At 46.0% G+C, this 461,373-nt stretch carries 398 protein-coding genes, 1 tRNA gene, 2 other RNA genes and 1 pseudogene (2 of these 402 only partly in view); 174 read left to right on the top strand and 228 right to left on the bottom strand.

The annotated features are described in order from the left end of the window. The 3 genes from AC27G9_RS08710 to sigZ form a co-directional block, all read left to right on the top strand. Window positions 1-80, top strand: partial view of a hypothetical protein gene (locus AC27G9_RS08710; RefSeq protein WP_487073126.1) — the 3' portion only. It extends 352 nt beyond the left edge of the window; 80 of the gene's 432 nt are visible here — the last part of the coding sequence; its start codon lies beyond the left edge, outside the window; the stop codon is at window positions 78-80. An 88-nt stretch (window positions 81-168) separates the two neighbouring features. Beyond that, the gene (gene arsH, locus AC27G9_RS08705; protein ID WP_487073124.1) at window positions 169-915 is read left to right on the top strand and encodes an arsenical resistance protein ArsH; all 747 of its coding nucleotides are present in this window, start codon (window positions 169-171) and stop codon (window positions 913-915) included. Window positions 916-972: 57 nt separating this feature from the next. After that, window positions 973-1,521, top strand: a complete 549-nt coding sequence (sigZ, locus tag AC27G9_RS08700; protein WP_487073122.1) for an RNA polymerase sigma factor SigZ — start codon at window positions 973-975, stop codon at window positions 1,519-1,521. Here the strand turns inward: sigZ and AC27G9_RS08695 are convergent. From AC27G9_RS08695 to AC27G9_RS08670, 6 genes are all read right to left on the bottom strand, one after another. Then, window positions 1,518-2,792, bottom strand: a complete 1,275-nt coding sequence (locus AC27G9_RS08695) for a M24 family metallopeptidase (protein ID WP_487073120.1) — start codon at window positions 2,790-2,792, stop codon at window positions 1,518-1,520. The two genes, sigZ and AC27G9_RS08695, sit on opposite strands and share 4 nt — an antisense overlap. A 146-nt stretch (window positions 2,793-2,938) precedes the next feature. Then, window positions 2,939-4,030, bottom strand: coding sequence for an alkene reductase (locus AC27G9_RS08690; protein ID WP_487073118.1), 1,092 nt, complete (start codon window positions 4,028-4,030; stop codon window positions 2,939-2,941). A 194-nt stretch (window positions 4,031-4,224) separates the two neighbouring features. Further along, window positions 4,225-5,400, bottom strand: coding sequence for an FAD-dependent monooxygenase (locus AC27G9_RS08685; protein ID WP_487073665.1), 1,176 nt, complete (start codon window positions 5,398-5,400; stop codon window positions 4,225-4,227). A 17-nt stretch (window positions 5,401-5,417) separates the two neighbouring features. Then, window positions 5,418-6,602, bottom strand: coding sequence for a 2-octaprenyl-6-methoxyphenyl hydroxylase (gene ubiH / locus AC27G9_RS08680; protein WP_487073116.1), 1,185 nt, complete (start codon window positions 6,600-6,602; stop codon window positions 5,418-5,420). Further along, a complete protein-coding gene (gene pepP / locus AC27G9_RS08675) occupies window positions 6,599-7,918 on the bottom strand; it encodes a Xaa-Pro aminopeptidase (RefSeq protein WP_487073114.1) in 1,320 nt (439 codons plus the stop codon). Before pepP ends, ubiH begins: the two co-directional genes overlap by 4 nt. Before the next feature lie 11 nt (window positions 7,919-7,929). Beyond that, a complete protein-coding gene (locus AC27G9_RS08670) occupies window positions 7,930-8,484 on the bottom strand; it encodes a UPF0149 family protein (protein WP_487073112.1) in 555 nt (184 codons plus the stop codon). A 391-nt stretch (window positions 8,485-8,875) separates the two neighbouring features. Here AC27G9_RS08670 and ssrS point away from each other — a divergent pair. The 7 genes from ssrS (at window position 8,876) to serA (ending at window position 15,358) form a co-directional block, all read left to right on the top strand. Next, window positions 8,876-9,058, top strand: a non-coding RNA gene (gene ssrS, locus AC27G9_RS08665) — 6S RNA. Between the two features lie 22 nt (window positions 9,059-9,080). After that, window positions 9,081-9,971 (top strand): ribokinase, encoded by an 891-nt coding sequence (locus AC27G9_RS08660; RefSeq protein ID WP_487073110.1) that lies wholly within the window; start codon window positions 9,081-9,083, stop codon window positions 9,969-9,971. Window positions 9,972-9,995: 24 nt separating this feature from the next. Further along, window positions 9,996-10,937 (top strand): nucleoside hydrolase, encoded by a 942-nt coding sequence (locus tag AC27G9_RS08655; RefSeq protein ID WP_487073108.1) that lies wholly within the window; start codon window positions 9,996-9,998, stop codon window positions 10,935-10,937. Between the two features lie 64 nt (window positions 10,938-11,001). Further along, window positions 11,002-12,624, top strand: a complete 1,623-nt coding sequence (locus AC27G9_RS08650) for a GAF domain-containing hybrid sensor histidine kinase/response regulator (RefSeq protein ID WP_487073106.1) — start codon at window positions 11,002-11,004, stop codon at window positions 12,622-12,624. Window positions 12,625-12,635: 11 nt separating this feature from the next. Beyond that, on the top strand, window positions 12,636-13,244 hold the full coding sequence (locus AC27G9_RS08645; RefSeq protein ID WP_487073104.1) for a 5-formyltetrahydrofolate cyclo-ligase: 609 nt from the start codon (window positions 12,636-12,638) through the stop codon (window positions 13,242-13,244). A 101-nt stretch (window positions 13,245-13,345) separates the two neighbouring features. Further along, on the top strand, window positions 13,346-14,002 hold the full coding sequence (gene rpiA / locus AC27G9_RS08640) for a ribose-5-phosphate isomerase RpiA (protein ID WP_487073102.1): 657 nt from the start codon (window positions 13,346-13,348) through the stop codon (window positions 14,000-14,002). Between the two features lie 126 nt (window positions 14,003-14,128). Then, window positions 14,129-15,358: a phosphoglycerate dehydrogenase gene (serA, locus tag AC27G9_RS08635; protein ID WP_487073100.1), complete on the top strand. Its 1,230-nt coding sequence runs from the start codon at window positions 14,129-14,131 to the stop codon at window positions 15,356-15,358. 103 nt (window positions 15,359-15,461) lie between these two features. On the opposite strand, the gene AC27G9_RS08630 is transcribed toward serA, so the two are convergent. From AC27G9_RS08630 to lacZ, 3 genes are all read right to left on the bottom strand, one after another. Further along, on the bottom strand, window positions 15,462-16,247 hold the full coding sequence (locus AC27G9_RS08630) for a hypothetical protein (RefSeq protein ID WP_487073098.1): 786 nt from the start codon (window positions 16,245-16,247) through the stop codon (window positions 15,462-15,464). 85 nt (window positions 16,248-16,332) lie between these two features. Next, on the bottom strand, window positions 16,333-18,300 hold the full coding sequence (locus AC27G9_RS08625) for a methyl-accepting chemotaxis protein (protein WP_487073096.1): 1,968 nt from the start codon (window positions 18,298-18,300) through the stop codon (window positions 16,333-16,335). Window positions 18,301-18,496: 196 nt separating this feature from the next. Further along, window positions 18,497-21,613: a beta-galactosidase, LacZ type gene (gene lacZ / locus AC27G9_RS08620; protein ID WP_487073094.1), complete on the bottom strand. Its 3,117-nt coding sequence runs from the start codon at window positions 21,611-21,613 to the stop codon at window positions 18,497-18,499. 294 nt (window positions 21,614-21,907) lie between these two features. On the opposite strand from lacZ, the gene AC27G9_RS08615 reads away from it, so the two are divergent. The 3 genes from AC27G9_RS08615 to galE all read left to right on the top strand — a co-directional run bounded on the left by AC27G9_RS08615 (window position 21,908) and on the right by galE (window position 24,867). After that, window positions 21,908-23,446, top strand: coding sequence for a peptide MFS transporter (locus AC27G9_RS08615; RefSeq protein ID WP_487073663.1), 1,539 nt, complete (start codon window positions 21,908-21,910; stop codon window positions 23,444-23,446). A gap of 102 nt (window positions 23,447-23,548) precedes the next feature. Further along, on the top strand, window positions 23,549-23,845 hold the full coding sequence (locus AC27G9_RS08610; protein WP_487073092.1) for a DUF6170 family protein: 297 nt from the start codon (window positions 23,549-23,551) through the stop codon (window positions 23,843-23,845). Window positions 23,846-23,847: 2 nt separating this feature from the next. Next, window positions 23,848-24,867, top strand: a complete 1,020-nt coding sequence (gene galE, locus AC27G9_RS08605) for a UDP-glucose 4-epimerase GalE (RefSeq protein WP_487073090.1) — start codon at window positions 23,848-23,850, stop codon at window positions 24,865-24,867. A 56-nt stretch (window positions 24,868-24,923) separates the two neighbouring features. Here galE and AC27G9_RS08600 read toward each other — a convergent pair whose 3' ends face one another. Genes AC27G9_RS08600 through ccmA form a run of 10 tightly spaced genes read right to left on the bottom strand, consistent with a single transcriptional unit; the run spans window position 24,924 to window position 32,820 of the window. After that, a complete protein-coding gene (locus AC27G9_RS08600) occupies window positions 24,924-25,754 on the bottom strand; it encodes an MlaA family lipoprotein (protein ID WP_487073088.1) in 831 nt (276 codons plus the stop codon). Continuing rightward, the gene (gene ccmI, locus AC27G9_RS08595) at window positions 25,754-27,013 is read right to left on the bottom strand and encodes a c-type cytochrome biogenesis protein CcmI (protein WP_487073086.1); all 1,260 of its coding nucleotides are present in this window, start codon (window positions 27,011-27,013) and stop codon (window positions 25,754-25,756) included. Before ccmI ends, AC27G9_RS08600 begins: the two co-directional genes overlap by 1 nt. Continuing rightward, window positions 27,010-27,465, bottom strand: coding sequence for a cytochrome c-type biogenesis protein (locus tag AC27G9_RS08590; RefSeq protein WP_487073084.1), 456 nt, complete (start codon window positions 27,463-27,465; stop codon window positions 27,010-27,012). Before AC27G9_RS08590 ends, ccmI begins: the two co-directional genes overlap by 4 nt. Beyond that, window positions 27,462-28,058: a redoxin family protein gene (locus AC27G9_RS08585; RefSeq protein ID WP_487073082.1), complete on the bottom strand. Its 597-nt coding sequence runs from the start codon at window positions 28,056-28,058 to the stop codon at window positions 27,462-27,464. Before AC27G9_RS08585 ends, AC27G9_RS08590 begins: the two co-directional genes overlap by 4 nt. Continuing rightward, window positions 28,055-30,055: a heme lyase CcmF/NrfE family subunit gene (locus AC27G9_RS08580; RefSeq protein ID WP_487073080.1), complete on the bottom strand. Its 2,001-nt coding sequence runs from the start codon at window positions 30,053-30,055 to the stop codon at window positions 28,055-28,057. The genes AC27G9_RS08585 and AC27G9_RS08580 overlap by 4 nt, the downstream gene beginning before the upstream one ends. Further along, on the bottom strand, window positions 30,055-30,519 hold the full coding sequence (ccmE, locus tag AC27G9_RS08575) for a cytochrome c maturation protein CcmE (RefSeq protein WP_487073078.1): 465 nt from the start codon (window positions 30,517-30,519) through the stop codon (window positions 30,055-30,057). The genes AC27G9_RS08580 and ccmE overlap by 1 nt, the downstream gene beginning before the upstream one ends. 7 nt (window positions 30,520-30,526) lie before the next feature. Continuing rightward, complete coding sequence (gene ccmD, locus AC27G9_RS08570) at window positions 30,527-30,772, bottom strand: heme exporter protein CcmD (protein WP_487073076.1); 246 nt, start codon at window positions 30,770-30,772, stop codon at window positions 30,527-30,529. After that, complete coding sequence (locus AC27G9_RS08565; protein WP_487073074.1) at window positions 30,762-31,520, bottom strand: heme ABC transporter permease; 759 nt, start codon at window positions 31,518-31,520, stop codon at window positions 30,762-30,764. The genes ccmD and AC27G9_RS08565 overlap by 11 nt, the downstream gene beginning before the upstream one ends. Then, entirely contained in the window at window positions 31,520-32,185 is a 666-nt protein-coding gene (gene ccmB / locus AC27G9_RS08560; protein WP_487073072.1) for a heme exporter protein CcmB, read from the bottom strand. Before ccmB ends, AC27G9_RS08565 begins: the two co-directional genes overlap by 1 nt. After that, complete coding sequence (gene ccmA, locus AC27G9_RS08555) at window positions 32,185-32,820, bottom strand: cytochrome c biogenesis heme-transporting ATPase CcmA (RefSeq protein WP_487073070.1); 636 nt, start codon at window positions 32,818-32,820, stop codon at window positions 32,185-32,187. The genes ccmB and ccmA overlap by 1 nt, the downstream gene beginning before the upstream one ends. A 236-nt stretch (window positions 32,821-33,056) precedes the next feature. Here ccmA and fliK point away from each other — a divergent pair, with 236 nt between their 5' ends. From fliK to AC27G9_RS08540, 3 genes are all read left to right on the top strand, one after another. Continuing rightward, the gene (gene fliK / locus AC27G9_RS08550; protein WP_487073068.1) at window positions 33,057-35,384 is read left to right on the top strand and encodes a flagellar hook-length control protein FliK; all 2,328 of its coding nucleotides are present in this window, start codon (window positions 33,057-33,059) and stop codon (window positions 35,382-35,384) included. Further along, window positions 35,381-35,689, top strand: a complete 309-nt coding sequence (locus tag AC27G9_RS08545; RefSeq protein WP_487073066.1) for an EscU/YscU/HrcU family type III secretion system export apparatus switch protein — start codon at window positions 35,381-35,383, stop codon at window positions 35,687-35,689. The genes fliK and AC27G9_RS08545 overlap by 4 nt, the downstream gene beginning before the upstream one ends. Before the next feature lie 105 nt (window positions 35,690-35,794). After that, window positions 35,795-36,160 carry a VOC family protein gene (locus tag AC27G9_RS08540; protein ID WP_487073064.1) on the top strand — a complete coding sequence of 122 codons (366 nt, stop codon included), beginning with the start codon at window positions 35,795-35,797 and terminating at the stop codon, window positions 36,158-36,160. Window positions 36,161-36,198: 38 nt separating this feature from the next. Here the strand turns inward: AC27G9_RS08540 and AC27G9_RS08535 are convergent, their stop codons facing one another. Beyond that, window positions 36,199-37,185 (bottom strand): zinc-dependent alcohol dehydrogenase family protein, encoded by a 987-nt coding sequence (locus AC27G9_RS08535; protein WP_487073661.1) that lies wholly within the window; start codon window positions 37,183-37,185, stop codon window positions 36,199-36,201. A 99-nt stretch (window positions 37,186-37,284) separates the two neighbouring features. Between AC27G9_RS08535 and AC27G9_RS08530 the strand changes: the two genes are divergently transcribed. Both AC27G9_RS08530 and AC27G9_RS08525 read left to right on the top strand, forming a co-directional pair. After that, the gene (locus tag AC27G9_RS08530) at window positions 37,285-38,202 is read left to right on the top strand and encodes a LysR family transcriptional regulator (RefSeq protein ID WP_487073062.1); all 918 of its coding nucleotides are present in this window, start codon (window positions 37,285-37,287) and stop codon (window positions 38,200-38,202) included. A gap of 74 nt (window positions 38,203-38,276) precedes the next feature. Then, window positions 38,277-38,750: a hypothetical protein gene (locus tag AC27G9_RS08525; protein WP_487073060.1), complete on the top strand. Its 474-nt coding sequence runs from the start codon at window positions 38,277-38,279 to the stop codon at window positions 38,748-38,750. Between the two features lie 104 nt (window positions 38,751-38,854). Here the strand turns inward: AC27G9_RS08525 and AC27G9_RS08520 are convergent, their stop codons facing one another. Further along, window positions 38,855-39,094, bottom strand: a complete 240-nt coding sequence (locus tag AC27G9_RS08520) for an HP1242/YdcH family protein (RefSeq protein WP_487073058.1) — start codon at window positions 39,092-39,094, stop codon at window positions 38,855-38,857. A gap of 244 nt (window positions 39,095-39,338) precedes the next feature. Between AC27G9_RS08520 and AC27G9_RS08515 the strand changes: the two genes are divergently transcribed. Beyond that, window positions 39,339-40,148 carry an SDR family NAD(P)-dependent oxidoreductase gene (locus tag AC27G9_RS08515; RefSeq protein WP_487073056.1) on the top strand — a complete coding sequence of 270 codons (810 nt, stop codon included), beginning with the start codon at window positions 39,339-39,341 and terminating at the stop codon, window positions 40,146-40,148. Window positions 40,149-40,224: 76 nt separating this feature from the next. Here the strand turns inward: AC27G9_RS08515 and recA are convergent, their stop codons facing one another. The 3 genes from recA to AC27G9_RS08500 form a co-directional block, all read right to left on the bottom strand. Then, entirely contained in the window at window positions 40,225-41,259 is a 1,035-nt protein-coding gene (gene recA / locus AC27G9_RS08510) for a recombinase RecA (RefSeq protein WP_487073054.1), read from the bottom strand. A 148-nt stretch (window positions 41,260-41,407) separates the two neighbouring features. Continuing rightward, a complete protein-coding gene (locus tag AC27G9_RS08505; RefSeq protein WP_487073052.1) occupies window positions 41,408-41,902 on the bottom strand; it encodes a CinA family protein in 495 nt (164 codons plus the stop codon). Window positions 41,903-42,033: 131 nt separating this feature from the next. Then, entirely contained in the window at window positions 42,034-43,857 is a 1,824-nt protein-coding gene (locus tag AC27G9_RS08500; RefSeq protein ID WP_487073050.1) for a DUF885 domain-containing protein, read from the bottom strand. A gap of 309 nt (window positions 43,858-44,166) precedes the next feature. Here AC27G9_RS08500 and mutS point away from each other — a divergent pair, with 309 nt between their 5' ends. The 10 genes from mutS to AC27G9_RS08450 all read left to right on the top strand — a co-directional run bounded on the left by mutS (window position 44,167) and on the right by AC27G9_RS08450 (window position 57,731). Continuing rightward, window positions 44,167-46,707: a DNA mismatch repair protein MutS gene (gene mutS / locus AC27G9_RS08495; RefSeq protein WP_487073659.1), complete on the top strand. Its 2,541-nt coding sequence runs from the start codon at window positions 44,167-44,169 to the stop codon at window positions 46,705-46,707. 136 nt (window positions 46,708-46,843) lie between these two features. Then, the gene (pyrG, locus tag AC27G9_RS08490; protein WP_487073048.1) at window positions 46,844-48,475 is read left to right on the top strand and encodes a CTP synthase; all 1,632 of its coding nucleotides are present in this window, start codon (window positions 46,844-46,846) and stop codon (window positions 48,473-48,475) included. Window positions 48,476-48,532: 57 nt separating this feature from the next. Further along, window positions 48,533-49,825: a phosphopyruvate hydratase gene (eno, locus tag AC27G9_RS08485; RefSeq protein WP_487073046.1), complete on the top strand. Its 1,293-nt coding sequence runs from the start codon at window positions 48,533-48,535 to the stop codon at window positions 49,823-49,825. A gap of 111 nt (window positions 49,826-49,936) precedes the next feature. After that, on the top strand, window positions 49,937-50,449 hold the full coding sequence (locus AC27G9_RS08480) for a hypothetical protein (protein ID WP_487073044.1): 513 nt from the start codon (window positions 49,937-49,939) through the stop codon (window positions 50,447-50,449). An 80-nt stretch (window positions 50,450-50,529) separates the two neighbouring features. Further along, a complete protein-coding gene (locus AC27G9_RS08475) occupies window positions 50,530-51,219 on the top strand; it encodes a hypothetical protein (protein ID WP_487073042.1) in 690 nt (229 codons plus the stop codon). Between the two features lie 293 nt (window positions 51,220-51,512). Beyond that, window positions 51,513-53,072, top strand: coding sequence for a 2-isopropylmalate synthase (gene leuA, locus AC27G9_RS08470; RefSeq protein ID WP_487073040.1), 1,560 nt, complete (start codon window positions 51,513-51,515; stop codon window positions 53,070-53,072). Next, the gene (leuB, locus tag AC27G9_RS08465; protein WP_487073038.1) at window positions 53,073-54,164 is read left to right on the top strand and encodes a 3-isopropylmalate dehydrogenase; all 1,092 of its coding nucleotides are present in this window, start codon (window positions 53,073-53,075) and stop codon (window positions 54,162-54,164) included. Window positions 54,165-54,178: 14 nt separating this feature from the next. Beyond that, window positions 54,179-55,579, top strand: a complete 1,401-nt coding sequence (leuC, locus tag AC27G9_RS08460) for a 3-isopropylmalate dehydratase large subunit (protein ID WP_487073036.1) — start codon at window positions 54,179-54,181, stop codon at window positions 55,577-55,579. A 3-nt stretch (window positions 55,580-55,582) separates the two neighbouring features. Continuing rightward, the gene (gene leuD, locus AC27G9_RS08455; protein ID WP_487073034.1) at window positions 55,583-56,194 is read left to right on the top strand and encodes a 3-isopropylmalate dehydratase small subunit; all 612 of its coding nucleotides are present in this window, start codon (window positions 55,583-55,585) and stop codon (window positions 56,192-56,194) included. Window positions 56,195-56,513: 319 nt separating this feature from the next. Then, entirely contained in the window at window positions 56,514-57,731 is a 1,218-nt protein-coding gene (locus AC27G9_RS08450; RefSeq protein WP_487073032.1) for a cyclic di-GMP phosphodiesterase, read from the top strand. 14 nt (window positions 57,732-57,745) lie between these two features. Here AC27G9_RS08450 and AC27G9_RS08445 read toward each other — a convergent pair whose 3' ends face one another. Both AC27G9_RS08445 and AC27G9_RS08440 read right to left on the bottom strand, forming a co-directional pair. Further along, window positions 57,746-58,975 carry a general secretion pathway protein GspB gene (locus AC27G9_RS08445; RefSeq protein WP_487073030.1) on the bottom strand — a complete coding sequence of 410 codons (1,230 nt, stop codon included), beginning with the start codon at window positions 58,973-58,975 and terminating at the stop codon, window positions 57,746-57,748. Then, window positions 58,968-59,879, bottom strand: coding sequence for an ExeA family protein (locus tag AC27G9_RS08440; RefSeq protein WP_487073028.1), 912 nt, complete (start codon window positions 59,877-59,879; stop codon window positions 58,968-58,970). Before AC27G9_RS08440 ends, AC27G9_RS08445 begins: the two co-directional genes overlap by 8 nt. A 180-nt stretch (window positions 59,880-60,059) precedes the next feature. On the opposite strand from AC27G9_RS08440, the gene AC27G9_RS08435 reads away from it, so the two are divergent. From AC27G9_RS08435 to AC27G9_RS08415, 5 genes are all read left to right on the top strand, one after another. Then, a complete protein-coding gene (locus tag AC27G9_RS08435) occupies window positions 60,060-61,184 on the top strand; it encodes a tRNA nucleotidyltransferase/poly(A) polymerase-related protein (RefSeq protein WP_487073026.1) in 1,125 nt (374 codons plus the stop codon). A gap of 57 nt (window positions 61,185-61,241) precedes the next feature. Next, on the top strand, window positions 61,242-62,456 hold the full coding sequence (srmB, locus tag AC27G9_RS08430; RefSeq protein ID WP_487073024.1) for an ATP-dependent RNA helicase SrmB: 1,215 nt from the start codon (window positions 61,242-61,244) through the stop codon (window positions 62,454-62,456). 29 nt (window positions 62,457-62,485) lie between these two features. After that, on the top strand, window positions 62,486-63,088 hold the full coding sequence (locus tag AC27G9_RS08425) for an XTP/dITP diphosphatase (RefSeq protein ID WP_487073022.1): 603 nt from the start codon (window positions 62,486-62,488) through the stop codon (window positions 63,086-63,088). Beyond that, window positions 63,081-64,220, top strand: coding sequence for a radical SAM family heme chaperone HemW (gene hemW, locus AC27G9_RS08420; RefSeq protein ID WP_487073020.1), 1,140 nt, complete (start codon window positions 63,081-63,083; stop codon window positions 64,218-64,220). Before AC27G9_RS08425 ends, hemW begins: the two co-directional genes overlap by 8 nt. A 118-nt stretch (window positions 64,221-64,338) precedes the next feature. Beyond that, window positions 64,339-66,261, top strand: coding sequence for an alpha/beta hydrolase family protein (locus tag AC27G9_RS08415; protein ID WP_487073018.1), 1,923 nt, complete (start codon window positions 64,339-64,341; stop codon window positions 66,259-66,261). Between the two features lie 51 nt (window positions 66,262-66,312). Here AC27G9_RS08415 and AC27G9_RS08410 read toward each other — a convergent pair whose 3' ends face one another. From AC27G9_RS08410 to AC27G9_RS08365, 10 genes are all read right to left on the bottom strand, one after another. Then, window positions 66,313-66,453, bottom strand: coding sequence for a hypothetical protein (locus tag AC27G9_RS08410; protein WP_487073016.1), 141 nt, complete (start codon window positions 66,451-66,453; stop codon window positions 66,313-66,315). 31 nt (window positions 66,454-66,484) lie between these two features. Beyond that, window positions 66,485-67,273, bottom strand: coding sequence for a YggN family protein (locus AC27G9_RS08405; RefSeq protein ID WP_487073014.1), 789 nt, complete (start codon window positions 67,271-67,273; stop codon window positions 66,485-66,487). Between the two features lie 233 nt (window positions 67,274-67,506). Continuing rightward, a complete protein-coding gene (locus tag AC27G9_RS08400; protein WP_487073012.1) occupies window positions 67,507-68,022 on the bottom strand; it encodes an Lcl C-terminal domain-containing protein in 516 nt (171 codons plus the stop codon). 1 nt (window position 68,023) lies between these two features. Then, window positions 68,024-69,694: an Lcl C-terminal domain-containing protein gene (locus AC27G9_RS08395; protein ID WP_487073010.1), complete on the bottom strand. Its 1,671-nt coding sequence runs from the start codon at window positions 69,692-69,694 to the stop codon at window positions 68,024-68,026. Window positions 69,695-69,902: 208 nt separating this feature from the next. Next, window positions 69,903-70,400, bottom strand: a complete 498-nt coding sequence (locus AC27G9_RS08390) for a PAS domain-containing protein (protein ID WP_487073008.1) — start codon at window positions 70,398-70,400, stop codon at window positions 69,903-69,905. Beyond that, window positions 70,400-71,395: a response regulator gene (locus AC27G9_RS08385; RefSeq protein WP_487073006.1), complete on the bottom strand. Its 996-nt coding sequence runs from the start codon at window positions 71,393-71,395 to the stop codon at window positions 70,400-70,402. The genes AC27G9_RS08390 and AC27G9_RS08385 overlap by 1 nt, the downstream gene beginning before the upstream one ends. Window positions 71,396-71,577: 182 nt before the next feature. Continuing rightward, complete coding sequence (locus AC27G9_RS08380; RefSeq protein WP_487073004.1) at window positions 71,578-72,318, bottom strand: LrgB family protein; 741 nt, start codon at window positions 72,316-72,318, stop codon at window positions 71,578-71,580. Beyond that, window positions 72,315-72,671, bottom strand: a complete 357-nt coding sequence (locus tag AC27G9_RS08375) for a CidA/LrgA family protein (RefSeq protein ID WP_487073002.1) — start codon at window positions 72,669-72,671, stop codon at window positions 72,315-72,317. Before AC27G9_RS08375 ends, AC27G9_RS08380 begins: the two co-directional genes overlap by 4 nt. An 89-nt stretch (window positions 72,672-72,760) precedes the next feature. Further along, window positions 72,761-73,669 (bottom strand): LytR/AlgR family response regulator transcription factor, encoded by a 909-nt coding sequence (locus AC27G9_RS08370; protein ID WP_487073000.1) that lies wholly within the window; start codon window positions 73,667-73,669, stop codon window positions 72,761-72,763. Window positions 73,670-73,682: 13 nt separating this feature from the next. Beyond that, complete coding sequence (locus AC27G9_RS08365) at window positions 73,683-74,018, bottom strand: DUF3718 domain-containing protein (RefSeq protein ID WP_487072998.1); 336 nt, start codon at window positions 74,016-74,018, stop codon at window positions 73,683-73,685. Window positions 74,019-74,342: 324 nt separating this feature from the next. On the opposite strand from AC27G9_RS08365, the gene AC27G9_RS08360 reads away from it, so the two are divergent. Next, entirely contained in the window at window positions 74,343-75,002 is a 660-nt protein-coding gene (locus AC27G9_RS08360; RefSeq protein WP_487072996.1) for a hypothetical protein, read from the top strand. Between the two features lie 22 nt (window positions 75,003-75,024). Here the strand turns inward: AC27G9_RS08360 and AC27G9_RS08355 are convergent, their stop codons facing one another. The 3 genes from AC27G9_RS08355 to AC27G9_RS08345 form a co-directional block, all read right to left on the bottom strand. Continuing rightward, a complete protein-coding gene (locus AC27G9_RS08355) occupies window positions 75,025-75,354 on the bottom strand; it encodes a hypothetical protein (protein WP_487072994.1) in 330 nt (109 codons plus the stop codon). Window positions 75,355-75,436: 82 nt separating this feature from the next. Beyond that, the gene (locus tag AC27G9_RS08350) at window positions 75,437-76,540 is read right to left on the bottom strand and encodes an MbnH family di-heme enzyme (protein WP_487072992.1); all 1,104 of its coding nucleotides are present in this window, start codon (window positions 76,538-76,540) and stop codon (window positions 75,437-75,439) included. Next, window positions 76,540-77,331: an MbnP family copper-binding protein gene (locus tag AC27G9_RS08345; RefSeq protein ID WP_487072990.1), complete on the bottom strand. Its 792-nt coding sequence runs from the start codon at window positions 77,329-77,331 to the stop codon at window positions 76,540-76,542. The genes AC27G9_RS08350 and AC27G9_RS08345 overlap by 1 nt, the downstream gene beginning before the upstream one ends. Before the next feature lie 101 nt (window positions 77,332-77,432). Here AC27G9_RS08345 and AC27G9_RS08340 point away from each other — a divergent pair, with 101 nt between their 5' ends. Together AC27G9_RS08340 and AC27G9_RS08335 are read left to right on the top strand one after the other, a co-directional pair. Next, window positions 77,433-80,207, top strand: coding sequence for a choice-of-anchor B family protein (locus AC27G9_RS08340; RefSeq protein ID WP_487072988.1), 2,775 nt, complete (start codon window positions 77,433-77,435; stop codon window positions 80,205-80,207). Between the two features lie 119 nt (window positions 80,208-80,326). Next, a tRNA-Ile gene (locus tag AC27G9_RS08335) sits at window positions 80,327-80,403 on the top strand. Window positions 80,404-80,755: 352 nt separating this feature from the next. Here the strand turns inward: AC27G9_RS08335 and AC27G9_RS08330 are convergent. The 4 genes from AC27G9_RS08330 to AC27G9_RS08315 form a co-directional block, all read right to left on the bottom strand. After that, window positions 80,756-83,905, bottom strand: a complete 3,150-nt coding sequence (locus AC27G9_RS08330) for an efflux RND transporter permease subunit (RefSeq protein WP_487072986.1) — start codon at window positions 83,903-83,905, stop codon at window positions 80,756-80,758. 11 nt (window positions 83,906-83,916) lie between these two features. Beyond that, complete coding sequence (locus tag AC27G9_RS08325) at window positions 83,917-85,110, bottom strand: efflux RND transporter periplasmic adaptor subunit (RefSeq protein ID WP_487072984.1); 1,194 nt, start codon at window positions 85,108-85,110, stop codon at window positions 83,917-83,919. Between the two features lie 487 nt (window positions 85,111-85,597). Then, entirely contained in the window at window positions 85,598-86,485 is an 888-nt protein-coding gene (locus AC27G9_RS08320; RefSeq protein ID WP_487073657.1) for a cation diffusion facilitator family transporter, read from the bottom strand. Next, complete coding sequence (locus AC27G9_RS08315) at window positions 86,466-87,206, bottom strand: transglutaminase-like domain-containing protein (protein ID WP_487072982.1); 741 nt, start codon at window positions 87,204-87,206, stop codon at window positions 86,466-86,468. The genes AC27G9_RS08320 and AC27G9_RS08315 overlap by 20 nt, the downstream gene beginning before the upstream one ends. Before the next feature lie 88 nt (window positions 87,207-87,294). Between AC27G9_RS08315 and AC27G9_RS08310 the strand changes: the two genes are divergently transcribed. The 6 genes from AC27G9_RS08310 to AC27G9_RS08285 all read left to right on the top strand — a co-directional run bounded on the left by AC27G9_RS08310 (window position 87,295) and on the right by AC27G9_RS08285 (window position 91,678). Continuing rightward, window positions 87,295-87,684, top strand: a complete 390-nt coding sequence (locus tag AC27G9_RS08310) for a Cd(II)/Pb(II)-responsive transcriptional regulator (RefSeq protein WP_487072980.1) — start codon at window positions 87,295-87,297, stop codon at window positions 87,682-87,684. Between the two features lie 606 nt (window positions 87,685-88,290). After that, on the top strand, window positions 88,291-88,767 hold the full coding sequence (locus AC27G9_RS08305; protein ID WP_487072978.1) for a hypothetical protein: 477 nt from the start codon (window positions 88,291-88,293) through the stop codon (window positions 88,765-88,767). Window positions 88,768-89,184: 417 nt separating this feature from the next. Next, the gene (locus AC27G9_RS08300; RefSeq protein WP_487072976.1) at window positions 89,185-89,424 is read left to right on the top strand and encodes a hypothetical protein; all 240 of its coding nucleotides are present in this window, start codon (window positions 89,185-89,187) and stop codon (window positions 89,422-89,424) included. A gap of 211 nt (window positions 89,425-89,635) precedes the next feature. Further along, entirely contained in the window at window positions 89,636-90,097 is a 462-nt protein-coding gene (locus AC27G9_RS08295) for a hypothetical protein (protein ID WP_487072974.1), read from the top strand. A gap of 569 nt (window positions 90,098-90,666) precedes the next feature. Continuing rightward, window positions 90,667-91,353: a leucine-rich repeat domain-containing protein gene (locus tag AC27G9_RS08290; protein WP_487072972.1), complete on the top strand. Its 687-nt coding sequence runs from the start codon at window positions 90,667-90,669 to the stop codon at window positions 91,351-91,353. 49 nt (window positions 91,354-91,402) lie between these two features. Then, on the top strand, window positions 91,403-91,678 hold the full coding sequence (locus AC27G9_RS08285; RefSeq protein WP_487072970.1) for a hypothetical protein: 276 nt from the start codon (window positions 91,403-91,405) through the stop codon (window positions 91,676-91,678). Window positions 91,679-91,751: 73 nt separating this feature from the next. On the opposite strand, the gene AC27G9_RS08280 is transcribed toward AC27G9_RS08285, so the two are convergent. Beyond that, window positions 91,752-92,483 carry an SDR family oxidoreductase gene (locus AC27G9_RS08280; protein WP_487073655.1) on the bottom strand — a complete coding sequence of 244 codons (732 nt, stop codon included), beginning with the start codon at window positions 92,481-92,483 and terminating at the stop codon, window positions 91,752-91,754. A 391-nt stretch (window positions 92,484-92,874) separates the two neighbouring features. On the opposite strand from AC27G9_RS08280, the gene AC27G9_RS08275 reads away from it, so the two are divergent. After that, window positions 92,875-93,312 (top strand): helix-turn-helix domain-containing protein, encoded by a 438-nt coding sequence (locus tag AC27G9_RS08275; RefSeq protein ID WP_487072968.1) that lies wholly within the window; start codon window positions 92,875-92,877, stop codon window positions 93,310-93,312. 209 nt (window positions 93,313-93,521) lie between these two features. After that, complete coding sequence (locus AC27G9_RS08270; RefSeq protein ID WP_487072966.1) at window positions 93,522-94,817, top strand: DsbA family protein; 1,296 nt, start codon at window positions 93,522-93,524, stop codon at window positions 94,815-94,817. A 23-nt stretch (window positions 94,818-94,840) separates the two neighbouring features. Here AC27G9_RS08270 and AC27G9_RS08265 read toward each other — a convergent pair whose 3' ends face one another. The 3 genes from AC27G9_RS08265 to AC27G9_RS08255 are packed head-to-tail and all read right to left on the bottom strand — an operon-like array spanning window position 94,841 to window position 98,312. After that, window positions 94,841-96,052, bottom strand: a complete 1,212-nt coding sequence (locus tag AC27G9_RS08265) for an AGE family epimerase/isomerase (protein ID WP_487072964.1) — start codon at window positions 96,050-96,052, stop codon at window positions 94,841-94,843. Window position 96,053: 1 nt separating this feature from the next. After that, on the bottom strand, window positions 96,054-97,019 hold the full coding sequence (locus AC27G9_RS08260) for a carbohydrate kinase family protein (protein WP_487072962.1): 966 nt from the start codon (window positions 97,017-97,019) through the stop codon (window positions 96,054-96,056). A 9-nt stretch (window positions 97,020-97,028) separates the two neighbouring features. Further along, the gene (locus AC27G9_RS08255) at window positions 97,029-98,312 is read right to left on the bottom strand and encodes an MGH1-like glycoside hydrolase domain-containing protein (RefSeq protein WP_487072960.1); all 1,284 of its coding nucleotides are present in this window, start codon (window positions 98,310-98,312) and stop codon (window positions 97,029-97,031) included. Window positions 98,313-98,512: 200 nt separating this feature from the next. Between AC27G9_RS08255 and AC27G9_RS08250 the strand changes: the two genes are divergently transcribed. The 4 genes from AC27G9_RS08250 to AC27G9_RS08235 all read left to right on the top strand — a co-directional run bounded on the left by AC27G9_RS08250 (window position 98,513) and on the right by AC27G9_RS08235 (window position 105,148). Beyond that, the gene (locus AC27G9_RS08250; protein WP_487072958.1) at window positions 98,513-100,978 is read left to right on the top strand and encodes a TonB-dependent receptor domain-containing protein; all 2,466 of its coding nucleotides are present in this window, start codon (window positions 98,513-98,515) and stop codon (window positions 100,976-100,978) included. Between the two features lie 120 nt (window positions 100,979-101,098). After that, window positions 101,099-102,670 (top strand): sodium:solute symporter family protein, encoded by a 1,572-nt coding sequence (locus tag AC27G9_RS08245; protein ID WP_487072956.1) that lies wholly within the window; start codon window positions 101,099-101,101, stop codon window positions 102,668-102,670. Between the two features lie 11 nt (window positions 102,671-102,681). Next, window positions 102,682-103,905 (top strand): glycerate kinase type-2 family protein, encoded by a 1,224-nt coding sequence (locus tag AC27G9_RS08240; protein ID WP_487072954.1) that lies wholly within the window; start codon window positions 102,682-102,684, stop codon window positions 103,903-103,905. Window positions 103,906-103,987: 82 nt separating this feature from the next. Then, window positions 103,988-105,148, top strand: a complete 1,161-nt coding sequence (locus tag AC27G9_RS08235; protein ID WP_487072952.1) for an ROK family transcriptional regulator — start codon at window positions 103,988-103,990, stop codon at window positions 105,146-105,148. A gap of 3 nt (window positions 105,149-105,151) precedes the next feature. Here the strand turns inward: AC27G9_RS08235 and AC27G9_RS08230 are convergent, their stop codons facing one another. Both AC27G9_RS08230 and AC27G9_RS08225 read right to left on the bottom strand, forming a co-directional pair. Further along, window positions 105,152-105,934: a penicillin-binding transpeptidase domain-containing protein gene (locus AC27G9_RS08230; protein ID WP_487072950.1), complete on the bottom strand. Its 783-nt coding sequence runs from the start codon at window positions 105,932-105,934 to the stop codon at window positions 105,152-105,154. A 30-nt stretch (window positions 105,935-105,964) separates the two neighbouring features. After that, entirely contained in the window at window positions 105,965-106,312 is a 348-nt protein-coding gene (locus AC27G9_RS08225; RefSeq protein WP_487072948.1) for a DUF4870 family protein, read from the bottom strand. A gap of 234 nt (window positions 106,313-106,546) precedes the next feature. Here AC27G9_RS08225 and AC27G9_RS08220 point away from each other — a divergent pair, with 234 nt between their 5' ends. The 17 genes from AC27G9_RS08220 (at window position 106,547) to AC27G9_RS08140 (ending at window position 126,688) form a co-directional block, all read left to right on the top strand. After that, entirely contained in the window at window positions 106,547-108,409 is a 1,863-nt protein-coding gene (locus AC27G9_RS08220; protein WP_487072946.1) for an HDOD domain-containing protein, read from the top strand. 98 nt (window positions 108,410-108,507) lie between these two features. After that, on the top strand, window positions 108,508-109,275 hold the full coding sequence (locus AC27G9_RS08215) for a hypothetical protein (protein WP_487072944.1): 768 nt from the start codon (window positions 108,508-108,510) through the stop codon (window positions 109,273-109,275). 194 nt (window positions 109,276-109,469) lie between these two features. Then, window positions 109,470-110,786 (top strand): nucleotide sugar dehydrogenase, encoded by a 1,317-nt coding sequence (locus AC27G9_RS08210; RefSeq protein ID WP_487072942.1) that lies wholly within the window; start codon window positions 109,470-109,472, stop codon window positions 110,784-110,786. Window positions 110,787-110,793: 7 nt separating this feature from the next. Continuing rightward, entirely contained in the window at window positions 110,794-112,266 is a 1,473-nt protein-coding gene (locus AC27G9_RS08205) for a glycosyltransferase family 2 protein (RefSeq protein ID WP_487072940.1), read from the top strand. Between the two features lie 22 nt (window positions 112,267-112,288). Then, a complete protein-coding gene (locus AC27G9_RS08200) occupies window positions 112,289-113,437 on the top strand; it encodes a PilZ domain-containing protein (protein ID WP_487072938.1) in 1,149 nt (382 codons plus the stop codon). A 14-nt stretch (window positions 113,438-113,451) separates the two neighbouring features. Further along, the gene (locus tag AC27G9_RS08195; RefSeq protein WP_487072936.1) at window positions 113,452-114,801 is read left to right on the top strand and encodes an alginate export family protein; all 1,350 of its coding nucleotides are present in this window, start codon (window positions 113,452-113,454) and stop codon (window positions 114,799-114,801) included. A gap of 8 nt (window positions 114,802-114,809) precedes the next feature. Further along, the gene (locus AC27G9_RS08190) at window positions 114,810-116,297 is read left to right on the top strand and encodes a right-handed parallel beta-helix repeat-containing protein (RefSeq protein ID WP_487072934.1); all 1,488 of its coding nucleotides are present in this window, start codon (window positions 114,810-114,812) and stop codon (window positions 116,295-116,297) included. Next, window positions 116,294-117,670, top strand: a complete 1,377-nt coding sequence (locus AC27G9_RS08185) for an SEL1-like repeat protein (RefSeq protein WP_487072932.1) — start codon at window positions 116,294-116,296, stop codon at window positions 117,668-117,670. Before AC27G9_RS08190 ends, AC27G9_RS08185 begins: the two co-directional genes overlap by 4 nt. Window positions 117,671-117,697: 27 nt before the next feature. Further along, window positions 117,698-119,116, top strand: coding sequence for an MBOAT family O-acyltransferase (locus tag AC27G9_RS08180; protein WP_487072930.1), 1,419 nt, complete (start codon window positions 117,698-117,700; stop codon window positions 119,114-119,116). A 10-nt stretch (window positions 119,117-119,126) separates the two neighbouring features. Beyond that, on the top strand, window positions 119,127-120,212 hold the full coding sequence (locus AC27G9_RS08175; protein ID WP_487072928.1) for an alginate O-acetyltransferase AlgX-related protein: 1,086 nt from the start codon (window positions 119,127-119,129) through the stop codon (window positions 120,210-120,212). After that, window positions 120,209-120,826, top strand: coding sequence for an alginate O-acetyltransferase AlgF (locus tag AC27G9_RS08170; protein WP_487072926.1), 618 nt, complete (start codon window positions 120,209-120,211; stop codon window positions 120,824-120,826). The genes AC27G9_RS08175 and AC27G9_RS08170 overlap by 4 nt, the downstream gene beginning before the upstream one ends. Beyond that, window positions 120,823-122,223 carry an alginate O-acetyltransferase AlgX-related protein gene (locus AC27G9_RS08165; protein ID WP_487072924.1) on the top strand — a complete coding sequence of 467 codons (1,401 nt, stop codon included), beginning with the start codon at window positions 120,823-120,825 and terminating at the stop codon, window positions 122,221-122,223. The genes AC27G9_RS08170 and AC27G9_RS08165 overlap by 4 nt, the downstream gene beginning before the upstream one ends. Before the next feature lie 4 nt (window positions 122,224-122,227). Then, the gene (locus tag AC27G9_RS08160; RefSeq protein WP_487072922.1) at window positions 122,228-123,334 is read left to right on the top strand and encodes an alginate lyase family protein; all 1,107 of its coding nucleotides are present in this window, start codon (window positions 122,228-122,230) and stop codon (window positions 123,332-123,334) included. Window positions 123,335-123,475: 141 nt separating this feature from the next. Next, window positions 123,476-123,931, top strand: coding sequence for a DUF4920 domain-containing protein (locus AC27G9_RS08155; RefSeq protein ID WP_487072920.1), 456 nt, complete (start codon window positions 123,476-123,478; stop codon window positions 123,929-123,931). Between the two features lie 4 nt (window positions 123,932-123,935). Further along, complete coding sequence (locus AC27G9_RS08150; RefSeq protein ID WP_487072918.1) at window positions 123,936-124,493, top strand: PepSY-associated TM helix domain-containing protein; 558 nt, start codon at window positions 123,936-123,938, stop codon at window positions 124,491-124,493. 230 nt (window positions 124,494-124,723) lie between these two features. Beyond that, window positions 124,724-124,984 carry a hypothetical protein gene (locus AC27G9_RS08145; RefSeq protein ID WP_487072916.1) on the top strand — a complete coding sequence of 87 codons (261 nt, stop codon included), beginning with the start codon at window positions 124,724-124,726 and terminating at the stop codon, window positions 124,982-124,984. Between the two features lie 270 nt (window positions 124,985-125,254). Then, on the top strand, window positions 125,255-126,688 hold the full coding sequence (locus AC27G9_RS08140; protein ID WP_487072914.1) for a YdgA family protein: 1,434 nt from the start codon (window positions 125,255-125,257) through the stop codon (window positions 126,686-126,688). 53 nt (window positions 126,689-126,741) lie between these two features. Here the strand turns inward: AC27G9_RS08140 and AC27G9_RS08135 are convergent, their stop codons facing one another. Both AC27G9_RS08135 and AC27G9_RS08130 read right to left on the bottom strand, forming a co-directional pair. After that, window positions 126,742-127,785 carry an acyltransferase family protein gene (locus tag AC27G9_RS08135; protein ID WP_487072912.1) on the bottom strand — a complete coding sequence of 348 codons (1,044 nt, stop codon included), beginning with the start codon at window positions 127,783-127,785 and terminating at the stop codon, window positions 126,742-126,744. 122 nt (window positions 127,786-127,907) lie between these two features. After that, window positions 127,908-128,408, bottom strand: a complete 501-nt coding sequence (locus AC27G9_RS08130) for a TlpA family protein disulfide reductase (RefSeq protein WP_487072910.1) — start codon at window positions 128,406-128,408, stop codon at window positions 127,908-127,910. Between the two features lie 232 nt (window positions 128,409-128,640). Between AC27G9_RS08130 and AC27G9_RS08125 the strand changes: the two genes are divergently transcribed. Continuing rightward, entirely contained in the window at window positions 128,641-129,306 is a 666-nt protein-coding gene (locus AC27G9_RS08125) for a hypothetical protein (RefSeq protein ID WP_487072908.1), read from the top strand. Here AC27G9_RS08125 and AC27G9_RS08120 read toward each other — a convergent pair. From AC27G9_RS08120 to AC27G9_RS08105, 4 genes are all read right to left on the bottom strand, one after another. Then, window positions 129,303-130,928 (bottom strand): BamA/TamA family outer membrane protein, encoded by a 1,626-nt coding sequence (locus AC27G9_RS08120; protein WP_487072906.1) that lies wholly within the window; start codon window positions 130,926-130,928, stop codon window positions 129,303-129,305. The genes AC27G9_RS08125 and AC27G9_RS08120 overlap by 4 nt on opposite strands. A 35-nt stretch (window positions 130,929-130,963) precedes the next feature. After that, the gene (locus tag AC27G9_RS08115) at window positions 130,964-131,674 is read right to left on the bottom strand and encodes a response regulator (protein WP_487072904.1); all 711 of its coding nucleotides are present in this window, start codon (window positions 131,672-131,674) and stop codon (window positions 130,964-130,966) included. A gap of 7 nt (window positions 131,675-131,681) precedes the next feature. Then, complete coding sequence (locus tag AC27G9_RS08110; protein WP_487073653.1) at window positions 131,682-132,194, bottom strand: pentapeptide repeat-containing protein; 513 nt, start codon at window positions 132,192-132,194, stop codon at window positions 131,682-131,684. A 598-nt stretch (window positions 132,195-132,792) separates the two neighbouring features. Beyond that, the gene (locus AC27G9_RS08105) at window positions 132,793-134,346 is read right to left on the bottom strand and encodes an ATP-binding protein (RefSeq protein WP_487072902.1); all 1,554 of its coding nucleotides are present in this window, start codon (window positions 134,344-134,346) and stop codon (window positions 132,793-132,795) included. 195 nt (window positions 134,347-134,541) lie between these two features. Here AC27G9_RS08105 and AC27G9_RS08100 point away from each other — a divergent pair, with 195 nt between their 5' ends. Genes AC27G9_RS08100 through AC27G9_RS08090 form a run of 3 tightly spaced genes read left to right on the top strand, consistent with a single transcriptional unit; the run spans window position 134,542 to window position 139,500 of the window. After that, complete coding sequence (locus AC27G9_RS08100) at window positions 134,542-136,998, top strand: sugar-transfer associated ATP-grasp domain-containing protein (RefSeq protein WP_487072900.1); 2,457 nt, start codon at window positions 134,542-134,544, stop codon at window positions 136,996-136,998. A 14-nt stretch (window positions 136,999-137,012) separates the two neighbouring features. Further along, complete coding sequence (locus tag AC27G9_RS08095) at window positions 137,013-138,362, top strand: hypothetical protein (protein ID WP_487072898.1); 1,350 nt, start codon at window positions 137,013-137,015, stop codon at window positions 138,360-138,362. A gap of 13 nt (window positions 138,363-138,375) precedes the next feature. Further along, a complete protein-coding gene (locus AC27G9_RS08090) occupies window positions 138,376-139,500 on the top strand; it encodes a hypothetical protein (protein ID WP_487072896.1) in 1,125 nt (374 codons plus the stop codon). Here the strand turns inward: AC27G9_RS08090 and AC27G9_RS08085 are convergent. Together AC27G9_RS08085 and AC27G9_RS08080 are read right to left on the bottom strand one after the other, a co-directional pair. Beyond that, window positions 139,497-140,111: a GDSL-type esterase/lipase family protein gene (locus AC27G9_RS08085; protein WP_487072894.1), complete on the bottom strand. Its 615-nt coding sequence runs from the start codon at window positions 140,109-140,111 to the stop codon at window positions 139,497-139,499. The two genes, AC27G9_RS08090 and AC27G9_RS08085, sit on opposite strands and share 4 nt — an antisense overlap. Next, complete coding sequence (locus AC27G9_RS08080) at window positions 140,108-140,614, bottom strand: hypothetical protein (RefSeq protein WP_487072892.1); 507 nt, start codon at window positions 140,612-140,614, stop codon at window positions 140,108-140,110. Before AC27G9_RS08080 ends, AC27G9_RS08085 begins: the two co-directional genes overlap by 4 nt. A gap of 102 nt (window positions 140,615-140,716) precedes the next feature. On the opposite strand from AC27G9_RS08080, the gene AC27G9_RS08075 reads away from it, so the two are divergent. The 3 genes from AC27G9_RS08075 to AC27G9_RS08065 all read left to right on the top strand — a co-directional run bounded on the left by AC27G9_RS08075 (window position 140,717) and on the right by AC27G9_RS08065 (window position 142,548). Then, complete coding sequence (locus AC27G9_RS08075) at window positions 140,717-141,280, top strand: hypothetical protein (protein ID WP_487072890.1); 564 nt, start codon at window positions 140,717-140,719, stop codon at window positions 141,278-141,280. Window positions 141,281-141,362: 82 nt separating this feature from the next. Further along, window positions 141,363-142,139, top strand: a complete 777-nt coding sequence (locus AC27G9_RS08070; protein WP_487072888.1) for an esterase/lipase family protein — start codon at window positions 141,363-141,365, stop codon at window positions 142,137-142,139. Next, window positions 142,105-142,548: a GNAT family N-acetyltransferase gene (locus tag AC27G9_RS08065; RefSeq protein ID WP_487072886.1), complete on the top strand. Its 444-nt coding sequence runs from the start codon at window positions 142,105-142,107 to the stop codon at window positions 142,546-142,548. The genes AC27G9_RS08070 and AC27G9_RS08065 overlap by 35 nt, the downstream gene beginning before the upstream one ends. Window positions 142,549-142,740: 192 nt before the next feature. Here the strand turns inward: AC27G9_RS08065 and AC27G9_RS08060 are convergent, their stop codons facing one another. The 20 genes from AC27G9_RS08060 to AC27G9_RS07965 form a co-directional block, all read right to left on the bottom strand. Further along, window positions 142,741-143,367 carry a DUF7674 family protein gene (locus tag AC27G9_RS08060; RefSeq protein ID WP_487072884.1) on the bottom strand — a complete coding sequence of 209 codons (627 nt, stop codon included), beginning with the start codon at window positions 143,365-143,367 and terminating at the stop codon, window positions 142,741-142,743. 321 nt (window positions 143,368-143,688) lie between these two features. Then, window positions 143,689-144,189, bottom strand: a complete 501-nt coding sequence (locus AC27G9_RS08055) for an RDD family protein (protein ID WP_487072882.1) — start codon at window positions 144,187-144,189, stop codon at window positions 143,689-143,691. A 50-nt stretch (window positions 144,190-144,239) separates the two neighbouring features. Next, window positions 144,240-144,635, bottom strand: a complete 396-nt coding sequence (locus AC27G9_RS08050; RefSeq protein ID WP_487072880.1) for a hypothetical protein — start codon at window positions 144,633-144,635, stop codon at window positions 144,240-144,242. A 2-nt stretch (window positions 144,636-144,637) separates the two neighbouring features. After that, entirely contained in the window at window positions 144,638-145,123 is a 486-nt protein-coding gene (locus AC27G9_RS08045; protein WP_487072878.1) for a hypothetical protein, read from the bottom strand. Window positions 145,124-145,199: 76 nt separating this feature from the next. Further along, the gene (locus AC27G9_RS08040) at window positions 145,200-149,738 is read right to left on the bottom strand and encodes a PAS domain S-box protein (protein ID WP_487072876.1); all 4,539 of its coding nucleotides are present in this window, start codon (window positions 149,736-149,738) and stop codon (window positions 145,200-145,202) included. A gap of 506 nt (window positions 149,739-150,244) precedes the next feature. Continuing rightward, entirely contained in the window at window positions 150,245-151,246 is a 1,002-nt protein-coding gene (locus AC27G9_RS08035) for an AgmX/PglI C-terminal domain-containing protein (RefSeq protein ID WP_487072874.1), read from the bottom strand. Beyond that, the gene (locus AC27G9_RS08030) at window positions 151,243-151,773 is read right to left on the bottom strand and encodes an ExbD/TolR family protein (protein ID WP_487072872.1); all 531 of its coding nucleotides are present in this window, start codon (window positions 151,771-151,773) and stop codon (window positions 151,243-151,245) included. Before AC27G9_RS08030 ends, AC27G9_RS08035 begins: the two co-directional genes overlap by 4 nt. Further along, complete coding sequence (locus tag AC27G9_RS08025; RefSeq protein ID WP_487072870.1) at window positions 151,770-152,345, bottom strand: ExbD/TolR family protein; 576 nt, start codon at window positions 152,343-152,345, stop codon at window positions 151,770-151,772. Before AC27G9_RS08025 ends, AC27G9_RS08030 begins: the two co-directional genes overlap by 4 nt. 6 nt (window positions 152,346-152,351) lie before the next feature. After that, the gene (locus AC27G9_RS08020; protein WP_487072868.1) at window positions 152,352-153,017 is read right to left on the bottom strand and encodes a MotA/TolQ/ExbB proton channel family protein; all 666 of its coding nucleotides are present in this window, start codon (window positions 153,015-153,017) and stop codon (window positions 152,352-152,354) included. Window positions 153,018-153,214: 197 nt separating this feature from the next. Next, on the bottom strand, window positions 153,215-153,544 hold the full coding sequence (locus AC27G9_RS08015) for a hypothetical protein (protein WP_487072866.1): 330 nt from the start codon (window positions 153,542-153,544) through the stop codon (window positions 153,215-153,217). Then, entirely contained in the window at window positions 153,537-154,268 is a 732-nt protein-coding gene (locus AC27G9_RS08010; RefSeq protein WP_487072864.1) for a tetratricopeptide repeat protein, read from the bottom strand. The genes AC27G9_RS08015 and AC27G9_RS08010 overlap by 8 nt, the downstream gene beginning before the upstream one ends. Beyond that, complete coding sequence (locus tag AC27G9_RS08005) at window positions 154,255-157,191, bottom strand: tetratricopeptide repeat protein (protein ID WP_487072862.1); 2,937 nt, start codon at window positions 157,189-157,191, stop codon at window positions 154,255-154,257. Before AC27G9_RS08005 ends, AC27G9_RS08010 begins: the two co-directional genes overlap by 14 nt. After that, on the bottom strand, window positions 157,184-159,226 hold the full coding sequence (locus tag AC27G9_RS08000) for a hypothetical protein (RefSeq protein WP_487072860.1): 2,043 nt from the start codon (window positions 159,224-159,226) through the stop codon (window positions 157,184-157,186). The genes AC27G9_RS08005 and AC27G9_RS08000 overlap by 8 nt, the downstream gene beginning before the upstream one ends. A gap of 13 nt (window positions 159,227-159,239) precedes the next feature. Then, window positions 159,240-159,827, bottom strand: a complete 588-nt coding sequence (locus tag AC27G9_RS07995; protein ID WP_487072858.1) for a hypothetical protein — start codon at window positions 159,825-159,827, stop codon at window positions 159,240-159,242. Window positions 159,828-159,837: 10 nt separating this feature from the next. Next, window positions 159,838-160,974, bottom strand: coding sequence for a DUF3570 domain-containing protein (locus tag AC27G9_RS07990; protein WP_487072856.1), 1,137 nt, complete (start codon window positions 160,972-160,974; stop codon window positions 159,838-159,840). Further along, the gene (locus AC27G9_RS07985; RefSeq protein ID WP_487072854.1) at window positions 160,961-161,206 is read right to left on the bottom strand and encodes a DUF4266 domain-containing protein; all 246 of its coding nucleotides are present in this window, start codon (window positions 161,204-161,206) and stop codon (window positions 160,961-160,963) included. The genes AC27G9_RS07990 and AC27G9_RS07985 overlap by 14 nt, the downstream gene beginning before the upstream one ends. Before the next feature lie 2 nt (window positions 161,207-161,208). Then, complete coding sequence (locus AC27G9_RS07980) at window positions 161,209-161,736, bottom strand: TlpA disulfide reductase family protein (RefSeq protein WP_487072852.1); 528 nt, start codon at window positions 161,734-161,736, stop codon at window positions 161,209-161,211. An 8-nt stretch (window positions 161,737-161,744) separates the two neighbouring features. Continuing rightward, window positions 161,745-162,380 carry an outer membrane beta-barrel domain-containing protein gene (locus tag AC27G9_RS07975; protein ID WP_487072850.1) on the bottom strand — a complete coding sequence of 212 codons (636 nt, stop codon included), beginning with the start codon at window positions 162,378-162,380 and terminating at the stop codon, window positions 161,745-161,747. Then, window positions 162,350-163,090 (bottom strand): SH3 domain-containing protein, encoded by a 741-nt coding sequence (locus AC27G9_RS07970; RefSeq protein WP_487072848.1) that lies wholly within the window; start codon window positions 163,088-163,090, stop codon window positions 162,350-162,352. The genes AC27G9_RS07975 and AC27G9_RS07970 overlap by 31 nt, the downstream gene beginning before the upstream one ends. A 4-nt stretch (window positions 163,091-163,094) precedes the next feature. Continuing rightward, on the bottom strand, window positions 163,095-165,785 hold the full coding sequence (locus AC27G9_RS07965) for an HzsA-related protein (protein ID WP_487072846.1): 2,691 nt from the start codon (window positions 165,783-165,785) through the stop codon (window positions 163,095-163,097). Window positions 165,786-166,567: 782 nt separating this feature from the next. On the opposite strand from AC27G9_RS07965, the gene AC27G9_RS07960 reads away from it, so the two are divergent. Genes AC27G9_RS07960 through AC27G9_RS07950 form a run of 3 tightly spaced genes read left to right on the top strand, consistent with a single transcriptional unit; the run spans window position 166,568 to window position 171,934 of the window. Beyond that, complete coding sequence (locus AC27G9_RS07960) at window positions 166,568-167,821, top strand: hypothetical protein (protein WP_487073651.1); 1,254 nt, start codon at window positions 166,568-166,570, stop codon at window positions 167,819-167,821. Between the two features lie 2 nt (window positions 167,822-167,823). Further along, window positions 167,824-170,304, top strand: coding sequence for a LamG domain-containing protein (locus tag AC27G9_RS07955; protein WP_487072844.1), 2,481 nt, complete (start codon window positions 167,824-167,826; stop codon window positions 170,302-170,304). A gap of 10 nt (window positions 170,305-170,314) precedes the next feature. Further along, a complete protein-coding gene (locus AC27G9_RS07950) occupies window positions 170,315-171,934 on the top strand; it encodes a hypothetical protein (RefSeq protein WP_487072842.1) in 1,620 nt (539 codons plus the stop codon). Between the two features lie 61 nt (window positions 171,935-171,995). On the opposite strand, the gene AC27G9_RS07945 is transcribed toward AC27G9_RS07950, so the two are convergent. Both AC27G9_RS07945 and AC27G9_RS07940 read right to left on the bottom strand, forming a co-directional pair. Then, on the bottom strand, window positions 171,996-172,970 hold the full coding sequence (locus tag AC27G9_RS07945; protein WP_487072840.1) for an FAD:protein FMN transferase: 975 nt from the start codon (window positions 172,968-172,970) through the stop codon (window positions 171,996-171,998). Window positions 172,971-173,036: 66 nt separating this feature from the next. After that, window positions 173,037-173,633 carry an IMPACT family protein gene (locus AC27G9_RS07940; RefSeq protein ID WP_487072838.1) on the bottom strand — a complete coding sequence of 199 codons (597 nt, stop codon included), beginning with the start codon at window positions 173,631-173,633 and terminating at the stop codon, window positions 173,037-173,039. 99 nt (window positions 173,634-173,732) lie between these two features. Here AC27G9_RS07940 and AC27G9_RS07935 point away from each other — a divergent pair, with 99 nt between their 5' ends. From AC27G9_RS07935 to arsB, 3 genes are read left to right on the top strand one after another with little or no spacing between them, the layout of a single operon-like run. Continuing rightward, window positions 173,733-174,059, top strand: a complete 327-nt coding sequence (locus tag AC27G9_RS07935) for a metalloregulator ArsR/SmtB family transcription factor (RefSeq protein WP_487072836.1) — start codon at window positions 173,733-173,735, stop codon at window positions 174,057-174,059. 18 nt (window positions 174,060-174,077) lie between these two features. After that, window positions 174,078-174,548 (top strand): arsenate reductase ArsC, encoded by a 471-nt coding sequence (locus AC27G9_RS07930; RefSeq protein WP_487072834.1) that lies wholly within the window; start codon window positions 174,078-174,080, stop codon window positions 174,546-174,548. After that, window positions 174,548-175,558 (top strand): ACR3 family arsenite efflux transporter, encoded by a 1,011-nt coding sequence (gene arsB / locus AC27G9_RS07925; RefSeq protein ID WP_487072832.1) that lies wholly within the window; start codon window positions 174,548-174,550, stop codon window positions 175,556-175,558. The genes AC27G9_RS07930 and arsB overlap by 1 nt, the downstream gene beginning before the upstream one ends. Window positions 175,559-175,615: 57 nt before the next feature. On the opposite strand, the gene AC27G9_RS07920 is transcribed toward arsB, so the two are convergent. Beyond that, on the bottom strand, window positions 175,616-176,044 hold the full coding sequence (locus AC27G9_RS07920; RefSeq protein WP_487072830.1) for an organic hydroperoxide resistance protein: 429 nt from the start codon (window positions 176,042-176,044) through the stop codon (window positions 175,616-175,618). Window positions 176,045-176,153: 109 nt separating this feature from the next. Between AC27G9_RS07920 and AC27G9_RS07915 the strand changes: the two genes are divergently transcribed. The 7 genes from AC27G9_RS07915 (at window position 176,154) to AC27G9_RS07885 (ending at window position 183,838) form a co-directional block, all read left to right on the top strand. Beyond that, the gene (locus AC27G9_RS07915; protein ID WP_487072828.1) at window positions 176,154-176,603 is read left to right on the top strand and encodes a MarR family winged helix-turn-helix transcriptional regulator; all 450 of its coding nucleotides are present in this window, start codon (window positions 176,154-176,156) and stop codon (window positions 176,601-176,603) included. 104 nt (window positions 176,604-176,707) lie between these two features. Further along, window positions 176,708-177,883, top strand: a complete 1,176-nt coding sequence (locus tag AC27G9_RS07910) for an ABC transporter substrate-binding protein (RefSeq protein WP_487072826.1) — start codon at window positions 176,708-176,710, stop codon at window positions 177,881-177,883. After that, window positions 177,876-180,746: an ATP-binding protein gene (locus AC27G9_RS07905; RefSeq protein WP_487072824.1), complete on the top strand. Its 2,871-nt coding sequence runs from the start codon at window positions 177,876-177,878 to the stop codon at window positions 180,744-180,746. The genes AC27G9_RS07910 and AC27G9_RS07905 overlap by 8 nt, the downstream gene beginning before the upstream one ends. Window positions 180,747-180,842: 96 nt before the next feature. Further along, window positions 180,843-181,478, top strand: a complete 636-nt coding sequence (gene trhA, locus AC27G9_RS07900; RefSeq protein ID WP_487072822.1) for a PAQR family membrane homeostasis protein TrhA — start codon at window positions 180,843-180,845, stop codon at window positions 181,476-181,478. Between the two features lie 246 nt (window positions 181,479-181,724). Continuing rightward, a complete protein-coding gene (locus AC27G9_RS07895; RefSeq protein WP_487072820.1) occupies window positions 181,725-182,135 on the top strand; it encodes a 3-phosphoshikimate 1-carboxyvinyltransferase in 411 nt (136 codons plus the stop codon). A 130-nt stretch (window positions 182,136-182,265) separates the two neighbouring features. After that, the gene (locus AC27G9_RS07890; protein WP_487072818.1) at window positions 182,266-183,414 is read left to right on the top strand and encodes an outer membrane beta-barrel protein; all 1,149 of its coding nucleotides are present in this window, start codon (window positions 182,266-182,268) and stop codon (window positions 183,412-183,414) included. 43 nt (window positions 183,415-183,457) lie between these two features. After that, window positions 183,458-183,838: a VOC family protein gene (locus AC27G9_RS07885; protein WP_487072816.1), complete on the top strand. Its 381-nt coding sequence runs from the start codon at window positions 183,458-183,460 to the stop codon at window positions 183,836-183,838. Window positions 183,839-183,862: 24 nt separating this feature from the next. Here the strand turns inward: AC27G9_RS07885 and AC27G9_RS07880 are convergent, their stop codons facing one another. Further along, window positions 183,863-184,582, bottom strand: a complete 720-nt coding sequence (locus AC27G9_RS07880; RefSeq protein ID WP_487072814.1) for a hypothetical protein — start codon at window positions 184,580-184,582, stop codon at window positions 183,863-183,865. Between the two features lie 135 nt (window positions 184,583-184,717). Here AC27G9_RS07880 and AC27G9_RS07875 point away from each other — a divergent pair, with 135 nt between their 5' ends. Then, window positions 184,718-185,809 carry a helix-turn-helix transcriptional regulator gene (locus tag AC27G9_RS07875; protein ID WP_487072812.1) on the top strand — a complete coding sequence of 364 codons (1,092 nt, stop codon included), beginning with the start codon at window positions 184,718-184,720 and terminating at the stop codon, window positions 185,807-185,809. On the opposite strand, the gene AC27G9_RS07870 is transcribed toward AC27G9_RS07875, so the two are convergent. From AC27G9_RS07870 to AC27G9_RS07805, 14 genes are all read right to left on the bottom strand, one after another. Continuing rightward, a complete protein-coding gene (locus AC27G9_RS07870; protein WP_487072810.1) occupies window positions 185,804-186,550 on the bottom strand; it encodes an alpha/beta hydrolase in 747 nt (248 codons plus the stop codon). The two genes, AC27G9_RS07875 and AC27G9_RS07870, sit on opposite strands and share 6 nt — an antisense overlap. A gap of 76 nt (window positions 186,551-186,626) precedes the next feature. Then, entirely contained in the window at window positions 186,627-187,070 is a 444-nt protein-coding gene (locus AC27G9_RS07865; RefSeq protein WP_487072808.1) for a hypothetical protein, read from the bottom strand. A gap of 378 nt (window positions 187,071-187,448) precedes the next feature. Continuing rightward, the gene (locus tag AC27G9_RS07860; protein ID WP_487072806.1) at window positions 187,449-188,810 is read right to left on the bottom strand and encodes a tetratricopeptide repeat protein; all 1,362 of its coding nucleotides are present in this window, start codon (window positions 188,808-188,810) and stop codon (window positions 187,449-187,451) included. A 280-nt stretch (window positions 188,811-189,090) separates the two neighbouring features. Beyond that, a complete protein-coding gene (locus AC27G9_RS07855; protein ID WP_487072804.1) occupies window positions 189,091-189,405 on the bottom strand; it encodes a hypothetical protein in 315 nt (104 codons plus the stop codon). A 149-nt stretch (window positions 189,406-189,554) separates the two neighbouring features. Further along, window positions 189,555-189,887, bottom strand: coding sequence for a hypothetical protein (locus tag AC27G9_RS07850; RefSeq protein WP_487072802.1), 333 nt, complete (start codon window positions 189,885-189,887; stop codon window positions 189,555-189,557). Window positions 189,888-189,931: 44 nt separating this feature from the next. After that, window positions 189,932-190,321 carry a contact-dependent growth inhibition system immunity protein gene (locus tag AC27G9_RS07845; RefSeq protein WP_487072800.1) on the bottom strand — a complete coding sequence of 130 codons (390 nt, stop codon included), beginning with the start codon at window positions 190,319-190,321 and terminating at the stop codon, window positions 189,932-189,934. A 116-nt stretch (window positions 190,322-190,437) separates the two neighbouring features. Continuing rightward, on the bottom strand, window positions 190,438-190,689 hold the full coding sequence (locus tag AC27G9_RS07840; RefSeq protein WP_487072798.1) for a hypothetical protein: 252 nt from the start codon (window positions 190,687-190,689) through the stop codon (window positions 190,438-190,440). Window positions 190,690-190,803: 114 nt separating this feature from the next. After that, complete coding sequence (locus AC27G9_RS07835) at window positions 190,804-191,325, bottom strand: hypothetical protein (protein WP_487072796.1); 522 nt, start codon at window positions 191,323-191,325, stop codon at window positions 190,804-190,806. Window positions 191,326-191,716: 391 nt separating this feature from the next. Beyond that, window positions 191,717-191,968: a hypothetical protein gene (locus AC27G9_RS07830; RefSeq protein ID WP_487072794.1), complete on the bottom strand. Its 252-nt coding sequence runs from the start codon at window positions 191,966-191,968 to the stop codon at window positions 191,717-191,719. 143 nt (window positions 191,969-192,111) lie between these two features. Then, window positions 192,112-192,450 carry a PDZ domain-containing protein gene (locus AC27G9_RS07825; protein ID WP_487072792.1) on the bottom strand — a complete coding sequence of 113 codons (339 nt, stop codon included), beginning with the start codon at window positions 192,448-192,450 and terminating at the stop codon, window positions 192,112-192,114. Between the two features lie 271 nt (window positions 192,451-192,721). Next, window positions 192,722-193,624 carry a hypothetical protein gene (locus AC27G9_RS07820; protein WP_487072790.1) on the bottom strand — a complete coding sequence of 301 codons (903 nt, stop codon included), beginning with the start codon at window positions 193,622-193,624 and terminating at the stop codon, window positions 192,722-192,724. A gap of 13 nt (window positions 193,625-193,637) precedes the next feature. Beyond that, window positions 193,638-194,318 carry a hypothetical protein gene (locus AC27G9_RS07815; protein ID WP_487072788.1) on the bottom strand — a complete coding sequence of 227 codons (681 nt, stop codon included), beginning with the start codon at window positions 194,316-194,318 and terminating at the stop codon, window positions 193,638-193,640. Continuing rightward, the gene (locus AC27G9_RS07810; protein ID WP_487072786.1) at window positions 194,305-194,853 is read right to left on the bottom strand and encodes an RNA polymerase sigma factor; all 549 of its coding nucleotides are present in this window, start codon (window positions 194,851-194,853) and stop codon (window positions 194,305-194,307) included. The genes AC27G9_RS07815 and AC27G9_RS07810 overlap by 14 nt, the downstream gene beginning before the upstream one ends. Window positions 194,854-195,022: 169 nt before the next feature. After that, a complete protein-coding gene (locus AC27G9_RS07805) occupies window positions 195,023-195,931 on the bottom strand; it encodes a LysR substrate-binding domain-containing protein (RefSeq protein ID WP_487072784.1) in 909 nt (302 codons plus the stop codon). 143 nt (window positions 195,932-196,074) lie between these two features. Here AC27G9_RS07805 and AC27G9_RS07800 point away from each other — a divergent pair, with 143 nt between their 5' ends. Further along, window positions 196,075-197,046, top strand: a complete 972-nt coding sequence (locus AC27G9_RS07800; RefSeq protein ID WP_487072782.1) for a universal stress protein — start codon at window positions 196,075-196,077, stop codon at window positions 197,044-197,046. A gap of 6 nt (window positions 197,047-197,052) precedes the next feature. Here AC27G9_RS07800 and AC27G9_RS07795 read toward each other — a convergent pair whose 3' ends face one another. From AC27G9_RS07795 to AC27G9_RS07770, 6 genes are all read right to left on the bottom strand, one after another. After that, window positions 197,053-198,567 (bottom strand): FecR domain-containing protein, encoded by a 1,515-nt coding sequence (locus tag AC27G9_RS07795; protein WP_487072780.1) that lies wholly within the window; start codon window positions 198,565-198,567, stop codon window positions 197,053-197,055. Between the two features lie 130 nt (window positions 198,568-198,697). Then, window positions 198,698-199,966: an inorganic phosphate transporter gene (locus AC27G9_RS07790; protein ID WP_487072778.1), complete on the bottom strand. Its 1,269-nt coding sequence runs from the start codon at window positions 199,964-199,966 to the stop codon at window positions 198,698-198,700. A 279-nt stretch (window positions 199,967-200,245) separates the two neighbouring features. Beyond that, window positions 200,246-200,959: a phosphate signaling complex protein PhoU gene (gene phoU / locus AC27G9_RS07785; protein ID WP_487072776.1), complete on the bottom strand. Its 714-nt coding sequence runs from the start codon at window positions 200,957-200,959 to the stop codon at window positions 200,246-200,248. 21 nt (window positions 200,960-200,980) lie between these two features. After that, window positions 200,981-201,787 carry a phosphate ABC transporter ATP-binding protein PstB gene (gene pstB, locus AC27G9_RS07780; RefSeq protein ID WP_487072774.1) on the bottom strand — a complete coding sequence of 269 codons (807 nt, stop codon included), beginning with the start codon at window positions 201,785-201,787 and terminating at the stop codon, window positions 200,981-200,983. Window positions 201,788-201,803: 16 nt separating this feature from the next. Further along, complete coding sequence (pstA, locus tag AC27G9_RS07775; RefSeq protein WP_487072772.1) at window positions 201,804-203,375, bottom strand: phosphate ABC transporter permease PstA; 1,572 nt, start codon at window positions 203,373-203,375, stop codon at window positions 201,804-201,806. Beyond that, the gene (locus tag AC27G9_RS07770) at window positions 203,368-205,533 is read right to left on the bottom strand and encodes an ABC transporter permease subunit (RefSeq protein ID WP_487072770.1); all 2,166 of its coding nucleotides are present in this window, start codon (window positions 205,531-205,533) and stop codon (window positions 203,368-203,370) included. The genes pstA and AC27G9_RS07770 overlap by 8 nt, the downstream gene beginning before the upstream one ends. 351 nt (window positions 205,534-205,884) lie before the next feature. Between AC27G9_RS07770 and AC27G9_RS07765 the strand changes: the two genes are divergently transcribed. From AC27G9_RS07765 to ppx, 3 genes are all read left to right on the top strand, one after another. Further along, on the top strand, window positions 205,885-206,391 hold the full coding sequence (locus AC27G9_RS07765; RefSeq protein ID WP_487072768.1) for a glycine cleavage system transcriptional repressor: 507 nt from the start codon (window positions 205,885-205,887) through the stop codon (window positions 206,389-206,391). A 91-nt stretch (window positions 206,392-206,482) separates the two neighbouring features. Continuing rightward, window positions 206,483-208,564: a polyphosphate kinase 1 gene (gene ppk1 / locus AC27G9_RS07760; protein ID WP_487072766.1), complete on the top strand. Its 2,082-nt coding sequence runs from the start codon at window positions 206,483-206,485 to the stop codon at window positions 208,562-208,564. Beyond that, window positions 208,561-210,093, top strand: a complete 1,533-nt coding sequence (gene ppx / locus AC27G9_RS07755) for an exopolyphosphatase (RefSeq protein ID WP_487072764.1) — start codon at window positions 208,561-208,563, stop codon at window positions 210,091-210,093. The genes ppk1 and ppx overlap by 4 nt, the downstream gene beginning before the upstream one ends. A gap of 8 nt (window positions 210,094-210,101) precedes the next feature. Here ppx and AC27G9_RS07750 read toward each other — a convergent pair whose 3' ends face one another. The 7 genes from AC27G9_RS07750 to tkt form a co-directional block, all read right to left on the bottom strand. Next, window positions 210,102-211,268 carry a GGDEF domain-containing protein gene (locus tag AC27G9_RS07750; protein ID WP_487072762.1) on the bottom strand — a complete coding sequence of 389 codons (1,167 nt, stop codon included), beginning with the start codon at window positions 211,266-211,268 and terminating at the stop codon, window positions 210,102-210,104. A 362-nt stretch (window positions 211,269-211,630) separates the two neighbouring features. Then, entirely contained in the window at window positions 211,631-212,062 is a 432-nt protein-coding gene (locus tag AC27G9_RS07745; RefSeq protein WP_487072760.1) for an aldehyde-activating protein, read from the bottom strand. Window positions 212,063-212,121: 59 nt separating this feature from the next. Continuing rightward, window positions 212,122-212,523: a glycosyl-4,4'-diaponeurosporenoate acyltransferase CrtO family protein gene (locus AC27G9_RS07740; RefSeq protein WP_487072758.1), complete on the bottom strand. Its 402-nt coding sequence runs from the start codon at window positions 212,521-212,523 to the stop codon at window positions 212,122-212,124. 204 nt (window positions 212,524-212,727) lie between these two features. Then, complete coding sequence (locus tag AC27G9_RS07735; RefSeq protein ID WP_487072756.1) at window positions 212,728-213,627, bottom strand: fructose bisphosphate aldolase; 900 nt, start codon at window positions 213,625-213,627, stop codon at window positions 212,728-212,730. Between the two features lie 169 nt (window positions 213,628-213,796). After that, entirely contained in the window at window positions 213,797-214,975 is a 1,179-nt protein-coding gene (locus AC27G9_RS07730) for a phosphoglycerate kinase (RefSeq protein ID WP_487072754.1), read from the bottom strand. 34 nt (window positions 214,976-215,009) lie between these two features. Next, window positions 215,010-216,020, bottom strand: coding sequence for an erythrose-4-phosphate dehydrogenase (epd, locus tag AC27G9_RS07725; protein ID WP_487072752.1), 1,011 nt, complete (start codon window positions 216,018-216,020; stop codon window positions 215,010-215,012). A gap of 20 nt (window positions 216,021-216,040) precedes the next feature. Further along, complete coding sequence (gene tkt, locus AC27G9_RS07720) at window positions 216,041-218,032, bottom strand: transketolase (protein ID WP_487072750.1); 1,992 nt, start codon at window positions 218,030-218,032, stop codon at window positions 216,041-216,043. 439 nt (window positions 218,033-218,471) lie between these two features. On the opposite strand from tkt, the gene metK reads away from it, so the two are divergent. Both metK and AC27G9_RS07710 read left to right on the top strand, forming a co-directional pair. Further along, complete coding sequence (gene metK, locus AC27G9_RS07715) at window positions 218,472-219,617, top strand: methionine adenosyltransferase (protein WP_487072748.1); 1,146 nt, start codon at window positions 218,472-218,474, stop codon at window positions 219,615-219,617. 277 nt (window positions 219,618-219,894) lie between these two features. Beyond that, a complete protein-coding gene (locus AC27G9_RS07710; protein WP_487072746.1) occupies window positions 219,895-220,398 on the top strand; it encodes a hypothetical protein in 504 nt (167 codons plus the stop codon). On the opposite strand, the gene AC27G9_RS07705 is transcribed toward AC27G9_RS07710, so the two are convergent. Next, window positions 220,395-221,102 (bottom strand): aspartate/glutamate racemase family protein, encoded by a 708-nt coding sequence (locus AC27G9_RS07705; protein ID WP_487072744.1) that lies wholly within the window; start codon window positions 221,100-221,102, stop codon window positions 220,395-220,397. The two genes, AC27G9_RS07710 and AC27G9_RS07705, sit on opposite strands and share 4 nt — an antisense overlap. 2 nt (window positions 221,103-221,104) lie before the next feature. Continuing rightward, window positions 221,105-221,836, bottom strand: coding sequence for a hypothetical protein (locus tag AC27G9_RS07700; protein ID WP_487072742.1), 732 nt, complete (start codon window positions 221,834-221,836; stop codon window positions 221,105-221,107). A gap of 159 nt (window positions 221,837-221,995) precedes the next feature. On the opposite strand from AC27G9_RS07700, the gene AC27G9_RS07695 reads away from it, so the two are divergent. Next, window positions 221,996-223,147, top strand: coding sequence for a sensor histidine kinase (locus tag AC27G9_RS07695; protein ID WP_487072740.1), 1,152 nt, complete (start codon window positions 221,996-221,998; stop codon window positions 223,145-223,147). Beyond that, window positions 223,140-223,781, top strand: a complete 642-nt coding sequence (locus AC27G9_RS07690) for a response regulator (RefSeq protein WP_487072738.1) — start codon at window positions 223,140-223,142, stop codon at window positions 223,779-223,781. Before AC27G9_RS07695 ends, AC27G9_RS07690 begins: the two co-directional genes overlap by 8 nt. A gap of 82 nt (window positions 223,782-223,863) precedes the next feature. Here AC27G9_RS07690 and AC27G9_RS07685 read toward each other — a convergent pair whose 3' ends face one another. The 3 genes from AC27G9_RS07685 to AC27G9_RS07675 all read right to left on the bottom strand — a co-directional run bounded on the left by AC27G9_RS07685 (window position 223,864) and on the right by AC27G9_RS07675 (window position 228,480). After that, the gene (locus AC27G9_RS07685; protein WP_487072736.1) at window positions 223,864-224,379 is read right to left on the bottom strand and encodes a 3'-5' exonuclease family protein; all 516 of its coding nucleotides are present in this window, start codon (window positions 224,377-224,379) and stop codon (window positions 223,864-223,866) included. Window positions 224,380-224,579: 200 nt separating this feature from the next. Continuing rightward, a complete protein-coding gene (locus tag AC27G9_RS07680) occupies window positions 224,580-226,988 on the bottom strand; it encodes a TonB-dependent receptor (protein WP_487072734.1) in 2,409 nt (802 codons plus the stop codon). Between the two features lie 346 nt (window positions 226,989-227,334). Continuing rightward, window positions 227,335-228,480, bottom strand: a complete 1,146-nt coding sequence (locus tag AC27G9_RS07675) for an iron-containing alcohol dehydrogenase (protein WP_487072732.1) — start codon at window positions 228,478-228,480, stop codon at window positions 227,335-227,337. A gap of 168 nt (window positions 228,481-228,648) precedes the next feature. On the opposite strand from AC27G9_RS07675, the gene AC27G9_RS07670 reads away from it, so the two are divergent. Next, complete coding sequence (locus AC27G9_RS07670) at window positions 228,649-229,533, top strand: AraC family transcriptional regulator (protein WP_487072730.1); 885 nt, start codon at window positions 228,649-228,651, stop codon at window positions 229,531-229,533. A gap of 22 nt (window positions 229,534-229,555) precedes the next feature. Here the strand turns inward: AC27G9_RS07670 and AC27G9_RS07665 are convergent, their stop codons facing one another. Then, window positions 229,556-229,999 carry a hypothetical protein gene (locus AC27G9_RS07665; protein WP_487072728.1) on the bottom strand — a complete coding sequence of 148 codons (444 nt, stop codon included), beginning with the start codon at window positions 229,997-229,999 and terminating at the stop codon, window positions 229,556-229,558. Window positions 230,000-230,273: 274 nt separating this feature from the next. Between AC27G9_RS07665 and AC27G9_RS07660 the strand changes: the two genes are divergently transcribed. Then, window positions 230,274-231,047, top strand: a complete 774-nt coding sequence (locus AC27G9_RS07660; protein ID WP_487072726.1) for a substrate-binding periplasmic protein — start codon at window positions 230,274-230,276, stop codon at window positions 231,045-231,047. Between the two features lie 69 nt (window positions 231,048-231,116). Here the strand turns inward: AC27G9_RS07660 and glpD are convergent, their stop codons facing one another. Together glpD and AC27G9_RS07650 are read right to left on the bottom strand one after the other, a co-directional pair. Continuing rightward, complete coding sequence (gene glpD / locus AC27G9_RS07655; protein ID WP_487072724.1) at window positions 231,117-232,619, bottom strand: glycerol-3-phosphate dehydrogenase; 1,503 nt, start codon at window positions 232,617-232,619, stop codon at window positions 231,117-231,119. A 191-nt stretch (window positions 232,620-232,810) separates the two neighbouring features. Then, entirely contained in the window at window positions 232,811-233,569 is a 759-nt protein-coding gene (locus AC27G9_RS07650) for a DeoR/GlpR family transcriptional regulator (RefSeq protein ID WP_487072722.1), read from the bottom strand. Window positions 233,570-233,713: 144 nt separating this feature from the next. On the opposite strand from AC27G9_RS07650, the gene glpK reads away from it, so the two are divergent. The 6 genes from glpK (at window position 233,714) to AC27G9_RS07620 (ending at window position 245,038) form a co-directional block, all read left to right on the top strand. After that, entirely contained in the window at window positions 233,714-235,198 is a 1,485-nt protein-coding gene (glpK, locus tag AC27G9_RS07645; protein WP_487072720.1) for a glycerol kinase GlpK, read from the top strand. A gap of 743 nt (window positions 235,199-235,941) precedes the next feature. Beyond that, window positions 235,942-238,746 (top strand): TonB-dependent receptor, encoded by a 2,805-nt coding sequence (locus tag AC27G9_RS07640; RefSeq protein ID WP_487072718.1) that lies wholly within the window; start codon window positions 235,942-235,944, stop codon window positions 238,744-238,746. Between the two features lie 111 nt (window positions 238,747-238,857). Then, complete coding sequence (locus AC27G9_RS07635; protein WP_487072716.1) at window positions 238,858-240,387, top strand: tryptophan halogenase family protein; 1,530 nt, start codon at window positions 238,858-238,860, stop codon at window positions 240,385-240,387. Beyond that, window positions 240,387-241,148, top strand: coding sequence for a SapC family protein (locus AC27G9_RS07630; RefSeq protein ID WP_487072714.1), 762 nt, complete (start codon window positions 240,387-240,389; stop codon window positions 241,146-241,148). Before AC27G9_RS07635 ends, AC27G9_RS07630 begins: the two co-directional genes overlap by 1 nt. A 22-nt stretch (window positions 241,149-241,170) precedes the next feature. Then, window positions 241,171-242,622 (top strand): SLC5 family protein, encoded by a 1,452-nt coding sequence (locus AC27G9_RS07625; protein WP_487072712.1) that lies wholly within the window; start codon window positions 241,171-241,173, stop codon window positions 242,620-242,622. Window positions 242,623-242,908: 286 nt separating this feature from the next. Continuing rightward, a complete protein-coding gene (locus AC27G9_RS07620) occupies window positions 242,909-245,038 on the top strand; it encodes an alpha-galactosidase (RefSeq protein WP_487072710.1) in 2,130 nt (709 codons plus the stop codon). A gap of 62 nt (window positions 245,039-245,100) precedes the next feature. Here AC27G9_RS07620 and AC27G9_RS07615 read toward each other — a convergent pair whose 3' ends face one another. Further along, window positions 245,101-246,603: an MFS transporter gene (locus AC27G9_RS07615; RefSeq protein ID WP_487072708.1), complete on the bottom strand. Its 1,503-nt coding sequence runs from the start codon at window positions 246,601-246,603 to the stop codon at window positions 245,101-245,103. A gap of 224 nt (window positions 246,604-246,827) precedes the next feature. On the opposite strand from AC27G9_RS07615, the gene AC27G9_RS07610 reads away from it, so the two are divergent. Continuing rightward, window positions 246,828-248,039 carry a hypothetical protein gene (locus AC27G9_RS07610; RefSeq protein ID WP_487072706.1) on the top strand — a complete coding sequence of 404 codons (1,212 nt, stop codon included), beginning with the start codon at window positions 246,828-246,830 and terminating at the stop codon, window positions 248,037-248,039. 131 nt (window positions 248,040-248,170) lie between these two features. Continuing rightward, entirely contained in the window at window positions 248,171-249,403 is a 1,233-nt protein-coding gene (locus AC27G9_RS07605) for a sterol desaturase family protein (protein WP_487072704.1), read from the top strand. On the opposite strand, the gene AC27G9_RS07600 is transcribed toward AC27G9_RS07605, so the two are convergent. The 8 genes from AC27G9_RS07600 to AC27G9_RS07565 all read right to left on the bottom strand — a co-directional run bounded on the left by AC27G9_RS07600 (window position 249,352) and on the right by AC27G9_RS07565 (window position 257,902). Then, entirely contained in the window at window positions 249,352-250,407 is a 1,056-nt protein-coding gene (locus AC27G9_RS07600; RefSeq protein WP_487072702.1) for an AraC family transcriptional regulator, read from the bottom strand. The two genes, AC27G9_RS07605 and AC27G9_RS07600, sit on opposite strands and share 52 nt — an antisense overlap. Window positions 250,408-250,487: 80 nt before the next feature. Then, complete coding sequence (locus AC27G9_RS07595) at window positions 250,488-251,489, bottom strand: hypothetical protein (RefSeq protein WP_487072700.1); 1,002 nt, start codon at window positions 251,487-251,489, stop codon at window positions 250,488-250,490. 72 nt (window positions 251,490-251,561) lie between these two features. Continuing rightward, window positions 251,562-251,924 carry a hypothetical protein gene (locus AC27G9_RS07590; protein WP_487072698.1) on the bottom strand — a complete coding sequence of 121 codons (363 nt, stop codon included), beginning with the start codon at window positions 251,922-251,924 and terminating at the stop codon, window positions 251,562-251,564. Window positions 251,925-252,073: 149 nt separating this feature from the next. Continuing rightward, window positions 252,074-253,396, bottom strand: coding sequence for an alpha/beta hydrolase family protein (locus AC27G9_RS07585; RefSeq protein ID WP_487072696.1), 1,323 nt, complete (start codon window positions 253,394-253,396; stop codon window positions 252,074-252,076). Between the two features lie 133 nt (window positions 253,397-253,529). Then, window positions 253,530-254,222, bottom strand: a complete 693-nt coding sequence (locus AC27G9_RS07580; protein ID WP_487072694.1) for a FadR/GntR family transcriptional regulator — start codon at window positions 254,220-254,222, stop codon at window positions 253,530-253,532. 308 nt (window positions 254,223-254,530) lie between these two features. Beyond that, a complete protein-coding gene (galK, locus tag AC27G9_RS07575) occupies window positions 254,531-255,673 on the bottom strand; it encodes a galactokinase (RefSeq protein WP_487072692.1) in 1,143 nt (380 codons plus the stop codon). After that, window positions 255,663-256,718 (bottom strand): UDP-glucose--hexose-1-phosphate uridylyltransferase, encoded by a 1,056-nt coding sequence (locus AC27G9_RS07570; RefSeq protein WP_487072690.1) that lies wholly within the window; start codon window positions 256,716-256,718, stop codon window positions 255,663-255,665. The genes galK and AC27G9_RS07570 overlap by 11 nt, the downstream gene beginning before the upstream one ends. Window positions 256,719-256,831: 113 nt before the next feature. Further along, on the bottom strand, window positions 256,832-257,902 hold the full coding sequence (locus tag AC27G9_RS07565; protein WP_487072688.1) for an aldose epimerase family protein: 1,071 nt from the start codon (window positions 257,900-257,902) through the stop codon (window positions 256,832-256,834). A 257-nt stretch (window positions 257,903-258,159) separates the two neighbouring features. Between AC27G9_RS07565 and AC27G9_RS07560 the strand changes: the two genes are divergently transcribed. The 3 genes from AC27G9_RS07560 (at window position 258,160) to AC27G9_RS07550 (ending at window position 260,932) form a co-directional block, all read left to right on the top strand. Continuing rightward, window positions 258,160-259,161: a substrate-binding domain-containing protein gene (locus AC27G9_RS07560; RefSeq protein WP_487072686.1), complete on the top strand. Its 1,002-nt coding sequence runs from the start codon at window positions 258,160-258,162 to the stop codon at window positions 259,159-259,161. A gap of 171 nt (window positions 259,162-259,332) precedes the next feature. Continuing rightward, window positions 259,333-259,722, top strand: coding sequence for a BlaI/MecI/CopY family transcriptional regulator (locus AC27G9_RS07555; protein ID WP_487072684.1), 390 nt, complete (start codon window positions 259,333-259,335; stop codon window positions 259,720-259,722). Further along, a complete protein-coding gene (locus AC27G9_RS07550; RefSeq protein WP_487072682.1) occupies window positions 259,715-260,932 on the top strand; it encodes a M56 family metallopeptidase in 1,218 nt (405 codons plus the stop codon). The genes AC27G9_RS07555 and AC27G9_RS07550 overlap by 8 nt, the downstream gene beginning before the upstream one ends. Before the next feature lie 29 nt (window positions 260,933-260,961). Here AC27G9_RS07550 and AC27G9_RS07545 read toward each other — a convergent pair whose 3' ends face one another. Together AC27G9_RS07545 and AC27G9_RS07540 are read right to left on the bottom strand one after the other, a co-directional pair. Continuing rightward, window positions 260,962-261,534: a paraquat-inducible protein A gene (locus AC27G9_RS07545; RefSeq protein WP_487072680.1), complete on the bottom strand. Its 573-nt coding sequence runs from the start codon at window positions 261,532-261,534 to the stop codon at window positions 260,962-260,964. Between the two features lie 108 nt (window positions 261,535-261,642). Further along, window positions 261,643-263,784, bottom strand: coding sequence for a winged helix-turn-helix domain-containing protein (locus AC27G9_RS07540; protein ID WP_487072678.1), 2,142 nt, complete (start codon window positions 263,782-263,784; stop codon window positions 261,643-261,645). Between the two features lie 202 nt (window positions 263,785-263,986). On the opposite strand from AC27G9_RS07540, the gene AC27G9_RS07535 reads away from it, so the two are divergent. Then, window positions 263,987-264,847: an alpha/beta hydrolase gene (locus tag AC27G9_RS07535; protein ID WP_487072676.1), complete on the top strand. Its 861-nt coding sequence runs from the start codon at window positions 263,987-263,989 to the stop codon at window positions 264,845-264,847. Window positions 264,848-264,903: 56 nt separating this feature from the next. Here AC27G9_RS07535 and AC27G9_RS07530 read toward each other — a convergent pair whose 3' ends face one another. After that, on the bottom strand, window positions 264,904-266,013 hold the full coding sequence (locus AC27G9_RS07530) for an MBL fold metallo-hydrolase (RefSeq protein ID WP_487072674.1): 1,110 nt from the start codon (window positions 266,011-266,013) through the stop codon (window positions 264,904-264,906). Window positions 266,014-266,337: 324 nt separating this feature from the next. Between AC27G9_RS07530 and AC27G9_RS07525 the strand changes: the two genes are divergently transcribed. Genes AC27G9_RS07525 through betI form a run of 3 tightly spaced genes read left to right on the top strand, consistent with a single transcriptional unit; the run spans window position 266,338 to window position 270,436 of the window. Further along, window positions 266,338-268,758, top strand: a complete 2,421-nt coding sequence (locus tag AC27G9_RS07525; protein ID WP_487072672.1) for a TonB-dependent receptor domain-containing protein — start codon at window positions 266,338-266,340, stop codon at window positions 268,756-268,758. Window positions 268,759-268,807: 49 nt separating this feature from the next. Beyond that, on the top strand, window positions 268,808-269,863 hold the full coding sequence (locus AC27G9_RS07520; protein WP_487073649.1) for an alkaline phosphatase D family protein: 1,056 nt from the start codon (window positions 268,808-268,810) through the stop codon (window positions 269,861-269,863). A gap of 6 nt (window positions 269,864-269,869) precedes the next feature. Next, window positions 269,870-270,436 carry a transcriptional regulator BetI gene (gene betI, locus AC27G9_RS07515; protein WP_487072670.1) on the top strand — a complete coding sequence of 189 codons (567 nt, stop codon included), beginning with the start codon at window positions 269,870-269,872 and terminating at the stop codon, window positions 270,434-270,436. A gap of 27 nt (window positions 270,437-270,463) precedes the next feature. On the opposite strand, the gene AC27G9_RS07510 is transcribed toward betI, so the two are convergent. From AC27G9_RS07510 to AC27G9_RS07485, 6 genes are all read right to left on the bottom strand, one after another. Further along, window positions 270,464-275,038: a molybdopterin cofactor-binding domain-containing protein gene (locus AC27G9_RS07510; protein WP_487072668.1), complete on the bottom strand. Its 4,575-nt coding sequence runs from the start codon at window positions 275,036-275,038 to the stop codon at window positions 270,464-270,466. 124 nt (window positions 275,039-275,162) lie between these two features. Beyond that, window positions 275,163-275,555, bottom strand: a complete 393-nt coding sequence (locus AC27G9_RS07505; protein ID WP_487072666.1) for a VOC family protein — start codon at window positions 275,553-275,555, stop codon at window positions 275,163-275,165. Window positions 275,556-275,560: 5 nt separating this feature from the next. Beyond that, complete coding sequence (locus tag AC27G9_RS07500) at window positions 275,561-276,169, bottom strand: response regulator transcription factor (RefSeq protein ID WP_487072664.1); 609 nt, start codon at window positions 276,167-276,169, stop codon at window positions 275,561-275,563. Continuing rightward, window positions 276,166-277,260, bottom strand: a complete 1,095-nt coding sequence (locus AC27G9_RS07495; protein ID WP_487072662.1) for a sensor histidine kinase — start codon at window positions 277,258-277,260, stop codon at window positions 276,166-276,168. The genes AC27G9_RS07500 and AC27G9_RS07495 overlap by 4 nt, the downstream gene beginning before the upstream one ends. 7 nt (window positions 277,261-277,267) lie before the next feature. After that, complete coding sequence (locus AC27G9_RS07490; RefSeq protein WP_487072660.1) at window positions 277,268-278,032, bottom strand: ABC transporter permease; 765 nt, start codon at window positions 278,030-278,032, stop codon at window positions 277,268-277,270. Beyond that, window positions 278,029-278,949 (bottom strand): ABC transporter ATP-binding protein, encoded by a 921-nt coding sequence (locus AC27G9_RS07485; RefSeq protein WP_487072658.1) that lies wholly within the window; start codon window positions 278,947-278,949, stop codon window positions 278,029-278,031. Before AC27G9_RS07485 ends, AC27G9_RS07490 begins: the two co-directional genes overlap by 4 nt. A gap of 255 nt (window positions 278,950-279,204) precedes the next feature. Here AC27G9_RS07485 and AC27G9_RS07480 point away from each other — a divergent pair, with 255 nt between their 5' ends. The 5 genes from AC27G9_RS07480 (at window position 279,205) to AC27G9_RS07460 (ending at window position 285,733) form a co-directional block, all read left to right on the top strand. Continuing rightward, window positions 279,205-280,401, top strand: a complete 1,197-nt coding sequence (locus tag AC27G9_RS07480; protein ID WP_487072656.1) for a GAK system CofD-like protein — start codon at window positions 279,205-279,207, stop codon at window positions 280,399-280,401. A 279-nt stretch (window positions 280,402-280,680) separates the two neighbouring features. Then, complete coding sequence (gene putP / locus AC27G9_RS07475; protein ID WP_487072654.1) at window positions 280,681-282,168, top strand: sodium/proline symporter PutP; 1,488 nt, start codon at window positions 280,681-280,683, stop codon at window positions 282,166-282,168. A 9-nt stretch (window positions 282,169-282,177) separates the two neighbouring features. Beyond that, a complete protein-coding gene (proB, locus tag AC27G9_RS07470) occupies window positions 282,178-283,275 on the top strand; it encodes a glutamate 5-kinase (protein ID WP_487072652.1) in 1,098 nt (365 codons plus the stop codon). Window positions 283,276-283,278: 3 nt separating this feature from the next. Then, window positions 283,279-284,526, top strand: coding sequence for a glutamate-5-semialdehyde dehydrogenase (locus tag AC27G9_RS07465; protein WP_487072650.1), 1,248 nt, complete (start codon window positions 283,279-283,281; stop codon window positions 284,524-284,526). Window positions 284,527-284,542: 16 nt separating this feature from the next. Then, on the top strand, window positions 284,543-285,733 hold the full coding sequence (locus AC27G9_RS07460) for an MFS transporter (RefSeq protein WP_487072648.1): 1,191 nt from the start codon (window positions 284,543-284,545) through the stop codon (window positions 285,731-285,733). A gap of 5 nt (window positions 285,734-285,738) precedes the next feature. Here AC27G9_RS07460 and AC27G9_RS07455 read toward each other — a convergent pair whose 3' ends face one another. From AC27G9_RS07455 to AC27G9_RS07445, 3 genes are all read right to left on the bottom strand, one after another. Next, a complete protein-coding gene (locus tag AC27G9_RS07455) occupies window positions 285,739-287,841 on the bottom strand; it encodes an ATP-binding protein (RefSeq protein WP_487072646.1) in 2,103 nt (700 codons plus the stop codon). Next, entirely contained in the window at window positions 287,835-288,761 is a 927-nt protein-coding gene (locus AC27G9_RS07450) for an ABC transporter substrate-binding protein (protein WP_487072644.1), read from the bottom strand. Before AC27G9_RS07450 ends, AC27G9_RS07455 begins: the two co-directional genes overlap by 7 nt. A 129-nt stretch (window positions 288,762-288,890) precedes the next feature. Then, entirely contained in the window at window positions 288,891-289,280 is a 390-nt protein-coding gene (locus tag AC27G9_RS07445; protein WP_487072642.1) for a hypothetical protein, read from the bottom strand. A 196-nt stretch (window positions 289,281-289,476) separates the two neighbouring features. Between AC27G9_RS07445 and AC27G9_RS07440 the strand changes: the two genes are divergently transcribed. Continuing rightward, a complete protein-coding gene (locus AC27G9_RS07440; RefSeq protein WP_487072640.1) occupies window positions 289,477-290,694 on the top strand; it encodes a diguanylate cyclase in 1,218 nt (405 codons plus the stop codon). Window positions 290,695-290,722: 28 nt separating this feature from the next. Here AC27G9_RS07440 and AC27G9_RS07435 read toward each other — a convergent pair whose 3' ends face one another. Genes AC27G9_RS07435 through AC27G9_RS07420 form a run of 4 tightly spaced genes read right to left on the bottom strand, consistent with a single transcriptional unit; the run spans window position 290,723 to window position 294,361 of the window. Then, complete coding sequence (locus tag AC27G9_RS07435) at window positions 290,723-291,787, bottom strand: phosphotransferase family protein (protein ID WP_487072638.1); 1,065 nt, start codon at window positions 291,785-291,787, stop codon at window positions 290,723-290,725. A 10-nt stretch (window positions 291,788-291,797) separates the two neighbouring features. Continuing rightward, window positions 291,798-292,634: an SDR family oxidoreductase gene (locus tag AC27G9_RS07430; protein ID WP_487073647.1), complete on the bottom strand. Its 837-nt coding sequence runs from the start codon at window positions 292,632-292,634 to the stop codon at window positions 291,798-291,800. Window positions 292,635-292,658: 24 nt separating this feature from the next. After that, entirely contained in the window at window positions 292,659-293,525 is an 867-nt protein-coding gene (locus AC27G9_RS07425; RefSeq protein WP_487072636.1) for a bile acid:sodium symporter family protein, read from the bottom strand. Window positions 293,526-293,557: 32 nt separating this feature from the next. After that, window positions 293,558-294,361 carry a class II aldolase/adducin family protein gene (locus AC27G9_RS07420; RefSeq protein ID WP_487072634.1) on the bottom strand — a complete coding sequence of 268 codons (804 nt, stop codon included), beginning with the start codon at window positions 294,359-294,361 and terminating at the stop codon, window positions 293,558-293,560. Window positions 294,362-294,445: 84 nt separating this feature from the next. On the opposite strand from AC27G9_RS07420, the gene AC27G9_RS07415 reads away from it, so the two are divergent. Then, the gene (locus AC27G9_RS07415; RefSeq protein WP_487072632.1) at window positions 294,446-295,351 is read left to right on the top strand and encodes a LysR family transcriptional regulator; all 906 of its coding nucleotides are present in this window, start codon (window positions 294,446-294,448) and stop codon (window positions 295,349-295,351) included. Here AC27G9_RS07415 and AC27G9_RS07410 read toward each other — a convergent pair. The 4 genes from AC27G9_RS07410 to AC27G9_RS07395 all read right to left on the bottom strand — a co-directional run bounded on the left by AC27G9_RS07410 (window position 295,348) and on the right by AC27G9_RS07395 (window position 301,185). Continuing rightward, the gene (locus tag AC27G9_RS07410; RefSeq protein ID WP_487072630.1) at window positions 295,348-295,716 is read right to left on the bottom strand and encodes a phosphomannose isomerase type II C-terminal cupin domain; all 369 of its coding nucleotides are present in this window, start codon (window positions 295,714-295,716) and stop codon (window positions 295,348-295,350) included. The two genes, AC27G9_RS07415 and AC27G9_RS07410, sit on opposite strands and share 4 nt — an antisense overlap. Before the next feature lie 10 nt (window positions 295,717-295,726). Beyond that, on the bottom strand, window positions 295,727-297,010 hold the full coding sequence (locus AC27G9_RS07405; RefSeq protein ID WP_487072628.1) for an MGH1-like glycoside hydrolase domain-containing protein: 1,284 nt from the start codon (window positions 297,008-297,010) through the stop codon (window positions 295,727-295,729). 44 nt (window positions 297,011-297,054) lie between these two features. Continuing rightward, window positions 297,055-298,626, bottom strand: a complete 1,572-nt coding sequence (locus AC27G9_RS07400) for a sodium:solute symporter family protein (RefSeq protein ID WP_487072626.1) — start codon at window positions 298,624-298,626, stop codon at window positions 297,055-297,057. Window positions 298,627-298,725: 99 nt separating this feature from the next. Beyond that, the gene (locus AC27G9_RS07395; protein ID WP_487072624.1) at window positions 298,726-301,185 is read right to left on the bottom strand and encodes a TonB-dependent receptor; all 2,460 of its coding nucleotides are present in this window, start codon (window positions 301,183-301,185) and stop codon (window positions 298,726-298,728) included. Between the two features lie 204 nt (window positions 301,186-301,389). Here AC27G9_RS07395 and AC27G9_RS07390 point away from each other — a divergent pair, with 204 nt between their 5' ends. Both AC27G9_RS07390 and AC27G9_RS07385 read left to right on the top strand, forming a co-directional pair. Next, window positions 301,390-302,349: a kinase gene (locus AC27G9_RS07390; protein WP_487072622.1), complete on the top strand. Its 960-nt coding sequence runs from the start codon at window positions 301,390-301,392 to the stop codon at window positions 302,347-302,349. 38 nt (window positions 302,350-302,387) lie between these two features. After that, window positions 302,388-304,130, top strand: coding sequence for a sugar phosphorylase (locus tag AC27G9_RS07385; RefSeq protein WP_487072620.1), 1,743 nt, complete (start codon window positions 302,388-302,390; stop codon window positions 304,128-304,130). A gap of 10 nt (window positions 304,131-304,140) precedes the next feature. On the opposite strand, the gene AC27G9_RS07380 is transcribed toward AC27G9_RS07385, so the two are convergent. Continuing rightward, window positions 304,141-305,271, bottom strand: a complete 1,131-nt coding sequence (locus AC27G9_RS07380; RefSeq protein ID WP_487072618.1) for an ROK family transcriptional regulator — start codon at window positions 305,269-305,271, stop codon at window positions 304,141-304,143. A 167-nt stretch (window positions 305,272-305,438) separates the two neighbouring features. After that, window positions 305,439-306,083 (bottom strand): TetR/AcrR family transcriptional regulator, encoded by a 645-nt coding sequence (locus AC27G9_RS07375; protein ID WP_487072616.1) that lies wholly within the window; start codon window positions 306,081-306,083, stop codon window positions 305,439-305,441. Between the two features lie 82 nt (window positions 306,084-306,165). Between AC27G9_RS07375 and AC27G9_RS07370 the strand changes: the two genes are divergently transcribed. The 3 genes from AC27G9_RS07370 to AC27G9_RS07360 are packed head-to-tail and all read left to right on the top strand — an operon-like array spanning window position 306,166 to window position 309,384. Next, on the top strand, window positions 306,166-307,662 hold the full coding sequence (locus AC27G9_RS07370) for a flavin-containing monooxygenase (RefSeq protein ID WP_487072614.1): 1,497 nt from the start codon (window positions 306,166-306,168) through the stop codon (window positions 307,660-307,662). Continuing rightward, the gene (locus AC27G9_RS07365) at window positions 307,656-308,564 is read left to right on the top strand and encodes an alpha/beta fold hydrolase (RefSeq protein WP_487072612.1); all 909 of its coding nucleotides are present in this window, start codon (window positions 307,656-307,658) and stop codon (window positions 308,562-308,564) included. Before AC27G9_RS07370 ends, AC27G9_RS07365 begins: the two co-directional genes overlap by 7 nt. Window position 308,565: 1 nt before the next feature. Next, a complete protein-coding gene (locus AC27G9_RS07360) occupies window positions 308,566-309,384 on the top strand; it encodes an SDR family NAD(P)-dependent oxidoreductase (protein WP_487072610.1) in 819 nt (272 codons plus the stop codon). A gap of 2 nt (window positions 309,385-309,386) precedes the next feature. Here the strand turns inward: AC27G9_RS07360 and AC27G9_RS07355 are convergent, their stop codons facing one another. The 9 genes from AC27G9_RS07355 to AC27G9_RS07315 form a co-directional block, all read right to left on the bottom strand. Further along, window positions 309,387-311,603, bottom strand: a complete 2,217-nt coding sequence (locus AC27G9_RS07355; RefSeq protein WP_487072608.1) for a tetratricopeptide repeat protein — start codon at window positions 311,601-311,603, stop codon at window positions 309,387-309,389. A 7-nt stretch (window positions 311,604-311,610) separates the two neighbouring features. Next, window positions 311,611-313,482 carry a CRTAC1 family protein gene (locus tag AC27G9_RS07350; RefSeq protein ID WP_487072606.1) on the bottom strand — a complete coding sequence of 624 codons (1,872 nt, stop codon included), beginning with the start codon at window positions 313,480-313,482 and terminating at the stop codon, window positions 311,611-311,613. Further along, the gene (locus tag AC27G9_RS07345; protein ID WP_487072604.1) at window positions 313,479-314,855 is read right to left on the bottom strand and encodes a family 16 glycosylhydrolase; all 1,377 of its coding nucleotides are present in this window, start codon (window positions 314,853-314,855) and stop codon (window positions 313,479-313,481) included. Before AC27G9_RS07345 ends, AC27G9_RS07350 begins: the two co-directional genes overlap by 4 nt. A gap of 87 nt (window positions 314,856-314,942) precedes the next feature. Beyond that, a complete protein-coding gene (locus tag AC27G9_RS07340; protein ID WP_487072602.1) occupies window positions 314,943-316,370 on the bottom strand; it encodes an aldehyde dehydrogenase family protein in 1,428 nt (475 codons plus the stop codon). Continuing rightward, a complete protein-coding gene (locus AC27G9_RS07335; protein ID WP_487072600.1) occupies window positions 316,367-317,518 on the bottom strand; it encodes a mandelate racemase/muconate lactonizing enzyme family protein in 1,152 nt (383 codons plus the stop codon). Before AC27G9_RS07335 ends, AC27G9_RS07340 begins: the two co-directional genes overlap by 4 nt. Window positions 317,519-317,689: 171 nt before the next feature. Then, window positions 317,690-319,132 carry a sulfatase-like hydrolase/transferase gene (locus AC27G9_RS07330; RefSeq protein ID WP_487072598.1) on the bottom strand — a complete coding sequence of 481 codons (1,443 nt, stop codon included), beginning with the start codon at window positions 319,130-319,132 and terminating at the stop codon, window positions 317,690-317,692. Next, on the bottom strand, window positions 319,122-320,642 hold the full coding sequence (locus AC27G9_RS07325; protein ID WP_487072596.1) for a sulfatase-like hydrolase/transferase: 1,521 nt from the start codon (window positions 320,640-320,642) through the stop codon (window positions 319,122-319,124). Before AC27G9_RS07325 ends, AC27G9_RS07330 begins: the two co-directional genes overlap by 11 nt. A 39-nt stretch (window positions 320,643-320,681) precedes the next feature. Then, complete coding sequence (locus AC27G9_RS07320) at window positions 320,682-322,151, bottom strand: family 16 glycosylhydrolase (protein ID WP_487072594.1); 1,470 nt, start codon at window positions 322,149-322,151, stop codon at window positions 320,682-320,684. 204 nt (window positions 322,152-322,355) lie between these two features. After that, entirely contained in the window at window positions 322,356-323,105 is a 750-nt protein-coding gene (locus AC27G9_RS07315; protein ID WP_487072592.1) for a FadR/GntR family transcriptional regulator, read from the bottom strand. 336 nt (window positions 323,106-323,441) lie between these two features. On the opposite strand from AC27G9_RS07315, the gene AC27G9_RS07310 reads away from it, so the two are divergent. Then, the gene (locus AC27G9_RS07310; protein WP_487072590.1) at window positions 323,442-324,890 is read left to right on the top strand and encodes a sulfatase-like hydrolase/transferase; all 1,449 of its coding nucleotides are present in this window, start codon (window positions 323,442-323,444) and stop codon (window positions 324,888-324,890) included. A gap of 56 nt (window positions 324,891-324,946) precedes the next feature. Here the strand turns inward: AC27G9_RS07310 and AC27G9_RS07305 are convergent, their stop codons facing one another. The 3 genes from AC27G9_RS07305 to AC27G9_RS07295 are packed head-to-tail and all read right to left on the bottom strand — an operon-like array spanning window position 324,947 to window position 328,114. Then, window positions 324,947-325,618 (bottom strand): 2-dehydro-3-deoxy-6-phosphogalactonate aldolase, encoded by a 672-nt coding sequence (locus AC27G9_RS07305; protein ID WP_487072588.1) that lies wholly within the window; start codon window positions 325,616-325,618, stop codon window positions 324,947-324,949. Next, the gene (locus tag AC27G9_RS07300) at window positions 325,590-326,519 is read right to left on the bottom strand and encodes a 2-dehydro-3-deoxygalactonokinase (RefSeq protein WP_487072586.1); all 930 of its coding nucleotides are present in this window, start codon (window positions 326,517-326,519) and stop codon (window positions 325,590-325,592) included. Before AC27G9_RS07300 ends, AC27G9_RS07305 begins: the two co-directional genes overlap by 29 nt. Continuing rightward, window positions 326,516-328,114, bottom strand: a complete 1,599-nt coding sequence (locus AC27G9_RS07295) for an MFS transporter (RefSeq protein ID WP_487072584.1) — start codon at window positions 328,112-328,114, stop codon at window positions 326,516-326,518. Before AC27G9_RS07295 ends, AC27G9_RS07300 begins: the two co-directional genes overlap by 4 nt. A gap of 316 nt (window positions 328,115-328,430) precedes the next feature. Here AC27G9_RS07295 and AC27G9_RS07290 point away from each other — a divergent pair, with 316 nt between their 5' ends. Both AC27G9_RS07290 and AC27G9_RS07285 read left to right on the top strand, forming a co-directional pair. Further along, entirely contained in the window at window positions 328,431-330,416 is a 1,986-nt protein-coding gene (locus tag AC27G9_RS07290) for a glycoside hydrolase family 127 protein (protein WP_487072582.1), read from the top strand. Between the two features lie 58 nt (window positions 330,417-330,474). Continuing rightward, window positions 330,475-331,443: a LacI family DNA-binding transcriptional regulator gene (locus AC27G9_RS07285; RefSeq protein ID WP_487072580.1), complete on the top strand. Its 969-nt coding sequence runs from the start codon at window positions 330,475-330,477 to the stop codon at window positions 331,441-331,443. A 133-nt stretch (window positions 331,444-331,576) separates the two neighbouring features. Here the strand turns inward: AC27G9_RS07285 and AC27G9_RS07280 are convergent, their stop codons facing one another. The 3 genes from AC27G9_RS07280 to AC27G9_RS07270 form a co-directional block, all read right to left on the bottom strand. Then, a complete protein-coding gene (locus tag AC27G9_RS07280) occupies window positions 331,577-334,108 on the bottom strand; it encodes a TonB-dependent receptor (protein ID WP_487072578.1) in 2,532 nt (843 codons plus the stop codon). 400 nt (window positions 334,109-334,508) lie between these two features. Then, a complete protein-coding gene (locus AC27G9_RS07275; protein WP_487072576.1) occupies window positions 334,509-335,249 on the bottom strand; it encodes a HupE/UreJ family protein in 741 nt (246 codons plus the stop codon). A 52-nt stretch (window positions 335,250-335,301) separates the two neighbouring features. Further along, window positions 335,302-337,518 (bottom strand): M3 family metallopeptidase, encoded by a 2,217-nt coding sequence (locus AC27G9_RS07270; RefSeq protein ID WP_487072574.1) that lies wholly within the window; start codon window positions 337,516-337,518, stop codon window positions 335,302-335,304. Between the two features lie 313 nt (window positions 337,519-337,831). On the opposite strand from AC27G9_RS07270, the gene AC27G9_RS07265 reads away from it, so the two are divergent. After that, entirely contained in the window at window positions 337,832-338,668 is an 837-nt protein-coding gene (locus AC27G9_RS07265; RefSeq protein WP_487072572.1) for a hypothetical protein, read from the top strand. 221 nt (window positions 338,669-338,889) lie between these two features. Continuing rightward, complete coding sequence (gene ggt, locus AC27G9_RS07260; protein WP_487072570.1) at window positions 338,890-340,656, top strand: gamma-glutamyltransferase; 1,767 nt, start codon at window positions 338,890-338,892, stop codon at window positions 340,654-340,656. Window positions 340,657-340,708: 52 nt separating this feature from the next. On the opposite strand, the gene rnpB is transcribed toward ggt, so the two are convergent. From rnpB to zapE, 3 genes are all read right to left on the bottom strand, one after another. After that, an RNA gene (rnpB, locus tag AC27G9_RS07255) (RNase P RNA component class A) lies at window positions 340,709-341,057 on the bottom strand. A 104-nt stretch (window positions 341,058-341,161) separates the two neighbouring features. Next, window positions 341,162-341,884: a YebC/PmpR family DNA-binding transcriptional regulator gene (locus AC27G9_RS07250; RefSeq protein WP_487072568.1), complete on the bottom strand. Its 723-nt coding sequence runs from the start codon at window positions 341,882-341,884 to the stop codon at window positions 341,162-341,164. A gap of 147 nt (window positions 341,885-342,031) precedes the next feature. Then, window positions 342,032-343,129, bottom strand: coding sequence for a cell division protein ZapE (zapE, locus tag AC27G9_RS07245; protein ID WP_487072566.1), 1,098 nt, complete (start codon window positions 343,127-343,129; stop codon window positions 342,032-342,034). Window positions 343,130-343,400: 271 nt separating this feature from the next. Between zapE and AC27G9_RS07240 the strand changes: the two genes are divergently transcribed. The 3 genes from AC27G9_RS07240 to AC27G9_RS07230 all read left to right on the top strand — a co-directional run bounded on the left by AC27G9_RS07240 (window position 343,401) and on the right by AC27G9_RS07230 (window position 346,481). After that, window positions 343,401-343,844 carry a ZapG family protein gene (locus AC27G9_RS07240; RefSeq protein ID WP_487072564.1) on the top strand — a complete coding sequence of 148 codons (444 nt, stop codon included), beginning with the start codon at window positions 343,401-343,403 and terminating at the stop codon, window positions 343,842-343,844. A 69-nt stretch (window positions 343,845-343,913) separates the two neighbouring features. After that, window positions 343,914-345,278 (top strand): DegQ family serine endoprotease, encoded by a 1,365-nt coding sequence (locus AC27G9_RS07235; protein ID WP_487072562.1) that lies wholly within the window; start codon window positions 343,914-343,916, stop codon window positions 345,276-345,278. A gap of 129 nt (window positions 345,279-345,407) precedes the next feature. Beyond that, window positions 345,408-346,481 (top strand): trypsin-like peptidase domain-containing protein, encoded by a 1,074-nt coding sequence (locus tag AC27G9_RS07230; RefSeq protein ID WP_487072560.1) that lies wholly within the window; start codon window positions 345,408-345,410, stop codon window positions 346,479-346,481. A 71-nt stretch (window positions 346,482-346,552) separates the two neighbouring features. On the opposite strand, the gene murA is transcribed toward AC27G9_RS07230, so the two are convergent. From murA to mlaF, 7 genes are read right to left on the bottom strand one after another with little or no spacing between them, the layout of a single operon-like run. After that, on the bottom strand, window positions 346,553-347,815 hold the full coding sequence (murA, locus tag AC27G9_RS07225; protein ID WP_487072558.1) for a UDP-N-acetylglucosamine 1-carboxyvinyltransferase: 1,263 nt from the start codon (window positions 347,813-347,815) through the stop codon (window positions 346,553-346,555). 15 nt (window positions 347,816-347,830) lie between these two features. Continuing rightward, the gene (locus tag AC27G9_RS07220; protein ID WP_487072556.1) at window positions 347,831-348,088 is read right to left on the bottom strand and encodes a BolA family protein; all 258 of its coding nucleotides are present in this window, start codon (window positions 348,086-348,088) and stop codon (window positions 347,831-347,833) included. Window positions 348,089-348,120: 32 nt separating this feature from the next. Next, entirely contained in the window at window positions 348,121-348,429 is a 309-nt protein-coding gene (locus AC27G9_RS07215) for an STAS domain-containing protein (RefSeq protein WP_487072554.1), read from the bottom strand. After that, entirely contained in the window at window positions 348,426-349,076 is a 651-nt protein-coding gene (locus AC27G9_RS07210; RefSeq protein ID WP_487072552.1) for an ABC transporter substrate-binding protein, read from the bottom strand. Before AC27G9_RS07210 ends, AC27G9_RS07215 begins: the two co-directional genes overlap by 4 nt. Before the next feature lie 48 nt (window positions 349,077-349,124). Next, the gene (mlaD, locus tag AC27G9_RS07205; protein ID WP_487072550.1) at window positions 349,125-349,592 is read right to left on the bottom strand and encodes an outer membrane lipid asymmetry maintenance protein MlaD; all 468 of its coding nucleotides are present in this window, start codon (window positions 349,590-349,592) and stop codon (window positions 349,125-349,127) included. A 9-nt stretch (window positions 349,593-349,601) separates the two neighbouring features. Next, window positions 349,602-350,378 (bottom strand): lipid asymmetry maintenance ABC transporter permease subunit MlaE, encoded by a 777-nt coding sequence (mlaE, locus tag AC27G9_RS07200; RefSeq protein ID WP_487072548.1) that lies wholly within the window; start codon window positions 350,376-350,378, stop codon window positions 349,602-349,604. Beyond that, window positions 350,375-351,175 carry a phospholipid ABC transporter ATP-binding protein MlaF gene (gene mlaF / locus AC27G9_RS07195; protein WP_487072546.1) on the bottom strand — a complete coding sequence of 267 codons (801 nt, stop codon included), beginning with the start codon at window positions 351,173-351,175 and terminating at the stop codon, window positions 350,375-350,377. The genes mlaE and mlaF overlap by 4 nt, the downstream gene beginning before the upstream one ends. Before the next feature lie 545 nt (window positions 351,176-351,720). On the opposite strand from mlaF, the gene AC27G9_RS07190 reads away from it, so the two are divergent. From AC27G9_RS07190 to AC27G9_RS07130, 13 genes are all read left to right on the top strand, one after another. Beyond that, window positions 351,721-352,677, top strand: coding sequence for a calcium/sodium antiporter (locus tag AC27G9_RS07190; protein ID WP_487072544.1), 957 nt, complete (start codon window positions 351,721-351,723; stop codon window positions 352,675-352,677). Beyond that, window positions 352,677-353,648: a KpsF/GutQ family sugar-phosphate isomerase gene (locus AC27G9_RS07185; protein WP_487072542.1), complete on the top strand. Its 972-nt coding sequence runs from the start codon at window positions 352,677-352,679 to the stop codon at window positions 353,646-353,648. The genes AC27G9_RS07190 and AC27G9_RS07185 overlap by 1 nt, the downstream gene beginning before the upstream one ends. 5 nt (window positions 353,649-353,653) lie before the next feature. Then, complete coding sequence (kdsC, locus tag AC27G9_RS07180) at window positions 353,654-354,202, top strand: 3-deoxy-manno-octulosonate-8-phosphatase KdsC (RefSeq protein WP_487073645.1); 549 nt, start codon at window positions 353,654-353,656, stop codon at window positions 354,200-354,202. Continuing rightward, a complete protein-coding gene (lptC, locus tag AC27G9_RS07175) occupies window positions 354,199-354,762 on the top strand; it encodes an LPS export ABC transporter periplasmic protein LptC (RefSeq protein ID WP_487072540.1) in 564 nt (187 codons plus the stop codon). Before kdsC ends, lptC begins: the two co-directional genes overlap by 4 nt. Beyond that, window positions 354,731-355,294: a lipopolysaccharide transport periplasmic protein LptA gene (lptA, locus tag AC27G9_RS07170; RefSeq protein WP_487072538.1), complete on the top strand. Its 564-nt coding sequence runs from the start codon at window positions 354,731-354,733 to the stop codon at window positions 355,292-355,294. The genes lptC and lptA overlap by 32 nt, the downstream gene beginning before the upstream one ends. After that, on the top strand, window positions 355,294-356,019 hold the full coding sequence (gene lptB, locus AC27G9_RS07165; protein WP_487072536.1) for an LPS export ABC transporter ATP-binding protein: 726 nt from the start codon (window positions 355,294-355,296) through the stop codon (window positions 356,017-356,019). The genes lptA and lptB overlap by 1 nt, the downstream gene beginning before the upstream one ends. A 106-nt stretch (window positions 356,020-356,125) precedes the next feature. Beyond that, entirely contained in the window at window positions 356,126-357,610 is a 1,485-nt protein-coding gene (locus tag AC27G9_RS07160; protein WP_487072534.1) for an RNA polymerase factor sigma-54, read from the top strand. A gap of 25 nt (window positions 357,611-357,635) precedes the next feature. Continuing rightward, a complete protein-coding gene (gene hpf / locus AC27G9_RS07155) occupies window positions 357,636-357,923 on the top strand; it encodes a ribosome hibernation promoting factor (protein WP_487072532.1) in 288 nt (95 codons plus the stop codon). 9 nt (window positions 357,924-357,932) lie between these two features. After that, the gene (gene ptsN, locus AC27G9_RS07150) at window positions 357,933-358,376 is read left to right on the top strand and encodes a PTS IIA-like nitrogen regulatory protein PtsN (RefSeq protein ID WP_487072530.1); all 444 of its coding nucleotides are present in this window, start codon (window positions 357,933-357,935) and stop codon (window positions 358,374-358,376) included. 24 nt (window positions 358,377-358,400) lie between these two features. Then, on the top strand, window positions 358,401-359,246 hold the full coding sequence (gene rapZ, locus AC27G9_RS07145) for an RNase adapter RapZ (RefSeq protein WP_487072528.1): 846 nt from the start codon (window positions 358,401-358,403) through the stop codon (window positions 359,244-359,246). After that, on the top strand, window positions 359,243-359,518 hold the full coding sequence (locus tag AC27G9_RS07140) for an HPr family phosphocarrier protein (RefSeq protein ID WP_487072526.1): 276 nt from the start codon (window positions 359,243-359,245) through the stop codon (window positions 359,516-359,518). Before rapZ ends, AC27G9_RS07140 begins: the two co-directional genes overlap by 4 nt. Before the next feature lie 76 nt (window positions 359,519-359,594). Next, window positions 359,595-360,446: a DUF417 family protein gene (locus tag AC27G9_RS07135; RefSeq protein WP_487072524.1), complete on the top strand. Its 852-nt coding sequence runs from the start codon at window positions 359,595-359,597 to the stop codon at window positions 360,444-360,446. 89 nt (window positions 360,447-360,535) lie between these two features. Next, window positions 360,536-361,732, top strand: a complete 1,197-nt coding sequence (locus AC27G9_RS07130) for a serine hydrolase domain-containing protein (protein ID WP_487072522.1) — start codon at window positions 360,536-360,538, stop codon at window positions 361,730-361,732. Window positions 361,733-361,803: 71 nt separating this feature from the next. Here AC27G9_RS07130 and yiaA read toward each other — a convergent pair whose 3' ends face one another. From yiaA to AC27G9_RS07115, 3 genes are read right to left on the bottom strand one after another with little or no spacing between them, the layout of a single operon-like run. Continuing rightward, complete coding sequence (gene yiaA / locus AC27G9_RS07125) at window positions 361,804-362,277, bottom strand: inner membrane protein YiaA (protein ID WP_487072520.1); 474 nt, start codon at window positions 362,275-362,277, stop codon at window positions 361,804-361,806. A gap of 9 nt (window positions 362,278-362,286) precedes the next feature. Further along, a complete protein-coding gene (locus tag AC27G9_RS07120; protein ID WP_487072518.1) occupies window positions 362,287-363,078 on the bottom strand; it encodes a DUF2145 domain-containing protein in 792 nt (263 codons plus the stop codon). Between the two features lie 9 nt (window positions 363,079-363,087). Continuing rightward, the gene (locus AC27G9_RS07115) at window positions 363,088-363,435 is read right to left on the bottom strand and encodes a hypothetical protein (RefSeq protein ID WP_487072516.1); all 348 of its coding nucleotides are present in this window, start codon (window positions 363,433-363,435) and stop codon (window positions 363,088-363,090) included. Window positions 363,436-363,554: 119 nt separating this feature from the next. Here AC27G9_RS07115 and AC27G9_RS07110 point away from each other — a divergent pair, with 119 nt between their 5' ends. Further along, entirely contained in the window at window positions 363,555-364,304 is a 750-nt protein-coding gene (locus tag AC27G9_RS07110; protein ID WP_487072514.1) for a helix-turn-helix domain-containing protein, read from the top strand. Here the strand turns inward: AC27G9_RS07110 and AC27G9_RS07105 are convergent. Beyond that, entirely contained in the window at window positions 364,301-364,957 is a 657-nt protein-coding gene (locus tag AC27G9_RS07105) for a Crp/Fnr family transcriptional regulator (protein WP_487072512.1), read from the bottom strand. The genes AC27G9_RS07110 and AC27G9_RS07105 overlap by 4 nt on opposite strands. A gap of 90 nt (window positions 364,958-365,047) precedes the next feature. Here AC27G9_RS07105 and AC27G9_RS07100 point away from each other — a divergent pair, with 90 nt between their 5' ends. Beyond that, window positions 365,048-365,989, top strand: coding sequence for a nucleoside hydrolase (locus AC27G9_RS07100; RefSeq protein WP_487072510.1), 942 nt, complete (start codon window positions 365,048-365,050; stop codon window positions 365,987-365,989). A gap of 16 nt (window positions 365,990-366,005) precedes the next feature. Here the strand turns inward: AC27G9_RS07100 and AC27G9_RS07095 are convergent, their stop codons facing one another. From AC27G9_RS07095 to AC27G9_RS07080, 4 genes are all read right to left on the bottom strand, one after another. After that, window positions 366,006-366,548 (bottom strand): DUF5655 domain-containing protein, encoded by a 543-nt coding sequence (locus AC27G9_RS07095; RefSeq protein WP_487072508.1) that lies wholly within the window; start codon window positions 366,546-366,548, stop codon window positions 366,006-366,008. A gap of 59 nt (window positions 366,549-366,607) precedes the next feature. After that, the gene (locus AC27G9_RS07090; protein WP_487072506.1) at window positions 366,608-367,156 is read right to left on the bottom strand and encodes a hypothetical protein; all 549 of its coding nucleotides are present in this window, start codon (window positions 367,154-367,156) and stop codon (window positions 366,608-366,610) included. A 76-nt stretch (window positions 367,157-367,232) separates the two neighbouring features. Then, entirely contained in the window at window positions 367,233-369,200 is a 1,968-nt protein-coding gene (locus tag AC27G9_RS07085) for a sulfotransferase (RefSeq protein ID WP_487072504.1), read from the bottom strand. 70 nt (window positions 369,201-369,270) lie between these two features. Next, window positions 369,271-371,934 (bottom strand): TonB-dependent receptor, encoded by a 2,664-nt coding sequence (locus AC27G9_RS07080; RefSeq protein ID WP_487072502.1) that lies wholly within the window; start codon window positions 371,932-371,934, stop codon window positions 369,271-369,273. A 271-nt stretch (window positions 371,935-372,205) separates the two neighbouring features. Here AC27G9_RS07080 and AC27G9_RS07075 point away from each other — a divergent pair, with 271 nt between their 5' ends. From AC27G9_RS07075 to mgtE, 3 genes are all read left to right on the top strand, one after another. Next, window positions 372,206-374,164, top strand: coding sequence for a BCCT family transporter (locus AC27G9_RS07075; RefSeq protein ID WP_487072500.1), 1,959 nt, complete (start codon window positions 372,206-372,208; stop codon window positions 374,162-374,164). A gap of 33 nt (window positions 374,165-374,197) precedes the next feature. Beyond that, window positions 374,198-374,674 (top strand): MarR family winged helix-turn-helix transcriptional regulator, encoded by a 477-nt coding sequence (locus AC27G9_RS07070; RefSeq protein ID WP_487072498.1) that lies wholly within the window; start codon window positions 374,198-374,200, stop codon window positions 374,672-374,674. Window positions 374,675-374,801: 127 nt separating this feature from the next. Then, on the top strand, window positions 374,802-376,160 hold the full coding sequence (gene mgtE, locus AC27G9_RS07065) for a magnesium transporter (protein ID WP_487072496.1): 1,359 nt from the start codon (window positions 374,802-374,804) through the stop codon (window positions 376,158-376,160). Here mgtE and AC27G9_RS07060 read toward each other — a convergent pair. The 3 genes from AC27G9_RS07060 to AC27G9_RS07050 all read right to left on the bottom strand — a co-directional run bounded on the left by AC27G9_RS07060 (window position 376,157) and on the right by AC27G9_RS07050 (window position 379,183). Further along, window positions 376,157-377,644, bottom strand: a complete 1,488-nt coding sequence (locus tag AC27G9_RS07060) for a sensor histidine kinase (RefSeq protein WP_487072494.1) — start codon at window positions 377,642-377,644, stop codon at window positions 376,157-376,159. The genes mgtE and AC27G9_RS07060 overlap by 4 nt on opposite strands. Then, window positions 377,631-378,353 (bottom strand): winged helix-turn-helix domain-containing protein, encoded by a 723-nt coding sequence (locus AC27G9_RS07055; RefSeq protein ID WP_487072492.1) that lies wholly within the window; start codon window positions 378,351-378,353, stop codon window positions 377,631-377,633. Before AC27G9_RS07055 ends, AC27G9_RS07060 begins: the two co-directional genes overlap by 14 nt. A gap of 398 nt (window positions 378,354-378,751) precedes the next feature. Then, complete coding sequence (locus AC27G9_RS07050) at window positions 378,752-379,183, bottom strand: TraR/DksA C4-type zinc finger protein (protein WP_487072490.1); 432 nt, start codon at window positions 379,181-379,183, stop codon at window positions 378,752-378,754. A 152-nt stretch (window positions 379,184-379,335) separates the two neighbouring features. Between AC27G9_RS07050 and AC27G9_RS07045 the strand changes: the two genes are divergently transcribed. Further along, on the top strand, window positions 379,336-380,367 hold the full coding sequence (locus AC27G9_RS07045) for an alpha/beta hydrolase family protein (RefSeq protein ID WP_487072488.1): 1,032 nt from the start codon (window positions 379,336-379,338) through the stop codon (window positions 380,365-380,367). Window positions 380,368-380,389: 22 nt separating this feature from the next. On the opposite strand, the gene AC27G9_RS07040 is transcribed toward AC27G9_RS07045, so the two are convergent. From AC27G9_RS07040 to dsbC, 16 genes are all read right to left on the bottom strand, one after another. Further along, a complete protein-coding gene (locus tag AC27G9_RS07040; protein WP_487072486.1) occupies window positions 380,390-380,818 on the bottom strand; it encodes a ClpXP protease specificity-enhancing factor in 429 nt (142 codons plus the stop codon). After that, complete coding sequence (sspA, locus tag AC27G9_RS07035; protein WP_487072484.1) at window positions 380,815-381,447, bottom strand: stringent starvation protein SspA; 633 nt, start codon at window positions 381,445-381,447, stop codon at window positions 380,815-380,817. Before sspA ends, AC27G9_RS07040 begins: the two co-directional genes overlap by 4 nt. Before the next feature lie 124 nt (window positions 381,448-381,571). Then, entirely contained in the window at window positions 381,572-382,306 is a 735-nt protein-coding gene (locus tag AC27G9_RS07030; protein WP_487072482.1) for a cytochrome c1, read from the bottom strand. Beyond that, entirely contained in the window at window positions 382,303-383,568 is a 1,266-nt protein-coding gene (locus tag AC27G9_RS07025) for a cytochrome b (protein ID WP_487072480.1), read from the bottom strand. The genes AC27G9_RS07030 and AC27G9_RS07025 overlap by 4 nt, the downstream gene beginning before the upstream one ends. Before the next feature lies 1 nt (window position 383,569). Further along, a complete protein-coding gene (gene petA / locus AC27G9_RS07020; RefSeq protein ID WP_487072478.1) occupies window positions 383,570-384,202 on the bottom strand; it encodes a ubiquinol-cytochrome c reductase iron-sulfur subunit in 633 nt (210 codons plus the stop codon). Window positions 384,203-384,499: 297 nt separating this feature from the next. Continuing rightward, complete coding sequence (gene rpsI, locus AC27G9_RS07015; RefSeq protein WP_487072476.1) at window positions 384,500-384,892, bottom strand: 30S ribosomal protein S9; 393 nt, start codon at window positions 384,890-384,892, stop codon at window positions 384,500-384,502. A 12-nt stretch (window positions 384,893-384,904) separates the two neighbouring features. Beyond that, window positions 384,905-385,333, bottom strand: coding sequence for a 50S ribosomal protein L13 (rplM, locus tag AC27G9_RS07010; protein ID WP_487072474.1), 429 nt, complete (start codon window positions 385,331-385,333; stop codon window positions 384,905-384,907). A gap of 196 nt (window positions 385,334-385,529) precedes the next feature. Further along, window positions 385,530-386,342 carry a nucleoside triphosphate pyrophosphohydrolase gene (gene mazG, locus AC27G9_RS07005; protein WP_487072472.1) on the bottom strand — a complete coding sequence of 271 codons (813 nt, stop codon included), beginning with the start codon at window positions 386,340-386,342 and terminating at the stop codon, window positions 385,530-385,532. Further along, a complete protein-coding gene (gene relA, locus AC27G9_RS07000; RefSeq protein ID WP_487072470.1) occupies window positions 386,320-388,497 on the bottom strand; it encodes a GTP diphosphokinase in 2,178 nt (725 codons plus the stop codon). Before relA ends, mazG begins: the two co-directional genes overlap by 23 nt. Before the next feature lie 11 nt (window positions 388,498-388,508). Continuing rightward, window positions 388,509-389,879, bottom strand: a complete 1,371-nt coding sequence (gene rlmD / locus AC27G9_RS06995) for a 23S rRNA (uracil(1939)-C(5))-methyltransferase RlmD (protein WP_487072468.1) — start codon at window positions 389,877-389,879, stop codon at window positions 388,509-388,511. A 16-nt stretch (window positions 389,880-389,895) separates the two neighbouring features. Continuing rightward, on the bottom strand, window positions 389,896-390,273 hold the full coding sequence (gene acpS / locus AC27G9_RS06990) for a holo-ACP synthase (protein WP_487072466.1): 378 nt from the start codon (window positions 390,271-390,273) through the stop codon (window positions 389,896-389,898). Window positions 390,274-390,278: 5 nt separating this feature from the next. Then, window positions 390,279-391,013, bottom strand: a complete 735-nt coding sequence (pdxJ, locus tag AC27G9_RS06985; RefSeq protein WP_487072464.1) for a pyridoxine 5'-phosphate synthase — start codon at window positions 391,011-391,013, stop codon at window positions 390,279-390,281. Between the two features lie 136 nt (window positions 391,014-391,149). Beyond that, window positions 391,150-391,851 (bottom strand): DNA repair protein RecO, encoded by a 702-nt coding sequence (recO, locus tag AC27G9_RS06980; protein ID WP_487072462.1) that lies wholly within the window; start codon window positions 391,849-391,851, stop codon window positions 391,150-391,152. A 2-nt stretch (window positions 391,852-391,853) separates the two neighbouring features. Continuing rightward, window positions 391,854-392,129, bottom strand: coding sequence for a hypothetical protein (locus tag AC27G9_RS06975; RefSeq protein WP_487072460.1), 276 nt, complete (start codon window positions 392,127-392,129; stop codon window positions 391,854-391,856). Continuing rightward, on the bottom strand, window positions 392,122-393,843 hold the full coding sequence (gene recJ, locus AC27G9_RS06970) for a single-stranded-DNA-specific exonuclease RecJ (RefSeq protein ID WP_487072458.1): 1,722 nt from the start codon (window positions 393,841-393,843) through the stop codon (window positions 392,122-392,124). Before recJ ends, AC27G9_RS06975 begins: the two co-directional genes overlap by 8 nt. A gap of 108 nt (window positions 393,844-393,951) precedes the next feature. Further along, window positions 393,952-394,671, bottom strand: a complete 720-nt coding sequence (gene dsbC / locus AC27G9_RS06965) for a bifunctional protein-disulfide isomerase/oxidoreductase DsbC (protein WP_487073643.1) — start codon at window positions 394,669-394,671, stop codon at window positions 393,952-393,954. 323 nt (window positions 394,672-394,994) lie between these two features. Between dsbC and AC27G9_RS06960 the strand changes: the two genes are divergently transcribed. Beyond that, a complete protein-coding gene (locus AC27G9_RS06960; RefSeq protein WP_487072456.1) occupies window positions 394,995-395,927 on the top strand; it encodes a DUF4350 domain-containing protein in 933 nt (310 codons plus the stop codon). Between the two features lie 10 nt (window positions 395,928-395,937). Here AC27G9_RS06960 and xerD read toward each other — a convergent pair whose 3' ends face one another. Then, window positions 395,938-396,861 carry a site-specific tyrosine recombinase XerD gene (gene xerD, locus AC27G9_RS06955; RefSeq protein WP_487072454.1) on the bottom strand — a complete coding sequence of 308 codons (924 nt, stop codon included), beginning with the start codon at window positions 396,859-396,861 and terminating at the stop codon, window positions 395,938-395,940. Beyond that, complete coding sequence (djlA, locus tag AC27G9_RS06950) at window positions 396,851-397,690, bottom strand: co-chaperone DjlA (RefSeq protein WP_487072452.1); 840 nt, start codon at window positions 397,688-397,690, stop codon at window positions 396,851-396,853. The genes xerD and djlA overlap by 11 nt, the downstream gene beginning before the upstream one ends. Window positions 397,691-398,097: 407 nt before the next feature. Between djlA and AC27G9_RS06945 the strand changes: the two genes are divergently transcribed. The 9 genes and pseudogenes from AC27G9_RS06945 to AC27G9_RS06905 all read left to right on the top strand — a co-directional run bounded on the left by AC27G9_RS06945 (window position 398,098) and on the right by AC27G9_RS06905 (window position 410,448). Then, entirely contained in the window at window positions 398,098-400,335 is a 2,238-nt protein-coding gene (locus AC27G9_RS06945; RefSeq protein WP_487072450.1) for an LPS-assembly protein LptD, read from the top strand. 27 nt (window positions 400,336-400,362) lie between these two features. After that, window positions 400,363-401,676 (top strand): annotated as a pseudogene (surA, locus tag AC27G9_RS06940) (peptidylprolyl isomerase SurA); the annotation flags it as partial. Between the two features lie 7 nt (window positions 401,677-401,683). Then, entirely contained in the window at window positions 401,684-402,667 is a 984-nt protein-coding gene (gene pdxA / locus AC27G9_RS06935) for a 4-hydroxythreonine-4-phosphate dehydrogenase PdxA (protein ID WP_487072448.1), read from the top strand. Beyond that, on the top strand, window positions 402,664-403,476 hold the full coding sequence (rsmA, locus tag AC27G9_RS06930; RefSeq protein WP_487072446.1) for a 16S rRNA (adenine(1518)-N(6)/adenine(1519)-N(6))-dimethyltransferase RsmA: 813 nt from the start codon (window positions 402,664-402,666) through the stop codon (window positions 403,474-403,476). Before pdxA ends, rsmA begins: the two co-directional genes overlap by 4 nt. Before the next feature lie 9 nt (window positions 403,477-403,485). Then, window positions 403,486-403,860 (top strand): Co2+/Mg2+ efflux protein ApaG, encoded by a 375-nt coding sequence (gene apaG, locus AC27G9_RS06925; protein ID WP_487072444.1) that lies wholly within the window; start codon window positions 403,486-403,488, stop codon window positions 403,858-403,860. A gap of 6 nt (window positions 403,861-403,866) precedes the next feature. Then, a complete protein-coding gene (locus AC27G9_RS06920) occupies window positions 403,867-404,703 on the top strand; it encodes a symmetrical bis(5'-nucleosyl)-tetraphosphatase (RefSeq protein WP_487072442.1) in 837 nt (278 codons plus the stop codon). Between the two features lie 321 nt (window positions 404,704-405,024). Next, window positions 405,025-407,049 carry a HAMP domain-containing methyl-accepting chemotaxis protein gene (locus AC27G9_RS06915; protein WP_487072440.1) on the top strand — a complete coding sequence of 675 codons (2,025 nt, stop codon included), beginning with the start codon at window positions 405,025-405,027 and terminating at the stop codon, window positions 407,047-407,049. A gap of 190 nt (window positions 407,050-407,239) precedes the next feature. Then, window positions 407,240-408,754, top strand: a complete 1,515-nt coding sequence (locus AC27G9_RS06910; protein WP_487072438.1) for a bifunctional metallophosphatase/5'-nucleotidase — start codon at window positions 407,240-407,242, stop codon at window positions 408,752-408,754. Next, complete coding sequence (locus AC27G9_RS06905) at window positions 408,751-410,448, top strand: diguanylate cyclase (protein WP_487072436.1); 1,698 nt, start codon at window positions 408,751-408,753, stop codon at window positions 410,446-410,448. The genes AC27G9_RS06910 and AC27G9_RS06905 overlap by 4 nt, the downstream gene beginning before the upstream one ends. A gap of 57 nt (window positions 410,449-410,505) precedes the next feature. On the opposite strand, the gene lysC is transcribed toward AC27G9_RS06905, so the two are convergent. The 3 genes from lysC to acnB all read right to left on the bottom strand — a co-directional run bounded on the left by lysC (window position 410,506) and on the right by acnB (window position 415,160). Beyond that, window positions 410,506-411,855 (bottom strand): lysine-sensitive aspartokinase 3, encoded by a 1,350-nt coding sequence (gene lysC / locus AC27G9_RS06900; RefSeq protein ID WP_487072434.1) that lies wholly within the window; start codon window positions 411,853-411,855, stop codon window positions 410,506-410,508. Between the two features lie 58 nt (window positions 411,856-411,913). Next, window positions 411,914-412,315, bottom strand: coding sequence for a DUF192 domain-containing protein (locus AC27G9_RS06895; protein WP_487073641.1), 402 nt, complete (start codon window positions 412,313-412,315; stop codon window positions 411,914-411,916). Window positions 412,316-412,547: 232 nt separating this feature from the next. Next, the gene (gene acnB / locus AC27G9_RS06890) at window positions 412,548-415,160 is read right to left on the bottom strand and encodes a bifunctional aconitate hydratase 2/2-methylisocitrate dehydratase (RefSeq protein ID WP_487073639.1); all 2,613 of its coding nucleotides are present in this window, start codon (window positions 415,158-415,160) and stop codon (window positions 412,548-412,550) included. 485 nt (window positions 415,161-415,645) lie between these two features. Between acnB and AC27G9_RS06885 the strand changes: the two genes are divergently transcribed. Together AC27G9_RS06885 and AC27G9_RS06880 are read left to right on the top strand one after the other, a co-directional pair. Next, entirely contained in the window at window positions 415,646-417,220 is a 1,575-nt protein-coding gene (locus tag AC27G9_RS06885) for an AMP-binding protein (protein ID WP_487072432.1), read from the top strand. Between the two features lie 124 nt (window positions 417,221-417,344). Then, window positions 417,345-417,872 carry an acyloxyacyl hydrolase gene (locus AC27G9_RS06880; protein ID WP_487072430.1) on the top strand — a complete coding sequence of 176 codons (528 nt, stop codon included), beginning with the start codon at window positions 417,345-417,347 and terminating at the stop codon, window positions 417,870-417,872. A gap of 354 nt (window positions 417,873-418,226) precedes the next feature. Here the strand turns inward: AC27G9_RS06880 and AC27G9_RS06875 are convergent, their stop codons facing one another. The 11 genes from AC27G9_RS06875 to phoB form a co-directional block, all read right to left on the bottom strand. Continuing rightward, complete coding sequence (locus AC27G9_RS06875) at window positions 418,227-419,549, bottom strand: tetratricopeptide repeat protein (RefSeq protein WP_487072428.1); 1,323 nt, start codon at window positions 419,547-419,549, stop codon at window positions 418,227-418,229. Window positions 419,550-419,553: 4 nt separating this feature from the next. Continuing rightward, entirely contained in the window at window positions 419,554-420,162 is a 609-nt protein-coding gene (locus AC27G9_RS06870; protein ID WP_487072426.1) for an energy transducer TonB, read from the bottom strand. Between the two features lie 2 nt (window positions 420,163-420,164). Continuing rightward, the gene (locus tag AC27G9_RS06865; protein WP_487072424.1) at window positions 420,165-420,572 is read right to left on the bottom strand and encodes an ExbD/TolR family protein; all 408 of its coding nucleotides are present in this window, start codon (window positions 420,570-420,572) and stop codon (window positions 420,165-420,167) included. Window positions 420,573-420,604: 32 nt separating this feature from the next. Continuing rightward, window positions 420,605-421,123: a MotA/TolQ/ExbB proton channel family protein gene (locus AC27G9_RS06860; RefSeq protein ID WP_487072422.1), complete on the bottom strand. Its 519-nt coding sequence runs from the start codon at window positions 421,121-421,123 to the stop codon at window positions 420,605-420,607. 5 nt (window positions 421,124-421,128) lie between these two features. Next, entirely contained in the window at window positions 421,129-422,493 is a 1,365-nt protein-coding gene (locus tag AC27G9_RS06855; RefSeq protein ID WP_487072420.1) for a MotA/TolQ/ExbB proton channel family protein, read from the bottom strand. A 13-nt stretch (window positions 422,494-422,506) separates the two neighbouring features. Next, window positions 422,507-423,265, bottom strand: a complete 759-nt coding sequence (locus AC27G9_RS06850) for a DUF3450 domain-containing protein (RefSeq protein WP_487072418.1) — start codon at window positions 423,263-423,265, stop codon at window positions 422,507-422,509. A gap of 386 nt (window positions 423,266-423,651) precedes the next feature. Beyond that, on the bottom strand, window positions 423,652-426,366 hold the full coding sequence (locus AC27G9_RS06845) for a TonB-dependent receptor domain-containing protein (protein ID WP_487072416.1): 2,715 nt from the start codon (window positions 426,364-426,366) through the stop codon (window positions 423,652-423,654). 103 nt (window positions 426,367-426,469) lie between these two features. Continuing rightward, window positions 426,470-430,723 (bottom strand): hypothetical protein, encoded by a 4,254-nt coding sequence (locus tag AC27G9_RS06840; protein ID WP_487072414.1) that lies wholly within the window; start codon window positions 430,721-430,723, stop codon window positions 426,470-426,472. Between the two features lie 311 nt (window positions 430,724-431,034). Continuing rightward, window positions 431,035-431,982, bottom strand: a complete 948-nt coding sequence (locus AC27G9_RS06835; RefSeq protein WP_487072412.1) for a PstS family phosphate ABC transporter substrate-binding protein — start codon at window positions 431,980-431,982, stop codon at window positions 431,035-431,037. Window positions 431,983-431,984: 2 nt separating this feature from the next. Then, window positions 431,985-433,280, bottom strand: a complete 1,296-nt coding sequence (gene phoR, locus AC27G9_RS06830; protein ID WP_487073637.1) for a phosphate regulon sensor histidine kinase PhoR — start codon at window positions 433,278-433,280, stop codon at window positions 431,985-431,987. Between the two features lie 73 nt (window positions 433,281-433,353). Further along, window positions 433,354-434,043, bottom strand: coding sequence for a phosphate regulon transcriptional regulator PhoB (phoB, locus tag AC27G9_RS06825; RefSeq protein WP_487072410.1), 690 nt, complete (start codon window positions 434,041-434,043; stop codon window positions 433,354-433,356). A 346-nt stretch (window positions 434,044-434,389) separates the two neighbouring features. Between phoB and AC27G9_RS06820 the strand changes: the two genes are divergently transcribed. Then, the gene (locus AC27G9_RS06820; protein ID WP_487072408.1) at window positions 434,390-436,138 is read left to right on the top strand and encodes a sensor histidine kinase; all 1,749 of its coding nucleotides are present in this window, start codon (window positions 434,390-434,392) and stop codon (window positions 436,136-436,138) included. A 118-nt stretch (window positions 436,139-436,256) separates the two neighbouring features. Next, a complete protein-coding gene (rdgC, locus tag AC27G9_RS06815) occupies window positions 436,257-437,162 on the top strand; it encodes a recombination-associated protein RdgC (RefSeq protein WP_487072406.1) in 906 nt (301 codons plus the stop codon). A gap of 88 nt (window positions 437,163-437,250) precedes the next feature. Here the strand turns inward: rdgC and AC27G9_RS06810 are convergent, their stop codons facing one another. Further along, window positions 437,251-437,784 carry a helix-turn-helix domain-containing protein gene (locus tag AC27G9_RS06810; RefSeq protein ID WP_487072404.1) on the bottom strand — a complete coding sequence of 178 codons (534 nt, stop codon included), beginning with the start codon at window positions 437,782-437,784 and terminating at the stop codon, window positions 437,251-437,253. 112 nt (window positions 437,785-437,896) lie between these two features. Between AC27G9_RS06810 and AC27G9_RS06805 the strand changes: the two genes are divergently transcribed. Beyond that, a complete protein-coding gene (locus tag AC27G9_RS06805) occupies window positions 437,897-439,048 on the top strand; it encodes a benzoate/H(+) symporter BenE family transporter (protein WP_487072402.1) in 1,152 nt (383 codons plus the stop codon). Between the two features lie 103 nt (window positions 439,049-439,151). Here the strand turns inward: AC27G9_RS06805 and AC27G9_RS06800 are convergent, their stop codons facing one another. The 5 genes from AC27G9_RS06800 to folB form a co-directional block, all read right to left on the bottom strand. Next, the gene (locus AC27G9_RS06800) at window positions 439,152-439,988 is read right to left on the bottom strand and encodes an HDOD domain-containing protein (RefSeq protein ID WP_487072400.1); all 837 of its coding nucleotides are present in this window, start codon (window positions 439,986-439,988) and stop codon (window positions 439,152-439,154) included. 245 nt (window positions 439,989-440,233) lie between these two features. Further along, entirely contained in the window at window positions 440,234-440,602 is a 369-nt protein-coding gene (locus AC27G9_RS06795) for a histidine triad nucleotide-binding protein (RefSeq protein WP_487072398.1), read from the bottom strand. A 45-nt stretch (window positions 440,603-440,647) separates the two neighbouring features. Continuing rightward, window positions 440,648-441,448, bottom strand: coding sequence for an undecaprenyl-diphosphate phosphatase (locus AC27G9_RS06790; RefSeq protein ID WP_487072396.1), 801 nt, complete (start codon window positions 441,446-441,448; stop codon window positions 440,648-440,650). After that, window positions 441,445-441,948, bottom strand: coding sequence for a 2-amino-4-hydroxy-6-hydroxymethyldihydropteridine diphosphokinase (gene folK / locus AC27G9_RS06785; RefSeq protein ID WP_487072394.1), 504 nt, complete (start codon window positions 441,946-441,948; stop codon window positions 441,445-441,447). Before folK ends, AC27G9_RS06790 begins: the two co-directional genes overlap by 4 nt. Window positions 441,949-441,953: 5 nt before the next feature. Then, window positions 441,954-442,304 (bottom strand): dihydroneopterin aldolase, encoded by a 351-nt coding sequence (gene folB / locus AC27G9_RS06780; RefSeq protein ID WP_487072392.1) that lies wholly within the window; start codon window positions 442,302-442,304, stop codon window positions 441,954-441,956. Between the two features lie 130 nt (window positions 442,305-442,434). Between folB and plsY the strand changes: the two genes are divergently transcribed. Then, complete coding sequence (plsY, locus tag AC27G9_RS06775; protein WP_487072390.1) at window positions 442,435-443,037, top strand: glycerol-3-phosphate 1-O-acyltransferase PlsY; 603 nt, start codon at window positions 442,435-442,437, stop codon at window positions 443,035-443,037. A gap of 25 nt (window positions 443,038-443,062) precedes the next feature. Here the strand turns inward: plsY and AC27G9_RS06770 are convergent, their stop codons facing one another. Further along, window positions 443,063-444,268: an alkaline phosphatase family protein gene (locus AC27G9_RS06770; protein WP_487072388.1), complete on the bottom strand. Its 1,206-nt coding sequence runs from the start codon at window positions 444,266-444,268 to the stop codon at window positions 443,063-443,065. A 23-nt stretch (window positions 444,269-444,291) separates the two neighbouring features. Further along, window positions 444,292-445,305 (bottom strand): tRNA (adenosine(37)-N6)-threonylcarbamoyltransferase complex transferase subunit TsaD, encoded by a 1,014-nt coding sequence (tsaD, locus tag AC27G9_RS06765; protein WP_487072386.1) that lies wholly within the window; start codon window positions 445,303-445,305, stop codon window positions 444,292-444,294. A 293-nt stretch (window positions 445,306-445,598) separates the two neighbouring features. On the opposite strand from tsaD, the gene rpsU reads away from it, so the two are divergent. From rpsU to AC27G9_RS06740, 5 genes are all read left to right on the top strand, one after another. Further along, window positions 445,599-445,814, top strand: a complete 216-nt coding sequence (gene rpsU / locus AC27G9_RS06760) for a 30S ribosomal protein S21 (RefSeq protein ID WP_012517258.1) — start codon at window positions 445,599-445,601, stop codon at window positions 445,812-445,814. An 84-nt stretch (window positions 445,815-445,898) separates the two neighbouring features. Next, entirely contained in the window at window positions 445,899-446,342 is a 444-nt protein-coding gene (locus AC27G9_RS06755; protein ID WP_487072380.1) for a GatB/YqeY domain-containing protein, read from the top strand. Between the two features lie 80 nt (window positions 446,343-446,422). After that, window positions 446,423-448,198 carry a DNA primase gene (gene dnaG, locus AC27G9_RS06750; protein WP_487072378.1) on the top strand — a complete coding sequence of 592 codons (1,776 nt, stop codon included), beginning with the start codon at window positions 446,423-446,425 and terminating at the stop codon, window positions 448,196-448,198. Window positions 448,199-448,452: 254 nt separating this feature from the next. Continuing rightward, window positions 448,453-450,285, top strand: coding sequence for an RNA polymerase sigma factor RpoD (gene rpoD / locus AC27G9_RS06745; RefSeq protein ID WP_487072376.1), 1,833 nt, complete (start codon window positions 448,453-448,455; stop codon window positions 450,283-450,285). Window positions 450,286-450,470: 185 nt separating this feature from the next. After that, complete coding sequence (locus tag AC27G9_RS06740; protein WP_487072374.1) at window positions 450,471-450,917, top strand: YHS domain-containing (seleno)protein; 447 nt, start codon at window positions 450,471-450,473, stop codon at window positions 450,915-450,917. A 38-nt stretch (window positions 450,918-450,955) separates the two neighbouring features. Here AC27G9_RS06740 and AC27G9_RS06735 read toward each other — a convergent pair whose 3' ends face one another. From AC27G9_RS06735 to AC27G9_RS06725, 3 genes are all read right to left on the bottom strand, one after another. After that, complete coding sequence (locus tag AC27G9_RS06735) at window positions 450,956-452,824, bottom strand: family 16 glycosylhydrolase (RefSeq protein ID WP_487072372.1); 1,869 nt, start codon at window positions 452,822-452,824, stop codon at window positions 450,956-450,958. Between the two features lie 218 nt (window positions 452,825-453,042). Continuing rightward, window positions 453,043-456,153: an efflux RND transporter permease subunit gene (locus tag AC27G9_RS06730; protein WP_487072370.1), complete on the bottom strand. Its 3,111-nt coding sequence runs from the start codon at window positions 456,151-456,153 to the stop codon at window positions 453,043-453,045. Between the two features lie 3 nt (window positions 456,154-456,156). Next, complete coding sequence (locus AC27G9_RS06725; RefSeq protein WP_487072368.1) at window positions 456,157-457,218, bottom strand: efflux RND transporter periplasmic adaptor subunit; 1,062 nt, start codon at window positions 457,216-457,218, stop codon at window positions 456,157-456,159. 196 nt (window positions 457,219-457,414) lie between these two features. Between AC27G9_RS06725 and AC27G9_RS06720 the strand changes: the two genes are divergently transcribed. Beyond that, window positions 457,415-457,843, top strand: coding sequence for a hypothetical protein (locus AC27G9_RS06720; RefSeq protein ID WP_487072366.1), 429 nt, complete (start codon window positions 457,415-457,417; stop codon window positions 457,841-457,843). A gap of 136 nt (window positions 457,844-457,979) precedes the next feature. Next, complete coding sequence (locus tag AC27G9_RS06715) at window positions 457,980-459,740, top strand: acyl-CoA dehydrogenase family protein (protein WP_487072364.1); 1,761 nt, start codon at window positions 457,980-457,982, stop codon at window positions 459,738-459,740. A gap of 78 nt (window positions 459,741-459,818) precedes the next feature. On the opposite strand, the gene AC27G9_RS06710 is transcribed toward AC27G9_RS06715, so the two are convergent. Then, window positions 459,819-460,340: a hypothetical protein gene (locus AC27G9_RS06710; protein WP_487072362.1), complete on the bottom strand. Its 522-nt coding sequence runs from the start codon at window positions 460,338-460,340 to the stop codon at window positions 459,819-459,821. A 12-nt stretch (window positions 460,341-460,352) separates the two neighbouring features. Continuing rightward, window positions 460,353-461,373, bottom strand: partial view of an ExeM/NucH family extracellular endonuclease gene (locus AC27G9_RS06705; protein ID WP_487072360.1) — the final stretch only. Its footprint extends 2,981 nt past the window's final position; the window shows 1,021 of its 4,002 coding nt (coding positions 2,982-4,002); its start codon lies beyond the right edge, outside the window; it ends in the stop codon at window positions 460,353-460,355.

The raw sequence follows: 461,373 nt of genomic DNA, 5'->3' as shown, positions 1-461,373 counted from the left end.
TGTCGGTACTCATTGCCTTCATATCACTCGGGTTAATTTCAGGCTACCTTTGGTCGCAACTTCATTACGGCAATGAGTAGATAAAACCAATATTTCGAAAATAATTGTCGTCTTTTTCAATACCTCTTCGTCTTACTGAGTAAAGACAGTATTCGAAGAGGTATTAGTATGTCGTATTTACATCAACACACTTTCAATTTTGACTTAAACACTGCAACACCAAGCCAACACAAGCCCAGAGTTTTGATGCTCTATGGCTCATTAAGACCAGAGTCATACAGCCGCAAAGCCGCTCAAGAAGCCGGTAAGATTCTTGAGCACATGGGCACAGAGGTGCGTTTTTTTGATCCGGCGGGATTGCCATTGTTTGATAATGGCGAGTCATCCGAACATCCCAAAGTACAGGCGCTTCGCGAATTGGTGGCATGGTCTGAAGCGCAAGTGTGGTCGTCTCCTGAACTCCACGGCAATATGTCTGGGGTGATGAAAAACCAAATTGATTGGATCCCTCTGAGCTTAGGTGCAGTGCGCCCTACTCAAGGTAAAGTCCTAGCAGTAATGCAGGTTTCAGGCGGTTCGCAAAGCTTCAATGCGGTTAACAATATGCGGATACTAGGGCGTTGGATGCGTATGTTGACGATTCCTAATCAATCGTCGGTCGCCAAGGCATACAATGAGTTCGATGAAGACGGCACCATGTTACCGTCTAGCTATCGCGACAGAATCGTTGATGTCATGGAAGAGCTGATGCGCTTTACTCTGCTCACTCGTGATATCAAAGATCAATTGGTGGACCGTTACAGCGAGCGCAGCAAAGCGCTGCCGAGTAGCCCTGCGCTCAATCGCATTATCGAAGATACGCCAAGCCAAGTGGCCAGTGATGAAAGCCAAGCAAAACAGAGTGCTTGTTGCTAATATTTACGCCGTGCCACGCAGCCGATTGCGTGGCACCTTATCTACATACATTGGGTTATGAACATAGAACACATTTGGAACGACTACCGCCATCACCTTCGCAGTTTCTTCCTAGCAAGGGTTAACGAACCCCAAGATGCTGACGATTTACTGCAAGATGTGCTGATTAAAACCCATCGTCAGATGGACTCGATTCAAGATATTCAAAACTTGCGTTCTTGGCTGTTTAAAATTGCCAACAACACCTTGATCGACTTTTATCGCGCAAGAGCCATGAGCCAGAACATTGACGACAAAGTGAAATGGTACGAGTCTCATTCTTACACCGTTGGCCAAGAACTGACCGTGTGTATCACACCGTTTTTGGCAGCGCTAAGTGAAGAGGATGCCGAGATTATTCGCCGCGTGGATTTACAACAAGAATCGCAAAAGGCCGTTGCAGAGGAAATGGGCATTCACTATTCAACGTTTAAATCTAGGCTTTCCGGTGCCCGTAAAGCATTAAGAGTGCAGTTTAATCTTTGCTGTGCATTTGAGACCGACAAGAATGGCAACCTGATTGACTACCATCCTCATCGCAAGGGCTACCCTTGTGAGCCTCATTAAGGTTTGAGTGCCACCAGTTTGCCTAGCGGCTCATCGATACTGTCTGGCGGGCTAGTAAACCAACGCGGCCCTGTGTCTGTCATGTACAAGCAATCTTCAAGGCGAACGCCAAACTCCCCGGGTAAGTAAATCCCAGGTTCGTTAGACAGGCACATTCCTTTATTCAGTGGCGTGGTTTCACCACGAACGAAATTCACACTTTCATGGCCTTCCATACCAATGCCATGGCCCGTGCGGTGTGACAATCCCGGCAATGCGTAGTCAGGGCCGTACCCTGCACGTAAATATAATTCTCTTACGGCATCATCAACCTTACCCGCGGGTACACCAATTTGTGCTGTTTCAAGGGCGATTTGCTGCCCTTTTCTTACTGTATCCCATACTTGTCGCTGTTTTTTATTGGCCTCACCAAACACTAAAGTACGGCTGATATCCGATTGATAGCCATGTACATTACAGCCACTGTCTAACAATACGACTGATCCAGGTTTGATGGTTTGTGGTTGCTTTGTTCCGTGTGGATAAGCACTGGCTTCGTTGAACAAGGCTAAGCACCATGGGCGACCGCCCCCAAGCTGAGCTTGTGTTTGATTCATCAACGCTTTGACATCCTGCTGGCTCATACCCAGTTCTAGCTGACTAAATACATACTCGTAAGCGCGCAGTGTAATCTCATTGGCCTTGTGCATTAATGCCAATTCACTTGCGGTTTTGTACATGCGGCAACCGCGAGTAATCGGTTCAGCGCTGCCATGAGTCATCCCACTCGCTAGGCTCATTATGCCATCGAGCACGAAGTATCGAACACTGGATTCAAAGCCAACTTTACCTGTTGTAATCCCTCGGTCTTTGAGGATTTGCACAACAGTGGCAAACGGGCTTTCGTGTTCTTGCCATACTCTTACATCGTCTCCCACTTTCAACGATTCACGAATGCTGGGCTCTTCAAAAAATGGACAAACAACCGCTATCTCACCTTCTCTTGGGATTACCACGCCTGTTAGCCGCTCGCTGCGCCACCACTGAATACCAGTAAAATAATCCATTGCCGCGCCGGGCTCTAACACAATGGCAGCGATATCGTGTTGTTTCATCAAATCTTGCGCTCTTTTGATGCGCACCATGCGCTCGGCAATCGTGATAGGCGCCACATCCATTGCGACGTTGGGCATCGCCGTTTTACTGGAAGGAGTCGCTGCCAACACAGAAGTCGGTAGCGCGACGGAAGCGGCGGAAAGCGACGCAAGTCGAAGAAAAGTACGTTTATCCATAAGAGTCTGTCGATGTTGTTATTGTGGTTATAGCCTAAGAACAAATCATCCCAGATACAAGTGAACTGATCTCACTTAGCCGTCAGCCAGCGCAAACAAAAAAGCCCCTGAGCGGGGCTTTGGGTCATCTGCGCGACTAAGAGCGATTAAGCGCCTGAGTAGGCTGCAAAATCGGTATAGCCCTCTGCACCGCCGCCATACCAAGTCGACGGGTCATCAAACGCGGTTAGTGGCCAATCGTTCTGGAAACGCGCAGGTAAGTCAGGGTTGGTGATAAAGGGACGACCGTAAGCAACCAAGTCAGCATTGCCGTTTGCAACAGCCTCTGCACCTTGCTGTGCGGTGTAACCACAGTTACCCATCAGCAAGCCAGTATAGATAGCGCGGAAGTCGGCTAAAGTCATGGCTTCACCGCGTTCGTGGAATCCAAACGCCAAGCCGTCCATTACATGAACATAGCCAAGGCTACGCGCTTGGAATTGCTCAGCAGCATAGGTAAAGGTTTCTCTGAAATCGTCTGCACCCATATCGTTAAAAATACCGTTGGGGGAAACACGCACACCGACAGCTTCTGCCGGCCATACGTCGAGGACCGCATCCAATACCTCAGCAAAGAAACGGAAGCGATTTTCAACACTGCCACCGTATTCATCGTCCCTTTGATTACTGCGGCTATCTAAGAATTGGTTGATCAAGTAGCCGTTTGCGCCATGAACTTCAACGCCATCAAAGCCCGCGTCTTTCGCACGCTGTGCAGCCGCTTTGTAATCAGCGACAACCTGTTTGATTTCATCGATTTCAAGGGCACGAGGAGTTTCGTAGTCTTTTTTCCCTTTTGGCGTGTGAATCTCGTCGCCATTGAGTTTTACTGCTGAGGCAGAAACTGGCAATTCGCCGTTGTGAAAATCACTGTGAGAAGCACGCCCAGTGTGCCAAAGCTGCAATACTATCTTGCTGCCCTCTTCGTGTACCGCTGTGGTCACCTTCTTCCAACCTTGAGCCATTTCATCGGTATAAATTCCCGGTGAACCCACCCAGCCATTACCTTGCGCTGATACCACAGTGGCTTCAGTGATTAACAAGCCAGCGCCAGCTCGTTGACGATAATAATCTGCCATTAAATCATTAGGAATACGGCTATCACCTGCGCGGCCGCGAGTCAGTGGAGCCAGTACTATTCTGTTTTTGAGCGCGTCGCCAGCGAAATTGACTGGCGTGAAAAGTGCGTCGTTACTCATTGCTATCTCCGTGTCGTTAATGCAAAACCTATCAATGTGAAAAGAATGCGCATTGATATTGCCCGTTTGGGCTCATCAATACAGGTTGAGGTGACGACGGCTTTTACCAACCCCAAAACTTAGGTTTCGTTGTACTGGATAAGAATAAATTAGTCGTTTTTTTGCTAAAGAAAAAGCCAGGGAAGCAACAGGGTTTATAACCCCATTGCTTGTGCAACGAATTGGTGTTTAATTCCAGGCAGTTTGTTGGCAGCAGTAAGGCCTACCCCACGGATCAATTTTTTCAAAGGATCATCACCGGCAAACAGTTGTTTAAAGCCTTCCATTGCGGCGATCATTTTCATCGCTTCTGTTTTACGGGCACGCTCAAATGGCCTGAGATTGCGCAGTTCATTGATGGCTGCGTTCGCGCGTTCTAAATCACTCAGTGTCTCAGCTAATGCCAAGGCATCTTGAATCCCTAAATTAGCCCCTTGCCCCGCCAATGGATGAATTGTGTGAGCGGCATCACCGATGATAACCACACCGTTTTTCGCCCACTCACGAGCATACCGCATCGTCAGAGGAAAGTGAGCTCTTGGTGTTTCTAAGGTCACCAATCCCAAGGTGTTGTTTGACGCTGCAATCAGAGCTTTGCAGAAATCGTTATCGTCTTTTGCCAAAAGCGTATTGGCGTATTCGGTGTCTTGAGACCAAACAATTGAACACAAATATGGGTCTGCCAGCGGAAGCAATGCTAACGGCCCTTGAGGTGTAAAAGCTTGGCGCGCGACACCGTCATGTGGCAGTTCACTGCGCACTGTCGCCACAATTGCAGTGTGTTCATAGTCTTTAAACGTCAATGGGAAATTTGCTTGTTGACGCACAAAGGAATTGGCTCCATCTGCCCCAACCACCAGCTTAGCCGATACCACAGTGTCGTTGTCTAGCATCAGCACAGTGCTGTCCTCGCCCCACAAGCATTTACTGATTGATACGCCATCCAGTAAGCTCACGTTGGCTTGATCACATAGTGATTTATGTAACCCATTTACCAACATTTGATTTTCGACGATATGACCCAGTTCTGGTGAGGGAATATCGGCAGCATTGAATTCAATCTCGCCAAAGCTGTCTTTGTCCCACACGTGCATTTGGGTGTAAGGCCCCAAACGCGCAGCTTCTAGATTGTCCCACACGCCCATATCTGCAAAAGCAGATTGGTTTTTTAAATTAATTGCCGACACCCGAGCTTCAGGTTGCTCTGATAAGGGCCTAGCAATGGGCGCCGGATTTATGACAGCGATACGCAACTGAGTATGGCGCAGTGCTCTTGCCAGCGTTAAGCCAACCATACCGCCGCCAACAATGGCGACATCGACATTTTGCATCATGTTGCTGTCCTTATTTAAAAGCCCATAGATTGTTTAACAAACTGGCGCTTGAGACTGGATAAATGGGCCATTGCTGTCAGTCCGATATTTCTGCCAACCAATAGCGGCAGAGATTCATTGGAAAACAAGCGTACTAAACCGTCTGTTAACGTAATCGTTCGGTTGCGATCATCATGGCGTTGTTCGGCATAGGTTCGAATTACGTCATTCTCGCCTGGATCTGACGATGTCGATAACACGTTTGCCAATGCCGCAACATCTCTGAGACCAAGGTTAAACCCCTGCCCTGCAATGGGGTGCAGCGTTTGCGCAGCATTGCCTACAACAACACTGCGGTGTGTGTACAACTGTTTCTTTGTCGCCAGTGCGAGTGGGTAATGTACGCGCTCACCCAGCTTAGTGATCATGCCTTGGCGGTAACCAAAGGCTTGCTGCAATTCAGCTAAAAAAACGGCCTCACTGGCACTGACCAACGCTTCAGCCTTTTCATGGGCCAGAGTCCAGACTACAGAATAACCATGAGTATCGCCTCCCGGTTCGCCACTGTTAAACGGCAAAAAGGCTAAAGGCCCATTCGGGGTAAAGCGCTCATATGCCCAATTATTATGGGGCTGAGAAGTTTCGACATTGCAGATAATCGCAGTTTGCCCGTAATCCGAGACGGCTTGTTCAAACCCCAAAATCTCTGCCCATGGTGAACGACCACCATCGGCTAACACGACCAACTTAGTCTTGAGTTGGTGACCTTCTCGAGTAACGATATCAACGTTATCGCGCTGACGCTGAACCGTCTCGATATTGGCGGGTGCCAACCAAGTGAGCCGTTCGTGACGCAGTGCAGATTGCAAGGCTGCGCCAAGCTCATTCAGTGCCACAACCTGTCCAAAGCCTTCGATGTTGTAATCATTTGCATGCAACTCGCAAAGCCCAAGGTGGCCTTGTTCGCTGACTTGAATGTGATGTATCGGCACACCCTTTGCCGTTTGCATACTAATACCGGCTTTTGCCAATACGTCCACCGTATTTTTTGCCAATGCAATAACGCGGGCATCAAATCCAGGGTGTTGTTTGTCTGCAGAAAAAGGGGCGTTATCGATAACGGCAACGGAAAGCGAGGTGTTTTGCATCAACAAGGTGGCAAGTACTGAGCCTACGACACCGCCGCCAACAATTGCAATGTCGACTGTTATTGCACTCACGCGTTGCCTTTCCTCATCAGAGCTTCAATACCCTCTATGGTTTTCGGCACGTCATCGGTCAAGATATCGATGCCTGTTGCGGTTATCACCACATTATCTTCAATGCGTATACCGATACCTTGATATGCATCAGGAATGTCGCTTTCGCACGGAATGTATACGCCTGGCTCAACAGTGATGACCATACCCGGTTTCAGGACGCGAGCCTCACTCCCCTCTTTGTAACTGCCAGCGTCATGCACGTCTAAGCCAAGGTAGTGACCAATGCCATGCATAAAAAAGCGTTGCCAGCGGTTGTTTTCCAAATTGTCCGCCAATGAACCCGATAGGATCCCGAGTTCGACAAGCCCCGTGCAAATGATCTCAGACGCCACTTCCATGGCTTGTGGTAAGGTCACGCCAGGTGCCAGCATGTCTAACACCTTTTGTTGGGCATCCAACACTAAGTTGTACAGTGCGCTCTGGGCTTCAGAGAAACGGCCATTGGCTGGAAAGGTGCGGGTAATGTCGGCGGCGTAGCCCAAGTACTCGGCACCAGCGTCTATCAAGATAAGATCACCATCGGCAATCTCGTCACTGTTTTGCGTGTAGTGCAAGATACACGCATTTTCACCACTACCGATAATAGTGCCGTATGCCGGAGAACGAGCTCCCGACATGGCAAACTCATGATGCAGTTCGGCTTCAAGTTGATATTCAAATTTACCCGGTTCAACAAACGTCATTGCGCGGCAATGGGCCCGAGAGGAAATTTGTGCCGCGGCTCGCATCGCAGCGATTTCGGTTGTCGATTTAAACAAGCGCATTTCGTGGAGTAATGGACGAATATCATGCATCACCGTTGGCGTGTGATACTGCTTAGGTTGAGACCTAAGACGCGCCAATGTGCTTTGTACTTTTTCATCCGCGCTAGCTTTGTGCCCTTGCGCAAAATACACATGGTCATGGCCTTCCAGCCACTCCAATAACACCATGTCTAAATCGGTGAGTTCGTATGCTTCATCAAGATCAAATCGGCCAATAGCGGCTTCGGCACCAAGGCGCCTGCCGGTCCAAATTTCCGCGGTTGGGTCTTTGTCTTGCACTACCATTGCGGTGAAGCGGCCATGGTGTCTCTCGTGGTTAGACAATAACAACCACGCGTCGGGCTCATCAAACCCGGTTAAATACCAAAAATCACTATCTTGGCGAAACACATATTCGGTGTCATTGCTTCGCGTCACCAATGACGCGGCTGGGATCACGCAGACACTGTTGGCTTCGCATTGCGCCAGAACGCGGTCTTGCCGACAGACAAATTCCTGTAGTGCAAACATAAGTAACCTAGTTAGTGGATAGAAGGTTTATCTTTTTGATCTTCAATTAAAGACTGGCCCAACTCATTGAAGCACAGCATGGCGGAAACGCGAACGTACTCAATGACTTCAAACAGTGCCCTTTCTGACTCTTCATCTTCATCCATGGGCTCTTCCATACGCGCGATATCAGCAAAGTCTTCCAATGCTTCTTTCACGTCGTCAGAACACTTGGTCAAATCCTGTTGGTGGAAACCAAAACCTGTCATAAAGCCTTGCACCCAACCAATCAAGGCTAGCCCACGATCATTAATCGGTGCTTGGTCGTCTGGCAGCAACATCTCTAGCGCAAACTCGGAATCAACCAGCTGCTGACAGACTTGATTGAAGACGTCTTCTATCGCATCAGCGAGCTCTGGCCCAAAACCATCGCCTTGATTTGCCACGTCACTGATGGCCTCTTTCCAACTCTGATCACTCAATGCCATACCGCCGGCCAACATGCCGCAAATTAGGCCGTGAATCTCTGCGCCATCAACAAGTACGTTTTGCGCGCTAAGGAGTTTATTTAACTGTTCGTAGTTCACCCGAAGTGGTCTCTCTGGATTAGTGCTAATTACCTTTACATAGTACCAAACCACCGAAATAAAACCCAGTCATCGCAAAAATGCCCCGTTGAGAAAAAGCGCAAATAGGCAAATCTTAATCAAGTTGCATAGAAAAAAATCAAACAAACCAAAAATAGCCACTAAACTTAACCAAGCGCTGGCTTAGCCTCAGGCTTTAAAGTACACTCGCCGGCGTGAAGCGGAAGCGATTGCCAATCCGAGTGTGATGGAAATTTCAGCATTAATTAATGCCTTAAAAAACTAACCATTTGGTCAGCTTTTTTACAAAAAAACGCCAAAACACAAGGATTCCGCTTCACCTCGACGTATGTTTGATATACTCTTCTGCATACGTATTTAAGTAAAAGTATGTCTCCTGAGATGTTTGCCAGTTCATTCATGTCCCTGGCCGATGCTTTAATCTTAGGAAATTGATTCCATTGCTATTGCGCAAGCTCGGCTCGTATCGAGAAGCCTACGGTGATGATGATATTTCCGCCCTGAACTTTTCGGTTCACGGGCGAACGATGAACAGCGGCATCTTGGGAGGCGCCCCTTTTCAACGAGAACATACAATGGCAATTATCAATTTCGGGTCTATTAATATTGACCATGTCTACCACGTAGAACATTTCGTCACACCCGGTGAAACCATCGCGTCTTCACAATATCAACAGCTGCTTGGTGGAAAAGGGGCGAATCAGTCTATCGCTATCGCTCAAGCTGGCGCAGATGTTGAGCACGTTGGCCGCATTTGTGAAACCGATGCCGCGTTTAAACAAGCCCTGATCAAAAAAGGCGTAAACTGTAAGCACGTACAATGCTCTACTACCGCTTCGGGCCACGCCATTATTCAGGTTACACCCAGTGGTGAAAACGCAATCGTGTTGTTTGGTGGCGCCAATCAAGAGCTGTCAGCAGATACCGTTTCTTCGGCATTAGACAATGCTCAATCTGGAGATTGGGTGCTAACCCAAAATGAGACTAGCGCGCTAGAAGATGTACTTCGCCAATCAAAAGCCAAAGGCTTGAAAGTCGCGTTTAACCCAGCGCCTATGAGCGAATCAGTGAAATCCCTTCCTTACGATTGTGTTGATTTACTGATTGTCAACGAAACCGAAGCCGAAGCGATTTCTGGCCAAACAGACCTTGACGCCATTATTGGTTACTTTGAATCACAATGGCAACACGCAGAAGTGATTGTCACTTTGGGTAAAGCAGGAGCGCTCATGTTACAGGGCGGCAAGCAAACCAAGGTTGACGCCTTTGTCGTTGATGCAGTGGATACCACCGCAGCCGGCGACACTTTCATTGGATACTTTTTGTCAGCATATGACGCTCATGGTGATGCCACCCAAGCGTTGACTCGTGGGTGCGCGGCATCCGCAATCTCGGTTACACGAGAAGGTGCAGCACAATCGATCCCGAGTGCAGAAGAAGTCGACGCATTTTTAGCGTCAGCTTAAAGAACAGAATTAATAGGCAGTCCTATGACACATAAAATTATTATTGATACGGATCCGGGCATCGATGATGCAATGGCGATCTTCTTTGCGTTTCAGTCACCAGAATTTGAAGTGCTTGGCCTCACCACCACCTTTGGTAATGTGCCGGTAAGCATGTCTGCGCAGAACGCCCTAACCCTTTGTGAATTGGCAGATAGAGATATTCCTGTGACTAAAGGCGTGGGTATGCCATGGGTTGGTCCTGAATCCACTTACGCTCACTTTGTTCACGGTGACGACGGTTTCGGTAATATCGATTTCCCTGCGTCAAAACGCGAACTCGACCCACGTAGTTCAGCGCAGTTTTTGATCGATACCGTGCGTGCCAACCCAGGTGAAGTGACAATTGTTGCTATTGGCCCACTGGGTAACCTAGCGCTGGCACTAAGACTTGATCCTGAAATTGCGACGTTAGTGAAGGGCGTTCACATCATGGGCGGTGCTGCGTTTGTACCAGGTAACGTTACACCAACTGCAGAAGCGAATATTTGGAATGACCCTTTTGCTGCTGAAATTGTATTTGCAGCCGATTGGGATATCACTATGTTTGGCTTAGACGTGACATACGATCTGCCATTTATGCCAAGCTTCATGGATGCGCTGGAAGACAAAAACGCTAAACTTGGTGGCTTCGTCAAAAAGTCGTCTGAATTCTACGCCGATTTTTACTCACAAGGCAGAGAAGACCGCGTTTGCTATTTCCACGATGCCTTCCCTCTTGCTCACTTACTACAGCCAGAGCTTTTCGAATTAACCGAAGGCCACATCCGTGTTGCCACTGATCCGCTAAACAAAGGCCAGACTACTGTTGCACCTCTGGGTTCAACTGCTAGCCCTTTATGGCTCGATGCTAAAGTGATCAAGGTCGCGACTAAAGTTGACCACCCTAAACTTGAACAATTATTCATCGACACGTACGCTTTATAGTAACCATGACGCAGGTCGCCTTTCCCGTGGCCTGCGTATTTCTCTATAAAGGACACCTTGTCGAATGATTCCAGCGCCTCCGACGCCAGATGAAGAAGAAAGACTAGCCCAGCTGTTTGGCTACGATGTTCTCGATACTGAGGCCGAGGCAGAATTCGACGATCTCACACAACTTGCCTCGCAAATTTGCGGCACGCCAATAGCACTTATCAGTTTGGTCGACCCCGATCGCCAATGGTTTAAATCCAAAGTGGGTTTAGACGCAGAGCAAACCGAACGGGATATCGCATTTTGCTCTCACGCAATTCACCAAGAAGACATTTTTGAAATTGAAGATGCAACTAAGGATCCGAGGTTTCACGACAACCCTTTGGTCACAGGTGACTTGAGCATTCGCTTTTATGCTGGCGCGCCACTAATAACGCCTACGGGCCAGGCGATTGGGACATTGTGTGTGATAAACAATCAGCCGCAAAAGCTAACAGAAGCGCAGCGAGTCGCCGTGAAAACGTTGAGCAACAATGTGATTTCCCTGCTTGAACTTCGCCGCAAGAATAAAGCGTTGGAGAAAGCCAATCAGTTCAAGTCCGACTTTTTAGCCTACGTTAGCCATGAATTGCGTACACCGTTAAACGCGATTAACACGTTTAGTCGATTGTTGTTAGAAGAATCACAAGAAAAGCAGTACCCCCAAGCCCATACCCAAACACTGAAACACATTCGCGCCAGTGGTGATCGTCTGCTAGAAGTCGTTAATGCGGTTCTCGATTACAAAAAAATTGAAGCTGGCAAGATGACATTGTCACTGCGCCCTATCGCCACTTACGACTTCTTCGAACACCTGTATTCAAGTATTGCCGTTAAGGCCAGAGACCAAGGCAACCCTTTTACCTTTCACATTGACGACAGTGTGCCAGAGGGTTTGATTGGCGATGACACCAAATTGAGTCAGATTATGCTGAATTTGTTGTCAAATGCGGTTAAATACACACCGCCTGGAAACCCGGTCTCTTCAAGTGTGTATTACCGAAATGGCAAACTCTCCTTTGTAGTCGAAGACAAAGGGATTGGTATCAGTGAAGAAGATCAAACTCGATTGTTCAAAGCTTATCAACGAGTGGAAACCCGCTATCGTCACGAAGGCACTGGATTGGGACTAGTGATCACTCAGGGGTTGCTGAGCTTGATGAAGGGCAAATTGAATTTTGTCAGTAAACTCGGTGTTGGCACGACAGTAAAAATTACTATTCCCATGGAAACGGCATCGGTAGAGGCCTTTAATGCTGATCTACCCACCACACTCACCTTGTCTTCGGCAATTTCAAAAACCGCCAAGATTTTGGTTGTCGAAGACCATGAAATCAACCGAATTGTGGCTCAATCGGTGTTCGCATCACTCAATTTATCCATTGATTTGGCGCACGACGGCGAAGCGTCACTCGAAGCTGTCAGTAAACAACAATACGACATTGTCTTTATGGACCTCGAGTTACCTGGGATCAGTGGCAACGAAGCCGCTGCCGAAATTCACAAAACCCACCCAGACCTGCCTATTGTTGCATTAACTGCTGATGTGATTGCGTCGGAAACGTCTTTGGCGCCATACGGGATTAGCGGTATCGTGACTAAGCCCATTGACCAAACCGAGTTAGTGAGTATGCTGAACGACAAATTAGTGAATCAATAATTTGCCGTTTTATGTTTTCCAGTCAGCATTTATCTCGTAAAGCGCTTCGCAGCGAACTTCGCACAGCGAGACGAGGGTTAACCGACGCCGAGCAGTGCGACGCCGCTCAACGCATTGTTCAACGCCTAACGTCTCTACCGCAAATACAAAACGCTCAAAACCTCGCAAGCTATTTGTCCAATGATGGTGAGTTAGACTTATCACATGTTCACGATTGGTGCTGGCAACAAAACAAGACTGTGCATTTACCTGTGCTACATCCGTTTGCCAAGCAACATTTATTGATGTTGGCATACTCGCCAGCCACGCCTATGACATTGAATCATTTTGGCATCAGTGAGCCAGCGTTGAACAGCACTCTCGTATGCCCCTTATCCAAACTGGATGTGATCTTGTTACCCTTGGTTGGATTTGATGCACAGGCCAATCGATTGGGAATGGGAGGCGGCTTCTACGACCGTTCACTTGCCCCTTATCGCGATAGTGATACTCGCCCTATACTCATTGGCATTGCCCATGACTGCCAGCAAGTCGATGCACTGCCGACAGAAAGCTGGGATATTCCCCTAGATGGCATAGTCACGCCATCACAAATCATTATGTTGAGCATAGAGAGCTAACCAAAACCCGCGGCTTACTGGTATACTGCGCAAAAAATAACAACTGAACAATACGTTCGGTGTAATGCCTACCTACAAACCAATGAATGCAAGGACTCCAGATGGATCAGAATGCCAAAAAGAAAGCGGTAGCTGAAGCGGCTATCAAGTATGTCGAACCCGATACGATTGTGGGTGTGGGCACTGGCTCTACCGTCAACTTTTTCATCGATGCCCTCGCTGAAATGAAAGATGACATCGCGGGTGCCGTTTCCAGTTCTGTTGCCTCGACAGAGCGAATGAAGCAATTAGGCATAGAGGTGTTTGATTTAAATAGTGTCGATAAACTCTCTGTGTACATTGACGGTGCCGATGAAGTAACTGAACACAAGCACATGATAAAAGGCGGCGGTGCCGCATTGACGCAAGAGAAAATTGTCGCAGCCGTTGCTGACACCTTTGTGTGTATCGTCGATGACAGCAAACACGTACCCGTATTAGGTCAATTCCCACTTCCTGTGGAAGTCATTCCGATGGCTCGTTCTTATGTTGCTCGTGAGCTTGTTAAACTCGGTGGCGATCCGGTCTATCGCGAGGGCGTCATCACGGATAACGGCAATGTCATCTTAGACGTACACAACTTGCAAATACTCAATCCCAGAGAGCTTGAGCAGAGCATAAATAATATTGCAGGTGTAGTAACAAACGGCATCTTTGCGATGCGCGGCGCAGACGTTGTACTGACCGCAACTAACGATGGCGTATTGACTTCGAAGTAACTTACAACATGGCCAGTTAAGTAGAGAATTAGCGCTTTTATCTCTGCTTAACTTCTGTTAGTTTACCCATTTAGACGTCCAGATGTCTTAATTAAAACCCAGTCTGTCAGTTTGAGAAACCTAACAATGAGCAAAATTTCACTTCCAAAAGATAAAATTCGAATTCTTTTACTGGAAGGTGTGCATCAGAGCGCCCTCGATACGTTTAAGCAAAACGGCTATACCAATATCGAGTACCTAAAGTCCTCGTTACCTGAAGAGGAACTCATTGAAAAGGTAAAAGACGTACACTTTATCGGTATTCGTTCACGCACGCAGATCACACAAAACGTCGTCGACGCCGCTTCAAAGCTGGTTGCGGTTGGTTGTTTCTGCATTGGTACCAACCAAGTCAACCTCGCAGCGACGCAACTTCGTGGTATTCCTGTGTTTAATGCGCCGTTCTCAAACACCCGCTCTGTCGCAGAGCTCGTGCTTGGTCAAATCATCTTGTTGCTTCGTGGTGTTCCTTCAAAGAATGCCAAAGCACATCGAGGTGAGTGGGAGAAAAGCGCGGTTGGCTCTTATGAAGCCCGAGGAAAAACACTGGGTATCATTGGTTATGGCCACATAGGTACACAGTTGAGCATCCTGGCTGAACACCTGGGTATGCGTGTTCAATTCTTTGATATCGAAGATAAACTGGTATTGGGTAACTCTGCACAAGTGAAATCACTTGAAAAGTTGTTAGCCACATCTGACGTAGTGTCGCTGCACGTACCAGAAACGCCGCAAACAAAAGACATGATAGGTGCAAAAGAGCTTGGTTGGATGAAGCCTGGTAGCATTTTGATCAATGCATCACGCGGAACCGTCATCGAAATCGACGCCTTGTGCAAAGCGCTAGAAAGCGGCCACCTCAATGGTGCCGCCATTGACGTGTTCCCTGTTGAGCCTAAGTCAAATAACGAAGAGTTCATCTCTGACCTTCGCCAGTTTGATAATGTCATCTTGACGCCGCACGTGGGTGGTAGTACCCAAGAAGCGCAAGAAAACATTGGTATCGAAGTAGCCGGTAAGCTAGCAAAATACAGCGATAATGGCTCTACCTTGTCAGCTGTTAACTTCCCTGAAGTATCACTTCCAGAGCACACTGGTCGTTCGCGCTTATTGCACATTCACCAAAACCAACCTGGGGTGCTCACGCAAATCAACCACGCGTTTGCAGACAAGGGCATCAACATTGAGGCCCAGTACCTGCAAACCAATGCCGACATCGGTTATGTTGTTATCGATGTAGAGGCTGACCGTGCCGATGATGCACTTGCTGAACTAAGCCAGATTGGCGGTACCATCAAAACCCGTATATTGCACTAAGCCCTGTATTGGTTGGCAATGCTTGCCTAACAAGCGATACATTCTCAATTAAAAAAACCGGCTGAAGCCGGTTTTTTTATTGCAGTTAATTGCAATAAAAAGCTCAATGATTCAGACGATACTTTTCAATTTCTTGCGCGATGCGTACCACTTCCGCCTCAGGGTAAAAGTCACCATGTGCATCAATAAAATCACGAGTTTTGTAAAGCGCCAGTAACTGTTGATTGATGCGCTCAACAAAAGCAATACCGGCAGGGGTTTTGTTACACGCAATATGAGATGTCATCAATGCGGGCGCGCCGCTAAACGCATAACTATTGTAGTTATCACTGCTATCACCGTCGGAAGCCTCATCGATTTCATCAGGAAACAACACACTAAAATCGGTTCGTTTATTAATGAATAATCTGGCATTTAAGTACGGTACGGAGTTAGTGTTAATTTCAATCCGTTGATGCTCATCCAGTAGCGACAATTGTTCATCGAGGTAAGGGCCATATGAGCGCCCTTTTACTATGGTGAGCACTTTTTTCGGGTAGTGTGCCATGACTTTAGAAAGCGACTGAACGTGCCCTTCTTCGTCAAGCAATTCGACAGGCAAGCTTGGCAAATCATTTTGAATAAACAATCGTTGCGTGGGGCCAAATGCAGTGGGTAATGAATAAACAAACTGTTGTTCCCGACTGGGTGTTTTGATGCGGAAAAGCGCACAAACTGCGTCATTGTAACCAATCAACGACTCGTGCAACTCATGCTCTAAGCGCTGCAATGGCAAATAGTACGTAGGCGTATCTCCCAACAACATTAACGCAACGCTATGATTGATATTGGTTGGTTCATCGCCGACAACCATGCCGTTGAAAGAACTGTCACCATGGACGATACGCACGTTATCAGATGCCGACGCGTCAAAAATGCAGACGGCAGCGAATACTAGCCCTAAATACCCACAAAAACGTTTACCACTATAAGACTTAATGGGTTTGATATGAGTCCACCTTAGTTTGCATATCCATGGCAATTTCGGCTAACCGCGAGGCGGCCTCACCAACCTGCTTGGCGCCCTCTACATTCTCTGCAGCTTGGTTGTCAATTTCTGTAATACGGCGAGTCACTTCACCAATCGCTTCTAATTGCTCAGACGCCGAAGTAAACACTTGCGACGTAATACCGTCTACCTCTTCCATACGGTGCACTATGCTGTCTAGCACATTGCGGATCTCATTCGAGTCGTTCACCGCTTTACCCGCTTTATCACGGCTGGTCGCGATAACGGTAGTAGCATTGCTCGTGCCAATCTGTAACTGCTCAACGATAGCAGAGATTTCTTCTGTCGCTTGTTTCGTGCGGCTAGCTAAAGCCCGAACCTCATCGGCAACAACGGCAAATCCACGGCCTTGCTCACCAGCACGAGCCGCTTCAATCGCCGCATTCAATGCCAACAAATTAGTTTGTTCAGCCACGGATTGAATCATATCGACCATAGCCGCTATGTTATCGGTGCCCTGATTGAGCTCATCAATGGTACCACCAAGGGCTTCGACTTCGTGAGCTAGAGATTCGATACCTTCCACAGACGTGATTATACGGTCGTTTCCAGCGTGAAGTTCTTTTGATACCTGGCTCACACTCTCAGAACTGGATTGCATCGCGTCCGTGACTTCTTTCACATTGGCGTTCATTTGTTCGGTCGCTTGCGCTATCGTTTCGACGTCTCGTTGCTGATTTTCTAAATTGGTTTCACTTTGACTAATGGAAACTGCCGTTTCATGGGTCGCAGAAGCAATCTGATGACTAAAATCTTGGAAGGTAACTAGGTCTTTTTGGAACGTACCTATAATTTGATTGATTCGATTCGCCGCTTTACCCAATTGGTCTTGGCTGACCTGATTCACACGAACGCGCAGGTCATGCTCATCGATAATATGCGCTGTTGCATCACCTATTTCATCGGATTGCGCTCTTGTGAGGCGTGTTGTGCGATACAACATAACCGTAAGGCCAATTGAAATCGCCAACATGGCCGCATACAACAGCAAGAATGCATAAGACTTGCTGACCGCGGCCATACTGTCTTCGAGTACGCTATTGAGCAAGGTATCTTGCGTCCGTTTTAGAATGTTAATTCTCGCGGTACTGGCAGCAAACCAATCTTCTGGGTTAACTGCAAAACCCTCACGCTGACCATCCAGCTTGGCCCGATAGCCCAGTACAGCTTTGTGCTCTGGCGAATTCAGAAAGCGTTCAATGGTCGCTCTTCCATCACTATCACTGAGGATTTCAGCTTCGTGAATGTAAGACTGTTGTTTGGTCGTTAGTGTGATAAAACGGCGGAACAAGTTATCGTCAAAGTTGTCCCGTCCAAAACCGTTGCTCAATACCGCGCGTTCGATACCAGCTTGTTCCTTACCAAAGGCAAAATTGAAGACCACGATGAGGTTTTGTTTTATTTGGCTATCACTTGCATAGTCCGCCAACAATCCATTTAGCTCCAGAATTGAAGTATTGTGGCCCGTGTAAAAGCGCAGCGCATCACCCAATGACATCGACAACGAGCTAATTTCCCCGCGGACTTCCGTGAGTCGGTCGAGTTCACGAATGAGGGTATTGATTTCAGATGTGACTTGCTCGCTGTAGGTGTCGCTGTCAAACACCGTTTTCAGCTCGCTTAACGCATTGTCCGTTAGGCGCCTTTGGTCTGGTAGTGCGCTGGCGAAACTCGCGCCTTTAGAGCCGATAAAACCCGCTGACATGCCACGTTCTTTTTGCAGTTCGTGTACAAGTTGGTTGGTAACTAACGCCAAATTAACATGGCGTTGTAGCGATTTTGCATTGGATATATTGTTTACGGCGATACCACTTTCCGCTGCCAGCACAACCACTAATAACACCGCAGGGACAATGATCAACAAACTCAAATATTTCGATATAAAGCGCGTCATGGTACTTCTCTCTTAGAAAGAGTCTTATCGGTTTTTACTTGCAGATTTATTTGTTACGGAAATCGGCGAGTAAAGATTACATTAGCGTAGAATTTTACCCTTGCATAGTGACAACTGTATTTCGAAGTCATTAAATCGACTAATTAATTGATAAAAAGAAAAAAAGCAGGCGTTTTAAGCCTGCTTTCTGCATCGTTTAAATCAATGGTGTAATGACATACTGGTAACGGTAGTCACGCCAATTCACGCGATACTTGTGTAATGGCGAATACCCCCAAGAATCGGTACCACCAATACCCCTTTGTAAAAAATCGACGTTGAGATACGTATGCGGCTGTTTGGTTAGCTCATGAGGATGCAGACCCGCTTTATCAAACGTATCGTATTCATACATGTCAAAATGCTGCGCACCGAATCCAACGAGAGGCTGCCCGGTAATTTTGAGCCCTTGATTATCAGCATTGGTTAACGCCAGCCATCTGACTTCAGTGTGATAACCGTTTTCTTGAGGCCTCACGTATGGAAAGTACATATCATCGACACTCGATTGATACTGACCGACATGGGCAGACGCCTTGCGATCAGCGTAGTTTTCATGTGGGCCACGACCATACCAATTCACCAAATTGTAGCCTGATGGCAAAGTGAATTGCTGCCCTAGCCTGGGTAACTCGGGGAAGAAATGATGGGGAGCGGCATAAAAATAGATTTGTACCGCCGTATTTCCTGTACTGTCTAGGGTGTATTCTGATAGATAACGGCTCTGTACTGGAGGCAAATAATGCTCGGTTTTCACCGTGATACAACCATTTTCGTCAACACATTCAAACGAGGTTAATTCTGCCTTTTCCCAAACTTTGTGCCAGCATGCCGCTTTTTCTGGGAAATGCTCACCAAAGTCGTTATCCGTTGGTGCACGCCAAAACTCAGGAACCATAGGCTGGTTCAAGAGTGACGCCGCGCCCATCTGGTATTGTTCTAACCAGCCAGTTTGCTTGTTAAACGTCAGCGCCAATTCGGCAACTCGCAGGGTTAAATGGGTCTCAGACTGTTGTTGCACCACCATGCCGCTGTATGGTCCTTTAGGTGCACTTGTCAGCAACGGGCGTTTTGCCAATGGCAACTGACTGAATGCCACTACATGACCTTCTGCGACCAAGTTCTCCTCGTGCTTTTGTACAAAACTCACATTGATAAAGTATTCACTGTCAGTATCAAAATCATACTCAATAGGTAATGTCACTGTTACCTGTTGTTGTGGTGCACAACCAATATCATCGACACTACCACGCGCCACTTGCTGGCCGTTTTCAAGCAGCTCCCAGACCAAATTCACATCATGTAAATCGCTAAAATAACGCTTATTGTAAACACTCAGTTGAGTTTGACTGCCGCTGACAAGTGTCGCTTCAATATGTTGATAAACCTGCTTGAGTTCATGAGCGTGAGGGTTTAACGAACGGTCAGCCGCTACGACACCGTTCGCACTAAAGTTACCATCGTGATACTGATGAGGTAACTCTAAGTCACCACCGTACCCCCAATAGGGTGTGCCTTCTTCGCTGTGAACCAAAAACGTTTGGTCAACCCAATCCCAGATAAAACCGCCTTGAAGCAAATCGTAGTGTTCAATGGTTCGCCAATAGTCGGCTAGGTTGCCCATAGAGTTACCCATGGCATGTTCGTATTCACACAGAATTAATGGCCGAGTTTCACCACTCATTTCTCCCACTTCAGCGTAGTGAATGAGCGTATCGATTGGTGCATACATTTGGGCATACATGTCGGTGTGGCGCTTAGTTTGCGCTTGCTCACACATAATGGGCATGCTGGTTTTCGTTTTAAACCAGTCATACATGGCTTCGATATTTTTACCATCGCCAGTTTCATTGCCAATCGACCAAATCACGATTGAGGGGTAGTTTTTGTCGCGCTCATACATGTTTTCACATCGCGCGATATAGGCGTCATGCCATTCTGGTCGGTCAACGATATGGTTCTCGGGCTTATAAAATTGTTCCTGATTCGCAGCGCCCAGGCCATGGCTCTCAATATTCGCCTCGTCTACGACGTACAACCCATACTCGTCACACAGTTCATACCAATAGGGATCGTTCGGATAATGACTGGTGCGCACCGCGTTAACATTCAACGCCTTCATCAAGCGCACATCTTCAATCATAGATTCTCGGCTGATCACGTGACCTGTTTCACCGTCGTGCTCGTGGCGGTTAACACCTTTGAACAACACTGGCTGACCATTGATCAAAACATTGCCGTTTTTCACCTCACTGGTTCTAAACCCAATCCGATTGTAAGCCACCTGTACCAGCTCGCCATTGCTGTCGCGTAACGCCAGTTTCAATAAATAAAGGTTTGGTGTTTCTGCCGTCCAAGGCAAAATATCGGCGAATAATTGGCTATCCAACGCCGTTTGCACACCACTCGCAGGGATATCATCTAAAGCAATTGCGTGTTGGTGAATTATGTCGCCAGAGGGTGAAGCCAGTGACACATCTACGCTGAAACCACTTTGCAGTTGATTCAAATGGTTCGCGCATTCCAACGAAAACTGCCACACCCCGTGCTTATAACTGGTATCCAAAGTTGCCTTGGCGTGAAAATCACGAATGCGGACTTTGGGTGTGGCGTACAAATAGACATCCCTTTCGATGCCGCACAAACGCCACATGTCTTGATTTTCAAGGTAGGTCGCATCACTCCAACGATACACTTGCAACGCAATATCGTTTTCACCACTAACAAGATAGGGAGAAATATCAAACTCTGCTGGCGTTTTCGAATCTTGAGAATAACCAACTAGCGTGCCATTTACCCACAAATATACCGCAGACTTAACCGCGCCAATGTGAAGAAACACTTGTTTTTGTTGCCATGAACTGGGCAATAAAAACGTACGCTTGTAAGAGCCCACAGGGTTGTACTTAACCGGCACTTCACCAGCTTTTGGCCCTATCGCAAAGTCTGTGGGATGGTTGACATAATTGGGCTGTTCGTAGCCGTGCATTTGCCAATTGCCGGGCACGGGAATGTCATCCCAGCTACTGGTATCGAAACTGGGCGACATGAATTCCGTTGGCCGCTTGGCTGGGCATGCGCTCCAGTTAAATTTCCATGTGCCGTTGAGTAGCATGAAATTCTCGTCATCAAACGGTAACGACACAAACTGACCGGGATCGGTTTCAAACCCAAAAAAGCTCGTATGAGGCTTTTGTTTATTCCAACCAAAAACCTGAGGGTCTCTCCAGCCATGGTTAATTAAATAGTCAGTGGTCATGTCTTGTGCGTTCACTATTGCTACTCCAACTTCTCATCGCCATGGATGAAGCGCCATAAAAATACCGAATGTTATAAGCGCGGTATCTTCCTACTTTTATTCCAACAACGCAATTAATCATATAAATAAGACTTAAAAAAGGAAATGAGCCAAAGCCTGTACACCCTTTGGTGAGTAAAAATGCCAATTTTCTTGTCTCACAGGGCAAGCTTTAGTATAACCAAGCAACTTTAGAATAGTGATGTTGTAGCATGTACTTTGTACTGCATGTCACTATTACCGCCCAACTATAATAATTAACGGGATTCAATCGTGAATACTAATACATCTAACGATTCCAGTTTTTTCGGCCATCCAGGGGGCCTTCGAACTTTATTCTTCACTGAAATGTGGGAGCGCATGAGTTATTACGGCATGCGTGCTCTACTTGTACTTTTCATGACGGCGAGCCTTCAAAAAGAAGGACTTGGCTTTACGGTCGCTACAGCTGGTGCAATCTACGGTTTGTATACTGGCGCAGTGTATTTCTTGGGATTACCTGGCGGTTGGCTAGCCGATAGACTTATTGGTGGGAAAAAGGCTGTCTGGTATGGCGGCTTGATAATTTTCGCAGGTCATATTGTTCTCGCTATCGACCTTCAAAATTTATTCTTCGTTGGATTGATATTAGTTGCCACTGGTACTGGATTGCTCAAACCTAACATCTCAGCAATGGTTGGACAGCAATATGGTGACGAAGATGGCCGCCGAGACAGTGGTTATGCGCTCTACTATATGGGCATCAACATTGGTTCTTTAATCGCATATCTCGTTACCGGTTATTTAGAAGAAAATTGGGGCTGGCACTATGCATTTGGCGCAGCTGCAATTGGTATGGCTGTAGGTCTAATCCAGTATTACTTCACAAACAAATCACTTTCTCAAGACTCTGTTCTGCCTGCAAACGCCTATCAAGGTGCTGCACGTAAAAAAGCATGGTTTGGAGTCATAGCAGTCGTGTTAGCCGCAGTGGTTGTTATCGTTTTAGCCCACACTGGCACTATCGTCATTGAACCAGTCGTACTTGCTCAGCAAGTGGCCGTTGCCTTCACCCTCATATTCTTTGCTTATTTTGGCTTTATTTATTTCAAAGGCTCATTAACTGACAATGAAAAACGCAGAATGTGGGCACTGTTTTTGGTTTGCGTCGCTTCAGCTTGCTTCTGGTCTGGTTTCGAGCAAGCGGGCTCCTCATTGAATCTATTCGCTCAAGACTACACCGACAGACTACTCTCAGAAGGCTCAGTCCTTACATCTTGGTTTGGGATGTCGTCTATTCCAACTGTTTGGTTCCAACTGTCAAACTCATTATTCATTATCATTTTATCTCCCTTTTTCGCAGCCCTTTGGATTAACCTAGCCAAGCGCATGATAGACCCGTCTTACACGCTAAAATGCGCGGTAGGTATTGTTATTATGGCGAGCGGTTTCTTAGTGATGTTCATGGCTTCACAATACGCAGCTGAAGGCTTGAAAGTCGCCCCAACATGGTTAGTTGCGACTTACTTCCTACACACTGTGGGTGAATTGTGTTTGAGCCCAGTTGCACTCAGTGCCGTAAGTAAATTGTCACCAAAGCGTTTTGCTGGCCAAATGATGGGCGTATTCGTTCTGACGTATTCTATCGGTAACATTATCGCTGGGTTGCTATCTGGAAATTTCGATCCAGAAAATGTAAAAGAGATGCCAAACCTCTATCTACAAATTGCACTGTTTAGCATCTCGATTGGTATTGTTATTGCGTTACTTAGCTTGAAATCTAGATTCTGGGAAAAAGCTTCGGACGAAGACGCGAGCCAATCAGCATAAATAAGCTGGCCTGATCAGTGTCACGTTTATTTGTCTGACAAATTAAATTAGAATAAACGCCGTGTTCGATTGAATGCGGCGTTTTCATATTTTAGGCATGTTATGAAATTGTACTTTTCAACAAAACAAATACCCCAACTCAAGTCATTGTCGCTGCCAGAGCGCATTGCGGCGATGGATAAAGCTGCTGCGAAGATGACGGTTCCCGAGAAGACACTTCTCAATATTTTAAAGTTATTGGTATTTGTGCCTGCTTTTGCATTTATTTTACGTACCGCCGCAGACTGGACGTCATTATTGTGGGCACTAGGTGTGTTTATCTTATACCCAATTTTTGTCAAACCTATGCAATACTCTATCTGTGCAAAGCATTTGCCAGATAACATCACCAAGGAGTGAAAATGAAAACCATTTTGGTCACCGGCGGCGCAGGCTATATTGGCAGCCATACGGTTCTACAATTGTTAGAACAAGACTACGGCGTTGTGGTATTGGACAACCTGAGTAATGCGTCTCCTGAGTCTCTCAGACGCGTAAGTGAGATAACGGGCAAATCGGTTGAGTTTGTCGAAGGTGACATTCGCGATGAAGCGAAACTAGACGACGTTTTCAAACAGTTCGACATCAGCGCGGTTATTCACTTCGCAGGGCTTAAGGCTGTTGGCGAATCGGTTGAAAAACCGTTGGACTACTACGAAAACAACGTGTACGGCACCTTGACGCTTTGCCAAGCGATGCGCCGTGCCAACGTCAAGAACATCGTGTTTAGCTCATCCGCTACTGTATATGGCGATCCAGTGGTATTGCCGCTACGTGAAGATTTGCCTACAGGCACACCGACTAACCCCTATGGTATGTCTAAGCTCATGGTTGAACACGTTCTTACTGATTTGTACAAATCAGATGACGCTTGGAACATCGTACTACTCAGATACTTCAACCCAGTTGGTGCGCATCCATCGGGTAAAATCGGTGAAGATCCAAATGGTATCCCAAACAACTTAATGCCCTATATCTCTCAAGTTGCCACAGGCAAATTGGAACAACTAGGCGTGTTCGGTGACGACTATGATACGCCTGACGGCACAGGTGTTCGCGATTATATCCACGTGGAAGATTTGGCTAATGGACACTTAAAAGCCTTAGACCGTTTAGCGCTCAATATGGGCTTGGATACCTACAACTTAGGAACCGGCCAAGGTTATAGTGTTCTTGAGATGGTGAAAGCGTTTGAAAAGGCTGCTGAAAAGCCGATTTCATACGTGATTAAACCCCGTCGTAGCGGCGATGTTGCATCTTGTTACGCAGACCCGACGCTTGCCGCGAAAGAGCTCAATTGGCACGCAGAAAAGACCTTAGAGGATATGTGCCAAGACGCATGGCATTGGCAATCAAACAACCCCATGGGTTATCCGAAGTAATATTCAGCCACAAAAAAAGCGTGCTTAGCACGCTTTTTTTATCTTAAATGTTTTTGCTATTTCTGCTTTGGCGGATCATCGTCAAGATTTTCAAAATCGTCAAAAGAGTCCTCAAAGTCTTCGAAATCTTCGAACTCCGATTCATCTATTTCGTCAGCACTTTTTCCATCCGTAACTCTGAACTCTAGGTTCTGGAAGTACGCATTTTTAATGAAAGCATAATCATCCACGGATTGTTCAATTTGGGCTTCTTGCCCCATTAGCGCCGCACGTGTTTCAAGCGTTGTAACAATCAAAGCTGGAATACCAGCACCACTGCCCAACGACAATGGATAATACACAGCTTCAACGACATTACCGGTTAAGCTACGTGCATCAGAGGGACCAGCACCTGGCAACATAATAAATGGGCCAGTACCAACACCATAGGTTCCTAATGTCTCTCCCAGGCTTTCTCGTTGACGAGGCAGCCCTATATTTTCGGCGACATCGATAGTGCCTAACAAGCCTACGGTTGAGTTAATCACGAAGCGGGCTACGCTATCTAACGAACCGCCAACTTTACCTTGCAGCAAGTTGTTAATCGCATTCGTCGGCTCTTCCAAGTTTCGAGCCGCATTGAGCAACCCCGTACGAGCGAAGCCAGGCATCACAGTGGTGTAGCCCACAGTCACAGGGCGCACTATGTAGGCATCAAGAATATCCCAGTTAAAATCCCATACCAGACGGTTTACCGGCTCTAATGGGTCATTAGGGTCGCCTGGGTATGCTTGTTGTTCATTGGTTTGGGCCGCTTGTTCCTCGGCGTTATTAGCAGCACAGCCACTCAGTACGGCAGAGGAAACGATTAACCCTAATACAATTGCTTTTTTAAGTGACGATATCACTATAATTCCTTATCTATCAAAATGTGCTGACTGACAACATTGTCAGGTGATACAGGAGAAACGATTGCTCCTTGTAACTCACCTTGAGACGTCGCAACATTGTCATCAACGGAAATCCGGGCTACTAATCTCGCGTTTTTCAACTGCGCCAAAGTATAGTTTGGCAACATGGCATTTGTGTTATCCAACACAATTTCCACAGGAAAAGACGATAGCGGTTGTTTCACCACCGCAGCAGGCATTCGATTGTTGCTGTCAGCGTCTTGCGCGAATACAAAGAGATAACCGCCTTTTGGCAACTTTTCTTTCAACGCATCACTGACATCAACGCTAATAGTAAACGTTGGAGACGGCGCAGAACCATCAGTTTTTTGTAAACTTTTGTCATCGAGCGGTTGTGCTATCCCTTGGAGCTCTCCAATTCTGGTTCGCAGCTGCGCTAGCATGGGGTTATCAGCGGGTAATTTACTTTCGATTTTTTCGAAGTATCGCGTCGCATTGGCCAAATCGCCAACTTGCGCAGACACAACCGCCATTAGCAACGATAGGTTGTCGTTGTCTGGCGCTTGTGACAAGACCTCGCTCAACAATGCTTGAGCGCGTTTGAGTAAGGTTTCTTGATTGGTCATCATTAGCACTTGCGCATAGTTGACCTTCAAGGTTAGGTCTTGTGGCGACAGGCTAACGGCCTTTTCAAATGCTTCGATCGACTGCTCAATTTGCCCGACTGATGTCCACAAGCGACCAAGAAACATCCACCCTTGTGTGTCATCTGGTTGCTCACGCAAACGAGTACGAATGGCCAAGGCCAGTTGGCTGATGTCCTGCGGCGTAATATCTGCTGCATCCCCAGTTGCCAATTTTTGACTGAGTTCAGGCAGCCTATCAATGGCCTCTTGCGCTTGTTTTACACTGCCAATTTGATTGACTTGGTAGTACACGATGCCACTGGTTACCACAGCCAACAGTGCGCCTGCTACTAATGGTAAACCTATCTTACTCTTGCTCGCTTCACGTTCATTCGCCTCATCCACTAGGGCTAACTTCAACTCATCAGCTGCTTGGCGTTTATCATGCTCAGAGATCAGCCCTTCTTCCACTTCCCGGTCCAGTTCAGCTAAGCGCTGACGTACCACTTCAACATTGGTCAGGGTGACCGATTGTAAGGCGTGTTGTTTGCGAAAAATGGGTAACGCCACTAGTGCTATTACAAGAGTAATTAGGCCCGCAACGACTAAATAAAATACCGACCATGTCATTCTTTATCACGCTCCAACATTGCTTCCGCTTGACTGAGTTTTGCTGCCATATCTTCTGGTGGTGGTTGTTTGCGTTTCAAGACCACGAACAACAAAGCGCCAATTGCAAACATCACAGGAAATGCCCATAGCCACATAGTGACGGGTGTCACTGGCGGTTGATAATGGACAAAATCGCCATAGCGCGCTTTCATGTAATCGACCACTTCTTGTTCTGACTTACCTTGACGGATTAACTGATACGTTTTACGGCGCATATCATGAGCAATCATGGCGTCGGAATCCGCAATATTCTGGTTTTGGCACATCGGGCAACGCAGTTCAGCAGTCAGTCGCAAAAATTGCTGCCGTTGTGCTTCTGATTCAAAATCGTAACTGTCTTGTGCACTGAAAACAGACGCTGACAGCACAAAAAGTAAGGCAGTTAGGCCTGTTCTCATTAGTAAGCTCATAACGCACCTGCGCTTTCGGCTTCGGCCACTAATTGATTGTACAAAGGACCCACTTTGTTGTTCCACACTCTATCGTTAATGTCACCGATATGGTGCATGCGAATCACCCCGTTGTGATCAACCAAAAAGTGCTCTGGGGCTCCGGTAACGCCTAAGTCTAAAGAGGTGTCGCGGAATACATCAAAAATATGGAACGCGTAAGGATCGCCGTAACGCCCCAACATTTGACGCACTTCTTGCTGCACGCGATTGAGTGTCTTGGTACCAAAATCTGGGTCGAGATCTTGGTCGAAATACAAACCGACGATATTGACGTCTTGGTTTTGTTTCAGTTGGGTGAGATAAGGCAATTCCACAGCACAGGTCACACACCATACTCCCCAAACGTTAACTAACGTCACCTGACCTTTAAACACATCAGGGTTGTAGCGAACATTGGGTGCCATCAAATCGGGTAAATCAAACGCGGGAAACGGTTTATCTTTGACTTGAGAGTCCAATTCACGGGGATTGGAGAACAAGCCTTGATACAAAAATGCCACCCCAATAATAAATACAATCAATGGCACGATAACTAGTGGGGCCTTTTTCATGCTTGCGCTCCCTGCTCTTGACCAGTGGCTTTCGCCAGCACTTTCTTCACTTTTGCGACTTTCGCCATGCGATAACGTCTATCCGATATTGAGAATACTCCGCCCAACGCCATAATCGCCGCACCGCCCCATATCCAAATTACAAACGGTTTAATGTAGACCCGCACTGCCCAGGCGCCATCATCTAGCGGTTCACCCATTGCAATAAACAAATCTTGGGTAAAGGTGGTGTGTATACCCGCTTCGGTCATTGGCATACGCTGTACTAAATACAGGCGTTTCTCTGGTTCGAGATGCACGACTTTCTCGCCATCTTGATAGACATCGAATATACCAACACTGGCGTTATAATTGGGGCCATTGCGCTCTTCAACGCGATTAAATTTAAAATCATAACCGCCCAGTGTGACTGTCTCGCCTGGCACCATGCGCACATCGCGCTCGGTTTCGTAATTACTCACCAAGGTAATACCAATTAACGTTACCGCAAAGCCCAGATGCCCAAGTACCATGCCCCAGTGGCTGGGAGTGAGTTTTGTCAATTTGGTAAGCAAAGAGGCGTCTTTCAAACCGTCAATTCGCTGCATAACTTCAAGCACACTGGTCACCACTATCCACGCACTTAGCACTAGGCCAAGTGTCGCCATATAAGTCGGCTCGTCGTAAGAAAAATTAATCAATATGCCAGCGCTCAGGCTCAGGCCAACGGCGATCGCTAGTTGTTTTTGTACCGACGGTAAGTCTTGTTGCTTCCAGCGCGTTAGTGGCCCGAGGCCCAAAAACAAAACAAATGGCACAATCAATAGCGTGAACATTTGGTTAAAAAATGGTGCACCGACGGAAATAGACCCCAAACCCAGTTCTTTGTGTACAAGGGGCAATAACGTCCCAAGCAACACTACCAAGGTCGCGGCGCACAAGAATACATTGTTCCCCATCAAGAGTACTTCTCGGGAAAACATTTGATAGCGTCCAGGGCTTTTTAGTTGCTGCGCGCGCAACGCGTAGAGCAAGAGGCCGACACCACTTAGCACGACCAAAATACCCAAGATGAACAAACCTCGTGCCGGATCGCTCGCAAAAGAGTGGACTGAAACAATCACACCGGAGCGCACTAAGAAGGTCCCAAGCAAGCTCAACGAGAAGGCCGCGATGGCCAACAGTACCGTCCAAGACTTGAACACCTTGCGTTTTTCGGTCACGGCTAGCGAGTGCATTAATGCGGTTCCCACGAGCCATGGCATAAAGGACGCGTTCTCAACTGGGTCCCAGAACCACCAGCCCCCCCAACCGAGTTCGTAGTATGCCCACCAACTTCCCAGTGCGATACCCACGGTGAGAAATGCCCAAGCAGAGATAACCCAAGGCCGTGACCAACGAGCCCAAGTAGAGTCCAACTGCCCAGAAATAAGGGCAGAGATAGCAAACGCAAATGCCACCGAGAAACCCACATACCCCATGTACAGCATGGGTGGATGAATGATCATGCCAAAGTCTTGTAGCAGTGGGTTTAGGTCTCGGCCGTCGACGGGAAAAAATGGCAACAAACTGTTAAACGGGTTAGACGTCAGCAGCATAAACAAATAAAAACCGATACCCACAACCCCTAACACCGCCAACACGCGAGCGACCATGACTTGCGGAATGCCACGACTAAACAGTGCCACCGCAACGGTCCAGGTTGATAACATCAATACCCAAAGCAAGAACGACCCTTCGTGGCCACCCCATACTGCGGTGAATTTGTAGTAAATCGGTAACTGGGTATTAGAGTGCTGCGCGACATAGGCAACACTGAAATCATCTGTAACAAAGGCGTAGGTTAAACATGCATAAGCCAATACGGTAAAACCAAACAATCCAATCGCCAACGGTTTGGCCGTGGCCATCAAACCTTCGTGTTGTTTGTATGCTCCCCACATGGGGTAAACCGCAAGTAATATGGCGCTGAGCAGCGCCAATGTGAGTGCGATGTTTCCTAATTCTGAAACTAGCATTAGTATTCAACCTGCTCAGGTTTAACGTGCTTGATGCCTTTCATTTGCTCTGCCAGTTCAGGCGGCATATATTCTTCATCGTGTTTCGCAAGTACTTCTTCCGCTTGAATTAAGGTTTCTGAAGTCAGCACACCTGTCGCCACTATGCCCTGCCCTTCCCTGAATAGGTCTGGCAATATCCCCTTGTAACTGACCGTTACCGCTGGGCCAGTATCAACTAAGTCAAAGGTCACAGCTAAGGTTTGGCTATCGCGCTTCACCGACCCAGGTACAACCATGCCACCGATTCTCAAACGTTGGCCGATTTGAGGTTTGACACCATCTTTGCCTTGCGTAATTTCTGTCGGCACATAAAACAAATCGATACTGTCATTCAGTGCCACCAGCATTAGGGAAACGGCGCCAATAATCAGCACACCAATGCCACCAACGGCGGCTAATCTTTGCTTTCTTCTAGGATTCATGAAGTCACTACTCTTTCACAGACGGGGTACTCAGAGGCGGGGCCACCGGCGATTTTCTTTGCCCTGAGCGCGCAGATTTAATACGGGCTTGACGCTCTTTTTCGATCAAGACCTGCTTCAATAGTTGTTTATGACGAATTCGGCTCAGCACAGCAATTGCTAACAAACTCAGGAAGCACAACCCAAATGACAGCCACACATAAAAGCCGTAGCCACCCATGGCGAAAAAGGATTCGACACTATCAAATTGCATCAGTGCCTCCCAATTCTTCCTCAGCTAATGCCTGTACCCACGGGCGCTGCTGTTCGCGCAGAATAATTTCGTTACGCAACCTGACAACTGTCACGGCAGCGATAAAAAACGCAAAGCCCAATAGGTTGATGAGCAAAGGCCAGAGCATTTCTGGCGCTATCGATGGGTTGTCAAATTTACTGATAGTGGCACCTTGATGCAGCGTATTCCACCATTCCACAGAGTAGTGAATAATGGGAATATTGATGACGCCAACCAATGCCATCACACCGGCGGCTTTACCAGCTTGCTGTTTATCTTCGAAGGCACCGTAAAGTGCAATGACACCCAAATACAAAAACAAGAGTATGAGTTCAGATGTCAATCTCGCATCCCACACCCACCATGCACCCCACATGGGTTTGCCCCACGCAGCACCGGTAAACAGAGCAATAAAGGTCATGACCGCACCGATTGGCGCCATGGCAATCATGCTCATGTAAGCCGTTTTCCACTGCCAAACGATGCCCACAAGCGCAGCGATTGCCATCGCGACATAGGTGCTCATCGACAAAATGGCACTAGGAACATGGATATAAATAATTCGAAACGAATCACCTTGTTGGTAATCTTGAGGCGCAAACAATAGGCCCCAAATCGTACCAACAACTAAACAGATGATAGCCCCTACCCAAAAGTAAGGTTGTAATGTCGTACACAACTGATAAGCACGTTCAGTTTTCGCGTACGGATGAAGCCATTTCCACATTAATTCTGACTCACTCTAATCGCATATGCTATAGCAAACGGTGCCAGCGCCATTGCCAGCAGTAACATAGCGCCCATAATAGCAAGTTGCGCGCTATAAGGTAATTGTAAGGCTGCTGAATCTACCGCAGAAGTGGCAAAAATCAGCAAAGGTATGAATACAGGTAACAGTAGTAAGGCCAGTAACAAGCCGCCTTTTTGTAACCCTACCGTTAACCCAACGGCTATCGCTCCTATTAACGACAGCAACGGGGTACCCAACAACAATGTCAGTACTAATGCCCAGTACATGTCGACGGTAAGATTCAAAAACATGGCCAATAGTGGCGATAGCAGTAACAATGGGACGAAACTGACCAACCAATGGCACAACACTTTCATCGATACTACAGCCCAAAGCGGCATACCACTCAACACCAACTGTTCTAACGAACCATCGGCGAAATCATCGCGAAACAACCGTTCCATGCCCATTAATGAGGACAATATCGCAGCAATCCAAATTACCCCAGGGCCAATGCGCTGAAGGGTCTCAGGACCGGGACCAACCCCCAAGGGGAACAACGTGATAACAATTAACAAAAACATCATAGGCTGGGCTAATTCACCCAACTGACGAAACGCAATCGCTAAGTCGCGTTTGAATACACCGTGAATCAATCGCATTACGCCCGGTACTCCAAGTCAAACTCTCTGATGTCACCTGCTAATGCTGATAATGGCTGATGAGAAGTTGTTAATACGGCTCCACCCTTGCTGACGTGTTGAGCAAAGGCCGTTTCCAATAAGGCAACGCCGTCAACATCTAGTGCCGTAAATGGCTCGTCCAATATCCATATGGAAGCAGGCTTAAGCCACAGTCTTGCAAGGGCAACTCGACGCTGTTGTCCTGCGGACAGAAAACGCACGGGTACGTCTTCAAGCCCAACGAGCCCCAAACTGTCGAGGATAGCAAAAATGTGTTGATTGTCGGTTTTTACACCGTGCTGAGCACACCAAAAATGGAGGTTTTCGAGTGCAGAAAATGCGCCACTCAAGCCAGCCTTGTGACCAATATAAATCAAAGATTCTTGGTAAGAGACTGGATCATGGGCAATATCGACGCCCTTATACATCACAGCGCCCGAATCTGGCTTAGACAGCCCAGTCAAAATACGCAACAAACTCGTTTTCCCCGCACCATTAGGGCCGCGAAGATAAACCAGCTCATTGTGATTAATTGAAAATTGTAAATTGTCGAACAATACCCGATCACGCTTGGTACACGTGAGTTCGAGGCCTACGAGACCTGACAATTCCATTCCTTAATATTGGTGTATACCCGTTTTACCGCCAAACACTTGCTTTGGCTCAACCTCGTTGAGGTGAATACAAAATTAGGTAACGTCTTCATAAACTTGGGCGTATTCTATCATAACCAAATGCATTCGCACCTAATCCCACGCATCTATACGACTCAGATCAAAAGTACAATTCAGTTTTTGGTGTTTTTTGTCGATAATATAAGGGTGATGTATCCGATAAACCCGAGAATGTTGTGAACCTGCCACCGACGACAGTGCCCGATGATATTGCCCAATCCCAACACTCAGGAAGTGTAGCGAGTGCGAGTATCAGCGCTAACCAAATTACCAGCGCACTCTTGTCTAATATCGGCCTGTTAGCAAAAGTGGTGGTCTTGCGGCTACCTGAACAAATCATTAGCGCAACGACTCGCCAAGGGCAGCCCTCAACGCCAGGGTCAATCCAAACAATCAACTTGGCTACCACCCAAAACCAACCACCCCAAGCCAATGCCGATTTGCGCTTGGTGCAAACTCAAACCACTCAGGGATCAGCGGCTTTGCTAGTACAATTGGCAACTAGCCAACAGTCTTTTAGTTTGCCTCCAAGTGCCGCAAACAACCTAGTCCAACAGCTGAGCCCGAGTATTATCAGCAATATCAGTAACCATACCCAGATACAGCTGCGTTTGCCAACTGCTCCCGCCAACACAAATATCACAGCGACCTTGACCATAGTTCCGGATAACAGCGGGCGAGCAGCCATACCTGCCCCAATCACCACTGAAGTAACACTGCCGCAGGATACGGTGACAGCGATTACCCAAAGTCGCCTTCAACCCGCTCAGGCCGCTAGCCGCCAATTACCACTGAATTATATCGTGACTATCCAAGCACCGGCATCGAATGCCCCCAAAGTCACGCTAACACCAGTGGCTACGCCAACGGCTGATAGTAACGCAACGGCGACTTCGCAAAGCGTACCCGATGGAAATGAGCAAAATCCGCTGCAAGCACCAATACAAAAAGCGAAAACCGCTCTCCCTCAAGGGGTTAATTTGGCGAACAATAGTGTGCCGATTACGCAGAAAATTGTCGAGGCTGTGTTGGCTAAGGGAGTGTCAATTGACCAGTTGCCAAAAAAAGTGGCCGCGCCGTTACAATCAGTTCCAACCGCACCACAAGTTACGTCAGAAAAAGTCTTTCCCACGCAACTCACATTGCAAGGCAACAAGGCACAAGTACAACAAACCAGTGTCAATGTGATTGGTGTCAATCCGCGTCCAAGCGCTACACCATTATTGACATCTTTGCCGTCCCTAGCGCCGCCGCTGAAACTCGCGCTAGCGGATGTGATTGAAACTACCATTGCCCGCACACAAAACGTTGCATTGGATACAAGCACACAAAAATCGAATCCAGCAGCTAACCTTGGAGCAAGCACTGTTGTCGCCACGAGTACTCAGGCAGTAGTGAAGACGCCTGATCAATCCTCACGCGCAACAGCACCTAACAACCTTGCCTCCCCCACAAACACCGTTACTGGTGAGGCAACAGCATCCGTTGTCAGTGAAAATAGTAACCCAGATAAACTACCTGAAACCTTGTTGTTACAAGTTCGCCAATACGCCAAACAAATGTTGGTTCAGTCAGGTTCAACTACCCAAGCGCTGCAAACCATCTTGGCCGGCTTAGGTGAAGCGAAACAGCTACCAGAGAAGAGCACACAGCAATTAGCTCGCAGTATAATTGAAGCTATCAAGCCACAATCAGATATAACTGAATCTTTGCCAGACACAACAGTCAATAGCGATAATGAAGGAACGTCAAGCGTGCCTAAAGACACGCAAACGGCCGCCGCCAACACTGCATTGATACGAGCGCTTATTACTTCTCCACCGTTAACAACCATTGGGGCGATCACAAACTCAACGCCATCCAATTTCATTAATGGCCTTGTGACTGTACTACAGCTTTCTTTGGCTACTCGAGCGATACGTCAACAAGGACAACTCGCTGATACAGTCTCGACACTAAGTCGCGTGCTGCCAAAGTCAATTAACGGCCAAACCATTCAGGCAAAGACGCTAAATGACTGGTCCAACATAGAGAGTAAGTACCAACTTGAGAAATCCACCAAAACGCTGTTATCCAATATTCAAAACAGTAAATTGCAACATACCGAATCCCGAAGTATCGGCCAAGAAAATCTCCATTTGGTATTGCCAATCAGTCAACACGACAACAAAGCGCCTGAACTGCTGATTCAAAGAGAAGAAGAGAAATCAGGTGATCGTGATAACAAACCGGCGCACGGGAGACAATGGAACCTCACCATGAAATTAGACGTAGGCGATTTGGGCGAAATGTTAGTGAAAACCGCGGTACGCGCTGAGGATATCGACATCGATATATACACTTCTTCTGACGCTTTGATGAGCAAAGTGTACGACACATTACCCTTTTTGAAACGTCGGCTCGCAGCACTTGGTGTTGGCGTCAATAGCAGTAGCTGTCAGCGCGGCAAGATCCCCGCCACCTTAAGTGATCGTCCTTATCAGATATTCGAGACACAGGTATGAGTGATAAAGCCAAAAGAGCGATTGGTTTAAAATACGACACCAAGAATGGTCGCAAAGCACCAGAAGTAGTAGCTAAAGGATATGGCGATCTCGCCGAAGCGATAATTGCAATGGCACAAGAATCTGGCGTGCTCATTCACGAAGACCCTTACTTGAGTGAAGTCTTAGGGCAACTCGAGTTAGGCCAAGATATCCCTGAGTCTTTGTATTTTGTTATTGCCGAACTTATCGCTTATTCCTACTTTTTACAGGGTAAAATGCCACCTGGTTGGGACGGCGTTGCGGTATCCTTAACCAAAAAATAGGATTAATCATAAAAAAGACCTATCCAAATCACTAAAATCGAGATGTTAGACAGCTACAACTCACTTAACCAATGTAATTTTGAATCGGGAACTCGGTATTAAGACATGACTTCCAATACTCTCAGTGTTACTGAAATCCGCACCTTTATCCCTTGTCGAGATTTCGACACGTCCATCGCATTTTATCGCGAGCTGGGGTTCGAACACCATCCGGTCAATGACGAACTGGCTTTAATGCAAAATGGTCCGTGCTTTGTCTTTTTGCAACGGTTTTACCAAAAAGCATTGGCCGAGAACTTTATGCTGCAAGTCTGTGTTGAGGATATTCGAGTTGCTCACAATGCGGCTCAGCAAGTGAGCCAAACTCACCACACTAAAGTCACCGATATCACTCACGAGCATTGGGGAGACGTGTTTTATTTGTGGGGGCCAAGCGGCGAATTGCTGCATATGACACAGCTTATCACATAGGATTGTGGCCCCAGCTTTCTGGGGCCTAGTGTTAAAACTTAAGCTGTTACCACGACTTTCCCCATTGCTTTACCGCTTGCTAGCCTCGCATGGGCCTCGCCTACCTGCGCTAAACCAAAGGTTTTCTCATCTAAGACTGGGCGAAGTTTACCCTCATCAACCATAGTAGCTAGGGTCGCCAAAATATCTCCATGAGCTTGGCGGTCGACATTGTGTAGCATCGGAATCAGCATAAATACCACGTGTAAGGATAACCCTTTGAAGTGCGCGGTGGATAAATCCAGCTCTACCAATGATACCGTTGTTGCAACGTGGCCATTGAGCTTGGCAGCGTCAAAGGAATTTACCAGATTGGCGCCACCAACAGAATCAAATACCACATCAAAACCCGTGCCCTGGGTATGTGACTCGACATAATCTGAAACAGACTCGGTAGTGTAATTGATTGGCTTTGCACCGAATGACTCTATCAGAGACAACTGCGCTTGAGCACTTCCCGTGGACGATACCTCGCCTCCTAAGGCCTTGGCTATCTGAACGGCAATATGACCAACGCCTCCCGCGCCACCGTGTACGAGTACTTTCTGGCCTTGGCTAACGCCTGCACGAATCAAGCCTTCATAAGCCGTAATACCGACTAAAGGAATGGCTGCCGCTTGTGCCATCGTCAAGGATTTAGGCTTATGAGCAATGAGTTGTGCATCCGCTAACATGTATTCGGCGAGAGAACCCTGCAAGTCGGCTAAGCCACCTGCACAACCATACACTTCGTCACCGACTTGAAACGCTGTCACTCCCTCGCCAACTGATTCAACTGTACCAGCGAAATCCATACCCAAAATCGCTGGTAAATCTGGCGATAGCGGAAGGTCTTTACCCATAGCACGTATCATAGTATCGACTGTGTTGACACTCGATGCCGCGACTTTTACCACGACATGGCCGCTAGTTGCTTCAGGTTTTGCAACTTCGGTGGCTTCAAACACGTCAGTATCGCCATAAGCGTTGATAACCATTGCTTTCATCATGTATTCCTCTATTGATTTGATGAAAACAGTATATTTGCTCGAGTAATTATTGATAATATCAGCACACTTAGAATGAGTTTTAAGATTTAATTGATAATGAATGCCGATCACCTGAACCTCTTCGTACGCATCGCAGCTCTGCACAATATCAGCCTCGCTGGTAAAGAATTGGGCTTATCGCCTGCGGTTTCCAGTGCCCATATCAATAAGTTGGAGGACACGCTTGGTGTTAGGCTCATTCATCGAACCACGCGCAAGGTATCGCTAACAGAAGAAGGCCAAGCATTTCTTCCCCACGCCAGAGAGGTACTTGAAAGTATCGAAACGGCAAGGGCAGCAGTAGGTGCAGGGAGTCGCTCTCCTCATGGCAAGCTAAGGGTGGCAGCACCCGCATCATTTGGCAGAATGCATTTGGTACCTGCTCTGGAGCAGTACCTGGCCGCATACCCAGACGTCAAACTGGATTTGCAGTTAAGCGACAAGATTATCGATATGGTCGAAGGGGGTTATGACGTGGCGATCCGTGATGCAACACTCAACGACTCTACACTGATTGCCAAAAAATTAGCCAAAGATAAACGCATTATCTGTGCATCCCCCGCTTATCTCGAAAAATACGGTACGCCGCAAACACCTCAAGATTTACTCGAACACCAGTGTGTCAACCTCAACGGCCTGACAACGTGGCACTTCCAATCTGAACAGGGCACCATCAGCATCAAAACGAAAAACCGTATGCTCACTGACAACGGCGAAGCGGCGAGAGACGCCTGTGTTGAAGGGATAGGCATCACAATCTGTTCGTTATGGTGTTGCTATAAACACGTAAAGAGTGAACAGCTCGTGCCGATTCTTGAAAACTACCCACTGGCCACTGAGCCGGATATCTGGGCGGTTTACCCCAGTTCACGGCTTCTTGCCCCTAAGGTAAGGAGTTTTATCGACTTTTTTGCAGAGTGTTTTTCTGGCACACCTTATTGGGAGCAAGCACTAGCAGAAGAGGCTGAAAAGTAAGTACGTCGACAAACAGCGACACATGGAGACGGGAAAACGCTCGTTCGCAATAACCTAGGAATAAAATAAAGGTAATGGACAGTAGTAAAATGGAACCAGATTATTCAACTTATACCGTTGAAGAGCTCGACGAAACCTTGCAACATATCGATCACTCAGCATTTCCAGATCGCGTCCAACTTATCCAAAATGAGTTGGAAGAACGACAAAAAGCATCAAAACAGTCTGATGATTTGTACTATGAAATTGTCGAAGAGTCAGGCCGATTTAATGCGTGCCCATCATGCTTAAAGCCCATAGGCTTTTTCAAAACCTTTCGCCAACGAAATGGACAACTAAAACATTGTCATCATTGTACTGAACCCTACGTTCTGAAAACGGATTACCGTTTTGCATTGATTTTGGGGATACCCTTGGCGCTGTTGACGGCTTTTTTCGTCAAACCAGCACTACGTGCAATGGAAATCGACCCATTTTTTGTCACACCGCTTGTAACAGTCTCAGTACTTTTGGCATCGTTTAGACTCAAGAAAGTACGCTTTGTCTAAACAACAAGTAAGGTATTGACCACATTTGTACACATGGGTCAGAACAGTAATCAAAAAGTGAATCCCCCAAACTGCTGCTTATCAGGGTTTAGGGCATGCAACAATTAATTTGCCGTTATTGTGCGATACAGTTGGTCTTTAAGTTCAGCTCTGTCATGTTTTAGTTGATGCATAGCGCCATCGGCAATCGGGGCATTCGCAAGCTCTAGCTCTCGGATTTCTTTATCTATCGCGTCGTACTTCGCCACTTTTTCAGCAAACGAAGGGTCCCGTGCTACCAACTGTTCTATTTTGCTGATCTGCGTTGGAAATTCGTGTCTTAAAGAATGATCTTCGCCTAACATAACTCTCTCCAGTATTCGTTGTAACGTCTTAGATTATAACGAGCGATAACACTGCTCTGTATTTACGCCAACAAGGCTAACCTGTTCTTGTTGGAACTTTTATCAATAAATTCTAAAAACTGAATACTCATTCGGCAGAATTATCAAAACTTTCCTGTAAGGTTAAACTGCATATCAATTCATTGGCATTGGGCTAGTTTCACAACGCGACAGCGTGAGCACATTTCATTTTATTGAGGCAAGTATGACTAAATTGTTTTTAATTACAGGTTCTACCGATGGTATTGGCAATAAAACAGCGCAAACACTTTTGTCTCAAGGACATGACGTAATTTTGCACGGCAGAAACCCACAGAAGCTTAAAGACGTGCAGCAACAACTTGCAGCAGCATATCCGAACGCCAACACGTACGCATATGCCGCAGATTTATCAGATCTTGCCCAAGTTGCCGAATTAGCAAAGGCGATTAAACAGAACCACGCCACACTGGACGTCTTGGTTAATAACGCAGGGGTGTTTAAAGTCAACGACACCAAAGCGCCAGGCAACCTTGATATCAGATTTGTCGTCAATACCATTGCGCCCTACTTGCTCACTCAGTTATTGCGCCCAATCATGACGAAAAATAGCCGCGTGATTAACTTGTCATCGGCGGCACAGGCCAGTTTGTTTCCTCGCGAAATTGGAGAACTCAGCCCCTTGTCCGACAGTGCGGTGTACGCTAAAAGTAAACTGGCTATCCTGATGTGGAGCAAACATATCGCCAAAGTTTGGGAGAAGGAAGGCCCCGTCGTTATCGCGGTAAACCCAGCCTCATTTCTCGGCAGCAAAATGGTCAAAGAAGCCTACGGTGTCGCAGGTGGTGATTTACAACGAGGAGCTGATGCCATTATTTTAACTGCGGTATCGAACAATTTTGCCAATGCCACTGGTGCTTACTTTGATAACGATGTTGGCCGAATCAGCCAGCCGCACCCTGATGCTCTCGATGATAGCAATAACCAGGCAATTGCAGACGCCGTAAATCAGATTGTGGCATCTTACCTCGATTAATGCGCTATGGGCATCGCCCGCTATTTAATACAAAAAAGCCCGCTCAATCGCGGGCTTTTCTCTGTTTACTTATTGCTTAAGCGAGTACTTCTTCAGACTCACCGTCTTCAGCTTGTACTGTTTTAGACAACAACAATTTTTCACGAATTCGTTGCTCGATTTCGGTAGCCATCGCCGTGTTCTCTTTCAAATACTTAACAACGTTTGCTTTACCTTGGCCGATTCTGTCGCCATTGTAGCTGTACCATGCACCCGCCTTATCAACGAATTTATGTTGTACACCCAAGTCAATGAGCTCAGCTTCTTTACTGATTCCCGCGCCATACATGATTTGGAATTCAGCTTGCTTGAACGGTGGCGCCACTTTGTTTTTCACAACTTTAACGCGAGTCTCGTTACCCACGACTTCGTCACCGTCTTTGATAGCACCGATACGGCGAATATCCAAACGCACAGAAGAGTAGAACTTAAGCGCGTTACCACCAGTTGTGGTTTCAGGAGAACCAAACATCACACCAATCTTCATACGAATTTGGTTGATGAAAATACAGAGTGTGTTTGAACGCTTGATGTTAGCCGTTAGTTTACGCAGTGCTTGAGACATCAAACGCGCTTGAAGACCGACGTGAGAGTCACCCATATCGCCTTCGATTTCAGCTTTAGGTGTCAATGCAGCAACCGAGTCAACAATCACAACATCAACCGCACCAGAGCGTACTAGCATGTCGCAAATTTCTAGCGCTTGTTCACCAGTATCAGGCTGAGATACCAACAAATCATCAATGTTTACGCCAAGCTTTTCGGCGTACACCGGATCCAATGCGTGCTCGGCATCGACGAACGCACAGGTTTTACCTTCTTTTTGCGCTTCAGCGATAACCTGTAATGTCAGTGTCGTTTTACCAGACGATTCCGGACCGTAGATCTCAACAATACGCCCACAAGGTAAACCGCCTATACCCAATGCGATATCGATACTCAAAGAGCCCGTTGAAATAGCTTCAATATCCATGGCTTGGTTGTCGCCCAAACGCATGATTGCGCCTTTACCGAATTGCTTTTCAATTTGCCCAACGGCTGCCGATAACGCTTTAGATTTATTGTCGTCCACTCTGGAATCCTCAGATAATTTCACATTGGCGTATTGGGAATCGCCACTGTGTTAAATAGTCACTCAATTGGGATGAATAATATACTGTATAGTTATACAGTTGCAAGTACTGTATAGCAATAAATTGATTAGGCCTGTGTTTTTATACTCAAACAACTAGGCATTGGTGCAGATGTTCAATCGCAAATTCAATCGCTTGCTGCCTGACTTGATCACGATCGCCATCCCACTGCTTTTTGATGCAAGTGATATTACCATTTATCGCAAAACCAAACCAAACAGTTCCTACCGGTTTTTCCACTGAACCACCGCCAGGGCCCGCTATGCCACTAACAGATATGCCGTAGTCGGCGCTCGAATTTGCTACTACACCACTTACCATTTCAGCTACGGTTTGTTCAGATACCGCACCATATTTTTCAAGGGTGGTGGCTTGCACACCGAGCAAGTCGTGTTTTGCCTCGTTGGAATACGTCACCCATGACTGATTAAACCAATTTGAGCTGCCCGACACCGAAGTCAATGCAAAGGCGATACCACCACCTGTGCATGACTCAGCGCAAGACACTGTTTGTTGATTTGCTGCGAGGTGCTCGCCGATGGCTAAAATCGTCTCTTTTAGCGCTGATGTAGATTGGCTCATTGTTCAGTCTTTTGCATTGTCTAATTGGTATTCGCGAAACAGTGTAATGGACTTTATCAAGGGTTGGTAGGTCAACCCGCCACAACTAACAGAGGGCACAATTCTGCCCTCTGTTTATTGACTACCAGCGCCTAACTCTGGTTTTTGTCAGCAATATATTGCTTCACAATTTTTTCTAAGATATCCAAAGGCACCGAACCATTTTTTAGCACTACGTCATGGAATTCGCGGATATCAAACTTATCTCCTAACTCGTCCATTGCCATTTGGCGCAAAGCGAGAATTTTGATCATGCCCACTTTGTAAGCTGTCGCTTGGCCCGGCATCACGATATAACGCTCGATTTCCGCAATCACGTCGCGCTCTGCCATCCCAGTATTTGCAGACATATACTCAATGGCTTCTTCACGGGTCCACTTCTTGTAGTGAATACCGGTGTCCACTACCAATCGAACCGCTCTGAATAGCTCAGCAGCTAAACGGCCTATATTGTCCTCTGGATTCGATTGAAAACCTTGTTCATAGGCAACGCGTTCCGCATAGAGTGCCCAACCCTCAGCATATGCCGTAAATGGTGCGAATCGGCGCAACAAGGGCACGCCCTCTAGCTCCATTGCAATTGCGATTTGAAAGTGATGTCCAGGAATACCTTCGTGATATGCCAAGGTTCTCATACCAAATTTTGGGGTGGCTTTAACATCGTACAAATTGGCGAAGAAGCGACCGGGACGAGAGCCATCCAGTGATGGCGGCTGATAGTATGCCCCAGGGGCCGTTTTTTCTTTAAACTCAGGAATGCGAACCACTTCCATTCCCGCTTTAGGACGTATATTGAATGCCCCGTCCAAACCTTGGTCAATTTCGTCCAAAATCGTTTGGTAGTCTGCGAGAATTTGCGCGCGCCCTTCATCATCATCGGTGTAATAGAAGTCGGGATTATCCGAAAACGCCGCCATGGCCGCCGTATAACCGGCTTCAACATCGACACCTAACTGAGCAAAAATGGCTAGCATCTCTGCCTGTATACGCGCCACATCTTTCAGCCCGAGTTGATGTAACTCTTCCGGCGTATAATCCGTTGTCGTAAACAGTTTCAATGCAAACTTATACGCTTCATCCCCCTGCGGTAAATGCCAATAGCCATGGTCATTACCCGCTTTGGCTGACAGCGCCACGAAATAATCGATAAAACTTTCATAGGCCGGGTAAACCGATGCCACAATTGCAGCCTCAGCGTCGGCTAACACTTGCTCGCGCTGCTCGTCGGTCAACGCTTCGGCGTCTTCGAGTTTGGTTTTTAAAGACGTATAAAGAATGTTTTCTTTGGGCTCGGTCGCGACAAAGTTATTCATTTCATCCAGGACCCTTTGAATTACAAACTGGGGTGGGATAATGCCTTTGTCTTCGCGAATCGCTAGGTCGAGTAGGTACTGATCAAACTTGCGAGGCAATTGATTGAGACGGGATACGTAATTTTCACCGTCTTCAAAGGTGTTCACTTGATGTTGCGCTTCCATGAAACTGGGGAAACCGTTTTGAATGCCAAACATCTGGTTAGCGGGATAATAGTGATAGCGAAATTTCTCTGCTTCTTCAAAGGTGCTGAGTAAGTACTCGACTATCTCGAACGTTGTCTGCTGACCAGCATCCATACTGGCTTTATCGTATTGATACAGCCCAGCTTTGAAAGCTTTTAGCGCCTCGAACATCTCGTCGCTGCGGTCGGGGTGTACATCATCTAAGTCAGCGTTGTGCCCTTTGATTCCCATCGACTCCAAAAAGCCTAACGACGTCAGCGTTTCAGGGTTTTGGAAGGCCATTTTCACCATGGCTCTATCCAGGTATGCTCTGAAAAACACAGGCTTATCAGCATACCACTCGTGAGCGGCGAAGCTCGCTGCAATCACTATCAGCCCCAGTAGCCCAAGGCCCAAGCGCTTAAAAAATTTTTTCATAATAAGGTTATTCCCTTCGGGCACTCTACATGCCTCTTTATTGTTACGTTATCACGCAAATCGTGTATTTTCGCTGCAAATTCGAAGCAAAAACTCAATATCAATCAAGATACTATCGACCAAATGTTCTGCGATCAACACGCAATATTGACGACTGACGTTGCGTTATTTCGTCGATTCAATAGATAATGTCACGCTAACGTAGTTTTCGGTGTGTTAAAGCCAGCACTTGTGCACACTTATCATCAAATTCGAAGCCTAAAAAGGCCAAAGTAACTCATGACAAAAGCGACCCAAGAACACACGCCAATGATGCGCCAATACCTCGCAATCAAGGCGCAACACCCCAACGTATTATTGTTTTATCGCATGGGTGATTTCTATGAACTCTTTTATGATGATGCCAAGCGCGCTGCTGAGTTACTTGATATTTCCCTGACGGCCCGAGGTAAATCAGGCGGTTCTCCGATCCCTATGGCGGGTGTCCCCTATCACGCGGTTGAAGCCTATTTGGCGCGTTTAGTTAAAATGGGCGAGTCAGTCGCGATATGTGAACAGGTTGGCGACCCAGCAACCAGTAAAGGCCCAGTAGAGCGAGCGGTTCAGCGCATTGTCACGCCGGGAACTGTAACAGATGAAGCCTTACTCGATGAGCGCCAAGACAATTTGCTGGCTGCCGTCTGCAGTCACAAGGGAGCGTTTGGAATCGCGTCCCTCGACGTGTCTAGCGGTCGCTTCGTCATAAACGAATTAGCCAATGACGAAGACGTGTTAGCTGAACTCCAGAGATTGAACCCTGCCGAATTGCTTTACCCCGAAGGCTTTGACGACTTTGCGGTTATTGGCCAACGTCGAGGCCTGCGACGACGCCCTGAATGGGAATTTGATATTGAGTCGGCAACGTCACAACTGAACGAGCAGTTTGGCACGCGTTCTCTGTCGGGATTTGGTGTTCAAAACATGTCGTTGGGATTGGGGGCAGCGGGTTGTGTACTGCAGTATGTCAAAGACACCCAGCGCACTGCTCTTCCTCATATTCGTCAAATACGCCACGAGCAATCTAACACTCAAGTCCAATTAGACGCCGCGACGAGACGTAACCTAGAACTAACTCAAAATTTAAGTGGTGGCATAGACAATACCCTATTTTCGGTAATGGACACCACAGCGACCGCAATGGGTAGCCGCCTGTTACAACGCTTTATTCACTCCCCAATCACCGATACTAACGAACTTGTCCAGCGCCAAGATGGTATTCAGGCATTGATGGATTGTGGTGTGGGTGAATTGACTGACGCACTCAAACACATCGGCGACATCGAACGAATTATGGCGCGTTTGGCACTTCGCTCGGCACGGCCACGAGATTTCTCGCGCTTGCGCAATGCGCTGAATGCCCTGCCAGAGCTTCAGGCCTACCTTGGTGATTTTTCGGTCCAAATACTGCAAACCCTCGCTAGTCAAATAGGTCAATATCCCGAGCTGCAAGCACTATTAAATGAGGCCATTATCGATAACCCGCCTGTGGTGATTCGCGATGGTGGTGTAATTGCACCTGGGTTTAACGCTGAGCTGGATGAACTGAGGGCCTTGTCTCAAGGAGCAACAGATTACCTTGAGCAAATGGAACAGCGAGAGCGTGAACGCACGGGCATTTCAACCTTGAAAGTGGGCTACAACAAAGTGCACGGTTTCTATATCGAAATCAGCCGTGCAAACAGCGATGCCGCGCCACCGGAATACATTCGCAGACAAACCCTTAAGAATGCAGAGCGCTTTATTACACCTGAATTAAAGGAGCATGAAGATAAGGTTCTGACCAGTCAAGGGCGAGCACTTGCCCTAGAAAAACAACTGTATGAGAGTTTGTTTGACCACATTCACCCGCAGCTCAATGAGCTTATCGACTCGGCTTCGGCGCTCGCTAAACTCGACGTCTTATGTTGCTTGGCGGAACGCGCAGAAGCACTAGAATTGCATCGCCCCAATTTGGTCAATCAAGCGGGTATTCGATATGAGCAAGGCCGCCATTTAGTGGTTGAGCATGTCATGGACGACCCGTTTATTGCCAACCCACTCACCCTCGATGATAACTCGAGAATGCTGATCATTACGGGCCCCAACATGGGCGGTAAATCAACTTACATGCGTCAAACCGCTTTGATTGTGTTGCTGGCCTACATCGGTAGCTTCGTACCAGCAAACCAAGCCGAGATTGGCCCTGTCGATCGTATTTTCACTCGTATTGGCGCCGCCGATGACCTAGCCTCTGGGCGCTCAACGTTCATGGTGGAAATGACCGAAACTGCCAATATTTTGCACAATGCAACAGCGCACTCATTGGTTTTGATGGACGAAATTGGTCGCGGCACCAGTACTTATGATGGCCTATCGCTGGCGTGGTCTTGTGCAACCCATTTAGCCCAAACGATTAAAGCGTATACCTTGTTTGCTACCCACTACTTTGAATTAACGCAGCTACCAGAAACCACTCCGGGTGTGGTTAATGTTCACCTTGACGCTATTGAGCACAAAGACGATATCCGTTTTATGCATACGGTCGAAACGGGTGCCGCGAGTAAAAGTTATGGTTTACAGGTTGCTCAACTTGCCGGTGTGCCCAAGCCCGTGATTCGCGCGGCTAAACACAAGCTAGCGAGTTTGGAAGCCAATGCGCCAGCGGAACAAAGTAGCAAACCAAATGTGCCAACAACCGATCATCACACACAAATGAGCCTGTTAGACGAGCCCCATCCCCTAGCACTCGCGATGGATGAGATTAACCCTGACGAGCTGAGCCCAAAAGCTGCCCTCGATTTGATCTATCAGCTCAAAAGCCTTGCCAAATAAGACTTCGCGAAATTGATTGGCATTACCCGCGCAAACTCATTGTTTGTGCGGGGCAATTTGCGTATACTATCACGCCGTCCAGTGTTGTATTACCAAGCAGCACATTACCAAAATAATCCAACGTCTTAGGTTTCACATGACAAATTATATTTTCGTCACTGGTGGTGTTGTTTCATCACTAGGTAAGGGTATTGCCGCTGCCTCTTTGGCCGCCATTCTTGAAGCGCGTGGTCTCACGGTTACCATGCTTAAACTCGACCCTTACATCAATGTTGACCCGGGCACAATGAGCCCTATTCAACACGGTGAAGTCTTCGTAACAGATGATGGCGCTGAAACCGACCTCGACCTCGGTCACTATGAGCGTTTCATTCGCACTCGCATGACAAAACGCAACAACTTCACCACTGGACGGGTGTATGAAGAAGTGTTGCGTCGTGAGCGCCGCGGCGATTACTTAGGCGCGACCATTCAGGTCATTCCTCACATTACAAATGAAATAAAGCGTCGCGTAATCGACGGTGCGGAAGGCCATGATGTCGCTATCGTAGAAATCGGTGGCACCGTAGGTGATATTGAATCACAACCTTTCTTAGAAGCGATTCGTCAGTTAGGTACAGAGCTTGGCCGTGAGCGCGCAATGTATATGCACCTTACTCTAGTGCCTTACATGGCGGCCTCAGGCGAAGTCAAAACGAAACCAACACAGCACTCAGTTAAAGAGTTGCGTTCTATTGGTATTCAACCTGATATTTTGGTGTGCCGTTCTGAGGGTGCACTGCCGACGTCAGAACGCTCAAAGATAGCCCTATTTACCAATGTTGCGGATAAAGCGGTTATTTCGCTACGCGATGTCGATAGCATTTATCGCATCCCAGCAGCATTGAAAGCGCAGGGGATGGACCAACTCGTAGTAGAACGTTTTGGTCTAGAATGTCCTGAAGCGGACTTGACCGAATGGGAGCAAGTCCTTTACGCTGAATCTAACCCTACAAGCGAAGTGACAATCGGTATGATTGGTAAGTATGTGGAATTGCCTGACGCGTATAAGTCAGTCAATGAAGCATTGAAGCACGCCGGCCTGAAAAACCGTGTCACCGTTAATATTCAATACGTCGACTCACAAGACGTAGAAACTAAAGGTCCACAGATCCTTGAGCATTTGGACGCGATACTCGTGCCAGGTGGCTTTGGTGAGCGTGGAACCGAAGGTAAAATTGCAGCTGCAAAATACGCCAGAGAAAACAAAGTGCCTTATTTAGGTATCTGTTTGGGTATGCAAGTTGCCTTGATCGAGTTTGCTCGTAATGTCGCTGGCATGGAAAACGCCAACTCTACAGAGTTTGATTCAGATACACCGTTCCCGGTGGTGGGATTGATCACTGAGTGGTTGGACGCAGATGGTTCAACTGAAACCCGCGACGAACAATCTGATCTTGGCGGCACTATGCGCCTAGGTAGCCAGCTTTGTCACTTGATCCCTGGAACAAAAGCGCATGAGATGTATGGCAACGAAGAAATTTACGAACGCCACCGTCACCGTTATGAAGTGAATAACAACTTGCGTGAGCAAATTGAACAAGCCGGATTAAAGGTCAGTGGTTTATCCACTGATAAAAAGCTTGTAGAAGTGATCGAAATCCCTGACCATCCTTGGTTCATTGCAGGTCAATTCCACCCGGAATTCACCTCAACGCCTCGTGATGGACACCCATTGTTCACAGGCTTTGTTGGCGCTGCAGCTAAATTTCAGAAAGAAAATCATTAACGCTTTTTAGCGTGGCTCGTCGTAGCGGGCCACACAAACACTTGTTGAGGAAAAAACATGGCGAATATTACTCGCATCATTGGACGCGAAATTCTTGATTCTCGCGGTAACCCTACTGTAGAAGCAGACGTATATTTGGATTCTGGCGTGATGGGTCGCGCAACTGCACCGTCTGGCGCATCTACTGGTTCTCGTGAAGCACTGGAACTACGTGACGGTGATAAGAGCCGCTACATGGGTAAAGGTGTGGTTAAAGCGGTTGCAGCGGTAAATGACGTAATCGCACCAGCGCTAGTGGGTAAAGATCCACTAGAACAAGAAGCGCTTGATAACTTGATGATCGAGCTAGACGGCACAGAAAACAAAGAAACGCTAGGTGCCAATGCTATCCTTGCGGTCTCTCTTGCCATTGCAAAAGCGGCAGCGACTGAGAAAGGTGTGGCACTATACGAACACATCGCTGACCTAAACGGTACGTCTGGTGAGTACTCAATGCCAGTACCTATGATGAATATCATCAATGGTGGTGAACACGCTGACAACAACGTTGATATCCAAGAATTCATGGTTCAGCCTGTTGGCGCGAAAAGCTTCAAAGAAGCATTGCGCATGGGTGCTGAAATCTTCCACAACCTAAAGAAAGTGTTGTCTGCCAAAGGTCTTAACACTGCGGTAGGTGATGAAGGTGGTTTCGCACCTAACCTTAGCTCAAACGCAGAAGCATTGGCTGTTATCGTAGAAGCCGTTGAAAAAGCTGGCTACAAGATGAATGAAGACATCACGCTAGCACTAGACTGTGCCGCGTCTGAGTTCTACAAAGAAGGCAATTACGTACTTTCTGGCGAAGACAAGAGCTTTGATTCTGAAGGTTTCGGCGACTACCTTGCTGACTTGACTGAACAGTATCCTATCGTATCTATCGAAGATGGTTTAGACGAGAGCGATTGGGACGGTTGGGCAAGCCTAACTAAGAAGATTGGTGACAAAGTACAGCTAGTGGGTGACGACTTGTTCGTAACTAACACCAAAATCCTAACTCGTGGTATCGAGAATGGCATCGGTAACTCTATCCTAATCAAGTTCAACCAAATCGGTTCACTTACTGAAACGTTGAACGCGATCAAAATGGCGAAAGACGCAGGTTTCACAGCGGTTATCTCTCACCGTAGTGGCGAAACTGAAGATGCGACTATCGCTGACCTAGCCGTCGGTACTGCAGCTGGCCAAATCAAAACAGGTTCACTTTGCCGTTCTGACCGTGTCGCTAAGTACAACCAACTTCTTCGCATCGAAGAAGCTTTGGGTGAAAGTGCGGTTTACAAAGGTCGCAGTGAAATCAAAGGTCAGTAATCTGACAACACGTTTAAAAGGCACCTTAGGGTGCCTTTTTTGTATTTGCAGTGGCGTTATTGCAAACAAGATCGTAGTCTACGGATGGCGAAATTTGAAAAGGAATCCATCATGAAAGTCGTTTGGTACAAGCAGCCAGAAATGATAGTCGCACTGTCGGCACTCATTATCAGCTTAGTCACCACGGTCGTTAGCATTTTTTCGGCCTACACCGACCGACAATACGCCAAAGCATCGGTTTGGCCTCAAATCGAAATGTTTCACAATAATGGTAGCGACATTTTCCAATTCACGGTAACGAATCGTGGCAATGGGCCGGCATTGATTAAATACGCCAGAGTTGAATACCAAGGCAAATTTTTGAAGTCATGGCGTGACTTTGACAACATTCCCAGCATTTCTACCTCTGCAATCAGCAAACGTACTATCTCGCCGGGGCAGACTATTACTACCCTATCCTATCACGGCGAAGAGGTTGCTCCCTTCATGGAAATTGCCAAAGCATTAGACTTCAGCCTGTGTTATTGCTCAATTTACGACGAATGTTGGACGTCGAAATACAGTGGCCCCACGCGCCCTGTTGAACACTGCGAGCTAGCTGATGAAGAACGATTTAGGCACTAACCCAGTCGAATTACTGTACAAATGACTATGTAGCGCAAACGTTGCGCCTATGGCAGACTGCGTCTAGGTTTTAAACAATAGTGCTATCGATTTACGCAGCCGTGATACCACCATCAGACAGTGCACAAACAGATTTTCTTAGCGGGTTTGATACCTCGCCTGCTTCTGATCAACGCTTCAGCGAGGTGTGCAACGCCCTGTACGAGCGCGAATTGATGTATTTGTCGCAACATGGCCCCAAGCAAGTCTCGTTATTCCAACGACGCCTTGCAGGGTTAAGTCATCATATCAAACGGGCTGCCCGCCACCTTACAGACAATACGGCCCCCATCGACGTTGATTTTCACAATGGCAGTTGGCAAGCCAAACAAGCGGCGAAAAGCCCTGCCAATCGGCAACAAATCGAAAGCACCGCGGCTTGGTATAGTGTTAATGCTAAACCGGGGTTAGTCGTGCCGGTCAGGATTACTGAGCTCGACCACGACTACATTGAATTGGATTCAATCGATCGAATACAGCCAGACACCGAAACGCTGCATCTAAACAAAAATGGGTGGTTTAACTATGCGGGTCAGCCAGAGATTCCCAGTGAGGAAAATACCGCGTCTGCGCAGTTGCTCAAACCGACCAAACCCATTATGGCCGCAGCATGCTGTGGGCATACTTGGAACCACAAAGGCAAGGTCGCACCTCGTGCGCTTACATTGAGAGAATTGTTGCTGTCGACCAACATCGATTGGAAAAAATTCATCCTATTACCATCAAATTAATCGGTGCCCATCCACAAAAACCGTATTCTTAGGATATCTATCATAATTATGGTGATTATTTAGTATCAAAACGAAAAAACGGTTGACCTGAACGCCTCTGATCGTTACATTGATTGCCATTACTTGGTCAGCACAGAAAACAGCAAATGTTTAACAAAAAACTGCTACTTTCTCTTCTACTCCTTACGGCAGCGAGACTGCACGGGTAGATTGCGACCAGCCAATCGAACACACAAAAACCCGTGCCAAGCACGGGTTTTTTTTTAACTTTGAAAAACAGTAAAGTGAGCGTCATGACTAATCAGGTAAAGATTTTCGATACAACTTTGCGCGATGGCGAACAAGCCTTGCCAGCCAGTTTAACTGCTAGAGAAAAGTTGCAAATCGCCCTGGCGCTCGAACGTTTGGGCGTTGATATCATCGAAGCAGGCTTCCCGGTATCGTCTCCTGGTGATTTTGAATCGGTACAGATGATTGCGCGAGAAGTAAAAAACGCGACTATCTGTGGCCTATCCCGTGCCCTAGAAAAAGACATCGACGCCTGTGGCCAGGCGTTGAGCGTCGCGGAACAATTTAGAATTCACACCTTTATCGCTACCTCTGAGATTCACGTCGGCGCTAAGCTGCGAAAGTCACAAGACGAGATTGTCGAAATGGCGGTAAAAGCTGTCAAGCACGCCCGCCGTTACACAGATGACGTGGAGTTTTCTTGTGAAGACGCTGGCCGGACTCATATTGATTACTTGTGTCGGATGGTTGAGGCTGCCATCGACGCAGGCGCAACTACAGTGAATATCCCTGACACCGTTGGCTACACCACGCCTACCGAGTTTGGTGGCATTATCGGTCAACTGTTTAACCGTGTGCCGAATATCGATAAAGCAACGATTTCGGTTCACTGCCACAACGATTTGGGCTTAGCAGTGGCCAACTCCCTTGCAGCGGTGGAACAAGGTGCACGCCAAGTAGAATGTACCATCAATGGTATCGGTGAACGCGCGGGTAACTGCTCACTAGAAGAAATTGCCATGATTTTCCAGACACGCCAGGCGATGCTGGGGGTGCAAACCAATATCAACAGCGAAGAGATTTCTCGCACCTCTAAGTTAGTTAGCCAATTGTGCAACATGCCAGTGCAAGCAAATAAAGCCATCGTTGGCGCCAACGCTTTTAGTCACTCATCAGGTATTCACCAAGACGGAGTGTTAAAAGCGCAAAACACCTACGAGATCATGACACCAGAAAGTGTGGGAATTAACAAAAACAATTTGAACCTAACGTCCCGCTCTGGCCGTCACGTTATCAAACACCGATTACACGAGCTAGGCTATCAAGAGAGCGACTACGATTTAGAAGCGGTTTACACAGCGTTCTTGAAATTGGCGGATAAAAAAGGCCAAGTCTTCGATTATGACTTGGAAGCCTTGTTGTTCTTCGATAAACAAAAACAAGACTACGCTCACTACCAATTGGAATATTTACAGGCCAATGCGGGCCGCAATATTATCCCCAGTGCCACCGTAACACTGCGCATTGGCGAAGAATCGGTTACCCGCTCAGCGACAGGTAACGGACCAGTTGACGCCGCGTTTAACGCTATTATTGAGATGTTAGGTCATCAAGAATTAGAAATCGTAGACTTTAAACTAGACTCGAAAGGCGAAGGGGCTGACGCATTGGCGCAAGTGTCTGTAATTGCCACGTATAAAGGCCGTCGTTTCCATGGTATCGGACTCGCAACCGATATCGTTGAGTCAGGCGTAAAAGCCCTGACCTTTGTTTTGAATAACACCCATTTAGCAGACCAAATTGATCAACAAAAGCATCAACAAGAACGCGTAGCAGGAGTATAAATGACCACGTTTAATATCGCCGTTTTGGCGGGGGACGGCATCGGCCCTGAAGTAATGGAACAAGCAAATAAGGTTTTAGACGCCATTCAAACCAAGTATGACGTTGAGTTTAACCGCACGGCCTACCCAGTCGGTGGTTACGCCATTGATACCGAAGGCCATGCGTTACCTGCAAAGACACTAGAAGGCTGCGAGGCAGCAGATGCCATTTTGTTCGGTTCTATTGGTGGTCCTAAGTGGGATAACTTGCCCCTAGACCAGCGACCTGAGCGCGCTGCACTACTGACTTTACGCAGCCATTTTGATTTATTTAGCAATCTGCGCCCGGCCAAAATTTATCCCGGGCTTGAAGCCTTGTCACCGCTACGTGCAGACATCGCAGCAAGTGGTGTTGATGTATTGGTTGTTCGCGAGTTGACCAGTGGCATTTATTTTGGTCAACCTAAGGGCCGCGAAGGCGAGGGTGAAGAAGAATTTGCTTACGATACGATGCGCTATTCAAAGCGCGAAGTGCGTCGTATTGCGATTGCCGCATTCGAAGCTGCACAAAAACGTCGCGGTAAAGTTACGTCTGTAGACAAAGCCAATGTACTGGTGACCAGCCGTTTATGGCGTGAAGTCACAGAAGAAGTTGCAAAAGACTATCCAGACGTTGAACTAGAGCATATCTACATTGATAACGCGACGATGCAAATAATGAAAGATCCTGCCCAGTTCGACGTCATGCTTTGTTCCAACTTATTTGGAGACATTGTATCTGACGAATGCGCGATGATGACGGGCTCAATGGGCTTGTTGGCGTCTGCGAGCATGAACGAAGACGGCTTCGGTTTGTACGAACCGGCGGGAGGTTCTGCGCCAGATATTGCAGGTCAAGGAATTGCTAACCCAATTGCACAGGTGTTGTCCGCTGCCATGATGTTACGCTTCAGCTTAAACCTTGGTGAAGCTGCTGATGCTATCGAACAAGCGGTAGTCAAAACTTTAGAGGCTGGCGTGTTAACAGGTGAATTACTGCCAGCAGACCAAAGAGATAAGGCCGCAACGACGGCACAAGTTGGCGACGAAATCGTACGCCACATTTTGAACTAGGAGAAGCCGAGACCATGGCCAAGACCTTATACGATAAAGTATGGCAAGCGCATATCGTCGACCAAATGGGCGAAGATAGCTTGATTTACATTGACCGTCATTTGATTCACGAAGTGACATCTCCTCAGGCCTTCGCAGGTCTGAACGAAAAGGGCCGTAAAGTTCGCCGTCCTGATCGCACTGTCGCTACGATGGACCACAGTATTTCTACTCGTTCATTAGCCCTCGATGCCTGTGGGCCTCAAAACCAGCTACAACTTCAAACCTTGATGCAAAATTGCGAAGACCACGGTATTGAGCTGTACCCTGTGGGGCACCAAAAACAAGGTATCGTGCACGTAATGGGGCCTGAATTGGGCGTGATACAGCCAGGCATGACAGTTGTGTGTGGTGATTCCCATACCGCGACTCACGGTGCATTTGGTGCATTAGCGTTTGGTATTGGTACGTCACAGGTTGAGCACGTACTAGCAACCCAAACGCTGAAACAATCAAAAGCCAAAAGTATGCTAATCAAGGTCAATGGCACATTGGCAACCGGTATCACGGCAAAAGACATTATTCTGGCAATCATCGGCAGAATAGGCCATGCGGGTGCCACAGGTCATGTTATCGAATACGCTGGTGAGGCCATCGAAGCCTTATCGATGGAAGAGCGAATGACCATCTGTAACATGAGTATAGAAGCGGGTGCAAAAGCGGGCATGATTGCCCCTGACCAAACGACTTTTGATTATTTGCAAGGCCGAGAGAAAGCACCTCAAGGTAGCGATTGGGATGAAGCCGTCGCCTATTGGCAAACGCTTTTCTCTGATGATGGTGCAGCTCACGACACAGTGGTAGAGCTAGAGGCCAAAGACATTGCACCACAAGTGACTTGGGGTACCAACCCCGGTCAGGTCATTGGTGTTGAAGTGCCAGTACCTGCACCGAGTGATTTTGACGACCCTATAGAACAAGAATCTGCTCGTAAAGCACTGGATTACATGGGTCTAGCACCCGGCGACAAACTGGCTGACGTGCCAGTTAACCACGTGTTTATTGGCTCATGTACGAACAGTCGTATTGAAGATTTACGCGCCGCCGCGACGATTGCCAAACAAGGTAAGGTTAGCGATAGCGTTACGGCAATTGTGGTGCCAGGCAGTGCCGCAGTGAAGCGCCAAGCGGAAGCTGAAGGCCTCGACCAAATATTCTTGGATGCGGGTTTTGAATGGCGATTACCTGGCTGCTCTATGTGCTTGGGTATGAATGATGACATTCTGCAAGCCGGTGACCGCTGTGCATCCACCAGCAACCGTAACTTTGAAGGTCGCCAAGGCCGTGGTGCACGGACCCACTTGGTCAGCCCAGCCATGGCCGCGGCAGCCGCGCTAAAAGGCTTTTTTGCCGACGTCAGAGATTATCAGGAGTAAGTCATGACAGTATCAAACCAAGGCTTTACTGTTCACGCAGGTCGGGCTTGCCCACTGGATCAGGCAAACGTCGACACAGACCAAATTATACCGAAGCAATTTCTTACCGGCGTGACACGTGTTGGCTATGGCAAGCACCTGTTCCACGACTGGCGCTATTTGGATCTACACGAACAAGAGCTCAATCCTGAGTTTACCTTGAACATGCCCCAGTACGCTGGCGCGTCTATTTTGCTATCCCGTGAAAACTTTGGCTGCGGCTCAAGTCGCGAACACGCGCCTTGGGCGCTAGCTGACTTTGGCTTCCAAGTTGTTGTCGCTACCAGTTTTGCCGATATTTTCTATGGCAACTGTATCAACAACCAATTGTTGCCAGTGGCGTTAGAGAGCGAACAAATGGATGCATTGTTTGACGCCGTCAATGCAGATCCGAGTCAAACCTTCAATATTGATTTACCCAATCAAACCATTTCAGTGGGGAATGTGAGTTTTAAATTCGATATTGCCGAACATCACAAAACCAACTTGATAAAAGGCTTAGATGCCATTGGTCAAACTCTCGAGTTGACCCCTACTATCGAGCAATATGAGAAAAACCAACCCAGTTGGGCGTAAACAAAAGGAGGCTTATGCCTCCTTTTTTCATTTATGGGAATTGAAATCGGCGTAATAGCGGTCTAAATTCAGGCATAGCCCAACACAAAAATTGACCCAGCATGAGAGGCGCGCCTGCTATCTTAATGCAGAATTGTATACAGACTCACCGACAAGCGATCGTCAAATGGTTTAATCGTATTGTCGATGAGATAAACGCCGTTTTCTTGTTGCTGATTTGTGTCAAAATAAATCGATTCAGTTAGGGTACAATTTGCCTATTTGATAAGCCAAAGTCATGGCTTTGGTTGGCTTTATTATCTGTTAGTTAGGAGTTTCAATGTTAAAGCAGATTTCCATTGATGAGCTAGTACCTGGAATGTATGTCAATCAGGTACTGGAGCAATCTGGAAAACTCAAAATGCGTTCGAAAGGGATTGTGAAAACCCAGAGCATTGTTGAGGCGTTAAAAGGTAAAGGGATTTTGGTGCTTGAAATTGATTTGTCTAAAAGCAAGTTACCTAAATCGGTTGAACCCACCGAGCCCGTGCCTACCTCTGAGCCAGAGCCTCAAGTGCAGCCTCAAGAGTCCAAGCAGCCAAAAGCCAAACTCAGTGAGGCTGATGCGCTAAATGCTGCCAATGACCTTTATATGCAAGCGGTACTCATACAGGGCGAGTTTATCGAATCCTTACAGCAAGGTGCGGCTAACGACTTGTCCAGCGCAACGGATTTGTCTCAAAATATCATTGATAGTGTCTTCGATAGCCCAGATGCCTTGTCTTGTCTTACCATGATCAAAGATGCAGACAAGTATCTACTTGAGCACTCGATTAACTGTTCGATTTTAATGGCGATATTCTGTCAGCATTTAGGCTACAGCAGAGAGCAAACAGACGATGCGTGTTTAGGTGCACTCTTGATGGACGTGGGTATGTCAACGATTCCGGAAGAGCTATACCATCAGACCCATTCACTGAGTGAAGCGGATTGGTCGGTGATACACGGTCATGTAGACGCCGGTGTAGCCATGGTAGAGCCATTGGAAGATATTACCGATTTGACACTGGCGATTATCCAACAACATCACGAGCGAGAGGATGGCAGCGGATACCCAAGTGGTTTAGCGTCGGGAGAGATCAACGAATTTGCTAAGATGGCAGCCATTGTCGACTGCTATGATGCAATGATATCTGAACGCCCTTACCACGAACCGATGAGCCCTTCCATTGCGCTTAAACGCCTTACCAAAGAGCCAGGGTTAGATAAAACGTTGCTGAAGCAGTTTATCGCCTGTATCGGTATTCACCCGGTCGGCTCATTAGTTAAACTGAGAAGCGGTAAGCTTGGCATAGTCAGTTCACAGAACAAAGATGACATGCTCAGCCCTGCGGTGATGACCTTCTACAGCGTCAATGGCAATCACTTTAATGAAATCAAACGCATTGACTTGAGCAAAGTCGATGATGAAATTGTGTCGGGTATCAAACCTGACGAATTTGGAATCAATCTTCCCCGATTCTTCAAAGATGTCTTTTTAAATCAGATGCCGCAATAACGATGGGTTTGCACTCACCAATCGGTGAGTGCAGACATAGTGAAGAGTTCACCTTGGAATGAAAGCACAACCCGTTGAGGCTCTATCGCCACGAGTTGAACCTCATCGGCAATCCAATCGCCCTCGCCAAGCTCTTGGCCATTTACTCTGACCCAGCGATCCGACTTATTCGACGCATACATATGTGTGCTGAAGATCATACTCGGTAAACGCGTCAGCAACCTTGCAGGCAGCTGGTCTACACGCTGAATATCATTGTGTACATTGACCTTGGTTTCGGGTTCAAAATCCTCAGGGTCGCGATTGTCCAACTCTTCTATGGCAGCATTAAATCGCGCCAGTAGGTCTGGTGAAATTTGCGAAGTATTGCTCGCTTGATCCTGTGTTTGCAATGGCTGTAAAGCGGACTGCTGCGCAGGTTGTTGAGTGTACTGCTGCTGAGGATATTGTTGTTGCGGGTATTGCTGCTGAGCATATTGTTGTTGTGGATATTGTTGTTGTGGATACTGCTGTTGCGGGTATTGCTGCTGAGCATATTGCTGTTGTGGATACTGCTGCTGGGGCGCGAGTTGCTGTGCTACAGGCTGCTGTACGGCAAACTGATCAGGCGATACATTATTCACCCCAACAGGTTGGTTTTGAACCGTATTGTTGTTAGCCAATTGTGGCGCATTGCCATTGGCATTTGGTGCTATCGCGTTATTGGCTGGAGAAGGCTGCGGGTTAGCCTGCGCGACCTCATCTTGCCCTGTTTCAGTGTTAGTTGGCTCTGTTACCGGGCTAGTATTCACCACTTCCACTGGCCCTTTTGACGACAATGCTGCAAACCAAGTATCAAAGGTCGCTGCGGTAAAACCAATACCAAAACCGCCGATGAGCAACACACTAACCAGTGCAGCTTGTTTTCCGTAAACCTTCCACATTGATGGAAGTCCTTGTACCGTCGGTAAAAACAAGCTGCGATTAAACTGCTCTGATAGGGCATGATCAAAGTTAGCGCCCTTGTCGTACTGACCACGTAACAAGGCTTGGGTTTGCGTTCGCTTTTGTGGCTCTGGGGCAATCTCTACCGTCTGTTCAGGGTCAATTTCGACTTCCAAGACCCCCATTTCAGCCAAGCCCTGCACCATTGCGCTACTAGTCACTAAGCCTGACTTACGAATTTTTACCGGACCGTTTTGCTCGGTGACCTGCAGAATCACCATTCCTGGTGATAGATTATCGATTGAAATACGTTCAGCCATAGAAGCGCCCCACTGTAAAACCGACGGCAATAGCACACACAAACATCAGGCTATACCACCATTTGGCTTTATCCTGCACGCGCTGAGATACCACGTCAGCACCCAAAATTTGCTCGGCTGCTGCCATAAAAATTGGCTTTTGAACGACGGCGTGTTGCTTGGTAAATGACAAGGTCAATGAGCGATCACAAAGTAAGTTGATAACGCGGGGAATACCGCCGGTAATTTGATGAATCGCCTTCAACGTTGCACGACTAAAAATGCTGATATCACCATTTGCCACACCCAGACGGTGTGCGATGTAACTACTGACCTCGGGGGCCGTCAATGGCAAAAGGTGATAGCGCGCAGTGATACGTTGCGCTAACTGCCTCAATTCGTTGCGCTTCAACAGTTGCTGTAGTTCCGGTTGCCCGATAAGTACAACCTTAAGCAACTTTTCTCTGTTGGTTTCTAGGTTCGTCAACAATCGGAGTTGTTCTAGTACTTCTGGCAACAAATGCTGAGCTTCATCAACCAATAGTACGGTGTTAATCCCTGACTGATGGTTTTCTGCTAATTTCGCCAAAATGCGGTCAGTAAAGTATTTAAGACTCGCCTTCTCACCATCATATTCGATGCCCAGCTCATCACAAACCGTGGCGAGAAGTTCAATGGCAGATAGCGTAGGGTTTAAAATCATCGCCACCTGAGTGTTATCGGGTAGCTGTTGGAGTAACTTCCTTGAGACCGTGGTTTTCCCTGTTCCCACTTCTCCTGTCAGCATCACGAAACCGCCACTCTCGCGTAACCCGAACGTCAAATGAGCCAGTGCTTCTTTATGCCTTGGGCTCATATACAAGTAATCAGGGTTAGGCGCGATAGAAAACGGGTTGTCGTTCAGCCCAAAATAATTCAAATACATGGTCTATCGAGTCATTAGATAATTGTCGCGAGTTAAACTAACTAGGTCTGATAAAGAAGTCAAAGTATTCAAGGTTAAATTCCCTCCTCACGCGTCGTATAGTGTTTTTGCAACAAAGGGAAAACTGGTAAACTGCTTTGCTGAATTAGTGGTGTCAAATAACGAATAGGGTAAGTAAAAATGCAAGTCTACTTGGTGGGAGGTGCGGTAAGAGATGAACTCCTAGACCGAAACGTAACAGAGAGAGATTGGGTCGTTGTGGGCACGACGGCACAAACCATGCTTAACCTCGGTTACAGTCAAGTGGGCAAGGATTTTCCGGTATTTCTTCACCCCCAAACCAAAGACGAATATGCGCTCGCCCGCACCGAGCGAAAATCGGGGACCGGTTATACGGGTTTTGTATGTGATGCCGACCCTTCAGTGACATTAGAGGATGATTTACTGCGCAGGGATCTCACGATAAACGCCATGGCGAAATCGGCCGATGGCGAGATCATTGACCCGTATGGCGGCTTAACCGACCTAAAAAACAAGTGTTTGCGCCATGTTTCAGATGCCTTTGTAGAAGACCCTTTACGCGTATTAAGAGTCGCGCGATTTGCAGCCCGTTACGCTTATATGGGCTTTGAAATAGCGCCAGACACCGTGGCACTGATGCAACGTATTGCCCACAGTGGCGAGTTGGAAAATCTCAGTGCTCAGCGCGTTTGGCAAGAAACCCGGCGTGCACTGGCCGAATCGTCGCCGAGTGTTTACTTTACGGTGTTACAACAATCCGATGCCATGGGGCATTGGTTTAAGCCACTTAATAACGATGCAGCATTCTCACGCGTACTCCATCGGTTAGATAACCACTGCCCCACGTTGCCCGACGCGGCGTCGCGACTGGCCTATCTCGCTCAGGGCTTATCGGCAGAAGCGGCAGAGAGTATGTGCAAGACACTGACGGTGCCTAATCAGGTTGCCCACTTGGTGACTCTCGTTTGCCGATATCGAGACCTATTGTCGCTTTCGGTAAACTTGAGTGCAGACAGCCTGCTAACGCTTTTCAACGGTATCGATGTTTGGAGAAAACCGGCGTTTTTACCCGAATTGCTCAAGGTATTCGACGCCATTTGGCAAGATGAAGTTGACGAAATGGTTGCACAGCAACGCCAACAGACTATACTGCGCGCCGCAGATGCCGCCGCGAAGGTTGATGTGCAAGAAATCATTGCGAACGGCTTCAAAGGCCCGCAAATTCGAGAGCAATTGTTGACTATTCGACACCAGCGTCTTGAGCAGGTCATTGCAAATCCGTAGGTGTATCAGCGCGCAACTGCTACAATCCTCATTAGCTAACAAATAACAGAATTGACTATGAATTTTTCAGACTTAGAACTCGACGACGACTTGTGTCGTGGCCTTGCAGAAATGGGTTTCAGCGGCCCAACTAGCATCCAGAGCGAAGTAATTCCCGTTGCGATGGAAGGCCGTGACATCATGGCGAGTGCCCCCACGGGTACGGGTAAAACCGCGGCGTTTCTTTTGCCTGCATGTCAATTTTTGATGGACTTTCCTCGTCAGCAGCCGGGTGCAACGCGAATTCTTATTCTCACGCCTACGCGGGAGCTCGCACTGCAAGTGTTTGAGCAAGCTCAAGCTATCACTCAGTTTACCAATTTGGTATGTGGTGTAATTACCGGCGGTATCAACTACGGTACAGACAAAGAAACCCTGAGCAAAAACTTGGATATTCTCATCGCGACACCTGGGCGCTTACTCGAACACATCGAGCAAGAAGCTGCGGATTGTCGTGATATTGAATGTCTTATCCTTGACGAAGCCGACCGTATGTTGGATATGGGTTTCTCAAGTATCGTAAATCAGATTGCCGCTGAAGCGCGCTGGCGCAAACAAAACATGTTGTTCTCTGCCACCTTAAACAGTGCAGGTGTAAGACAGTTTGCCCGAGACATACTCACCAATCCAGAAGAGGTCTCTGCCACACCGTCTCGCAAGGAAAAAAACAAGATCCACCAGTGGTATCACCTCGCGGACAACTATGAACACAAACTGGCGTTACTGACACATATTTTGAAAAACGACATCACCAGTGCGGTGGTATTTGTGAAAACCCGTGAGCGTTTGCAAGTACTTAAAGACCAACTGGCTTCTGCGTCTATTCCCGTTTGTTGGCTACAAGGCGAAATGCCTCAAGACAAGCGTATTGCGGCGCTAGAACGTTTTAAATCTGGTGATGTGCCAATCCTATTGGCCACTGACGTTGCGGCGAGAGGCATCGACGTCCCCAACGTGAGTCATGTCATCAATTTCGACATGCCAAGAAAAGCTGACGTGCATTTACACCGTATAGGCCGTACTGGCCGAGCGGGAGCAAAAGGCACGGCAATAAGCCTCATCGAAGCCCACGATATTGAGATGGTTGGCAAGGTAGCGCGATACATGGGCGAGCCCCTGAAGCCTCGAGTTATAGATGGTTTACGGCCGAAACACAAAGCCCCTAAAGTGCCTGCGAAGAAAACCAAAACCAAAGGCAAAAAGAAAGCGGCCAAAAAGGCAAAGAAAAAGTAATTGTACGACGCGACAGGAACGAGCACCCCATGAACAAAGAAATAGTCTTGGCCACTGGCAATAAAGGTAAGGTCGCTGAACTCTCATCCATGCTATCGCCACTAGGCGTTTCAATCCGTCCACAGTCCGACTTCAATGTGCCTAGCGTGCCCGAAACAGGCACAACATTTGTTGAGAATGCGATTATCAAAGCGAGGCATGCTGCAAAGGTTACTGGGTTACCAGCGATTGCCGATGACTCGGGTTTAGCCGTTACCGCACTCGGCGGTGCACCGGGTATCTATTCAGCGCGGTATGCTGGCCCCAATGCGACAGATGCCGACAATATCGATAAATTACTTGAGGCGATGGAGTCTATTCCTGAACCTCAGCGCCATGCTCGATTTCTCTGTGTATTGGTTTACATGCGTCATGCCGATGACCCCACGCCATTGATTTGCCAAGGCGAATGGCACGGTAGTATTGCCGTGGAAAAGCACGGTGATGGCGGCTTTGGATACGACCCCGTGTTTTATGTGCCTGCCCTCGATATTTGCGCGGCGCAAATGAGTAAACAAGACAAAAATGCGGTCAGTCACAGAGGCCATGCTTTGCAACTATTACTCCAGCAAATGGAAGCGCACCTTGATTAATCCGCCTTTGGCTTTGTACATTCACATCCCTTGGTGTGTACAAAAATGTCCTTACTGTGATTTCAACTCACACGGACTAAAAAGCGAGTTACCCGAAGCGGCATATGTTGCTCATTTGCTTGATGATTTGGCGGCGGAAGTTGCCCATATTGGCGATAGAGAAATCACCAGCATCTTTATTGGTGGCGGCACCCCAAGTTTGTTCAGTGCTCAGAGTATTGCCACATTGATTAATGGCGTGAAAGACCGAGCCAATCTCAGCCGCAACGCAGAAATTACCTTAGAAGCCAACCCGGGCACTGTAGAATCTGGCCGGTTTGCAGGGTACGTCGAAGCGGGCATTAACCGTATCTCGATAGGTATTCAGAGTTTCGAGCCCAAACATTTAAAAGTACTGGGCCGAATTCACGACAGTGAACAAGCAAACCGCGCTATCGTTCAAGCTCACGAAGCGGGGTTAAACAGTTTCAACATCGATTTAATGCATGGTTTACCAGAGCAGTCTGTAGACAATGCATTAGCCGATTTAAAAACCGCAATCGCGCAAAATCCCAAGCACTTATCATGGTATCAACTGACAATAGAGCCTAACACGCCGTTTTATTCCAAGCCTCCTACCCTGCCAGACGACGACATTTTGTGGGAGATTCAAGAGCAAGGACACGACATCCTCACGGCTGCAGGCTATCAACAGTATGAAATTTCCGGCTACAGTAAAACCGGATTTCAGTGCCAACACAACCTCAATTACTGGCGTTTTGGTGATTACTTGGGAATTGGTTGTGGTGCTCACGGCAAAGTTACTCATGCTGAAATGGGTCGCATTGAGCGTAGAGTCAAAGTCAAGCACCCACGGGGATACATGGATTTCACTCGAGACTACACAGATACCGTTTCAGAAGTCGAAAAAGATGATATACCCTTTGAGTTTTTCATGAATCGGTTGCGATTGGTGGAACCCTGCCCTATCGAGGATTACGAAGCTTACACGGGCCAAATTCTCAATCAAGATGTACTCAACGCAATCGAGAAGTCGGTAGATCAAGGCTTATTAACCCAAAGCCATCAATTTTGGCAAGTGACCCATAAAGGCCGCCGCTACCTCAATTCACTGCTCTCTCAGTTCGTTTAGCTCGCCGAAAACGCAACGTTTTCTCACAACAGTAAGTCGGAGTGCGACTTTTGGTGAGTTTGCACTGAATCAAAGATCCGGTATGATTCCGCCCCAAATTATTATTCATGGACGAACAATGAAACCCATTTTTCTATGCCTATCCGTTTTTGTTTTGTTGCTGACCTTAGCGACAAAATCGAGCCTAGCCCAGGACGCGGTTATTCCCCTAGAAGTCTTTGGCGAACTTCCCAATACTAGCATGATGACCGTGTCACCCAGTGGCCAGCGTTTAGGTTATCGTGTCACCCGAGATGGCAAAGACATGTTTGTCATTTACGATCGAGAAAAGAAATCGCTGGTTGGTGGCCTAAGTATTAGTGAGATTCGTCCAGACTACGCCTATTTTACAAGTGATGACTACGTCATCCTTGTCGCCTCTGACAATAAAAAACTATGGGGTTTTAAGGGGCGTCATGATGTTAGTGCCGCTTTTTCTTACAGCATAGCAGACAACAAAGTCCGTCAGTTATTGATAGCGGGTGAAGGCATTTATGAGGGACAAACCGCACTAGGGCGAGTCGTAGGCCGCTCGAACGATGGTAACTTTTTGTATATGCCAGCTTGGTACGATACCGGTAGTTTTGCCCTCATGAAAAAACGGCTGGACGCCAAGCGTATTCCACGTAAAATTGGCCGCGGCGCAGCAGATGCCACCGACTACTTTGTATTTAACGACCAACCCATCGCCAGAGAACGTTTCAACAACGAAGACGATTTGCATCGTATTGACGCGCGAGTGGACGATGAATGGGTTACCGTTTTCGAGGAGAAAACAAACATACCTAAACGCAATTTCGTCGGCGTAACGCAAACGGGTAAAGAGTTAGTTTTTCTTGCTTATAACAATGATCGAGTCGGTTACTACACGATGTCTTTGCAAGACGGCAGCGTGACTGGCCCCTTGTTCGCCCAGCCAGACAAAAGTGTCGAATATGTCATTAAAGACATCAATCGCATCGTTTATGGCGTCAGATATAGCGGGTTCAGGCCCAGTTACGATTTTTTCGATAAGTCTGTCGCTACTGTCATCTCTGGCATAATTGAACAGTTACCGGATTATTCCGTTACTATCGAAGATTTCTCGTCCGACTGGAAACACATTCTGTTGTCTCTTGATGGTATAGACAGCCCCAAGGATTACTACCTCTACACTGACGGTGGGCTAAAATTTATCACCTCGAGTCGCAGTAATATGCCGACCGACCGAATCGCTCAAGTACTGAATATTGAAATCAAAGCAAGAGATGGCTTGAAGATTCCAACGCTTCTTACCGTTCCCCTTGTAGAAGAAGTCAAAAATCTCCCTGCGATTATGCTGCCACATGGTGGGCCTGAATCTTATGACAAGATTCGCTTTGATTGGTTGGCGCAGTATTTTGCTAGCCGCGGCTATTTGGTTATTCAACCGCAGTTTCGTGGTTCAGATGGTTTTGGCTGGGAGTTCAAATCTAAAGGCCGTGGTGAATGGGGCCGCAAAATGCAAGATGACCTGACTGATGCCCTCAAAACCTTGGTGAAATCCGGTTATGTCGACGAAAATAAGGTCTGTATCGTTGGCGCAAGTTACGGTGGATATGCTGCTCTCGCTGGCGCGACTTTTACACCGGATTTATACCAGTGCGCCGTCTCAATCAATGGTGTCGCGGATGTCGAAAGAATGATGAAAGACGAAAAACGCGAGAGAAGTGCTAGACACTGGGTTTATGAATACTGGCAAAAAGTGATTGCGGATGGCACGTTTGACAACAATCACTTAGCGGCGATTTCACCAATCACTCATGTAGATAAAGTGCAGGTGCCAATTCTTTTGATTCATGGGGAACGGGATGAAGTCGTACCGGAGCACCAATCAGAATACATGTATGACGCACTAAAAGACGCGGATAAAGACGCCGAGTTTATTACTCTAGACGAGGGTGACCATTACATGAGTTCGGGTAAAAACCGATTACAAGCGCTCAAAGCCATTGATGCCTTCATCACAAAACACCTAAAGTAACAATGAAAAAGGGCTGGTATCACACCAGCCCTTCTCGTATCTGTTGCCTGATTAATCCCTTACCATCGCTTGGTAAATGATACCAGCATGGATAGTAACACCACCTTGTGGCCGCCAACCATCAGCGATAAAGACACTCACGTTTTCCTCTAACGCTTCTACGGTTTCACCATAGATAATTTTATAGCCCATAACCCTTCCTTAGCTGTGGAAACAACACCCATTAATCGACGGTAATAATATTGTACGGCTCCAGTTCAGGAACCGACTTACGCAGCGCTTCTTCCGTTTTGTTTAACTTCTCAAGCTTGCGGCAAAACCACTCTGCCTTTTTGCGCAGCGTATTGGCACGTGGCGCCACGTCTCGTTCGAGCTGCTCGCCCATGGCCTCAAGTTGCCTGGTAATCTCAGCAACTTTGTCGTCGTTATCACCGCGATTCGTATCAACGCCGCCTACAGCAGATAAAATGCCACCGACCGACGTTGTGATCGCTTCTTCTAACTGTGCTTCGATTTCGCTGTCGACAAACTCATCGACGCTTTCTAGCGACCCCGGACCAATGAAGTAATGGCCAGATGCGTAACGATACTTTTCTTTCACTCGCATTTTTACGCGTTTCATTGCACCGTGCAGCTTTTTGTAGCTATCGTGATCGCTACCTACCAAACCCAAATAAACGTGTTCGATCGTCTCAGCCGCCAAGTCTACGCCTTCTGTTGCAATCACAATCATCTTGGGAACAACGTAGTGCAAACCGCTGGCGTACTCGATTAACATTTTCTGTTCTTTGGCATCAAGCTCGACGAGCTTTCCGCTGACAAAGAGTTGGTTTTTGTGATTGATTTGCACCAAGGTTCGGGATTCGTTCATTACCCGAAGCTGCTTCTTGTTGACGACAATGCCGTATGCCAAATCGACATCGCAAGTGAATTCACCATAGGCTTTTGGCGCTGCCAAAAACAACGTCGAGCACAAGGCAAAAAATGTAGGAATTGCTAATCTCATCTTCATACTGGTTATTCTGAATGACAACCTTGTCCTTCGCACCTGTGATGGGATTAATTGGCTAAAAATCAGGGTGAATATGCGGATAACTACCGCATTACCAGTGAATCGCATTTAGTCACGCCCTACACACAGGTAAAATCTCATTCTCGCTGATGATAATGATTAGCATCAGCACCTCAATGTTATTATTCAACCTGTTGTCGAGCGTCTTGTAAATACCTCTTTCGATTAAGGCGCTACCCTTCAGTGTACGTTCTGACCAATCGCACAAAAACGAACCTGTCTTTGTCTTTAATAGAGTGGCTGCTGTTGAAAAATGCCACGACCCAAGCGCGCTCAGGATCAGTTGTAGATGGCGTCGACGTCCAAAAATCGTCAGACGGCGTTTCTGGGAACGCAGTTGTATTAATGGCAGGCCTTACACATTGACGCTCAGTGAGCGTTGCCAGTTCCTTAATATTGGGGACGCGCCAGCCACGTGCATCTGCGTCATTAACTTGTTGAGCAGCGACCAAGGCTTCTTGCCATGAATAACGATTGGGCTCGCCCGAGCAAGTGCCGCCACTGAAGGTCTGGCCCAGAGCACAGCGCTGCCATACCAGATTACTCGTGCTATCTAGCACTTCACCACTGGCAATCTGCACAAAATTCGCTTCCGGTGATGTTTCCGGAGCGCCAGTCAAACAGGTTTGCGCTAACAATGACGAGGAAAATAGGCCAGCCATCACACCCAGTACAATATGCTTTTTCATTTTATCTCCCCGCTCTCACTAATCGAATGCGCGCCGCTGACGACTTGTTTAAGAAATTGTCTACGCCAGAGGCAAAATCGATGGCCCATGCATTTTGAGCTGCATCACCTTGTACGCCATCAGCACCCGGCTGCAAGGTCCAATACCACAATGGCGCATTGAGCAAATCGCCCGTTTCTGGAAAATATTCAATATCGATTCTAGCCGTTGATGTGACACCAAAATGGACAAGAGAAAGCAGCTCTTCATGAGTGGGTAAGCGCCAATCGAAAAAGCCACATAGTCCTTGCGTGTTCACCTCATTGATGAAGGCTTCGGTATTGCAGCTGGTCAATGCGCACGTGGTATCAACACCATTGAGGTTGCCTTCAAAACCACCATTATTTTCAGACAAATACCATGAGAAAAGCGCATTGCCATCGTGTAAATGTCCATCGTTGGTTTTCACTTCCCACACGAGGCCTGTCACATTGTCTCTTACGCATGAGCCCGTTACAGACGCATCGTCAACTTCATCGCCGTTGCTGTTTAGGAAGGTAAAGTCAAAACCAGCGTCGCCACGCCCTGCTTTTTCTAACTCGCCCTGGGCGTCAATCCTGTCTTGCCCCAACTGACCATCCTGTCCGGGATACGCGTTTTGTTGCGACGATTCGATGCTGTTTTCGGTACCTTGCACTAACACACCGGTATCGTTGAGCAATGGAATCGGCTTAGCAAACACTTGCACTGAGATGCTGTCTTGAACTGTATTGTTATTGGCATCGGTTGCTTGCAGCGTGAACGTGACAGTGGTATCGGTATCCACAGAAGGCGCAACAGCAAATGTTGCAACGCTATCTGCATCGTCTATCACCACACTATTCAGCCCACTGCTAGACCATTCTAGGGTCAGAGGGTTTGCCGATGCGACGGTCGATGACGCCGCGCCTTCAAGCACAATTATCTCACCGCCAAACACACCTTGGTTTGTACCGGCATTCACTGTTGGCAAAGTCTCAGAAGTGCTCAAGATGGTAAGGCTCGCTTCAGACGATGCCGTTGCGCCTTCGCCATCTGTTACCGTTAACGATAGCGTTAAGGTGTTTCTTTGCTCGCCTGAGGGCGTTGTAATCGTCAGTGTCGGCTGGTCAGTTGTTGCCCCAATCAATACATCCGCTCCGGCAACTTGTTGCCATTGCCAAGCAGTGATGGGTTGGTTGCTATCCTGGGCGTCGGCGTCAGAACTACTCGAGCCATCGAGGGTGATTTCTGCGCCAGCAGGAAAGGTATTGGCGTCGAGATCTGGCCAACTAGGTACAGTGATCACCGCCACTGGTAATGCATTGTCTGCAACGACCGTGATATCAACGCTGTCTGAAGCGCTATTGCCATTACCATCATTCGCGGTCAGTGTTAGGGTATACACAGTATCACTTGTCACTGCGGGGGCGGTAAACGATGCTGTCGATACCGAGGTGTCTTCATGGGTAATCGTTAACACGGGAGTGGACGACCAACGGTATGTAAGCGCCTCGGCGCTATTGGTTTGCCCGCTTACAGTGACTGAAGTTTGTTCTGTGACCGTTCTATCAGCCCCTGCATTTACCAAAAGGTTAGCACTTGAGCCGTCATCACCACCTGAGCCACCGCCACAACCGACGAGTGTGGAAACAACCAAGATCACGCTCATCATCAACCACTTGCGAACGTAACAACTATGCTTTGTGAGGGTCACTGCATTCATAAACACCCAATTTGCGAAACGAAAATGTTATAGATACTAAATAGCTAAGCAAGCAGCTTGCCACACTGAATGCATGGTAAAGAGGAATCGTGATATATAGGAGGTAGGTGCGCCTTTGACTTGCGGTGCACCACAATCGCTTGTTGAAAGACCACTGTTACTGAGCGCGTTTAGCGTAGCGTTCTTGTTCTTCACTGCGCAGAACTTGAAGCGCTTCTAGTTGCTTTTTACCCAATGCAATGTCTGTCACGTCATAAATCATCATGCTGATGTTATCCACCGTGCCAGTGGCCGAAACCAGTGGCGAAAGCGTGATGTTTTGGTACATGTATTGTTCGCTGCCCGTTATCGGACGATAGTTTGGAAACTGCAATAAGTAGGGGCGCTGTTCCCAGGTCATAAACGCTCGCGTTTTCAATTCAAAAACAGGGTGAGCCTTTTGCTCAAACCACTTGCGTTCAATACTCGGGAACAGATCGAAAATAGATTTGTCGCGCACATCACTGGGCAACAAACCACTGTGACTTTCCATGAAACCATTCCACACTTTAACGGTAAAATCACGGCTCAACACGACAATGCCAACATCAACAGTTTGAAGCATGTCCATCATCCAATGGAATTCTTGTAACTCTTGCAAACTATCGTCTGTCATTATTCGTCCTCCAATAGATGAGCCAACTTCTTGTTCATGGTATCCATGGAATCTTCGGTAAACAGCAAAATCAGGTCACAATGCACATTGTAACCTTCAAGGCCATAACTCAATTCAATCGCCAATGTGCGTCGCCATTTTATCTTGTTCATTTCAATGATTTCATTGATATTGCGGTGTTGTCCCAAGACAATCGGGTGCCCTTGGCTGAACTTCAGATCCATTTGATTCGCCAAGCCACTCAGGCACGTACCAATCAAAATGCTCGCCGCGTCCATCAATACTTCAAGTTGAATTTGGTCGTCGACTTCACCTTTAATATCGAGGATTTTAGCCACGTCCTGAAAACTAGAGTCACTCAATATACACAAGGCCTCACCACGCACACCGGGCCCCAGAAAACCTTGGCAGACAGCGGTAACTCTCTCGTGGGTTTCAATGTCTGACAGCATCATGTGCAGTTCAGACACTTCAATCAAATTGACATTCGGAATGGGCAGTTCCACGAAGACATTGAGGATTCGCGCTAAGTGATCGCCCGCTTGCCCCATCGCAATGTTTGTAATTTCTTGATAGCAATCTCTCACATCCGGATCGAGGGCTTCTAGCTCTTCTTTAATCTCTTCTTCCTCGGCCATCACATTGTGCTTCACCAAGGTTTGATGCAAGGTCTCGGGATTTACCGGTTTGCGGATGAAATCCAGTGCGCCGAGCTTGGTCACTCTCTCATGTGCAGCCGGTTGAATGTCGCCAGAGATGACAATGACTTTCGTGTTGAGGCCCTGCTGCTGAATGGCTTCCAGCGTTTGATAGCCATCCATGACAGGCATATTGAGGTCGAGTAGCAGTAATTGCCCCTTCCCTTCTTTGAGCAACGCTACCGCTTCTTCACCGTGTTTCGCGAAATGCACTGATACAGGCCAATCTTGTGGCAAACATTTTGCCACTTGCTTACGGGCGACGAGAGAGTCGTCACAGACTAAGACTGAAAACATGAAAGGTAATTACCGTCCGTTTATAAATCGCACTTGTCACTAACCTTTGAAGCCCATCCCTGACAACGGCTAAATACAAGCAACAAAAAGTGTTATGTCTAAGAGATAGCATCTCTGTGTTAAATGTCCACTAATACTGCCCGGAAAACACAGAATTGCATTTTAAATGCACAATATTTTCCTCACCCAAAGGTTATCGGCAGAATAATCGCAGTCATGATACCGTTAATGCATAAACCGACTGTTGCCATGGCCGCTGTCGTTTCATTCATTTGAATGGCTTTCGCGGTACCAACGGCATGAGCGACGGTGCCCAATGCCAAACCTTGTGCCTCGGCATCACTGACATTCAACAACCGAAATACGATGTCACACGCGACCGCCCCGACTATGCCTGTTGTTATCACAAATACGGCGACAAGCGCGGGCACACCTTCAATTTGCGCTACCGTTTCCATCGCAAAAGGTGTTGTTATCGACTTGGCAAGCATGGTCATGGTTAAACTCGTTGGTGGGTCAAAGGCGGCAATAGACAACCACGCGAGCAACGGGGCGACAACACCCCCTACCCCCACGGCAACAAGCAAACGCCAGCCCTGTTGCTTGACGTGTTGCCAGTTGTTGTACAAGGGCAAAGCTAGCGCGACTGTTGCTGGGCCTAATAGCCAATGCAGCGCCCTCGCGTCGAGTTGATATTGCTCAACACCATTTCCGGTGGCCACAATGACTAGCCCTACGCCAGCGGTAGTCAATATGAGTGGATGCAATAGCGGTGTACCACCTGCCCGTTGATAGAGTAGTAATGCGAGCTGGTAAATCACTAACGTCCCCGCTATCCATATAAAAGTACCAAGGGACATAAATGAGGTCACTGCCCAAACCGCGTCTTGCATTACTAACTGTATTGCCTCCATTGGGTTCATGACGCTTTCCTCTTGCGCAATACCAGGCTATTCACCTTAGCGACAATGGCCAGGCTCAATAAAGTGGAGCCAACTATTGCCAATAGTAGTGGCAACCAATTGTCACGGATTAATGGCCAATAGAGAATTACGCCTAAGGTTGCAGGTACAAATAACACAGACATGTGTTTAAGCAGGGGTTGGGCACTTTTGGCCAACGCGGTAGGCGGCCTTTGACGAAGCAGAAGTAAGCTCAAAAGAAGAACGAGCCCAACCAATACGCCGGGAATAGGAAGAGAAAATACCAGTGTTAATACGTTGCCGACGAAATAACATACCAACAACAGTAACCAACCGACTAAATAGGATTTCATAGCTAGAGGTCATTGTTAAAAAACAACATGTTACCTAAGCCTATGGTTAGCTACCAGTTTTGTAAGACTAAAAGTGTAGTACCACCGTTTCACGCCGAACGAGAATAGCCTCGCCAATAAGCGGCGTAATATCGACGACTAATTTTGAGGCGCGTGCCATCATCCACCACGGCAAAATGCCGAACGCCGCCTTCATCCTCACAATGAGTAATACGGTCCATGTTCACCACGACACTGCGGTTAACACGATTAAACTGGCCGAATTCTAAGCGTTTGAGTAAGTCAGTTAAGGTTGACCTAACCACCAGCGTCTCATCATTGGTATTGACGCACATGTAATCGCCTGCAGCCTCAATCCATTTGATTTCACTTTGCCGAAGGTAACACCACTCTTTGCCAGTATGAAGGCTAATCGCATCGTGCTCTGGCGATTCTTGCTGAGCGGATATTTTCGCTTCAAGTGTGCTTTCACATACACCAAGTTGCTCGGTTAATCCCGCTTTTAGACGTTTTGCCTGTGCGCGTTCCATCTCAATTTGGGTTTCTTGGTATAAGCGGCGCATACATCTTGAAAGCTGTTCAGCCTCGAGGGGTATAGTGAGAAAGCCATTCGCGTTTAACTGAAATGCATGAAGGGCTTCTTGATTCGACGTGCCTGTCACCACAAATTTGGTTTGCGCTAAGGTCTGGTCAGCGAGTTGATTTACCCAATAATAATCCAACAACAATACCGCGTTTGGATAAATAGACACTGCCGCATACAAATCGGTTTTATCTCGGCACTTGTAGACGTAACGACACGCCTCAGTTTGCAATAGGGTTTGCTCTATTTCTGATTCCAACCATTGAGAGCGGTGGAGCACAAGCGCAACCAAATCGGGGCTATCCTGAGTGTCATTTTGGCTTGGCTCGCCACCAACTATCGAACGGGTAGAAAAAGCGGCTGCCTTTTTGCCAGGCAGCCTAAAGCCCAGGAGGGATTCTTGCCTTTTCATCATGTTGATCATTCTCTTAACGCTTAGCAGTTAATGTGCTTTCGCTCACGCCTGTGCGGCGCGCAATATACTGCCCCACGACTTGTGAATTGTGCTTGGCTGCAAACGTCATCATGTCGTCGCCGTTGCATACTAAGCCTTTTTCTAGGTCGCGATAGCTAACGTGAATGTTGCGAACGGCTTTGCGCAATGCACCGCGGTCGTCATCGCGAATCGCCTCACAAATTTTCACCAGTTTGCGCTCCAGAATGGGGTCAAACTTTTGCTCGGCTTGAGACGATACAGAAAACAATGTAGCGGCTGCTACGGCGGTAACAACGAGTGTTTTGCTTACTGATTTAACTAAATTCATTTTTACTGTCCTCAATGTTCTTCAATGCTGTGGTACCTGCCAAGCTGAACATCATCATCAAGCCCGCTGGTTGACTTTAAGTTAGCTTCACTGGGCAAGAATTAAAGCGCATCTCGGTAAATGGCATTGATTTGAGATGTTGCGATAAAAGCGCTATAAATGCCGACAAGCGAACGGATAATGTCGCCATTTATCGCGAGGTGAATACACTTTGTAACATTCACCAAATCGGCGGTTAGAAAGGTACCTGCCTTTTAAACATAAAATACGCCTCAGATTCGACTTTTGAGGCGCGTAAGCAGGTGGCGACAGGGACAGACAAAGATGCATACCTACGAAAAGTACGAACACATTCACGACCAAGTACAACCGGGCGATATTTTTGCATTCGGTGGAACCAGCCCCTTTTCAAAATGGACCAAGTTGACCACGCAATCTGCGGTAACTCATGTCGCTATGGTGCTGCACGTAGATGTTCATCGCACGGGATCAGCGGGCCCATTCCATTTGCTGATTGAAGCCACGCACTATAAAGAACGAAAAGGCGTGATGACGAATTCCGCAATAGAACGTATTACTTCATACGACGGTGATGTCTGGTGGTTGCCACTGCACAGTGACGCAAGGCAACAACTCGAAGAGAACCGACAGCGTTTTATTAAGTTCATGTTCGATCAAAAAGGTAAGAAATACGACATCGCTCAGTTGTTTGGTGCTGCGGTCGACTTTTCAGACGATTGGCCGTGGTTGGGCGGTTTGTCGTACAACGAACAGTGTGAAAAACGGTGGTTTTGTTCAGAACTTATCGCACAAGGCCTGGAAGTCGCTGGCGTCGTAGGTAAAGTAAACGCCGCAGAAGTGACTCCACGTGATATATGCCAGTTTTCTATCTTTGATAAACGTTATGTGCAGGTTAAGGGAGATGAAACCCCAATCGATGGATTTAATTCGCTGAATCCTGACAACTGGGGCTTTATTAAATAGTTTGCTACCAAGGGGACAACAATTAAAAAATGCTGTCTTGGTGAATTTTGATGAACATAGCTGTACCGATTTTGCTGTAATCGATTTTATATTCTTTACCATTTAAGGTTTGAATAAACAGCAAGGTCTTCTCATCACTGAAGACTTCACTTGAGGTTACGTCGACAAGCTCAAGCTCCATCATTTTCGCCTCACGTTTGTTCTCGGGGATTTTCCCTTCGTAACTTTTTATGCCTTTATACGTAACTAGGATCGGCGGGTTTTCGTCACCATTAACGACGAGCAGATCGTACTTACGCACTTTATGAATTATGGTATTTCGGCCGCTTACCAAAAACGGTTTTTCCGTCATCTTCTCTCCACACATACTCAAAAGATGGTCAATCGTTCAGAAGATAGCAGAGAAATCCACGAGTTGCACGCAGATATAACGGCTATTTGCTGGTTTCTTGGCCTGTTGAATTTGTGATCAACACTTTGTTAGTCGACGACTTTTCGAACGCTTCACCCGTTAAACTTTGCAAAAAGGCGACAAGCGCCTGCTTTTCTTCTTCCGTGATGTTAAACCCTGGTACAAATGGGCTTTTTCGCGGATGGTTTGCTGCCTGTGCCCGCCCGCCAGCGGCGTAAAAATCAATGACATCTGCCAAAGTATTGATACTGCCATCGTGCATGTATGGCGCAGTTAGCGCAATATTGCGTAGCGTAGGTGCTCTGAAATGCCCCTTGTCTTCTTGTTTTAACGTGAACTCATACAGGCCTAAATCACCAGCGTCATCATCCACTAATCCTGTGTGGTGAAACGGGGTGAGCGTGATTTGCTGGTTTTCGTGTTTACTCGATTGGGTAAAGTTAAGTCCGCCGTGACAATGAAAGCACTCCATGCGCTCAGAAAAGAACAGGTTGAGACCGTCGATAGCCTGCTCTGATAAGGCATTGTCTTCACCCTGATACGCATAGCGGTCGAACGGAGAGTCGAAGGACACAAGGCTTCGCACATAGGAAGATAGCGCCTTTACAACTCGGTCCCAGGTAGGTGTAGCATCACCAAATGCCGCTTTGAATTGTGCGCGATAGGCTTTGGTATTCAATCGATTTGATAATTCAATGTCATCGAGCCTCGCGCCCATTTCAATTGGTGCTTCTCCAAACAATGGGATCAGCAATTGTTGCTCTATACTCGTCAACCCGCTGTGTGCCCATGTAAAGCTAGTATTATAGGCTACATTCACGAGCGCCATACTATGACGTTTAGTCAGCTCTCCTGTAGAACCTACAGAAAACGACCTAGGATCGCTGAATGCGCGAGACGGATCATGACACGAGGCACATGATTGCGTGCCATTGCCGCTGAGCTGCGCATCGAAAAAGAGTGTTTCGCCTAGAGCCACGCCCTCAACCGTCATGGGATTATCAGCAGGTACGATCGGCTCTGGGATCCCCTTGGGCAGCGCCCACTGATAAGGTGTTGGCGCCTTAGAACACGCTCCCAGCATACAGATTGCCAAACCGGCGACTAATAGATGTCGTAAAGGCATTAATAAGCCCAAGTGCCAGTTGCCATATTTGCCGTTAACTTATTACAACTCGGTAGTGTTGGGGCTTGAAAATCACACCCTGGTTCAGCGTCAATATCAATCCCTTCAATAAGTGCTGTTAAGTCTAATACGATACCTTCGTTTTGGAGCTGCGCTTTTTCCACTTTGACTTGATAATGATTCGGATAGGTACAGGCTTCGGTTGGGCTTCGCACCTCCGATGCAGATGTACACCCTACACTGCCCAGGTGAATCCACCACTGTTTGTCAGAATCAGCACGATGCATGTCAATGCGAATAAACTTGTGCCCAACCTGCCAAGACCACAACATCGAAGCGTCGTTCAGTGGTGAAGCCAAGGTGAGGGGGTTTGCATGATTTTGTTCAAAAGGAACAGCAACCGTGGCACTAAACCCAGTAATATCTGCCGCGGATTCTTGCGTGTTCAGAATCAAGTTTGCATTACCAGCACCGTCGCAGCCACCGTTAAAACGCACAAGCGCAGTTTGTTCAGTTTGCCATGCAGACGCGACAAACTCAGTACTTTGCCACTGCCCTGCGATTTTAATCTTGGGTTCTGACAGATAAAAACTGGCAGCGTCGAAAGTCCAAAGGTTGTCTTGCTCTAGTAGTATTGGACAATTGTCCTGCAGCGCGCCTTTTAGGCTAACTGGGATGGTGTAGCCCTTATTTTCTGTCGCTTCCTGAGCATATTGCGAGCAGCTCTGTACGCTAAATAGTACAAAAAACAACACACCGAAACGCTTAAATTTTGTGTTTGATGTCGTCATCACACCTTCCTTCTGATATTTTGTCCGTCTTTGCATGAACATTTGTCGTCAATTTTTATAGACAAAACAATGACAGAAACCCAATCCATGGGAGGATAACAATGAGAAAGCTTGGTGTACAACTCTTGCTGACTATTGGGGCTCTTACTAGCGCCAATGTATTTGCACATAGTGAACACGACAAAGCGAGATTTGTCGCAACGGATGGCGTGGATTCGGGCAAATGTGAAAACCGTTTTCGCCCGTGTAAAACCCTAGCGTATGCAGCAAGGCAGGCGAACAAAGGCGACAAAGTCTTGCTAGCCGAGGGCCAATATGCATTGGCCAACGAAGAAGACTTGTTTTACTTGATTGGCGATTTAGTGCCAGTTAAAGGCGGATATTCTCGCGTAGACCACTACCAAGAGCAGAACCCCAACAAACACAGAACCTTAGTCTTGGGTGTACCCAAAGAATACGTCGACTCGGTTGCGAAAAGTGGCTTCGACGTCATTCGCGATGGCAAAGCGGGCCAACTGTCTGAAGTCGTCGCCAAGCGACTCGAAGACGTAGCCGCCATCAATCAAGCCCAACCGGCGACAGAATGCGTTGACGGTATGGCGGATAGCTTCTCGTGCAGCGGTGTTTCGTTACTCAGCCACGTTCCTCTTTCTCAACTACCGGGTAACCCAAATGCGGCAAACGATATTTGGGGCCACATCGACCTTAATACGCAAAAAGAGTACGCCATTATTGGTATGAACAACGGCGTTGCCGTGATCGATGTTAGCGACCCTGAAAATCCAGCGAATGTAGGCTCAGTCTCAGGCCAAAATACAACTTGGCGAGATATCAAGGTTTACCAATACTTTGACAGCGTTTTTGGCACGTGGCGGGCGTATGCCTATGTCACTGCTGACAGTGCATCAGACAGACTCACCGTTATCGACTTAAATGACTTGGAAAACGGCATCAGTATTTTGGGCCGTCAAACCGATGATGTTCGCGCGCACAACATCTACATTTCAAATGTTGACTACGGTCTCAATATTGACGCGCACCCCACAATAGACGCACAGATCCACATCATGGGCTCCAACAATTTTGGCGGTGCGATTCGCAGCTATTCACTCGCAAACCCAAGCACGCCACAACCAAGCTATGTGCCTCGCAATTTAGCCGGAGCAGATTACAGCCATGACGCCTCGTCAGTTATGATCGACGACGCCCGCGTGGCCAGTGATTGCGCTTTCGAAAATCAGGGCACCTGTACGGTTATGTTGGACTTCAATGAAGGCACGTTGCGTTTGTGGGATCACACAATGCCAACGGAAGTGACTGAGCTATCAGAAACGTCTTATGCTAACGCTGAGTACACTCACAGCGGTTGGTGGAGCGAAGATAAACAGTACGTCATACTGCACGATGAATTGGATGAATCTCGCCTTGGGTTGAATACTCGGGTGTTGGTGTTTGATATTTCTGACCTAACCGCGCCAGAGCTTGTTGCCACATGGAATGGGCCAACCAAAGCGATTGACCACAATGGTTTTGCTCGTGGCGACCGCTACTATATGTCTAACTACACCCGTGGTTTGACGATCCTCGATATTAGTGACCCAACCAACCCAACAGAAGCCGGATTCTTTGATACTTACCCGTTCTCTGATACCGCAGGGTTCAACGGTGCATGGGGCGTTTACCCTTTCCTACCCAGCGGCAATATTCTAGTTAGCGACATCCAAGGTGGACTGTTCGTTTTACAAGACAACACTAAGACTGCAGAAGCCAACACCGTTGGTATTGTCTCTGCTGACCAGACGCTAGACGAAGGGCAGCAGGCAACCTTTGAATTCTCTCGCACGGGTACCGATGCGTTTACTGTGGACTATCAGATTGTGTACGGCAACACGTCCCAAAATGATAGCGGCGCACAAAGCGGCACCTTGAGCTGGGCGCAAAACGAAACGGCAAACAAAACCGTTACGTTTACGATTACTGATGACGGCGTAGAAGAGCCAACAGAGCAGCTGTTTGTAACCTTGGTAAACCCCAACGGAGCATCATTACAAAATGGCCAAACCTTTGCTTCAGTCACTATACCTGGCAACTTGATCAACGCAGGCACTGTGGGCTTTACAACCACAGACGTGACGGTAAAAGAAACCGACGGCACGGTAATGTTAGAAGCCATTCGCTCAGGCGGCAGACAATCAGCGCTGACAATCAATTACCAGTTGGTTTCTGATACTGCAGAAGCTGGTGTTGACGTTACCGCGGCTAGTGGCCAGATCACGTGGGCTGACGGTGAAGGAGGTACGAAAGCGATTGAACTAGCGATAACAGATGACAGTGAAACAGAATCACTTGAGAGCCTATCTGTGATGCTATCTGCAGATGACGCCAATCTGATTGGTGAGCAAAGTACGCTAGCTATTTCAATTCGCGACGACGAGTCGAATGAAGCACCTGTAGCTAATGCGGGTAACGATACTGAGGTTAATACTCGCGCGAGTGTGACCCTAACGGGCAGCGCATCCGATCCTGAATCTCAACCTATTTCGACAAGTTGGGAACAAACCGAAGGGCCTACGGTTGTGCTGAGTGACGCTAGTGGTTTAACCCCGTCTTTTACAGCCCCCGATGAGGCCGCTACGCTGACATTTACGTTGACCGCTACCGACGATTTCGGTGTGGATACCTCTGACAGTGTCACTGTGACAGTAATAGCAGATCCTGCACCTGCGCCAACACCAACACCGGCTCCCACTCCAACACCAGAGCCAACACCACCTGCAACAAGTGGTTCTGGCGGTGGTGGTAGTACAACCCCACTTGGATTGTTGTTGATGGCTGCCATGGTAGGTGTTCGCCGATTCAACAAAAAACTGAAATAGGCGAAGAAATCGCCAATCAGTTCAAACAGATGTACTTAGAGGGGTGACAATAGCAGTAAAACTGCTTATACTTCGCCCCGCTTTGTCGCATCAAGCTATGCAGCAAGGTACTTCAAAATGGCCCGATAGCTCAGTTGGTTAGAGCATCCGACTCATAATCGGCAGGTCCCCTGTTCAAGTCAGGGTCGGGCCACCATTTTCCTCTTTTTATATGTTCAAATGTTGTCGAAAGCAAAGTTTCGCCACTTCGGACAAACTATCATTTATTCAAAACATACATTGGCCAAAAAAGCTCCCGAGGATTGGCAACCTCTAATATGAAACTTTTGATATTGAATTTCGCTCGAATCTAACAGGCAGCAAAACGTATACGGAAGTCCTTAAGTAGCGCAAATGAAAGGCGTAAACAGACTAGAAACGGTCGTTCAAGCTTTTGTTCTACTACTTCCGGTTTGTGCCATTAAGAGACCTTCATCTGAGTTTTGAATTTGCTAACTAGAAACATGAACAGCCCCAAAACAAAAATTGTATGGGGCTAAATGGACGTGTTATGACGCTAACTCTCTTATTTTTTCTTTAGAAAAGAGCTTGTATAAGCTTGGAACTACAAACAACGTAAGTAACGTTGCTGTAATTAAGCCACCGACAATTACGCTAGCAAGTGGTCTTTGAATTTCAGAGCCGACTCCATTTGACATTAACATCGGTATTAGACCTAACGCTGAAGTAATAGCAGTCATCAGAACCGGACGTAGTCTTGATGTAGCACCATCAAATATTGCCTCAGCGGTTGCAATCCCACCTTTGACTCGTTGATTAATGCTTTCTACCATTACTACACCATTAAGCACAGCCACGCCAAATAAGGTAATAAAGCCAACAGAGCTTGGAACTGATAGATATTGACCTGAAAGGTATAGCGAAAATACACCGCCAATAACAGCTAATGGAACATTAAGTAAGATCAGCACAGCTTGTCCTACTGAACCAAATGCAAAATAAAGGAGCAAAGCTATCAAAGCCAATGACAACGGTACGACAATAGAAAGACGCTGTTGCGCTCGTTGCTGACTTTCGAATTGCCCACCAATTGATACCGAATAACCTGCTGGCAATTGTACCTTAGAGGCTATCTCTGCTCGAATATCTTTAACCACACTGCCCATATCTCGGCCTTGGACGTTGGCTTGAATCACCACTCTACGCTGTACGTCATCTCGCCTAACCTGTGGAGGACCAGATTCAAAAGATACAGAAGCTACATCGCCAATGCGTACCCAAGCCCCAGTAGGAGATTGCAATCTAATATCGGCTATTGCTTCACTATTGGCTCTAAACTCCTCATCTAGGCGCACATATATATCATAGCGTTCGTTACCATTGATAATTTGTCCAGCCTCAACGCCACCGATCCCGTCTTGAACCACTTCCATGACATCACCAACAGATAACCCATATCGAGAAAGCTCAAGCCTATTAGGAGCAATAACAAGTTGTGCTTCACCTGCAATCTGCTCAAGTGCAACGTCCTTTGCACCATCAATTGACTTAATCGCAGTTTCAATTTCTCGCCCTTTATTGGCTAGCACCTGTAAGTCAGCGCCAAATAATTTAATAGCAAGTTGTGCTTTAACTCCTGATAACAATTCATCTACACGAGTAGCTATAGGCTGAGAGAAATTTAATAACAGCCCCGGAAATTCTTCCAATGAGCGTTCCATTTTATCTTGCAACTCATAACGATTTGAGGCGCTTGTCCATTCTGAAACAGGCTTAAGACCGATGTAGATTTCAATGTTGTTCACTGGCTCTGGATCGCCGCCAATTTCTGCTCGACCAATTCGGCTTAATGCGTAAGTCACTTCAGGAAATGCCATTAGCTTTTCTTCTAATATAGGGGCAACAGATAGCGCTGTTTCCAAACTAGAGGAAGGGGCTAGTGTCACTCTTAGGTTGATCGTTCCTTCTTCTAATTCTGGCACGAACTCTGTTCCAATTTGTGGAATGATTGCTGCTGCCGAAGCGACTAGAGCTATTGACACAAAAACAACAAGCTTGGTTTGCTTTAATGCGATTCTCAACAACTTTCGATATAAAATGTCGATAGGTTTTAAAATTAAACTATCCCTTTCTTTCACCCCGCTCTTAAAAATAAAAGTGGCGAGTGCTGGAACAATAAACAAAGCAACTACAATAGCTGATACCACAGCTAACATAATGCTGATAGCCATTGGCTGAAATAGCTTTGCTTCAACACCTTCGAAACTAAACAGTGGCGTAAAAACAACGAGAATAATTGAAGCTGCAAAAAAAATAGGGCGAGCAACTTCTTTACCTGCCAATTTTAACTTTTGTTTAGCTTCAATACTTGCATCAGCGCTGTCGCCTTCTAGTTGTCTGTTTAGGTGTTTAAACATGTTTTCAACCATAACAACTGAACCATCGACTAACATGCCAATAGCCACTGCGATACCGCCGAGCGACATCAAGTTGGCTGAAATACCTAACCAAGCCATCACCATTAATGCAATACCAATGGAAATTGGGATTGATATAAGCACTAGAAATGTTGCTCTTAAATTCATTAAAAATAGAGCAAGTACAATAGTGATAAAAATAAAAGCCAAAGTAAGAGCTTCAACAACGGTTGCTACGGCTTTTTCAATTAAGTCAGCTTGATCATAAAAAGGCTCAAATCGTACACCTTTTGGTAGTGCCTGATTGATAAGCTTTGTTCTAGCATTTATACCATCTATCGTCGCTTTGGTATTCGCCCCCATGCGTTTTAATACAATGCCAGAGACCACTTCACCTAAATTCTCAACAGTGCCATTATCCGTTTTGCGGGTCATAGTGACAGCGCCTTGTCTGATCTCAGCACCAAGCTCTACGTTGGCAACATCAGAAACAGTAACAACTACACCGTTAAGTGTTTTGACAGGCACCTGCTGAATATTTTCAATACCTTTTTCGCCACTTTCGAACCAACCAGTACCACGAATAACAAGCTGTTCTTGGCCGCGATTCATGTACCAGCCACCGACATTGGCGTTGTTATTTTCAAGCGAGGATACCACGTCCTCTTGGGTTAACTCGTAGGACAATAATTTAGAAGGATCGACATTAACTTGATATTGGCGAACGTTACCACCGAATGACAGTACATCCGTTACGCCGTCTACAGGCATTATTAATAGCTTGATGATCCAGTCATTCAGACTTCTAAGCGCCATTGAGTCATACTTACTTGCCTCATCTGATATCAGCAAATATTGAAACACCTGTCCCAAGCCGGAAGTGTTTGGCCCCATGTCTGGTGTCCCAACCCCAGCAGGTATCAGTTCCTTTGCAGCCTGTAGGCGCTCAAATACCAATTGTCTTGCAAAATATATATCCGTGCCTTCTTTAAAGACTACAGTGACACCCGACAAACCTGTTTTTGAAATAGAGCGCACTTGTTCTACATCTGGCAATGCGTACATCACAGCTTCAATGGGGTATGTGATAAGTTGCTCAACTTCTTCGGCTGCTAAACCCGGCGCTTCAGTATTAACAGCAACTTGTACGTTTGTAACGTCTGGAAACGCATCTAAATTCAACTTGGGTATGGTGATAACAGCACTTGCGATTAATGCAAATAGTGCGATTAGCACGAGCAATCTGTTGTTAATAGACCAATCAATAATTCGATTAAACATAACTGGCCTCCCTAATGATTGTGCGGGTCAAAGCCGCCCTTAGCTATCTCAGAGGCGACAAAAAAAGCACCACGGGTAACGACTTTTGTTCCAGATTCAATACCGAAAACTTCTCGATATTCGCCAAAGGATAGACCTCTTGTCACTTCTACCGCTTTAAACTCATTAGGATGGTCTTCAATAAACACTATCCAGTCACCATCACTGCTTCTAATCAACGCTTCTTCTGGTACGGCGATGACTTCGCTGTTCGATTCGAACTGAATATAGACTTTCACAAACATACCTGAATGAAGCTTATGTCCAGTATTCACAACCGACAGTCTTACTGTTCGGGTTCGTGTAATTGGATCAATAGTGTGAGCTTCTTGAATGACATTGGCTTGGTATTTAATACCATTCAAATCAATTAAGGCAGAACTACCAACGGCTAGATTTAACTCTTTATTTGGGGGAACATTTGCTTCTACCCAAAGGTCGGTTTCATCGGCGAGTAACATGATGGTTTCACCCGCTTCAATGCGCTGACCTTGCATGAAGTCATCTTGTAGTACAACGCCATCCCGCTCAGCTATAAGCACGTATTGCCCAAACTTAGCGCTATCTTGTTGGGCTATATTGTCAATCGCCTGCTTTGTTAAACCGAAAGCTACTAATTTGCCATAGACACCTTTATAGATGTTTTCTGCTTCAACAAGCGTACGTTCACTTATGTTATTGCTTCCTAGCGTTTTCGCTCGCTTCCAATTAGAAGAGGCAATTAAAAAGTCAGCTTGAGTTTGAGCCATTGTTTCGCTGAATAAAGTAACCAGCTTTTGTCCAGATTTTACGTGGTCTCCTAAACTCGCATGGCGATTAATTACCACAGAATCTGTGCGAGGCGAAACAAGATAGCTCTTATAGCCGTTTGCTTTCACTTCTCCAGGAGCATAAACCGTGTTCAAGTATTTCTTTGAAAAAACAGCATCTACTTCAATGCCTGCTACTTTAATTTTTTCCGTACTTAAAGAAACCCCTTCTTCATGGTCCTCTTCTTTAGCTAGACTCTCGGTTTTATGCTCTTCAACCTCTGCATGGTCATGTTCATGCGAATGTTCATCGAGTTGTGTGTTATTTTGACTTTCATTAGCCTGTGCTGTGTTTATTGAAAACAGAGCAAGAATGACTACTAACGCTACGCCAGTAGTTCGAAAAATATTGTTCATAATGACTCTTAACTTTTATTAAACCAAATTGTGTTTGCGTAAAAACGCACTGTATGGAGCAGAAAGTTAAGCGATAGGTGGTCGATAGAGCCTAGTTGAGATACCCAAAGGCAATAAAGTTATTGTGTTGAAGTTATGTGAATAATTTAAAGGCAGGTTTGGTGTAAACGCTGTTATCAAAATCCAACTAGTATGATTACCACTACAGTGTCCGCAATGGTGGCAGTCCTCAATATCGTGTTCGTTATCTTTATCTAACTGAGGAGAATGATCTGTCTCGTGGTCATGAATAGTTTGTAGATGTTCAATGTCTAACTGGTGAGTTTCCATGCTTGCAGATACAGCAATAAACGATTGCAAAACAATCGATATAATCAGCAGTATTTTTGAAGCAATGTTGATGTTCAATATTCTATTCTATTCGTTAAACGTTGGTAATATAACAAATTTCTGAGTACAAATCTAAGCCAGTAATTAAGTGTAAATGTTAATCATCTCTGCAAACTTCATCGGGAAATTCAAACTCAATGGTGGTATGCGACAATTCAAAAGCGCTTAAGTCTTCAGAAATTACTTGCTTGAGTGATTGCAACTCAGTTACATCGTACGGAGCATTCAAAACAAGGTGCGCCGTTAGCACATGACTTTCGCCATCTAAAGACCAATAGTGCAAGTGATGCACTTCTCTCACTTCAGGTCTAGAAAGCAAGGCTTCAGTTATCTTGGCTTGTGTTTCTTTATCAGGTGACGCTTGTAAAAATAATGCTAACGTGGATCTTAAGTTTTTTAGGACGTTAAACAGAATAAACAGCGTAAAAGCGATAGATAACAATGGATCTAAAATAGGCCAGGCCACAAACATCAAGATAATTGATACAATAAGGACAGCAACCCAGCCAAGGACATCTTCTAGTAGATGCCATGTTAAAACCTTTTCGTTTAATGTGGTTCCCGCCTTAATTTTATATACGGCATAACCATTTACTGTAACCCCAAGTAGCGCCAACCCTAGCATTCCCTCTACCATTGGCATTTCTGGATTAGATAATCGAGGGATTGCCTCAACCAAAATAAAGATAGAGCCAGCAATTAAAACAACGCTATTGATTAAGGCACCAAACAGTGACAAGCGCTTATAACCGTAACTGTATGTTGAAGATGCTTGTTTGTCTGAAAAGTGACTCAACAGCCAAGCGAAACCGATAGATATGCTGTCACCTAAATCATGAACTGCGTCAGCCATGATTGCCGTACTATTGGTTAGCCAACCGCCTATGAATTCAATGATGGTAAAAGTAACATTTAGAAAGAATGTCCAACCAATGCGCTCATTTTTATCGTGTGAGTGGTGGTGACTATGATTGTGGCTGTGCATTTTCACCTCTACTTTGGTTGCTAGCATTTCTCAAGCGATTAACATTCATATTGATAAGATGACGAATCACCGACTGATATAACCAGCGCTTTACGCCTGACAGGTTGGTGCCTTTCTCGCTGTAAAATTCATCTGGCGAGTTGTATAAACCAAAGTCATCATGAATGCCTTCCTTTTGAATGTATGTGTTTTTTCCTGTCCACTCTGTCTGAGGGTTCTCCAAACAGTTTGTAGCGATACCATATCCACAGAAACCACCTTTATCTTGACTGAACTTAGATTGAACGGATCTTAGATAATCATTGTCGAGGATAAAACCTTCTAAGTTGATCCACTCACCATCAAAGAAAACTTCAACCCAACTATGGATGATATATTTAGGTGCAAGCCAAAATACGTAAGTGGGAATAGCTCCTTTTTGGAGTTGTTGATCAATCGTGAAACCATGAAATCGACACTGAATACCGAGCGCCCGTAGTAGAGCCATTAACAAGTTTCCCTTGGTATTACACTGACCATAGCCATCAGCTAAAACTTCACTTGCTGTAATATCATCGCTGCGGTTATAGCCGAACTGAATTTCGTCTTTAACAAAAGAGTAAGCAGCACCTATCTTGTTGTAATCATCTAAAGCTTGCCAATTTCGCTCTAAAATCAATCGCTGAATAGTCTCATGATTGAAGTCTAGTATTGTTGTTTCAGACAAATAGCTCTCGTTCATATTGTCATACACTCACGCAGTTTCACTTTGAATAACACAACTATAGAATCTATAGTTACTATAGAGTCAAGTCGGGGTAGAAATTAATATGAAGATAGGCCAATTAGCTAAGGTATCGGGCTGTTCAATACAAACAATTAGGTATTACGAAAAAGAAGGATTACTGAATCCGCCTAGTCGTAGCGAAGGTAATTTTCGGCTATATGATGCAAAAGCTCTGAAAGAATTAGAGTTTGTTAAACACTGTCGAAGTCTTGATATTCCTTTGTCAGAAATCAAGACTTTACTTGAGCTTAAAAACAGACCTGAAGAAAGTTGTTCATCAATAAATGACTTAATTGCAAACCAACTTGATTTAGTAAACAAGCGGATTCGAGAGTTGAGAGCATTAAAATCCGAGCTTCAGATAATGAAGAAAGCCTGCTCCTCAGACAATACAGTAGAAAGGTGTGGGATTATGAGAACGCTAGAGGTGTAATTATTAGCTTCTTTGTTCGCTCAATACGAGAGTTTCTCGTATATTAAATTGATTAGAAAATTATCCCTAACACTCTATATTCTATAAAATAAAAATTACTTAATTATTGGTGGTTTAGAGTCCATACCACATTTCGGTTCAAGTCAGGGTCGGGCCACCATTTTCCCCTCTTTGTATCTCCATATATAGCCAAAAACACAGGTTCGCTATTTTGCGATAACATAGCGTTAATGATCGTCAAACCGACAAGAATTGAATTTTAGATGCTAGCCTGAGAACAAATACTCAATCACGGCATTTATTTTTGAAACTCCTCTGTTGTAGCTTGGCATGACATTAAGGTATCCCTTACCAAATCACTTTAACGAGCAACTAATCTTTACGATCCTCGACGTATTCTGAATACGCGAAATACCCCAAAACTACCTGCAGTCGTTTTGGTGTTTTTAGTAATTTAGCAAATTGCACCCAGTAGATACTTTATTTGCTATTGCAGTTACTTATGCTTTAGCCTTACAAAAAACAAATGGACAAATACCCCGTTTCAGTTCGTGAAACCAAACCGCTTTAGGGTTCATTAAATTGTTATATTTTTGGAGGATGTAAGTGAACTCTCTCGTTCAAAAGTTTCGTGGTCATAAAACCAAATTCTCTTTTGAAGAGCATTATCTCTCTTATGAGTACGGAGATTCTGAGGAATCTGTGGCCTTTGAAGTCAGGTACACAGAAATAGATCTATACAATGCTATATACGCTACATCAAAAAACCCAATACTTAAGTTCGCTTCTTTTCCCTTCGTCTTATTGGCTATTTTTGCCATTGGTAAAGCCTCATTGGTTGCCGATAGTATAGAAAAATTGATTGCAGGTTTTTTAGTAGCTTTAGTATGGGTATTGGTTGCCGGTGTATTTTGGCTCATGTACAAGCGTTCAGAAATATCATTCACTATGTTTGATAGCTTTAGAGGGCGCATAGTCATAATCCATGATGGGCAAGAATCTAAAATAATAAATACACTCGAAAAACTAGTTAATTCATTCAGAGATGAGTATGAACAAACTCATGAAGTTGTTATTCAGTAATAGCTATAACAAACAACTGTTGTGGTGTAAGGTGCCGTTTAACATATGTCGAGGTTTCTAAAGTTTGTTTTATTAGCAATTCCTATTTTTTGTATAGGTATCGTTAGCAGCTACATTAGTCATAGCGCTCCTGTGCAGTTTGCTGTCTCAGGTAAAGTAGAACTGATAGAGTGGCAGTCAAAAAATCACGGAATGCCGAGAATAGAAATTCGTTTGAAGAATGGCGAACTAAAGCGGTTTAGTAGTGCACGTATCATTCTAAAGCCGGAGGATTTAAAGGTAGGAGACTCATTTAAGAAAGAGTCAAACTCAAAGTTCTGCCAAATAAATAACAAGGAAGTAAGGTGCATCGATTAGTATCCAATAAGCCAATAGACATGCCAGCTGGAGCCGTTTTTCACGTGCAAGGTAGTAAATATGAAAAGTGAGAAATCAAAATTTTTTGCAGTCTGGAAAATCGTATTTAAAATTCTTTTTTATGTCTCTTTTTTTGTTGCAACCTTTAAAGTTTTTTTATTTTGGCTACATAACGGGAAAGACGATTTAAAATTAGTTAATGTTGTGATGACGTATGCAGTTTATATTGCTGGCGCTGCTTTACTGGCAAGTATCATTTCAGTTTGGGGTGTAGTTAAGGATCGGGGCTATCAACAGTAGAACTAACTTATGCAAGTGTCGTTTTTACAATGAAATGGTAGAGCCAAAGCCGAATCAAATACACACCTTGTCGATATTTTAATCATTTCAGAAAACATCAAATAGTGACTTTACTTGCTATAGCCGTAACTTATGCTTTAGATTTACAAACAAAGACGGATGAAAAAAACGTTTTGGCTGGCGAAACCAAACCGTTTTGAGGTTGATTAAATTGTTTGAAGCCTTAAGAGATCGCAGTGTATTCAAAATTAGCCTTTCCAATTTAATCATTGGATTTACGTGTATAGCATTTGGCTATTTGTTTAAAGTTTTGGTGGTATACATTGCAGTAACAGGACAAGGGCATTGTCTTCACAGTTTCTGGCTTGGTAGCGACACATACTTCAACCCATACGTGATTACTGTCGTTTGCGTTTCGGCTTTTATGGTGTATGGACTTTTAAAGACATGGCTGACAATAAAAACGCCCAAAGAGTCTAGGCGCAATTTAGTGTTCTATTTGGGTCTGTGTATTGTAATGGCTGTTTGGTTGTATATTTTAAATGGGATGTGGCTAGCTTTTGAATACGAAAAGGGAAATATAGCTGCTGAACAATATTATTCAGATAATCTCAAACAGTTTATCTATATTTGGGAAATGGAGACGTTGCATGTATGTAAAGGCGGCAACTAACAACTAAATCACGCGTAGCCCCGGCTGAGCTAATTCCGCGTAACGGGCTTGGCAATTTTCGCGTAACATGAATGTTTACTTTTATTAGACAAAACCTGCGCTATGAATATATTTGAGAAATCTATTAATATTTTCTGCTTACTATGGAGTGCAGCTTTTCTCGTTGTGACGAAAAGAGACCTTAATGCAATCAGTGACGGAGCCGCCGTTTGGCTTTCACAAGAGCAATATGAACAATTCTGGTTTGTCAGTTTAATTGTCATCATTATCGGAGTAGTTACATGCTTCCGAGATTCTTATCTTCGCTTTGAAGATAAAAATTTAAGGCATAAATGGTACGTATTACTTGTACTTTTTGCCACTTTCACCTATCCATATTACTTCTTTAAATATGGGTTAAAGCCAAGACAAAATGGCGTTTAAGAACAAACTTCAAACCGGAACTTAGTTAAGTAAAGTCTGGTCGATTCAGTTCTCTGAATAGCAACCAGATACTTCTCTTCATGTCATTTACATTCCATCTAAAATCAAGCAGGCTGTATGTATTAAATTCAACCCAACAGACAAGAATGCGACTTTATCGTGTATTGAATGCTGTTTACCGAGCGTGCTTGCCATCAAAATTTCAACGAGATTTTGAGGTAGCAGACGATGAAAATGGAATCGGAAAAGTACTCATTCTTAAGGGCGATTGGTCACAGCGAATTCATACCTACATGCTGAACAACGAGATTTTCGCTTTGAGGTTAACTGACGCTTTCGGCTTCAAAGGGAGTGACTTATCGTTTCTCTCTAATCTCTCTTTCCTACGCAGCCTTGAAATCTATTGTTGGGATGCAAAAGGCGTTGAGGTAATCGAGTCGCTTCCTCAACTCGAGGTGTTAGGGCTACAGTTTAAATCGACTAAAACAATCGATTTTTCAGCCTTTTTAAAACTCAGGGTCGCTTTACTCACCTGGTCTAAGGGATTAGGGTCAATACTCGAGCTCTCGTCGCTAGAGAAATTGAATATCCAGAACTATCCGCATCGAGATTTAGCTCCTATCACGTCGATGGTTGAGCTTAAACAGCTTTATCTGACGTCGAGAAAACTTGAGTCCTTAAACGGTATCCAAAAACTAGTGAAGCTTGAGCTGTTAGATCTTTACAACTGTCCATTTTTAAAGAACATCTCAAATGCAGAACAACATATAAACTTAAAAGCCATCGAAATTGAAGCATGCAATCGCGTTCAGGCGCGACAAGTCAAAGTGTAACCGGTAGTTATTTGGATATGATGCTGTTTTTAACTAGGTTGGAGAATTTATGATAACAACAGTCTACATCATAGCAAGCATTACGTGCTTACACTTGGCGCTTGCAGCTATCAATGCCGTTGGAATCAAGGGCGCCTTTTTTGTCAAAACAAGTACAAAACCACTTTGTTTGGCCTTCAATTGGTTAATCCCCTTGGTTGGCCCAATAGCAACGTACGTTATTGTTCGAGATTCGTTTTCTGACAAGTCCACAGGTTCGCCAGTGAAAGACAAAACTGGAAACGTTAGTTTGTACTTAAGGACCGAAGAGCAAGGCGAACCGTAAGCTCAAAATCCGACTGTTTCGATTCGATTATATGCTTACAACAGCGACTTTTTTTGACTTCGCGATTGATTTGCTACTTTCCTCCGGCAATGTCGATAAACGCCCCAGTGACATAAGATGCTTCGTCAGACAAAAGCCATGCGATGGCGTTTGCCACTTCTTGTGGTGTTCCCCCCCGCGCCAGAGGAATTTGAGACGAAAAGCGCTCCACTCGATTGGGCTCTCCACCGTCGGCATGCATTTGTGTATGGATAAACCCAGGGCGTACTCCATTCACGCGTATCCCTCGAGCAGCTAACTCACTAGATAAGCCCTTTGTTAACGTGTCCATTGCGCCTTTTGAGGCGGCATAATCAATGTATTCAAATGGCGCCCCACTTTTAGACGCTGCCGAAGAGACATTAACAATAGCACCTGCCTGAATGGGTTGAGCGATGAAAGCTTTTGAGCACAAGAAACAACTACCGACATTATTCGATATCACCTGATTAAACCGCTCATAGCTGATATCGGATAAGCGGCTTTGGGTAAACAACACCCCCGCGTTATTGACTAAATGCGTCGCTAATCCAAACTTTTCATGAACCGCCAAAAACATTGCATTCACTTCACTTTCTACAGACACATCCGCTTTGAAGCTCATCGCCATGCCACCAGCTTTATTGATGTCATCTACAACCGCATCGGCGTATTCGGTTCGAGAGCGATAATTAACGCAAACGGCATAACCTTTTGAGGCAAGTAATGTTGACGTGGCAGCGCCAATCCCTCTACTCCCTCCCGTTACAATAACCACTTTGTCCAACTCAGCCTCCTTGGTGTCTGTAGTACGATGCTTCCTCATGATGGCATAATCCCCTCTTTGTTAAAATGCACGGCTTGCCTGATAAAATTCACCAAACGATACTATTCCTTGCATCAAGGTGGAGGCTGCTCCATCAATAATGATATTTTCTGGGTTCATTCTTGAAATTTGCGAAGCAAAATGCCCTTTGATACGACAAACTCTATAATGAGTAAGTTTATTTAGCAGTAAACGACCAAAACACCACTTTGGTTAATCGATGTACAGAAAAACGGTAGAAAACGAATTTTTGCTTATATTTCAAGCGCTGTCGTAACCGTGACGTAGCCTTGACGTTACCGACAGTGGTAAAAAGCCGTTAACTTTTGCTCCCAACAGAGGCGGAGAATTTATGATTGTTAAAAAGCTACGAGAAAAAAACCACTGGTCACAAGAGCAATTGGCCACGATGGCTGGTTTGAGTTTACGCACAATTCAGCGTGTCGAAGCTGGTAATACAGCAAGTAATGAAACACTAAAATCACTTGCCTCTGTTTTTGAAATAGACATTTCGCAATTAACGGAGAGAGTAAAAGTGATTGATAAAAAGTCAGAAGATTGGCAAAACGTTCCCGCTTGGGTGTCGATTGGCCTACTCGGTTTTAAAGAGAGAAAGCAAGCCATGTTGAGCATCGCCATGTTGGTACTGTGTGGTATTGTCTTTTACGTCAGCAATGGCTGGGGCGCACCAAACAGTATTGGTGCATTTTCGTGGTTTGGTCTTTACCTTATTGCTATTGGCTGGTTTGCATTAGCCGTTAGATGGGTAGATAAACAAAAAATGTGGTAGCTGGCATAAAGTACGTGCCCTGCTACATCGTATGTTCTCGTATTCGTTGTGCACTTCCCTTTGCAAAATTCGAATATGAGAACCTCTTAATGCTCTACTCTCCATCATTCCCCTTCATCCTCAACACGTTAAATAATGATTGCTAGCGAGTTGGAGATTGTTATTCTGCTATTAGGTGACATAAGAACAATAAGAGATGTGTGCCAACCATGAGCAAACTTAAGCCCTATATTATTAACGGAATCCTGAGCTTTACACTGCGAGACATTAAACGCGCTCTACAGGAAATGAAACGCAAATTGATGCATCGTCCTCACACGTTAACCGTATTTGTTGCCATTGATGACCCAAACAGTTACCTACTGCTTCAAGTACTACCGGAATTGCAGGCCAGGTTCCCCATCGCCATTGAATTAAAAACGGTATTGCACAAACGTGATGACATGTTTCCCGAAATCAACTTATGGGATGCAAATGTGCTCAGCGATGCCCAGCATTTGGCCGAACTTTACGCTCTCACACCGCCTATGTCTGCGCAGTTAACGTCCGAAACTAAACATGAACTGTCTTTGGTTCTGGTGAGCTGCGAAGGTTCTGACCAAGCCATCAATCAAATGCGAAAAATTTTTGATAGCGTATGGCAAAACGGGAAACCCGAGTCGCTTAGTGAGTCAGACATAAATCGTGTTGCAGCCAGTGAGCAAGCCCTCCTTGGAGAAAGACTTCGCCAAAATGAAGCAAGGTTAGCCCATCACGGGCACTATTTACCCGGCGTAATTCATTATGCAGGCGAGTGGTACTGGGGACTTGAGCGAATTCTGTATTTAGAAAAGCGACTCAACGTGTTGTGTAGGCCGGATACGATTAACGTAAAATATGACAAGTTACACAGTAAACGGGCAGTCGACTCAAAATGCCTAATCTCCCCAAATTCTCCATTAACAGTGTATTTTTCGATTCGCAGCCCGTATTCCTATATCGGCTTACTACGTGCGGCTGAACTCGCAAAGCAATATTCGATACCTCTAATCCTCAAACCCGTTTTACCCATGGTAATGCGTGGTCTTCCCGTTCCCAAACAGAAACGAATGTATATTGCACTGGATGCCAAACGCGAAGCTACCACACATAATATTCCATTCGGTTTGATTGCCGACCCTCTCGGCATTGCAGTAGAGCGTTGCTATGCGCTTTTTGAATATGCCGCATCGGAAAACAAACAGCTGCAATTTATGACTACCTTCGCCAAATCCGTGTGGAGCCAAGGAATCGACGCCGCCACCGACGAGGGGCTAAAAGCGATCGTTGAAGCATCCGCTCTGAGCTGGGAGAAGGCACAGCCCTTGTTAAGTAACAAAGCGTGGCACGTGTGGGCGCAACAACACCTCGAAGAAATGTATGGGAAGGGAATGTGGGGCGTGCCGTGCTTTGAATATCAGGACGACATCGTATTTGGACAAGATAAACTAGCGCTTATTGAACAACGTATTATTCAAAAGCGCTAGTGTTACAAGGCGGGCTACTTTTACTACTGCCCAGCATTGTTTGCCGCGAGGGCATCGATCACATCGAAACACGCCCCCATAGTGTGGTAGTCGGTTTTACCGACTGGGCTTTTTGTGGTTTCTAGTTTCTGATTGTCTTCAGACAATATGCGATACCATGCGCCAAACTCGTGGTCGACAAAGTGCTCCCATGAATAGGACCAAATTTTGTCGTACCACTGCCAATAACTGTCATCACCCGTTGCCAATGCCAATCGCGCCGCACAAGCAAACGTTTCGGCTTGCACCCAAAAATACTTTTCGCCATCACAGATAGCACCGTCTGGAGCAAAACCGTAATAAAGGCCGCCGTTTACCTCATCCCATGACAGGTTGATCACGCTGTCAAATAGGGATTTAGCGCGCGTCACCAACCACGGCGAGTCACTGTATTGGCTGAGCATTAACAGTAACTTCGCCCACTCCGTATGATGGCCGGGTTGAAATCCCCACGGACGAAACAAATTTTTAGGGTCGTCTTTGTTAAACTCCCAATCGGGATCCCAATTCACATCATAGTGTTCCCAAATCCAGCCGTTACACTTAGCCGCTTGTGTGTTAGTGATGTTGTCGGCAAGGCGCAACGCGCGCTCTAGAAACATTGAATCTTGTGTGGCTTCGTATGCCGCAATCATCGCTTCACACGCATGCATATTGGCATTCTGGCCGCGATAACTTGATATTGAAGAGAAATCGGCGTTTGCCTCATCTTTATACAAGCCAAATGCCTTGTCCCAAAAATGAGACTCTAAGGTATCCCACGTGTCATAAAGATAGGTCTTCGCTTCTTTAACACCTGCTCTCAATGCCCAACTGTAAGCGAGAACCACAAATGCCAAGCCATAACAATGATTCGTAGTGTCTGTTACCGTTACGTTGCCGTCGTCGACATTGAGGGTCCAGAAATAACCGCCAGTTTCGGGATTCAAATGATGCTGGCGAATAAAGTCGATGCCTCGTTTCACTCGCAACAAATCATCTTGGTTTCCGTAGGCCAACCAGGCTCTAGCATAGTTAAAAACGAACCGTGTAGAGCTAACTAAGTGACGAGTATTGGCGTCGAACACTTCACCATTGTCACTGAAATTTTGGAAAAAGCCGCCGCTAGGATCGTCGACATTGGGCGCGTAAAACGCCAAGGTATCTTGAATATGCTCGTGCAAAAAGGCAGTGGTAGAAAAATCGGGATGGCTCATATTAATGTCCTTGCAAGATCTTAAGATCGGCTTGAGTCGGTAAAGAGGGAAACGCGCCTTTGCGCGAGGCTGCAAATGCACCACACGCAGAAGCGAAACTTAGGCACGCTTCAAGTTTTTTCGGGTCGCTCACGGTATCGCCTAAAGGTTCAGTCGCGCGGCTCAATTCAAACAGAAGTCCCCCAACAAAGGCATCGCCTGCTGCCGTAGCATCAACCATGTCAATCGCCGGTGGGTACATCACGCCTTGATTATCTTTTGAATACCATTTCAGCGGGTTACCACCGTCCGTAACTATTACCAATGATGGCCGATGGCTTAGCACATCGCGCAAATACTGACCAGCACCTACCTCTTCGCATAGGAAGTCGAGCTCTTCAGACGACATTTTGATGACGTCAGCATGTTGAATAAGTTCATCAACACGAGGTTTACACTGAGTGAGGTCACGCCACAAATTTAAGCGCAAATTAACGTCAAAACTGATAGTCCATTGGGCCTGCTCGGCTAACGCTACGCCGGCTTTTGTCGCATGGAAAATAGCGTCGTCTGTCAAGCTGTTAGAGCAAATATGGAATATACCCGGCTCCTGAAACCATGACTCTCGAAAATGCTGAGCGTTAAACAACATATCGGCGCCGGGGTCTCGGTAAAAATCGAAACTCCTTTCCCCCGTGTTGTCGAGGGAAACAAACGCCAAAGCTGTTTTTGCTTCGGACGTAAAGCGCACGTAATCGGTGTTGACGTCGTGCTTCGATAACTCAGTTTTTAAAAAGTGACCGAAACTATCGTTGCCGAGCATGCCGCAAAAATAACTATTGCTGCCGAGCTTTGCTGCCGCAACCGCCACATTAGCGGGAGCACCACCGGCGTATTTAGTAAAAGTTTCGGTCGATTCGCCTTCGCTATTTAAACGATTAGACAATAAGTCGACCAGCGCTTCGCCAAAGCAAATGAGCTTTTTCATTGTTGTTCCCTATAAAAGCCAGTAGAGCGCCATCGCCGCAGTCCAAGAAAAGTCACCACCGCCACTTTTCTCACCGCTCAACGCATGAAAAGACTCATTGTACCCGCTCTGGTTGACCAGTTCACGACTTGATGCACGAATTTTTTCTGCAAGAGAATCAGCCCCTTGCTCTCTTAACCCTTCAGCAATCATCCAGTTAATATGAATCCATACCGGTCCACGCCAGTATCGTTGAGGTTCGAAATTGCCGTCTTTGGGATGGGTCGAGGCCAAGGCATACGGTGCTGCATTAATCCAATCCGTAATGACTACCTCCATGTCATCCAATTGTGAATCGCTGTTGAGGCCTGCAAATATTGGCAGTAATCCTCCGGTCACCCGCGCTGCCGACATCTCCCCGGTCAACCTATTGAGGCTGTGAAACATCTTGGTATTGTCATTCCACAATGTGCCAATGGCTTTGTTGGTCATTGTCATTCGATTTTCCAGCTCCTGTGAAGCGTCGAAAACGTAACCTGTGGCTTCACACAACCAAAGTAAGTCTGCGGTGGCGCGGTGTAAGATAGATACAATGCCGACATCAATCATTTGATAGGGGCATTGCTGATAGATTTTTTCGTCATCAAACCCGAGTGTTTTGAACGTATCAACAAGATACAAAAAGCGATCGTACTCACGTTTATGTGGCCGCTGGGAAGAATCGATATGATTGGTATCTCGTCTGGTGTAGTCCCATTCTACTTCAGGTACAGCTGCAAGGGCGTTATCCCACGACGGACTATTGTCCATGCCAGATTCCCAAGGGTGATAACTGACCACCAAGCCAGTGTTTTGAGGATCGCGGCAGCGATACCACCACAAATGGTATCGCACAAGTGCGGGGACAACTTTCTGAGCCATACGCATCGCTAATGACTTGTCTTTGCCCTCTTCGAACAGTTTGCGTACAACAGTAGCCAACACCGGCGGCTGGGATATCGACGTACTTGCAATGTCATTCTGCGAGCCCCACACGTCCGGCCCGGGAAAGTACGTTTGTGACGCTTTATGAAAAACAATATGCGGCACCATTCCATTTTCCCACTGTGCAGATAGCAACGACGTTACCTCTTCCCACGCGCGCGTTTCGTCAAAGGTTAACCATCCCAATGCCACTATGGCTGAGTCCCAATTCCATTGAAACGGATATAGACCATGAGTCGGGACTGTATAGCCACCGAGGTCGTTTTTAATCAGTGTTGATTTTGCAAATCCGGTCATCGCAATGCTCTTTTCAGCAGGAGAATAATTCATACAAACTACCATTTTGGGTTAATTAATATGATTTATAGCAAACTTTTTTACATTTATAAACTCAAAATGAGTTGTTAGAGTGTATTTTTTGTGTTTAACTTGTTAATGAAAATTTAACAACAACACACAAAGTGACCTTAAAGAACGGTTCGAGAATTACGTTTTTTGCACTAATAACCATAGATTTGGGAGAAACAATCGTGAGAAAAACAGCACTCGCTTCAGCAATGATGTTGATGTATTCGGCTTCATCATTTGCCCAGCAAGCCAACAATGAAGACCAAAACAGTGGCAACAATGCAGAACAAGAGGCAGAGATTATATTGGTGACTGGCTCTAGTCTGGCGCGTTCAGAAGCCGACACACCAGCTAAAACCACCCTGATTGATAACGATCAGATGTCAAAACGTGGCTTCTCGAGCCAAGCCAATATCCTACTCACTGTGCCAGGTATCAAAGTAGAAGGCGGCGGTGGTGAAGTGGCAACCAATGCGTTTGTTCGCGGCCTCCCCTCTGGCGGTCAATTCCAGTTCACTCCCCTTAACTACGATGGCATGCCTGCCTTCCAATCCGGTATGACATCCTCAGCACAAGACGTATATTTTCGCCCGGATATGGGAATAGAGCGTGTTGAATTTGTCGGTGGTGGTGCATCAAACTTGTTTGGCCCTGGTTCAGTGGCAGGCATCATCAACTACATTTCTAAAACAGGTAGTGCTGACCCTGAATCTTCAGTTCAACTGGAGATCGCAGAAGATGGCAGAGTGCGCACCGACTTCTTTACTAGTGGCCCACTCTCGAGCGATGACGATTTGTACTATGCAATGTCGGGCTACTATCGACATGATGATGGCCCGCTAGATACAGGGCTTCCCACTCGTGGTTACCAACTTAGAGGGAACATCAAGAAAGAATTCGACGATGGGCACATCACGTTTTACGGTCAAATCATTGACGACAAAGTCCAATTTTTCCTCCCGCTACCACTTGATGGCAACAGCCGCGACCGCTTGCCCGGTAACGATGGCCAAACGGTTTATGTGGCACAAACGGTAGCGGCTTCTGGTTTGCGTTACCAAACGGCAGATGGTGAGTATGAAACCACAATAGACAATGGCGTCTCCGTAGAAGGCGGGTCGTTTGCAGTCGAGTTCAGTAAAGAATTGTCCGATATCTGGACAATCAGTGGTAAGGCGAAAGCTGCCGATTATGAGCACCAATTCAATTTGTTTCTCGATGGCGACGGTATCTCTAACTCACCAGAACCTTTACTGGGGTATGTGAACAACCCATCAAAGAACGTCAATGGCCAATCGCTTACCGAGCTATACGGTACTCCAAGCTTCACGTGGACAGAGACTGGCGCAGCGGTACCAGATGACTATTTGCTGTTTGGCAACCGTCTACTAGACCGCGTTCGCGATGGCGATTTTTTTAGTACTGAGTTCAATGTAACCGGCGCTTTTGACGATGTTGGCGGGTTCGATCATACCTTCAATATTGGTACTTTCTTTATCAGTGCTAAACAAAAAGATTTCAATATTATCACGTCGTACCTAGCAGATTTCCGCAATGGCGGTAGTGCACAATTAGTGGATATTGCGTTCACGGATGCGGATGGCAATGTCACTCAGTACACCCAAAACGGTATTGTCGGCCCAGGCATCTCTTACACAAATCGCGACCTAAGCAGTAAGCGCATGGCCTTATACATCACCGACCAAATGGAAAATGATACTTGGGCATTTGATATCGGTACGCGTATTGAGAGAGCGGAAGGCACATCAAATTCAGAGGGCAATGAACTTGTCACTATCAATGACGATCCATCGCTAACGCCGAACTTACAAGTCAACCGCACAGGTAATGGCCGTTTTATATATGGTGAAGTGGATACCACTGAAGTGGCCTTCTCCGCTGCGGCAATATACAAGATGGATGACTCAATCAACTTGTATGCTAACGCCTCAAAAGGTTATTTCTTTCCGCAGATTCGCAGTATTCGGTTTGATGCCAACGGCGACCCTCAGAGCTATGAGGGAGAAGACATTACTCTAGCCGCTATCGGTGTTAAATACTTCCCGAAAGGCCTGTATGTGGATGCCTCTTTGTTCTTAGCTGAACTAGAAAACAGACGCTCTGTCGACTTTATTAACGATGGTAACGGCGGCATTTCTGAATCAGTCGTTACCCAGTCTACGTCGACGTTTGGCGCTGAGGTTATCGCGCGTTGGAATGTTACACAAAACATCATTGTCGACGGTAACCTAACATGGCAAGACGCTGAATTCACAGAAGGAGCACTGGATGGCATGGAGCCAAGACGCCAACCATCATTAACCGGTAACCTCGGTGTAAGTTATGACGATGGTTACGTGGATGCGCGAATTGCGGTTAGCTACTTTGGTGATGCGTATGCCAATGACAGCAATACTGTAGAACTTGATTCTCACAACATCACAACGCTAGACGCTGGTTACACTTGGGAGTTTAACAATGACCAAGCACTAAGGCTCGGTATTGGCGTGTGGAACTTGTTTGATAGCGACGGCGTGACAGAGGGTTCACCTCGCCAAGGTAACAGTCAGGTGTCAGGCGGCCAATTCTTTGTCGGCCGTCCTATCTTGCCTCGCCGGGTAAGCATCACGGCACGATACGACTTTTAACCCGTCCGCGGGGAGCTAGGCACTATGCTTACCTCCCTGCAACCCTGTTTCATCCTCGAGTGGAAAACTGATCGTCCCGTGGTTTTCCACTCCTTTTTTACTTCATCAGACTTTTTAATCATGAACATTTTAGATTACGCCGTCGTTTTTATTTATCTCGCTATTCTGCTGTACATGGGGTTTCGCTTACGCAACCAAGAAACCAAAGATGATTATTTCTTAGGTGGCCGTACCCTTGGTTGGAAACCTCTCACCTTATCAGTTATGGCAACACAGCTGTCTGCCATTAGTTTTGTCTCTGCGCCAGCTTTTGTTGGTCTGCGCGAAGGCGGCGGGATGCAATGGCTTTCTTATGAGCTTGGCGTTCCCTTAGCCATGATTCTACTGATGGGCACGATATTACCGACGCTGTATAAATCGGGCGTCGTGAGCATTTACGATTTTCTAGAAACCCGATTTGGCCGTTCAACTCGCGTACTTCTGAGTGTCGTTTTTCAGTTCAGTAGAGCCTTTGCCACCGGCATCATGATTTATGCTGTTTCACTCATTCTACAAGGCACGATGGGGATATCTGCATGGCAAGCGATTCTTCTCACTGGCGTTATTACTGTGCTCTACTCACTGCAAGGTGGTATGAAAGCGGTCGTGTATGGCGATGCTATTCAAATGATTATTATAGTGCTAGGCACCATCGCCTGCATCGGGTTTGGCTTGCACTATTTAGGTGGCTTAGACGTGTTTTTAGCAAATGCGCCAACTTCGCGTTTAACCGCGGTTGATTTTGGCTCGTTCGGTTTTAACAACGACAGCTTCGGCTTTTTACCCATGGTGTTTGGCGGAATCGTTTTATACGCGTCCTACTATGGCTGTGACCAAACACAAGCACAACGGGCACTTGCCGCACGTAACGAAAACGATTTGCGCAAAATGATTCTGGCCAATGGCGTTGTGCGCTTCCCTGTTACCATTTTGTATTGTTTTTCAGGGCTTATCATTGGCACATTGGCACTACAAGATACCCAATTCATGGCCAAAGTGCAGTCTCAAAGCCCAGACTGGTTAGTGCCTATTTTTATTCTCGACTACCTACCCCACGGATTGATTGGGTTGCTTGTTGTGGCCATTTTAGCCGCGGCTATGTCTTCATTGAGTTCTGCCATTAATTCCCTCGCCGCGGTATCGGTCGAAGACTACTACCGCATCGTTAACAAAGAACCCGACCAACAAACCTACATGCAACAAGCAAAATATGTGGGGTTGATTTGGGGTGCAGTAACCCTATTACTCTCTTTGTTTGCGGGGAATATTGCACCGACCATTATCGAGGCCATCAACAAAGTTGGCTCCATGTTCTACGGCTCAATACTAGCGGTTTTCATCATCGCATTGTTTGACCGTAAATTATCAGCTTTACACATCAACACTGGCATCGTATTTGGCGTGGCGACAAACTTCGTGCTATGGATCGGGTTTGAAGAGATTTTCTGGTTCTGGTGGAACGCTATTGGTTTGATAGTGACAACCGTCGCTGCCTACTTAGTTTGGGTCTTGTTACCTAAAAACAGTGAGCAGAATCATCAATCAATCGCACTTGTCAGGCACTCTATTTTAACCAAACGAGATACCGTCATTCTGCTGGCATTTTTTGTCGCAATGATCGCGTTTTGTATTTCAATCCCGAGCTGGTTTTAAGGGGAAATAACATGGATTTACTGTTTGAACTCTATCAGCTAGCGGTGTCATCCTGCCAACCTCAACAGTGTATGCCCGCCTTCCTTGAACGCTTTGATAAAAACAAGCCCGTTTACGTATTGGGCGCAGGTAAGGCGGCAGCGGAAATGGCCGCGCAAACCTATGCTTACTTCGGGGATAATTGCGAGGGTGCCGTGGTAACTCGCTACGGTTATGAAACCACACTTCCAACAGGCAAGATTGAAGTATTCACCTCGTCTCACCCCTTACCAGATGCAAATAGTGTTGCGGCAGGCGAGCACTTACTTACTCTTGCAAATCGAATCCCAAAGAACACGCCAGTATTGTTCCTCATTTCCGGTGGGGGCTCTGCTCTCGCCAGTGTGCCAGCGGGAGATATATCCGTAGAGGAAAAATTGCAAGTTCACCAATTTTTGCTGCGTAGCGGAGCGGCTATTGAAGAAATGAATACCGTCAGAAAACACTTGTCGAAAATCAAAGGCGGTAGGTTGGCTGCATTATGCGATGGCCCCAAGCATTCATTGGTGATCTCTGATGTGGTCGGCGACGACCCCGCATATATTGCGTCTGGTATGACGGTTCAAGACAACACAACTTCCCGTCAGGCACTCGATATTCTCAATCAATATGGCTGGCACCCCATCCGCAGTGTTGAGTCTCACCTGTTACAACAAGGTGCCAGTCCAAAAGTAGAGGGGCAATACAACATCATCGCAAGTGGGAAAACCGCTATCGATGCCGCCGCATCATATGCCAATGCTATGGGTTGGCATACCCGAGTGCTGAGTTACACCGAATCTGGGGAAGCCCAAGAGGTCGCTCGCGCTCACGCAAAAATTGCCCGCGAAATGAAAGCGAAAGGTGAGAGAATACTGCTGTTTTCAGGGGGGGAATTAACGGTGACCTTAGGCGACAGCACAGGCCACGGCGGGCCAAACCAAGAGTATATGTTAGCACTTGCCATAGCATTACAAGGAGAAAATGGCATCTATGGTTTTTCCGCCGACACTGATGGCGTAGACGGTAGCAAAGACGTAGCCGGCGCATTCATACACCCCGAAACACTGGTTCGAGCACAAGCGGTTAACCAAGACCCCGTTCAATGCCTAAACAACCATGACAGCTTCGCGTTTTTCGAGGCGCTTGGCCAACACGTTTGTGTTCCTCCTACCGGAACGAATGTGAATGATTTTCGGGTTATTGCAATTGCCTAAATTTCCCGCAATACCGCGGTAAACTTGCCTCATGAAAAGGATTTTATTAGTCTCGGCGTATTAGTACGCCGAGTGTATAGTCATGCTAGCAGCCAAAAATAATAATCAGCGGTTAAGAGATAGCTTTGTTTTGGGAAAAGGAGAAAAGCTTTTCCAAGACAACGAAAGAGCGATCCTCAAACAAATATTTTGGAATCATGACACGACACAAAGCCGCCTTGCTGATGTCACCAAAACCCCGCAGCAAACCATGTCACGTTTGGTTAAGTCGCTCATGGAAAAAGGCGCCGTGCAGCAAACTGAAGATTTGATTCAAAGCGTAAGAGGCAAACCCGGCTATCGGTTAAAGCTTCAAGGCAACTTTGCCTACACATTTGGCCTCTCCGTTCTACTCAACGCTATCGCCGTTGCTGTCATGGACTTTGAAGGCAATGTTGTCGACAGCGAACTACAACTCATGGATGACATGTCCATCGATAACGTTTTACAGCAGGCACAACAGGCCTTTTTACGCCTTAGTTCCCAACACGCCATTGATCACGACAGGGTACTAGGTTTGGGCATTGGCATTTCCGGTTTCTTCAGCTCCATGGATGGAAAAATGAACACTCACCATGCCATTGAGGAATGGGCGCAAATTGATATCGCGGTATTGGCTTCTGACTTTTTTGACCTTCCTACTTGGGTTGTGAACGACGGAACAGGGGCGGCAGCGGGTGAAGGAATTGTTGGCCATGGGCGCAAGTACAAGAACTTTGTTTACTTATTCGTTTCGGCAGCATTCGGTGGCGGCTTGGTCAATGACGGTGAAGTGATAAGAGGGACTTACGGCAATGCCGGCGAATTAGGCGATATGCTGCCGTCAAAATTATACAGCCATCCGAATCTAGAGTTGTTCAGGCGTATTATTGCCAAACACGGTGTAGATATTCCCTCGGTGTACACGCTAAGCGATACCTATGATCCCAGTTGGCCTGGTATCGACGAATGGGTCTATAAAGTCCAAGACTCTTTCGATTTAGTGGCAACGTGTAGCTCAGCACTGCTCGATGCTCAAGCCATTGTCATTGGCGGGCACATACCAACCGCGTTGGCAGAAAAAGTGATATCTAGAATCGACGTTTATGCCCAATTTCGTCGCGGCGCTAAACGCCCCTTACCTGAGATAGTTGCCGCGCAAGTCACTCATAACCCGGTGGCAGTGGGAGCGGCGACGCTGCCGTTGCGAGAACTCTGCATCTAGCTGTTATTGAAGTGGCCATATTCCATAGTAATGCAGCACCTTTTTCGTTATGGCGACTCGCATTTTTAGGTCACCAGGCGATTTAATTTCAATATTAGTGGCAAAAAACCAGACGTCGTCAGGTGTTTCGACGTAACCGACAAACCACCCCACTTGTGGAGACACTCGTTCGGCCCACCCTGTTTTTCCCCACAACTTAAAACCGTCTCGTGCTTCTATGAACATGATTTCGCTCAATACATCAAAGGCCTTATCATCGATGGCAAACTTACGCTGATACAGTGCTTTTAGAAAAGTAATTTGTTGCTCAGCACTGATTTTGAGTTCGCCATTGAGCCAGAACTCAGTTTGTTGAAAAGGCTCTGTAAGTATGCCGAACTGAAACTGCTCTATATAGGTTGTGTACGCAATGCTGCTGACTTGGCTAGCAATCTGCTGGTAACACCAAACACAAGAAAGTGAAAATGCACTCTTTAACGTTTGATCTTGATTCCAAGGCCCATAATCGCGTTCTACTTTGTCCCAAATAAACGTTGAACTCGCGTTATCGACAAGCCCTTCTTGTATCGCAATGAGTGTATTAGGAATTTTAAAGGTAGATGCACTCGCAAATGGCACACTTGCTCGCGCTCTATTTATTCGATGCGTTTGTTGACTGCGCAACGAACTGACTATTGTGGTTCCCACTACATTGCTGTCATCGAATATCAAATCCGGTGTTTTAGCATAGACATCGTGAACAATGAGTAATGGAAGCAAAGTGCCCCACGTCAAAATTTTACGCATACTATTAAAGGACATAGGGCACTGTTCAAACTAACGGTCGTAATACGGGCGGTCTGATGTAATACGGGCAAGCCCTTTGACCACTTTGTATACTGACCACAACCAAACAGCGATAAGCACAAAATAACCAACCACTATGAACAGCAAAATAAAGCCAACAATGTTTAAGATGATGCCAATCCAAAAAGTTCGTATCAATTGTTCATAATGGTCTAGATAGATAGTGCCTTTGGCATCGTCTTTCTTAATGATTGCCCATATACCGCCGATCAGCCAAAACAAGCCTGTAAACAGCCCGATGGCCATCAAACCATAGGCAATCAACGCCCCGGTTTTCGCATTTTCATTAATGTGATTGTGTTGTATTGATTCTGACATTAGTCCTCCTTGTTTTTGTCAGTTGTATTGTAGTGTTGTCGCATTTTACGACAAGATGACTATATGAGATAGGCGTGTTAAATATCAAATACTTATTAAGGACATCTAGATTTCAAGGCAGGTCGCGCCCACTATTGAGTGACAGGGCTATCTTATCGATTAACATCACAACAACATATGTTAGTATTTGAACAATATTTAGCGTGTTTTCAATATTATAAGTGAGTTAACGCCTTGTCCCAGCCAGTCAGTCTACCCAGCGTTCTTGCCATATCTTTAGCGAAGCAGCTCAAAGACATGGTGACCAGTTCTGCTTCTTTGCACTTGATTGACGCCTTTCTCAATACAGTGCCGAAAGACCTCCCATCTTCTCCCATTGATATTGACGACTTTAAACGATTTTTAGATGCGCTAGTGGCATCAGACTTGACCAGGCATCAGCTTTTGGAACTCGGTAGCGGCATTCAGATCAATCATTTGGGTTCCTTTGGTCTTGCCCTTTGCTCAAGTCCAACATGGGAAACTTGGTGTCAAACTCTCTCAAAGTATGCCTTTTTAACTGGCCTAAACAATACGCAACTCCAATTTAAACGGGATGACAATGCCCTACTTGTTATCTTGTCTAGCGACAGCAACGGTATTCAACCAATAGACCTATTCAACGTCGGTATCTTACAGAAATTACTCTCGGTTTCTAAGCAAGTTACATCGTCATCCGTGAGCGAACTTGCGACTCCTCTTGCTGCCTATTTAGAGGCCGAGGGAAGCAATGCGCAAGGCGAACAGACCTTGCTTGTCATACGCTTAAATACTGCCGAAAACTCAGACAAACCGCGGCTTGCGAATAGCAAGGTGAATCAGGTATTTCGAAAAGATTTGCTCAATCAGGGGCTAGAGGACGAAAAGCAATCTATTGCCTTAGTCGTCGAGCAACTGATTGAGTCTCAGAGTGACTTAAACCATGTCAATCAAACTTGGGTTGCTAGCCAACTGCATACCAGCGAACGCAACCTGCTCAGAAAAATCAAAGTTGCAGACACGTCCTTCAGAAAACTGTTTAACCGAGTCCGCAGCAAACGTTCTCTGGAATTATTATTAACTGGCATGTCAATTTCGCAAATTGGTCGTCTGTTAGGTTATTCGGAACGAGCAACCTTCGAACGTGCTTTTAAAGCTTGGCAAGGTGTTACACCCGTTGCAATGCAATCTCGCTTTGCTTGTTTAACAACGGAGAAAAGACTCGACAGTGTGATCACTGCGGAGTCGGTACCAACGCCTCCTGTGCTATTAGTTAAGTTGGTAAAGCTCATCAGTAATGATGACTTTCACATGGATGAATTGGTCGAACTTGTTGAATCAGATCCCGTACTGACCTCTAAAGTCTTGTCTATCGCAAACAGTGTTATCTACGGTTATTCCGGTATTACGTCGGTCAAACAAGCGATTTTAAAGGTGCTCGGAGTACAAAAACTCCAAGCCTTGGTCATCACTATCTTGAGCGCTGAGAGTTTACCGGTAGAGGAGGATGATTTTTCTTACAACGTGTTTTGGCAACATTCCATTTTGGCGGCGCAGCTATCCACCGTGATTTGTGAGGCTTGTGACGTGAAAAAGTCTGAACAATTCCCAATCTATATTGCAGCAATGCTTCACAATATTGGTCATCTAGGTCTTGCTCACTGCTTGGCTGAAGGGTATCGCGAACTAGAACAAGAAGACCTATCCTCTCTCGACTGGGCACAACAGCTGCATTTGCAAAAGCTAAGGTTGGGAATTCACAGTATCCAAGTAACTGAAATCTTGTTAAACCTTTGGAGCTTTCCCGAAGAGGTCATTGGCATACTCAGAAACAGTAATGCCTGCCAAGATTTTTTCGAACCCAACAGAAATAATGTATCGACACCACTGGCACACACACTTCACCTACTGTCATTAATTAAGCTGGCACAAGCTTTGCAAAAAGATATCTTGCCGGTTTTGGCGCCATTTTTTGCTACAGTAAAAGATCAATTTGCCGATAACCAACTAGTAAGATTGGAACAAGGCGTTGCCAAAGTAGTCGAAGGAATAAGTAACCAACCGAAAACCAGTGTATGATTAAACATACGTAAAAAAGTGAAGTTGTCGGAAATTGCCATATTAGTCAGAAGATGTTCAGCGTATCCTAAATGTGTTGTAGTTGTAATGGATGAAGTATGATGAAAAAGATTATTTTGTTTGTCTGTTTGTTTGCATGCCAGTCCGCTTTTGCGGGCTTGATGCTTGTTTCACCAACAGGGAAAACGTTAAGTGACACCGATATTCCAGAATTTGGTGGCGCTGTCATTGATATCGTTGGCGAGAATAACAATCGCGTCCTTAGCTATATTGCAGAGTTTGAACTGGCTCACATTGGTTTAATAACCGATACGAACGGTTTGGCGTCAACGTCAATCGGTTCATTGTTGTTTGACCAAAATACGCTAGATGTATTGGGTGGCCAAATCGCTCAAATCGCTATCAGGCTAACAATGTGGGACGGTGACAATACGTTGCTAAATGGCACAGAGAACGGCTTTCACGCCAACAAAAATTTCTTGTACGTAAACGGTTTCGAATTCGGTAACTTTTCTAACGTTGAAACCCAGTCTTACACGCGTTTCGGTGGCACAGCTGTCGATACTCCGGGAATCACCGGATTCCTAACTGACCATTCAGCTGTTGGCTGGTTCAGTACCACAGATAGAAGCTTGTTGGATGATATTTCAGCGTCTTTGTTCAACGATGGCGCTCTTGACTTAGATTTTAAAATCAAAGATGCGGCAGCGAATCACGCTAACTTCATCTCATTTTCGGATAAGTACGAGAAGCTAGATAGACAAAAGCGCTCGTTCACGACCACTTCGGTCAGTGCACCAGCAGCTTTACTATTGTTTTTACTGTCTATCGTTTCAATCTGGTTTATAAGAGGCAAGAGGCACTAGGCCGAAGCCCCTCATATCATACACATTACAACCCATCGAAAGCCCCGCATAAAACCGCGGGGCTTTTTGTTTTTAATGCTCGCGAATTTTATCCTTATCCGACCACCGTATCATTTAAACCGCTGCACCCTTTACAGTTGTTGATTTTCAATGAATAATTGTATTAAAGAATAAGAACAGAGACTTACATAACCATGATGAAAATTAGCGTCGTTGGTATGGGTTACGTTGGGGTAGTTTGCGCTGCGTGTCAAGCAATGGATGGGCATACCGTCATTGGTGTAGACACCGATGAACACAAGCTCGATCTTATCCGCCAAGGTCAATCCCCCATTGTAGAAAAAGGCCTAGACGACTTAATTCACACTGTCGTTAATGATACTCAAAAGCTTACCGTCACCAGCGATTTAACTAACGCGATAACAAATACTGATGTTTCCTTTATCTGTGTAGGCACCCCCTCTGATAAACAAGGTGGGCTCGAGCTCAAATATATCGAACAAGTGTGTCAATCCATTGGTGCTTTACTGGCCGATAAAACCTCTTTCCACACTGTCGTTATCAGAAGTACTGTTCTTCCCGGCACATTAATCAACGTCGTTAAGCCAATTATCGAAGAATCGTCAGGTAAAAAAGCTGGTGTTGATTTTGGACTTGCCACCAACCCAGAGTTTCTTCGCGAAGGTTCTGCTATTGAAGATTACCGAAAACCACCTATGACTGTGATCGGTGCGATCGATGACAAATCGGCAGGCGTATTATCTGATTTATACGGTGGCCTAGACTCTGAACTCGTGCGCCTGCCAATTGAGTCAGCAGAGCTTGTTAAGTACAGCTGTAATGCTTGGCATGCTACAAAAGTGGCATTTGCCAACGAAATAGGCAGTCTAGCCAAAGAGTTTGGCGTAGATGGTCGAGAAGTAATGGCAACAGTATGTAAAGACCACACGCTCAATATTTCAAGCTGCTACATGAAGCCAGGGTTTGCATTTGGCGGGTCTTGTTTACCGAAAGATCTCAGAGCCCTAGATCACGAAGCGCGAAGCCGTCACGTCCAGCTACCTCTCGTTCATGCCGTGTTAGAAAGTAACCGCAAGCACATTTACAAAGCATTCAGTCAAATTCAAAGGCTAGGCTTAACCAGAGTAGGTTTACTTGGTTTGAGTTTCAAAGCGGGGACGGATGACTTGAGAGAAAGTCCGTTGGTAGAGCTAGCAAGTATACTCACGGGTAAAGGTTATGATTTACAAATTTATGATCCAAACCTTGCGGCAAGCACAGAAGCAAACAAACGGGACTTATCAAATAGCATTCCTTTCCCGTATCTATTGAGACTGTTAAGCCCCAACATACAGGAAGTACTCGACTTTGCCGATTTAATTATTGTGGGCAATCCTGAACCTGAATTTAGGGCTATTTTGCAAAACCTGCCGAGTGATAAACATGTACTCGATTTGGCGGGCATTATGGAAACCAAGAGTAACGATAATCAACACGGAATATGTTGGTAACTGATTAATGAAACTTTACGGAACGACGCTGATAGGCTGGATGCTCTGGATTACGTTCGTAGGCTTCTTAGCCTTGATCGTACCCACTGGCACGTTTGACTCCGAACATCCAAATTTCATCTTTATCATAGGTGCCTTGGGTATTTGGCGTTACAGTGTTGGGATCATGCACTATATTCGTGGCATGATTTTTATGCACCTAGTGTTTCCGGGCCAAAGAAAAAGAGCCTTGAAGGCTATCGAAGCCGTTCCGCCCTCTCATATCTATTTGATGGTGACCAGTTTCAGAATTGACTCATTAACGACAGCAAAAGTCTACTCTTCGATTATTAAAGAAGCGATATCCTGTGGCTATCCTACTACTGTCGTCGCTTCGATTGTCGAAATGTCTGATGAACTGCTTCTGAAAAGCTTGTGGGATAACTTTGCTCCCCCACCCCATGTGGCGTTAAAAATTGTCAGAATCCCCGGTACAGGAAAACGGGACGGACTTGCGAATGGCTTTCGCTGTATCGCGAAAGACCTGCCAGACGAGACGGCTTTGGTTGCAGTGGTCGATGGCGACACCGAATTACAGCCCGGTGTAATTGCGAAAAGCGCACCGTATTTTTCACTTTATCCGAAAGTGGGCGCGCTAACGACGAATGAAACCTGCCAAGTTTTGGGCTCTTACGTAATGAGCCAGTGGCACAAGCTCAGGTTTGCACAGCGTCATGTCAATATGTGCAGTATGGGGCTGTCAAAACGAGTATTGACGCTCACTGGGCGTATGTCGATGTTTAGAGCCGCAGTCGTCACGCAAACCGACTTCATCTACGACGTAGAAAACGACCACCTTACCCATTGGCGTCTTGGCACCTTTAAGTTCCTCACTGGTGATGATAAGTCCAGTTGGTTTTCTCTAATGCGCAGAGGATGGGACACCTATTATGTGCCCGATGCTTCAATACATACCTGGGAGCATCCGCCCGATAAGAATTTTTTCAAAGCCGCAAAAACCTTGATGACGAGATGGAGTGGTAACTCCCTCAGACAGAATTACCGCGCTACGAGGTTGGGAATTCGCCGCCTTGGTGTGCTTACCTATTATGTATTGTGGGATCAGCGAATTTCGATGTGGACTAGCTTAGTCGGACTGAGTGCGGCGATAGTCGGTGGCTTAAAGTACCACTACTCTATCTTAGTTATGTATTTGCTATGGATTTCGCTAACGCGAACCTTTGTATCTTTGCTGCTGGTATTCTCTGGCCACAAGGTAGGCCCTATGTACCCAGCGCTATTGTATTTTAATCAGATATTTGGTGCCTTGATTAAGGTTTACGTCACCTTTCGTCTCGACCGCCAGAAATGGACGCGTCAAAAAACAGCAAGTAAGAAAAGTGATGACCCTTTCCAAAGGCGCTTTAACCATTATTCAACACGACTTATGACGTTTGGCGCATTTTGCTTGTTCCTAGCATTTATTTTGCGTCTCGTTTAATGCATTTATTGAAGGTAGAACTATGAGTACTCAAACGGATTCGAACGCGATGGTCCACGAAAATGAAACCCAGCGTCGTCACTCAAGAGTCAAAATCCCCAGCAAGCTGAGAGTGTCGAGGGAAGATGGTAGTACTGATAGATTCGAATTACTCGATATCAGTGCAAGTGGCTTTGCTGTTTCTGCTGAATCATTTGGTTTTGAAGCCGGCGATTTTTCAGAAGGTACCTTGTCATTTAAATTCGACAGTTTAGAAATCGCATTAGACGTTAAGTTTCAAGTGGTGGCAAAACACGGCCAAGACACCCCCCGCTACGGCTGCGAATTCCACGAATTGGGTCGTGAAGAAATTTCGACAATTCGAACCATCATTACAAAATTTTTGAGTGGAGAAGTCACTAACGTCAATGATGTGCTGACGACCTTGTCTAGAGACAATTTCGCCAAGGAACGTCCGGATATGAGCCAAGCCCTATCTGGCGGTGATAAGGTCAAAGCACTCGTTTTTACAACAATGTTTGTCTTCATCAGTTTGCTTGCCTTCGCTTATGTTTTGTTCAATGTTCATCAAGCATTTTTCGTCATCAAAGCTGACACCGCAGTAGTCTCAGCCAGAACCAATGTTATTTCAGCGCCGAGAAGCGGACTACTCAATCTCCAAATTGACGCGGGTCAAAAAGTCGTGAACAAACAACCATTGGCAGTCATTGAAAGCCCGTTGTTAGTTGATACGTCTAACGTCGCAAGTGCTGCAGGTATGACGGAGAATGAGTTATCGACGTTGCTAGACAGAACTATTTCTAGTGTTGTAGAAAGCCGCTGTGACTGTGAAATTGTTGAGTTACTTGTTAGAGACGGCGAGTATGTATCACAAGGCCAAGCGATAGCCACACTCGGTGATGGCAGTGTATCGGCTTCGGTGCTAGCTCGATTTAAACACGCTGAACTAGCCAATATCGAAGTAGGCACCAAGGTTTATGTCTATCTAAGTTCTGATACGCCTCCTGTAACGGGCCAAATTACCAAGCTCGAGATTCCCGAGAACATCCGAGAAGAAGAGCACAAAGTACACAGTGTACTAGCCACAATCGAAACAGACGAAAAAATCCCGCTTGAATACCTCAAGCGCCCTGTAACAGTGAAAGTTGGCGAACTTGATGTGTTGCTGTAATGGGGCTTTTTCGAATGAAAATACCAGTAGCGTTACCTTGTGTAATCGCGGCTAGTTTGAGTTTACTCGCCGGTTCGGCTTATGCTGAACCCGAGTGGGACCCGTGGGTAAAAGCGGTGTTATCGTCTCAAGATGTGGCCCATCGCCCAGGCGGCAATAACCTAGAACAAGACAGCTGGCTGATCGAATCGCGGATTGGCGTGAGCGATAAAATCCGTACCAATTTCACGTGGTTTGTTGACGCTAGAGCGGTAGTATCGAGTGACAACACGACACTTATCGACCCCAACACCGAATTCGCTCAAGAAGATGGTGACGGTGAGAATTACTTTCTTCAATTGCGAGAAGCTTACGTGCGTTATCACGGCTTTACCCGACTGCCAGACGAGCATCTCACTCTTGGCTTGCAGCGAATAGATGACGTCGATGGCTTTTGGCTTGACGCTGATGTGGAATCTTTAGTCTGGCGTGGTGAAACGACGCAATTAGATTGGCAAATCGGTGTGGGTAAAGAGTTTGACACTTACCGAACTGACGCAGATCTCCTCGCGATAAATGATGATGTAACCCGGTTGTTTGCCAACCTAGATTGGGATTGGATTGCTTACCACAGTATTGGTATTGCTTATCTTTCCCAAACACAAAGCACCGACTTGTCAACAAACACCTTTGCGCAGACCTCCCTAGGCTATAATGCAGAATCCACTTGGCTTGGATTACGTCTCATGTCGAATTGGGATGAAAAGCGAAGCCCTCAAATGATCGCGTACAAGGCAGAGTGGATTCAACAAAGTGGCGACACATCTGTCGTCGAGCTCGATGGAAGTTTGTCACCAAAAGACATCAATGCCGATGCACTGGATCTGGGTGTTAGGCTGGATACTGGGGCTTGGTCATTTGGTGTAACCCATACTCGAGGTTCTGGTGGCGCAACCGAGCAAGAGACACAGAACTTTAGTCAAAGCGGTTTGCATTCCAACCGTGGTCACTATTTTGGCGTACGGCAACGCCTGTACCGATTTAATGAAGCCTTGCGTGCGGATGTGACAAACTTAAGGCACACGGGATTGTTTGTGTCTTACCAACCCAATGAATTTTGGGAAGCTGTGCTGCTCGTTGGTGATTACAAAAAGGATAATAGCTCACAAGACGTCTATTCATTTGGTCGAGAGATTGAAACCATTGCTGGCAATGATGATGTGGGAAACAGTATTGACCTCAATATCACTCATTACGCTCGTGATACCAACCCTTTTAACCTCAATTTAGTGCGCTTGCGAGCGGGCACGTTTTCACCTGGCGACACATTTGTCGACCAAAGTCGAGACTACCGTGTCACGCTAGAAGCGCAATTTAGGTTTTAGGAGGCGTAATGAGAATTGCACTATTAATTGTCGCCCTTGCTTCGTTTGCCAGTTACGCCACTACGCCTTCTGTACAAGTTCTTGATGTTACTGGTCAGTACGAGACAAAACCCCGTATTCCTGCCGAACTTATTGAAAGATCTGACTCGCTGTTTGCCGATATTGCCTCGAGAGAGACAAGAGGCCGAGTCAGTAAAATACGTCTTGGCGAGTCAAAAGACCTTCTAAAAACCATCTATTCAAGTAGTTTTAGTCGTTTTGCTCAATTACAACAGCAAATTCCACAAGGTATTTTCGTCACCAACGGTACCGTTACCCTCGCTCAAATAGCTAAGAAGTTTCCTGATAGTATAGAAAAGCAAGGCACAAAAGACTTTATTGCCCACCTGCCTATCATTGTCGATATCGGCGGTGCCTTGAGAATTGAAGGAGGCCAAACACTTAAGCTTTCGGCGAATACTGGCAGTTTTCTTCACAACAGTGGCGAGCTCTATCTCAACAATGCGACATTGTTGGGATGGGATCTGTCAACTAAGTCAGCAAGTGTTGCTAGTGCAGCCAATAACCGCTTTCGCCCTTTTGTTATTGCTTTTGGTGGCAGTAAAACCCTTGTGAAGAGTTCAACGATTGCGTCTCTTGGTTTCGAACAGTCATCATCCTATGGATTCACGGCACGTACGGCGACTTTAGCCGCGCTAAATATGCTCTCCCCGACAGAAAGACGTGTGGCGGAACAGCCTCCTGCCATCAAAGTTGCCGATTCATCTTTTGCTGATATGTTTGTGGGCGTTTACCTTGACGGTGCAAGTAACAGTCAAATCATCAATACTAAGATTACCAATAGTCGCGACACCGGAGTCCTGATTACCAATGATGCCAACGGCATTTATATGGCTGACAACACCGTCGCCCAAACGAAAACTAAACACGGAATCGCCATTTCTACCGGCGCATCTGATGTATTTGTCTTTAACAATAATCTTCATTCTAATACGCGTAACGGCCTTTTAATCGATAGAGTGACGAGCCCAGTCATAGTCGCGTTCAATTCTATTCACGCCAATTACAAAGATGGCATTGGCGTCTATGAATCTAGCGGTAGTCAAATTTATGGCAATAAGATTTACAAAAACCAGATTAATGGAATTCGCGTCAGAAGCTCCACTGCCACGCAGCTGTTGCACAACATTGCTCTGAGCAACCGAGGCGCCGCCGTTTACATTCAGCAACGTATTGGCGCTGACGGCACACCAAGGTTCCCGCTGGCCTCGTCAACCGTGTTTGGAGGCTTGATGGTTGAAAACAGAGGTGGTGCTATTTTTGCCTCTGGTTTTGAAGATTTAGTTTTGGGCAACCTTCGCGTGGAAAACAATGGCAGCCGCCCTTATCGCGGAGAACTAGAATCGGTCACGGCAGATATCATATTGAATACGTGGAAGGACAATACCGCGGCTCTCGTTTCACTCTCTGAGCAGGAACAGGGGAGTCAGCTATGAAAACATTATTACGGCTCTTCACAAAATCACGACGTACAAAACAGCGTGTTGCTATTGCCGTTTTGGCGTTTAATCTGATTGGCTGCGCAAACCTAGCTGATACCCGCTTGGCGAGACAGGATTTGCTTGATTCCCCTGAGGGCAATCAAGCACTTGCATTAAAAGATCTGCACTTTTTAGCAAACAAAGGGTACGCAGACGCAAAAATTGTACTAGCCGAATATTTCGCTAGAATCGGGCAACCCAAGCACATCGAAGAAACTGATGCGTTATTCCAACGTATGATTCACGTTTCTTACCTCTACAACAAACGCTACAGCAATTGGTTGTTTAATGTTGCTAAAGTGACGCCCTCATACCGAGAGAAAGCGCTCAACAATTTATGGCAACGGATGAAAACTCAGGGTGATGTTGGTCCTCAAATCGCTCGTCTAGAGCAAATTTATGAAGACGATGTCACCCCAATCGTCGATGAACTATTTACCTACATTGATGCGCAAGAAGGCCTGTACGACACAGATAAGGTGAAGATTATTGCGGAGTTAGACGACCTTTCACCTTGGATGGCGCAAGTCAACGAGATTTGTTCATCGAGCACTGCCGTGGAGTTTTACTGCCTCAAAAGCAAAGTGCGCTACGCCAAACAGAATGACACCCAGCAATTGAGCGCGCTGGCCCAACAAGCTGACAATGCTTTCATACAGGGATTGATGAGCAAAACTGAAGTCATCAACCTCATGAAATTGTTTGCAACACAGAACGACAAAGTCGGCTTTGGAAGCCGTGAATTAGCGTATGAATCAGCGGAAACGGCGATCCAACAAGACCCAGAAGTGTTTCTTGAGTATGCCAACTACGAAATCGGCCAAGCCGCAGTGTTTGCCAATGCTGACTACATCAATAAGTTAATGGCATTAGAGGATGATTACCCTATCGCGGGAGTGCTACTTGGTCGCATCTACATGGAAGGCCGTAGAAGCGTTGAATACCCTCAACAAGCAAAGGGGCACCTCGAGGCAGCACTACCGACACCAGAAGCCGCTTACTACTTAGGGAAACTGCTTATCTCTGGAAAACTGGGTAAGGCAGACTTACAAGCCGGGGTTAGTTATCTGGTAGATGCAGCTCGGACAGGACAGTACCGAGCTTATCGTGAGCTTCTTCAGTTGTTTTCTTACGGCAATGGCATCAAGCCAAATGCTTTGTATGCCAATGTATTTGCTGCGGTTTATCAAGAACTTGGGTTCGAGTTAACAGACTCAGACCGCCAGCTCCTTGAAGGTCATCAATTGGCAGAAGAGCAGCAACAACAACTATCACTAATGATTGAAGAGGAATTGAACGCCATTGTACCAGTTTCTGAAACATATTAAGTCAATGTGAATAGCGAGCGATAAAGCATGGTTTTTTCGTCAAGCATCTTTTTGTTTTTCTTTTTACCGCTGTTTTTAGCGTGCTACTACGTCACGCCATTTCGTTTTCGCTCTTTGGTGATACTGTTTGGTAGCTATGCGTTTTACGCGTGGTGGCGACTCGACTTCTTATTGCTCTTTGTACTGGTCACGCTTTGGAATTACTTTATTGGCCGCGCAATATTTGCCCACTTAAAAGACGATGCTAGTAAGGCTAAAACTTGGCTTACGATCGGTATTGTTGGTGACTTAGGTACACTTGGCTATTTTAAATACGCTAATTTCGGCGTTTCAAACTTTAATGAAATTTTGCTCTCGTTGGGCAGTGAACCACTATCGATGGCAAACGTGATTTTACCGATTGGTATCTCATTTTACATTTTCCAAGCCATCAGCTATTTAATTGACGTCTATCGAGAGGACACACCACCCAGTAGGCGATTTATCGATTTCGCCGCCTTTATTGCGCTCTTTCCACAACTGATCGCAGGTCCTGTTTTAAGGTACAAGGACTTGGCCTCTCAGTTTGAACATCGCCAACATACTTGGGCGCTCTTTTGTTCTGGTTGGTTTTTGTTTATGCAGGGTTTTGTCAAAAAAGTCCTCATTGCCGACAATGTTGCACCACTCGCCGACGCCGCGTTTTCTGGGCAAGCAGTCACTATGGCAGACAGTTGGATTGGCATAGGCGCTTACACCATTCAGCTGTATTTCGATTTTTCTGGTTACAGTGATATGGCGATCGGATTAGGGTTAATGATGGGCTTTAAGTTCATCAATAACTTCGACCAACCCTATATTAGCCAGAGTATCACTGAATTTTGGCGCAGATGGCACATCAGTTTATCAACCTGGCTAAGGGACTACCTATACATATCTCTCGGCGGCAACCGAAATGGCAGTGTCAAAACCTATCGCAACTTGTTTCTTACTATGTTGCTTGGCGGTTTGTGGCATGGTTCGAATTGGACTTTTATTGTTTGGGGAGCTTGGCATGGCGGCATTCTGGCAATAGAACGCTATACGGGTTTGGCGAAATACTCGGGGTTTTCTATCGTGCGTTGGCTAGTGACATTAATTCTTGTGATGATCGGTTGGGTGTTTTTTAGAGCCGATTCCCTCACGGATGCACTGACTATGATTAGCGCCATGTTTATCCCAGATACAAAGGGCATTAGTCCGGGCTTTGCCGTTGATGTAACGAATTGGTCGCTATGTGTCATGTTTATTGGCGCACTGATTGCGTTGATTCAAGGATTGCGGCAACATCTCAATCGCCTCGAGGGTGCATTGAGCCAAGGCTTGCTGCCGAGTATTGGCAATGTCCTTAGATTGCCCATTTTTCTGCTTGCACTGAGTAGCTTGATTGCATCGAACTACTCGCCTTTCTTGTACTTTCAATTTTAGGTGGAGCATTATGTTTAAATCACTGATTACGCTATGCTCGGCCACGATAATTGTTTTGATGGGTTTGACATCGTTTATCAATAGTTCAATTTCCGTCGACTTGGATAGCGCATCAGCGCTCAATGGTAAAGCGACACTGCAAGTAGAATCGCAGCTGAAAGAGGCCATTGGCTTACGCGAAGAAATCACTCAGTGGTGGGCGAAATTAGTTTTCACCCTGTTCAATGAAGGCAAAAAGGGTGTCATTATCGGTGAAGGTGGCTGGTTATTCAGTCGCGAAGAATACGAATGGCCTAAATCCGCACGCGCTAATATCGACAAGAATGTCAATACCATAGTCGAATTCAACCAAAAGCTCGCAGCAAAAGATATTCAACTTGTGCTTATCTTGGTGCCCGAAAAGGTATCCATTTACACCGAGTTCACGGACAAAGAAAGTGCACATCTGGCCTATTCCCTGTATGAGGAAGTTGCACGCCAATTGCAAGGTCAACATGTGAACCTAGTGTTACCTGATAGGCAGCTCATCGCCAACAAAGCAGCCTACCCTCAATTTTTGCGAACGGATACACACTGGACGCCACAAGGCGCAAATACGGTAGCTCAAGCCACTGCTGATCATTTAGCAAAATGGGTAGGCTCAGTGGCGTTTGAAACCGAACTTGCGCCTTCAAGCCCTCATCATGGCGATTTGTATAACTTTATTCCAATTGAGACGGCATGGCTTTACAACCATATACCACCCGATAACTTGGCGCTTCCAAGTACTTTTGTTGTGACAAGCGAGGATGACCCCTTCTCAGGCGATTTATTTGGCGATGCCCCCGAGCTTACCACGGCATTGGTTGGCACCAGCTATAGTGCTAATCCAGCTTGGAACTTCCACGGTTATTTACAACAGGCCATGGCCTTAGAGATACTCGATTATTCAAAAAATGGTCAGGGCCCACTTAACCCAATGGAAGCTTTTTTATCCAGTTCTGAAATAGAAGACGGAGACATCACACTGGTATTATGGGAATTTCCAGTGCGATATTTTGTCCAAGACTTATCTGTAATGTTTAGCCATTCTCAATCAGTAGAGGGTATAGAATGAAAAGGTTAGTATTATGCATTGGCATACTGTTTTCACTATTTGCCGTTGCCGGCGACGAAGCCCTTTACGGTAAACCACCGCCGCCTGATGCGGTATTTTTCAGGGTGCTGAATATCTCAGGGGAAGCTTTGTCAGTCACCCTTGATGATAAGCTCTTAATTGAGCTGGACCATCAGCAAATCTCACCATATGGCTTTGGATCAGCGGGCAAGGTCAATTTGAAATTAAATGGCCAGGCTATTGCTGTGGATGGCGGTGCCAAATCTCAATACACCTTCGTTTACTGGGGTACTGATACAGCCCCTCTTGCGCTAAAAGAGCAGCTCTTCGACAATAAGAGGCAAGCTCGACTAGCGATGTATAACTTATCAAGCGTGCCACTGGTTACGCTCAAAAGCTTTGATGGCAAACACAAAATTATTGAAAACGTCGGGACCAACGACTATTCAACGAGAGACGTAAGAGCGATTAAGCTTGCAACCGCTGTTTATGCAGGAGAAACCAAGCTTGCCGTCTCTGAGCCTCTGGTGTTAATGAGAGATAAAGTCACCAGTATTTTTGTATTTGGTGACGCAGAAACCAGTTCGTTGCTAATTACACAGGCAGACCAATGAAATTAAGCAGACTTTTGAGCGTATTTGTGCTGTTTCATTTTGCAGCATGGGGAGAAACACCACAGTACAAGGTTGAGTCCTACCCCTCTATTTGTGACGACATCAATAATATAGAAAAATACGACACTACGTTTCTGCAAAAACACTGGAAAATTATTGTTGGCGAAGAAGATTGGCTAGCTAACTCCAGTATGGATTTTCCCGATTACGGCCAAGCAACCTCAGATTTTTCCTTGCAAGAACTGCGCAGGTTAAAGGGGTTACTCGCCGAGTATGGTACGGAATTAATGATCGTCTACCTGCCGTCCAGAGGACTCAGCTATCCGGATGAGCTATCGGCTAGTGCAGCAGGCTATGATGTCAAATCTCAGCGCAAACAGTATTTACACACCCTTAGCGCTATCCGCGAGCAGGGTATCACCGTTCCACAAATGACCACGCTATTTGATAACAACAGCCAAGAGCCAATTTTTTATGAGAAAGATATTCACTGGTCCATAAAAGGCGCTCAAGAAGCAGCGAAACTGGTTGCGGCAAATATCGATAAGCTTGGCTTTGCCGATACCGATTATCCGCAAAAATATGAAACCGTGTATAACGGCGTCATGCAAGATGTGGCAAATGTCGAACAGGCTATTGCACAAATTTGTGGCTTTAGCTTTGCTCCGACTTACTCACCAACATACGTTACTGCAGAATTAGATACCGCTGAAAACACAGATAGCTTTTCTTTATTTGACGAAGTCACCGACGATATCGTGCTGTTGGGTACCAGCTTTTCCGCTCTGCCAAAGTTCAACTTTAATGGTTACATGCAAGAATACGCCAACGTGCCTGTTGCCAATTACGCGCTGAGTGGTGGCGGTCTCATCGGCTCTTGGGTTAATTATCTGAAATCAGGAGACTTCTTTGCTGCTCCACCGAGACTTATCATTTGGGAAGTACCAGGCTGGCGGGAGTTCGAGCCACGCTTTTTTCATGCATTTACGCCTTTATTCTTCGATGCATGTGGTCAATCTAACGCGATAATGCATGCTTCCCACCCCAGCGTTTCTACGCGAAAAGTGCCCAATGCATTATTTAATGCCGCTGGCAGCAAGCTCGAAGCAAAAAACTTGATGATTGAACTCAATTTCTCTTCGCCACACGTAGATGCCGTTCAAGTTCGAGTGTGGTTTGAAAACGGAGCGAGTCGAACCTATAACATGCGCCACCAATACCGTACTGCCAATGATGGCCGCTTTCTTACTACCTTGGGCAATGACCACAATTACCCGAACGAGAAAGTCGTTGGCGTCGATATTGAAAGCATAAAGTATTTTGCTTCAGGTGGTGAATCACCGACGTCGAGTGTGTCGCTGAGCCTATGTCCAAATCCAATGCCTTACCAAGGCTAGATTGGTGAGATTAATACCTTGGCGAGTGAGCTTGCCGATAGTCACCATTTTTGCGTTGCTATCTGCATGTTCACCCGAGAAAAAGGCGTCTATTCCTCCTGAGGTATTAATCGCGCCTCAAGGCTTTGATAAAACCGCGACGCTGACCAAGTCAAATACCGAATTTCCCTGCTATGATTTAGACCCCTTTACTCAACGGCTAACATTCCCTAGTCGTTACGAGGGCAGCGGTGCTGCTAGAGATGTGGTCAACCCGAGAGCCGAGGCTGAATACCAAAACATGACTCGCCAAATTAATCGTTTTGGTCAACAACTTACCCAGTTAGCAAACCGTTTATATCGGGGTGATGGCAATCGACAAACTTTGCAGTGTTTCACCGATCAACTTTTTAATTGGGCCAGCGCCAATGCTATGTTAAACGTTGCTAATCAAACGGGGGTCGCGGTCAGAAAGTGGAATCTAGCGACTTACGCAAGCAACTTGTTAAAGGTAAAGAACACACTCATAGCGCAACAAGATAACCATGTAAATGCACAGCTTGAAACCATCGAAAAGTGGCTTGTTGCCTTGGCTTGGCAAGTCAAAGCCGATTACAGCGACAGAGAAGAAAAAAAGGTGAATAACCACGACTATTGGGCTGCATGGTCTGTTATGACTGTTGCGATCTTGGTCAACGATCACACTTTGTTCGATTGGGCAGAATCTGTTTTTCTCAAAGGGATAAACCGGATTTCTGAGCAAGGATTTATTGTCAGTGAACTCAAGCGCGAGAGCCTTGCCGCTCAGTACCAAAATTTCGCTATCGCGCCACTTGTCGCCACGGCGGCATTTCTGAATGCAAATCAGCGCTTATCGCCATTGGCTTTAGACAAGCTCACACTTGCTGCAAATCAAGCTCTACGCACGCTTCATACTACTGAAGCGTTTGAGCAGCAAACTGGGGTTGCGCAAAAAGATCCCGAAATCGCTACCCGCGGTAGGATGGCTTGGTTACCTATATGGGTAACACTGGCTTCAAGCACCGAGACCCAAACCATACTCAACGAGTACGATATAGAGGGTACTAGCCGGCTTGGTGGTGACACGCGGGCCTTATACAGCCTAGAGTGAATCCAGCGACGTTAAGCGTTCTTGATTCTCTGACTCACTTGGCGCACTTGCCAACAGCCAGATCCTTTTGTAACGTTGTCACTTCAAAAGGTATGACTATCTTTCCTAACGGGCCTTTACAGACAGCACGGAGAGTAAAATATGAAACGACTGATATTGATGTTTACCCTGTTCATTGGAGCCGTTGGAGCGGAAGAATTGCAATTTGGCGAAACAGTAGACAAAAGCCAAGTTACGCCTATTTCAACCGTGATGTCCTCACCTGCCGATTTTGTCAATCAGACGGTAACCGTATCTGGCACCATTGTTGGCGTTTGCGCCAAAAGAGGCTGTTGGGTAGATTTAGCATCAGATGCCCGATTCCAAAAGCTGCGTTTAAAAGTGCAAGACGGCGAGATGGTTTTTCCGATGCACACGAAGGGGCGTCAAGCTATTGCTTCAGGCCCCTTGAGAGCCATTACGCTCGATATTGAAGAGACCCGTCAGCATCTGGCGGCTCTGGCCAAAAGGACCGGGCAAACATTTGATCCGGCGTCAGTCACCGAACCGATGGCCATTTACCAAATTGAGCCAGTTGGTGTCACGATTTTGGAATAAATGCTTGTCTATCAACTGGCTTAGATTCACCCGTAGCCTTCATCGGGATATTGGTTATCTCATCATAGGCTGTACATTCGTATTTGCGATTTCCGGCATTGCGCTCAATCACATACGCGATTTCAATATCAATTATGAGGTTGAGACACACGTTCGAAAGATTCCACTTGATATCAAATTGAGCGATAGCGAGATTAGTGCAACATTGCTTGGTGAGTACGCGAGCAAACTGACGGTAAAGGCCAGTTATTGGGAATCTCCATCACATTACAAGTTATTTTTGGACGGCGGGCACACCCTATCCTATGACGCTCAAACTGGTATGGCGACGATGGAAACCTTGGCTGCCAGACCGGTACTGCCTCACCTCAACCGGCTGCATTTAAATGAAGGCAATCCCTATTGGGTGATTTTTTCCGACCTATACGCGATGTGCTTACTTGTTTTGGCCAGCACAGCCTTATTTATGGTGAAAGGCGCCAACGCTGCTTTCAGCAAACGTAAAATTGGACTCGTACTCGCCGGTATTGCAATCCCATTATGGTTTATCTTTTTGACATAGCCATTGTGTCGCAAAAAAAAGACAGTTATCTACAGTTTTCGTAAAACATCTCCCTATTCCGCTTTTCTAATTTCGCTCAAAATGATTTTATTCATCTTCCCCAAAATTTAAATTTACCCATTAATTCAGAAGGTTAAAAAATTAAATTTCATATTTTTTCGTGTTTTTTAAAAGTTGGCATCGAACCTGTAATAGCTAATGTGACTTAACACTTCAATCAGGAGATTATTATGAAAAAGTCATTCATCACAGCAACCTTGTTACTCGCTTTCACCACTATCGCTAATGCAGAGCCACCAGCAAAAGAAACCAAAGGCACCGTAAAAGCTGAAGCAGTCAAAGTCGAAAACGCCGCTAAGAAAGATGCCAAAGCACTAGAGAAACAAGCAAAAAAAGAAGTTAAGTTGCTTGAGAAAGAAGCAAAGCAGATGGAAAAGACAGCTAAAAAAGAACTGAAAAAAGCGGAAAAAGCGGCTGAGCAAGATTCATAATTATTGCTCAAAATAGGGCCTGTTGATCTTTACTGAGCAAAACTAGTTCAGCCAAGATCAACACGTCCCAGTTCTCCCTCAAATATCACTATCAATACCGAGCCTAGCGCTCGGTATTGCATTTAGTCACATTAACTATCAACAGCTCGCGCGATAAATGGCTGAATTAATCAATCAGTCGTGTATCATAACTGCTCAGATCAGCTTGGCACCGAATCCGGTCGCTCTTTAGCTAAACAACACGGACTATCAAAAACAAAGGAAGCATACATGAATAAGCCTCTCATCATTGGCGGCGGTTTAACGCTAGTTGCACTCGGTGTCGCCCCTTACTTTGTCGGAACCCATGCGCAAACTGAAATTGAATCGGCATTAGCGAAGCTCAATGAAAACCCAGTTTATAGTGCCAAAGTCATTTCCTATGAAAAGGGTTGGTTTCACAGTAACGCAAAAATTGAATTTGGCTTTGACGTCGAATCCTTTTACGCGATGCAAGACATTCCTACCGAAGAGCTAGAACAATTAGAACAAGCGAAGTTCTCTGCCACACTGGATGTTGCTCATGGGCCACTTTATGTTGGCGACACCGTAGGGTTAGGTCTTGCGCAATTTAATCTACAAGTCGCTGCTGAAGAAGCCAGGGAGTATATCGAGTGGGAAGCAGATACCCCGCTTTATCACATTATCGGCGACCTAGGCTTATTCGGCGGTGTTAACTATACCGATGAAATCGCTTCGTTTACTGCTGCCGATGAAGAAGAAGGCGTAGAAGTTAAGTTTTCAGGTTATCAAGGCGAAGGTGTGACGAAAGGTGATGTTTTACATTACGAATCAACTGCTTCGAGCTTTGAAATCATTGACGAAGAGCTGTCGATTAGCATGGCGGACATGAAAATCTCTATGGACTGGGCAGCCGATATTGTCGCCGCATTCAACGGTGAAATGTTTGATTCAACTGTCGTCATGGACATAGCAAACGTGACGGTAAATGGCACTACGGTTGGTGACAGTGACATTGTGTTAGCGGGCATTAAACTCGACACCACTACGGCAATCGACAAAGAGGCAAATCAAGCCAGTACGTCGTTTGAGTATGCAATGCAGTCTGTTACAGCTCCAGATTTCGAGGCAAGTGACTTGGTCATCGCTATTGCCGCAAACCACCTCGATATGGACTTTATCAATGCCTACCAAAAGTTCACTCAAGATTCAGTCAGTATGGCACCTGACGAGATTGCACAGCGTGTTGAAACACTGGTTGATACGCATTTGTTACCAATGTTGAAAGCGTCACCTGAGTTAAACATTACAAAACTGGGTGGTACCTTACCAGAGGGCTCATTTGAAGGTTTCATGAATACTAAACTAGTCGATGTTGAAGCATTACCTGTTGTCCTCGAGGACCCTGCTTTCTGGCTTACACATATACTGGCTGACGCGACTGTCACCGCAGATGAAGCACTGGTACAAATGGCTGCGACTAGTTACATGAAGAGCCAATTGGCTCAAAACCCGCAAACTGCAAGTATGACAGAAGAAGAAATCGCTGAGCTTGCTGCGCAACAAGTACCTATGGTGATTTCGATGTTCTCACAGCAAGGTTTTATCAAGCAAGAGGGCGAAAAATACGTAACACAGTTCGCCCTGAAAGAGGGTAAAGCGCAAGTTAATGGTACTGAAATTCCACTACCAATAGGCGGTTAATCGGTCTTTGGACTCGAGTTGGCTTTAACTAACTCGAGTCTATTTACCCCGTGTTATGCTCCAATCAATTTTCTTGCATGCTTACCCAGTAATTTCTTCAAACACCAAGCGATAGAAAACGCCCCCACAACGCCAAACATTAAGTTACTTGCCCCTACAATACCTATCACAATAGGGTCTCTATTTTGGGCAAGCCATTCACTCAAATTAATCAGGATCAACGCAATAAAAAACACATGTAGAAAATAAATTGCGAATGAAAATTCACCGAGTTTCAGTAACCACGTTGGTGTTTTACATTTGGCAAGCCACGGCAGAATGAGCGCGATGATGCTCAGTTTTTGCAGGTATACAAAGGTTTGACGCAATGAAAATGTGCCTTGCTGAGGCATATCCAAATAGTAGGTAAACCACAGCCCCACACTGGCAGTAATGGCCAATAACCACAACAATTTTCTGTGCGCTGATAACTGGGTTTGCCACGTTTGATAATAGTGCCCCCAAAGCATACCCAAGGCGTAAGCACCTGTAAAATACACAAATGACTGTGGCTTCAGGAAATCGGGAAACGGGCTGCGAGAGATACACAAGGGTAATAAAGCCAAGAAAATTAACACCCATCGCGTCTCTGCACGTTTTAAACAAGCAGAGAGTATTGGTGTAATGGCAAACAGGAAAAACAGCATCAGGATATACCAAAAGTGAATCATGGCATTGCCCGTCAGAAGGTTGCTGATCATTACCTTCAGATAAGACTGTTCAGGTGCTACCTCAGCTCCCCAAGGCCAAAAATACGTTGTTGCAAACACAGATACCGCAACATACGGCAAAGCCACATTTAACAGTTTGCCGGAAAAAAAGTCGGGCCAAGTTTTGTGATGTAATACAAGAGAAAAAAGTAGCCCAGATAGGACAGCAAAGTAGAGGGTGGAGCCATGAAACAGGACTTCCGTTGCCCAGAAGAGTTCAGCGAGCCCTTCACCATTCAAACCGCCAGTCCAAAACAGTGAGAATGACCAAGAATGCGCCGCGACTATGGTAATGATGGCGAGCCCGCGAAAGGCCGCGAGATGCGAATAAAACACCGACTGGCTCATAAAGACATCCTTGTTGCTGAAATGTTAATCGCTACTATTTAACATTCAGCAACAAGCTACAACCGCAGGCCTAATGAATACGTATGCGTATACGTCGAGTGCCTTAATACTGCGTTAAGTGGCTATTTATCTGTCAGCCCGACTAAATATTTAGCTACGGTTTCCCACTGGGGATCGTTAGGATCAGACTGCATAGTAGAGCCCAATACTTTGCCATCTGGACCGATAAAAAACGTTGTAGGCGTACCCGCTACACTAAATACATCAGCGGCTAATTCATCACCTTCAACAACGGTTTTCAGAGCAAATCCACGTTCATCTAGCACGTCCTGAGGCTTAGCCCCTTCGTCCTCGCGAATACTTACGGCAAGCACTTGCAACCCTTGATCGCCGTATTCTTTTTGCAAGCGGTCTAAGGTCGGCTGTAACTTTTTACAATAAGGGCACCACGTCGCCCAAAAATGCAAAATGAGTGGTTTTCCCTGAAAATTCTTCGAGTTTACTTCCATACCATCTTGGGTTTTTAACACCCATTCTGGCATTTGTGTCAGTTTTACGTTTTCTTGGCTGTTTGCTACGGGCATGACAAGCACGAGTAACAGAGCCAATATCAAATGCTTCATTTAAGACTCCAATCTGGTTTCCCTACAAGACAGAGAATTAGCAAAGAAGATTTCATCTAGACTCATGGATTTATGTAATTCGTCGCACTAATCCGTTATGTCGCACTTTTACCAACCGATGAAAGGTACTCAAATCGAAAACCGCTAGGAGGTTTTCCACATAGATGATCTAAACACTAGGTGCTGAACTTATATACTATAATCATGGTTCGTTGTGCTTAATTGGTGTGAGATGCGTACTTTCTTTTTTCTTTGCTGTTGTATTGGAGCAGCATGGCGTGTTAACGCGGTACAAAGAGTTGATGTTATTGCGTTGGAATACCCTCCCTTCACCACCGCATTTGATAGCACAAATGGTACTGCATTCACGTTGCTCAACACACATGCTAGCCAGCACTTTTCCTTTGCAGTAAAACCCCTCATTCTGCCTCCTGCACGCGCCCAACAGCGTATTCTCTCTGGTGATTGGTGTTTAAGTTTTTACCCGCCTGCTAACCGCGAAAACTATCCCTTTATTGCCTTGTCAGAACAGCAAGTGAAATTGGGTTTATTCAGGAAAAAGCAGGCTTCGGTGTTTCAATGGCAGTCGCTTGATGAACTGTCAGGTAAACGCCTTGGGATCTTTAGGGCCCTGCAAAATCAAGGCATCCATTCGATGTTTGAGCATCTCGATCTCGTATATATCGAAACACTGCAACAAGGATTTTCATTACTATTGGCAGATAGAGTTGACTATGTATTCGGCGACAATGCGGCGATCGGCAGTTCGCCTATCTACGCTGACTTTGTTGAGCAACTGCAATTTTCCGATACGGTATTGATGCAAGTACCCGTCGGTGTATTTGTGAATCCAGAGTGCAAAGCCGTCGCAGGGCTAACGGAACCGCTTAAAGATTAGAAGGTATCGCTTGCGGTGATCCTAAATTCCACATTGCTAACCTCAGGGTGAGATTGCAAAGGGAACGCAATGTCAAAATGTACGACATGGGTTTCGGCAGATTTTTGGGCATACAGCCTTGCACCGATACCAATAGAACTTAGCCAGCCTTCGGTTTGATTGGGGAAAACATCACTTTTGAAAGTTCGCCCTGCATCAATAAACGCCACGCCACCAACTTGCAATAACTGAGCGATGCTCACGTTTGGATACCATCGGGCCTCTGCACTCAGTGCTAGCTTGTGATTGCCACGCTGAAACTCCAAGGGGTAACCTCTAACCCCACTGGTTCCGCCCACTGTTATCGGCTGATCAAAAAACGGATTTTCACTGAATGCCGCCTCGTGTTTAAAATAGAAACCAATCTTGTCGGTATACCGCTGAATTAACTCATTGGTTGTACGAAAAACAACTCGCGGTGTGTCTGTGTCTACCGCATCAATCTGAACGCTAAACCGATTGAGGGACAGCAATGAATCGCCCCAGCCATAGCCTTTACTAGCCGTCGCGTTAACGCGTACTAACGCTTCATCGTAAGCCTGCTCGTTGACGTTTACACCGATGCGAAAGAAACCATGCCAGCCCAAATTCACGTCCTCAGGCTGGTTGATTAAGCGTACATTTTTGAGTTCGCGAAACGCTTTTTGTTGGTATTCAAGTTCGTAAAATGGGGTAATGTAATGGCGGTCACGTATATCATCTCGTGGAGCAAAATCGCCATCGGCCGAAAACTGCTTTCGAATTGAATCAATGCCAATTCGTGAACGGGTTACACTGTTTAACCCGTTGTTGTGTAACCATCCCCATTGAAACTGAAACTGTTCAGTGTCGATAAACAAATCGTAAAAATCGTCGCCATTGAGAAAGAAAGTTTGCGACAGCCTGCCATCTTCGGCATAGGCCAAAAATGCCGTTGGTGTTGAAAAGCTGACAAATGGACGAACCAAACTAGCAGCCACAATGTTACCGTCATTCGCGTCGACCCAGCGTAGACCCGCTTTGATATTTTTATTGAGAAATAAAGGAAACTCGGTATTAAAACGAAAGCCATCCCGTTGTTCGTCAGAGAATGTTTCTAGTTGGGCAAATACGCCATACCCCAACAAGTTTCTATCGCGCATTCCCAGCGCGATATCGTTCTGACCGCCTTCCCGGCTAATATTAATGGTTGGCAGCAGTGTCCAAGTATCCCACACTTCAACCTTTACTTTGTTGTGTGCGGTTTGCTCAACGTTGGCGTCTTGAATGTAGCTAAGCGATCTCAGACTGCGTTCAATTTCATATAAGTCTTCGTCATCGAGGTGGCATTTGTTAAACGCAAAAGCCAATTCATTTTCGATAGTAATTGATTTGGTTGGTATTTTCAGGTCATTGGCCCAATGATGAAAAAACCACACATCATCGGCTTTGAGGTCAAAAATGTCGTGAGTAACAAACTCAAACTCTTGTCTCTGGTTTTCTGAATCACACGGAATCTCAGCAGACGTCTCTGCCACGACCGCTGGGCTCGTTAATGCCAGTACAAAAGCGATATGGTACTTAAGAAACAAAACGTTCTCTGGTTTGCTTGAACACGACTGCATTCACCTCCTATGTGTCCGTGAATGGAGTAACACGTTTACTCCACTACAAATAAGTATCCTTTACCTCGCACAGTTTGCAAATAATTGTCCGCTTGATCACCTAACTTTTTGCGAATTTGTGAAATAGTAATATCGACGAAACGATTCTGGCCGTCGTAATCAAGGTTCTTTAATGCTTTAAACAGTGTTTGACGGTCTATGATTTGACCTGCTTTTTGAGCCAAATACCAAAGCATGTCAAATTCAGGTGTATTTAAATCGATAACATTGTTATCTAACGTCACTTTTCTTGCACTGTGATTGATAACAAGCTGTTTAAACACTAACATTTTTGCACTCGGGGCTGCAGAAGGCGCGATAATGGGGTTGCTCTGAGTCAGGTCAGGAGCGCGCCTAAAAAGCGCATTGATTCTTGCCAATAGCACTCTTGGTTCAATTGGTTTTTGCACAAAATCATCAACACCAATTTCTAGGGCTACAACCTGATCAAAGTCATCAGTCGACGCCGTTAGCATCATAATAAAACCGTTGTAATATTGCCGGGCTACTTTACAAATACTGATACCATCTTGGTTGGGTAACATTAAGTCAACTATCGCCAAATCGGGTTGCATGGCAATCATTTTTTCTGCGGCTGGCCCACCGTCATTTTCTACCGCCACTTCAAATCCTTTGTTGGTGAGATACGTGGCAATTAACTCAGATAATTCAACGTCGTCTTCGACGATCAAGATTGTCCTATTCATGTCTTTATCAGTTGATTTGAGGCTCAATAACCATACATGACAATCGTTTAAGGTTCATCTTCTTCCTCGGATTCCTCTTCCTCAGGCTCGTCTTCTTCGGGTTCGTCCTCCTCAGGTTCGTCTTCTTCGGGCTCGTCTTCCTCAGGTTCGTCCTCCTCGGGTTCGTCTTCTTCGGGCTCGTCCTCCTCAGGTTCGTCTTCCTCAGGTTCGTCTTCCTCAGGTTCGTCCTCCTCAGGTTCGTCTTCTTCGGGCTCGTCTTCCTCAGGTTCGTCCTCCTCGGGTTCGTCTTCCTCGGGTTCGTCTTCTTCGGGCTCGTCTTCCTCGGGTTCGTCTTCCTCAGGTTCGTCTTCCTCAGGTTCGTCCTCCTCAGGTTCGTCTTCTTCGGGCTCGTCTTCCTCAGGCTCGTCTTCCTCAGGTTCGTCTTCTTCGGGCTCGTCTTCCTCAGGTTCGTCTTCTTCGGGCTCGTCTTCCTCAGGTTCGTCTTCTTCGGGCTCGTCTTCCTCAGGTTCGTCTTCCTCAGGTTCGTCTTCTTCGGGCTCGTCTTCCTCAGGCTCGTCTTCCTCAGGTTCGTCTTCGAATTCTTCCTCTAACTCGTCCTCGAGTTCTTCCTCTCTGAGTAAAAGCTGGTCTTCCTGTTCAAACTCTTCTGGTGGACTCGGCTCATCAGGAGAATAATCTTGAGTTTCGGCAATGTCAGGCTCAGTAGCGACATCAACTTCCAGTTCAACGATATTCTCTATCTCTTCAAAGCCCGTAGCGATTTGCTCAAGGCCGATATCTGGCTCAACGACTGTGCTAGCTGGATCATTTGAAAAATGGTGGCTTTGAGGTGTAATAAGCCACCCTTTCAATTCGGCATTTTGGTCCTGTGTGAGAAGTAACCTATCTATTAGGTCGACTTCTTGAGATGGCTGTCGCTCAACCGGCATCACCTCAGGCAAAACCTGATTCGTTGACAAGGCAACCAGTTGCTCCATTGCTTGATATTCATCCCAATACGCTAAAGTTTGCCTTGCAGCAACGCTACTGGGATACAAAACTAGGCCAACACTTAGCGTCATAGTGCAAGCGATTCGGCAATTGTTGGTGTTTTGTTGTTTTTTGTTGGTGGACATCAATTACACCAATTTATGCTGCAAATCTGGCAATTCCACACTGAATCGTGCTCCGCCAAGTTCGCTATCAGACAGGGTTATCTTCCCTTCATGTAATGTGATGATTCGATTTACAATCGATAACCCGAGCCCGTATCCTTTTTGCTGTTGATTAATTTGACTATCGGCGCGATAGAACGCGTCGAATATATGTAGTTTGTCTTTCTCATCTACTCCTGGGCCATCATCTTCAACATGAATTCTGCAGCCTTTAGGAGAGTTGGTTAGCTGAACACGAATAGCGCTTTTTGCGTGTTTAAGCGCATTTGAGCATAAGTTTTGTAGCATTCTCTCGATAGATACTGCATCACCGATGACAACACCATCGCTAATGGCGTTAAATTCAAAATCGACCTTGGGATAAACGGGGGACAAATTTGATCGTATATTGATAAGCACATCATTTAAATCAATTGGTTCTGATACTAGCACTGGTGTTTGTGTAAGCTTGTGGTAAGCCAAAATTTCATCTATCAACTGCTCGACTTGAACAATATCACGCCGAATTGGATCCGTTTGTTGCGTTGCTTGTCCCTCAAATTCATCATCGATAAACGCTAACTTAAACCGCATCCTCGCAAGCGGCGTTCGCAACTCATGCGACACGGCTTGCATAATCCCCCTTTGGGTGTCGAGCAAGCCATTAATACGAGTTGCCATGGCGTTAATACGCTCACTCAATTTCGCAAAATGGTCATTGCCACTCACATCGACTCGGGCATTCAGCTCGCCCTCACCAAACGCCTCAACCATTGAATTGATGGGTTTTATCCGCGAAGCCAATACAAAGATAATCCAATAAGCCACACAGACAAAAACAACCGCGATCACCAAGACCATCAAAACAGCATCCTGTGCGGGTAAAACTTCAAACGTCGAAATTGGACCAACAATAAAGACCCTTTCCTGGTCATATGGGGCGTAAATGTAGAATTGATTTTCATCGGTATTGTGACTCACTACCACCCGCTTACTCAGAAGATCTTGTCTTTGTTGTGGGTCAAGTGAGGTATCAACCAAGCTGTCTAACTTCAAGAAATAGGGCGAATACCGCCTCAGAGCATTGATGTCAGGACCATTGTTCATACTGCGAAGTTTACTGAGAACCAGTAAGGCATGAGCTCGAAACTGCTGTTCGGAAATACCGGGAAAGCGAATGTATTCAGTGATGCCGTCTTGCCCGCGAAATGCAAACACGATGTTGTCTGACTCGCCCACCAACATCATGGGCCCGTCGCTGACACTAGGGTGAAGTCGAAGCGTGGGAATCTCACCGGCGAGATCCCGTTCCTCCAATCGAGATGCACCAAGTAATCGATAGGCAATCTCCAGATAATTTTCACGCGCTTGTGTCGATAGCGTGCCAACACTGTCTTGTATTATCGCCAGAGAGCCAGTCAGTACATCGTTTTGATAGGACTGTAGTCGCTGTGCGTAAGTATAGGAAAAATAACCATAGCAACCTGCCGTTGCTGCCATCACAGCCAAAAGAATGGAAAGGTAAAACTTAGTAAACACAAATAGCCTGCTTGTTTAGCGCGATTGAATATAAAGTGACACAGAAAAGCTCCCCCGACAAATTGTTACCCACTGGTTTGTCACCATTTCTTTCCTTTCGTCAAATGTCGCTACAAAACTCAAACAAAACCAATACATACTTTGTTTACCTTGGTTTCTACACTGAGCACATCGTTATTTTTTGGCCAATGCAACATGCTCAATCCAATGCCTTTACCAACAAAGCACTATCTGGCTTCACTGTTTTTACCACTACTCCTTATCGCTTTAGCGGTCGGGGTAATCCTCGTTCGTAACGACTCAAACCCAGTTTTATTTGAACATTGGGTGCAGCCCAAATCCGTCTTCAAAATCGATACGCGCATCGCATTTACGCCGGGGGAAAGAGAAGCCTCAATCGCGACATATCTGCCTGAAACCAGCCACAGTCAGTCGATTATAGACAGCGGCAGCCATGCTCCACACATGCAGCAGAGTATGTCTAGCAGCGCCAACGGCTTGTTGAGTCACTGGCAAGGAACTGCACCAGCGAGTTTTATCGAGTTGTCTCATACACTCGCCATATCTGGGCTCAGCTATGATATTCCGTCGACACTTTCCATTGATCGGTCTTCATTAAATGAATGGCAACACTACCTCAGAGAAACTGACGTCATTCCAGTTAACCACCCAGAAATAGAACAAGCATGGCAACAAATTAAACCTCAAGACGATAAGGTCTTAGATACGCTACGCGCGATTTACCAATTCACTAGTGCACTACCTACTCTCCCTTTTAAAGGTACGACGGATTCTCTCACAGCATTGAGACTGGGGGCGGCCAGTTGTAATGGAAAGAGTCGACTATTCGTCTCCTTGGCGCGACGTGCTGGCATTCCCAGTCGATTGGTAGGAGGCATAGTACTGACCTCAGGAAGTAAAAAAACATCCCATCAATGGGTTGAGGTAAATGTTCAAGACCAGTGGATACCTTTTGATCCCACAAACAACCATTTCGCAGCGTTGCCCTCACATTACCTTGGGCTGTATTGGGGAGATAAAGCGCTTTTTACCCGCAGTGCGAATATTGCGTTTGACTATCAATTTGATATTAAGAACCTGACGATAGCCCCGTCATTGCAGCCTCATTACAACCCAGAATACCGCGAAGACTTGAGGTTTTCTCTGGCAAGTATTCTGACAGGATTAGGGATAGCGCCACAAACCAGTGCTATTTTTCTCCTGCTGCCGCTGTGTACACTGCTGATCGCTACCCTACGAAACATTATCGGTTTGAATAGTTTCGGGACTTTTATGCCGATGTTGATTGCGTCTGCCTGTATGGTGATGGGGCTTGTTGTCGGGCTTATGGGTTTTGTTTTCATTTTGAGTATTGCGACATTAAGTAGCCTACTACTCAACCGTTTAAAACTGCTTAAAATTCCACGTCTCGCGATTTTAGTCACCGGCGTGAACCTCGCGAGTATTGCACTTCTTTATCAGTTAAAACAATTCACACCACTGGAAATTGGTATGATGTCGTTGTTTCCAGTGATCATTATCAGCTTTATTGCCGATAGCTTAAATGACCTCATTGAGGAGCGGCAATGGGCCACGTTGGCAAAAGAGTCTGCAGGCACATTAATCAGTATCTGGGTTTGTTTTTTAGCAATGCAATCTCCGTTGCTACGGGGCATATTCGCAGTGTATCCAGAAGTTTACTTGGTTGTATTGGCGGGCCTAATTCATATCGGCGGCTGGACGGGACTTAAACTATCTGAATTATTTAGGTTTCATCATGTCCTTGAACAACACGGTAATGTGCTAGGCATCAATGCAAGAAATACATTGTGGGTTGCTCAGCACAATACTCCCGACGCCTTAAAAAATGCGACGGATAAGTTGGCCACCAAACACCAGTTAAAAGCCAATGGCATCCCTACCCCAGAAACGCTCGCTATATTCGACCGCTTACCCTCTCGCTCAGATGTACAAAAAGCACTAGGAGGCCTGACTAGTTTCGTACTCAAGCCCAATCGGGGTAGCCAAGGAAAAGGCATAGTGGTCATCAAAGAACGTCAGGATGACAGTTATATTTCTATGGGCGGGAAAACCTGGTCTGTACCGACTTTACAACAACAGATAGGTGATATTATTTGCGGTCGCTTTTCTCAAGACAAAGCAGATATTGCCTATCTTGAGCCACGTGTTACCCAACATCCAAGCCTACAAACATTAGCGCCCCATGGATTGGCTGACATCCGTGTCATCGTGCTCGAAAAGCGAATTTTATGTGCAATGTTGCGCCTTCCGACGCTGCAATCAGATGGCAAAGCGAACTTGCACCAAGGTGCCATTGGCGCGTCAGTACATTTAGAGAATGGCACTATCACCCGAGCAAAACTTAAACGACATATCGCCACTCATCACCCCGATACTGGTTTTGAACTTGAGGGATTTGTCGTACCTCATTGGGAGCAAGTCATTGCGATTGCACAGCGTTGCGCTGACACCAACGAACTTGGCTACATGGGGATTGATATCTGTATCGACGCGCATCTAGGGCCTCTCGTCCTTGAAGTGAATGGCCGTCCCGGCCTAGAAGTGCAAAACGTACAAAATACGAGCCTTAATAATTTGGCAAACCCCAATTTACATCTAAAAACGGTATGAAAAAGAGTAAAATCATGAATGTTAGCACCTACCTTTTTAGCGCCATTTTCGCGTTATTTATTGCCCTGATCAGCAATGAAGACCATTTATTTGATACCCGAAAAAGTATTCAACGCCATATTAGTTTAACTGTCTCTCAAGAGGTGGCTGAAACCGATGAAAAGGGCCATACCGTCAACCTCGACAGCCAGATTAACGATCTGGTGAACTTGAGTTTACAGCACCTTAAGTCTCACTCTCCAGCTGAATTCTGGTCAATAATAGAAAGCCAAACAGGCGAAATTCAAGACGGTGTGTTAAACCAAGTTGTATCTCAATTGATGGCTGAAAACCACTATGCTTCGTTGCGTGAAGTGTTTGAACACGTTGATGAATCAACACGCATCAAACGCCAGATTCAATTTCATTACGCTAGAACACTCAACAAAATAGGCGCCAAACAAGACGCCATTACCGCTTATCTCGCCTTGTTGGAAGCCATCCCTTCACATCAGTCGGCTGCTATTAATTTAGGTATTTTGCTCAACCGGGAAAAGCAGTACCAACGCACTATAGATATCTTGACACCAACATTGTCGTTGAGTGCAGGTAAGAAAAAGGCCAAAATACTGGCCTTAATTGGCACAAGCCACAAAGCACTGCGTCAATGGAAAATGGCAGAAAAACGCCTAATCGCATCGATTAATTACCGCCCAAGTCACAGCGCTACTTGGCTCAATCTAGCTCAAGTTCAGCAAGCGCGCGGGATGCCTTATACTGAAGTCAAACAAACCTATCAACGAGCAGTTGCTCTCGCACCAGACGATTTCACGCCACAATTTGAATTGGGTAATTTCGCTCTGGAGTTTGCAGACTACGGCAGTGCGATTAAACACCTAAAACAGGCAAGTAACCTCAATCCTAAACACATGAAGTCAAGGCAAGCATTCGCATGGGCTTTGTTTGAGGCCAATCAGTGGGAAGCGAGTCTGACGCACTGGCGTTGGTTAGAAAAACACGGCACGAGAAAGTCCTACCGCCTGACGGCTAAATACATGAAAACCATTATCAATGGAGAAGAAAACCAGTTGAGGCCTATGTATCGCTCGCAACGAGAAAAGCGTTACGTAGAAGCCCTATCCCTTGCCCAACAACAACATTGGAAAGAGGGTATTACTACGCTAGACGGCATTAGTCCAGATAACCCTTTTTACCTCAGAAGTCTGTTGAGGAAAGCCACCTTGTATCGTCAGCTCGGTGAAGACGATAAAGCAGATGAAATCAACGAGTTGATAAAACCCATTCAGTTGACCTACGATGACAGTGCGGCGTTACCATCTCGCCCTACGTGTCCTCGGGCTGAACTTTGTATCGCATTTAATTAATCGGAGCAGAAACGTGAAACCTACCTATTTAGCCCTGTGCGTCACTGGCGCAGTGGCATGCAGTTCAGTAGACGCCAGCCCATTGACCCTCGAGCTTGAAAGCGGCTTTGGTTTTGATGACAATCCATTCAGGCTCAATAACAGCTTTAATCCTCAGGAGGATACATTTTGGCTTAATGATATTGAGGCCAAATTGGACGCTACACAGCACCTCAGCATTAGCTTAGGGTTGAGAGACCAGCGTTATCAAGACAACGATGATGCCGATTCGCAACGAATTAAAGGTAGTATTCGTTATCAGCGCGAATACAAAGATTGCAATTGCAAAATAGATGCGTCTGTAAACTATCGAAATATCGACCGAACTTACATCAGCCGATTCACAGGCGTACGCTTCGCATTTGGAGGTCAAGATGCCAGTGACCGCTATGACTTTTCAGAAGTGCGCCCGGATTTCACTTTCACCTATCAATTCAACAAGCAGCACAGTGTGTCAACAAACCTGCGAATGGTCGATCGGGAATATGAAAACTACACGAGTATTGGTTTACCCAATTTAGACTTTAGAGAATTTAGAAATCGAACCCAATGGGAATACAAACCCACTAAGTCGAGCCGTTATCAGATCTTCGCAGAATACCGATACAGGGAATACGACGACCGATTAGCTGTTGACGCCAATGGTGACGATATTCTGGATGTCATTTCCGAATACGACCATTGGAAATTGGGCTTGCGAACGCGTTTTAAACTGGCCAAGGGGCAATGGTTTTACGCCAACGTCGATTACCAAGATAGAACAGATAATGGTGAGGGCTTTTTCGACACTGAAACGACCCAGTTGTACCTGCGTTATTACGCTCGTATGGGCAAGACCACTAAGCTAGATATAAGCGCAAGATACACCGATTTGAATTACCCCAGAGGACAACAGGCACAAGACGTTGAGAACCAAGACGAAACACCGAGTTCCCAAGGATGGTACTATCGGGCCCATATCGAAACTCAGCTTTACACATTCGCCGACACGCCACTTATTGGCTATGTAACTGCAAATTATTCAGATGTATCCGCTGACTTGAACGCCTATGAATTCGACCGAGCTCGATTAACGGCTGGCATTAAAATACAGTTTTAATCGACAGTGATCAGTGAGGCAATATGGTTAGCCAAGACCGTATAGCCTCTGCTGTTCAAATGTACCGCGTCAGACTTCATTTCAGGTTGAGAAAGTAATTCACTCAATACTGACTCGACCAGTACTACGCCATGGGAGTCGGCAATTTCACGGTATAAAGGGTCTGGAGATAAAAACAAACGGGGTTCTGGTACTGCAACCACAATGACATAAGCACCAGAATCTGACGCCAATGCTACCATTTCTGATACATGACGTTGCATTTCGAGTTTGGAGAGCTTGCGCAACATATCATTACCTCCGTGGCAGATTACCACCACACTCGGCGAATACTTGTTTAACAAGGGTTTCAAGCGAGCAAGACCATCTGATGAGACCTCACCAGAAACGCCCGCATTTACTACTTTCACCCCTAACTCTTGCTCAAGTACAGCGGGATAGCTAGCCCACTCTTTAGCTCCAACCCCCAGAGTTAGGCTGTCTCCAAACGCAAGGATTACGCTATCAGTATTCAATTTAATAGGTGGGGTTTGAGGTGAACAGCCAATGATCAATGCCAGAGAAAAAAGGGCACAACACATTGTCCTGAATGCGTAAAGTGGACTACTCATTGTTTAGACCTGTATGCGAGATATCCGGTAACGCCATAAAAAACAATAGCGCCCAGCATGCCAGTGTATAAACAAAATTTGTGCAAATGTTCAACCGACATCCATTCCAAAAAAGGGTTGTTTAACACAAACGGGTAAAAAGGTTGGACGTCACTGTGCATAATACCATCGAGGATTACATGGCTAACCCCACCGAAAAAGGCACTTAATACAGCGACGGGCCAGCTTATGATCACATGGGAAATCGGCCGAGAAAACCGTATTAGCCGCAACCCAAATTCACCGAGGTATTTACCAGATACCGCAGAAAATATAGCAATCAGTGAGCAACCAACAAAGGTGTGCGAAAATCCATGTAGATGACCGTGCCCCACCAATAAAACCCATAAGGGTTGCAAATCCATGATGATTTGCGACCAGCCAAACACCATTAAACTAAAACTGCCCTGCAGTAGCCCTTTAACCAAGATACCTGGGCCCATGTGAAATGGCGTAAATGGCATCCGCTGCCTCCTCAGAAAATAGAGAGCCTGTGATTTTTTAAATTAAATCACAACTTTTTCTGATCTTCATGCGACTTATTAAATATCTAACGAGAGGATTTGATGATGAATGTTAAAACACTGGCGGTCGCAGCCATCGCATTAGGTATTTCTGCTACTAGCGTTGCACTGCAAACAAGCAATGATGATTCGGATTTTCAAATAGTGGCAACAAAGAACTGCCAAACGGTATATGTTGACCAGCCTAACCAATCGGTACTGGAGGCCTATCGTGCATTGAAAGACGATGAGGCCTCAATGCGCGTACTGGAAGCCCCCATTCGAGATTTAGAAGACCAAATCCGAGAATTTACCGATCAAATCGAAAGCCTTACCGAAGAAGCAGTGATTGAAGATGACGACAGAGTCATCATCAACAAACACAAGCTTGAAGAACAAAAAGCAATCAGCGAAGCGCTAGAAACCTTCATGCAAAGTCACCAACACAGCTTCGATGCGCTATCTGATATGGGAGACACATTATCGGAGAAAGCCGATGATTTTGAACGGGCGATTGAAGATCAACTAGACGGTGTTGATTACGACCAGCTACACCTCTATGAACCCGGTGAAACTCGCTATAACCATCGCTGCGTATCTGGCAGTCAGGCCATCAGTTTGATGTAAACTAAATCAACGGTGGTGGCGTAAACAGACAGTATTGCCATAATGAATAATGTCTGTTCTACACAAAAGTGAGCGAAGTATTATGCTGACAAACCTTGCCCCACCACCTCTAGCACTGACCTTCAGAGAAGTTTCTGCGCCAATTGAATGGGCTCAAACTTGGTTTTCACGCGCCAAATTCGGCGCTCTGCCTAAAGGTAACAAGGAACCTATCATTCTGGCACCAGGCTATATGGCGGATAAATGGTCTATGCGCCCGCTTAAGCGCTTTCTTCACTCTCTCAACTATCAAGCAAAAGACTGGAATTTAGGACGCAATTTAGGGCAAGTCGATGAAGATATTGTTCGTCTTGGCCGCCAAACACTCGAACTCGCGGGAAAAACAAAGAAACCTGTCACTCTGATTGGCTGGAGCTTAGGTGGGGTTATCTGTAGGGAAGTTGCTCGGTTGTTTCCCGAAGCCGTTAAAGAAGTGATTACGCTAGGTTCTCCAGTCACCGGTGGTCCCAAATATACTGCGGTGGCCAAGCGTTACGCCAATCGTAATAACGTTGATGTCGACGCCTTGGAAAAAGAAGTATTAGCGCGTAATGCAATTGGGTTTAACCAACCCATAACCGTAATATTCAGCAAAACTGATGGCATTGTGGGCTGGCAAGCAGCCCTTGATGTATATAATGCTCAGGCCAAGCATATTGAAGTAGAAAGCACCCACCTCGGCATTGGGGTGCACACAGACAGTTGGTTAGCCATCGCGAAGACACTTGCAGGTCGGTTCAACGAGATTCAATATAGTACCCTAGCCGATTTAATTGGGGACGACCATGAATTACACGTTGCGCCCAGCAACCGAGAGTGACATCGACTTTTTGTTGGATTTGCGCCGACGAACAATGAACCACTATTTAACGCAAAATGGCGTAGATGCTAGCGATACTCAACACCTGCATCGTATTCAGTACCAATTTGAAGATGCACAAATCATCGTCTGTGATGGCCAGGATATCGGCTTATTCAAAGCCAGTTACCTTGAAGATAGGCAATTGTGGTACGTCTACCAACTTCAAGTCGTGCCAGCGTACCAAGGAAAAGGAATCGGTAGGAGACTACTTGTCACCCTATGCGACCGGGCAAATGCTTCAGGGCTGGGTGTAGGGTTAAGTGTGTTGAAGGGCAATCCAGCTAAAAAGCTGTATGACCGCCTGATGTTCGAAGTGGTAGAAGAAACCGCTTCTGAGTATGAAATGCGTTATAGTTTCAATACGTAGCAAGTCGTATGTTGATTCCGATTGGATCAACAAAAGCGATATCCCTAGCATTCGTATCTATATGTATAACCCGTTAATTTCACAGCTTGTCCCTAAGGCAACAGTCGCCGCTTATAGCCAAAGCTTGCAAGGGCAAAGATGGCTGTGTGCGAGCAGGTTGCCAGATATGCCGAATATTCATCATGCTTTTCGTTATCTAACACTCTTAAGTAGTTTGTACACGAGACCAATTTCGAAAACTACACAACCTATTGCAAATGGCAGCAGCAGGAGTATTTCAGCCCCATGCCCTAGCGTCATATTTTGAAAAGCGCGGACCAGAGCGCCCAGTGAGTAAAAGATAACCCACCCACTGACAATACTCAGAGGGAAACAAAGTAGGGCGCGAAGCCACAGTCTCTTTCGATGTAATTTGTTGTTGTTAACAAAAAAGCCATGCATTTCATACCAGAACGCTTTACTTTTCTTACCTAAATAGTTGTCAAATGCTTCCAAAGCAATACCTTCGTGATTTCTAGCAATCAGAATACCTTCAACGAACCCGACCATTGCACAATTCGATATGCACTCATTAGGGTGTGACCCCATTTCCTCGATAAACTTGAACGCTTCTTTCAAAAGCGTAAAGTTGCCAGCTTCATATTGCTCAATAACGTATGGAGAAAAGGAAAATGCTACATCATAAAGATTAAGCTCAAGCGCTTCGCCGAGCTCTTCAGCTAACTGTATTTCTTGTTCGACATACTTATTCCAGTATTGCTCGAAGGTAGTGAGTTTGCAGAGAAGCTGTGCTAGCACGTCCTTTTCCTCAGCTGTCATATGTTAGCTTCTCCCTCAATCTAGCCCGTCAGATAGGGCTCTTTATAAGTATTGACTTCAAATGTTTGGATATTTATTTTTTACCATTAGTTGCTTTTGCGTCGCGTCCAATAAAAAAACCCAACAACGCCATTTCAGGAGCCAACAAGATGACCAAGAGTTCGCCCCCGCGATTAGTAGCGTCAAAGTCAGCTAAATACATTAAGCCCCTCCAAAAAAGAATGGAGCGTCATAGTGATGTTTATTACACTGTTAAACCAGCTTTAGGTTTCACCACCAATAAGAACAAGCCTTAAATCAAGCGGCTGTACTTAACTTATTTTACGACGACTGGTTGTCAGTGAACGTAAGCCCATCCGCCTCGTTCGGCGTGGCATTGATCACTAGCGTACCTGCCATTTTGTCGTGCCATCCTTGCTTTTTCGGGTCCCATGCAATCCACAGAAACCCCAATCCTAAAAACAAGCTGGAAATATAATAGCCAATGTAACGAATAATTGATTGCGAACGCCCAATTGGCTGGCCAGTTTTAGCATCAACAATTTGCGCTTGTAACACCATTTTTCCCGGCGTTGCCGCTTTGTACATCCAGAACAAAATTGTCGCAACCAGCGGGAATAGGTAGGTAATGACAAAATCTGCTCCGCCTGCGATTGCATCACCCGATTCCCAATACTCTTCGCCATAAATGGCGAAGAGTAGAGGCAGTGTGATCAACAGCAAAAGTAGTGTATCAATCAAGGATGCGCCCAGCCTTGCCCAAAATCCTACATACTCATGCTCGACGCTCATGCCAGTCTCTTCAATGGGTTGTTGTTCCATGTTGCTCTCCATTTTATTGTTGTTTACTTCTCTGTGTGTAAATCGCTGCGTTAGAGTGATGTATCCGCACTCTCCCAAACCACATTAGTGTTTTTGATACCAAGGCCTTTTTTAAACGTAATAGGGAAACTCAAGTTGGGCTCATTTACCCACCCTCGTTCAACAAAAAGGTCGTAGCCATCAAGTTGTTTTTCATACCGAACTGAATTTAACCAAATTGCGTCCCATGCTCCCAGAAATTCCAAATCATCTAAACTGTCCGGATAGACACCATTTCTAACCTTGTGCAGTTCGATCAAAGACACGGCAGATACAAAGTTTTGCGTTCCAAATGTTTTATCTGCATGGGGCACCGGAAACTCACAGGCTGAAAGTAGCCATAGTGCGCTAAAAATTATCAATATACGCTTGGCAACGCTGAATCTATGTAAGTGATATCTGTTCATTTTCAAGCCTCTGTGCCCTTTATCTCATTTGCCACGGCGTCTACCTTGCGAGCCATAGACGCTGAAACATAGCGCCTACCAATCAACATGCTGATACCACAAAGTAACCACACTACTCCCGCGATAATCTCCGCTTGAGTCAGCCTATCTGGAATCCGCCACGCCAGTTGCAGTGGCAATATGCCGCGTATCACACTCACCAGGCCTATCACTAAAGTGGCGAGCTTTTGCATGGGCAGAGGGCGTATCCAGTTTGCCGCGGCTAATGCATACGCGGCGCAAAGTAAGAAGATAAATGAAACAATAATAGTGCCGACAACTGACAACCAGGTGCCGTTTGTGGCTGACTCAATGATAATGTTCGGGGCCATTTGGCTTCGGAAGCACTGTGGGCCAAGATACAGACAAGACATATGGGCAATAGCCGTTGAGACTGATACTAGCGCCACCAACGCTAACAGCCCCCTCGACAAGATAGGTGTATTCATCGCAAGTCCTTTTACTACAGAAGGACCCAGAGTATCAAACTTCACCTATCGAATCGAGAGCGATACCCCAAGAGTGCTAGCCGTGTAAATGCGAATAAATGACCCGTTGGGTTTTCATTAAGTTCTGCTTAGCGATAGGCCAAAAAATAGCGATATTGTCATATTGCCCATTTTCTGAGTCTGCCTCTAACTGGTTTGCCATGTCCTCAAGGGGCGGAGATTCAATCGAACGAATCAAGTGGATAAGCTTTTTCGTTGCACTCATCAGCCTGCGGTTGTCTCCCGTTTCTGTCGCCTCATCGGCGTCAGTAATGGCTTTATCCAACTTTTGGTTCAGTTCAGTCAACGAAGGAACGAGTGACGTTACCTGCTGACTGTGTTGCAAATAAGGTAGCAAATCAAACCAAATACTGGGGTTTTCTGGCATATCAAACGATGCATACTCAGGCTGATTTTGACTATCAGGCGTGATTTCTACCACATTCTCAGACTGTTCAACGGCAAGTTGTTTGGCCGCCCGCGCTTTGGCCTCGGCTTCTTGTTTGGCTTGCTCTCTCGCTTGCGCCAATTCCACTTTCTGCGCCTCAACCAAGGCCGCTTCTTGTTGTGCCAGTTTCGCAGCGCTGTTCGCCAGGGCTTCTTGTGCTTCGGCTAACGCTTTCTCTCGCAAGGACAATTGATTTTTATTCTCAACCAACTCTGCCTCTAGTGTAGACAACTGAGCAGTAAGTGAGTGCTGACTTTTATCCTGATTTTCCAATGATATCTGCGTGCTCTGATACTGAGCTTGTACTTCGGTCAACTGTGCTTGCAGACGTTTGCTAGCAGATTTCAAAGAAGCAACATTCGACTCACTTTGCTGTAGCGCCGATTGTTGATCTGATACTTGTTGCTGTAACTTCGCCTCCCTTTGGGCTTGTTCATCCAGTTTTTTCTGAAGCTGCTCAGCAGCATCTCGGGCGAGGCTCAATTCATCATTCAATCGACGCTCCTCTTGCTGAGCAGTTTTCGCCTTTTGTTCCGCATCTTCTAGTGCCGATAAACGGTCATCCAAGGATGAGCTCAACGCAGTATTTTGACGCTCAGCCTCTTGTAGTGACAACTGCAGTTTTTGACGCTGATTTTCGATTTCCTCGTGATGCTGACGCCACTGCTCATCGCTACCTTCAAGCATTTCTTTTTGTTTGGCGGCGCGGGCTTCTACATCGTGGAGTTCGCGCTCCAGCTCTTCAAGTCGATGGGCCTGCTCTTCCCTAGCAAGTCGTTCTTGAGCGACTTGCTCAACGTGGGAATCGAGCTTGGACTGGGTTGAATGAAGCTCTGCTTGTTTTTGCTTAAGCGCTTGAGCCAGCTGTTGTTGCTCTTGCTCTCTAGCGTTAGCCTGTTGGTCTGCCCTCGAAGCCGTTTCCGCGGCTTTTGCTTCCATTGCTGTCAATTCTTGTTTGAGCTGCATAACGCGTTGCTGCTGCGCTTGTACTTCGTCTTCGCTTTGTTGATTTGCTTCTGACAATGCTTGTTCAGTCTGCTGTAACTGTTGCTGCTTATCCATCAGCGCTTGCTCTAGACGCGCTTGCTGCTCTAACCACTGGGATGCCGCTTCAATGGCATCACTTTGCTGACGCTCAACATCTAGCTCCATCTGAGTGAGTTCGGCTTGGATTTGGTCTAACAGATTCTTGCGATTCTCGCTTTCCTGTTTCTGTGCTTCAGCGAGCGCTTTACTCTGAGTGAGTTTAGAGCGCGTATCATTGAGCTCCGATTGCTTAGATGCCAGTTCTTGGGCAAGCTTTTCAGCATGAGCCTGCATATCGCCCTTCTCTTGCTGCGCTAGCTCTTCAAGTTTTTGCATCTCGTCTTGCAAGTGGTCGATTCGACGGGAGCGGCTTGCGAGCTCAGATTGAGCACGCTGGCACGCGTCGTGTAATTGTCGGCGCTGAAGCTCGGCTTGCTCGCTGGCTTTTTTCTGGTTCAGCAATTGTTGGCGCAACTGATCGCTAGTTTCACCGGCGCTAATCAACTGTGATTGTAGGCTGTTGATCCGACCGCCAACTTCCGCCAATTGCTTGTCTTTGTTTGCCAACGACCCTTTCAAATTAAGAATTTCACTTTGCAGAGCTTCGGATTTACTCGCTTGCTCATTTTGTGCGATCAATAAACGTTGACGCTGCTGTTCGCTCTCCACCAATTCAGATTGGGCTTTTTTATACTGCCTCTCACTGTATTGCAGTGCATCGGCAATCTGATTGCGTTGTTTTTGCAAACGCCCGACTTTGTCACCAGCCTCGCTTAACTGCCCTTCAAGCGCTTGATTTACTTGCTCACTCTCACTGAGCAATCGTTTATTCTCACTGTACTCATTTTGTAGAGAAGACAAATGCTCACTAATGTCTTGGTGGGCTTGTTGTAGCTCAGACAATTCGGCAACCTTTTCAGTCAGCTCTTGCTCGGCGAGATTCAATTTACTTTGTGTTTGTTCAAGCGATTTAGCCTTAGTTGCAAGCTGGTCTTGGCTGCTTGCCAACAGTGCTTGCTTCTCTTGTACTTCTCGCTCTGCCGCTTGGCGTAAATTTACCGCTTCAAGGCGAGCAGCATTAGCCTCTTCCAATTTACGCAGGTCAACCCACAAACAAAGTACCGTTACCTTTTGACCATAAGCAACGGGTGCGAGTGTAATTTCACATGGCAGCAAGTTACCGCCCACTTGATGTTGCCAGTTGAATGTTTGCGTTGTCATTGTCGAGCGCGCTACGTCAATAAAGTTAGCAAGCTCGGCGGCCGAATCGATGTTGGTATTGAAGAACTCATCATTAGGGAATGCCCCTAACAAATCGTCTGGATGTTTGGCGCCTAAAAAGGCACAAGCCGCGGCATTGGTATAACTGAAACCGTGCTGTTCCAATACCGCAACAGGCATACCGCTTGATGCCATAAGCTGTTCAAAACAGCGACGTTGAAAGACTTCATCTGCCGCATCTTGTACCCATACTAGGTGCGCCTCATCACCTTCGGTGTGAAACGGCACTACAGATAACTTACATGGTTTCCTATGGCCCTGCGCCCCTTTCAAGACAGTGTCGAAATGAAGCAATGCCCCATGTTGATGAAGCATTTTTGCCGCTTTACCTGAGGCTTCGGGATCTGCGAACAACTCAAAAATGGACTTACTTTTTAATGCTTGAACGGCATGCCCTAGCAATTTAGACATCGCTTGGTTGGCATAGGTAAACGTATCGTTAGCATCAACAACGGCGAGGCCATACGGCGACAACTCCATGACCTGCTGATGTGCTTTTTTCGATTGTTCTAATGCCGAACGCAATTCGGTTTCCGCCGAAATATCTTCTATCATCCCCGCCAAACCAGCGCGGCTGCCGTTGAGTCGATAAACAGTCAACGACACGCTCAAGTTTGCCGTATGGCCATCTTGCTTTTGAAATTCAACGACTTTTGAAATTGCACTACCACTGTCACCGAATTGATGCAGCGTTTTCAATGCTTCGTTGAAGCATACTAATTCAGTTAATGGCGTGCCTTTGACTCTTGTCATAGAGACACCGAAGTACCGACAGAACGCGCTATTGGCACTGATTAATCGATTGTTTTCGTCGCTGATATACATAGGCTTACTGCCAGTATTCATCATGGCTGATAAGTGACCACGGTGCTCGTCTAATTGCTTTTTCAACGACTTCACTTTACGCAAATCTTCTATCAAGATGTGCGCTTGACCCTTTTGATTTTCTTGCTGGGTGTGGGCCGCAGGGACACCTATTATATTGACAGGTATCGGTAAATCAGACGTCATCAGTAAGCAATCGAACTCACTTTCTTCGCCTTTTTCCAGTTTTTCTAACAACACGGTAAACGCATTGTGATTAGCAATATCTATGGTTTGGGTTAGTTCCTCATACGACAACACGGTTTCACAAGAGACTTTCAACCAATCAGCCGCTAGCTGGTTGGTTTGCGCCGTTTTCTGTGTCAGGTCTAAGGTAACCACACCGCGGTCGGAATGAGACAGCAAGTCTCCAAAGTGGGCTTGCATTGCTTGGCTCTCATCAAGCTTGCGTTGGTAGTAACTCACATCTTCAATTGCAACGATATATGCAATGTCAGGATGGGCAACGGTTACGGGAGCTATTCGCAATCGGGCACGCTTCTCGCGGTCCACTAGATTCGTTTCAAAAACCGTTTCCCTGGCACTTTGCAACGCTTTCTCAATTGCCTCTTCGGCGTCTGGAGGCAATAAATCAAAGAGAGGTTGAAACGAAACGGTTCCCGCTTTCTGGCCCAATAAATAACTCGCGACTTTGTTGGCATAGATCACGTTGCCCTGTTGATTGACATGCAATATCCCTGAATTTTGGCTGTCTAGGGCATCATGGCTATGATGAATAGCGGTTTCTAATAGTGAAATTTGTTTCGCTGCTCGCTTACTCTTGAACCAAAAAATTACTGTCGTAGTCGCAAGGACACCTGCGGCTGCGATCAAGGCATAGGCCAAATTAGATAGCGTCCCTTCGGAGAATCCCTCGCTTTGTTCAAGCAAAGCGTGAGCTGGGGAAGACAAGAGCGCACCTGTTGTTAGAGAAGTCATAACGAGACGAAAAGACATAATCGTGTACCAAATACTATAAAACCAATAAATGCCGACAAGTCGACCAAGCTACTTCATTATAGAAATTTGCTGTGTGATTTATGTACTGGATCAGCGTAGTAGGTGTGTGAGTTTATACCTAACGGTAGTATTCTTCGCCGCACTCAAAATCATCCCACAAGTACTGGTATGACGGGCATGTGACTCGCTTTACCTCGAAACAGGGTTGGTAGCCACTACCCCAACTTACTTATTTTTACGCATACCAAAGCCGAGAGCACGGATTTAACGCCACCTAAACGATATGAGTAAGCTATTGTTTTTAGTGCCATTACAAAAAAATTAGTCTCCTAATCACTATCCTCATGTGCAATTCGGTGTTTAACGTATAAAAAAACGCGCCCAAAGGCGCGTTCATTGTAGGAAGTTTGAGCGTATTGCCCTTCGCGTTACAAGATTCGTTAAATCAATACGTTTATCGCATCGCTTGTTTACAAGCACAGCAATGCGTAACAACAAGCGTCCTAATAAGGTAGGAAGTTAAACGCGTACTCTAGCTGAGTTTGTTTCACGTTTGCTGCACCGAAATTTATCATGCGAATTCGCGCCAACAACTTCTGCTCCAGAGCTTCATCCTCAAGCTCACTATTGATAAGTTGAACAACTGAAAGTCTGCCATCTGGCTCTATCGTGAGCATCACAGTAACCTTGCCTTCAAGTTCTGGGTCCTGGCGTAATGCCCGTCGATACAGAGAGTAGACGGCACCTTTGTTAGCATCCAACGTTTTTCGTATCGATTCGACGTCTCGGTCACCGATAACTTGTGCTTCCTCTTCGATACGTTTAGCTGCGAGCGATGCGGCCCCTTCTTCTGGTGCACTAAACTCCGTTGTTCTACGACCTGCAAGTTCACCTCGAGCACCGATGTTTTGGCTGATTTCAGCATTTTTCAACCCACCGCTATTACTTGCCGCAACAGCTTGCCCAATGCGTTTTCGAGAGGTTTCCTCTGCTTGCCCAGCGCCTTCTATGGTTTGTGTATCGGCCATATTGTTAAGACTGAGATCGCTGCGCATACTCGCTAAATCATCTTGGAACGCCAACAACCCTGTTTGCTTCGCATTCTCTCGTGCTTGCGCTACTTTTTCCGCTTCCGTTGGTTCAGGTGGCGGTGGCACGGGTTTAGGCTCAGGCTTAGGTTTGGGCTTTACAACCTCTGGTTCCGGTGGCTTAGGTGGAGGTGGTTTGGGCTTCTCCTCAACTACCGGAGGCTTTTCTTGTGGCACAGGTTCTGGCTCAACCTTTGGCACAGGAGGTGGCTCTTTGGGTTGAATAATCCGAGCCAGTTGAGGAGGAAGAGACTCTTTTTCCTCTCGGGTTTGCTCAGGTAACTGTACCCATTGAACGATAACCGCCAAAAGCAAAGTGATGGCCAGAGTTATGTACGTAATACGTGAAAAACGTTTGTTTTCTTGTTCGCTTGATGCCCATGGCAGCTGAGTTTGGAAATACGTAGTGGTTGTCATACGGCATCTCCACTCACTGCTGATTCTTTTTGCTCTACCGCTAACGATACATCAGTAAATCCGGCTTGCGCACAGGTATACATGATCTTCTTCAAAAGTGCATAAGGCACAGATTGATCGCCCATAATAGTGATCGCATGTCCATCGGGCTCTTTACTTTCAACTATCGTATCTTGCGCCTGAGGGGCTTTACTCAAGCGGTAAGCCAACTCTTTTTCCAACGATAAGATGGTATCACCACTGTCACTTAACACACTGCTAACGTCAGCTAGCTTTTGTCCCTGCAACACGATGTCGTCATTATTGACAAGAATCAATAAGGTTTCCTTGGCTGGCGTGTCAGCCGGAGACTGAGGTAGCGTTATCGACTTGTGATTATCAAGTACTTGTACGTCTGACGCATTGAGCATCAAAAAGAAAACCAAGATGGTGAAGATATCCATTAAGGACACCAAACTCAATTTAGCTTGTTGCGCACGACGCTTGTGATTGCGGTCCATACGCTTTGCTCTTACCGATTGCTTCATTGGCCACCCTCCGTCGCATCGGATTGCGTCATGGTCCAATCGAGTTGAGCCATTTGCGCAGGAATCTCTGCAAAAGAGACATCGGGGAACAAGGCAGCATCCACAACCGATGCAGCGACAACATCTTCGTAAGACCGGGTTCTATCCAAAAGCGTAATCAAGCTTTGATAATCAACGCGATCGTCAATCATCAAAACGATATCTTCTTTTTCCGTTCCTTTCGCGAGTAAGGTTTGTTTCATTTGCTTTAGAGAAAACTGCAATGTATCCCAATCCTGAACAATCGCACCCGTCGCTTCATCTGTCAGCGCGGGGATTTGTCTGACCAAGTAGCCAGAGGGAAAATAAAGTGCACTGCCTTCTGGCGTTACAAGTAGCTCAAGTTGCTGATTTTCAATATCGGCACCGTCACCCAATGCCTCTAGACCGGGGAGCTTGAGCTCAACAACAGTAATACGCGAGAACACCATCATCATCAGAAGTACTGGTACCAGTACTATCATTAAGTTCAGAAATGACGTGATGTCTAACTCTGCATCCTGTTTTTTGAGGCGTTTACGTCTGCCCAACATGATGAATTACTCGTCAGATTGTCTGCTGCGGGTACGCACTGTGTTCTTTGCCATCAATACATTGAGACATTTCACACCGGCCATTTCCATACTGTCTACGATTTCCGTCGTCTTGGTTTGCAACAGAGAGTGAAACGCGAGAAGTGGAATTGCTGCAATCAAACCAAATGCAGTAGTGTTCATCGCAACAGAAATACTCTGTGACAACAAACTGGCTTTTTCCGAAGGGTCAGCGTTGGCCACCGCAGAGAAGGCAGCAATCAGGCCAATGATAGTACCCAACAACCCGAGTAAGGTTGAGATGTTAGCCAATGTGCCCAAGTAAGGCGTACGCTTTTCAAGGCGAGGGATGGTTTCCATTAAGCCTTCTTCCATTGCGTACTCAATATCTTCTCGACGGGGGCTGACTTGCAGTCGAGCGATACCTGCGCCAATCACTCGGGTTACCGGGGCATTACCCTGCTCACCTAAGCGAATAACCTGGTCGTATTTTTGTTGGCTCAATAACGGCTCTAGCTCCGCAAATGCACGTCGATTTGTGCGCTTTGCTGAGCTCAAGAAAAAGTATCTTTCGATAGCTATTGCGATCCCCATTGCTAGTACTAACGCAATTGGGAACATAAAGGGTCCGCCTTCCTGAAAGAAACGCACGATAACATCGAAGACTTGCATAATTTTTCCTCATTAAGATTCGGCAGTCACCACTATTTCACTGCCTCGGGCCTATCACCATCTGGTGTTTAAACTGAACTGAGTACACGTTTGTCATCACTACAGTCAAACACCAAATTTAGCAGGCTCTATATTATTACTGTATAAATTGCTTACGTTGGTTATTCACAACACCACGCACTTGCGTGGGTTTATACCTATTGCTCTGCTGCTTGCCCATCCGATGTGGTTGTTGGCACCACACCATTGAACTGTTGCGACAAGGCAACACGTCTTAAAAACCTATTGCGTTCAATAAGTTGAGGCTGAGAATTTACCGGCTGCCAAGACAGCGTGCCCTCGATATTGCGATATTTGGGCAACTGCCAAGGTACAATACTCAATACCCTAGGTTGTTCTTTGTTTCCGCGAATTGTTGCCTCTAATCGAATCGGCTCATCCGTCTCTTGGGCAATACTTGGGAAAACCAACATAGTATTAGCCAGTATGACCGCCGTGGCAGCAACGGACATTGTCAGTTTATTCATTGCTATTCTCCTGATTCGCTGTTTCAGGAAGTTGACGATTGACGTCGGCTATCCAACGTTTAATGCGCTTGACGTCGCGCTTGGACACATCACCTTGCACTGGGTATGACACTAGCGCTTGATAATTCGCATACATATCAATAGCCGCACTTTTATCACCCAAATACAAATCCATTAAAATGCCCATATTGTGATACGCCGCGTCGTAGCCAGGCCATGCATCTATCGCTTTTTGATAGTAGCGCATCGCTGTTTCAAACTGGCCTTTTTGACGGTACTGCGTACCCAATCGATTTAATGCGAAATAGTTGCTTGGATTTTGAATTACCGCTTCGTGATACTGTGTGATGGCCCCAGCTTGATCTCCCTCTTCGAGCAAGACATCTCCCAATAACACCCAAAACGCTGACGGTAATTGAGGAGTGCTCATGTGTTTTGCTAGCTGAGATTTTGCTAGGTCAGTATCGCCATTGTTCAAGGCATTTATCGCTTGCGCAAAACTGGCTTGCTGATTGGGCGTTATTGCGCGTTTTGACAATGCATACTGATTTGGTGCCGCACGCAAGGTATTGGCGAGCTGCTGTTCCACAGGCAGCTCTGGTTGCGTTTGGGCCGTTTCTTCGACAACAACATCTGGTGCAGTTGCACACCCCCACAATCCCGTTGCAAGTAGCACAGCAACCGTGGCTTGTTTAATGTGGCAATGAAGCTTAATAGTTCTCAACAGTCAATGCCTCTACTTGTTCTGGTTTTCGATATCGCGACGGTAACAGTTCCTCAAGCTGAGTAAAACTCGCTTGAACCCATTCGTCATAAGTCCCTTTCCAACTGCGCTTAGCATTGGTTTCGAACACACCAATGGCTTGCTCTTCAAAAGGATAAGCTTGTTCTTCCAACAAGATATCGTATTGCTCGAGTTCTAAATCGTTCAACCCTGAAGGCCGGTCTGAAGCCATTAAGTCACTGGCCAACGTGCGATACAATGTGCCTAATTGGTGATTTGCAACTGTGGCATATTCACGAACGCCATATCCAAGCACTTTATTGTGGGCTGACACGGCTTTGGTCAGGGCTTTACGCTTTTTCCCAAGGCTATTTTTAAGCGGCTGGGTAAGCTTAATGTTGGCAAAAGCGAGCCGAGCGTCATCGGCAAACACCATAGCTGCCATTGCAGCCAGCGTTTGCGATCTCACGGTAGTATCGCTGCCGGCATTGTCGTGGCCTTGTATGAGTTTGTTCAGCCAGAAACGTCGCTTACTGTCTTCGCCACTCTCCACATAAAACTCACTCATGATAAAGCGCGCTTCAGTGACTCTCGAAAAGGGCTCCGGATACGTGTGCGCGTAAGTACGATATGCCGGTAGTGACGCTTCTCGGTTGCCCGCTTTCTCAAAGTATTCTGCTGACACAAACAGCAATTCGGGGGCGTCCGGTGACGTTTGATCAACCTGCCACCTCGCGTACAAGATATCTGCCGCATTTTGCCATTGCTCGGTTTCTTCGTAGATATACAGCAATTTATCTTCGATAGTCGCAGTGAGCTCGTTTGTCGGGAACCGGCGCTCGAAATCCAACAACATCTCTTGTGCTTCATCAAATCGTTGTGCCGCCAGCAAATAGCTTGCCGCATCATATTGCGCGTTGATTCGCACATCGACATTCGGTGTCTTGGCAATGATACGTTTTAAGTGCTCAATTGCCGCGTCGAAGTCTTCTTGCTCAACTGCAGCTTGGGCTTGTTGATACATACTTACCGCATAGTTTCGGTTCAGTTCTGCAAAATCATCTTGCTCCGGCGACATGCCAACCAACAACTCAGCGTAACTGGCTTCAGCTTGAGCATATTGCTGCAAACCGAAATGACTGTGAGCTTCAACAAGCTTCGCTGATCGCTTAAGCGACGGTGAAATAGGCCCAGTCACGCCCGCTGGTGGCGTCAATAGCCAAGCACTGTAAAACAGAGCGTCATCAAACAACGCAGAGTCGAACGTACTTTGCATTAGGGTCTGTACCACAGGTACAACGCGTTCATCTGAAACAAAGGTCACAACAAAGTTATCGCGACTCTTGCGTTGTGCCGATAACCATATATCTAACGACTCATCTGCCAATGTCGGTAACAAAGCGTCGTATGCCAAAAGCGCTGTGTAGGCACCGTCACTGGCTTTTTCGTGATCAACATAGCGGTAGGCAAAATCCTCATACTGCTCTATGGCTTTGGCATATTGCTCAGCCTCGTAATAGCTCTCCGCTAAATTGAACTGCATTTGTGGACGCAATGCATCATCGGGGAAGGTATCGATAAACTCGTGATAATACGCTGCCGCTTCACTGTATGCTTTCATGGCTTCAGCTTTCAGACTGCTATCGTCGAGCAGCTGCAGGGCCTCAGGCAAAGACTGGCGGCGCTGTGGCGAATTGAGTTGTTGCGCAAAACTGTGTTGAGATTGCGCCAATTCTTGCAAGTAAGTGTGCAAATACGGATTGGCTTTATCTCGACTTTCCAATGACAAGTCTCGGTATATCCCTTGTGACAAACCAAATGTCGCAATAAACCCAGCTTTGGCGCTTAACACCTCACTCGGAAAATCGCCTAAGATAAACGCATCAATATGTTTTACGTAAAACGGTACCGCCTCCGAGTGCGTCGCATGAGTTTGCGCGAACGCGAGATACGCTTCTGCCGCATCCAGATACCTGTCGTTGTCTAGGTGCTGCTGAGCCAGTTCATTGTAAACTAAGTAACTGTGTGGCTTATCCCCGTAGTATTGATAAAAATCAATGATGGCTTCGCCATTGCCGCGATAGGAAAACAGCAGCCCCATTACTCGAAGGCTGTCTTGCACCAACCGCTGTTGGCCTTTTGAAAGCTGTTCCACGCTTGGCAATTGATAGGTAAACCCAGTTTGCGCATCTGGCAATCGAGCGAAACTGGCAGTCAGCATTTTATCAAAGGCTATCAGGGCATCTTCTTGTGCTTCCAGTTTGTAGAAAGACCAACCTTGCATGTATGCCGACATGGTGTAGAAGGTGTCGTATTGCTCACTGGCCAGCACTTTAGCGTAAGCGTCCGCCGCTTTTTTGTAATCGCCACCACTGAAAAAACCTTCGCCTTGACGGAACCAAGCTTCGTTGGCGTGCAGCGAGTCAGGCTGAACTTTTAATAATTCACTGAGTATAATCGCACTTTCACGACCTTTACCTTGTAAATCATAAGCTCGGGACAACTGATACAGTACTTCTGCCTCGGATACATCACCGGGATAATTGGTCAGTACCTTCTTGTACGCATTGATAGCTCGTTGGTAAGCTTCCTCGTCAGTATCAGCGCCTGTTCCCTCGACTTGCTGTTCTTCGGCCAACAACATTTCAACGTCAGCCAAGCGCAAGTTAAGTTGACGGGTGAGCTCATCATCCTCGATCTTGTCAGCCAATTCTGCATAACCGTCGCGAATGACTTCCAACGCTTCTGGTTGTAATTGGGTTCGTTTTACCTCGATAGGCTTTACATTCAATGCCGTGATCAAAGGCGTGCTGGCAGGCTCAATACGTTTGGCAACTTTTTCTTCAACGAAAGTGATACCGCAACCAGACAGTGCAACACAAAGCGCTGCAATCGCTGTCAATTGAGAAGGACATTTATTCATCTCTGCCCTCCGTTGCGGCGACGGGTGCCGCTTGTGTCGTCGGTCGCCAGCTATCTTTGAGCTGTAAAATCGCCAACTTACTCATATTGCGTTGTTGCGCTAAGTAGTCGCGACGCTGTTTTATGACATCATTGGCGTTTGCGGTGAGTTTCCCTTCCAACGCATCGATCAGGTTCGTCGTTTTTGTCAGACTGTCATCGATGCGCTTGGCCATCGTTGCCAGCCTTTGGCGCTGTGGCCCAGTAATGTTGGCTTTGGATACCAAGCTCGCAAAAGACGTTTGTTTGGTTTGGGCGTCTTGTAACAAGGCCTCTAGCGCGACCATCGCCTTTTTAGTCTGCCAGCGTTTTTCCGTGTATTGTTCGGATAAGTCCCACAGCATGATTCCTTGCAAGCGAGCTATGCGCTGGGCATATTTTGGCCGCATTTTACGTTGACTCAGTAAACGTTCATGACGCTGTGAAGCTTTGTTTAAGCGATTCAGAGAGGCCAGCTGACTTTCATCGGCAAACACGGCCAGCCCAACTAGAGACTCCGTCCCTGTTGCGGCGCTTTGTTCGGCTTCAATCGCCTTGGCAATCGTGTTCTTAAGCGTTTCAATTTGCGCTTGCAGCTGGTTCAGTCGTGCCTCGGTTGGGCTATTTTGATGTTGCTCTGCACGCTTAGCGTGAGCCAAGTCTCGCTCGTCGAGCAACTGCGTAAAGGTCTCTATTTTTGACTGTCGTGACATCAGTTGAGTACGCAAAGCATAGAGCTCTTCGAGCTGAGCAAGTTGGTCGGTTTGTTCACCGTCTTTCAACATTAAACTCATTAATAAATCTTGGTGAGCAGCAGGCCATAAAGTCTGCCACTGAGACTGGCTATCTGTGGACATTTGATCTACTTGCAAATCACTGACACCAGCCGCTAAGGCTTGCCAAAATGCCTCGGTTTGCATATTCGTTGTCAGCGCATCCAAATCGTCAATGGAATGATTGAGTTTTACTATCAATGCCGCCAAGGTATCGTGAGCTTGCACTTCACCATCTTGTTGGGCATAACCCAGCGCAAGCGCGTGTGTCGCTTGTAAGGTATACAAGTTATCAGGCTGCTTTGCGAGGTAATCCCAAACGCCCATAGCCAACGGCCAATCGTTCCTACGGGCTAAACCCCAACCGTATTGTAATAAGGCTTCATCTCTCACCAGCGACTGCCCACTGATTTCACCAAATACACCGAGGGCATCAGTGAAACGCCCTCTCGCCAACATGGCTTGCCCATGAGACAGATGGACTTGGTTAAGCAACGCCTGCAATTCGGCTTGCTTGACAGTATCGTCCTCGCGATCCTGCCACCAGCCAATCCAATTCAACCAACCTTCCTCGTCGGTATTATCCATGAGTTGCGCGACCAGTTGGGCTTCTACACCGGCAAACCCTTTTATCGCATCATCATAATTTTGCTCTGAATAAGCGGCAACGGCTTCATTGTATTCAAGATAGCGCAAGGTGACATGATCACTGGGTAATGCCGTTTGATATTTTTCTATATCGGCGTTGCCGATACTCAACGCCGCCTGTGCCGCTTCATAATTTAAGTCGTACCATTGTGAAGGCGTGAGTACGTCGTCCACGTCTTCGTCAACATCTAACAATGCTTGTTCAAACTGTTCATACGCGGCCAATCCCGCTTGATATTGGTGTTGTGCGAAACTCAGCCTTGCAAGCCAATACCACGCCAAAGGGCGATTGTCTTTGTTGCGATGATCGGCATGCTGCCCCAGTTTAGCAGCGGCCATAGACGGCATGCTCCAACCTAACCCAACACCACCTTCGAGCAAGGTCACCACTTCGAGCTGCTCGTCAGTCAGCCCCTTTTCTCTCGCCACCGCCATCGTGGTTAAACTTGTTAAATGATCATCGAGATAGACCGAATACACTGTCTCGCCAAATCTCGCCGCCTTGAGCGCCTCATCAGTGTGGTCATCCGTGTCTTGTGCCCACACCATCGAAGACATCAAGGTAGCGGACAACACTAGCGAAGAAAACTTAGACATGCTCTGACATTACCTACAGCACAACGGCTTTGAATTCGGGTTGATGTTTAGCAGTGGAATCTGTGATTTGTAGCTCTATGGCAGCGGCTTCATCATCTTTGTCTAAGGTGATAGTTACCGCTCGCTTATAAGGGCGATTCTCTGGCCCAATCCCGATGAAAAATGCGGTTAACTCATGCTCGCCTTGATTGACGTTGCCGATATACAAACGCTGAACCCCGCCCCGTTGTAAGGCTTTTACCTGACGCTCTGTGTATAAATACTGGGTGACGGTATCATTGTCGACTTTCAATTCCACCGCATCCAATTTGAAATACGTCCCAACATCAAGTGACAAATACACCGCCACCTGGGTACTTGAAGGGAAAAGTAAATCTTCTTCTAAAATGAATAAGTCACGATTGAGCTCAATAAGGGATTGCTTTAAATCTTCGATTTGTGCAGACAGAGGTTGCTCAGTGCTTTGGGCTCTTGCAGCGAACGACGCTATCGTCATAACAATTGCCACGATTAGCGCTACCATCATGATGCATTGACTCGCGCCCAAGCGTTTCACTATCGACATTTTTTGTTGTTTAGATTGTGCATGCAATGTCGTCATCGCAAGCTCCTTAATACCAAATTGAGACATAAGCGCGAATCACATTTGCAGAGAAGCCAAACAGTGCCTCTTCTCCAACAGGCGCACCATCGGTAGCGTCTCTGAAGTTATCGTAATCGAACTGCATGTAATCGTACTCTAAATTAAACGTACTTTTTTCCAAGAAAAAGGATTGAGAAAACGCCCACTCATAGGTCACGCCAACGCCAGCTGAGAACCCCGAGTATTCTGACAACTCTTTGTCACGTGCCATGAAGTTAAATTCATCAGCGCGGGAGAACAAATCGCTGTAAAAGTCGGCCTGGCCTTGCTGATAAAAACGGACGTGGGCATCGACGATCCAATCATCGCCAAACGTGTGAATATAACCGAGTTTGGCATTCGTCGCTCTGACTCCCCATGTATCTGAATAATATCGAAAATCGCCATAGATACTCGCGCGGTATGGCAAGTAATAGTTACCATTGATCGAAAACGCATTGCTCACGCGTGTATTGGGATAGACTTCCGTGACAAACGAAAAGCCTCTAGCGCTGTCGGGGTCGAGAAAACGAATCGCGCGATACGGGTTGTTGAGATAACCTTCGTCAGAAATATTTTCGGCGTTAAACCCCATAATCAGGTTTTTGGTCACCACTTGGGTCAAACCAAAGCCGAATTTTTGGCGTTGTGCTTCCTCTAAAAAGGACTCATCACCGCGTCGGCGAATTTCATCATCGCCTCTGGAGTAGCTCAGTGACAACGTCGTCAAATCACCAAAAAAATCTTGGCTAATCCCTAGGTGATAAGAATTCGCCTCGAAGTCATTTTCACTGGAATTGGTATAGCTCAAGTTCATCAGCGTTTTGTTGTGAAGGAAGTCGGCACCGACCGTGGTTTCTGTGCGCTCTTCGGTGTATTCACTCGCTTGCGCTCTAACGTCGATGGAAGCACCTGAAATCGTATCAACGTAGTAGTTAGCGGACAATGAGACCTTGTTACCAATCTTTTTGCGCAATAGAACGGAAGGCCCATCAATGGTAACCCCATCGCCAGAATAGCTGTGGTACATCGCGTCTGAGCGGTCCTGCGGTAAGACCGCAGCTTGACTCGTCACTGCAGCTACCATAGCAACTGCGACTACTAGGAGCCGTTTAATTACAGCCACAACCGCCTCCTGCGCCACCATCAGCGCCACGGGCGCCCTCTCGAGCTTCAAATACGTGCTTGGTGTACGCTAACGCAATCGGGTTGCGATTCATACTCATAATGGGGTCGGCTAAATGACTTCGCTCATAAGGCTTTACCCAGGGTTCGATCTCGGTGATGGTGCTAACGCAACCACCACTCATAAGCGCTCCGGTCAGGGCCAGGCCGACCATCCATCGAGACAATTTCATGATTATTCTCGCAATAGCATTTTAATGGCTTTTTCGTATTGCTTTTCGTCACCAGACTTATAGCCCTTGTGAATCAAGCGCGTGGTACCGTCACGGTCAATCATTACCGTTGTAGGCATTGCGGATACATCGTAAAGTTCACTGACTTGGCCATCTGGGTCGTACAGAACAGGAAAACTCACTTCAATGTCTTTGAGCAATACATCAGCTTTGCTCGAATCGTCATCGACGTTCACGCCCAATATTTCTACACCCAAATCGGCGTATTCTTGGTACATTTCTTCAAATGCAGGGAGCTCTTCTCGACACGGACCACACCACGACGCCCAAAAATTAACAATAACAATATTGCCTCGTTCTTCACTCAGTCGGCGATTACTCCCTTCACGGCTTTTCAAAGTGAAGTCAGCCGCGGGGGTGTTTTCAGCAGGGCTGGCGGCTTCAGTCGCGGTCGCCAAGGTAAGGCTAAGTAATACTGCTACTGCCGCAGCAAGACCCGTAAAACTTTTAAATGATTTGACTTTCATCATTCAAATCCTCAGAAAAAGAAGGTTGCACCCAAAGTGTATTGAATATTGTGAGTGTCCTTTTCCTCACCAATGATTTCGCTATTGAAAATATGATCCTTTACATCCAAACGTACGGCAAAATAGTCTGTCAGTAACACGCGGTATCCACCGCCGAGGGTCAGTGTAAACTGGCTTTCGCCCCCGAAATCGGTGCTGCCGCCGCCGACCATTAGATAGAAATCGGTATTGAACACTGTTCCTTCAGAAACAAAGAGCTCACCGTTAAAGTTGTACCCCACTGACAAGTCGTAGTAGGTGTATTCCCGCTCCTCATCGGTGAGGAACGGCGCACCACCTGAGAGGATCTCAAAACTCGTTTGACCTGCATCAGCCTGCGCATAACTGGCCTCTGCAAAGATATTCTCGGTGATGTGATACCCCAAGGTTACGCCCACAATCGAAGATGAAGAAAAGTCTTCAATACTGATTTGTCCTGCGAATACGCCAATCTCGAAGTTTTCACTATCGATATCTGCTTCGCGTATTTCTCGGCGATCAAGCTCGGGCTCGATCACTGGTGGCGGCGTTTGTTGTGCCATGACATCCACGCTAAAAGCCGATGCCGTAGCCCCCACTAGAAAAAGACCGAAAATCCTAGCGTCCATTGGTTTAACTCCTCAAGTTCATCACGTTCCGTCAGCGCGGTTAATCGTTTGTATTCTGCGCGCATCACAAAATTTCGCATTAAGTAATACCTTACACCTGCTCCTACTTCGAGCAAGTCATTCGTTCTCGACTCTGCGCCACTCTGTACCAGAGTCGCACTGGGCTCGGTGCGTATTTGTCCTGCACCTAGAGTAAAATAGGGGCTTAGGCGCCATTCAGGAAAGGTGTAATGCTGAACTCTGACTAGCCACATGCGGTTATCCGAAAAGTCACCGAGGGCCTGAGTCGCGCTAATCTCCGCCGCGATATTGTCAGTCAGTACCCAAGCTGCACTGATTGACATCGCATTCACATCATCTAAACGGCCACCGAATACTCCGAATTCCCAAGTGCGCCCTTGGTAACCGGCAAAATCACTCTCAGCGAGTAGGATTTCTCGGTTATCCAAATCAAACGTTGCAGCAAGCGCCGTTTTCGCAATCCAACCTTCTTTGCCATCCATAGTGCGGACTTTGTACCAACCCGTATGAGACTTGAGTACAGTAATGGTTTCACCGCTTTCTACCGCATGAAAAACTGGGAATTCAGACGCCGGGCCAGTGTGAACATCGACATAAGGTTCAACGACTTTTACCACGAGTTCGTCGGCAAGAGTAGCTTGCGAAAACATCATCACAAGCACACTAAAAAATGTAATTACTGCGCGCATTTACCTAATCCTGAGGCACGTCAAATGGGTTGTTATAATACTGTGCCCCTAAATCAAGCCATTCTGCAATCATTTTTAACTCAGCATCGCTCAACCACCCTGTATGAGAACCGGTTGAAAACAACGCAAAAAATGTGTCGCTTGCAATTGCACTGCTCGCTCGAGCGCTGGCTGGAACGTTCACCGTAACCATAACAGGAATAGGATTGCCTTCTGGGTCAAGAATCAATTCACCATCTTCATCTCTTTCGAAAATAGGGTTGCCATTGCCATCGAGCGCGGGAATTAGACGGTCAACAAGTACGCCGTCTACAACTTCCACCTCGTTGTCGTTGAACAAGAGTTCTCGATAACCGGTCAAATGGTCAGGGTTGTCCAATGACACTTGATTCGTTAAATCCAATTGGCCAGCAGGTACTTGCGTGACTCCGTCAGCATCAACAGGCGCGTGGCAACTGATACAAGTTTGATCACTGATTTCCATGCCCTCGGTATCAAACGTTCTGCGATCCACTTCAAAGACAGGCTGAATATGGTCTGCATAGTTAATCACAATACGACACAGCGTTGTCCAATTCTGCGCACAGCTTTGTGAGATAGGTATCGGCGAAAGCATGTCGCCGTATGCTAAACTGAATGATTCCGCCACCGCAGTCGTGTCAGGGTCAGCCCATACATCTTCAAAAACAATGTCTGGGCTCGGGTAAGGCACACCATTCACTCTGCCTCGAGTTTGTGCCATGGTTTCCCCAAGGTCAGCGAAAAGAGCGGGATTGGCCCCCGGATGAGCCGCCCCCGTAACCGGAGCCCCTTGGTTAATTGAGGGATACTCCGCGCTCAATCGTCCATGAGGTAAATTACTGTCTGCGGTATGACACCCATTACAAGTTTTCACCTCACCAGGCACCAATTGGAACCAGTTGTCATGGCGAGGGAAAACTCGCTTGCCATCGGCATCGAGAAAATTAAACGACAAAGGCACGTTTGCCGGAAGATCTAATAACACGGATCCATCGGGTTCTACTTCTGAGTAGCCGATAATCTCTCGCATCAGCAACGCACGTTGACGACCAAAACTACTGTTATTTAATTCCACAACGTCTTCGTCAGGAATAGAAACGCTTTTTACCACTCGCACGAAACGCACAGGACGGTTTGCCACACTGGTTTGCGAGGGGTCGGCCATTACCGCCAGACCAGCGGGTGTCGAGTCCTCTCCAGCAAAATCATAGATACTGCGAATATGGATACGCCCTAATCCGCTATCAGCCAACTCATTGTCTATCACCCCGTCACCAGTAAAGTCTGCCGGAAAACCGCGTTGCTCCATGGATACCAGTTCCGTATAGGCGACGCCCTCTTCTGGTGTCGCAATCACTTGTTGAGTGTTGGTAATCGGATCGTATATCCACAAACCGTACAATAGCGGGGCCGCTTCGATACCGTCTGTTTCAAGTAACTCGGGGGTACATGGCAAGATAGTGCGCTGTTCCCCTTCAACTACCTCTTGCTCGGGGTCAAAAACGCGGCATTGGCTCCATGCAAAAAGTTGGCGTTCACTACCGTCAAACAAAGGATATAATGCGGCGACGTACCCGCCCGGCGAAATTGCAGCTTGAGTATCGATATTGTCAAACAGCGCCGCCTCTTGTCCTGGCCCCGTTAAGCTATCGCTCGAAGCGACCGGAGAATCAATATCGACGTAATTGTCGATATCAATTCGATAAAAATTACCGCCAAGGGTATTTCGAGAAAACGTTCTTACCGACGCCAAGACTTGGTCATCCGGCGTGATACGACTTTGCACAAAATGTACCGTATCACCATTCAATTCGTGGCTGTGACGGCCATACATTATCTCGAGTTCACTGCCATCGGGATTCATCTGATAGAGGTGCATACCTTTGTTACCGGCAGCGTGATCCCAGCGGGTAAAGAGAACCTTACCATTTGGCAATACCAAAGGATCGAGATCATGACTCTGGTTGAAACTCACTTGCGTGATATCGGCACCATTGGCATCCATCACATGTAAAACCGAAGCTTCTGTATTTAGGCTCTCTTCTAAGCCTGAATATTGTGCTTTACCCTCGTCAATCAAAATCGCTTGATTCGTTCTTTGGCGAGTGGAGCTGAAAAGTATTCGACCATCAGGTAAATAAACGGGACCGGTATCTTCGCCGGCTTCAGCCACGATGTCAGACGCAATGATACGACGGAGTTCATCGTTAGTGCGATTGTATTCCCATATATTCCAAGTGGGCTGTTCATCTTCATCGGCGTCTTCAATCTCTGGTGCTCGCATAGCAAACAGCAATCGAGTGCCGTCGTAGGAGACTTCAATGTCCTTGATGTCATAGAGCGGACTAATTGGGTTTCCATCATCATCCGTCGGCGAGTCTTCAGTTAAAAACGCACGGTCGGTAATATTAATCTCTTCACTGCTTACCGACGCTCTCGCTTTTAAATATAGACCCGCGCCAGGCACGAATTGGGTCGGGTCTCGTAGATCGCTTCCCACCACCTGGCCATTCTCATCGAGTGGTAAGGTGCGTTTGACAAACGCAATGGGGATATCGACAACAACCGGGTCGGGTTCATCATTTTGCTGAGAAACGACAGATTCGCCACAGCCGCTCAAAACGAACGCGCTGATCGCTACACTTGCTAGTTTAAGAAAAGATTGGCTGCTCATAACTGCGTCCTAATAGCCTTGTCTGTCGTCTGGGGTCAAAGTATACCAACAGTGAATTATGCTCGGTAAGTGTGGACAAAATGCTACATGAGCGACTTCCAACACAAAATTCTCACTTGCTGGTACGTTTTCAGCATTTCATCGCCTTGGCAAACCTTCAAGGCGTACAATCATAAAAGGGAATGAGTTTTGATACGTTATAGAAAACATTACAGCGATCTTGCTCTCTACATTGCTAGCAAATTCCTTACAAATTTGTTGGATATTTTTTTGTTGAGAACGACGTGATTACAAAGCGTATGCTGGCGGCGACATGCGTAATTAATCAATTGAAAAATATAGATTTTTATTTAAATCACCCAAACAAAATTAAAGGTTATCTGCTGTAATAATTAGCACAGTGTTGAAAATTGAAGACACTCTGCACGAAGTTTTTTCCCCATCATGTATCGCTGCCCCTCGTATTTACTAGCTTAGAAAACGCTGGCCCGATTTTTGATTGGCTAGCCCAATTGTGTATTCGCAGACCGTTGACTCATCTCAGTTTACAGGAAAAGGCGGTTTTCACAGAGATTGTTAGCAAGTACATAACGTCAACGAATCGACTTATAAATTATCGGCAAGTATCGAAAAGCACTCGTTTTTCCGACTTCAACCGGATTGCCATCAAACAAGAGTTAGTTATGAGATTTAACACCTAATGAAATTTTCAACTATTTATTCAAGCCATGCTGATTGCTTTCATTTACACGTTAGCCTGCAAAGGAGCAAATACCGTGCATATCCCACATCGTAAAAAGAGCCGCGTTGAAACGGCCAGAACATCTAACAGGCACCTCGCCAACACTATTAAATTCGGCTGTCTCGCACTACTGATTGCGTCTGCAAGTGTTAATGCAGGTCCCAGAGAACAGGCCGCTAGAATGCACGATAGACTGACCGGAGTGCCAGCTGAGGCAGGTGTATTGTCAGAAATGGAAGCGTTGATTAGCGCAGGAAACGGCGACCAAGCCGCTTACCTCGCGATGGAGAACGCTGCATTTTACAATGTTACATTGAAGGTTTGGGCCGCACCTTGGACCAATGAAGCTTTTGACAAATTTGAGCCGCTCAATGACTACATCGCGACAGTTATCGGTATTGCACGTGATGACGTCGACTTCCGTGAGATTCTCAGCGGCGATATTCTTTATGTCGGCGACAGCGCACTAAACCTTCCCGCCTATAACAACAACAATAACGAACACTATCTGGCGTTAGAGAATAATGTGGTGGACTTGCAGGCAAACCTTGTCAGAACGACGCAATCGTCAGTAACCGGCCTTCCCAGTGACGCCACTGCCGGAGTGATGACGACACGAGCTGCAGCAAAAGCCTTTTTCAAAGACGGTACGAACCGCGCCATGTTCCGCTTTACCCTGATAAACCATATGTGTACAGACCTTGAAGGTGTTGCGGATATTACTCGCGCGCCAGACAGAATTCGCCAAGACGTAAGTCGTAGCCCAGGCGGCGACAGCAGACTATTTCACAACAACTGCGTCAGCTGCCATTCGGGTATGGACCCACTGGCTCAAGCCTTTGCTTACTACAATTACAGTTATGATGTGAATGGCGATCCAGATGGCAATAATGGCGCATTGCAATATAACAACACCAATCAAACCGACCCTGTGACGGGTTTGCGAGTGCAAGAAAAGTATTGGATCAACAGTAACAACTTTGTACACGGTTTTGTCACCTTGGACGATGGCTGGGACAACTACTGGCGTCAAGGCCCTAACTTTAACTTAGGCTGGTCTCAAGATTTGCCGGGATCTGGCAATGGCGCAAAAACCATGGGTGCAGAACTGGCCAACAGCCAACAGTTTGCGCAATGCCAAGCAACAAAAGTGTTTGAGGAAGTATGCTTACGCCGCCCTCAAGACAGTGACGATAGAAGTCAGATTACAGCGATGACAGATGGTTTCATTGACTCTGGTTATCAAATTAAATCGGTGTTTGCCGACGCCGCCAATTACTGTAAGGGAGAGTAATAATGATGCATATTAACACCCCTCTCTCGATACTGAAAAACAGTGTTATCGCCTCATCCGTTCTGATTTTGGCCGCGTGCGGAGGCAGTAGCACAGAAGTGACTCCTACCCCACTGCCACCGCCAGCTGAACAACCAGTGGTAAATTATACTGGCCCTGCGCCGAGTACCGATGACGTCAACAACTTTAAACAATCATTGTGGGACAATATGGCAACGGCTGACCGATGCGGTGCTTGTCATACACAAGGTGCACAATCACCTACGTTTGCCAGAAACGATGATATTAACTTGGCATATTCTGACTCTGGCGCTTTAGTTGATTTGAATCAGCCAAGCGAATCAAGATTGGTGACCAAAGTTGGCGGTGGCCACAATTGTTGGTTAACAAGTGACAGTGCTTGTGCCGACATCATGACAACGTGGATCAGTGACTGGGCCGGACAATCTGATCAACAAAACCAAGCGAATGTCATAGAGCTACAAGCGCCTGTTGCGCGCCAACCGGGTTCGACGAAAAACTTTCCTGAAAGTGCAGCCTTGTTCGAAAGTACGGTTTATCCCCTATTGCAAACGTATTGCGCAAGCTGTCACACCAATAGTGCCACAATACCAATTTCACCTTACTTCTCATCAAGTGACGTAAACGAGGCCTATGAAGCGGCCAAAGACAGAATTAATCTGGATATCCCAGAGGACTCGCGTTTTGTGGTGCGCTTACGCGACCAATTCCACAATTGCTGGAGCGATTGCCAACAAGACGGTGAAGCCTTGCGACAAGCGATTGCCACCATGTCTGATGGTATTGAACTTACGGAATTGGATAGCAGTTTGGTAAACTCTGATGCCTTGTCACTTTTCGACGGTACTTTAGCCAGTGGTGGCGGACGTTTTGAGCAAAACGTTATCGCTAAATGGGAGTTTAAAACGGGAAGTGGTAACACAGCGTTTGACACATCTGGTGTCGATCCCGCTTTGGACCTGACGCTTTCTGGCGAGTATAACTGGGTTGGGGGTTACGGCATTCAACTGGCCGATGGCAAAGCCCAAGGCAGTACAACCAACAGCCGGAAACTCTATGATCTAATACTAGGCAGTGGCGAATTTGCTATCGAAGCTTGGGTGGCTCCGGCCAATGTGACTCAAGAGGGCCCTGCCCGAATCGTGAGTTACTCTGGTGGACGAGACCGCCGAAACTTCACTCTTGGCCAAACCTTGTATAACTACGATTTTCTGTTACGTAGCGAAAACACGGATATCAACGGTGAACCCGCATTGTCGACAGCGGATGCCGATGAAGACCTTCAAGCTGCATTGCAACACGTTGTCGTTAACTACGATGCGAACAATCGAAGACGCATCTATGTAAATGGTGAATTTACCGGTGACGATGACGGCACAGAGGGTGGAAACCTGCTTGACTGGGACGACAGCTTTGCCTTTGTGTTGGGTAATGAGGTATCAGGTGATGTACCTTGGGCCGGGATCATCCGTATGGTCGCCGTACACAACCGTACCCTTGAAGACGAAGAGATCACTCAAAACTTTGATGCCGGTGTAGGCCAGCAATACTTCCTTTTGTTCGGTGTCAGCGACCTCATCAATGTGCCACAAAGCTACATTGTGTTTGAAGTCAGTCAGTTTGATAGCTACAGCTATTTATTCGCTGAACCCTTCTTTATTTCACTCGATAACGACGCATCCATCCCTGACGTTGCTGTGCGAGGGATCAGAGTGGGTATCAATGGTCGTGAATCGTTTGCTGGCCAAGTGTTTGCGACCTTGGATACGCAAATTTCTGCAGCCAATTACCAAGCTGGAATCGGTCAGGCATTGTCTCGCCAAGGCACAATTATTCCTTTGGAAAAAGGGCCAGAACTGGATGAGTTCTTCCTCACATTTGAAGTATTGGGCAACAACACCAATGTCCGTGTAGAGGCTTTACCTCCCGCGCCAGCGCCAGCGGCAGATATCGATGCGCAGTCGGAAATCGGTACTCGTCATTTTGCCGAGATTAACGCCACTATGTCCGCACTTACCACTGTACCGATGAGCAACTCAGCCGTGAATGACACTTTCAATCAATTAAAACAACAATTGCCATCGGTTACTGATATCACGAGTTTCCTAGCGGCAAACCAGATGGCGGTCACTCAGCTCGCTATCCGATACTGTGACACCTTAGTGGAAGACAATAGTCTCAGAAGCGCTTACTTCCCAGATTTTGACTTCTCCGCATCGGCAAATAGTGCTTACGCAGGTAGCAACAGAGATGGGGTGGTCAATCCTATTCTCGACACTATGCTGGGATCTAATGTAGCGACACAAGCGGCCAGAGCCCCAGTGTCAGATGAAATCAATCAACTGATCGACAGGTTGACGACCTGTGGAGCAGGCAGTAACTGTGACGTGCAGTATACACGCACCGTTGCTAAAGCTAGCTGTGCTGCTGTTCTTGGCAGTGCCACAATGTTGATACAGTAGGAATGCAATCATGGCTAAATTAACTTCACATTTTTTCAAAAAACGTCCGAAAGAAGCAGCAAGTGCCGATGCGCCTTTGTATCACCAAGACCATGCTAAACCTATGACGCGTAGAGAGTTCATTGCACAAGGTTTTTACACAGGCGCGGCAACGGTAATGGGCGGCTCAGTAATGAGTTTGTTCGCGAACCCCAAAATGGCTCATGCGACACTATCCCCTGACTTAGAAGCGCTTAAAGCCAGTTGTGGAATCGCTTCACAAGGCGCGGGCAAAATCCCATTTATCGTATTCGATCTTGCTGGAGGAGCTAACATCGCAGGCTCTAATGTGCTGGTCGGTGGCAGAGGCGGACAACTCGACTTTCTCAGCACCGCAGGCTATAACAGACAGGGCTTACCCGGTGATATGGTGCCGTCTATTGCCAATCCAGACACCGGCCTTTCGGATTTTGTCAACAATGAACTGGGACTCGCATTTCACAGTGACAGTGCTTTTCTACAAGGTATTTTAGATAAAGTCAGTGTGACAAATCGCGCTAATATCAACGGGGCTGTAATACCCGCTCGCTCAGAAAACGACACAGGTAACAATCCACATAACCCCATGTACGGCATCAATCGCGCCGGCGCAGATGGTTCGTTATTGACACTTATCGGTTCGCGAAATAGTGACTCCGGTGGCAACTCAATGGCACCTGCTGCCATGATAGATGCCGCCGTAAGACCGACGAAAATCGATAGGCCTTCTGATGTAACTGGCCTTGTCGATACTGGTGATCTTGTGGGCTTGTTGAGCCAAGAAGACTCGGTCGCAGTGATGGAATCCATCCAACGCATAAGCGACATGAAGCTAAACAACGTCAATACTCAAATTACCGCAGATGACGTCGTAAAAGATATGGTTCGCTGCGGCTATGTGAAGAGTGCCGACATCACCGACCGCTTCGGCGATCCCACTACACTAGACCCAGCCACAGACCCAGTTATCGTTGGTTCATCTGGTATTTTTACCGAAGAAGAATTTAACGGTGACGGAGAGTTTAGGAAAACCGCCTCTGTGATGAAGCTAGTGATGAACGGCTTTGCTGGCGCAGGTACCATTACAATGGGTGGCTATGACTACCATGATGGCAGCCGCGCGACTGGTGAAGTCAGAGATAGACGCGCTGGGCGATGTATGGGCGCCTGTTTAGAATATGCCGCCAGAATTGGCATGCCACTGATGATGTATGTATGTAGCGATGGCTCCGTATTCAGTAACGGCATGATAGATGACTCTGAAAACGGCAGAGGGAAAGGCGTATGGACTGGTGACAATTCGTCTACGTCAGCGTCATTTTTCTTGGTTTACAATCCAGGTGGTGCCCCTCAACTGATTGGCGCAACTCCAGAAGCGCAAGCGCAGCACCAACAACTTGGCTTTATGCGCAGTGATGGCGCCGTTGAAACCGCGTCAACACCAGCCGCCAATAACGTCAATTTGCTTGTAGAAACCGTGATTCTCAATTATTTGGCACTGCACGGTGAACAGGGCCAGTTTGCTCAGCTCTTCCCGGGGCATGGGTTGGGCAACAGTGCATTAATAGACAGCTTAACCGCTTTCGAGCCAATCGTAAGTGGCACCATATAATAATAACGACAGCAAAATGGTTATCGGGGCTTAGGCCCCGATTTTTTTGCCTATTGACCAGCTATTGTGTCAAGCCATTAGAGAAATGTAGTTTGCGATTGTTATCTAGGATGATGGCTTCGTAATCCGGGAAGGTGTTGATCAAATTTATGCCCTCTACCACGCCGAGCACAAACACTGAGGTCGACAAACCGTCGTTGATCGTACTCGATGGACCAATGATTGATACCGACTGCACCTCGTATGTCGACTTACCGGTTTTAGGTGACAAAATATGATGGAAGCGACTGCCATCCTCTTCAAAGTAACGTTCGTAATCACCTGACGTAGAGATAGCAATATCTTCTAGTGGCAGTTTCACTGCTTGTTTAGTCTCATCACGTGGGTCGCGAATCCCGACCACCCACGGCCTGCCCCGCCTATCACTCAGCAGCCGCGTATCGCCTCCGGCCGTCACGAGAGCATGTTCAATCCCGAGCGCTTGCAATGCCTCGATGGATTGATCCACAGCATAGCCTTTTGCAATCCCGCCCAAGTCTATTTTCACATCGGGGTGATTAAATCGAACAGCATGATCGCTCGGTTGTAATTCGATATGGCGATAATTCACCGCATCTAAAGTACGTGAAATGGTCTCATCATCAGGCTTTGCCCCTTTGCGATAGTCATACAGGAATCCAACACTAGCAAACGTAATATCAAAGGCTCCTTTGGTCATATCAGAAAAGGCAATCGATTGGTCGATGAGGTCGTACAAACTGTCATCGACTTTGACAAACTGCGTTGCGCCAAGGCGATTCAACGTGGCCAGATCGCTGGTTTCGATGTAAGGGCTCATCAATTGATTGACCTTTTCCATCTGTTCAAAAACTGCCGCTATCGCTTTGTCCCCTTGCGATTTGGACTGTGCCCAAACCTGAACTTCAATGTTTGTCCCCATAATACTGGCTTCTCCCCAGTACCATTCTGCATAGGCATTAGACATCGCGCCCGGTGCAAACAAGACGGCGACAAAACAAGCTAGCCTTTTCAACATAAATACTTTCCTAAATGACAAGATACCAATCGAATACAGCACATGCGTTAGCCTACTTCACTGTTATTAGTTGGAGATGATTTCCACACCTAAGTTCCCAGTAACATGGGCGAGTGCCTCTGCGGTTTGCTCAACAATGCCCAAGGTCAAAATCACCCATTGTCCATAATCACAGGCCACGACCTCAGCGTCGTGAGTCGATGCCCAGTTGCGAAAATATTGCTCGTGTTTGAAATCGAGTTTCAGGCGAACCTCTTGCCTTGTCACTCGTTCGATTGTCGGTAACTGTTCCATGGCTTGTTGGGCTGCAGCCGAATACGCCCTGACCAATCCGCCAGCGCCCAGTTTAATGCCACCGAAATAGCGCGTCACCACTATCATGACATCGCCGACGCCCTTGTGTTGCAATACATTGAGAATTGGCTTGCCTGCGGTACCACTTGGCTCGCCATCATCAGCCATTGCTACGCTTCTAGGCATAGCGGGATCACCGAGAAGATAAGCCCAACAATGGTGGCGCGCATCTGGGTAAGCGAGCTTAATTCTCGCCAATTCAGCCATACCCTGTTCGCGGTCTTTGGCCATAAATGCGCGGGTTATAAACTTACTTTTCTTAATTTCATACACAGTGTCTACTGCGCATTCAGGTATTGGATAACTCATCACATTAGTATACCCAAGTTGGTGGCAACAAACTATGTCAGACACTTGACATATGGAATTCCATATATATGATATTTCGTATATCAAGAGGTAACCGTTATGACTCCACTTATATTATTTAAATGTCTCGCAGAGGAGACCCGCCTGAAAGCCGTATTGCTAATACACAGTTTTGAAGAAGTGTGTGTTTGTGATCTGCAAAGTGCGTTGGAACAAAGCCAACCCAAGGTCTCTCGTCACCTCGCAGAACTTCGCAAATGTGGCTTGTTAAGTGATGAGCGCAGAGGGAAATGGGTGTACTACCGCTTGCACCCTGACCTGCCTCAATGGGCTATCGACGTCATTGCCCAAACTGCAACTGGCGCCCCAGATTATTTCGCAACATCTCAGCAACTAATGAAATGTGCGTCCGACCAAGCTTGTTAACTGTTACATGGATAACCGATGAAAATTCTTTATATCTGCACCCACAATCGATGCCGAAGCATTTTGTCTGAAGCTGTCACTAACGCTAAGTCCAATGGCTTAATTGAAGCCAAAAGCGCGGGTAGCCAGCCCGTTGGCCAAGTTCACCCTCTATCTATAAAGTATCTTGAACAGAGGGGCATCAATACCACGGGGTTAGTCAGCCAATCATGGGATGAGTTTGAATCATTTGCACCTGATGTCGTGGTGACGGTGTGCGACTCTGCCGCCGGTGAAGCATGTCCGGTGTGGTTTGGTAAAACTATTAAAATGCACTGGGGTTTGGAAGATCCTTCAAAACTTGAGGGCAGTGAACAACAACTGGCTGATGCGTTCAATGTGACTATCGACCTCATTGAAGCCCGAGTTAATCGACTCATCGACATTGCAGCAACACCAAAAGACACGTGGGAAACTCAAATTTCTGCACTGATCGCAGGGGAAAAATAATGGGGCGCTTTGAACGCTATTTGTCAGTGTGGGTAGGCCTGTGTATTGCCGTTGGCGTGATACTTGGCAGCCAATTCCCCGCCCTTTTCGAACAAGTCGCCGCACTAGAATATGCTCACGTTAATTTAGTGGTCGCAGTGTTAATTTGGCTCATGATCTATCCTATGATGGTGCAGGTCGACTTCTCAGCAATTAAAGATGTAGGTAAAAAGCCAAAGGGGTTAATACTGACGCTTGTGATTAACTGGCTCATCAAGCCATTTAGCATGGCGGCGTTAGGTTGGCTGTTTTTCAAGTTTCTGTTCGTTGATTTTGTCGATCCACAATCCGCACAGCAATACATCGCGGGTATGATTTTATTGGGCGTTGCGCCCTGTACCGCGATGGTATTTGTTTGGAGCCAACTCACTAAAGGCGACGCTAACTATACCCTAGTGCAAGTCTCGATAAACGATGTCATTATGATATTCGCCTTTGCCCCAATCACCGCGTTTTTGCTCGGGGTTAGTGATATCCAAGTGCCTTGGAGTACCTTGTTTTTATCCGTTGTTTTATATGTAGTGCTGCCGTTATTGGCCGGCGCGATCACAAGAAAACTACTCAACGGAAGCACAGAAAAACTCGAAGCATTTGTTTCGACATGCAAGCCCTGGTCTATTGTTGGCCTGTTAGCAACCGTTGTCATTTTGTTTGGTCTACAAGCAGAAACCATCTTAAGCCAGCCAACGGTGATTGGTTTGATAGCTGTCCCGCTCTTGATTCAAACCTATGGTATTTTCGCCATTGCGTATTTTGCTGCTCAACGCATGAAACTATCGCATAGCGTTGCTGCACCGGCTTGTATGATAGGCACATCGAACTTTTTCGAGCTTGCTGTAGCGGTAGCCATCGCTCTATTTGGTTTGCATTCGGGAGCGGCTTTGGCCACTGTGGTAGGCGTGTTAGTTGAAGTACCTGTAATGTTATCTCTCGTTTACTTCGCCAATCGAACCCGGCACTGGTTCGACTAACACTGAGTTGTTGGATAATGTCAGCGGGCGTGAGATACCACTCACGCCCGCTTTGTATTACGCCAAACTAATTTGAACGTCGACATTACCTCGAGTCGCGTTTGAATATGGGCATACAACGTGTGCTTTATCGACTAAACCTTGTGCAGTCTCTGCGTCAAGGTCACCCAAATTTACTGATAATTTAACTGCGATAGCAAAACCAGTCGCAATAGGGCCGATGCTTACGTCGCCTGTTACACTAATATCATCAGCTAATTTCACGCCCGCTGCTGCTGCAACGTGCTTCAAAGCACCGATAAAACATGCGGAATAACCTGCCGCAAACATTTGTTCAGGGTTAGTCCCTTCACCACCAGCGCCACCTAATTCTGTTGGCGTCGACAATTTAAGTGACAATTTGCCGTCATTGGATGTGGCAGTACCTTCGCGACCACCTGTTGCCGTTGCCGTTCCCGTGTATACCACTTGATCTAATACGTGCATTTGAATCTCCTAAAGTTAAATTTACTTTGCATACAAAATAAACATACACGATGAAAACTTGCTGATCAAGCTTTTTGCATGCAAAATAAAATTTGAGAAAGGAGAGATTATGAATAGCGACGCCATCAGACTCGATCACCAGTTGTGTCATAGGTTTTATATTGTTTCAAACGCATTTACTCGCGCCTACCGACCTATGCTAAAGCGATTAGATCTAACCTACCCACAATATGTGGCTATGATGGCGCTATGGGAACAAGACGAGATCACTATATCAACCTTGCTTGACACCACCCGCATTGATGGTGGTGCTATGAGCCTAATCTTGAAAAAATTGGAAGCAAAAGATTACGTAAAAATTGTCACTTCCAGCGAAGATAAACGGGTAAAAAAAGTGGCGTTAACGGCCAAAGGACACGGTGCTAAGCCTTCGGCAATAGAAATAGCGCAAACGATGCGGTGCAATATCAAACACCTCTCTGCTGAGGAAGGCCAGCAACTTATTGCTCTGATTGATAAACTTAGCCAAGATTTGACGACTGATATCTGTCAGCTTTAATGGCCAATTTTCCATGAAATCCCGTATTGAATGCAGTAAGTTAGGCGATCTACTCTATACTCTGGTTATACACGCGTTTAACGCAGTAAAAAGGGACGATTAACGTGTTTTTTAAATCATTACTCTGCACTGCCGCCTTGGTGTTTAGCGGTATGACAGCGGCTCAAAATGCCCCCATTTATATTGGGTTGGATGCCGATCTTAGCTCGGGTGCCGTTGAAGGTGGTTTAGCGATTCAAAGAGGCGCCGTTATCGCGATTGAAGAACTCAATAAAAAGGGCGGCATTTTAGGTAGGCCCATTGAACTCATTTCTCTGGATCACAGAGGCAATCCAGCGCGTGGTATTCGCAATATAAAAACGCTGGCCAAACAAGAGAACCTCATTGCTGTATTGGGTGGTGTGCATACACCAGTGGCATTGGAAGAGCTTACCACAATCCACGAAAACAAACTCATTTATCTCAACCCTTGGGCGGCTGGCACCGCAATCGTCGACAATAACTATCAACCTAATTATGTGTTTCGCGTATCTGTCAGAGACGCAGAAGCGGCTAAAGTCATGATGAAACACGCCAAAGATAAAGGTTTGAACAAGGTCGCTCTGGTACTTGAACGCACCGGCTGGGGGCGTTCTAATCAAACATCACTTAGCCAAGCTGCACAAGACAATGGCATCGAAATCACCCTGACCACATGGATAAACTGGCGACAAAAAGATTTCAGTGATTCGTTAGCCAATATTGTAGCCAGCCAACCTGATGCCATCATGCTAGTGGCGAATGCACCTGAGGGGTCATTAGTGGCAAGGCAAATGAGTGAGCAAAATATCGCCCTGCCCATTGTTTCTCATTGGGGTATTTCTGGTGGCAGTTTCGTCAGTTCACTGGGGCTTTCCCATCTTCGCAAACTCGATATTAGCGTGCTGCAAACCTTTAGCTTCGTCAATAACATGGACGATGGTAAAAAAGCGTATTTGCTCCATGACTATCGGCAGCGATACGATCACTTGGCGACAGAATCATCAATTAAAGGTGTGGTGGGATTAGCCCACGCTTATGACCTTGTTCATCTTGTCGCAATTGCGACAGAGCAAGCAGGTTCACTCAATCGCGAGGACATTCGCAGCCAATTAGAGGCGATCGAGAGTTATCATGGTGTGGTAAAACACTATTCACCGCCCTTCACTCCAGACCAACACGATGCCTTGTTATCTGACGATTATTTCATGACGCGTTATAACGATAACGGTGAATTGGTACCTGTGAACCTTGATGAATAAACGTTTTACCCTTCGCCAGCAGCTGCAAAAGCAAATCATCCCGAAAATTCTTATCGTACTTGTTGGGCTGGCTTTACTTATCGGTCTATCGTTTTATTTTACCGCTCACAAACAGTTACAACGGGATCACCAAAATTACGCTGACAACCTGATTCAAGCCATTGATAACGGCGTAGAGCTGAACCGACAAATCATCGCCAACTTGGCGCAAAACGACTTGATGATCAATGGCCTTATCGACTTTGAAAAGCGCCAAGAATACCTGCCATTGTTTTTTCAATCGTTAAAGATTACCGAGGCACTAAATACCAGCCTGGCGTTATTCGACTTTGCTGGTGAACCGATTATGTCTAAAAACTGGGGAGATAACATTCCCGTTGAATTTGATCAAATCTGGCAACCTCAGGTGTTAGATAAGGGCATGTCTTTTAGTTATCTCAGTGCCGATGGCTTAGTCATTGCTGCCCCTGTGTTACTGGATGGTATGGCGGAAGGCGCGCTCGTCTTTTATGTGCCGACAATAAATCGCCTTATCTCGCCCATATACAACAACGCCACCCAAGTATTGATTGATAGTGACCGACGAGTCATCTACTCATCTAAACCCAGCACGGTTGCTCAGGGCGTGTTGTTTGACGAGCGTATTGAGCAAAGTAACTTTACCTACCACGCCAATTGGGAAGATTTCACAGTCCTGAGTTTCGAGTCTTTTGAGTCGGCTTATTCGGGTATTTTCTGGCTGATTCCAGTCATGTTTACCGCAATTTTAGCCTCTGCGCTGGGCAGTTTGTTGAGCGTGAGGCTAGCTGCTACCCAAGCTTCAGGCACACTTGATGGCCTGTATCACTCTTTGCGCCACGAGCTGAACGACAGACCGCAAAATTGGAAAGACTTGATGAATGATCCCGATGAAGCCCTAGAGCTTTATCAAATTCGAGATTCGTTCAATGGATTGATTGACAACGTGCTGTCGTTGTCAATTTCCAATACCAAATTCACCAATGTTATTAACTCAATGCGCGAGATTCTTGTCGTACTCAGCGATGATGGCGATATCATTCTCAGCAATATGTCCTACGCAGAATTTGCCAACCAAACGCATTTACACACCTGGCAAATAACCGAGCTATTTGATTCCAAATCAGATTTTGCGGAGGCGACTTACAAAACGATTGACGGCGGAAGTGCTTGTATATTGTGGCGAAGGGTGCCATTTGTCGACGGCACAGGAGAAATCGTTGGTAAGGTTTATGTGGGTGAAGACGTAACGCAAAAACGCGCACTGGAATCTGACCTGCTTATGAAGAATACCGCAATGGATGAGGCAACAGTGTCCATTGTCATTAGCGACGTTAGTTTGCCAAATTGTCCTCTTATCTATGTCAACAAGGCATTTACTGCACTCACTGGCTACCAATCTGAAGATGTCGTTGGCCGCAACTGTAGCATGTTGCAAGGTACCAATACCGAGCCTGAAAAAGTCGAGCAAATTCGCCAAGCAATTAGAACCGCGAGCCCAATAGACGTCACTCTTATCAACTATCGCAAAGATGGCTCGCAATTCTACAACCAGCTAACGCTCACTCCAGTGCCCGAAACCAATGGCCAGACTCGGTATTTCATTGGTATTCAACAAGACGTTACCATGCAGGAGCAAACGGCTATCTACCTCAACCAGGCAAAGCAAAAAGCCGAGGAATCCGCCCGCTTACAATCGCGTTTCCTTGCGAGTATGAGCCACGAGATACGAACGCCGATAAACGGCATATTTGGAATGCTACAACTGTTGGAAGACGGCACCTTAGACGACAAACAACGCAAGTACTTAGGGCTAGCATCAGAGAGTACACAAAACCTATTGCACATTATCAATGATATCTTAGATTTTTCTAAGATTGAGGCGGGACACCTCGCCATTGAACATGTCAATTTTGACCTCCTGTATTTGCTAGATTCTGTGCATCGTTACTACCAAGTTCAATGTGAAGAGAAAGGGATAGCGTTTCATTTAGCTGCACCTGCGGACGACTTCAGGTATGTAAAAGGTGACATTGTGCGTCTACGCCAAGTGCTGGAGAATTTGCTCAACAACGCCGTTAAATTTACCGAAACTGGACAAATAGAGCTCACTGCTACGGTGACGCCCTCGATGGAACAAAGCTTAATCTTAGAGTGTGTCGTCAAAGATTCGGGAATTGGCATTCACTCGAGTCAGCTAAGTCGTATTTTCGATGTATTTAGTCAAGAAGATGACAGCACGACCCGTAAATTTGGCGGCACAGGACTAGGCTTAGCGATATGTAAACAACTCACACAGTTGATGGGTGGCGATATAGAAGTGCGCAGCCAAAAAGGCGTTGGCAGTGAATTTAGGTTTTGTATTCAATTGCAAAAAGGCTCAAAGCAGGCGGCCATTCCAACAGTATCACTCAATGATAACTTACCTAAAAAAGACGCCGATAAGCAAAAACCAGTGTTACTTGTTGTAGAAGACAATGAAATCAATCGCATCGTAGCCACGCAGCATCTTAACGATTTTACGGTTGTCACCGCTGAAAACGGCATCCTGGCTATCAAAGCATTACAGTCGTTGAAAAAGCAGGTTCAACTTATTTTAATGGATTGCCAGATGCCCGAAATGGACGGATTTGTCGCAACTCGGTTGATCCGTGATGGAGAAGCAGGATCCCATTATCAAAATGTGCCTATCATCGCGTTAACCGCTAACGCCATGAAAGGTGACAGAGAAGCGTGTATCGAGTCGGGAATGAACGATTATGTCAGTAAACCTTTTGAGGCAGAGTCGTTAGTTCGCAAGGTCAATCATTGGCTTGAACACAGTCAGCAGTCGGGTATGCATTAAACCTTATCGAATAAACACCTCTTAGTGTTCATCTTTACAGTGTACAAGTGTACGCTGAAATACTAGACTAGTTGTCTGACTCGTCGAGAATTCACTATGACAACTTCAACTATCTCTTCATATAGCCAGTCCGAGGAATGGCTCAATAGTATCTCACACGGTTTGGGGTTTATTGCTGCCATCGTCGGTTTAGTGTTTATCGTGTTGAAAGCCGAAACAACTTTGTCGATAACTGCATCTGCCATTTATGGCAGTACCTTAATCCTGATGTTGTTGTGCTCTACCGTTTATCACGCTGTCACACATCAAAAAGCCAAAGGTATCTTGAAGTTACTCGACCACAGTGCCATCTATTTGCTTATTGCCGGCACTTATACGCCTTTAATGCTTGTGTCTATTGGCGGCATGCTTGGCACAGTGACTACGATTGTTATTTGGGTACTCGCCTTGGGTGGGGTCGTGTTCAAAGTGGTAGCTGGCCAGCGTTTCCCTAAAATATCAGTCATGACTTATTTGCTGATGGGATGGATTGCCGTTGGGCTCATTTATCCATTGTACAAAGCGCTACCTGGCGGTGGCTTGTGGTTGATTGTCGCGGGCGGACTCAGTTTTTCGATTGGCGTGTTGTTTTACGTCGCTAAGTCAAAAAAATACACCCACGCGATTTGGCACTTGTTCGTGCTCGGCGGCTGTGCATGCCATTACTTCTCTATTTATTATTTTGTGTTGTGACTTGCTTGGCGAGGGCCATTCACATCACTACAGCCATCACCTTTTTCAAATACACTCAATCTACAGTGGATTTATCGTTAAATCTGTCAAACACTTGAAATAGTAAATAAAAACGTAAATGGGCCGATAACATCAATAGGCTTGATGATAAGGCTATTGTGATTGGAAACACGGTAACGTTTTTATTCTTAGTTACGCATCAGATGTCGCTTTTATTGCGGCTAAACTAGTACGTGGAAATGTTGCATGACAATCAGAGAAATTCATCAAAATCAGGACGATGTTCAAAAGCTGATGGCCAAAATGCCCAAACGAGTTGCTCAAAGTTTTTCAGATGAGCAGATCCAGCACTTGCATCGCGCAATTGGTACTCGTGGGTGGAAAAAACACCCGGTAGATGTGAGAACCACACTGACGATTCCGTTTGCTCGTAGCCAGTGGTACGTCGTACTTCTCATGGGCCGTGACAAACGTGAGCTAACTCGAACGGAGCAACAAATTTCGACCCTGACGCTGGCTGGCATAGCAACCCTGTGCCTGAGTGCTAGTATCATGTTGGGATTGTTAGTCATTTACTTAGTGAAATCAGCCTTGGGTATAAACCTAAGTGAAGAGACATCATTAGGCATATGGGATTGGTTTAAAGGGCTGTTTTGAATATGCAACTAATTCATAATAGCGTGCAATCAAACCCTGTGAAAACATAACGATATCGTGACACGCTATAAAAACTAAAACGCTTTCAGCCTCCGATGAAAGGTGACAGGATTTTGGAAAAAAAATAACAATGAATAAAACAATCAACACTTCGCTCACCACGCTTTTTCTGTCTTGTTTTGCACACAACGCAATGGCCGCGGAAGAACACAATGTATATGGCTTGGAAGTACAGTACGAGCACAACGATAATGTACGCCGTACCATGGACGAGCAAGACGATCAGGCCGTTGTATTCAAACCTATGATGCAGCTGTATGCTGGCAAAGGTGTGAGTCAGTTCTCTCTCGATTACCAAGGAACGATCAGGCGCTACAATGAACTCAGCTCATTTGATCATGAGGAACACGCTGCCGTCGCGACATACAAATACGATCCAACAGCTAGATTCAATGGCGATTTGATTGTCAGCTATGTTCAGCGCCAAGAACTCCCTGGTGATACCAACGCCCCAATACAAACTAACATTTCAGAATTCAATCAAGAAACTTTAACCCGTGCCATTGCCAGAGTCGCTTATGGCACACGTGAAAGCAAAGGGCAGATCGAGTTTGAAGGGCGTTTTCAGAAAAGCGAATTTGATACTAACGAACAGTCATTTCGAGACAATGACAGTACTCGCCTATTAGGACGTTATTACCACAGAGTCGCGCCAAAAACCCGGGCCTTTATTGAAGCTAGCTACGAAGACTATGAATATGGTGAGACGTTCAATCAAACCAATACACTGCTCATTGTTCGCGGTGGCTTAGAATGGCAGATCAGTGGCAAAACTTGGGGCTTTTTCAAAATTGGATACCTCGACAGAGACTACGAAGACGAGGAGCTAATCGATGTTGACGGTTTGTCCTATCATGCGGATATGGTTTGGCAACCGGCCTCCCATACGTTAGTTCGCTTGTTTAATTCTCGAGATACCTTGGACTCTGCAATTGTCGGAGAAACTGGCTATATTATTGACAGGCACGCCATCACACTAACCCACGAACTAACTCAAAGGCTAGCGTTAGAGGCCAATGCTGGAATCGGCTTCTACGATTTTCAGTCACCTGCGCGGGAAGATACACGAGTTGATTACGGTTTATCTCTAGAGTATGACCTGTCTAAACGTTTCTTCTTAGGCGCGGGGATAAAACACGCCTCGCGAGATTCGGATATTATGACATTTGAATTTGAAGGCACCCAGGTCTACGTAAGCATTGGCGTGTTGTTAGACTAAACTCAATAAATCAGGCCTTTTCATTTAATCGAGGTTTACGAATATGACAGCTACCAACATGAACCCTGGTGTTTGGTTCGAAATCTACGTCGACGATATGGCTCGAGCCGAAGCGTTTTATAGCGCCGTGTTCGATACCGGATTTATCTCCATCACTGATGGCGAATTGAAAATGCGGCAATTTGATTCATCGCCCGATGCACCGGGGATCAGTGGTGCTTTGGTGCAAACACCGGATATGCCAGCGGGCAGCAATAGCACAGTCATCTACTTGGGCTGTGATGATTGTGCAATTGAAGCGAGTAGAGTGACCGCTGCGGGTGGCACATTGGTCAGAGACAAAATGTCGATAGGTGAATACGGTTTTTGTGCACTGGCAAAAGACACCGAAGGCAACCTGTTCGGTTTGCACTCTAGCCGCTAACGTTTATGTCTTTTTTGGAGACGGCTATCGCGCCGTCCCCTTTTCCAGATTTTCGTTGTTAGTGGTAACGCCCACAACGACTACACCAAACCAGATAAACCAAATAATGCCCGTTATCCCGAATAAGTCTCTAAGTACACTCTCACTGGAGATAATCGTTAACACCCCAATTATACCTTTGAGACCAGAAAACACGGGAAATAACATGCCGCTTACTCGTTGTTGCCAAACCACGAGACCAATGAGCAGCACCCAAACTCCACCAACAAACTCTATGCCACCACCAAGTGCTTGTTCTAGTAGCGCACCACTATAAAAAAGCGAACTCGCGGCATCCCAATCATCTATAGCGATTTTGGCTGAAAGCAAAGAGATGTTCGTCAGACCAATCAAGCCAGTAGCAATCAAAAGTAAGGCCCAAAATAATCCCCATATCAACACATGCGTGTTCAGCGACATTTGTTTTGGCTCGCACGTCCGGTAAAAACCAATCGACACCGCTGTGAGAAGGCAACCAAAACCGACGTAGCCGACCAGAAAACTAACTTTCAGCATGCCTTGGTGTTCAAGAATAAAGCCCACTTTATCTTGCAAGGTGTTCGATACTGGCGCGGGCAAAAGTGCACCGTAGATAACAAACAAGGCGATATAGGACAACGCCATTGCAAACAAACTATAACGCACGGTCCATACGCCCGAAGCATTGGCATTATTCAATTCACAGTGTAAATTTACTTTTTCCATTGGTATTCCCATTTAAAATCAAGAATATCATTTTGCTTGATAAATCAGTGTCCTGTCGTCCGCGACAATCGACAAGGACACATTTTTGGCGATTAAAAAGGGGCTTTCTTGTTTATTGCAGGTATTTCATTTGGCATGAGTTTACTAGCGGTTTCTTATCTAATGAGTCACTGGCGGGGTAACACGGTTCAAATTCTGCAAATAACCATAATAGGCTTACTAGGTTGGTTATCGTCAGGTTACTGGTGGCTGTCTTTTCCTGATTTGAGAGCGCAGTTGTTTGTCGCCATGCTGCCGCTTACCTTTATGTTACTGATATCGGCTTTGCACTGGTATCAGATGGCACTCACATCAACATACAACAAAATAGTGATGTGGCAATGGCTACCCGTAGGCATCGGCGCGCTGTTAAGCCTATCAATGCTTATTATGCCGACTGAAGCATTCTCTCAGGTATTTTTAGATGGACTGACACCTGCCACGGCTTGGGCAAAATTGAATGCCATTGCCTTTGGTATAACCCTAGTAGCTTGGGTGGTGCTAAGCCTATTCTACGCTATCAAAAGTACGCTACAGATAATCCGATATCACAAATCGCTTTCGAATTTGTTCTCAAATCATTCTCATAAACGCCTGTACTGGTATCTTTTTACACTCGCTTGGATTGGAATAACATGGTGCTACAGTGTGTTTGTGCTAGCACTTGAAGACAAATATGCAGCCTTTGGTATCAGCGAAAATGGCGTAAACTGGATGCTACTTATTACTGTTTGGCTCTTTTGCACATACTCGCTTCAACATGTCCCTGCCGTTAGCAGTGAGCCAGCAGAAGAGCAGGTCAAAACGAATGCGGTGTACGAACGTTCGGCAATAAATCATGAACACATGTCGCGAATTGCGAAGAAAATCGAGACCGTAGTCATTCGCGATAGAGCGTTCGAAGATCCCAATTTTACAGCGATGAATCTGGCTGAGCAAACAGGGGCATCAACACATTACCTTTCGCAAACATTCAGCCAATTGCTCGCCACTACCTTCTATGACTACATCAATAAGGCGCGAGTTGAGTATGCGAAAACACTGCTCAAAAACACAGACAAAACGGTGCTTTCGATAGCAAATGACGCGGGGTTTCAATCTCGGTCTTCCTTTTACACCGCCTTCAAAAAACACTCAGGCATGACGCCTAGCGCTTTTCGAGCGGCACCGGAAAAAACTGAATTATAGTTTTTTCCTCCAGCACTCCCCTTGTTCCAGATAGCCCGATAGGATTTTTATTATCTCAGCTTTTAGCAGCATATCGCCTGCATCCCACATATCATTGTGTCTGGCACCATCAATAGTGACAACGCAGCTGTTATGTTCTCGTTGCTCCTGCAGAGAGGGAAGTACACCTTCATCTGCCGGAAAATCAGATGCTCGAATCGACAGCACTGCCAAGGAAGATAGCCTAGGTAAAGGTACGCGACGATGATCTAAAGTAATCAACCCTCGAATACTCTGCCCCATATTGTTTGCCAACCAAGCGGAAATATCACCACCATTAGAATGCCCGATTAATACTAATTGATTAAAATCGAATGCTGGGTATTGCTCCGCGAGCTGCATTTGCAGGAAAGATAAGGTGCGAGCGCCACGAATCCAGTTTTCGCTTCGAGTGGTGTACAAATCGCCTTGTTTAGACAACGGTGGGTCTGATGGCAGCTCGTGACGAACGGCTACCGTCAAGTACCCTGACTCATTGAATTTTTTCGTTAAAAACGTATATCCCGTATGGGGGACGCCATAACCCGCACTAACAAATGCCACCGGACATGGAGCCTGCTCGGAGCACTGTTGTTGATTAGTTGGAAAGGAAAGTATTATTGGGATGTTACGAGCCCTCGCTTCATCTCGAACTTCCATCTCTTGCCCTTCCAATTGGAATACCATCAAGCTTAAAATTAAGCCGAACAACAATGGCTTCATATAATGTCTCTCTGTATGGGAAATCAGTACATGCCAGCGCCTTGCATGTCGTTGACAATGTCTAAAAACATGCGACTCAACCTTTGTCAGTCCATGTGGTTAATACTTCGAATAAGGTTTCACGTTGACTTCGGTTCAACGCATAGTAGCTGAATGTTATTGGCTTTGCGTTGAGCTTCTGCAATACGATTTTTCTAGGAAACCTTCCGCTTTGAGTAACCCCTGCAAAATCAGTTTTAGCTACACGCTCACTTTTGCCGTAAGACGCCACAGTAATCTCGGTCTTATCAACAGCAACACAGAGGGTTTTTACACGATTTGGCCCCGTGTTAAACAGTTTTAACCACAAAACATAGAGGAACACCGCACACAAGACAAAGAAAGGCAAAACCACATAGGTTTCAACGGATACACTATTCTGAAACACAACAAGATAAAATATCTGCCACGCCAAAATAGGCAGAACAAACCGATAGGAAATATCGATTATGCACTGCGTGTGAGATTGCTCCCATTTCATACCCACTCCAACTTTTTTGTAATCGAATAACGAGGACGGGTTGAATTAACAGTGTAAACCTCGTTCAACACAAACACGTATGAGCGCCGGACTTGTTAGCAATAATTGCTATAGTCTATCCAAAATGAGTATCACGGATCTCAGGGTCAACACGCGCTCATTAATAACATTTAAAACTGACACAGCTAACAATATAAATAAAGGCCTGTTACTAAGACCTGAACTAAAACTGGCCTGTTTACAGTCCTCATAACCTTAGAACAGACAGTACGGCATTATTGGTTAATCGTTAACTAAACGAATGCAATGAAAAACACACGCAGGACCGGAGCACCTCTGTACACGCTAAACGGACATTTTGTAGGAACGGGTTTACCGTTACGTATTTTCCATCAATAAATCGAATCGCCGTTGCTCTATGTCTGCCCTCTTATCGAAACCCGATTGTTTGCACAGTGTTGGAGCGAACATCTCACAATTTTGCAGTTTTTCCATCGCGGTATCGATTTCTTTTAACAACGCTTCTGCATGAACAGTATTGGCTGCGGCAATTCTTCCTTTGACTATACATTTCTCTTCAGAGGTGTGCTCGGAGTGATCCTTGCTAGGATCTTGCCAGCATGACGAACAAAGTATTCGAAAGTTTTCGGTATGAACGTACACAACAGCATCACTACCAAGAGAATCGCTAATAGTACTAATTTGACCTTGTTCTTCTTGTGTCGCAATAAAGTCGAAGAACTGATATTCCCTTCGAATCAATGTGGCTAGGTGCGGAAATACAGGAACGTCATTCTCTCCATATTTATGGTATGTGATTGGGGCACCATCGATAAGGACCACATCTCCGTAGTCGACTCCCAAGTTTTGATAGAGAACACTCCTAATTATTCCATGGCAGGGACTAAGCCTTTCTAACCAAATGGTCTCTTGTTTACCCGGGTAATCATTTTCCGCACTTCTTTCTGCAAGAGGAAATTCAGCTAATTTGACCTTACAAAATGGGTAGCCCCCTTCAGGCAAATTGAACTGGCCCATCTCTATTTTATTTCCTATTTGCTTCCATATCTTCAGCGCGGTTTCCCCATCTCCAGCCCCTGTTGCACATATACCCAAATTCCAGAGGTAACCGTCTAACGGTTCCTCTAATAACTCCAACCCTTTTTTGTTGGCTTCTAAACCTTCTTTGAATAAACCTCTGGTTTTGCAGAACAGTCCGAGACTGTAGTGATTCGCTGGATTCGACTCATTCAATTTCGCTAGCCGACGGTAACAATCCAAAGACAGCTCATCATATTGGCGAGCCATCATCCTTGTCGCCGTAGACAAGCCACGCAAAAGCATTTCTTCTTCATCTGTTCCACCAGACTTATTCGCCTCAATCAGCGTATGGATGACAGCTTCGAACAGAGGATGCTCAGAAGGAGGCAAGTTCAATTCATCGATATTTCTAGCGTATTCAAGAGCACTGCCTATCGCGCAAATTAACGGAATATTTTCTTGATGGGACTTATAGACTTCGTTCAGAATTTTCAGCCCTTCATCAATATCCAAGTAGCCAATTTCTATTATTTCAACAAGAGCCTCAGCCGCGTTCGCATCATTCGATTGCGTCATGATCAATGGTTGAATTGATTCTAACGCCAAATCATATTGTTCATTCTCAAGCTCAGAAATGGCTTGTTCTTTTATTGTCGATATTGTTTTTGTGGAGAGTTTTTTCTTGAGGAAGTTAATCATTTTGAGCTATTGAAGTTCCATTTTAAATACATCACAGGTGCAGCGTAGTTTTGGTTTAGCCCTATTCAATAATGACTCTTTTGAGCATACCAGAATAAGAGTGCTAGGTATGTCATTTGTCGACAACATTCCATTGGATAGCGTTGGCAGGGTGCCTAAGAGCAAACTGGAATGACAGCATTCTATTTACAGCTTTACAGCCCAACTGAGGGGCAAATTAACGCTTGGCTTTAATCTGGAACACAGTGACAAAAGCCAAGCTTTAATTGTCCCGCTGTAGTTACTTGTCAGGTGTTTGCAACACTTCTGTTTCAGTAGTTACATACTCGAAACCACCAATGAATCTTTGGAGCAAGTTATAAAAAAAGCACATAATGGCTACTGAAACATATCCGAAAATTAAATACATTATGGGGAACATGACAAACATCGTTGTAGGAAATTCTATAGGGTTACCATTTTGATCTGTACTTGGCATTCCCATAGACATAATAAACATCATAGGAATGAACATTGGCAATGTAGCTACTGCCATTAAAATCCCGAATACTTTGCCATTTTGATGGGGTGATAACCTTTTTATTTGTTTCTTCATTGTCTACTCCTTAATCCATGACATTGAAACAGCTAACGCCTCAATGTGGGGCGCATAAATGCATGGCTATAGTTAGCGACGGAGGAGCGCAAGCCATGCGTTTTGCGTCCTAGCCATAATTGACGTGTTATGTTTCAAACCCACAATTTTCAGCGATAAAGGGTGCCTCGGTTTGCTGATGCTATATTTACATAACAATTGGTTAAGTGCTTAATATATCTTGTATTTAAGTCTATTTTAATTTTAAAGCCTGAGAAATACTTACCGTTTAATTGATACTTAAGCATCGAGACATGGTGTTCCCAGTGATAAGTTTTTCTGAAGTATTCTTTAGCCTCTTTTTCACTAGAAAAGGAAAACACTAATTCTAATTTACGAGATTCTAGCTCTGGGTGATATTTTCGAAGTGACTCAACTACCGTTTCGATTCTTTCCATGATCACCTGAAACATAACACCTAGATACGGAGCAATTGCTTGCATGCACGGATTCGTGCTAGCGAGCTTGATCGGCTTGCTAGGGCTTATTACCACACCAACTTCCCTTTAAAAAAACTTTCTGCTTCATTTAATGTTTCTATTGAAGATGTAACTGCATCACTTAAATCAAAAGCCCTAACTTTTAATTCTTTATGGTTATCCCAAAATTGACGACTCACTTTAGCTACACAACAAAGTAAATCCCCTTCGAACATGTCACCTGAAACCAACAAATTATCTTCCAGAATGTCGAGGGCCAATGGTATTAAATATTGCAGTCCAATTTCTTGGCCAATAAGCATACGAAGATTTTCTGGAGTCAGCTTGTGTAGAGGTACTTTTCTGAGTTTATGGCAACTTATAGCTAAATGGGATTCGAATCCCGGAGGGTCCCAAAAGTCGTTTTCCAAAACTTCCAGTGTTTTTAATTTATCCATTGCATCATCCTAATGGCCTGGCTCTATGGCCCGCTTAATGGGCAAATAATTAGCTCAGCTAAAATTCAGGAGCGCCGCGACGGCAGCAAAGCTTCATATGTCCCTTAAAGCGCTCGTTATATGGTGTCTCTATCAAATTCTTGTGTAACTTTTGACTCAAATATCTTAAACAACTTGACGATTGCATAATAGGGTACGCTCGCTTCAAAGGTGCTAAATTCTATTTTTAGTTTTGTATCATTTCGAAAAACTTCAGCAATGAAGACTTCTTTTCCATTTATTACCTCGTTTAACTCAGCACCAAGCCCGTCACGAATTACATCACTAGCTATTGTATAAGTAAAAACTCGTCCATCGATTTCAATCATAGTGATGCCTAATAATCCCCTGATAAGTGATCTGAACCTAGTTGTGTATTTTGCGGTAGTGTCGCGTTAAATCGCAAAACAATTAACTGAGTGGAGTTCCAATTAATTGCCTAGTTAACACTGATTAGTCCACAGTTGTTTACTCTTAAAACCAAGCCGACCCAGCTCCGTGTTTACCGAGCTTGATTCCTCAACACTACCAGTTGAAAAATGAGATTCTTTGTTCTGAAGAGCTTTATCAACGATAGTTTTTGCGTCTCGAATGTTTAAGCCAGACTTAGCCCTAATAAGTCTTGTTGCAGCAACCTTGTTCGCCCCCTCTCGCCAGCCAAAAACGGCTATTTTCTCCGATAGTTCTCCGTATGGGTCACCACAAGACTCCAAGGCTTTTACATATTTCTCCGTTGGATGTGCTGAGCCCGTTTCGAATACAAACCCAGTTTTCTTACAAACAAGGATTGGACCAGCTCCGGCGGTCATGTCTCTAATATCACGAGACTTTATATATTCATTGTTTTGGTAATAGAAAGCGAAACAAGTAGCGAACTCCTGTGTAGACTCTTCCATCAACGAGAAACCTTCCCGTTTTCCAATCACCTGTAGATTGGCTATTTTCTTTGCTTCTATTTCGTTCATGACTATTTGATTGCTAACAATTTAGTAGTGGGCAATGTAAGTTTATGTGCCAAGCATGTGCTCTTTTCTGTCCATAGTGTCACAATTATCATGTTTATCAAAGCCAAGCGCGGTAAAGGCTGTAAGTTGGTTCCTCTGACTTTAATGGGACAAAAACGTGCGATTGAGTCGTTTTCCTGAATATTGAGGAAAGTCACTTGGCTTGTATATAACCACAGATACCTCGCAGCACATCTGCGAGCATCATTTATGGGCAGAAAACGCTTAAAGACACTGTCAGATTGGGTTTCGCTCTTTCACTGGAAGTGTCAGGTCTAGGTGATGACTAATCCATATTAGAACTAAGAAGAGAATGCATCCGATATCCACATTGTTGCGATGGAATTGATCATTAAGGTGCTTTTAAAAATTTTTTGATTGATACGCGATCTTCAAGTACCTGAAAAATATGGCTGTTGTTGTTATGGATTTGACCAATCACATCGCTTCCTTGCACCTCAAAGCTTAATGTGTACAGGCCACCTTTGCCTTGAACAAGGGTCGTCGCTCTGCCTTCATTTACGAGATTGGATACCAATGTAGAATTATCCAAAAGGTTGGCAAGTTGCATTGTGAGGACTTGATAAGCTTCTACTTTATCCATTACGTACTACATAAAAGTATCCACGGTGGCATTATTTGAATACCACTGCTTCTTACTACTGCGATGTCAGCGTTGCCATTTTCCTTGATAGTAAAATCCGTTCTGAAACCTTGTGCGCTGCTGCACCAGCCGAAAGTTTCAAATTATTGCATTACCACATTCGCTTCATACTTTTCGCCGTTGGGTTTTAGCATGAGCAAGGTTACGGTTTCACCGGCCTCTTTTTGCAGTGACTTCTTTGCTTCTGACGCCGAGCACCCTGGAATTTCACAACCGTCTACAGCAACGATATCATCGCCAACTTGAATCCCTTGTTGCTCAGCAGAGGAACCCTCGTCTACCGTTTTTATGGTTGCTTGTTTGACTTCAGGGCTAAAGAACCCTGACACTGTCACATCCAAACTGAAACCTTTATCACCCGCCTCGGCCAAGGCTGAAGACGACAACATCAGTAAACCAACCATCGTAAAACAGCGTTTCATTATTTTTTCCTTAAAATAGATTAATTAAGCCTGTTATCTGAAACACGCCACATGTTTAAGTAGTGAGACATTGATAACAAACTGCGCACTTAACTACTAGCATTTGCCTGTAACAAAATTTGTATCTCGGTTTTATTCAGGCTTGTTGTGCGCTTCACTGTCAGGCCAATATGTGCTCTCAACAGAATGTTTAGTCACTCGATAGGTATGCCTAGCGGTATAAAAAAAGCCCCATTGAGGGGCTTTTTTTCGCTATTCAACACGTTGTTGTTTAGAACTCGTATACGTCAGCTTTGCTCAACAAGGCTTCGGCTTTGATTTTGTCCTGAACACACCGTCGCACCTGCTCATTAGAGAAAACATACACGCGATCTTTTGCTTCTTTACCCGATTCGATGCTGAAATTTTTGAGCACAAACGAAATGTACTCGTCGTTTGGTAAGGCTCTCAGCCCACCACCAAAGCTACACAAGGCATTGCCGATACTTGATTCAAAGTTAGCAAGAAAAGACTTATAGGCTTTTTCTCGTGCTTCTTTTTGAATAGCAGCGCGCTTTTTCCTTTCAGCCGCGAATTTTTCGACTTTTTCTTTGATCTCAACTTCTTTTTCTTTGATCTGAGCCATCGCCTTTTCTATTGCTTTGGCTTCTTTGTCCAACTCTTCCTTTTCATCCTTAGCACCTGCTCTCAACCTAAATTTAAGGTCACGAAGCTCTCGTTCGTACTCGCGGCTCTCCCAAGACAACTCTCTGCCTTGTTCTTTGAGCTCTCTCAAGTGTTCACTTAACTGTGCCATTCCTTCCTGCACTTCGTGCATCGCCTCAACTGTGACTTCTTCCCAATCCACATCACCGCTGAATTCAAAAGCGAAACTGCCGTCGCCAGGCGCATCCCAGTTGCTAGGAAAAAACTCAACTAAGCCTTCTGTCAAATCGCTAAATACAAAATTGTTACCGCCAGTACTGATTTCAAAAACCACACCTTGATTGGCGAGATATGACGCCTGAATAGAGCGGTATCTCAACCCTTTGTCGCCGTTTTCTTGTTTCAATGCGGTGTTTACAACACCCGACATAATCTCTAATTCATTGTTTAGTTTCGTCAAATCAGCTGTCATCGCTTGACTAACAGGTACTGCGCCTAACATACAGGCTAAAGTAAGTGCTCTAATCATGGTAAACCTCGGCTCAATCATCGTTTAATACGGTATCGTTCTCTGGATTCAGCTCATCGGTATAGGCCGAGTCCAAAGAGTAAATTTCTTGTTGAAGAGAATTAAGTTGTCTGGCGTAAAAACGCTGGTCGTCTTCTCTTTGTTCGTTAATAAATTTAATCAGCTCTGCAAAGTCTTCTCGTCTTTCCTGACGACTGGAACTCAACAAGTATTCAGTCAATTGCGCGCTGCTTTGCTGTTGTTGAGTCGTCAACGCATCGACATATTGGGAGAACATCGCTTGGTTAGATTTCTGGTAGTCTGCAACTTTCTCATCAACAATGGCGGCTAACTCGCTTTGAGATGGGCCGCTGCTAAACCCCATCGCTATTCGTCCATCCTCGACTTCAATGCTAAATCCCGTCACTACCATCACCATTGCCATCGCCGACATCGCCATTGATACTGCTGGAAGCCCACTCCACTGCCACCATTTTGGCTGTTCTGTCGCGATAAACGTGCTTTCCATGTCCCAAGAAGGGATGTCCGATTGCTCAAATTGTTGAGCGGTAAAACTGACACTATTCGCCGTTTCTACATGCTGAGAAAAACTCTCATCATGCAAACACAAATACTCAAATTGTTCGCGTTCGTTATCGCTTAACTTATTTTCAAGCCACTTCGCAAGTAGCTGTTCGCGGTCAATATCCTGCATTTTCGACCTCCAAATCTAATTTCAATTTTGCCAGTGCACTGTACAATCTCGACTTCACTGTATTCGGTGAAACACCCAACTGATCGGCGATTTCATCAAAAGTAAATTGACCAAAAAACTTGAGTTCCACTATCGCTTTTTGCGCCAATGGCAATTTCTGCATGGCACTTGTGAGCGTCACGCTGGCGCAGTCACTCAACAATGTCTGTTCGGGCGTATCTTGCTCACATACCGATTCTGGTATGTCATCGTAACCTTGCTCTGGTCGCTTACGCCGATAAAACTCCATACAACGGTAGTGAGCAATGCGAAACAGCCAGCCTTTAAAGGCACCTTCGTTTCGGTAATTGCCCAAACTTCTAAACACAGATACAAAGATATCCTGCATCAGGTCTGAAGCATCGTGTCGGTTTCCCGTCATACGCAGTCCATACTGGTATATGGCTTGTTCATAACGTTTTATCAGTGTGAACCAAGCTTTTTTATTTCCCTTCAGGGCTTGTTTAACAAGCTGTTCATCACGCTTTTCAAACACCTTCCTGTCCTCAAAAGCCGTTTACTGTTTGACTATAATGTCGATGGGGGTTGGGATAAAGTTTGATTTATTTTGAATTTTTTTCGTTTTTCTTTGAGTAAAGGGAAAAACGGCAGGAAAAGAAGTCATGACTGGCTTATAAAACCTGAGTCATGACTTACTCAATAAGCTATTTCAGCAAAGGAACGGGCAACAGCGGGGAAAGGATTTCGGCTATACGACGGAACAATTGCATTCTTGTCGTGCCGGATCGCCAAACCAAACCGATTTCTCGAAATGCCTGATCTTCTGCAGCCAACGGCGCAAGGTCAGTATTTTCGATAATGTGTTGATTAAGAGCGAGCTCAGGTAAAAAGGTATAGCCCAATTTACTGTTTGCCAATTGCACAAGGGTATACAAGGAACTCGCTGCTAACGAACTTACTTGCTCGCTGTGTTGCAAGCCGCAAGCACTTACCGCATGACCAGTCAGACAATGCTCTCGTTGCAGCAGAAACACACTGTTTTTGGGCAACGAGGAAATATCCATAGGATCGGGTAGCTGGGACAGTAAATCATTGTGCGCAACTAAGTGGAAAGGGTCATGGCCGATAATCATCTGTTTACAGCCGGGGGTTTCCATTGGTAGGGCGAGTATCAACAAATCCAGTTTGCCGTCGGTAAGCTGCTCCAGCAAATTATCTGTTGTATCTTCTTGTAACTCTAACCCGATATCAGGCAAAAAGGCTTTAAATGCGCCTATCATCCCCTCAAACATAAATGGCGCTATGGTAGGAATTACCCCTAGCTTTAACTGACCGCGCTGCCAATTTCCGGCGTTTTGTGCATACTCAACCAGCTCTCCCGCTTCTTGTAACAACACTTTACTGCGTTCAACAACATCCAAACCAAGCGAGGTAAACACAAAGGTTTTGTGCTCTCTCTCGAGCAACTGGCTACCAAAATGCTCTTCGAGATTTTGAATCGCTGTACTCAGCGTCGATTGGCTAACGTTACATCTTTGCGCAGCTCTGTGAAAATGCTGCTCTTGATGCAGTGTGACGAGATAGTGTAAATGCTTCAAATTTGGCCAGCGCATTGCAAACACCTTTACTGATTAAAATTAACCTTATTAATCTAACACATGAATTAAAAAAAGACATTACTTGATCTCAATCAGATTCGTTTCATTAAAATCGGCCCTCTTGTAAATCACTGCTAAGCTGAAATGAGAGTTGATAAATGTACAAAGGACAGTTCGAAGTGAAAGGTAGATATCGACATTTAGTTTGTGTACTAACAGGCACGCACCACCAAGAGGAAGTGATCGAACAAGCACTGCATGTCGCGAGAAATCATCAGGCGGAAATCAGTATGCTGCTTGCCCTCGACGAACTTCCCCCTAATGCTCAAATGATTATGCAATCTGTTTCCTACCTCGAGTCGACAGAGGCGATGGAGGTCATGGCGAAACATTGGCTGGATGACCAAGTATCAAGCTGGGACACCGAGGTACCAATAAATGCGTCTGTCACCTTCGGTTCTCAAACAGCTAACATCATAGCTCTCGTCGAAAAAACACAAGCTGATCTAGTCATGAAACAAGCAGATGATGACGTGCTCGAGCGTTGGTTTGGCAATGATGATGTCAACTTACTTCGACAGTGCCCATGTCCGGTATGGATAACTCACCAAGGCCAAGCTGAAAAGTATAAAACGATCGTTGCCGCGGTGGACTTAAACTATCACTACGCCCCAGACGTTGTTGCGCAAAAGCGCGCACTGAACATGGAGATACTGCGCCATGCTACTCGTATTGCTCTTCTAGAGTTTGCTCAACTTCACATAGTGCACGTATACGATGTGGTACCAGAAAGCATATTAAGAGATGGCTTTATTCAATTTGATCAGCCTGCGCTGCAGGAAGAAAAGGCGTTAATTGCGCAAGAACGTCAGACTGTACTTGATGAGTTAATGGCGATGCTAGCGAGTGAGGTAGAAGACGCGACACTAACCTTCCTCAAGCCCACGACGACACTTATTGAAGGCGAGCCAGCAATAAAGTTAGGGCAATTCGTAAAACAAGCCGACGCAGACTTATTGGTAATGGGCACGGCAGGACGAAAAGGGGTAGCAGGCTTATTATTGGGAAATACGACTGAATCCGTTATTCACCAAGTTGAATGTGCTCTCGTCGCTGTCAAGACGCCTTAATTATGACTAATTCACTGTGTTAGGTAGCTGTGAACAACTAGATGGCGGTACGCAAATCGTGATGGCATGCTCATTTTCGATGAACTGAGCACCGACAGAAGTCGCGATTGCCAGTAAACTTTTTGACGGTGTATCAAGGTAAAATCGCCCAGTGATGATTCGATTGTCTGGCCCGTCCAAACGAATGGGTTTTCGACTGTAACGTTGAAACTCTAAGATGACATCTCCCAAAGAGGAGCCTTTAACCTCAAGCCAACCTGAGCGCCAACTGGGCAATTGGTTCACAACGAAAAAGTCACTTTCAATCGCGTTATTTGCGATAACGACGCCTTGCCCTTTGGTCAATGTTCTGACTTCTGGAGTTTTCAGTTTTACCACACCTTCGTAAACACTGATGATTAACTCTTCGCCCAATAAATCAACATCTACCGCGGCATCGGAGATATCAGCTGTAGTGGAGCCTATTTGTACTAAGAATGGGCGCGCTGGTTCATAGACCACGGCAAAATACACTCGCCCAGCGATCAGTCTGGCAAGTCGCTGCTGTGGGTTAGAATCCACATCAATTTTACTGTCGCCGTTCATGTATATCACTGAACCATCTTTTAAGACATAGGAGCCGCGACTGCCTACAGCAGTTATGTAACTGCCTTTTTGCATCATATCAGGCTCTTCATTGTACGTTGGCGGCGATAAGTGATAACTCGCTAACTGGGTCGTCAAAAAAATCCAAGTCAATCCACCAATAATTGCAATCGTTATTGCACTTGCGACCCAGGGAATGCGCTTAGGTTGATTGAGCACGGGAGACGCGGTTTGATTATGTGATGTTTGCGTCTCATTGACGGGTGGTTGAGCAAACTGAGCGAGTACCCGAGACACTTCCACGTGACTTGCTGCTTGAGCAATGGAATGAAACGCGTCTTGATGGGCTTTAATCGTAAACCATCGCGCAAATGCTTGTTGTGCATCATGCTGCAGGTGAGGTTGCCGTTCATACCAATCAGCGGCTTGCGTCAACACGTCAGATTGGAGTGGGAAACTGTTTTCTTCCCGCGTCACAAATGCCAAATCGATGAGCACACAGACTAAATGCTGTTTAACCACATCGAGGTGGGTGTCCAACCTTGTGGCGACGTCTTCTCTGGATAACCCGAGATGAAACCGCTGAATAAAAGCGCTACGTTGCTGTTCCGACAGCCCTGCGAATAAACTCTCTAGTTTGTCTTTGTCGACATCGTTTATCTGCGCGTGTTGATTCGTCGCCAATCCCACAGAAAACCATCCGTGTTGACGCAGCACCAAGCGAGAAATCGCCAATACCTGTGCAATAGGACTCTCAGTGACATCGAGTTCGGAGGAACCTGCGAGTTGTTGAAGAATGTCTCGTACAAACTGACTTCTCATATCCGAAACGGGCACATACGCACTAACAAACCCCTCAACCACAGCTTTAATATCTGCTCGAGACGCTAGACTCTGGGTATCGAAGTGCTTTTTACCAAACGGACTTTCTGACATGAGACAACGCTGAGCGCCCTTGGTTAACAAACAATAGAGAATTCGAAGAATAACAAGAGTATAAACGAATTCGCTAGAAACAAAAAACCGGCCAACGGCCGGTTCTCTATCAGTTTACAGTCATGCTATTTTACAGGCCAAAAATCGCTTTCAACGCAAAGAAGAAGATAATCGATAACACCGCGCCTGCGGGCAATGTCACAACCCAAGAGACAACAATGTTTCTCACAATCCCTAAGTTCAATGCCGATACGCCGCGAGCTAGCCCAACACCTAACACAGCACCAACCAGTGTTTGCGTTGTAGATATTGGCAGTCCAGTTCCCGAAGCGATAACAACCGTGCACGCCGCTGCAAGTTCTGCAGCAAAACCACGGCTCGGCGTTAAATGAGTAATGCCCTGACCGATCGTTTTAATGACGCGATGGCCAAACAGGGCAAGGCCGAGCACAATGCCTATGCCACCGAGGGGAAGTACCCAAGGTGCTAGGTCAGAACTTGCATTGATTTCACCACCTGACGACACCACGCTGACAACGGCAGCTAACGGGCCAATGGCGTTTGCAACATCGTTTGAGCCATGGGCAAAGGCCATACAACAGGCTGTCACTACCATCAAAATGGCAAAAACTTTCTCGACATTATTGGATTGGGCTTCGGCGTCTTGCGCACTATCAAAAGATAAACGGCCAATCAGGAACTTACCGACAATCGCCAATAACACCGCAATTGCCACCGCGAGCAGATAGCCGTTGGTTGCCGATAGTTCTAGGCCAACGTGCTTTAGGCCTTTTTTGATTGTCACCAACGACATAACAAAACCAGCCAACGCCATATAAACAGGCACATAGCGTTGAGCGTTAGCAAACGGTTTATCCGTGGCAAATATCAGCTTGTGTGCGCTTTGATAGATGAGGTAAGCAATGATGCCTGATATCGCAGGTGTCACTACCCAGCTCCCGACGATGCCACCAACCTTACTCCACGCTATGGCGTCCATACTGACACCCGCGGCAGTGAAGCCAATAATGGCACCAATGATTGAGTGAGTGGTTGAAACAGGCCATCCCAAATACGACGCTACTGCCAGCCAAATACCCGCCGCCAACAACGAGGAAATCATACCCAAGACCAAATACTCAGGTATGTCGGTAAAAAAGCCGGAGTCAATAATGCCTTTGCGAATCGTCGACGTTACTTCGCCACCCGCCAAATAAGCGCCAGCGAATTCAAAGATCATCGCGATGATAATAGCTTGCTTGATGGTAAGTGCTTTAGAACCAACAGACGTACCCATGGCGTTTGCCACGTCGTTCGCACCGATACCCCAAGCCATGACGAAACCGAATACGGCCGCCATTATAATAAGAATTGAACCGTAACTAGTTAGAAAATCCACTTTGTCGCTGCTCCTAACTAATCACGATACTGTCGCACTGAAAATTCAGTGTGCCGCTCGACTGAGCTGTATTCATCATTAACATAAAAATTTAATGCGGTTAATCTATACTTCAACGTTAGCGCAATCATATCGCTTACGAATTTCGGCGCATGATAACGTAAAGCTTGCCTTTGCCATAGCGAATTTATCGACAAAAATCATTTTAGTGTTCCCTGTATCACTTATCTGACGATTAATGACACAATTGTTTCACTTTTATGACAATCGATTTTCATTTTAGGTCAAATCTTCTAACTTGGTACGCATATTCTCCAAAGAGTGCCGAACATCTTTACCTCGCGTCAAATAGACCACATATTCGCAAATGTTTTTACAGCGGTCACCAATCCGTTCTAATGACCTAAGCGCCCATAACACCTCTAACCAATCTTGCATATCATTGGTGGACTTTTGCATTTCACCCGTGGTGTAGGTCAACAATCGCTTGTATTCACTATCTATGCGGTTGTCTTGGTCATACACCTCCAGTGCCGACTTTTCATCCTGCCTTGCTAATGCATCAAAAGTGCCTCGCATCATCGCCATCACTTTGTCACCAATAGAAACCATACTGCTGGTGATCACATCAGAATTCGGCAGTTTATTTTTCGTTACAAGACGGGCAATGCGCTCTATTTCATCCCCCATCCGCTCAATATCCGTAATGGCTTTCGAAACTATCATGATCATGCGCAAGTCCGTCGCCGTTGGGTGCCGTTTGGCAATAATACGGAGGCATTCCTCATCAATCTGCACTTCCATGGAATTGATTTTAAGATCATTCAATACCACTTTTTCAGCCAAACCTGCATTGTTGTGTTTAATCGCCCGTAACGTATCCATTAATTGCTGTTCGACTTCACCACCCATGGTCAATACCGAATTCCTCAAATTTTCTAGTTCGATATTAAACTTGCCAGAGATGTGAGTATTAAGTGCAACTTGTCTCATGATAACTAGTCCTGTGGGACGCTAGCCGTAACGGCCAGTGATGTAATCTTCGGTTTGCTTTTTGGCGGGCATTGTAAATAAGGTATCGCTGTCTGAGTACTCAATAAGCTGCCCTTGATGCAAAAACGCCGTATAATCAGACACCCTTGCCGCTTGCTGCATATTGTGCGTGACGATGACAATAGTGCACCGTTTTTTCAGCTCTGCCATAAGCTCTTCGATAATCAGCGTGGTCAATGGATCCAATGCTGATGTGGGTTCATCTAACAATAAGATATCTGGTTTTAACGCCAAGGCGCGCGCCAAAACTAAACGTTGCTGTTGGCCACCCGATAACACTTGTGCGGGATCGAATAAGCGGTCTTTCACTTCGTCCCACAACGCCGCTTCTTTTAATGCTTGTTCAACCGCATCATCCAAGCGACGTCTGTGTTTAATGCCCTGCAATTTCAAGCCATAAGTCACGTTTTCATACACGCTCATAGGAAATGGATTGGGTCGCTGGAACACCATCCCGACTTGCGTGCGCAAGCGAGACACATTTTCCCGCTTGTGATTGATATTGCGGCCATCAATAATAATCTGGCCATCGTACTCACATTCTGACACCAAATCATTCATGCGGTTAAAGCAGCTGATTAACGTCGACTTACCGCAACCACTCTGGCCAATAAACGCGGTTATGCGATTTTTTGGTATACGCATATTGATGTCGTGTAACACGTTTTTTTGACCAAACCTCAAATTGAGGTTTTTAACATTAATGGCGGTGTCCTCCATCGACAACCCATCGAGGTCAAGTTTTTCGTGTTCAAATAACTTCAGCATCTAAAGCAACTCATCATTAGGTATACAGCCTGCGGAAGCGCGTTCTTAACACGACCGCTGCGATATTCAGTACAAAAACAACAACCAAGAGTAACAAGCAGGCAGCAAACATCATAGAGGCGCTACTGGAATTAGTTTGGCTGTGAAAAGCCCCGTCGTAAATCAATACACCGAGGTGCATGAATTGGCGCTCTAAATGTAAATAGGGAAATTCGCCGTCAATTGGCAACGCTGGCGCAAACTTCACGGCCCCCACTAACATCAAAGGAGCAACTTCACCTGCTGCTCGAGCAATCGCTAAGATAATTCCCGTCATTATTCCCGGTGAGGCCATCGGCAAAACCGTATGCCAAATGGTTTCAAAATGGGTTGCCCCCAAAGCATAGCTGCCACTTCGCAGGTTATCTGGTACTCGGCGAAGCCCTTCCTCGGTAGAGACAATCACCACTGGCAAAGTTAATAATGCCATCGTAAGTGACGCCCAAAACAGACCCGGTGAACCGAATGTAGGCGCGGGTAAGGCGTCACTAAAAAACAGACTATCGATACTACCGCCAAGGGTATAAACAAAGAATCCGAGTCCAAATACGCCGTAAACAATAGAAGGCACGCCAGCCATGTTGCTCACACTGATACGAATAATCGATGTCAACGTGTTGTTAGGTGCATATTCGTTGAGATAGACCGCTGCCAGCACGCCAAATGGTGCAACGATCACTGTCATGAGCAACACCATCAAAATCGTCCCAAACAGAGCGGGAAATACACCACCAGACGTATTAGCTTGCTTGGGTGAATCGCTCAAGAACCTACCGATCTGGTGCCCCATATCTTTAAACTTTTGCCAGTTTGATAGCTGCCCCGGGAAGGTAAGTGTTTCAATATCCGCAAAAGCCACTCGAAAAGGTTCACCAGAAGCAAAAGTAATGTACATCGAAAATTCGGCGCTTTGCGCCTCCAACATTTCGACTCGTGCCTGCCATTGATTGAATTCGCGCATCAGTCGTTGTCGAGCTGGCGCATCGTCGGCTACGCCTTTTTGGTCTAATTCGGCGATGTCTTCGTGAATACTGGCAAGAGAAGTTCGTCGTATGCGATGCATTTCATCGTACATTTTCGTCACGGTTTCATACATCACCGGGAAACTGTCCATTGGCAATGACACCGAGTCAGCAGAATGGATATACTCAGGCTGACCAAAAACGACCCTACCGTTTTTAAGTTGAATCCGCGCGACTTGCTTCGCCAACGTAATACTTATCAAGTCCTTGTCTTCGATAAGCACGTCACTACCAAACGGATTCTGCGAATTGGAATACCGCACCCACCAGGTGTAGTCTTTGTCCTGTTGATGTTCAGAATGTATCTGCCCATATACGGTCTCAGCTTTCTCGGTCTCTTGGCTTTGGTAGACCACGGTGTATATTGGCTCTGGCCAAAAGTAGTTAAGCCCGCGGCTAACAATCAAAGACAATATGCTGATCAGCGCAAACAACAACAGGCTTGCCGAAAACGCCGTCAACCCGATAACAAAGGATTGCCGTTGCGTACTGTCTATGAAAAACCAACGTTTGAGTGATTTAATCATAGTGCGCGTTCTTCCTTAACCACTGACGCAAGATCTCCGCCAACGTATTCACCACAAAGGTAAAAGCGAATAGCAAGGTCGCGGTGACAAACAAGATATGATAATGCGCGGTGTCGGGTTTTGCTTCGGGTAACTCAATGGCCAAGTTAGCGGTTAATCCTCTCAAGCCTTCTAACAAACTCCAACTATCGATGGGCGTATTGCCCGTAACCATCAATAAGATCATAGTTTCGCCAAATGCCCGACCGAAACCTAGCATGATTGCCGCGAGTATGCCTGGCATCGCAACGCGAACGACGACCATTTGTAGGGTTTGTAAACGGGTGGCACCGAGGGCAAATGAGGCTTGTTTCAAGTTATTGGGCACGTTATTGATCGCATCTTCAGCAATAGAATAAATGCTGGGGCTTATCGCAACCCCCAATGCAATTGCCACAATAATGGTTGTTTTACCTACGGGGCTGTCAGTTTCACTTTCTAGCAAGGCGAAACCATCTATGTCAAACAGCGAGAATACGACTTCTGGTGCCCAGCTCATGGCCACCACACCGAGTAATAAAATAATAGCGAACGAAATCACTAACTCCGAACCGTGACGAGCTCTCGTAGGGAAGTAATCTACGACCTTGCGCTGAATCAGCGCACTAGCGAGCAAAATCATTGGCACAACGACCAAGAAAAAGGCGAACGAAAACAAAAATCGCTCGGCAAGTGGCGCTAACCAAATAGCAGTAATGAAGCCAATCAGTACCGATGGAATCGCTTCCAACATTTCAATTGCGGGCTTCAACCAGTTGCGCAACCGATTGCGTGCGAAGAAAGAGGTATAAACCGCCGCTCCAACCGACATAGGGATTGCAATCAATAGCGCTAAAAGCGCCGCTTTCAAGCTTCCTACAATGAGAGGTATCAGACTAAACTTCGCTTCCTGATAGTCAGAACCACTGGAGGTTTGCCAGACTGCTTCTTGTGAGGGATACCCTTCGTATGTTTGTGGCTCGAACAGCGCACTGTAAGTCGTTATGCCGGCCAAATTGTTGACGTTAAACAAATGAACTGCACCATCAGAGTAGGCATAAAGGCGGTTACCATGCCAAGTTATGTCGTCTATCTTCATGCTGAGGGGCAAAACAGTAACAACTTCACCGGTTACGCGGTTGAGCAGTAACAGCGTATTGCTGTCGGTAAGCAAAGCAATGGCGTTACTACTTGGATGCGCCACTAAAGAGACGGGCATGCCGTACTGTTCGAGTGATAGCGAATAAGTTGGGGCAAACGACAATACGCCGTTTTCATTGCGTAGTGTCCAACGCGTTAGGACATTTTCGTTGTCAGCCGTAAATAAAGCTCTTTGCTTGGGCAATGCACTTGCCCATGAAACCGGGTGACTAAAACCAAAAGTACTGACAACCTCATTTTCTTGATTAACGAATTCAACACTATTTTCAGCAAATTTTGCCACCAAAGAGGCGCCTGGCAATGGCACAATGTATTCGCCACCGTCAAACGACTGGTCGACAACGCGCGTCGGATCACCTTGATGTATCCAGCGCAAGACTGTCGCTTGCTCCGAAACCATGCTCACCACCAGCCACGCTGGCGAAAAGCTTACATCCCATTGCGTCACCTGCGGCCAAGATTCAAGCGGCAATGAAAAAGTTCGGGGATGTCGCCGAATAGGGAGATTGTCAGCTTCTCCTTTGGAAGTGTAAGAAAAACCGATATCGTCGATGGCATCTAAGTTCTCTATGGATTCCATCCTAACAATGGCTGAAGAGGAAATATCGATCATGTAAGGATCGGCACGCCACTTCCTCACTGACAACGCGTGCTCACAGGGCCGCTTGATTCGATGTTTTTCAATCAATACATCCCCTTCCAACTTCAAAAAGGCGAGTTCGCACGGCGCAGGCTGGCTTACCACCACTTGCCCTTCAAGTAAGTCTTTTACAGCCAAGGTTTTGTGGCCAGGGGGAAGTATAAAGGAAGCTTGTTTTTCGATAGTAGGGGATTGTAACAGAGGCGCGGACTGGCTCAACAAATGGCCAATAAGGATGACTAACATTAGCAACACAGCACCGCCAAATGCGCTGACAACTCGTCTAACGATGCTGTCGCGCCGCGCGCGATTTCGACTGTGTTTTTGTTGATCTTCCATCGAAATTTAGGCTTTCTTTGTTAGCGCTGAAAAAAACTCGACTAACATAACCCGATACTTAGTGATTGTCGACCGCAAACACCGTTTTGACGATACGAACAATTACGCTCCTCTTTGGCTCAGCACTATAGATTAAATACAAGCTATCATAATGAAATACAGGGAATTTCGCCCACGTGTTTCAATATTTGTGATATGTTTATGAATGATGCTGGCACGCATCATTACCCGCACACACAAAGTATGCTCAACACAGATTGACTTTCCGAGGTTGAATTGAGCACATCAAGAGTCATTCCGAGCAAGGCTAGCTGTCAGCTCGGCTTTTGAAATCAAAATTGGAGGTTGAACATGAAACCACTCATTATTGCTATCATGGGACAAGATAGACCGGGTTTAGTGGATGCATTAGCCAAGAGTGTTTATGCCCATGAAGGCAATTGGCAAGGCAGCAGCTTTGCTCGCATGGCAGGCCAGTTTACCGGTTTTGTTGAAGTCCATGTTGAAGAGTCCCATCGCGACTCATTGATTGCAGCGCTCGATGACATTAAAGACCTCAATGTGATGTCGGTAGCGTCAGTAAAAGAAGACGCGAGTTCACAGCAAACTCTCTCAGTCGAAGTGATGGGCAACGATAAGCCCGGTATCGTTCAAGAACTCACTCACATTTTGAATCAGTTTAATTTGAATATCGTCTCGTTTGATTCAAGATGCGAAAGTGCGCCTAACTGGGGCAGTCTGATGTTCAAGGCAACGGCCACAATTTCGGTACCAGAACAATTCGATGAAGATGCATTACAAAGTGCTCTGGAGAGCGTTGCCAACGATTTTGTCGTTGAGATCACCGCTGCGGTTTAACTTTAATTTTCAATAAAAATGCGTTGTCACATGAGTGTCACGCATTTTTGGCAGTCTTTGCCCATTTTTACATAGAAAAACTTATCTCAATATGCATTCGAAAGAGCTCTACTACCCTAAAGAACTGAGCTGGCTGGCGTTTAACGAACGCGTTCTTCAAGAAGCCGCTGATAAAAACAACCCTGCTGTTGAACGACTCCGATTTTTGGGCATCTACTCGAACAATCTCGACGAGTTTTATCGAGTAAGAGCGGCAGATGTGAAACGTCAAATCACCATTGCCAACAATGACGAAAATGAAGAAAAGGCATTGGCACTAACGGAATTAATGGAACAAATTCAAGATAAGGTAAAAGCGTTATCTACCAAGTTTGATGCCATTCACAAAGATGTATTAAAAGCCCTAGCGCGATACAACATTCATCTATTGCGCAAAGAAGACTTAGATGAATACCAAACCCAGTGGCTTAGAAACTTGTTTGTAAACAAAATTCTAAGGCATATCGCTCCGATTCTTATCCATAAGAAAACCGATTTAGCGGGGCGCTTGAATGGTTCCTCTGTTTATCTTTTTGTTGCACTTCGTCGTGAAGACAAAGCGACGCGATATGCAGCGGTTGAAATACCGACCAGCGAGATGTCTCGCTTCATTGTGATACCTCCAGAAAAAAGCCGCAAAAAGAAGAATATTATTCTTCTCGACGATGTTGTGCAGTTGTGTTTAGAACAAATATTCCGAGGGTTTATTAAATTTGATTCTCTTGAAGCGTATAGCTTCAAGCTCACACGGGACTCGGAGTATTCGATTAACGACGAAATTGACGAAAGCTACGTTGAGAAAATGTCGGAAAGTATGAAGCAGCGCCTCATCGCTGAACCTGTGCGTCTCATCCACGACGCTACTATGCCAGGTGATATGGTTGAGGACTTGCGAAAGCGATTGAAAATCACCAAGCTTGATACCATGCACTCTGCTGGCCATTACCGTAACTTTAAGGACTTCATTGGCTTTCCAAACGTTGGCCGTGAATACCTTGAGCATGCCCCTTTACCAGCCATAGATACGCAAGATTTTTCTCGTTACAACACGGTTTTCGACGCGATAACAGCCCACGATATCTTGTTGCACTACCCGTACCACAGATTTTTGCATTTCACTGAGTTTGTACGCCAAGCCGCATTCGATCCGAGTGTGAAAAGTATCCGCATTAATATCTACCGAGTGGCCAGTCACTCACGCATCATCAACTCGCTAATTGATGCTGTCGACAATGGAAAAAAAGTCACCGTTGTCGTTGAATTGCGTGCACGATTTGATGAAGAAGCCAATATCGAATGGTCTAAGCGTATGACCGATGCTGGCATTCGCGTTATTCTTGGTGTTCCGTCGCTTAAAATACACAGTAAAGTTTGTATAGTTTCCCGTGAAGAGCGCGGTGCCATCACCCATTATGCTCATTTTGGCACGGGCAACTTCAATGAGAAAACGGCAAAAATTTATACGGATTACAGCTTATTCACCAAAAATCAGGAGCTCGCTAAAGAGGCCGTAAGTGTATTTGACTTGATTCAATACCCATATCGCAGGTATAAGTTCCAACACTTACAGATTTCGCCAATCAACGCGAGAACCAAAATACAGTCGCTGATTCGACAAGAGATTCAATTTTTAAAAGAAGGGCACAAAGCTCAAATCACGTTTAAAATAAATAATCTCGTTGATAAAGAATTGATCGACGATTTGTACAGGGCGAGTCAGGCAGGGGTCAAAGTTAGAGCCATTGTCCGCGGTATGTGTTCATTGATACCCGGCATTAAAGGCATTAGCGATAACATAAAGATAATCTCTGTCGTAGACCGTTATTTAGAACACCCCAGAGTTATGGTGTTTGAAGGCGGCGGAGACAGGAAGGTCTTTATTTCATCCGCGGATTGGATGACGCGGAATATGGACAATCGCATTGAGGTCGGTTGCCCAATATACGACCCTAACCTTCAAGATCGTATTATTGAAATGCTTGAGATTCAATTCAGAGATACGCTGAAGGCACGAGTGATAGATGCGAAACAAAGCAACAAATACGTTAGCCGTGGAAATCGCAAAAAACTTCGCTCGCAGGTTGAAACTTATCGTTACCTCAAAGAGATAGAAGAGAAAAACAAAGAGGCATGACAAAACACGAATCAGCCTTCGCCGATGTTGCCACTAGAGACATCAGTAAAATAGCAGCATTGGACATTGGTTCAAATAGCTTCCATTTAGTTGTAGCCCGTATTGTTGCGGGCTCTGTGCAAATACTGCACAGAGTAAAACAGAAAGTCCGCCTTGCCGACGGGCTTGATGAGAACAACATTCTGTCACAGGAAGCGTTTCAAAGAGGGCTGCAATCTCTACAAGTCGTTAGAGAGAGTCTTTACGGGTTTGAACCCGACTCAGTGCGCATTGTTGCTACTCATACCTTACGCCGTGCCAGAAATGCCGACGATTTCATCGAAGCCGCCAAGCTCATATTCCCCTACCCCGTAGAAGTCATTTCCGGTGTTGAAGAAGCGCGTTTAATCTATGCTGGCGTCGCTCATACAAGCCACGTAAATGGCAAACAATTGGTTATCGATATAGGCGGTGGATCCACTGAGTTTGTCATTGGCGAGGGCTTTGAACCCAAATTGTTGCGCAGCCTTCAAATGGGTTGTGTTAGCTACACCAAACGCTTTTTCTGTGACGGTAACATCACGCAAAAAGCATTTGATAAGGCCATTACAGCTGCCGAACAAGAACTCGAAATCATTGAAGACAAATACCGGGCGCTGGGATGGGAACAGTGTATTGGTACCTCGGGTACAATCAGAACACTGTACAATTTAAGCCAACCGGAGCTGGAAGCTGACAACAAGGTTCCCCTCACGCTCAAGCACTTAAAAGGGTTAATGAAACAGTGCATTGAGGCAGGCCATATCGACAAACTGGAAATGAATGGCCTGAGTGAAGACCGACGCGGCGTCATAACTGCGGGCCTGGCCATATTGATCGCAATTTTCAAAGCGCTAAAAATACGCGACTTACATTACAGCTCTGCGGCGCTGCGAGAAGGCGTGATGTATCAAATGGAAGAAGAGATGCATCACTCAGATATACGCAGCCGAACAGCGTCGAGTTTGGCCACCCGCTATGATGTAGATACCGAACAAGCAGGTCTGGTGCTCGATACCACGCTCAAGCTATTTGACGCTTGCAAAAAAGAGTGGCGGCTAAAACACCCCGATTTACGCAATATTCTCGGTTGGGCAGCGCTACTCCACGAGGTGGGCATTCAGATTAATTCCCGGGGTGTACAACGACACTCAGCCTATATTCTTCAGCACGTTGAGTTACCTGGGTTTAATCAAGAACAACAGTTGTTGTTAGCCACCATAGTGAGATTTCACCGGAAAAAGATCAGAACCGCAGAGTTACCCGCTTTCCACCTTTATGACAATCAGCAGGTGATCAAGCTGATCACCGTGTTACGCGTGGCAGTATTGCTCAATATAAAGCGCCAACAAGGTTTCTTGCCCGATTTCAACATCCAGGTGGAAAAACAAACATTGAGTTTGACCTTTCCTGACCAGTGGTTGAGCGATAAGCCTGTGCTTTCAGCTGATTTACTCGCAGAACAGCAGCAACTTGCATCGATTAACGTAACCCTAGAGATAAAAGACTAACGCTCGAATTAGGCGCCAAAAGCGATAACGCGATTACGCCCTTGGGATTTGGCTTGATAAAGGGCGTGGTCGGCTTCTTTGATAGTTTGAAAGATATCGAGCGTCCCTTTGGGCAACTCTACAACACCAAATGATGCAGTAATCGAAAACTCAGCGTCATTGTATTTTATTACCCGTTGACTCACGTCCTCACGCAATCGCTCTGCGAGTTGTTGTGCCTGTCGGATACAGCAGTTTGGAGACAGGATCAAAAACTCCTCTCCTCCGAGACGAATTAACGTATCTTCGGCTCTCATCGATTGCTCTATAAAGCGACTAAACGCTTTGAGCGCTTTATCTCCTGCCACGTGTCCAAACTTATCATTCACGTTTTTGAAATGATCAATATCGCAAACAACAACAGATAACTCCTGTGCATTGCGTTTGGCGAGTGCCGCTAATTTGGGCGCCATTTCATAAAAGAAATGACGGTTTTTCGCGCCGGTCAAGGGGTCGGTATACGCCTGCAATCGGAGCCGGATGACGAGAGAGTGCAACACACTGACAGTAAACCCCAACATGAAAGACATAGTCACAACTAAGTAAACCACAAACACCACAACGGTTTGATGGGCAGGTAACGAAACCACGCCTGTGATATACGCTGGTGCAACAAACACTAACGTAATAAGCGTGAGCACCATAATGAATAAGAGGACAAAGTCACCGGTATTGCGGCGTTTTAAATAAGCTCTGATGCAATGAATAGTCAAAAGAACTGGTACAAGCAAACTACAAATTAAAATGAGTTCGCGCCACACTGAGTTAGGCATCGTAAGGGTGAGAAACGTTGTAATACTAACAAAAGCGATAAGGTGCGCGCCGATTAACACTGAGCCTTGAAACGATATGCCATGCCCATAACGCTTTACTAAGGTGAGTAACAACATGTACGCACTGATCAAAAGAAACGTACTGTAGGGGACGAGATAAAAGATTTCATCAAACATGAAGCGCAATGCAAAGCACAGGTAGGATACCCAAACGAAGAACAGCATCATTCGAGCGAACAATGCAGATTGAGCTTTGTGACTGTGGCTAGGAGAAGGCAATGCAAAGGTGAATAACACCCCAACGGTTGACACAATCCCCAAAACCATTACCAAGAAAAGGTGCTGAGCACTTTCCGATAACACTCCGTTTCCCCTGTGCTGTATGGATGACAGCGATTATTATTATTCCATTGCCTTGACTGAACGCTGGCAGTGTTCACGAACGTCACGAAACATAAGAAGTTGTTAATATTACGTAAACGTTAATGCCGGAGTATAGATTAAAAATCATCCACAACCAACCCTTTCAAAGGCTAGGTGTTATACCGAAAAATTATGGTTATGTTGCAAAAAAGTAGAATGTTAAGAAGGGGGAAATGAATAACGTCTGAAAACTAAGATGTTTTTTAACCACAGCTGAACATTCAGTCGGTAAAACTGCATATTCATAGCAAGATCAATTCTGAGGATATCAAATCTATAGAATCATTAATGTAATCAGTACCTTAAAATGACGAAGAACTTTCGTCAGTGTATGTTACAACTTTTGCCCAAACTCTAGACCAACGTTCAACCTTCTCATCAGCCGATAATTCCTTCGGACTTGCAGCTAAAGACGGCTTAAGCACATACGTGCGATCAAATACGGCCTTAGACAAGGCCCCTATCGTTGCCCCATTAGTCGTATTTGTAACGGCAACCACTTGTTCACACATATTGCATTGCCAAAATGTGGCTTGTTCAGAACCTTGTTTGAGTTGCTTCATATCACTTGTTGGCGAAAATGAAATACTCCCATTTACATCGGACAGGTAAGCAAGCTGGCGAGGAACACAGAAATCACAATCACATGCTCTCGCTTGATACTCTTCTATTGGGAGAGGGAAACTAGCATTGATTTTTATATTGCCACACTCACACGCAGTTGAATAATTCATTTAATCCACCCCTCACCTAAAACACCAAACACCTCAATCATATTAACTATAGGGCACGACTAGTGGGCACTGAGCTTTGCATGCTTCTCTAGCAACCTCTCGTACCTCACCCTGTTGTGCCTTTGAACGAAAACGGGGTAAACGTTGGAATATAGGTTAATAAAGAAAAATAGAACAAACTGCCACAATGAAAGTGCGGAAAAGCTGATGACCGAATATATTGCAATAATTATCATAAAAACATAATGAATAGATTCATCTCGGCAAGTTTGCCAGTACAGTCTTTCAAGTTCTTTGTAGAAGTACTCTCGATTCGAGTTGAATTGCTTTTTCTTTCGAAAACGAAACATGACTAGGTCAGTAAGAAGCAGATTTCGCTTATAAAAATCCACACCCAAATAGTGATAAATAGTCTTGTTTCCAACGACTTCGAATTTTTTAGGCTTAAAAAAAGAAACCATCTTTGGATACTTGCTCTCGCTGACTATAGTCTTACCCAATGCTCATGGGCGTTTTGATACTTTGTACCCATAGTTCGAAACAGATGCAATCTAATTGATGAGACGGGACGTTTTTCTCAACCTGATAGTCGGTTGTGATGTTGCGTGAATTGTACAGAGGAGTGATAAAGAAAGGCAGGAGCCCCTGCCTTTCTAGAAAAGAGATTAGGCTTTAGACGCTTGGAAAATACTTTCGATAGCCTTGTCTAGTGTGGCGTCGAACTCTGCATCAGTTTGCTGCGCAGAAACCCCTTCCGTTAAGGCACGAGAGAAGCTTGCGATCATACCTACATTCTCGGATAGCATTTTGTTGGCATCTTCACGGTTATAACCACCGGAAAGTGCAACCACTTTCAGTACTCGTGGATGGGCCACTAAAGCAGCATAGAAGTTTGACTCTGAAGGTAATGTCAGCTTCAACATCACATTTTGGTCTGTGCTAAGTGCATCTAATTGCTGCAAAATTGCATCTCTTAACAGCGCTTCTGCACGCGCTTTTTCTGGGCTGTTAATGTCGACTTCAGGTTCAATAATTGGCACTAAACCGGCGGCGATGATTTGCTTACCGACTTCAAACTGCTGGTCAACAACCGCATGGATACCAGCGGCATTGGCCAATTTCACCACAGAGCGCATCTTGGTGCCGAACACGTTTTGAGCATTCGCTTTCGCAAGCAGCTCATCAAGTGCTGGCATTGGTTTCATCACTTGAACACCGTTTTCTTCGTCGGCCAAACCTTTATCAACCTTGAGGAAAGGAACAACCTTTTTGTTTTCCCACAAGAACTGTGCTGAAGGCATACCTTCGATGCTTCGCTCGAGCGTGTTTTCAAACAAAATCGCACCCAGTACGCGGTTACCACCGAAAGCGTCCGACGTAATAATGCGAGTACGCATTGCATGCACCATATCAAACATCTCTTCATCAGAGCTGTATTCAGATGCTTCAATCCCATAAAGTTTTAGCGCTTTGGGTGTGCTACCACCACTTTGATCAAGGGCGGCAATAAAGCCATTTTCTGTTTTCACTTTTTCTAGCATGGCTAGTTGTGCCTGTGATGCCATTAGCAACACTCCTTTTTGTCTCTGCCAAAAGGCAGGTGTAGGGTTTAGAGATGATTTTTATTTGTTGATTGGCACAAAGGCCAACCGCGGCATCACGATGTTATTTTTATTTGTGTGACGCCGAGCAAATTTGTATGGCCAAAACCTTCCAATTTTGGCCTATTCAGTCTTATTGGTTATTTTTTGCTTCCAATATTGCGACTGCAGGTAGTGTTTTTCCTTCTAAGAACTCTAGGAAGGCTCCGCCACCTGTTGATATATATGATATTTTATCAGCGATTTTATATTTATCTACTGCCGCAAGCGTATCACCGCCTCCCGCGATAGAAAATGCGTCACTTTGAGCAATAGCGTGTGATAATGCTTCTGTTCCAGCGCTGAACTGATCAAACTCGAACACACCGACTGGACCGTTCCAAACAATGGTACCCGCATTTTTTAATATCTCAGCCAAGGCCGCACTGGTATCGGGACCAATATCAAAAATCATGTCATCGTCGGCAACGTCGCTTACGCTTAGCAAACTCGCTGGCGTATCTTCTGCGAAAGCTTTACCCGTAACAACATCAGTCGGCACTGGAATATCGCCACCGTTGCTTTGGGCTTGTTCCATCAAGCGCTTAGCTTCGTCAACCAAGTCCATTTCTACGAGAGACTTACCCACTTGATGTCCTTGTGCAGCAATAAAGGTGTTTGCAATACCGCCGCCTACAATCAGCTGATCAACCTTGTCAGCGAGAGAATCCAGTACGGTTAGCTTAGTTGAAACCTTAGAACCACCCACAATGGCGACCATAGGCCTTGCGGGGTTGTCGAGCGCTTTACCAAGTGCGTCCAGCTCAGCTGACAGCAGTGGGCCTGCAACGGCTTTCGGCGCAAACTTAGCCACGCCATGAGTCGAGGCTTGTGCACGGTGGGCAGTGCCGAACGCATCCATTACGAATACATCACACAATGCCGCGTATTGCTGTGAGAGTGCCTCGTCATCTTTTTTCTCGCCCGGATTGAAACGAACGTTCTCTAAAATCACGACTTCACCTGCGGCTACGTCAACGCCCGATAGGTACGACTTTTCAAGTCGCACAGGCACATCGAGTGCCGACTGCAAGTAATCGACTACGGGTTGAAGAGAAAATGCATCATCGTATTCTCCTTCTGTTGGGCGACCCAAGTGCGACATCACCATCACAGCAGCACCTTTCTCAAGCGCCGATTTAATGGTCGGAATTGAGGCTCTAATACGCGCATCAGAGGTCACAACCCCGTCTTTAACAGGCACGTTTAAGTCTTGACGAATTAGCACTCGCTGACCCGCTAGATCGAGGTCATTCATACTTGGAATAGCCATCTTATTTCCCTTTATATTTCATTAAATTAAATCTTTACCCAACTTGGTGCATCACCAACGCGGTATCTATCATTCGGTTTGCAAAGCCCCATTCGTTATCACACCAAACTAACGTTTTCACAAGTTGTCTGTGACTCACTCTCGTTTGCGTGCCATCAACAATACAAGAATGGGGATCGTGATTAAAATCAACTGACACGAGTGGCTCTTCGGTATAACCCAAAATTCCGGCTAACCGCCCTTCTCGGGCTTTCTGCAGCGCTTCATTAACATCGTCGATACTCACCTCGGTATCAAGTGTCACGCTGAGGTCCATTGCCGTCACGTTGATTGTGGGCACTCGAACGGCAATAGCTTCAAATTTACCTGCGAATTTTGGCAGAATTCTTTCAATACCTCTGGCAAGGCGTGTATCAACTGGAATAATCGACTGGCTCGCCGCCCGAGTTCGACGTAAGTCATCATGATAGGCGTCTATCACCTGTTGATCATGCATTGACGAATGAATCGTGGTTATTGTCCCACTGAGCACACCGAATGCATTATCAAGCGCCTGAATCACTGGCACGATGCAATTTGTTGTGCATGAACCATTAGACACAACGCGATGCTCGGGTAGCAATGTATCTTCGTTACTACCAAAGATAATGGTGTTGTCTAAATCATTGGCTCCGGGCTGAGAAAACAGAACTTTTTTCGCACCTGCTTCTATATGCGCTAGTCCGGCTGCTCTGTCTTTGTATATCCCCGTGCATTCCAACACGATATCGACATTGAGGTCGTGCCAAGGTAAGCCTTCAAGCGTTTCTTGTTGAAGTAAATGAATATCATCACCCGCGACACTTAACACCTTCCCCTTTAATTCAACATCAAAAGGAAAACGCCCGTGAGCGGTATCGTATTTTAAAAGGTGAGCAATGCCTTCAGGCTTTGCTACTTCATTAATAGCAACCACCTGAATGACATTATTGCGCCCTGTTTCATACAGAGCGCGGAGTACATTGCGGCCAATACGGCCAAAACCATTTATGGCAACTCGGACCATATTACCGCCTGTTTACTTGACTAAAGAGACAATGCCGCCTCTACAACTGCGTCAGTCGTGATATTGAAGAACTTGAACAACTCGCCCGCTGGCGCTGATTCACCAAATCCATCCATACCGATAACAGCACCATTCAATCCAACGTACTTGTACCACGTGTCTTTTGCTAGTGCTTCAACCGCAACGCGTTTTACCACACCTGCTGGTAATACCGATTCTTTGTACTCGGCACTTTGACGGTCAAATACATCTGTCGAAGGCATAGAAACTACACGTGCCGCTTTGCCTTGAGCGGCAAGTTTGTCAGCCGCTTCCACAGCCAATTGCACTTCAGAACCTGTAGCGATAAGAATAATTTCTGGTTGGCCATCGCTGTCTTTCAAGATGTAACCGCCTTTCGCAATGTCGGCAACTTGAACAGTGTCTCTGTCTTGTTGCACTAAGCCTTGACGGGTAAAGATTAGCGTTGATGGACCATCGTTGCGTAGGATAGCCTCTTTCCACGCTACGGCAGATTCGACCTGATCGCACGGGCGCCAGTTGTCTAGGTTTGGTGTGGCACGAAGAGACACAACTTGCTCGACTGGCTGGTGAGTAGGACCATCTTCACCCAGACCAATTGAGTCGTGAGTGTAGACGAAAATCGCTGGCTGCTTCATCAGTGCCGCCATGCGAACCGCGTTGCGAGCGTATTCCATGAACATTAGGAAGGTTGCACCATAGGCTTTAAAGCCACCGTGCAAGCAAATACCGTTCATCATTGCAGACATACCGAATTCACGAACACCGTAGTAAATATAGTTACCACTAGCGTCATTAGCTTCAACGCCTTTGCTACCAGACCAGATTGTTAGGTTAGAACCGGCCAAATCAGCAGAACCACCAAGCAACTCTGGCAATAGAGGGCCATAAGCATTCAATGCATTTTGCGACGCTTTACGCGTAGCAATTGTCGCAGGGTTCGCCTGAAGGTCCGCGATGTACGCATCGGCTTTAGACGCAAAGTCCGCAGGTAAATCACCCGCCAAACGGCGCTGTAGTTCAGCAGCAAGTTCAGGATGTGCTTTTGCGTAGTCGGCAAACAAAGCATCCCATTGCTGTTCCGCTTTTGTTCCTTTTGAAGTCGTGTTCCATTCTGCGTAAATATCTTCTGGTACTTCAAATGGCGCAGCTGTCCATTGTAATTCTTCACGGGTCGCTGCGATTTCGTCATCACCTAATGGTGCGCCGTGGCATGATTCTGTACCTTGTTTGTTTGGCGAACCGAAACCGATAATCGTTTTACAACAAATCAGTGTGGGCTTGCTTGATTGCGATTTAGCTTCAGCAATCGCATTAGCGATTTGCTCTGGATCATGGCCATCTACACCACGAACAACATGCCAGCCGTAAGATTCAAAACGAGCAGGCGTGTCATCGCTAAACCAACCTTCAACTTCACCATCGATAGAAATACCGTTGTCGTCCCAGAAAGCGACAAGCTTGTTCAAGCCAAGTGTGCCAGCTAGTGAACAGGCTTCGTGTGAGATCCCTTCCATTAGACAGCCATCGCCCATGAAAGCATAAGTATAGTGGTCAACAACGTCGAAATTGTCGCGATTAAACTGCGCGGCAAGCACTTTCTCGGCAATCGCCATACCCACAGCATTGGTAATACCTTGGCCTAGTGGACCTGTTGTGGTCTCTACACCAGGAGCATAACCATATTCAGGGTGACCTGGTGTCTTAGAGTGCAACTGTCGGAACTGTTTGAGTTCTTCGATTGGCAACGCATAACCAGAAAGGTGTAACAGAGAATACAACAGCATTGAACCATGACCGTTTGAAAGCACAAAGCGGTCGCGGTTAGCCCAATTAGGGTTAGCCGGATTATGGGACATAAAGTCACACCATAAAACTTGTGCAATATCAGCCATTCCCATTGGGGCACCCGGGTGACCGGATTTGGCTTGTTGAACGGCGTCCATACTTAGGGCGCGTATGGCATTGGCGAGTTCGCGACGAGAGGGCATGTTGTCTCCTGCTGTAGTCTGTTTAGAAGGGCTTCAAATGTAAAACGAACACGACTGTGTTTGACCGTGGCCGTTTTTGCTGGCCCCTAGATTATCCTAATGGCTGGCTATTCTTACCTAAGCCCCGCACCAGTTCAATGTGTTTTGAAGATTACTTATACGAATAGCGTAAAAATCAGTATTTTTTGGTCTATTAATCTATCTATTGACGTCGATAAATATTCGAAACCTGATCTTAATCAATCCGAAAGCGTAATGATTGGCGCGGTTTTTTGGCCTAAGTGTCAACATAACGTAACAAATAGACTTTTAGACGTCCAGAAGTAAAGACTGGTATTAATTCTAAAAAGGCGTAAAATACGCCGTTATAAAAACGGGTGCTGTGCGTTTTGTTCGCAAGCACGCAAAGCTATTTTTGGTTAAACCTATTGGAGACAGTATGGCAGCGCATTTATTTACTTCAGAATCGGTATCAGAGGGTCATCCGGATAAAATTGCGGATCAAATTTCTGATGCGGTTCTTGACGCTATACTAGAACAAGACCCACACGCTCGCGTTGCGTGTGAGACTTATGTAAAAACAGGCATGGTTTTAGTGGGTGGTGAAATCACCACATCTGCTTGGGTTGATATTGAAGAATTGACTCGACAAACCGTACGCGAAATCGGCTATACCCATTCGGACATGGGCTTCGATGCCGATTCTTGTGCTGTACTCAACGCGATTGGCAAACAATCACCTGATATCAATCAAGGTGTTGATAGACAACGTCCAGAAGATCAGGGCGCGGGTGACCAAGGCTTGATGTTTGGCTATGCAAGTGACGAAACTGACGTACTTATGCCAGCCCCGATCACTTACTCACATCGCCTTGTGCAAAAGCAAGCGCAAGTGCGTAAATCAGGTAAGCTCGATTTCTTGCGCCCAGATGCCAAGAGCCAGGTAACTTTCGCCTACGAAAATAACGTTCCTGTTGGTATCGACGCTGTTGTTTTGTCGACTCAACATTGTGATTCTGTAAGCACAGAACAGGTAAGAGAGGCGGTGATGGAAGAAATCATCAAACCTGTTCTCCCTGAGCAATGGCTAACGGATAAGACTCGCTTCCATATCAATCCAACTGGACGCTTTGTTATTGGCGGCCCAATGGGAGACTGTGGGTTAACAGGCCGAAAAATTATCGTCGATACCTACGGCGGTATGGCTCGACACGGTGGCGGTGCATTCTCTGGTAAAGATCCATCAAAAGTGGATCGCAGTGCAGCTTACGCAGGTAGATACGTTGCCAAAAACATTGTGGCTGCAGGCTTGGCGAAGCGTTGCGAAATTCAAGTGTCTTACGCTATCGGTGTAGCGGAACCAACATCTATCAGTGTTGATACGTTTGGTACTGGCGTAGTAGCAGATAGCGTGCTAGTGGAATTAGTAAGACAACACTTTGATCTTCGTCCATATGGCCTTATCAAAATGCTGGATTTGGAGAGACCAATCTACCGTCCAACGGCTGCCTACGGCCACTTTGGCCGCGATGAATTCCCATGGGAAAAAACGGATAAAGCAGACGCCTTAAAAGCCTCAATCTAACATTGATGGTTTTCCACTCCGCAGTCACTGCGGAGTGGTTGTCCCCTCCTCGATGGTTCGTTACATCTCCACGAACCATCGAGACAACAGCAAGCATTTCTTTTTTATTCTCTGCGGTAATGACAGCGTATTAGCCACCACATTGCATGTGGTGAGTGGAACCATTCTGGCGTCGGCACGAAAAATTAAAATAAACCGCCTTTATTATCGAAAATAACATTTCTAAAATTCAATTGTGTTTCTATAGTTAATAAAAAGCCCTAGTAAAAAGAGCACAATGAACACACATCGAATGAAGCTTGCCATCTTTGTCGCCACTGGGTTGTGGTTAAGTGCTTTTCATACCAGTGCTCAAGAGTCAGAATTGCGATTTTGGCGTGATCTCAGTGCCGCAAACTTACCCTTGCCTACGACCAAGCCCAGATCTCCCGCGGATATGTGGGCTTTTGATGTTTCGGTCACAACCGCACCTAATTTCCAAGCAACGGGCTTCGACATTATAAATGGGGCGTATCGTACAGAATTGATTGAAGTTGCTGCCCGACGACGCTTGTTCTCTGAATCAAGTCAATGGTTGTTCGCCAGCGTTGGGGCCACACCAAGCTTTGCCGTGTACTCTCCCGATTGGGTAACGCTTAACCAACAGCAAGCGCAAGCGGCCACTTTGGGCTGGCAGTTACAAAATACAATTGGTTTTTCGTTCGCTGTGGAATACGAGTACCGCAAGCTCGGCGATAACGATGACAACGCGCTACAAATTGGCGTGCACTATCTATTTTAGTCCGCCAGCATATGCTCGATGCAGTATTCAACATGAATAGAAGTTGTGTCGAGCAACGCAAAAGCGGTATCTCTCTGATTGACCAACAAACCTATCTCAGTACACCCTAAAACAACAGCTTGTGCGCCATTATCGGCAAGTTGCTCGATTTGTTTTAAGTAATAGGTTTTGGCCTCTTGTGAACATACACCACGGCACAGTTCTTCATATATTACGCGATGTACTTCATCCCTTGCCTTTCGTTCTGGCACCAGAGTTTCAATCCCTTTGGCTCGCATAAAATCTTGATAAAAGCCGTCTTCCATCGTGAACCGGGTGCCCAACAACCCTATGGTCGAAATGTTCTCTCTTTCGCAACGCTGTGCCAACGCGTCTAAAATATGTAAAAAGGGAACGTCAATTGCGTTTTCAATCGACGAGGCTAATTTGTGCATGGTATTGGTCGCCAACACAACAGCATCAACACCCGCTCGCTGTAGGCTGGACGCTTTATTCGCTAATACTTGCGAAAGGGCTGCCCAGTTACCGCAGTGCTGCAACTCACTAATCGGGCCAAAGTCGACACTCGCTAACACTAATTCAGCACTGTGTAAGCCCCCTAAACGAGAGGCCATGCCTTGATTGAGCTGTTGGTAATAGGTCGTAGTGGATTCCCAGCTCATGCCACCTATTACCCCGAGTGTTTTTTGTTTTGCGTTTGCCACGTCTATCCCTTTTTCACTGCAACCTTAGGGTTATATTGGCGACTCAAATAGCGAATGTAAATACTGCCAATCACACCAGGCGCAATCCAACTAGCAATTTGGATAAATCCATCGGTAGGCACTAGATTTCGCATGCCGAAGGATAAAAATGCCGTATAGGCCGCAATGCCAGAGCCGATAAGCCCGCCCAAGTGCTCGACAATTTGCTCGCGTTTGGTCGCAACCGATCTCCGGCAATATCGAATCACACCAAAGCCAATAAACAGACCCAACACACCAAAAGGAATATACAGTGGGTGTTTTTGCATCACCCCAATCGTGATAAACATTAGCCCAGCGGCGATACACAGATAAATAGGTAACATAAAACTCAAGGTCGCCGCTTGGCGTGGTGCACTGATTTTCAGCGCCCACATGCCTTGGCGTACACTGATAAAAGTAATGAGACTCAGATAGACTAGGAACGCCCAAAAAAGCCTTACCTTATAAAGCAATTCTTCGCTAGGTGATGTCTCAAACATTTGTGGTTTAAAACCTACGGGGGATAAGATCGCGAGAACGCCCATCACCGCTCCTGTTAGTGCAACGGCGTACATCACCTTGGCAAAGTAGTGACCAAACCTGCGATGGTCAATTCCCCCTTTTTTAGTCAAGACCGGTACCCAGAAAAGAAACAACGCCATGCTGCCTAATAGAATGTGCGACCAAAGTAACAGTTGAAACAACCAAGCCATAGTGGATTCCTCGTTGTGAATTAGGTAGAGAGTCACTACTTTAGGCTTGAGCATGGCGAGGCAACAGTGCCAAAAGTCACAATGCCATAGTGACTTTTGGCCTATTGCAGTCTAAGTGGAAACACCGATAATGAAAAAAACGAAAACGTAGAGTCCTCTTTGAAGTTTTTAGATCTTTTCAAACGTATAGAAGCAGACCGTCTGTCAGCTTTATTAACTTGGTTACTGATCAGCTGCAGTGCTTTGTGGTTAAGCCACGACAGTACAAACATCTCACCAATACGCATTTGGGCGGCGGCCGCAAGCTATGTTTTGTTTATCATCAGCTGGCTGTACTGCACTATCGGGCAACGCCCAACTCAACCAATGTTCTTTGCTGCTTTGATGATGCAGTGGTGTTGCGCGAGTCTCACGTTTTATCTTCTGCCTTACAACTATTCGGCCATCTTATTGATTTTAAGTAGTGCACTACTGCCTTATTACATGTCCTTGCATCGAGCCGTGTTCACCATCCTAGTCATGCATCTGCCTTTTTACTTTATTTTTAAATTTCACTGGCAGGCTGGTGGTATGTTGCTTAGCACTTCATTGTTTTTCACTTTCGCAACGTTCGCTTTATTGATGAGCCATACCAGTCGAAAAGAAGCTCGGGCACGGGAGGCATCTGAACTTTTGAACCGCGAACTCAAAGCCACACAAGCCTTGTTAAAAACGGCTGCACAACAAGCTGAGCGTTCCCGTATAGCAAGAGAATTACATGATTCCATTGGGCACCACCTCACCGCTTTGAGTTTACAACTCCAAGTGGCCAACCATCCGTCATGCAAAAATGTAAAGCCGCACATAGAAACAGCCTACAACTTATCTAATCAGTTATTACAGGAAGTGAGGGAAACCGTAACGGAAATGCGTACTACGATTGACACCTCGTTAAGTGATAACATTGAGGCAATTGGCGAGGCGTTTCACGGTATCGATATCGAAGTAAAAGGGACGACGTCAGCATTGACACTTAACAACACTGAAACCTTTGCGCTTACTCGAATAATACAAGAGTCATTGACGAATTCAGTGAGACACGGCAAGGCGACTAAATTCGTCATCACCTTCGAGGTTTCAGAGGATACTTGCCACATATCTCTAAAAGACAATGGTCATCAGCCACATTGGAATACACCTATCGAGATGGGTAACGGTTTAAATAGCATTCAGGACAGAGTTCACGCCATGAAAGGTAAAGTAGAATTTAATCGCAGCGCCACGGGCTTCTCAACCTCAATGACACTGACGATGAGAGAGCCGAATGATTAAGGTACTTTTGGTAGACGACCAACAACTCGTCAGAGCGGGTATTTGTAGTTTGCTATCACTAAGTGAAGAAGTTGAGGTGGTAGGCCAAGCTGAGAATGGCCGTGTGGCACTTGACTATCTAGCAGAACACGCCGTTGATTGTATTTTGATGGATATTCAAATGCCTGTGCTCGACGGAATTCAAACGTTGGAAGCGCTGTATCAGGCACGTATTCAAACCCCGGTATTGATACTCACCACGTTCGACGACAAAGATAAGGTTGAAAAAGCGGCGGTAGCGGGTGCCAGTGGCTATTTGCTCAAAGACGCATCACTAGAACAGCTCGTCGAGGCAGTGAAAGCTGTAGTATCGGGTAAAACGCTGTTCCACCCAACCGACACTCAAAGTGTAAGAGCGCGCCTGCAGCAGCACTGTGGTGTTAGTGCCAATGACTCCCCAGTCGATGCGTTGAGTGATAAAGAAAAAGAAGTACTGCGGTTGATGGCTGCAGGCTATTCCAATCAGGAGATTGCTCAAACACTATTCCGCTCAACGGGCACGATCAAAAATCAAGTGTCGACAATTCTAGAAAAGCTCGATGTAAGAGACCGAACGCAAGCCGTGATCAGAGGTATAGCGCTTTCGATTATATAGATGCGCGTTCGGTGACTTTGACGTTATACCAATACACCCTTCAGCGTATACGGCGCCTGTAACCAGGACGCACTTCGTTTTATCAGACGCGCGCTTGAGCTGGTGGGTACATTGAATAAACAAACGTTTTTTGGATAATTTCCGCATCCACACTCGCACGGTGACGTTGTTGTGCCTGTTGTTTAGTCACCCAGCGTTTAACACTGTGCCATGTATCCATCTGTTTTTGATTTAACAGATACTCAATGGCGCTGAGTGTAAATGTCATTTTTACACCGGCTCTAGAGAAAAGCTTGATCAGCCACGGCGAGTCCACCACCCAGCCATCAGAATAAGCCGTTGAATGTTCCATGAACCGATTGAGGTCGTTGCACACTGAAACGGGATCACATCCAAATTTATCGAGGTCATGACGCTGAATACCGTGCAACATTTCAGCTTCATTATCCCAATGTCGCCAATCTTCAAACGGTTTGATCAATCGACAAAACTTTCTGCCGTCAGCGTGGATAACGCCTATTTCTATTGGGTAGCTATTACTACCAAAACCGCTAGCCTCAACATCCAATATCGTCGGTGCGTGTTTTTTTACTGTCATTGTTATTCTTTTTTTCATGTTAATAATTGGTTAACTACCCCACTATAAACATAGCACAAGCCTCAATTTATCGAGGTTAAAATGGGTAACCATAGACGCAAAATTCATCGTGGTGAAAATGCTAATAGACAGTAGAGCAAGAACAACGCCAAACTAAATAAAAAAGGGCCTTTCGGCCCTTTTTTATTTTTCAATGAAGGTTATTCAAAAAAGAAACGTACCGTCATTCCCACTGTGCGTGGTTGGTTCGTGCGATAGGCCAATCGAGCACGTCCACCGCGTTCTCGGTCAAAAGAGAGGTTTGCGTTTTCGTCAGTTAAGTTATTGACATAAAACAACGCTTCCCACTCATCGTAAACAATACCCGCGCTCAAGTTGACGGTTTCGTAAGCATCAAGTTCTAAATCCACAGACGTGACTTCTGCACCTGTCGCACCACCAAATGCGAGACCTGACGTGAAATCTCCAGCACCTGCCACTTGGTCACTTGGCTGGGTAATCCTGTCACCCACGTACTGCACCGAGACAGAGAAGTAAGTGTCTGTTGCACCAAAAAGGGGCTGATCTAACGTATAGGTCATCGCAGCGGCCAGTTGAATTTCTGGTACTGATGCAAGACGATTACCATCAGCTACGCCGCCAAGTACATTCCCCTCGCTGTCTACGACAGTGGAATCGAATTCCGCCTCAAGCACACTACCGGCAAGTGAGACAAATATGTTATCTGTCGCTCGGCGAGTCAGTTCAAACTCCACCCCAGCAGTATGCGCTTCAGGCACGTTAAATGAGATACGCGAGCTGCAGGAACCAGCATCTAGCGTAACTTGGAGATCATCGATATCAGTGTAGAAGGCTGCTACGTTAGCAGACCAGCCTCTGCCAGCCGCTTTCGCGCCCACTTCATAATTCACCAACGTCTCATCATCGTAATCTTGGAAGCCGCCAAACAACGCCAAATCTTGCGCATTACACAAACCAGCATTTAATGGATCGTTAACGCCGCCAAGGCGAAAGCCTTGTGACACTTGAGCATTCAAGTTCACTGTTTCGTTCAATGTGTAATTGGCGAGTAATCGCGATGTGAAGCCATCAGATTCTGTAGAATCCGTCTGGTCGTCGCCATTAGAAAACAGGCCGCCACTGGTGAAGCGTCGCGTCTCTTCAAAGTCGTAGAACCGCGAACCCGCGGTGATTGTCAAATCATCAGATACGGCGTAATTCACTTCACCAAATATCGCCAATTGTTCTAGATCGTAAGGTAAATCTGCGTTGTATGGCGAGTCGACTCCAAAGCCATTGGCTGCACCGGCGCTGGTCCCCGCTCCCAAGACTTGGTCAGTGAAGGCGTCATAACCCGGGGTAGGCAATCGTTGCGAGTATTGACGCTGAGTGTCTGAATAGAAACCACCGACAAGCCACTGCAAAGGGCTGTCTGTATTAGATGCGAAACGCAATTCGACGGTGTCTTGTTCGACTGTCGTACGGTCTTGCAAATTCGATGGCAACAAGACTGCGTCATCTGGGAAGCCTAAATCAACGCTGACACTACCGGTAAGTGCACTGGCGTCACGGCTAACCAAAATATCACGATCGGTGTAGCTATATACAAACGTCGCGTCGACATCGCCTAATCCCCATTCCACCGTCAAATCGGCAATGAGGGTTTCATCCTCAAACCCTTCATCGAGCAACAAATACTGCTCTCTTTCACCTAACTGAAGCGCTGGCCGCGTCGTGGTATAAGGGTTTGCAAACAAATTGAAGACTTCTTGGCGATTGAAGCCATCCAAATCCAATTCTTGGAAAACCAAGCGAGGAGTGATAACGAGATCATCATTCACTTGCCACTTAAGTGCGACTCTTCCACCTGTGCGATTACCGCCATTAACGTCCTCTTTGCGCGTGCCACCCTCGCCCAATGCATCGATAAAACCAGCGTACTCGGTATTGTAAAACACCGCTCGTAATGCCAGTTTCTCGTCAACCAAAGGAACGTTTACCATGGCTTTGGCATGGCCACCAGCTTCGCCGTCCGTCACCGTATTCAGGTTGGCTTCAACACTGGCCTCGAAGGTATCCAATTCAGGCTGATTAGTAATGTATCGCAATGTTCCACCGATGGAACCCGACCCGAACAATGTACCTTGTGGACCTCTCAAAGTTTCAACGCGATTCAAATCATAAAAATCCAAATCGGGTGTAAACAGCGATAAGGAAATCACACTCTCATCTAGGTAAATCCCGACCTGCTCTTTAACGCCGGGTTGGTCCCTGACAATCTGGCCCGCTGATACACCGCGAATGGCAACCTGGCTCTGGCCGGGCCCTAAGTTTTGAATTGCCACGCCCGCTACGTTGCGAGTCAGTTCCTCTAGCGAAGTTGCCCCCGCACGTTCAATGTCTTTTTGTGTTTGGGCATTGAGCGAAAATGGCACCTCTTTAATTGAGGCAGAGCGTTTAGTCGCTGTTACCATAATTTGCTCAAAGTCTTCTTGGCTTGGTTCAGATTCTTGAGCCGCAATACTGGCAGAATAAGATGTGGCTAATGCGCTCATAACCGATAAATGAATAGCATGACGCAGAAAACGAGTGTTTCTGGAAGTGTCCATAATGTGTGTCCTCTTGTTCAACAAATGTGTGTGACGCAGACAGTTTCTGTCATTTTGTTATTCGCCAGAGGTCGTGCCCTGAGCATTTATTGTTGGGTCCGCCACTAACCGTGCGATGGATGGACTTTATCAGGCAATAAAAGTCCGTCGGTTTGCAAAGGTTTGTCGTTAATCCATCCGACACCAAAATACAAACACGCTTTAGGTGTAGCAGCGCTTCTGCGGACGGACAAGGATAAAGATTGTAACGATTTGATACAAGAGAAGAATCTAGCTAGACCAACTGGTCAGATTTATAGAAAAGAAAATGAAAAAGCCTCCCAGATAAGGAGGCTTCAAAGTGATGTTAAGCTACCGCGTTGTTTAGAATATCGCGGCTGACTTCCAAGGTGATGGATTGATTCTCACCGAGTTTGAGCATGCGGTGAGATTCGAGGCTTGCAACAATGCTGTCTACCGCTTTTTGTTTATCGCCGTCATGTTCAGTCAATTGTGTGGCCACATCGAGTTGTTGATAAAACGCCTCGATCGCGTCAATGGTGCGTTCAGCTAGGTCTTCACTTGACTCAAGTCCAAAAACGTTACGTCCCATTTGTTCCAGTTTCGCCCGCTTGTATTGAATCTGGTTACGCATCAGCGATGGCTGAACAATTGCAAGTGAACGCGCATGATCAACACCGTACAGCGCTGTTAATTCGTGACCAATCATGTGTGTTGCCCAATCTTGTGTCACACCGCTGCCTATTAAGCCGTTGAGTGCCTGATTCGCTGACCACATCAAATTGGCGCGCCAAGCATCATCTTGGCTATCGATGGCATTACCAAGTGTAATCAGTGAGCGCAATAACGCTTCTGCGTAACCATCTTGCACTAATGCACCATGAACAACCGTTAGGTATTGTTCGCAAACGTGAACAAACGCGTCAACCAAACCATTTGTTACCTGACGAGGAGGTAAGCTTTTGATGACGTCAGGGTCTAGCACAGCGAACTGAGGGTATACGGCTGGAGACATAAACGCGAGCTTATCTTGCGTACTCGCACGGCTAATGACAGACGCACCATTTGACTCCGATCCAGTAGCAGGTAACGTCAAAATCGCACCTATCGCAACGGCTTCTTTCACTTGATGTTGTCCCGTCAGGATATCCCAACCATCACCGTCATATCGTGCCGCGCCCGCTACGTACTTTGAACCATCAATAACAGAGCCACCGCCAACGGCAAGGATGAAATCCACTTTATCTTGTTTTACTACCGCAACCGCTTTGTCGAGGGTTTCAACCGTTGGGTTTGGCTCAACACCGCCAAACTCGCGCCAGTCGTGTTCACCCAATGCTGCAACAACTTGGTCGTAAACGCCGTTGCTTTTGATCGAACCACCACCGTATAAAAGTAGGACTTTAGCGTCAGCGGGTATGAGAGATTGGATAGAAGCGATTTGGCCCTGACCAAACTGAATTTGTGTAGGATTATTAAAACTAAATTGCATTGTCTGCAAGCTCCTGTGTTGCCTGTTTCTGCGATTTTATACCACAGATAAAAATCGGTCTTTTGCGCTCTTCGAGGTTTACCCAAAAACGCAATACATGCATAATAGTACTTACAACAAGATTTTAAATAGCAATACATGGCAGTTTCTTGCCTAAAACTATCAATCATGAAAAAAGACCTAGTAAAAAAGATGCAACAAACGTTAAGCGAGTTGAATATCTCTGACTTAAAAGGTATTCATCGAACTTACCTACCTGGGACCAAATTGTATCGAGATACCCAAGGCAACCCTCGCAATCCACTGCTATATAATTCAGGTATTATTATTATGCTACAAGGCAGTAAAACACTGTTTCTCGAGCAAAGTAGTGTGACATACCAAGCCGGTGATTACTTGTTGCTAGGCGTGCCAATGCCAGTAGAGTGCGAGGCTTGGTCAACCCCGCAAGCACCGATACTGAGTCTTATAATCGATGTACCACTAACCGTGCTAAACGATATTCATCAACACGTGCATTTTCAACAGCGAAAACACATCGAAAACCGGGCCGATCTGTTCTCCCTCACCAAACAATCGCTCACTGAGACACTCAATGACGCATGTTTCAGGTTGTTGAACGTTCTGTCCTGTAAAACACAGAGCGCCGTATTGGGCGAAAGTATTGTGAAGGAAATCATTTACCACATTGTGACAGGTCCCCACGGATACATCCTTACCGACCTCGTAGATTACACAGGGCACTATGCGAGAGTCGCAAAAGCCTTAACCACGATACACAGTAATTATTCAACTGCGCTGTCAGTGGAAGAGTTGGCTGACGACGCGAACATGAGCGTATCCTCTTTTCATCGCGTATTTAGGCAAGTGACGACGATTTCGCCTGGACAATACATCAAGCGGGTGCGTTTAACGAAAGCCAGAGAGTTAATCGCGTTTCAAGGCCGCAGGGCGAATGAAGCCGCCTCCTTGGTTGGCTATTCCAGTGCTTCTCAGTTTTCTCGAGAGTTCAAACGCTATTTCAATACTTCTCCTTCCGAAAGCCGAGGTTAACTTCAATCTATAACCGTCGCCGCTACCGCACCAGTGATTGCTCAACTGGGTAAATATTCGCGCATAGTGGCATGTCAAAAGTTAATGTTCGAAGCAGGTCAATCAGATACGCCTTATCGTGTCCCGGTTCTAGGCACAAAATGGTATCGGAAAAACGAGTACGCACAGGTAAACAAACCGCGTCGACCTCGTACTTTCTTTCAAATGCCGACAACTGGTTTTGAGCCGTACGCAATGACTGAGCAAATACCAACCCAATGCTTGGCAACTTGTTTTCGCCGAAAAGACAAGAAAAAGCATAAGCGTTTTGCCTTTGCCGTTTAAACTGAATCAAAGCCTCGGTTACCAGGATAGTCAGTTGATCCTCCCTTGCAAGGCACCAACTGTCTTCGAAAGAAGTCATCGTGTTCAATTTGCTTAAAGAGGCACAATGCATGACTATTCCCGGCGCTTTGACAATGCCCATATCCCCCTCCTCATACTCAGTTGATACTTAAGATCTAGCCAAACACTGGCGTTTAAGAAAGTTAAATTGACCTCGCTACAGCGATAGTAAGGAACCACTTTCAAGGAAAAGACGAAAAATCCTGTTCACGGCCAATATGAACTTTTTGTGACAATTACATACAGCCTCTTTGCGGTCTCACTCATATTCAACACGGCGTTAATCAGAACGTTTTTACTCCGAGGAATTAATCATGCTAAGGTAGAAAATACGATGCGTCACTCTGAATGGAACCATGAGAACGTTCTTTAACTATATTGTGTTTGGCCTGCTACTCGGTACCGCAAGTCTTCGGCTATTTGCCGCGGAACCGCTTGTGGTGGCGTCGGTTGAATACGCCCCATACACCTCATCGAAAATGGATAACAATGGGTACGTTAACCATATCGTAAAACTCGCCTTCGAAAGTAAGGGAATCCCTACAACATTCGAGTATTTACCGTGGGCACGTGCGGTAAAAGAGGGGGAAGAAGGCCAATATGAAGCGGTGTCTTACGCTTTGTTCGTAGAAGAAAGAACAAAGTATTTTTTGTACAGCAACCCCATCATTAACGAAGAGTTTCACTTTTTCACCCGCAGGGACACTGCCATAGAATCATTTAATGGTTTGTCGTCAATTGAGGGGTTGCGATTGGGCCTAACAAGGGGTTATGCCTATCCCGAAGAGGTGTGGCAATACGCAAACCAGAAAAGTGATACAGTGTCGATAGTCAACTCTGACCTACAAAACTTTCGAATGCTTGCGCTCAAGCGCATTGATGTATTTCCCATAAATCGACTGGTTGGCCGACGAATTATCAAAGAAAGCTTTGAGAACAACCAAAACTACTTTCGCGTATTGACGCCATCGCTAATGGTTCGACCTACGCATTTACTGATTTCGAAGCAGTCACCTCGAGCTAATGAACTTATCTCACTATTCAATGATGCCTTGGCAGAGATGCAGCAAAATGGCGAGCTGAATCAAATCAAAGATGAAATGATGAGGGTCCATTACCCCAGTGATTAACGCCAAAAAAAAGGCGGGGGAGTAAAGCTCGCCTCGCCTTTTTGCTTCGGGACAAACAACCTGTTACTTTCAAGCCGATAGTTGTTCACTGGCTTGAGTGAGATAATCGTTAAGCTGAGCTTTTTCGGCCGCAGTCAGACGCAAACCCAATTTGCTGCGACGCCATAAAATGTCTTCTACCGTGTAAGCCCATTCAGAGGCGACAAGGTAATCCACTTCAGCTTGATAAAGACCTGCTCCAAAGTGTATTCCCATTCCTTCAAGACTGCCGGCTTCTTGCAAGAAGCCGCGACACAAGGTGCCGTAGCTTCTAACAAAACGCGTCGCAATGTCGGTAGGCAACCACGGAAACTCTTTGGCTAATTGGGCCTGTAACGCTTCTTTGCCTTCAAAATTGCCCCCTGGTAATGCCGCCGCTTCAGTCCAAGCCCCCTTCGCTCGAGGGAAGTGCTCACAAAGTGTATCAACAGCATACTCAGCAAGCTTGCGGAAGGTAGTGATTTTGCCGCCAAAAATGTTAAGTAACACAGGCTCGTTATCACCGCCTGTCATCACAACTTTGTAATCACGAGTCAACTCTTGAGCAGAAGCATTGGCCTCTTCGAGTAATGGCCTGACGCCGCTATATGAATGAACGATATCGTCAGTAGTAATTTTAGTCTTGAAGTAGCCGTTGACGACTTCAACAAGGTAATCGGTTTCTTCTTTGCTGATTGCGGCATCTCTCGGATTACCAACAAAATTGACATCCGTTGTGCCGACAAGGCTGAAATCATCTTCGTAAGGGATCACAAAGACGATACGACCATCTTCGTTTTGCAGAATATAGGCCTCATCCGTATCGTATAACTTGGGTACAACGAAATGGCTTCCCTTAACAAGGCGCATCGCATCCTGATTTTTTAACGACGCCACTTCTTGCAAGAATTGAATTGCCCAAGGGCCAGCTGCATTTACGATAGACTTAGACGTGACGGTAAACGTTTTACCAGAAGCATCAGTTAATGTGACCTTCCATAAGTCACCTTCTTTCTCAGCGGAAGTACAAGCAGTACGAGTCAACACGGTCGCACCTTGATCTCTCGCCGCAAGCGCATTTAACACGACGAGTCTTGCGTCATCCACCCATCCGTCTGAGTATTCAAAACAAGTGGAGATTGTATTGACTAGCGGCGACGACGCATCGGTTTTTACACGCTTTGAACGCTTAAGCGACACGCGCTTAGCGAGGTTATCGTACAAGAACATACCGATTTGAATCATCCAAGCCGGCCTCAAATGCTTTTGATGAGGCAAGCGGAAACGAAGCGGCCACATGATGTGCGGTGCCTTCGCAAGCAACACCTCGCGTTCTGCGAGTGCTTCTTTCACCAAACGAAACTCATATTGCTCGAGATAGCGCAGACCACCGTGGATCAGCTTACTACTGTTTGACGACGTGGCACTGGCAAGGTCAGCAGCTTCACACATGAGGACGTTCAAACCTCGTCCAGCGGCATCTGCGGCGATACCTGTACCGTTTACCCCGCCTCCGACAACGATAACATCATATTCTGTTTTCATTTCACTCATCGCTTTGCTGCATGTTCTCTATCAATCATGCACACATTTCAGCGCTTTATTTGCACTTTGTCAACAAAAACGAAAATAAACGAACATAAAACGAATATTAACGTATGATTCTACTGGGAAAATAAATGATGAAAAATTCAACAAAAAAGCCAGCAAATTGCTGGCTTCGGAGTAACTAAGTTAATAGCTAACTAAACGCTGACCAATTCAATATCGTTGTGGTCGAGAATACTCGTGATTGATTCTGGTGGGTTGCCGTCTGACACTAGGCAGTTCACTTGGGCAATATTACCTTGCTCTACCATCGCGTGGCGTTCGAACTTAGAACTATCAGCGGCCAGTATGACATGCCTTGCGTGTTGCAAAATAGCTTGGGAAACTTTCACTTCGCGAAAGTCAAAATCCAGCAACGCACCATCGCTACTGATTCCACTGATACCAATGATGCCGTAATCCATTCGAAACTGACTAATAAAATCGCAAGTCGCCTCGCCAATGATTCCGCCATCTCTAAAGCGTACCTCTCCGGCCGCAATAATGACGCTAAAATCCTCTTTGGCAGATAAAATAGTGGCGACATGGATGTTATTTGTCACGACATGCAAGTTTTTGTGATTGAGGAGTTTTGATGCGATTAACTCGGTAGTGGTGCCGATATTGATAAATAAAGAGGCACCATCCGGTATCATCTGTGCCACTGCTTCAGCGATTTTTTCTTTCGCACTTTTGTGTTGCGCTTTGCGATCTTGATACGGCGTATTTTCCCAACTCGTCGCGACCCCAGCGCCACCATGAAAGCGGCTTACTAAGCCTTCTTCTGATAACTGATTCAAGTCTCGTCGAATTGTTTGGGGTGTGACTTGAAATTCTTCCACCAGTTCATCAATCGACATAAAACTCTTTTGCTTGACCAAGCTAACCATTTTCTCATGTCGCTGGGCTTGATTCATCTCACTTTTTCCTTAGCCATGGTAAACGCTTGTGAAGTTTTTCACACTTTCATTTTAGAATAAAAATGTTCGTTTGCGAAAATTCGCGTTGTTAATTCATTGTGAATAGTGCACTATCGCCATTAAAACAACAGGAGGCTCAGCGTGCAAAAATATATTCTGTCTATCGACCAAGGGACAACCAGCTCACGTGCAATCTTGTTCTCAGCAGAGGGCAAGCAGTGTCACACTGCTCAACAAGAATTTTCGCAACACTACCCCAATGATGGATGGGTTGAACACAACCCTGAAGATATCTGGCAAACTGTGGTCGACACTTGCCAAAGCGTCATTGAGGAATCTGGTATTTCACCTTCGCAAATTGCGACAGTAGGCATTACTAACCAGCGAGAGACGACACTTGTCTGGGACAAAGAGACAGGTGAACCCGTTTACAATGCCATTGTTTGGCAAGATAGACGAACCTCCGATTATTGTTCAAAACTCGCTGAAAACGCACAATTTGCAGAGTATATCACAGACGCGACGGGCTTATTGTTAGACCCGTATTTCTCTGCCACTAAGATTCGCTGGATCCTTGAAAATGTTGAGGGAGCGCGACAAAAGGCAGAGGCGGGAAAACTCGCTTTTGGTACGGTTGATAGCTTTCTTATCTGGCGCTTAACCGGCGGCAAATCTCATACAACAGACGCGACCAATGCATCTCGGACTATGCTGTTCAACATACTCACGCAAAGTTGGGATGAAAAGCTGTTAAAGCAATTTGACATTCCCATGTCTATGTTGCCAGACGTATTAGATAGTGCCGATGATTTTGGTGTAATTGACGACGCCATTTTTGGCAGCAATGCACCAATCCAAGGGGTCGCAGGCGATCAACAAGCCGCGCTTGTCGGCCAGACATGTTTCGAACCTGGCATGGCGAAGAGTACCTATGGCACTGGCTGTTTCATGATTTTAAACACCGGCGACAAACCGCTCAAATCGAAAAATCGCTTGCTCACCACTGTCGGGTATCGAATTAACGGCAAGACAACCTATGCGCTAGAGGGAAGTATTTTCATGGCTGGCGCTACCGTGCAATGGCTACGCGATGGTCTCAAGCTAATTGCAGATGCTTCTGAGAGCGAAGCGCTTGCTAAGATGGCACGCCAAAACAATGGGGTATTTCTCGTACCGGCCTTTACCGGTTTAGGCGCGCCCTATTGGGATCCGAACGCGCGTGGCGCTATTTTGGGGCTAACCAGAGACACTGGTATCAACGAAATCGTGGCTGCTGGCTTGCAATCAGTATGCTATCAAACCAAAGACCTACAAAAAGCCATGGAAAGTGATGGTGCGCGTCCTACTACGCTGAGAGTAGATGGTGGAATGAGTAAAAATGACTGGGTGATGGCATACCTATCAGACATCCTTGGAGCCAATGTTCAGCGCCCAGAAATCACTGAAACGACGGCGCTTGGGGTTGCGTACCTGGCAGGGTTGAAAGCGGGTCTGTATCAGTCTCTGGACGAGCTCACCACACAATGGAACTGCGACAAACTGTTTGAACCACGTGTGGATAAAGAAGAACGGGACCTAGCCTACGGTAATTGGCAAGACGCCGTGCAACGGGTTCGTTGCCAATAACGTTTTCAAGCGGCTATAACGGCCGCTTTTTTATTTGTTTACCGCCATTTTCTGCTCACATTCAACGGGTAAAACAACCTGCCATATGAAAACGAAAATGAAAGCAGACCACCCTATTATCGTCTATATTTTAACCGACAATGCTTCAGTGACGATTACATTTGCAAGGCATGTATAAAGCGGTTCCGACTACAACACCCTTAAATCTATAACCCTATGTTTTAATTGACTTAAATAACAACCCCACAAATGAGAGCAAACGCTTTACCCACCAGTCAACATGCTTGCAACATTGTCATTTGCTCATAAACGCGCTTTTAGTAACTAACTATTGAAATAAACCGACACGAATTACAATAATAAAATCACATATAATTCATATAGATAATCAATATTTCTCACGGTGTTAGTGACATTCATAAACACTATTTTGTAACCACTAAAATCTCGCATCAGAGCGACTCAACACAGCTGTCTACACCTCATTTACACTTGGGCTAAAAATGTAAATTTCTTATGATCTTCTTAAAATCGAAAAAAAAGTGAAAATTTTTTAAAAAAATTTATTCAAATCAGTCGTCTAAAAATTACCAATTAATTCATAACTTTATAAATCAAACCGAGGGAAAACGTTTCACTTTTATTGTAAATACACTGTTAACGAAGGTTGATCGAACCGGTAACATACGCTATTTATATGACAAATAAGCTTAGTTGAAGCTTTGTCACCACGGAGAAAAACAGTGAAACACACAAAACCAAAAAACAATGCGGGACTTCTCGCCAAGCGTTCGTTGCTTGGTGCAGCTGTTGCCACAGCATTGTGCTCTACTAGTGCTTTTGCACAGCAAGATGCAGACAATTCTAACGTTGAAGTCATTGAAGTTCGCGGGATCGTAAGTAGTTTGAAACGCGCTATGGCTGACAAAAAAGAGTCAGTTGCCGTATCCGACGGTATCGCAGCAGAAGATTTGGGTAAATTCCCAGACTTGAACGTTGCCGAATCACTACAGCGTATCACAGGTGTGTCAATCGACCGTAGTGGTGGTGAAGGTCAACAAGTAACGGTTCGTGGTTTCGGACCTCAATTCAACACCGTATTGGTAAATGGTCGTCAACTAGCGACTGATGCTGACGGCCGTGCATTTAACTTTGACGTGCTTGCAGCCGACCAGATCACTGGTGCTAACATCTACAAAAGTGGCGTCGCAAATTTGCAGTCTGGTGGTATCGGTTCAACGATTAACATCAGTACAGCACGTCCTTTCGATTATGACGGTTTCCAGCTAGCGGGTTCGGTGAAAGGCGTTTATGAAAGCCTTTCTGAAGAAACGTCTCCGCAAGCGTCTCTGTTAGTAAGTAATACATTTGCCGATGATAAGTTCGGTGTACTGCTTGCCGTTTCACATCAGGAACGTCAAGTACAAATCAACCGTATCCAAACTGCAGGTTGGAGACCAGGCCTTACACTTTCAAACCGCAACGACGGTGTATTGGCAAGTGACGTTTTCTTCCCGCGTAACTGGGACCAAATTGTTGATGAGCAAGACAGAACACGCACAAACGTAGCGCTTGTTGCTCAGTTTGCACCAACAGATGACGTAACAATCACACTAGATGGTTTCGTGTCTAAGTTCGAAGTAGACTCGCTAGTAACGGATTTGGCATCGTGGTTTGAACCTGATCGCGTAGGTTCTGCAACGGTAAACCCAGACACAGGTACAGCGATTCAGTTCACGCAAGAAATCAACCTTCACCAAGGTTCTGGTAACCCAGCATCGGATTTCGTGTCGACAAACCGTAACTCTCGCGACGTTACCAACGACGGTTTTGGTCTTAACGTTGAATGGCAAATCAACGACGCGCTCGTTGCGACATTTGATGTGAACCATTCAACCGCTGAAAACGATGTAGCGGGTCAAGGCCGATTCAATGTAATCGGTATTATCAACAACTACTCGTTCGACGGCACGGGCAGCATCCCAACAGTTGAGCACAATGCATTTGGAAATGGTCAACTGCCTGATGTTAACCTTTCTCGCCTTCACTACAATGACCTAGGTGGTCCACGTGGTACAGAAGACGAAGTGACAGAATACAAAGCGGACTTCGTTTACGAATCTGACTCAGATGTATTCCGCAAAGCAAACTTTGGTTTGTTGTACCAAGATCGTGAAAAGTACAGCTTCCAAGAATTCGCTTCTCAATGTGCGTTCTGTGGTTATCAAGTGGCTGCTCCTGTTGATCAGTTGAACATCCGTCCATTCGTTGCAAACAACTTCTTCGGTGGCTTGATCGATACATGGTACACATACGACGGCGATGCTTACCTTGATTTCCTAGCATCAGAAGGCTTCCCAATTGTTCCTACTCTTCAACCTAACTTGTACCGCGTAAATGAAGAAGTGACGGCGGTATATGCACAGTTCGAGTTCGACTATGAATTGGGCGACATGCCATTGACTATGGACGTTGGTGCACGTTACGAGGAGACCGATGTAAACGTTTCCGCAGTACAAGCTTTCATCTCTGACGTCGTACCGACTTCAGATTTAACCTTGTTCGCGAACCGCTTCGGCCCAGAGCAAAATATCAACGATGGCACGTCTTACTCTAACTTGCTACCAAGCTTGAACGTGAGACTTGAGATCGAAGAAGACATGATTTTGCGCTTCTCTCGCTATGACTCACTGACTCGCCCAACGATGTCGCAAATGTCTCCTGCGACAACATTTGGTGAGCCACGTCGTCAGAACCTTCAAGCTGCAGGTGGTAACCCAAGCCTTCAGCCGTTCCAAGCTGAAAACTGGGATCTATCATTCGAATGGTATTACAGCGATGACAGTGCGTTCACATTCGCAGTTTTCAACAAAGAAGTGGAAAACTTCATCGTTACCCTATCTGGACAAGAGACATTCACACTAGCTGACCGTAGTGCAGCTGACGGCTTCCGTTGTGCGGCAGCAGAGTGTGCACCGGGTGTAAGCCTTGATCCTCTTAACCCAGGCTTTGATGTTGTTGCCAACACCGATGAACTGAATGGTCAAAGTGAGGTGTACACGGTTACTCGTCCTCAAAACGGTGAAACGGCTAACGTTAACGGTTTCGAAGTGGCAATTACGCACGTATTCGACAACGGCTTCGGTGTAACGGCTAACGCGACTGTTGTAAACAGTGACGCTGAAGTATCTGGTGATACAACACAGTCTTTCGCTCTGGAGGGCCTTGGTGATTCTCAGAACTTAATCCTGTTCTACGAGAAAGATGCTTTCCAAGCCCGTGTAGCGTTTAACAACCGTGAAGCCTTCCTACTTGCACTAGACAACACGTCTGTTGGCGGTGCAACAGGAGAGCCAGTGACGACTGAAACCTACGGTCAGTGGGACGTAAGCGCAAGCTACGATATCAACGAAAACTTCACAGTATTCTTCGAAGGTATCAACGTAACTGAAGAAGAGCTACGTCAACACGGTCGATTCGCAGACCAAGTCTTCGCTATTGAAGACAATGGTTCTCGCTACTCAATCGGTGTACGCGCTAAGTTCTAAGCTTGAAATGCAGGGGCTAGTCCCCTGCTTTTATCTATGGGCTTGATTAAATTTGTCAGTACTAGACAATCAAGTCTATAGATAAGAGAAACAAGGCAACAAGTTGTTCCTATGAATATGAATACAAGCCAAATCGATAGGCAGCGCATTATCATTGTTGGTGGCGGTACTGCTGGCTGGTTGTCTGCAGCCATTATCGCGGCTAAGCACAAAGTTGGTGATAACCAATGTGCACTCGATATTACCGTCATTGAGTCTTCTGACATTCCAACAGTCGGTGTTGGCGAAGGCACTTGGCCAACGATGCGAAACACTTTAAAAGACATTGGTCTATCTGAGCGAGACGTTTTCAAACGCTGCTCTGCGGCATTCAAACAGGGTGGCAAGTTTGTCAATTGGGTAACTGGTGAAGACCAGTACTATCACCCTTTCACTGTGCCGCTTGGCTATGGCCGTATGGACCTAGCCCCCTATATCGATGATATTTCTGCATATGCCAGTGCGGTAAACTTTCAAGAGGCAGTTTGCGAACATAATTTAGCTCCACGAGAACTCAGTGACGCTGAGTACAACAGTGCCCAATCAAATTATGCCTACCACCTTGATGCAGGTGCTTTTGCTGATTTACTGCGAGAGTTTTGTACGCAAAAGCTTGGTGTAAGCCACAAAGTCGCAACCGTCAAAAGCATTAGTGCGCCTCATCATACGCACATCGAATCCATTACTTTGGAAGACGGTACCGTACTGACTGCCGATTTATTTGTCGATTGCACGGGTTTCAAGTCATTGCTACTTGGCGATGCGCTGCAAGTCACGACCAATTCTACCGATCATGTTTTATTCAATAATTCTGCATTGGCGTTGCACGTCCCCTATGGTGACGATTATGAAATCAAGCCATACACACAAGCAACGGCTCAGGAAGCGGGTTGGATTTGGGATATTGGATTGTCGTCAAGAAGAGGCGTAGGACATGTATACTCCAATGACTTTATCTCTGACGACAAGGCCCTTGAGATACTTCGTCAATACGTCGGGCCGAAAGGCGAATCACTTGAACCGAAATTAATAAGATTCGACTCGGGCTATAAATCTCAATTTTGGAAAGCTAACTGTGTTGCGGTGGGCTTGTCCGCAGGATTTGTCGAGCCACTTGAAGCAACGGCCTTGATGTTAATCGAAATATCAGCCCGTTACATTGCGGAGCAAATGCCTGCTCCAGCGCCAGCTATGTCAATTGTGAGTGATAGGTTTAATAAGCAAATGGCCTATCGCTGGACACGCATCATCGACTTTTTGAAGTTGCACTACATCTTGAATCAACGAGATGAACCTTATTGGCAAGCCAACAAAAACCCTGAGACCATTCCCGAATCATTGAAACAAGATTTGGCGATTTGGGGTTATAGAGGCCCTCAAATCGAAGACTTTTCATCAGCCATCGAATTGTTCCCAGCGGCCAGTTACCAATATGTACTTTATGGTATGGGTTTCAAACCCGACTTTAGTTTGCAGCAACATCGCTATCAACAAACCGATATGGCGCAGTCTTTAATTCGTCAAAGCCAGTTAATTACCCAACAAAAGCTCAGCAATTTACCTAATCATAGGGACTACATCGCGCAGTGGCTGGAAAACTAATGGAACAATCAATGCCAAATTTCGAATCTCTATCTGCTGATAAACATTCAAAACTGTTCGTTGACGAACAAAAGCTAATTGCGACATTTGCCAAGCAACATATGGTACACGTCGAGGTCGCCGAATGCGTAAATGCCAGTACCGAATTTGCACTTTTCTTTAGCCGTATCGCCAACGGTAAGGGCTGGACGGTTTCAGCCCTATGCAGTTTTGTACCCGGACAGAATTTGTTTAGCCCCAGTGCAGAGCAATGGACCGCACATTACACGCCAATGAGCTTACGTACACTGCCATTGTCGATGCAATACGATGAACAGAATCAGTCGACGGTCATGTTAGACACCGCCCATTCTGCCGTTTCATCTCATCATGGCGAAGCGCTTTACAACGCTGCTAATCGCCCAACGCCATATTTGAGCAACAAGCTAAAACAACTCGACGAACGAGTTAGCGCGTTTGCTCAAACCCAAAGCATTCTCGCCAATGCAGAAAAATTGGGGTTAATCCAACCTGTTGACCTCATTTTAGAGTTTGCGAACGGCGAACAGCAACGCATCAATGGTTTGGCAACGGTCAATGAAAACGCATTGAAGGGCTTGTCAGCACAAACCCTACACGAATTGAATACACAAGGCGTATTGGCGCCAATGTATAGCCTTTTAGGCTCAATACTTCAGGTGAATCGACTCATTCGCTTACACAATGGACGCTACCCTGAAAACCAAATAAAAAACATTAAGTTCGAAACCAGCAAGTCCTAATTTAAGTTCATAGGAGCAGTAGATGTCTTCCAGCACTATCCAAGTGTCTGTTTTTCTTTTTGTCACAGCCTTGATAGGTTTGCTCACCTATCTCAGTTGTCGTGGACAAAATCGTGGCGCCACTAACCAAAATAGAGAATATTTCTTAGCCGGTGGTGGTTTAGCTTGGTACTTTGTTGCAGGGAGTATCACATTAACAAACCTAAGTACCGACCAACTCGTTGGTATGAATGGCAACCAAATGGCCCTATTGGCACTTTGGGAGCTATCGGCTGTTGTCGGTTTATTCGTTTTGGCAAAAGTTTTCTTGCCCGTTTACTACAAGTTTAAATGCACAACAACAACAGAACTTCTCGAGCAGCGTTATGCGAACAAGCATATTCGCGCGGTAATCAGCGCGTTGTTTTTTGCTGGTAGCGCGTTGATATTTTGCCCGGCGGTGATTTATTCCGGTTCGTTGTTCATGCAGTCTATGTTTAATGTCGAATTGCCATTAATGTACATTGCTGTGATTTTCGTCATCGTTGGCGCCTTGTACGCAATCTTCGGTGGTTTAAGAGCAGTTGCTGTCTCTGACACATACTCGGGTGTGTTGCTACTCACTATGGCGGTTGTTGTCGTGATACTTGCGCTACAAGCGATTGATTATAACTTTGACGGCATACCAAAAGAGCGTTTGACCCTTATCGGCGATGATAGCTCTCCGATTCCTTGGCACACACTGTTGACCGGTATGATCTTCATTCAAATGTTCTACTGGGGCACCAACCAAGTGATTACACAACGTGCAATGGCTGCACCGTCGTTAAAAGAAGCGCAAAAAGGGGTATTCGCCGCAGCTGGAATCCGCTTGCTTATCGTACCGGCAATTATCGTTGTACCGGGTATCATCTCATTTAAACTTTTCGGTGACGTCGGTGATAGCGCCTATGGCATGATAGTGTCAGAGGTATTGCCAGATTGGTTATCGGGTGTTTTTGCAGCAGCTATGGCAGCAGCAGTATTGACGACATTTAACAGTAACTTGAACTCTGCAACAGCATTGTATGTGTGTGATATTCATGAAAGCTACGTGAATAAAACGCCTAATGTACCTAAGCTTAGCGGCTTTGTGACTATTTTACTGTGCTTTGTATCTCTAGCATTGATACCGATTTACCAACAAGCAGATAGCATCATTAACTTAATCCAACAGTTATATGGCTTATTGAGCATGCCTATCCTATCAGTATTCGTTGTCGGTTTACTGTTTAACAATGTCAACGCTAACGCGGGGATATTCTCAGTGGTATTTGGTGTGGCACTTTACGCACTATTGAGTTTCGAGTTCTCACCGTTTTATGCACCGTTTGGATTGCACTATATCCACTTGATGTTTGTTACCCTAATTGCCTGCGTCTCTTTTGCACTGTTGGTCAACCGAGTCATCTTCGGGCAAAAAGCCGAGTTCTCCCTAGACGTTTACCGCGGGTAAACGCACCAAGGAAGCGCCGTTTATCGGCGCTTTTTTTATACCCAAAAGACAGTTTTCCATCCCTCATTATTCAGCTAACGAATTAACAAAACTCACTACAGATTAACAACTGATCCGTCCAGCGGGCATTTGGCATATTTTTCACGAAAAGCCGCAAAAAACAGGAAGTAAAACGTTTTCCCTAAATGCATAATGATGTAAACTTCGCGACATAGTTCACAGTTGGCGTGTCTGATTTTCAACACTCTAGCTACAATATTAACAACTCATTACGCTGGAGATCTTCATGTCTTCTATTCCTTCTTATATTCAGTTGGATAATGACCAGGTTAGCTTGGTGATCGACTGCCAGACACGTGTTCCGACTATCTTGTATTACGGCAGTAAATTAAGCGCATCCACCACGCCAGAAATGCTAACCCTTTTGAGTACAAGACAAGAGGCAAAGTGCGCGCCAGTTAATGAACCTCCTATTGCACTAATACCGAGTTACGGTGACGGATTTACCGGAGCCCCCGGTATGGAAATCAATGGTGCTCCTGAGCTGTGGTCAACAGGCGCTACCCTATCTCACGTTGAACAGTCTCAATCTTCAGCAATACTCACGTGTATTGATACTCATAGGTTGGTCAAACTGACTGTTCGAGTCGAACTCGATACTAACACCAGTATAGTCACGTTACAGTCGAGCATAACGAACATGTCGGCTAGCCCTATGAATGTTCAGTGGTTCAACTCAGCAACGATTCCATTAGGCCCTAAATACACCAAACTGAAAACCTTTGAAGGGCGCTGGTCCAGTGAGTTCCAGACCAAAGACATTGATCTTTTTATGGGTAGTTATGTTCGTGAAAATCGCCGCGGTAAAACATCCCACGATACGTTTGGCGGTTTGATCTCGTATGAGGCTGGCACTGACGAACAAGCAGGCCAATGTATTGGCTTTCACTTAGGGACAAGTGGTAACCACAGAATGCGAGCAGAAATGATGGCTGACGGCCGTACTTATGCTCAATTTGGAGAGTTATTGCTACCCGGTGAAGTCTCTCTTGAAAAAGATCAAAGCTATTCATCCCCTGTTTTATACATGGGTTACAGCAAAGAGGGATTCAGCCACCTGTCAAACAACTTCCACAATTACATTCGCGCTAACGTTCTGACTCATTCAGTATCGACGAAAGCGCGCCCTGTGCATTACAACACGTGGGAAGGCATTTACTTCGATCATGATGTCGACACATTAAAAGCGCTAGCTGATAAAGTTGCGCCACTTGGCGTTGAGCGGTTTGTCCTCGATGATGGCTGGTTCAAAGGTCGTCGTTCCGATAAAGCGGGGCTCGGTGATTGGGTTATCGATGAAACGGTATACCCCGATGGCCTTACCCCACTGATTGAGCATGTAAATCGTTTAGGCATGGAATTTGGCTTGTGGTTTGAACCCGAAATGGTAAACCCCGATAGCGATTTGTACCGTGCCCACCCTGAGTGGGTATTGCAAACCACAAATAACCCGCAAATCCCGTTTCGCCATCAATATGTCTTGGATTTGAGTAACCCTGATGTAGTGGAATACTTGTTCAATGCTGTGAATGATGTGCTGACTGCTCACCCCCAGATTAAATATGTAAAATGGGACATGAACCGCGATGTTAATCATCAAGGTGGGCTAAGCGGTCAACCCGCAATGCACAAACAAATTCAAGCCTTATACCACTTAATATCTCGTATTAAGTCTCAACACCCTGGGCTAGAAATTGAAAGTTGTTGTTCCGGAGGTGGACGTGTCGACCTGGGCATTTTACAAACCACTGACAGATTCTGGACGTCAGACTCTAACGATGCGCTCGATCGCTTAAGCATACAAAGAGGTTTCTCGTTCTTTTTCCCAGCAGAGGTAATGGGTGCGCACGTTGGTCCAAGGGACTGCCATATCACCGGTCGCCATATTCCAATCGCTATGCGCGCTGCTGTAGCGATGTTTGGTCACATGGGTATCGAGATGGACCCTCGAGAGCTAACCGAAGAAGAGACAGTGGAGCTAACTCAAGCTATCGCGCTTCATAAAGAGAATCGCGAGTTAATTCACAGTGGCAATTTGGTTCGATTAAACGAAGACGGTCTGAATATTAACTTTGGTATCGTAAACCAAGAGAAAACGCAGGCATTGTTTGCCTATAACAGCGTAATCGAAACCGTGCGCACCAACCCCGGTAGAATGGTATTTGCGGGGCTCAGTGCAGAGCAAACCTATAGAGTTGATATTGCGTGGCCAAACGCGCTGAAAGAATACAGCCCGTCAATATGGAACAAGATTGACGGCCAAGTTGTATCCGGTGACGCTTTGATGCAATTCGGTATGCAAATGCCAGTTGTGTTCCCGCAAACCGCATTGATTTTTAAACTCACAGCTGTGTAGTTTCTCTCAGCGCCGCTGTTCTCCCTTGTGTGGCGGCGCTTTTTTCCCTAGGTAAAGCGAGACTAAGTTTTAACCACCTCGTCTTCGATTTGTCGACTTAATTCAGCTTCATCATCATTAGAAGATTTAACTAAACTCACAGATAACGCCGCGAGCGTCATTGACCCACCTGCCATCAACATCATGTAGATGGCATGATTATCGAAAACGTTTGCCAACATCGGCCCAATTACAATACCAGCAACAATTTGTGGCGTGGCTACGGTAAAGTTGAAGATGCCCATATACACGCCAGTTTTATTAGCAGGCAAAGCGCCAGCCAACATCGCATAGGGAACGGCCAAGAGACTTGCCCACGCAAAGCCTATGCCTATCATTGGCACGATCAGCCATAAAGCCGCTTTCGGCAAAGCCAAAGTTGTCACCAACACATTGACCTCGACAACCGTGGTATCGTTAAACAAAATGAAACTCGCAAAACCGACGCCTCCCATCAGCAACCCGGTTGCATAGACAGGTTTACGACCAAATTTTTGCATCAGTGGCCCCAATATAGCTGCAAAGCTCGCTGCAGAAACAAACATGACGGCGCTCAATAATCCATTCCAATCACCAGCTGTACCGCGGGCATTCGCCACTTCATCAGTAAAGCCACCAACGGATTCAACGTAATCTGGGTCAAACCATTGAATATCGATTCCCCAAGCATATTGCATCATCGCAGTTGGCATGTAAGTCCACATGATAAACAGTGGAAACCACGAGAAGAATTGAACAACAGCAAGTTGACGCATGATTTGAGGCATATCGCTCAGTAAACGTACAAAGCCGCTAATTTTGTCTTTCAAAGGTATCGATTTTGCCACTTCATGCTCTTTTTCTACAGCCTTAGCGTCCATTCCCTTAAACGCGTAATATTGCTCAGGTGGATACTCTTTTGTGCGGAATACGGTCCACCACACCGACCCCATCATCACGGTAGCACCAACGTAGAATGCCCAAGTAGTCGAAGGAGATACCTGACCCAAAACTGCAGTATTGTCCAGACCAACAACGTTAGTGAGCAAAAACGGCAGCAGCGAGCCAAAAATCGCGCCGATATTGATCAACAATGTCTGAATCGCGTACCCCCTGTCTCTCTGCTCAGCGGGCACCATATCGGAAACGAGAGCTCGAAATGGTTGCATGGTGACGTTGAAGGACACATCCATCAACGCCAGCATAAACACGCCAAAAATCATAGGAGACAAAATCGCAACAAATACCGAAGCATTGGGTAACAACAGCATGCCGATACACGCGAAAAAAGCGCCGTAAAAAATATACGGATTGCGACGCCCCATTCTGTTCCAAGTTCTATCGGTTGCAGCGCCAACGAAGGGTTGCACGATTAACCCCGTCAAAGGAGCGACTAGAAAAAATAAAGATAAGGATTCAAGGTGCGCCCCTAAATCAGCGAGGATACGGGTAATGTTTGCGCTTTGTAATGCGAAGCCGATTTGTATGCCTAAAAAACCGAAGCTGACGTTCCACATCTGCCAAAAATGTAATTGCGGTTGTTTCATTGCTGCCCTGCTAAAATGAAAATAAATTGTTAATTTTTCATAGTACCTATAATTTTGATGATAATTTGGACTGTTTGAGCTGAATACGTATGTAGGTCGTAGCGTAAACACCAATAAAAAGCCGCTTCAAAATCGCCCTATTCGCTGTGTATAAAAAACAAACTATTGCATAGTTGTAAATTCCGTTTATGCTTTTTATTCATTGATTTAAAAAGCGATTTATTATGAAACGGAAATTCTCTACAAGACTGTCCCAGACGATCCTTCGCAGCATTACAGCACTACTGTTTTTTGCCTCGCCAACAGTTTTGGCGCAATCGAACCTCAACCAAGTCATTGAGCAAAACGCTGAGGCCTTTTCTTACCAAGATGGTAAATTCAGTGGGAAAGGCTGGAATACCGTCTTAGAAGCGGTGAAGTCGCACCAAGCTACCTTGATTGGAGAAGATCATTTCTACAATGAAATCCCCGCATTTACGTCGGCACTAGCAGCAAAGATTAAGTTCGACAGTTATTTTTGTGAAATCGATCCCTACTCTGCTGAGGCCATCGCTTATCATCTCCAAGAAGACAGCGATGACGCATTACAACACTATCTTGATAACTATGGCTCTACGTTTTCGTTTTACGCCCTAGCGCCAGAATTTGCATTGTTGCAGCAGTTGAGCAAAGACGGCACCCAGCTCTATGGTACGGATCAAATCGTGCTAACGGCAGATCTCCTCATGGCGGCTCAGCTCAGCGAAATCACTTCACATGATAAAGCAAAAGCTATCTATCAAGATATCATGGAGCAATCGTCCCTACACTTTTCCCGCTTTACTAAAGGCGAGGGTGCTCCGTACTTTTTTACGCCTCAATTCGAAAGCCAACTTGCCGAACTACAAGGACTATTGCTCAGTCAGCGAGAGCATAAAATCATTTCAGATTTGATGCTTTCAAGAACGATTTACCTAACACAAGACCACCATTTACGCATCCAACTGATGAAGCACAATGTAATGGGCCAGTTACATGCAATTCTTCAAGGAAAGAGCTTGTTTAAATATGGTGCGATCCACACGAACAAGGCTGAAAGCGTGTTGGGTGGCTACGATATCGGGAATTTGGTGGCCAATATTATGGACTCTGAATTTAAATCATCATTGCACATAATGATTATCGGCATGTCGGGTAGCCAAGGTGTGCCCTTCGATGGCATGCCCATCGGGGCCGTTGACCCAACGAGCAAAGATTTAAAACATTTCCAGCCTTTTTTCGAGCAAGTTAATGACGAAAATTGGGTATTGTTCGATCTGAACCCAATTCGGGCTGCTATGGCTAAAGGGAAAATTGAGATCGACAATGACGTATTGCGCAAAACCGTAAACGGACACGACTATCTCATTGTCATCCCTGAAGTCACTGCCGCGCCATTCATCAACACCAAAGAGTAGCGACAGCGGGTAACGATGTAAATTGGGAGCTTATTGCGGTGTCTAGGGTCAATAATTGTCGTTTTCGGGTCAATATTTTGCCCCCTAATTAGCTTACATTGGGTGGATAATACGCAGAATGGGAGCTCTTCGTGGCCTTTATCATCGCAGCTATACCCTTTTTCTTCTTACTAATCGCAATTGAATTAGTCGTTGATAAGATCAGAAAGACTGGATATTACCAGTTTAACGACGCAATAAACTCGCTCAATTTAGGTGTGTTCAGCCGCGTTACTGGCATTTTGAAAGCCATGTTGCCATTGTCGGTCTATGTCTGGCTTTATCAAGAACACCGCATTGTCGATATCCCTAATGACCACTGGGCTGTGTGGATATTTGCCTTCGTGGTTTACGATTTAGGGTATTACTGGGTTCACCGCCTTAGCCACCGGGTCTCGATTATGTGGGCGTCGCACGTCGTTCACCATTCGAGTGAAGAATTCAATTTGACGACGGCATTGCGACAGACCAGCACGCCAGCTTTATTCGCTTGGGTGATTTATCTGCCGATGGCGGTAATAGGTGTGTCGCCAGAACTCGCTGTTGCTTGCGGTTCACTGAATTTGATTTATCAGTTTTGGGTACACACACGTCACGTTGATAGAATGCCGGATTGGTATGAAGCGATATTTGTAACACCGAGTAACCACAGAGTACATCACGCTTTGAATGGCCCTTACATCGACAAAAATTATGGTGGCGTTTTTATTCTTTGGGACAAACTTTTCAACTCCTTTGAAGACGAGAGAGCCGACGTCAAAATTGTCTATGGTGTGAGTTACCAACTAAATAGCTGGAATCCGATTTGGGCGAACCTACAAGTATACAAAAACATTCTGATTGATGCGTGGCGCACAAAACGGTGGGTCGATAAGATTAAAACCATTTTTATGCCGCCGGGCTTCAGAGCGGAAGACTTAAAAAAAGACTACCCAAGAAAATATGCCAATAGCAAAACCTTGATCAAATATGATGTAGCGCTATCTACCACAATGAAGGCCTACGTCCTTATACAATTTGCTCTGGTTATCGCCCTCACCTTTGCCTACATTCTGCATGTGGGCAACCTGACTCTGGCGCAAAACTTTGCTGTCTGTGGTTTAGTCATGTATCACTGCTGGGGTATCAGTACTTTGCAAGAAGCGAAACGCTACAGTGGTGTTGTAGAAACCTTACGCTTGCTCTCAAGCAGCATTGCTCTGTATTACTTCGTAGGAAACCACACGTTGTTTGCTTTGATGCTGGGGATTAATGCTATCAGTGGCGCGTGCTTTTATCTCGCCAAATCTAACTCAGAAGGGGAATTGCCCTCGACCTCGCCATAAAACGCTGATGCCGTGGGCGGCGACAATCTGAAATCTCTCGGCGTTACGCCATAACGCCGTTTGAATGCGCGCTGAAAAGCGCTTTGCTCTGAATAACCCAACGCTTGAGAGATATATAAGAGTTTGTGTTCGGTTTGCGACAAGTATGACACGGCTAAGTCCAACCTTACTTTGTCGCAAAATGCTGAACAATTGGTTTGATAGCGCTGAAATAGCCGCTGTAATTGTCTCTCGCTCAACTGTAAATATTCTGCAATTTGAGATAAATCTGGCACCTTTTCGGGCAAGCTTTCAATAATAAATTGGCGAATAATATCCAAAGGGGTCGAACGGCGTTTCTCGGCCAAAGTTTGTTCTGCGTGGTGACACAATACATTTAATACTTCTTGGTGAGAGGTACAGATCGCGAGATCAAAATGCTGAGCATCAACTCGTATCCCGTTAAAGTCCGCATTAAAATAAACAGGACAACGGAAAAACGCTTGGTACTCACTTAGCTCGCCATTCAATGAATGAGTAAAATAAACGCCACTGGGGCAGGCGCTTGATTTGGTGTGAGTAAAAGCAAAGGCCACCCAAGCTGTAATTACCTGCTCTACCGTATTTGCGCTTGCGCCATATTCAGATAGCCAACGCATAGTAATGGTATCTCGCTCAGACTCGAAATAAGCCAAGCCAGAATTTCCCAAAAGGCATTGGTAGCGTTGCTGGTAACCCAATGCTTCTTTTAGCGTAGGCGCGGCTGCCACGATGTAACCCAAAATCCCCCAGAATCCGATATCAAAATGCTTGCCGTGCTGAAACCCAACATTGCTGCAATTCAACTCCTGCTGGCCTAATGACATTAACATCTCATATTGTCTGGTCGTATAGACACCATCACTTTGGTTTAACGATGTTTCATCGGTATTCAGGGTTTGTAATAGGTAGGCCCGAGGTACGCCAGACAAAGATAAGAAATCCACTAACGCGCGAATAGAATAAGCCGGGAGCGTAGGAATCATAAAACACTAAACCACTGCTTTTGGTGTTAATTTTTTGTAAAAGTGTATTGGTTAGCGTAGCTGTTGTCGACTGATTTAACTCAATTGTCGTTAGCAGGCTGTATGGATTGTTCAACTGCTGCGATAAAGCTATTTGGCGTATCGAGCCCCAAATAAAGGGTATGGATACCTTTTACCGGTTCTGTCAATTCGATCCGCACATTTGGTACGCCAGCATAATTACACCGTTTTATACCTTTATCACGCCTGATAAATTTGTGGTTTTCTTCTATGCGTTTGACCAAGCTTAGTGGCACGTAAAGCGGCTGATAAATACCTACCCGTATAATGAGCTCACGGTGGTCAATTGAAATAGGACGCAATGCAACAGCTTTTAATTCGGCGTAAAAAAACACCAGCCCGAATGCCGTCAATAACGTCACAATATTGGCGGCACTTGGCGACCACAGAAAGTGCAGCAGCATATGCATGATTGGCAATTCTAATAGCATAATCAGCATAAAACCCAGTAGATGACTATGTGCGCCATCTTTCTGATGATATGAAAAGTGTTGTTGCCCCCGATAGTCACGCTTGCGGATTCGAGAAGAAAACAAAGCGAAAGTCCACATTCTGGTTTCAAAGCACAGCAGAGAGCTGAACAAGGTTGTGCCAAATTGCCTTTGAACAGGCTGTGCTATGGCCTCATCTGGGTCTTGACCATTGACCAACGCGTGCCGAACAGCCATGTAAACAGTAGCAATAGTAAACACTTCAATTAACAATACGATCCCCAGTACAACATAGCGGCCAAACTCTAAAACGTGCCAAACATCTTTATTAGGTTCAGGGATAATGTAGCTGCCGACAACGACTGCAATTAGCATTAAAATCAGTGCTTTGCTCGTCGCTTTTTTCTTGTCGCTCTCGCTAAACCAACAAAGAAGAGGGAGTACAATTAGCGCGTCGACTAAAAACAGCCATTCAAAGTTTGCTTGCCCGAAATCATTCAGTACCGTTTTTGACGAGTAGTAGGCTCCCCATGCAACAGAGATCATGAGTAAAAACAGTAGAGGCAGCTTACTTTTTAGTGCTGGGTTCACGTATTTCTCCGACAAACGCGGTAAAAAGGCCAAATGTGTTGACCGCTAGCGTGCAAGTATTATCAATACGCCCTAGATTAACACACCATTAAATGCCAAAGCAGGCATAAAGAAAAAAGCAGAAAATGCCACTGATCCGGTCACAGAGAAAGCAGTTAGACAAAAAGATGCTTGCAACAAAAACACACGTGGCTGAGCAGCCGCACTCTCTTTGTAGGTAACGACGGCTAGTGTCATTGCTTCGGCCCACTTGGCGTAAATTGACCGAAGTTGCCTTAATATAGGCACTGCGTAAACAGCGATAAAAGCGAACACGACTTCGATTCCACCGAAGTGGAACAGTAATGCAATCTCAGGTGCAAACCAACCGACTACACCGATAACACACCAAAATGCGGCCTTTTGATACCAAGTTAATTGTTCCCATTTGATCACTGGATTACCATACAAGCGCGTGAATATCCTTACTGTTAGATATGGTCATCATGCTAACAATATCAAGCTTTTACTCGTATTACATCTTCACCTTATACAAAAAAGCCGCTAGCTTGAGGCCAGCGGCTTGATGTCAAAAAGCTTACGATTTATTCGGCACTGGCTTTTTTGCTCTCCAGCGTCATACCCGTACCGTAGCGGTTATCAAACCCTTTCCATGGTGCAGTGGGCTTACCCGACACAGGGGTTTGATTGCTGCTACCTCTGGGTGCCAAATACTCACACGCTGATACCTGCTCTTTTACGTAGCAGTCCATCATTGCTAAGGTAAAGTGTTCATTGATGAGGTTGAGTGTTTGCGAGCTCCACGCGGGCTCGTAGTAATGCCCAACATCGAGTTCATTACCCATAGCTTCGAGTGGTGCGGGATGAGGAGCAATGTTGTGTCTGGCATTGGCGTAAGTCAGCAAATACGTGTCTTGTGAGCCTGACTGCTCGTACAACCAACGCACGCCCTCGTAACCTGATACATCGTCTAAGTCACCAGATATATAGAGCGCAGGTACATCTACCTCGGCTAAGGCTTCAGCACTGAATAGCTGATGTTGACCACCCCAAGGCGCTAAAGCCACCATCGCTTTCCAACGCGCATCGGTATCGCCTACCGACGTTTTTCCGCCTGCGCAGGTGTTTAGCAACGTCTGCACTGCTGCCATTGCCGCGGGGTCTTGTGTACCTGTGAACATACCCGCTTGCTCAGGGGTGAATTGATAGCAGCCACCAATGGTGTTAACGGCACCAAAACCGCCCATCGAATAGCCGACCACTCCAGCTCGAGCTGGGTCTGCCACCGCGGCAAAAAACGCATCGTTCAGCACAGCATCAAGTGCGAAGTGTTGATCTCGTGACCTATTGTAAAGCGTGCTTGGAAAACCATTGTAAGGGCCGTTGATGATATCCACATCAGCATTAGTGGAATCGGTATGGTCAATGCCAACAACAATATAACCATGAGAGGCTAGATGCTCACCAAGATAATACATAATGGTTCTGTAACCCGTGTACCCATGGGATAGCACGATGACGGGGAATCGGCTATCACTTTTAGCCACTTTGGAATCTCGTGTCGCGTCAGCCAGTATTGAGAAGACTTTTCCAGAACGCGTTTCATTGACATAGGTTGCTACAGGCTCGTCATTACTGGTGGCTGGATACCACACCTCAAGGGTTAGTGGGCGGTCATACATCTGCTGTGTATAAACATTGAATTGCCCGCTATTAGTGACATTTAACTGCTTAACACCAACGGCATATTGGCCTTTTTGACTCAGTTCAGGCGTTACATCATCCGGTAAGGGTACATATAGAGATTGAGGAGACGGTACACCGGTATCTTGCGCTGTTACACTCAAGGAACAAACTGACGTTAAAAGCGCAGCCGCTACTGCCAATTTAGGGCTTAATTTGAACATGAAAACTCCACATTTCTTTGCATTTTTACAATGCAACCATTCAGTTTTATATGATAAATAAGATGATACCTGAAAACACAAGGCTCAGGCTTTAAACTGGTGATTGGCGCGAATAAATGTCTTGAATACAGGGCTATTGTGACGCCACAACGGCTTGCATTAAGCGCTCTATTGAAGCTCGCATAATGTTTTCTGCGGCAACACTGTCGCGATTAACAATGGCTTGGCACAAATCTTCATACGTTTGGGCAGATGGAGTTTCTATGCCTGGTACTTTGTGGCTATACCGGATCGTAACGCGCAGCGCAGTAGAGACGAAATCAATCAGCTGCAAGAAGAATCGGTTACCCGTTGCATTGAATAACGCATCGTGAAAAGCAATGTCTGCTTCGAGTGGATCTTCAAACCCCGTATCAGCATCTTTTATCCGACTTAACGCGGTTTGAAGGTCAGCTAAATCGTCTTCGCTGGCGTTGGTAGCGGCTAACGCCGCGGCTTGTGGCTCGACCACCACGCGTACTTCCAAAAACTCTCTCAGTAAACCTAGGGTAGGCTTGCTTACTAAAATCCATTTTAACACCTCACTGTCGAACATATTCCAAAACCGTTCGGGTTGAATACGTATCCCTTGTTTAGGGCGAGAGCGAATAAGCCCCTTGGCAGATAACATTTTCACCGCTTCTCTGGTAGAACTCCGGCTCACACCGTACTCGTTACAAATTTCGGCTTCTGAAGGCAAGGCATCTTGATATTCGCCACGTACAATCGCGAGACCCAGTGTATTGGTGAGATTTTGAGTAATATTGAGAGACAGAGAGTTTGGCATACCGCAAATCGACAAATAGTGTCACTCTCACCTTAGCTAACCTCAGCTAGGGCGTGACGTGTTGTAATTATTATGTTTATTGACGAACACATGCACATTTAATACTGGTTCGCCTATCCAAACTTTAACAAGCTGGAAAGTCACACCAGCCTAAAAGCATTAAGACAGCCGACACATTGCAATATCGAAGGGGGAATTGCAAGGATAAGTTTTGCGTAGAAAGGAGGAAACGACGCAACAGGTTTGTTGCGCCGCTATGAAGACTTGTTGGTCTTATGTGTTTAAGCTTTGTTCAAGCAGAGTGAGACTCAGGCAAACGCCCCTTGCTCCGCACTGCACACGTAAATAGTTGCCTTGAGGCCAGACTGCTCCTCATAGCGCTGTTCTACGATGTCTTCTACTTGCTTGACTTTATCTTTCGGAACGAGGGCGACGACACAGCCACCAAATCCGCCGCCAGTCATGCGAACACCTCCGGTATCACCAATCACTTGCGAAATAATCTCAACCAGAAAGTCAATCGGCGGTACAGTAATTTCGAAATCATCTCGCATAGAAACGTGAGATTCCGCCATCGCTTTACTCACCGTTGCAATATCACCCTCTTGCAGTGCTTTGTACATATTCAAGGTACGGGCATTTTCAGTGACGATATGATGTGCGCGCTTGTAAGCGGCTTCCGGCAATTGAGGCTGGTATGCTTCAAGCATTTCTAACGTCGCCAACCTCAAGCTTTTTACACCCATAATTTCTGCAGCTTGTTCGCATTGTTCACGACGCAAATTGTATTCACTGTCTACCAAACCACGCTTCACATTCGAGTTGATAATAACAATTTGCAAATCATCAGGTAGCGGTGAATGTTCGATATGCAATGATTCGCAATCGAGTAACATCGCCATGTGCTCTTTGCCCATGGCCGATATCAACTGGTCCATAATGCCACATGAGCAACCGACGAATTCGTTTTCTGCTTTTTGCCCCATCAATGCGGCCTTGACCCCATCAAGCGGTAAATTAAATAATGTTGAAAACGCGCGTAAAATCGCGATTTCAAAACTAGCCGAAGAACTCAAACCTGCGCCTTGAGGCACATTCCCGGTCACAACCATATCTGCGCCTGTCACTTCTGGAAACTCGCTCAATAAAACTTGAGTGACACCACGGATGTAATTCGCCCAGCTTTGCTGTTCATCGAACTGAATATCGTTGAGCCCAAATGTATTGGTTTCGCCATTGTAGTCCAACGCCGTTACTTTCACTTGGCCATCAGTACGTTTCGACGCCGCTATCCAGGTCCCAAAATTAATGGCCGCAGGAAAGACAAACCCCTCATTGTAGTCAGTGTGTTCACCAATGAGATTGACTCGACCTGGGGCGTGAACCACAGCTTCGGGAGTATAGCCAAACTCGCGTTCAAAAGCCGTTGTCAGGGTGTTATTACTCGGCATCTGAAGACAGCTCCTTATAGTGAAATTCTGATAAATTCTTAAGACGGTGCGCGGCTTGTTCCGGCGTAAGATCGCGTTGCGCTTCTGCCATCATTTCGTAGCCTACCATAAACTTTCGCACACTCGCAGAGCGCAGCAATGGTGGAAAGAAATGTGCGTGCAAGCCCCATTCGGCATGAGCTTCACCGTCATTGGGTGCACTGTGCCATCCCATTGAATACGGGAAAGAGGTCATAAACAAGTTGTCGTAACGGACCGTAATTTTGCCAATGATGTCAGCGAGAGAAGACTCTTGGCTTGCGCTCAACTGAATCAGTGAATTGGCTTCAAACCGCGGTAACAATAACGTTTCAAATGGCCAAGCCGCCCAATATGGCACAACAACAACCCAATCGTCATTGGCACATACGACACGCTCATCTAAGTCAATTTCGCGACGCACATAATCAAGTAATAGACTTGAGCCGTGTTTGTCGTAGTAATCATTGAAATTGGCCTGCTTTTTCAGCGCTAATGTTGGTAAGTGTTGCTGCGCCCAAACCTGACCGTGTGGATGAGGGTTTGAACACCCCATAACAGCGCCTTTGTTTTCAAATACTTGGACCCAGCGGTAAGTTTCGCCTAACTCTCGAGTTTGCTCTTTCCAGCATTGCACTACAGCAACGCGTTCGTCGTGCGATAGTTCAGGCAACGTTTTGCTGTGATCCGGAGAGAAACAAATAACACGGCTACAGCCTTGTTCGGTGCTGAAAGTGAACAAAGGGTCATCGCTGCTTGCATGCGGCGTGTCATCTCTTAACGCAGCAAAATCATTGGGAAATACAAACGTGCCCTTGTAGTCAGGGTTTTTCTCGCCATTTACTCGCGTATTGCCTGCGCACAAATAACAACTGGGATCATGAGCCGGGCGTCTATCTTCCGCGGTGGCTTCTGACTGGCCTTGCCATGGACGTTTAGCTCGATGAGGGGAAACCAATACCCATTCACCAGTCAGTGGATTATAACGCCGATGCGGATGATCGGCTGGATCAAATTGTTGTTGCATAATCATTCTCTCAACACAAGCTACTTGTCTAGCGATGTCGCCATTTCTATGAGTTAAACCAAGGGTGAAACGTTTAACCCCAGATTCAAAAAATTGGCGCTTGTTCAGCGCCTTCAATACGTTGTAAATTCATACTCGAAAGTAACTTCACATTGTTCGCCAGGGGCGAGCCAAGGTGAAGGGAAATTTTCTTGATTCGGTGCATTGGGAAAATGCTGTGGCTCAAGGCACACAGCCCCTCTCGGTTCCATGACAACGCTACCGTTGCTATCGACAACTGCCTCATCCAGATTCACGGTATACAACTGCATGCCAGGAGAGTTTGTACTCAATGTCATTACCCTACCAGACCGAGGGTCCCGAAGCTTTGCTTGTACGCTAGTGTGTTGCGCATGATGAGTTACCGCAAAGTTGTGGTCATAACCACCGGCTAATGCAAGCTGTGGATGGGCTTCATCAATATGCTGACCAATGGCTTTGAATGCAGAGAAATCAAAAGGCGTTCCACTCGTATCCATTAGTTCGCCAGTCGGGTTGATATCCTCGTCAACTGGCGTGATCGCCTTGCTTGCTAGCCAAAGCTCGTGTTTAAGTGCACTTCCCTGCCCCGCCAAATTGAAATACCCATGCTGTGTGAGACTCACTGGCGTTAAGGCATCTGTTGTTGCTGTGAAATGCAGCGCCAGCTTATTTGTCTTATACAAACGGTATTCGGCAATTGTCTCTAGCTGACCTGGGAAACCACTGTCGCCATCAGGGCTGGTGTAAAGTAGTTTAACACCCACATAGTCATCATTGGATATCGTCTGGGCTTGCCACACGACCTTGTGAAAACCACCATTACCACCGTGAAGACAGTTTGGGCCATTATTGATATCTAACTGATGAGTTTTACCCGCGACGTTTAATCGCCCATGCGCTATTCGATTGGCATACCGGCCTACTATTGCACCTAGGTAAAAAGGGTCCGCTTCGTATTCGCCAAGGGTAGAATACCCGACTACAACGTTGTCTGTGTTTCCCTCTTTATCAGGCACATGAATGTCGGTGACAATGCCGCCGTAGTTAATTAACTTAACCTGCATCCCCAGAGCGTTACGCAATGTAAATTGCGTGACCTCTTGACCATTTTTAGTGGTGCCAAAATGGGCAGTTTCGATACTGAATCCAGTAACGTTCGACATTGAAGACCTCATAATCTGATTAACACGAGCAATACGTTATCAGTTATAATAAACTAAAGGCAGAGGGTATACGTTTTCCCTCCTTTTGAAAAGTTTTTTTGAACAAAAAACCGTCAAACGGACAATTATTTTTTAAAAAAATGTCAATGACGTTATTTTTATGTAAGATTAACTGAGGTTAAGGAAAATGTTTTCCTCTCAGCAATAACAAGGCATCAGCTCGACTCTTTCAGGAATAGAGAGCGGACAAAGACAAAATGGCGACAATAAAAGATATAGCGAAAGCAGCCGGCGTATCACTTGCGACCGTGTCTCGGGTCATCAATGACGGACCCAAAGTTGGCGATGAAACGCGAAAACGCGTGAAACAAATTATGGCCGATATGGGGTACCGCCCCAATGCAAACGCAAGAGCGCTCGTGTCGCAACAAAGTGCATCGTTGGGCGTTGTTGTAGCAGAACTCAGAGACCCTTTCTTTGCTTCCCTTGCCCACGGCATTCAAACTGTCGCGCTAGACAAAAACGTACAAATATTGATGAGCTGTGGTTCAATCGAAGAAGAAACCGAGCGCAAAGCCATCGAAACCTTACTCGAACACCGCTGCCAAGCCATGGTAGTACACAGTAAAACCTTACCCGATAGCGAATTAATTGAGATTTCTAAGCAGGTACCTGGGTTTGTTCTCATCAACCGTTACATTCCAGAAATTGGTCATAGATGTGTGTGGTTGGACAACGTGGCAGGCGGCAAGATCATGGCTGAATATATGCTACAACAAGGGCACAGGGACATTGCCGTGATCTCGAGTAAATACCACATTGACGATCCTGAGCACAGGCTCGCGGGTATCCGTGCCGCGCTTGATGAACACGGTATTGAGCTACCAGACACGAACATTGAGTTTGGCGTACCGGATCAGGAAGGCGGCGAGCTCGCCATGCAAAACCTATTGGCTAAAGGTGTCAAAGCTTCAGCTGTACTCACCTACAACGATGCCATGGCGTCAGGAGCCATGACGACACTGCTCGATCACAATATCGATATCCCCGGCCAAATATCAGTAATTGGCTATGACGATATTTTGCTGGCCAAATACTGTCGTCCTAAGCTTACAACACTACGCTACCCTATCGAAATGATGGCGACAAAGGCGGCAGAACTCGCATTAAGCTACGCTTTTGGCAAGGCTCCAAGCAATGAAGGCACTTATAAGTATACGCCGACGATTATTCGTCGAGAATCAGTCAGCCGCCCCTAACCCTGTCATTTAAGACCTATCTCACTGCGAGTCATCGCTCGCAGTGTGCACTCTATTCATTTTGTTTTCTGTATTAGTCGTTCATCAACTTATTTGAATTTTTCACTTGCATTCAATGATTACACATGTAATTCTATTTTCAGACTACAGTTGTAATCAATGGTGCAAATAATGACAGTAGATAGTAAACCTGATATTTCCAACGCAGAATTCGATGTCCTTGATGTCATCTGGGACGCCTATCCCGCTACGGCAAACGACGTCATTAAACGCTTGAATGAGCGCAAAGACTGGCATGAAAAAACCGTCAAAACGCTACTGGGACGCTTAGTTAAAAAAGGCGTTCTCGGTTTTGAAAAACAGCAACGCCAGTACCTCTACTCGCCACTGATTGCCCGTGACGAATATACAAAGAAAGAAACCGAAAGTTTTGTGAGCCGTTTGTTCAAGGGCAAGCTAGCACCGTTAGTGGCGGGGTTCGCAAACCATAACGATTTATCTAAACAAGACGTTGAAGAACTCAAGTCATTGATCAAGCAATGGGAAGACCAAAATGATTGAATGGCTAGTTGAACAACAAGTCGTACTTACATCGGCGTTAGTATTACTGATTCTACTCGAACAGTTATTCACTCATAGAATCGGCATCAAATTATCTTACGCGCTATGGCTTTTGATTCCGGTTGTTCTGGTAGCCAACAACTTACCCCAGACGCCAATTGAAATCCAAAATGAGAGCGTTACGCGCTACGTCGTTGGCTTGTCTTCCGAAGTAGCGGTATCCAATCACAATGGATGGTTTTTGCTCTGGTCTTTGGGAGCAAGTGTCATTGGGTTCGGTATTCTGTTCAGTTACTTCAAACTCAGTGCGTCCACCCGAGTTGAAAGCACAGGAGATGGTGACATTCATTACTCCAATGCCACCAGTTCACCTATGCTGTTTGGTTTTTTACGCCCCAAAATCATAGTTCCAACGGATTTTTCGACGCGATTCGATCCGCAACAACAAGCATTAATTTTAGAACACGAGCGAGCCCATTTCCGCCATTCTGACCACATATGGAACGGCTTGGCGTTACTTATGATCACACTATTCTGGTTTAACCCTGTGATTTGGATTGCCCTACGCTCTTTTAGAATTAACCAAGAATTAGCGTGTGACAGCGCTGTATTAAAGCAAAAAAGTGACAAGGAAAAACTGATATATGCCAAGGCGCTCGTCCAGTGTGCCGAGCACGCATCAGTACATAACAACTTATATCCCGTCTTTGGAGGAAAAAGTACAATGTTGAAACGTCTTAATACGATCAAACAACCGATAAGCATCAACAAAATTGCGCGTAGTGCTGCCGTTGTTGTCGCGGTTAGCTTCACTGCATTTGCCGCTTTAGCGGGCACTTCTCTTGCCAAGCAAGAAATTGAAGTTGAAAAAATCAATCAAGCTTGGCCTATCCATCGCGTAGAACCACTTTACCCGCAATCGGCAGTTGAGAATGAACAAGAAGGCAGTGTTATTCTTAAATTCGATATCGATGAAGAAGGCGCCACTGATAATATTGTTATTGTCGATTCAAAGCCAGAGGGCGTATTCGATGACAGTGCCTATACTGCGCTCAAGCAATGGCAGTTTAAGCCAGCTATCAGCAATGGCAAACCACTCCGTCAATCTGGTTTATTGGTTCAACTCGATTACAAATTAGGACCAGACTTTAGCGCCCAACATATCGAGCACAAAGACGACGATATGGAAAAGATAGCGATTCAAAAATAATCGGTTAAAGCCACCAGCAGGTGGCTTTTTTATCCCTCATTATTCGATGCTTTGGTACTACTTGCGTAAAGGTGAGTACCAGCCAGAGACACCAAACAATACGCCGTAAAAAAGTAAAAACCCTGCCCGACAGCTGACAGTGTTTGCGAACTGATTTCGACAGCAAACTTAAAACCGAAAACACTGAGTTCATGCACCGTTGCCGTCTCGGCATGATTGGTAGACAAAATCGCCAAGAACACAGCGACGACAAAAACATCTGCCATCGACCACTTACCGATGTTTGATACAAAAGAGAGCAACTTGCGTTCTCTTACCGCGTCAGATTGGAAGTATGCAAAAGACACCATTAGGGTTTTCAACAGTGGAATACAAACGGAAAAACCGAAAATCAGAGCGGCAACCAGCAATCGTTGGTCACCCCAAAGCTCACTAACGGTGGCAATAATCGAAAGTTCTTTATCAATTAATGACGACACCAACGATGAACTACTGATATTGGCAGCCATTTCCATATTGAGTTTAAACATCGGGAGAAAAATACCGGGAAAAAACAACCCGAGTGCTGCCAAGTTCAACCCAAACCCCATATGTTTTTTCAATGTCGTTACTCCCACTTTTTTGCATCACACCATACCGTGATGCCTCAATCAACGAGCCGCATTTAAATGTGGCCTACATTTTAGGTCGCAATTTTTCAGCAATTAGTTTTAAGGTTCGAAAATGACTTCTGCCACTTCTTTCTTAGCGGAGACTCTAAACGAAGTAATCACACTTTTTTCATCAGCGTACGTAATGAAGTCTGTTCTAGGCGATAGTTCACCGAGCAACCTCATTTCATCCGTTTCCAGAGCGTAAGACCAAAGTTCAAAGTCATCATTGACGCCGTAGAGCGTCTCTCCTGCGACGACAAATCCTCTGTCGCTACCATGCTCCACGAGTGATTCGATAAGTTCATTTTCCAATGTGCTCGGACGCCAAATTCGGTCTAACTTGTCTTGAAACAATAGCTCGCCCGATGTGGTTAGTCTTGCAAATTTGACGGCGACATCAGTATTAACGTCAAACTCGCCAGTAGCCAAATCAAGCTGTGCGAACTTTACCACACCGTTTTCGCTTACATTGACATAGGCAATCTCATGTTCGCTATCCCATTCGAGTAGTTGGCTAATAGGCAGACTCGTCTCAATTGCCGTTACCTTCCCTTCGATTGTCACTTCGTAAAGTGTTTTCGTGGCATTCACCAAAAGCCGTTGGCCGTCTTTTGCCCAAACGATACCGTCTATATAGGAATCTTTGGGAAACGCTGTCAAGGGTACAGTTCTACCATTTTGCGACAACCACAACTGACTGCCTCCTGAACGGCTTGAAGTAAAAGCAAATGCCTCACCATTAGGCTGATACATGCCGTAGTATTCACCTACGTTTGAACGATGGAGGACTTGGCCATTCAGTTGTTGCCGTTTTGAATCAAAACTTGCCAGTTCGAAAGCAGCCAAATCACTATCGTAGTGGCCTGATATGACAAGCATACGCAATGCTTCAGGATGAAATACTGGTGACCCCACTGGTGTACTGAGAGGCAAAGATACTGAACTGACGCTGCCGTTTGACGCCAACCAGTACAACTGGTAACCCGTACTAAATATCATGTCGTCGTTCACATTGGTAAAGCGAGGAGAAATATAACGCTGTTTTGCGATGCTATCTGGGTATTGTATGCGGTGGCTACTAATCAACTGCCCATCTAAGCTAACTCGATCCAGGTAATATTCGCCATCCTCGTGAACCGCCGTGATCCCAAACACCTTTTGCTTTGCTGAGTAATCATAGGAGATGATGTTCCCACCACTCACTGTAAAAAGCACTTCCATTTGTTGTTCTGGCATCGCGTAACGGATGAGTCTCCACTGCCCCCCTGTTTGTTTTAGCAAAGCAACATCGGTATTGCTCAGCCAAAGTGGTCGTCTGATGCGAGAATGTTTACATTCGAGTTGTTGAGTGGGTGTTTGTGGGGCATCTAACGCTTTTTGAAAATCCAATGTCATCAAAAAATAGCACTTTTTCTGCGTGATCGGCGCTGTACAATCTTGCTCTTTCACAAATGCTAATGTCTTTCCATCTGGTGAAATACTGTGCCCACCGTAGGCTTCAAGTCGAGATGTAAGTTGAATCTCTTCCAATGTGTCGACATTTTTTGCCCAGATATTGTTGGTACATTGAACATCAGAATACCGATGAAACAGGATATATTGACCATCAGGTGAATACGCGCCCGAATGCTCTTTGTTGTCCGTTGCCGTTATGGTTCTGATTTCTTTGACAGTCAAACCCTCTGTATCGCTGTTCATAACCGCCATTATTGCAATAAAGGCAAACAACGCTGCGCCCCCCCCAACCGTCACCTTTTTTAATAGGGACGCAAACAACGATGTTTGCGCATTGTTATGCGGCAGCGATGATTCCGGATGAGGAGTTTCGACATCACTCTGCGGTTGTGCGCCTCTAATATGCACAACAGCTCCTTGCTCAGTGAGTTGCCAACGCACGTCACACTCTAGACTGTACCCTTGCTTCGCATGCGTCTTAATAATGTTCTGTTCTTTGCCATCATCGCCAAACGCCTTGCGCAACTGGGCGATACTACGTTGGAGTGTGTTGGGAGAGACAACGGTGTTAGCCCACACTTCGTCGAGCAAAGCATCTTGGCTCACCACCTGGCCTTGATGACGGGCTAAGTGAGTTAACACAGCTAATGCTTTGGGTGCTAGGGTTTGCGTTTTATTATTATGGGTAATTTGATTGCGAGGTAGGTCAACAAAAAAACCACCGATCCAAAATTGTTCTGACATAATTCCTCTTAAAGGCCGCAGCCTTAGATCGAATTAGCATAATCTCGCATAGACCCAAACTCAATCACTCGACTATTTCTAATCCAGTATTTAAGACAATCAGTCGAAATTCAGCGATAAATCAGTATGACGTCAAGCGTAATGAAAACACGTGAATTAGATTTCGTGACTATCATTCTTGTCAAACCCAAAAGGTACTGAAATGCGACGACTATTACTGACGACTTTGTTGTTATTTATTTTTTCCAGTGACGCTGCAACCCAATCTGAACACGGTTTTGTTATACCTCGTACTGATATCATCAATATCACAGACAATGCCACTCAAAAACACTATGAACTCTACGTTAAGCTACCTAGCAATTACGACGCCGGTGATAAACACTACCCCGTCGTTTACTACACCGATGCATATTGGCATATAGAAATACTCTCTGCGTTATCAGAATTTTTGTTTGAAGATGTCATTTTAATTGGTATCGCGTGGCAAACGAATAGCAACCCTCAATTGGTTGAAGAAGTCGGCCCTTATGTCAGTCGATTTAGCGATTACTCCTACGCCCCTTCAACAAATGAAGAGCACCAACAGAAATACCGTTTTGGTCAAGCTGCGCAGCACTTGGCCTTCATTCGCAACGACGTGATTCCTTTTGTCGATACAAGGTATCGCACAGATCCTTCCAAACGCAGCTACTTTGGTTATTCATTGGGTGGGGCTTTTGGGGCATATACTGTGATGAGTCTTCCAGATACATTTCACTACTATGTGCTGGGTAGCCCTTCTGTATGGCAGGACATAACACAATACACAACGCCTAAACCGGAAGGGATAGCTAGCCGAGCTAAAGTCTTTATTTCTCACGGCTCGACAGAAAACAAACTACAAACCAAGGTTGAAGCCTTTATCCAAATCCTAGAAAAACAACTTGTAGCGCCGGAATCCGTTCACTATCAAGTGATGAACGGAGACCATACTACTGCCTTCCCAGAAACCGCTGTCGAAGCAGTAAAGTGGCTATCGAGTTTGCAAACGGAACCTGTTGAGGTATCCGCACAGGATTAAAGTCCCCAAAAGCCGCTCTGACGAGCGGCCTTTAATCAGCGCCTTGGACAAGGCTCTTACATCGCGAGTTGCTGTGGTACAAGCCCTTGCCACCATCGCTCTTGCGTCTGTGGCGCCATCACGCCCATGACTTCGCCAACTTTGGGTGTAGACAGAACGACTTGATTGGTTTGTGCGGCAGCCAATACTCGCTCTAAGGGCTCGTACCAAGCGTGAAACGCCAGATCGAAGGTGCCATTGTGAATTGGGATCATGACACGGCCTTGGAGATCAAGATGCGCTTGCACGCTTTCTTCTGGCGTCATGTGAATATCAGCCCAGTCCTTGTCATAGGCCCCCGTTTCAATAAACGTTAAGTCAAATGGACCATAGCGGTTACCAATTTCAGCAAAACCCGCGAAATAGCCTGAGTCACCGCTGAAAAACACCTTGCCTCTTGGCGTATCGATTACCCAAGACCCCCAAAGACTTTTGTTGCCATCGGTTAAACCACGACCTGAGAAGTGTTTTGTTGGAGTGAACGCCACTTTCCCCACTGCGGTTTGCATTTCCTGCCACCAATCGAAACTTTGAATTTTCTCGGCGCTGACGCCCCACTTTTCTAAACTGGCTTCTACCCCGATGGGAACCAAAAACTGTTTGGTCTTCGCAACAAGCTTTTTAACAGAGTACTTATCTAGATGGTCGTAGTGATTGTGGGATACCAATACTTTATCGATCTCGGGCAATTCATCAATCGTCATTGGCGTATTGTGAAAACGCTTTGGCCCCATGAATGAAAATGGTGAAGCACGCTTACCAAAAACGGGGTCAAGCAACCAAAACTCGCCCATTACCTTGAGTAAAACAGAAGAGTGGCCAAACTTAACCACGTGTAATTCATCATCGGACAGTGCGAGCAGATCATCGCGGGTCAGTGTGCTAACAGGCAGTGCCTGGTCTGGAATTGCATGTACCTTTTTCTCAGTAAAATAACGCAATGTTAAGCGCAACATATCGCCGAGACTGCCCATATTAACGGGTTCAGTATTCTCGAACTTACCATTCACAACATTATCTCTTCCCGACAAATCCTGTGTGCTCTGGGCAACCAACTGACTATTCACTATATATGCTCCTACACACATGGCCGTAAGCACGACCATCAAACCAACGAAATATTTCATATCACACCAAAAGTAAACTACACAGTGTATTATAAGGATGAACACAAAAAAGTAAACTACATAGTGTATTATAATTTTTCGGTATCTTGCTGTGGGGTCACAAAATATTCACAGTGATTCGCTAAAGTTGCGAACATATCTCATGGGTCATAATGGTTGCCTCCCCCGACCTCTCTTTCTTTACCTCACTAAATAAAGACTCAAACTCGTCATTTTTTATTAATTGAACGTTCAATAAAAAGAAATATTAGTGTCACAAAAGTCACCTAGCATGATCCGCGGTTTCACACATTAAAAACAAACGGACTACTAGGAACACATTCAATGAACACATTTCCAAGCAAGAAAAGTTTTCTAGCACTATCAGTGCTAGCAGCCACCTCTTTGCCTGCTTTTGCGGCTGATGACGTCGCTGTTGATGAAGCAGAGATTGAAGAAGTTACCGTTGTTGGTCGCAGCGTATCTTACGCCAATAACGCGACTTCTGACGAAATGTTAAAACAACAAACCAGCATGACAAGCGTATTGTCTATCATCGATAACTTGCCCGGTGTACTAATCAATGAAGGTGATACATTTGGCTCTGATGATTGGTCTACTTCTATCGTTATCCGTGGCTTTCAAGTCAACTTGAACGAACAGCAAATCGGTATGACTATCGATGGCATCGCTAACGGTAACTCAAATTATGGCGGTGGTGCGAAAGCCAACCGCTACATTGATACAGAAAACACAAGAGGCGTTGAAGTGTCACAGGGGACAGCGGATATCGCGTCTCGTTCACATGAAGCACTCGGTGGGACAATCAATTTCACCACGATTAATCCAGGTGATGAAGAACGCCTAGTAGTCAGCGTAACAGGCGGTGAGTTTGATGCTTCAAAATACTTCATCCGTTACGAAACTGGTGAGATTTTTAAAGACACCTATGCGTGGGTAAGTGCATCAACTCAAGAAAGTAGCGATTTTATGGATCAGGTTGCTGAAAATACCCGAGACCATTTCGCGGCTAAAATTGTATCGACTATCAATGAAGTTAACCTGACGGGTTACGTAGCATACGATGATACTCACGAAGACAACTATCAACGTATCTATGGTCTAGACCAATATGCGCAAAATTCAGAATGGGACCAGCTCACCAGTGAATGGACAGGGATTCCTTATCAAGACCAAGCATTTCGCCGTGGCTGGTCGACCTTGCGCGAGAACATGTTTGCCTATTTACAGGCAGAGTGGACAATGGGCGCGGTAGACTTATCTGCCAATGTCTATTACCACGATAATGAAGGTCGCGGTGATTGGGTTCCGCCATATCTCGTCGACGTCACTGACGACGGTGCGGGTAACCCTCACTCTGAACTTAACGGCAATACCGTATTCGGTGGGCCATCTTTGGGCCAAATTTACTTTGTTAACGGCAATGGTGAACAGCTTTCGCCCATCGATGGTTGCCAAAGTTCACTTACCTTCCCATACGGTGGTGCCGGCCCTGAGTACGATCCAGGTTGTCACGAGCAAGGTGCAATCCCAGTAGGTTCATACCGTCACACTCACTATAAAAAAGAGCGTTTAGGTTTTAATGCCGACGCTACCTGGTATGCCAAAATTGGCGAATTTGATAACGTATTCCGCGCTGGTATTTGGTGGGAAGACTACGAACGCGAAGAATACCGTGATTGGCACAAGATCATTGATTCTGCTACCAGCTTCCGCTTTGACGAAAGACCTTACTGGATACAGTATGACCGTACATTCCCAGTCGATACGTTGATGTTCTACGCAGAAAACGAGATTGACTTTGGTTTTGCCAAAGTTCGCGTTGGCGCCAAGCAGTTTGACGTTGAGCTAGAAAAACAAGACAACTTCAACTCAGACAACGACCTACAGGTCAATTCAGATTCAGATACGCTGTTCTCTGCTGGTATCGTTGTACCACTGCCAGTTGAAGGGTTAGAAGCCTTTGCAGGTTATGGTGAAAACTTTGCCGCAATCAAAGATGCGCAACTAGAACGCGATGATGCTGACTTGCGTTTTATTCAACCAGAGACGGCAGATAACGTCGATTTAGGTCTGCGTTATTCTTCTCCTGGTTTCAATGCTAGCGTCACCTATTACAACATTGAGTTTAACAACCGCATCCAGTTCACGAGTAATGAAACGGCGTCTGGTATCGACTTCCTAGAAGCGGCGGCCGGTGGCTATCGCAATGTTGGTGGGATTAAATCAAGCGGTTTTGAACTCTCTCTTGACGTCATGTTAACCGACCACCTGAGCCTGTTCTCATCACTGACTATCAGTGAATCTGAATACGTAGGTACTATTGGCAACTCAGGAACGGTTTACGAATCGCTTGCTGCTGCTGAAGCCGCGATTGCGGATCCTAACAACCCAGAGTCTTCATTGGTGTCTATTGAAGGCAATACGGTATTAGGTACGCCAGATACCATGGGCGTTGTCAGCTTAGACTGGGCAAAAGATAACTATTTCGCAGGCTTGAGCACCAAGTACGTAGACTCTCGTTTCTTGGATATCTACAACGCCGCTGAAGTGGATTCTTACATTGTCAGTGACTTTTATGTTGGTGGCTACATCGACGGGCTTGGTGAGAGTATTGAAGAAATCGAGATTCGCTTCACCATTAACAACCTATTCGATGAAGACTATGCATCAACGATTGCACCGGGTGCATTCTGGATTGGCGCACCTCGTGCGGCAGCCTTGAATGCCAGAGTCACTTTCTAACCATTTGTGTGTCCAAGTACTGGCGGGTGCAAGCCCGCCTTTTTTTATTATGAAGAAAATCCCATTTATACTCTGCGCACTGCTAGCGTCAGCATCGGCGTCAGCCAGTGAACCCATCGACCACATACTCTTTGGTTCCTGCGGTCACCAAGACAAGGCTATGCCGATTCTCGACAGCATCATCGACGACCAACCAGACCTGTTTTTGTTTTTGGGTGACAACGTCTACGGTGATACTGAAGACATGCAATTACTCGCACAAAAATATCAAAAGCTAGGGCAAAAGCCGCGCTTCAAAAAATTAAGAGCAACGACCCCTCTTATTGCCATTTGGGATGACCATGATTTTGGCGAAAACGACGCCGGCAAAGGCTTTCCTCAAAAAGAAGCCTCCCGTCAAATTATGCTAGATTTCTGGCAAGAGCCAAAAACGTCACCTCGCCGCTCTCGCGCAGATGGAATATATACGTCTTATAAATACAACGAAGCTGACCAACGCATTCACGTTATCATGCCTGATTTGCGATGGAACCGTGACGACATCAATACTGTATCAAAGCTGACCTACGTCACCGAGCGTAAGTCAAAAAATATGGGACCGTATGCTGTCAGCGAAAACCCAACAGCCAGTATGCTGGGTGAAGCTCAATGGCAATGGCTTGAAACCGAATTATTGAAACCCGCCAAGATCAAAGTGATAGCGTCGAGTTTACAAGTACTGGCCGACTTTACTGGCTGGGAAGCGTGGGCAAATTTTCCACATGATATCAATCGGCTCAAATCCTTCATCAAAGACCATGGTATTAATGGCGTGATTCTGATTAGCGGTGATACCCATTGGGGAGAAGTTAGCTACTTACATGAAGGGTTAGATTATCCACTCTGGGAAGTCACGAGCTCAGGATTAACTGAAGAGTGGAAGGAAGTGAGCCCCAATAAAAATCGAATAGGTGCTTACACCCATCAGGTGAATTACGGTGCCATCGATATCGATTGGACGATGAGGGATCCGCTCATTTCTCTGTCATTAAAAGATGTCAATGGTGAAGTGCTCAACAAACACAGTTTTAAGCTTTCTTCGATTTCGCCTTATACACAGGATTAATTCACTATGCCAAAAGTGGGAATGGAACCCATACGCCGTAATCAACTGATTAGCGCTACAATAGAAGTGGTCGCGGATGTTGGTCTTCACGCCACGACAATCAGTCTTATTAGCAAACAAGCGGGGTTGTCTGCGGGGATTATCAGTCATTATTTTGGTGGCAAGCAAGGCCTAATTGAAGCCACCATGCGGTACTTGCTTGGCGAACTCCAAATAAAGCAGCAATTTGATACCCCATTAGCGAGGCTAGAGGGCATAGTGGATAGCAATTTTTCATCCGTCCACCGAACGCGTTCAGCAACAAAAACATGGTTGAGTTTGTGGGCACAGTCACTTCACGACAGCGGACTAAACCGATTACAAGAGGTCAATAAGCGCCGTCTTCAATCAAATTTAAGATTTAGTTTTTGTGAACTACTTCCCAAGCAGGAAGCCTACGAAATCGCCGACATGACAGCAGCCTTGATCGATGGCTTCTGGCTCCGTAGTGCTCTGAGCGATGCCGATGAAACGACGTTCCAAAACGCCTCAACGAGTATCAAACGCTTTATCTATCAACAGCTGGGGCATTGACGTTTAACCGTCAATGCCGCGACTCATTTACTCTGAGAATTGAACCTCACAGGCTCGACGGACCTCTTGTACAGTTGCTGGAGCATCAAATTGGAAAAGACCATCTAACCCTCTTTCCAGACGAGATGCTCGAATTGCGGCTTTAATTGCAAAGAACACGCTGGTTGCAAGAACTAAAGGCGGCTCCCCTACCTCTTTCGCAGACAGTAACTCATTCGGGTTATCTGGCACATTGGCTAAGTCCCTGGGGAATAAACTCACATTGAATTCCAACGGGATATTGGTCACACCCGGAGGCTTGTAGCGCCATGTATTCACTGTATTCAATCGGCCTTCGTGTTCACCCTCAGGTTCATACACCAACTTTTCGGTCATTACATAACCCACGCCTTGAATAAACGCCCCTTCGACTTGCCCAATGTCGAGTGCAGGGTTGATACTCCATCCCATGTCATACATTAGGTCCGCCCGGAGTATTTTTGTTTCTCCGGTCAACACATCGATTTCCACTTCGCTCACTGCAGCCGAATAAGTGAAACCACAAAATGAATCAAAAGAACCGGGAATCAAAAAGTCTGACACTTCAATACCGGGAATGGCTTCGTCTTGTGATTGCTTAAGTGATTTGTACTCCAATACCGGCATGGGATCTTCGCCGCCAGGTACCTTAGCGTTAAACGCTTCTACCAAGGAAACCCGCTCGGTATAAGCGAGTGCAATCAAGTTTTGCCAAATCAGTTTTTTCTGATGCTGCGTATTTTTCACTGGTATTTCAGTGGCCCAACCTTTCTCACCATAGTTCCAATAGTCAATTCCGTTGTCTTTGCACCATTGCTCTCCTTTCTCCGTTCTTACGTTCATAGCGAACGCCATTAAACGGTCACGTATACGCTCGCAGGTTTGTTTAACCGCAAGTCCGTTGTATGCGGTACCCGTTGAACCACCTGTGCTCGTGGGGTTGGGTATGACCTCAGTATTGGGTAAATTAATACGAATCAAATCCATAGGTACATTGAGAATGTAAGACGCAACCTGTTCAATCTTGGTGACCATGCCCTGCCCCATATCGACACCACCTTGATTGATCAATACCGAACCGTCGCCTGAAAAAATGGAGACCAAAGCGCTGGCTTGTTCTAGCTGAACAAGATTGTAACCAGAGCCGTATTTAACAGGTAAAATATAAATGCCCCGTTTTCGCCACTGGTTTTCACTGTTGTACTTGTCCACTTCAGCTTGCCTTACTTCGAAGTTCGATTGTTTGAGTAAGTAATGCCAAACATCTCGCATATAACAATAGGTCAAAGCCTGTCCGAATGGCGTCACGTCTCCTCGTTCATACAGATTTTTTTCTCGAACTTTGTGGGCAGGCATGCCAATCGCGTAAGCCGCATCATCGATGGCGTTTTCCGACATGAGTTTGCCTTGGATATCACCAAATGCTCTAAATGCGGTGCTCGGTGCGGTATTGGTCCGGCACACATCAATGCTGCTTCGAAAGTTAGGCACCATGTACGCATTATCGATTCGCGTTTGAATACAATTCGAAACGATAAATGAACAATCGTAGAAGGCGCCACCATCACCGTACATAGACAAATCGAATCCGCGAATCATCCCTTTATTAGCGGGGTTCACAGAACCATCGTCAATGGCGATTTGGTACTGGCCAAAATACCCGTGTCGTTTGCCGATCATCAGGGTATCGTTGTCCCTTGGCATCACTAGCCTCACTGGCTTTTGCACCGTGTGAGTTGCAACTGCCGTTGCCGCAGCAATGAACTTAGCCTGCTCAGTTTTTCCGCCGTAACCGCCACCTAACTGGCGGATGTGAACCCCCACTTGATTGTGCTCCTTACCCAACACCGCAGCGGCAGTTTGATGCATTTCCATTGGGCTTTGAGACGAAGGGTGAATATGAATCATTTCCCCTTCACCCGGCATACCCACACAACTTTGAGTTTCCATGTAGAAGTGCGCCTGTCCGCCACACTGCTGACTAGATGCCACAACCGTGCAGTTCGCCCCATCAATCTGCGTCGGATGGGTGGAAATCGCCGTACTCCCGGGCGTCACCGTTTGCGGTAACCAGTCAAACTGACTGTGATTGCGCACGATTTTCCAAATATGGCTGACGAACGGGGCGGTTTCAGGATAATCAGGGAAAATACTGCCTCTCGTGATCGCTTCTTTTAAATCGACAATGGGATCCTGCCACTCTGGTTGCCAATTCACCGGTGAATAATGCACGCAATATTGCGACACAAAATCCGCTAAATGTTGCATTTCGGCCTCATCTTCACCTACGACGAGTGCCAATGATTGTCCTACGTAGTTAACTTGTTCAATAGCGAAAACGGGTTGATCGCCTCCCATTCCTATCAATTTCAAGCCGTGTTCGGGAATATCACTCACCGTTATCAAACGCTCAAACTTGGGTTGTTGTGATTGCAAGTAGTCACTGAGCTCTTTCGCTGAGATCGGCCAGTTACCGGTTTCAGGGTGTTTGAAACAAAAGTTAGCTAACGCTTTTGTACTTTGTACAAACGCCGCATTTAAAGTCGATGTGGGCACTTCCATTTCATGCGTATACCTCACCTGTCCGGACGTTTGATAAAGCGCCATCAGTTTGACGTAAGGTTCAGATACGGGTGCCTTGAAGCCCTGCGATTTATAAGCCTGAGTGCCCTCACTCACCGGCCAATTCCCCCACGTAATATCGGTAGCAGTGCGGTCTTTCTCCGGCACGGATGCAGGGTTAATTTGAACCAATTTGGTCAGCATTGCTTTGTATGCATAGGCCTGGGTTAACGCCACTTTGTATTCGCGAGAAAATCCCTCGTCTTTCACCTCGGCCATACGTTTTTGCCAATGCACTAAAGCGCCATCGACTTCGGCTCCTAACATTAACAACCATTGGTTAAACGCTGCTTGATTTAAGGTTTTGCCCAACATGGCCTGTTCCGTTTTTTTCGCTCGCCAGGGAAACGGGGCAATGGCACCAAAAACCAGTTTGACTTCATTGATTGTCAACGATTCGGGATCCACATCTAGCCAGATACCTGAATTGACAATACTGTGTGCGTTAATATCTCTGAGGGCCACTTTTTGCGCTAGCACTAAAATCGCGTCATCGACTTGGGCGATGCGGTATGACAATAGCAAAATACCGTCTGTTTCCACTTGATTGTTAACCACGGCTTCAACCAATGATTGGCAAGACAGGGTCTGAATTTTTGCCGTTTGGGGACTAAAAAACGTGATCTGAGCATCAAGTGTATACAACACACTAAATACATCCGATGGAAAGGGTTCACCTGTACCATCGGCGATGTGTTTGAGTACCAACATGGTATTGCCTGCCAAGGTCGCAGCGTTGCGCACAATGGTCCCAGCGGTGCGATGAAGCATAAACTTCAGCGCACCAATGGCACTGGTTTCAGATATTGCAGGAAAGGCATCATTGATAAAGTCGAGCAGTTGCGTATAGGTTGTACCGCCTCCAAAGGTTAAGCTGCCCCGTTCTTGTTCAATGCCGTATAGCTCAGGAATACGACTCACATCAACCAGCACAGGACTTTTCAGGAAGTCCTCTACATAGATACCGAATGCAGTATTGGAATGCAGTAAATAAATGTCCTTTGCATCATACTGATGATAGATATCTGCCAGTTCATTCACACTGGTTGGCATCAACCATGATTGTTTGCTATTGACGATATCCACGGGACTCGCTTGCTGCTGCGCCCCCTCAGGAAAAGGAATAGTCACTTGACTGCCTACAGCTTGCGCTTTGACTTGGTCGTCAAGTAACAATTTCATCCGATTGTCTTCGTCTTCCGGCGACCAGTCTACGGCAAATGTTTTCATCGCCGTTAAGATTGGACGATAACCCGTACAACGGCAAAGGTTGCCATCAAATGCGTCCTCAATCTGTTTCTTTGTGGGGGACGAATAGTTTGCTAAAAACGCCGACATATTCATGACAAACCCCGTTGAACAATATCCACATTGGCTACCATTATTAACTGCTAAACGATAAGCAACGGGGTTAATACTCGGATCAATGGTTGGCACTTCACAACTGCTCACTGCGCCTGTTTCTTGGGTCGATAAGTTTTCGACATCAATTAACAACTCCGCATCTGGTGCAGTAAAACTCGATTGAGTGCGAACCTTGCCCGCTTGTTCGCGCTGCTCTCGTTTGACCACACCTTTGTGCTGCTGAGAATCGATTGCCAACGTAGTGTCCGTTCCAAACGGGGCTTTGGCACGGCTCGAGGCGAGTGTTTGCTGAGGATTTTTTGGCGGTAGTCTAACTGCGCCCCCCGTCCCCTCAACCGTGGTGATACTATAGCCATGTAAAGAACACACGGGTCGTAAACAGCTATTAATCGAGGCATGCGTTGCTTTGTTGGTGCTGTCATCCCATTTGGACAAAATCACGGTACAGGCGCCACAGCCACCTTGCCCGCAACCTTTCTTCGCTCCTGCAAGTTTCACTTCTGGTGAGCGCAGGTAATCGATTAACAATAAACTGGGCGAGGGGTTGGCGAGTTCAACAGGGTTGCCGTTGAGAAAAAACGTAATGGACTGAGCCATCAGACATCCTTATCTTTAGTTTGGTATGTCTAAAAGCGTAGGAGATAGATGCATCTCTGTCCACTTGATGGTGCATCTTTAAATTTAATTAAACGATTGTTTTAATTCTATAAATTCTATCGACCTAGCGATATTGAATCAGATCCCACAAATTGCCATACAAATCTTCAAACACAGCTACTGTTCCATAAGTCTGTTCACTAGGCTCGCGTACAAAGACAACACCCTGTTGTGAAAAAGAATGGTAATCTCGCCAAAAATCATCGGTTGATAAGAACAAACAGACTCGTCCACCTGTTTGATTGCCTATGGCGGCAACTTGCTCTGGTTTTGATGCTTTAGCTAGCAACAGGGTCGCGCCTTCGCTGTTAGCAGGTTTGACGACAACCCAGCGTTTGTCTTGCTCCACTTGATAGGTATCTTCAACCAATTCAAAAGCTAACTTTTGAGTGTAAAACTCAATGGCATCGTCGTAGTCTTCTACCACCAAAGTGATATGGGCTATTGCGTGTTTCATTGGTACTACAACCACCCTTTTGCGCGGGCGATTCGCGCCGCTTCAATTCGATTTTCCGCCCCGAGTTTACTCGATGCATTAGATAAATAATTGCGGACTGTGCCGGCTGAGAGAAACATAGCCGCTGCGATTTTTTCGGTACTCAAACCATCGCTAGCCAGTTTTAACACTTTTCGTTCTTTATCGGTAAGCGGATCGACTTGGTCAAACGCATCGACTACGAGCTCAGGGTCAACCACTTTGCGGCCTTGGGCTACGCGTCGAATGGCCATCGCCAGCTCATCACTCGGGGCATCTTTGAGTAAATACCCTTTAGCACCCGCTTCCATCGCGCGTTTCATGTAGCCTGCTCTGGCAAAGGTGGTCAATACAATGATTTTTGTTTTAAGAGATTTGTCTTGAAGTGTTTCTGCCAACTCTATACCGGACATTTTGGGCATTTCAATATCTGTAAGCAAGATATCGGGTTGAGTCTCTAAGACAAGAGATAAGGCCTCTTCACCATCTTGGGCCTGAGCGATCACCTCAAAATCATCTTCCAATGCGAGTAATGCTGAAAGCGCTCCTCGTAGCATATTTTGGTCTTCAGCAATCACAATACTGAGTGTTTTCATAATGGCATCCTTATCACGATCGTAAAACCAGCGGACGTGTCGAGTTCAAATTGTCCTCGAGCTTGCTCCACTCTCTCTTGAAGCCCAATTAACCCATTGCCTAACGTTGTCTGACTCACCTGCCCGTTATCAGAAAAGGTAAATGTCACAACATCGCCATTGTTTCTCAAAGCAAGTTTGACCAGATTGGCGTTGCTGTGACGCACGACATTGGTAACTAACTCTCTCAGCGCCAATGCCAGCGTTGAATTCAATGCCTGGGGTAATTCGCATTCGCCCGCTTTCACATCAAACTGAATATCCGATGACTGCAGTACCGCCTTAGCATTTGCTAGTTCAGCGTCAAAATCTCTAGATTTAAATCCTGTCACCGCATCCCTTACGTCACTTAAGGTCTCTCGACTGATTTTCTCTAAGTCTGCCAATTCGCGTTTTGCAGCCTCTATGTCTCTATCGGCGAGCTTATTGGCTAACTGAGCTTTCATGGTGATCATCGACAAGGTATGCCCGATCAAGTCGTGTAGGTCTCGCGCAATGCGCTCCCTTTCTGCCGTAGCGGCGACTCTCGATAACTCTTCTTGTGATAGTTTCAGCAACTTGTTTTTCTTTTCCATCTCTCTTTGATAAATGTTGATACCGCCTATCAAGGTGGTAAAAAACATAGCGGGAAAAGCAAAGAAAGGGTGAAGCGCTCTAATGTACGAATACAAGCCTATGTAAGCGATGATGAGTACCAAAGTGACCAAAGATTTCTTTGGGCTCCCGGCCTTGAATGCAAATGCGCCTGCGTAGACAAAAAAGACTGAGGAGCCTGGGCTATAATCGACAACAATACTGCCCAATGCACACATGATGAGAACCCCCACCAAGCCCATTTTGCTATCTTGCCAATACACCCAAAAATACAGGGCAACGAAAAACACGGCGCTGGATACAGTTACCACCCAATTTTCAATTGGCTGTGCTTCGATAAAAAAGGGAAAGAATAAAAAGCTTAAATAAACCAACCAGATATAGGGCAAATAACCTTGCCCTATATCTTCTGGTAGAAGCCTGCGATGCCATCGCAACAAAGTGGACTTCAAACTCATAACCAAACTAGTTCCTTGTATTGCTTCGTTTGAATAAACGCAATGCCAATGCAGTAAATAAGACAGTGTATGCAGCAAGTACCCCAATATGCAACCATACACTCTGCCCCATATCAAACCCTTGAACTTTAAGAACTAATTGCGCGAAGTGATAGGCTGGCATAAAGTTGGCAACCGAATGCATGATATCCGGCAATGTCTGAATCGGGATCCACAAGCCGGATAGAAAAGCCATCGGTAGATAAATCACGTTTACCAGGGCTGCTGATGCTTGCGCTTTCGCTGTCAGACCGATACACAACCCCATTGCACAAAATGGAATCGTACCCAACAACAGGATGCACCACGTCGATAACCACTGCGCAATCTCAAGTTGAACGTCGCCCAATGTGGCTCCCATCACAAAAATGCTCAGTGTAATCACACTTGCAAACCCCATTGCTGTCAATGCTTTAGCAAGAAAGTACAGCACCACTGGCATAGGGCTAACTTGTTTCATTTGTAACAACCCTTTGTCTTTCTCTACTGCAATGTCAGCCCCAAATGAGAAAAGGGCTGGCCCCATAACACCGAAGACGCCATAAGTTCCCAGCAGATATGCTGACATTTTTCCGTCCATACCTTGGTGACCAAATATGATTCCAAAGAATAAATAAAACATCAGAGGAAACAACAAGCTCGGCAACACATAGCTGGGTGTTCTCCAAGTTTTTAAGTTTTCCGTTTTGGCTTCCATGACAAAAATTTTGGTATACATAATTAGCGAACTCATGCTGCTTCTCCTTGTGCTGATTCTATTTTCGTATTCGTAGAAATGACTTTAACGGCTTGCTCCAGAGAGATAGGTGTAACAACCAAATCGCTAAAGTGGATATTGGCTTCTATTAAGCCTCGCAAGAAGGATTCGGGAGACAGACTGTGTACCACAATTTTGCCAGCTTGCATCGCAATCTCATCGCGAGTAAACATTGCTTGTAATTGTTCGACAGACGCATCGCATTGCAACAGCATTTTTCGTACTTGTATTCTGGCTTTAATCGCACTGGTAGTGTCGTTGAGTACCACCTGCCCTTCATGAAGCAATACGACTCTATCAGCCAAAGCTTCGGCTTCATCTAGATAATGAGTAGTGAGTACAATGGCGGTGCCTTGGTTTTTTAACGCTTGAATACAATCCCAAAAGACTCGGCGAGAATCGCTATCCAATCCTACCGTCGGTTCGTCCAACACCAGAACTTGAGGGGTTCCTATCAGCGCTAGAGCGAATAATAACCGCTGTTTTTGCCCACCGGATAACACGCTGATAAAGTCGTCAAGTATTGACTCTATCTTCGCTAGTTTGACGACTTCCTCAATTTGCACGGGATGTTCAAAGTAACTCGCAAACAAGCGAATTTGTTCAATAACCTTTAATTTCTCTGGTAACGACGCGGCTTGCAGCATGACTCCGATTTTTTGCTTGGCAGCGGCACTACCGGGCAAATGACCAAACACACTCACTTGACCGTTATCAGCTGATATCAAGCCTAAAACAATTGACATCAACGTTGTCTTTCCAGCTCCATTTTCGCCAAGTAGTGCAACTAATTCGCCGGGTTTCACATTGAACGATACGCTATCAAGTACCGTTTTTTGACCAAATCCTTTTTTGACGTTCTCGATTGAAATTGCATTGCCAGACAGTGTCATTTCCGTCTCTCCTTATTGATGATGACATCAGTATGGCCAGTTCTTAGTGTTGGCTGTAGAAAGGATTGTCACGAGTTTCATGTGACAAATGTCACACTCGTTTGATGGGATTTCACTCAACCAGTACCATCAATACTTGCATACTGCGCCACTGGCGCGTACTTTATAGAAAGACAAGGAAAGTCGACGAATAATTATCAGGAACATTTTTGTACTGAGTAATTGACCGTGTAACGTATGTAGGTCTTATTCATATTGAAACCAGACATTTTAATCACTCGCCCTGTCAGTATCCCTGACGCCATTCGGGTAAGTCGATATGCCAAGAACCCAGAACTTGGGCCTCGTATTCTTTTTTTCAGTGGCGGCAGTGCGCTGAACGATGTTGCACGCAAGCTGAAAAACTATACTCACAACGCTATCCATCTTGTCACGCCATTTGATTCAGGTGGTAGCAGTGCGGTTATCCGTGAACACTTTAACATGCCCGCTGTAGGTGATATTCGAAGTAGGCTAATGGCACTCGCTGATGAAACGGCACTGGGACATCCTGATATCAATCGGCTGTTTGAGTATCGCTTTAATAAAGCCGCTTCCAATGCCGATTTATTGCAACGATTACAATCGATGATTGGTTGTACTGACGAGTTAACCAAAGACATCGCAAACCCGATGCAAACGATTATCGTTAACCAATTGCAGTACTTTGTCGATGCCATGCCAGATACCTTTGATTTACGCGGTGCCAGTATTGGTAACCTTGTGTTAGTCGGCGGTTATTTGAATCAGGGTCGTCAGCTCGATCCAAGTATCTTTCTTTTTTCAGAGTTGATTAATGCCAAAGGTATCGTAAGGGCGATTACCGAAGACAATTATCACTTAGCAGCAGTACTGGCCGATGGCACGCAGGTATTGGGGCAGCACCAACTCACGGGGAAAGAAAGGCCACCCATTTCAAGTCCTATTCGAAAATTAAAACTCACCAAAGACTTAGACAGTCTGAGCCCGGTAAAAAGCAATTTAGAACCTCACAACAAAACGTTGATAAGCGAAGCAGAGTTAATTTGCTATCCCCCCGGTAGCTTTTACACCAGTTTAGCGGCAAACCTCCTACCTTATGGTGTGGCAGAAGCCATTGCTAATAATCCTGCGCCCAAAGTTTACATCCCAAATCGAGGCCATGACCCCGAACAACACGGCATGTCATTGGCTGACCAAATTGACACGCTAATCACGAGGCTACAAGGGCAATTTGACCACCCAGTCGCGCCCGATAGATTGCTGAATTTTGTCCTCATTGATGACAAAGACGTCATTAAAAATGCGCAAATAGATGAAGCCGCACTTGAATCCATGGGTATTCAAATTATTCGGACGTGTCTAACCAAACAAATGTATGACCCGATTTACGACAGCCATAAACTTGTCGAAACCTTAATGTCATTGGTTTAATCCCCTTAATATCCAATCAGAAACAGGGTTAATACCTGTGCTGAAGCAGTCATTCGAGACGACTTCTACCCAGCCCCAACTACATTCTACTATAACTTAAAGCAACAAATACCCGCAAAATTAACCATCAACAAAAATAGTTAAAAACCAAAATAAAACCTGTAAAAATCAATAAAACTTGATCTAAAGTTCAATTTATGCCCAAAATATAATTAGTATACGAATTATTAGAGATAAAATAATTCGTTTTAAATTTATTTTACATAGCCATGGGTAAAGATGAGTTATTTTTCACTTTTCATATATTTCTTGGTAATGCTGGGTATAGGCGTGTTTGCCTACTTTCGCTCGACGTCGAATCAGTCCGAATATTTACTAGGTGGGCGCTGTGTAAGCCCGCAAGTCACGGCCTTGTCGGCAGGTGCTTCGGATATGAGCGGTTGGATGCTGATGGGATTGCCTGGCGCGATGTTTGTGATGGGCTTCGAAAGTAGCTTGATAGCACTTGGCTTGCTCGTCGGTGCATTTTGTAACTTCGTGCTTGTTGCGCCTAGGCTGCGTGTTTTTACCGAGCAAACCAAAGATTCCCTGACCATACCAACATTCTTTTCAAACCGTCTAGGCAGTGAAGGGGCATTTGTGCGGATCTTGTCTGCGGTTGTAATCGTGATCTTTTTTACTTTGTATACCGCATCAGGACTGGTTGCGGGAGGAAAATTGTTTGAGACTGCATTCGGCGCAAGTTTCGTATCCGGCGTTGTCATCACCATGCTAGTCGTTGTTGGCTATACCCTTCTTGGTGGCTTTCTTGCCGTTAGTCTCACCGATTTTGTACAAGGCTGTATTATGTTCGTAGCTCTTGTTCTCGTTCCTGTTGTTGCATTTGGAGAATTCCAATCAGGGCAAACCATGATAACGGCGGCGTATCAATCCATACCGTCCTTTTCATCGGCACTAACAGACATAACCGCGGTGGCGATGCTTTCGAGCTTCGCTTGGGGACTAGGCTATTTCGGCCAACCGCATATCGTAGTCCGTTTCATGGCTATTCGGTCGGTTAAAGACATTAAGACGGCAAGACGAATCGGTATGAGTTGGATGGCGGTGACGATTATTGGTGCCCTTGGAACTGGCCTGATAGGCGTTGCTTACGTCAATCACTATGGCCTGCAGCTCAGCGACCCTGAAACGATTTTTGTGGTTTTCGCAGATATTCTTTTCCATCCTGTTATTAGTGGCTTCTTAATGGCTGCCATTCTCGCAGCGATCATGAGCACCATTTCATCTCAGCTATTGGTATCAGCGAGCTCATTGGTTGAAGACATCTATGGATTGGTTGATAGCCACCAAACTGGCAACCGAGTAGTGCTACTAAGCCGATTAGGCGTATGTACTGTAGCGCTCTGTGCGATGGCAATTGCGCTTAGCAACAATACGAGTGTTCTGCAGTTAGTCAGTAGTGCCTGGGCGGGATTCGGTGCTGCTTTCGGACCGCTGTTACTCGCATGCCTGTACTATAAAAATTTAACCGAGCGAGGTGCGGTTAGCGGCATTATTACTGGCGCGCTAGTGGTACTTTTTTGGCGCTACGCGCCAGTCCTATCAAATGGTCAAACACTCAGTAGCACCATGTATGAAATCATCCCGGGCTTTGTAATGAGTGGCTTAACTATTGTTCTGGTAAGCGCTTTTGAACGCAAGCCTAATAGCGAAGCTGTAGATTCGTTCGAAAAAAGTCACATTCAATTTTTAAAACAAACAAGCTAGGTATTCCCAATGACACATAACTGGAAACGCATCGTAATCAAGGTCGGGAGTGCGCTGATTGCCCCCAACCAAAATGGTTGCGAAACCCTGTACCTATCAAACATCGCAAACTTTATTATGCAATGTCGTGCGAACGGCATAGAGGTGATTTTGGTTTCCTCGGGTTCTGTGGCGTCGGGCTCACACAAGTTTCCCGCGCAAAAGGACTCCAGAGCCGTAAAGCGAGCAATGGCTGCAACAGGTCAAACACAAATGATGGCGGTATGGGATAAACTGTTTGACTGTCCGACAGCACAAATATTGTTGACTCATGACGACTTACGCGACCGAAATCGTTATGAAAGTGTTAGAGAAACCCTATTCAGTTTACTCGAAAACGACGTGCTTCCTATCGTAAATGAAAACGACTCAGTTGCGACAGAGAACGCTAAAGTTGGTGACAATGACAACTTGTCCGCCATGGTTGCGGCAGCGAGTGAGTCTGACATCCTCATCATGTGCTCTGATATTCAGGGGCTGTACACAGCCAATCCGAATACTTGCTCTACTGCAACCCTTGTAACTGACGTAGAAATAATAGACCAATCGGTTTACGACATGGCTGGCGGCGCTGATTCAAAAGGCGTCGGTACCGGCGGTATGAAAACTAAAATTCAAGCGGCAGAGAAAGCCACCTCGCATGGTATTGAAACTTTTATTGTCGACGGTTTTAGTGCGGATACCTTTACCGCGCTATCACTTGGCAAGAATCCCGGCACAAAATTTCACAGTGTACACAGCCCAATGGAAGAGCATATTCACTGGATGACCTATACCTCGTATGCCCAAGGTGAGGTTGTTTTAGAAGAAAATGTAAACGCCAAAAGTGATTCAGATATCGAAAAGCTCACCAGTGAACGCGTGCTCTCTGTGGAAGGAGAGTTTGCGCCGGGTGACACCATTCTCATTCGAACACAAGATGGTCGCAAAATCGCCAAAGCTCAAACCAACTATGGTAGCTGCTTACTGAGTTTTCTCGCGGAGCAGTCTGTCACCCCTTTTGACGAGACAGCACAGCAAGTAAAAGCACCTCTCGTTGCAGAACAACACATCGCTTTATTGGAGTAAAACATGATATCAATGCAAAACCTAGCTCGGAACGCAGCCCGTGCCGCTCGCCAACTTTCAACGATCGATGAAACCATCAAAAACGCAGTGTTAAATGACATGGCGAGTGCCTTGGTTATCAATCAACAAGCAATATTAACTGCAAATCAGCTTGATCTCGACAATGCGCTAAAAAACCAGTTAACACCAGCTATGATAGATAGGTTAACCCTTGATGAGCAAAGAATTAAAGAGATGGCTGATGGCTTGAGAACGGTTGCTAACTTGACCGATCCTGTCGGTTCGACACGAGAAGTCAGTATTCGGCCCAATGGTATTAAGGTACAAAAGATGCGCGTTCCTCTCGGTGTGGTAGGAATGATTTATGAAGCTCGTCCCAATGTAACAGCCGATGCAGGTGCCTTGTGCTTTAAATCAGGCAATGCCGTCATACTTCGCGGTGGCAAAGAGGCGTTAAATAGTAGTAAAGCGATTGCCGCTATTTTGCATAGTGTACTCAGACAGCATCATTTACCCGAGGCGCTAATTACAGTTGTGCCCAACCCTGACCGCCAACTGATGCTCGAGCTTCTTCAGCTAAAAGACGATATCGATGTGATTATTCCAAGGGGTGGCGAAGGGCTAATTCAATATGTCACTGAGCACAGTCAAATTCCTGTGATTCAACATTTTAAAGGCGTGTGTCATCTTTATGTCGATAAAGATGCGGATTTTGATACAGCGTTAGACTTACTCCTCAACGGCAAAACACAAAGAACCGGGGTTTGTAACGCCTTAGAGGGCTTACTGGTTCACAAAGACATTGCCGCCACCTTTTTACCTCAGGTGGCAAAAGCATTAGCCAAACACAATGTAAAAACCCATACCTGTGCACAAGCATTACATTACTTTCCCGAGGCTTCGCTCATCAATGAACTGGATTTCGGCCAAGAATATCTCGCTCTCGAGTTAGCGATTCGCGTCGTCGACAATATGAACCAAGCACTTGATCACATTGCCACTTTTGGGAGTAATCATACAGAAGTAATTTGTACACAAAACGATATGACAGCCCACTTATTTCAAAGGGCAGTCGATGCATCAGTGGTCATGGTAAATGCGTCATCGAGATTCTCCGATGGCAGTCAACTTGGTCTTGGGGCTGAAATTGGTATTGCCACGACTAAACTTCACGCCTATGGTCCTATGGGTTTAGAGGCGTTAACTACAGAGAAATATCTAGTCACGGGCAACGGCCAAATTCGTGCTTAACCCCAAAAGAGGTACTATGGCAAACTCTACCCAAGGTAAGTTATTATCGATTCTGGGCTTAACTAAGAGCGCTGAGCTCCTAGTCTCGCCAAAAACAACATTGCCTTGGGTAATACAAGCTGTGGGGGCTCCTTCTTGGTTGCTTCCTCTGCTAATGCCAATAAAGGAATCAGGCTCTCTGATCCCACAGTGGTTTATACGGCAATCTATCTTTGTGCACTTTCCCAACCGACTTTTGTTATGGCAAGCGGGCGCGATTGCACAATGTCTGGCGATTTTTGCGACCGCCATCGGATCGGTTACTACAACGTCAGCCCTATTCGCAATCCTTTGCCTCATCGCATTAACATTACTCAGTATAGGCCGTGCTTTTTGCTCTCTTTCGATGAAAGAGATTCAAGCACATTGGGTCGACAAAGGAGAACGGGGGCACATTCTAGGTAATGCTGATGTAATGAGTGGCCTCATTACTATCGTGTTCGCGATAGGAATAATCGCCATTGGCGATCAGCTTTCTTTAATCGCGTTAGGCGCACTCATTGGGGCCGGTGCAATATTGGTGGGTGCCGCGATTGTTGTTACGCTATCGAGCCGGTCAGTGCACGTGAATGTAAAAGGAGCAAAAGGCCGTGGGTGGCGACAGAGTGTTGTACAAGTGCGTCGCGACCGTACTTTAAAAAACCTCATTATTAGTCGTGTCCTTGTGGTACACAGTGTTTTAGCCATACCGTTTATTGTCAGTGATACAGTCGCATCTTCTGTTCATTCCATCGGCTTTTTCCTGATACTTTCCGCATTAGCTTCGGTATTCTCCGCAAAAATATGGGGAGATAATTCCGACAGGAATGCGATACACACTCTGCGCATAGCAAGTCTGATCGGTGTAATCGCCATCGCCTTTTACGTTTTAGTGCCATCGACCGAGTATAGCCTTTGGGTTAGCTATGCCATTTTCCTGATTCTCAATGTCAGTCATACCGGTATTCGACTAGCACGTAAAACCTACTTACTAGACATTACAAACGACCAGAACCGCGCTGACTATGTGGCTGTCGGCAATACTATTGTTGGTGTGATGTTACTTGTACTAGGAATTGGGTACGCTTGGTTATACAGTGCGATTGGTGACAATCTACCCGTGATATTAGCGTGTATCTCAGTCATAGGTATTTTTCAAAGTTACCAACTGACTGCCCGCAAAATGTGAATGCTTTACACCGCAAGTTTCTCAAGGGTCGAAACCAAATCTTCCAATAAAATTGGCTTGCCGAGATACGCATTCATACCAGACTCGAATGCGCGCTTCTTGTCTTCTTCCATAATGTTCGCACTCAACCCAATGACAATAACGGATTGACTGATTTGCCTGATCTGGCTTGTTGCTTGATAGCCATCCATCACCGGCATTTGAATGTCCATAAAAACAATATCAAATGCCGTGCGCGCAACAGCTGCCACAGCCTCGCTGCCATTTTTAGCATGCATAACTTTGTGCCCCAAGTTTTCAAGCATTGTCTTGGCAACCATGGCATTGATGGCATTGTCCTCAGCTAACAATATCTTTAAGGGCCGAGTCGTCGGTGATGGGAGCGGCGAGGCATCCTCTCCCGTAGTCGTGTGAAACAAAGTCGCCATCAGATTGACTTCATCAACAAGCTCATCTTCGATTTTGTGGGCGTCAATTTGCATCAAAATCTCTTTCTCTGATAGCGCTTCAACCCCGTCTCGCAGCCTAGAAACTAGCATGGCTTCCCGTGTCGCATAATGATTGTTTGCCAATGAAAGCTGGGACTGTTCAACTCCCTTTGCACGACATATCGCGTCATCGAAAGATAACGCTTCACACGGGATCGCAACATAAAAAACGCTTCCCTCAAATGGCCTTGACTCTACATCGATTTCGCCGTCCATTAATCGCAACAACTCTTTACAGATTGCGAGCCCTAGTCCCGTGCCTCCGAAATGCCGAGAAATACTGGTATCCGCTTGCTCAAAGGGAGTAAAAAGGCGATTGATTTGCTCATCAGACATCCCTATTCCCGTGTCTGTGATAGCAACATCGAGATACCCGAAAGCCCGACGTTTCCAACGAAAATCGATACTTATTGAAACGCCGCCGTGTTCGGTGAATTTAACCGCATTATTCAATAAATTCAGCAAAATCTGGGTAACACGTTGCTGATCAATTTTCACTTCATACGGTACATCGGGTTTCAGTTCACAAGAAAAACTTAAGCCTTTGTTATCAGCCAAAATACGGGTAATCGTAACGATATCGATTACCAGTTTGCTGACGTTTATCGACTCTTGATGCAGCGCAAATCGGCCTTCTTGTAACTTTGAGAAATCGAGTATGTCGTTAACCACAGACAGTAAGTGGTGTGACGACGTCACGAGTTGCCCTAAATACTGCTTAACCTGTGCTTGAGAATCCGTGGTTTGACACAACTGCGCGATGCCTAAAATACCATTAATGGGTGTGCGAAGTTCGTGGCTCATGTTAGCTAAAAATTGAGACTTTTTATCCGCTAGGGCTTTTGACGCATCAGCTGCCTTTTGCGCTTCCTCCAAGCTCTTTTGTTCAACGGCTTGCATGCGATTAAAGGCATCGGCAATGCCCTCAAACTCGTCTCCGGTGCGAAGTTCAATCGAATGAAATGCCCCCTCGCTAGTTTGGGCTTGAAAGGTCTGTCTAAATACCGAAATGGGGTAGCGTACAAAGTAATGAATTAAGGCATAAACAAGAGCAATCAGGACAAGAAGAAACCCTGAAGACACCAATAGTATTTGTGTACGGTAAGCCGCATATTGGTTATCCATCAACTGCGTGTGCATTGTGATCACGATGATGTAGGTGAGCGTACTCACGCGATTTTCAGCAATAGCAGTGATGGGATAGGCCAAGACAAATTGCTGATCAATGACGGGCGTAAAGTGCCAATTCCCTTTCCGCTTGGCTTCGCTATAAGCTTGAGACTGTAGAGACGTAAACTGGCTAATTTTATGCGACGCATAACGATATTGACTGGATGCCAATACCTCATCATTCGTCGGTGAAACCATATACACCCGCTCGACATGATCGTTCAACGCAATAATGGTGACCATGCGTTTCAGCAATTCAGGATTCACACTGGTATCGAACATCATTGCGACTTCGTTAGCGGAGCTCAGCGCCACGTTCTTTGCTCGTTCCAGTTGCTCATCGGAAAAGTAATTGAGTAGCAACATACTGGTGGCGTAGGTAAGTGCGATGAACAAACCACAAAGGGGAATCAACAATTTAGCGACTAGCCCCATTTTCATTCTTACCATGAAAACGCCTCAGCAAACTGCTCGCAATCTCGATTTCCCGCGACCTTGCATACGGTCACCAGATCGTCTTCAAGTTGATCACTTTTACTCGTTAACCTTTTAAATTCTGATTCATTTACGAGTGAAATCCCTTTCATAGCTTCTTCTACTGTGACTTTTTCGACACTGGCAATGGTCGCGATAAACTGATGAAACGCGTCGGGGTTACGTTCAATTTCAGCGATAGTTTCAAACCAAATCGTGCGCATCTTATCTCGCGTGAGTGTTGATACGTCGGGCTTGGACCAAACCAGATCAAATATTCTCCCCGGATGCTGACTTGACGAATAGACCGTATGCAGCGAAGGGCTTTCAAGCAGGTAAGTCGATATCGGAGGATAAGTCACACAAGCATCAATCAAATTTTGCCCAAATGCCTGCGCACAATCGGTTTCAGGAATTAGGATTTGCGTGATCAAGGTATCTGGCTGAGTGTTGTCAAACAGTAGGCTCAATACATATTCACCAATCCCATTTGATGGAACAGCCACCCTTTTGTCGAGAAGATCTCGTTGTGAGGAGATGGACCTGTTAGCAACGACCACATCTCCACCAGCGGAATAGTCGGTCACAATTACCGGACGAATTCGCTCGCCACTCAGATATACGGCATTAGTAAATTCAATCATGGATGTTGCGGCAAAATCCACTTGCTCTCGAAGGTAACTACGCCGCAAATTAGAAATATTAGAAGGTTCAAGTATTTTAATCTTTAGCCCGTGTTTGGTATCTAAACCTTTTTCGACCGCATAGTAAAACGGGTAGAAACCATACCAAGTGCCAACAATCATTGTTACTGGTTCTAAGGGTTTAACGTAGAAACAACCGGGTATGGGTAGAAAAAGCAAAACAAACAGTATTGCTGTCAATTTCCGTTTCACTCACTGCCCCCATAAACCATTTCAATTAATGTTTACATTAGATGAGGTTAGGCCAATTGTCGAACAGCTGGAACTGGATTGCCTGTGGCTCCTTTTCGCCAACCTACAATAGCGGTATCCGGTAGGCATTCACAAAGGATCTATAAGTTTTGATAACCACCTGTGCAACGGTGTTTCGATCGTCGCGACTGCGTCTGAATTCACGATAGCCTGAGCTTCTGAAATGATCTTCCGATATCGTTCGAACCTCTCCTTAATACTCTCTATTTTGTTTTCTATTTCGGGATGGTGCAATAATGACATTACGCTGTTCAGTTTATGCTCTTCACTCGCATATTGTTTCACATGTCGTTTGATAAACGACCGCCACTCATCCGGATAGCTATCGGTTAGCCGCTCGGGGAATAAGTACAAATCGAGAATGTCTTGTTCGAGATTTTCGGTTGCACGCGGTTTATCTAACGCGATTCTAGCCATGAGTAATTCGAGGGTGGTTAGTTCGTCGACCCAATGTTTCATTGTTGCTGTCGTTAGATTGAATAGTAGTGATTGATATGGAGGTTCGGAAAAAAAGATCGCTAACCAAGCAAAATAACTGATCCATAGGATAAAAATTGTATAAAAACTAAAAAAGATGCCACACTGAAATCATATGTTGTCATCGACATGGGCTTCAGCCATGTCTAGTTTCAGGCGCGATAGGAAAAGCAACCAAATGGATAATGTTATGCCAACTGCAGTTGATACCAACTTAGCAGAGATTAAAAACCCGAGTCGATACATGACACTCACATACATAGTGTCTTTATCGATTATTGCTGCCCTTTCGCTTGTCGTCCATTTCATGCTAGACAAAGTCATTACTGAACAAGCGAAAAGCGGGGAACTTATCAATGTGAGTGGCCAGCAACGCATGCTGTCTCAACGCACGGGCCTATTTGCTATGGAATATCTGGTAACGGGCTCCGAAGCGGCAAGAGAAGCCATCGATACGACAGTACTTCGGCTAAAACAAAACCACGAATATTTATTAAGTGAGCACAACCGCGCCATTGAAGCTGGCAAGAAATCCCCCTTATCCCCAGAATTGAAGTCCCTCTATTTTGGCCAACCTGTCAACGTTGACCAAAAGCTAGAGGACTATCTAGCATCGATTAAAGACGCGTTGGACAATACCCTTGTTCCTGCATCCGCTTATGCGGTAGAAGAAATGGTTTTTTTAGATATGGCCAAACAGCCCATGCTCTCGGCGTTTGACGACGTGGTAAAACAATACGAAAGGGAAAGTCAGCAACGGGTTGACGAACTCAGAGCTGCGCAACAAGTCGTCTTGGTGATTGTTGTACTCACAATTTTAGCCGAAGCGATCTTTATTTTTCGCCCCATGGTAAGACGCATCAGCACTTACGCCAATCGCTTACAACATGAAGCGAACTATGATGCCTTGTCGGGTCTGCACAACCGCAGGGCTTTTAACAACTTGGCCTCTATGTTTATTGCCAATAGCAAGCGTTACACCCAACACTTAAGCATGATCATTATCGACATAGACCACTTTAAACGCGTCAACGACACCTTTGGACATGATGTTGGAGATGAAGTCATCACTTGGGTAGCATCTAAACTTAAACACCATTGTCGAGAGAGCGATTGCGTCGCCCGCTTTGGCGGTGAAGAGTTTGCGATTTTGTTACCTAACACGACAAGCGCAGGTGCGCTCCACGCCGCAGAAAAGTTGCGACAGAAAATTTGTCAAAAGCCATTTGTTTCAGGCTCTCACATGATGGATATCACCATAAGCGCTGGCGTTTCTCAAATGTCGAAGAAAAACAATTCCCTTGAATCTATGCTCAAGCAAGCGGATAACGCCTTGTATGATGCAAAACAAGGTGGTCGTAACAGAGTCGTGGAGAGCCACCCTCACGAAGGCTAGGTTGGTATATCAACGTTAAAAAGGCGCCCTAAGCGCCTTTTTTAATCGCTTTTTTACAGCGCCAAAGTAGATAATGCACCATAACCCAAAACCGTTTGAACGCAGGGTTATCGGTTTGACCATGGTGATATCGGTAGTAAATTTGCTGGACGATACCGGCTAGTCTGAATAAACCGTATACCTCATAAAATGCAAAACTATCGAACTGGCTATTCGTTTTCTCTCGATAATAATCAATGACTTGTCTACGCGTCATCATGCCAGCTAAATCGGTTGGCTGGCGACGCGTCGATTGGGCTAAGAAATCATCCTCTTTTTCAACCCAATACGCCAAAGTATTACCCAGATCCATCAATGGATCGCCCAAGGTTGCCAGCTCCCAATCCAATACGCCAATAACCTTAGTATAGTCATCGGCGGCCAGCACTACGTTATCGAACCTAAAGTCGTTATGGGTTAAACAAATACTTTCTGTAGCAGGAACATTTTTTTCCAGCCAATCGATGACAAATTTGCCAGACGGAACATTCCACGTTTTGGCATTAAGGTAACGCTGAGTCCATCCTGAAATTTGCCTTTGTGTGTAGCCTTCCCCTTTTGCAATATGGTCGAGACCGGCACTTTTGTAATCGACTTGATGAAGGTCAATCAAGCAGTCAAATACGTTTGTACACATAGCACTATTTTGCTCAGTGGTTAGCACCAAATCCCGTGGCATATGTTTTCGAGGAATAATACCAGTTAGCTTCTCCATCACGTAGAAATCAGTACCTACCACTGACTCATCATCACAAAAAGCAAGCATTTCTGGCACATAGCGAAAATGAGGTTTAAGTGCAGACTGCAACCGAAACTCTCTCCCCATATCATGAGCACCTTTGGCTTTGGTTCCCGCTGGTGCACGGCGTAAAATAAGTTCTCGATCGTCATAATGCAGACAATAGGTCCAGTTAGAAGCGCCCCCCGCGTACTGTGTTACTCCCGTAGCCTCACCCAAGCCTTCAATATGATTTTTTAACCAACCATTGACCCTGGTGATATCTAATTCTTCTCCTGCCCTGACTTGATTGGCAGTATCGATAACTGAGCTCACACGATATCCTCTACTGTTGTTTACGGGCTTTTAACACTAACTTTCGCGTCGCTTTTGCCACCTGATTTAAATACCATTTGTTGGGTAAAAAGCGTTTCATGTTGAAAGCTCGCCGTCCCTCTTTATGCGTCACGATCATAAAGCGACCCTTGTTTGCATGTTGATATATATACTCAGCCACGTCTTGTGCAGTGACCTGTGCTTTCGAGAAAAAGTACCGCACCATTTCTTTCGCCATGGGGTCACTGTTTTCCAAAGACTCATCTAAATGGGTTTTAAAAAAGCTCGGACACACGACGCTAACGTCAATATTGTCCATCGCCAATTCCAACCTCAGAGTTTCTGAAAAAGCTACCACCGCCGATTTCACCGCATTGTAACTCGACATAAGGGGAATAGGCGTGATCCCAGCTTGAGAGGCAATATTAATAAAATGACCTGAACCTTGTGCGCGAAAATCTTCGACAAACACTTGGCACATTTGCACCATGCCAAACAAGTTGATATCAAAAACCCATTTCCATTGGCTCAATGGCTCACTCGTCAACGAGCCTCCTGTTGCGACACCGGCGTTATTGATGACAATATCAACCCCTTGCCATCGATCTTTAATAGCCGTTTGCAACGCATGAATATCACTGAGCTGGGTAATATCGCAATGCTGGTAAAATGCGGCAACACCCAATTGATTGAGTTGGGCTTCGGTTTCTTTCCCTCGCTCTTCATTAATGTCAGCAATGCAAATTTTCAAGTCAATGGCTTGTTGTTGCGCATGTTGCGCCCAGCACATTGCAAGTGCTTTGCCTAAGCCTGTCGCCCCACCTGTAATTAAAAGTCTTTTGGTTATTTGCAACATCAATCCTTAAAGCATCTACGCTTTGTGAGTGCCAAGCTTACGGCTAAGATAAATCAGTACACCCGCGCCGATGTACATGGTTAAGCCATATACGCCAGCGGGCAGTGCCAACGCTGATTGCGACAAAAAGGTTAGGGCAATCAAAATCGCTAACGTGGCGTTTTGAATACCGATTTCAATCCCCAATGTTATCGCATCTCGCGGCGTTAACTTTTGCCATTTAGCCAGTCCCAAGCCTGCGAAAATCGTGAGTAAATTCAAACACAAGCACACGAAAAAGAGTTGTGAAAAGCTATCTACTAAGTTCTCGCGCTCTTGAATCATGATAGCAATGATCATGATAACCATAAATCCAGCGGAACCTTTTCGGAAAAAGGGTTCAGCAAACGTCGCCCATGCAGGTTTATATCGGTTGATGAGCATACCCAAAGTAATCGGTACTAACGTCAGAACCAACAGTCCAAGCGACGCACTAAGCAACGAAAATTGCACTGCGGACCCGGATAAAAAATGGTCGTACCCCAGTTGAATGAGCAGTGGAGTAGAAGCGATGCCGATGATGGTGCATATGGCAGTTAAGGTAACAGATAAGGCAATGTTCGCTCGACACAATTGGCTGATAACATTAGACATAGTGCCCCCAGGACATACGGCGACAATGAACAAGCCCATAGCGAATTCTGCAGATAAACCAAAACTGTATGCCAAGCCGATAGCGATAATTGGCAAGAGCGCGAGTTGCCCCACTAGCCCAGTGACAACAGGTCTAGGAGAACGCAATAGTCGAGTAAAGTCAGAGACGGTTAAACTTAAGCCCATTCCTAACATGATGAGTGCTATTGCCGCGGGCAACAGCACTTGGGTGAGAATCGATTCTGTCATTTGGTACTGCTTATGCCTGTTCAGGGCTCAATTTAACCAAGAAAGCTGTCGTCTAGTGCTGCCACTTTTTGGTACATGGGTTGGAAATTACCCCATGTAACAAGGTCTGACGCATTAACCTGCCTAGTCTTCAATGCGGTTTGATGATCAATTTCAATCACTTGACCTGCTGCTTGAGCCAACAGTTGGCTGTGACAACAACTATCCATCAAGACAAAATTAGCAGCGGCGGCATCGACGGTTTTACCGACGGTCAATAGACCATGATTCTGCAAGATAACAGCAATATTACTATCCAGCGCAGCAGCAATCATGTCGCCTTCGTCGGCTTCCGCGACGACGCCGGTAAATTGTCCAAGTAGTGCGTGATTTTGATAGAACATGCAAGCGTCTTGTGAAATGGGCCTCAGAGTTTGGCCCAGTGATGCGAAAGCTCTTCCATATGTGGTATGAGCATGAGCCACCGCGTTGACATCCGGGCGAGCCATATGAATACGAGAATGAATCGCGAATGCGGCATTATTGATGGCCGAATTGCCTTCAACGATATTGCCGTGATGATCCACGCGAACTAAATCGGATGCTTTTATCTGACCAAAATGTACCGCCAACGGATTCACCCAAAACGTGTCGGGATCGATACAATCTCGCACCGTTATGTGGCCCGCCAGTCCCTCGTCAAAACCATTCATCGAGAAAACCCGAAAAGCCGCAGCTAAACGCTGTTTATCAAAGGTCTGTTGTTGCTTTTTGTCATCAAACTGAGGCGGTGAAGGCATACCAAACTTATCACCACCACGAACCGCATTCTTTACTGCATCGTCATTCATATTCATGATCGCATCCTCAAGTCTTTGACATTTAGCCTACAACTTGTTTACATAAATTCAAATGATGCAAAATTATCTCAATCCATAAATATGATTCATACAAAGATTGATCTTAACCTGTTTGTGGTGTTGCGTACCGTGTATCAGCAGGGTTCTATTACGGGAGCCGCGCGTCAATTGCACATAACACAACCCGCAGTGAGTCACGCATTGGCGAAGCTTCGAGAGAAGTTTGACGACCCTTTGTTTATCAGGCACGGGCGCAATATCGTTCCTTCAGCTCTATGCCAAACTATCATGCCGCAAATTGAACACAGTATTTTGGCTTTGGAATCGACACTGTCCCCTCATACTCAATTCGATATTCAGCAACACGAACGACAAATGAAATTAGGCATGCGAGACATCTTAGAAAGTTGGTTTTTACCTCCGCTCGTCCAAGATTTATCTGTCAACACGCCTCGCATTACTATTCAGAGCCAGCAAATTAGACGCAACCAAGCTGAGCGACTGTTAGAGGATGAGTCTCTGGATATTATTATTGATGTGTTAATGCCACTTGGCGAGAAAATGTGCAGCCAGTTTATTCGCAACGAGCATTTTTCATTGGTGTGTCGACAAGGCCATCCGATTTTGGACAACACGACACTAGCGCAATACGTGAAGTATCCCCATGGCATTGTCTTTTTGAAAGGTTCGGAAGTCGATATAATCGATATGGCATTGGCAAAGCACGGCGTCACGCGCAATGTCATATTGCGCTGTGAGCATTACAATGCCGCAGCCAGTGTTGCGGCCCAATCCGACATGTTATTAACGATGCCAAACGCCTATGTCGAAGCCATTACAGAAAGTCATGCAGTCGAAGTGACGCAGGTACCCTTTGACGTCCCCGACATGCCTATCCATATGTTTTGGCATAAAAAATCTAATGCCGATCCAATCAATCAATGGATGCGAAACAAATTGCTAGCCATTGCCAATGGCCGACTTTAAGTGCGATGATAAGGATCGCTCAACCTCTCAATATCACTTTCATCAAGGTAATTGCCAAGTTGGGCTTCCAGAATGATCAATGGGCAATTGCCGATATTTTTTGCACAGTGAACCTCTCCCGCGTCGATAGCAATGAGGTCGCCTGTCTTACACACACTCACCTCATCTCGCAGCGTAATTTGCGCTTCACCTGAAAGTATTGTCCAGCGCTCACGTCGATAATTGTGGCGCTGCAGTGAGAGTGATTCTCCAGGATGGATAACAATTTCCTTACACGTAAATCCAGCCTGTGCCGACAATACCCGCCAGTGCCCCCATGGCCGAGACTCAGTACATCCAACCGTATAACCGTTTTTGACATCCACAGCGTCTCACCTATTGGCCGTCACGAGTGTTGTTCCACGCGTTCAAATGTAACCAAATTGCCGCAGACCACGAGAATTGTTTGCCTCCGGTTCCCTTCCCCGTCGCAGGTGAAAAGGATTCATAAAAATTCCCGGCTTCGCTTACCGCGAGCGTATCGAGCCAGACTTGGTCGGAGAGTTCGGTATATCCCTGTTCCATCAATCCTTGACCAATCATAAAATTCACTACGCTCCAAATCGGCCCCCGCCAATACAATATGGGGTTATAAGCGGGGTGCTCTGGTGTAATGCTCGGCACTAGATAGGCGACTTGGTCTCGAATCTCTTGCAGTCGGTTTAGCAACGTTTGCTTCTGAGCAGGGCTGCCCACGCCAGCGTAAAAAGCGAGGAAAGAGGCATTGGTAATGCAATGAGAGGATTGCTGCTGGATGAGGTCATAAGAGCAATACGCACCAACGTCGTCATTCCACAGATACCCTAACCCATTTTCAGCCAATTCGATTCGCTGTTTGATTAGCAAAACGTCATCACTTTTTCCCAGTGCCTCCGCCAGAACCAATAAATCTCGGTTTGCTCGCAGCAGTATCATACTCATACCAACATCGAGCATCTGGAATGGTCCATTTTTAGCCGTCACTTCCGGATCCCAGTTGTGCTCTCGCCCATAAAAAACCATCGCTAAATATTGGTCATACTGTTCGGTTGTTGGCCGCATGGATTGGTCAACTTGATTCAAATCGCGTCTGGCATATTCACCCACTGCGGAGGTGTCAACCGCTGACATGGGGCTATCCCATTCCGGTGAGTTGTCTCGGCCGGTTTCCCAAGGATGAGTAACCAATACCAATCCGTTTTTTAATGGGTCGCGATAGTTAGCAAACCATGTATGCCAAGCCATTAATTTCGGGTACAAGCGCTCAATGTGCGCCATAGCACTTGCCTTATCTTGTTCCCATAACAAGCGCACTATAGATGCCGCAACGGGTGGCTGCGTAATACCTGATGTCGCTACTCCCGGTTGATTGGTTTGCCACACTGAAGGACCAGGGAAATAGTCATCGTCTTCCTGATGAAACACAATATGGGGTTGCATCCCATTTTCCCACTGGGCACTAAATAGTGAGTGCAACTCTTGCCATGCTCGTGGGCGATCAAATTGCGCAAACCCGAGCGCGACGAAGGCGGAATCCCAGTTCCACTGGAAGGGATACAAACCCTCGGTGGGGACGGTATAACCGCCCCGATCATTGTTTAATAGGATCGATTTAGCTTCTGAATAAAAATCAGTTTTCATGTTCAACGTCTCTATGCGTTTAAAAGTGGCTGAGAAAAGTTAATTCAAAACAGTGTTGGAATGAGTAGACCGATGCAAAGGATGACGGCGAACCAGCCGAGTAATAACGCGACTGTCCCTTTGGTCAAAACGCTCTCTCCACCGTTGTCGGTGAGTTGCTCGGCAACTTTTACCTCGCGTTTGAAAACAAACATCGAGCAATACGTTGTCGCTACAGCTACGGCAAATCCAATCAAGTTCCACCAGAACCAGAAGATATTGACGTCGAACAACCACAAACACATGTTGACCAACACACCACTGAGAAGACCAATATTGACGTGAATTGCTGCCACTCGCTTGTCCATAATCCCCAAGAAGAAGCAGGCGAGAATAGGCCCATAAAACAATGATCCCACCTTGTTGATAGCTTCGATGACAGTCGGAGCAATGCCTCCGGCGAAAGCAGACGTGGCAATTGTCACTGCGCCCCAGAATACTCCAGCATAGCGGGCGTATTTTAAGTACTGTTCATTAGTGAGTGATTTACCAGTCAGCCGGCAGTAATCTTCAACAGATACGGCTGATAGGCTATTAATAGCCGAACTCAGCGATGACATAGCCGCAGCGAGAATCGCGACCAACAATATACCGATAATGCCATTTGGCATATAGTTAACAATAAATATAGGCATCATCCAATCGGGATGGTCAGACGGAATTTGGGTTAGAAAATCGGGGGTTTGTAACGCGAACGTACCTATTACCAAACCGGCTGAGCAATAGAGTAACGTTATCGGGAATCGCAACAAACTCGCTGTCACAATCATTTTTTTCAAATCACTTTGACTGCGTGCAGACAACGACCGCTGTGCTTCAGATTGGTCACAGCCGTAATAAGAAGCGTAGAGTACTAAGCCGCCAAATACCATGGGTAAGAAGCCAAAGCCTTGCCCGTCAAAGCCAGTAGAGGAAAAATCAATTGCACTGAGTCGATTGGGATCGACGGCTTGCTGGAAACTATCCCAACCGCCAATGTGATATAGGCCGAAACCAAGACATAAGGCAGTGCCTGCGACTATGATAACGAGCTGAATGGCATCGCCATACACAACGGCTTTCATACCACCTTGCAGCGAATACACAACGGTAATGACGCCGATAACTAAAATACTCTGCCAAAAAGCGAGGCCGATGGTGCCTTGTAATATAATCGACACTGCGTAAATCATTATACCCGTGGCAAATGAACGGCTAACTTGAAACACCACGCTGAGTAATAAACGAGAAGATCGATCAAATCGACGTTCGAGATAATCATAAACACTGACAACGCCCGAGCGATAAAGCACCGGTAACACCGCCCACAATAGAAACAACATAGCGATCGGTACCGCTAGTTCATACGATAACCACTTCAGGCCGCCATTTTCTCTGAGACCAACGAAAGCTGGAGCGGAAACAAAACTGATAGCTGACAATTGGGTTGCCATGATAGACAGGGATAGTGGCTTCCAACCCAAGCTTCGACCACCGAGGAAATAGTCTTGTTTATCTGACTGGTTCTTGAGAAAAAAGCCCATGCACAACAGGCCAGCCAAATAGGCGATGACTATGATGTAGTCGAGTAAATTCATAGATAGTGATTCCCTTATGCTGCTTAATGAGGGTGTCTTACAACAAACAAAAAGGCAATACCTCCCACACACAAAAGAGGTATTGCCAAACCGACTGTTTTAGAAGTCGTAACGAGCAGTAATGCTGATACGACGCGGTAGGATGGGTCGACCCACGAAGAACTCACCACCAGCAACCTGTGCATTACCTTGGCGCGGAGACCCTTCAGTTACACCGTCACTATCAAACAGGTTCCACACACCAACACCTACGCGCAATGACTGTGAATTGGCAAATTCCCAAGTATATCCCGCGTCAAGCGTTGTGATGTTGTGACTGTCAAGTTCGACGGTATTGGTGTCATTGGCATAGGCGTCACCAAAGTAGCTCACACCAACACGAGCATCCCAAAAACCATCGTCATAGGTAACGGCCAGGTTACCAGTCAAATCTGGCTGACGGCGAGGAGTTCTGCCCACAGCAGCAGCGTTACCGTTTTCTGTGAACTCGGCGTCTTGATAGGTAATGTTACCGTCAATAGTGAATACGTCACTGACACGCCAGCGGCCAATCACTTCCGCACCAAAAGTTTCTGTCGACTGCAGAATAACTTCTTCAACAATATCGCCACTGCCATTATTCACGAAGTCAACCGAGCGTCGATTTTTCAATTGAGCGGTAAAAAGTGAAGCATCGATATACAGATCTTTGGGGAAGTACTTCAAACCAATCGCAGCCAAACGCACGTCTTCGCCCTCGTAACTTTGAGGCTCGCCATTGGCGTTAAACCGAACACTTCGGATTTGTGGGAAGAAGTAGCCAGATGACGCATTGGCGTAGAGGTTTAAGTCATGCTCGTCCATTTTGTAAAGCAATGCACCTGAGAAGGCGACTTCAGTAGTTGCCACTTCACCATAGGTGAATCGACCGTTACCAGTGCGATTACGCTGTAGGTTGGGCGCGAGGCCGGCGTCATTATCTACGATAACCCACTCGTTCCCCTCAGATTTAATACTGCCATCAGCACGTTCAACCCGCATACCCAAATCGATCGCCCATCTATCGTTCTCAAGTTGATCAGTGATGTAAAATGCCGTGCGATTCGATTCTAAATCCCGGTTTGTATAAGACACGCCTGGGCCAGTAATACCATTTCTTGAGTACTGAACCACATTGCCGTCAGTATCCGTAAATGAAAGGTCGACCAAACGGGCACTACCACCATCGCTGAAATCTGCAAGGTAAGAGCTGATGATATTGAAATCTTGCTGCGAAGCTCGCATGACGAAAGTACCGATATTCACGGTATGGTCGAACCCACCAACATCATCGAACGTACCGGTTATGTTGAATTCCGAGCTGAAGAAACTACCATTGCGTTGACGATCCAATAAGCGGTTACCAAACAATAAGTAATTGTCTGGCACGGCTTGGCCGGTTTCAGTGAAGGTATAAGATGGTGTCCCATACAATTCAACTAATGTTTGCCCATCGATACCACGAGCAGGATTACTCGCATAACCATCGAGGGGTTCTGGCGAGTTGGCAATACCATCACCATCCAAGAAAAGGTTGAACTGGTGGTCGTAGTCAGCGCCTTTTAGCTTACCGCTAATTGTCCATTGATCATTTAACTCTTTTAAGAATTCGACAGCGAGTGACCCACCATCGGTTGAAACACCATCGCGAATCGGTGATTCATACTCGCCTCTAGGCGTTTGATAGCGAATATCCGCGGCCGCTACAGATTGTGCAACAAATACAGTGTCACCGTTGTTACCGGTTAATCTTTCTCTTGAGCCCCCATCTAGAGGAAGTGGCAAGAAGAATTGGACTTGGTCATCGATTAACTGCCCGTAAACCGTGATATGGCCGTCATCAAATTCTTTCTTGATATTGCCCCGTAATTGGTAACCTTTTGTCGGTAGTCCCGTGTCAAGAGGGCCTTCATCGTGACGGTAGTAACCAGAAAAGGCGTAGTAGAGTTGATCATCACTCGACAAAGGACCACTGGTGAAGAAATCTGTTCTGACTCGGCCTTCCTCAGCAACCTCTAATTGCACCGTACTCTCGGCGTCGTCTGAACCTGTTTTTGAGATGTAGTTGATGATCCCCGCTACAGACCCTGGACCGAACAAGTTGGACGCACCGCCGCCAACAAATTCCACTCTCTCGATACCAATATCAGGACGGTAGTAAACGTCTTGAGCGGAAGACGTCATGCCAGACTGAAAAGCAGGCATCCCGTCGTAATTCAGCGGTGTAAACTGAAACTGACCACCCGATGGCAGGCCGCGAACAAAGGCGTTCGTCGCAACTTCACCGCCGCCACCTTCCACTTTTATCCCTGGCACGGTCAAAAGGATGTTAGCTTGGCTCGAAAAACCGCGTCTGGCGATCGCCTCTTCATCGATTAAGGTGGTCTTGGCTGGCGTGTCCGCTTCGGCACGAGCAACGCTCGTACCTGTCACAATAATTTGTTCGTAATCTTTTTCTTCATTTTGCGTTTCTTGAGCCATCAAAGGAGAGCTACAGGTCAATGCAACGGCTATGGCAACGCTTAATTTATGTATCTTCATTCTACGTCTCTTCTGCTTTGTCTTTGTTTTAGTGGAGATAAACAACCATCTCAAGCTTTTCAATCCAGGCGTGTAGAAAAGCAACAATGCAGTTATAAAACACTTACAAATATTTTACAACCCATTTTGGGTATTATTTATTTACGATTATCCTAATGCATTCAGAAAAATGTTCAAAATTTCGCAAATTCACGGTAAGTTTACTTGATATTAACACCCACATTGGGTATTAATGTGCCGCGTATTCGAGATGTCATTGGAGTAACGATGATCGACAACACTTTTTTGCCAGACTTTTTACATCGACATAAATTACCTGCCAGCTATGTCGATACCGTTCAACAGTGGTTTATCCCACTCGCTGAACAAATTCGACTGAAGCATGTCATGTCAGAGGGCACCTTCTTTGTCGGTATTAATGGCTGCCAAGGCTCGGGGAAATCAACACTGGTTGATTTCTTGAGCGAGTACCTAGCGAAGAAAGAGGGGCTGACTGTAGCGGTATTGTCATTGGATGATTTCTATTATTCTGCCGATCACCGCGCCACACTCTCGACTCACATTCACCCGCTGCTAAAAACAAGAGGCGTACCGGGTACACATGACACGCAACTAATCCAACGCACACTACATCGGTTGGCCCATACACGAGATAAGGTAAGTCTTCCTCGTTTTAACAAAGCGACTGATGACCCTTTCCCCGAAGATCGTTGGCCACGCATTCAAGCACCTGTGGATGTCGTGCTGTTCGAGGGATGGTGTTGGGGTGTTACCAGTGAATCGGATGCCGCCTTGGCGTCGCCAATGAATCAATTTGAACTGGAAAATGACAGACAAGGTGTATGGCGAAAATACGTCAACACCAAGTTGAAAAACGAGTACGAGCCTCTGTACTCGTTAATGCAGCATTGGGTAATGTTGCGCGCTCCTTCCTTTAATCAAGTCTACAAATGGCGTTGGGAACAAGAACAAAAGCTGGCTGAAAACGCCAAACACGGCGCCAACAGTAAAGTCATGACACAGAACCAAATTTTCGACTTTATTCAACATTTTCAAAGACTGACGGAGCGCGCATTACATGACTTGCCGAGCCGCTGTGACAGTTTTTACCAACTTAATAACCTAAGACAAATCGTGCCGGACCATCCGTCGTCACTCGCCTAACCCCTATTTGCCTGAGCTATTGCCGAGAGTAATTTTATATGTACCAATCAGTAAGCCAAATTCACCAAAAGCTACAACAACAACTGGCTGTCATCTATGAAGATGTCGCATTAGAACAAAGCTACGCGGATATCGCATCACAACTGATAGAAGCTATGCGTGTAGATAGTGAATTCGCAGCACCCGCGCCCTTTCAGAACAACTGGACTGAGCAAGACATCTTTGCCATTACCTATGGTGATAGCGTTATGCAAGAAGGCCAAAAACCGTTGGCCACACTAGACCACTTTCTGGATGAATATTTTGGCGATACGTTGACCGGAGTCCACATTCTCCCTTTCTTTCCGTTCAGTTCTGACGATGGATTTTCTGTTATTGACTATTCTTCGGTAAACGAATCCTTAGGGGATTGGCAGCATATTGAATCGATTGCATCAAAGCGCAAGCTCATGTCAGATTTAGTGGTTAACCATTGCTCGAGCCGCAGTTTATGGTTTCAAAATTTTGTCAAAGGCCAAGGCACGGGTCACGATTTCTTCTTTACTGAAGATCCCCAAAGTGATCTCAGCGAGGTAGTTCGCCCTCGCACCTCTCCACTACTGAGAGAAACGGAAACTGCCAATGGCACACAACACGTATGGTGCACATTCAGCCACGATCAGGTCGATTTCGATTTCAGGAACCCCAAAGTGTTACTCGCGTTTAGCCAAATCATCCGCCAATACTTAGATGCGGGAATCACAGTATTCAGAATGGACGCCGTCGCGTTTCTTTGGAAAATAGCCGGATCATCGAGCATCAATTTGCCACAAACTCACGAAATCATTCGATTGTTCAGAACACTGATAGAACATGTTGAGCCCGAAGCTGTCATTATCACCGAAACCAACATTCCCAACACCCAGAACCTGACGTATTTCGGTAATGCCAATGAGGCTCACTGTATTTACAACTTTTCGTTGCCGCCGTTGTTGGTCAATACATTGATCACTGGAAACTGCCTCTACCTCAAGCGCTGGCTGATGAGCATGCCGCCAGCACAAAACGGCACCACCTACTTCAACTTTATTGCCTCACATGATGGCATTGGCTTGCGCCCTGTTGAAGGACTACTACAAGAACAAGAAGTCAACTTACTAGTGGATACCATGCAACAATTCGGTGGTCGCATTTCATGGCGTAGCGGAGAAAATGGTAAGCAAAAACCTTATGAAATGAACATTTCACTGTTTGATGCTTTACAAGGCACAACGCAAGGCCCTGATAAATGGAGTATAGAGCGTTTCGTTTGCGCCCATACAGTCATGTTGGGCATGGAGGGTATTCCGGGTATCTACATTCATAGCTTAGTGGGGACCCACAACGATTATGAAAAAGTGAAGCACACCCAGCACAATCGCTCAATCAACCGACATCGTTGGGACTATGAATCACTTACCAGTGAACTGGCAGACACCAGCTCACATCATCACAAAGTCCATAGCGAGCTGACGCGACTGATCGATATTCGCAAGGCACAGCCGGCTTTCCACCCCAATGCCACCCAATTCATTTTACATCTGGGATTGCAACTGTTTGGCTATTGGCGACAAAGTTTAGACCGCAAACAGTCTATCTTCTGCGTCTCCAACATTTCAGATAAACCACAAACTTTGCCGCTCAGTGAATTGAATTTAGTATTGACCGACACTTGGACAGACTTGCTGTCGCAAACACAATACAGTGACCTACAAGCAGACGTTACACTCCAGCCCTACCAAAGCATTTGGCTGAGCAACTAAACGTTTGTGATTATGTGATGAAATGCCTAAAGGGGATAGCCGCAGCGCCAATCGCAACGGCATCTCCTTTAATCTGACCACCAATCATCACAGGCAGTGGTCGCGGCGATTTTCGGCGATTTTGCGCATAGATGTAGGCAACGTCGAGTAATTTTTTGATCAAGGGATCAGTGATACGGCCACCAATCACAATAGCTTGTGTATCCAATAATGCTGCACAAGCCGACATCACCAGAATCAGAGAGTTCTTACAATAATGGACCCATTCATCGACGCCGGGATCTTCGACATCCACTCGATTTAGCATGTCGATCACAGATTCATACGGTTGGTTATTGCGATCCAGTATTGTCTTTAACAAATTGAGGTTCGGGTGCGGATACACACCAGGAGGAAGGAGCTCAGCAAGTTCTCCGGCATTGCCATTTGCCCCGCGCACTACTTCTCGATTGGCCACAATCCCGCCACCAAATAGTGTAGAAATATAGAGGTAAGCGAAATCAGTATACACTCGTCCAGCGCCTGCCACCCCCTCTCCACCGGCTGCTGCGGTAGCATCGTTTTCAATCCAAACCGGTACCTGAAATGCGTTTTCGAACAATTCAATAATGTCGATATTCATCCAGTGCTCGATGAAATACGGGTAGTTCATTTGGGTTTCTTCTTGAACAAAATACCCCGCAATACCAACCCCACATCCCAAAATCCGTGTTAGGTCTAGCTCGGTTTCTCGCTTCATTTGGTCGTAGAATGATTGCAACGTTGCCATTACATGTTCTACATCCAACGCATCCGGAGTTTGAGAATAGGTATGGCGCGTCTTGCCCTCTAAATCAATCAGGGTAAGCGTAATGTATTCGGGCGTAACCGCGATCCCCAAGCCATAAGCGAAGTCAGGGTTCATAAACAAATCGACGCCCGGCTTACCTCTCCCTCCAGTAGGCGCTCGTTCTTTGCAGAGCAGTACTTGGCTATCGATGAGGTCTTTGATGATTCGCGAAGCAGATTGTTGAGCGATTTGTGTTTGGTCTACGATTTCTCGTTGAGAGATACCTGGATGCCAAAAAACTTTACTCGTGATTTGCCTTGCCGGAGCACTGAACAACTCTTGATTGCGACTGAGCGCAAATGTTTCCGACATTAACTGAAAACTGCTAGATGATAAAATAACGAAAATCCCTGATATCTATCTTTAACGTGATTGGCAAAACCAAACCGAAGACTTATGCAATCTTGTATTTTTCTAATATAAACCTTTTTGCCGTCTAGAATCCAGCCTAGGGTATTAGCTCACTTTGATATTTTACCTTACGTCATTTCTCTTAAGGTACCTTCGAAAATCTTTCGCGCCGCTTCGACTACCACATCAATGGGTTGCTGATAATGGCTTTTCACCCACACCATCGCCGCGTGGGTCACTGCCCCTACCAAGGCCGCGCCAATAATCTGTTTTTCGGCCGGGTCGATAACAATAGCTTCGTTCTCTTCTAGGTAGCTCATCAGCAATACCGCGAAGTCCGCGCTTTTTCGGTTATAGGTAGCATCGACTTTGGTACTGATGCCCAATACTTCACTATGGGTAATCTTAGCAAATTTGGGGTCCTGCATTGCCTCAAAAAAGCATAGCAAACCGTCTTTTACATTGATTTGACTTTGCTCCTTTGCATTGAGCAATACTTGTTGTAAACGATCGCGAAATCCAGTCATTAAACTTTCATAACACGCTATCAACAAGTCCTCCATCGACTCGAAAGATTCGTAAAAATAACGGTTGGTAAGACCCGATGCCGATACCAATCTGCGCATCGTTGTGGCGTTGTATCCAATCGTACCGAATAACTCGATACCGGCCTGGACAAAGCATTCTCGGCGTTTTGCGACTCTCTCTGATAGTGAAATACCCGAGTAGGTACGCTCATTAGGTTTAGGTTGTGACGTTTTTTTCGTGCTCATGCGTAAATAATACTCATTGACTCAGTCGTTGTCACAACTTACATTAAAGTGACAACAAGCGTTATCACATAAAGGTAACCACATGACAGAAGCGACAATCAACACAAAAACAGTAGACGTACTGATAATTGGTGCGGGTATATCGGGTATTGGTGCGGCTTGCCACTTAACCATGAAATGTCCCCAGTTAAGTTTCACCATTATCGAGGCTCGAGAAGACTTAGGTGGTACATGGGACTTATTTAAGTATCCCGGCATACGCTCTGATTCGGACCTGTTCACTTTTGGCTACGATTTTAAACCTTGGAAAGAAGACAAGGCCATTGCCGACGGGCCCTCTATCAAGCGTTATATCGAAGAGACTGCAAATGAATATGGGGTGAAAGAACACATCCAGTTTGGCCATAAAGTGAAGTCTCTTAACTGGGTAAGTCGAGAACAACGCTGGCATATTTGTGTGCAACCCCAAACAAAGAGCGCACCGTTTGTCGTCAAAGCAAAGTGGATATTTAATGCGTCGGGTTATTATCGGTATGATCAAGGCTATGCGCCCACATTCCCTAATCAATCTTTGTTTACGGGAACAATAGTGCACCCACAACATTGGCCAGAGGATTTAGATTACCGCGATAAACGAGTCGTGGTGATTGGAAGCGGCGCGACTGCCGTAACCCTAGTACCGGCAATGGCGGATAGCACTGCTCATATTACCATGTTACAGCGCACGCCCTCATACGTTTTACCTGTACCAGATACCGCGGTGCTTGCTAATAAACTCAAGCCTATATTGGGCGAATCTCTCACGTTTAAACTCACTCGACGCTTTAATATCGCCAAACAGCGATGGGTGTATCAGTTTTGTCAAAAACACCCTGACAGAGCGAGAAAACTCATTCGTTGGTTGAACAAAAAAGTACTGCCCGAAGGCTACCCCGTGGATAAACATTTCAACCCACCGTACAACCCGTGGGAACAACGTTTATGCGCAGTACCGGGAGGGGATTTGTTCAAGGTGATTAGTGAAGGAAAAGCAAGCGTCGCTACCGATACGATCAAAGCGTTCACTCAAACGGGGATCGAATTAGACAGTGGTGAACACATTGAAGCGGATATCATAGTGACGGCAACAGGCTTAAACCTCAATCCGCTGGGTGGGCTCACACCTCACATAGACGATGTGCCCGTTAATCTGCCTGACTGCGTAACCTACAAAGGTATGCTGCTAAGTGGTGTACCGAATCTAGCCATTGCTGTGGGATATACATCCTCATCTTGGACATTAAAAATTGGCCTGTTGTGCGAGCATTTTACCCGCTTGCTCAACCATATGGACAAACACCACTATGGCGTTTGTACACCCGAGGCTGACGCTGCTCTGTCCACGCAACCGTTACTCAACTTCGGTGCGGGCTACATCCAGCGATCGCTAGACACCTTACCCAAGCAAGCTGATGCGTTTCCGTGGTCTATGTCATGGAATTATGGTGAAGACGTAAAAATATTTAGAAAGGGAAAAATCGACGACCCCGCGTTGCGTTTCGACCCCAGCTCAAGTCCCGAAAAGGAGCAAGTATGTTAGTTAATCATCAAGAGCAATTTGTCACCCTGCCCAACGATGTGCAGCTTTGCTACTCGACTCACGGCGATCCCGCTCACCAGACCATCGTACTGATTGCGGGGTTGGGATTACAGATGGTCTACTGGCCTGCAGCGCTAGTCGACAGGCTTGTGGCTGACGGTTTCCATGTTGTGTGTTTTGACAATCGCGACGCCGGCCGCTCTTCTCGCGCGACAACGCCGCACCCCGACAAATTTCAACAAATCATGCGGAAGGCTCCTGAAGGAGCTTACTGCCTGACGGATATGGCAGAAGATACCGCGTTGTTACTAGAGCATCTCAACGTTAAACAGGCACATATTGTCGGTATGTCTATGGGGGGCATGATAGCGCAAACGCTCGCCATTCATCACCCCGATAAAGTTGCCAGTCTCACCTCAATTTTTTCCACCACAGGCAAGCGTAATGTGGGGCAGCCGTCACTAAGTACAATATGGCGAATCATGCGGGCTAAAGCACCTCGAACAGAGCAAGATGCGGTAAATAACTACAGTGACATGATGCGACATATCGGCGACCCAACTCGCCCGAACGCCCAAGACGCTTGGCGTAAATATTCGTCGCTTGCTTGGGTGCGAAATGGCCAAAAAGCTGACCCCAAAGCCGTATTCCGGCAGATTGGTGCCATCATCAAATCGGGCAATCGCACAAGAAACTTAAATCAGTTAACGATCCCAAGTTTGGTTATTCACGGCGACAAAGATCCCATGGTGCATCCGTCAGGGGGTAAGGCCACTGCCGAGGCTATTCCTAACGCGACATACCATGTACTGGAAGGAATGCGCCATCAAATCGATGAGCATCAATCACATCGCCTCGCTCAACTGATTCTGACACACGCCAATAGTACGCAGGGAAGCTAACATGGAACTAAAAGGTCAAACTGCGGTGCTAACGGGAGCGGCGAGTGGAATTGGTCAAGCCTTGGCTATTCAACTTGGGGCCCAAGGGTGCCATTTAGCTTTGGTAGACCGCAATATCGAGGGGTTGGAAAAAACCCAACGATTGATTACAAGGCCGGATATCAGGATCTCTTGTCATGCCCTCGATTTGGCAAACCGAGAACAAACGCTTTTACTAGCGGATGAGGTAATGTCTCACCATTCGCAAGTTCACATGCTGATCAATAACGCTGGCGTTGCCCTAGGAGGAAGCTTTGAACAAACCGCACCAACCGATTTCGATTGGCTAATGCGAATCAACTTTGAGGCACTGGTTGATTTAACACGGCAGTTCCTTCCCCTTCTAAAGCGCCACAATCAGCCGGCCAAAATCGTCAACATTTCAAGCCTGTATGGCTTGATTTCGCCGCCCGGCCAATCGGCGTATAGCGCCAGTAAATTTGCGGTGAGAGGATTCAGTAATGCGTTGCGACACGAGCTGAACCAAACCAATGTGGGTGTGCTAGTGGTGCATCCGGGAGGCATTGCCACGGCCATAGCCCGCAACGCCAAAATCGCCGATGGCATTCCCAGTGAGGAAGTGTCTCAAAGGCAAGCCGAAGCCAAAAAGCTTCTCAAAATGCCGCCCAGTCAGGCGGCGACATACATTATCGATGCGTTGCATCGCGACAAAGCACGCCTACTTATTGGCTCTGATGCCAAATTACTGGGTTTTATCGAAAGACTTTTTCCCGTTCGCTACTGGCCGATCGTGGAAAAGCTCATGAATTTGAGTAAATAGTCTCAATTTGAGAATTGCATAAAGAATTGATACGCCTTTGCATTCTGATATTTCTGCGCCAAACTAAGGCCAAGTTGTAGTAGCTGTCTATCTCTTGTGACCTCTACACCTTGGCGCAGTGCATCGAGAGCTTGTTCACCTTGACCTTGTTTATCAAGGGCTAGTGCATAAAGATACCAATTGTTCGGGTTACTTGGTGACAAGTCTAAGGCTTTCCCGAATGCCACGACAGCTTTATCCAATTGTCCCGCGCGAACGTTGTACATCCCAAAACTGTAAAAAACAATATCGCTATTGGGGTTGTGTTCAATAGCGCGTTCGAAGGTCAACCGCTCATTTTGACTATCGCCTAAACTCCGATACAAATCGGCAAGGTTGATGTAGTTCACTTCGAAATGCGGATCGATTTCGATGCCTTTTAGTAAGTACTTGAGAGACGCTTGAGTATTACCCAATTTATATTCAACTAAACTCTGGTTGAGATTGCCCTCTCCACGCCAAAGATCAACTTGATTCGACAGGCTCAATTCTTCCAATGCCTGTTTATATTCAACGTGATTATCCAATGACAAGCCAACTAACTGATTGGCTGCAGCGACTCTTATGGCGCGATACTCGTCGGTCACCAAAGGCAGCAGAAACTGTCGCTTCTCTGATGGGTTCAACAATACACTGGCTTGCACGCTAGCAAGACGAATTAAGGGCTCTTTATGGGAAAAATAGGGCGCTAATGAACCAGATGACAACGGCGTTCTCACCTGTGGCAACCTAGCAATAACACTGGCTCGTTTTATCACTGGTAGCCTAGTATCAGCAATGACTGCAAATATCGCTTCTTCACTTTGAACTTTATTCTGCATGAAGTCGATAAACCCTCGCTCCCCCGCAGTCAATGTTCCCTCTGCACCGAACCAATTCACAATAGCCCGTTGGGCCCATGTATGGTTCTGAGTGTCATGACACGACAAGCATACTGAAGGGCTTCCTGTTTCCCTAGCGATAGCGGGTTTAGGCACAGTGAAGCTGTGCTCTCGACGTGCATCCACCCCCATAAAATTGGTTACCGGCATGTGGCAATTCACGCATTGATTGCCTACCGAATCACTAGGGTGATGGCTGTGGCGAGTCGCTTCATAGGTTTCAGCTGAATGGCATTGAAGACATAAGCCATTACCTTTCACTTTGACTTTCATGGTATGGGAGTCATGGCAATCGAGGCAGTTCACCCCAGCGGCAAACATCTTACTTTGCAAAAATGAACCGTAGACATAAACCTCCTCTTTTACTTTGCCATCAGCAAAATAGAGCGGTGGCGTAATAAATGAAGGACTAAACTGATCTAAAAATGCTTTGTTAGGATCGATTCCATCGGTAAGGGGCGAACGCAACGAATGACAGCCGAAACACGTATCCATAAAAGTATTGTCTCTGGCTTCACCTTGCCAACGAGCAACAGAATCCGATGGGTTTCTCAACCAGTACCCCAATGCCTTTTGTTCGTGTGATGTCAGCCCACCAACACGATGGGGGGAGGTAAAATTGTCATCGTGACTCGCAGATGAACTGTGCGCAGGTGACACCTGTCCATGACACGATTGACAAGACACATTGATTTCATCAAATACGGTGTCAAACTGAGTAGCACCATGATCAAATTGGCGCTTGAGTCCTGATGAATGGCAGTCGGCACACATACCATTCCAGTTTTGCATAGGCTGCTGCCAATGTAATCGGTCCTTGGCCTTGATATCTTCATCCACATAAACAGGAAACCATTTCTGGCCACCCGCCTCTTTTGCTCGGCTATCCCATGAAAAGGGCAAAACCTGATAACGCCCTCCTTCCGCCTTAACCAGATACTGTTGCAGAGGATAGTGACCAAATACATAGTCAATTTTGTGTTTATGGGTTTGCTTCTCGTGTGTTAACTCAGCGAAGTAAACACCATCATCTATCGTAAAGCGCACATGTTGAGAAAAATGCGTTAATACTTCGCCGTCAAAATTACCCAATACGTTTTGCGATGTCGCTGGCGCCATTGCCTTGGCATGGTCTGATTTCTGCCACTGATCAACGACCTTTTGATGACACGACTGACATTGAGTAACCTCGCTCGCACTTAATGCCGTAGAAAGCATTACACCAAAACAAATGTTCAGGACATTGAATAGGCTAGTAAGGCGGTGGCGAGTGAACAAAATGGCTACAATCCCAAACATTAATTCATTAGGGGTTAAAGGTATGTGTACGTCCGCTTTCAAGGCCGTTAAGGGTAAAAACCTTACCTGTACTCAATACCAAACGCGCACTCTCGATATTATGACACTGCCCAACACCAAAATGCACCTTGGTTCTGGCGTAACTTGAAAAGCCAGACGATACTGCACTTAGCCACTGAGTTTGTGAATGACCACATGCCTTAATGGTTAGGCGACTATCCACTAGACTATGCTTCGACAGATTTGCCAAATCAAAAGCAACATAGCTATTGATCTGGTTAGCGCTAGACAAGAACACATGCCACCGGCCCCTCTCATTCGCAAACACAGTGTCCTCGTCACCATCGGCATCTATATCAACTGCAACAATACCGCTTCCGGTTGCCCCTAATTCCTTAGAGATAATTCCATGTTGTTGAGACGCGATCTTCTCAAAGCTGGACCCTTTTTGATTGCGATACACTAACTGTTCGTTTTGTTGCGCCATCGAACCATAGCGCATTACGACCAAGTCGAGCCAGCCATCATTGTCCACGTCTATACTAGTGGCGTGACTGGTTTGTTCTGATATTGCGATTCCCATCTGTGCAGTCACATCAACATAGTGACCATCGCGATTTTCTAGCAGTTTCGCTGGAAGGTTCACAGGCGCTGTAGTATCTGGTGTTGATAGCACGCGATTAATGACACCCGCCATCGGCGCAGTCGTATGTCCACCGACACGCCACATGCCGTTACCGACATAACCGATGTACAGACCTGGTTTGCGCACCTCTTCTGGCCAACCCTTCGCCTCATTTGGTGTGAGGGAAAGCCATTTTTCACCATGTCGGTCGACATCAAAGGTGATAAGACGCTGCGTTTCACCAACAAATACATCGAAATCCGGATAGGCCATTTGCAGGTTCGTTAACTCGAAATTACCGTCGACAACCATATCGTCAAACAAAAATGTCTGCCGTCGAACAAAAAAACCAAAGCGGCGATGAACTTCGTCAAAATAGCGTTGCTCTTCAAATTGATGTTTCGCACGAGTAATAAACAAATCAAGGTCGCCGTCATTGTCATAGTCGAATGGCGTAATACTAGAACCATGAGAAATAGACGTTAGATCGCCTAAAACGGCACGAGTTTGTTCGGAAAATTGACGCCCTATTTGCCCTACAACTGCGATCATATTTTCCCCACCGTAGAGTAATACATCTGGGTCATTGTCATCGTTGATCAAGGTGACTAGTGATTTGTAGCCTAACCATTTTGCTTGTGGCAATAACTGTTCGTACTCCAATTCCCCTTGCATATTTTGGTAAAAATAATTGGCACCTTGCGGCTGAGAGTCAAGCGGGAATGCAGTAAAGAAGACATCTGCGTCACCATCCTGATCGGCGTCGAGTAGCTTGATGCCCCGTCCTCGGCTTCTTGCAAAAAGGGGAAAGGGCTCACCTTTACCTATTTGCCGATCAGACCCGACGATAAATCTCATCGGATAGCGCGGCTTTTTACCTCCTCCGCCCCCCATTGAAACCAGAACATCAGTTCTGCCGTCGAAATCAATATCGGTGACAGCAATACCATGCGTATCTCCAATAATGAGTACTTGAGGCTCACTGAAGCTCCCTTGGTTATTCCAATAAATGTTGATTCGATACCCGTGATCGGTCAAAAGCAGGTCCTCAAAGCCATCTCGATCGAGGTCACTGATTACGGCAGCATCCCATTTGCGCCTTGAACGGGGCTCTAATGGCAACACGCTTTCGCTTTCCACAAACCAAGGAGCTTCAGGCGATGGGAAATGATGACGTTGTTGGCATCCCATCAAACCTATAAATAACAGAGCAAATAGCATACTTAGCCGAATACCTTGATATCTGTCGCTCATCTCTCCACCTCCTGCAACTGGATGTTATCTACAAACCAAAGTTGCTCTTTTGTACCCAAATTCCTCTGTTCGACTATCAGTGCAAATGCTTCGGCTTCACTGGACGTGGTGTGGCTAATCACATGATGCACTTTTACCCATTTTCCTCGCTCAATATTGGGTGAAACCCCGACTTGATAACGTTTCTCACCAAGTTCAATAGTGAGCCCATCAAGTTGAGTCGAGGGTGCAATCCAGATATCAAAACACAGCTCATATTGCCCATTATCTAGCGACATGACAGGCGCAAGTGTCGTGATTGTAGCTTGCTTGAATGGTACGTGCGCATGACGTTGAAAACGCAAGCTCCTTCTGCCCGCGGCATATTGGAAATCACGATGTGAGGTAATGGAAAGGAATTGCTTGTCTGCGTCGCTAATATGCCAATCGAGTTCGTGTTGTTTTCTCAGGCCCGGTTTGTAAAACGTATTTTGTAGCAAAGGGCCTTCAAAGCCGAAGAACTGAGGCGCCAAAATGCCGGTTGGGGGCTTTTGCCAAATTCTGACGTAATCGACATCAAAATAAACAGGCAACTCATGTTGCTCGGGAATACCGTGCCAGGGGAAGACCTCCGAGTCCAACCAGACTTCCATAGGGTTGTTGAGTAACCAACTGTCTGCCATTTCAAATTGTGTTGCGTGGTACAGCAGTTTGCCATCGAGATACACTAGCAAAGCATCGTGTCGCCACTCCACACCATAGGTATGAAAATCTTCGGCGGTTCGCGACGCCATGCGATAGGGATATTTCCACACTTTATTGACTTTTGGGTGACCTGGACGCCAATCGTGAATCGATGTGATAAATGTCGACTCAGGTGTGGTGTTACCCTGTTTAACCTTGCCAATCAATTCAAACACGTCCAACTCTTGTTGATAACCAGTGCCCCAAAAACCACCTGTCATCGCGCCATCGGGAATCTTGGCGCGAATTTCCATATACCCGTACAGAAAGTTGTGGTGACTAATCATGGCGCCAGTCGTTATATTCTCATAGCGAGCCACACCTTGTTTTGCAGGTGGCTTCCCTATGAATGGATAATCAGGTTGCCATTGTGTTCTTATTTTTAAGCGGCCATCTTGCAAGTAGACATTGTGTGGGGCGAACTGAGAAGGTGCTCGGCCTTTCCAAATATAAAATTCTCCATCCGTGCCTTGTACAAACCACTTCTTGGGATCAATAGTTTCACCATCGAACTCGTCACTGATGTCCGTGTTAAGCACCCAGTTTCCGGTATTTTTAGGATCAGATAAAGGCGTAACATCGGCGCTGTTGCATAGCGATGAAAGACTATACAGGCACAGTAGTGTCGTTAGTTTTAGGTAATAGGACATAGGTAATGCTCCCGAATAATAGGCGCAATCATCCCGCTCCTTATGTTAATAAGGAGCAAGGTCTACTGATTGGATTGGAAGTAAGCGTTATTTCACTAACATGGAAATACGCTTAGTCGAGTAAAACTCTTGTAAGCTGTATTTTGAACAGTCTTTACCTACACCACTTTGCTTTAGACCGCCATGTGGTAGGTGCACTGAGTAGTGTGCTTCATTGACACAAATACTACCTGCGTTAATCCGTTTTGATGCGTCAAAAGCTTGTTTCAGTGACTGCGTGTACACATAGGCTGCGAGCCCAAATTCGGTGTTGTTGGCCATCGCAATCACATCTTGTGAATCATCAAAAGGAATAATATTCAGCACTGGACCGAATATTTCTGTGCGTGCGATGTCCATATCTTCGGTCACACCCGATAGAATGGTCGGCAGCAAATAGAATCCTGGCATTGCATCAGGGACATTGCCACCAAGCTCTACAACTGCTCCACTTTTAACCGCGTTTTGTATCAACTGCAGGATGCGATTGCGTTCTTTATCGCTGCTCAAGGGCCCCATCAAACGCGCATCGCTATCGCCGGTACCCAGTACCAATTGAGACGCTCGTTCAACGGCCCGTTGAGTGAATGCTTCGACTAAAGAGGCATGAACAAAGCAGCGATTAGGTGATACACAAACCTGGCCTGAATTACTAAACTTCAGGTCTATAATATCGTCAACAGCTTTGTCTAAGTCAGCGTCCGCATAAACAACAACTGGCGCGTTTCCACCTAGCTCTACCGAAAAGTGCTTAACGCTAGTACAGCTAGTTTGCATCGCTTTAACGCCAGATGATGTCGACCCTATCATGGTAAACAACGCTGTTTTTTCAGTAGTCAGTAGTGGGTTCGTATTGTCGTAGTTGTTACTGGTAATGATATTCACCACACCATCAGGAAAACCAACTTCGCGCGCCAGCTCTGCGCATTTTAGCGACGCTAGGGGCGTCACTTGAGATGGTTTGATAATACAACTACAACCCGAAGCCAATGCTGGCCCTAGCTTGTATCCTAGGTTTAGCAGAGGGAAATTCCATGCGAGGTAACCTACGACTATGCCAAGAGGCTGACGTTGGATAAAATGGTGAAACCTGTCTTCTGGATCTACCATCACAGGTTGCTCAATCCGTTTTGCCTCTTCGATGAAAAAACGCAAGCAAGTGACTAGCATACCAAAGTCATATTCGGCATTGTCCAATGGCTTGCCCGTTTCTTCGATAAGTAGCGCAATGATGTCGTCTTTGTTGGCTTCCAACAAATCCGCGTAGGCAAGAATCAAGGATTCTCTGACCTGCAAACTGGTTTGAGACCACAATTCGAAGCCTTTTTCTGCGGCTTCAATCGTATCGTGAACTTGCTCGATGCTGATATCAGGAACCTTCGCAATCGACTCGCCCGTCGCAGGGTTTAACACCTCAAAGCACTGGGAAGCAGATGTCATCTTGCCGTCAATTAGCATGTGTAATTCTTGGCTCATAGGGCCTCCGTCTTATTTACCGTAAAAGCAGCCATTGCAGTGGTATCGATTTGTACCCCCAAGCCAGGTCCTGTTGGGACATGGGCTACGCCTTTAACTACCTTTACTTTCTGTAAAAAGATATCATCTCTTAATGGATTTTCGGTTCTGTCATATTCTAAATACAAAGGCGCTTCCTCAGCACGTCCTGGCTCATGATAGGACGTCGACAAAAAGTGGCAAGCTGTTGCAAGGTTAAACTGACTTCCCCACACATGAGGAATCATGTTAACGCCTCTCGCCGACGCTAATGTGCGGATTTTTAGCCCTTCGCTTGGCCCTCCACAATAGCCCATGTCGGCCTGTAAAACTTGAATACCACCGCCGTCGAGCAATCGGCTAAAGCCAAACCGAGTTTGTTCGCACTCGCCAGTGGCAATTGGTACGCTATATTTGTCACTGAGTTGTTTAAAGTGCTGATACTGCTCTGGAGAAACAGGCTCTTCAAACCACGCATATTGATTCTGGCTCAACACATCAGCAATTTGGCTTGCCTCTGACAAGTCATAGGCATGATTGGCGTCTGCAGCGAGTGTTAACGACGGAAACCGTTGCCGCATATTTTCAATGAGCTGAGTATCGAATTGAACGTTCTTGCCCACCTTAATTTTAAGCGCTTTGAACCCTGCATCAACGTAGGTTTGCGCTTCGTTGACTAACTCCTCGAGCAATTGTGCCTCGGGCAAATCTCGATAGTACATGCCTGTTGCATAGCAAGGCACGCTATCTCGCAGTTTACCGCCCATCAGCTGCCCAACACTTTGATTTAAGTATTGACCTTTTAAGTCCCAAAGTGCCATATCAATCCCAGACATTGCCGCCATCATGATCCCACCGCGTGCGAAATCGAGTGATGAGCGCCACATTTTGTGCCAAAGCGCATCGACAGATATCGGGTCTTCTCCGACAAGTTTAGGTGCATAAAACTTATCAACTGCGGTTTGAATTACGTCTGCTGGGCCATAGCACTCACCCCAGCCCGAACAACCATTATCTGCGATGATTTCGACAACCAGTATGTTCCTTTGATTGTAATACCATTGAGAGAATCCAAAAGGCTGAGTGAGATCACACCTTAAATGGTAGGTTTTAATACATTCAATTCTCATTTCATTACTCTATCAATCTCGTTTTTTGCTACCGGGTAGACTCTTTGCAAAAAACTAATATCCTATAAATATAAACATATGATGTTTATATTTCAATTGTTTTACCCCTATTTCAATGTCAACACGAGTATTGATATAGAGGGAGGCAGCTGCGCTAGTGAGTTAGCGAGCTCAATTCACTTTGAAGGTTTCACCAAATCGAGGCATATTGGCAGCTCGCCAATCATCACCTTCTTGGTGAATATGGAACCACAGTGGTGGTTTGTTAGACCATGCCCAGTGTCCCGCGTCTTTTACTAAGTCTCTCAATATGTGGGGAAACTTTTTACTTAGGTCGACTTGTTCACTGATATCTTCTTCAATATTGTAAAGTTTCCATTTCCCTGTCGACTTTGTTCTAACCGCTTTCCATTGATCGCGACGCACAGACACATCGTGAAATCCTTTGCGGTGTCGCATCACAAACAGACTCTCTCCCGCTCTTGGGCTAGTATCACTGTTGATGTGTGGAAGAATACTCTTGCCATCAAGTTGTTTGCTTGTCGCTTTTTCTACATTGGCAAGTGACAGAAAGGTTGGATACAAATCCAGAGCTGACACCGGTTGAGTGAAAGTTTTGGCTGTCACAAGCCCCTTCGGCCAATGAAACACCATAGGTACCCGATGTCCACCCTCGCGGGCGCTACCTTTACCCTCTCTCAAAGGGACGTTGCTCCCACCCCAACGCGTATTTCCACCATTATCACTAAGAAATACAATCAAAGTATTGTCATATTGCCCAGTGGCTTTTAACGAATCGACAATCCTTGCGATTCCTCTATCCACGCCGTACACCATCGCGAGATAAGTGCGGCGCTTTTCATCTTTTATATCCGCAAAATGCGCTAAATCCTCAGCTTTGGCTTCCAAAGGTACATGAGGGGCATTGTATGCAAGATATAAAAAGAACGGTTGATCAGCCCTAGCTTCCGCTTTCTCGATAAAAGTAACCGCTTCACGAGAAAACGCATCAGTCAGATACTCGGTTTCTTTGACCTGCTGACCATTGTATTCAAGCGGGGTGATGTAATCGTTGAAACGTTTCACACCTGTGGCTTTCGCTTTCTCATATTGTGCTTGGTACTCTGTGGGGAAAAATTTGTGTCCCCCCCCCAAAAAGCCATAAAACTCATCGAAGCCTCTGGCGTTAGGGTGATATTGGGGTAATTCCCCCAAGTGCCACTTACCAATAGCGCCAGTAAAGTAGCCCGCATCCTGCAACGCTCGACTAATAAAAACCTCATTGGTATCGATTCCCATCGTAGAACCGTCGACAGGCAGATTAAATTGGGCGCCTATTTTATGGGGATATCGCCCAGTCATTAGGGCTGCACGACTAGGACCACAAAAGGGGTGGGCAACGTATGCCGAACTAAATACCACCCCCTGCCCCGCTAGTTCGTCTAGACTTGGCGTTTTTACATTGTTGTCTATTTGATGATACCCAACATCTGCATAACCTTGGTCATCAGTGATAATCACCAAAATATTGGGACGTTCGTCAGCTTTCGCATAACTCCCAAACGTTCCCAGCAGAAGTAACATAAATAACCAAGTTGAAATCTTATTTTGCATTGTTACTACTCTCTAAATAAGCCCGAGCGTGATGCTGAAATTTAGTCAATGCCGGGTCATCTGTGCGTTTAAGTTCGTTCGATAATGCCTCAATCATGGCGTCGCGAACCTCAGTGTAGGCTGGCTCTCTTATCATATTTTTGACCTCACCAGGATCAGTGACTAAATCGTAGAGCTCATCGATATCTTCACCAGGATTCCATATGAATTTGTATTGAGGTGTTCTGATTGCCCGTATGCCAAACCAAGCGCCGTTGTACCACTCATAAGCGTAAAGCGCGGTGTCCGGTAAACCCTCTTCGGCTTTGTCGCCTTCTAGCATTAAGGGAGTAAGAGAATGTCCGTCAAACTCAGGGTCGCCCTCCAGCTTCATCCACTCAGTCAAAGTCGGCGTTAAATCCAACAATGATACTTGTCGTGACACGATTCTAGGCCCTATCGCAGGGTGCTTTACCAGTAACGGAATTCTCATCAACTCGTCATAAGCATAAGGGCCTTTGTCGTATAAACCATGCTCGCCCAACATCGATCCCTGATCGCCCACAACGACGATATGCAAATCTTCATAGATCCCTAACGCTTTAGTGTGCGCGATGATGTCACCAATAATGCGATCGACCATAGCAATAGCACCGTAATAATAGGCGCGAGATTTACGCCAATCTGTGTCTGTCATATGGCCCACATCATGCCACGGCCACCAAATGCCATCTTGTGCCATCGGCTTGTTCATACGCACAGCGAGATGATTGCTGGGTAAGACTAAATCCTCTGGCTTGAACATACTGGCGTAAGGCTCAGGTACTCGGTAGGCGGGATGCGGCTGATTAAAACTTACGATGCCAAAGAACGGCCGAGAATCTGCAGCCATCTCGGATAGCATCGCTCTACCGGCTTTGACTTTCTTGAAGGCTTCAGTGTCCTCATAACCTCCCGGTAACGTTTTGTAGTATTCGTGCTTTTCTTCACCGGCGTCGAGCTTACCTTGGTAGTATCCCCCAATTTGATTGACTTTACCTCGTGGCGTGTAGACACGTGAAAATCGTTGCCTGGGTTCATGACCGTGGGCCAAGTCGATTTCTGCTCCTCGCAATTCCGTCCCGCGTGCACCTAAGTGCCATTTGCCCACATGCCCAACCAGATAGCCCGATTCGGCGGCTTGTCGAAGTAATCCGCCTTCCTTAAGATCTAATTCTGCCAATCTTGTGTGGTACAACTCCACATTGTCATCTAAACCGGTTTTATGTCCCCATTTGCCGGTATAAAACGCCGCTCGTGAAGGAGAACACAAACCCGTGGTTGACATGGCATTGTCAAAACGCGTTGATTCAGATGCCAAAGTATCGATGTTAGGTGTATTAACGGGGCCACCACGATACGAAAAGGTATCGAACCGCATGTCATCAAACATAATAACCAACACGTTTGGCCGCTTGTTTGTTTTGATCTCTGAGGCCACACCTGCATTAGAAAAAACAATCGCAGACAAGATTGCGACGAGGAACCTCAAAGTCGCTCCTCTTCGAGTGAGTAAGCCAGACACAGCTGACTACTCCACTCTTCGAATTTTGATGTTGTCGATGAAGACACCTTTACCTTTACCTTCAAGCTCTTTCTTCGGAATAGAGATTTTCAGTTTGGCTTTATCACCGGTTTGCGACTTCACTTCAAAGGTCTGACGAAAAGGCGTCCATGACCCTCTGGCCATTACGCCAAATTTTAGCGGAGACAAGGTAATATCTGTGTTCTCTAGTGCCAGATTAACGCGATTGGGTTGTCCCCCCCCAGTCATCACTAGGACTTTCATTTCAAGCTCATATTGCCCTGGAGCCAAATCGATCAGTCCTTCCGGCGAGGTAACAACAACATCTTGTTGAGGTGCTTCTTCAGCATAGAACTTCAAACTTTGTAAACCATTTACTTTACGATCGTAGCTAATCGACGCAAAGGGTTGTGAGGCTTCGTCAATTTGCCAAAACTTTTGATAACCATTGTCATCAGCATGCTCCGGTAACAATTTTAAAGGACGGGGAGTATCTTGATATAGAGCAGGCCCTTCAAAGCCGAAAAAGTGTGACTGGAGTAGGTTATCAGACGGTTTTTGCCAAACCCGGATGTAGTCAATTTCGTAGCTATCCGGCAACTCTTCGGCGTGAGGCAATCCCAACCACACAAAAATTTCAGAGTCGAACCAAATTTCCATCGGATTGGTAAGCACCCACTTACTCTCAACATCCCTTTGATAAACCGTATGAATTAACTCACCATCGATAAAGTACTTAAGAAAGTCTTCGCCCCACTCGACACCAAATACATGGAAATCATCCGCCATTCGATAAGGCATTTTTTGCGTGTAATTAAACGCGGAAGTAGGACGAACTGCGGGGGGGCGCCAGTCGTGAACCGTCGAGAAAAAGGTATCCTCTTTGATGTTCGCATCAATTTTTGGGCTCCCCATTTGCTCATAAACGTCTAACTCAGATTCATGCCCTATCAACCAAAATGCACTGGTCATCGCAGCGTCAACAGCTTTCGTTCGCGCCTCCATGTAGCCGTGTAAAAAACGCTTTTTACTGACCACCGCACCGGTAGTAACGGGCATAGGTTCGCCTTCATGTACGCCATACTGGTCATTGCGTTCACCATCAGCGTAATTTTCTCTTGCGAAGTCAAAATCTGGTTCCCATTGGGTTCGTATTTGCAGTACACCGTCCTCGATAAAGACATTGTGTGGCGCAAACTGCGAGGGCGGTCTGCCTTTCCAGATATAATATTCATCGTTGTAGCCCTGCACTAGCCACTTATCGTGATCAATACTGGGTTGATTGAATTCATCACTTAATGCTTCATTGAGCACCCAACCCCCGCGATTCTCAGGATCAGTCATTGGCAACATCAAAGCTGACGACGCATTATCATGACTTGTTACCGTATTTTGCCCAGCACTGTCTGGCTGACAACCCATTATACTTAGCGAGCCAAACACGGCCCCAGTGAGACTAAGAAACACTCGATTCATTACGATTACTCAACTGACAACAAATGATGAGATCTATTTAAACATATTATGTTTAAATGTAAAGAGAATAACGAAATTGTTAACATGAAGTTTAACTTCACTAACGTAACCCTGACTGGAACCAGCCTTTGATACTCGGTAATGCGTCGCAGAAACAAAAAAGCCAGAGTTTTCACTCTGGCTTTTTTTACAATCGAATAAGGCTCAATCTTCTCGGAAATCCTCACCAAACGCCTCTTTTAACCGTCTAATGGCATCTTTCAAAAGCTTTTCCGTTAATTGTTCTGCCTCTTCACCTTTTCCAGCAGCAATCATTTCATACACGTCACGGTGGAATTTTACAGAATCACTGTTGTTTCTCGGATCCTGATTGGTAATTCTCACACTTACCAACAAAGCGGAATAAATCATCCCCTCCATTGACGTCAAAAACTCATTGTGTGCTGCGCGAAGAACGGCTTGATGGAATAATGCATCTGCGACGATGAACTTCTCTAACGAGCCAGACTCTTGCTCCATACGTACCACGGCTTCTTCTATGGCTTTGAGAGATGCCTCATCGGCTCGTTCAGCAGCCCATCTGGCAGCTTTTGGTTCAAATGCCAATCTAACGTCCATTAATTGACTGATAAACTGCTTGTTTGGCGGCGCTGTGATGTGCCACGCCAACACATCATCATCGAGTAAAGTCCACTCGCTTCTTGGGCGAACTCGCGTACCAATACCTCGGCGAACGTCAAGCAACCCTTTACCTACCAATATTTTCACTGCGTCACGTACAACAACACGGCTGACCTGGTAACGCTCGGCCAATGCGTTTTCCTCTTCGAGCAAAGTACCTGGCTCAAAAGAGCCCGCAACGATCCTACGACCAATTTCCTTAGCCACTTGCACAGACAAACTCGGAGTCATTTTCGCTGCGCGCTTTAGGTCGTAATAAACTAATTCACTCATTAGTGTGATTATCCTAACAGTTAAACATATGACGTAATTAATAATAGCATCTATGACAAACCAGCGCTACAAAGGACATTGGTTTCTTTTTAACAAAACAGTACGCGTAACACGTTGACGCTAAAAGGCTAAAACTCATATAAATGAATTATTAAACGCAGCGTTCCTTTCGTTTGTTTCATAGTATCAATCCCCACTGTTTTTACAAACCCTACAAGTAATGCATGCAAACTGGCCAAGCAAACCATATTGTTGAGTTGAAATACGCAGAAAGGCTTGGCAAAACAAACATCATATGTTTGAATTTATATAATGTTAATTTTAAATTTGGTCGTTATGAATAAATTTACCTTCCGCACCATTGGCGTCTTGTTGTGTATTGCCGCCATTAGTCAAGTGACAACAACTAATGCTGCAGATAAACCCAATATCGTATTTTTGTTTTCTGATGATGCTGGCTACGCTGACTTTGGCTTTCATGGCTCCACTCAAATGAAGACGCCGAATTTAGATCAGCTAGCCGCCCAAGGTGTTAAGTTTACTCAAGCTTATGTTACCGACCCAACGTGCGGACCTTCTCGAGCCGGCCTGATGACGGGCATGTACCAGCAGCGATTCGGCTATGAAGAGAACAATGTACCTGGTTATATGAGTGAGAACTCCGCCATTTTAGGCGCGGAAATGGGACTCCCTACAGACCAAAAAACAATGGGGGATTACCTTAAGCAACAAGGATACAAAACCGCATTTTTAGGCAAGTGGCACCTTGGTGGCACCGATGAAATGCACCCAATCAACCGTGGTTTTGACTACTTTTATGGGTTTAGAGGTGGTGACAGAAGCTACTATGCGTACCCGGAAAATGCCCCCGCGCGTTCTCAAGTTCACACTTTTTTTGACAAAGAGATGGAAGAGGGATTAGGCAACTTTAAGGAGCACGATGGCTACTTGACAGATGTCTTAGCAGATAAGGCTACTGCTTTTATTGAAGAAAATGCAAACCAACCTTTTTTTGTATTCTTGTCTTTCAACGCTGTGCACACACCAATTGAAGCGAAACCAGAAGACCTCGCACAATTTCCTGACTTAACAGGTACACGACAGCAAGTTGCTGCTATGACCCTGTCTATGGACCGTGCGGTTGGGCAAGTCACGAACAAACTAAAAGAGCTAGGTTTGAGCGACAACACGATAGTGGTCTTTTCTAATGATAACGGCGGCCCTACAGACAAGAACGCCTCTTCGAACTATCCACTTAGCGGCACTAAATCTAACCACTTAGAAGGCGGTATTCGCGTTCCGATGTTGATGTCGTATCCCAAAGTGATTAAGCCCAATACAACCTATACCAACGTGGTAAGTTTGTTTGATTTACTACCGACATTTTACGAAGCAGCAGATGGGCAATCCTATGCTTCTGAGATAGATGGCAAAAATTTACTGCCTTATATCACCGGCCAAAACCGCGATGCACCTCACGACACCTTGTTTTGGAAAAAAGATGTGAGAGCAACGATTCGACATCACAATTTCAAACTTCTACGCTTCCCAGATAGACCTGCAGAACTTTACGATATTGCAGCAGACCCTCAGGAGCTCAACAATCTTGCTAGTCGACACCCCGAAGTGGTAACCATGCTATTTAGTAAACTTTTTGAATGGGAACAAACTCTAGAGCGCCCTATGTGGTTACTCAAACGCCAATTTGAGAAATCGGACATAGACAGAATGGATAAATACTGGCCAAAAACTCAATCACAACACGTGCCTATTCAAACCAAATAGTATTTGAATGCAAAAAAGCCCTCAAATGAGGGCTTTTTATTGCATCGAAAAACGAGCTACGGCGCAATTAAAGAGTTGAATGTAGACACAAAGGCCCTCGCTTTCATTCGAATGTGCTCAGCTGAGTAACTGGGCTTATAAAGTGCAGATCCCAAACCAAAACCCGCAGCACCGTTTTCTAGAAACGGCGCCATCGAAGCAATAGTGGCATCGATACCGCCTACAGGATATATGTCGACATAGCTAGGCAATACACTTTTGATTGCCGTCATTCCCTTTACGCCAACACTTTCTGCCGGAAATAGCTTCAGCGCACTCGCCCCAGCTTCAATGGCGGTAAACGCTTCTGAAGGCGTCGCTACACCTGGGTAAACATAGCAGTTCTCGTCAACGGCTGTTGCAATCACTTTCGGATTACAATTAGGAGTCACGATCAAATTCGCCCCCGTTTCCAACACCGCCGTTAACTGTTGCAAAGAGGTAACAGTACCCGCGCCCAATTTAAAACGAGACGTGTCATATCGATTGACTAATTTTCTTATACTGTCCAAGGCGTTTGGGCTATTGAGTGGAATTTCAATCGACGTAAAACCTGCTTCTACTAAAATATCTGCCACATCGAGTACGACTGATGGGTCAACACCTCTTAAAATAGCAATAAGAGGTAAAGGCGGCTTTACGTCATGCTCACTTAATAACTCAGTTTGTGAAACTTGCGCTTCTATCAAAATTCATCTCCTTCACTAACGAACTCATACCATGTAAAAAACAACGATCTCCGCAATGAATATCGGTTTGCAGTGATAGTGCTGACGCAGCCATTTGGTATCGTTGGCACAACTTTTCGCCACCAATCAGGGCAATTCTCGCGTTTTTAGTAACGCTCTTGAGTTCGTGGCCTATCAATATTCCAGAGAGAAAATCTGCGATTTGTTCATCCGGTAAATCTGAGAACAGCTGAACTGTACGAGCGGAAAATACATTACTTAAAAAGTGACCCTGCTGCGATCGTGTCACACCCTGTACAAATGCGTCGGCAAAGAAACGGCTCGGTTTGAGAGTTGGCGGGCGTACTGAAGAATGCTCACTCAGCAATTGGTACATCTCACCGGTAAAAAATGTACTGAAGTGATTGATCGACTTGCCATCGCACAGAACGTGTTTGCTATGAGTACCTGGTAAAATTGCCACATCGTATTGTGAATTTGTAGTGTCCAGCAATCCAAATAATTGTACTTCTTCTCCACGCATAACATCTCGAGCTTGAGCGTCATTGATACAACTCATGCCGGGAATGATTAAGGCTTTAGGTCCCCAAGGTAAATCAAAGAGATGCGCCTCTGCGCGAAGCTTGTCTATGTCATTGGGTGCGCTCATGTAGGGTACATCAAACCAACCCGAACGAGATCCGATCATGCCTGCCATTGCGATGGGTAAGTCCAATGCCCTTGACGAAATCTGTGCTAAGTGCGTTGACAATACGTCAGCAAAATGACTGCCATTGATTTGAAACACGCCTAATGGCGCTTGTGACTCAAATACCACTTTATGCCTAGCATCTAGGCCGAACAACCGAAAATTAGTCGATCCCCAATCAATGGCGAAATACGTCGCGTTATCAACACTCATTTCGTCGCTCCATCACTTGGAAGACGTGAAAGGACCAATTCTTTTTCCAAGGCTTCAATCGTTTTACCTTTGGTCTCCGGTAGAAACCGTGCCATGAGTACCAATCCCACGAATCCGATCACGCCGTATAGTAAGAAAATGTTGGCGACACCAAGGTTGTCCAATTGCCAAGGAAAGAATTGCTGTATTGCCCATGAAGAAATAGTTTGAACTAAGGCCGCAAAAGGTAATGCAACACTTCGTACCACATTGGGAAAGATCTCAGAAAACACAACCCACATAATGGGCCCAATAGACAAATTAAAAGCAGCCAAAAATGCGAAAATACCAAACAACACCATATTGCCATTGATACCTTTAACCGTTTTATCAATAATAATTCCGCTAACCAATGGCAGTGTTTTACGGTCAAATACCTCGCTTAGCGCCTGCTTTAAAGCGACATCTGAATCATACTGTTTGCCCCTGAATGCGTCTAAGGCGTCAATGCCTATACCTTCATCAGTAAAGTGCTGACTAAGTTCGAGTACAACCTTTTCGCTAAAGTGATAATGCGCCTCTTTAAATCCGAGGTAAGTGGACAAATGTGCAACAACAACTAAAGAAAGCCCAATTATTGTGAGCTTTTTTCGCCCCAGTTTCTCGACGAAAAAAATCGCTACGATGGTGGCAATTAGTCCAACTACCCCCGTCGTAATGGTTTGTAAGAATGTATCATCCACACTCATTCCGATTTGCTCAAATACCATGGGGGCAAAAAAGAGCACTGCATTCATGCCAGTCGCGCCTTGCACAACGGCATAACAAACTGCGATACACAGTACAAATCGTAAGGAGGGAGAAAAAAGGATACCGATTTGCTGTTGAATATTGGCTTTTTTGTCTTGTGCCAGTGACGTTTTCACTGTGTGACAGAGGCTTTCTATCTCTTCTGATGGCGCAATTTTCTCAAAGACAGCTTTCGCGTCTTTAATGCGCCCCACTTTAATCAGCCAGCGTGGTGACTCGGGTATCTTCAATAACAACGCGACCCAAGCAACATTGGCGATGAGCTCTGCGCCCAGCATAAAACGCCAGACATTGTTGTTGGTTAGCCAGCTGCTCTGCGACATTGATGTAATCAAAAAGTAGTTGATTACAAAGGCACACAGTAAACCCAACCCAATCATAAACTGATTCACCGAGACAAACCTGCCACGTTTATTGGCGGGCGCGATCTCCCCTATATACATTGCGGAAACGGTAATCGAGGCAAAAGCCACACCGCCAATGAAGCGTCCAACTAGTAGTATTTCATAACTAGTTGCAAGAGAAGAGATGATAGAAGAAAGCGAATACGTAAAACCGATTCCGAGCAATACTGAAGCGCGACCAAACCGCTCACACAATGAGCCCGTGAAAAAAAGCGCAACAATAACACCCAATAGCGCACAACCAACGAGCGTGCCCTGCTGCAAACTATCGAGCTCAAACTCGGCACTAACAAAACGAATTGCGCCAGAGATATTGGCTGCGTCCAATCCAAAGACAAACCCGCCAAACGCAGCCACTAATGCGTAAAAAGTGACATTGAAGTCATGTGATCGCGTGCTCAAGTAACCTCCCGAAGCCGCATAGCGTATGTACTAATTAACTGATGACCATTGTGGAACGAAAAGTACCCTGTTGAGTACTCAACGAAGACTGCGCGAATCGCCCTATACATCTCACCAAAAACGCAAAACTAATGGTGAATTAATGAAGCAAAACGACAAAACCACTAAATCATACTACCAATTCAAACATATTATGTTTAAAATACATAAAACACAATGTATAAATTCCGTTAAAACGTTTTAACATTATTTAGCATCGTCTCGATGAATATATTCGTCTAGTTGATGTCAGAAGTTGATTGCTAAGGATATAAAGATGCTTACCAAGTCTCGAATTTCGACTGCCATAATGGCCAATGAGCAAAGCCCACATGTGAAATTACGCGCTACCAATTTTGGTGATTGTCAGTGGACAGAAGGGTTTTGGGCTGACAAACAACAACAAGCTCAAGATGTTATGGTTCCGCACATGGGAGAGTTATTAAAAGGAGATGTGGGCCATGCGTACAACAACTTTAAGGTTGCCGCTGGGCTAATTGAAGGAAGCGCTAAAGGTATGCTTTGGCATGACGGCGACTTCTATAAATGGATGGAAGCCTGTTGTTACGTGTACAAACTATCCGGTAATGACGCTTTGATTACTGAGCTTGAAGAGATCATTTCCGTTTTTGCACAAGTCATCACAGACGATGGCTATATTCACACCCACAATCAAATCCTTGGTAAACCGCGGTACAAAGCCGTCTGTGATCATGAGTTATACAATTCCGGCCACTTCATCACTAGTGCCATCATTTATAAACGATTGACCGGTAGAACGTCTTGGTTCGATCTCGCTATTCGCCATGCTGATTACCTGTTCGATGTCTTTGGCGGGACGGATCCGGAGTTGGCTCGCTTTGGTTTTAACCCGTCACAAATCATGTCGCTAGTTGAATTATACAGAGAAACGCAAAACCAAAAGTATCTGAAACTAGCGGATATCTTTGTCACAATGCGCGGTTCGGTTCCCATGGGGCTTCACGACAGTGTCCCTTACTGGTTTACAGGTGACCAATGCCAAATGAAAACGCCTCTTCGCGAAGAAACTGAGGCGGTAGGCCATGCCGTCACTGGCATGTATCTCTATTCCGGCGCTGCCGATGTGTACGCTGAGACGGGTGAAAAGGCGCTGATCGATGCCTTAGAACGAATTTGGTCCAGTGCAGTTGAGCGAAAAATGTATGTAACTGGCGCATTGGGACAATGTCACCACGGTGCCTACGATGATCAAAATATGATCCACGAAGGATTCATTGATGATTACATGTTGCCCAACTCTACCGCATACAATGAAACCTGTGCCAACATTTCCAATGCGATGTTCAATTGGCGCATGTTAGGTATTCATGGTGATGCGAAATACGCAGATATTATGGAGCTTGTGCTTTTTAACAGCGCTTTAGTCGGTATTAGTGACGATGGTAAACACTACTTCTATGCCAACCCACTGCGTTTCAATCACGGTCAAAGAGAATATTCTGATCATTGCGATTGTACTGAATCCGCTGATCGCGAAGCATATATTGAGTGCTTTTGTTGCCCGCCGAACTTAGTGCGTACTATTGCGCAAATGTCGGGTTGGGCGTATAGCATCACTGACAATGGCATCTCAGTTAACTTATACGGCGGCAACACATTAGACACGCTCTTAAGAGATGGCTCGGCAGTAAAGTTAACTCAAACAACCCAATATCCTTGGAAGGATACGATAGCTATTCGAATCGACGAGTGCCCCGCTACGGTTTTTGATATCCAACTGCGGATTCCTGGATGGGTGCGAAACCCGTCTCTTAAGGTTAACGGCGAAACACAAGAAGTGACACTAACGCCATCTAGCTTCGCGAGTATCTCTCGTGCATGGAAAGCCGGTGATATCATCGAATTGACTCTACCAATGCCTGTAGAAATGCTTGAAGGGCACCCCCGTGTAGAAGAGATTCGCAATCAAGTGGCAGTAAAGCGCGGACCTCTAGTCTACTGTGTTGAATCTCCGGATTTACCCGATCAAGCGACCATATTGGATGTCTTTTTGGATAGTCAGTCTGACTTCAATGTTGTCGAAAAAGCGGATTTACTGGGTGGCGTGTCGGTGATTGAAGCAAACATGTTTATTCGAAAAGATTCGCCAGACACGCTTTATTCTCGTGTTCAAAAGCCACAGTGGGAATCGTTTAAAACCCAATTAGTTCCCTATTACGCTTGGAGTAACAGAGGCACGTCAGAAATGTCAGTATTTTTGCCAGTGCTTTGGCAAGCCTAACGTCAAAACACCAGTGACACTGAACGTAGGTGTCACTGGTTTTATTAGGATTGCTTCTATGCTCAATCCAAGTATCACGATCAGAGATATTGCAAAGTTGGCCAATGTCTCTACTACAACTGTTTCTCGAGTTATTAACGGTAAAGGCAGTGTCGCGGGTGCGACATCACAGAAAATTCAGGCTCTCATTACCGAACTCAATTTTACGCCTAATGCATTAGCACGCAGTTTAGTTGGATGTCGTTCAAATGAAATTGGTGTCGTATTTCCCTTTGCAAAAAGCGATGAAAATCCGCTGACACGAATTTTGTTTGATCAACTTATGCAACATCAATTCGTGGTAGTTGGCCAAGGTGTAACCAATAGTACGGCAGAAGCTGACGCCATCGAAACCCTGCTGAACCAAGGTTGTGATGCTGTCATCGTTTGTAACGCTCAATCACCCACTGGGATGTTACGACACCTACTTCAAAGCCACCCAAACCTTTACGCCATCGATGCCAACCAAAATGAGCAAAGCAATCAGATTGTTAGTTTTGATCATGCCAAAGCGGGTGAGCTACAAGCGATAGAAGTCATAAAAAGTGGTGCCCGACAAGGGTTACTGATTTTTTCTCAGGGCAAGAGTAATTCAATTAGCGAGCGACTGGCTTGCGCTGAACAAACCTTAATTTCTCATGATGTCTCATTTACACTACATGAAGTCGATGCCCATCAATTTGAAGGCGCATACAGTGCAGTGCAATCAGCGTTATCAACCGGAACAGTTTTTGACTTTGTCATCACTCAAGATGATTTTATGGCGCTAGAATCCCTTAACGCTCTGCTGGACAACAGTATTGCCATTCCCTCCCAGGTCAGAGTTGTCGGGTTTGGCAATCACGACGCCGCGTCGTTTAGCTATCCAAAAATCACTACTGTTAATTGCCCTTACAAATGTATGGTAGAGGAATTGCTCGAACGCATCATCAAGAATAAAACATCCACCAATACCTTCTTGCCCACGATTGTTCGCCGTGGCAGCTAGCGCTTAGCGATTGATTCAACCACAGTGAAAACTTGCCTAAATAGGCCTTATCACAGCCAAAACCTTTCTAAATTACCGATGAACCAGAACGAAAAAAGCCCCTCAACTGAGGGGCTTTTTGATGGTGCTTGATTTAGAACATATAGGTGACACTGCCACCAATGAATCGCGTCCAATCTCGAGGGTAGAATCCTCGGCCAAACCCTAATGTGTTGGTGTTGCGGCGAGTAGTATATTCCTTATCAAATAAATTCTTAACAAAGAGATTAAATCTGAGATTATCTTTGCCAATACCCGCGTAAGCATCCCAAATACCAAATGATGGATTCGATCTTTCATCAAACGCCAGCTCATTTACCGTTTGTGTAGCTTCACCCTCATATCGATAGACGAGCCTGATACTGCCGTCCCATCCACCAACTTCATAGTCTTGAATTAATGAACCAAGGAACTGCTCTTCAGCGTTATTCGGGAAAGGTAAGCCGGACAAATCTAAGCGATTTTGGCCAGCCACAATTGAACAGCGGTCTGCAAGATTACCACCACTTGTGTCCTGCCCTCTTCGAGGACAACTGATTGGTGCATTGGTGAAATCTTCATATTTCGCTTCGTAATTTGCATAACTTGCCGTAAAGCGCAAAGACTCATTAATATCGAGGATCATATCTGCTTCGAAACCGGTAGAGCGGGCTTCATCTGCGTTAACAAAACCGGCAAAAGTTAACCCTTGGTCTTCGTCAATAATGCGTACAGCTCGAACCTGGTAGTCTTCTACTCTCATATCGAAGTAGGTGATATTAAACAGCAAGTTGTTATCGAAGAAAGACGTTCTAAAACCGATTTCAAAATTAGACGATTGCTCCGGTTTCGTAGGGAAGTTATCTACGTCATCCGGATTGGTATTAGTCGTTACAAAATATGAAGAACCTTTGTAACCCGTTGAGTAGTTGATATATCCACGAATATCGTCAGTAAAATCATACCCTAACACGGCCTTGTAAATAGCATGTGTGTCTGAGTCAGAGAAGGTCGTTGGGTCCGTGCGTCTGATAATCAAGCTAGGATCTTGCTGTGCGCGATCAAACACCTCCGCATAGGTATCCAACCCGACACCATCAGATGGCGTCGCCAAATCCGTTCGTGCGAAACTGGCTTCTCCGTCTTCCTTGAGTACTCGGAAGCCAAATGTACCGTCTAGTTGATCCGTGAATTGATATTCAAGTTGGCCAAATATCGCATAGTTCGTGAATTGAGTTGAGAAATCACCACCATTTAATAAGCGACTTGGCACCAATAAAGAACGGTCATCAATACCTGTTGCAGCATAGTTGGCCAAAAAGGCGTTGGCTGAGCCACCTGTATAACAGCCAGCCAAAACGCCATTTTCTATCAACCCGCGGCGTCCTGCGATACAACCGTCACGGACTTCTGAACGCTGCCCTTTTGTATCGTGATAAAACAAACCTACGATCCAATCGAGTTTTTCATTGCCGAAGGAACTAAGACGAATTTCTTGTTGAACCACCTCTACTGACTCATTGCCACCAAATGCCGTGCGCTCCACAGGGAAATTAACCGTAAAGAATGTCGAGCTGTTCAAAAGCTCGAAATCTCGAAAGCTGCCGATATAAGAGAGGGTCATGTCATCATTGATATCATAATTCACCTCTACAGACGCACCTGAATTGTCCGTAGAGCCAAAGTTACCCTCAGGATTTCTTGCGGTAACAGGGTTTCCTGCTTCCTCAAAAAATGACTCTGGGTTAATCCTATTGTAAGTCGTCCCTTCAATAGTGCCATCATCGCGAACATTAATAATAGGACGCGGACCGAAATCTAAATTGATACCGCCGATGCGAGTAAATGCACAGCAATTGGTTTCTCTCTCAGAATGCTCTGCTCTAAATAGCACACTGAGATCTTCGCCGTTGTCATACAGTAATTGTCCCCGCAAACCAAAAACATCATCTTCGCCGATTTCATAATTCTCGGCGCCCGGCAGTGTATTTTGAATCCAGCCGTCGACTTTTTTGTGTTGTGCATTGACCCTAAGTGCCCATGATTCACTCAGTGGCACGTTGACGTGCCCGCTTACTTCTACGCCATTGTATTCGGTTAACTCCAGTCTGGCTTTACCGCCGAATTCATTTAGATTCGGCTTTTTGGAAACATAGTGTATGAGGCCTGTGGAAGTGTTTTGTCCAAACAAGGTACCCTGTGGCCCTCTTAAAGCCTCGACTCGCTCTAAATCCGAAATTGCCAAGTTCAACATAGACTGTCTCGGAAGTACTTCGCCATCTATTACAACTAAGTTAGACGACTGGAGACCAATAGAATTGGTAAACGTGCCAATACCACGCGTTTTCAAGGTAGTAGTTCTAATTTCAGTGCTGTCATCAACGCCAAATCCCGGCAAATACCGCACCAGGTCAAAGCCATCTTCGATATTGTAATTTTCCAGCAGGTTACCTTGAATAACCTCCATGGAAACAGGTACTTCTTTTAAAGCCTGTTCGCGCTTTTGAGCAGAGACGAGGATGACTTCAACTTCATCCTCGTCCTTTTCAGTGTCTATTTCATTCGCTTGTGCCAAAACCGATTGAGCAAGCAAGCTTAAAGAAAAGCCTGCTAAAAGCAGTGTGTTTTTAGTAGCAGTGTGTCCCATAACATTCCTTAACAAGATTACAACGAACCAACGTTATATAAATATAAACATATGATGTTTGCATTATCAAGATGTAAATGAAATGTTTATGTTATTCGTAATTCATAGACAAACCTTACTCAAAATAAAAATAAATCCATTAAAATCAACCACTAATGAAAAATATTGTGGTTTAAACTTTCGAAAAAAGGAAAATGTTAACTAAAAAAGAAAAGAAAGTTGTAAAAAAAATGTGTATTTGGCCAATTGCCTTCGCATGGTAGAACGCGACTCCTGTCCCAAATACAGTGGTATTTTACATGTATCGTTTGACCCAAAATGCGAAAAATACAACTTCGCATTGGCAAGAGTCGCCATTCTTCACATTCAAAAGAGAATAACAGCCGAAGCGTCTAACTCGTCAAAACCAGACTCGCTCGATAAACCAATACAGTCCAATGAGCGCGATAAGTGCGGAACATGGTGCGACTAACCATCGCTTATAAGCAGGGTGATGTCTAAAGCGCCAGGTCAGTAGTGTGGCGACGAACAATATGGCCAATTGCCCTATCTCGACACCAATATTGAAGGAGATTAGCGCGGTTATCAGGTCGTTTTTGGGCAAACCATATTCAGTCAACACCGAAGCAAAGCCCAAACCGTGCAGGAGCCCGAAACAAAATATTACCAGTGCCCGCCACCGCTGAGGCTTATCAAACACTATGTTTTCCAATGCTACCCAAACAATAGATAACGCGATGAGCGGTTCAATGACACTAGCGGGTATGGTTACCCAGCCTAGTATGGCTGCACCCAGTGTTAGCGTATGCGCTACGGTAAACGCAGTGACTTGCCACAGCAGAGTACTGATGTAAACCGCCGACAGGTAAAGCCCCAAAATAAATAGGATATGATCGAGCCCTTTAGGCACTATGTGCTCAATACCCGACTTCACGTACATCAGCACTTTATCTGTAATTGACATGGCATTGAGTTTGCGTAAACGTTGACGTTCTAGCGCAGCGCGCATTTCGTCATCCATTTGGCCCTTTACCAGTCGCAACTGTCCATCCTCTATATCTAAGATAATGTCTTCATCTTGAGGGTGGCCATGCACGCAAAAACTGAAAAGTAGTAACAGGATGGAAAGTGTCGTTTTCATGATCATTCTAATAAGAAAACGGCCCGATAATTCGGACCGTTACTAGGCCGCACTAGTCGGCGCTGCCATCCAATCCCCGCACCTTCAACAGAGCATCGATTTCAGGTTTACGGCCTCTAAATTTAATATACAAATCCATCGCATCTTCCGTTGAGCCTTTCTCAAGAATATGTGTGCGATATTTATCTGCCAACTCTTGATTAAAGACATCACCCGTTTCTTTAAACGCCTCAAAACCGTCAGAATCTAACACAGCAGAATGCACATAACTATAGTAACCAGCTGCATAGCCACCGGCGAAAATATGAGAAAAATAGGTAGAGCGGTAACGAGGGGCGATTTCTGGAATTAAGCCAATCTTTGCCATGGCGTCGGCTTCGAATTTACCAGCGTCTTGTATGTCGTCTTCTACCGTTAAAGTATGCCAATCCATGTCCAATAGCGACGCCGCGAGATACTCAGTATTCGCAAAACCTTGATTGAATTTAGAGGCTTTTAATAGCTTGGCAATCAACTCGTCGGGAATAGTTTCCCCCGTTTCATAATGCTTGGCAAAGCTCTTTAATATCGCTGGTTCACTTGCCCAGTGTTCGTAAATTTGAGCAGGAAACTCAGTAAAGTCGCGAGGCCCTGCGGTCCCTGACATACTCTCGTACTTCACATTGGTAACTAATCCATGTAGTGCATGACCAAACTCATGGAACAAGGTAGTAACGTTGTCGAAGCTCAGCAATGCTGGGGTATCACCTACCGGCGCAGGGAAGTTACAGACATTAACTACCACAGGCCTCTGGCGGCCATCTAGGTTGGACTGTCGTTTAAAGCTACTCATCCAGGCACCACCACGTTTGTTGGAACGCGTGAAATAATCGCCCATAAAGACGCCCAGGTGGCTACCGTCTTTGTCTTTGACTTCCCAAACTCTGACGTCAGGGTGGTAAGTGGGAACGTCGTGTAATTCAGTGAACGTCAGGCCCCACAGCTTATTAGCAGTATCAAACGCACCATTTAACACGTTGTCCAATGTCAAATAGGGTTTGATGCTGGCTTCATCTAAATCGTATTTGGCCTTGCGCACTTTTTCCGAATAGTGCCACCAATCCCACGCAGCAAAGGTAAAATCGTTGCCTTCAGCGTCGATAACGGCTTGCATATCTGCTACTTCATTTTTCGCTCTTGCAAGAGCGGGTTTCCATAACTCCATGAGCAATTCATAGACACCATCTGGTGTGCTTACCATGCGGTCTTCGAGGATGTAGTCTGCATGGGTGTCATAACCCAATATCACAGCTCTTTCTGCTCGCAATTTTGCTAGTTTTGCAGCGATAGCCTTATTGTCAGTTTCATTGTTGTTGTCTCCACGCATGACATAAGACTTATAAAGCTTTTCTCTTAAATCACGACGGGTCGACTCGGTTAAAAAAGCATACATATTGCTTCGGTGTGGTGTAAATACATACTTATCTGTGTACTTGGCTTTATCCGCTTCAGTTTCTGCTGCCTCGACTTTAGCCGCTGCTCGAGCGGCAGCTGCGTCAATAACGCCCTGCGAGAGGCCATCTAAATCAGAGGCATCTAAAACCAATTCAAAGCCGTTGGTTTCTGCAAGTAGGTTTTGGCCATATTCAGTCGTTAGCTTAGCGATTTCACCGTTTAACTCTGTCAGCTTCTGCTTAGCTTCTCCTTGGAGCTTAGCGCCTCTTTTGGCAAAACTCTTGTGAGTTTCTTCCAAAAAGCGTTTTTCAATGGAATCTAGCTCAAGCGTATCGCGCATTTGCCACAGTGTATCGATCCTTTCAAACAAACCTTCGTTTAACGTTACTTTATCGTAATGAGCTGAAATCAACGGGCTGATTTCACGTTGAAGCTGTTGCAACTCGGGGTTAGTGTTCGCACCTGTCATATTGAAGAATACAGCTTGTACTTTGCCGAGAAGTCGACCACTGCGTTCCAATGCTTCGATCGTATTTTCAAATGTTGGTGAATCTGAGTTGTTTACGATATCGTCAATGTCTGCAAGGTGTTCCGCCATTCCCTTTTCAAAAGCCGGCATGAAGTCGTCGTTAGATATCTCAGCAAAAGGTGGAATTTCAAATGGTGTTTGGTAAGTCGAGAAAAATGGGTTAGTTGCTTCCTTTTTTACCGCTGCTTCTGCCGCGCTTGGCTCTCCTGCTTGTGACTGCTCGGCTTGTTTAGAACAAGCGCCCAGCAAAGATACCACTGCCGTAGCAACCAATGTTGTGCGCCATGTTTTCGTTTTATTTAGCATACCCTGCCCCCTGGTAGATTCATTTATAATTTTATTTTCATAGCAAGCGACAGCACACTCTCGCCGCCATTTTGTTATAACATAACAAAATTAAATTTACTGCACATTCGGATCAATTGCACATTCTGTTGGATAAACACACGTCAGCTCAGAGGGGAGTGAAATTTGATGATTTTGAGAGGGCATTAGCTATCAACTTGATGCTATCTGCTGTAACTCGCAGTGAATACGTATGCATCCAACCATTAACATATTTAACAACAATGCAACATTTGCCAAAATACCGTCAGTGATTCACAAGGGATGTTGAACAATGAAGATAAAACGCTTTCTGCTCGCTGGACTTTCGCTATGCTGCATCAACGCTAATGCTGCGCTGATTGATGTAGCAGCGGACAACGCGAATAACTATGGAGACGCTTGGGCAGGCAATGGTGGTTTTGGTCTCGAAGGTTGGTCTTTTAATCGCGACTTCGCTGGCGGTAGTGCTGGTCAATTTCTCGCATCTAAAAGCAGCAATGGCGATCTTAACCACATAACCACGGCGCCCGACGATAAAGCTTGGGGCACTTTTGCCAATGGCCCGGGGTTCAATCAATTTGAAGCGTATCGAGGATTTGGCTCCAATAGCCTATCGCAAGTCGGCGACGTATTTAGGTTGTCGTTCGAACACGGCGGTATTCAAAGCGGCGGCGCTGTAGGTTTTACGTTACGCAATGGTAACCAGGCCTCATCTATCGGCGATTACAATGCAAACAGCCGATTTGAATTGAGCTTTCTTGGCGGAAGCAATACCTACAGCATTTTTGATGGCAGTGGCCAAGTCGACACAGGTATCGGTTTTACTGATGCGGGCTTACATATCGTATTCGAACTGACCAGCGCATCGACATACCGTCTCGATATCTTAAATGCGTTCAATCCAGCGCTAAACCCATTTTCAACCACTGGCACCCTGTCCGGATCGGGCTCAATAGACAGCGTATCGCTATTTAACCGCGATGCAGAAGAAGCGAATGCCTATTTCAATGCGCTTTCCATCGCGCGGCAAATGCCCAATACTGCAGTGTCGGCTCCTGCCTCTGTAGCCATATTTTGTATTGCATTGATAGCACTGTTCAAGCGCAGAAAGATTTCCCTGAATAGCTAATCACGCATTGGCAGCAAGCAAAAGCCCCTTTTTAGGGGCTTTTTTTGTGGATGATTTTCACCTCGTTCATAACTTGTAGTTATGTTTCTCGCACAAAACCGAATTGGCGTCTTACCTTCAAATAATTCATGTTGTTGAAGACACTAGCAAATGATACAAATTAACGTCTTCCAATCGATAAAACGCACCGCGTGTGCTCTTGTTCATACCTAGGGAAAAGCATGAAAAAAACATCCCGACTATTAAGTCCAGTACCCATTCTCGCCAAGGTCCTTACTGTTGCGATACTTTGTTCCTCTCATCAAGTCTTCGCCCACGGTCACGTTAAAGAAAGCGCTGCAGTTATTCAATACGACACCATACATCACCCGGTCATAGGCAAAAATGGCATGGTTTCAAGTCAGCGAATGCTCGCCAGTCAAATCGGTGCTGATATTCTCTCTCAAGGCGGAAATGCTGTCGACGCCGCGGTCGCGACGGGAATTGCCTTAGCCGTCACGCTGCCAAGAGCTGGAAATTTAGGTGGCGGTGGCTTTATGCTGGTTCACCTTGCCGAAACCGATAAAACCATTGCTATCGACTATCGTGAAATGGCACCTAGTGCTGCGCATCGAGATATGTTTTTGGATGCCAATGGCAATGTTGATAACAAAAAGGCTCGGTTTAGTCATGCATCTTCAGGCGTTCCAGGCACGGTTGCCGGCTTATCTCACGCGTTGGCAGAATATGGCACAATGAGCTGGAAACAAGTTCTCCAACCAGCCATAAAACTGGCGGAACAAGGCATAGTCGTGTCTTATGATTTGGCTGAAAACTTAAAAAGCAGGCAGGCATGGCTGACCGCCAATCCAGCTACCGCAGAAGCGTTTTACAAAGAAAACGGTGTACCTTACGAGGCTGGTGAAATCCTCGTTCAGCCTGATTTAGCCAGAACACTAAAGCGTTTAGCGCAAAATGGGCCTGACGAATTTTACCACGGGGACACTGCGACCTTGATTGCCAACGAGATGGCGCGTCAGGGCGGACTAATTACCAAAAAAGACTTAGCTAACTACAAAATTGCCGAAAGAGAGGTCATTCGCACTAACTACCGAGGCTACGATGTCGTCTCTATGCCACCCACTAGTTCTGGCGGCGTTCATATTGCACAAATGCTCAACATTCTGGAACATTACCCGGTCAAAGAAAACGGTTTCGGTAGCGCCAAAAATCTTCAGTTACTGACAGAAACCATGAAACTGGCTTATGCGGATCGCAGCGAATACCTTGGCGACCCAGATCATTTCGATGTACCAGTTAAGGGCCTAACAAGCAAAGCCTACGCTAAATCACTAACATCGCGCATATCTCTCGAGAAGGCCACGCCATCAAGTGAAATTAAACCCGGTACCCCTGCGCCTTACGAAAGTCCAGATACCACCCATTTCTCGGTGATGGATAAATTTGGTAACGCCGTATCCAATACTTACACGCTCAATTTTTCTTATGGTTCGGGTATTGTGATTCCGGGTACGGGCATGTTGATGAACAATGAAATGGATGATTTCTCATCTAAACCCGGTGTTCCCAATGGCTTTGGTTTGATTGGTGGCGAAGCCAATTCTATCCAGCCGACCAAGCGTCCTTTAAGCTCGATGACACCGACTATTATTTTGAAAGACGGCAAACCTTATGTGGTGGTTGGCAGCCCAGGTGGTAGCCGTATCATTACGACGGTACTGCAAGTTATCGTTAACGTCATTGATCACGAAATGAATATTGCCCAAGCGGTCAACGCGCCGAGAGTTCATCATCAATGGCTACCCGATAGGCTGCAAATGGAGCCTGGCTTCAGCCCCGATACGATAGCCATACTCAAGTCGTATGGGCAAAATGTCAAAACCAGCAGAACCATGGGAAGTGTGCAATCCATTATGTATAAAGACGGCTACTACTATGGTGTTTCGGACCCCCGTAGACCGGGCGCTGGCACAGTCGCTGCCGAATAGACATGGACAGTACGGTGTGCTATCTCGCAGAGATAGCACACGCTAGGAGAAATGGTGGAGTCGGCCGATAAGCCGGGTTCTGTCGTGGGCAATCATTCCTCTAGGCCAACAATCGCTCGTTGGCTCAAGCAACCTACCCGCCTCCCGCGCGGGCCACACGTATAGGAGGCCTATTTGGTCTTGCTCCGGGTGGAGTTTACCTTGCCACAAACTGTTACCAGTTGTGCGGTGCGCTCTTACCGCACCCTTTCACCCTTACCGGCGCTATGCGCTTAGGCGGTTTTCTCTCTGCTGCACTTGTCGTCGACTTTCGTCGCCCAGACGTTATCTGGCACCCTGCCCTGTGGAGCCCGGACTTTCCTCCCCTTTCTTGCGAAAGCAGCGATTGCCTGGCCGACTCCGGCGCGCAGTATACAACAGACAAGATAAAATGCGAGTGCAGTCGAGAATGTTTCAGTGACAAAAAAGCCGGCGGATGCCGGCTTTTGGTAAAACGTTAATCGCTTTACTCGGGAAGAACCGCATTGTGATATACGTCTTGAACGTCATCACAGTCGTTTAGCATGTCCATAAATTTCTGGAACATTGGCATATCTTCTTCACTGATATGTGCTTCAGTTTGAGGCATGAAAGTAATTTCTTCAGCATCAAATTTGATGTCTGCATTGGCATCAGTCAACGCCGTTTTCACCTTGAAGAATTCAGTGTTAGGGGCATAGACCGTGATCTTGCCGTCTTCACATTCCACATCAGTCACGTCAACGTCGGCTTCCATTAGTACTTCAAGTATGGCGTCTTCATCGTCACCAGCGAAAATGAAAATGGCTTGGTGATCAAACATATGGGATACCGAGCCTTGGGCACCTATTTTTGAATTAGTCTTGGTAAAGCAGTTACGAACATCTGTGATGGTGCGATTCGCGTTGTCTGTTAAGCAGTCAACAATGACCATACAATTGCCCGGTCCAAAACCTTCATAGCGCGAAGGTGTGAAGTCTTCACCAGCACCACCCGCCGCTTTATCGATGGCTTTTTCGATTACATGACCAGGTACCTGGTCTTTTTTGGCTTTTTCCATCAAACGACGCAATGACAAATTCGTATCGGGATCTGTGCCCCCGTTCTTTGCACAGACGTAAATTTCTTTACCGTATTTAGAATAAACCTTCGTTTTAGCGCCAGCAGTTTTCGCCATAGACGCTTTTCTTACTTCAAATGCTCTTCCCATCTTTTGTCTCTTCTTGTGTGCTCCAATCGCCTATTGTGTGATGTCACTCATTTCGACACCACAGGCCCTATAGTGAGCGACGCCACTACAAACTTGTTGCGGATTTTACCGACTTTCGGCTTGAGATACCAACCCCAAGTATCAATACTATGGCAAATGCTCTAACGCCAAGTAATCCATCGACTGCATTTCCTTTAAGCGGCTCAGGCAGCGACGAAATTCAAAACTCAGCAAACCTTCAGTGTAGAGATCTGACAACGCCACTTCAGCCGACATTATCAGTTTTACGTGACGCTCGTAGAATTCATCAACCATGGCAATAAAACGCCTTGCGACATCATCATTGCTTTGCCCCATTTGCTTCACGTTACTTACCAATATGGAGTGATAGCAACGGCTCAATTCTATGTAATCACTCTGGCTACGAGGACCTTCACAAATCTCCGTAAAATCAATCATCAATACGCCATCGGCGTTGCGGATAGTTTTTAACGCACGGTGATTGATTTCTATCACCTCACCTTTTGACCCTTTCTCTGGCGAAAGCTGTGTAAAGTACTCATGTAGATTCGTCGTTGCGCATTCATCAAGGGGAAAGTGGTATATCTCCGCTTGCTCCAACGTACGCAATCGATAGTCAATGCCGCTGTCGACATTAATTACCCGAGTATTCTGATTAATCAGTTCAATGGCTGGCAAAAAGCGGGCTCGCTGTAAACCGTTGCGATAGAGTTCATCTGGCACAATATTGGACGTTGCAACCAATACAATCCCGTGACTGAACAACTCCTCCATCAAGGTTCCGAGGATCATAGCATCGGTAATATCAGAGACAAAAAACTCGTCGAAACAGATAACTCGGGTTTCGCGAGCCAGTTTGGCAGCAATCAGCTTTAACGGATCTTGCTCTTTGTCGAGCAATTTCAATTCGTCGTGAATACGATGCATAAAGCGGTGGAAGTGAACTCGCATTTTGTTGCCAAATGGCAAGCAATCGTAAAACGTATCCACTAAATAGGTTTTACCACGACCCACACCGCCATAAAAATAGATGCCCTGAATACTTGGCTTTCGCATTCCTTTGCCGAATGCTGACTTAATTTTAACTCGCCAAGTCAGTTTTTTGGCGGGCTGAGTCAGTTCTTCATACAAACGCTGAAGTTCGCGTACGGCGTTTGCCTGTGCATCGTCTTTGTGGAATTCTGGCTGTGCCAAGTCCTCTTGGTATTTTTCCCAAGGTGTCACGGGGTTACTGCTCCTACCTTAAATCTAATGTCAACAAAAAGTGCGCTGCACCGACCTGCTTGAAATTTACCATTATGACCTTAATTTAACATCAATTCACGGTAGAATCCCGAGTCATATAGTGCTGTTGCTGATCTTTGTCACACTTTCTGACAGAAAACCGTGTGACATGAGACGAAAGAAGCAGACAAAAAAGTGCTAGCTCGCTCACCTCTTGCTATAGTCAGGCTAGGGCACTTTAAGTTGTATATTGATAGATCTGGAGAATTCAATGGAAGTATTAGTTTCGGTTGCCTTGTTACTCGTAGGTGGTGTTATCGGTTTCTTTATCGCCCGTCACCTATACGTTGGTAATCAAAATAACCAAGCCGTTGCCCAAGCCGAGCAAACGCTAAAAGAAATGCTCGCTCAACAAGCGGAACATCACATTTTTCAAACTCGCCAAACCATCAGCGCTATTGAAAAACAGTGCGATAACCTCAAACAACAAGTTAACGACTATGAAACGGTTTTGTCGCGTGCGGACGAGGACGAATTGCCTAAAATGCCATTTTTTGGTGAGCAAGCAACCTCTTACCTACGTAACAATGTAAAAAGCAGAGAACAGAAAGTGAAATCTGTGGCTGATACGCAACCAAGAGACTTCTCAAACGGCCCTTCTGGGTTATTCGTCGGTGCGAATGAGCAATCTACCGCAGATTCAACCAAAGAATAGGAACTTTCAAACTCGCTTTAAGTCTTTGTGATTAAGCAAACGCATAAATGATGAGGAGTGTAAGCGTTTATGAATAAATATCTTCGCCAGTTAGTGTTGGTCTCCGGTGTTGTGGTTGGGTCATTGACTTTGATATCACAAGCAAACGCTGCGATACCCTTTTTCTCAACTGATAAAGATGACGTTCCATCATTAGCACCAATGCTGGAGAAAACCACACCTGCGGTTGTCAGCATTGCAGTGTCAGGGACACAAACTTCACGCCAACAAGTGCCAGAGATGTTTCGTTACTTCTTTGGCGGCCCGCAGGAGCAAGTCAAGGAGAGGCCATTTAGAGGGCTGGGCTCTGGGGTCATTATCGATGCCGAAAACGGCTATGTTGTCACCAACAATCACGTTGTCGACAAAGCCGATGAAATTACGGTTAAGTTAACTGATGGTCGCGAGTTTCAAGCCAAAAAAATCGGTGCAGACCCGCAAAGCGATATTGCCTTGTTGAAGATCGACCCTGACAATCTAACAGCACTGAATCTCGCCAACTCGGATAACTTGAGAGTGGGTGATTTTGTAGTGGCTATCGGTAACCCTTTTGGTCTTTCGCAAACCGTGACATCGGGAATTGTGAGTGCGTTAGGTCGCTCAGGTCTTAACATTGGTGGTTACGAGAACTTTATTCAAACTGACGCAGCGATTAACCGCGGTAACTCTGGTGGTGCGCTTGTTAACTTGAGAGGTGAGTTGGTCGGTATCAATACGGCTATTTTCGGCCCGAACGGCGGAAATGTAGGCATTGGTTTTGCTATCCCGAGTAATATGATGAACAACCTCGTCTCGCAATTGATTGAATTCGGAGAGGTTCGTCGAGGATTGTTGGGCATCATTGGTGACGATGTTGACGCGGGTTTAGCTGAAGCAATGAACTCAGATGTCAAAAAAGGCGCGTTTATCAGTGAAGTACAACCTGACTCGGCAGCTGAACAAGGTGGCCTACAAGCGGGTGATATTATCACTGAACTGAACGGTCGCACTGTGTCTAGTTTCCAAGAACTACGCGCCAAAATTTCTAGCATGGGAGCGGGTGCAGAGCTCGAAGTCACGGTTATCCGTAAAGGCGACCGCATGAAGTTCGATATTGTGTTGGGTACGGCACCTGAGCGTGAGCTGACTGCTGAAGAGATGCTACCAGCACTGGAAGGCGCGACCTTTGCCAATGGCGAAGACAGCAAAGGCAATGCTGGCGTCCGTATTACTGGAGTCGAAGCGAACAGCCCTGCTGCGCGAATCGGTCTGGAAGAAGACGACGTCATCATTGCGATTAATCGCCAACGCGTCAGTAATATTGCCGACCTCAGTAACGTCCTAGACGGCGCAGAAGGCGTAATCGCCTTGACTGTACGACGTGGTAACGCAACACTTTATCGCGTGATTCGATAATCCAATCGGGGGCAACTCTGCCCCCGCTTTTTGTTCCATTTCTAGCCGACTTTGCAAATCTTTGATATCCTTAATCAAAATACAAACTTGTGCCCATAGCGCATTATCACGTCGGATTTCAAAGTTACAGTGACTGGCAAACCTATAATCAGTTTCATCGCACGCTCTATCTTTATCGGGCTAATCGTGGCAGGCCTATTGCTGCTCCTTTTACCTGATCTAAGAACACAAAATACATTGTCTAGTGGTTGGTTCTCGTCGTCTTCTCCAAGCCAAAATCGCGAGTCGTTCTTCGACGCCATTAGCCGGTCAGCACCGGCTGTGGTGAATATCTACAGCGTAAGTATTGAACAGGACAATGGCCTTTTTCGCCGTCAACCGAGGGAAAGAGCGAGTTTGGGGTCTGGGGTTATAATGACCGACAATGGTTACATCATGACCTGTTTCCATGTGGTCAATGGCGCTGACAGTATTTTTGTTGCGTTACAAGACAGCCGTGTACTCGAAGCCCAAATCGTTGGCAGTGACCCGTTGACCGATCTGGCAGTTATCAAAGTCAATGCAGACAATTTGCACGTTATTCCGCAATTAGAAAAAACGGATATCAAAGTTGGCGATATTGTTATGGCAATTGGTAACCCCTACGACTTGGGGCAAACTATTACACAAGGTATTGTCAGCAGAGCGGGTCGTTTCTCAGGGTTGGCCAATTACAACGACTTTATTCAAACTGATGCGGTACTCAATCAAGGCAACTCCGGTGGCGCGTTAGTCGATAGCAATGGTTACCTAGTGGGTATCAATAATGCGAACTTCCAGATTCGTGATGGCCGTCGTCGGGTGCGTAACGTCGATGGTATTAATTTCGCGGTTCCTTACGAACTGGCGAAACGCATCATGGAAGAAATCATTACTAACGGTAAAGTCATACGCGGTCAAATGGGATTTGTGGGTAGTGAATACCGTGGTCGTCCGGGTATTCAAGTCACAGATGTAGCCGCTAATAGTCCAGCAGAAAGGGCGGGATTAAGACGCGATGATGTGATATTGGCCATCGATGGTATTCGACTTGAAACCGCATCAAAGACGTTAGATATGATAGCCGAGACCGCACCTGGTACGGTAATGACGCTAGAAGTTAGCCGGGGTGGCGAGCTGATCACACTAAAAGCCACTGTGGCTGAATTGGGTGTAGCTGAATAACCGGCGATTGAATTGGTATCTACCTCTTACAAAAAACCACCCTTAAGGGTGGTTTTTTCATTAAGTACGTGTCATTCCGCCACTCTTTCGATATTGGCCCCTAAACCACTGAGCTTTTCTTCAATTCGCTCGTAACCGCGGTCCAAATGATAAATGCGGTTTACATGGGTTTCACCTTCAGCAATCAGGCCAGCGATCACCAAACTTGCAGACGCGCGCAAGTCGGTAGCCATGACAGGTGCGCCTTTCAACTTCGATGAGCCTTTTGAAACGGCACTGTTACCCTCAAGTGCAATCTTTGCTCCCATGCGCTCAAGTTCTGGTACGTGCATAAAACGATTCTCAAAGATCGTTTCCGTTGTCACTCCGGTTCCCTCTGCGACACAATTCAAAGTAACAAATTGGGCCTGCATGTCAGTTGGAAAAGCTGGGTGTGGCGCGGTTTTTACATTAACCGCAGACAACACGCGCTCACGCATGTCCAACTCAATCCAGTCGTCACCAGTAGAGACTTCTGCACCAGCTTGCTTGAGTTTATCAAGTACCGCATCTAGCGTATCTGGCGCTGCATTTAAGCAGCGAATGTGGCCACCTGATATTGCTGCTGCAACCAAAAAGGTGCCCGTTTCAATGCGATCAGGTAACACCGAATAATCACAACCATGTAAGGTATCCACACCCTGAATATGGATACTGTCAGTACCAGCGCCAGTAATCTTGGCACCCATCTGATTCAAGCAATTAGCAAGGTCAACAATTTCTGGCTCGCGAGCCGCATTTTCTAGGACCGTCTCACCATCAGCGAGTGTGGCAGCCATCATCAAGTTTTCGGTCGCACCAACGCTAACCATGTCCATGAAGATACGCGCACCTTTGAGGCGACCATCGACATGTGCTCTGATGTAGCCTTCGTCCACTTCAATTTGCGCACCCATACGCTCTAAACCGTCCAAATGAAGGTTTACAGGGCGAGCACCAATCGCGCATCCACCGGGTAACGATACATTGGCCTTGCCGTGTTTGGCCAACAGCGGCCCCAACACTAAGATTGAAGCTCTCATAGTACGCACTAACTCATAAGAGGCCGTGACGCTTTGAAGCGCACTGGCAGTGAGCACTACCTCGTTGTCTTGGCAAGGTGAGACTTCCACCCCCAACTCCCGCAGCAATGCGACGGTAGTCTTGATATCTCTTAAATTCGGAACATTGGTATAGCGACAAGTACTGTCCGTTAGTAAGCTTGTCATCAATAGTGGCAGTGCAGCGTTCTTTGCACCTGAGATTGTTACATCCCCCTGAAGCGGCGGGCTTTTTCTAATTATGAGTTTATCCACTTATCTCTTGTCCACTTATGAGGGGATATGGAACTGACGCTCGCGCTGCCAATCTGCTTCTGAAAAGGTTTTAATAGAAATCGCGTGCATTGAGCCGTCCGCGATTTTATCTGAAAGTGGTCCGTAAACCGCTTGTTGTCGCTTCACGCGGCTCATAGCATTGAATTGGTCACTAACAGCAATAATCGAATAATGCGAGCCTTCGCCTTTTACGTAGACTTCAGTGAGGTCTAAAGCCTCTTTCAAAATTGCTTCAATTTCTGTGGTATCCATCGTTCTCTCTTACTACCTGAATTAGCGATGACTCATTGTAACGGTAAAAGGCGGTCAACGTCGCTGATTTTTGCTAGCTTAATCAATTTATCTGGCGCATTAGCCAAGACGGCTTGAACCTTAGCCTCCTGCGCTTGACGAATAGCGTTAATCAACCAGGCGAGCCCAGCCGTGTCGACAAACTCTACCTGTTCCAAATCTATTACGAGTTTTCCAACACTCACCAAGTTCTTACGCTCGTTTTGCGCTAAAGACAGCCAGAGGTCTTTCTCAAGTGTTTGGTGTTCCAAGCGACCCGACAGAGACATTACACCCTCTGCCGATAATCCGAAGGTGTTCACTCTGTAACCTCTTGGCTGGCGTCATTTTGAAGTTTAACCGGTTGTTCAATTTGGCTCTGCATAATGCTGATAACCTTATCGATCCCTTCCTGACGTAGAATCGATTCGAACTCACTGCGCTGGCTACTTAACAAGCTGATGCCTTCGGCAACCATGTCGTAAGCTTTCCACTCTTTAGTCTTTTTACTCTTGCGCACTTTAAACGCAATTTTGATTTCTGGACGCTGAGGGTCCAGTATCAGCGCACGAACCGTCACGGACTTTTTGCCCTCGATATCACTGCGCGGCTCAAACTGTACAGTTTGATTGTCGTAATAGCCCAAAGCAATGGCGTACTTAGTGATCAGGTATTCACGGAAGACTTTGACGTACTCACCGACTTTGTCTCGTGGTACGGATTTGAAATGTTTGCCCAACACCATATAGGCTGCAAACTGATAATCGATATACGGCAGAAGTTCTTCTTCCATGATAGTGCGCAACAGCTCTGGATCAGCTTTAATCGCGTCTTGCGAGTCCTTCATACGGCCAAAGGTTTTTGACGCCACCTCTTCAACCATCTGATAAGGGTTGTCTTTTGCTATTTCAGCTTGTGCAGCACTCACTGACACAAACCATACCATTGCGATGGCAAATAACTTTTTCAATTCAATTACTCCTAACCTAAATGTAATTCTGTGCGTAAAGGCCGCGTTTTATTCGCTGTCGCGGCTAAACAAAAACTGTCCGATGAGGTCTTCCAGCACCAACGCGGATTTCGTATCTTCGATATAATCACCGTCACCAAGGTTATCGACCCCATCAAAAGAAAAGCCTGGTTGCATGCCTACGTACTGCTCACCCAGTAAGCCAGATGTTAAAATCGAGACAGAAGTGGTTTCAGGGAAGTCTGCATAGGTCTGAGAAATACTCAGCTCAACAACAGGTGTAAAATCCTCGCTATCCAAAGTAATGGAAGCGACACGACCAATGGTAACCCCGCCGACTTTTACCGCTGAGCGCTCTTTCAAACTGCCGATGTTGTCGAACTTTGCGTAAAGGGTGTAGGTTGCACCATCGTCTGTCATAGCTTGGTTAGCAACGCGCAACGCTAATAACAACACAGCGCCTATTGTCAGTACGACAAACAATCCAACCATCAGTTCCGTTTTATACTTGTTCATAAACTCCCCCTACTCGATTCCGAACATCAGCGCTGTCAATACAAAATCCAGCCCTAGTACTGCTAATGAAGAAAACACCACGGTTTCCGTGGTTGCTTTGCTGATGCCCTCCGAAGTAGGAAGACAATCATAACCTTTAAATATGGCAATCCAGGTCACAACTAAGGCAAAAACGAGGCTTTTTACTACCCCATTTACCACGTCTTGATTCCAATCAACCGTAGACTGCATGATTGACCAATAACTTCCCGCGTCGACGCCAAGCCAATCGACACCAACCAAATGGCCGCCAAGAATACCGATCGCACTAAAAATAAGTGCCAACATTGGCATGGAAATCATACCCGCCCAAAACCGCGGCGCGACGATTCGACGCAATGGGTCGATTGCCATCATCTCTAAGCTGCTAAGTTGCTCCGTTGCTTTCATCAAACCAATTTCAGCAGTTAACGCAGAACCCGCTCGCCCAGCAAAAAGCAAAGCCGTCACAACCGGGCCAAGCTCTCTTAATAGAGAAAGTGCAACCATAGGGCCTAAACTCCCCTCTGCACCGTAATCCACTAAAATGGTGTAGCCTTGCAAGGCCATGACCATGCCGATAAACAAGCCTGACACCATAATGATTAATAGAGACTGAACACCCACCACATACATTTGCTTGATGGTCAGACGAATATTTTTAAACTGTGGTAGCGCAAGTAATGCGCCCGCTAACATTAATCCTGCACGGCCAAACGTGCTAATTTTGGCGATAGTTGAAGCACCTATTGCTTGTATTGCCTTCATGACTTCACTCCAAACAGGGCTTCGTTCAAATCACTCGCGGGGAAATGGAATGGCACTGGACCATCGGCATTGCCTTGCAGAAATTGTTGAACCAATGGAGACTCGCTGTGTTTGATATCGTCAGGTGTGCCCTGACCGATAATTCGTTTGTCCGCTAAGATGTAGACATAATCCGCAATCGTGAGGACTTCTGTTACGTCATGGGTAACAACGACACTGGTGAGACTCAATGCATCATTGAGCTCTTTGATCAACTTGACCAGCACGCCCATCGAAATGGGGTCTTGGCCGGCAAAAGGCTCGTCATACATTATCAAATCAGGGTCCAGCGCGATTGCCCGAGCTAACGCCGCTCGCCGCGCCATACCACCAGACAATTCGCTAGGCATTAATGTTTTTGCGCCGCGCAAACCCACTGACTGCAACTTCAATTGCACTATGGTGTCGATAACGCTTTCACTTAACTTGGTATGCTCTCGCAGTGGATACGCCACGTTGTCAGCCACCGACATATCGGTAAACAAGGCGCCACTTTGGAATAACATGCTCATTCTGCGCCGTGTTTTGTACAACTGACTGCGACTCATCTGCACAATGGAGTCACCGTCGAACTTAATGTCTCCACTATCAGGACGAAGTTGACCACCCATCAATTTCAACAGGGTAGTTTTACCGATACCGCTTGGCCCCATCACCGCAGTGATTTTACCTTTGGGCACCACGATAGACACATCGTCATAGATTACCCGGTCGCCTCGGGTAAACTTCATGTTGTTAATTTCTACTAAGTTATCCATGTATTGGTATCATCACTCAACAGCTCGCCTTACCCATGCAAAAATATGCATTGCAGGGTAAAACGTCAGGCCGTGAAAAAAGTTCACTGACCAGTGTAATTTGTGGTTATTGTATTCGTTTTCAAGCTTTCGGTACGATGCAAATAGTTACAAGTTATGTGCTGGCGTTCTAACCCACACAAATGACCGAAGAAGGATATTATTGATTTATAACAGGAGCGGTATGTATCACACTTTATTTGTGCAATATTTTGTTCATCCATTGAACCCAACGTCGCGTTCCTGTGCCAATTATATCCTAGGCTTCTACTTTAGTCTCATACTTTATCACTGCATTTTCTAGCACAGCGAAAATCATACAAAAATTTACAACTGTTTACGTCTGTGCCCCATTTGTCATTGACCACTCAAACTCAGTTATTCGTGTATTTTTTCCGCTAAAAGAACTAAGACCGGAAAACAGTACAAATCATCGCGAATTTACCATAGGAAAACGCGTGAGTTTTTGCGACAATCGGCCCAAGATCAAAAGGACACGCTCAATTGTGCTATTTCAAGTCGCCATCTTTATCATAGGCTTAGCCGTTTTAAGCTGGGCCGCAGACCGATTCGTTTACGGTTCCTCAGCATTAGCAAAAAACTTTGGCATCTCGCCAATGATGATTGGACTCACCATAGTTGCAATGGGCTCTAGCGCGCCTGAAATAGTGGTATCAGCTGTCGCCTCGTTAAACGGTAATATGAATACCGCGGTCGGTAATGCGATGGGCTCGAACATTACCAATGTTGGCTTGGTTTTGGGCCTAACAGCGCTGATTAAACCTTTGATTGTGTCTTCCACCACCTTAAAGCGGGAGATGCCTGCACTTATTTTGATTAGCCTTATTGCCATATTTTTCCTCATAGACGGTGAACTTGCTCAATATGAAGGCATCATACTTTTAGCACTGTTTGGCGTTACCATCGCTGGCATGGCATGGCTATCCATTAACGTTGAGAAAAACGACCCCTTAGTGGCGGAAACAAGCGACGAGATACCCAGCGATGTTTCAACAAAATCCGCAGTATTCTGGGTAGTCGTTGGCCTAATACTGTTGCCATTGAGCGCCAACTACATGGTAGAAGCGGCGGTATCCATCGCCCATTACTTTGGCTTAAGTGATTTGGTGATTGGCCTAACTATCATCGCGTTAGGAACGAGTTTACCTGAGCTAGCTGCGAGTATCGCCGGAGTGATGAAAGGCGAAGATGATCTGGCGCTGGGCAATATTATCGGCTCAAATATGTTTAATTTGTTAGCCGTTCTGGGTATGCCGGGTTTACTCGCCCCCGGATTAGTTGATAGTAATGCGTACGAACGTGATATATTTGTTATGTTGGCACTTACGTTACTTATGTTTGTATTTAGTTTTAATGTCAGGGGAACAAGCCGAATTAACCGCTTTGAAGGCGCTTTTCTCGTCGCAGGTTTCCTTGCTTACCAATACTGGTTGTTTTATTAATGAATCACGCTTCTTTCGCGCAGTCTGCTATCCGAGTGATTGATATCGAATCTCAGGCTATTGAGGCACTAAAATCGCGTATCGACCATCACTTCGAAGACGCATGCAATATCTTGTTCGAGTGCAAAGGTAAGGTCGTAGTGTCTGGCATGGGGAAATCAGGTCATATCGGGAATAAAATCGCCGCCACCTTAGCCAGTACAGGCACCCCCTCATTTTTTATGCATCCCGGTGAAGCCAATCACGGTGACTTGGGCATGTTAAGCCAAGACGATGTTCTCATTGCAATATCTAACTCGGGGGAAACTGGCGAGCTGTTGAATTTATTGCCGGTCGTTAAGCGCTTGAACGTACCGACAATTGCATTGACCAATAGTGCGACAAGTTCATTGGGGCAACACGCCGATGTTGTACTGGATATCAGTGTTGATAAAGAAGCTTGTTCGTTAGGGCTAGCGCCAACATCAAGCACTACCGCGACTTTAGTGATGGGGGATGCACTGGCTGTCGCCCTGCTGGACGCAAAAGGTTTCACCTCCGAAGATTTCGCATTATCTCATCCTGGTGGTAGTTTGGGACGCAAACTACTTCTGAAAGTCAATGACATCATGTTAACGGCTGACGATATGCCCTTGGTCAATCTCGATGCAAGCGTTTCAGAAGCCTTGCTCGAGATATCCAAAAAAGGGTTGGGGATGACAGGCATACTCGATGACAATGGCATACTTGTCGGTGTATTTACCGACGGCGATCTCAGGCGTATTCTCGACAACAAGGCTGACATTCACGCAACCAGCGTGAGTGAAGTGATGACGAAAGGTGGCAAGACGATTCAAGAGAATGAATTGGCAGTAGAAGCGATCAACTTAATGGAAAGTCACAAAATCAGCGCTTTGTTTGTCACAAACGATGAAAATAGAGCAGTAGGCGCCTTCAACATGCACATGCTACTCAAAGCCGGAGTGTTGTAATGACAATGGTAAAAACACTCTACACCGAGTTAGATTCCGCTCTCTATAGCAAATTGTCCTCACTCAAATTATTGGTTTGTGACATCGACGGCGTGTTCTCAGACGGTAGAATTTATCTCGGTAATGATGGCGAAGAGCTCAAAGCATTTCACACTCGAGACGGATACGGTGTTAAGGCGCTGATTAACTGCGGCGTTGAAGTCGCGGTCATCACTGGCAGGCGTTCAGCAATAGTTCAGCAGCGTATGCAATCATTAACGGTAAAGCACATCATACAAGGTCAAGAAAACAAAGCTGAAGCCATCCTTGAGTTGATACAGTCTTTGGGCTTAGCCCCAGAGCAAGTGGCTTCTATTGGTGATGACATGCCTGACATTGGCATGTTTAACCACAGTGCGGTCAAGATTGCGGTCAGCGATGCGCACCCCATCGTTGCCAGCAAGGCTAACTGGATAACACAACATCGTGGTGGATTTGGTGCAGTAAGAGAAGTTGCCGACACCATTCTTCAAGCGCTTGACCGCTTGGAAGAACAACATGGGGCGAGCGTGTGAACAGACTTGGCCTGAGTATTTCCGCGCTTTTTGTGTTGGCATTGCTAATGTACTTGCCAACGTTTATGGAAGAGTCGCCGACAGACCAACAATCCGCTAAAGTGGACGCGTTGAGGCCAGCGTACTTGGCAAACAATTTAACCACGACTATGTATGACACAGATGGTAAGTTGAATCATGAGGTGTTCGCTACCACAATGGAACACTACGACCTATTGGGTTTCGTGCTGTTTCAAAACCCGATGTATACCGTATACGTGGGTGAAAATGAATCGCCATGGCAGGTGACAGCAAAGGAAGGGACACTTTATGACAACAACTTGATTCAGCTAGAAACAGATGTTGTCATAACCAATATGAGCGACGACGATTTTGTTCAGACAATAAAAACAGAGTTTATCGAAATCGACTTGAACAAAAAAACCATGACGTCGGATCAGCCCGTGGTAATAATCGGCGGGCAATACGTTATAAATAGCAATGGCTTCAATGCCGATTTGCATACCAGACAATACGAGTTAATTGATCATGTACAAACCACTTATAAACCTGGCAGCTAGTTTACTGGCCCTCAGCGCTAGTACTTTTGCACTGGCTGACGAGACCGACTTTACTAAGCCGATAAAAGTCGACTCAGCGTCTCAGTTTGTTGATGGAATTAACAAAATATCACTGTTCAAAACTGATGTTTACATCACCCAAGGCTCGTTAGTTATCGAAGCGGATGAGGTCGAAGTGGTTGCCACTGATGGCGAAGGCAACGAAGTATTCATCGCGCGAGGCAATCCCGCGAGCTATACCCAGCAAGTCACCGACGGTAAATCGGTGAATGCCAAGGCCAATGAAATTCGCTATGAAGTGAGCAAACGCAAAATTTCACTGAAAGGAAATGCAGAGCTACAGCAAGACACCAGTATGGTGCGCGGTGATACCATTACCTATGACATGGAAAAAGAACAGATGTTGGCACAAGGGTCGGAGCAACAAAATGGCAGAGTCACTACTGTGTTTAGGCCTGAAGCCATCAAAGATCTGACCGACCAAGTCGAATCTAAAGACGAAGATAAAAACGACGAGGACCAACCAAAGTAATGGCTACATTAACTGCCTCTCATTTGGCAAAATCCTATCGTTCTAGGCAAGTGGTACGCGATGTGAGCTTGTCGGTATCCAGTGGCGAAATCGTTGGACTACTCGGCCCAAACGGCGCGGGTAAGACGACAACGTTTTACATGATTGTTGGTTTGGTGCCACTGAACAAGGGTAGCATCCACATTGATGACAACGAACTGACACACCAACCTATGCATGAGCGCGCGCGCCAAGGTATCGGTTATTTACCTCAAGAAGCGTCTATTTTCCGCAAAATGACGGTACACGAAAACGTCATGGCGATTTTACAAACCCGAAAAGACTTAAACCGTCAGCAACAAGAAGAGGAAGCTGACGCTTTGCTGGACGAATTTAACATCAACCATATTCGCAACAGCAATGGGATGAGTTTGTCGGGTGGAGAACGGCGTCGAGTGGAAATTGCGAGAGCGTTGGCGGCCAACCCACAGTTCATATTGCTAGATGAACCTTTTGCTGGCGTCGACCCCATTTCGGTAAACGACATAAAAAAAATAATTCAACATCTGCGCGACCGCGGAATTGGCATCCTAATAACCGACCACAATGTGCGTGAAACCCTTGATGTTTGTGAAAAAGCCTACATTGTTAGTCATGGGGAATTGATTGCTCAGGGCTCCGCAGAGCAAGTTTTAAGCAATCAAAAAGTAAGAGATGTATACCTAGGAGAGCAATTCAAGCTATAGTTAGTATAGCGGGTTACAAATGAGCCAACAGGAACCGCAATTCGGACTTGCACTCGGTTCATTGTTTAAGGTAAAAAAGCAGGAAAATGAGAAAGTTAAGACGTAGATGAAACCTTCTTTACAGCTAAAGTTTAGTCAACAACTCACAATGACCCCTCAGTTGCAACAAGCGATCAAGCTTTTGCAGCTCTCTACGCTCGACTTGCAGCAGGAAATCCAAGAAGCACTCGACTCAAATCCACTCTTAGAAGTCGAAGATATTGGCGATGGCGATCAACCGCAAAAAAGTAACTTAGACAGTGAAAACGATGCCACTGCCGAAGCTCCTGCACCTAGTTCAGATAATATTGAAACCTCTGATGCATTAGAAAAAGACGGGTTACCCGACGAACTTCCTATCGACAGTACATGGGATGAGTATTATTCAGCGTCTTCGGCCCCTGCACCTATGGCAGCATCAGATGACGACCAAGTATTTCAAGGCGAGACCACCGACGATATCCAAGCTCACTTGCTTTGGCAGATGGGTCTGACACCATTTAGTGATATCGACCGTGTAATCGCAATGGCGATTATCGACTCAATCGATGAGTCAGGGTATTTAACGGTAACCGTTGAAGATATTCTGCAAAGTGTGAATACCGATGACGAGACAGAGGAACTTATCGAAGAGGATGAAGTCGAATGTGTATTGAAGCGAATTCAACAATTCGACCCCTTAGGTTCAGGATCTCGGACGCCGCAGGAATGTTTATTGGTGCAACTCAATCAGTTTCCCCCTGATACACCTTGGCTAGCAGAAGCAAAAATGCTGCTAACCGATTACGCGGATTTGCTCGGTAGCAAAGATTACCGAACACTGATGCGTAAGACTAAGCTAAAAGAAGACCAGCTCAGAGAAGCAATGGTGCTTTTGCAAGGGCTTAATCCTAGACCGGGCTCAGCGTTAATTACCAAAGAGCCTGAATACGTCATTCCGGATGTATCAGTCGCGAAGAAGAACGGCCGTTGGGTGGTTGAACTCAACCCGGATAGTTTGCCGAAACTCAGCATTAATCAGCAGTACGCTGCGATGAGTAAAAGTGCGCGAAGCAGCAGTGATTCACAATTTATTCGCTCACATATGCAAGAAGCCAAGTGGTTTATCAAAAGCCTAGAATCGAGAAACGATACGCTGATGAAGGTGGCAAATTGTATTGTCCAACAGCAAATGGGTTTCTTCGAACACGGTCCAGAAATGATGAAACCAATGGTGTTAAACGATGTAGCAGAAATGGTCGATATGCATGAATCCACCATCTCTCGCGTTACGACCCAAAAATATATGCATACGCCTCGCGGTATCTACGAGTTGAAGTATTTCTTCTCGAGCCACGTGGCAACGGAGTCTGGTGGAGAATGTTCGTCAACCGCGATTCGAGCGTTGATCAAGAAACTGGTTGCCGCTGAGACCCCGAGTAAACCATTAAGTGATAGTAAGATTGCTCAATTGTTGGCCGACCAAGGAATTAAAGTTGCCCGGCGGACAATAGCAAAATACCGGGAGTCTCTCTCGATTCCCCCGTCTAACCAACGAAAAAGCCTGATTTAGGCTCCACCTATAAGGAAGACGAAATATGCAAATAAACCTTACTGGTCATCATGTTGAAATAACTGATTCTTTGCGTAACTATGTCGACACCAAGTTCAGCAAGCTAGAACGTCACTTCGACCACATATCTAACGTGCATGTTATCCTCAATGTCGAAAAACTTAATCAAAAAGCAGAAGCTACGATGCACCTTAGCGGAGCGGAAGTGTTTGCCTCATCGGAAAATGAAGACATGTACGCCGCCATCGATAGTATGGTAGACAAGCTTGATCGCCAAGTGATCAAGCATAAGGAAAAACTGAAAAGGCACTAACCCTATCTGATGGATATCACAGCCATAGTCAGCCTGGATCGCACGCAATGTGCGGTCCAGTGCAATAGTAAAAAACGAATTCTAGAGATTATTAGCGAAATTGCCGCTAACAATCACCCGTCTGTTGAACAATCTACCGTATTGAGTGCACTGTTAAATCGCGAACGTATGGGAAGCACGGGAATCGGTAATGGTATTGCTCTTCCCCATGGCAGACTAGCAGGCCTGGAGCGGGTAACCGCAATTATTGTCACCAGCACGCCCGCGATAAATTTTGATGCCATCGATGATCAACCTGTCGATATCTTTTTTGCTCTGCTTGTGCCAGAAGAGCAAACCGAGGGGCATTTGCAGACATTAGCAACCGTAGCGGGTAAACTAAGCGACAAATCGACCGTTAAAGCGATTCGAAACGCCAAAACGAGTGACGACATTCTTCAAGCATTAGCCTAACGCACCATACAGGGAGACGGGGCCGTGAAACTAATTATCATAAGTGGACGTTCAGGCTCTGGGAAATCTGTAGCCTTACGCGCATTAGAAGACTTAGGCTATTATTGCGTAGATAACATTCCTGTTAACCTTTTGCCGACACTCACGCACACTGTGGTGGATGAATACGACCAAGTCGCCGTTAGTATTGATGTTCGAAACTTACCAAAAGATCCCGCAGACCTTGTAGAAATACTGGACTACATGCCTGACACTTGGGATATGACCATCGTCTACATTGATGCCAGTGACGACATTCTAGTTAAACGCTTCAGCGAAACACGCAGATTACACCCCTTAACCAAACTCAATAAGTCCTTGTCTCAGGCCATTAAAGCCGAATCCGGGTTACTCGCCCCTATCGCTGAACGCGCCGATTTGTATATCGACACTGATGGCTTTTCCATCCATCAACTGGCTGAGCTCATCAGAGAGAGAATTTTAGGCAAAAAAAGTTCTCGTTTAGTACTCGTATTTGAATCATTCGGTTTTAAACACGGTATCCCCAAAGATGCGGATTACGTGTTTGACGCCCGCTTTTTACCCAACCCTCACTGGGAACCCGATCTTAAGCACCTCACTGGCCTTGATGTGCCTGTTGAAAATTTTCTCGGGTCTCAACCCATCGTTCCTAAATTCATATTGCAAATACAAAACCTCATTGCCACCTGGTTACCTCACCTCGAGCGAAACAATCGCAGTTACGTGACGGTGGCAATCGGTTGTACAGGTGGTCAACACAGGTCAGTATTCGTCGCGCAAAGTCTCGCGAAAATTTTTGAAGAGATACACCCGGACGTACAAATTCGACATAGGGAACTGGACCAATGAATCGAGTCGAAAAACAACTGACTATCGTTAATAAACTCGGACTTCACGCCAGAGCAGCGACTCAACTCGTTCAGCTAGCTAATCAGTTTGATGCAAATGTGACGCTGCACAAGGGCGATAAAGAAGCGAACGCCAATAGTGTATTAGGCTTAATGATGCTTGAAAGTCATCAAGGCGAGCAAGTCAATGTGGTAAGTGAAGGCAACGACGCGCAAGCGGCAATGACGGCCATTGAGACGCTGATTGCTGGTCGTTTCAATGAAGACGAATAACATTTTCCAAAGTATCACGAAATTATCACGGGTGTAGTCGGGTCTTGTTAGCCAGCAGCAGTTAACAGGACCTACAATGAAGCCATCTTATTCCCCGACTCCAATACTTTTCGCCATGGGCGTATCGCTTTTACTTATCGGTATCACCATGTTCTCAGGAAACCTTGGTGGCTTGAGCAAAGTTGCCTCCTTCTTCTTGGATTTCAACGAGCAATCTTCTGGGCTTATTACCACTGGTGTTGCCAGCGTATTTACCATTTTGGGAGCATTGTCATTTGTCGCTATTCGTATCAACGCACTGCGCAAATGGCTCGGATTGGCGCTTGTCTCTTTCAGTATACTGCCTTTACTGACACTGTTTTCAGACATTCACTGGATCGATAGCTTAGGCGGTTTCCCCGCTATCGGTTCGGGTCAGGGAATAATTAAATACGTAGCCCTACTGGCTCTGGGGCTAACGTTAATTCCTAATTTTCTTTGCGCCCACCAGCTGCGTTGGATCAATTACTTTCCTGTCGCATTGGTACTGCTATGGATAGGCGGAATGAAATTTACTTTGCTAGAAGCCCAAGGTATCGAAGATTTAGTGGCCACATCTCCATTCATGTCTTGGATGTACAGCTTTATGGATGTGCAACAGACATCTAACGTCATTGGCGTTTACGATATCATCGCATTAGTGCTACTCGGTTTTGGCCTGGTGTATCGCAAATTCCTGTTGTTCGGCGTGCTCATGAGCGGTGCGGTTTTTGTTATGACTCAGACCTTTTTAGTTAGCTTTTCAGCGTCAGTAGACCAAGGGGTTTTAACCGGTACAGGTATCTTCATCATCAAAGACTTATGGTTCATTGCTAATTTATGGGTGCTGTTTACATTGGAAGATGACGATATCGACTGTGACCCTTTCTTTGCGAGAAAAGAAAATTAAAGATTGTGTAAAGGTAACGAATTCTAGATGACCAAGTGGCTGTGATTTGGGTATGCTAGCTCTGAGTGAAATAAAGGGGCGAACCAACCATGATCAGTCACCTGCGTCTTTTGCATTACTGTCATCGCGTTATCACTATCGTCATTGCAGCCGCACTTTGCATCAGCTGCGGTGGAGGCTCAGGCAGTGACAGCCAAAATGTCACGACTTCCCCTGTCTCCACTCCGCCAGTTTCTTCCCCATCTTCCAGCCCAGTGTCAGAGACGCTGTACTTTCCACCTAACGATTCGTTAACGTGGTCGACAACATCGCCAGAGTCGCTAAATTGGAATCAGAGTGCGATTAATGAATTGATGTCACACCTAGCCAATGACGGCACCCGAGCCTTTATTGTGCTCAAAGACGGAAGAATAATCATTGAGGAATACTTTGGCTCCACACTGAATGGCGGCAATGACTTTGATGCCACCAGAAATTGGTATTGGGCATCGGCGGGAAAAGTTCTCACCGGCTTCACTGTTGGCTTGGCCCAACAGGCAGCGTTTTTAACCATCGATGAGTCTTCCGCAGAGTACCTCGGCAGTGGTTGGGCACAACTGACTAGCGAACAAGAACAAGCCATCACGATAAAGCATCACCTAAGTATGACAACAGGTTTAGATGAGTCTGTAACTGATAGTGACTGCACACTAACTTCCTGTCTCTTATTCCGCAATGCACCGGGTGAACGCTGGGCCTATCACAATGCCCCTTACACCTTGCTCACACAGATTATAGAAAGTGCAGTAACCAGTGATTTCGAAACGTTCTTCAATAATACCCTTAAACAGCAAATAGGTATGGATGGCTTTTGGTATTCACCAGACGATAGCGACAACCTGACCTTCTACAGTACCGCACGTTCTATGGCGAGATTTGGCTTGCTAATGCTCAACAGAGGAGATTGGAATGGGCAGCCCATTCTCGAAGACAAAGCGTATTTCGACCAAATGATAACAAGCTCTCAAACTCACAACCCTGCCTACGGCTACTTGTGGTGGTTAAACGGTAAAGCAGCCTTTATGGTACCCGCCACAGGACAGGAATTGTATGACGGCAGTATGACAAAGAGTGCACCCAATGATATGTATGCCGCATTGGGAAAATCGGGGCAGTTTATTAATGTAGTCCCCAGTCAAAACTTAGTCATCGTGAGGATGGGAGAAAGTACAGATGACGCTCGAGTTGCGGTTTCGGTGCAGAACCGGATATGGGCGATATTCAGCCAAGTACTGACTTCTGACTAGGGTGTATCAACTGCGTTTAAGCTAACCCAAAAAGCCAGCCGCACATCACGGCGGCCAACTGTTTTCACGATTTAAATAATGGGAGTGACTTTCTCAGTCTCAACTGTAGGGCTGGGTATTGTCTCAGGAGGCAATACAGTAGGCTTAGCGTTGTTGACTGCAGCCTTATCTCGCACGTTCTTTTGAACTGTAATAGCGGCAAACATACTCAGTGTAAAAGCCATGCCGAAAAAGCCTTTTTCACTCAACAGTAAGTCGGCGTTGACCAATCCAATTACGAGTAATGCAATCGCACTGGCCGTAGAGACACAGGCTGCAATAAAGTATGCTTTGGTCGTGGGAACCGCTTCCATCTTATCGCGAACCGTTTTTTGTAGTGAAACCACAGAAAACAAACCCAATAACATAATGGTGAGGTAATACCCTTTTTCGTTTAATGCCATCGCGGCATTGAGTAGCCCAATGAAGTAGGCGCCGACGCCAGTAATAAGTGCGACAATAGACGCGATGACAAAAGCTTTAGTTGGTTTTTGAATATGAGTCATTTCGCTCTCCTAAATCGTTTTGATGTCATCGACACCGCGAAAAACTACCGTTGTGGTCGATAAGTCATAGGTATCCATGAAATCACTGATGCTACCAAATGTTGCAGTTACCACCTTTCGGTTGTGGTCCTTTAACGTAATGCCTTCACTGAACATGCTGCCCAATGTCAATTTTGCGCGACTGACTTTCAGCTCTTCTGGCTTAAAATAAGCGTTGACGTTCGCTTTGATTCTGCCGATGTCGGTAGTTGAGTAAACAGCCGCATTAACCAAATCCAGTGTATATTCAGTGCAATTTTGACGCTGACTGTTAAACGGGTTAGCAATCACTGAATAGTTAGGGTTGTGTAGCGTTTTCGCTTTGTCTTCGCTGTAAAGTGCGATCAATTCGGTTTGCAATTCCACAGTAGGAATTATAATACCGGCCTCTAATGCATAAGCGCCCCAGAAGAAATCAACCGGATAATCAGTAATCAGATGACTCACATCTTGATCTTGGGCATCTTGATATAAATTGTGAATCGCATAGCCTTTGACGATCTCGCCATTGCTTAATTCAATACTGGAGTACACTGCGATTGCAGTATGCGTAAAGCGTACTCCCTCTGGTAAATCTGCTTCCGGTCGCCCTCGACGAGCGATAATGAAAGCTCTAGCGCCCTGGCTAGCAGCAAAATGTTCAACATCTTTAGAAAAGGTTGCAATCGCTTCTGGGCTGAACTTCGGTTCCGTCGGCTGTTGGCTACCAGCAACACATTGGCCTGCCACAGCAAGAGATAAAATCATCAGTAAAGATTTCATGGGTGGCTCCTAGCGTGTCGTCGTTGTCACTTTAACTTTGTTTGGAGCAGGGTCGACGGTAATAATGGTTTCGGTAATCACAATTGGCTCAGCGGCATGTGCTTCTCGATGACGTCGTTTGCTGTCTTCAGCACTCTCGGCTAACGCATTTCCGCTGGCGACCATTACACTGCCCGTTGCAATGACTGGCACCGCGACTACCGCACTAGCCACCGAAGCCGTTGTAGTTAGGCTGCCACTAGAAGCAAGGACACTGTGCTTACTCGCTTTACCACTGTGATTTACCGAATCATCGGCAAACGCGTTTTGACAAATTACAGCACTCAACATCAATGTTAATAACGTCTTTTTCATCATTCTTTCTCCTAAGTTGTGTTGTTGCCAACGCCATCTACACTAGGTGAGAGAATTAAATTCGTAAACCTTTTAAAAAAATGTAGTATATAGCTACACCACAAGTATCAAATATTAATACCATGAGCCAAATTTCACTCATTTATGACACCCTCAAGCAATGTCTAAGGGAAAATCAACTGACCTATAAGCAAGTAGCAGAAGCACTATCCGTTAGCGAGGCCAGTATTAAACGTAACTTTTCTCTTCAAGCATTCAGTTTGGATAAACTCGAACATATTTGTGATTACTTAGGGCTATCGTTGACCGATTTGTTTGCTTTGTCACAAAAACACCAAACCAAGATCTCTCAGCTGTCTGAACAACAAGAGTTGGAGTTGCTGTCGAACCCCAAGCTACTTCTGGCCGCGGTTTGCGTAAGAGACGGTTGGACATATGAGGAACTGATTGAGCATTATGACATCGACGCGGTTGAGGGTATTAAGCTAATGACGACGTTGGATAAATTGCAGCTCATCGAACTTTTACCTAACAATCATTACAAACTGCTTATCGCTCAAGACTTTCGCTGGATTCCAGGTGGTCCACTTGAGAAATTTATGGAACAAGAGGTCATGGTAAAATTCATGGCACCTAAGAAAAATGAACCCTGGATGTTCCGATTTTATTTACGAGGAAGATATTCCCCAACCTCAATTGCGATCATTCAAAGAAGGCTGGAGCAAATTCGTCAAGAAGCGGCACAACTCAGTGATGAGGATAACACCCTCCCAATTGATGATAGACAACATGTCGGGCTACTTCTTGCGATGCGCCCTTGGGAGCCTTCGTTGTTTGAAAATATGCGCCGACTACCTCAATCAGATAGTTAGCGCAAAGCAAATTTATCGATAACCGTCACTGTTTTCGTTTTAAACCCGATAACATCATCGTTGGCTAATTCCGACAATACGCGAGAAAGTTGCCTCACTGACATGCCTAACATAGCAGCAATAGACTCTCTATTTTGTAGGCTGAACACTGGACCATGTTGTCGGTAAAGATAGCCGAGGTATTTACAGACTTTTTGCTTAGCCGAAAAACGACTGGTCGAATGTAGTGACGCAGATGCATAGAGTTTTTTACTTAGCGCTTTGCACATTAAGGTCAAAAAACATGGGTGTGATAAGGCATATTGGCGTATTAGATCTATCGACAATTTGAACACTACAGCGTTGCCCATGCTAAGTGCATTTGTCATTACGGTTTTATCACTTTCCAAAAACAACTCTAACTCTCCTAAAACAGAGAATGCCGACTCAAATGAAAACACAGCGCGCCCGCCAGATTCATCATAGTGTTCTATTTCAATTTGCCCTTCTACCAGAAAATATAAGTGAGTGTGCGGCCCACCTTGGCTAAACAGCCTTTCCCCTGGTTTCAGCTTAATCAGTTTCATGCCGTCGATAACCGCTTTGGGTAGCGAGAGGTGCAAGTCATGTCGCAATAAATAATGTTCGAACAAGGTTGTCGATGCCGTCTTCATTTTCATTCACCAAAAAGTGACATATATCCTTTTTAGCATAACGGAGCCACATTATGATGGCCATACTTTAATGCTGAGCAGAGAATCGAGATGAGACCTATTCTAATTGACACTGATACGGCGTCTGACGATGCCGTTGCCATATTGATGGCATTGAGAGAGCCGAGCATAAAGGTAGTCGCAATTACGACGGTTGTGGGTAATTGTGATATCGAACAATGCACCCGAAATGCACTGATTTGTGTTGAGCAAGCCAATACCTACCATCCCCCTGTTTATGCAGGAATGACAAAACCTCTGTTTAGAGAGCACTTTCACTCTCTTCATATTCATGGTGAAGATGGAATGGGAGATATGGGCTTACCGGCACCGACACTCACTATTGCCAATAACCATGCCGTGGACGCCATCATCGGCTACGCCAATGAATATGACGGAGAGTTAGAAATTGTGACGCTTGGCCCACTTACTAATATGGCGATGGCAGTGCTAAAAGACCCATCTATTGTAGAGAAAATAAAGCATGTGTATGTAATGGGTGGTTCGGGTTTATCAGCCGGCAATATTACACCAGTGGCCGAATTTAACTTCTTTGTGGACGCAGAAGCCGCCCATTTGGTCATTGAGTCTGGGCTGCCGCTCACGGTCGTCGGTTGGGAAATTGGCATGGGGGAAGCGTTTATCGGCACGCAGGATATCGAGCGACTCAATTCGCTGGGTGAGCTGGGTCAATTTGCCGTGCGTTGTAACAAAGTGTTGATGGCGTTCAATGCAGAGAGGGAGAAACGCATAGGGTTTGATTTACCTGATCCTACCGCAATGGCAGTCGCGCTTTACCCAGATATTGTCGAAAGTGACATCCAGGCATACGGCTGGATTGAATACCAAAGTGAAAAAAGTTACGGCCAATACGTTATCGATTCAACCCACTTGAGCGGTAAACCAGCCAATACACGAACAATTTTAGCGATTAAAGATGGCATGTTTAAGCAAAAACTGTTTTCTCTATTGGCCAGTTCGAAATCGACTTAAATCGAAACAGGGTGGCCTACACCGACATTTGATAGGCGTCTGTAATCCACTTTTTGACCTCCGGATTGAAGTCGTCAAGATGGGTGATTTGAATTCGATGTGTACACATGGTTCCAAACGGGCCGGACGGTTCAAGGCAGCCTGTAATTGCAACCCCTTTAAGTTTTAAACCTAAGTCGATTCGCGTTTTTGTTGCGGGTTTAATCAAGACGAATTGGTGTTTGCGAATCACACTGACTGTTGCTTTCTTAGGCGTGATTATGACATCGCGCCCAAGATCAGTGACAAACTCAATGATGGCGTCATATATGGGCTGTAGTGCCTCCTTGCCTTTGTACTGTAAGGCAACTAAGTCCTCTTGTGGGCTTTGCTGATCATTAAATAATTTGACGATGGTATTGGCAAAGCCATGCGTCACACCGTGCTGCTCTTTGAGAAACTTAACTGCGATAGCATGCTTTTCAAAATCACCGTCAGCCAAAATTCCGAACCATTGTTCCAAACTTTTGCCCGTCTTCTCCGGCATGTTGGCTATCATGGTTTCAAGCGCTTTATCCATATTTCCCCCTCAGGTTGTCATACGAGTGTAGTGGAAAATCAAGAAAACACGATTCCCCTTTAGGGGTTATCATCAACGCGCATTTCGTGTTGATACATCACCATCCAACCGTCGATATAAATTTGAGTAGGTCTGCGTGCAGCGTAAATCACTCCCGTTTGGTGTAACGAAGCAATTTTATCAAATGGCAAAAACAAACGATCGACACGATAAAAATTGCGTAAAGACAAAGCGCGATCAAACTGGAAGTGTTTGGCTGCTGACACCGGGGTGGTATGTGCGATATTGCCCACGCGAAATTCAATACCTTGATCTGTGATCTCCATTACTCGCAGGGGCACATAACGGAACCGCCCGTCAGAGGTGGGGTCCAACTCAAAATAGTCGACCAGAAAAAAATCATTGATCTGCGGTGCTTCGACGATTGCAGCTGTGCGTCTTATTTCATAACTGTTGTAAAGCGCTATACACACAACAAACAACATCAAAACTGTTAGCTCAACATGTTGCGTAGCAATGCGTTTGATCACTCGAATCGGCGCGACGAACGAAAAACCTGAAACGGCATTTAACCATTGCTGCCAATGAAAAGGTAATGTGTATCCCATACTTTGACCTTCCTTGCGTAAGTGAGAATTCTCATCATTGACGTAATTTTGCGCAAAAACAAGTTTTTGTGCTGAATCAGCCCAAAGCCTGTTTCAATTCCTCGAGATAAGGCGCAAAGTGTTGCCACTGATTTAGCCCGCTGCGATAAATAGGTTGCCTTACCTGTTGAGCACTGGGGGTATTGATTGCTCGTTTGGTTTGATAAAACTCGATACATTGCTGTTCAAAAGGCACGTCAATAAAATGAAGCAGCCTATTCACCTGCCCTTCCAGATCATCGACCACATCTTCGTGATTTACTCTCAAGATTTGCCCCGGCAATACCTTATCCCAATGTGCCATCATTCGTTCATAATCACGATAATAGCGCCCCAGCGCCGTTAGGTCGTAACTGAAACTCTGCCCTTCAGCAAACAGTTGTTTATAACCACTGAAACAACAGGCCATCGCCTCTCGGCGGGCATCAATTATCTTTGCATTGGGCAAGATGAGCTTTATCAACCCAATGTGCATGAAATTATTTGGCATTTTATCGATGAAAAGTGGCGATCCCGAACGGTGTTGCTGGGTTTGCTCCAAATACTGTTGACCAAAACGTTGAAAATATGAGTCTGGCAACTGGCTCAATATATCTGGATAGTTATCACCACCCGCATTAGGCTGGCTGAGACGAGCTACCAATGAGAGGATATTTTGCAATTCCATCGTCCCCTCAATTTGACTATGGCTCGCTAAAATTTGCTCTATCAGTGTTGAGCCTGCTCGAGGCAGCCCCACAATAAAGATGGGGCCAGACGCTTGCTCACCCCGCCCTTTCAATTTCTCGAACAGTGCTTGATTAAACACCCTGCAATTTTGGTCAACGGCATTCGATGTCAAATCTGGAGAATAGTGGCTGGCGACATATTGCTTGTCATTTCCCTTTTGATAATAACGAAAGGCATCAGCATAGCTTTTTCTATCTTCGTAGGTTTTGCCAATCGCAAAACACAAATGAACATAATCCTCGCGGTTTAGCCCACCCGCTTCTATCAAAGTACAAGCATCGGTGATTTCTTTGTCTGACAATGAATAAGTCTTGGTATTTGTCAGGCTCCAATATGCATCACCATAATGAGGTCTTGCGGTATAAGCTCTCTGGTAAGCCTCTATCGCCAAGTCAATCTCACCTGAGGTTTTGTAGGCGTGACCGAGTTGTAACCAAAGAGACGCTCTATTGGGCTCTTCCTCCAACACCTGGACAAATAGGGTGATACCCTCGCGATAATTGCCTAAGCCAATTTGTGCAATACCAAGTAGGATGGAAAAATTCGCATTGTTCGCCTGTTGGGCCAGAAGGGCTTCGGCTTGCGCTTTAGCGGACTCGAATTTACCTAAGCGATTTAACAACATCCCATATTCATATCGGGCTCTAACGTGCTGTGGTGACAAGGCTATACAAGTTTCCAAAATGAATTCGGCATCAGCGTACTGTTCCATTTTGACGCCTATCAATCCAAGTAAGTACAAACCATCAGGGTGATGCTTGTGATCTCGTAAGAATTGCCGGCACACTTGGTCCGCTTGCGCCCTTTTTCCATCATAGAGTAGCTGCGCCGCCCCTAATAATGGCTTGGGTAAAGCTTGCCAAAATTGAAGATTTTCGGTGGCATATTGAATACTTTTACTTTCGCCAAGTGATTCGTATGCATGGCGCAACTGTTGCCAACTCGCAATCAATGCAGGATTGACCAAGGTCGCGTCAAAAAACGCTTTTGCGGCGGCATCTTTTTGTCCCACCGCCAAATAACAATAACCTGATTCTTGAAGTGCTCGACCATGCTCGGGTTGAGAAGCAACCACTTTTTGAATGGTAGCAAGTGCCTGTTGAGGTTGATTACTGTATCGCAAGGCCACAGCGTACAGGTATGCCGCTTCGGCAGAATCGACGTCTGACACATCATCGACATGCGGTTTGAGATAGGCGATAGCCCGGATAAATTCAGCTTGTTTCAAGCTTTTAGTCGCGTTTTGAATTGCAACATCAAGGGTATTTTGTGTCATAGGACTGGCGTGCTGTTGACCTGAAAAAGGGGAAGCATTTGCCTCCCCTCTCAATTAACTTACGCTTAACTTACAAGAAATCGTAAGAAAAACGCAACCCAATCGTCCGCGGTCGATTCGTGATGACTTTAGGCGTAAATTGCTGAGTGTCTATATGGAGCGTAGCGCTCTCATCAAACACATTGTCGATATACAACTCTGCCTTCCACTCATCATTTGTTAGACCAAATACAAGATTAGCGATAGCATAATCCCCTGCAACGTAGCGACCACCCTCAAATGCGTTGCCATTGCGGTCCAAGTAATTCACACCCGCGTAGTCCGCTGCAGACAATTCTCGCTCGATTTCCAAGCCAGAGCCTCGTCCGTAGATCAGTTGGCTGGCATCTTCAAACACAAAAGCATCTGCAGTCATATTCATTAAGCGATCGCCCGTGTAGCTGACAGATGCATTAACGAATCCAGTCATGCCATTTTCGAGTTCATAAAAATAGCGAGCTCTGATATTGCCACTAAATTCCGCGGAGTAAGGTAATCGGCTTCCCACTGGCGGCGCAATACCCACCAGCTCAGGATTCAAGCTTACCAACTCAGTGTCGAGTAGGCTAAATGCTGCATCGATAATGAGATCATCTGTTGCCAACCAGGTTATATCGGCATCAAGTCCCCGAATTTCAGCATCGCCAACATTATCAGTGAAGACCAAAAAGCTGATATTAGTTGGGTCAAATCGAGAGGTTTGTAAATCGGTGATTTCAGAGTAAAAGGCGGTAGCATTGACGCGCAAGATACCGTCGAGGAAATCCCCTTTCATACCGATTTCATAGTTATCCAAGGTATCGGTTAACGAGTAAACTGGGATACGGAAATCGGCAAATGCGCCTTCGGTTGAGGTTGCTGGATTACCGCCGACTCGGTTAGTCACCGGAGGCCTGAACCCTTCAGAGTAGTTAGTAAACAAAAGAATATCTTCTGTCACTTTCCAGTCTAGGCCGAATTTAAAAATGGTGTCATCCACCGTCAGTACGCCATCGCTGTCTAACAGAGAAACGTCCAGTTGACCGGCATTAATGGCGTCAATGTAATCTTGCCCTAAACCGGGGAAATTCAGAATGGCTTGTTCACCGGAGCCAAATGCGCGCAATCTGCCGCTCACGTCAGCGGTAGTCGTCGCCCCTTTATACTCATCTTCAATCTCATACCATCGCGCGCCAAAACTCGCTGTCAGTGTATCTGTGATATCAAAATCTAACTGACCGAATACCGCGATTTGCTCGATAGTATGGGTAACGTCGTTAACAAAGCTGACTTCGGGTGAGAACGGGCCACCATTAGAATTGATCCCTTCAGTCCCAGCTAACATGGCACTGTTGTTACGAAACCCTGGGATATCCAAACTGCCCAATTGGAACCGACCAACAGAGGCCACTTCTTGGTCGTCGTAAAACACACCTGCGGTGAGTCGCCATCTCTCTTCTGCGTCAGTGTTGACTCTGAACTCGTGAGTTAGACGTGTTGTAGACGTTTCTTCCAAGTAAAAGCCCGTTGGATCGAAACAAGCTTGCTCCTCCGCCGGAAGGCCCGAATACAAACAGGTATAAAAAGCAGAGAAAGATCCGCCGTTGGTATACCCTGTGTAATCAATGGTCGAATTGATTTCACGATCGAGGTAACCACCGGTATAGACGATATCAAGCTTCTTCAACCTGCCTTCCAACGTCCAGGTCGTTAAGCCAAATTCATCGCTGTTTTCTTCCGGTACAAATCGATTCGCTGACGATGTACCGTCTAGGTTGGGGTCGTAAGCAAACACCCCTTCAGTATCCAGCGTTTGCTCGGTATGCTGGACCAATAAATGCCAGTCGTCATTAATATGGTATGACGCTCCAACACGCGCACCAGTGTAAGTAGCGTCGTTAAAATCGTCCTCAACCAATTCATCGTTAGTCGGTGCACTGATAGCCGTCGTGCTAGGTTCGAGTACACCTGGGCTTCCCGCATAACCCGAAACCCGTCTTATGACTTCTACACTTCCGCCATACCCGCCATTTGCTGGGTCGTTAAGTACATTATCAATCCATCCGCCTTGACGGTCGTTGTACATAGCGACACGAACGGCAAAATCGTCGGTAACGGCAAAATTGAAATAGGCTTCAAGGGTATTGCTCATCTCACCGCCTTTGGTGAAACCTAAATCGGTATCAATACCGGCGGAGAATCCGCTGTGGTCTGGTTTATTAGTGATGAGTCTCACTGTACCTGACTGAGAGCTGGCACCAAACAACGTCCCTTGTGGCCCAGGCAATACTTCGATACGCTGAATATCCGTAGCAAAAATGTCTAAGTTTCTGCCTTGCATAGACACAGGTTGCTCATCCAAATAGAACGCTACTGCGGGCTGAATCGCCTGTACCGAAGACACGGCAATCGAGGTTTGTGTTGTCGCCGCACCGCGAATATAAATTTCGTTTTGCCCTGGCCCAGTACCTTGGAATACAACATTGGGTAAAAACTCGACGTAGTCTTGGAAGTTGTCTACCCCCAAATTTTCTAACGCCTCACCATTTAGTGCTGTCACCGCAACTGGAATATCTTGAATAGATTCGGTTCGCTTTGTTGCCGTGACTTCAATCGTCTCGATTTTAGCTCTGGCGTCGGCATCTGTTTCTTGAGCGTTGGCCGCCATAGACGCCAATGCAGCAAGAACCGCACAACTCAACTTTTTTTTGTGCATTTTTGTGTGTATTCCCTGATTAATTAGATTTGAGTGTAATTATTAGAACTCTATCTATATTAGCGAATAACGACAAAAGGTCAAAATCCGCCCTCCACTTCGAAATCGCCGTATTTTATGTTTTAATTGGAGAATTAGCCTATATACGATTAGTTTTCGCGTAAAAAACGCGCTGAAAAATTAGTTAGAAAAAAATCAAAATTACAGTAATTCAAACGATAACAAGAACCAGTTCATTTAATTTGAAGCATTGTATTTAGGAGCCTCTTCGGTGGTCAAAACACATCTCGCTCGCGTCAATTTGCCCGTCTTCGTATCATCATCCGTACTCATCGCAGTACTGTTATTGTTTGCACTCATTGCGCCAAACACAGCCGATACCATTTTCGGTGCACTTCAAAGCGGAATTATTGACAATACTGGCTGGTTTTATGTGTTGAGCGTGGCCACTGTACTTGTGGTCACGTTATATCTCGGGATTTCTCGATTTGGTGAGATTCGATTAGGGCCTGACCATGCTCAGCCGGCGTATTCACTGCCAACGTGGTTAGCCATGTTGTTCTCTGCTGGCATGGGAATAGGTTTGATGTTTTTTGGCGTAGCAGAGCCATTAATGCATTACCTCGCTCCGCCAACCGCGACACCGGGCTCCGTTGAAGCCGTAAAAGAAGCACTTAAAACGTCATTTTTTCACTGGGGATTTCACGGTTGGGCCATCTACGCCATGGTGGCACTCATTCTTGCTTATTTTAGTTTTCGCCATAACCTGCCCCTCACTCTTCGATCTGCACTTTACCCATTTATTGGCGACAAGATCTTTGGTTGGCGAGGCCATATCGTCGACGTATTCGCCGTCGCGGGTACCATTTTTGGCGTAGCGACTTCACTGGGTTTTGGGTCAGCTCAAGTGAACGCTGGCCTATCCTATTTGTTTGGCATTGACTCCTCCACCACAATCCAGATTGCCATTATGTTCGCTATTACACTGTGCGCACTCGTTTCTGTTTCGACCGGTTTAGACAAGGGCATTCGCAGATTATCCGAAGCCAACATGATTCTCGCCGTGCTGCTGTTAGTATTTGTGCTCGCACTGGGCCCATCGGTATTCCTACTCAAAGCCTTCGTTCAAAATACGGGGGACTACCTTTCGGATATCGTTAGAAATACCTTTAATTTGTTTGCCTATGAAAAAACTGACTGGATTGGCGGCTGGACACTGTTTTACTGGGGTTGGTGGCTGGCTTGGGCTCCCTTCGTCGGGTTGTTTATCGCACGGATTTCCAAAGGGCGTACAATACGAGAGTTTGTGTTAGGCGTGTTGTTTGTCCCAACGCTGTTCACCATGTTATGGATGACTGTGTTCGGAAACACGGCAATACACTTTGTACGAGAGTTGGACGTATCCCAATTGGCCGATATGGTCAATGCGGATGCGGCTGTTGGCATTTTCGTGTTTCTCGAGCAGTTTCCCTTTAGTCAGTTGTTATCGGCTCTCGCTGTCATCATGGTAGTGATATTTTTTGTCACATCCTGCGATTCCGGCGCGATGGTAGTCGATATGCTCTGCTCGTTTGGTAATAACGATACGCCACTGTGGCAACGAGCCTACTGGGTCATCATGATTGGCTTTGTCTCCATGGTATTACTCTTTGCCGGAGGTTTATCTGCCCTGCAAACTTTAACCATAGCGTCTGCGTTTCCATTTGCGATAATTCTGCTGTTGTCTATTACCGGCTTGATGAAATCCTTACGTGTCGAGTTGTTTAAAAAAGAGAGCTTATTGTTTACTGCTTCACCTGTAGCAACGCCAACAAAAACCGAAAATTGGCAAGAGCGGCTAAAGAACATCGTCGACTTTCCTAGCCGTTCTAAAGTTGACCAATTTATTAATGGAGATATCAAAAGTGCGATGGCTAAGGTGGTAGAGGAACTGAAAGACCTACAAATTGAAGCCAGCGTTGAAAACGTCGAAAAAGGCGTGAAACTTGTCGTGCTCCACGGTAGCGAAGAAGACTTTGTATACAGCGTCATTCGACGACGATACCAACAGCCTGAATTTGCGCAGGAAAATATAGACACCGATGACGAACAATCCTATTATCGCGCCGAGGTTCACTTGCGAGAAGGCGGTCAGGACTATGATGTCATGGGCTGGTCTACACACGCAGTGATTAACGATATTATTGATCAGTACCACAAGCATCAGCATTTTCTGCATTTGATGCGCTAGATTTGCGCTTCGTAAACCTAGCTGGGGAGTTTTATGCAAAGAGATGAAGAACTATTAGTCGCACTGCGCCGAGTGATCCGCGCTATTGATATGCGCTCGAAACGCTTGAGCAGAGAGGTCGGCCTCACTGGTCCCCAGTTGCTGGTCATGAGAAACATCGGCAAGTTTCCTGGCATTATGGTTCGACAAATTGCCGAGAATATAAACCTCAGCCCTGCAACCGTAACGTCAATTTTAGATCGACTCGAAGCAAAGGAATTAGTGACGCGAATTCGCAGTACGGAAGACAAGCGCCGCGTTGGCGTCTTTCTTACCGATGGCGGCCTAGCCATTCTTGAGGATGCCCCGCTCCCACTGCAAGAACACTTCGTCAACCGCTTTGCCAAACTCGAAGACTGGGAGCAAAGTCAGATGGTGGCAACCATGCAGCGCATTGCAACCATGATGGATGCAGAAGAGATAGATGCGTCACCGTTACTCGAAGTAGGCAACATTGCCGAAACCAAATAAAACCAAGTCTGACCAGAATAAAATTGCATCATTCAATATGCGGATTGGTGCAATTCAAATGACATAATATGGGTTTATGCGTTACCCTATAACTATTGATTTTCAGTACGTTACACCTAGGTGACCAGTGGCAGAAGCGCTCGAGACCAAATTTGCTCAAAGTCAGTTACAAGAGCTCAACGACTCCTTATCGAGCGGTCGCTTTGTATCTGTGCGCAAAATTCTCCACGAGCTACCACCCAGTGACGTCGCCCTCATCTTAGAATCCAGCCCGAGTAAAACCCGTAATGAATTGTGGGAGCTACTCGATGCAGACTTTCACGGTGATGTTTTAGAAGAACTGTCTGAAGACGTACGTAACGGTATCATCAGCAAGATGATGCCCGAAAGTGTCGTTGATGCCCTTGAAGAGATGGACACCGACGACCTGGCAGAAACCTTGAGTACACTGCCAGACGAAGTTCTACAAGACATCCTCGAATCGATGGATGCACAAGACAGGCACAGAGCAGAAACCGCCTTATCCTACGGCGAAGATACTGCTGGTTTTATCATGAACACAGATACCATTACCTTGCGTCCTGACGTAACGGTAGACGTGGTATTGCGTTATCTCAGACTCAAAGGTGATCTGCCTGAAAACTCTGATACCTTCTATGTTGTCAATCGCACCGATAATCTAGTTGGCTTGGTGCCCGTTCCTCGTTTGCTTACTGCAGACCCAGACTCCCGTGTAGAAGAAGTCATGGACGAGGATGCAGAAGCGATTCCCGCCGATATGCCAGAACGAGAAGTCGCTAGCTTGTTTGAACGTTACAATTGGTTATCTGCCCCCGTCGTAGATGATAAGCAGCGTCTGGTCGGCCGTATCACGATTGACGATGTGGTTGATATCATCCGTGAAGAGGCCGAGCACTCCATGATGAGTATGGCGGGTCTAGACGATGAAGAAGATACCTTTGCACCGGTTTTGCAAAGTACTAAACGTCGCTCGATTTGGTTAGGTGTTAACTTATTCACCGCCTTGATGGCGGCAGCGGTCAGTGACCTATTTGAGGCGACATTGAGTCAAATGGCGGTACTCGCAATTCTCAATACCATTGTACCGAGCATGGGCGGGGTTGCAGGCAATCAAACGCTGACACTGGTTATCCGTGGTATGGCTTTGGGCCATGTTAGCCCGAGCAACAGCCGCTGGTTGATCAACAAAGAATTAGCCATCGGTTTCTTAAATGGTGTGATTTGGGCAGTACTCATTGCATCGGTGATAGCATTGTGGAAACAAGACTTCACCCTCGGGGTCATCATTGCCTTTGCTATGTTGGTGAACATGATAGCCGCGGCGCTATCCGGTGCAACCTTGCCAATTATCATGAAAAAACTAAAGATAGATCCAGCATTGGCAGGAAGCGTAATCTTAACCACAATCACAGACGTCGTTGGTATCTTTGCCTTCCTTGGCACCGCTACACTCTTCTTGATTTAAGATTGAGTAGGTAGCGTTAGACTAAACGCAGTTCCCTCGCCCAACTGGCTCTCAACGCTCAATTCTCCATTGAGCAATAGTGATAACTTTTTACAAATGGCTAAGCCTAACCCTGCGTGTAACGCATTGTCTGACTGGCGATTACTGGCCTGGTATCTCGCGTCAAAAATATAGGCAAGTTCATGTTCACTGATCCCGACGCCGTTGTCGGTGACAAACAAGGTTACCTCGCCATTAGACTGTTTAAGCGACAGTGTGACCTCACCGCCAATAGCGGTGTGGCGAATAGCGTTATCCACTAGATTAGAGAGTACGCGTTCTAGTTTCTCGACGTCCGTTACCACAAAAAATTCATTGTCCAACGGCGACACTTTCAAGGAAATCTGTTTGTTTTCTGCCTTCATTTCGAACTTGTGAGCGATATCGAACAACAGCTCGGTTACAGGAATCGCTTCTTGTGTCAACGTTACCTGTCCGCCTTCCAAGTACGCCAATTCAAATAGCTGATCGATGAGCTTTTTTAGGTTCTTGGCGTTTTTTAACGATGTGGCCATGTAGTCTTCACACACTTCGCGGCTCAAATCATTATGTTTCAAACTTAAGGTTTCTAAATACCCCAATAGATTTGCCAACGGTGTGCGCAGATCATGTGACAAATCTGCGAGTAACATACGCCGTTCTCGATGCCAACGTTCCTGTTCAGCAAACTGGCCGCTGATGTGATTAAGCATGTCGTTAAACGCATTACCCAAGCGAGCAACCTCATTGCGGCTTTGTCTGGGCCTTGGTGGCTGCTGATGATCTGCTAAATTCTGAAAACCGGTTTCGCAAACCGCTTCCATATCGTCACTGAGAGACTTCAACGGCATAGTGAAAAACTTGAACAACACGAGTAGGCACGCGAGTAGAATCCCCAGCCCAGCAAGTAGGATTAAACCCAACTGCTGAAGCTCGTGATCTTGTTTAAGTTGCAACATGATGGATTCGTACTTTTGCGCACCAATAATGACATATAAGTAGCCTTGTAAGCCGTTTTCACTGTGCACTTGGGCAACGGAAAAGACTTTTTCGCCGGTGAGATCTCTAGGATCGTCCCCTAGCAGTGGCAATTGTCTATCGGCACTCAACATATGCTGAATGGGCGCCATATCCACCGACTCTCTCACCACTTCTCCTGGCTTTGCCGAATAGGTAATGAGTTTGCCAGTCGTATCGAGTAAATAAAATTCAAAGTTCGGGCCCAATACCATCAAAGTATGGAAAAGATTCTCTAAGCCTTCGTAATCGTATACGCCCTCAGACAGTATCGGGTTGTCATTGACCAAGTGTTCGGCAAGGTCAATGTGTAACTGCTGTTGTGCTTGATTGTTGACTTGCGCTTGCCAACGCGCCGTCACGAGTAAGCTCCCTAACAATATGAGCACAAAAACGATAGCGATACTCAAGCTTAGGCGCTGATAAAAACACAGTTTATGCAAGAACACTGCGCGCTCCATCAGGGTTAAATTTGTAACCCACTCCCCAAACTGTTTGAACCATTGCTGGATTGGTCGCGTCTCTTTCAATCTTTGCACGCAATCGGTTGATGTGAGAATTGACCGTATGTTCGTACCCACTGTGTTGGTATCCCCAAACGGCATTAAGTAACTGGCTTCGGCTAAACACTTGATTAGGATGATGCGCAAGATACGACAATAACGAAAATTCTATTGAGGTTAGGACTATTTCTTCTTCCCCCCTGAAGACTTGATGTTGAGTCGTATTGATACTCAAATCGCCATGTTGTACTCGGTTGTCTTGCGGGGCATCGTGGGTGGCGAGGGATTTTAGTACTTCAACGCGGCGCAATTGACTGCGCACTCTCGCTTGGAGTTCTCTTATACTAAACGGTTTAGTGAGGTAATCATCGGCTCCCAATTCCAGCCCCAAAACTCGATCGGTTTCTGAGTTTTTCGCGGTCAGCATCACAATAATCTGCTCCGGCTTTTCCATTCTCACCTGACGACAAATGTCGAAACCATTAACCTTGGGCAGTGTTAAGTCCAGTACGATTAAATCGAAATCTTGAGACAGCGCCATTTGCAAACCTTGCTCACCGCAATTTGCTACCTCTACCTCTACGCCAATTTCAGCCATATTTACACGCAATAATTCCGAGAGGTCTTTATCATCTTCAACAACGAGTATCATCATATCTCCAGACTCCCCAAAAATATTGCCTTGTCGTCACAAGGCACAAGTGGTGGCGGGGAGAGGCCAGTATTATCTCGATATGATCAGGCTCACCGAAGGGGTGGTGAACCCAATCAAAAATATGACCGTCCAGCGCCGAAATTAATTGCATGTAATCTTGTTGAGGTATCAAGAACCGGCTGGTCCTACCTCAAAATACAGCACTAAGTATGGCGATTAACTATCCCGAAAGTATCACAAGGAGTTAAGAAATTAGTCACAATGGAATAGACAAGAGACGGGGCGACCCAATGGGAGATAGCGTCAAAGAGAGGAGAGTAGGAAGACTCATTTTTGCCAAGAGAATCCCTACCCGCGTTCAGGCCTTGTTGACTGCATGACAGGTTTGACGCTGTTGTTCAGTCGCGAAATACGTGCTCTTTCATTTCTTGGCAGATTTTTACGTCGGCACAATACTCCGCCGTAGGTCTTGCTAGCAGTCGAGGCACGCCGATTGGCTCACCTGTCTCCAGACAATAGCCATACTCTCCGAGTCTTATTCTCTCGAGAGACTGCTGAATTTTCGGTAGTAACTTTTGCTCTCTGTCGACAATGCGCATGAGAATGGCGCATTGTTCTTCCCACGTTGCTCTATCACTCAAATCGCTGAGATCTGGTGGACTGAGCATCTGGTCTTTAGCCTCTCTGATACGCTCCCGAGTCGAATCATGTAATTCGACAAGTAACTGACGAAAAAAACCGAGTTGTTCAGCGTTCATATATTCATCTTCAGGTGCATTGATTAAGCGCTCTTCTTGCGGTGAATACTGCTTTCGCTTCTTGGTATTCATTCCTATCTCCGTTTTCCAACCTTTAATATATGTTATAACATAACAACCAACGAAATAGATCATTACAAATAATATTGCCTCTCAATTTTGCAGCACTAGGCTAAGCAATGCAGGCTCTGATAAGCTAGTGTTTTTTTGATAAAGGACTATCTATGAAAACATGGCTTAGCTTAGGCACTGTATTCGCACTCATTTTCAGTGCGTACACTCACGCTTCTCCCTCATCATTGGAAAACATTATCAATGTGTCAGAGACGAAACCTTGCTTTTCAGGCGTGTTTGAAAGCTACGATACATGGGTAAACGCACTCGCTAGTAGAAAAAAGCATTTCGATAAAGCCAGATTTCCCTTTTCTAAAGCAGAGTTTAGCCATTACCAATCCACTCTCGATTGTTACTCTTTTACCTATTCTGTAGAGGGTAACCCAGTTATAGGTTTCCTCGTCAAACCGAAAAGTGCAACAGGTGCTACGCCCACACTGATTTTTAATCGCGGTGGAAACGGCAATTATGGTTCGTTGAATATGGGTCGTATCATGCATTCTGTTATGCCGGTTGCAGAACAAGGCTTTGTCGTTATCGCTTCGAGCTACCGCGGTAATCAAAGAGTGAAGTATGAAGACTTTGTTGCCGACAACTCGCAGGACCAGTTCGGCGGGAGAGATGTTGACGATGTCATCGCACTCGTTGATATTTTGAAGCAACTTCCTTTTGCCGACACAGAGCAACTCGGCGTCTACGGGAGCAGCAGAGGTGGAATGCAAAGCTTTTTGTTTGCAAAAAGTTACCCTGATATCACAGCCATCGCTACCGTGTCAGGCAGCGCAGACTTGTATACTGCCGTCACGGAAAACCAAAGGCCGAATTTCACTCGTATGGTGCAAAAACGTATTCCCGATTACGAAACGCATGCAGAATCGGCATTGAAGGCTCGCTCACCAGTCTATTGGGCTGACACCATACCCGATGTGCCAGTATTAATCATACATGCCAAGGATGATGAGCGCGTGTTGTTCAGCGAGGCCGAAACGCTAAACAACGAGTTAACCAAACTCGACAGAGAGGTGACATTTAAAATATACCCAACGGGAGGGCATGGTTTGAGAGATGCGCCGAAAGGAGAGGTTAACCGCATTATTGGTGATTTCTTTAAACAAGCGTTAAAAGAGAAGATTAAACAATAAAAAAGAGGCCTAAGCCTCTTTTTTATTTTATCACTTTAAGCGTTGGTTTGCCCTTTGGTGGGGGCTTGGGGGCTTCTTCTTGAGTATCAAGAGTATCTTCTTGAACCAAGTCTTCGCCTTGTGCCGCATCGTCTTCATCAAATGCGAACACAGTACCAGCGCCATTCTCTCGAGCATAAATGGCCATTACCGCAGCGCAAGGCATGCTTAGCCTTCTGGGTTGACCACCAAAACGTGCTTGAAACGACAATCCGTCTAAATCGAGATAAAAGTTAACACACGCAGATGGCGATAGATTCAACACTATCTGGCCATCTTTAACATGCTCTTGAGGGACTTCCACTAGTGGGTTAGTCGCATCAACCACAATATAAGGTGTTAACTCGTTATCTACGATCCAATCAAAAAAAGCCTTCAATAAATAAGGCTGATTCGATGTCATTGGCTTCATAGCGGGTTGTGAATTTCACGCTCTTGGTCAGTCAAAGAAGCTTTGAATGACGCACGAGAGAAGATACGGTTCATATACGCATTGACCTCTTTGCTGCCAGCACCAGTCAACGTAATACCCAAAGCAGGTAAACGCCACAATAGAGGAGCAAGATAGCAATCAACAAGGCTGAACTCTTCACTCATGAAATAAGGCATTTCAGCGAACAATGGTGCAAGTGCCAAAAGCGCTTCACGCAATTCGTTACGTGCCGCTTCTACATCACCTTCACCACGGAAGATTTTTGCAGCAAGAGAATACCAGTCGCTTTCAATACGGTGCATCATCAAACGGCTTTGGCCGCGAGACACAGGGTAAACCGGCATCAATGGAGGATGCGGGAAGCGCTCATCAAGGTATTCCATGATGATGTGTGATTTGTAAAGTACAAGTTCACGGTCAACTAACGTAGGAACTGTACCGTAGGGGTTTAGATCAATCAGGTCCTCAGGCAAATTACTTGGATCGGTATAGCTGATCTCAACACCAACGCCCTTTTCAGCTAACACAATACGTACCTGATGACTGTAAATATCAATCGAGTCTGAGAACAACGTCATGATTGAACGTTTATTCGCGGCTACGGCCATTCATTTTCCTCCGTTTAGAGACTAGTTTAACTGAGTTCTCTACCCTGAAAATCAGTTATACAACAAAAGCTAAAAAAGGGGGCGAGACGCCCCCTTTACACATTATACATAATTTAAGCAGTAATTAGTGAAGATCTCGCCAGTAATCTTTCTTCAACAAGTAAACAAAGATAAACAACACGATGATGAACACTAATACCCACTTACCAATCTTCTCTGACGTGAGACGCGAAGGCTCACCTGTGTAGACTAGAAAGTTGACTAGGTCTAGTACTGCTTTGTCATACTCTTCTGGTGAAAGTGCACCATTGCCGTCTGCTTTGATGCCGACAGAACGCTGTACCGTCTCACCATCAACCAAGGCTTCTTCATACGCTTCACGAGGTGTACCTTGAAGTGGTTCAAGCACGTGTGGCATACCGACTTCAGGGAAAACCTTGTTATTCACGCCGAATGGGCGACTTTCGTCCACATAGAAGGTGCGTAGATAGGTGTATAGCCAATCTTTACCGCGTACACGAGACACCAGTGTCAAGTCTGGTGGCGCAGCACCAAACCAAACCGCTGCAGATTCAGCAGGCATTGAGCGCTCGATGTAATCAGACACTTTCTCACCAGTAAACTGCAAGTATTCTTCGCCCAACTCATCTGGCACACCAATATCTTGGAAGGTACGCTGATAACGTTGGTATTGCTGGCCGTGGCAGCCTAAGCAATAGTTCATGAACAATTTAGCACCATTCTGCAAAGACGCTTTGTCAGTCAGGTCAATTTTTGCTTCATCTAAGTGATAACCACTACCTGCCGCTGCAGCCAGGCCCGGAATCAGAAAAGCTAAGGCTAATACGATTTTTCTCATTTAGGGATCCTCGCCGGTACAGGTTTAGTTGTTTCGTTTTTGCTGTACAGGAATAACAACACAAAGAAGCCGAAGTACATGATAGTCGCAATTTGCGATGCCACAATCTTCCAGTTTTCTTGTGGTGTGCCACCCAAGTAACCTAAGAAGATGAATACGATGGCAAATACAATCAAGTTGACTTTGTGCAAGCCACTGCGGTAGCGCCATGACTTCACGCGACCACGGTCAACCCAAGGTAGCGCAAACAAGGCAGCAATCGCACCAAACATCGCAAGTACACCAAACAACTTATCAGGTACCGCTTTCAAGATGGCGTAGAAAGGCGTGAAATACCAAACAGGGAAGATATGCTCAGGCGTTTTCAGCGGGTTAGCGATTTCAAAGTTTGGATGCTCCAAGAACTTACCGCCCATTTCTGGGGCGAAGAACATGATATAGCAGAAACCGAACAAGAAAATACTGAATGCAACCAGGTCCTTCAATACGATATGAGGGAAGAATGGCACAATATCATCAGCAATGTCGTACTTCGATGTATAGTACTCATGGATTTCAAATTTCGTTTTGTCTTCTTCAGACAAAGAACCTTTCTTGTGTTTAATGGCAACGCCGTCTGGGTTGTTAGAACCCACTTCGTGAAGCGCAATAATATGCAAGAATACAAGGATAACAATCACAAGCGGTAAGGCGATAACGTGTAATGCAAAGAAGCGGTTTAACGTCGCACCAGAAATAACATAGTCACCTTGAATCCAGATAACTAAGTCAGGCCCGATAACGGGGATAGCACCAAACAGAGATACGATTACCTGCGCACCCCAGTAAGACATTTGGCCCCAAGGCAATACGTAACCCATGAATGCTTCTGCCATTAGTGCGAGGTAAATCAACATACCGAACACCCAAAGCAGTTCACGAGGCTTTTGATACGAACCGTAAATCATGCCGCGGAACATATGCATGTAAACCACGATAAAGAATGCCGAAGCACCCGTGGAGTGCATGTAGCGGATAACCCAACCGAAGTCGATTTCACGCATGATGTATTCAACCGAAGCGAACGCACGCTCAGATGAAGGTTCAAAGTTCATCGTCAACCAAATACCAGTCACAATTTGGTTAACTAAAACAATAGTGGCCAAGAAACCAAACACATACCAGAAGTTCATGTTTCTCGGTGCTGGGTATTGAATGGCGTGCATATTCGCCACACGCATCATTGGGATGCGTTCTTCAATCCAATTTAGAAAAGCGTTCATGTTATGCAACCTCCGCTTCAGAACCAATGATGAGCGTATTGTCATCAACGAACTGGTAAGGCGGTACTACCAAGTTCAATGGTGCAGGTACATTTTCGAATACACGACCTGCCATATCAAACTTAGAACCGTGACACGGACAGAAGAAACCTTCTGGCACGCCTTCGACATATTGTTCGAACGCACCGTCTTTAAGGTGCTGAGGAGAACAACCTAGGTGAGTACAAATACCTACGAGTACCAAATACTCTTCATTGAACGAACGGTATTGGTTTTGAGCGAAAGCTGGCTGTTGCTCAGTTTCTGATGCAGGATCTTTCAATTGATCTTCGTGCTCACCAAGTTGTCTTAGTGTTTCGGGTGTACGGCGTACAATCCACACGGGTTTGCTTCGCCACATAACACGAATTAGCTGACCAGGTTCGATACCACTGATGTCTACTTCAACGTCGGCGCCTGCGGCCTTAGCTTTAGCACTTGGGTTCCAGGACGCTACAAAAGGAACAGCCGCACCAACAACACCCACTGCACCAACAACAGACGTAGCAACCGTCAAAAAACGGCGACGCGGATTGTCCTTGGGTTGGTCGTTATTGTGCGCAGACTCATTTGCATCTACAGATACATTGCTCATCCACTTTTCTCCAGGTTTGGAAGGTTATGGCTCTGTGTACGAGATTACGGTCTTTTACACAGTCCATTTTTTTCTTGTCATATCATACGAAAATATGCGGCTAACAGATTTGCGTAGTGGTATGAAAGTTTATTAAATTTATGACCGAGAATGATAAAAGAAAACCCCTTAAAAACACAAGGTTTTGGGGTGATTTAAGCAAGAAATAATGAAGAAATTGTGTGATTTCTTGATACAGCGCACTGATTTAAAAAAAAACCCGGCATTTGCCGGGTTTTTGAAAAGTAAAACGTAGAATTAACGTTTTGAGAATTGTGGACGCTTACGTGCTTTATGTAGACCCACTTTCTTACGTTCAACGCGACGAGCGTCACGAGTAACGAAGCCTGCTTTACGCAGTGCAGGACGTAGCGCTTCATCATACTCCATAAGAGCACGAGTGATGCCGTGACGAATTGCGCCAGCTTGACCGCTGATACCACCACCAGAAACAGTGATGTATAGGTCAAACTTTTCAGTCATTTCTACAAGCTCAAGTGGCTGACGAACAACCATGCGAGCAGTTTCACGACCAAAGAACTCGTCTAGTGGACGCTTGTTAACTGTGATCGCACCAGTACCTGGACGCAAGAATACGCGAGCAGTAGAACTTTTGCGACGGCCAGTGCCGTAATATTGAGTATCTGCCATGTCAAACGCTCCTTAAATGTCCAATACTTGTGGTTGTTGAGCAGCATGCTTGTGTTCAGCACCTGCGTAAACTTTCATTTTGCGGAACATTGCACGGCCCAAAGGACCTTTTGGCAACATGCCTTTAACTGCTTTTTCGATAACCATTTCTGGTTTCGCAGCAATTAGTTTTTCGAAAGTTGTTTCTTTCAAACCACCTGGGTAACCAGAGTGAGCGTAGTACATTTTGTTCTTCGCTTTGTTACCTGTAACAGCCACTTTCTCAGCATTGATGATTACGATGTAATCACCAGTATCTACGTGAGGAGTGTACTCTGGCTTGTGCTTACCGCGTAGGCGTAGAGCAACCTCAGCTGCTAAACGACCCAATGTTTTGTCTGTGGCGTCAACCACGTACCAGTCACGTGTTACCGTCTCTGGCTTTGCAACAAAAGTTTTCATTTTTTAAATTACCCGAAAAAATCGTCGTTACTAGATTTCTGTTAGTCCCAGAAATCGCCAAAAATCAATTATATGACCCCTTCGAGCCAACTGATTCTTCCACTATCCCACTAGTGGGTGTAACTGGGCAGGGCGCGAATTATACAGGATTTGAATAAAAAGCGAACCCCTAATTACTAAAAACGAGGAGTTTTTTCTATTTTGGGGACTTAACTTGCTGCCACAAGGATTCCATGGCTTCAAGAGACAGGTTTTCCAGCGATGTTGATTGCTGCGCAGCCATGCGTTCCACTAACTTGAAACGTCGTGAAAACTTGTGGCTAGCGTTGCGCAAAGCGGTGTCGGCATCCACCTCGCAATGGCGAGCTAAATTGACTACCGCGAATAACAAGTCACCAATTTCCTCTTCCACAGCGCTTTGATTCACTGGTGCATTCGCCAATTCGTCTTTAACTTCTTGCACCTCTTCCAGCACTTTATCAATAACCGGCATCACGTCAGGCCAATCAAAACCGACTTTCGCGCATTGTTTTTGTAGCTTTTGTGCCAACATTAACGCAGGAAGCCCTTCAGGTACGGTATCCAGGATACTTAACTCTACCGCACCTTTGCTCTGTCGTTCAGCGGCTTTGATTGCCTCCCATTGTGCTGAAAGGTCTTCGGTTTTGTTTGAGTTGCTGTCAAAAACATGAGGATGACGCCTGATGAGTTTTTGAGTAATCCCTCTAGCCACATCATCGAAATCAAAATCATCACTCTCCGTTGCAATTTGCGCATAGAAGACCACTTGAAAGAGCAAGTCGCCCAGCTCATCTTTGATGTCATCCATGTCGCCAGTGGCAATTGCGTCGGCGACCTCATAGGCTTCTTCGATGGTATAGCGGGTCAAAGACTCCATCGTTTGTTCTACATCCCAAGGACAACCTGATTTTGGGTCCCTAAGTCTCGACATGACTTCCAATAGCGCTGCGGTATGTGGTAAGTCATCAGCCTTTTTTGCGTTTGACATCTACCACTCCTTTTAGCTGGCGCAATCGCGACATCACTTTTGTCAACGTGGGAAGGTCTTTTACTTCTACTGCAATCGTGATCATAGCAGTGTGGTGCGTTTTATCACTTAAGCTATTTACGCCCAAGAGCGCGACTCCCTCATTGGCAAGTACCGTTGTAATATCTCGCAACAAGCCATTTCTGTCCGAGCAAAAAATATCGATTTTGGCTTCAAAACCAACATTAATAGCGCTTGACCAATTCACCTCGATTTCTCTTTCGGGATGTTGTTCAAGTAAATGGTTTAGTTGAGGGCATCCTTCTTTGTGTACGCTGACTCCGCGCCCCTGAGTAATATAGCCGACGATAGATTCTCCCGGCACGGGATTACAGCAATTCGCCAATTGACTCATCAAATGCCCGACGCCTTGCACAACCACAGAATCTTTTTTGCCTTTCGATTTTGCCTCTTTCCGCACTTTGACTTTAGGGCTAATCTCATCCGCGACTTCTGGCTCGGGTTCACGCAACTGCTGAATGTATTTGATAACAGACATCAAACGGATATCACCCGCTCCAATTGAAGCGTGAAGATCGTCTACCGTCGTGACATTGAACTTTTTCAGTACTTCGGGCTCGAGCTTGCTGTGTAATTGTGCTCTTGCAAGCTCTCTATCCAATAACTCTTTACCCGCGACGCCATTCTTTTCTTTATCTTGTTTCTTAAAGAACGAATGAATCGTCGCTCGCGCTCGAGAAGAGTGCACATAACCCAATCCAGGGTGCATCCAGTCACGGCTGGGGTTGAGCTCTTTGCCCGTCAAGACTTCAACTTGGTCACCACTTTGCAGATTGTAGGTAAAGGGCACAATACGATTATTGACCTTCGCCCCAATGCACCTGTGGCCTACATTGCTATGAATATAGTAGGCAAAATCGAGAGGGGTAGAGCCTTGCGGTAAATCTACAACATCCCCTCTGGGTGTAAAGACATACACTCTGTCGTCGAATACCTGACTTCTCAGCTCTTCGACAATATCGCCAGATTCAGCCACTTCTTCCTGCCACTGCAGAATTCGTCTGAGCCAATTGATTCGCTCATCGTAACCCGATGCTTTTCCGCTAGACCCTTCTTTGTACTTCCAGTGAGCCGCCACGCCCAGCTCAGCGTCTTGATGCATCTTTTGCGTACGAATCTGGATCTCAACGGCTTTGCCTTCAGGGCCCAAAATAACGGTGTGAATCGACTGATAGCCATTGGCTTTTGGCGTCGCTATGTAATCGTCAAATTCGTTGGGCAAATGTTTGAAGTTCGCATGTACTGTACCCAACGCAGCGTAGCAGTCTTGCATCCGTTCAGCGATAATTCGCACCGCTCGAATATCGAATAGTTGCTCGAAGGATAGGTGCTTTTTCTGCATCTTTTTCCAGATGCTGAAGATATGCTTGGGACGGCCGTACACCTCAGCTCTTACACCCTCATTGTTAACCAATCCTTGTAGCTGTTCGACTATGTTATCGATATACGTAGAGCGTTCCTGTCGCTTGCCATCTAGCTGTTTTGCAATTTGTTTGTACGTATCTGGATGTAAATAACGAAATGCCAAATCCTCAAGTTCCCACTTGAGCTGTCCTATGCCTAAGCGGTTTGCCAAGGGCGCATAGATTGCGGCGCACTCACGGGCGACCATGACCTTGGTTTCTTCGTCCGCTTTTTTGACTTGCTGCAGGGCACAAATACGTTCTGCCATCTTGATGACAACGGCCCGAACATCTTCCACCATAGCCAACAACATACGACGAATACTGTCGATGTGCTGTTCATCATGTGAAGGCAAATTGGTTGAGCGCCGCGCGTGCAAGGACTTAATGGCATCCATCCTGCGGACACCGACGATGAGCTGTTCAATCTCTTCGCCGAACGTGTCTTTTACGTCTTCATCAGACAAGGCATGCTGTTGGCAATAAGGATAAACTAGCGCTGCTTGTAACGTCGCGTCGTCCATATTCAGCTGCGTGAGAATTTCAACCATCTCTTGACCCACCAGCAGCTGTTCAGGCATGTGGGAAATGGCTTTGAGCTTATCTTTGGTCGCCTCGCTGATGGATAAACTGTCCAACCAGTCTAAAAACGCTGGCCTATCTGGCTCGTGTACTTTTCGTGTGGTTACCATAAATCCCTAGCTCACATACCACTTGCAGATGAATTTGAAAACAACGCCATCACTTCTAAATGTCGCGTAAAGGGAAACATTTCGATCAGCCCGACTTTGTCGATACCGTAGCCAGCTTCCACTAATACCTTAGCGTCTCTTGCAAAAGTGGTTGGGTTGCAAGAAACATACAAGACTTTTTCTACCGGCTGTTCTGCTAATGCTTCACATACAGTCAAGGCCCCCTCACGGGACGGATCTAATAGTACTTTGTCGATACCCGATTCAAAACACTGGGCAACCGCATCTTGTTGATTTAGATCCAAATGCCGCCAATCAATGCCTTCGATGCCCTGTTTAAGTGCATTGGATTTGGCATCCTGCACCATACTGTCGACACCTTCTGCTGCTATTACTGATGCTCCCGTTTTCGCAATCGACAAACTAAAATTGCCCAAACCGCAAAACAGGTCGCACACCCTATCCGATGGAACAGGGCTAAGCCACGACATCGCTTGTTGAATCATCTTGGTATTGACGACGCCGTTGACCTGCACAAAGTGATTGGGCTTAGGGTACAACTTCAGTCCGTCTATCGTCTCACAATCAAGCATAGCTTCGAGGTGAATGAATTCAAAGTTCCCCTGATGCGTCTCTACTACGACATTGGTATTGTATCTTTGACCAAATTCGGCGAGGGTCTTGTTATCGCTATTTTTTAGCGGCTTCACCGCCCGAAAGGTGCATTGTGTCACCTCATCGCCAGCGAACAAGCTAATATGACCCAGTTTTTGAACGCCATCTAATTCTGACAATAACCCTTGAAGACGGGGTACAAGTTGCTGCAATCTGGGCTCAAGTACCTGGCATTCCGCTATTGCCGTGACTTTGTTTGTTTGCGCTGATTTGTAGCCCAACTTTATGTTGTCAATGTCTCTGGCATCGATGGCTAAACGGGCTTTTCGGCGATACCCCAAGCCCTTATCAGTTATCGCGGGTTGCCACGGTAAAGCATCGAATTTAAACAGCCGACGCCAATCGTTATCGAGTGATTCCTGTCGCATTGCTATGCCATATGTTTGGCTAACATGCTGCAGTTGGCAACCACCGCAAGAATTGGCGTGCTGACAAAAAGGCTGACGTCTTTGCTCGTGGGCACGTTCCACTTTCGTCGCTCTGGCTTGCCAGACATGCTTCTTTTTATCACTAACGATGGCGACAATTTCTTCGCCAGGTAATGCGCCCTCAACAAAAACAAAGGGGTTGTGGCCTTTGGCAATACCTTTTCCATGTGCATCTACACTGTCGATTGTCAGCTCAATAGGCTTTTGAACAGTTTTTGGGGCTGATGTTGTTTTTTTAGCACGCGCAGTTTTATTGGCAGGTTTGTAGAAACTGACCATTTACCTCTCCACCAACTTAAGATTCCAGCACGACAGTAGCCACGGCATAAGCGCGTTCGTCTGCGATAGTGACAAATGCGTGTTTCACACCCTTGGCCTCGCACAAACGCTCAAATTCATCACAAAAAGAAAGCTTAGGCGCGCCTGATTCATCATTAAATACTTCAATATGTTGGAAACTGACCCCTCGACCAATGCCAGTACCCAATGCTTTTGCAGCCGCTTCTTTCACCGCGAAGCGCTTTGCTAAAAAGCGTACCGGTTCGGACAAGCTGCGAAATTTGTCTTGTTCACTTGGTGTCAGTATCCGCTGCACCAATTTCTCTGTTCGAGAGGCCTGCCCTTCAAATCTAGCGATTTCAACGATGTCTGTGCCGATTCCAACTATTGCCACTATAACTATCCTTGGCGTGCTTCCAACATAAGTTTACGCATATCGGCTACGGCGTTGTGCAACCCATCAAGCGACGCTCTGGCGATGATGGCATGTCCGATGTTTAGCTCTATGATTTGTTTAATTGCAGCGATTGGTTTGACGTTGTGATAATGAAGTCCGTGCCCTGCATTAACCTTCAAACCTAAACTGTCAGCGTATTCGATTCCTTCGACCAAGCGTGCGAGTTCGGTTTCTTGTTCCGCTTCCGTTTTCGCCTCAGCATACTGTCCTGTATGGATTTCGATATAGGGTGCTTGGGTAGCCAAGGCAGCGTCGATTTGCGCCTTGTCTGCATCGATAAACAATGACACCTGAGTACCGACTTTAGCGAGTCGGTGGCACGCTTTAGTTATGGCTTCTAGATTACCGGCGACATCCAACCCACCTTCTGTGGTTAGTTCTTCTCGCTTTTCAGGTACAAGACAGCAAAACTCCGGCTTTACGTCTTCTGCAATGGCCAACATCTCTTCGGTGACTGCCATTTCCAAATTCATTCGTGTGTTCAAGGTCTGGGCGAGTATGTACACATCTCTGTCTTTGATATGACGACGGTCTTCACGTAAATGGATGGTTATGCCGTCTGCACCAGCGCGCTCAGCAATGCTCGCAGCGTGAACCGGATCAGGATAGTCGGTCCCCCGCGCATTTCTCAACGTGGCAATGTGATCGATGTTAACGCCTAGCAAAATATCTTTCATAACGAGTGTATTTAAAACCTTTAGTGATGTTTGTGATTGTATCAAATCCACCGATGAAAAGGTTGGATTTGTCATAAAACAATGTTTATACGGAGTTTGCCATCAAGATGATCGCCGACGGGAGTAAAATTGGCGTTCATTGGGCTTTCGAAGCTTGGAATAACTCTCGGCTTTTTAACGGCTTGTCGCCAAGTAGTGGCGCCAACATCTGTCTGCACAAACGCTTTGTCATTCGCGTGACGTCGTCGTTCCACTCACCATTGATTAAATCGAGTAACACTTTGCCATGCAAAGCGCCGGGTAACGGGCCGGCAACCGGCACTAACCCTGACTCGCCCATTAACCGATAGTAACCATCCGCAGCAATGAATTCCCCGGTGTGTCCATCGGTGCTGAGGTCAGGCATTACCCCGAGTTCTTCCAACACTGCAAACTCAAATCGGCGTAATGTTTGTTCGATGTCTTGTTCGGCATGTAACGCTTTCAACGTGCTTAAATAGACCTCATACAGCGCCTCTGCGGGGATAAGTTGCGGAAACACACGAGTCAATAACTCGTTAACGTACATCGCACAAAACAATGTTTGGCCGTTCAGCAAGACAGCGTTTTCGGGTGCTTCTATGTGTTTGAGGTTTTTAAGATCACCCTTGCCATACAATTGAATGCGCAATGGTTGCAAGGGTTGCAGTAAACTCTTTCGCTCAGATTTCTTCCCTCTGGCCCCCTTAGCAATAACCCTGACTATGCCCAAATCTCTGGCGAAAAAGTCAACCATAAAGCTGGTTTCTCTGTAGGGTCGTCGATGCAGTACGAAACACTCGTGCCAGAGGTTGTCCATTATCAGGTCCGCTTAATCCGAACGACTTTCATGGTTTCAAATTCAATGCCCGACACATTTTCTATATGGCGGTAGTAAGTCAGGTTCACACGAGCACCTTTTAACGATTGATATTGCTGCTTGCGGCGGAAGACAAAAGGTACCTCGTAGTCTGCCACCATAATTGTATGTCGAACCCAGTCCTCTTCCTCTCGTTGCACGTGGGAAGTGACCTTTTTACCTTCGAGATGGTTCAGTTCGGCATGTTTTTCTAGTAAGTGTTTACTATCTTTACGCATTCTTTTCTATATGGCTTATTAGTAGCTGCACTGACTCTTGACCGCGAAACGCGTTAACATCAAGTTGGTAAACGGCCACCAAGCTTTTTACGCTATTATCGGGCCATTGCGCTGAGTCGATATTAAACATGATAGCGTCAACTTCTTCATTGTCACCGGTTCGAAGTACCAGTTTTAGATGATTTTGGCCGACGATACGTTGTGAGACAACAGCAAATTCCCCATCGAACTGCGGTGGCTCAAATCCTTGACCAAATGGACCTGCAGTGCGCAGTAATCGCGCAGTGGGCAACGACAACTCATCACAGCTCAGCTCGCCGTCAGTGTAGATAACGTTGTGTTCACCTAACCTGTCGAGGTGTACTTGCGCCAGCATTTCAAATTGCGCTTGAAACACGTCCAAAGACGCGAGTTTCAGCGTTAAGCCTGCGGCCATCGCGTGCCCGCCAAACTTGGCAATTACGCCAGGGTTTCGGGTGTTTATTTCTTCGAGTAAGTCGCGAATATGTATCCCAGGTATCGAACGCGCAGACCCTTTTAAATCGCCATTATCATCCTGCGCAAACGCGATGGTTGGGCGGTGATACTGTTCCTTGATTCGCCCGGCGACAATACCTATAACGCCTTGATGAAAATCTTCGCGATAGACAACTAAACCACCAGGAGCTTGGGTATTTTCGAATACCAATTGCTCTACAATTTGCTGCGCCTGGGCTTTCATATCGGCTTCGATCGCTTTACGCTGATGATTTAAGCTATCGAGCTCAGTCGCGATTTCTCGCGCCACTGACGGGGAATCCGTCAACAAACACTCAATGCCCATAGACATATCTTCCAAACGCCCCGCCGCGTTCAACCTAGGCCCGATGACAAAGCCGAGGTCAGTCGACGTTAGCCTGTGCCCATCTCTGTTAGCAACATCCAGCAACGCTTGAATTCCTGGGCGACATTTACCACTGCGAATACGCTGTAACCCCTGATGCACCAATATTCGGTTGTTTTTGTCCAACGGCACCACATCCGCCACTGTACCAATCGCAACAATGTCCAATAAGTTTGCCAAATTGGGGGTAGGAATGTGGCGAGATTCGAACCAACCTACGTCGATTAAGCGTGCTCGACACGCTAGCATCACGTAAAACGCAACGCCCACCCCCGCCAAATTTTTCGACGGAAACTCGCAGCCAGGTTGATTGGGATTAACGATGGCATCAGCACTGGGTAACGATTCTGCTGGCAAGTGATGATCTGTAATAATCACCTTAATACCCAATGCTTTAGCTCGACTCACGCCGTCAAAACAAGCAATACCATTGTCTACCGTCATAATGACTTTTGCACCACGCTCATGAGCTAATTCGACAATACCCGTACTCAATCCGTAGCCAAAATCAAAGCGATTAGGCACCAGATAATCGAGATGCTGCATACCCATTTGAGATAAGGCCAACAAACTCAGTGCCGTGCTTGTTGCACCATCGGCATCAAAATCGCCGATAATCATGACTTTTTCATTGTGTTGAATAGCATCAACCAAAATAGCCACTGCCTGCTCTATACCCAATAGCTGCTGATAGTGATGTAGGCCAGTAGCTCGGGTATCTAAATCACTGAAATCAGATACATTTCGCCCGCGGTAAATGCGATCAAGGATGGTGGGAAGAGAAGAATCAATGGTTGAGGAAGTTAACTCCCTGCGTTGAATGGTGAACACCCAAATTACTCAACTAGCTAAATTACATTGTGACTAGTGTAACGGAAATCCGCAGGGAAAGAAGCCCCGAACCGACGTTCAGGGCCAAGATTAAATTTCAAATAGCGCTTAGATACCCAGCTGTTGTGCAATAGCTTTGGCAGGTTGATATCCAGGAATCATCGACCCATCGGGCAAGATAATATTCGGCGTGCCACTCACTCCCACTTGCTGGCCAAATTCATACTGCGCTGCGACTTGGTTTTCACACACTGTAGAACTCACTTTAGTGCCAGATTTCGCATCAGTTAGTGCTGCTTGAGGGTTCTTCGCACACCACACAGAAACCATGTCATTGTAGTTAGAGCTCGCTAGACCTTGGCGAGGAAACGCCAAATATTTCACCGTAATCCCCATGTCATTGAATTCGCCAATTTCATTGTGGAGCTTGCGGCAATATCCACAGGTAATGTCAGTAAATACTGTGATGACACTTTTTTCGTTCTTAGCTTTGAAAACAATAGCGGAATCATCGAACTGGCCGATACCGTCCATGCGAATACCACTCAGTGTCGCTTCCGTCTCATTTCTCATGCCTTCATCGATATTGTAAATTCTCGCTTGCAGGAAATAAGTACCGTCTTCACTCACGTAAAACAGACCACGATTGGTATTAACTTGATACAAGCCTTTCACTGGTGCATCGCCGATGGCAGTGACTTCTAAGCCAATCGTTTGCGACAATTTTGCTTTTAACGCGTCGAGGGAGTCAGATTTAACCTGCGCGATCGTCGACGATGACGCGAAAAGGAACGCTGCCGACGCAATAAGAAGACGTTTTAACACTATTTAAACTCCAAAATAATAGTCAATACAAAACCGCCTTAAGGGTCTGTATCCGTGTTTGGCCAATGAGTATAACAATATATAGGAACGGAAAGCCCTATATAAAATTCGATTCACAGCAAAATTTCGTCATTTGAGCGAATGTTCAAGCCAAGTATTCAGTATTGCCCTATGCACAATCACAGCGAAAGGGTTTTTCCTCAAGATGGTATCAAGATAATCACAACTTAAACGTATCTAGGTGTTCACCATGTTATGATGGCCTGCTCGTAATGAGGGCAGTTTGCCCAAAGACGTTTTGATTTTTGCCGCACAAGGAAAGAAAAATGCGATGGCCGTTGATTTTAGTCATTCAGATGTCGTGCTGTTTATTGTTTGCCTGCACCGATGGCCCCCAGCAAGCCGACCCTAACTTCTCGCCAACGCCTGTCATTCCCGCGTATCAAGCAGGGAATGGTCCAGTCGTGGTTATCGACGCTGCCCATCACAACTTTCTGACGAAAGACGGCCGCTATGCTCCTTTCACTCAGGTACTAACCAATGACGGGTACACCGTAAAATCAGGTATGTCACGAATTTCAGCCCAGTCGCTTGCCGATGTCGATGTATTGGTGATTGCCAATGCTTTGGACCGCGACAGACAGGATTGGCAGCCACCTTACGGGCAAGCTATATCGGCGCAAGAGATAAGCGCACTGGTTTTGTGGTTGCAACAAGGCGGCGCATTACTTTTAGTGGCTGACCATACCCCCTTTCCAAAAGTGATTGAAGACCTGGCATTGGCACTAGACATTGAATTCTCAAATGGACATGTCGGCCCTTACCTTTTCCAGCGAGAGGCAGGGACATTACAACAACATAAATCAACCTTTGGTGAAGTAACGAAACCTGCTTCACCGGCGTTTTTTTCCTCTCTGAACACTCAGGATGTGAATCAGGTCAAAACCTTTGGAGGCTCTGCCTTTGTGCCACCCGAGCACGGAACGAGTTTGCTGACACTTGGCAAAGGCAAAGTTTCAGTTGAACCCGCTATTCCCTTTGAAGTCACTTCATCAACACCGAAAAAGTCAATTTCGGGCTGGAGCCAAGGTGCCGTGTTACGCGTTGGAAAAGGCAAAGTTGCAGTCTTCTCAGAAGGCATGATGTTTTCATCTCAACTCGACAGAAGATCTGGCGCACTCCATGGCTTGAGATCCCCGGGAGCCGAGCAAAACGAACGCTTTCTGCTCAACATCATACACTGGCTATCGACAGTGTAACCAAGGCCATTTACCCTCGAGGGTGATGGGCACTGATGACCTTCTGCAATCGCTCTTTCGCCACATGAGTGTAGATTTGGGTAGTCGATAAATCACTATGTCCCAACAGCATTTGTACCACCCGCAAATCGGCTCCATGATTCAATAAATGGGTAGCAAACGCATGGCGCAATGTATGTGGAGATAAATGTTGTTCAATCCCCGCTCGCGTGGCATAGGCTTTGATACGGTGCCAAAACGTTTGCCTCGTCATTTGCGCCCCTCGCAGGCTCAAGAACAAGGTGTCCGTCGGGTGTTTCAACAGCATCGGGCGAGCAGTTTTGCAATAGTGTAAAACCCAATCCACCGCGTCTTCGCCCAATGGCACTAATCGTTCCTTATCACCCTTACCCGTAATTCTAACAACGCCCTGTTGAGTACTGAGTTGATCCATCCTGAGTGTAACCAATTCAGTGACACGTAAGCCCGTAGCGTACAACACTTCTAACATACAACGGTCTCGACACTCCACGGGGTCATTAACATCCGGTGCCGACAGTAAATCATCGACTTGCTGCTCACTCAATGAGGCCGGTAGCGCCTTTGAAGCCTTAGGTGATGCCAAGTTAGTTACCGGATTGTCGTGCCGTACACCTTGATTTAACAGGTAAAGAAAGAAAGCCCGCATGGCGCTCATCAATCGTTGAGTACTGCGGGCGGAGAACCCTGACGCTTGCCGATGGGCTAAATAATCCAAGATATCTTCGGTGAGTACATCAGACAACGAATCGTGTTGTGACTGACAAAACAACGCCAGCTTCGCTAGATCGCTACGGTAGCTTTGCTGAGTGTGTTCGCTGAGCCCTTTTTCGAGCCATAGCACGTCAATGAAGCTATCAATCAACTCGGTATTAGCGACACTGAGTTTAGCCGTTGAACTCGCTTTAGTAGCCACGTTTTTGTTTCACTAATTCGTAAGCGGCTTGAATATCTTGCGCCTTGTTCTTGGCGATTTCCAGCGCTTGCTCAGGCAGCCCCTTGGATACCAACTTATCAGGATGATGTTCAGACATTCGCTTGCGATAGGCACGCTTTATGGTTTTTTCATCATCGGATTCACTGACGCCGAGAATCCGATACGCATCGTCCAACGTTTGTTCTTGCGTATAGCGAGGCCGGCTAGACTGGCCTTTTTGACGGTGCTTTGAGCGTTGTCTGAATCTAATTTCAGCCTCAAAAGCCCCGATTAAAAATGCCAAATGCTTGCGGTTAAATCCGAGCGCCTTGGCGACGCGTTCAAGCACCTTGTGTTCCTGTGAGGAAAGTTGACCATCGGCAAATGAGGCCTGAATTAAAATTTCGAGAAATACCTGCAAGATATCTCGTCTACCATGACTGGCTTCTTTCAGGCTTTTTAGCGTGTCTTCAATCGGATAGTCCGCTTCCTTTCCCTCTCGAAAAGCTTGCTGTGCTTCGCGGCGTGCATCGCCAGTCAACTGCATGTCGTCCATCAACGCTGAAGCCACTTGAATTTCTTCTTGTGTCACCTTGCCATCTGACTTCGCAAGGTGCCCCAGTGCGGCAAACAAACTGTGAAAAAATACGGCTTGTTGTTTCATGTTATCCGGGTCACTGAAGAATCGGCCGAAGCCTCCCATTTGGGAGAAATCTTGTGAGTACCCCTTATCGAATAAGTGCCCAACAAATAGACCTAGAACAGCACCTGGTATTCTGCCAAACATGAACCCGAACAAAAAGCCCAGTACTTTTCCCCAAATGGGCATATTTCCACTCCTATTACTCAAAAAAGCCGGATAAATGATTGCAATTCGTTTTGAACTAATTCGTTCAAAAAGCATCCATTGCATATCAGTTTCCGATTACCTACACACTTTACCGTGCAAAATTGGAAAAGAAAGGTGCGAATCAACAGAAATATTGTGGTTTATTCACCTTAACGCTTGGTAATTAATAAATAAGTGCTTAGAATTGTCGATTCGCTCGTCTTTTAGGACACAACACGACCGCCTTATCCAAATGGACTCTTTCAAACGAGCTTGGAAAATGGCATTGAATATTACGAGCGAACGTTTTACGTCAAGAGAGCACAATACTATAACTACACATTCTGCCTCTTGAGATTAGTTATGATCAGAAGCACAAGAACACAGTACGGGCCATATTCTTAAGCATGAAAAAACGCTGCGCAACCATCGCTGTAATTGCTGTTAGCTGGCAAAGCGCGAATGCCCAACAAACCGATCCAATTACGCCTCCCCAGTTACTTGAACTTTGCTCGGTGCCTCCGACTCAGTTTCGCAGTGAAGGCTTAATGCCTGCCGACAATGTCAAAGTTGAAGCGGACAAGGCAGAGATTACGCAAAACAAGGTTGCGACCTTTACCGGTGACGTAGAGATCACGAGTGATCAAGCTCGAATACAAGCAGAAAAAGCAGAAATCAAAAACGATGGTAAAGACGTAAAAGCCGTCGGAAATGTGTCTTACCAAGACCAAAACATGTTGGTCAACAGTGACTCTGTAACCCTGGATTCTGAATCAGAATCTTTCTTGATGGACAACACGCAATACCAACTTACCGGTTTTGTCGGCCACGGCGCTGCAGACAATATCGAAGTGACAAAATCCGATGGTATTGTTCTTAATGACGTAAGCTTCACGACATGCCCACTTGGCCAAGAGGATTGGCAATTGCGCGCCAGTGAAATCAGTATTGATAATGGCGCACTGCTCGGTGAAGCAAAAAATACCCGCTTTTATGTCAAGGGCGTGCCCGTTTTTTATCTACCGTATTTCGCCTTCCCTGTCAGCACACAAAGGCAGAGTGGATTGCTGTTCCCGAAACTCAACAGTTCTACAGCAACTGGAGTCGACTACGAGCAACCGTATTACTGGAATATCGCACCCAATTATGACATGACCATTGCGCCACGCCTGATGAGTAATCGCGGTACACAAATAAAAACGGAATTCCGCTATTTAACCGAATCTCAGTTGGGTCAGTTTAATATTGAGTATTTACCCAGTGACAGGGAACTGACACAAGATAGTACGCGTTATTTTTACCGTTGGTATCACAAAGGAAACCTGAACGACAACTGGCAGATCAGTGCGGATGTTAACGGTTTAAGTGATGATAACTATATCGTCGATCTCGGTAGTGATTTTTACAATCGAGCCGATACCCATTTGTTTCGTACTTTCGGCTTAAATTACTACTCTCAAGACTTAGATTTCAGCCTGTTCTTCAGAGATTTTGAAATTATCGGTGATCATCCCGACACCTATCGCGCTTTACCTGAGGCGCAATTAACGTGGAATACTGATTTAACTGACTTTGCTGAATTTAGAGTTGATTCAGAGTTGGCCTATTTTGACAATGAGGCAAACAACCTACCGACCGCTTTGCGTTTTCATGTCGCACCGACTTTGACGATTCCTTATATTCGTCCTTGGGGTGAAGTGACAGCTGAGGCCACGTTATACAATACTTATTATCGCCAAGATAACGTTGAAGGCACGGGTCTTGAGGAAGAAGTGAATCGGACAATTGGCCAAGGAAGATTGTTCGGTACACTTTATTTTGAGAGAGAATACAAATGGTTAGGTGACGATGCGACCTTAACCTTCGAGCCGACCGCTCAGTACCTCTATACCTCTTTTGAAGACCAAAACGATATTGGCTTGTATGATGCTACGGCACTACTTATTGACTTTGATGGCCTATTCCGCGGCCGTGAATTTACTGGGCTTGACCGTATTAGTGATAACAATCAGGTTACCTTGGGTGTCACCTCCCGTATAATCGATTCAAATAACAGGGAACAATTGGTCGCCAGCATAGGTCAAATCTTTTACATCGAGGACAGCCGTCTATTTGAGCAGATTCGTACCGATGACCGCTCTGCCCTAGCTGCTGAACTCGACTGGCGAATATCTGACAGTTGGTTTGTTCATACTGATATCCAGATTACAACGGATACTGAAAAAGTAGATCGAAGCAGCTTTGCTTTGGAATATCGTCGAGATGACAACAGCTTAATCCAGTTTAGCCACAGATTTGTGCGCAACCTTTCAGGGGAAACGATTGATCAATTGGGTATGTCAGCCAGTTGGCCGATTGCTAAAAATTGGCAATGGGTAGGTCGTAACTTTAGAGATCTTGAGCGAGACAGAAGCATCGAAAGTTACTTTGGCTTGCAATATGACTCTTGCTGTTGGGCGGTGCGTTTTGTAGCTCAGCGCAGTTTGACAAACCGCTTTGACAACACTGGATTACAGAGCATTGACGAATATGATTCTGGCGTATCATTACAGTTCATATTCAAAGGGATAAGTAGCAGCAACTCTCAGCGGTCAATGTTACAAGACGGTATGTTTGGCTATCGTCGCCCCTATGTATTAAATTAGCGGCAGGGACGTTTCCTCCGCGACAATAACGAAAACGAAAGAGTGTTTATGAAGTACTTAATCCGAGGTCTTGTGCTCAGCATCGCGATGCTAGCCAGTGCACATGCCCAACAAACCAAGTTGGACAGTGTTGCAGTTATCGTAGATTCAGGCGTTGTGCTTGAAAGTGAAGTGCAGAAGATAGTGGCGAACGTAAAACGCAATGCACTGACCAACAATCAAGCGTTGCCATCAGATAGAGCGCTGCGAACGCAAGCTATTGAACGTTTGATCGTCAAGAGCTTGCAGATGCAGCGAGCTGAGCGCATGGGTATTCAGATTAGCGACCCTCAATTGGACCAAACCATTGAAAACATCGCACAAAACCAAGGCGCAAGTTTGGATATGTTGCGCAGCCAAATCGCTTCAGAGGGTCTGTCTTTTGACGACTACCGAGAAACCGTTCGAGAAGAACTTATCATCGGTGAAGTTCGTCGCGCCAATGTGAGACGCCGCATCTACATTACAGAACAAGAAGTCAACTCTCTAGTTAGCCTAATGGACCAACAGGGTGCCGCTCAAGCCGAATATAACCTTGGCCACATTCTTATCGCGTTCCCGCCAGATCCAACAGACCAAGATATCGCTGAAGCTCGCGAACGTGCGGGAAAAGTTATTGACCTATTAAACAATGGCTCAGACTTCGCCAAAATAGCGATAGCCTCATCTTCTGGTTCTGAAGCACTTGAGGGGGGTGACATGGGTTGGATGAACATCAATGCTATGCCAACACTCTTTGCCGAAGCGGTGCAAAACAAGCCAAAAGGCGAGCTAATTGGCCCCATTCGAAGCGGTGCAGGCCTCCATATTCTTAAAATTCTCGACACACGTGGTATTGAGCTTGTCACAGTGGAAGAAGTGAATTCTCGTCACATTTTGATTAAGCCTTCTATCATTTTGAGTGAAGATAAAGCGAAACAAATGCTGACTGAATTCCGTGAACAGTTAATAGCGGGTGATGCAGACTTTGCAGAGCTAGCCAAAGAGCATTCTGCGGACCCAGGTTCAGCATTGCGCGGCGGCGAGTTAGGCTGGTCAGACCCAGAGCGCTATGTACCCGCATTTAAAGATACGCTCGCGATACTGCAGCCTGACGAATACAGCCAACCAGTTCGTTCTTCTCACGGGTGGCATCTTATTCAGTTGATCGATCGCCGCTTTGACGACGCGACTGAGAAGCGCAAGCAAGACAAAGCGTATCAGCTACTATTCAATCGTAAATTCAATGAAGAGGCAGAAACATGGTTGCGTGAAATGCGTGATGCTGCTCACATTGAAGTGCTAAACGAAGGAAATTCCTAGTCTGCTTATGACTCCAATTCGTATCGCTATTACACCGGGAGAGCCTGCTGGTATTGGCCCCGACCTTATCATTGCGCTTGCACAAGAAGCTTGGCAAGCGCAATTGGTGGTATTTGCCGACCCGGATATGCTGGCAAGCAGGGCCGAGTTAATTGGTCTACCACTCACGCTCACACCTTACGATGCAGCTGACAATCGACTGCAAGCACCGGGGGAGCTGTTTATCCAGCCAATTAGTGCCGCCAAACCTGCTGTTCCCGGTGAATTGGACAGCGACAATGGCCATTATGTTGTTGAAACCCTTCGCCAAGCCTGTGAAGCCAATATGCAAGGCGATTTTGCCGCAGTCGTTACTGGGCCTGTGCACAAGGGTATCATTAACAAAGCAGGGGTCTCTTTCAGTGGTCACACTGAGTATTTTGCTCACCAGTCAAATACACTTGATGTTGTGATGTTACTCTCAACAGAAGGGTTGAATGTTGCTTTAGCAACGACGCATATCCCACTTGAATATGTATCGAAAGCGATAACCCGAGATCGATTGCACAAAGTCATCCACATCATTAATACCGATCTCAAACTCAAATTTGGTATTACGCACCCCAAAATTTACGTGTGCGGACTCAATCCACATGCTGGCGAAGATGGTCACATCGGTAAAGAAGAGATTATGGTCATCACCCCAGCGCTTAACGAGTTGCGCGATGAAGGCCTGTCCATTATTGGGCCACTTCCCGCTGATACTATTTTTCAGCAAAAATACTTGGATGATGCTGACGTCGTATTGGCAATGTATCACGACCAAGGCTTGCCTGTGCTAAAATACAAGGGATTTGGTGAAGCGGTGAACATAACGCTTGGCCTTCCTTTTATTCGCACATCAGTCGATCACGGTACGGCAGTAGAACTCGCTGGTACTGGGAAAGCTGATACGGGCAGTTTCCGCAAAGCTTTAGAAAAAGCGATTACACTCGCAAGTCACAAACAATGAACAAAACACATTTAGGCCACACCGCGAGAAAGCGCTTTGGCCAAAACTTTCTTCACGACGACTACGTGATTGACAAAATTGTCTCGGCTATCAATCCACAAGACAATGAAAACTTAGTTGAAATAGGCCCTGGGTTAGGTGCGATTACTGAGCCCGTGTGTGAACGCGTCAACAAGTTAACGGTTATAGAATTGGACAGAGATTTGGCCAAACGCTTGCGCCACCACCCTTTTCATAGCAGCAAACTCAATGTGGTTGAGCAAGATGCCCTTAAGATGGATTTTGTTGAATTGCAAAAGACGTTCGACAACCCGACGCAGCCGCTTAGAGTATTTGGCAACCTACCCTACAATATTTCAACGCCATTGATGTTTCACTTATTTGCTCACACGGGTTTGATTCAAGACATGCACTTCATGTTACAAAAAGAAGTCGTCAACAGACTCGCAGCAGGGCCTGGGCATAAAAACTATGGCCGCTTATCAGTGATGGCGCAGTTTTACTGCAATGTTATCCCGGTGCTCGATGTGCCACCCGGGTCGTTTACACCGCCACCAAAGGTGGATTCTGCGGTCGTAAAACTCGTGCCCCACGCCAAACCCACCGTTGATGTTAAGTCCGTTGAGCAACTAGAAGCGGTATGTGCTGCGGCGTTCAATCAGCGTCGTAAAACGATAAGAAATAGTCTAAAGTCACTATTAGATGAACAGCAAATCAGTGACTTGGGCATTAACCCTGGGGTAAGAGCTGAAACACTGTCACTTGAGGATTTTGCTACGTTAGCAAATGCAGTAGAAGACAAGGAGTGAGGCTTAGGTATGACGACACCCACCATGATCATTCAAGCTCGGACACGTCATTTACCGGAACACCTACCCAGTGATTCAGATAAGTATGCGTTTGCATACAAAATGACAATCACGAATCCAAACAAATTTCCGGTGACGTTGATGACGCGTTACTGGTTGATCACTGACGCCAACGGTAAAACGTCTGAAGTACAAGGCGAAGGTGTGATTGGTGAACAGCCACAAATCGCACCGGGTGACACCTTCCAATACACCAGCGGTGCTGTCGTCGATACGCCAGTAGCAAGTATGGAGGGCTACTACGAGCTGGAATTGGAAAACGGCGAGCGCTTCAAAGCGGATATCGATGCGTTTCGCCTCGCAGTCCCTCACATTATCAATTAGTCGTCGATGCCAAAACACCAAAAACAAACGCTTATCGTTGGTGATATTCAAGGCTGCTATCGCGGATTGATGGCGCTCTTGGAAAAAGCCAACTTTCACCCCAAGCACGACAAGTTGTATGCGGTCGGCGACTTAGTCGCAAGAGGCGAGGACTCGCTTGCCACCTTGAAGTTTTTAATGTCCCTTGGTGATAACTTTTCCAGTGTGTTGGGTAATCATGATTTACATCTACTCGCCGTTACGCAAAAGGTAAAAAAAGCCAAAGCTGCAGATAATCTAGAGAACTTGTTGTCAAGCAAGCGACTACCGGACATCGTAGATTGGTTACGTCAATTTCCTCTCGTCAAAAGGTTGAATAAGAAAACCTTGTTGGTGCACGCCGGCCTCTATCCAAAGTGGTCTTTTAAAGACGCAGTGAAATTGAGCGATGAAGTGTCTGATGAACTACAAGGTGAACATTGGGGAAGCTTGCTACACAATATGTATGGCAGCGAGCCATCGAAATGGGACAAACATCTCAATGGTATCGAACGACAACGTTTTATCATTAATGCCTGCACGCGCATGCGTTTTTTGTATAAAAGCAACCTTTCCCTTGAATTTGCCACCAAAACCTCAATTGACAATGCACCAACTCATCTGACCCCTTGGTTCTACTCAGATAATTCCCACATGAAATCAGGCCAAATGGTATTATTCGGTCATTGGGCCGCACTATGTGGTCAAACTAACAAGGCGCAGTTTATTGGGCTGGATACTGGCTACGTCTGGGGTCAAACCATGACGGCTTACCGGCTTGAAGATGGTCAACGCATTCATGTTTTAAACGACCAGCGCCGCTAGTAAGGTTCGATGACAAAAGACAATTTAAGTTTTTGTTATTTAAGTCGATAGTTAGTTATGCTTTGTGTGATGGTCTAAACGACACGCCCGCGAATACAATAGCAAAGTCGCTCAGTATGACGCCGAACACAGACTAAGTGTGGCGGCATAAAATGAGAAAAGGGCGTATTTTTCGGCCTAGATCAAAAAGACACCACTAAAGTTTATGTTTTAGTACGTGAAGTTTTGTCTTTTTTTTGTCACACTATCTTACAAAGATGTTGAAGTTTTCCAACTTTGACGCTTGACTATAACAACAACGAAGATACATCAGGAGTCCCGATGAATATCACTGTTGCGAGACGCATCATTGGCGGTTTCACTGCCATGGTAGTGCTACTCATAATGTTAGGCATTTTTTCATACAGCAATCTTAGCCAGGTAGGCAATGCGACTGAAGAAGTGAACGAACTGGCTATTCCCACATTATCAGGCAGTAACGGACTCAAAGCCTCGTTTCTTAATATGGGCCGGTTAACATTTGAAGCCTACATTGAAGACACGCTTTCAGGCCTTGCTACCAAGCAAGATGGCTTCAATGCCAGCAAAGCAACCTTCGATTCAGAATACAAAAAACTGGCATCTACGGTGTCTGAAGAAAAAGACTTGAGCGCAACATTGTCTCGCGTTAAGTCATTGTATGATGAATACACAACCAACGTAGATAGCATGTACCAAAGCCACAAGGCGTCAATGGACATTAGAAATGCTATCGCCGACACCATTTCTGATGCAGAAGACAACGCCGACGACGCCGCGACCTATGTATTGGACTTTGCTGATATGGACGAAGTACAAGGCAATCGAAAACTGCGCAGAGCAGCTGAACTAGGTGGTAATCTAGAAAGCAGTTTGTTGACCTTGCTTACAACGTCTTCAGAATACGTTAAAACCGAAACGCTAGTGCGAGCTCAGACCTTGGGTAACGAAGTGGAACTTGTAGTTAATCAAGTACAAGGTCACCTCGACTCTATGATGGAAGCCGCGGATGGCGAAGATGATAGTGGCACACTTGATGAAATCTCGGATATGGTCAGTGCAGCTCTAGATGCGGTAAGGGGTAGCGATGGTATCTTGAAGCTTCACGTTGAGCGCTTGAACTACCGCACCGAATCGCAAACGTCGCTAACCCGTTCAGATGAAAACATCAAACAAGCGATTGTCGAGTTGGAAAAGCTGCTAGCGCTGGCCAACGGTAAAGCGAAGGACATTGAAGAGCAAGTAAACTCGAAAGTGTCTGGTGGCATAGCTCAGGTTTTCGTCGTTGGTGTTATTTCCATTGCCATCGCGTTAGGTATCGGCTGGTGGATTGTTAACTCAATTACCAAACCGCTTAACCGCGTAAACGAATTGTTGAACATTGCCTCGTCAGGTGACCTTACTCACCGTCTTGATGACTCAGCAAGTGATGAATTTGGCGAACTTGCACGAAACTGTAACAAGTTGATTGCGAACCTTAAGTCATTGATTGCTGGTATTAACGACCGTGCCGAGCAGTTAGCGGCGGCTTCTGAACAGACCTCAGCAGTGACAGCGCAAACAACAAGTTCTATCCAAGAACAGAAATCACAGATTGCCCAAGTGGCGACGGCAACAACCGAAATGCACTCGACGTCTCAGCTGGTGAGTCAGAATGCCGAAGATACCCTTGGTCAAATTCGCCACGCCGATGCGGAAGCGGAAAAAGTGCGCAAGATATCGGTAGAGAACAAAGAAACCATAGAAGTGCTTGCTAAAGATGTTGAAGAGGCAGCGAATGTAATCAATAAACTGCATCAAGACAGTGCTAGCATTGGTGGCATCCTTGACGTAATTCGCGGTGTAGCTGACCAGACAAACCTACTGGCATTGAACGCTGCCATCGAAGCGGCTCGTGCTGGTGAGCAAGGTAGAGGCTTTGCGGTGGTTGCGGACGAAGTTCGTACGTTAGCAAGCCGCACACAGGAATCTACCCAAGAAATCAATTCGATGATTGAAGTCTTGCAAGCCGGAGCTGAAAAAGCCGTTGCAGTAATGAACCAAGGCAAAGAGCAAACCGGTGTATGTGTGCAGCAAACTGAAAATGCCACTAAAGCACTAGACCTAATCTCTGATGCAGTTCACAAGGCATTTGATGTGAGTACTCAAATCGAGCAATCAGCTAGAGAGCAAAATGTGGTATCTCAGGAAATCAGTGAAAAGCTCGAAGGGATCGTGAATATTGCCGAAGAGACCACCATTGGTGCACAGCAAACGTCTGACTCCAGTCATGAAGTTGCTCGGCTGGCGGAAGAACTCCAACAGTCAATTCGTCAGTTCAAAGTGTAACCTAGACTACGCTTTAGCAAAGGGGCGACATGGTCGCCCCTTTTTTGTTTTCTGACAAATTTAGCAACATAAGCGCTGTTGGATTCGCAAGCAGTAAACTTTAGAATAATTTTGCGTAGTTCTGTTTGCTTTTTTGTTCAGCACTGCCGACAATCATTTTGACACTTTGTAGTTTGAGAGGCTAATGAACGTGGCGAGACGTTTATTTCAATACGTGTTTGTGTCCATTGCGTTATTCGCAGGAATGCACACCTACGCCGAGCAACAGTCGGCGAAGTTGATTTTTACTGCTGATTTGCCAGTTATTGGCAGTAAGGAGCACGGTGACTACGCACAACTCGCTAAACTCGTTCATACCATGCGCCAATCCGATCCCACGACCTTCTTTTTATTTGGTGGTGGCAGTTTAGCGCCAAGTCACTTGTCCTCATTCGACCGCGGTGCTCATATTATTGATATTCTAAACAGTATCGAACCTGATGCAATGTCGGTGACCAAACGGGAATTCAGTTATTTCGAAGATGAGTTTTCGTTGCGAGCCTACGAAGCGGCGTTTCCAATGGTGTTGAGCAACGCGTTTGACCCCTTCACTCAAGGGAATGTAGACGGCGCAAATGACAGTGTGATTATTGAAAGAAATGGCGTAAAAATCGGTATCCTATCCGTAATACACGAATCCGTCATCGAAGAATACCTGTTGCAGCGACTACAAATCACCGATCCCCTTCGCGCGATAAAAACCGGTGCAGACAAACTGCGTGCACAAGGCGCTCAGATAGTTATCTTAATGTATTCCAGTAGTTATCCTTTCATCGATGCCATTCTCAACGACAAGACGGTAAATTTAGCGTTGAGAACCGATCCTCACTATGAACTATCAGAATCTAAGGAAATCACGGCTCACCCCAACCGTATTCTTGTAAACGAAGCGGGTGTAGCCGCGATATTAGACCTATCGTGGCCAGAAGGCGACCCAGAAGCATTAGTTGTAAACTGGCACACGCAACAGCTGGATTCGATTCCCAAAGATCCTATTATCAACCACCAAATACGCAGCTATACACAACGTATTGAGCGATTGCTCAACGAAGAGCTTGCGACAACTTCACAGAGCTTCGATACATTGCGCCCTACGGTTCGCACCAGAGAAAGTGCGTTTGGCAATATTGTGACAGACGCGCTGAGAGAGGCCGCACAAACGGATATTGCGATCATCAATGGCGGCGCGATCCGAGGTGAAAAAGAATACACCTCAGATGCGGTAATCACTCGCCGTGACATCGCCGAGGAATTGCCTTTTAGAAGCCGTATCATGGTAGTAGAGCTCACGGGCGCCCAACTACTGCTTGGGCTGGAAAATGGGCTTAGCCAAGTCGAGGGAGCCAAAGGGCGCTTTTTACAGATGTCAGGGTTGGAAATGGTCTTTGACGGCTCGAAACCCATCGGAAGCCGTTTGTTATCCGCGACAGTAGATGGGCGCGCAGTAGAACCCAATCAAAAGTATACAGTCGCTATGTCAGACTATTTAGCCAATGGCGGCGACGGCTTTGCCATGTTCAATAATGCCAAGCGCTTAGGCTTCAGCCAGCAAGTCACGCCTCTCATATCCGATATCGTTATTAGTTATTTTAGGAAAAAACAAACATTAACAGCTATTATTGAGGGACGCATTCGCAGGAAAGATGCCCCAGAGGCGGGCCGATGACCAATAACGATAAGAATAAATCAGCAAACGGCAAGCAGCACCGACGTTACTCTCTGACCAAAATCATCAACAGTGGACTGTTCGTGATTGTCAGTTTGGTCGTGGTATTGGCGCTCTCAACCTATTATCGGCTCAGTGAATTTAATGAAACACTCAACGATGTATCAGAGAAATCGTTAACCACTGTCATCAGCTCCGGTGAAATATTCATTCAAGTGAACAACCTTGCCAGGGTCAGTGAAAGACTAGTGAACGCCAATAGTGACCCTCATCGCCGTATTAGTTATGGCCAAATAAACGACCAACTCGCCATACTCACGGGTATAGCTGAACGGCAAAAAGAGAATGCCTACATGCTATTGCAGCTCTACACTATTTCAAAAGAGCTCAGTGACCTCAACCAACTTGTCATTCGAAAATTAACCATTCACGACAAAATGCTCGAAAAACAAACGGTCATGTATGGGTTGTATGAAAAACTCATGGATACCGAAACTGCCAATGGCGACAAGTGGCAACAACATGTTTCCGAGATTGTTACGCGAACTGGAGAAATTCTAATCATAGACAGGCTCAATGTCGTTCGTGAAAAACGACAAGCGATGTCTGCAATTTTTGACTCATTAGAAGACGATTTTCAGTCTGGCCGAGAGATCGTTTCGCCAGAAACAATCAATTTAATCGGTCAGCTAAATACGACGGTAACCGACGATATTGAGGGCATTTTTTCTCTTCGACAAGAACAGCTCAAAGTCATTGGCCGCGCTAGAGGTCGAGCCAATATGGTTAACAATCTGATACTAGACTACGCAAGGTTGGCGGAGTTTGAGTCTTACCAACTCAATTCAAGAATTTTAGAAGATGCGAGAAATGCGTCGGGCACAATCAACAACCAAATTCAAAATATCAACTTGGTCTTTTTGTTCATTGTACTGGTGATTATCGGTTTTAGTGTCTTCGTTCACCGGTTGGTTGTTACTCGTATATTACGCTTGCGAAACCAAATTCAACAAAGGCTAGAAGGGGTTGAACAAGATATAGCACTGTTCGGCAATGATGAAATATCCGACCTCGCGGAGACCTTCGACTCTTTTGCTAAAACCATCGAAAACCAGAAGCAAACCCTGTCAGAAATGAGCTTGATCGATGCACTCACGGGTGTCGCCAACAGGCGGGCGCTGGACGAGCGATTTGAGCAGGAAGTCAGTATCGCAATCCGACGCCAATGGCCGATTAGTATGCTGCTTCTCGATATCGATTTTTTCAAGCAATACAATGATAACTATGGCCACGGAAAAGGGGATGATTGCCTCCGACAAGTCGCACAGGTTCTTATGGGGTGCTTACCTCGTAAAACAGACTTTTTGGCACGTTATGGCGGTGAAGAATTTGCGATTATCCTACCGGATACCGATATGAAAGGGGCGATTAAAGTTGCCGAGAACATCATCGATAGCATGGCTCGAGCGAATATCGCCCACGAGTATAGCCGTGCAGCTGATTTCGTCACTATGAGCGTGGGTATTTCTTTCACACCTAGCATCACATTAGATGATGCAGAGCTATTGATTGAACAAGCAGATAAAGCGCTATACAAAGCGAAACGCAAAGGGCGTAACAGATTTGATTATTTCGATATCAGCAGTGTCGAAATGGATAGCGCCGTTGTTGTTGATTTGAAACCGAAGGGATAAGGCCCTCTGCCAAAGGCAAAGGGCATTAGTGTGCTCACACCACCTCAACAAACAGCGCTATTCAAATAACTCAGCGTGTAGCTGTTTGACGATTTCAGTACTGTTGTTCTCGTTTACAAGAAAAGACAAGTTGTGAGGGTTTGCTCCAAAGCAAATCATGCGGAGATTATAATCCGCCACGGCAGCGAATATCTTACTCGACACTCCAACACTTGAATGCATGTGATTACCGACTACCGTCACTAAGTCAAAGCCCTGCTCCACTTTGACATCACAAATAGTTTCTAACTCTTCCAACGTTTGTTTGTTTAACCTTTCCGCCACTGAGTTTGCAGGATTGTCCAAGGTAAACGACACGGAGATTTCAGATGTCGTTACCAAATCGACACTGAGTTTGTGCTTGGCAATGATGGCAAAAACCTGCTGCAAGAAACCTTGTGCATACATCATTTTAGGCGTTTTCACCGTAACCATGACTTGCTCTTTACGGCGAGTAATCGCTCGATAAGGAGGTTCGTGTTCACAGTCTTTTACAATCCAAGTTCCGCCCTTCTCAGGCTCTTTGCTCGAACCAACAAAAACCTTAATGTTTTTGCGTAGAGCTGGCTCCATAGTTGCCGGGTGAAGTACTTTTGCACCAAACGTGGCCATTTCCGCAGCTTCTTCGAAGCTTAATTCCGGCAATGGACGTGCAGCATCCGTAATTCTTGGGTCTGTTGTGTACACCCCAATCACGTCGGTCCAGATTTCACACGCCTGTGCGCCTAGCGCTTCTGCCAATAATGCGGCGGTAAAATCAGAACCACCGCGCCCTAAGGTCGTTGTTTTACCTTGTTCGGTCGCGCCAACAAAGCCTTGTGTAATCACGACCGAGTCCTTTATTTCAGGGCGCAATAGTGACTCTGATAGCCTCGCAATGTCGTCAATCTGAGGTGCCGCCGCACCGTGCACATCGTCGGTGCGCAATACTTTTCTTACGTCAAAGTTGATGGTGTTTACCCCCAACTCAGCCAGTACTTCGCTGAACAATAGCGAGGACATCCGCTCTCCCATCGACAGCAATTGATCTTTTAGATCGACGCGATGGAGTATCTCTTCGTGGAAGGCCAATGTTTTAAGTTCATCGAGTAGATCAGATAACTTAGTCTTAACCGACTCATCGACATCAAGCTTGTTCAAAATGGCGTATTCAATCGCCACTATTGCTTGGTACTTTTCTTCAATCTGGTCCTGCGTCATGGCATTGTGCGCAAGGTCAACCAAAAGGTTGGTAACGCCTGCAGACGCACTGACTACAACGATTCGAGTAGATGGATTATCTGCCACCACTCGAGCGCAGTTTTGCATCGTTTCATACGTGGCGACACTGGTCCCACCGAACTTTGCAATTGTTAATTCTGTTGTCACTATTCTCTCCGGATCCTCAACACTAATGAGGGTAAAACGAGCAAAGCTAATCGCTTGGCTATGGATTCAAGGTTATTTTATGGCCAACGTGGATTTCATTGTCGGCGAACCACCCTTGGTTCATTTCCAATGCGTACAGCACCGCTTTTGATGCCCCAACCGAAGTCAGATCGTGAGGTTTCAAAGGCTTGATGTCTGTAATCACACCGTTTCTGTCGATAAAGGCTACATCAAGGGGAATAAAAGTATTTTTCATCCACATGCTTGCTCTTTTGGGCCCGTCAAAGCGAAACAACATACCGCAATCTTCGCACATTGACTTACGATGCATCAGGCCTCGAGCTCGCTGGTCGAAAGTTTGAGCATACTCAACCGCCAGCGTTTTATTGTTTATGGTTATTGTGATTTCATCAAAACTCACATCACTTTGTGCGTTAACACCCGTGCAAGACATTAACATTAGTGTAGTAAAAACCAGACTGAGATTGCGCCATAATGTCATACTTGAATTCCTTCTTAGTGCCTTGGTTAGGTACACGGCTGTAGGGCTTACACGTTTGCGATGTCAGCCCTGAATAATGCCATTAACTGATATTCAAATGCTAGCAATGTTTGGTCAAACTTATGTCAATTACGCATAAAAAAGGCCAGAAACGACTGTAACTGGCCTGTAAACTCGCGCTCAGTTTCGATTACACGAGACTCAGTGTGGGTATGATTTGTGCTTTTGCTTGTTCTTCCGCCGCTTTAAATGATGGCATTTGATCAAAGTTAAGATAGCGGAATACCTCGCCAGACATCGCATTTATCTTACTTGCGTATTCCATGTATTCCTCAGCCGTTGGTATACGACCAATAATAGCGCCAACAGCGGCTAACTCTGCAGACGTCAGATACACATTCGCACCATCGCCCAGTCGATTCGGGAAATTACGAGTCGACGTAGATAAAACCGTTGAGCCAGCTTCAACTCGGGCTTGATTTCCCATACACAAAGAACAACCCGGCATTTCTGTCCTTACACCCACTCTACCGAAGATGTTGTAATACCCCTCCTCCATTAATTGCGCTTTGTCCATTTTGGTTGGCGGCGATACCCACAAGCGCGTTGGAATCGTTTTATTGTATTGCTCCAGTAATTTGCCTGCGGCTCTAAAGTGGCCGATATTAGTCATACACGAACCAATAAAGACTTCGTCAACACTATCACCTGCGACATCGGATAAGGTTTTAGCGTCATCAGGGTCATTTGGGCAACAAACAATGGGCTCTTTGATTTGGTTGAGATCTATCTCAATGATTTCTTTGTACTCAGCATCGGTGTCAGCTTCCATCAATTGGGGGTTAGCCAACCATGCTTCCATTTTTTGCGCTCGACGTTCTAAAGTACGTGCGTCGCCGTAACCTTCATTTATCATCCATCGCAACATAGTGATATTGGACCGCAAGTACTCTGCAACAGAATTCTCGGATAACTTGATGGTACACCCCGCGGCAGAACGTTCGGCAGACGCATCTGATAGCTCAAAGGCCTGCTCCACGGTAAGCGTTTCGAGTCCCTCGATTTCCAATATGCGACCAGAGAAAGCATTGACCTTGCCTTTCTTCTCGACCGTTAGCAGACCTTGTTTAATCGCGTAAAGTGGGATGGCGTGAACCAAATCGCGCAAGGTAATTCCAGGCTGCATTTCGCCTTTGAATCGCACCAAAATCGACTCTGGCATATCCAGTGGCATGACGCCAGTAGCCGCCGCAAACGCGACTAGGCCGGATCCGGCGGGAAAAGAAATACCTAGTGGGAAACGAGTATGGGAGTCCCCTCCTGTGCCGACAGTATCAGGCAGTAGCATACGATTTAGCCACGAATGAATGATGCCATCACCAGGGCGTAAACTGACGCCACCACGATTCATCATAAAGTCAGGCAAAGTGTGTTGTGTCTCGATATCAACGGGTTTGGGGTAGGCTGCGGTATGGCAGAACGACTGCATGGTTAAATCGGCACTAAAGCCCAAGCAGGCGAGATCCTTGAGTTCATCTCTCGTCATAGGACCAGTAGTATCTTGCGAACCAACGGTCGTCATTTTGGGTTCACAGTAAGTACCGGGGCGGATACCTTCAACACCACACGCTTTACCAACCATTTTCTGAGCAAGCGTAAATCCCTTACCTGAGTCTTTGGGTTGTGTTGGTTTTCGAAACAGCTCTGAGGGGCCCATTGCTAAAGCCTCCCTCGCTCGCTCCGTTAAGCCTCGGCCAATAATCAGATTAATCCGTCCGCCAGCGCGCACCTCATCAAGAATCACATCGGATTTATATTGATACTCTGCCAGTATTTCACCCGATTCTGCATTAGTGATTTTGCCTTGTCGTGGATAGATATCAATGACATCACCCATGCTCATCTTTTCGACGTCAGCTTCAAATACAAGGGCTCCTGCATCTTCCATGGTATTGAAGAAGATTGGTGCAACCTTGGAGCCAATACATACGCCGCCCCCGCGTTTGTTGGGAATGCCAGGTAAATCCTCGCCAAAGAACCACAACACAGAGTTGGTTGCTGACTTACGCGATGAGCCAGTGCCTACAACGTCGCCCACAAATGCAACAGGGTGCCCTTTTGCTTTAACCTCATCAATTTGCGCCAAAGGTCCAGTGACACCGTGTTCTTGTGGCGTAAGGCCATCACGAGTCATTTTGTACATTGCCTTGGCATGAAGGGGGATATCCGGTCTGGACCAAGCATCCGGTGCTGGCGACAAATCGTCTGTATTGGTTTCTCCAGTGACTTTGAAAACCGTATAGGTAATCTTTTCTTCGAGTTCGGGCCTTGAGGTAAACCATTCGCCCTCTGCCCAAGATTCCATCACGTCCGCAGCATACGCATTACCCGCTTTACGCTTTTCATCAACGTCGTGGAAAGCGTCAAACATTAGCAGGGTATGTTTTAATTCTTCCGCCGCGAGTTCTGCCAGCTGGGGATCGTCCAACAGGGCAACCAAAGTAGAAATGTTATAACCACCATGCATATTGCCAAGCAATTGCACTGCGGCGTCTCTGCTAATCAACTCACAGGTTTCCTCACCTGTCGCAATCGCACTGAGAAAACCCGCTTTTACATAGGCCGCCTCATCGACGCCAGGCGGCACTCTGTCAGCCAATAAATCTAAAAGGTACCCTTCCTCACCGACTGGTGGTGATTTCAGTAACTCAACCAATCCTGCTACCTGTTCGGCGTTCAATGGTCTTGGCGGGATACCTTCAGCAGCACGTTCTTCAAGGTGTTTACGATAGTCTTCTAGCACAATAAATTCCTCTTGGGTTGTCTCGCACATTTCAATGTTCTTGTTGGCAAGTCTTCAATTAGGACGGCCAAATTATAGCCTTTCGTCTAATATTTATGAATTTGATAACGCATTTAGCGCGCGATATCCACCATTCAGAAAATCTATCAAAATGGTCATACCAGGCGAATTAAAATGATTAAAGGACGAAAAAAAGCAATGGATAGCATTTAACGTTGTGGTCAACACGATTGATATAGAACTATAGTCCCAATGAATAGCGCAATATAATGTAATCAAAATGTTAATCCATTTATTTGTTTGCTAACGTAAGGAAATGTTGGGCGTATTGATCATTGCTGAAATAGTGACTGAGGCCTTGCTTTCATCTATGTAAGACTTAGCGACTAATTTGACTCTGCATAGAAGCAATAGCGCCGCAGGAAATGAAGCCAGAAAACGATCAATGCACTTAAGCACTCATTCAATAACTCGAGGGAATTCGAATGCCTGATCTAGTTTTGCCGCCAAGCGCCACATCGCTGCCTGATTACATTGAAAATTGTCTAACCAAATTTGCGGATAAACCAGCCTATACTGCAATCGGTCAAACTTTTACCTTCGAGCAAATTGACCAAGCTTCATCTGCTTTAGCTTCATTTTTTAGGCATAACTTAGGACTCAATGCCGGAGATCGAATTGCGATTCAACTGCCTAACCTCATTCAGAATCCGATTGCCGTTTATGGTGCATTACGAGCAGGTTTGGTAGTGGTCAATACTAATCCGCTTTACACCGAAAGAGAGATGCACCATCAATTCAATGACAGCGGTGCGCAAGCATTGGTGATCTTGGCCGATTTACTGCCCAAATATGATGCGATTAAAGCCGATACACCGATCAAACACGTTGTCGTAACCAGTGCAACTGAACTGCTCGATGCCTCAACGGCCCCCCAGATTGACGGCACAGTCGCATTCTCAACGGCGCTAGATGAAGGTGCATCACAACCCAAGGTCGTTCGCGACCCAATTGACCTAGATACTTTATGTATGCTGCAGTACACAGGGGGAACGACTGGCGTTTCCAAAGGCGCGGCGTTGAGCCACCGCAATGTGTTAAGTAACAGCACACAAATGTTCGACCGTCTGGGTAAAGGCTTCCAAGAGGGTGAAGAATTAGTAGTATGCCCTCTTCCCCTTTACCACATCTACGCGTTTACCGTATGTATGATGACGTTCTTCGCTAAAGGTTGTCAGACACTGTTAATACCCAACCCAAGAGATATTGACGGCTTTGTCCAAACGCTGAAAGGCCATTCGATGACGACGTTTGCAGGTATCAACACGCTTTTCGTCGGTTTAGGCCAGCACCCGGAATTCAAGTCAGTCGATTTCAGCAAATTACATCTTACGATTTCCGGCGGTACGGCACTCACAAAAGGTGCGGCGACACTGTGGGAGGAGGTTACTGGGTGCACGATTACAGAAGGCTATGGTCTTTCTGAAACTGCCCCTGTGTTGTCTTTTAATAAACCCGGAGAAGAAGAATTTGGCTCCGTTGGGTTACCTCTTCTTGCCACCGAGATAGCCTTGTTAGACGACAATGACGCCCCCGTAACTTCTGGACAACCTGGCCAGATCGCGGCGCGCGGCCCGCAAGTGATGCTGGGTTATTGGAACAGAGACGATGAGACGGCGAAAGTCATGACACCAGACGGTTTTTTCAAAACGGGTGATGTAGGGGTGTTCCTAGAAAGCGGCGCAATAAAAATCGTAGACCGTATCAAAGATATGGTCTTGGTGTCAGGTTTTAATGTTTATCCCAATGAGGTAGAAGATATCTTAACCTCTCACCCGCAAGTCTTGGAAGCAGCCGTAATTGGTAAGCCAGATGAAAAAAGCGGTGAACGGGTTTGTGCTTACATAACCGTGTCAGGAGAACTAGACAAAGACAGTCTCAAAGCTCATTGTCAAAAGCACTTAACGGCCTACAAAGTACCGAAAGAGTTCAATGTCATTGAAGAATTACCTAAGTCTGCCGTCGGGAAAATCCTAAGGCGCAAGCTAAGAGATAACTAAACCCACAATACATTCGTAATCTGGTTACTTTTTGTAACTTTAATCGATTTTTGCGAACGAGTGAGTCGATTATTTGAATTTTTGAATATCATATTCCTCCCCCACATAACCGGTGGGAGGATTTATGATGAATCGATTGTTAACTTTTTTGGCGTTTTTCACGCTTTCTTTTTGTTCTATAGCTGGCCAATCTGGCTATGCGGTTGATTACTTGCGCGGCGAGGGTTCAGTCAATGGGCTCAAGGTCGCATACCAATATCATTTAGGGAACCCGTTACCGAACGATTGGCCTATCGAGATAACACTGGAGTCCAGTGTTAATTTCTGGGAGTACGGCTCACCCAATGAATACGACACCAATTTCGTTCTCGCTATCTCGCCGATAATACGCATGCCACTGACTCAATGGGGTGATTATCCTATTGAGGGAGAGTTTGGTATTGGGCTCGCTTTACTCGATGATACCGAGTTTGCCGGTAAAGATGTATCCACACACTACCAATTTGAAGACAGATTAGGCATTGGAACATATTGGGGTAAGAATAAGGAATATCGTCTGGCATTGAGATACATTCACTATTCTAATGCCGGTTTCAAAAAGCCAAATCCTGGTTTAGATTTTTTATCCCTGTCTTTTAGCCAAAGACTGTAGCAACCGTTGTGCCCGTTTATCACATAGAAAAAAGGCGCATACATAAATATGCGCCTAAAATGGTCCTTGAACACAAATAGGAACAAGGGTTCCACACAGAGAAATATCGCGAACATAGCACGACGTTGAACACAATCATCAAATTACGTTCAACAGTTAGTGAGAAATTACATTCTCAATATCCAATATATTATACTTTAGTATAATGTCCAGAAAATTTGATTATTTTTTAGCCTGATACGTCTTTTCGAAAGTCAGTGTTCGATTAAACATCGTTTAGCCAATCAATAGGTTTGTAAACGATAGGCACAAAAAAGCCAGCCCTGAGGCTGGCTTTGTTTCAATTAGCATAGACTACGATGAGAGGTCTGCAGCGAGTCGCTCTGACGATTGCTTTTCGCTATTGACGAACTGCATCCATTGCTTCGCCATACCTCGGCTACTTGAATGCTTCTCGGCTTCAGCCAATTGATCGAGTGCTAGCACGTATTCCTTCTTGTTGTAATGTGCCATACCCATCACTAAGTGGACCGTGCCTGGGTTTCTTAAGTCGCCTTTTTCTAATGCTCGTTGTGCAGCAGCGATAGCATCTTCCCAGCGTTCCATATTCAGCAATATTTGCGCAACCTGAGCATCTAGCTCACCGTCTTCTGACAGCTGTGCAGCCGCCATAAGCGCAGGTACCGCTTTGTCATTTTCCTTAGCTAGCGTCCAGCTTTGGCCTAAGAACTTTAAATTGCGCAGGTTTTTCTCGAGGGAACCATCATCCATGGCTTGAGACATCAACAATGCCCCTTTATATGGTACACGATGATAGTAATACAGCTGGGCCAGATTAAAGAGGTCCGCTCCTTTCTCGACATAACCTTGCTGATAAGCGGCTTCCATAATCGCAAGCTGCTTTTTCTCTTCACCTAATTCACCGTACATACCGGCTAGTTGGATCCAATATTTGGGTTCGTTAAACAGCTTTACCATCTTGATAAGCACGTCTTTTACTTTACCCGGCTGCTTCAGTTCGTAGAAAATTGCTCGCTGCAATATCAACCAACCTTCATCTGGGATCATACCTTCAGCTTCATGACCCTCAATCGCCTGAGTGATATAGGTCTCAGCTTCTGCGTATTGCTTGTTTTGATAATACGCTTGGGCTTTAATGACCCAGTTTTTAGGCGGGACCTTACCAGTGTTCAACGCTTCCCAACGGTCGAGGTAATCGATGCTTTGGGCAAAACGCCCTTGCATCAAATTAAGCTGAGCAAGACTGAAAAGCGTGCTTAACTCAAACGACTCAGGAATTGGCTGTTGCTCAACGACCAACGCAAAAGAATCCATTGCTTTATCGTATTGTTCGTCGTTGTAATAAATGAAACCGTAGAAGTTGTACATCATGGCCAGTTCATAACTGTTCATCGAGCTCGACTTGCCCTTCACTTCGTCAAGAATTTCGATGGCACCAGGGATGTTACCTTCATCTGCTTGTGCTTGTGCGCGGGCTAACTGCTCGTAAACTTTAGAGCGCAACGCAGGCGTTCTACGGGTTTTCTTCTCGCTGGCTTTTTGCTCTTGAGCACTCGCCGCTGGTGCGACGATAGCCGTCGATACACTCACAGTTACCACAGCGCAAGACAACGTTAGCGCGGCGAATAGATAGTTAGTAAATAATGTCTTTTTCATCAGCTTACCCATCTATTTGGAACGTGAGACGGTTTTGCACACCAGAAACCTCGGTCGCTTCACCATTCACAACGCGAGGTTTGTACTTGAACTTAAGTGCTGCGTCTTTTGCCGCTTGCTCAAAAATCCCCGCTGGTTCTGCTTCAATGACAATAGGATCTCTCACCGAACCTTGCTTTGTAACCGTGAATTCGAGAATAACATACCCTTCGATACCACGTTGCAAAGCGCGACGAGGATAGACTGGCGCCACCTTCACTATTGGCAAATATTCTCCGTCGCCAGATTCTAATGCCAACCCTCCGTCCAAAGAGATATCGTCACCGACATCTGCAGCAAAATCCAAACCACTACCTTCAGCGTTCGGTGATGGAGAATCCATCTGAGGCTGATTCATTTGCGGTGGCGGCTCTTTCGGCTTTGGCGGCTTACGCGGCTTGCGATCTTTCTTCTGAACTTGCTCTTCAGGCTTGACGCGTACGAAGTCTAATACGCTGCCTTTAGGCGGATCAGTAAGAGCGCTGCCACTCATCTGTATCAGCGACTGCATTAGGAAAAACAAACCTAATGTAATCCCCGCTGATACTAAAATTGCGATTAGAAGTCGTACCATGATTAAGGCTCTTGCGCTGCGATTGAGACATCAAACACACCCGCGGCACGTGATGCATCCATCACTTTAATCAAGGTTTCTGTTGTCGCTTTTTTATCGGCTTGGATAACAACAGAGCCTTGCGGGTTCTCAGCGTGAAGTCGCTCGATATTCGCCTGAATGGCACGCTCGTCAACGCGACGTTTGTTGATCCAAACCTCACCCTTGTCAGAGATTGCAATCAGGATGTTAGCGCGATCTTTTTTCACTGCTGTCGCCGCCTCTGGGCGGTTCACATCGATACCTGCTTCTTTAACAAAAGAGGCGGTTACGATGAAGAATATCAACATGATAAAAACAACGTCCAGCATGGGCGTCATATCGATATTCGCTTCTTCCTCGTCTACGAGGTTTTGAAAATGCTGCTTCATAATGCTTACCTTACCTTAATACCCTAGTGGCATTAACGTTGAACTATTAATGCATCCTCTAGATGCATGCGCTCAGATTTTACTGTTCTGGTTAACCAAGTTGAGGCAAACACCCCTGACAAAGCACCAACCATTCCGGCCATTGTTGGAATCGTTGCTTTTGACACGCCCGATGCCATAGAACGAGCGTTACCTGAACCAGAAATTGCCATAACATCGAAGACTTCAATCATGCCAGTTACCGTCCCCATCAATCCGAGAAGAGGACAAAGGGCAACCAGAGATTGAATAACGGGAATACTGCCGTTGAGCTTCAAATTGATATCAGAAATCAATTTCTGACGAATTTGCTCAGCGTTCCAAGACGACCTGTCTTGACGGTTTTCCCATAGTGTTATGGCGTTACGCACATTGGTTTTGTGCGTAACGAAAAAGTAAAGCGCACGCTCGAGGATCAAAAGCCACATGACGAAGATTAGGAAACCGATGACAAGGAGAACCTGGCCACCTGTTTCTGTAAAATCGCGTATTGCTTCTAGAAACTCGATCATGATGATTAGCCTCGCTCTGCGCGCTCTGCAATAACACCAGATGCTTGTTCTTGAAGAATGGCAACGATGTTCTTACTTTGCGTATTAAGCAATGCGTATAGCAAGGTAGTCGGGATAGCAACCACAAGACCTAGTACCGTTGTTACAAGCGCCTGTGAAATACCGCCAGCCATCAGTTTCGGGTCACCTGTACCGAACAGCGTAATCGCTTGGAAGGTGTTAATCATACCGGTAACCGTACCCAATAGACCCGCCAAAGGTGCAACAACAGAAATAATCTTAATCACGGTAAGGTTGCGTTGAAGCTTAGGTAGTTCACCTAGAATTGCTTCAGTTAAGTGAAGTTCAAGCGCTTCGGTATCTGCTTGAGGATGTTCGTCTCTCACTTTCAATACACGACCAAGCGGGTTGTTCTCTTTCACATCTTTTGATTTCAGCTGACCGTTTACTTTCATACGAGTCAACGACAAAGTAATGAAACGCTCAAGGGCAAGTAATAGACCAATAGCACCAACTACCAGAATGATGTAACCCACAAGACCACCTTGCTCAACGCGCTCTTTAAGGTTAGGTGCTTGAACGAGAAGACCAAGAATAGAACCACCTGTCGGGTCCATACCAAAGCTCACTAATTCACCATTGGAAGCCTGAAGTGCAGCAGCGCTGTCACCGTAGCGTTGTGGTGGTTGACGAACAAGCTCAGCAACTGTGCCCGTAACGCCGTTGTAATCGAGATATTGACCGTCTGCAACCAGTGCAAATGGTCCAACACGAACGACTTCTTTATTCACTTTGGCACCGCCAGCTTCAACCACGTCGGTTGTAAAGCGAGTTACCTTGCCAGCTTGAGTCATTTCGCGTTGAAGTTCGTACCACACACGCTCAATTTCTTCGATAGATGCCAACTTAGAGCTTGATCCCATCGACTGTGCCATCTCGTCTAAAAATGCCGCGCGACCAGGAATTTGTGCAGAAACAACAGAATTATAGAATTTGTTCTTCGTATCACCAGCGACTTGCTGAAGCACACCAAATAGTTCTTTGAGTGAACCAAGGCGGTTATCTAAAGTGCCGTTTAAATCTGCAATTTTAAATTCATTTTCTTCAAACTGCGTTTCAAGGCGCTCTGACTCTTTGAGCATGTTGTCGCGAAGCTGCGCTGTCTCGCGCAGAATGCGGTCTTGCTCTGAACGCATTGAGATAAACTCTTGTTCACGCGCTTTGTTTTGCTGAGTTTGAGCAAATTTGCCTTCTTCCAATTGCTTAAGCAATGCGTCTAGGTCCAATGCGCGCTCATTTTCTGCGACTACACCGAAACTGAGTGTTGCGGCAGTAAGACCAGCGGCAACGAATTTTAACGATTTCAACATTGTCATATACCTCTTAGTCCGTAATCGCTACTGGTAGTGTCAGCAAATCAGGTGCAAGCTGTTTCTTCGCCATGCGAAGGCCTTTGGTCACCTGTGTGCGGTAGCTGCTATCAAGCTCTTCCCATTGACGTGTTTGCTTGTTGTAAACACCCTGGCGGCTTGCATCGCGAGTTTGATAAATCAACGCTGTACGACCGACGCGAAGGAATTCAACATCGCGCTCTTGGCCATCAATAGTGTGGATACCCGTGTAGGCTTCCATGGTGCGACCGTAGTCCATCTCTACTTGATAGGCTTCCATCACACGGCGGAATTTTTCAGAAGATGCAACATCCGCTCTGTCCATCATCGCTTTTAGGTCAGCAATACGGTCAGCGCGCTCTTGCGCGAGGAAAGGTACGTCCAACGCAATAAACTGCTCAAGACCGTCAATCATTCGAAGCATAAGAGGTGTGATTTGACGCTCGATAACCGACACTTCATCGATAGCCAAGTTCAAATCTGCCATCTCTTGGTTTTGGTTTGCGATTTGTTTACGAAGCTGGTTGTTGTAAACCTCTAGACCTTCGATTTCTTTGCTTAGCGTTTTAAATTGCTGCAATTTACTGTCAATTTGGTCAGTAATGCCATCAATTTTTTGTTGTGAGGCTGCAGCAGACTCATTGATTTCGGTGGCCGCTTTAACAGCTGGTTTTAAGACTTCATCGTCTTGTGCTAAGGCGGAAGATGCCATGACGGCAGACGCCAAAAGCAAAGTGTTGAAAAGCTTCATACATTCAAACCTTAAAGTTAACAAAAATCGGATGTATCCGACCCTAAAAATTCTGCGCGTAGCATAGGGGCTTTCCATGACAGTTTTATTACATATTCGTCATATTTAAGCCTAAATCCCGCTTCCAAAATCCATTTTTAATAAATAGAAACAGCAACTTAACTGTAACAATAAAATATTACAAAAAATGACGGCGCCGTTTACTAGCCAATGAAAGCATTGGAACGAGTGTCGCGTATTTATTCCCTATCAGATCAGTTTGAATGGGCTTTGTGACAGTGTGGTTAAACCACGTGAATCAAGGACAAAAACTTTTGATGGCGTGCAATAGAAAACAGAAACAAAAAAGGCCGCAAATGCGGCCTTTCTCAATTTGAAATCGTATTTTAGAAATCGTAAGAGAAACGAATATCAAATGTCGTACCGACAGTTTCGTTCCAAATGGCGATGCCTTCTTGTTCGATCTGCTTTTCTTCGTCCAACACATTTCTCGCGCGGAAGCGAATAGTCGTATTGAAGTCTGGGTAATAGGTATACACCAAATCCAATGAATGGAAAGGCTGCTCTTGACCATCTTCAAAACCATTCGCACCTGGAATAATGATACGTGGACCAAACACGTTGTATACCAGAGATGCACTGTGTTCACCATTGTCTGAGTCATAACCTAACTGTAAGTTAGCAACCCATTCAGAGTGACCAACCAAGCGACGTTTGTCGTTGGTAGGAGCATTGGTGATTTGGAATGCTTCAAACGCTTCGTCCGAGGTATTATCTGATACCGCGAAAAATACCTGTTCGAAGAACAAACTGTCTCGGTTTTGCACCCCTAAGGTGACTTCAGAGTCTGAGAAAGTAAAGTTACCCGAGGTATAGAAGCTATTGCCCCATTCACCCAAAAACGCTAAGTCTTGAAGGAACTCAATTTCCACACCATAGACTTCACCCGTTTCACCGTTTGCAGTGAGAAGCTGTTGAGCACCTTCAGTAGCTGACGGAAGCTCGATCAACTCGATTGGCGATTCGATGTCTTTGTAGAACAATGCGACTGACAAGTTGTTACCATTTTCACGGTACCATTCCCAACGGAAGTCTATGTTGGTCAGATCAGAGCTTTGCAATCTCGTCGAACCACGAACCAGCAAATCGGTTAACGGGTCAATATAGAAACTCGTCGACAAGTCTCGCAAATCAGGACGGATCGTCGTTTCACTAATGTTGAACCTCAACTGATGACCACCATCCATTTGATACGTTAGTGCTAACGACGGATAGAAATTGTCTTCTGATACGGCTAAGTCTTGGATTTCTTCCGATGTTGCATCAAAAATACCAATGTGTGGAAGGTTTGGAATGGAGATTTGTTTGAAATCTTCATAGCGCACACCACCCGTAACACGCCAATTACCAAAAATCGCATCCGTTAAGAAGTAGTAAGCGTCGATGTCTTGTGCTGCAACGTACTTATCTCCACCGATGGTATTGTCTTCAAACTCAACGTCAAACGTTGGATCTTCCAGTACTTGGTCGCTGAAAATTTGACTGTAATCGCCACCCGCAAGGAAGTTACGAGGCACGCTACGCGTCAGCAAATCAACGGTAATGTTGTCACCAGCACGGGCTTTCTCGAAGAAATCTGCACCGATCTTAAATTCAAGCTCGTAACCACTACCAAAAACCGGTAGCGACGCATTCCAGCCATAACTTTTTGCTTCATCCTGAAGCGTTTGCCACGTGTACTCAACACCGCTAACTTGGCTCAAGTTAGTGGTAACCTCGCCTGTATTTTCATCAATTTCTTGGAAGAAAAGGGCTTCGAAACCACCCGGTGCTTCACGACTAGCCTCTGATTCAGAGTAATACCAGTCGGCACCAATGTTCCAATAACTTGGAAAATTGTGAATGCCTTTCAACTGGTGTGCGATCATTTCACGTTCTTCGTAAATAATGTCGACAACACGCTGTTGTTCGAAAGGTTCGGCGATGGTGTTAGTTGATTCTCTCAATCGGTCACGCAAACGATCTCGTGCGTCATGAAGAATCATATTGTTGAATTCAAAGCGGTGATTACTGTTGTATTTGAATCCAACGTTAAACATACCACTCCACTTTACAGAGTGTTCAGTCGACTGACCATCTTCAAATTCGTTGATACCGATAGTACCGTCACCCGTTCGGGCGAGGTTGTAAACGTTGCGTTCGTCACTCGCCTGCCAGCTGTTTGAGTAACTAACAGCAGTCAAAAAACCCAAACGCATGTCATCGCCTAAGTCCAGATAGTCACCAAAATTTGCGCCAAACGAATAGTTTGGATCCAGTGACTCAGGAGTCGCCGTGATATCACGGTTAAGTTCTGACAATATAGCGATGTTTTCCTCGCGGGAAAGGTCGCTCAAATTAAAGTTGCTAGCAACTTGGTCAATCGTACTTGAAGACGCCTTGACTAAGTTAGCGCGTAATAAGTTAGATATGGCGCGCGTGCCATCATCTGAACCCAATACATCATCACTACCACCAGCATACCATGCAGAATCGTCACTGTTTTCAGTGTTGATGCCTAATTGTGCTCTGAAGCCCAATACACGTTCAGTTGGGATGGATTTGGTACGAATATCAACGTTACCACCACCAAAGTGAGCTGGCATATCAGGTGAGAACGATTTTTGAACGCTCAAACTTTCGATAATAGACGACGGGAATAAATCCAGTGGAATAACCGAGCGAGTGGGATCCGGGCTGGGTACATTCATAGAGTTCAATTCAGTGCTTGAGTAACGCTCACCCAAACCACGAACATAAATGAATTTACCATCAACAAGGGTCAAACCCGTTACACGACGAAGTGCTGACGCGGCGTCACTGTCACCCGTTCGAGAAATTTGTTCGGCTCCGAGAATATCAGCTACGAAAGCTTGGTTTTGACGCTCTTGAAGTACTGCTGACGCGGTGCCCTTTAATCGGGTGCCGGTTGCAACCACTTCCTCAATAACCTGGTCTTCACTTTGCTGAGCTAATGCGCCCGAAGAAACCGATAGTAATGCAACTTGAACAGCCAAGGTCAATTTGCTTTTTACATTCTTCATTTGTCTTTCAGATTTCATATGTGAAAACTCCATAAATCAAAACATTGTGCTTTTAGCAGCAAAGTTAAGGCGCTTTCACGCCTTAACTTTCTATTACTACTAAAGTTTTATGGAGTAATTTTTAGTCGTTAAGACCGACAGTTACCCAACCATTAGTCCAATCAGTTGTACCGAATGCACCAATGTAGTCTGTTGATTCGAACCAGCTATCGTTAGCAGACATGTCTGTGCCCGCACCCAGTAGAGGTGAAGTTGCTTGAGGCATGTAACCGTTAGACGCAAGTTCTAATACTGATGACGTACCTGCAACATTACCAGTCTGTGCTAAGAACCACTGTTCAACAGTTTGTGTACCTGCATCACCTTTGAAGTTCTCATCGTTGTCACAAGCTACATATGAGTAAGTCACACTTAGCGTGCCGTCAACGGCATTGTCTTGTGTAGATTGGAAGCCATCTAGTTCAAGACACTCGCCCATACCAGCAGGGCCCGTAACCATTAGGTTAGCGATTGCGCCGCGAGTACCGTGGCGAAGTAGTACGCCCTCTGAATCATCATCACCATCGAAGTTAGAACCAATGATTGAGATGTTCGCAACAGTCGGGTTAGAAACTGGCATTGCTAGTGGACGATCTTCTGAGTTATCAGATTCAAAGCCACGGTTAGCCATTGACTCGTTGTGCTTGATAACAACGTGTTGTGCACGACCAGACCAACCAAATGCCCAGTCTAGGCTATCGTCGCCATTTCCTGTAAGTACAACGTGGCGTACGTCAACAGTTCCACCGAAGAACTCAACACCATCATCTAGGTTCTCGTGAACTTGGATGTAGTCAACGAAAGTTGAAGAACCAACACCAGCAAACGTAATACCGTTAAGTTCGTCGCCTGTACCAACTTCGTTACCTGCGTGCTTAACGATGACATACTTAAGAGAACCAGAATCGTCTTGTTCATCAGCGCCGCCATATAGACCTGCGTTACCTTCTGCAGACACACCACATGACGCTGCTTCATCAGCAGAAACCATGTCGTCACCATTAGCATCACACAAGTTTACAGGTGCATTACCTAGCAGAACCAAGCCGCCCCATTGGCCAATACCTGTTGTGTCACCAGTAACATCTTGTACAGACGTCATGATGATAGGTGCAGCAGCTGTACCCAATGCTTCGATCTTTGAACCACGACGAGACACTAGGAAGTCATCACCGCTTTGACCGATGATAGTTGTACCAGCTTCGATATACAGTGTTGCATTATCGGCGTTGTCGTTACCAACAGCGGTACGACCATTCAATACCCAGTGAGCGTCATTAGTAAGCGCTGCATCAGCCGTGAACGTCGTAGTTGCACCTAGAAGGTATACTGGCTTATCTGTGATTTCAGGGAAATCTGCAGAAACATCAGTTGCTAGGTTTTGCTCAAATGCATTTTGAACATCAGATGGGAAGTCGCCATTTACGCCAACAGTCCAACCCGCAGTCCAATCGCTCTCGCCGTCGAAAGCACCGATGTAATCTGTAGAGAAGAACCAGCCATCAACGGTTGACGCATCGATACCAGCGCCAAGAAGAGGAGAACCTGCTTCTGGTTGATAGTTGTTAGCCGCAAGAAGAAGAGGACCTGAAGTGTCGAATGCCATGTTGCCATCTTGACCCAAGAACCACGCTTCTACAGTTTGAGAACCGGCGTCACCTTTGAAGTTTTCACCGTTGTCACACGCAACCGCAGAATGCGTGATGATAAGTGAACCATCAGTTGTGTTTTCTTGAGTTGTTGGGAAACCATCAACTTCTAAACACTCACCCATACCCTCAGGACCAGTGATTACAACGTTGTGAAGACGCGCTTCTGTGCCGTGACGAAGCAATACACCTTCTGAATCATCATCACCGTCGAAGTTAGAGCCCACTACAGTGATGTTAGACACCATTGGGTTTGACACTGGCGTTGCCGCTGGACGGTCTTCAGAGTTATCAGACTCGAAACCACGGTTAGCCATAGACTCATTGTGCTGGATGTAAACAAATTGCGCGCGACCAGTCCAACCGAAAGCCCAATCTAGGCTGTCATCGCCATTACCAGTCAAAACAACGTGGCGTACGTCAACCGTACCACCGAAGAATTCAACACCGTCATCAAGGTTTTCGTGAACTTGGATGTAGTCAACAGAGGTACCAGAACCGACACCCGCGAAGGTAATACCATTTAGCTCATCACCAGTACCGACTTCGTTACCAGCATGCTTGACCACAACATAGCGAAGTGTACCTGAATCGTCAGCTGCATTGCCGCCGCCGTAAAGACCAGCGTTACCTTCTGCAGAAACACCACAGTTAGCCGCTTCTTCATCAGAAACCGTATCGTCACCGTTCGCGTCACATAAGTTAACAGGTGCATTACCCAGTAATACTAAACCACCCCATTGGCCAATACCTGTCGTTTCGCCAGTCACATCTTGTACAGATGTCATTACGATTGGAGCAGATGCGTCACCTAGTGCTTCAATTTTAGAACCACGGCGTGCAACTAAGAAATCATCACCAGACTGGCCGATGATAGTTGTGCCTTCTTCGATGAATAGCGTCGCGTTGTCTGTGTTGTCGTTACCAACTGCAGTACGGCCATTCAACACCCAATGTGCATCATTGGTCAATGTCACGTCAGCAGTGAACGTAGTATCGGCACCTAGTAGGTATACTGGCTTATCTGTGATTTCAGGGAAATCAGAAGAAGCGTCTGTTGCAAGGCCCTGTTCGAACGCGTTTTGAACATCGCTAGGGAAACCAGTGAATACACCTACAGTCCAGCCAGCAGTCCAGTCAGTTTGACCGTCAAACGCACCGATGTAGTCAGCAGAATCGAACCAGCTATCTACAGTGCTAGGGTCAATGCCCGCGCCGATTAGCGGAGAATTAGATGTTGGCGTGTAACCGTCAAGCTCAAGAGCAAGTTGGTCTGTGCCTTCAAATGCCATGTTGCCATCTTGGCCAAGGAACCAAGCTTCAGTTGTTTGAGAACCAGCGTTACCTTTGAAGTTTTCGCCATTCGCACAAGCAACAACAGAGTTAGTCATGATAAGAGTTTCGTCGTCGGCATTTGCGCCAGTCGCTTCGAAACTATCAACTTCAAGACACTCGCCCATACCTGCAGGGCCAGTGATGAAGAAGTTGTGCAAACGACCACGCGTACCGTGGCGAAGCAATACACCTTCAGAATCGTCATCACCGTCGAATGAAGAACCCACGATAGTCACGTTAGCTACCATAGGATCAGAGATAGTTTGCGCAAGAGGACGGTCTTCAGAGTTGTCTGACTCGAAACCACGGTTAGCCATCGAATCGTTATGTTGGATGTATACGTGTTGTGCACGACCTGTCCAACCGAAAGCCCAGTCTAAGCTGTCATCGCCGTTACCTGTCAATACAACGTGTTTTACGTCAACCGTACCACCGAAGAATTCGATACCGTCATCTAGGTTTTCATGCACTTGAATGTAGTCAACGTCAGTACCGTTACCAACACCAGCGAATGTAATACCGTTAAGCTCATCACCAGTACCGACTTCGTTACCCGCGTGCTTCACGACAACGTAATTTAGCGTACCAGAATCGTCAGCTGGGTCGTTGCCGCCGTAAAGACCAGCGTTACCTTCAGCAGAAACACCGCAAGATGCTAGCTCTTCATCAGACGTTGCATCATCACCGTCAGCGTCACACAAGTTAACTGGCGCATTACCAAGAATGACTAAACCACCCCATTGGCCAATGCCAGTCGCTTCACCCGTAACGTCTTGGATAGACGTCATGATAATTGGCGCTTGCGCAGTACCTACTGCCTCAATTTTTGAACCACGACGAACCACTAAGAAGTCATCACCCGTTTGGCCGACGATTGTTGTTCCGCCTTGCACATAGAGTGTGGTTTGGTCGGCGTTATCATTACCAACGGCAACACGACCATCTAGAATCCAGTATGCATCGTTACTTAGTTTGATTTCTTGAGTTAGTGTAACGTCAGACTTAGCTGCTTTTGCTTGAGGGCTTGCAAGCAAGTATACCGGGCGGTCAGTGATTGCTGGGAAATCAGCAGATACGTCAGTCGCTATACCCGCATCGATAGGAGAAACTGCATCAGCAGAAGGATTGAAGTTTGAACCGATTGGGTCAGTGCTACCACCGCCATTATCGCCGCCATTGTCGCCGCCACCAGAATTACAGCAACCTGGCTGGTTGTTGTCGCCAGTTGTGTTGTTGCTGTTTGTTTGGCTGTTATCAACGTTACCTTCATTGATATTAATATCGCCACCACAGCCTGCAAGCGTAAGCGCCGCTGCAATCGCTGAAGCTTTAAATAAGTGCTTAAGGTCCATTCGTTTCTCCAAGTGCAGATAGGTATAATTATGGATTTAAAAACGGGAGAAGATTACCGAAGGTAAATGACACATTTGTTACATGAAGAAGTTGTAACAAAAGTTTCACACAAGAAGACCGCAAATAGACTAAAACCTCATCTATTCACACTAGCACTATGATTTTATTGTTATTTTGTAAAAAATATACGTATCAGTATGTGATTAAAAATAGCAAAAAATAGCATGTCGAAATCAAGCAAAACGCTTACAGGCGCCATGTTTGTGACAATTGAGCCCGCCTCTGCATAACCGAACATGAGCTTTGCCGATTAATTCACCAGCATTTTTCGCTGGCGGCTTACCATGTCATCTCGGATGGGGAAATAACCATCTCGTTGCACCAACCTTTGCCCTTCTTGGGAAAGGATAAAACGCAAAAACTCACGTTCTAATACAGGTAAGGCTTCGTCAGGTGATTTATTAACTACGATGTAAAGAAAGCGGGAAAAAGGATAACGCTCTTCTCTAACTGAATCGATAGTCAAAGGGATCAGGCTATCTAACGTTTCACCGATTGGCAGCGCCCTCACACCCGCAGTTTTGTAACCGAATGCTGCATATCCCATGGCGCCGTTACTCGACGCGACTGACAACACTACCGACGCTGAACCGGGCTGTTCATTGATAGTGGTTTTGAAGTCACCGTCACACATTGCCATCACTTTAAACAGGCCATAGGTGCCGGAAACTGAATTCCGCCCAAACAATCTGATGGGCAAGTTACCCTGAGATGAGCCAACACCCAACTGCCGCCAATGGGTAATCGATTGAGCCTCACCGCAGTATAATGTTGAGGAAAAGATCGCATCAATTTGCGACAGGGTTAACCCCTGTAACGGGCTACGTCTGTCGACAAAGATCGCGATAGCATCTAATGCGACTTTTAACACGACAGGCGGGTAACCATGAGCCCTAACAAATGCTTGGATTTCGCTGGGCTTTAGCTCTCGGCTCATAGGCCCAATTGTCGCTGTTCCTTCAGTTAGCGCAGGCGGCGCTGTCGACGATCCTTCTGCTTGAATTTGAAATTTAACCTGGGGATACAATACTCTGAATTCTTGAGACCAAAACGTCATCAAATTGGCCAAGGTATCAGAGCCTGTGGAAGTGATCTTACCCGCGACACCGGGTTGACGCTCATAACTGGGTGAATCGGCATAGCTCATAAACGCACACAGCACACCTACAATCAATACCGTGATTTGAGACAATCGCATCTTTACTCCGCAATTAATTCGCTGGCGAGTACAAAAGAAAACTGGCTTCCTTGGCCTAACGTACTAGCAATATCCAGTTGACTGTTATGGTGGCTCAATACGTGTTTAACGATAGAGAGCCCTAGGCCTGATCCACCGGTTTTGCGCGATCTGGCTTTGTCAACGCGGTAAAACCGCTCGGTAAGCCGCGCTATGTGGTTTTCAGCAATACCATCTCCATCGTCTACAACGGCAAATTTAGCGCCCGTCGCAGTTCGACGCCAGTATACATCGATGTTGCCGCCTGGTGGCGTGTAGTGAATCGCGTTGAAAACCAAGTTGGAGCATGCACTTCTGAGCTCGGTTTCGACACCAAACACGCGTAAATCGTCTTCGACATGGAAAGTAATGTTATGCCCTTTGTCCTTATTGAGTGTCATGGCTTCCATTTTCACTTGAGCCAGAATGGCACTCATGGGAACGATATTTTCGTAAATACGTTCCGCACTGGCTTCAATTCGAGACAAGATTAGCAAATCTTCTATCAAACTCTGCATACGCTGAGTTTGCGCGCCCATCTCCGCTAACGCCTTAGCCGCAAAGGGGTCACTAGACTCATCTATCGGCAAAATTTCGAGGTATCCATTAATCACCGTGAGCGGCGTGCGCAGTTCATGAGATACATTGGCCACAAAGTCTTTGCGCATTTCTTCGAGTTGAGACACTCGAGTCACGTCACGGGCAATTAACAACAAATGCTCATCCCCATAGGGCATAATCCGATATTCGAAAGTCTTGCTCGGGTTCGTAGGAGATGGCACTTCAATGGGGTAGTTAAAGTTACCCGCATGAAAGTATTCGATAAATTGTGGATGACGCAGTAGATTGTCAATCCTTCGCCCCGCATCAGCGGGCCACCTTAGCCCTAACTCCAAGCGCGCGAGTCTGTTACACCAAATAATTGCAGCCTTCGAATCGACAACAACGGCGGCATCGGGCAGTGCTTCAGAACCTTCTCTAAAGCGCTTAACTAATTCGCCTAATTCTTTTCGTTTGTTTCTATTGCGGCGTTGTAAGTAGTAAATCCCTTCGTAGATGTGTTCCCAAACGCCTTTGACGTGGGGGGGCGACATCTTGCGACTGTGCCACAACCATCGATTGAGTCGATACAATTGCCAGTAATTCAACCCCAACAACACCACCGCGCCAGCGCACATGGCAAACAACATATCGTCGAGATACACCCCAATAATGGCAAATACGGCCAAATAAAGCAGTATTCTTAGTAGACTATTAAACCAAGAAAAGGGGTAATACATGATGCTGAAAATTTCCAATAAAAATGCCGGGATAGCCCGGCAAATCACAATAAATTGAGCGTTGCCTAAACGTTTATAGTTTAGTCGAGAACCGATAACCCGCGCCGCGAACAGTTTGTACCATCGCATCGTGACCGTGGCGCGAAATAGCCTTTCTCAAGCGGCGAATATGCACATCTACCGTTCTATCTTCCACGTACACATTGGTCCCCCACACATTATCTAACAGTAGCTCTCTACTGTATACACGCTCGGGGTGGGTCATGAAAAAGTGTAACAGCTTAAATTCCGTCGGCCCCATATCTAGCGGCTCATCGTTCGCCATCACTCGGTGAGAAATAGGTTCAAGCTTGAGGCCATTGTATTCAATGGGCTCTTCACTTGAGGTTGGCGTCGTACGGCGCATTACCGCTTTGATTCTTGCGACTAATTCTTTGGGAGAAAAAGGTTTGGTGACATAATCGTCAGCCCCCGCGTCTAACCCGCGAATTTTATCTTCTTCCTCGCCTCTCGCCGTTAGCATAATAACGGGAATATCACGGGTAAACTCGTGTTGTTTCAAGCTTTTTGCCAATTGCACACCGCTTCCACCTGGTAACATCCAATCCAACAGGATGAGATCTGGGTATGGTTCAGCAATCAACTGTTGCGCGACATCATAGTCTTCAGCTTCAACCGTGTTGAAACCAGACTGCTCAAGCACGAATTTCAGCATTTCCCTGATTGGCGCTTCATCTTCCACTAATAAGACAGTTCGTGACATGGATTTATTCCTACTCATAACAAAACGCCGCTATTATTCATGGGGTACGTGACACTTTTATTAAAACGATTACATATTTGTGTCAAGTTTTTGAAAGTTTTAGCACTGTCGTTTCGCTGCACTAAACCAGTGATTCCTCTCTTGATTTAAACTTTATTGCCATCCGCGAAAGGCATTTATAGCGCAAAAACTTGAACAAACATTCAATAAAAATCAGTATCTTTACGAGATCTCACGACAATTGTAACGGAATCGTTAAGTCAGATGGTAATTTGCTTGTTTATTAACGGGTTTGCGCATATTCTTTGCTGATAAGGCTTAGATTTTGCGATCAGGGTGAAAAATAATGGCAACGGTGAAGACAGGACTATCGAAAAAACTGCTCACGCGTGTTTTGTCTGTCTACTTTGTCCTCACACTCATAGTCACAGTGGGCCAGATTTTCACTGAATACCTAAGTACCAAAAACCACATCGAAGACGAACTCCAAACCTTAAAAAACACCTTTTCAACCAGCCTTACTCGTGCAATTTGGGAGCTCAATACTCCTCAAGCGATATCGATTGCTGAAGGCTTGATGGAATTGCCTATTGTGGAAGGGGTGCAAATACGAGATGAAAATTGTGAATACATTGCGGATTTGGGGTTAACCATCCCAGACCCTGCCCTTGACAATGCTCTGACGTGTAACCCTATAACCACGGGTAAATTACAAGACCACAGTGGTGGTGTGTTTGGCTATAGCTTCCCACTCATATTTGAATTTTCTGGCCGCGCATCGAATGTGGGTGACGTTACACTTTACTCAAGTTTTGACATCATCTTTGGCCGTATCGAAGTGGGTATTTTCTTCCTGATTGGTAATGCCATTGTCAAAACCGCGTTTTTGGTCTTCCTCTTCATGACAGCTTTCAGAAGAATGTTGTCAGAGCCTTTAGCCGAGCTCACGGCTCAAATGAGTATGTTCGACGCCGAACACCCTGAAGACTCAAAAATTATGGTGACGATTGAAGATGATAACGAACTGCAACAGCTGCAGTTTTCTTACAATCAAGTTATCGATGATTTGATCATGTCGCAAAATAAACTGCGCGGCACTCAGGACGAACTGAAACTGGCAAACATCAAACTCGATGATCAAAACCTGATCCTCGAGCAAGAGGTCGCGAAAAAAACGGCTTCTTTGAGCCAAATCATGCTGGACTTGGAGCAACAAAAAGATGAGTTGATTGCCAATCAACGTGAGTTGAGGCAAGAAAACGAAAATCGGCAATACATTGAAGACGAATTACGCAAACGCAATGATGAGCTCGCCAAATCTATGGAGACGCTCAATATCGCAAAAGATCAACTATTAGAATCAGAGCGCATGGCGTCTCTCGGCGGATTAGTCGCAGGTATCGCCCATGACGTTAATACGCCGCTGGGTGTCGGCGTGACAGCCGCCAGCTTCTTACAAGAGCGCATAAAAACACTTCACGCTGCGTATGAGGACAAAGCGCTCACCAATAAAACCATGGCTAACTTTATCGAAGAGGCCGAGCAAACTACTATTTTATTGTTGAGTAACCTGCACCGTGCTTCAGAATTGATTGCGAGCTTCAAACAAGTCGCTGTCGACCAGACGAGTGAGGCAGAGCGCGTATTTAACCTCAATACCTACTTGCACGAAATTCTGCAGTCGCTGAAACCTAGCTTCAAACAGACCAAGCATACTGTTGAAATTACTTGCCCCGATGATCTAGAAATTCGCTGTGCTCCTGGCGTCATTGCACAGATTACAACAAACATGATCATGAACTCTCTTGTGCACGGCTTTGAAAGTATGAAAGACGGCAAGATTGTCTTAAACGTGAAGAAGGAAGGCGCCGAAATTTTCATGGACTACAGTGATAATGGCCGAGGAATGGACGGTCACCACTTAGAGAAATTGTTCGATGCATTCTTTACCACTAAACGCGGCCAAGGTGGTAGCGGCCTTGGTACCCACATCATGTATAACTTAGTGACTCAAACACTGAGTGGGCAGATTGAAGCGCAAAGTGAACCTGGAAAAGGCCTTCAATATCATATCCGATTCCCACATCGAGATTAGCGCCCAAAGATATTACAATAGCTATCAAACTGGATTTGCACCTGTACTAAGCCACTGGTAGTCTTGCCCTCTTATTTGGCCTTGCGCCGTTCAATTTATCAGTAGGACCCAAAGATACATGTGGTTTAAGAATGTAAAAGCGTTTCAACTAACACAACCTCTTTCTCTTCACGATGATGACCTCGAGCAGGCTCTGTCAGAGCACAGTTTCAGACCATGTGGTAGTCAAGAAACCGCCACTATGGGCTTTGCATCTCCACTATCTGTGGCCGGCCAATCAGGCATGTTGTTTCACCGTGTGGGTGACCGATATTGGATCACATTGAAGAAACAAGAGCGCATTTTGCCCGCATCTGTCATCAATGGCGAATTGGCTGAAAAAGTAGCGGATATTGAAGCAGAGACAGGCTCACCTGTCGGTAAAAAAGCCCAACAAGACCTCAAACAAGAAATCATCCACCGCTTACTTCCCCAAGCTTTCACAAAGAATACATTTACTCACGGCTTTATCAGCCTGACAGATAACTTAGTGTTAGTTGATGCGTCTGCAGATGGCAAAGCGGAAGCGTTTTTAGCCATGGTACGAAAAGCGATTGGCTCACTTCCAGTAGTACCACTTGCGAGGCACAGCTTGCAAGCAGAGCTGACGTCTTGGCTAACCGACAAAGCGCCCGAAAATATTGTGTTACTTGAAGAAGCTGAGTTCAAATCGACAGACGAAAATGCCAGTATTATCCGATGCAAAAATCAGCCACTAGACAGTGAAGAAATAGCGTTGCACCTGGACTCAGGGAAACTGGTTCAAAAAGTGGCATTTGAATATGCCGAGAACCTCACTGCAATTATTGCCGAAGATGGCTCGGTCAAACGCATCAAGTTTGCCGACCGCATCAAAGAAGAGGTTGAAGACGTACCCAAAGACCAAGTGGCTGCGAGGCTAGATGCAGAATTTGCATTAATGTCGGCCGAACTTTGTGAATTGATGTCTTACCTGCGCACCACCTTGAATTTAGATCAGGAATAGCGGAAAAGGCGCAACGTCACATTATTCCTTTTTATCTACACAGCGCGCATCGATATATCCGGTCGTTGCGTGCTTTTTAGTCCCCTAGTTATCGCTTGTGCTCAGGATAGTAAATGACATCGGTAAAAACGGTTCTGCCAGCGAGATCTCGATAGCCATGGGGTTTATCGGCACTTAACTTATGCGTTTGACCCGGCTCTACAAGAATCCACTGCTCATCGACAAGTAGCGATAACTTGCCTTCTCTAACGTAAATATGCTCAATGACTCCCGGCTGATGGGGCGTCGATAGCTGTTCGTGAAACTGTTCTAGCACTACATCAAAGACTTCTATCCCTGTCGAGCTATCAAATGGAAAGTGAGTAATCACTTTCATCTTAGGATCTTGTTCAGTACCACCAAATGAAGGCCCGTGTTGAGGACCGAGTAACGTCGTAAAGGAACATTCCAAACCTGTGGCAAGTTTCCAAACCGTCGCAATGGTCGGACTGGATTCTCCCCTTTCTATTTGCCCCATCATCGCCTTAGACACGCCGGTCAACTTTGACGCTTTGTCTAGACTGAGCCCTTTACTCTGTCGTATCGCTTTCAATGCCGATCCGACATCGGGTTTCATTTCCATTAATTCTCCATTGTGCGTTATAACGCACAGTGTTATAGTCAATTTGTACGTTATAGCGCACAATCCAAGTTTATCCTGTTTTGGCCTTCAATTCACCTCAAAGGGAATACTAGTGACATTACCATTAAAACTCAGTCATATCGCCGCAGGCACAGCTGCAGTCATCGTAGGCTATAGCAGTGCGGTTGTATTAGTGATGGAGACGGCGAGAGCGGCAGGTGCCTCTCCTGAACAAATTATCAGTTGGTTAGTCATGCTCGGACTGGGTATGGGCGTGACGTGCATTGGTTTATCTTGGTTTTTCAAAATGCCTGTCGTTACTGCTTGGTCAACGCCCGGTGCCGCTTTTTTGATAGCAAATGTACAAGATTACACCCTCGGTGAGACCATTGGAGCATGTGTTATTGCCGGCCTTATGGCGATGTTGACGATGCAATTTAAAACCTGCGTAAAAATGCTCGAAAGTATTCCTCACAGCTTAGCGACCGCTATGTTGGCAGGTATTCTCATGCCGTTTTGTGTCGCGATTTTTGCACAGGCAGAAGCACAACTTGTCTATCTCGTCATATTTTTCATCGTTTATCTAGTGACTTCCTACCTGATTCCGCGCTACACCATGTTAGTACTACTGATGTTAGCGCTGGGCTTGGCGTTTTTCGGCGGCAGTTTCAATCAACTGGAATGGCAGGCGCCAACGCTAACGTGGATGGCTCCCTCTTGGTCGTTGCAATCCACCTTGGCATTGTCAGTGCCTTTGTATTTAGTCACTATGCTGTCACAGAACTTACCTGGCATTGCTATTTTACACAGCCACAATTACCGTCCGTCTAGTCGTATTGCCATTAGTGTGCCCTCTGCCTTACAAACCGTTACTGCGCCACTTGGTGGGTTCACATTCAACTTAGCGGCAATTACTGCTGCATTATGTATGGGTAAAGAAGCCGGGGACGATCCGAGTAAAAGGTATTGGGCAGGCATTTGCGCTGGTGTAGGTTACCTACTACTCGGCGTCTTTGGCGGTAGCGTGGTGAGCCTTTTTGAACATATTCCTCATTACCTGACTGTGTTTTTAGCTGGCTTTGCATTACTGCCAACACTTCAAGCCAATGTGCTTGCAATGATGCAAAAAGAAGAACATCGATTCGGCGCGTTACTGACCTTCTTGTGCTGTGCTTCTGGTATCAGCCTTTTTGGTATTGGTGCAGCCATATGGGGATTGCTACTAGGCACCATATTCATAGTAGTAAATAGTAGAAAGCGTTAAAAATATACACGAAGAAAAAGACTCACCATTACATTCAATTTATGAAAACCAAAGAAAAAGCCCACCTATCGGTGGGCTTTTAGTTATCTTAATAGCAAGAGTATTAAGCGAAGATTTGGCGAGCAGACTCGCGCATCTCGCTAAAGTCGTCAGAAGTCAGCTCTTTAATATCATCAATCACACCACGCTGAATCGCAAGATTGAACACGGCATCTTTTTGCCCATCATTTTGACCAGACAACGCTGCTCCTACTCTGACAAAATCTAGGTATGACGTAGCTTCAGGAAGAACAGACAAGTCTCTCCAGTTTTCTGAAATGGCAACAAAATCATCGCTAAAGCCCCACTCTCGCATTATCTTACCGCCGATTCGGCCAGATAACTTGGTGATGGCATCTTCCAAGAAACTTGGGCTGGCAAACACTTCTGAATGACGTTCTGCTTCAGTCAAAATTGGCAAGACCCCAATGTTGTATACAAGTGCTGCCAACGTCATAGTATCCAAGCTCAATTCGCGTTTCTTAGTACGCGATACATAGTTCTGCATCGTAGCCATAGAATTAGCCACTACATTCACAGTGTTAGCCCATTCCTTCTTGAGATAATCACTGACGATGTCATTTTTAGATACAAACAGTTGCTCCATCGCCAATGCTGTCGAAATGTTCTTAATCTGACGTAAGCCAATTCGTGTAACAGCTTGGTTTATCGAGTTAACCTTAACAGCACGACCCATGTAAGCGCTGTTAGCGATTTTAATCATTCTTGCACTGAGTGATGGGTCTTGTGCAATGACATCACCCATTGCATTTAGGTTGATGTCCGGATCGTCTGCCGCTTTTCTGACTTTTAAGGCAATTGCAGGTAAAGTGGGTAAAACCAGCGTATCGTTATTTATTTTTTCTACTAAGATGGTCAACAGCGCGTTCTGTGTAGACATATTCCTACCTTTTCTTTTCCACTACCGATAGTCAGTAGCCGCTAATCCAGCGATGAATCAATTCGCAATGTATGCAGGCACAATTGGTATAACTCGGCCCCTACTAATCAATATATCAGCGAAATCAAAAATCTGCACTCAAACTTATTGGATTTTATTGATTCGCCTCATGTTTATGGTAATTCATGAGTACTCAGGGTGTCTTTCTTTATGAGCTCTTACCAGTATAGAATGAAATAACTGAATTACTCGCCAGTCTTCAATGTGTCGCTGTAGGGAGGCCAGCCGAGCGCTTTACCACCTAGGACGTGAAGATGAATATGATAAACGGTTTGCCCACCGTGCTGATTGCAATTCATTACGGTGCGGTAACCGTCTTGCGCAAATCCCATATCCGCCGCTAATTTGGCTGCAACCCAGTACAAGTGGCCAACAACCTCTTTATCCTCTGAGGCAATATCATTGATAGTTGCGATCGCTTTTTTGGGAATGACCAGAAAGTGCACCGGTGCTTGAGGGTTAATATCGCGAAATGCCAATGCTTGATCGTCTTCGTACAAGATGTCCGCTGGAATTTCTTTATTGATGATTTTAGTAAAAATAGTCTCTGACACAGTTCTTCCTTTTACGCAATTTGGATACAAGGGAACGGGGTTCCACTAACCGAAAACAAACCAGAGTAGGATTGCTCCCAACGCCAATCGATAAATCACAAATGGCAACATGCCAATGCGAGCGATCCAACTCAAGAATAAATAGATACACAGATAGGCACTGACAAATGAAAACGCCGCACCATAAAACAACCCTGTCCAGTCGACGGCATCGCCACTGCTGAGTAATTCAACAGTAGAAAGCGCGCCAGCACCTAATATGACGGGAATAGAAAGTAAGAAAGAAAAACGTGAAGCACTTTCTCTATCGAGGCCCAACATTAAACCCGCCGTCATTGTGATACCAGAGCGAGATGTGCCTGGAATTAATGCGAGAACTTGGGCAAAACCAATAATCACAGCTTGTTTCGCTGACAAGGATTGCAAATCTTTGATTTGTTTCGCTTTGACATCGGCATACCACAGCAGTAGACCAAAGGTAATTGTCGTAAACGCCATCACAAGGGCAGTGCGGGCATTTAATGTGATCCAATCTTTCATCAAAAAGCCCACAACAATAGCCGGAATGGTGGCAATCACAACCCACCACGCCAATTTACTATCTGTCGTTTGCTGCTTTGAGAATCCGTGGCTGAACCATGCGACAGTCATTTTGCCGATATCATTGCGAAAGTAGATCATTACGGCCAGAAGGCTACCAAGATGTACAGCGACATCAAATGCTAAGCCTTGACTAACCCACCCAAATAACTCGGCGGGTAGTAACAGGTGCGCGGAACTACTGATCGGCAAAAATTCGGTAATACCCTGAATAATTGCCAATATGATAATTTCGTAAATGGTCATTCGTCAGTGTTGCTCCATGCAAAATTTATCGGCTGTAAGCATTGGGATGTACGGTCAAACCTTTCCCACATAGTGGCGTAATTCACACCGGTTACTGGGTGAACGTCTTCTGGTACCAACTCCGCAAGTGGCCACAACACAAAGGCGTTGTATTCAATTTCTTCGCGAGGCAGGACTACAGGACTGTTACATACGGTATCGTCATACGTCAACAGGTCAAGATCGAGAGTTCTCGAACTGAATTTCTTTTCACTGGAGACGCGCCCGTTTTGTTTTTCAATTTCTTTGAGTATAAGGCAGACTTGCGCAATAGAGAGGTCACTGGAGGCTTTAACAACGTAATTGTAAAACGCACTACCATCAAACCCCACCGATTCACTTTCATAGACAGAGGAATGACTCACATCCTCAAACTCTGCCTTTAAACAATCCAATGCGCGCTGAGTATAATAAGCTCTATCAATATTAGAGCCTACGCTAATTAAAATTGTGTGACTCATAAACCTTATCGTTCTTTTGCCATATTAACCGCAACCCGTTGCGCGTCGGGCAGAATTCCGGGCTTTTCTATTTCTACTGCGACTCGTGCGATGGGAAAACGCTGGAGCAATGTGTCCAAAATTGCGTTACCCAATGCTTCAAGTAATTCAAATTGACTCTGTTTACCGACGTCTTTCACAGCATCAGCGACGGCAGCATAATCAATGGTGTCATTAACATCATCTGATTCCATCGCCTTTTGCAAATTGGCGTGAATAGTAATATCGACAATAAGTTCGGTAGTGCGCTCTCTCTCCCAGTCGTAAACGCCAATTAGGGTCTCGACCTTGAGCCCTTGAATCATTATGGTTTCCATGAATGATAACTTCTCATTTTACGTCATCCGACCATCCACTTATCGATCAATAAGTTAGGCCATTTGTTGGCATGACGCTTCAGTTTTTAGTAGTGTGACCGCAGTGTAACGTGAACGGCCACAGTAATACATGATTGCGAGTATAATTCTGATGATTTGTGTCAGCTACCTCATGGGGTCGCTGTCGAGTGCTGTGGTGGTGTGTCAGCTTTACGGGTTACCCGACCCGAGAACCGTGGGCTCTCAAAACCCTGGAGCCACGAATGTCTATCGACTTGGTGGTCGTATTCCTGCAGCATTAGTACTCGTTTTCGATATCCTCAAAGGCACACTGCCTGTTTATTCCAGCTATTTGTTGGGCATTGACCCACTTGGACTGGGATTGATCGCCTTGGCCGCATGTCTCGGTCATATTTTTCCTCTATATTTTGGGTTTGTAGGTGGAAAAGCGGTGGCAACAGCGTTTGGCGCTATGCTTCCTATTGGCCTAGATTTGACAGGGGCCTTAATTGCTACCTGGTTACTCACGGTATTTTTGACTGGATACTCTTCGCTAGGTGCGCTTGTCGCGGTCTCTTTAGCGCCACTTTTTACGTGGTGGATCAAACCTCTTTATACCCTACCAGTAGCCATGATATCGGTGCTCATTGTCATCCGCCATCATGGCAACATCATCCGCTTGCTTCGCGGTGAAGAATCCAAAGTTTGGTCAAAAGGCCAATCCAAAGAATAGCGGGGCTTTGTGTAGCACGTCACATTTAATGGCGAAGTGCCTTCGACAAGGTTTGGCCGTCGCTCGCAACAGGCGCTAGCAAATCTAACCCGAGGATTTCGGCAATCACCGGGTAGACTTCGAGGTTGCTAAACGTTGGAATCGTCTGACCTCGCACGAACGCTGGCCCTATAGCAATAAACGTCGCCGCCATGTCTGGGTGGTGATTTTCGTATCCGTGACCACCAAATTTCTGGCTGACGTCTGCCGTTTTCGAAAATTTCACCGGCGGCGAAACTTCAAGCACGATATCCCCAGTACGACTATTTCTTTGGTAGTGACGAGCCTCTCTTTGGGCATCAGAAAGCACTCGATAGCGACCATTAGCGATTCGACTCAAACGCGCTCGTTCAGATTGAATGTCTACTTCGGACACATCATCTCTGGCGTACAATGCGACCATGCTCGTCGCTACATCAACACCAAACGCTTCTCCAATTTCAAGCTCTTCAACCACGACAGACTTTTCCGGTTCGAGTCGTGTCATACCGTGGTCAGAGACAATGATCAAATTCACGTCTATGGGAAGGGCTTGAAGCCGCCGATAGAGCTGCCCCATCAACGCATCAACCACCTGGACCGCTTCACGGGTTTGCGGTGCCTCAGGGCCAAACTCATGGCCGACTGAATCCGTTAATGAAAAGTAACCCGCTACGAAACGCGGTCGCTGTGCTTGGGGTAGTGACAACCACTGAACTATTTGGTCTATACGATTTTGATAATCAGCATATTTTGAATAGTGGAAAAAATAACTCGGCGTCATACCGTTGATTCGGGCATTGGATTCGGGCCAAAAGTATGTTGCTGCTTTTACCCCTTGCATCTCCGCCAAATTCCACAGCGGGATACCGTTAAGCCAAGTGCTATCTTTATGCCCTTTTCCCATGGAATAGCTATCGTGCCGCACTTTGTCATAAAAGTGATTATCGACAATGCCGTGGTCAATCGGATGTAGCCCAGTGACAAGCGATAGGTGATTGGGGAAAGTGCTAGATGGGTAAACTGGGGTCATTCCCTTTGCTCTCACGCCTTGCGCGGCAATGGCTTTGATTTCCTTCGCATCGTGCAAATCAGCATAATCGTAGCGAAATCCATCGAGAGAGAACAAAACAACGTGTTGGGGTGTCTTTTCTTGCGCTAATACCGGACAGCACAACAAAAACAGTAAACTAATGACCGATGCCAATCTCACTAACACTTTCTCCTTGTCTCAACCTAAATAGCACTTAAGGTATCAAGCGGCCACCTAGGTACGGCTTTGGCTGATAGTGCCGTAAACTCGCCAGCTTTGAGTCTCTGCATGCCTGCATAAGCAATCATGGCACCGTTGTCGGTGCAATACGCAAGAGACGGGTAAAAGACTTCCCCTTTCAACTCGCCCATCATGTCACGCATGGCCTCTCGCAATTGTTTGTTGGCACTAACGCCTCCGGCGATAACAAGCCGCTTCAGCCCTGTTTGTTTTAATGCGCGTTTACACTTAATCATCAGCGTATCAACCACAGCTTCTTGGAATGCATACGCAATATTAGCCTGTGATTGTGACAAATCTTCTGCAGCGCGAATGGTATTTGCAGCAAAGGTTTTCAAGCCACTGAAACTGAAATCCAAACCCGGTCTATCCGTCATAGGACGAGGAAATTGGTAATGTCCAGGCTCTCCTGATTCCGCCAGTTTGGCCAGAAGTGGTCCTCCGGGGTAATCCAGGCCAAGTAATTTCGCCGTTTTGTCGAATGCTTCCCCTGCCGCATCATCGATAGATTCGCCCAACACTTCATATCGGCCAATCCCTTCCACTTTAACCAACATAGAATGACCGCCCGACACCAGCAGCGCGACAAAAGGAAACGCAGGGGCGTTATCTTCGAGCATGGGAGCCAACAAATGCCCCTCCATATGGTGAACACCAACTGCAGGTATGTTCCAAGCGTATGCCAAAGCACGTCCAACGGACGTACCAACAAGTAGAGCGCCAATGAGTCCTGGGCCTTGTGTAAAGGCGATACCATCAAGATCGCTACCTTGGGTGCCCGCGTCGTCTAGTGCCTTTTGAATAAGCGGAACAATTTTCCTAACGTGGTCACGAGACGCCAGCTCAGGTACTACGCCACCATAATCTGCGTGAAGTTTCACCTGACTATACAGTTCATGCGATAGCAAGCCTTGCTCGTCGTCATAAACCGCAATACCGGTTTCATCACATGATGTCTCAATTCCTAAAATTCGCATGCCGCAACCACTTATTTTTAACTTCAATAAAATCTGGGGGCAGAGTTTAACATTGTGCACAAAGATAAGGTATAGTTTGGGGACACCTCACCCCGAAGGTATTCCCTGCACCGCATTTTCGCCTTGCGATTGGATTTTTCAAAGAAACCGACAAATACTGTCTATTTTTTGACATTCAGGCTTTACTTCTTCGCCAGATATGATTAGAATTTCGCACCATTTTTAACCCGGGTGGTGATTTTTATCCCTTTTAGACCCCGGAAATATAGTTAAGTTTTTGAGGTGAGAATTTAATGCCTATCGTTAAAGTTAGAGAAAACGAGCCGTTTGATGTAGCGCTACGTCGCTTCAAGCGTTCATGTGAAAAAGCAGGTGTACTTTCAGAAGTTCGTCGTCGCGAGTTCTTCGAAAAGCCTACTTGGGAACGCAAGCGTAAGAAAGCTGCTGCTAAAAAGCGTCACTTGAAAAAGTTGGCTCGTGAAAACGCACGTCGCGTAAAACTTTACTAAGATAGTGGTTTTTTGAAACGGCGCTATGCGTAATGCACTAGCGCCGTTTGTTGTTTAAGCCACCCACAAAATCGAAGTATCGCTATGACACTAATCGAGCAATTGAAAAACGCCCAAAAAGACGCAATGCGTGCAAAAGACAAGTTACGTCTTGGCACAATTCGTATGGCGTTAGCTGCTGTGAAGCAGCGTGAAATTGATGACCAAAAAACGCTAGAAGACAGCGACGTATTGGCTATCTTAACCAAGGCGGTTAAGCAACGCCAAGACGCAGCCGCGCAATTCGATAAAGCAGGTCGTGAAGACTTGTCGTCAGTTGAGCGTGCAGAAATTGCCGTCCTAGAATCGTTTTTACCCCAACCTCTGTCTGCGGAAGAAATCAGTACGCTGATTGATGAAGCCATCACTGCAACTGGCGCTGCCTCAATGCAGGATATGGGCAAAGTAATGGGCATGCTCAAGCCTCAAGTTCAAGGCCGAGCAGACATGGGCGCGATAAGCGGCCAAATCAAAGCTAAGCTCAGCTAATTTCGATACTGCGCAACAAGCTCGTTGCGCATTGTCTTTCCACTGTTTAAAGTAATTCTTTTTACTCCTGTACTGGTGCTATGGCTGGACGAATTCCTCGCGATTTTATTGACGACCTGCTCAACCGAACTGACGTGGTTGAAATTGTTGATAGCCGTGTAAAACTCAAAAAAGCAGGTAAAAATTATCAAGCTTGCTGTCCATTTCACGACGAAAAAACGCCATCATTTACGGTTAGCCAAGACAAACAGTTCTACCACTGCTTTGGTTGTGGCGCACATGGCAATGCCATCTCGTTTATCATGGAGTTCGATAGACTAGAATTTGTCGAAGCTATCGAAGAACTTGCCAAACTACACGGTTTAGATATCCCTCGAGAAGCCAGTAGCCGACCGCCTATTTCTGAGGCAAAAAAACAGCAGTTAGTCGATGACTACGAACTGATGGAGAAAGTCACACGCTTCTTTCAACATCAATTGAAACACCACAGCAACAGTGCAAAGGTTATCGATTATCTCAAGAATCGAGGCCTTTCTGGTGACATTGTCAAGCAGTGGGAAATTGGCTATGCGCCTTCTGAATGGGATGGGGTATTAAAGCAATTTGGTACTGATGCTAGCCGAGTTAAGCAGTTGATTGATTTAAAATTAGTCAATCAAAACGACAATGGTAAGCAATACGACTTTTTCCGTGACCGCGTAATGTTTCCGATCCGCGACCGTCGTGGCCGAGTCATTGGATTTGGCGGCCGGATATTAGAAGGCGACGGGCCTAAGTACCTCAACTCGCCGGAAACTCGTATTTTCCACAAAGGCAATGAATTGTTTGGTTTCTATCAAACGCGTCAAAACAATCGCCAACTCAAAAACGTACTGATTGTTGAAGGGTATATGGATGTCGTGGCTTTGAGTCAGTTTGGTGTTAACAATGCCACAGCCGCTTTGGGCACTGCGACCACCCCAGATCATATCCATTTATTGGTGAAAAATACGCAACAAATTGTTTGCTGCTACGACGGAGATAGAGCAGGAAGAGAAGCAGCATGGCGCGCTGTGGAAAATGCACTACCGGCACTGAAAGATGGTGTGCAAATGACGTTTCTGTTTCTGCCTGACGGCGAAGATCCCGATACCATGATTCGCCAAATCGGACAGGACGGGTTTAATGAGTTGATTACTCAGGCTATGCCACTTTCGCGTTTCTTCTTTGAACACCTACTAAAAGAGCACAATCCCGGCACACCTGAAGGTAAAGTTGCATTAAAAAATGCCGCACGCCCATTGATTGAACAAGTGCTTGGCGAACAACAAAAAGCCATGTTAGAGGAAGAGCTCAGCAAATACACGGGTGAGTACGACAGATTTCGCTTACAGCAAGATATCAACCAGGCGAACCTCAACAGCAAACCTAAAGGATTTGACGCAAAGCAGCATCAAGTACAAAAAAATCAGCTGTCGCCGTTACGCATGATGTTGCGTCTTTTGGTCGATCAACCCTCATTGGCTGCTAGCTGCCCGGATGTTATGCCAGTATTACTGCAAAATAGCGGCTTAAAAGGCATTCCCATTTTGATGGATATTCATAGTTACTGTTTAGCCAATCCATCTGCCAATACTGCGCAGCTACTTGAAAACTTTCGAGACCACCCACACAGTAATGGGATTGCAAAGTTACTCAGTCAAGAATTATTGATTACTGAGTCTGATGCTCAAAGTGAATACGAGGGTAGCTTTGCGAAACTGCTCGATTGGTGCATCGATAGCCGTTATGAATCGCTGCTATCAAAAGCCCGTTTGGCAGGCCTTACCGACGACGAAAAGCAAGAGCTTAAAGTGCTATCACTCGAACGTCGATAAGCTGTTGAGAAAAATCTGCCAATTGGTCTAGTTTCTTCAACTTTTGGCTAGAAAATGAGCCGCGAATCTAGTCAAAGGCGGGCAAAATCTGCTATACTGGCTAATTCGCTGCAAGACGAAATACCGATGTGCAGCCTTGTGATTTTTCCGCGTTAGACTGGTTAGTATGCGGGTCACAGCACGAATATAAGAAGGTTTTGCATAGTGCATTTTGCAGAACCAATAATTGAATCAATGTGAGAAGTGTAGGATATATGGCGCAAAGCAAGCAGTCTCAGATTAAACTCCTGATTGCCAAAGGTAAAGAGCAAGGTTACTTAACTTTTGCTGAAGTGAATGACCACCTGCCGCAAGACATCGTCGATTCTGATCAAATCGAAGATATTATCCGCATGATCAACGACATGGGCATTCAGGTGTCAGAATCCGCTCCGGATTCAGATGAATTGCTCATGCAAGAAACAACGGCTGATGAAGATGCTGCCGAAGCAGCAGCACAAGCCCTAGCCACTGTAGAAAGTGAAATCGGTCGAACGACAGATCCTGTTCGTATGTACATGCGTGAAATGGGTACCGTTGAACTACTGACTCGCGAAGGCGAAATTGAAATCGCCAAACGTATTGAAGACGGTATCAATCAGGTACAGTGCTCTGTTGCAGAGTACCCAGAAGCCATTACTTACTTGCTTGACCAGTGGGATTTATTTGAAGCGGAAGAAATCCGTCTTAGCGACATTATTTCTGGCTTCGTTGATCCTAATGAAGCGGACGATGTTGGCCCGACAGCAACCCACGTAGGTTCTGAACTAACTGAAGAGCAGTTAGACGAAGAAGACGAGGACGATGACGACGACGACGATGAAGAGGACGATAACGCTATCGACCCTGAATTCGCTCGCGAGAAGTTCGCTGAATTACGGGTTCAATATGAAGCCACTCGAAAAGTCATTGATGCAAAAGGCCGAGCTCACGCTGACGCTCGTAAGCAAATTAACTTGCTGAGTGACGTTTTCAAAGAATTCCGTTTGGTTCCTAAACAATTCGATCGCATGGTTCGCAACATGCGTGAGATGATGGATCGAGTCCGTATTCAAGAGCGCTTGGTCATGAAGCATTGTGTTATCAATGCCAAGATGCCAAAGAAAGACTTCATTAAAGCATTTGCTGGTAACGAAACCACTAATGACTGGTTACAAGGCCTTTTAGCGTCTGACGCTCCTTACGTCCCTATGCTTGAGATGTACAGAGAAGAAATCGAGCGCTCTATCGGAAAAATGAACCAGGTCGAGCAAGACACTGGCTTAGTGATTGCCGATATCAAAGATATCAACCGTCGCATGTCGATTGGTGAAGCGAAAGCACGCCGAGCGAAAAAAGAAATGGTAGAAGCTAACCTTCGTCTTGTTATCTCGATTGCGAAAAAATACACCAACCGTGGTTTGCAGTTCTTGGACTTAATTCAGGAAGGTAACATCGGCTTGATGAAAGCGGTAGATAAGTTTGAATACCGCCGCGGCTACAAATTCTCGACTTATGCAACGTGGTGGATTCGCCAAGCCATCACGCGTTCAATTGCTGACCAAGCAAGAACGATTCGTATCCCAGTGCATATGATCGAGACGATCAATAAGCTCAACCGAATTTCGCGTCAAATGCTTCAAGAAATGGGCAGAGAACCGACACCAGAAGAATTATCAGAACGCATGATGATGCCTGAAGACAAGATTCGCAAGGTGCTAAAAATCGCTAAAGAGCCAATCTCTATGGAGACACCTATTGGTGATGATGAAGATTCACATCTTGGTGACTTCATCGAGGACAGCACGATTATTCAGCCCCTCGATTCTGCAACAGGTGGCAGCTTGAAAGATGCCACGCAAGAGGTATTGGCAGGCTTAACGGCAAGAGAAGCGAAAGTCCTTCGTATGCGCTTCGGTATTGATATGAATACCGATCACACTCTTGAAGAAGTCGGCAAACAGTTTGACGTAACCCGCGAACGGATTCGTCAAATCGAAGCGAAAGCACTGCGTAAATTACGTCATCCAAGTCGCTCTGAGCAACTCAGAAGCTTCTTAGACGAGTAGATTGAAACATCAAAAAGCCGCGATTTATCGCGGCTTTTTTGTATCTATACGACTGATTTTAATAACCATTTACTATAGCTACCTGATAAAACTTTATTTTTTTCTGAAATTTTTTGGCGAGACGTTCGGTTTATATCGATAATGATTGTATAAACCATGTCCAACACAGGGCTTAAGGAACAAAAATGAAGTTCGTAAAATTTGCAGCAATGATCGTAGGTGTTTTCTGGGCGAGCCTTAGCTTCGCTGCCGATCCTATCGAAACAGGTACTTTCAATAACAAAGCGATTTATGGCTATGACACCGTCGCTTATTTCACACAGAATAAAGCGGTAAAAGGCGACAAAGAAATCACTTACAATTGGCGTGGTGCAGATTGGTTTTTTGCCAATGAAGAGCACAAAGCATTATTCGTTGCTGATCCTGAAAAATACGCACCTCAATACGGAGGTTACTGTGCGTACGCTATGTCTGATGGCCGCTTAGTTGGTATTGATGAAGATGCATTTACCATCGTTGACGGTAAACTTTATCTGAATTACAGCAAAAGTGTCATGAACGAATGGCGTTCAAACCAAGAACAATTTATTAAAGAAGCAGACGAATACTACCCAAATGTCGTTGACCTCTAATTTAATAACTGTGAAAAAGCCGCTTCGAGCGGCTTTTTTTATGCCTGATTCCACCGCCTTAAGATAAACCCAGCAGCAATCAAAAGTACCCACCATGACATGGTTCCACCACCCGATTGATTGCTGGATGGCGGGCTTGTCGTCGGCGTCGGATTTTGGGTCGCTGGCGGCTGAGACACAGACAAAGCCAGCGATGCAGTGGTCGTCAGTGATGGATTACCACTATCAGTCACGTTTGCCGTTATCGTCGCTTGTGATATCGCTAATTCACCGGGCTCAAATGTCAGTGTGTTGTCCTGCGTTGTATAATCCGTTACGCCAGCGGTATCCCAAGTAATTGTGTGAGTGTCATTACTATTTGTATCGCTTATCATCGCGGTAACCGTCACTGTGCCTTGGTCAGTCACGATGGCAGTCGTTACTTGGGAAGATTGTACCGCTTCCAAAGAAACTTGCGCAGCGACGTTTTGTTCTTGTGCCCCTTCGGCACTAAAGTAAATATTATCTAGGTATACAGTGCCATTGCCCGTTATTTTCAACTGAAACACATTTTCCAAGTCTGGTACGGTATACGCTGATAAGGGAATCGATACCGTCTGCCAAGACTGTTGTTCGACGTCGATATCAAACGGGTTTTCCAATGGGCCCGGACTAATGACATAAATTGCTAAGTTGTTTGCATCGTGAGTCCAGTAATCAAGATGTAAGAAATCCATAGCGCTCACATCCTGTGTGTTGTCTTCAAAACTTGTGCCTTGATAATTCAAATTGCTGTATTTGAGCACGGTATTGCTGTCGATATCGATTTGCTCAACTTGGGTAGCCTGACCCCAATTGGGATTGTAATTGATATTAGTTATGTCCGAGTACTGGTCACTGAATAACGAGATAACTTGCTGGCTGGGTAACATGGGGGGAGCTGGCGCGCTCACTGGCGCTGTCTGAACTTCACATCCGCTGGCATCAACCGTCACGCCTTCGGGCGTATTTGGACAGACATCATTTCTATTGCTTACACCATCATTGTCATCATCTTCTATAACAGGCGTTTCTTCATTGCAGCTTGTCAACGCATTTGCAGTGGTTTTTTCACAATGCGCTACGTAATCTACTTCCATCGTGGCCATGTCCAAGGTGTCGTCGATATTACCACCTAAGGTGCCACCCATTGCCACATTGATCAGTACGAACATAGGCTCCTGATACTGACTACAGTTCGATAAATCATGCTCAGCGACTATTTGATCATTCATGTAAAATGCAATCGAGTCGGCATCCCACTCCATAGCGTATGTTGTCCACTCCATGACATCATTGGCACCGCCGGGATAATTTACGCGTCGCTCCGCACCACAGTTTCCAGTGTTAAAAAAATTGGTAATGTAGCGATCACCATTGTTGGCATACCACTCCCATACATCGATCTCACCGGCACCAGGGTTGGGCCAAGCTATTGAATCATTGTCACCTTTAACTGGCTGTTCACTGATGCGGTTCTCAAGCATCCAAAATGCTGGCCAAGTACCGCCTTTTAGTTCTAAAAATCGAATACGCGCTTCGACCCGGCCGTATAAAAACTCGCCTTTATCTTTACTGTTCAAGCGTCCAGATGTCCATGGACGTATCCGATTACCCTGCCCTTCACAAGCGACTTCACCTCTGCGTGAAATGATTTTTAGTGTACCGTCAGAGACTTCATAATTTCGCAGTTCGGACACATCATCATCGGTGTAACACTGTATTTCATTGTTGTAATTAGCCTGCGTTTGGGCAGTCCATTTTGTAAAGTCGACTCGATTCCCGTCAAATTTATCTATCCACGTGACTTCCCAACCAGCTTGCACGTGGCTACTGGCCAAAGACGTAAAAACAGTTAACCAACAAAGTCGTTTCAGGCGAGAAATCATATGGCAGGTGCTCTTTTTTTAATCGTTATGTTTCGGATACTAAAACGATGAATCTGTCTTGGCAACAAAAATATGAAAGCGCTTACATACTAATTACAAAAATGAAGAAATCACAATTTCCATCAAGCAGAGATAAAACGAAACGTATAAATGAAGATTGATATCAACAAAAAAGGAGGCGCTTTGCCTCCTTTGTTACTGTCTGTATGACCTGAATACTAGCGTAACTCGCCCTTCGTGTAAGGGATATCACTCTCCAGCTTATCAATGGTTTGTGTACGTTTTAGTGGCGACCCAGTCTTAATTGCTAACCAATTGTATGCAGTGGGAACAACAAACAAGGTCATAAAGGCGGATACCAATACACCAGCAAAGATTACCATACCGATTACCATTCGACTTTCAGCTCCAGGGCCGGTTGCAAGTAACAACGGCAAAGAGCTAAATACAGTAGTGAACCCTGTCATGACTATTGGCCTGAGTCGTTGTGCAGCCGCGCGTTTTAATGCTTCTTCAAATGGGGTACCTGCATCTCGTAGCTGATTGGCAAATTCGACAATCAAAATACCATTTTTCGCGGCGAGACCAATCAACATAACCAACCCAATTTGGCTGTAGATGTTGAGCGACATCCCGCCCAAGTATAAACCGACAAACGCACCAACCAACGCCAATGGCACCGTTAGCATGATTACGAGAGGATGAATCCAGCTCTCAAATTGTGCAGCTAAAATCAAGAACGTTACCGCCAGTGCCAGCATGAATACAAACACGAACGAGTTGCCAGATTCATGGTATAGCTGAGACTCTCCCTTATAGTCGATAGATACTGTATCAGGTAGCTCAGTTGCCACTATGTTTTCCAAAAATGCGAGCGCTTCGCCAACAGTATATCCATCGGCTAAATTCGCCGATATCGTAATCGCTCGCATACGGTTATAGCGGTTAAGTTGAGCGGATGTCGCACCTTCAGTAAAGGTGAGCAAATTATCCATTGGGATAAGTTCATTGGTACGCTGTGACCTGACGTATAAGTTGTCAATACTGCTAGGGCTTCGGTAGTCACTCTCATTACCCTCAAGAATCACATCGTATTCTTCGCCTCTATCCAAGAAGGTTGACACTCGTCTCTGTCCTAGCATGACTTCTAGTGTACGACCTATGTCACTAATTGAAACACCTAAGTCTGCAGCACGGTCACGGTCTATATTGATCTTCAACTGTGGAGAGGTCTCTTTGTAGTCAGAATCTAAACGCACCAGTTTTGGGTTTTCCGCTGCTTTAGCCATGACTATGTCACGCCAAGCAACAAGGTTCTCGTACGTATCGCCTTGCAATACAAACTGTACTGGTCGCCCAAAGCCTCTACCCGCAATCCCACTTCGCATAATCGCAAATGCACGTACATCGGGGATTTCGTTGAGCTCTCGACTGATTTCCGCCATCAAATCAAAAGTGGAATCAGTGCGCTCATCCCATGGCGCATTGCCTACAATGGCGATCCCTGAAGATCCACCAAAGCCGGGAGTTCTCACCAACACACGACTGACTCGACCTGCCTCTCGGTAAGGCAGCAACACACTCTCAATTTTTTCAAGGTTAGCTGCATTACTTTCAAAGCTTGCCCCTTCTTGGGCCTGCATGAGAATAAAGAAATTACCTCTGTCTTCACGCGGCACAAATTCGCTAGGGATTTTGCTCATTAGCTGCCATACCACGACCACCGACAAAATCAGCATCACCATCATGACAATGGGCTGATGCAGTGTTTTGGTCAAGGTGTTGTAGTAGCCTTTTTCGATATTTTGAAAACGTTTGTCGACCCAAGCGCCAAAGCCAGAACTACGCTCACGTTTTTTCAATAACTTGGACCCCATCATCGGGGATAACGTCAGTGCTGTAAAACTTGAAAATATGACGGCCGCAGCAATCGCCAATGCGAACTCTGTGAATAATTGGCCGATGTTACCTTCAAGGAAGACAAGAGGAACAAATACAGCAACGAGCACAAGTGTCGTTGCGATAACGGCAAACCCCACTTCCCGCGCTCCTCGATACGCCGCTAAAATCGGCGGTTCACCCAGTTCGATACGGCGGTAAATGTTCTCCAACACCACAATGGCATCGTCAACAACCAAACCAATTGCCAGTACTAGAGCAAGTAAAGTCAGTAAGTTAATCGAGAAACCCAAACCGTACATAACGATAAATGCGGCGACTAGAGATACAGGTACGGTAACAGCAGGAATAAGCGTTGCACGGATATTGCCCAAGAACAGGTATATCACAACGACGACCATAAACATGGCAATCCCAAGTGTGTTGTACACCTCGTTGATGGACTCCTCGATAAATACCGATGAATCATAGCTAGGAACAATAAAAATGTTGTCAGGTAAAGTAGCTTCAATGCGCTCAATTTGCGCTTTTGCCTCTCTCGCGACCTCTAAGGTATTTGCTTTAGATTGTTTAACGATCCCTAAACCAATCATATTCACGCCATCGCCGCGAAACTCCGTTTCATCGTCTTCGGCAGCGAGTTCCACGTGTGCAACTTCGCCCAGACGAATCAAATAGCCATCGTCACCTACGGCAATGGTCAGTGCGGCAAAATCCGCTGGAGAAAGAAAACTTCTCGCTACACGGACTTCGAGATTGCGATCGGTTGACTGCACCTCCCCCGCGGGGAGTTCCACATTTTCTGCACGAATGACTCGCTCTACATCAGCCACGGTAATACCGCGCGCAGCCATTGCATTGCGATTTAGCCACACTTTCATTGCATAAGTGCGGCCACCACCAATTTGTACTCGCGCAACACCCTCAGCAATGGATAAGCGGTCTACAATAAAACGCTCAGCGTAGTCAGTTAACTCCATCACGTTGAGGTTTGTGCTGCGTAAGTTGTACCAAACTATGACGCTTTCATCTGAGTTCGATTTCGAGACCTCAGGTGGATCTGCTTGATCGGGTAAGTTATTGAGAGCGCGACTCACTCGTTCCCTCACGTCATTCGACGCGGCGTCAATATCGCGTGATAACTTAAACTCAATTGAAATACTCGAGCGACCATTTCGGCTGTTTGAGGTGATGTTTTTTATCCCCTCGATACCACTAATACGATCCTCAAGTAGCTGAGTAATGCGAGTTTCGACAATATTGGCTGATGCACCAGGGTATGTGGTGTTAATCGACACTATGGGTGGGTCGATGTCCGGATATTCGCGAAGCGACAACATACCAATCGCAACAATACCGAAGATGATCAAAAGTAGGTTTACTACGGTGGCAAAAACCGGGCGCTTAACTGAAATATCTGAAAGTAACATAGCTTACCCCTTCGCGATTTCTTCAATCACGCGAACCTTCGACTGATCTCTGATTCGCAATGTCCCTTCTGTCACGACGCGGTCCCCTTCTTGCAACCCATCTATGACTTGGACTGTGCCGGGACGGCGTGCACCAATGATGACTTCTTGCTGGCGAACTTTATCTTCGACCAGTACAAAAACGAATTGCTTGTCTTGATTGGGCACCAATGCTTTTTCTGGGATAACGAGTGTTTCAAGTACCTGCTTCTCTAGCGTAATTTGAAGCAGCATCCCGGGACGAAGTTTTTCTTCACGATTGTTAATAATTGCGCGTACTAATATGGAGCGCGTCACAGGATCAATTCTCGAATCAATGCCGCTTATTTCCCCAGTAAATTGCTCTGCAGGATAAGCGACTGAGGATGCTGTTACCTTTTGGCCCACATTCAAACTAGCTAGGTGATTCTCTGCAATACTAAAATCGACTTTTACAGCACTGATATCATCTAACGTCGTAATCGCGTCGGCTGGGCGCACAAGAGATCCTACGCTGATTTCACGTATACCCAAGCGGCCAGCAAACGGCGCGCGAATCTGGAGATCTCTAACTTGCGCATTGGCCACTTCAATTTGCGCTTCCAAGGTTTTCACTCTTGCTTGTTGCTCGTCTAACAGCTGTTCTGACGCGGCATTTTCTTTTGCTAAGTCTTTGATTCGAGTCAGTTGCCGTTTCGCCTCAGCGAGACTGACTTTCAATTCGTTCACTCGAGCTTGTTCTTCTCGGTCGTTTAGCTGAACCAATAGTTGCCCTTTATCAACAACTTGACCGTCGTCAAATGTGACCTGTGAAACAATCTCAGTATCTTGAGCAGTGAGGGTCACAGATTCATTGGCTCGAGCTGTGCCGAGGGCTTCAATGGTGACGGGAAACATTTGTCGCTGCACAGTTTCAACCTTCACTGGCGTTGCTCCTGCGCTACGGCGACCTTGGGTCTTTTCTTCGGGCATGTTGAGGTAAGCAATAAAGCCACCTAGCAAAACCACACCGATTACGAGTGGAGAAATCTTTGAAGCAACAGACATAAAAAATCCTTCGGGTTGATATGCATAGCCAATACGTTAGGATTGGACATCAAACTAGAGACACACAACGCTGCCACAGGCAGTGTTTTAATGATCCGATATTCTACTGATTTTGATGAGCAACAAATTTCTTTTAACAGCTATTTTAGTAGTTTTACCGCTTTTTAGCTGCACGAACCCACCACCGGCGTCGCCAATGTGTCGCGTTGCCGATGATATTGCCTCACCCAATGTGCAAGCCGAACGTGTTGCTTGCCTGATCAAAACCCCATTGGGCATTGCATTAATCGGAGATAAAGCGGGCCAATCATTGAGGCTACCTCAGCAAGACGTGAGTTCGCTACAAAATATCGCCTGTGAAGCGCATACTGCAGCTTGGCAACACACGGGGTTAAACGTCGAGGTTTCGCGCTTGCTGACTGTTTCGTCTAAAGGGCTGGCAATCTATCATTGCAATTTTAACGATGGTCTCGCCCAATTCCCGCATCCTTATTCATTGCCGAGCTGGACGGAATCCTCGTCAGCCTACCTTCATCAACTCGATCCCTTTCTTTTTGAAAACAATGCATTGCAAAATAAAGATGACCTAACCCCTATTCGCGACGGATTTGTCGGCGCACGATAGATTATCAAACTACACTGTTACTCTGACTTGGGACTTTGACCATAACTTTGGTGAATTGCGTATTTAACTACTCCTAAAATCACTTTTGTGCGTATAATACAGTCAATTTAAACACCTGTTTGAAAAGGAGTGCATCATGCCTCAGTATCAGGCTCCCTTAGCGGATTATCAGTTTCTCTTAAAAGAGTGGATGGCAATTGACAATCACTATCAAGAATTAGGTATTGGCGATTTTGACTTTGAGTTAGCGAGTGAAATTCTCTCTCAAGGTGCCAAGTTTGCCGAAGACGTCGTCGCTCCTTTGAATCGCGAAGGTGATGAGGAAGGTTGTAAGCTTGTCGATGGAAAGGTTTCAACACCAGAAGGCTTCGCAAGCGCTTATCAAGATTACGTTGCCAATGGTTGGAATGCGATGTTGGGCTCTGCCGACTATGACGGTCAAGAACTCCCTTACACTATGGCGGTACCTGTTCACGAAATGTTAAACTCAGCAAACCTCAGTTGGCGTCTGACAACAATGCTAACCGAAAGCGCTATTCTTGCTGTAACAAAACACGCTTCAGAAGCATTGAAACAAACGTATCTCGCTAAACTCATCTCTGGTGAATGGACCGGTACGATGAATCTAACTGAGCCTCAAGCTGGTACGGATTTAGGTTTGCTTACTACAAAAGCCGAGCCCCAAGGCGATGGCACCTACAAGGTTACTGGCAATAAGATTTTTATCACTGCTGGCGACCAAGACTGGAGCAGTAACATCATTCATTTGGTGTTGGCACGTCTACCCGATGCGCCTCCGGGTGTCCGTGGCATTAGCCTATTTATTGTGCCTAAGTTCATTGTTGACGAAAATGGCGAACCCGGTGAAGCCAATGCTGTATCCGTTGGTAGCATTGAGAAAAAAATGGGAATTAAAGCGAGTCCGACTTGCGTCATGAATTACGATGGCGCGACAGGTTGGCTTGTAGGTGAGGAAAACAAGGGTCTAGCGTGTATGTTCACCATGATGAATGACGCTAGATTCCAAGTTGGTCTGCAAGGCCTAGGTGCTGCAGAAGCGTCATATCAAGGCGCATTAAGCTACGCCCGTGAAAGGCTGCAATCACGCGCCCCACAAGGTGTTCAGCAACCTGATAACAAAGCTGATGCCATTGTCTATCAGCCCGATGTGGCTCGTATGCTACTGACGCAAAAGTCGTTGGTAGAAGGTTGCCGGGCACTGTCATTGGTCTATGCCAAGTATATGGACGTGGAAAAGCTGTCCGACGGAGAAACCAAAGACAACGCAGAAAAAGTCCTGCAATTCCTCACACCGATATGTAAGTCATTCATGACCGATATGGGTTTAGAAACGACCAACCTGGGTGTTCAAGTCTATGGCGGTCATGGCTTCATCAGAGAATGGGGTATGGAACAATTGGTTCGCGACGTGCGAATTGCCATGCTTTACGAAGGCACTAACGGGATACAAGCTTTGGACCTTATCGGCCGTAAGCTCACTCGAGATGGTGGCCAAATGCTAGCAGCAACGCATTCGGTCTTTGCGGAAATGGCCAGCGCGATTACGGATCAAGGTAAACGTGCGGATGCACAAGCCCTACTCAATGAATGGTATCAAACATCGCAAGCGTGTTTAGCTCTCAACCCAGAGAATGCTGCCGCCGCTGCGTGCGACTACCTTAACTACTCGGCTTACATGCTCATCGGCGTCTTATGGTTAAGTATGGCTGACAAAGCCGCTCGTGGCGATAACGCGGTTTTGGCTGCGGGGAAACAGAAAACCTGTGACTTTTATTTGCATCGCGTATTGCCGAGAAAAGACATGCACAAAGCAGCGCTTCAATCAGACGCAGATGTGCTGCTAGCGGTAACAGAAGGCGAATTCGATTACGCATAAGCTGCCAACAAGGTAATGTTTACATCAAAAAAAAGCCCCGCATTTGCGGGGCTTTTTACTTCTTGCGATTAATACAGATTAAGCACGACGTCTCAGTGCAACCAACGCACCTGCGATAAGCAGCATGCCTAGTGTTGCAGGCGCACTGACTTGATTGATTTCAATTGGCGTAGACGCTGTGAAATCATCACCAGTAAGTGAGTTAGCTGCATTTAGCACAGTCGCGTCAAAAGCCGCAACACCACTATCAAGAGCAATCAAGTCAAACGATGCCAATGTGATAGGGCCTGATACGTCAATAAATGCGACAAAGTCAAAAAACACGCCAGTAAAGAAGTCAGGCGTATCGAAGACTTCACCATCAAGACCATCGTTTGGCCAGTTCGTTGTAAAACTAGTGAAATCATAGTCAAACAAATTCACGTCAAACAACAAATCGAAGCTCAATAGGTCTATTGCATTGTCGAAGTCGCCAGTTACCGTAAAGGAAACAACATCTCCAGCTTCTACTTCAGTTGGGCCGTTCACATCAACAGTGATTAGCGCCGCGTTAGCGTTTGCTGCAAAAGCAAACAACATCATTGCAAAAAACTTTTTCATTACTACTTTTCCTTATCTAATTGCACATCTTGCGCGAGTACATAACGGGCGCATGAATCTGATATCTCTCGCATTCACGAGACCATCGTTATTAAAATCAAATGACATATCGATTGATTGACGGCGAACAATCGCAGTAATCAAGCCACGAATATCCAAAGCATCAACATCACGGTCGCCATCAAAATCACCCAATACTGGCTGTAAAGGGAGCGTTAACTGAACAATGACCGGGTCATGGTCAGACGAGCGGAAGCCCGTTGTACCAAAGTACTTAACAAGGTGATTGTCAGATTTAAACTCAGTGTTGTAATCAAATACACGTGGTTCATCAGCATTGATGTTCCAAACTTGTGCACCAGTCACGTATTCAACTAACCCAGCTGACGCAAGAGCATGGTCCAAGTAACCGATTTCGCCACCAAATGAGTAGGAATATGCGGCACTACCACCAAACGCTTCAACCAAGTTAGTGAAGCCATTGCTTTCAAACTCAAGAATTGGGTCTTCACTCGCATAAGCGTTTAAATCACCCATGACTAAGATGTTTTCACCTAGTGTTTCAGCATTGTCTGCCAAAACGCCCATTAGCGCTTGTGCAGCTTCAACACGTACTTGGTTCCAACACGCTTGTCCGTCATTCTGGTCAGCATTGCCACCGGTCGCTGAAGAACAGCTGCCTTTTGAGCGGAAGTGGTTAATCGCTAGCGTAAACGTTTGGCCACTATACTGATCTTCAAATGCTTGAATCACAGGAGGACGGTTGCCAAAATCAAATGGTACCGTTTCAATTGTGATTGCATCACCCACAGGAGTGACAGACGCAGGCTTATAGAGAATACCCACTTTAATGGCGTCACCACCTAGCTCAATACCGTTGACGTCAAGTAAGTTAGTAACGGTAATGTAGTCATAAACGCCTTCACCGTTTACGGCATTTAGCTCGTTGACAAGCTGCGCGATTGCAGACTCAGTACCAAAACCATCATTTTCTACTTCAACCAAGCCCAGTACATCGGCGTCGATTGCAGTC

The organism is Alteromonas sp. 5NS40-0096 (genome assembly GCF_057544385.1).
The sequence above is the reverse complement of the archived record's forward strand: the minus strand, read 5'-3'. Positions and strand labels throughout refer to the sequence as shown.

Coding starts and splice junctions, on each gene's coding strand:
- AC27G9_RS07385 (WP_487072620.1), top strand. CDS start 302,388: ATGTACCAATCAGTAAGCCAAATTCACCAAAAGCTACAACAACAACTG.
- AC27G9_RS08625 (WP_487073096.1), bottom strand. CDS start 18,300: ATGACGCGCTTTATATCGAAATATTTGAGTTTGTTGATCATTGTCCCT.
- AC27G9_RS07275 (WP_487072576.1), bottom strand. CDS start 335,249: ATGAAAACGACACTTTCCATCCTGTTACTACTTTTCAGTTTTTGCGTG.
- AC27G9_RS08370 (WP_487073000.1), bottom strand. CDS start 73,669: ATGATGAAAAGGCAAGAATCCCTCCTGGGCTTTAGGCTGCCTGGCAAA.
- AC27G9_RS07440 (WP_487072640.1), top strand. CDS start 289,477: ATGGATAATGTTATGCCAACTGCAGTTGATACCAACTTAGCAGAGATT.
- AC27G9_RS08175 (WP_487072928.1), top strand. CDS start 119,127: ATGTTTAAATCACTGATTACGCTATGCTCGGCCACGATAATTGTTTTG.
- AC27G9_RS08100 (WP_487072900.1), top strand. CDS start 134,542: ATGCTCAATCCAATGCCTTTACCAACAAAGCACTATCTGGCTTCACTG.
- AC27G9_RS07955 (WP_487072844.1), top strand. CDS start 167,824: ATGATGCATATTAACACCCCTCTCTCGATACTGAAAAACAGTGTTATC.
- srmB (WP_487073024.1), top strand. CDS start 61,242: ATGAATTTTTCAGACTTAGAACTCGACGACGACTTGTGTCGTGGCCTT.
- AC27G9_RS06855 (WP_487072420.1), bottom strand. CDS start 422,493: ATGTTGAAATCGTTAAAATTCGTTGCCGCTGGTCTTACTGCCGCAACA.
- AC27G9_RS08380 (WP_487073004.1), bottom strand. CDS start 72,318: ATGAACCCAATGGAGGCAATACAGTTAGTAATGCAAGACGCGGTTTGG.
- leuC (WP_487073036.1), top strand. CDS start 54,179: ATGGCCAAGACCTTATACGATAAAGTATGGCAAGCGCATATCGTCGAC.
- AC27G9_RS08050 (WP_487072880.1), bottom strand. CDS start 144,635: ATGAACAGATATCACTTACATAGATTCAGCGTTGCCAAGCGTATATTG.
- AC27G9_RS06710 (WP_487072362.1), bottom strand. CDS start 460,340: ATGAAAAAGTTTTTTGCAATGATGTTGTTTGCTTTTGCAGCAAACGCT.
- putP (WP_487072654.1), top strand. CDS start 280,681: ATGAGTTATTTTTCACTTTTCATATATTTCTTGGTAATGCTGGGTATA.
- AC27G9_RS08270 (WP_487072966.1), top strand. CDS start 93,522: ATGAGCAAACTTAAGCCCTATATTATTAACGGAATCCTGAGCTTTACA.
- AC27G9_RS08055 (WP_487072882.1), bottom strand. CDS start 144,189: ATGGAACAACAACCCATTGAAGAGACTGGCATGAGCGTCGAGCATGAG.
- AC27G9_RS07890 (WP_487072818.1), top strand. CDS start 182,266: ATGAATAAAACAATCAACACTTCGCTCACCACGCTTTTTCTGTCTTGT.
- AC27G9_RS07285 (WP_487072580.1), top strand. CDS start 330,475: ATGCTCAATCCAAGTATCACGATCAGAGATATTGCAAAGTTGGCCAAT.
- rplM (WP_487072474.1), bottom strand. CDS start 385,333: ATGAAAACTTTTGTTGCAAAGCCAGAGACGGTAACACGTGACTGGTAC.
- AC27G9_RS06865 (WP_487072424.1), bottom strand. CDS start 420,572: ATGAAGCAGCATTTTCAAAACCTCGTAGACGAGGAAGAAGCGAATATC.
- AC27G9_RS08045 (WP_487072878.1), bottom strand. CDS start 145,123: ATGAATACACCTATCTTGTCGAGGGGGCTGTTAGCGTTGGTGGCGCTA.
- AC27G9_RS08545 (WP_487073066.1), top strand. CDS start 35,381: ATGAGTGATAAAGCCAAAAGAGCGATTGGTTTAAAATACGACACCAAG.
- AC27G9_RS08340 (WP_487072988.1), top strand. CDS start 77,433: ATGAGAAAGCTTGGTGTACAACTCTTGCTGACTATTGGGGCTCTTACT.
- AC27G9_RS07250 (WP_487072568.1), bottom strand. CDS start 341,884: ATGGGAAGAGCATTTGAAGTAAGAAAAGCGTCTATGGCGAAAACTGCT.
- AC27G9_RS08230 (WP_487072950.1), bottom strand. CDS start 105,934: ATGCGTAAAATTTTGACGTGGGGCACTTTGCTTCCATTACTCATTGTT.
- AC27G9_RS07095 (WP_487072508.1), bottom strand. CDS start 366,548: ATGGATAAAGCGCTTGAAACCATGATAGCCAACATGCCGGAGAAGACG.
- rdgC (WP_487072406.1), top strand. CDS start 436,257: ATGTGGTTTAAGAATGTAAAAGCGTTTCAACTAACACAACCTCTTTCT.
- AC27G9_RS07405 (WP_487072628.1), bottom strand. CDS start 297,010: ATGAAAACTGATTTTTATTCAGAAGCTAAATCGATCCTATTAAACAAT.
- AC27G9_RS07380 (WP_487072618.1), bottom strand. CDS start 305,271: ATGTCGGAAACATTTGCGCTCAGTCGCAATCAAGAGTTGTTCAGTGCT.
- ccmB (WP_487073072.1), bottom strand. CDS start 32,185: ATGCGATTGATTCACGGTGTATTCAAACGCGACTTAGCGATTGCGTTT.
- AC27G9_RS07950 (WP_487072842.1), top strand. CDS start 170,315: ATGGCTAAATTAACTTCACATTTTTTCAAAAAACGTCCGAAAGAAGCA.
- AC27G9_RS08245 (WP_487072956.1), top strand. CDS start 101,099: ATGAACATTTTAGATTACGCCGTCGTTTTTATTTATCTCGCTATTCTG.
- AC27G9_RS08330 (WP_487072986.1), bottom strand. CDS start 83,905: ATGTTTAATCGAATTATTGATTGGTCTATTAACAACAGATTGCTCGTG.
- djlA (WP_487072452.1), bottom strand. CDS start 397,690: ATGCCCATTTGGGGAAAAGTACTGGGCTTTTTGTTCGGGTTCATGTTT.
- AC27G9_RS08095 (WP_487072898.1), top strand. CDS start 137,013: ATGAATGTTAGCACCTACCTTTTTAGCGCCATTTTCGCGTTATTTATT.
- pstA (WP_487072772.1), bottom strand. CDS start 203,375: ATGATTAAATCACTCAAACGTTGGTTTTTCATAGACAGTACGCAACGG.
- AC27G9_RS07580 (WP_487072694.1), bottom strand. CDS start 254,222: ATGCCAAACTCTCTGTCTCTCAATATTACTCAAAATCTCACCAATACA.
- AC27G9_RS08590 (WP_487073084.1), bottom strand. CDS start 27,465: ATGAGCTTACTAATGAGAACAGGCCTAACTGCCTTACTTTTTGTGCTG.
- AC27G9_RS08170 (WP_487072926.1), top strand. CDS start 120,209: ATGAAAAGGTTAGTATTATGCATTGGCATACTGTTTTCACTATTTGCC.
- AC27G9_RS08120 (WP_487072906.1), bottom strand. CDS start 130,928: ATGCAGTCGTGTTCAAGCAAACCAGAGAACGTTTTGTTTCTTAAGTAC.
- AC27G9_RS07530 (WP_487072674.1), bottom strand. CDS start 266,013: ATGAAATATTTCGTTGGTTTGATGGTCGTGCTTACGGCCATGTGTGTA.
- AC27G9_RS07105 (WP_487072512.1), bottom strand. CDS start 364,957: ATGAAGACGGCATCGACAACCTTGTTCGAACATTATTTATTGCGACAT.
- AC27G9_RS07820 (WP_487072790.1), bottom strand. CDS start 193,624: ATGATTAGAGCACTTACTTTAGCCTGTATGTTAGGCGCAGTACCTGTT.
- AC27G9_RS07140 (WP_487072526.1), top strand. CDS start 359,243: ATGAATCGAGTCGAAAAACAACTGACTATCGTTAATAAACTCGGACTT.
- AC27G9_RS07540 (WP_487072678.1), bottom strand. CDS start 263,784: ATGTCAGAACAATTTTGGATCGGTGGTTTTTTTGTTGACCTACCTCGC.
- AC27G9_RS08135 (WP_487072912.1), bottom strand. CDS start 127,785: ATGAGCCAGTCGGTGTTTTATTCGCATCTCGCGGCCTTTCGCGGGCTC.
- pyrG (WP_487073048.1), top strand. CDS start 46,844: ATGACAAATTATATTTTCGTCACTGGTGGTGTTGTTTCATCACTAGGT.
- pepP (WP_487073114.1), bottom strand. CDS start 7,918: ATGTTTGCACTACAGGAATTTGTCTGTCGGCAAGACCGCGTTCTGGCG.
- serA (WP_487073100.1), top strand. CDS start 14,129: ATGAGCAAAATTTCACTTCCAAAAGATAAAATTCGAATTCTTTTACTG.
- AC27G9_RS06915 (WP_487072440.1), top strand. CDS start 405,025: ATGAATATCACTGTTGCGAGACGCATCATTGGCGGTTTCACTGCCATG.
- AC27G9_RS08020 (WP_487072868.1), bottom strand. CDS start 153,017: ATGCAAGTCTTCGATGTTATCGTGCGTTTCTTTCAGGAAGGCGGACCC.
- phoB (WP_487072410.1), bottom strand. CDS start 434,043: ATGTCACGAACTGTCTTATTAGTGGAAGATGAAGCGCCAATCAGGGAA.
- AC27G9_RS07320 (WP_487072594.1), bottom strand. CDS start 322,151: ATGAATCGAGTGTTTCTTAGTCTCACTGGGGCCGTGTTTGGCTCGCTA.
- AC27G9_RS08205 (WP_487072940.1), top strand. CDS start 110,794: ATGAAACTTTACGGAACGACGCTGATAGGCTGGATGCTCTGGATTACG.
- AC27G9_RS08310 (WP_487072980.1), top strand. CDS start 87,295: ATGAAGATAGGCCAATTAGCTAAGGTATCGGGCTGTTCAATACAAACA.
- AC27G9_RS07300 (WP_487072586.1), bottom strand. CDS start 326,519: ATGAGTGTTGATAACGCGACGTATTTCGCCATTGATTGGGGATCGACT.
- folK (WP_487072394.1), bottom strand. CDS start 441,948: ATGAGTCACACAATTTTAATTAGCGTAGGCTCTAATATTGATAGAGCT.
- mlaD (WP_487072550.1), bottom strand. CDS start 349,592: ATGAACAAGTATAAAACGGAACTGATGGTTGGATTGTTTGTCGTACTG.
- AC27G9_RS07100 (WP_487072510.1), top strand. CDS start 365,048: ATGAGACCTATTCTAATTGACACTGATACGGCGTCTGACGATGCCGTT.
- AC27G9_RS07045 (WP_487072488.1), top strand. CDS start 379,336: ATGAAAACATGGCTTAGCTTAGGCACTGTATTCGCACTCATTTTCAGT.
- AC27G9_RS06860 (WP_487072422.1), bottom strand. CDS start 421,123: ATGATCGAGTTTCTAGAAGCAATACGCGATTTTACAGAAACAGGTGGC.
- AC27G9_RS08085 (WP_487072894.1), bottom strand. CDS start 140,111: ATGAGTAGTCCACTTTACGCATTCAGGACAATGTGTTGTGCCCTTTTT.
- yiaA (WP_487072520.1), bottom strand. CDS start 362,277: ATGACTCATATTCAAAAACCAACTAAAGCTTTTGTCATCGCGTCTATT.
- AC27G9_RS08400 (WP_487073012.1), bottom strand. CDS start 68,022: ATGAAAAAGCATATTGTACTGGGTGTGATGGCTGGCCTATTTTCCTCG.
- AC27G9_RS08345 (WP_487072990.1), bottom strand. CDS start 77,331: ATGACGACATCAAACACAAAATTTAAGCGTTTCGGTGTGTTGTTTTTT.
- AC27G9_RS07240 (WP_487072564.1), top strand. CDS start 343,401: ATGGAAGTATTAGTTTCGGTTGCCTTGTTACTCGTAGGTGGTGTTATC.
- AC27G9_RS07460 (WP_487072648.1), top strand. CDS start 284,543: ATGGCAAACTCTACCCAAGGTAAGTTATTATCGATTCTGGGCTTAACT.
- AC27G9_RS07795 (WP_487072780.1), bottom strand. CDS start 198,567: ATGTCAGAAAGTCCGTTTGGTAAAAAGCACTTCGATACCCAGAGTCTA.
- AC27G9_RS08215 (WP_487072944.1), top strand. CDS start 108,508: ATGATGAAAAAGATTATTTTGTTTGTCTGTTTGTTTGCATGCCAGTCC.
- AC27G9_RS07235 (WP_487072562.1), top strand. CDS start 343,914: ATGAATAAATATCTTCGCCAGTTAGTGTTGGTCTCCGGTGTTGTGGTT.
- AC27G9_RS07090 (WP_487072506.1), bottom strand. CDS start 367,156: ATGGGATACACATTACCTTTTCATTGGCAGCAATGGTTAAATGCCGTT.
- proB (WP_487072652.1), top strand. CDS start 282,178: ATGACACATAACTGGAAACGCATCGTAATCAAGGTCGGGAGTGCGCTG.
- AC27G9_RS07980 (WP_487072852.1), bottom strand. CDS start 161,736: ATGATGAAAGTCAAATCATTTAAAAGTTTTACGGGTCTTGCTGCGGCA.
- ccmE (WP_487073078.1), bottom strand. CDS start 30,519: ATGAATCCTAGAAGAAAGCAAAGATTAGCCGCCGTTGGTGGCATTGGT.
- AC27G9_RS08690 (WP_487073118.1), bottom strand. CDS start 4,030: ATGAGTAACGACGCACTTTTCACGCCAGTCAATTTCGCTGGCGACGCG.
- AC27G9_RS07680 (WP_487072734.1), bottom strand. CDS start 226,988: ATGGACACTTCCAGAAACACTCGTTTTCTGCGTCATGCTATTCATTTA.
- AC27G9_RS08035 (WP_487072874.1), bottom strand. CDS start 151,246: ATGACAACCACTACGTATTTCCAAACTCAGCTGCCATGGGCATCAAGC.
- AC27G9_RS08000 (WP_487072860.1), bottom strand. CDS start 159,226: ATGTCTAAGTTTTCTTCGCTAGTGTTGTCCGCTACCTTGATGTCTTCG.
- AC27G9_RS07610 (WP_487072706.1), top strand. CDS start 246,828: ATGAAACGGAAATTCTCTACAAGACTGTCCCAGACGATCCTTCGCAGC.
- AC27G9_RS07615 (WP_487072708.1), bottom strand. CDS start 246,603: ATGAAACAACCGCAATTACATTTTTGGCAGATGTGGAACGTCAGCTTC.
- AC27G9_RS08445 (WP_487073030.1), bottom strand. CDS start 58,975: ATGGCTGAACGTATTTCAATCGATAATCTATCACCAGGAATGGTGATT.
- AC27G9_RS08155 (WP_487072920.1), top strand. CDS start 123,476: ATGAAACGACTGATATTGATGTTTACCCTGTTCATTGGAGCCGTTGGA.
- pdxJ (WP_487072464.1), bottom strand. CDS start 391,013: ATGAAAGATATTTTGCTAGGCGTTAACATCGATCACATTGCCACGTTG.
- AC27G9_RS08065 (WP_487072886.1), top strand. CDS start 142,105: ATGAATTACACGTTGCGCCCAGCAACCGAGAGTGACATCGACTTTTTG.
- AC27G9_RS07425 (WP_487072636.1), bottom strand. CDS start 293,525: ATGACAGAATCGATTCTCACCCAAGTGCTGTTGCCCGCGGCAATAGCA.
- AC27G9_RS07370 (WP_487072614.1), top strand. CDS start 306,166: ATGACAGAAGCGACAATCAACACAAAAACAGTAGACGTACTGATAATT.
- AC27G9_RS07495 (WP_487072662.1), bottom strand. CDS start 277,260: ATGAGTTTGAAGTCCACTTTGTTGCGATGGCATCGCAGGCTTCTACCA.
- AC27G9_RS07835 (WP_487072796.1), bottom strand. CDS start 191,325: ATGAACGAAATAGAAGCAAAGAAAATAGCCAATCTACAGGTGATTGGA.
- AC27G9_RS07805 (WP_487072784.1), bottom strand. CDS start 195,931: ATGCGCTGGCCAAATTTGAAGCATTTACACTATCTCGTCACACTGCAT.
- AC27G9_RS08515 (WP_487073056.1), top strand. CDS start 39,339: ATGACTAAATTGTTTTTAATTACAGGTTCTACCGATGGTATTGGCAAT.
- sspA (WP_487072484.1), bottom strand. CDS start 381,447: ATGGCCGTAGCCGCGAATAAACGTTCAATCATGACGTTGTTCTCAGAC.
- AC27G9_RS08015 (WP_487072866.1), bottom strand. CDS start 153,544: ATGAATAAACTGACAATGTCCGTTGCTGCCACGGCGGTCATACTGGCT.
- AC27G9_RS08645 (WP_487073104.1), top strand. CDS start 12,636: ATGTTTTCCAGTCAGCATTTATCTCGTAAAGCGCTTCGCAGCGAACTT.
- AC27G9_RS07520 (WP_487073649.1), top strand. CDS start 268,808: ATGAAGAAAATCCCATTTATACTCTGCGCACTGCTAGCGTCAGCATCG.
- AC27G9_RS07995 (WP_487072858.1), bottom strand. CDS start 159,827: ATGACGACATTGCATGCACAATCTAAACAACAAAAAATGTCGATAGTG.
- AC27G9_RS07050 (WP_487072490.1), bottom strand. CDS start 379,183: ATGAATACCAAGAAGCGAAAGCAGTATTCACCGCAAGAAGAGCGCTTA.
- folB (WP_487072392.1), bottom strand. CDS start 442,304: ATGGAAACCATAATGATTCAAGGGCTCAAGGTCGAGACCCTAATTGGC.
- AC27G9_RS07525 (WP_487072672.1), top strand. CDS start 266,338: ATGAACACATTTCCAAGCAAGAAAAGTTTTCTAGCACTATCAGTGCTA.
- AC27G9_RS07650 (WP_487072722.1), bottom strand. CDS start 233,569: ATGAATCAAGCCCAGCGACATGAGAAAATGGTTAGCTTGGTCAAGCAA.
- rlmD (WP_487072468.1), bottom strand. CDS start 389,879: ATGGTCAGTTTCTACAAACCTGCCAATAAAACTGCGCGTGCTAAAAAA.
- AC27G9_RS08225 (WP_487072948.1), bottom strand. CDS start 106,312: ATGTCAGAATCAATACAACACAATCACATTAATGAAAATGCGAAAACC.
- AC27G9_RS06905 (WP_487072436.1), top strand. CDS start 408,751: ATGACCAATAACGATAAGAATAAATCAGCAAACGGCAAGCAGCACCGA.
- leuA (WP_487073040.1), top strand. CDS start 51,513: ATGACTAATCAGGTAAAGATTTTCGATACAACTTTGCGCGATGGCGAA.
- betI (WP_487072670.1), top strand. CDS start 269,870: ATGCCAAAAGTGGGAATGGAACCCATACGCCGTAATCAACTGATTAGC.
- AC27G9_RS08130 (WP_487072910.1), bottom strand. CDS start 128,408: ATGAAGCATTTGATATTGGCTCTGTTACTCGTGCTTGTCATGCCCGTA.
- AC27G9_RS08125 (WP_487072908.1), top strand. CDS start 128,641: ATGCGTACTTTCTTTTTTCTTTGCTGTTGTATTGGAGCAGCATGGCGT.
- AC27G9_RS07930 (WP_487072834.1), top strand. CDS start 174,078: ATGAAAATTCTTTATATCTGCACCCACAATCGATGCCGAAGCATTTTG.
- AC27G9_RS08290 (WP_487072972.1), top strand. CDS start 90,667: ATGCGACTTTATCGTGTATTGAATGCTGTTTACCGAGCGTGCTTGCCA.
- AC27G9_RS07535 (WP_487072676.1), top strand. CDS start 263,987: ATGCGACGACTATTACTGACGACTTTGTTGTTATTTATTTTTTCCAGT.
- AC27G9_RS07290 (WP_487072582.1), top strand. CDS start 328,431: ATGCTTACCAAGTCTCGAATTTCGACTGCCATAATGGCCAATGAGCAA.
- AC27G9_RS06720 (WP_487072366.1), top strand. CDS start 457,415: ATGTGTCGCGTTGCCGATGATATTGCCTCACCCAATGTGCAAGCCGAA.
- kdsC (WP_487073645.1), top strand. CDS start 353,654: ATGGTAAAAACACTCTACACCGAGTTAGATTCCGCTCTCTATAGCAAA.
- glpD (WP_487072724.1), bottom strand. CDS start 232,619: ATGAGTGAAATGAAAACAGAATATGATGTTATCGTTGTCGGAGGCGGG.
- AC27G9_RS07110 (WP_487072514.1), top strand. CDS start 363,555: ATGAGCCAAATTTCACTCATTTATGACACCCTCAAGCAATGTCTAAGG.
- AC27G9_RS07395 (WP_487072624.1), bottom strand. CDS start 301,185: ATGAAGATACATAAATTAAGCGTTGCCATAGCCGTTGCATTGACCTGT.
- AC27G9_RS08080 (WP_487072892.1), bottom strand. CDS start 140,614: ATGCCATTTACGCCATTTCACATGGGCCCAGGTATCTTGGTTAAAGGG.
- AC27G9_RS07730 (WP_487072754.1), bottom strand. CDS start 214,975: ATGGCTATTCCAAGTATGAATGACCTCGATCTAGCGGGTCAGCGAGTG.
- rsmA (WP_487072446.1), top strand. CDS start 402,664: ATGAACAAAACACATTTAGGCCACACCGCGAGAAAGCGCTTTGGCCAA.
- AC27G9_RS06875 (WP_487072428.1), bottom strand. CDS start 419,549: ATGAAAAAGACATTATTTACTAACTATCTATTCGCCGCGCTAACGTTG.
- AC27G9_RS07940 (WP_487072838.1), bottom strand. CDS start 173,633: ATGAGTTATCCAATACCTGAATGCGCAGTAGACACTGTGTATGAAATT.
- AC27G9_RS06820 (WP_487072408.1), top strand. CDS start 434,390: ATGGCAACGGTGAAGACAGGACTATCGAAAAAACTGCTCACGCGTGTT.
- AC27G9_RS06735 (WP_487072372.1), bottom strand. CDS start 452,824: ATGATTTCTCGCCTGAAACGACTTTGTTGGTTAACTGTTTTTACGTCT.
- AC27G9_RS08480 (WP_487073044.1), top strand. CDS start 49,937: ATGAAAGTCGTTTGGTACAAGCAGCCAGAAATGATAGTCGCACTGTCG.
- AC27G9_RS07400 (WP_487072626.1), bottom strand. CDS start 298,626: ATGAATTTACTCGACTACATCATAGTCATCGCCTATTTGGCTGGCCTG.
- AC27G9_RS08440 (WP_487073028.1), bottom strand. CDS start 59,879: ATGTATTTGAATTATTTTGGGCTGAACGACAACCCGTTTTCTATCGCG.
- AC27G9_RS08145 (WP_487072916.1), top strand. CDS start 124,724: ATGAAAAAGTCATTCATCACAGCAACCTTGTTACTCGCTTTCACCACT.
- AC27G9_RS07315 (WP_487072592.1), bottom strand. CDS start 323,105: ATGAGTGAATTAGTTTATTACGACCTAAAGCGCGCAGCGAAAATGACT.
- AC27G9_RS06715 (WP_487072364.1), top strand. CDS start 457,980: ATGCCTCAGTATCAGGCTCCCTTAGCGGATTATCAGTTTCTCTTAAAA.
- AC27G9_RS07355 (WP_487072608.1), bottom strand. CDS start 311,603: ATGTTTGGGATTGTAGCCATTTTGTTCACTCGCCACCGCCTTACTAGC.
- AC27G9_RS07485 (WP_487072658.1), bottom strand. CDS start 278,949: ATGACACTGTCTGGCAATGCAATTTCAATCGAGAACGTCAAAAAAGGA.
- AC27G9_RS08525 (WP_487073060.1), top strand. CDS start 38,277: ATGGACAGTAGTAAAATGGAACCAGATTATTCAACTTATACCGTTGAA.
- AC27G9_RS07895 (WP_487072820.1), top strand. CDS start 181,725: ATGACAATCAGAGAAATTCATCAAAATCAGGACGATGTTCAAAAGCTG.
- AC27G9_RS08360 (WP_487072996.1), top strand. CDS start 74,343: ATGCATACCTACGAAAAGTACGAACACATTCACGACCAAGTACAACCG.
- AC27G9_RS06885 (WP_487072432.1), top strand. CDS start 415,646: ATGCCTGATCTAGTTTTGCCGCCAAGCGCCACATCGCTGCCTGATTAC.
- AC27G9_RS07570 (WP_487072690.1), bottom strand. CDS start 256,718: ATGCAACAACAATTTGATCCAGCCGATCATCCGCATCGGCGTTATAAT.
- arsB (WP_487072832.1), top strand. CDS start 174,548: ATGGGGCGCTTTGAACGCTATTTGTCAGTGTGGGTAGGCCTGTGTATT.
- AC27G9_RS08655 (WP_487073108.1), top strand. CDS start 9,996: ATGACACATAAAATTATTATTGATACGGATCCGGGCATCGATGATGCA.
- AC27G9_RS08070 (WP_487072888.1), top strand. CDS start 141,363: ATGCTGACAAACCTTGCCCCACCACCTCTAGCACTGACCTTCAGAGAA.
- AC27G9_RS07465 (WP_487072650.1), top strand. CDS start 283,279: ATGATATCAATGCAAAACCTAGCTCGGAACGCAGCCCGTGCCGCTCGC.
- AC27G9_RS08320 (WP_487073657.1), bottom strand. CDS start 86,485: ATGCACAGCCACAATCATAGTCACCACCACTCACACGATAAAAATGAG.
- AC27G9_RS07270 (WP_487072574.1), bottom strand. CDS start 337,518: ATGCTAAATAAAACGAAAACATGGCGCACAACATTGGTTGCTACGGCA.
- phoU (WP_487072776.1), bottom strand. CDS start 200,959: ATGAGACAAGTTGCACTTAATACTCACATCTCTGGCAAGTTTAATATC.
- AC27G9_RS07185 (WP_487072542.1), top strand. CDS start 352,677: ATGAATCACGCTTCTTTCGCGCAGTCTGCTATCCGAGTGATTGATATC.
- AC27G9_RS08315 (WP_487072982.1), bottom strand. CDS start 87,206: ATGAACGAGAGCTATTTGTCTGAAACAACAATACTAGACTTCAATCAT.
- AC27G9_RS07670 (WP_487072730.1), top strand. CDS start 228,649: ATGAAAAAAGACCTAGTAAAAAAGATGCAACAAACGTTAAGCGAGTTG.
- AC27G9_RS07965 (WP_487072846.1), bottom strand. CDS start 165,785: ATGAGCAGCCAATCTTTTCTTAAACTAGCAAGTGTAGCGATCAGCGCG.
- AC27G9_RS08685 (WP_487073665.1), bottom strand. CDS start 5,400: ATGCAAAATGTCGATGTCGCCATTGTTGGCGGCGGTATGGTTGGCTTA.
- epd (WP_487072752.1), bottom strand. CDS start 216,020: ATGGTCCGAGTTGCCATAAATGGTTTTGGCCGTATTGGCCGCAATGTA.
- AC27G9_RS08190 (WP_487072934.1), top strand. CDS start 114,810: ATGAGAATTGCACTATTAATTGTCGCCCTTGCTTCGTTTGCCAGTTAC.
- AC27G9_RS07825 (WP_487072792.1), bottom strand. CDS start 192,450: ATGAAACGCTGTTTTACGATGGTTGGTTTACTGATGTTGTCGTCTTCA.
- AC27G9_RS06725 (WP_487072368.1), bottom strand. CDS start 457,218: ATGTCTGTTGCTTCAAAGATTTCTCCACTCGTAATCGGTGTGGTTTTG.
- AC27G9_RS07765 (WP_487072768.1), top strand. CDS start 205,885: ATGAAACCACTCATTATTGCTATCATGGGACAAGATAGACCGGGTTTA.
- AC27G9_RS06730 (WP_487072370.1), bottom strand. CDS start 456,153: ATGTTACTTTCAGATATTTCAGTTAAGCGCCCGGTTTTTGCCACCGTA.
- AC27G9_RS08255 (WP_487072960.1), bottom strand. CDS start 98,312: ATGAATTATTCTCCTGCTGAAAAGAGCATTGCGATGACCGGATTTGCA.
- dnaG (WP_487072378.1), top strand. CDS start 446,423: ATGGCTGGACGAATTCCTCGCGATTTTATTGACGACCTGCTCAACCGA.
- AC27G9_RS07025 (WP_487072480.1), bottom strand. CDS start 383,568: ATGAACGCTTTTCTAAATTGGATTGAAGAACGCATCCCAATGATGCGT.
- AC27G9_RS07700 (WP_487072742.1), bottom strand. CDS start 221,836: ATGGCTTGGTTGTTTCAACTGTTACTTTGGTCGCACATTCTATTAGGC.
- AC27G9_RS08450 (WP_487073032.1), top strand. CDS start 56,514: ATGTTAAAGCAGATTTCCATTGATGAGCTAGTACCTGGAATGTATGTC.
- AC27G9_RS08235 (WP_487072952.1), top strand. CDS start 103,988: ATGCTAGCAGCCAAAAATAATAATCAGCGGTTAAGAGATAGCTTTGTT.
- AC27G9_RS07690 (WP_487072738.1), top strand. CDS start 223,140: ATGATTAAGGTACTTTTGGTAGACGACCAACAACTCGTCAGAGCGGGT.
- AC27G9_RS07055 (WP_487072492.1), bottom strand. CDS start 378,353: ATGATGATACTCGTTGTTGAAGATGATAAAGACCTCTCGGAATTATTG.
- AC27G9_RS07625 (WP_487072712.1), top strand. CDS start 241,171: ATGTCTTCCAGCACTATCCAAGTGTCTGTTTTTCTTTTTGTCACAGCC.
- AC27G9_RS08355 (WP_487072994.1), bottom strand. CDS start 75,354: ATGACGGAAAAACCGTTTTTGGTAAGCGGCCGAAATACCATAATTCAT.
- AC27G9_RS08115 (WP_487072904.1), bottom strand. CDS start 131,674: ATGAATAGGACAATCTTGATCGTCGAAGACGACGTTGAATTATCTGAG.
- AC27G9_RS07665 (WP_487072728.1), bottom strand. CDS start 229,999: ATGGGCATTGTCAAAGCGCCGGGAATAGTCATGCATTGTGCCTCTTTA.
- AC27G9_RS07870 (WP_487072810.1), bottom strand. CDS start 186,550: ATGAAGCCATTGTTGTTCGGCTTAATTTTAAGCTTGATGGTATTCCAA.
- AC27G9_RS06810 (WP_487072404.1), bottom strand. CDS start 437,784: ATGGAAATGAAACCCGATGTCGGATCGGCATTGAAAGCGATACGACAG.
- AC27G9_RS08260 (WP_487072962.1), bottom strand. CDS start 97,019: ATGAAAAAGCTCATTTGCTTTGGCGAAGCGCTGGTCGACTTATTGTCT.
- AC27G9_RS08025 (WP_487072870.1), bottom strand. CDS start 152,345: ATGTTGGGCAGACGTAAACGCCTCAAAAAACAGGATGCAGAGTTAGAC.
- AC27G9_RS07815 (WP_487072788.1), bottom strand. CDS start 194,318: ATGCAGGATATTGACCGCGAACAGCTACTTGCGAAGTGGCTTGAAAAT.
- AC27G9_RS08300 (WP_487072976.1), top strand. CDS start 89,185: ATGAAAAGTGAGAAATCAAAATTTTTTGCAGTCTGGAAAATCGTATTT.
- AC27G9_RS07740 (WP_487072758.1), bottom strand. CDS start 212,523: ATGGTTTCTTTTTTTAAGCCTAAAAAATTCGAAGTCGTTGGAAACAAG.
- AC27G9_RS08390 (WP_487073008.1), bottom strand. CDS start 70,400: ATGACAGACGATAGTTTGCAAGAGTTACAAGAATTCCATTGGATGATG.
- AC27G9_RS08405 (WP_487073014.1), bottom strand. CDS start 67,273: ATGAAGATGAGATTAGCAATTCCTACATTTTTTGCCTTGTGCTCGACG.
- AC27G9_RS07365 (WP_487072612.1), top strand. CDS start 307,656: ATGTTAGTTAATCATCAAGAGCAATTTGTCACCCTGCCCAACGATGTG.
- AC27G9_RS07935 (WP_487072836.1), top strand. CDS start 173,733: ATGACTCCACTTATATTATTTAAATGTCTCGCAGAGGAGACCCGCCTG.
- AC27G9_RS06920 (WP_487072442.1), top strand. CDS start 403,867: ATGCCAAAACACCAAAAACAAACGCTTATCGTTGGTGATATTCAAGGC.
- AC27G9_RS07040 (WP_487072486.1), bottom strand. CDS start 380,818: ATGAAGCCAATGACATCGAATCAGCCTTATTTATTGAAGGCTTTTTTT.
- AC27G9_RS07135 (WP_487072524.1), top strand. CDS start 359,595: ATGAAGCCATCTTATTCCCCGACTCCAATACTTTTCGCCATGGGCGTA.
- ccmA (WP_487073070.1), bottom strand. CDS start 32,820: ATGGAATTGTCAGGTCTCGTAGGCCTCGAACTCACGTGTACCAAGCGT.
- petA (WP_487072478.1), bottom strand. CDS start 384,202: ATGAGCAATGTATCTGTAGATGCAAATGAGTCTGCGCACAATAACGAC.
- AC27G9_RS08165 (WP_487072924.1), top strand. CDS start 120,823: ATGAAATTAAGCAGACTTTTGAGCGTATTTGTGCTGTTTCATTTTGCA.
- AC27G9_RS07345 (WP_487072604.1), bottom strand. CDS start 314,855: ATGTCCTATTACCTAAAACTAACGACACTACTGTGCCTGTATAGTCTT.
- AC27G9_RS08395 (WP_487073010.1), bottom strand. CDS start 69,694: ATGATGAGCGTGATCTTGGTTGTTTCCACACTCGTCGGTTGTGGCGGT.
- AC27G9_RS07085 (WP_487072504.1), bottom strand. CDS start 369,200: ATGACACAAAATACCCTTGATGTTGCAATTCAAAACGCGACTAAAAGC.
- AC27G9_RS08285 (WP_487072970.1), top strand. CDS start 91,403: ATGATAACAACAGTCTACATCATAGCAAGCATTACGTGCTTACACTTG.
- AC27G9_RS07340 (WP_487072602.1), bottom strand. CDS start 316,370: ATGAGCCAAGAATTACACATGCTAATTGACGGCAAGATGACATCTGCT.
- AC27G9_RS07875 (WP_487072812.1), top strand. CDS start 184,718: ATGAGTTTACTAGCGGTTTCTTATCTAATGAGTCACTGGCGGGGTAAC.
- AC27G9_RS08580 (WP_487073080.1), bottom strand. CDS start 30,055: ATGCTAGTTTCAGAATTAGGAAACATCGCACTCACATTGGCGCTGCTC.
- AC27G9_RS08040 (WP_487072876.1), bottom strand. CDS start 149,738: ATGTCTTTTCGTCTCGTTATGACTTCTCTAACAACAGGTGCGCTCTTG.
- AC27G9_RS08385 (WP_487073006.1), bottom strand. CDS start 71,395: ATGTTTTCAGTCTTAGTCTGTGACGACTCTCTCGTCGCCCGTAAGCAA.
- recO (WP_487072462.1), bottom strand. CDS start 391,851: ATGGACAACCTCTGGCACGAGTGTTTCGTACTGCATCGACGACCCTAC.
- AC27G9_RS07770 (WP_487072770.1), bottom strand. CDS start 205,533: ATGGAAGATCAACAAAAACACAGTCGAAATCGCGCGCGGCGCGACAGC.
- relA (WP_487072470.1), bottom strand. CDS start 388,497: ATGGTAACCACACGAAAAGTACACGAGCCAGATAGGCCAGCGTTTTTA.
- lptB (WP_487072536.1), top strand. CDS start 355,294: ATGGCTACATTAACTGCCTCTCATTTGGCAAAATCCTATCGTTCTAGG.
- leuD (WP_487073034.1), top strand. CDS start 55,583: ATGACAGTATCAAACCAAGGCTTTACTGTTCACGCAGGTCGGGCTTGC.
- AC27G9_RS08695 (WP_487073120.1), bottom strand. CDS start 2,792: ATGGATAAACGTACTTTTCTTCGACTTGCGTCGCTTTCCGCCGCTTCC.
- AC27G9_RS06870 (WP_487072426.1), bottom strand. CDS start 420,162: ATGGTACGACTTCTAATCGCAATTTTAGTATCAGCGGGGATTACATTA.
- AC27G9_RS07660 (WP_487072726.1), top strand. CDS start 230,274: ATGAGAACGTTCTTTAACTATATTGTGTTTGGCCTGCTACTCGGTACC.
- ccmD (WP_487073076.1), bottom strand. CDS start 30,772: ATGCAATTTGATAGTGTCGAATCCTTTTTCGCCATGGGTGGCTACGGC.
- AC27G9_RS07920 (WP_487072830.1), bottom strand. CDS start 176,044: ATGCACGTATTAGATCAAGTGGTATACACGGGAACGGCAACGGCAACA.
- apaG (WP_487072444.1), top strand. CDS start 403,486: ATGACGACACCCACCATGATCATTCAAGCTCGGACACGTCATTTACCG.
- trhA (WP_487072822.1), top strand. CDS start 180,843: ATGACAACTTCAACTATCTCTTCATATAGCCAGTCCGAGGAATGGCTC.
- galE (WP_487073090.1), top strand. CDS start 23,848: ATGAAAACCATTTTGGTCACCGGCGGCGCAGGCTATATTGGCAGCCAT.
- AC27G9_RS07985 (WP_487072854.1), bottom strand. CDS start 161,206: ATGAAATTGTCTCGATGGATGGTCGGCCTGGCCCTGACCGGAGCGCTT.
- mazG (WP_487072472.1), bottom strand. CDS start 386,342: ATGTCAAACGCAAAAAAGGCTGATGACTTACCACATACCGCAGCGCTA.
- AC27G9_RS08505 (WP_487073052.1), bottom strand. CDS start 41,902: ATGAGCCAATCTACATCAGCGCTAAAAGAGACGATTTTAGCCATCGGC.
- AC27G9_RS07630 (WP_487072714.1), top strand. CDS start 240,387: ATGGAACAATCAATGCCAAATTTCGAATCTCTATCTGCTGATAAACAT.
- AC27G9_RS08210 (WP_487072942.1), top strand. CDS start 109,470: ATGATGAAAATTAGCGTCGTTGGTATGGGTTACGTTGGGGTAGTTTGC.
- AC27G9_RS07735 (WP_487072756.1), bottom strand. CDS start 213,627: ATGGCATCACAGGCACAACTAGCCATGCTAGAAAAAGTGAAAACAGAA.
- phoR (WP_487073637.1), bottom strand. CDS start 433,280: ATGTATTACCCCTTTTCTTGGTTTAATAGTCTACTAAGAATACTGCTT.
- AC27G9_RS08325 (WP_487072984.1), bottom strand. CDS start 85,110: ATGAACAATATTTTTCGAACTACTGGCGTAGCGTTAGTAGTCATTCTT.
- AC27G9_RS07505 (WP_487072666.1), bottom strand. CDS start 275,555: ATGAAACACGCAATAGCCCATATCACTTTGGTGGTAGAAGACTACGAC.
- plsY (WP_487072390.1), top strand. CDS start 442,435: ATGATTGCGAGTATAATTCTGATGATTTGTGTCAGCTACCTCATGGGG.
- AC27G9_RS07030 (WP_487072482.1), bottom strand. CDS start 382,306: ATGAGAAAAATCGTATTAGCCTTAGCTTTTCTGATTCCGGGCCTGGCT.
- tkt (WP_487072750.1), bottom strand. CDS start 218,032: ATGCCCTCTCGTCGCGAACTCGCCAATGCCATACGCGCCCTAAGTATG.
- AC27G9_RS07555 (WP_487072684.1), top strand. CDS start 259,333: ATGACAGTAGATAGTAAACCTGATATTTCCAACGCAGAATTCGATGTC.
- mlaE (WP_487072548.1), bottom strand. CDS start 350,378: ATGAAGGCAATACAAGCAATAGGTGCTTCAACTATCGCCAAAATTAGC.
- AC27G9_RS07120 (WP_487072518.1), bottom strand. CDS start 363,078: ATGAAATCTTTACTGATGATTTTATCTCTTGCTGTGGCAGGCCAATGT.
- AC27G9_RS08540 (WP_487073064.1), top strand. CDS start 35,795: ATGACTTCCAATACTCTCAGTGTTACTGAAATCCGCACCTTTATCCCT.
- AC27G9_RS08350 (WP_487072992.1), bottom strand. CDS start 76,540: ATGCCTTTACGACATCTATTAGTCGCCGGTTTGGCAATCTGTATGCTG.
- AC27G9_RS07455 (WP_487072646.1), bottom strand. CDS start 287,841: ATGGTAAGAATGAAAATGGGGCTAGTCGCTAAATTGTTGATTCCCCTT.
- leuB (WP_487073038.1), top strand. CDS start 53,073: ATGACCACGTTTAATATCGCCGTTTTGGCGGGGGACGGCATCGGCCCT.
- AC27G9_RS07635 (WP_487072716.1), top strand. CDS start 238,858: ATGAATATGAATACAAGCCAAATCGATAGGCAGCGCATTATCATTGTT.
- pstB (WP_487072774.1), bottom strand. CDS start 201,787: ATGCTGAAGTTATTTGAACACGAAAAACTTGACCTCGATGGGTTGTCG.
- AC27G9_RS06880 (WP_487072430.1), top strand. CDS start 417,345: ATGATGAATCGATTGTTAACTTTTTTGGCGTTTTTCACGCTTTCTTTT.
- AC27G9_RS07500 (WP_487072664.1), bottom strand. CDS start 276,169: ATGAAAACACTCAGTATTGTGATTGCTGAAGACCAAAATATGCTACGA.
- rpiA (WP_487073102.1), top strand. CDS start 13,346: ATGGATCAGAATGCCAAAAAGAAAGCGGTAGCTGAAGCGGCTATCAAG.
- AC27G9_RS07420 (WP_487072634.1), bottom strand. CDS start 294,361: ATGAATATGAATGACGATGCAGTAAAGAATGCGGTTCGTGGTGGTGAT.
- eno (WP_487073046.1), top strand. CDS start 48,533: ATGGCGAATATTACTCGCATCATTGGACGCGAAATTCTTGATTCTCGC.
- AC27G9_RS08240 (WP_487072954.1), top strand. CDS start 102,682: ATGGATTTACTGTTTGAACTCTATCAGCTAGCGGTGTCATCCTGCCAA.
- AC27G9_RS08650 (WP_487073106.1), top strand. CDS start 11,002: ATGATTCCAGCGCCTCCGACGCCAGATGAAGAAGAAAGACTAGCCCAG.
- ptsN (WP_487072530.1), top strand. CDS start 357,933: ATGGATATCACAGCCATAGTCAGCCTGGATCGCACGCAATGTGCGGTC.
- pdxA (WP_487072448.1), top strand. CDS start 401,684: ATGACTCCAATTCGTATCGCTATTACACCGGGAGAGCCTGCTGGTATT.
- AC27G9_RS06945 (WP_487072450.1), top strand. CDS start 398,098: ATGAAAAAACGCTGCGCAACCATCGCTGTAATTGCTGTTAGCTGGCAA.
- hpf (WP_487072532.1), top strand. CDS start 357,636: ATGCAAATAAACCTTACTGGTCATCATGTTGAAATAACTGATTCTTTG.
- AC27G9_RS07360 (WP_487072610.1), top strand. CDS start 308,566: ATGGAACTAAAAGGTCAAACTGCGGTGCTAACGGGAGCGGCGAGTGGA.
- rpsU (WP_012517258.1), top strand. CDS start 445,599: ATGCCTATCGTTAAAGTTAGAGAAAACGAGCCGTTTGATGTAGCGCTA.
- AC27G9_RS07905 (WP_487072824.1), top strand. CDS start 177,876: ATGAATAAACGTTTTACCCTTCGCCAGCAGCTGCAAAAGCAAATCATC.
- AC27G9_RS06835 (WP_487072412.1), bottom strand. CDS start 431,982: ATGCGATTGTCTCAAATCACGGTATTGATTGTAGGTGTGCTGTGTGCG.
- AC27G9_RS07550 (WP_487072682.1), top strand. CDS start 259,715: ATGATTGAATGGCTAGTTGAACAACAAGTCGTACTTACATCGGCGTTA.
- AC27G9_RS07115 (WP_487072516.1), bottom strand. CDS start 363,435: ATGATGAAAAAGACGTTATTAACATTGATGTTGAGTGCTGTAATTTGT.
- sigZ (WP_487073122.1), top strand. CDS start 973: ATGAACATAGAACACATTTGGAACGACTACCGCCATCACCTTCGCAGT.
- AC27G9_RS07845 (WP_487072800.1), bottom strand. CDS start 190,321: ATGGATAAATTAAAAACACTGGAAGTTTTGGAAAACGACTTTTGGGAC.
- galK (WP_487072692.1), bottom strand. CDS start 255,673: ATGCCGAGTAATAACACCCTGACAACGGCTTTTGAACGCGAGTTTGGC.
- metK (WP_487072748.1), top strand. CDS start 218,472: ATGGCAGCGCATTTATTTACTTCAGAATCGGTATCAGAGGGTCATCCG.
- AC27G9_RS08195 (WP_487072936.1), top strand. CDS start 113,452: ATGAAAATACCAGTAGCGTTACCTTGTGTAATCGCGGCTAGTTTGAGT.
- AC27G9_RS06790 (WP_487072396.1), bottom strand. CDS start 441,448: ATGACCATTTACGAAATTATCATATTGGCAATTATTCAGGGTATTACC.
- AC27G9_RS07080 (WP_487072502.1), bottom strand. CDS start 371,934: ATGCACAAAAAAAAGTTGAGTTGTGCGGTTCTTGCTGCATTGGCGTCT.
- AC27G9_RS08185 (WP_487072932.1), top strand. CDS start 116,294: ATGAAAACATTATTACGGCTCTTCACAAAATCACGACGTACAAAACAG.
- AC27G9_RS07850 (WP_487072802.1), bottom strand. CDS start 189,887: ATGCAAGCAATTGCTCCGTATCTAGGTGTTATGTTTCAGGTGATCATG.
- AC27G9_RS07620 (WP_487072710.1), top strand. CDS start 242,909: ATGTCTTCTATTCCTTCTTATATTCAGTTGGATAATGACCAGGTTAGC.
- AC27G9_RS08275 (WP_487072968.1), top strand. CDS start 92,875: ATGATTGTTAAAAAGCTACGAGAAAAAAACCACTGGTCACAAGAGCAA.
- AC27G9_RS07970 (WP_487072848.1), bottom strand. CDS start 163,090: ATGCGCGCAGTAATTACATTTTTTAGTGTGCTTGTGATGATGTTTTCG.
- AC27G9_RS07560 (WP_487072686.1), top strand. CDS start 258,160: ATGGCGACAATAAAAGATATAGCGAAAGCAGCCGGCGTATCACTTGCG.
- AC27G9_RS07350 (WP_487072606.1), bottom strand. CDS start 313,482: ATGAGCGACAGATATCAAGGTATTCGGCTAAGTATGCTATTTGCTCTG.
- AC27G9_RS06840 (WP_487072414.1), bottom strand. CDS start 430,723: ATGGACCTTAAGCACTTATTTAAAGCTTCAGCGATTGCAGCGGCGCTT.
- AC27G9_RS07685 (WP_487072736.1), bottom strand. CDS start 224,379: ATGACAGTAAAAAAACACGCACCGACGATATTGGATGTTGAGGCTAGC.
- AC27G9_RS08500 (WP_487073050.1), bottom strand. CDS start 43,857: ATGAAAAAATTTTTTAAGCGCTTGGGCCTTGGGCTACTGGGGCTGATA.
- AC27G9_RS07885 (WP_487072816.1), top strand. CDS start 183,458: ATGACAGCTACCAACATGAACCCTGGTGTTTGGTTCGAAATCTACGTC.
- mutS (WP_487073659.1), top strand. CDS start 44,167: ATGATGCGCCAATACCTCGCAATCAAGGCGCAACACCCCAACGTATTA.
- AC27G9_RS08425 (WP_487073022.1), top strand. CDS start 62,486: ATGAACAAAGAAATAGTCTTGGCCACTGGCAATAAAGGTAAGGTCGCT.
- AC27G9_RS08140 (WP_487072914.1), top strand. CDS start 125,255: ATGAATAAGCCTCTCATCATTGGCGGCGGTTTAACGCTAGTTGCACTC.
- AC27G9_RS06740 (WP_487072374.1), top strand. CDS start 450,471: ATGAAGTTCGTAAAATTTGCAGCAATGATCGTAGGTGTTTTCTGGGCG.
- AC27G9_RS07675 (WP_487072732.1), bottom strand. CDS start 228,480: ATGCAATTTAGTTTTAATAATCCTACACAAATTCAGTTTGGTCAGGGC.
- AC27G9_RS07160 (WP_487072534.1), top strand. CDS start 356,126: ATGAAACCTTCTTTACAGCTAAAGTTTAGTCAACAACTCACAATGACC.
- AC27G9_RS07415 (WP_487072632.1), top strand. CDS start 294,446: ATGATTCATACAAAGATTGATCTTAACCTGTTTGTGGTGTTGCGTACC.
- AC27G9_RS08435 (WP_487073026.1), top strand. CDS start 60,060: ATGCAAGTCTACTTGGTGGGAGGTGCGGTAAGAGATGAACTCCTAGAC.
- AC27G9_RS06755 (WP_487072380.1), top strand. CDS start 445,899: ATGACACTAATCGAGCAATTGAAAAACGCCCAAAAAGACGCAATGCGT.
- AC27G9_RS07975 (WP_487072850.1), bottom strand. CDS start 162,380: ATGGACGCTAGGATTTTCGGTCTTTTTCTAGTGGGGGCTACGGCATCG.
- AC27G9_RS07070 (WP_487072498.1), top strand. CDS start 374,198: ATGCAAAGAGATGAAGAACTATTAGTCGCACTGCGCCGAGTGATCCGC.
- AC27G9_RS06850 (WP_487072418.1), bottom strand. CDS start 423,265: ATGAAGCTTTTCAACACTTTGCTTTTGGCGTCTGCCGTCATGGCATCT.
- mlaF (WP_487072546.1), bottom strand. CDS start 351,175: ATGGATAACTTAGTAGAAATTAACAACATGAAGTTTACCCGAGGCGAC.
- ccmI (WP_487073086.1), bottom strand. CDS start 27,013: ATGACATGGTCGGTATTTTATTTAGTCGTTGCGGGCCTAATTACTCTT.
- AC27G9_RS07335 (WP_487072600.1), bottom strand. CDS start 317,518: ATGAGAATTGAATGTATTAAAACCTACCATTTAAGGTGTGATCTCACT.
- AC27G9_RS08415 (WP_487073018.1), top strand. CDS start 64,339: ATGAAACCCATTTTTCTATGCCTATCCGTTTTTGTTTTGTTGCTGACC.
- AC27G9_RS07860 (WP_487072806.1), bottom strand. CDS start 188,810: ATGATTAACTTCCTCAAGAAAAAACTCTCCACAAAAACAATATCGACA.
- AC27G9_RS08520 (WP_487073058.1), bottom strand. CDS start 39,094: ATGTTAGGCGAAGATCATTCTTTAAGACACGAATTTCCAACGCAGATC.
- AC27G9_RS08030 (WP_487072872.1), bottom strand. CDS start 151,773: ATGAAGCAATCGGTAAGAGCAAAGCGTATGGACCGCAATCACAAGCGT.
- AC27G9_RS07220 (WP_487072556.1), bottom strand. CDS start 348,088: ATGGATACCACAGAAATTGAAGCAATTTTGAAAGAGGCTTTAGACCTC.
- AC27G9_RS07280 (WP_487072578.1), bottom strand. CDS start 334,108: ATGGGACACACTGCTACTAAAAACACACTGCTTTTAGCAGGCTTTTCT.
- AC27G9_RS07855 (WP_487072804.1), bottom strand. CDS start 189,405: ATGAAGAAACAAATAAAAAGGTTATCACCCCATCAAAATGGCAAAGTA.
- AC27G9_RS08005 (WP_487072862.1), bottom strand. CDS start 157,191: ATGAATAAATGTCCTTCTCAATTGACAGCGATTGCAGCGCTTTGTGTT.
- AC27G9_RS08535 (WP_487073661.1), bottom strand. CDS start 37,185: ATGAAAGCAATGGTTATCAACGCTTATGGCGATACTGACGTGTTTGAA.
- AC27G9_RS07865 (WP_487072808.1), bottom strand. CDS start 187,070: ATGAAATGGGAGCAATCTCACACGCAGTGCATAATCGATATTTCCTAT.
- AC27G9_RS07510 (WP_487072668.1), bottom strand. CDS start 275,038: ATGGCTCAGTCCATTACGTTTTTTCTCAACGGCAACCCTGTTGAACTC.
- AC27G9_RS07945 (WP_487072840.1), bottom strand. CDS start 172,970: ATGTTGAAAAGGCTAGCTTGTTTTGTCGCCGTCTTGTTTGCACCGGGC.
- AC27G9_RS07745 (WP_487072760.1), bottom strand. CDS start 212,062: ATGAATTATTCAACTGCGTGTGAGTGTGGCAATATAAAAATCAATGCT.
- AC27G9_RS07800 (WP_487072782.1), top strand. CDS start 196,075: ATGTACAAAGGACAGTTCGAAGTGAAAGGTAGATATCGACATTTAGTT.
- AC27G9_RS07565 (WP_487072688.1), bottom strand. CDS start 257,902: ATGTCGAACGTTACTGGATTCAGTATCGAAACTGCCCATTTTGGCACC.
- AC27G9_RS08610 (WP_487073092.1), top strand. CDS start 23,549: ATGAAATTGTACTTTTCAACAAAACAAATACCCCAACTCAAGTCATTG.
- AC27G9_RS08200 (WP_487072938.1), top strand. CDS start 112,289: ATGAGTACTCAAACGGATTCGAACGCGATGGTCCACGAAAATGAAACC.
- AC27G9_RS07830 (WP_487072794.1), bottom strand. CDS start 191,968: ATGGATAAAGTAGAAGCTTATCAAGTCCTCACAATGCAACTTGCCAAC.
- AC27G9_RS06845 (WP_487072416.1), bottom strand. CDS start 426,366: ATGAAATCTGAAAGACAAATGAAGAATGTAAAAAGCAAATTGACCTTG.
- AC27G9_RS07710 (WP_487072746.1), top strand. CDS start 219,895: ATGAACACACATCGAATGAAGCTTGCCATCTTTGTCGCCACTGGGTTG.
- AC27G9_RS08585 (WP_487073082.1), bottom strand. CDS start 28,058: ATGAAAAAGGCCCCACTAGTTATCGTGCCATTGATTGTATTTATTATT.
- AC27G9_RS07130 (WP_487072522.1), top strand. CDS start 360,536: ATGATCAGTCACCTGCGTCTTTTGCATTACTGTCATCGCGTTATCACT.
- AC27G9_RS08365 (WP_487072998.1), bottom strand. CDS start 74,018: ATGAATTTAGTTAAATCAGTAAGCAAAACACTCGTTGTTACCGCCGTA.
- AC27G9_RS07330 (WP_487072598.1), bottom strand. CDS start 319,132: ATGCAAAATAAGATTTCAACTTGGTTATTTATGTTACTTCTGCTGGGA.
- AC27G9_RS08530 (WP_487073062.1), top strand. CDS start 37,285: ATGAATGCCGATCACCTGAACCTCTTCGTACGCATCGCAGCTCTGCAC.
- AC27G9_RS08565 (WP_487073074.1), bottom strand. CDS start 31,520: ATGTGGAAATGGCTTCATCCGTACGCGAAAACTGAACGTGCTTATCAG.
- tsaD (WP_487072386.1), bottom strand. CDS start 445,305: ATGCGAATTTTAGGAATTGAGACATCATGTGATGAAACCGGTATTGCG.
- AC27G9_RS07490 (WP_487072660.1), bottom strand. CDS start 278,032: ATGAGTTCGCTAATTATGTATACCAAAATTTTTGTCATGGAAGCCAAA.
- AC27G9_RS07265 (WP_487072572.1), top strand. CDS start 337,832: ATGAAGATAAAACGCTTTCTGCTCGCTGGACTTTCGCTATGCTGCATC.
- AC27G9_RS06800 (WP_487072400.1), bottom strand. CDS start 439,988: ATGTCTACACAGAACGCGCTGTTGACCATCTTAGTAGAAAAAATAAAT.
- AC27G9_RS08060 (WP_487072884.1), bottom strand. CDS start 143,367: ATGACAGCTGAGGAAAAGGACGTGCTAGCACAGCTTCTCTGCAAACTC.
- AC27G9_RS08375 (WP_487073002.1), bottom strand. CDS start 72,671: ATGAAATCCTATTTAGTCGGTTGGTTACTGTTGTTGGTATGTTATTTC.
- AC27G9_RS07840 (WP_487072798.1), bottom strand. CDS start 190,689: ATGATTGAAATCGATGGACGAGTTTTTACTTATACAATAGCTAGTGAT.
- ppx (WP_487072764.1), top strand. CDS start 208,561: ATGACAAAACACGAATCAGCCTTCGCCGATGTTGCCACTAGAGACATC.
- arsH (WP_487073124.1), top strand. CDS start 169: ATGTCGTATTTACATCAACACACTTTCAATTTTGACTTAAACACTGCA.
- lptA (WP_487072538.1), top strand. CDS start 354,731: ATGTACAAACCACTTATAAACCTGGCAGCTAGTTTACTGGCCCTCAGC.
- AC27G9_RS07585 (WP_487072696.1), bottom strand. CDS start 253,396: ATGTTCAAATTAAGCCCTAAATTGGCAGTAGCGGCTGCGCTTTTAACG.
- AC27G9_RS07915 (WP_487072828.1), top strand. CDS start 176,154: ATGAATAGCGACGCCATCAGACTCGATCACCAGTTGTGTCATAGGTTT.
- ggt (WP_487072570.1), top strand. CDS start 338,890: ATGAAAAAAACATCCCGACTATTAAGTCCAGTACCCATTCTCGCCAAG.
- AC27G9_RS08660 (WP_487073110.1), top strand. CDS start 9,081: ATGGCAATTATCAATTTCGGGTCTATTAATATTGACCATGTCTACCAC.
- AC27G9_RS08075 (WP_487072890.1), top strand. CDS start 140,717: ATGATGAATGTTAAAACACTGGCGGTCGCAGCCATCGCATTAGGTATT.
- AC27G9_RS08265 (WP_487072964.1), bottom strand. CDS start 96,052: ATGAGCCATCCCGATTTTTCTACCACTGCCTTTTTGCACGAGCATATT.
- rpsI (WP_487072476.1), bottom strand. CDS start 384,892: ATGGCAGATACTCAATATTACGGCACTGGCCGTCGCAAAAGTTCTACT.
- rpoD (WP_487072376.1), top strand. CDS start 448,453: ATGGCGCAAAGCAAGCAGTCTCAGATTAAACTCCTGATTGCCAAAGGT.
- AC27G9_RS06895 (WP_487073641.1), bottom strand. CDS start 412,315: ATGTTAATGTCTTGCACGGGTGTTAACGCACAAAGTGATGTGAGTTTT.
- AC27G9_RS08410 (WP_487073016.1), bottom strand. CDS start 66,453: ATGGGCTATAAAATTATCTATGGTGAAACCGTAGAAGCGTTAGAGGAA.
- AC27G9_RS07310 (WP_487072590.1), top strand. CDS start 323,442: ATGAATAAATTTACCTTCCGCACCATTGGCGTCTTGTTGTGTATTGCC.
- AC27G9_RS07880 (WP_487072814.1), bottom strand. CDS start 184,582: ATGGAAAAAGTAAATTTACACTGTGAATTGAATAATGCCAATGCTTCG.
- AC27G9_RS07600 (WP_487072702.1), bottom strand. CDS start 250,407: ATGATTCCTACGCTCCCGGCTTATTCTATTCGCGCGTTAGTGGATTTC.
- AC27G9_RS08180 (WP_487072930.1), top strand. CDS start 117,698: ATGGTTTTTTCGTCAAGCATCTTTTTGTTTTTCTTTTTACCGCTGTTT.
- AC27G9_RS07445 (WP_487072642.1), bottom strand. CDS start 289,280: ATGAAACATTGGGTCGACGAACTAACCACCCTCGAATTACTCATGGCT.
- AC27G9_RS06960 (WP_487072456.1), top strand. CDS start 394,995: ATGCGATGGCCGTTGATTTTAGTCATTCAGATGTCGTGCTGTTTATTG.
- AC27G9_RS07375 (WP_487072616.1), bottom strand. CDS start 306,083: ATGAGCACGAAAAAAACGTCACAACCTAAACCTAATGAGCGTACCTAC.
- ppk1 (WP_487072766.1), top strand. CDS start 206,483: ATGCATTCGAAAGAGCTCTACTACCCTAAAGAACTGAGCTGGCTGGCG.
- AC27G9_RS06975 (WP_487072460.1), bottom strand. CDS start 392,129: ATGCGTAAAGATAGTAAACACTTACTAGAAAAACATGCCGAACTGAAC.